The sequence below is a fragment of the Streptomyces sp. NPDC008001 genome, from assembly GCF_042958085.1.
Lineage (GTDB): Bacteria > Actinomycetota > Actinomycetes > Streptomycetales > Streptomycetaceae > Streptomyces.
The window spans coordinates 130,744-587,883 of the sequence record NZ_JBIBIZ010000002.1 but is presented as its reverse complement, the minus strand read 5'-3'; the positions used below and the strand labels follow the sequence as shown (position 1 = coordinate 587,883).

402 protein-coding genes, 11 tRNA genes, 1 other RNA gene, 11 pseudogenes and 1 riboswitch (2 of these 426 cut by a window edge) are annotated in these 457,140 nt (G+C 71.5%); of the genes and pseudogenes, 220 read left to right on the top strand and 205 right to left on the bottom strand.

Going from position 1 to position 457,140, the window contains the following annotated elements:
- On the top strand, positions 1-991 hold the final stretch of the coding sequence (locus ACFZCD_RS07675; RefSeq protein ID WP_391828860.1) for a transglycosylase domain-containing protein. The gene continues 1,238 nt to the left of window position 1, outside the view; only the last 991 of its 2,229 coding nucleotides appear in the window; its start codon lies off the left edge, out of view; its stop codon occupies positions 989-991.
- A 136-nt stretch (positions 992-1,127) separates the two neighbouring features.
- On the opposite strand, the gene ACFZCD_RS07670 is transcribed toward ACFZCD_RS07675, so the two are convergent.
- Complete coding sequence (locus ACFZCD_RS07670; protein WP_391828859.1) at positions 1,128-1,592, bottom strand: GatB/YqeY domain-containing protein; 465 nt, start codon at positions 1,590-1,592, stop codon at positions 1,128-1,130.
- A 132-nt stretch (positions 1,593-1,724) separates the two neighbouring features.
- Between ACFZCD_RS07670 and ACFZCD_RS07665 the strand changes: the two genes are divergently transcribed.
- The 4 genes from ACFZCD_RS07665 (at position 1,725) to ACFZCD_RS07650 (ending at position 5,455) form a co-directional block, all read left to right on the top strand.
- Positions 1,725-2,651, top strand: coding sequence for a metallophosphoesterase (locus ACFZCD_RS07665; protein WP_391828858.1), 927 nt, complete (start codon positions 1,725-1,727; stop codon positions 2,649-2,651).
- 50 nt (positions 2,652-2,701) lie between these two features.
- Positions 2,702-3,463, top strand: a complete 762-nt coding sequence (locus tag ACFZCD_RS07660) for a Pr6Pr family membrane protein (protein ID WP_391828857.1) — start codon at positions 2,702-2,704, stop codon at positions 3,461-3,463.
- A 46-nt stretch (positions 3,464-3,509) separates the two neighbouring features.
- Positions 3,510-3,583 (top strand) — tRNA-Pro (locus tag ACFZCD_RS07655).
- Between the two features lie 225 nt (positions 3,584-3,808).
- A complete protein-coding gene (locus ACFZCD_RS07650) occupies positions 3,809-5,455 on the top strand; it encodes a PE-PGRS family protein (RefSeq protein WP_391828856.1) in 1,647 nt (548 codons plus the stop codon).
- On the opposite strand, the gene ACFZCD_RS07645 is transcribed toward ACFZCD_RS07650, so the two are convergent.
- Positions 5,385-6,227, bottom strand: a complete 843-nt coding sequence (locus ACFZCD_RS07645; protein WP_391828855.1) for a PE-PGRS family protein — start codon at positions 6,225-6,227, stop codon at positions 5,385-5,387. The two genes, ACFZCD_RS07650 and ACFZCD_RS07645, sit on opposite strands and share 71 nt — an antisense overlap.
- A 538-nt stretch (positions 6,228-6,765) precedes the next feature.
- On the opposite strand from ACFZCD_RS07645, the gene ACFZCD_RS07640 reads away from it, so the two are divergent.
- From ACFZCD_RS07640 to ACFZCD_RS07625, 4 genes and pseudogenes are all read left to right on the top strand, one after another.
- On the top strand, positions 6,766-7,080 hold the full coding sequence (locus tag ACFZCD_RS07640; RefSeq protein ID WP_391828854.1) for a hypothetical protein: 315 nt from the start codon (positions 6,766-6,768) through the stop codon (positions 7,078-7,080).
- A 151-nt stretch (positions 7,081-7,231) separates the two neighbouring features.
- Positions 7,232-7,750 carry a DUF4041 domain-containing protein gene (locus tag ACFZCD_RS07635; protein ID WP_391828853.1) on the top strand — a complete coding sequence of 173 codons (519 nt, stop codon included), beginning with the start codon at positions 7,232-7,234 and terminating at the stop codon, positions 7,748-7,750.
- Positions 7,744-8,106 carry a GIY-YIG nuclease family protein gene (locus tag ACFZCD_RS07630; protein ID WP_391828852.1) on the top strand — a complete coding sequence of 121 codons (363 nt, stop codon included), beginning with the start codon at positions 7,744-7,746 and terminating at the stop codon, positions 8,104-8,106. Before ACFZCD_RS07635 ends, ACFZCD_RS07630 begins: the two co-directional genes overlap by 7 nt.
- A 31-nt stretch (positions 8,107-8,137) precedes the next feature.
- A pseudogene (locus tag ACFZCD_RS07625) lies at positions 8,138-8,870 on the top strand (phosphorothioated DNA-binding restriction endonuclease); the annotation flags it as partial.
- Here the strand turns inward: ACFZCD_RS07625 and ACFZCD_RS07620 are convergent.
- The 3 genes and pseudogenes from ACFZCD_RS07620 to ACFZCD_RS07610 all read right to left on the bottom strand — a co-directional run.
- Positions 8,864-10,132, bottom strand: a pseudogene (locus ACFZCD_RS07620) (LacI family DNA-binding transcriptional regulator); the annotation flags it as partial. The pseudogenes ACFZCD_RS07625 and ACFZCD_RS07620 sit on opposite strands and share 7 nt — an antisense overlap.
- Positions 10,133-10,183: 51 nt before the next feature.
- The gene (locus ACFZCD_RS07615) at positions 10,184-10,543 is read right to left on the bottom strand and encodes a DNA-binding protein (RefSeq protein WP_391828851.1); all 360 of its coding nucleotides are present in this window, start codon (positions 10,541-10,543) and stop codon (positions 10,184-10,186) included.
- Positions 10,459-10,716, bottom strand: a complete 258-nt coding sequence (locus ACFZCD_RS07610; RefSeq protein WP_391828850.1) for a helix-turn-helix domain-containing protein — start codon at positions 10,714-10,716, stop codon at positions 10,459-10,461. Before ACFZCD_RS07610 ends, ACFZCD_RS07615 begins: the two co-directional genes overlap by 85 nt.
- A gap of 510 nt (positions 10,717-11,226) precedes the next feature.
- On the opposite strand from ACFZCD_RS07610, the pseudogene ACFZCD_RS07605 reads away from it, so the two are divergent.
- From ACFZCD_RS07605 to ACFZCD_RS07585, 5 genes and pseudogenes are all read left to right on the top strand, one after another.
- Positions 11,227-12,151, top strand: a pseudogene (locus tag ACFZCD_RS07605) (hypothetical protein).
- Positions 12,148-12,508: pseudogene (locus ACFZCD_RS07600) on the top strand (ATP-binding protein); the annotation flags it as partial. The pseudogenes ACFZCD_RS07605 and ACFZCD_RS07600, both read left to right, overlap by 4 nt.
- A gap of 241 nt (positions 12,509-12,749) precedes the next feature.
- Positions 12,750-14,060 (top strand): aspartate--tRNA(Asn) ligase, encoded by a 1,311-nt coding sequence (gene aspS, locus ACFZCD_RS07595; protein WP_391828849.1) that lies wholly within the window; start codon positions 12,750-12,752, stop codon positions 14,058-14,060.
- A gap of 128 nt (positions 14,061-14,188) precedes the next feature.
- A complete protein-coding gene (locus tag ACFZCD_RS07590; RefSeq protein ID WP_391829016.1) occupies positions 14,189-14,755 on the top strand; it encodes a nucleotidyltransferase domain-containing protein in 567 nt (188 codons plus the stop codon).
- 70 nt (positions 14,756-14,825) lie between these two features.
- Positions 14,826-15,683 (top strand): hypothetical protein, encoded by an 858-nt coding sequence (locus tag ACFZCD_RS07585; protein ID WP_391828848.1) that lies wholly within the window; start codon positions 14,826-14,828, stop codon positions 15,681-15,683.
- Between the two features lie 88 nt (positions 15,684-15,771).
- Here the strand turns inward: ACFZCD_RS07585 and ACFZCD_RS07580 are convergent, their stop codons facing one another.
- Positions 15,772-16,422, bottom strand: a complete 651-nt coding sequence (locus ACFZCD_RS07580) for a hypothetical protein (protein ID WP_391828847.1) — start codon at positions 16,420-16,422, stop codon at positions 15,772-15,774.
- Positions 16,423-16,915: 493 nt separating this feature from the next.
- Here ACFZCD_RS07580 and ACFZCD_RS07575 point away from each other — a divergent pair, with 493 nt between their 5' ends.
- The 5 genes from ACFZCD_RS07575 (at position 16,916) to ACFZCD_RS07555 (ending at position 25,004) form a co-directional block, all read left to right on the top strand.
- On the top strand, positions 16,916-18,391 hold the full coding sequence (locus ACFZCD_RS07575) for an ATP-binding protein (RefSeq protein ID WP_391828846.1): 1,476 nt from the start codon (positions 16,916-16,918) through the stop codon (positions 18,389-18,391).
- Between the two features lie 63 nt (positions 18,392-18,454).
- Positions 18,455-21,226, top strand: a complete 2,772-nt coding sequence (locus ACFZCD_RS07570; protein ID WP_391828845.1) for a Z1 domain-containing protein — start codon at positions 18,455-18,457, stop codon at positions 21,224-21,226.
- Positions 21,223-22,233, top strand: a complete 1,011-nt coding sequence (locus ACFZCD_RS07565; protein ID WP_391828844.1) for a PD-(D/E)XK motif protein — start codon at positions 21,223-21,225, stop codon at positions 22,231-22,233. The genes ACFZCD_RS07570 and ACFZCD_RS07565 overlap by 4 nt, the downstream gene beginning before the upstream one ends.
- A complete protein-coding gene (locus ACFZCD_RS07560; protein ID WP_391828843.1) occupies positions 22,226-24,235 on the top strand; it encodes an AIPR family protein in 2,010 nt (669 codons plus the stop codon). Before ACFZCD_RS07565 ends, ACFZCD_RS07560 begins: the two co-directional genes overlap by 8 nt.
- A gap of 190 nt (positions 24,236-24,425) precedes the next feature.
- Complete coding sequence (locus tag ACFZCD_RS07555; protein WP_391828842.1) at positions 24,426-25,004, top strand: very short patch repair endonuclease; 579 nt, start codon at positions 24,426-24,428, stop codon at positions 25,002-25,004.
- Here the strand turns inward: ACFZCD_RS07555 and dcm are convergent.
- A complete protein-coding gene (gene dcm, locus ACFZCD_RS07550) occupies positions 24,943-26,910 on the bottom strand; it encodes a DNA (cytosine-5-)-methyltransferase (RefSeq protein WP_391829015.1) in 1,968 nt (655 codons plus the stop codon). The genes ACFZCD_RS07555 and dcm overlap by 62 nt on opposite strands.
- 418 nt (positions 26,911-27,328) lie before the next feature.
- Here dcm and ACFZCD_RS07545 point away from each other — a divergent pair, with 418 nt between their 5' ends.
- Positions 27,329-29,569, top strand: coding sequence for an ATP-binding protein (locus tag ACFZCD_RS07545; RefSeq protein WP_391828841.1), 2,241 nt, complete (start codon positions 27,329-27,331; stop codon positions 29,567-29,569).
- A complete protein-coding gene (locus ACFZCD_RS07540; RefSeq protein WP_391828840.1) occupies positions 29,566-30,801 on the top strand; it encodes a hypothetical protein in 1,236 nt (411 codons plus the stop codon). The genes ACFZCD_RS07545 and ACFZCD_RS07540 overlap by 4 nt, the downstream gene beginning before the upstream one ends.
- Before the next feature lie 603 nt (positions 30,802-31,404).
- Here ACFZCD_RS07540 and ACFZCD_RS07535 read toward each other — a convergent pair.
- The 7 genes and pseudogenes from ACFZCD_RS07535 to ACFZCD_RS07505 all read right to left on the bottom strand — a co-directional run.
- Positions 31,405-32,343, bottom strand: a pseudogene (locus ACFZCD_RS07535) (hydroxyacid dehydrogenase); the annotation flags it as partial.
- Positions 32,344-32,411: 68 nt separating this feature from the next.
- On the bottom strand, positions 32,412-33,974 hold the full coding sequence (locus tag ACFZCD_RS07530) for an L-lactate permease (protein ID WP_391828839.1): 1,563 nt from the start codon (positions 33,972-33,974) through the stop codon (positions 32,412-32,414).
- Positions 33,971-35,971 carry an FAD/NAD(P)-binding protein gene (locus ACFZCD_RS07525; protein WP_391828838.1) on the bottom strand — a complete coding sequence of 667 codons (2,001 nt, stop codon included), beginning with the start codon at positions 35,969-35,971 and terminating at the stop codon, positions 33,971-33,973. The genes ACFZCD_RS07530 and ACFZCD_RS07525 overlap by 4 nt, the downstream gene beginning before the upstream one ends.
- Before the next feature lie 47 nt (positions 35,972-36,018).
- Positions 36,019-37,026: a 2,3-diaminopropionate biosynthesis protein SbnB gene (sbnB, locus tag ACFZCD_RS07520; protein WP_391828837.1), complete on the bottom strand. Its 1,008-nt coding sequence runs from the start codon at positions 37,024-37,026 to the stop codon at positions 36,019-36,021.
- A 110-nt stretch (positions 37,027-37,136) separates the two neighbouring features.
- Positions 37,137-38,150 (bottom strand): 2,3-diaminopropionate biosynthesis protein SbnA, encoded by a 1,014-nt coding sequence (sbnA, locus tag ACFZCD_RS07515; RefSeq protein ID WP_391828836.1) that lies wholly within the window; start codon positions 38,148-38,150, stop codon positions 37,137-37,139.
- Positions 38,151-38,457: 307 nt separating this feature from the next.
- Positions 38,458-39,699 carry a lactonase family protein gene (locus ACFZCD_RS07510; RefSeq protein ID WP_391828835.1) on the bottom strand — a complete coding sequence of 414 codons (1,242 nt, stop codon included), beginning with the start codon at positions 39,697-39,699 and terminating at the stop codon, positions 38,458-38,460.
- Positions 39,700-39,923: 224 nt separating this feature from the next.
- The gene (locus ACFZCD_RS07505) at positions 39,924-40,202 is read right to left on the bottom strand and encodes a DUF1876 domain-containing protein (protein ID WP_391828834.1); all 279 of its coding nucleotides are present in this window, start codon (positions 40,200-40,202) and stop codon (positions 39,924-39,926) included.
- Between the two features lie 275 nt (positions 40,203-40,477).
- Here ACFZCD_RS07505 and ACFZCD_RS07500 point away from each other — a divergent pair, with 275 nt between their 5' ends.
- Positions 40,478-41,458 (top strand): MerR family transcriptional regulator, encoded by a 981-nt coding sequence (locus ACFZCD_RS07500; protein ID WP_391829014.1) that lies wholly within the window; start codon positions 40,478-40,480, stop codon positions 41,456-41,458.
- Positions 41,459-41,565: 107 nt separating this feature from the next.
- Entirely contained in the window at positions 41,566-43,461 is a 1,896-nt protein-coding gene (locus ACFZCD_RS07495; protein WP_391828833.1) for a prolyl oligopeptidase family serine peptidase, read from the top strand.
- Here ACFZCD_RS07495 and ACFZCD_RS07490 read toward each other — a convergent pair.
- The 11 genes from ACFZCD_RS07490 to ffs form a co-directional block, all read right to left on the bottom strand.
- Positions 43,376-44,227: an SURF1 family protein gene (locus ACFZCD_RS07490; RefSeq protein ID WP_391828832.1), complete on the bottom strand. Its 852-nt coding sequence runs from the start codon at positions 44,225-44,227 to the stop codon at positions 43,376-43,378. The genes ACFZCD_RS07495 and ACFZCD_RS07490 overlap by 86 nt on opposite strands.
- Before the next feature lie 121 nt (positions 44,228-44,348).
- Positions 44,349-45,461, bottom strand: a complete 1,113-nt coding sequence (locus ACFZCD_RS07485) for a hypothetical protein (RefSeq protein ID WP_391828831.1) — start codon at positions 45,459-45,461, stop codon at positions 44,349-44,351.
- Entirely contained in the window at positions 45,458-46,117 is a 660-nt protein-coding gene (locus ACFZCD_RS07480; RefSeq protein ID WP_391828830.1) for a SigE family RNA polymerase sigma factor, read from the bottom strand. Before ACFZCD_RS07480 ends, ACFZCD_RS07485 begins: the two co-directional genes overlap by 4 nt.
- Before the next feature lie 282 nt (positions 46,118-46,399).
- Positions 46,400-47,506, bottom strand: a complete 1,107-nt coding sequence (locus tag ACFZCD_RS07475; protein ID WP_391828829.1) for an aspartate-semialdehyde dehydrogenase — start codon at positions 47,504-47,506, stop codon at positions 46,400-46,402.
- A complete protein-coding gene (locus tag ACFZCD_RS07470; RefSeq protein WP_391828828.1) occupies positions 47,503-48,774 on the bottom strand; it encodes an aspartate kinase in 1,272 nt (423 codons plus the stop codon). Before ACFZCD_RS07470 ends, ACFZCD_RS07475 begins: the two co-directional genes overlap by 4 nt.
- A gap of 209 nt (positions 48,775-48,983) precedes the next feature.
- Positions 48,984-50,042 (bottom strand): methyltransferase, encoded by a 1,059-nt coding sequence (locus ACFZCD_RS07465; RefSeq protein WP_391828827.1) that lies wholly within the window; start codon positions 50,040-50,042, stop codon positions 48,984-48,986.
- Between the two features lie 124 nt (positions 50,043-50,166).
- Positions 50,167-50,823, bottom strand: coding sequence for a DUF5063 domain-containing protein (locus tag ACFZCD_RS07460; protein WP_391828826.1), 657 nt, complete (start codon positions 50,821-50,823; stop codon positions 50,167-50,169).
- Positions 50,816-51,415, bottom strand: coding sequence for a recombination mediator RecR (gene recR / locus ACFZCD_RS07455; protein ID WP_391828825.1), 600 nt, complete (start codon positions 51,413-51,415; stop codon positions 50,816-50,818). The genes ACFZCD_RS07460 and recR overlap by 8 nt, the downstream gene beginning before the upstream one ends.
- Before the next feature lie 102 nt (positions 51,416-51,517).
- Positions 51,518-51,862, bottom strand: a complete 345-nt coding sequence (locus ACFZCD_RS07450) for a YbaB/EbfC family nucleoid-associated protein (protein WP_391828824.1) — start codon at positions 51,860-51,862, stop codon at positions 51,518-51,520.
- Between the two features lie 295 nt (positions 51,863-52,157).
- Complete coding sequence (locus ACFZCD_RS07445) at positions 52,158-54,479, bottom strand: DNA polymerase III subunit gamma and tau (RefSeq protein ID WP_391828823.1); 2,322 nt, start codon at positions 54,477-54,479, stop codon at positions 52,158-52,160.
- A 96-nt stretch (positions 54,480-54,575) separates the two neighbouring features.
- Positions 54,576-54,670, bottom strand: an RNA gene (ffs, locus tag ACFZCD_RS07440) — signal recognition particle sRNA small type.
- Between the two features lie 121 nt (positions 54,671-54,791).
- On the opposite strand from ffs, the gene ACFZCD_RS07435 reads away from it, so the two are divergent.
- A tRNA-Ser gene (locus ACFZCD_RS07435) sits at positions 54,792-54,876 on the top strand.
- Between the two features lie 214 nt (positions 54,877-55,090).
- On the opposite strand, the gene ACFZCD_RS07430 is transcribed toward ACFZCD_RS07435, so the two are convergent.
- Together ACFZCD_RS07430 and ACFZCD_RS07425 are read right to left on the bottom strand one after the other, a co-directional pair.
- On the bottom strand, positions 55,091-55,291 hold the full coding sequence (locus tag ACFZCD_RS07430) for a hypothetical protein (protein ID WP_391828822.1): 201 nt from the start codon (positions 55,289-55,291) through the stop codon (positions 55,091-55,093).
- Positions 55,284-57,686 carry an N-6 DNA methylase gene (locus ACFZCD_RS07425; protein WP_391828821.1) on the bottom strand — a complete coding sequence of 801 codons (2,403 nt, stop codon included), beginning with the start codon at positions 57,684-57,686 and terminating at the stop codon, positions 55,284-55,286. The genes ACFZCD_RS07430 and ACFZCD_RS07425 overlap by 8 nt, the downstream gene beginning before the upstream one ends.
- 343 nt (positions 57,687-58,029) lie before the next feature.
- On the opposite strand from ACFZCD_RS07425, the pseudogene ACFZCD_RS07420 reads away from it, so the two are divergent.
- From ACFZCD_RS07420 to ACFZCD_RS07395, 6 genes and pseudogenes are all read left to right on the top strand, one after another.
- A pseudogene (locus ACFZCD_RS07420) lies at positions 58,030-58,693 on the top strand (HNH endonuclease).
- 78 nt (positions 58,694-58,771) lie between these two features.
- Positions 58,772-59,050: a CopG family transcriptional regulator gene (locus tag ACFZCD_RS07415; RefSeq protein WP_391828820.1), complete on the top strand. Its 279-nt coding sequence runs from the start codon at positions 58,772-58,774 to the stop codon at positions 59,048-59,050.
- On the top strand, positions 59,047-59,472 hold the full coding sequence (locus ACFZCD_RS07410) for a hypothetical protein (protein WP_391828819.1): 426 nt from the start codon (positions 59,047-59,049) through the stop codon (positions 59,470-59,472). The genes ACFZCD_RS07415 and ACFZCD_RS07410 overlap by 4 nt, the downstream gene beginning before the upstream one ends.
- 355 nt (positions 59,473-59,827) lie before the next feature.
- Complete coding sequence (rpmF, locus tag ACFZCD_RS07405; protein WP_356280151.1) at positions 59,828-59,998, top strand: 50S ribosomal protein L32; 171 nt, start codon at positions 59,828-59,830, stop codon at positions 59,996-59,998.
- Between the two features lie 5 nt (positions 59,999-60,003).
- On the top strand, positions 60,004-61,179 hold the full coding sequence (locus ACFZCD_RS07400) for a GTP-binding protein (RefSeq protein ID WP_391828818.1): 1,176 nt from the start codon (positions 60,004-60,006) through the stop codon (positions 61,177-61,179).
- A 530-nt stretch (positions 61,180-61,709) separates the two neighbouring features.
- The gene (locus ACFZCD_RS07395; protein WP_391829029.1) at positions 61,710-61,862 is read left to right on the top strand and encodes a hypothetical protein; all 153 of its coding nucleotides are present in this window, start codon (positions 61,710-61,712) and stop codon (positions 61,860-61,862) included.
- Positions 61,863-61,931: 69 nt separating this feature from the next.
- Here the strand turns inward: ACFZCD_RS07395 and ACFZCD_RS07390 are convergent, their stop codons facing one another.
- A complete protein-coding gene (locus ACFZCD_RS07390; protein ID WP_391828817.1) occupies positions 61,932-63,380 on the bottom strand; it encodes a serine hydrolase domain-containing protein in 1,449 nt (482 codons plus the stop codon).
- Between the two features lie 180 nt (positions 63,381-63,560).
- On the opposite strand from ACFZCD_RS07390, the gene ACFZCD_RS07385 reads away from it, so the two are divergent.
- Entirely contained in the window at positions 63,561-64,322 is a 762-nt protein-coding gene (locus ACFZCD_RS07385) for a TetR/AcrR family transcriptional regulator (protein ID WP_391828816.1), read from the top strand.
- Between the two features lie 6 nt (positions 64,323-64,328).
- Here the strand turns inward: ACFZCD_RS07385 and ACFZCD_RS07380 are convergent, their stop codons facing one another.
- On the bottom strand, positions 64,329-65,495 hold the full coding sequence (locus ACFZCD_RS07380) for an FAD-dependent oxidoreductase (RefSeq protein WP_391828815.1): 1,167 nt from the start codon (positions 65,493-65,495) through the stop codon (positions 64,329-64,331).
- A gap of 171 nt (positions 65,496-65,666) precedes the next feature.
- The gene (locus tag ACFZCD_RS07375) at positions 65,667-66,371 is read right to left on the bottom strand and encodes a response regulator (RefSeq protein ID WP_391828814.1); all 705 of its coding nucleotides are present in this window, start codon (positions 66,369-66,371) and stop codon (positions 65,667-65,669) included.
- A gap of 253 nt (positions 66,372-66,624) precedes the next feature.
- Between ACFZCD_RS07375 and ACFZCD_RS07370 the strand changes: the two genes are divergently transcribed.
- Positions 66,625-67,908, top strand: a complete 1,284-nt coding sequence (locus ACFZCD_RS07370; RefSeq protein WP_391828813.1) for a globin domain-containing protein — start codon at positions 66,625-66,627, stop codon at positions 67,906-67,908.
- Here the strand turns inward: ACFZCD_RS07370 and ACFZCD_RS07365 are convergent.
- The 6 genes and pseudogenes from ACFZCD_RS07365 to ACFZCD_RS07340 form a co-directional block, all read right to left on the bottom strand.
- Positions 67,800-68,690 (bottom strand): sirohydrochlorin chelatase, encoded by an 891-nt coding sequence (locus tag ACFZCD_RS07365; RefSeq protein WP_391828811.1) that lies wholly within the window; start codon positions 68,688-68,690, stop codon positions 67,800-67,802. The genes ACFZCD_RS07370 and ACFZCD_RS07365 overlap by 109 nt on opposite strands.
- Before the next feature lie 9 nt (positions 68,691-68,699).
- Positions 68,700-70,082, bottom strand: a complete 1,383-nt coding sequence (locus tag ACFZCD_RS07360) for a nitrate/nitrite transporter (protein WP_391829013.1) — start codon at positions 70,080-70,082, stop codon at positions 68,700-68,702.
- 12 nt (positions 70,083-70,094) lie between these two features.
- Positions 70,095-70,433: pseudogene (gene nirD / locus ACFZCD_RS07355) on the bottom strand (nitrite reductase small subunit NirD); the annotation flags it as partial.
- Positions 70,430-73,012 (bottom strand): nitrite reductase large subunit NirB, encoded by a 2,583-nt coding sequence (gene nirB / locus ACFZCD_RS07350; RefSeq protein ID WP_391828809.1) that lies wholly within the window; start codon positions 73,010-73,012, stop codon positions 70,430-70,432. The gene nirB and the pseudogene nirD, both read right to left, overlap by 4 nt.
- Positions 73,012-74,220, bottom strand: coding sequence for an NAD(P)/FAD-dependent oxidoreductase (locus ACFZCD_RS07345; RefSeq protein ID WP_391828807.1), 1,209 nt, complete (start codon positions 74,218-74,220; stop codon positions 73,012-73,014). Before ACFZCD_RS07345 ends, nirB begins: the two co-directional genes overlap by 1 nt.
- Positions 74,217-76,439, bottom strand: coding sequence for a molybdopterin oxidoreductase family protein (locus ACFZCD_RS07340; protein WP_391828805.1), 2,223 nt, complete (start codon positions 76,437-76,439; stop codon positions 74,217-74,219). The genes ACFZCD_RS07345 and ACFZCD_RS07340 overlap by 4 nt, the downstream gene beginning before the upstream one ends.
- Before the next feature lie 191 nt (positions 76,440-76,630).
- Here ACFZCD_RS07340 and ACFZCD_RS07335 point away from each other — a divergent pair, with 191 nt between their 5' ends.
- Positions 76,631-77,761, top strand: a complete 1,131-nt coding sequence (locus ACFZCD_RS07335; RefSeq protein WP_391828803.1) for a uroporphyrinogen-III synthase — start codon at positions 76,631-76,633, stop codon at positions 77,759-77,761.
- A 52-nt stretch (positions 77,762-77,813) separates the two neighbouring features.
- Here the strand turns inward: ACFZCD_RS07335 and ACFZCD_RS07330 are convergent, their stop codons facing one another.
- The 12 genes from ACFZCD_RS07330 to ACFZCD_RS07275 all read right to left on the bottom strand — a co-directional run bounded on the left by ACFZCD_RS07330 (position 77,814) and on the right by ACFZCD_RS07275 (position 87,658).
- Positions 77,814-78,629: a VOC family protein gene (locus ACFZCD_RS07330; RefSeq protein WP_391828802.1), complete on the bottom strand. Its 816-nt coding sequence runs from the start codon at positions 78,627-78,629 to the stop codon at positions 77,814-77,816.
- A gap of 56 nt (positions 78,630-78,685) precedes the next feature.
- Positions 78,686-79,966: an MFS transporter gene (locus ACFZCD_RS07325; protein ID WP_391828800.1), complete on the bottom strand. Its 1,281-nt coding sequence runs from the start codon at positions 79,964-79,966 to the stop codon at positions 78,686-78,688.
- A 104-nt stretch (positions 79,967-80,070) separates the two neighbouring features.
- Positions 80,071-80,727: a class I SAM-dependent methyltransferase gene (locus ACFZCD_RS07320; protein ID WP_391828799.1), complete on the bottom strand. Its 657-nt coding sequence runs from the start codon at positions 80,725-80,727 to the stop codon at positions 80,071-80,073.
- The gene (epsC, locus tag ACFZCD_RS07315; RefSeq protein ID WP_391828797.1) at positions 80,724-81,389 is read right to left on the bottom strand and encodes a serine O-acetyltransferase EpsC; all 666 of its coding nucleotides are present in this window, start codon (positions 81,387-81,389) and stop codon (positions 80,724-80,726) included. The genes ACFZCD_RS07320 and epsC overlap by 4 nt, the downstream gene beginning before the upstream one ends.
- Entirely contained in the window at positions 81,386-81,976 is a 591-nt protein-coding gene (locus ACFZCD_RS07310) for an NADPH-dependent FMN reductase (RefSeq protein ID WP_391828796.1), read from the bottom strand. Before ACFZCD_RS07310 ends, epsC begins: the two co-directional genes overlap by 4 nt.
- The gene (locus tag ACFZCD_RS07305; RefSeq protein WP_391828794.1) at positions 81,973-83,250 is read right to left on the bottom strand and encodes an ATP-grasp domain-containing protein; all 1,278 of its coding nucleotides are present in this window, start codon (positions 83,248-83,250) and stop codon (positions 81,973-81,975) included. The genes ACFZCD_RS07310 and ACFZCD_RS07305 overlap by 4 nt, the downstream gene beginning before the upstream one ends.
- A 1-nt stretch (position 83,251) precedes the next feature.
- Positions 83,252-84,331: a PLP-dependent cysteine synthase family protein gene (locus ACFZCD_RS07300; RefSeq protein WP_391828792.1), complete on the bottom strand. Its 1,080-nt coding sequence runs from the start codon at positions 84,329-84,331 to the stop codon at positions 83,252-83,254.
- A 323-nt stretch (positions 84,332-84,654) separates the two neighbouring features.
- Positions 84,655-85,764 carry a transaldolase family protein gene (locus ACFZCD_RS07295; RefSeq protein ID WP_391828790.1) on the bottom strand — a complete coding sequence of 370 codons (1,110 nt, stop codon included), beginning with the start codon at positions 85,762-85,764 and terminating at the stop codon, positions 84,655-84,657.
- Between the two features lie 234 nt (positions 85,765-85,998).
- A tRNA-Ser gene (locus ACFZCD_RS07290) sits at positions 85,999-86,088 on the bottom strand.
- Positions 86,089-86,190: 102 nt separating this feature from the next.
- Complete coding sequence (gene tadA / locus ACFZCD_RS07285) at positions 86,191-86,682, bottom strand: tRNA adenosine(34) deaminase TadA (RefSeq protein WP_391828788.1); 492 nt, start codon at positions 86,680-86,682, stop codon at positions 86,191-86,193.
- Positions 86,683-86,716: 34 nt separating this feature from the next.
- Positions 86,717-87,244 carry a hypothetical protein gene (locus ACFZCD_RS07280; RefSeq protein WP_391829012.1) on the bottom strand — a complete coding sequence of 176 codons (528 nt, stop codon included), beginning with the start codon at positions 87,242-87,244 and terminating at the stop codon, positions 86,717-86,719.
- Between the two features lie 195 nt (positions 87,245-87,439).
- Complete coding sequence (locus tag ACFZCD_RS07275) at positions 87,440-87,658, bottom strand: hypothetical protein (protein WP_391828786.1); 219 nt, start codon at positions 87,656-87,658, stop codon at positions 87,440-87,442.
- Between the two features lie 189 nt (positions 87,659-87,847).
- On the opposite strand from ACFZCD_RS07275, the gene upp reads away from it, so the two are divergent.
- The gene (gene upp, locus ACFZCD_RS07270; protein ID WP_391828784.1) at positions 87,848-88,483 is read left to right on the top strand and encodes a uracil phosphoribosyltransferase; all 636 of its coding nucleotides are present in this window, start codon (positions 87,848-87,850) and stop codon (positions 88,481-88,483) included.
- Between the two features lie 167 nt (positions 88,484-88,650).
- On the opposite strand, the gene ACFZCD_RS07265 is transcribed toward upp, so the two are convergent.
- The 3 genes from ACFZCD_RS07265 to ACFZCD_RS07255 form a co-directional block, all read right to left on the bottom strand.
- Entirely contained in the window at positions 88,651-89,370 is a 720-nt protein-coding gene (locus ACFZCD_RS07265) for a LytR C-terminal domain-containing protein (protein ID WP_391828782.1), read from the bottom strand.
- A 108-nt stretch (positions 89,371-89,478) separates the two neighbouring features.
- Positions 89,479-89,775 carry a type II toxin-antitoxin system VapB family antitoxin gene (locus ACFZCD_RS07260; protein ID WP_030368795.1) on the bottom strand — a complete coding sequence of 99 codons (297 nt, stop codon included), beginning with the start codon at positions 89,773-89,775 and terminating at the stop codon, positions 89,479-89,481.
- 134 nt (positions 89,776-89,909) lie between these two features.
- Positions 89,910-90,518 (bottom strand): helix-turn-helix domain-containing protein, encoded by a 609-nt coding sequence (locus tag ACFZCD_RS07255; RefSeq protein WP_391828780.1) that lies wholly within the window; start codon positions 90,516-90,518, stop codon positions 89,910-89,912.
- Between the two features lie 85 nt (positions 90,519-90,603).
- Here ACFZCD_RS07255 and ACFZCD_RS07250 point away from each other — a divergent pair, with 85 nt between their 5' ends.
- Positions 90,604-91,305 (top strand): B3/4 domain-containing protein, encoded by a 702-nt coding sequence (locus ACFZCD_RS07250; RefSeq protein ID WP_391828778.1) that lies wholly within the window; start codon positions 90,604-90,606, stop codon positions 91,303-91,305.
- 27 nt (positions 91,306-91,332) lie between these two features.
- On the opposite strand, the gene ACFZCD_RS07245 is transcribed toward ACFZCD_RS07250, so the two are convergent.
- Complete coding sequence (locus tag ACFZCD_RS07245; RefSeq protein WP_391828776.1) at positions 91,333-91,953, bottom strand: HhH-GPD-type base excision DNA repair protein; 621 nt, start codon at positions 91,951-91,953, stop codon at positions 91,333-91,335.
- A gap of 296 nt (positions 91,954-92,249) precedes the next feature.
- Here ACFZCD_RS07245 and ACFZCD_RS07240 point away from each other — a divergent pair, with 296 nt between their 5' ends.
- The 6 genes from ACFZCD_RS07240 to ACFZCD_RS07215 all read left to right on the top strand — a co-directional run bounded on the left by ACFZCD_RS07240 (position 92,250) and on the right by ACFZCD_RS07215 (position 96,430).
- On the top strand, positions 92,250-92,432 hold the full coding sequence (locus ACFZCD_RS07240) for a hypothetical protein (RefSeq protein WP_391828774.1): 183 nt from the start codon (positions 92,250-92,252) through the stop codon (positions 92,430-92,432).
- 103 nt (positions 92,433-92,535) lie between these two features.
- Positions 92,536-94,281, top strand: a complete 1,746-nt coding sequence (locus ACFZCD_RS07235) for an asparagine synthase-related protein (RefSeq protein WP_391829011.1) — start codon at positions 92,536-92,538, stop codon at positions 94,279-94,281.
- Positions 94,272-94,586 carry a PqqD family protein gene (locus tag ACFZCD_RS07230; RefSeq protein ID WP_391828772.1) on the top strand — a complete coding sequence of 105 codons (315 nt, stop codon included), beginning with the start codon at positions 94,272-94,274 and terminating at the stop codon, positions 94,584-94,586. The genes ACFZCD_RS07235 and ACFZCD_RS07230 overlap by 10 nt, the downstream gene beginning before the upstream one ends.
- Positions 94,583-95,080, top strand: coding sequence for a lasso peptide biosynthesis protein (locus ACFZCD_RS07225; protein ID WP_391828770.1), 498 nt, complete (start codon positions 94,583-94,585; stop codon positions 95,078-95,080). Before ACFZCD_RS07230 ends, ACFZCD_RS07225 begins: the two co-directional genes overlap by 4 nt.
- Before the next feature lie 99 nt (positions 95,081-95,179).
- Complete coding sequence (locus tag ACFZCD_RS07220) at positions 95,180-95,635, top strand: hypothetical protein (protein ID WP_391828768.1); 456 nt, start codon at positions 95,180-95,182, stop codon at positions 95,633-95,635.
- Positions 95,636-95,680: 45 nt separating this feature from the next.
- On the top strand, positions 95,681-96,430 hold the full coding sequence (locus tag ACFZCD_RS07215) for an alpha/beta hydrolase family protein (RefSeq protein ID WP_391828766.1): 750 nt from the start codon (positions 95,681-95,683) through the stop codon (positions 96,428-96,430).
- 56 nt (positions 96,431-96,486) lie between these two features.
- On the opposite strand, the gene ACFZCD_RS07210 is transcribed toward ACFZCD_RS07215, so the two are convergent.
- Entirely contained in the window at positions 96,487-96,954 is a 468-nt protein-coding gene (locus ACFZCD_RS07210; protein ID WP_391828764.1) for an STAS domain-containing protein, read from the bottom strand.
- A 610-nt stretch (positions 96,955-97,564) separates the two neighbouring features.
- On the opposite strand from ACFZCD_RS07210, the gene ACFZCD_RS07205 reads away from it, so the two are divergent.
- The 5 genes from ACFZCD_RS07205 (at position 97,565) to ACFZCD_RS07185 (ending at position 101,262) form a co-directional block, all read left to right on the top strand.
- A complete protein-coding gene (locus ACFZCD_RS07205) occupies positions 97,565-97,729 on the top strand; it encodes a hypothetical protein (protein ID WP_366086718.1) in 165 nt (54 codons plus the stop codon).
- 24 nt (positions 97,730-97,753) lie between these two features.
- A complete protein-coding gene (locus tag ACFZCD_RS07200; RefSeq protein ID WP_391828761.1) occupies positions 97,754-98,047 on the top strand; it encodes a Dabb family protein in 294 nt (97 codons plus the stop codon).
- A gap of 150 nt (positions 98,048-98,197) precedes the next feature.
- A complete protein-coding gene (locus ACFZCD_RS07195; protein ID WP_391828759.1) occupies positions 98,198-99,217 on the top strand; it encodes a SigB/SigF/SigG family RNA polymerase sigma factor in 1,020 nt (339 codons plus the stop codon).
- A gap of 187 nt (positions 99,218-99,404) precedes the next feature.
- Positions 99,405-100,238 carry an RNA polymerase sigma factor SigF gene (locus ACFZCD_RS07190; RefSeq protein ID WP_391828757.1) on the top strand — a complete coding sequence of 278 codons (834 nt, stop codon included), beginning with the start codon at positions 99,405-99,407 and terminating at the stop codon, positions 100,236-100,238.
- A gap of 766 nt (positions 100,239-101,004) precedes the next feature.
- Positions 101,005-101,262, top strand: coding sequence for a hypothetical protein (locus ACFZCD_RS07185; RefSeq protein ID WP_391828755.1), 258 nt, complete (start codon positions 101,005-101,007; stop codon positions 101,260-101,262).
- 27 nt (positions 101,263-101,289) lie between these two features.
- On the opposite strand, the gene ACFZCD_RS07180 is transcribed toward ACFZCD_RS07185, so the two are convergent.
- Positions 101,290-101,499 (bottom strand): hypothetical protein, encoded by a 210-nt coding sequence (locus tag ACFZCD_RS07180; protein ID WP_391828753.1) that lies wholly within the window; start codon positions 101,497-101,499, stop codon positions 101,290-101,292.
- Between the two features lie 238 nt (positions 101,500-101,737).
- On the opposite strand from ACFZCD_RS07180, the gene ACFZCD_RS07175 reads away from it, so the two are divergent.
- Positions 101,738-102,178 carry a MarR family winged helix-turn-helix transcriptional regulator gene (locus ACFZCD_RS07175; protein WP_391828751.1) on the top strand — a complete coding sequence of 147 codons (441 nt, stop codon included), beginning with the start codon at positions 101,738-101,740 and terminating at the stop codon, positions 102,176-102,178.
- Positions 102,179-102,218: 40 nt separating this feature from the next.
- Positions 102,219-103,838, top strand: a pseudogene (locus ACFZCD_RS07170) (MDR family MFS transporter); the annotation flags it as partial.
- A gap of 211 nt (positions 103,839-104,049) precedes the next feature.
- Here ACFZCD_RS07170 and ACFZCD_RS07165 read toward each other — a convergent pair.
- From ACFZCD_RS07165 to ACFZCD_RS07125, 9 genes are all read right to left on the bottom strand, one after another.
- Positions 104,050-104,799, bottom strand: coding sequence for a TetR/AcrR family transcriptional regulator (locus ACFZCD_RS07165; RefSeq protein ID WP_391828749.1), 750 nt, complete (start codon positions 104,797-104,799; stop codon positions 104,050-104,052).
- A gap of 258 nt (positions 104,800-105,057) precedes the next feature.
- Positions 105,058-106,560, bottom strand: a complete 1,503-nt coding sequence (locus ACFZCD_RS07160) for an MFS transporter (RefSeq protein WP_391828748.1) — start codon at positions 106,558-106,560, stop codon at positions 105,058-105,060.
- Between the two features lie 79 nt (positions 106,561-106,639).
- Positions 106,640-108,685, bottom strand: a complete 2,046-nt coding sequence (locus ACFZCD_RS07155) for an ArnT family glycosyltransferase (protein WP_391828746.1) — start codon at positions 108,683-108,685, stop codon at positions 106,640-106,642.
- The gene (locus tag ACFZCD_RS07150; protein WP_391828744.1) at positions 108,682-110,055 is read right to left on the bottom strand and encodes a glycosyltransferase; all 1,374 of its coding nucleotides are present in this window, start codon (positions 110,053-110,055) and stop codon (positions 108,682-108,684) included. Before ACFZCD_RS07150 ends, ACFZCD_RS07155 begins: the two co-directional genes overlap by 4 nt.
- A gap of 129 nt (positions 110,056-110,184) precedes the next feature.
- Positions 110,185-111,750 carry a sensor histidine kinase gene (locus ACFZCD_RS07145; RefSeq protein ID WP_391829010.1) on the bottom strand — a complete coding sequence of 522 codons (1,566 nt, stop codon included), beginning with the start codon at positions 111,748-111,750 and terminating at the stop codon, positions 110,185-110,187.
- 59 nt (positions 111,751-111,809) lie between these two features.
- Entirely contained in the window at positions 111,810-112,595 is a 786-nt protein-coding gene (locus tag ACFZCD_RS07140) for a response regulator transcription factor (RefSeq protein WP_391828742.1), read from the bottom strand.
- A gap of 139 nt (positions 112,596-112,734) precedes the next feature.
- A tRNA-Met gene (locus ACFZCD_RS07135) sits at positions 112,735-112,808 on the bottom strand.
- Between the two features lie 48 nt (positions 112,809-112,856).
- A tRNA-Arg gene (locus tag ACFZCD_RS07130) sits at positions 112,857-112,929 on the bottom strand.
- A gap of 271 nt (positions 112,930-113,200) precedes the next feature.
- Positions 113,201-113,291 (bottom strand) — tRNA-Ser (locus ACFZCD_RS07125).
- Positions 113,292-113,507: 216 nt separating this feature from the next.
- On the opposite strand from ACFZCD_RS07125, the gene ACFZCD_RS07120 reads away from it, so the two are divergent.
- Entirely contained in the window at positions 113,508-113,993 is a 486-nt protein-coding gene (locus tag ACFZCD_RS07120; protein ID WP_391828740.1) for an SSI family serine proteinase inhibitor, read from the top strand.
- Between the two features lie 219 nt (positions 113,994-114,212).
- On the top strand, positions 114,213-118,952 hold the full coding sequence (locus ACFZCD_RS07115) for a PAS domain-containing protein (protein WP_391828738.1): 4,740 nt from the start codon (positions 114,213-114,215) through the stop codon (positions 118,950-118,952).
- A gap of 98 nt (positions 118,953-119,050) precedes the next feature.
- Here the strand turns inward: ACFZCD_RS07115 and ACFZCD_RS07110 are convergent, their stop codons facing one another.
- Entirely contained in the window at positions 119,051-119,638 is a 588-nt protein-coding gene (locus tag ACFZCD_RS07110; RefSeq protein ID WP_391828736.1) for a TetR family transcriptional regulator, read from the bottom strand.
- Between the two features lie 109 nt (positions 119,639-119,747).
- Here ACFZCD_RS07110 and ACFZCD_RS07105 point away from each other — a divergent pair, with 109 nt between their 5' ends.
- The gene (locus tag ACFZCD_RS07105; RefSeq protein ID WP_391828734.1) at positions 119,748-121,040 is read left to right on the top strand and encodes an MFS transporter; all 1,293 of its coding nucleotides are present in this window, start codon (positions 119,748-119,750) and stop codon (positions 121,038-121,040) included.
- A gap of 90 nt (positions 121,041-121,130) precedes the next feature.
- On the opposite strand, the gene ACFZCD_RS07100 is transcribed toward ACFZCD_RS07105, so the two are convergent.
- The 8 genes from ACFZCD_RS07100 to ACFZCD_RS07065 all read right to left on the bottom strand — a co-directional run bounded on the left by ACFZCD_RS07100 (position 121,131) and on the right by ACFZCD_RS07065 (position 128,894).
- A complete protein-coding gene (locus ACFZCD_RS07100; RefSeq protein WP_391828732.1) occupies positions 121,131-122,786 on the bottom strand; it encodes a long-chain fatty acid--CoA ligase in 1,656 nt (551 codons plus the stop codon).
- Positions 122,787-122,901: 115 nt separating this feature from the next.
- Positions 122,902-123,441 (bottom strand): SigE family RNA polymerase sigma factor, encoded by a 540-nt coding sequence (locus ACFZCD_RS07095; protein WP_391828730.1) that lies wholly within the window; start codon positions 123,439-123,441, stop codon positions 122,902-122,904.
- A gap of 185 nt (positions 123,442-123,626) precedes the next feature.
- Entirely contained in the window at positions 123,627-124,460 is an 834-nt protein-coding gene (locus ACFZCD_RS07090) for a DUF1906 domain-containing protein (protein WP_391828728.1), read from the bottom strand.
- A gap of 53 nt (positions 124,461-124,513) precedes the next feature.
- Positions 124,514-125,659 carry a lipid-transfer protein gene (locus ACFZCD_RS07085; RefSeq protein ID WP_391828726.1) on the bottom strand — a complete coding sequence of 382 codons (1,146 nt, stop codon included), beginning with the start codon at positions 125,657-125,659 and terminating at the stop codon, positions 124,514-124,516.
- Complete coding sequence (locus tag ACFZCD_RS07080; RefSeq protein WP_391828724.1) at positions 125,656-126,069, bottom strand: acyl dehydratase; 414 nt, start codon at positions 126,067-126,069, stop codon at positions 125,656-125,658. The genes ACFZCD_RS07085 and ACFZCD_RS07080 overlap by 4 nt, the downstream gene beginning before the upstream one ends.
- On the bottom strand, positions 126,066-127,058 hold the full coding sequence (locus tag ACFZCD_RS07075) for a bifunctional MaoC family dehydratase N-terminal/OB-fold nucleic acid binding domain-containing protein (protein WP_391828722.1): 993 nt from the start codon (positions 127,056-127,058) through the stop codon (positions 126,066-126,068). The genes ACFZCD_RS07080 and ACFZCD_RS07075 overlap by 4 nt, the downstream gene beginning before the upstream one ends.
- Before the next feature lie 255 nt (positions 127,059-127,313).
- Positions 127,314-127,634 (bottom strand): hypothetical protein, encoded by a 321-nt coding sequence (locus tag ACFZCD_RS07070; RefSeq protein ID WP_391828720.1) that lies wholly within the window; start codon positions 127,632-127,634, stop codon positions 127,314-127,316.
- Between the two features lie 321 nt (positions 127,635-127,955).
- Positions 127,956-128,894, bottom strand: coding sequence for a putative protein N(5)-glutamine methyltransferase (locus ACFZCD_RS07065; protein ID WP_391828718.1), 939 nt, complete (start codon positions 128,892-128,894; stop codon positions 127,956-127,958).
- Positions 128,895-129,184: 290 nt separating this feature from the next.
- Here ACFZCD_RS07065 and ACFZCD_RS07060 point away from each other — a divergent pair, with 290 nt between their 5' ends.
- Complete coding sequence (locus ACFZCD_RS07060; protein ID WP_391828717.1) at positions 129,185-130,447, top strand: DUF2993 domain-containing protein; 1,263 nt, start codon at positions 129,185-129,187, stop codon at positions 130,445-130,447.
- 94 nt (positions 130,448-130,541) lie between these two features.
- Here the strand turns inward: ACFZCD_RS07060 and ACFZCD_RS07055 are convergent.
- The 7 genes from ACFZCD_RS07055 to ACFZCD_RS07025 form a co-directional block, all read right to left on the bottom strand.
- Positions 130,542-130,628, bottom strand: a tRNA-Ser gene (locus tag ACFZCD_RS07055).
- A 102-nt stretch (positions 130,629-130,730) separates the two neighbouring features.
- Entirely contained in the window at positions 130,731-131,489 is a 759-nt protein-coding gene (gene hemC, locus ACFZCD_RS07050) for a hydroxymethylbilane synthase (RefSeq protein WP_391828715.1), read from the bottom strand.
- 10 nt (positions 131,490-131,499) lie between these two features.
- On the bottom strand, positions 131,500-132,249 hold the full coding sequence (locus ACFZCD_RS07045; RefSeq protein WP_391828714.1) for an NUDIX domain-containing protein: 750 nt from the start codon (positions 132,247-132,249) through the stop codon (positions 131,500-131,502).
- 287 nt (positions 132,250-132,536) lie between these two features.
- The gene (locus ACFZCD_RS07040; RefSeq protein ID WP_391828712.1) at positions 132,537-133,385 is read right to left on the bottom strand and encodes a helix-turn-helix domain-containing protein; all 849 of its coding nucleotides are present in this window, start codon (positions 133,383-133,385) and stop codon (positions 132,537-132,539) included.
- 24 nt (positions 133,386-133,409) lie between these two features.
- The gene (locus tag ACFZCD_RS07035) at positions 133,410-133,934 is read right to left on the bottom strand and encodes a DUF6879 family protein (protein ID WP_391828710.1); all 525 of its coding nucleotides are present in this window, start codon (positions 133,932-133,934) and stop codon (positions 133,410-133,412) included.
- Positions 133,903-134,148 (bottom strand): hypothetical protein, encoded by a 246-nt coding sequence (locus ACFZCD_RS07030; RefSeq protein WP_391828708.1) that lies wholly within the window; start codon positions 134,146-134,148, stop codon positions 133,903-133,905. The genes ACFZCD_RS07035 and ACFZCD_RS07030 overlap by 32 nt, the downstream gene beginning before the upstream one ends.
- Before the next feature lie 626 nt (positions 134,149-134,774).
- Positions 134,775-136,415, bottom strand: coding sequence for a S1C family serine protease (locus ACFZCD_RS07025; RefSeq protein ID WP_391828707.1), 1,641 nt, complete (start codon positions 136,413-136,415; stop codon positions 134,775-134,777).
- 196 nt (positions 136,416-136,611) lie between these two features.
- On the opposite strand from ACFZCD_RS07025, the gene ACFZCD_RS07020 reads away from it, so the two are divergent.
- The 3 genes and pseudogenes from ACFZCD_RS07020 to ACFZCD_RS07010 all read left to right on the top strand — a co-directional run bounded on the left by ACFZCD_RS07020 (position 136,612) and on the right by ACFZCD_RS07010 (position 139,604).
- The gene (locus tag ACFZCD_RS07020; RefSeq protein WP_391828705.1) at positions 136,612-137,439 is read left to right on the top strand and encodes a glycerophosphodiester phosphodiesterase; all 828 of its coding nucleotides are present in this window, start codon (positions 136,612-136,614) and stop codon (positions 137,437-137,439) included.
- 132 nt (positions 137,440-137,571) lie between these two features.
- Positions 137,572-138,208 (top strand): annotated as a pseudogene (locus ACFZCD_RS07015) (ATP-binding protein).
- Positions 138,209-138,635: 427 nt separating this feature from the next.
- Positions 138,636-139,604 carry a DUF5926 family protein gene (locus ACFZCD_RS07010; protein WP_391828703.1) on the top strand — a complete coding sequence of 323 codons (969 nt, stop codon included), beginning with the start codon at positions 138,636-138,638 and terminating at the stop codon, positions 139,602-139,604.
- Between the two features lie 388 nt (positions 139,605-139,992).
- Here the strand turns inward: ACFZCD_RS07010 and ACFZCD_RS07005 are convergent, their stop codons facing one another.
- Together ACFZCD_RS07005 and ACFZCD_RS07000 are read right to left on the bottom strand one after the other, a co-directional pair.
- Positions 139,993-140,709 carry a hypothetical protein gene (locus ACFZCD_RS07005; RefSeq protein ID WP_391828701.1) on the bottom strand — a complete coding sequence of 239 codons (717 nt, stop codon included), beginning with the start codon at positions 140,707-140,709 and terminating at the stop codon, positions 139,993-139,995.
- A 669-nt stretch (positions 140,710-141,378) separates the two neighbouring features.
- Positions 141,379-142,185, bottom strand: a complete 807-nt coding sequence (locus tag ACFZCD_RS07000) for a bifunctional DNA primase/polymerase (RefSeq protein WP_391828699.1) — start codon at positions 142,183-142,185, stop codon at positions 141,379-141,381.
- 1,068 nt (positions 142,186-143,253) lie between these two features.
- On the opposite strand from ACFZCD_RS07000, the gene ACFZCD_RS06995 reads away from it, so the two are divergent.
- The 3 genes from ACFZCD_RS06995 (at position 143,254) to ACFZCD_RS06985 (ending at position 147,018) form a co-directional block, all read left to right on the top strand.
- Complete coding sequence (locus ACFZCD_RS06995; RefSeq protein WP_391828697.1) at positions 143,254-144,945, top strand: PP2C family protein-serine/threonine phosphatase; 1,692 nt, start codon at positions 143,254-143,256, stop codon at positions 144,943-144,945.
- 170 nt (positions 144,946-145,115) lie between these two features.
- Complete coding sequence (locus ACFZCD_RS06990; RefSeq protein ID WP_391828695.1) at positions 145,116-146,576, top strand: aminopeptidase P family protein; 1,461 nt, start codon at positions 145,116-145,118, stop codon at positions 146,574-146,576.
- Between the two features lie 190 nt (positions 146,577-146,766).
- Positions 146,767-147,018: an SCO4226 family nickel-binding protein gene (locus ACFZCD_RS06985; RefSeq protein ID WP_391828693.1), complete on the top strand. Its 252-nt coding sequence runs from the start codon at positions 146,767-146,769 to the stop codon at positions 147,016-147,018.
- Positions 147,019-147,085: 67 nt separating this feature from the next.
- On the opposite strand, the gene ACFZCD_RS06980 is transcribed toward ACFZCD_RS06985, so the two are convergent.
- A complete protein-coding gene (locus ACFZCD_RS06980) occupies positions 147,086-147,556 on the bottom strand; it encodes an ATP-binding protein (RefSeq protein WP_391828691.1) in 471 nt (156 codons plus the stop codon).
- A gap of 223 nt (positions 147,557-147,779) precedes the next feature.
- Between ACFZCD_RS06980 and ACFZCD_RS06975 the strand changes: the two genes are divergently transcribed.
- The 9 genes from ACFZCD_RS06975 (at position 147,780) to ACFZCD_RS06935 (ending at position 157,981) form a co-directional block, all read left to right on the top strand.
- A complete protein-coding gene (locus ACFZCD_RS06975) occupies positions 147,780-148,613 on the top strand; it encodes a hypothetical protein (RefSeq protein ID WP_391828689.1) in 834 nt (277 codons plus the stop codon).
- Positions 148,614-148,897: 284 nt separating this feature from the next.
- Positions 148,898-149,641, top strand: coding sequence for a YcnI family protein (locus ACFZCD_RS06970; protein ID WP_391828687.1), 744 nt, complete (start codon positions 148,898-148,900; stop codon positions 149,639-149,641).
- 53 nt (positions 149,642-149,694) lie between these two features.
- Positions 149,695-150,348: an SCO family protein gene (locus ACFZCD_RS06965; protein WP_391828685.1), complete on the top strand. Its 654-nt coding sequence runs from the start codon at positions 149,695-149,697 to the stop codon at positions 150,346-150,348.
- On the top strand, positions 150,348-150,824 hold the full coding sequence (locus ACFZCD_RS06960) for a copper chaperone PCu(A)C (RefSeq protein WP_391828683.1): 477 nt from the start codon (positions 150,348-150,350) through the stop codon (positions 150,822-150,824). The genes ACFZCD_RS06965 and ACFZCD_RS06960 overlap by 1 nt, the downstream gene beginning before the upstream one ends.
- 6 nt (positions 150,825-150,830) lie before the next feature.
- Positions 150,831-152,783, top strand: coding sequence for a copper resistance protein CopC (locus tag ACFZCD_RS06955; protein ID WP_391828681.1), 1,953 nt, complete (start codon positions 150,831-150,833; stop codon positions 152,781-152,783).
- The gene (gene efeB / locus ACFZCD_RS06950; protein ID WP_391828679.1) at positions 152,783-154,234 is read left to right on the top strand and encodes an iron uptake transporter deferrochelatase/peroxidase subunit; all 1,452 of its coding nucleotides are present in this window, start codon (positions 152,783-152,785) and stop codon (positions 154,232-154,234) included. Before ACFZCD_RS06955 ends, efeB begins: the two co-directional genes overlap by 1 nt.
- Before the next feature lie 71 nt (positions 154,235-154,305).
- Positions 154,306-155,241, top strand: a complete 936-nt coding sequence (pheA, locus tag ACFZCD_RS06945; RefSeq protein ID WP_391828677.1) for a prephenate dehydratase — start codon at positions 154,306-154,308, stop codon at positions 155,239-155,241.
- Positions 155,242-155,882: 641 nt separating this feature from the next.
- On the top strand, positions 155,883-157,160 hold the full coding sequence (gene serS, locus ACFZCD_RS06940) for a serine--tRNA ligase (RefSeq protein WP_391828675.1): 1,278 nt from the start codon (positions 155,883-155,885) through the stop codon (positions 157,158-157,160).
- Positions 157,157-157,981 (top strand): HAD family hydrolase, encoded by an 825-nt coding sequence (locus ACFZCD_RS06935; protein WP_391828673.1) that lies wholly within the window; start codon positions 157,157-157,159, stop codon positions 157,979-157,981. The genes serS and ACFZCD_RS06935 overlap by 4 nt, the downstream gene beginning before the upstream one ends.
- On the opposite strand, the gene ACFZCD_RS06930 is transcribed toward ACFZCD_RS06935, so the two are convergent.
- Complete coding sequence (locus tag ACFZCD_RS06930; protein ID WP_391828671.1) at positions 157,953-158,747, bottom strand: rhomboid-like protein; 795 nt, start codon at positions 158,745-158,747, stop codon at positions 157,953-157,955. The genes ACFZCD_RS06935 and ACFZCD_RS06930 overlap by 29 nt on opposite strands.
- A gap of 113 nt (positions 158,748-158,860) precedes the next feature.
- On the opposite strand from ACFZCD_RS06930, the gene ACFZCD_RS06925 reads away from it, so the two are divergent.
- From ACFZCD_RS06925 to ACFZCD_RS06915, 3 genes are all read left to right on the top strand, one after another.
- The gene (locus ACFZCD_RS06925; protein ID WP_391828669.1) at positions 158,861-159,571 is read left to right on the top strand and encodes a FadR/GntR family transcriptional regulator; all 711 of its coding nucleotides are present in this window, start codon (positions 158,861-158,863) and stop codon (positions 159,569-159,571) included.
- 69 nt (positions 159,572-159,640) lie between these two features.
- Positions 159,641-160,915 carry a CynX/NimT family MFS transporter gene (locus ACFZCD_RS06920; protein ID WP_391828667.1) on the top strand — a complete coding sequence of 425 codons (1,275 nt, stop codon included), beginning with the start codon at positions 159,641-159,643 and terminating at the stop codon, positions 160,913-160,915.
- Between the two features lie 62 nt (positions 160,916-160,977).
- Positions 160,978-161,925 (top strand): aminoglycoside phosphotransferase family protein, encoded by a 948-nt coding sequence (locus ACFZCD_RS06915; RefSeq protein ID WP_391828665.1) that lies wholly within the window; start codon positions 160,978-160,980, stop codon positions 161,923-161,925.
- Between the two features lie 12 nt (positions 161,926-161,937).
- On the opposite strand, the gene ACFZCD_RS06910 is transcribed toward ACFZCD_RS06915, so the two are convergent.
- Genes ACFZCD_RS06910 through ACFZCD_RS06895 form a run of 4 tightly spaced genes read right to left on the bottom strand, consistent with a single transcriptional unit; the run spans position 161,938 to position 165,471 of the window.
- Positions 161,938-162,657, bottom strand: a complete 720-nt coding sequence (locus ACFZCD_RS06910) for an ABC transporter permease subunit (protein WP_391828663.1) — start codon at positions 162,655-162,657, stop codon at positions 161,938-161,940.
- 15 nt (positions 162,658-162,672) lie between these two features.
- Positions 162,673-163,584, bottom strand: a complete 912-nt coding sequence (locus ACFZCD_RS06905) for an ABC transporter ATP-binding protein (protein ID WP_391828661.1) — start codon at positions 163,582-163,584, stop codon at positions 162,673-162,675.
- Positions 163,581-164,480 carry an ABC transporter permease subunit gene (locus ACFZCD_RS06900; protein WP_391828659.1) on the bottom strand — a complete coding sequence of 300 codons (900 nt, stop codon included), beginning with the start codon at positions 164,478-164,480 and terminating at the stop codon, positions 163,581-163,583. The genes ACFZCD_RS06905 and ACFZCD_RS06900 overlap by 4 nt, the downstream gene beginning before the upstream one ends.
- Positions 164,470-165,471, bottom strand: coding sequence for an ABC transporter ATP-binding protein (locus ACFZCD_RS06895; protein WP_391828657.1), 1,002 nt, complete (start codon positions 165,469-165,471; stop codon positions 164,470-164,472). Before ACFZCD_RS06895 ends, ACFZCD_RS06900 begins: the two co-directional genes overlap by 11 nt.
- A 234-nt stretch (positions 165,472-165,705) precedes the next feature.
- On the opposite strand from ACFZCD_RS06895, the gene ACFZCD_RS06890 reads away from it, so the two are divergent.
- The 4 genes from ACFZCD_RS06890 to ACFZCD_RS06875 all read left to right on the top strand — a co-directional run bounded on the left by ACFZCD_RS06890 (position 165,706) and on the right by ACFZCD_RS06875 (position 170,353).
- Positions 165,706-166,554, top strand: coding sequence for a M24 family metallopeptidase (locus ACFZCD_RS06890; RefSeq protein ID WP_391828655.1), 849 nt, complete (start codon positions 165,706-165,708; stop codon positions 166,552-166,554).
- The gene (locus ACFZCD_RS06885; RefSeq protein WP_391828653.1) at positions 166,551-168,335 is read left to right on the top strand and encodes an SDR family oxidoreductase; all 1,785 of its coding nucleotides are present in this window, start codon (positions 166,551-166,553) and stop codon (positions 168,333-168,335) included. Before ACFZCD_RS06890 ends, ACFZCD_RS06885 begins: the two co-directional genes overlap by 4 nt.
- A gap of 23 nt (positions 168,336-168,358) precedes the next feature.
- The gene (locus tag ACFZCD_RS06880; protein ID WP_391828651.1) at positions 168,359-169,273 is read left to right on the top strand and encodes a metal-dependent hydrolase; all 915 of its coding nucleotides are present in this window, start codon (positions 168,359-168,361) and stop codon (positions 169,271-169,273) included.
- Between the two features lie 84 nt (positions 169,274-169,357).
- Positions 169,358-170,353 (top strand): MerR family transcriptional regulator, encoded by a 996-nt coding sequence (locus tag ACFZCD_RS06875; protein ID WP_391829009.1) that lies wholly within the window; start codon positions 169,358-169,360, stop codon positions 170,351-170,353.
- Between the two features lie 43 nt (positions 170,354-170,396).
- Here ACFZCD_RS06875 and ACFZCD_RS06870 read toward each other — a convergent pair whose 3' ends face one another.
- Both ACFZCD_RS06870 and ACFZCD_RS06865 read right to left on the bottom strand, forming a co-directional pair.
- Positions 170,397-171,746: a carotenoid oxygenase family protein gene (locus tag ACFZCD_RS06870; RefSeq protein ID WP_391828649.1), complete on the bottom strand. Its 1,350-nt coding sequence runs from the start codon at positions 171,744-171,746 to the stop codon at positions 170,397-170,399.
- A gap of 74 nt (positions 171,747-171,820) precedes the next feature.
- Positions 171,821-172,378: a hypothetical protein gene (locus ACFZCD_RS06865; RefSeq protein ID WP_391828648.1), complete on the bottom strand. Its 558-nt coding sequence runs from the start codon at positions 172,376-172,378 to the stop codon at positions 171,821-171,823.
- Positions 172,379-172,489: 111 nt separating this feature from the next.
- Here ACFZCD_RS06865 and ACFZCD_RS06860 point away from each other — a divergent pair, with 111 nt between their 5' ends.
- Positions 172,490-173,017, top strand: a complete 528-nt coding sequence (locus ACFZCD_RS06860) for a PadR family transcriptional regulator (RefSeq protein ID WP_391828646.1) — start codon at positions 172,490-172,492, stop codon at positions 173,015-173,017.
- Positions 173,017-173,559: an RNA 2'-phosphotransferase gene (locus tag ACFZCD_RS06855; RefSeq protein ID WP_391828644.1), complete on the top strand. Its 543-nt coding sequence runs from the start codon at positions 173,017-173,019 to the stop codon at positions 173,557-173,559. Before ACFZCD_RS06860 ends, ACFZCD_RS06855 begins: the two co-directional genes overlap by 1 nt.
- A gap of 70 nt (positions 173,560-173,629) precedes the next feature.
- Here ACFZCD_RS06855 and ACFZCD_RS06850 read toward each other — a convergent pair whose 3' ends face one another.
- From ACFZCD_RS06850 to ACFZCD_RS06840, 3 genes are all read right to left on the bottom strand, one after another.
- Positions 173,630-174,214: a hypothetical protein gene (locus ACFZCD_RS06850; protein WP_391828642.1), complete on the bottom strand. Its 585-nt coding sequence runs from the start codon at positions 174,212-174,214 to the stop codon at positions 173,630-173,632.
- A gap of 78 nt (positions 174,215-174,292) precedes the next feature.
- Positions 174,293-175,204: a zinc metalloprotease HtpX gene (htpX, locus tag ACFZCD_RS06845; RefSeq protein WP_391828641.1), complete on the bottom strand. Its 912-nt coding sequence runs from the start codon at positions 175,202-175,204 to the stop codon at positions 174,293-174,295.
- A 117-nt stretch (positions 175,205-175,321) separates the two neighbouring features.
- The gene (locus ACFZCD_RS06840; protein WP_391828640.1) at positions 175,322-176,224 is read right to left on the bottom strand and encodes an LLM class flavin-dependent oxidoreductase; all 903 of its coding nucleotides are present in this window, start codon (positions 176,222-176,224) and stop codon (positions 175,322-175,324) included.
- Between the two features lie 117 nt (positions 176,225-176,341).
- On the opposite strand from ACFZCD_RS06840, the gene ACFZCD_RS06835 reads away from it, so the two are divergent.
- Positions 176,342-177,232, top strand: coding sequence for an HAD hydrolase family protein (locus ACFZCD_RS06835; protein WP_391828638.1), 891 nt, complete (start codon positions 176,342-176,344; stop codon positions 177,230-177,232).
- A 51-nt stretch (positions 177,233-177,283) separates the two neighbouring features.
- Here ACFZCD_RS06835 and ACFZCD_RS06830 read toward each other — a convergent pair whose 3' ends face one another.
- The 6 genes from ACFZCD_RS06830 to hisC form a co-directional block, all read right to left on the bottom strand.
- Entirely contained in the window at positions 177,284-178,408 is a 1,125-nt protein-coding gene (locus tag ACFZCD_RS06830; RefSeq protein ID WP_391828637.1) for a peptidoglycan DD-metalloendopeptidase family protein, read from the bottom strand.
- Between the two features lie 174 nt (positions 178,409-178,582).
- Positions 178,583-180,271 carry a GAF domain-containing sensor histidine kinase gene (locus ACFZCD_RS06825; RefSeq protein ID WP_391829008.1) on the bottom strand — a complete coding sequence of 563 codons (1,689 nt, stop codon included), beginning with the start codon at positions 180,269-180,271 and terminating at the stop codon, positions 178,583-178,585.
- Between the two features lie 93 nt (positions 180,272-180,364).
- Positions 180,365-184,051: a thiol reductant ABC exporter subunit CydD gene (gene cydD, locus ACFZCD_RS06820; protein WP_391828635.1), complete on the bottom strand. Its 3,687-nt coding sequence runs from the start codon at positions 184,049-184,051 to the stop codon at positions 180,365-180,367.
- Between the two features lie 42 nt (positions 184,052-184,093).
- Positions 184,094-185,101: a cytochrome d ubiquinol oxidase subunit II gene (cydB, locus tag ACFZCD_RS06815; protein WP_391828633.1), complete on the bottom strand. Its 1,008-nt coding sequence runs from the start codon at positions 185,099-185,101 to the stop codon at positions 184,094-184,096.
- Positions 185,102-185,197: 96 nt separating this feature from the next.
- Positions 185,198-186,775, bottom strand: coding sequence for a cytochrome ubiquinol oxidase subunit I (locus tag ACFZCD_RS06810; RefSeq protein WP_391828631.1), 1,578 nt, complete (start codon positions 186,773-186,775; stop codon positions 185,198-185,200).
- A gap of 288 nt (positions 186,776-187,063) precedes the next feature.
- The gene (gene hisC / locus ACFZCD_RS06805; RefSeq protein WP_391828629.1) at positions 187,064-188,143 is read right to left on the bottom strand and encodes a histidinol-phosphate transaminase; all 1,080 of its coding nucleotides are present in this window, start codon (positions 188,141-188,143) and stop codon (positions 187,064-187,066) included.
- A 521-nt stretch (positions 188,144-188,664) separates the two neighbouring features.
- On the opposite strand from hisC, the gene ACFZCD_RS06800 reads away from it, so the two are divergent.
- The 3 genes from ACFZCD_RS06800 (at position 188,665) to ACFZCD_RS06790 (ending at position 192,404) form a co-directional block, all read left to right on the top strand.
- Complete coding sequence (locus ACFZCD_RS06800) at positions 188,665-189,774, top strand: LacI family DNA-binding transcriptional regulator (RefSeq protein ID WP_391828627.1); 1,110 nt, start codon at positions 188,665-188,667, stop codon at positions 189,772-189,774.
- Positions 189,775-190,203: 429 nt separating this feature from the next.
- Positions 190,204-191,316, top strand: a complete 1,113-nt coding sequence (locus tag ACFZCD_RS06795) for a metallophosphoesterase (protein ID WP_391828625.1) — start codon at positions 190,204-190,206, stop codon at positions 191,314-191,316.
- A 188-nt stretch (positions 191,317-191,504) separates the two neighbouring features.
- The gene (locus tag ACFZCD_RS06790) at positions 191,505-192,404 is read left to right on the top strand and encodes a hypothetical protein (RefSeq protein ID WP_391828623.1); all 900 of its coding nucleotides are present in this window, start codon (positions 191,505-191,507) and stop codon (positions 192,402-192,404) included.
- A gap of 110 nt (positions 192,405-192,514) precedes the next feature.
- Here ACFZCD_RS06790 and thiC read toward each other — a convergent pair whose 3' ends face one another.
- Entirely contained in the window at positions 192,515-194,275 is a 1,761-nt protein-coding gene (thiC, locus tag ACFZCD_RS06785; RefSeq protein ID WP_391828621.1) for a phosphomethylpyrimidine synthase ThiC, read from the bottom strand.
- A riboswitch (TPP riboswitch) is annotated at positions 194,269-194,409 on the bottom strand. It overlaps the preceding gene by 7 nt.
- Before the next feature lie 61 nt (positions 194,410-194,470).
- On the opposite strand from thiC, the gene ACFZCD_RS06780 reads away from it, so the two are divergent.
- The 3 genes from ACFZCD_RS06780 to ACFZCD_RS06770 all read left to right on the top strand — a co-directional run bounded on the left by ACFZCD_RS06780 (position 194,471) and on the right by ACFZCD_RS06770 (position 198,036).
- On the top strand, positions 194,471-196,006 hold the full coding sequence (locus ACFZCD_RS06780) for a YibE/F family protein (RefSeq protein WP_391828619.1): 1,536 nt from the start codon (positions 194,471-194,473) through the stop codon (positions 196,004-196,006).
- A gap of 30 nt (positions 196,007-196,036) precedes the next feature.
- Positions 196,037-196,237: a hypothetical protein gene (locus tag ACFZCD_RS06775; RefSeq protein WP_391828617.1), complete on the top strand. Its 201-nt coding sequence runs from the start codon at positions 196,037-196,039 to the stop codon at positions 196,235-196,237.
- Positions 196,238-196,422: 185 nt separating this feature from the next.
- Positions 196,423-198,036 carry a flotillin family protein gene (locus ACFZCD_RS06770; protein ID WP_391828615.1) on the top strand — a complete coding sequence of 538 codons (1,614 nt, stop codon included), beginning with the start codon at positions 196,423-196,425 and terminating at the stop codon, positions 198,034-198,036.
- Here ACFZCD_RS06770 and ACFZCD_RS06765 read toward each other — a convergent pair.
- From ACFZCD_RS06765 to ACFZCD_RS06755, 3 genes are all read right to left on the bottom strand, one after another.
- Positions 198,033-198,479, bottom strand: coding sequence for an SsgA family sporulation/cell division regulator (locus ACFZCD_RS06765; protein ID WP_030366799.1), 447 nt, complete (start codon positions 198,477-198,479; stop codon positions 198,033-198,035). The two genes, ACFZCD_RS06770 and ACFZCD_RS06765, sit on opposite strands and share 4 nt — an antisense overlap.
- 263 nt (positions 198,480-198,742) lie before the next feature.
- Positions 198,743-198,961 carry a DUF5326 family protein gene (locus tag ACFZCD_RS06760; RefSeq protein WP_391828613.1) on the bottom strand — a complete coding sequence of 73 codons (219 nt, stop codon included), beginning with the start codon at positions 198,959-198,961 and terminating at the stop codon, positions 198,743-198,745.
- Between the two features lie 151 nt (positions 198,962-199,112).
- Positions 199,113-199,430: a cupin domain-containing protein gene (locus ACFZCD_RS06755; RefSeq protein ID WP_391828611.1), complete on the bottom strand. Its 318-nt coding sequence runs from the start codon at positions 199,428-199,430 to the stop codon at positions 199,113-199,115.
- 154 nt (positions 199,431-199,584) lie between these two features.
- Here ACFZCD_RS06755 and ACFZCD_RS06750 point away from each other — a divergent pair, with 154 nt between their 5' ends.
- From ACFZCD_RS06750 to ACFZCD_RS06735, 4 genes are all read left to right on the top strand, one after another.
- Positions 199,585-199,965, top strand: a complete 381-nt coding sequence (locus ACFZCD_RS06750) for a phage holin family protein (RefSeq protein WP_391828609.1) — start codon at positions 199,585-199,587, stop codon at positions 199,963-199,965.
- A 129-nt stretch (positions 199,966-200,094) separates the two neighbouring features.
- Complete coding sequence (locus ACFZCD_RS06745) at positions 200,095-201,309, top strand: cystathionine gamma-lyase (RefSeq protein WP_391828607.1); 1,215 nt, start codon at positions 200,095-200,097, stop codon at positions 201,307-201,309.
- 160 nt (positions 201,310-201,469) lie between these two features.
- Positions 201,470-202,369, top strand: coding sequence for a LysR family transcriptional regulator (locus tag ACFZCD_RS06740; protein ID WP_391828605.1), 900 nt, complete (start codon positions 201,470-201,472; stop codon positions 202,367-202,369).
- A gap of 54 nt (positions 202,370-202,423) precedes the next feature.
- The gene (locus ACFZCD_RS06735) at positions 202,424-202,930 is read left to right on the top strand and encodes an NUDIX domain-containing protein (protein ID WP_391828603.1); all 507 of its coding nucleotides are present in this window, start codon (positions 202,424-202,426) and stop codon (positions 202,928-202,930) included.
- 31 nt (positions 202,931-202,961) lie between these two features.
- Here ACFZCD_RS06735 and ACFZCD_RS06730 read toward each other — a convergent pair whose 3' ends face one another.
- The 4 genes from ACFZCD_RS06730 to ACFZCD_RS06715 form a co-directional block, all read right to left on the bottom strand.
- Positions 202,962-204,590, bottom strand: coding sequence for a globin domain-containing protein (locus ACFZCD_RS06730; protein WP_391829007.1), 1,629 nt, complete (start codon positions 204,588-204,590; stop codon positions 202,962-202,964).
- A 255-nt stretch (positions 204,591-204,845) separates the two neighbouring features.
- Complete coding sequence (locus ACFZCD_RS06725) at positions 204,846-205,478, bottom strand: HAD family hydrolase (protein WP_391828601.1); 633 nt, start codon at positions 205,476-205,478, stop codon at positions 204,846-204,848.
- A 79-nt stretch (positions 205,479-205,557) separates the two neighbouring features.
- Entirely contained in the window at positions 205,558-205,992 is a 435-nt protein-coding gene (locus tag ACFZCD_RS06720; protein ID WP_391828599.1) for a heme-binding protein, read from the bottom strand.
- Between the two features lie 131 nt (positions 205,993-206,123).
- The gene (locus ACFZCD_RS06715) at positions 206,124-207,356 is read right to left on the bottom strand and encodes an MFS transporter (RefSeq protein ID WP_391828597.1); all 1,233 of its coding nucleotides are present in this window, start codon (positions 207,354-207,356) and stop codon (positions 206,124-206,126) included.
- Positions 207,357-207,558: 202 nt separating this feature from the next.
- On the opposite strand from ACFZCD_RS06715, the gene ACFZCD_RS06710 reads away from it, so the two are divergent.
- Positions 207,559-208,020 (top strand): MarR family winged helix-turn-helix transcriptional regulator, encoded by a 462-nt coding sequence (locus ACFZCD_RS06710; protein WP_391828595.1) that lies wholly within the window; start codon positions 207,559-207,561, stop codon positions 208,018-208,020.
- A gap of 13 nt (positions 208,021-208,033) precedes the next feature.
- Here the strand turns inward: ACFZCD_RS06710 and ACFZCD_RS06705 are convergent, their stop codons facing one another.
- From ACFZCD_RS06705 to ACFZCD_RS06695, 3 genes are all read right to left on the bottom strand, one after another.
- Complete coding sequence (locus ACFZCD_RS06705) at positions 208,034-208,780, bottom strand: TetR/AcrR family transcriptional regulator (RefSeq protein WP_391828593.1); 747 nt, start codon at positions 208,778-208,780, stop codon at positions 208,034-208,036.
- 168 nt (positions 208,781-208,948) lie between these two features.
- Positions 208,949-210,085, bottom strand: a complete 1,137-nt coding sequence (locus tag ACFZCD_RS06700; RefSeq protein ID WP_391828591.1) for a pyridoxal-phosphate-dependent aminotransferase family protein — start codon at positions 210,083-210,085, stop codon at positions 208,949-208,951.
- Between the two features lie 141 nt (positions 210,086-210,226).
- Positions 210,227-211,666 (bottom strand): serine hydrolase domain-containing protein, encoded by a 1,440-nt coding sequence (locus tag ACFZCD_RS06695; protein ID WP_391828589.1) that lies wholly within the window; start codon positions 211,664-211,666, stop codon positions 210,227-210,229.
- Between the two features lie 122 nt (positions 211,667-211,788).
- On the opposite strand from ACFZCD_RS06695, the gene ACFZCD_RS06690 reads away from it, so the two are divergent.
- Positions 211,789-212,226: a MerR family transcriptional regulator gene (locus tag ACFZCD_RS06690; protein WP_391828587.1), complete on the top strand. Its 438-nt coding sequence runs from the start codon at positions 211,789-211,791 to the stop codon at positions 212,224-212,226.
- On the top strand, positions 212,223-212,618 hold the full coding sequence (gene trxA / locus ACFZCD_RS06685; protein ID WP_391828585.1) for a thioredoxin: 396 nt from the start codon (positions 212,223-212,225) through the stop codon (positions 212,616-212,618). The genes ACFZCD_RS06690 and trxA (ACFZCD_RS06685) overlap by 4 nt, the downstream gene beginning before the upstream one ends.
- Positions 212,619-212,854: 236 nt before the next feature.
- On the opposite strand, the gene ACFZCD_RS06680 is transcribed toward trxA (ACFZCD_RS06685), so the two are convergent.
- From ACFZCD_RS06680 to dnaB, 9 genes are all read right to left on the bottom strand, one after another.
- Positions 212,855-213,370 carry a GNAT family N-acetyltransferase gene (locus ACFZCD_RS06680; protein ID WP_391828583.1) on the bottom strand — a complete coding sequence of 172 codons (516 nt, stop codon included), beginning with the start codon at positions 213,368-213,370 and terminating at the stop codon, positions 212,855-212,857.
- A gap of 525 nt (positions 213,371-213,895) precedes the next feature.
- On the bottom strand, positions 213,896-214,780 hold the full coding sequence (locus ACFZCD_RS06675; RefSeq protein ID WP_391828581.1) for a hypothetical protein: 885 nt from the start codon (positions 214,778-214,780) through the stop codon (positions 213,896-213,898).
- A gap of 13 nt (positions 214,781-214,793) precedes the next feature.
- Positions 214,794-216,428, bottom strand: a complete 1,635-nt coding sequence (locus ACFZCD_RS06670; RefSeq protein ID WP_391828579.1) for a caspase family protein — start codon at positions 216,426-216,428, stop codon at positions 214,794-214,796.
- A 195-nt stretch (positions 216,429-216,623) separates the two neighbouring features.
- Complete coding sequence (locus ACFZCD_RS06665; protein ID WP_391828577.1) at positions 216,624-219,278, bottom strand: TniQ family protein; 2,655 nt, start codon at positions 219,276-219,278, stop codon at positions 216,624-216,626.
- Positions 219,275-219,400, bottom strand: a complete 126-nt coding sequence (locus ACFZCD_RS06660) for a hypothetical protein (protein ID WP_391828575.1) — start codon at positions 219,398-219,400, stop codon at positions 219,275-219,277. Before ACFZCD_RS06660 ends, ACFZCD_RS06665 begins: the two co-directional genes overlap by 4 nt.
- A 39-nt stretch (positions 219,401-219,439) precedes the next feature.
- Entirely contained in the window at positions 219,440-220,432 is a 993-nt protein-coding gene (locus ACFZCD_RS06655; protein WP_391828573.1) for an ATP-binding protein, read from the bottom strand.
- Entirely contained in the window at positions 220,432-223,488 is a 3,057-nt protein-coding gene (locus tag ACFZCD_RS06650; RefSeq protein ID WP_391828571.1) for a TnsA-like heteromeric transposase endonuclease subunit, read from the bottom strand. Before ACFZCD_RS06650 ends, ACFZCD_RS06655 begins: the two co-directional genes overlap by 1 nt.
- A 166-nt stretch (positions 223,489-223,654) precedes the next feature.
- Positions 223,655-224,197 carry a hypothetical protein gene (locus tag ACFZCD_RS06645; RefSeq protein WP_391828569.1) on the bottom strand — a complete coding sequence of 181 codons (543 nt, stop codon included), beginning with the start codon at positions 224,195-224,197 and terminating at the stop codon, positions 223,655-223,657.
- 175 nt (positions 224,198-224,372) lie between these two features.
- Positions 224,373-225,872, bottom strand: a complete 1,500-nt coding sequence (gene dnaB, locus ACFZCD_RS06640) for a replicative DNA helicase (protein ID WP_391828567.1) — start codon at positions 225,870-225,872, stop codon at positions 224,373-224,375.
- A 481-nt stretch (positions 225,873-226,353) separates the two neighbouring features.
- Between dnaB and ACFZCD_RS06635 the strand changes: the two genes are divergently transcribed.
- Positions 226,354-227,691 (top strand): MATE family efflux transporter, encoded by a 1,338-nt coding sequence (locus tag ACFZCD_RS06635; protein ID WP_391828565.1) that lies wholly within the window; start codon positions 226,354-226,356, stop codon positions 227,689-227,691.
- Between the two features lie 161 nt (positions 227,692-227,852).
- Here ACFZCD_RS06635 and rplI read toward each other — a convergent pair whose 3' ends face one another.
- The 4 genes from rplI to rpsF form a co-directional block, all read right to left on the bottom strand.
- Complete coding sequence (rplI, locus tag ACFZCD_RS06630; RefSeq protein WP_391828564.1) at positions 227,853-228,299, bottom strand: 50S ribosomal protein L9; 447 nt, start codon at positions 228,297-228,299, stop codon at positions 227,853-227,855.
- An 18-nt stretch (positions 228,300-228,317) separates the two neighbouring features.
- Entirely contained in the window at positions 228,318-228,554 is a 237-nt protein-coding gene (gene rpsR / locus ACFZCD_RS06625; protein WP_004950692.1) for a 30S ribosomal protein S18, read from the bottom strand.
- A gap of 43 nt (positions 228,555-228,597) precedes the next feature.
- Positions 228,598-229,173, bottom strand: coding sequence for a single-stranded DNA-binding protein (locus ACFZCD_RS06620; protein ID WP_391828562.1), 576 nt, complete (start codon positions 229,171-229,173; stop codon positions 228,598-228,600).
- A gap of 81 nt (positions 229,174-229,254) precedes the next feature.
- The gene (gene rpsF / locus ACFZCD_RS06615; RefSeq protein ID WP_030366820.1) at positions 229,255-229,545 is read right to left on the bottom strand and encodes a 30S ribosomal protein S6; all 291 of its coding nucleotides are present in this window, start codon (positions 229,543-229,545) and stop codon (positions 229,255-229,257) included.
- A gap of 279 nt (positions 229,546-229,824) precedes the next feature.
- Between rpsF and ACFZCD_RS06610 the strand changes: the two genes are divergently transcribed.
- The 3 genes from ACFZCD_RS06610 to ACFZCD_RS06600 all read left to right on the top strand — a co-directional run bounded on the left by ACFZCD_RS06610 (position 229,825) and on the right by ACFZCD_RS06600 (position 232,533).
- Positions 229,825-230,154 carry a hypothetical protein gene (locus tag ACFZCD_RS06610; protein WP_391828560.1) on the top strand — a complete coding sequence of 110 codons (330 nt, stop codon included), beginning with the start codon at positions 229,825-229,827 and terminating at the stop codon, positions 230,152-230,154.
- Between the two features lie 126 nt (positions 230,155-230,280).
- Entirely contained in the window at positions 230,281-231,399 is a 1,119-nt protein-coding gene (locus ACFZCD_RS06605) for a lipid II:glycine glycyltransferase FemX (RefSeq protein ID WP_391828559.1), read from the top strand.
- A gap of 102 nt (positions 231,400-231,501) precedes the next feature.
- A complete protein-coding gene (locus tag ACFZCD_RS06600) occupies positions 231,502-232,533 on the top strand; it encodes an alanine racemase (RefSeq protein ID WP_391828557.1) in 1,032 nt (343 codons plus the stop codon).
- A 79-nt stretch (positions 232,534-232,612) separates the two neighbouring features.
- On the opposite strand, the gene ACFZCD_RS06595 is transcribed toward ACFZCD_RS06600, so the two are convergent.
- On the bottom strand, positions 232,613-234,106 hold the full coding sequence (locus tag ACFZCD_RS06595) for a glycosyltransferase family 87 protein (RefSeq protein WP_391828555.1): 1,494 nt from the start codon (positions 234,104-234,106) through the stop codon (positions 232,613-232,615).
- 129 nt (positions 234,107-234,235) lie between these two features.
- Positions 234,236-236,854, bottom strand: coding sequence for a transglycosylase domain-containing protein (locus tag ACFZCD_RS06590; protein WP_391828553.1), 2,619 nt, complete (start codon positions 236,852-236,854; stop codon positions 234,236-234,238).
- Positions 236,855-237,265: 411 nt separating this feature from the next.
- Between ACFZCD_RS06590 and ACFZCD_RS06585 the strand changes: the two genes are divergently transcribed.
- From ACFZCD_RS06585 to ACFZCD_RS06575, 3 genes are all read left to right on the top strand, one after another.
- Positions 237,266-237,853 (top strand): helix-turn-helix transcriptional regulator, encoded by a 588-nt coding sequence (locus ACFZCD_RS06585; protein ID WP_391828552.1) that lies wholly within the window; start codon positions 237,266-237,268, stop codon positions 237,851-237,853.
- A gap of 49 nt (positions 237,854-237,902) precedes the next feature.
- Positions 237,903-238,985 (top strand): inositol-3-phosphate synthase, encoded by a 1,083-nt coding sequence (locus tag ACFZCD_RS06580; protein ID WP_391828551.1) that lies wholly within the window; start codon positions 237,903-237,905, stop codon positions 238,983-238,985.
- 87 nt (positions 238,986-239,072) lie between these two features.
- Entirely contained in the window at positions 239,073-240,347 is a 1,275-nt protein-coding gene (locus ACFZCD_RS06575; protein WP_391828549.1) for an MFS transporter, read from the top strand.
- Between the two features lie 112 nt (positions 240,348-240,459).
- Here ACFZCD_RS06575 and ACFZCD_RS06570 read toward each other — a convergent pair whose 3' ends face one another.
- Positions 240,460-241,935: a CCA tRNA nucleotidyltransferase gene (locus ACFZCD_RS06570; protein WP_391828548.1), complete on the bottom strand. Its 1,476-nt coding sequence runs from the start codon at positions 241,933-241,935 to the stop codon at positions 240,460-240,462.
- 207 nt (positions 241,936-242,142) lie between these two features.
- On the opposite strand from ACFZCD_RS06570, the gene ACFZCD_RS06565 reads away from it, so the two are divergent.
- The 7 genes from ACFZCD_RS06565 (at position 242,143) to trxA (ACFZCD_RS06535) (ending at position 251,773) form a co-directional block, all read left to right on the top strand.
- Positions 242,143-244,452 (top strand): DUF6049 family protein, encoded by a 2,310-nt coding sequence (locus tag ACFZCD_RS06565; RefSeq protein WP_391828546.1) that lies wholly within the window; start codon positions 242,143-242,145, stop codon positions 244,450-244,452.
- A 45-nt stretch (positions 244,453-244,497) separates the two neighbouring features.
- Complete coding sequence (murJ, locus tag ACFZCD_RS06560) at positions 244,498-246,735, top strand: murein biosynthesis integral membrane protein MurJ (protein ID WP_391828544.1); 2,238 nt, start codon at positions 244,498-244,500, stop codon at positions 246,733-246,735.
- A 109-nt stretch (positions 246,736-246,844) separates the two neighbouring features.
- On the top strand, positions 246,845-248,569 hold the full coding sequence (locus ACFZCD_RS06555; RefSeq protein ID WP_391828542.1) for a protein kinase family protein: 1,725 nt from the start codon (positions 246,845-246,847) through the stop codon (positions 248,567-248,569).
- Positions 248,570-248,603: 34 nt separating this feature from the next.
- Positions 248,604-249,293 carry an RNA polymerase sigma factor SigM gene (gene sigM / locus ACFZCD_RS06550; RefSeq protein WP_391828541.1) on the top strand — a complete coding sequence of 230 codons (690 nt, stop codon included), beginning with the start codon at positions 248,604-248,606 and terminating at the stop codon, positions 249,291-249,293.
- Positions 249,294-249,826: 533 nt separating this feature from the next.
- Positions 249,827-250,309, top strand: a complete 483-nt coding sequence (locus ACFZCD_RS06545; RefSeq protein ID WP_391828539.1) for a hypothetical protein — start codon at positions 249,827-249,829, stop codon at positions 250,307-250,309.
- Positions 250,310-250,422: 113 nt separating this feature from the next.
- Positions 250,423-251,391 carry a thioredoxin-disulfide reductase gene (gene trxB / locus ACFZCD_RS06540; protein ID WP_391828537.1) on the top strand — a complete coding sequence of 323 codons (969 nt, stop codon included), beginning with the start codon at positions 250,423-250,425 and terminating at the stop codon, positions 251,389-251,391.
- Positions 251,392-251,443: 52 nt separating this feature from the next.
- Positions 251,444-251,773, top strand: coding sequence for a thioredoxin (gene trxA / locus ACFZCD_RS06535; RefSeq protein ID WP_391828536.1), 330 nt, complete (start codon positions 251,444-251,446; stop codon positions 251,771-251,773).
- A 100-nt stretch (positions 251,774-251,873) separates the two neighbouring features.
- Here trxA (ACFZCD_RS06535) and ACFZCD_RS06530 read toward each other — a convergent pair whose 3' ends face one another.
- The 9 genes and pseudogenes from ACFZCD_RS06530 to rpmH all read right to left on the bottom strand — a co-directional run bounded on the left by ACFZCD_RS06530 (position 251,874) and on the right by rpmH (position 258,599).
- Positions 251,874-252,491 (bottom strand): GNAT family N-acetyltransferase, encoded by a 618-nt coding sequence (locus tag ACFZCD_RS06530; protein ID WP_391828534.1) that lies wholly within the window; start codon positions 252,489-252,491, stop codon positions 251,874-251,876.
- A gap of 298 nt (positions 252,492-252,789) precedes the next feature.
- Positions 252,790-253,863, bottom strand: a complete 1,074-nt coding sequence (locus ACFZCD_RS06525) for a ParB/RepB/Spo0J family partition protein (RefSeq protein ID WP_391828532.1) — start codon at positions 253,861-253,863, stop codon at positions 252,790-252,792.
- Entirely contained in the window at positions 253,860-254,879 is a 1,020-nt protein-coding gene (locus ACFZCD_RS06520) for a ParA family protein (protein WP_391828530.1), read from the bottom strand. Before ACFZCD_RS06520 ends, ACFZCD_RS06525 begins: the two co-directional genes overlap by 4 nt.
- Positions 254,880-255,145: 266 nt before the next feature.
- The gene (rsmG, locus tag ACFZCD_RS06515) at positions 255,146-255,856 is read right to left on the bottom strand and encodes a 16S rRNA (guanine(527)-N(7))-methyltransferase RsmG (RefSeq protein WP_391828528.1); all 711 of its coding nucleotides are present in this window, start codon (positions 255,854-255,856) and stop codon (positions 255,146-255,148) included.
- Between the two features lie 155 nt (positions 255,857-256,011).
- Entirely contained in the window at positions 256,012-256,533 is a 522-nt protein-coding gene (locus ACFZCD_RS06510) for a protein jag (RefSeq protein WP_391828526.1), read from the bottom strand.
- Positions 256,534-256,547: 14 nt separating this feature from the next.
- On the bottom strand, positions 256,548-257,681 hold the full coding sequence (yidC, locus tag ACFZCD_RS06505) for a membrane protein insertase YidC (RefSeq protein WP_391828524.1): 1,134 nt from the start codon (positions 257,679-257,681) through the stop codon (positions 256,548-256,550).
- A gap of 3 nt (positions 257,682-257,684) precedes the next feature.
- Positions 257,685-258,002 (bottom strand): membrane protein insertion efficiency factor YidD, encoded by a 318-nt coding sequence (gene yidD, locus ACFZCD_RS06500; RefSeq protein ID WP_391828522.1) that lies wholly within the window; start codon positions 258,000-258,002, stop codon positions 257,685-257,687.
- A 62-nt stretch (positions 258,003-258,064) separates the two neighbouring features.
- Positions 258,065-258,433: pseudogene (rnpA, locus tag ACFZCD_RS06495) on the bottom strand (ribonuclease P protein component); the annotation flags it as partial.
- Between the two features lie 28 nt (positions 258,434-258,461).
- Positions 258,462-258,599 (bottom strand): 50S ribosomal protein L34, encoded by a 138-nt coding sequence (gene rpmH / locus ACFZCD_RS06490; RefSeq protein ID WP_003949374.1) that lies wholly within the window; start codon positions 258,597-258,599, stop codon positions 258,462-258,464.
- Positions 258,600-259,020: 421 nt separating this feature from the next.
- Here rpmH and dnaA point away from each other — a divergent pair, with 421 nt between their 5' ends.
- The 10 genes from dnaA (at position 259,021) to ACFZCD_RS06440 (ending at position 272,452) form a co-directional block, all read left to right on the top strand.
- On the top strand, positions 259,021-260,946 hold the full coding sequence (dnaA, locus tag ACFZCD_RS06485; RefSeq protein ID WP_391828520.1) for a chromosomal replication initiator protein DnaA: 1,926 nt from the start codon (positions 259,021-259,023) through the stop codon (positions 260,944-260,946).
- Between the two features lie 903 nt (positions 260,947-261,849).
- The gene (gene dnaN, locus ACFZCD_RS06480; protein ID WP_391828518.1) at positions 261,850-262,980 is read left to right on the top strand and encodes a DNA polymerase III subunit beta; all 1,131 of its coding nucleotides are present in this window, start codon (positions 261,850-261,852) and stop codon (positions 262,978-262,980) included.
- Between the two features lie 273 nt (positions 262,981-263,253).
- Positions 263,254-264,129 (top strand): phosphogluconate dehydrogenase (NAD(+)-dependent, decarboxylating), encoded by an 876-nt coding sequence (gnd, locus tag ACFZCD_RS06475; RefSeq protein ID WP_391828516.1) that lies wholly within the window; start codon positions 263,254-263,256, stop codon positions 264,127-264,129.
- A gap of 80 nt (positions 264,130-264,209) precedes the next feature.
- Entirely contained in the window at positions 264,210-265,334 is a 1,125-nt protein-coding gene (recF, locus tag ACFZCD_RS06470; protein ID WP_391828514.1) for a DNA replication/repair protein RecF, read from the top strand.
- A complete protein-coding gene (locus ACFZCD_RS06465) occupies positions 265,331-265,864 on the top strand; it encodes a DUF721 domain-containing protein (protein ID WP_391828512.1) in 534 nt (177 codons plus the stop codon). The genes recF and ACFZCD_RS06465 overlap by 4 nt, the downstream gene beginning before the upstream one ends.
- A gap of 330 nt (positions 265,865-266,194) precedes the next feature.
- Positions 266,195-268,255: a DNA topoisomerase (ATP-hydrolyzing) subunit B gene (gyrB, locus tag ACFZCD_RS06460; RefSeq protein WP_391828510.1), complete on the top strand. Its 2,061-nt coding sequence runs from the start codon at positions 266,195-266,197 to the stop codon at positions 268,253-268,255.
- Positions 268,256-268,307: 52 nt separating this feature from the next.
- A complete protein-coding gene (gene gyrA, locus ACFZCD_RS06455; RefSeq protein WP_391828508.1) occupies positions 268,308-270,938 on the top strand; it encodes a DNA gyrase subunit A in 2,631 nt (876 codons plus the stop codon).
- 129 nt (positions 270,939-271,067) lie between these two features.
- A complete protein-coding gene (locus ACFZCD_RS06450; RefSeq protein WP_391828506.1) occupies positions 271,068-271,991 on the top strand; it encodes a DUF3566 domain-containing protein in 924 nt (307 codons plus the stop codon).
- Positions 271,992-272,063: 72 nt separating this feature from the next.
- Positions 272,064-272,137: transfer RNA gene (locus ACFZCD_RS06445), tRNA-Ile, on the top strand.
- A gap of 180 nt (positions 272,138-272,317) precedes the next feature.
- Positions 272,318-272,452 carry a DLW-39 family protein gene (locus ACFZCD_RS06440; RefSeq protein ID WP_003958712.1) on the top strand — a complete coding sequence of 45 codons (135 nt, stop codon included), beginning with the start codon at positions 272,318-272,320 and terminating at the stop codon, positions 272,450-272,452.
- Between the two features lie 106 nt (positions 272,453-272,558).
- On the opposite strand, the gene ACFZCD_RS06435 is transcribed toward ACFZCD_RS06440, so the two are convergent.
- Both ACFZCD_RS06435 and ACFZCD_RS06430 read right to left on the bottom strand, forming a co-directional pair.
- Entirely contained in the window at positions 272,559-273,737 is a 1,179-nt protein-coding gene (locus tag ACFZCD_RS06435) for a serine/threonine-protein kinase (protein WP_391828504.1), read from the bottom strand.
- Between the two features lie 13 nt (positions 273,738-273,750).
- A complete protein-coding gene (locus tag ACFZCD_RS06430) occupies positions 273,751-274,296 on the bottom strand; it encodes a helix-turn-helix domain-containing protein (RefSeq protein ID WP_388626511.1) in 546 nt (181 codons plus the stop codon).
- Between the two features lie 118 nt (positions 274,297-274,414).
- On the opposite strand from ACFZCD_RS06430, the gene ACFZCD_RS06425 reads away from it, so the two are divergent.
- Positions 274,415-274,487 (top strand) — tRNA-Ala (locus tag ACFZCD_RS06425).
- 50 nt (positions 274,488-274,537) lie between these two features.
- Here the strand turns inward: ACFZCD_RS06425 and ACFZCD_RS06420 are convergent.
- From ACFZCD_RS06420 to ACFZCD_RS06400, 5 genes are all read right to left on the bottom strand, one after another.
- A complete protein-coding gene (locus tag ACFZCD_RS06420; protein WP_391828502.1) occupies positions 274,538-275,752 on the bottom strand; it encodes an MFS transporter in 1,215 nt (404 codons plus the stop codon).
- Positions 275,749-276,735, bottom strand: coding sequence for an LLM class flavin-dependent oxidoreductase (locus tag ACFZCD_RS06415; protein WP_391828500.1), 987 nt, complete (start codon positions 276,733-276,735; stop codon positions 275,749-275,751). The genes ACFZCD_RS06420 and ACFZCD_RS06415 overlap by 4 nt, the downstream gene beginning before the upstream one ends.
- Positions 276,736-276,785: 50 nt before the next feature.
- Positions 276,786-278,009, bottom strand: coding sequence for a 3-deoxy-7-phosphoheptulonate synthase (locus tag ACFZCD_RS06410; RefSeq protein ID WP_391828498.1), 1,224 nt, complete (start codon positions 278,007-278,009; stop codon positions 276,786-276,788).
- Positions 278,006-279,034, bottom strand: a complete 1,029-nt coding sequence (locus ACFZCD_RS06405) for an FkbO/Hyg5 family chorismatase (protein WP_391828496.1) — start codon at positions 279,032-279,034, stop codon at positions 278,006-278,008. Before ACFZCD_RS06405 ends, ACFZCD_RS06410 begins: the two co-directional genes overlap by 4 nt.
- Before the next feature lie 339 nt (positions 279,035-279,373).
- Positions 279,374-280,432, bottom strand: a complete 1,059-nt coding sequence (locus ACFZCD_RS06400) for a response regulator transcription factor (RefSeq protein ID WP_391828494.1) — start codon at positions 280,430-280,432, stop codon at positions 279,374-279,376.
- A gap of 155 nt (positions 280,433-280,587) precedes the next feature.
- Here ACFZCD_RS06400 and ACFZCD_RS06395 point away from each other — a divergent pair, with 155 nt between their 5' ends.
- The 18 genes from ACFZCD_RS06395 to ACFZCD_RS06310 all read left to right on the top strand — a co-directional run bounded on the left by ACFZCD_RS06395 (position 280,588) and on the right by ACFZCD_RS06310 (position 300,923).
- A complete protein-coding gene (locus ACFZCD_RS06395) occupies positions 280,588-280,764 on the top strand; it encodes a hypothetical protein (protein ID WP_391828493.1) in 177 nt (58 codons plus the stop codon).
- A 291-nt stretch (positions 280,765-281,055) separates the two neighbouring features.
- Positions 281,056-282,144, top strand: a complete 1,089-nt coding sequence (locus tag ACFZCD_RS06390) for a GNAT family N-acetyltransferase (RefSeq protein ID WP_391828491.1) — start codon at positions 281,056-281,058, stop codon at positions 282,142-282,144.
- 67 nt (positions 282,145-282,211) lie between these two features.
- Positions 282,212-283,528 carry an acetyl-CoA carboxylase biotin carboxylase subunit family protein gene (locus ACFZCD_RS06385; RefSeq protein ID WP_391828489.1) on the top strand — a complete coding sequence of 439 codons (1,317 nt, stop codon included), beginning with the start codon at positions 282,212-282,214 and terminating at the stop codon, positions 283,526-283,528.
- A gap of 92 nt (positions 283,529-283,620) precedes the next feature.
- Positions 283,621-283,809 carry a lysine biosynthesis protein LysW gene (locus ACFZCD_RS06380; protein ID WP_391828487.1) on the top strand — a complete coding sequence of 63 codons (189 nt, stop codon included), beginning with the start codon at positions 283,621-283,623 and terminating at the stop codon, positions 283,807-283,809.
- A complete protein-coding gene (locus ACFZCD_RS06375; RefSeq protein WP_391828485.1) occupies positions 283,806-284,690 on the top strand; it encodes a RimK family alpha-L-glutamate ligase in 885 nt (294 codons plus the stop codon). Before ACFZCD_RS06380 ends, ACFZCD_RS06375 begins: the two co-directional genes overlap by 4 nt.
- Before the next feature lie 46 nt (positions 284,691-284,736).
- The gene (locus tag ACFZCD_RS06370) at positions 284,737-285,378 is read left to right on the top strand and encodes a degT/DnrJ/EryC1/StrS aminotransferase (protein ID WP_391828483.1); all 642 of its coding nucleotides are present in this window, start codon (positions 284,737-284,739) and stop codon (positions 285,376-285,378) included.
- On the top strand, positions 285,375-286,694 hold the full coding sequence (locus ACFZCD_RS06365) for a DegT/DnrJ/EryC1/StrS family aminotransferase (protein ID WP_391828481.1): 1,320 nt from the start codon (positions 285,375-285,377) through the stop codon (positions 286,692-286,694). Before ACFZCD_RS06370 ends, ACFZCD_RS06365 begins: the two co-directional genes overlap by 4 nt.
- Complete coding sequence (gene argC / locus ACFZCD_RS06360) at positions 286,687-287,739, top strand: N-acetyl-gamma-glutamyl-phosphate reductase (protein WP_391828479.1); 1,053 nt, start codon at positions 286,687-286,689, stop codon at positions 287,737-287,739. Before ACFZCD_RS06365 ends, argC begins: the two co-directional genes overlap by 8 nt.
- Positions 287,736-289,586, top strand: a complete 1,851-nt coding sequence (locus ACFZCD_RS06355; protein ID WP_391828477.1) for a M20/M25/M40 family metallo-hydrolase — start codon at positions 287,736-287,738, stop codon at positions 289,584-289,586. Before argC ends, ACFZCD_RS06355 begins: the two co-directional genes overlap by 4 nt.
- Entirely contained in the window at positions 289,586-290,383 is a 798-nt protein-coding gene (locus ACFZCD_RS06350) for a 1-deoxy-D-xylulose-5-phosphate synthase N-terminal domain-containing protein (protein ID WP_391828475.1), read from the top strand. Before ACFZCD_RS06355 ends, ACFZCD_RS06350 begins: the two co-directional genes overlap by 1 nt.
- A complete protein-coding gene (locus ACFZCD_RS06345) occupies positions 290,380-291,303 on the top strand; it encodes a transketolase (RefSeq protein ID WP_391828473.1) in 924 nt (307 codons plus the stop codon). The genes ACFZCD_RS06350 and ACFZCD_RS06345 overlap by 4 nt, the downstream gene beginning before the upstream one ends.
- A 155-nt stretch (positions 291,304-291,458) precedes the next feature.
- The gene (locus tag ACFZCD_RS06340) at positions 291,459-293,096 is read left to right on the top strand and encodes an ABC transporter substrate-binding protein (RefSeq protein WP_391828471.1); all 1,638 of its coding nucleotides are present in this window, start codon (positions 291,459-291,461) and stop codon (positions 293,094-293,096) included.
- A 30-nt stretch (positions 293,097-293,126) separates the two neighbouring features.
- Positions 293,127-294,422 (top strand): MFS transporter, encoded by a 1,296-nt coding sequence (locus ACFZCD_RS06335; protein ID WP_391828469.1) that lies wholly within the window; start codon positions 293,127-293,129, stop codon positions 294,420-294,422.
- On the top strand, positions 294,419-295,795 hold the full coding sequence (locus tag ACFZCD_RS06330; RefSeq protein ID WP_391828467.1) for a hypothetical protein: 1,377 nt from the start codon (positions 294,419-294,421) through the stop codon (positions 295,793-295,795). The genes ACFZCD_RS06335 and ACFZCD_RS06330 overlap by 4 nt, the downstream gene beginning before the upstream one ends.
- 8 nt (positions 295,796-295,803) lie before the next feature.
- Positions 295,804-297,162: a hypothetical protein gene (locus tag ACFZCD_RS06325; RefSeq protein ID WP_391828465.1), complete on the top strand. Its 1,359-nt coding sequence runs from the start codon at positions 295,804-295,806 to the stop codon at positions 297,160-297,162.
- Positions 297,147-299,708, top strand: a complete 2,562-nt coding sequence (gene pepN, locus ACFZCD_RS06320; protein WP_391828463.1) for an aminopeptidase N — start codon at positions 297,147-297,149, stop codon at positions 299,706-299,708. The genes ACFZCD_RS06325 and pepN overlap by 16 nt, the downstream gene beginning before the upstream one ends.
- A gap of 41 nt (positions 299,709-299,749) precedes the next feature.
- Complete coding sequence (locus ACFZCD_RS06315; RefSeq protein WP_391828461.1) at positions 299,750-300,349, top strand: hypothetical protein; 600 nt, start codon at positions 299,750-299,752, stop codon at positions 300,347-300,349.
- The gene (locus ACFZCD_RS06310) at positions 300,339-300,923 is read left to right on the top strand and encodes a flavodoxin family protein (RefSeq protein ID WP_391828459.1); all 585 of its coding nucleotides are present in this window, start codon (positions 300,339-300,341) and stop codon (positions 300,921-300,923) included. The genes ACFZCD_RS06315 and ACFZCD_RS06310 overlap by 11 nt, the downstream gene beginning before the upstream one ends.
- A gap of 90 nt (positions 300,924-301,013) precedes the next feature.
- On the opposite strand, the gene ACFZCD_RS06305 is transcribed toward ACFZCD_RS06310, so the two are convergent.
- A complete protein-coding gene (locus ACFZCD_RS06305; protein ID WP_391828457.1) occupies positions 301,014-301,679 on the bottom strand; it encodes a DUF5324 family protein in 666 nt (221 codons plus the stop codon).
- Positions 301,680-301,932: 253 nt separating this feature from the next.
- Between ACFZCD_RS06305 and ACFZCD_RS06300 the strand changes: the two genes are divergently transcribed.
- Both ACFZCD_RS06300 and ACFZCD_RS06295 read left to right on the top strand, forming a co-directional pair.
- The gene (locus ACFZCD_RS06300) at positions 301,933-302,460 is read left to right on the top strand and encodes a peptidylprolyl isomerase (protein WP_391828455.1); all 528 of its coding nucleotides are present in this window, start codon (positions 301,933-301,935) and stop codon (positions 302,458-302,460) included.
- Between the two features lie 118 nt (positions 302,461-302,578).
- On the top strand, positions 302,579-303,454 hold the full coding sequence (locus ACFZCD_RS06295; RefSeq protein WP_391828454.1) for a rhomboid family intramembrane serine protease: 876 nt from the start codon (positions 302,579-302,581) through the stop codon (positions 303,452-303,454).
- 235 nt (positions 303,455-303,689) lie between these two features.
- Here ACFZCD_RS06295 and crgA read toward each other — a convergent pair whose 3' ends face one another.
- A complete protein-coding gene (gene crgA / locus ACFZCD_RS06290) occupies positions 303,690-303,944 on the bottom strand; it encodes a cell division protein CrgA (protein WP_391828452.1) in 255 nt (84 codons plus the stop codon).
- Positions 303,945-304,099: 155 nt separating this feature from the next.
- Between crgA and ACFZCD_RS06285 the strand changes: the two genes are divergently transcribed.
- The 6 genes from ACFZCD_RS06285 to ACFZCD_RS06260 all read left to right on the top strand — a co-directional run bounded on the left by ACFZCD_RS06285 (position 304,100) and on the right by ACFZCD_RS06260 (position 308,226).
- Entirely contained in the window at positions 304,100-304,864 is a 765-nt protein-coding gene (locus ACFZCD_RS06285; protein WP_391828450.1) for a DUF881 domain-containing protein, read from the top strand.
- 18 nt (positions 304,865-304,882) lie between these two features.
- Entirely contained in the window at positions 304,883-305,764 is an 882-nt protein-coding gene (locus ACFZCD_RS06280) for a class E sortase (protein ID WP_391828448.1), read from the top strand.
- A gap of 72 nt (positions 305,765-305,836) precedes the next feature.
- Positions 305,837-306,013 carry a hypothetical protein gene (locus tag ACFZCD_RS06275; protein WP_391828446.1) on the top strand — a complete coding sequence of 59 codons (177 nt, stop codon included), beginning with the start codon at positions 305,837-305,839 and terminating at the stop codon, positions 306,011-306,013.
- The gene (locus ACFZCD_RS06270; protein WP_391828444.1) at positions 306,010-306,648 is read left to right on the top strand and encodes an aminodeoxychorismate/anthranilate synthase component II; all 639 of its coding nucleotides are present in this window, start codon (positions 306,010-306,012) and stop codon (positions 306,646-306,648) included. The genes ACFZCD_RS06275 and ACFZCD_RS06270 overlap by 4 nt, the downstream gene beginning before the upstream one ends.
- A complete protein-coding gene (locus ACFZCD_RS06265) occupies positions 306,645-307,496 on the top strand; it encodes a class E sortase (protein ID WP_391828442.1) in 852 nt (283 codons plus the stop codon). Before ACFZCD_RS06270 ends, ACFZCD_RS06265 begins: the two co-directional genes overlap by 4 nt.
- 37 nt (positions 307,497-307,533) lie before the next feature.
- On the top strand, positions 307,534-308,226 hold the full coding sequence (locus ACFZCD_RS06260; RefSeq protein WP_391828440.1) for a class E sortase: 693 nt from the start codon (positions 307,534-307,536) through the stop codon (positions 308,224-308,226).
- Between the two features lie 13 nt (positions 308,227-308,239).
- Here ACFZCD_RS06260 and ACFZCD_RS06255 read toward each other — a convergent pair whose 3' ends face one another.
- The 4 genes from ACFZCD_RS06255 to ACFZCD_RS06240 form a co-directional block, all read right to left on the bottom strand.
- Positions 308,240-308,431, bottom strand: coding sequence for a hypothetical protein (locus ACFZCD_RS06255; RefSeq protein ID WP_391828438.1), 192 nt, complete (start codon positions 308,429-308,431; stop codon positions 308,240-308,242).
- A 99-nt stretch (positions 308,432-308,530) separates the two neighbouring features.
- Positions 308,531-308,722, bottom strand: coding sequence for a hypothetical protein (locus tag ACFZCD_RS06250; protein ID WP_391828436.1), 192 nt, complete (start codon positions 308,720-308,722; stop codon positions 308,531-308,533).
- A gap of 786 nt (positions 308,723-309,508) precedes the next feature.
- Positions 309,509-309,700 (bottom strand): hypothetical protein, encoded by a 192-nt coding sequence (locus tag ACFZCD_RS06245; protein ID WP_391828434.1) that lies wholly within the window; start codon positions 309,698-309,700, stop codon positions 309,509-309,511.
- 11 nt (positions 309,701-309,711) lie between these two features.
- On the bottom strand, positions 309,712-310,563 hold the full coding sequence (locus tag ACFZCD_RS06240) for a helix-turn-helix domain-containing protein (protein ID WP_391828432.1): 852 nt from the start codon (positions 310,561-310,563) through the stop codon (positions 309,712-309,714).
- A 232-nt stretch (positions 310,564-310,795) separates the two neighbouring features.
- Here ACFZCD_RS06240 and ACFZCD_RS06235 point away from each other — a divergent pair, with 232 nt between their 5' ends.
- Positions 310,796-311,341, top strand: coding sequence for an ATP-binding protein (locus ACFZCD_RS06235; protein ID WP_391828430.1), 546 nt, complete (start codon positions 310,796-310,798; stop codon positions 311,339-311,341).
- Between the two features lie 60 nt (positions 311,342-311,401).
- Here ACFZCD_RS06235 and pknB read toward each other — a convergent pair whose 3' ends face one another.
- From pknB to ACFZCD_RS06205, 6 genes are all read right to left on the bottom strand, one after another.
- Positions 311,402-313,438 (bottom strand): Stk1 family PASTA domain-containing Ser/Thr kinase, encoded by a 2,037-nt coding sequence (gene pknB / locus ACFZCD_RS06230; protein ID WP_391828428.1) that lies wholly within the window; start codon positions 313,436-313,438, stop codon positions 311,402-311,404.
- A gap of 162 nt (positions 313,439-313,600) precedes the next feature.
- Positions 313,601-315,055 (bottom strand): peptidoglycan D,D-transpeptidase FtsI family protein, encoded by a 1,455-nt coding sequence (locus ACFZCD_RS06225; protein WP_391828426.1) that lies wholly within the window; start codon positions 315,053-315,055, stop codon positions 313,601-313,603.
- A complete protein-coding gene (locus ACFZCD_RS06220; RefSeq protein ID WP_391829006.1) occupies positions 315,052-316,491 on the bottom strand; it encodes an FtsW/RodA/SpoVE family cell cycle protein in 1,440 nt (479 codons plus the stop codon). Before ACFZCD_RS06220 ends, ACFZCD_RS06225 begins: the two co-directional genes overlap by 4 nt.
- Before the next feature lie 40 nt (positions 316,492-316,531).
- Entirely contained in the window at positions 316,532-318,088 is a 1,557-nt protein-coding gene (locus tag ACFZCD_RS06215; RefSeq protein WP_391828424.1) for a protein phosphatase 2C domain-containing protein, read from the bottom strand.
- A gap of 75 nt (positions 318,089-318,163) precedes the next feature.
- Positions 318,164-318,709 carry an FHA domain-containing protein gene (locus tag ACFZCD_RS06210; protein WP_391828422.1) on the bottom strand — a complete coding sequence of 182 codons (546 nt, stop codon included), beginning with the start codon at positions 318,707-318,709 and terminating at the stop codon, positions 318,164-318,166.
- Positions 318,710-318,719: 10 nt separating this feature from the next.
- Positions 318,720-319,577, bottom strand: a complete 858-nt coding sequence (locus ACFZCD_RS06205) for an FhaA domain-containing protein (RefSeq protein WP_391828420.1) — start codon at positions 319,575-319,577, stop codon at positions 318,720-318,722.
- 395 nt (positions 319,578-319,972) lie between these two features.
- Here ACFZCD_RS06205 and ACFZCD_RS06200 point away from each other — a divergent pair.
- Both ACFZCD_RS06200 and ACFZCD_RS06195 read left to right on the top strand, forming a co-directional pair.
- Positions 319,973-320,056, top strand: a tRNA-Leu gene (locus ACFZCD_RS06200).
- A gap of 188 nt (positions 320,057-320,244) precedes the next feature.
- Complete coding sequence (locus tag ACFZCD_RS06195; RefSeq protein ID WP_391828418.1) at positions 320,245-321,021, top strand: hypothetical protein; 777 nt, start codon at positions 320,245-320,247, stop codon at positions 321,019-321,021.
- Positions 321,022-321,065: 44 nt separating this feature from the next.
- Here the strand turns inward: ACFZCD_RS06195 and ACFZCD_RS06190 are convergent, their stop codons facing one another.
- From ACFZCD_RS06190 to ACFZCD_RS06175, 4 genes are all read right to left on the bottom strand, one after another.
- On the bottom strand, positions 321,066-321,416 hold the full coding sequence (locus ACFZCD_RS06190; RefSeq protein WP_391828416.1) for a helix-turn-helix domain-containing protein: 351 nt from the start codon (positions 321,414-321,416) through the stop codon (positions 321,066-321,068).
- A 226-nt stretch (positions 321,417-321,642) separates the two neighbouring features.
- On the bottom strand, positions 321,643-322,893 hold the full coding sequence (locus ACFZCD_RS06185) for an MFS transporter (RefSeq protein WP_391828414.1): 1,251 nt from the start codon (positions 322,891-322,893) through the stop codon (positions 321,643-321,645).
- A 307-nt stretch (positions 322,894-323,200) separates the two neighbouring features.
- Entirely contained in the window at positions 323,201-324,169 is a 969-nt protein-coding gene (rfbB, locus tag ACFZCD_RS06180) for a dTDP-glucose 4,6-dehydratase (RefSeq protein ID WP_391828412.1), read from the bottom strand.
- Positions 324,166-325,245 (bottom strand): glucose-1-phosphate thymidylyltransferase, encoded by a 1,080-nt coding sequence (locus ACFZCD_RS06175; RefSeq protein WP_391828410.1) that lies wholly within the window; start codon positions 325,243-325,245, stop codon positions 324,166-324,168. Before ACFZCD_RS06175 ends, rfbB begins: the two co-directional genes overlap by 4 nt.
- Positions 325,246-325,388: 143 nt before the next feature.
- Between ACFZCD_RS06175 and ACFZCD_RS06170 the strand changes: the two genes are divergently transcribed.
- The 8 genes from ACFZCD_RS06170 to ACFZCD_RS06135 all read left to right on the top strand — a co-directional run bounded on the left by ACFZCD_RS06170 (position 325,389) and on the right by ACFZCD_RS06135 (position 334,941).
- Positions 325,389-326,228 (top strand): SAM-dependent methyltransferase, encoded by an 840-nt coding sequence (locus tag ACFZCD_RS06170; protein ID WP_391828408.1) that lies wholly within the window; start codon positions 325,389-325,391, stop codon positions 326,226-326,228.
- 77 nt (positions 326,229-326,305) lie between these two features.
- On the top strand, positions 326,306-327,439 hold the full coding sequence (locus ACFZCD_RS06165; protein ID WP_391828406.1) for a nucleotide disphospho-sugar-binding domain-containing protein: 1,134 nt from the start codon (positions 326,306-326,308) through the stop codon (positions 327,437-327,439).
- 60 nt (positions 327,440-327,499) lie between these two features.
- Positions 327,500-328,657, top strand: coding sequence for a DegT/DnrJ/EryC1/StrS family aminotransferase (locus ACFZCD_RS06160; protein WP_391828404.1), 1,158 nt, complete (start codon positions 327,500-327,502; stop codon positions 328,655-328,657).
- A 19-nt stretch (positions 328,658-328,676) separates the two neighbouring features.
- Positions 328,677-329,942 (top strand): DUF6365 family protein, encoded by a 1,266-nt coding sequence (locus tag ACFZCD_RS06155; protein WP_391828403.1) that lies wholly within the window; start codon positions 328,677-328,679, stop codon positions 329,940-329,942.
- An 88-nt stretch (positions 329,943-330,030) separates the two neighbouring features.
- Positions 330,031-331,341 (top strand): NDP-hexose 2,3-dehydratase family protein, encoded by a 1,311-nt coding sequence (locus tag ACFZCD_RS06150; RefSeq protein ID WP_391828401.1) that lies wholly within the window; start codon positions 330,031-330,033, stop codon positions 331,339-331,341.
- Positions 331,338-332,375 carry a Gfo/Idh/MocA family protein gene (locus tag ACFZCD_RS06145; RefSeq protein WP_391828399.1) on the top strand — a complete coding sequence of 346 codons (1,038 nt, stop codon included), beginning with the start codon at positions 331,338-331,340 and terminating at the stop codon, positions 332,373-332,375. The genes ACFZCD_RS06150 and ACFZCD_RS06145 overlap by 4 nt, the downstream gene beginning before the upstream one ends.
- 13 nt (positions 332,376-332,388) lie before the next feature.
- On the top strand, positions 332,389-333,687 hold the full coding sequence (rfbH, locus tag ACFZCD_RS06140) for a lipopolysaccharide biosynthesis protein RfbH (RefSeq protein ID WP_391828397.1): 1,299 nt from the start codon (positions 332,389-332,391) through the stop codon (positions 333,685-333,687).
- Positions 333,688-333,801: 114 nt separating this feature from the next.
- Complete coding sequence (locus ACFZCD_RS06135) at positions 333,802-334,941, top strand: hydrolase (protein WP_391828395.1); 1,140 nt, start codon at positions 333,802-333,804, stop codon at positions 334,939-334,941.
- A 96-nt stretch (positions 334,942-335,037) separates the two neighbouring features.
- Here ACFZCD_RS06135 and ACFZCD_RS06130 read toward each other — a convergent pair whose 3' ends face one another.
- The 9 genes from ACFZCD_RS06130 to ACFZCD_RS06090 form a co-directional block, all read right to left on the bottom strand.
- Positions 335,038-335,844: a BTAD domain-containing putative transcriptional regulator gene (locus tag ACFZCD_RS06130; RefSeq protein ID WP_391828393.1), complete on the bottom strand. Its 807-nt coding sequence runs from the start codon at positions 335,842-335,844 to the stop codon at positions 335,038-335,040.
- A gap of 173 nt (positions 335,845-336,017) precedes the next feature.
- Positions 336,018-336,929 (bottom strand): MBL fold metallo-hydrolase, encoded by a 912-nt coding sequence (locus ACFZCD_RS06125; protein WP_391828391.1) that lies wholly within the window; start codon positions 336,927-336,929, stop codon positions 336,018-336,020.
- A gap of 114 nt (positions 336,930-337,043) precedes the next feature.
- On the bottom strand, positions 337,044-337,925 hold the full coding sequence (locus ACFZCD_RS06120) for a 4'-phosphopantetheinyl transferase family protein (RefSeq protein WP_391828389.1): 882 nt from the start codon (positions 337,923-337,925) through the stop codon (positions 337,044-337,046).
- A 26-nt stretch (positions 337,926-337,951) separates the two neighbouring features.
- The gene (locus ACFZCD_RS06115; protein ID WP_391828387.1) at positions 337,952-339,769 is read right to left on the bottom strand and encodes an acyl-CoA dehydrogenase; all 1,818 of its coding nucleotides are present in this window, start codon (positions 339,767-339,769) and stop codon (positions 337,952-337,954) included.
- On the bottom strand, positions 339,753-340,181 hold the full coding sequence (locus ACFZCD_RS06110; protein ID WP_391828385.1) for a nuclear transport factor 2 family protein: 429 nt from the start codon (positions 340,179-340,181) through the stop codon (positions 339,753-339,755). The genes ACFZCD_RS06115 and ACFZCD_RS06110 overlap by 17 nt, the downstream gene beginning before the upstream one ends.
- Positions 340,182-340,232: 51 nt before the next feature.
- The gene (locus ACFZCD_RS06105; protein WP_391828384.1) at positions 340,233-341,195 is read right to left on the bottom strand and encodes an aromatase/cyclase; all 963 of its coding nucleotides are present in this window, start codon (positions 341,193-341,195) and stop codon (positions 340,233-340,235) included.
- Between the two features lie 100 nt (positions 341,196-341,295).
- On the bottom strand, positions 341,296-341,550 hold the full coding sequence (locus ACFZCD_RS06100; RefSeq protein WP_391828383.1) for an acyl carrier protein: 255 nt from the start codon (positions 341,548-341,550) through the stop codon (positions 341,296-341,298).
- Positions 341,551-341,605: 55 nt separating this feature from the next.
- Complete coding sequence (locus ACFZCD_RS06095; protein WP_391828382.1) at positions 341,606-342,847, bottom strand: ketosynthase chain-length factor; 1,242 nt, start codon at positions 342,845-342,847, stop codon at positions 341,606-341,608.
- On the bottom strand, positions 342,844-344,112 hold the full coding sequence (locus ACFZCD_RS06090) for a beta-ketoacyl-[acyl-carrier-protein] synthase family protein (protein WP_391828381.1): 1,269 nt from the start codon (positions 344,110-344,112) through the stop codon (positions 342,844-342,846). The genes ACFZCD_RS06095 and ACFZCD_RS06090 overlap by 4 nt, the downstream gene beginning before the upstream one ends.
- Positions 344,113-344,514: 402 nt before the next feature.
- On the opposite strand from ACFZCD_RS06090, the gene ACFZCD_RS06085 reads away from it, so the two are divergent.
- Positions 344,515-345,756: an IS701 family transposase gene (locus tag ACFZCD_RS06085; RefSeq protein WP_391828379.1), complete on the top strand. Its 1,242-nt coding sequence runs from the start codon at positions 344,515-344,517 to the stop codon at positions 345,754-345,756.
- 63 nt (positions 345,757-345,819) lie between these two features.
- Here the strand turns inward: ACFZCD_RS06085 and ACFZCD_RS06080 are convergent, their stop codons facing one another.
- Positions 345,820-346,317 (bottom strand): flavin reductase family protein, encoded by a 498-nt coding sequence (locus ACFZCD_RS06080; RefSeq protein ID WP_391828378.1) that lies wholly within the window; start codon positions 346,315-346,317, stop codon positions 345,820-345,822.
- 211 nt (positions 346,318-346,528) lie between these two features.
- Between ACFZCD_RS06080 and fabG the strand changes: the two genes are divergently transcribed.
- From fabG to ACFZCD_RS06025, 11 genes and pseudogenes are all read left to right on the top strand, one after another.
- A complete protein-coding gene (gene fabG, locus ACFZCD_RS06075) occupies positions 346,529-347,314 on the top strand; it encodes a 3-oxoacyl-ACP reductase FabG (RefSeq protein WP_391828376.1) in 786 nt (261 codons plus the stop codon).
- 132 nt (positions 347,315-347,446) lie between these two features.
- A complete protein-coding gene (locus ACFZCD_RS06070) occupies positions 347,447-348,445 on the top strand; it encodes a 3-hydroxyacyl-CoA dehydrogenase NAD-binding domain-containing protein (RefSeq protein ID WP_391828374.1) in 999 nt (332 codons plus the stop codon).
- 201 nt (positions 348,446-348,646) lie between these two features.
- The gene (locus ACFZCD_RS06065) at positions 348,647-349,558 is read left to right on the top strand and encodes an NADP-dependent oxidoreductase (RefSeq protein WP_391828373.1); all 912 of its coding nucleotides are present in this window, start codon (positions 348,647-348,649) and stop codon (positions 349,556-349,558) included.
- Positions 349,559-349,599: 41 nt separating this feature from the next.
- Complete coding sequence (locus tag ACFZCD_RS06060) at positions 349,600-350,253, top strand: DsbA family oxidoreductase (protein ID WP_391828371.1); 654 nt, start codon at positions 349,600-349,602, stop codon at positions 350,251-350,253.
- A gap of 171 nt (positions 350,254-350,424) precedes the next feature.
- Complete coding sequence (locus ACFZCD_RS06055) at positions 350,425-351,063, top strand: hypothetical protein (RefSeq protein WP_391828369.1); 639 nt, start codon at positions 350,425-350,427, stop codon at positions 351,061-351,063.
- A gap of 136 nt (positions 351,064-351,199) precedes the next feature.
- Positions 351,200-352,954 carry a 3-hydroxyacyl-CoA dehydrogenase NAD-binding domain-containing protein gene (locus ACFZCD_RS06050; RefSeq protein WP_391828367.1) on the top strand — a complete coding sequence of 585 codons (1,755 nt, stop codon included), beginning with the start codon at positions 351,200-351,202 and terminating at the stop codon, positions 352,952-352,954.
- 33 nt (positions 352,955-352,987) lie between these two features.
- Positions 352,988-353,980 (top strand): zinc-binding alcohol dehydrogenase family protein, encoded by a 993-nt coding sequence (locus tag ACFZCD_RS06045; RefSeq protein ID WP_391828365.1) that lies wholly within the window; start codon positions 352,988-352,990, stop codon positions 353,978-353,980.
- Between the two features lie 160 nt (positions 353,981-354,140).
- The gene (metK, locus tag ACFZCD_RS06040) at positions 354,141-355,349 is read left to right on the top strand and encodes a methionine adenosyltransferase (protein WP_391828363.1); all 1,209 of its coding nucleotides are present in this window, start codon (positions 354,141-354,143) and stop codon (positions 355,347-355,349) included.
- 81 nt (positions 355,350-355,430) lie between these two features.
- Positions 355,431-355,632, top strand: a pseudogene (locus tag ACFZCD_RS06035) (adenosylhomocysteinase); the annotation flags it as partial.
- A 234-nt stretch (positions 355,633-355,866) separates the two neighbouring features.
- Positions 355,867-356,562, top strand: a complete 696-nt coding sequence (locus tag ACFZCD_RS06030) for a ScbR family autoregulator-binding transcription factor (RefSeq protein WP_391828361.1) — start codon at positions 355,867-355,869, stop codon at positions 356,560-356,562.
- Positions 356,563-356,814: 252 nt separating this feature from the next.
- Positions 356,815-357,351 carry a hypothetical protein gene (locus ACFZCD_RS06025; protein ID WP_391828359.1) on the top strand — a complete coding sequence of 179 codons (537 nt, stop codon included), beginning with the start codon at positions 356,815-356,817 and terminating at the stop codon, positions 357,349-357,351.
- On the opposite strand, the gene ACFZCD_RS06020 is transcribed toward ACFZCD_RS06025, so the two are convergent.
- Positions 357,329-357,679 (bottom strand): antibiotic biosynthesis monooxygenase, encoded by a 351-nt coding sequence (locus tag ACFZCD_RS06020; RefSeq protein ID WP_391828357.1) that lies wholly within the window; start codon positions 357,677-357,679, stop codon positions 357,329-357,331. The two genes, ACFZCD_RS06025 and ACFZCD_RS06020, sit on opposite strands and share 23 nt — an antisense overlap.
- Positions 357,680-357,956: 277 nt before the next feature.
- Here ACFZCD_RS06020 and ACFZCD_RS06015 point away from each other — a divergent pair, with 277 nt between their 5' ends.
- The 3 genes from ACFZCD_RS06015 (at position 357,957) to ACFZCD_RS06005 (ending at position 360,595) form a co-directional block, all read left to right on the top strand.
- The gene (locus ACFZCD_RS06015; RefSeq protein ID WP_391828355.1) at positions 357,957-359,351 is read left to right on the top strand and encodes a DUF2252 domain-containing protein; all 1,395 of its coding nucleotides are present in this window, start codon (positions 357,957-357,959) and stop codon (positions 359,349-359,351) included.
- A 103-nt stretch (positions 359,352-359,454) separates the two neighbouring features.
- Positions 359,455-360,237, top strand: a complete 783-nt coding sequence (locus tag ACFZCD_RS06010) for a hypothetical protein (protein ID WP_391828353.1) — start codon at positions 359,455-359,457, stop codon at positions 360,235-360,237.
- Between the two features lie 10 nt (positions 360,238-360,247).
- A complete protein-coding gene (locus ACFZCD_RS06005) occupies positions 360,248-360,595 on the top strand; it encodes a rhodanese-like domain-containing protein (protein ID WP_391828351.1) in 348 nt (115 codons plus the stop codon).
- 103 nt (positions 360,596-360,698) lie between these two features.
- Here ACFZCD_RS06005 and ACFZCD_RS06000 read toward each other — a convergent pair whose 3' ends face one another.
- The 6 genes from ACFZCD_RS06000 to paaA all read right to left on the bottom strand — a co-directional run bounded on the left by ACFZCD_RS06000 (position 360,699) and on the right by paaA (position 365,540).
- A complete protein-coding gene (locus ACFZCD_RS06000; protein ID WP_391828349.1) occupies positions 360,699-361,859 on the bottom strand; it encodes an acyl-CoA dehydrogenase family protein in 1,161 nt (386 codons plus the stop codon).
- A 90-nt stretch (positions 361,860-361,949) separates the two neighbouring features.
- A complete protein-coding gene (locus ACFZCD_RS05995) occupies positions 361,950-363,053 on the bottom strand; it encodes a 2Fe-2S iron-sulfur cluster-binding protein (RefSeq protein ID WP_391828347.1) in 1,104 nt (367 codons plus the stop codon).
- Positions 363,054-363,557 (bottom strand): 1,2-phenylacetyl-CoA epoxidase subunit PaaD, encoded by a 504-nt coding sequence (paaD, locus tag ACFZCD_RS05990; protein WP_391828345.1) that lies wholly within the window; start codon positions 363,555-363,557, stop codon positions 363,054-363,056.
- Positions 363,551-364,294, bottom strand: a complete 744-nt coding sequence (gene paaC, locus ACFZCD_RS05985) for a 1,2-phenylacetyl-CoA epoxidase subunit PaaC (protein WP_391828343.1) — start codon at positions 364,292-364,294, stop codon at positions 363,551-363,553. Before paaC ends, paaD begins: the two co-directional genes overlap by 7 nt.
- Positions 364,291-364,578: a 1,2-phenylacetyl-CoA epoxidase subunit PaaB gene (gene paaB / locus ACFZCD_RS05980; RefSeq protein ID WP_391828341.1), complete on the bottom strand. Its 288-nt coding sequence runs from the start codon at positions 364,576-364,578 to the stop codon at positions 364,291-364,293. Before paaB ends, paaC begins: the two co-directional genes overlap by 4 nt.
- Positions 364,575-365,540, bottom strand: coding sequence for a 1,2-phenylacetyl-CoA epoxidase subunit PaaA (gene paaA / locus ACFZCD_RS05975; protein ID WP_391828339.1), 966 nt, complete (start codon positions 365,538-365,540; stop codon positions 364,575-364,577). The genes paaB and paaA overlap by 4 nt, the downstream gene beginning before the upstream one ends.
- Before the next feature lie 185 nt (positions 365,541-365,725).
- On the opposite strand from paaA, the gene ACFZCD_RS05970 reads away from it, so the two are divergent.
- Genes ACFZCD_RS05970 through ACFZCD_RS05960 form a run of 3 tightly spaced genes read left to right on the top strand, consistent with a single transcriptional unit; the run spans position 365,726 to position 368,389 of the window.
- Positions 365,726-366,394, top strand: coding sequence for a DUF5819 family protein (locus tag ACFZCD_RS05970; protein ID WP_391828337.1), 669 nt, complete (start codon positions 365,726-365,728; stop codon positions 366,392-366,394).
- Positions 366,391-367,614 carry an HTTM domain-containing protein gene (locus ACFZCD_RS05965; RefSeq protein ID WP_391828335.1) on the top strand — a complete coding sequence of 408 codons (1,224 nt, stop codon included), beginning with the start codon at positions 366,391-366,393 and terminating at the stop codon, positions 367,612-367,614. Before ACFZCD_RS05970 ends, ACFZCD_RS05965 begins: the two co-directional genes overlap by 4 nt.
- Positions 367,615-367,618: 4 nt before the next feature.
- Positions 367,619-368,389 (top strand): TrmH family RNA methyltransferase, encoded by a 771-nt coding sequence (locus ACFZCD_RS05960; protein ID WP_391828333.1) that lies wholly within the window; start codon positions 367,619-367,621, stop codon positions 368,387-368,389.
- Here the strand turns inward: ACFZCD_RS05960 and paaN are convergent.
- On the bottom strand, positions 368,386-370,089 hold the full coding sequence (gene paaN, locus ACFZCD_RS05955; protein ID WP_391828331.1) for a phenylacetic acid degradation protein PaaN: 1,704 nt from the start codon (positions 370,087-370,089) through the stop codon (positions 368,386-368,388). The genes ACFZCD_RS05960 and paaN overlap by 4 nt on opposite strands.
- 138 nt (positions 370,090-370,227) lie before the next feature.
- On the opposite strand from paaN, the gene ACFZCD_RS05950 reads away from it, so the two are divergent.
- The gene (locus tag ACFZCD_RS05950) at positions 370,228-371,748 is read left to right on the top strand and encodes a 3-hydroxyacyl-CoA dehydrogenase (protein ID WP_391828329.1); all 1,521 of its coding nucleotides are present in this window, start codon (positions 370,228-370,230) and stop codon (positions 371,746-371,748) included.
- 2 nt (positions 371,749-371,750) lie between these two features.
- Entirely contained in the window at positions 371,751-372,344 is a 594-nt protein-coding gene (locus ACFZCD_RS05945) for a TetR/AcrR family transcriptional regulator (protein WP_391828327.1), read from the top strand.
- A gap of 23 nt (positions 372,345-372,367) precedes the next feature.
- On the opposite strand, the gene ACFZCD_RS05940 is transcribed toward ACFZCD_RS05945, so the two are convergent.
- Complete coding sequence (locus ACFZCD_RS05940; RefSeq protein WP_391828325.1) at positions 372,368-372,859, bottom strand: Lrp/AsnC family transcriptional regulator; 492 nt, start codon at positions 372,857-372,859, stop codon at positions 372,368-372,370.
- Between the two features lie 183 nt (positions 372,860-373,042).
- On the opposite strand from ACFZCD_RS05940, the gene pdhA (ACFZCD_RS05935) reads away from it, so the two are divergent.
- The 5 genes from pdhA (ACFZCD_RS05935) to ACFZCD_RS05915 are packed head-to-tail and all read left to right on the top strand — an operon-like array spanning position 373,043 to position 379,266.
- The gene (pdhA, locus tag ACFZCD_RS05935) at positions 373,043-374,197 is read left to right on the top strand and encodes a pyruvate dehydrogenase (acetyl-transferring) E1 component subunit alpha (protein ID WP_391828324.1); all 1,155 of its coding nucleotides are present in this window, start codon (positions 373,043-373,045) and stop codon (positions 374,195-374,197) included.
- Complete coding sequence (locus ACFZCD_RS05930; RefSeq protein ID WP_391828323.1) at positions 374,194-375,207, top strand: alpha-ketoacid dehydrogenase subunit beta; 1,014 nt, start codon at positions 374,194-374,196, stop codon at positions 375,205-375,207. Before pdhA (ACFZCD_RS05935) ends, ACFZCD_RS05930 begins: the two co-directional genes overlap by 4 nt.
- Entirely contained in the window at positions 375,207-376,649 is a 1,443-nt protein-coding gene (locus ACFZCD_RS05925) for a dihydrolipoamide acetyltransferase family protein (RefSeq protein WP_391828322.1), read from the top strand. The genes ACFZCD_RS05930 and ACFZCD_RS05925 overlap by 1 nt, the downstream gene beginning before the upstream one ends.
- Before the next feature lie 35 nt (positions 376,650-376,684).
- Positions 376,685-377,626, top strand: coding sequence for an NTP transferase domain-containing protein (locus tag ACFZCD_RS05920; RefSeq protein ID WP_391828321.1), 942 nt, complete (start codon positions 376,685-376,687; stop codon positions 377,624-377,626).
- Entirely contained in the window at positions 377,623-379,266 is a 1,644-nt protein-coding gene (locus tag ACFZCD_RS05915) for a molybdopterin molybdotransferase MoeA (protein ID WP_391828319.1), read from the top strand. Before ACFZCD_RS05920 ends, ACFZCD_RS05915 begins: the two co-directional genes overlap by 4 nt.
- A 289-nt stretch (positions 379,267-379,555) precedes the next feature.
- Here ACFZCD_RS05915 and ACFZCD_RS05910 read toward each other — a convergent pair whose 3' ends face one another.
- Complete coding sequence (locus ACFZCD_RS05910) at positions 379,556-380,662, bottom strand: potassium channel family protein (RefSeq protein ID WP_391828317.1); 1,107 nt, start codon at positions 380,660-380,662, stop codon at positions 379,556-379,558.
- Between the two features lie 51 nt (positions 380,663-380,713).
- On the opposite strand from ACFZCD_RS05910, the gene ACFZCD_RS05905 reads away from it, so the two are divergent.
- From ACFZCD_RS05905 to ACFZCD_RS05895, 3 genes are all read left to right on the top strand, one after another.
- Positions 380,714-381,691 (top strand): NAD(P)H-quinone oxidoreductase, encoded by a 978-nt coding sequence (locus tag ACFZCD_RS05905; RefSeq protein WP_391828315.1) that lies wholly within the window; start codon positions 380,714-380,716, stop codon positions 381,689-381,691.
- A gap of 127 nt (positions 381,692-381,818) precedes the next feature.
- A complete protein-coding gene (locus ACFZCD_RS05900) occupies positions 381,819-382,517 on the top strand; it encodes a hypothetical protein (RefSeq protein ID WP_391828313.1) in 699 nt (232 codons plus the stop codon).
- Between the two features lie 144 nt (positions 382,518-382,661).
- Entirely contained in the window at positions 382,662-383,225 is a 564-nt protein-coding gene (locus ACFZCD_RS05895; RefSeq protein WP_391828311.1) for a bacterial proteasome activator family protein, read from the top strand.
- A gap of 170 nt (positions 383,226-383,395) precedes the next feature.
- Here the strand turns inward: ACFZCD_RS05895 and ACFZCD_RS05890 are convergent, their stop codons facing one another.
- Complete coding sequence (locus tag ACFZCD_RS05890; RefSeq protein WP_391828309.1) at positions 383,396-385,150, bottom strand: protein kinase; 1,755 nt, start codon at positions 385,148-385,150, stop codon at positions 383,396-383,398.
- Between the two features lie 313 nt (positions 385,151-385,463).
- Between ACFZCD_RS05890 and ACFZCD_RS05885 the strand changes: the two genes are divergently transcribed.
- Complete coding sequence (locus ACFZCD_RS05885; protein ID WP_391828307.1) at positions 385,464-387,110, top strand: protein kinase; 1,647 nt, start codon at positions 385,464-385,466, stop codon at positions 387,108-387,110.
- A 113-nt stretch (positions 387,111-387,223) separates the two neighbouring features.
- Here the strand turns inward: ACFZCD_RS05885 and ACFZCD_RS05880 are convergent, their stop codons facing one another.
- From ACFZCD_RS05880 to ACFZCD_RS05870, 3 genes are all read right to left on the bottom strand, one after another.
- Positions 387,224-388,390: a phosphotransferase gene (locus ACFZCD_RS05880; protein ID WP_391828305.1), complete on the bottom strand. Its 1,167-nt coding sequence runs from the start codon at positions 388,388-388,390 to the stop codon at positions 387,224-387,226.
- A gap of 15 nt (positions 388,391-388,405) precedes the next feature.
- A complete protein-coding gene (locus ACFZCD_RS05875; RefSeq protein WP_391828303.1) occupies positions 388,406-388,840 on the bottom strand; it encodes a pyridoxamine 5'-phosphate oxidase family protein in 435 nt (144 codons plus the stop codon).
- Positions 388,841-389,014: 174 nt separating this feature from the next.
- On the bottom strand, positions 389,015-389,674 hold the full coding sequence (locus tag ACFZCD_RS05870; protein ID WP_391828302.1) for a response regulator: 660 nt from the start codon (positions 389,672-389,674) through the stop codon (positions 389,015-389,017).
- Positions 389,675-390,037: 363 nt separating this feature from the next.
- Here ACFZCD_RS05870 and pdhA (ACFZCD_RS05865) point away from each other — a divergent pair, with 363 nt between their 5' ends.
- The 6 genes from pdhA (ACFZCD_RS05865) (at position 390,038) to ACFZCD_RS05840 (ending at position 396,904) form a co-directional block, all read left to right on the top strand.
- Complete coding sequence (pdhA, locus tag ACFZCD_RS05865; RefSeq protein WP_391828300.1) at positions 390,038-391,189, top strand: pyruvate dehydrogenase (acetyl-transferring) E1 component subunit alpha; 1,152 nt, start codon at positions 390,038-390,040, stop codon at positions 391,187-391,189.
- Positions 391,189-392,169 carry an alpha-ketoacid dehydrogenase subunit beta gene (locus ACFZCD_RS05860; RefSeq protein ID WP_391828298.1) on the top strand — a complete coding sequence of 327 codons (981 nt, stop codon included), beginning with the start codon at positions 391,189-391,191 and terminating at the stop codon, positions 392,167-392,169. Before pdhA (ACFZCD_RS05865) ends, ACFZCD_RS05860 begins: the two co-directional genes overlap by 1 nt.
- A 23-nt stretch (positions 392,170-392,192) precedes the next feature.
- Positions 392,193-393,686, top strand: coding sequence for a dihydrolipoamide acetyltransferase family protein (locus tag ACFZCD_RS05855; RefSeq protein WP_391828296.1), 1,494 nt, complete (start codon positions 392,193-392,195; stop codon positions 393,684-393,686).
- A gap of 147 nt (positions 393,687-393,833) precedes the next feature.
- Positions 393,834-394,778, top strand: coding sequence for a helix-turn-helix transcriptional regulator (locus ACFZCD_RS05850; RefSeq protein ID WP_391828294.1), 945 nt, complete (start codon positions 393,834-393,836; stop codon positions 394,776-394,778).
- A gap of 71 nt (positions 394,779-394,849) precedes the next feature.
- On the top strand, positions 394,850-395,548 hold the full coding sequence (locus ACFZCD_RS05845; protein ID WP_391828292.1) for a GntR family transcriptional regulator: 699 nt from the start codon (positions 394,850-394,852) through the stop codon (positions 395,546-395,548).
- Between the two features lie 51 nt (positions 395,549-395,599).
- Positions 395,600-396,904, top strand: coding sequence for a nitrate/nitrite transporter (locus tag ACFZCD_RS05840; protein WP_391828290.1), 1,305 nt, complete (start codon positions 395,600-395,602; stop codon positions 396,902-396,904).
- 18 nt (positions 396,905-396,922) lie between these two features.
- Here ACFZCD_RS05840 and ACFZCD_RS05835 read toward each other — a convergent pair whose 3' ends face one another.
- The gene (locus tag ACFZCD_RS05835) at positions 396,923-397,753 is read right to left on the bottom strand and encodes a maleylpyruvate isomerase family mycothiol-dependent enzyme (RefSeq protein WP_391828288.1); all 831 of its coding nucleotides are present in this window, start codon (positions 397,751-397,753) and stop codon (positions 396,923-396,925) included.
- A gap of 117 nt (positions 397,754-397,870) precedes the next feature.
- Here ACFZCD_RS05835 and ACFZCD_RS05830 point away from each other — a divergent pair, with 117 nt between their 5' ends.
- Together ACFZCD_RS05830 and ACFZCD_RS05825 are read left to right on the top strand one after the other, a co-directional pair.
- A complete protein-coding gene (locus ACFZCD_RS05830) occupies positions 397,871-398,650 on the top strand; it encodes a carbon-nitrogen family hydrolase (RefSeq protein WP_391828286.1) in 780 nt (259 codons plus the stop codon).
- Positions 398,651-398,781: 131 nt separating this feature from the next.
- Entirely contained in the window at positions 398,782-400,587 is a 1,806-nt protein-coding gene (locus ACFZCD_RS05825) for an NHL domain-containing thioredoxin family protein (RefSeq protein WP_391828284.1), read from the top strand.
- A gap of 92 nt (positions 400,588-400,679) precedes the next feature.
- On the opposite strand, the gene ACFZCD_RS05820 is transcribed toward ACFZCD_RS05825, so the two are convergent.
- From ACFZCD_RS05820 to ACFZCD_RS05805, 4 genes are all read right to left on the bottom strand, one after another.
- Positions 400,680-400,910 carry a DUF6458 family protein gene (locus ACFZCD_RS05820; RefSeq protein WP_391828282.1) on the bottom strand — a complete coding sequence of 77 codons (231 nt, stop codon included), beginning with the start codon at positions 400,908-400,910 and terminating at the stop codon, positions 400,680-400,682.
- 86 nt (positions 400,911-400,996) lie between these two features.
- Positions 400,997-401,614 (bottom strand): DUF4232 domain-containing protein, encoded by a 618-nt coding sequence (locus tag ACFZCD_RS05815; RefSeq protein ID WP_391828281.1) that lies wholly within the window; start codon positions 401,612-401,614, stop codon positions 400,997-400,999.
- 4 nt (positions 401,615-401,618) lie between these two features.
- Positions 401,619-402,911, bottom strand: coding sequence for a M18 family aminopeptidase (locus tag ACFZCD_RS05810; protein ID WP_391828279.1), 1,293 nt, complete (start codon positions 402,909-402,911; stop codon positions 401,619-401,621).
- 109 nt (positions 402,912-403,020) lie between these two features.
- Positions 403,021-404,847, bottom strand: coding sequence for an acyl-CoA dehydrogenase (locus ACFZCD_RS05805; protein WP_391828277.1), 1,827 nt, complete (start codon positions 404,845-404,847; stop codon positions 403,021-403,023).
- A gap of 129 nt (positions 404,848-404,976) precedes the next feature.
- Between ACFZCD_RS05805 and ACFZCD_RS05800 the strand changes: the two genes are divergently transcribed.
- Positions 404,977-405,450 carry an SseB family protein gene (locus tag ACFZCD_RS05800; RefSeq protein WP_391828272.1) on the top strand — a complete coding sequence of 158 codons (474 nt, stop codon included), beginning with the start codon at positions 404,977-404,979 and terminating at the stop codon, positions 405,448-405,450.
- 55 nt (positions 405,451-405,505) lie between these two features.
- Here ACFZCD_RS05800 and ACFZCD_RS05795 read toward each other — a convergent pair whose 3' ends face one another.
- Complete coding sequence (locus ACFZCD_RS05795) at positions 405,506-406,450, bottom strand: trypsin-like serine peptidase (protein ID WP_391828270.1); 945 nt, start codon at positions 406,448-406,450, stop codon at positions 405,506-405,508.
- A 114-nt stretch (positions 406,451-406,564) separates the two neighbouring features.
- On the opposite strand from ACFZCD_RS05795, the gene ACFZCD_RS05790 reads away from it, so the two are divergent.
- Complete coding sequence (locus ACFZCD_RS05790) at positions 406,565-407,512, top strand: pirin family protein (protein WP_391828268.1); 948 nt, start codon at positions 406,565-406,567, stop codon at positions 407,510-407,512.
- 45 nt (positions 407,513-407,557) lie between these two features.
- On the opposite strand, the gene ACFZCD_RS05785 is transcribed toward ACFZCD_RS05790, so the two are convergent.
- Positions 407,558-409,723: a SpoIIE family protein phosphatase gene (locus ACFZCD_RS05785; protein ID WP_391828266.1), complete on the bottom strand. Its 2,166-nt coding sequence runs from the start codon at positions 409,721-409,723 to the stop codon at positions 407,558-407,560.
- Between the two features lie 171 nt (positions 409,724-409,894).
- Between ACFZCD_RS05785 and aspS (ACFZCD_RS05780) the strand changes: the two genes are divergently transcribed.
- Entirely contained in the window at positions 409,895-411,658 is a 1,764-nt protein-coding gene (aspS, locus tag ACFZCD_RS05780) for an aspartate--tRNA ligase (RefSeq protein WP_391828264.1), read from the top strand.
- A 106-nt stretch (positions 411,659-411,764) separates the two neighbouring features.
- Here the strand turns inward: aspS (ACFZCD_RS05780) and ACFZCD_RS05775 are convergent, their stop codons facing one another.
- The 6 genes from ACFZCD_RS05775 to ACFZCD_RS05750 all read right to left on the bottom strand — a co-directional run bounded on the left by ACFZCD_RS05775 (position 411,765) and on the right by ACFZCD_RS05750 (position 416,087).
- Positions 411,765-412,301, bottom strand: a complete 537-nt coding sequence (locus ACFZCD_RS05775) for a DinB family protein (protein WP_391828262.1) — start codon at positions 412,299-412,301, stop codon at positions 411,765-411,767.
- Between the two features lie 10 nt (positions 412,302-412,311).
- Positions 412,312-412,710 carry a DNA-binding response regulator gene (locus tag ACFZCD_RS05770; protein ID WP_391828260.1) on the bottom strand — a complete coding sequence of 133 codons (399 nt, stop codon included), beginning with the start codon at positions 412,708-412,710 and terminating at the stop codon, positions 412,312-412,314.
- A 151-nt stretch (positions 412,711-412,861) separates the two neighbouring features.
- Positions 412,862-414,583 (bottom strand): methionine--tRNA ligase, encoded by a 1,722-nt coding sequence (gene metG, locus ACFZCD_RS05765; RefSeq protein ID WP_391828258.1) that lies wholly within the window; start codon positions 414,581-414,583, stop codon positions 412,862-412,864.
- A 126-nt stretch (positions 414,584-414,709) separates the two neighbouring features.
- A complete protein-coding gene (locus tag ACFZCD_RS05760; protein WP_391828256.1) occupies positions 414,710-414,973 on the bottom strand; it encodes a hypothetical protein in 264 nt (87 codons plus the stop codon).
- Positions 414,970-415,197: a hypothetical protein gene (locus tag ACFZCD_RS05755; protein WP_391828254.1), complete on the bottom strand. Its 228-nt coding sequence runs from the start codon at positions 415,195-415,197 to the stop codon at positions 414,970-414,972. The genes ACFZCD_RS05760 and ACFZCD_RS05755 overlap by 4 nt, the downstream gene beginning before the upstream one ends.
- 680 nt (positions 415,198-415,877) lie before the next feature.
- Positions 415,878-416,087: a hypothetical protein gene (locus tag ACFZCD_RS05750; RefSeq protein WP_391828252.1), complete on the bottom strand. Its 210-nt coding sequence runs from the start codon at positions 416,085-416,087 to the stop codon at positions 415,878-415,880.
- Between the two features lie 254 nt (positions 416,088-416,341).
- On the opposite strand from ACFZCD_RS05750, the gene ACFZCD_RS05745 reads away from it, so the two are divergent.
- Together ACFZCD_RS05745 and ACFZCD_RS05740 are read left to right on the top strand one after the other, a co-directional pair.
- Positions 416,342-416,995 (top strand): response regulator transcription factor, encoded by a 654-nt coding sequence (locus ACFZCD_RS05745; protein WP_391828250.1) that lies wholly within the window; start codon positions 416,342-416,344, stop codon positions 416,993-416,995.
- The gene (locus ACFZCD_RS05740) at positions 416,992-418,002 is read left to right on the top strand and encodes a sensor histidine kinase (RefSeq protein WP_391828248.1); all 1,011 of its coding nucleotides are present in this window, start codon (positions 416,992-416,994) and stop codon (positions 418,000-418,002) included. The genes ACFZCD_RS05745 and ACFZCD_RS05740 overlap by 4 nt, the downstream gene beginning before the upstream one ends.
- Positions 418,003-418,121: 119 nt before the next feature.
- On the opposite strand, the gene ACFZCD_RS05735 is transcribed toward ACFZCD_RS05740, so the two are convergent.
- A complete protein-coding gene (locus tag ACFZCD_RS05735) occupies positions 418,122-419,579 on the bottom strand; it encodes a VWA domain-containing protein (protein ID WP_391828246.1) in 1,458 nt (485 codons plus the stop codon).
- Between the two features lie 250 nt (positions 419,580-419,829).
- Positions 419,830-420,468 (bottom strand): GNAT family N-acetyltransferase, encoded by a 639-nt coding sequence (locus ACFZCD_RS05730; RefSeq protein WP_391828244.1) that lies wholly within the window; start codon positions 420,466-420,468, stop codon positions 419,830-419,832.
- A gap of 220 nt (positions 420,469-420,688) precedes the next feature.
- Here ACFZCD_RS05730 and ACFZCD_RS05725 point away from each other — a divergent pair, with 220 nt between their 5' ends.
- Complete coding sequence (locus ACFZCD_RS05725) at positions 420,689-421,870, top strand: alpha/beta hydrolase (RefSeq protein WP_391828242.1); 1,182 nt, start codon at positions 420,689-420,691, stop codon at positions 421,868-421,870.
- Between the two features lie 78 nt (positions 421,871-421,948).
- Here the strand turns inward: ACFZCD_RS05725 and ACFZCD_RS05720 are convergent, their stop codons facing one another.
- The gene (locus ACFZCD_RS05720; RefSeq protein ID WP_391828240.1) at positions 421,949-423,154 is read right to left on the bottom strand and encodes an alpha/beta hydrolase; all 1,206 of its coding nucleotides are present in this window, start codon (positions 423,152-423,154) and stop codon (positions 421,949-421,951) included.
- 175 nt (positions 423,155-423,329) lie between these two features.
- Between ACFZCD_RS05720 and ACFZCD_RS05715 the strand changes: the two genes are divergently transcribed.
- Entirely contained in the window at positions 423,330-424,004 is a 675-nt protein-coding gene (locus ACFZCD_RS05715) for a ScbR family autoregulator-binding transcription factor (protein WP_391828238.1), read from the top strand.
- Between the two features lie 191 nt (positions 424,005-424,195).
- Here the strand turns inward: ACFZCD_RS05715 and ACFZCD_RS05710 are convergent, their stop codons facing one another.
- A complete protein-coding gene (locus ACFZCD_RS05710; protein WP_391828236.1) occupies positions 424,196-424,819 on the bottom strand; it encodes a TetR/AcrR family transcriptional regulator in 624 nt (207 codons plus the stop codon).
- 579 nt (positions 424,820-425,398) lie between these two features.
- Here ACFZCD_RS05710 and ACFZCD_RS05705 point away from each other — a divergent pair.
- Together ACFZCD_RS05705 and ACFZCD_RS05700 are read left to right on the top strand one after the other, a co-directional pair.
- A complete protein-coding gene (locus ACFZCD_RS05705; protein WP_391828234.1) occupies positions 425,399-425,830 on the top strand; it encodes a rodlin in 432 nt (143 codons plus the stop codon).
- 212 nt (positions 425,831-426,042) lie between these two features.
- Complete coding sequence (locus tag ACFZCD_RS05700; RefSeq protein WP_391828232.1) at positions 426,043-426,552, top strand: rodlin; 510 nt, start codon at positions 426,043-426,045, stop codon at positions 426,550-426,552.
- Positions 426,553-426,648: 96 nt separating this feature from the next.
- Here ACFZCD_RS05700 and ACFZCD_RS05695 read toward each other — a convergent pair whose 3' ends face one another.
- Together ACFZCD_RS05695 and ACFZCD_RS05690 are read right to left on the bottom strand one after the other, a co-directional pair.
- Positions 426,649-427,827: a 3-hydroxybenzoate 6-monooxygenase gene (locus tag ACFZCD_RS05695; RefSeq protein WP_391828230.1), complete on the bottom strand. Its 1,179-nt coding sequence runs from the start codon at positions 427,825-427,827 to the stop codon at positions 426,649-426,651.
- A gap of 90 nt (positions 427,828-427,917) precedes the next feature.
- The gene (locus tag ACFZCD_RS05690) at positions 427,918-428,622 is read right to left on the bottom strand and encodes an SDR family NAD(P)-dependent oxidoreductase (protein WP_391828228.1); all 705 of its coding nucleotides are present in this window, start codon (positions 428,620-428,622) and stop codon (positions 427,918-427,920) included.
- A gap of 260 nt (positions 428,623-428,882) precedes the next feature.
- Between ACFZCD_RS05690 and ACFZCD_RS05685 the strand changes: the two genes are divergently transcribed.
- From ACFZCD_RS05685 to ACFZCD_RS05675, 3 genes are all read left to right on the top strand, one after another.
- Positions 428,883-429,353 (top strand): AtaL-like protein, encoded by a 471-nt coding sequence (locus ACFZCD_RS05685; RefSeq protein ID WP_391828226.1) that lies wholly within the window; start codon positions 428,883-428,885, stop codon positions 429,351-429,353.
- Positions 429,354-429,492: 139 nt separating this feature from the next.
- A complete protein-coding gene (locus ACFZCD_RS05680; protein WP_391829005.1) occupies positions 429,493-431,094 on the top strand; it encodes an FAD-binding oxidoreductase in 1,602 nt (533 codons plus the stop codon).
- An 87-nt stretch (positions 431,095-431,181) separates the two neighbouring features.
- Complete coding sequence (locus tag ACFZCD_RS05675; protein ID WP_391828224.1) at positions 431,182-432,693, top strand: MFS transporter; 1,512 nt, start codon at positions 431,182-431,184, stop codon at positions 432,691-432,693.
- Positions 432,694-432,802: 109 nt separating this feature from the next.
- Here ACFZCD_RS05675 and ACFZCD_RS05670 read toward each other — a convergent pair whose 3' ends face one another.
- The gene (locus ACFZCD_RS05670; RefSeq protein WP_391828222.1) at positions 432,803-433,576 is read right to left on the bottom strand and encodes a 2,3-dihydro-2,3-dihydroxybenzoate dehydrogenase; all 774 of its coding nucleotides are present in this window, start codon (positions 433,574-433,576) and stop codon (positions 432,803-432,805) included.
- Between the two features lie 230 nt (positions 433,577-433,806).
- On the opposite strand from ACFZCD_RS05670, the gene ACFZCD_RS05665 reads away from it, so the two are divergent.
- The 16 genes from ACFZCD_RS05665 to ACFZCD_RS05590 all read left to right on the top strand — a co-directional run bounded on the left by ACFZCD_RS05665 (position 433,807) and on the right by ACFZCD_RS05590 (position 451,086).
- Positions 433,807-434,346 carry a cupin domain-containing protein gene (locus ACFZCD_RS05665; RefSeq protein WP_391828221.1) on the top strand — a complete coding sequence of 180 codons (540 nt, stop codon included), beginning with the start codon at positions 433,807-433,809 and terminating at the stop codon, positions 434,344-434,346.
- 179 nt (positions 434,347-434,525) lie between these two features.
- Entirely contained in the window at positions 434,526-436,340 is a 1,815-nt protein-coding gene (locus ACFZCD_RS05660) for a type IV secretory system conjugative DNA transfer family protein (protein WP_391828219.1), read from the top strand.
- Between the two features lie 21 nt (positions 436,341-436,361).
- Positions 436,362-437,468, top strand: coding sequence for a hypothetical protein (locus tag ACFZCD_RS05655; protein ID WP_391828217.1), 1,107 nt, complete (start codon positions 436,362-436,364; stop codon positions 437,466-437,468).
- Positions 437,465-438,142 (top strand): hypothetical protein, encoded by a 678-nt coding sequence (locus ACFZCD_RS05650; RefSeq protein WP_391828216.1) that lies wholly within the window; start codon positions 437,465-437,467, stop codon positions 438,140-438,142. Before ACFZCD_RS05655 ends, ACFZCD_RS05650 begins: the two co-directional genes overlap by 4 nt.
- Positions 438,142-438,633 (top strand): hypothetical protein, encoded by a 492-nt coding sequence (locus ACFZCD_RS05645; RefSeq protein ID WP_391828214.1) that lies wholly within the window; start codon positions 438,142-438,144, stop codon positions 438,631-438,633. The genes ACFZCD_RS05650 and ACFZCD_RS05645 overlap by 1 nt, the downstream gene beginning before the upstream one ends.
- A complete protein-coding gene (locus ACFZCD_RS05640; protein ID WP_391828212.1) occupies positions 438,630-439,592 on the top strand; it encodes a hypothetical protein in 963 nt (320 codons plus the stop codon). Before ACFZCD_RS05645 ends, ACFZCD_RS05640 begins: the two co-directional genes overlap by 4 nt.
- A gap of 357 nt (positions 439,593-439,949) precedes the next feature.
- A complete protein-coding gene (locus ACFZCD_RS05635; protein ID WP_391828210.1) occupies positions 439,950-441,227 on the top strand; it encodes a conjugal transfer protein in 1,278 nt (425 codons plus the stop codon).
- Positions 441,228-441,279: 52 nt separating this feature from the next.
- Positions 441,280-441,513, top strand: a complete 234-nt coding sequence (locus ACFZCD_RS05630; RefSeq protein WP_391828208.1) for a hypothetical protein — start codon at positions 441,280-441,282, stop codon at positions 441,511-441,513.
- Positions 441,510-442,106 carry a hypothetical protein gene (locus ACFZCD_RS05625; protein ID WP_391828206.1) on the top strand — a complete coding sequence of 199 codons (597 nt, stop codon included), beginning with the start codon at positions 441,510-441,512 and terminating at the stop codon, positions 442,104-442,106. Before ACFZCD_RS05630 ends, ACFZCD_RS05625 begins: the two co-directional genes overlap by 4 nt.
- 9 nt (positions 442,107-442,115) lie before the next feature.
- On the top strand, positions 442,116-444,680 hold the full coding sequence (locus tag ACFZCD_RS05620) for an ATP-binding protein (RefSeq protein WP_391828204.1): 2,565 nt from the start codon (positions 442,116-442,118) through the stop codon (positions 444,678-444,680).
- Positions 444,677-445,264, top strand: coding sequence for a hypothetical protein (locus tag ACFZCD_RS05615; RefSeq protein ID WP_391828203.1), 588 nt, complete (start codon positions 444,677-444,679; stop codon positions 445,262-445,264). Before ACFZCD_RS05620 ends, ACFZCD_RS05615 begins: the two co-directional genes overlap by 4 nt.
- Positions 445,261-447,303 (top strand): hypothetical protein, encoded by a 2,043-nt coding sequence (locus ACFZCD_RS05610; protein WP_391828201.1) that lies wholly within the window; start codon positions 445,261-445,263, stop codon positions 447,301-447,303. Before ACFZCD_RS05615 ends, ACFZCD_RS05610 begins: the two co-directional genes overlap by 4 nt.
- A gap of 12 nt (positions 447,304-447,315) precedes the next feature.
- Positions 447,316-448,104: a hypothetical protein gene (locus ACFZCD_RS05605; RefSeq protein WP_391828199.1), complete on the top strand. Its 789-nt coding sequence runs from the start codon at positions 447,316-447,318 to the stop codon at positions 448,102-448,104.
- Positions 448,105-448,108: 4 nt separating this feature from the next.
- Positions 448,109-449,326, top strand: a complete 1,218-nt coding sequence (locus ACFZCD_RS05600) for a peptidase M23 (protein ID WP_391828197.1) — start codon at positions 448,109-448,111, stop codon at positions 449,324-449,326.
- Between the two features lie 87 nt (positions 449,327-449,413).
- The gene (locus ACFZCD_RS05595) at positions 449,414-450,235 is read left to right on the top strand and encodes a hypothetical protein (RefSeq protein WP_391828195.1); all 822 of its coding nucleotides are present in this window, start codon (positions 449,414-449,416) and stop codon (positions 450,233-450,235) included.
- A 188-nt stretch (positions 450,236-450,423) separates the two neighbouring features.
- On the top strand, positions 450,424-451,086 hold the full coding sequence (locus tag ACFZCD_RS05590; RefSeq protein WP_391829004.1) for a hypothetical protein: 663 nt from the start codon (positions 450,424-450,426) through the stop codon (positions 451,084-451,086).
- Positions 451,087-451,205: 119 nt separating this feature from the next.
- Here ACFZCD_RS05590 and ACFZCD_RS05585 read toward each other — a convergent pair whose 3' ends face one another.
- A complete protein-coding gene (locus tag ACFZCD_RS05585; protein WP_391828193.1) occupies positions 451,206-452,951 on the bottom strand; it encodes a serine/threonine-protein kinase in 1,746 nt (581 codons plus the stop codon).
- A gap of 113 nt (positions 452,952-453,064) precedes the next feature.
- Positions 453,065-453,138, bottom strand: a tRNA-Gly gene (locus ACFZCD_RS05580).
- A 287-nt stretch (positions 453,139-453,425) separates the two neighbouring features.
- On the opposite strand from ACFZCD_RS05580, the gene ACFZCD_RS05575 reads away from it, so the two are divergent.
- The 3 genes from ACFZCD_RS05575 to ACFZCD_RS05565 all read left to right on the top strand — a co-directional run bounded on the left by ACFZCD_RS05575 (position 453,426) and on the right by ACFZCD_RS05565 (position 454,824).
- Positions 453,426-453,590: a hypothetical protein gene (locus ACFZCD_RS05575; RefSeq protein ID WP_173864874.1), complete on the top strand. Its 165-nt coding sequence runs from the start codon at positions 453,426-453,428 to the stop codon at positions 453,588-453,590.
- Between the two features lie 135 nt (positions 453,591-453,725).
- On the top strand, positions 453,726-454,301 hold the full coding sequence (gene dcd, locus ACFZCD_RS05570) for a dCTP deaminase (RefSeq protein WP_058047472.1): 576 nt from the start codon (positions 453,726-453,728) through the stop codon (positions 454,299-454,301).
- Positions 454,302-454,326: 25 nt separating this feature from the next.
- Positions 454,327-454,824, top strand: a complete 498-nt coding sequence (locus ACFZCD_RS05565; protein WP_087927366.1) for a phosphoribosyltransferase — start codon at positions 454,327-454,329, stop codon at positions 454,822-454,824.
- Between the two features lie 115 nt (positions 454,825-454,939).
- Here ACFZCD_RS05565 and ACFZCD_RS05560 read toward each other — a convergent pair whose 3' ends face one another.
- The gene (locus ACFZCD_RS05560) at positions 454,940-455,935 is read right to left on the bottom strand and encodes a YIP1 family protein (protein WP_391829003.1); all 996 of its coding nucleotides are present in this window, start codon (positions 455,933-455,935) and stop codon (positions 454,940-454,942) included.
- 187 nt (positions 455,936-456,122) lie between these two features.
- A protein-coding gene (locus ACFZCD_RS05555) for a (Fe-S)-binding protein (protein ID WP_391828190.1) crosses the window boundary here: on the bottom strand, positions 456,123-457,140 show its 3' portion. The gene runs 1,292 nt beyond the window's last position; only the last 1,018 of its 2,310 coding nucleotides appear in the window; its start codon lies off the right edge, out of view — the gene reads right to left on this strand; the stop codon is at positions 456,123-456,125.

Here is a 457,140-nt window from a genome sequence, read left to right as displayed (position 1 = left end):
GCCGATCCTCGCGGCGGCAGCCCTGGAGGAGGGCATCTCGCCCAACAAGACGTACGCGTCGCCCTACCAGATGCCCTACCCGGACGCCGTGGACACGTGCACCGGCACCTGGAGGAACTCCGGCGGCGAGACCGTCAGCAACGAGAACCGGAGCGAGTCCGGCCCGTACGGGATGCGGGAGGCGACCGCCAAGTCGGTCAACACCTACTTCATCCAGATGATCGGTGACATCGGCACCTGCCCGGTGACGAAGATGGCGGAGAAGCTCGGCCTGAAGCCGGCCTCCGGCGCCGACATGGACCAGGTGCCGTCGATCGCGCTCGGCACGCAGGGCATGTCCCCGCTGACCATGGCCTCCGCGTACGCGGCCTTCGCCAACGGCGGCACGTACTGCACGCCCGTCCTGATCACCTCGGCCACCGGTCCGAACGGCAAGAGCCTGCCGGTGCCGAAGACCAAGTGCTCGCGGGCCATGTCCGAGCAGACCGCCGACACGGTGAACACGCTCCTCAAGGGCGTCGTCGAGGACGGCACGGGCAAGGAGGCCGGTCTGTCCGGCCGTGACAGCGCCGGCAAGACCGGTACGACGGACGGCCGCAAGGCCGCCTGGTTCGTCGGCTACACCCCCAACATGGCCGGTGCGGTGTGGGTCGGCGGTCCGGGCAAGGACGTCGAGATGGAGAACATCACCATCGGCGGCCAGTACCACGACAAGGTCTACGGCGGTGACACCCCCGGTCCGATCTGGCGCGACGCGATGACCGGTGCGCTGGAGGGCAAGGAGGCCCCGTCCTTCGACACGGTCTCCGTCGGCGGCGGCGAGCGTGGTGACGCCGGCAAGGGCGACACCGACAAGGGCGCCACGGCGGGCAACGGGCGCGGCAGGAACAAGCCTGGCGGCAACAAGCCGGGCGGCGGGGGCAGCGGCAAGAACGGTGGCACGACCGGCCGGCACAGCCAGCCGGGTACGGGCCAGGACGGCGGCCGCTGAGCGCGCTCACCCAGGCAGCCGCTGAGCGGACTCACCCATGAGAAGGGGCGCCCGGACCGAAACGGTCCGGGCGCCCCTTCTCGTACGTCTGCGGGATGAGCCCGCTGTCTGCGGGATCGGCCCGCTGTCTGCAGGGTCAGCCGGCCAGGAGGCGCTTGACCTCGGCGGCGACTCGGCTGCCCTCGGCGCGCCCGGCGACCTTGGGGTTCACGATCTTCATGACGGCGCCCATGGCCTTCGGCCCCTCGGCACCGCCGGCCTTGGCCTCGGCCACCGCCTCGCCGACGATCGCGGCGAGCTCCTCGTCCGACAGCTGCTTCGGCAGGTAGGCGGCGAGGACCTCGCCCTCCGCGCGCTCCCGCTCGGCCTGCTCGGCACGGCCGCCCTTGTCGAACGCGTCGGCGGCCTCACGGCGCTTCTTCGCCTCGCGGGTGATCACCTTCAGCACCTCGTCGTCGGAGAGCTCACGGGCGGACTTGCCCGCGGTCTCCTCGTAGGCGATGGCGGAGAGGGTGAGCCGGAGGGTGGAGGAGCGCAGCTCGTCACGGCCCTTGATGGCGGTGGTGAGGTCGTCGTGCAGCTTGGCCTTGAGCGTGGTCATGCCGCAATCTTCGCATTGGGCGACGGGAGACGCGCCGGATTAACGCGGCGGGGGGGGGGTGGGCGAGGGGCAACTCCCGGTTGTCCACAGCCCCTGCCGGGTACGGGCCCGCGGTCTGCGACCATGTATCCCATGCGCGCTCGATACGGAGTACCCCTGGGAATTGCGGCAGTCGGCGCCGCCGGCATCGCCTACGCCGCCGGCTTCGAGGTCCGGTCCTTCCGGCTGCGGCGGGTGACGGTGCCCGTGCTGCCGCCCGGCATGCGGCCGCTGCGCGTGCTCCAGGTCTCCGACATCCACATGGTCTCCGGACAGCGCAAGAAGCAGCGCTGGCTGCAGTCGCTCGCCGGGCTGCGCCCGGACTTCGTGATCAACACCGGTGACAACCTCTCCGACCCGGAGGGCGTGCCCGAGACGCTCGACGCGCTGGGCCCGCTGATGGAGTTCCCGGGCGCCTACGTCTTCGGCTCGAACGACTACTACGGTCCCAAGCTGCGCAACCCCGCCCGCTATCTGCTGGAGCGGGCCAGCGGGCGGCACGGCCTGAACGGGAACGCCCCGGTCGTCGGCGCGATCCACAACCCCTGGGAGGAGCTGCGCGACGGCTTCGACGCGGCGGGCTGGGCCAACCTCACCAACACCCGCGGCACCCTCAAGGTCGCCGGCTACGACATCGCCCTCACCGGCCTCGACGACCCGCACATCAAGCGCGACCGCTACGCGGAGGTCCCCGGCGGCCCCCGCGAGGACGCCGACTTCTCCATGGCCGTCGTCCACGCCCCCTACCTCCGGGTCCTCGACGCCTTCACCGCCGACCGGTACCCGCTGATCCTCGCCGGGCACACGCACGGCGGCCAGCTGTGCATCCCCTTCTACGGGGCGCTGGTCACCAACTGCGACATCGACCCCGAGCGGGTCAAGGGCCTCTCCACCCACAAGGCCGGCGGCCACCGCTCCTACCTGCACGTTTCCGCAGGCTGCGGTACCAACCGCTACACCCCGGTCCGCTTCGCCTGCCCTCCGGAGGCCACCCTCCTCACCCTCGTCGCCCGCGACTGAGCCGCGCGACGGGGCCGGGGGGTTCCGGAAGCCCACCGTACGGTGGGGGGATGACCGACCCGACCACCCTCTCCGCCGCCCGGCGCGGCACGTCCGACGCGGCGGGCGTCCCCGCCTCCGCAGTCGTCCCGGCCGGCCGCCGCCCCTTCGCGGCGGCCTTCCGCGCCCTCGTGGCCCTGGCCGCGCTCACCGGCATCGTCCTGGACACGATCGACTCCGACGACGTGGGCAGGCTCTTCAGCTACTTCACGATCCAGTCCAACATCCTGGTGGCGGTCACCTTCGCCTGGGCCGCCCACCGCGCCTGGACCGCCCGCCCCGCCCTCTCCCCGCGGATCACCGGCGCGGCGCTGCTCTACATATCGATCACAGGCCTGGTCTTCCACTTCGTGCTCTCGAACGACGCCAGCGGCTTCGCCATGACCAGCCAGCGCACCCCCCTGGAATCGATCGCCAACCAGCTCCTGCACACCGTGACCCCGCTCGCGGCCGCCCTCGACTGGCTTCTGCTCACCGCGCCCGCCGGCTTCCTGCTGCGCCACGCCTGGCAGTGGCTGGTCTACCCCCTCCTCTACCTCCCGTTCGCCCTGGTCCGCGGCCTCCTCCTGGCCCCCGGCACCGAGGGCCGCTACCCGTACCCCTTCCTGGACGTCGATCTGCACGGCTACGACGGCATCGCCGTCAACGCCGTCGTCTTCGGTCTGGCCTTCTACGTACTGGCCCTCGCCCTGGTCCTCCTCGACCGCGTACGCCCCCACCTGCGCGGCTCCCGAAACCGGATTTCGCCTACGGGCTCCGGTCCGCTAAAGTAGAGCTCGTTGCGCCGGGGACTTGCGAAAGCAGGAGCCCGGAGAGCATCGGGGTGTAGCGCAGCTTGGCAGCGCGCTTCGTTCGGGACGAAGAGGTCGTGGGTTCAAATCCCGCCACCCCGACAGAGAAACACCAGGTCAGGCTCGGTGCTGAGAGATCAGCACCGAGCCTGATTTGCTTTGTTGCCCCGTTTTGGGAGCCGTTTGGGAGCCAACTTCCAGAAACCGGCTCCCGGCGGCTCCCAGCGAGCGGCCGTCCGCCGTCCAGCCCGCTCTTTGCCGCTCACGCTGGGAAAGGGTCATCCCTACGGTTGTGTGAGGCCGATCACAGGCGGTACGACGATCGCCATGCACCGATGGTCTCCGTTAAATGACCGGCAGCTCGCACTCCTCACCCGCATCGGGGACGGAGCCGACCCCGTCACGTCGGACAGCCCAGAGCTCGCCCTCACCGCCCGCGCGCTCAAGGAGCGGCGTCTGATCACCATGCCCAAGCAGGATGGGAAGTGGCAGGCGGAGATCACTGACGCGGGGCGCTTCTACCTGGAACACGGCCATCACCCGGACCGGCCGGAACCGGCGCCGCGCAAGCAGCGGTCGGCGGGTTCCGAACAACGGACACGGCCTGCCCCTCCTGCGCAGAAGCAAGACACAGCTCCGTCCACGACGCAGCCGGCGCCGCAACGCACCGCCAAGCCCCCACAGGCGTCGTCGGCGGAAATCGGAGCCGCCTTGATCGCGGAAGTGCAGCAAGCTGGGCGGTTCCTCCGGATCCCGAACCCCAGCGACCAGGAGCGAGCCCGCTACCGCAGGGCCTTCGACGCAGCCCGGCAGTGTGCGCCCGAGGGGTACCACCTGAAGTACAGCGGCCGGGCGAAGGGAGACTTCTTCCTCGGTCTGCTCAGAGTGTCCGGGGAGGACGACACCGAGTGGAACCGGATCCGGCTGGCACGCAGCCGGATGATCAGCGATGTCGAGGACGTGATCGCCGCAGTCACTGCGGACCACAGCGCCTTCGAGCTCTCGGAGGAGGTCCTGCCCCGAGTCCTCTCGCTTCTCCGGCTCCTCGCCGAGCAGGCACTCGCCCGCCACGGCGAGATCACGGTGTCCAAGAAGCGCAAGCAACCCAGGCCCCTGCTCACCGTCCAAGGCAGGACGTACGAGGTCGGCTTCCGCGAACGGCAGAAGCAGGTCCGGTACGTGCCCAAGCAGCCGGGCCGACGTACGTACGACTGGCAGCGGGTGACGCCGGCGCACAGGTTCGAGCCGTCCGGCGAGCTGGAGCTGCTGATCAGCCAGCACTCGGGCTACGGCTACGGCCACAGCTACGGCTGGAAGAAGGAATGGGCCGACACCGCCAAGAAGCCGTTGGAGGAGCAGGTCGGCTCAGTGTTCCGGGCGCTGAAGGCTCGCGCGGAGGAGCAGGAGCGGGCTCGGCTGGAACGGGAGGCCGAACAGCGGCGCCTGCGCGAGGAGCGGGAACGGCAGGAGGCGGAACGTCGGCGTCTGGAAGCGGAGCGGGAGGAGCGCGAGCGGCGGGAGTGGGAGTCGGCCGTCAGTGCCGCCTCGGTCAAGGCGGTCCACGCCGTACGGGCTGAGCACTTCGGCACAGCCCTGGAGCAGTGGAAGGTGGCCGGAGAGATCCGCGTGTTCTGCGGCGCACTGGACGAAGCCGCCGCAGCATCGGACAACGCCGTCGAAGCCGAGAGGCTGCGAGAGTGGTCGGCCTGGGGGAAGGCGGAGGCCGACCGTCTGGACCCCACCATGAACGGCAAGGGCCTGGCCGCTCTCGACTTCCACGCGGAGCCGACCGAAGATCAGCTACGGCCCTTTCTCGGCGGCTGGAACCCGCACCGGCCGGAGAGGGAGCAGCCTGCGACACGGCCCGAGCCGCCGAAGCCGGCCCCGGAGCCGTGGCGCGGCTCTATCGACGCACGTCAGGATCAAGGCTGGCGATATGGACGCCAAGGTCGCGCTCAATGGTGGAGGCGATGACGCCGTGCCCACGGTCGCGTAGGGCCTTGACCGCCTTCTCCACCAGCTCGCCGAGCCTGATGACCTCGGCGCGCAGAGCGACCAACTCGTCGTAGCGGTCAGCCTTGTCCGCTCCGCACCATGCCCGGACGGTTCGCAGGGCGGCCGCCTCCGCGTCCAACTTGCGGTCGTCCCGTCGGCTGTAGGGTCCCCAGGTGGGCCGTGTGCGTTCCTGCGCAACGTCCTGCTGCTTGCGGTCCACTTCCGGGAGGATCTCGTCGGCGAGGCGGCCCGCTACCTGACGGGCGACGCGCTCGGTGACCGGCCAGCCGGCCAGGCACATGCCGGCGCGGTTCTCGTGCACCATCGGGTCACTGCGGAGCGCGGTGGCGTCCATTCCGATGAGCGGCGCTGTCTCGTCGAGTCGGCTCAGTTCCAGAACTCCCGCGTCCGCCACCCCTCGGCGGAGGCGCAGCCTGTTCTTCGGCCGGACGAACCCGAGGATCAAGCGCGCGGCCTCGAACTCCGTACCGCCCCGTACGTGGCGTGACGCCTCGGCCAGTCTGAGCTCTGCCTCGTCATCCGCGCGGAACGCATCGACGTCTGACCACGGTGCTACGAGGCAGCCGGGACTGACCCATTCCTGCAGGCCAGCGTCATCCCCTTCCAGGAACCGGATGTGGATCCAGTCAGACCTGCCACGGCCGCCCACCCGAACGATCTCCACCTGCCTGACAGGGCTGCCCAGCTCCTTCGGCCTCGCGCGGTAGGCCCAGTGCTCGCCAATCTCCATGTGTCTATTGAGCCAGGCGTGTTGGACACATCACGGGACGTTTGCCATAACTACCGGCGCGAGGTCCGCATCATCAGGTTGACGCCGCCCTACGAAGGCAACGCGCGAGATGGCTGCGCCCCGGCACCGACCAGAGAGGGCCTCACGCATAGTCACAGGATGGTCACGAGGTGGGATATGCGAGTGATCGGGTGGCTGATCACCAAGAAAATGTCACTCTGCGTTTGCCGGGATTATCCGGCGCCCTGTGTGCTGGGGAGCCTCAGGGACGAGGGGGTGGGGAGTGACTACTTACCGTTTCAATCCGCCGCCGGGTTGGCCTGTGCCGCCCGCGGGATGGATGCCGCCGCCGGACTGGCGGCCCGACCCTTCGTGGCCCCCGATGCCGGTGGGATGGCAGCTATGGGTTCCTGAAGTCGGCTCCACCACCGACCCCCTCGCTGTCGGCCCTGCCACGGAAGCCTCCGCGGTGCCGGCCACGGCCAAGGTGCCGCCGCCTCGAAAGGGAGGGTTGTTCGGGCGTCGGCGTTCGAATGCCGTGTCCGAGGTCGAAGAACTGCGCGCGTGGATCGCAAGGACTCAGGGGCTGGATGCCGCGCGGGTCGCCGATCTTGTGCGGCAGGTCGAGGCGGAAGCCGCCGCGCTGCGTGAGAAGGCGTCCGCCGAAGCCTCCGAAGAGGCCGAGGGGATCCTCAAGGACGCGCGTGAGACGGCGAAGGAGACCGAGCGGGTCCGAAAGGAGGCCGACCGACACCGCAAGGACGTCTCCGACGCCGAGCGGCGGCTTGCCGAACTGCAGGGCCTGATCGTCAACGCCGACGAGACCGCCATGCTGCAGGAGGCTGGGATCTAATGCCTACCGGCATGCGCTGCACGACGCGATCGCGTACCGCAGCCGACTCGACACGCTGCAGAACGAGATCAAGACGCTCGCCCGTGCAGGCCGCGCCGTCCAGGCGGCAACGGACTGGACAGTCAACGGCTCCAAACGCGAGGGCCAGAAGATGGTCCGCGACTTCTCCAAGCTCATGCTGCGCGCTTACAACGCCGAAGCCGACTACGCCGTGCGGTCCATGCGGCCCCACCGGCTGAGCTCCCTAGTGGACCGGCTCTACAAGAGCCGCGAGACGATCGCCAAGCTGGGCGCGACGATGCACATTCGAATCACCGACGAGTATCACAACGCGCGCGTGAGGGAGTTGGAACTCACCGCCGACTTCCTGCAGAAGAAGGAAGAGGAGAAGGAAGCCCAGCGCGAGGCGCGTGCCCGGGAGCGCGAGGAGGCAGCGGTCCAGCGGGAACTCGACCGGCAGCGCGAGAAACTGGACAAGGAACTCAGCCACTATCAGGCAGCACTTGAACGCCTGCGCGAGCGCGGTGACGAAGCGGGTGTCGCGGAGCTGCAAGCCAAACTGGCCGAGATCGAGGACGCCCTCCAAGACGTCGAGTCCCGCAAAGCGAACATCCGCGCCGGCTACGTGTACGTCATCTCGAACATCGGCGCTTCGGCGATCGCATGGTGAAGATCGGCATGACGAGGCGGCTCGAACCTCTGGAGCGGATCTACGAGTTGAGCGGCGCGGCTGTGCCCTTCCGCTTCGACGTGCACGCGCTGATCTTCAGCAAGGACGCGGTCGGCCTAGAGACGGAGCTCCACCGGCAGTTCGCCTCGCAGCGGGTCGACCAGGTCAACAGCCGGAAGGAGTTCTTCTACGCCACCCCGGCAGAGGTGCGCGATGCGCTGCAACGGTTCGCCGGACAGCATCTGATCGAGTTCACCGAGGAACCCCAGGCACTGGAATGGCGGGCCGGCAGGCACAGGGGCGAAGCCGGTGCGCCAGCCGCAGGCGCAGGAGGAGTTACAGCCCGGACAGCATGATGTGCGGCCAAGCATCACTACGATCACGGTCATGGACTGGCTGGAGCGTGCCGCCAAGCTGAGGCAGTGGAGTCGGGATGGTGTGCGGGCGCCGCACAAGCCGTTGCTGCTGCTGTACGCGCTGGGCCGTTTCCAGACGGATACCGCGGACGAGTTGCCGTACAGCGCGGTGGAGTCGGATCTGAAGCAACTGCTGGCGGAGTACGGTCCGCCGCGCAAAACCACGCCCGCCTATCCCTTCCATCATCTGGTCAGCGACGGGGTGTGGGAAGTGCGGACCGAGCACGGTGGCGGCAGCCCGGGCACCGGGGTGCGGGAACTACGGGCCAGCCGGGCCACTGGGCGGCTGGCGCCAGACCTTCAGGTGGCGCTCCGGCGGGAACCGTCGCTGCTGGGCCGCATGGCAAGGGTGCTGCTGGATCTGCACTTCCCAGCGTCGCTGCACCAGGACCTCTGCGACGCGGTGGGCCTGGAACTGGAACTGGCGGAGACTGAAGCTCTGGTAGCACCCGGGAGGCGGCAGCGAGACCGCCGGATGCGGGAGATGGTGCTGACCGCGTACGAGTACCAGTGCGCCTTCTGCGGCTATGATGGCATGATCGGCACGGCGCCCGTCGGGCTGGAAGCCGCGCACGTGCGCTGGTGGGCGTTCGACGGCCCGGACAACGTCGACAACGGACTGTGCCTGTGCTCGCTGCACCACAAACTCTTCGACAAGGGCGTTCTCGGCATAGGTGACGGCCACCGCATCCTGGTCTCGAAGGCCGTGGGGCATGAGTCCCTTGGCTATCGGGAGCCAGCAGGCGTCGGCCCGGTCGCTGGCACCTCGCCCCCGCGCTGGGACACCGGGCCAAGGCTCGCCGAGCAAGGGCACCGGCCGGGGCTCCTGCGGCGCCTTCTTCGGGTACCAGCCGGAGACCGTCGGCGTGAACAGCCAGGTTGCGAAACCGTTCCTGCGCCAGTGGGCGGCATGCTCCGGCACGACCCCGCCCCGCACGAACCGAAGGTCCGCGATGGCCTGCTCGACCTTCTCTCGCGTGGCCTCGGCGACGCGTTCGGGGTGGTTGGGGACGTTGGACACCGTGCCCGTCGAAACGCCGGCACGACGGGCGACGTCGACCAGCTTCGCGCCCTGGTGGCCACCGGTTCGCGCCGCGCCCTGCCCTCGGAAGACGTAGGTCTTGCCGTGACAGGGGCACGGCACGGGCTTCGTGCGGGCGATGTGGTTGGCAACCAGCGCGGACAGCCAGTCCATCGAGTCGATGGTGCGGTAGCTGTCGTCCTTGGGCGGGCAGCGCACCAGCTCTCCCGTGTCGAGTTCGTACAGCTGCCACTCGACACGGACGGCTCCGGGGCGCATGAACGCGGTCTCCAGGCCGACGATCTCGCCCCAGCGCATGCCGGTGTACCCCTTGAGGACCACGGCGACAAACTCGTCGTCACGGCCGGAGAGCAGGGCCGCGCGCTCGGCGGTCAGCAGGATGCCCAGCGCGTCGGTGACCACCTTCTCCGGACCACGGTCTCGGGATCGGCCGGCACGCTTCCCGCGCCCCCGCCGCCGAGCGGCCGGGTTGGACGTGATCAGGCCCTCGTCGATCGCGTCCTCAAAGATCAGGTGGAGCGTCGAGCGCCAGGTCTTGACGCTGGAGGCGGCATAGAGGGCCTTCTCCTTCTTCTCCCACAGGTCGACGTCCGTGCGCAGGATGCCGGCGAGTGCCTTGCCCTCGAACTCGGGGAGCAGGTGCTCCTCGATGTGGCGCTTGTAGTTCTGCATGGTCGAGGCCGCCAGGTCCTAGGCCTCGTACCAGCGGTTCGCGTACTCGCCGAAGGTCTCCTGGCCGAGGGTGGGGTCGCGCCAGTCGCCGCGGCGGTACTTGTTCTCGGCCTCGGCCGCTGCCCGTTGGGCCTCGCCTTTGGTGGCGAACCTGATCGCCTTGCCGTTCTCGTCGACGACCGTGTTGTGCTTGCCGGGCGCGACCTTGTACCGGCCGCGCCAGTAGTTTCCGCGCTTCTCCGCGAAACCCAAGTTCCGCTGTCCCCCTCTTCCTTGTCCTCGGCTACGGCAGATGCGATCGGGTCACGCGACAGTGCTGTACTGCTGCTGTCGACGCGGCGGGCGGGCCCGCAGGCGAGTCGCCGGCGCCACGGCGGGGCGGCGACGTTGCGCGAAGTCGGTCTGCGTACCGGGCTCGGAGAGCGGCTCGGTCGCCCGGGCGGCTGTCTGCGCAGGCTGTGCCGGCCGCTCCTCGTAGAGGCGGATGATCTCGGCGAGGTGCTCGGCGGTGAAGCGGTAGGCGCGGCCGACCCGGGGGGCGGCTCCTGGTCGCGAGGGCGGGGGGATGCGTGGGCGGCTCAGGTGGCGCCCGGGCCCTGGAGGAGGGCGCCGGGCGATACCTGCAGGGCTTCGGCGATGGCGACGAGGCCGTCGATATCGCATCGCCGCTTGGCGAGTTCGATGCGGGACAGCATCGTGTTGGACATAGGACGGCCCAAAGCGGTACGCCGCGCGGCGAGTTGGAGCTGCCCAAGGCCGCGTTCCGTACGGAGGATTTCGATGGTGCGAGCCGCCAGCATTCCTGCGGGCCCAATTTCCAGAGGTCGTGCTGCCATGGCTCCAGTTGTAGCGTGCATTCGCCGGTTTGGTTATCCGGCGATCGTCGGCTATGTTGCGCCGCGCCCAATCGGTGAGCGAGGCGGTCGGGGTGCTGCGCAAGGCCGGATCCCCGAACGGGTCCCAACACCAGAGACCCTCTCTGACGTGGGGAGTTGTGTTGTAGCTTCGCCGCTCGCGGGGTGTCAACGGCTTCCGGATGTGATCCTTCTGGCTCGGGATGCGGGGCAACTATTTGGTCAACCGCCAATCGTGCCCCACCGTTTTCGCACCGCCCTCGCCGATTCGATTTCCAGCGACATTTCTGCCGTGAGAGATTGCGCCGGATAGGGCTGGACTTGCGCGCCGTGGGTGTGGCTATGTTGACGACACCCCGGAAAGCGCGAGCGGCAATCAACGCTCCCGCGTCAACGGCCGTACATTCCCGCCCTTCACACCCGTCTCCGCCCCCGACCGACGGTGAACCGTGGGCACCCAGCCCACCGGCCACCGAGTGAGGACCGCCCCTCTTGGCACGAATCCGCACCATCAAGCCTGAAGCCTTCGTCTCCGAGTCCCTGGCCGCCGTCTCCCTGACCGCCGAGCGCACCTTCTTCGGCCTGCTCACCCAGGCTGACGACCAGGGCCGCCACGCCGCGATCATCGCCGGGCAACTGTGGGTCCTGCGCCCGGAACACACGCCCTCCGCCGTCGAGCAGGACCTCACCCAGCTCGCCGACGCCGGGCTGATATGCCGCTACAAGGGCCCGGATGACAAGCGCTACCTGCACATCGTTACCTGGCGGCAGCATCAGAAGATCAACCGCCCCAGCGCGAGCCGCCTGCCAGCCTGCCCGCGCCACGACACGCCGACTCGCACCGCGTCCGGCGTCGGCACGCCGGCTGCGGGGGCTGGCGTCACGGAGCCCGCACCGCTGTCTCCCGGAGCCCTCCGTGAGGGTCCGGGCAAGTACGCAACCCTGCGGCGAACCCCGCTCCGAATGGCGAACCTGCAGGTCAGGACGATTTCACGGAGTCCTCCGTGAGGAAGCAGGGAGGGCTCGGTGCGGGAGCGGTGACACCTCACGGTCCGGATCTAGGACCTAGGATCATGGATCTAGGAGATACCCCTTCGGGGGGGGCGCGAGCGCCCCCGCACCTCGCACCGTCTCGGCCAACCAGCTCATCGCCGAGTACGCCGTCGCTTGCACACCCCGGCCACCCAAGGACGTCCTGGGCCATCTCGGCCAGCAGGTGCGCAAGCTGCTCGACGAGGGCATAGCCCCCGATCACATCCGGGCCGGACTCGGACTGCACCGCGCCAAGGGCCTGCACCCCAGCACGTTGCCGAGCCTCGTGCACGAAGCCATGAACGCGGCCCCCGCCGCGCCGGTTGTCCACAGGGCGTGGACAAACCCCGCCGATGTCGAAGCCGCCTACGGAGGTGACCTCTGACCGCCACCCTCACCCGCGAGCCCCACCGGGTCGGCCCGCTCGCCGACCGGCTCAACGGCATCCTTGCCAGTCGCGGCATCGACCTCGCCACCGCCGCCGTCGAGGAAGGGCACGCCGAGCCCGTCACCGCGCTGGAACTCGCCGACGCCAGGATCCCCGCCCGATACCGCCGAGCCCTGGCCGACCACCCGAAGGTCACTGCCTGGGCTGACGAGATCGCCCGCGCCGGGCGCCCCGGCCCTGGGGGGGCCGGGCATCGCCGAAGGCCCGTCGCTGCTGATCGCCGGCCCCACGGGCACGGGCAAGACGTACCAGGCGTACGGCGCCATCCGCACCCTGCTCGCCCGTGGCGTCCGGGATCACGCGAGCAGAGAGAGCCGCCGCCAGCTGGGAAGGCGGTCTCGCGCCCCGAGGCGAAGACCCTCCCGAGCTCGGGGAGGAACGGCCCCCTCTTATGGCCCAATGCCCCGCCAGCCGGCCCCCGTCACCAGGCCAGAACGAGGCCGCCACCTGGTGGCGGTGAAAGTGCGGTGGTACCGCGAGGCCCTTCTCGCCCGCACTCCCAAGGGATCATGACGATGTCCTTCGGAGGACCGCAATGATCCAGAGCCGCGTACACGTTTCCGACCTGCGAGAACACGTCGGCCGTACTGTCACCGTCTTCGGCTGGGTGAACACCCTGCGCCTGCAGAGCAAGATGCAATTCGTCGTCGTACGCGACGGAACCGGCATGGTGCAGGTGACCCACAAGCGTGACAACGGCCCGCTGGAGGCCCGGCTCCAAGCCCTCACTCCCGAATCCGCCGTCAAGATCACCGGACGGGTCGTGGACGCCGCCCAGGTCAAGCTCGGCGGCCTGGAGATCGTTCCGGAGGCCGTCGAGGTCCTGAACCCGGCCATCACCCCGCTGCCGATCGACGAGCAGACGGGCGTCGAGCACCGGCTGGACTGGCGATTCCTGGACGTGCGCCGCCGTCCCGCCGCCCAGCTGATGTTCGCCGTGCAGACCACCCTGGAACAGGGACTGCGCGAGTACGCCTACGCGCAGGGCGCCACGGAGATGCACACCCCCAAGCTCATGGGCACCGCCTCGGAGTCCGGAACGGAGGTCTTTGAGCTCGGCTACTTCGGCCGCAGCGCCTACCTGGCCCAGTCGCCGCAGTTTTACAAGCAGATGGCGATCTCGGCCGGCATCGAGAAGGTCTTCGAGATCGGCCCCGTCTTCCGTGCCGAGCCGTCGTTCACCTCCCGGCACGCCACCGAGTTCACCGGCGTCGACGTCGAGCTCGCCTGGATCGACGGCGTCGAGGACGTGATGACGTTCGAGGAGCAGATGCTCACCCACGCCATCGCCAAGGTCGCCGACGCCCACGGTAAGGCCGTCCGCGAGCAGTACGGCGTGGAGATCACGGTCCCCACGACGCCCTTCCCCCGCATCACCATGGCCGAGGCGCACGAGATCCTGTGCAAGGGCGGCTGGCATCCGGAGAAGATCAAGGAGGACCTGGACCCGGAGGGTGAGCGGAGTATCAGCGCCCACATCCGGCAGGCCACCGGCCACGAGTTCGTGTTCGTCACGCACTACCCGGTGGGTATCCGGCCCTTCTACCACATGCGGCCGGCCGACGACCCGAGCGTGACCCTTAGATTCGACCTGCTCTGGAAGGGGCTGGAGATCACCACCGGCGCCCAGCGCGAGCACCGCTACGACGTGTTGCTGAAGCAGGCCGCCGAGAAGGGCATGAGCCCGGAGCCGATGCAGGACTACCTGAACGCGTTCCGGTACGGGTGCCCGCCGCACGGCGGTCTGGGCATGGGCCTCGGACGCGTACTGATGGTGATGCTCGGCCTGGAGTCGATCCGCGAGGCCACCTTCCTCTTCCGCGGACCGAACCGGCTCACCCCATAGCCGACCACTGCATTCTGCCCACCTGCGGTGTCCCCCTCTACCAGAGCCTCGTTCGCTGAAAGCATGGACGGGTGAGTGTTCATGAACTGGGGCGCTGGGTGCCTGCTCGTCCGGAGGACCTAGCCGTGATGTTCGCCGGAGCCGACTTCCCGTGGTGGATCGCCGGCGGGTACGCGATCGAACTCGCCGTCGGTCGCGAGCTACGCCCGCACGGTGATCTCGACGTCCTGGTCCTCCGCCGCGACCAGGCGCTCGTGCGAGAGATGCTGAGCGACTGGGATATGCACGTTGCGGACCCGCCTGGCGCGGGGCGCCTTCGTCCCTGGCGTCCGGGCGAGATGCTCGAAGTGCCCCTCCACGACATCTGGTGCAGACGCACAAGTGAGGCGCCCTGGTCAGTGCAACTCATGCTGGACGAGGCCGAGGGCGCCCAGTGGGTCTCGCGGCGCGATCCAGGAGTCCGACTTCCGCTCGGGCGAGTGGGGCGGAGGAGTCCGACCGGAATCTCTTACCTTGCGCCCGACGTGCAGCTCTTCTACAAGACGAAGGCCACACGGGCCAAGGACGAGACTGACTTCGAAGCGGTATTGCCGCTCCTGGACGAGTCGCAACGCGTCTGGCTAGCGGATTCGATCGCGGTGACCGCCCCGGACCATCCCTGGCGGAAACGTCTTTTGTCCGCAGGCCGAACCTGAGAGGCCAGCCGTCTTGCGCCGATGCCTCGACTGCCTGAGCCGGGCTCGCTCCGCTGCTACGGTCGCCGGTATGGCGCTCTCGAGTCCCGCTACGCAGCCAGTTGATCTACGGGTGGAGCCGGTCGACGAGGTTCTTGATCGGGTTGAGCGGTGTCTCCAGGTGTCCCTACTCCCGGATTCGGTGATCCGCAAGCGTCGGACCGTCGGGGCCCGGACAGACCGTGACACGTGGGTCCGGGTGGAGCGGCGCGCACTCTCCAAGATCCCAGAACAGGGGTGGAACGGCACAGAGTGTGCCGCACGTCTCGAAGGCGTCGCACAGCCCGAATGGCACGGATGTATGGTCTGGCGAGCGGGAGACGGCTCGGCGATGTGGCGGGCAGACGAGACTGAGCTCCTGCCGAGCCCTCCTGTCGGCACCGCTGTGCTGAGCGAGGCTCCGAAGCTTCCGAACGAGTGGTGGAGGGCGTTGAACGCCACATTGGACGCGCTGGCGTCGCAGCCCACGAGGCGGATCGCCACGCCGGACACCGCCACCATTACCCAGGAGCTCGTCACTGCGTCCATCCGCAGTGTTTTCCCCGAGGACTTCGACACGACCGTCGAGCGGTGGGTGCCAGCTCACGCCGACCTGAACTGGGCCAATATCACCGCACCGGTGTTCAGCCACTTCGACTGGGAGGACTGGGGCAGCGCGCCGCTGGGGCTGGACAGCGCGACATTGTGGGCGAGTTCCCTTGCGATCCCAGCCTTGGCTGATCGCGTGTGGCGGGAGCGCCGGCGCGACTTCGAGACTCGGGACGGCAAGCTGATGACGCTGTTCGTTTGCTCAAGGCTTCTTGGTCCGTACGCGCACCCTGAGGATCCCCGGCTGCGGCCAGCAGGACGCATGGTCGAGGAGGTCATCAAGCAGCTCCAGGCCGGGTGATCGCGAGAGGTAGCTCTGCACGCCGAAGCCGGGGCATGTTCGACGGATGCTGCTCAAGATCGAAAGCCGCCGATCCGGCAACAGTTACCTACCTGCGAGGGGACTGCCGCTCCACCCGCCTCAGTATGCGGCTGGCCAAGTCCATGAAGTTCGTGATCGACGGCGCTTCCACGATCAGCAACCGTCCGTGGCTGCTGCCGTCGTCGAATCCGCAACCTGTGTCGCGGACCAACGGTGTCAGCCAGTGGACGGTCGGGCGCTCCGCTGCGAAGTAGACAACCGGCCGCGGAGACCGTGAGTGATCGGACAGGTGGCTCCGGCAGCTTGCTGCAGTGAAGCAGCCAATGGATGTAAGGGCATACGAGAGGCCCGCCACGCCGAGTTCAAGGGAGCCGAGAAGTGGTTCGGCGGTATAGCCGTCCCCGACGAGTTCGACGATCTCACTCTCGGGATGCTCGGCGACAAAGCTTGCTGGCAGGCTGTCCGGGTCGTTTGACTCCAACGCACTAGCGATTGCCTCGAAGTCAACGTGGGTCAGCGCGGCACGGTCGACCAGGTTGGAGAGGTGTCGCTCCTCCTTGACCATGGCGACGGCTTCCTCGTGGCTCACATCGCCGATGTCCCACACTCCCCGAAAGAACCCGTATCCCTCTTCATCGATCTCGTCCTCAGGTGGCAGACCTAACGCCACATTGGCAGGAAAGCTGGGGTCAACCTCTATGTCCACGACCGGAATCACGGGCGGCTCCAAGTAGTTGTCAGCGACCTTCTACCCCACCGTAACCCTGCCCTTGGCCCATTCACATCAGTCGCTTGCACGCCTGGTTGCGCTGACGATTGCCATCGCTCCTCTCGTCTCGTTCCGGTCTGGCCCCATGGCACAGGTATCCGGCGGGCCGCCGAGGCGCGGGGCTGGAACACAGCCCGAACGCACTCTGGTACTTCCGAGCGATAGCCGGGTCGCGGGAGTAGCTGAAGCGGACGCGCAGCCAGCCTCGGGGGAGCCTGCACCACGTCGCTCCCAAGCTGCAAGCACAACGACTGCTCCTGGCTGCGGACATACGGAGGTCCTCTCCGTGCCAGTACCATTAGCGGCGGGTGGGGGGAGCCCTGCGTGACCGGCCTGGCAGGCATGTTCCAATCGCGGTCTCTGCCCGCCTGGTGCCTCTGGCTCTCCGGGACAGCTGTGCACCGACCGAGGGTCCCGGGGAGAAGTGGGACTGGGACCACACATGACGTACGACATCGCCGCTCCCGAGCCCGCCGGGATGGTCGCCTCGCTGAGCTCGCTGGGCTACTCGTTGCCGGCAGCGATTGCCGATCTCGTCGACAACAGCATCTCCGCGAAGGCACAGAACATCGACGCCGAGTTCGCCTGGGCCGGAAGCGACTCCTGGATCGCGGTCGTGGACGATGGCGACGGCATGAGCCAGGAGGAACTCGTCACGGCCATGACCGTGGCGGCGCGAGGACCGGCAACGCCTCGCTCGCCCACTGATCTGGGGCGGTTCGGGGTCGGTCTGAAGTCCGCGTCGTTCTCGCAGGCGAGACAGCTCACCGTGGCGACAGCCTGCGACGGCCAGTGGCACACGCGCACGTGGGACCTCGACGTGGTCGAGAAGTACGGCGAGTGGCGGTTGCTCCACGGGGCCGACGACGACACCGCCGCCATTCTCCAGAGATTCCGGCCTTGCGGCGGCCATGGCACGGTGGTGCTGTGGCGTCGGCTCAACGGCTATCACACCGCCGCTGTCACCGAGGACGACGAGCGTACCCAGAAGCAGTTCTACGCCGAGGCGACACGCACCGAGGCGCATCTCGGCATGGTCTTCGCACGGTTCCTCGTGGGAACCCGGCGACGCGCTCTAAGGGTTTCAGGAACCGCCGTACAGCCCTGGGACCCCTTCATGACTGCTCATCCCTCGGTCCAGCGGCTGCCTGCCGAGGAACTTCCCCTGGGTAACGGATCAGTGAGGGTCGAAGCGTTCGTCCTCCCGAGCGCCCACCGCCTGACCTCTGATGAGTTCAGCCAAGCGGCAGGACCGCAGGGATGGCTTGATCAGCAGGGCTTCTACGTGTACCGGCGCAACCGTCTGATTCTTGCGGGGGACTGGTTGGGGCAGCGCGGGATGCGTCGCGAGGAGAAGTACAACCTCGCTCGCATCTCTGTCGACATCCCGGCTGGATCAGATGCCGAGTGGGGAGTAGACGTGCGAAAGTCCAGCGTCGTCCCGCCTGTCAGCCTACGACCCCACCTTCATCGCATCGCACGTCAGGCCCGCACGAGGGCCGCAGAGGTGCTGCGACACCGCGGCCAGGTCGCCGCACGTACACACGGCGATCCCCTGGTGTACATCTGGAACGTACGTCGTGCGGACGGTCGGCTCACCTGCCGGATCAACCGCAGTCATCCGCTGGTCCAGGCCACGCTGAGGCAGGGAGGCGCGAACCCCGCTGACGCCCGTGCTCTGATCCGTCTCCTGGAGGAGACGGTACCCGTCGCCACACTCCGTGTGATGCACGAGACCGACACCAGCGACGATCCCCAACCCTTCGGCGGGGCGGGTCCCGCTGACGAGACTGCGACCGAGGTCGCACAGCGCATCTACGAGTCCCTTGTCTCGGGTGGCCGTTCGCCTGCTGCAGCGCGCGAACGGCTGCGCACCATGTCTCCCTTCGACCAGCTACAGGGGTTCTGGAGTACCTGAGCCTGTTGTCGGCGGTCCCACATACTCTGCTCCATACCGTCTCAGACCAGTTGGAGGTTCCCCGTGAGCTCCACCCCCGACGAACCCCTCGCAAAGGCGAAGCGGTTGGTACGCAGCTTCCTGCCACAGGATCGGCAGCCGAGCCCGAACGAGGTGCAGGTCGCGGTCAACGCGATCTTCGGCATGTTGGCCGCACAGGGGGAGGATCTGGACCGGGACCAGCTGGCCAAGGAGATCGAGGCCATGATCACGGTGTTCCAGGAGCGTTCCCTGGGACTCGTTGACCTCAAGGGGCACGAGCCCTGGCTCCCTGAGGCGAAGAACAACCGTTCCTGGGATTTCTGGGAGCGATACCGCTGGTTCCTCGAGGATGTCGAGGACCTGCCGCTTTCGGTCGTGCGACGGCTGGACCAGACCTCGGACGAGGTTTTGAGCCAACTGGAGGACCCGCGGCGGCCCGGCCCTTGGCGTCGCAAGGGGCTCGTGATCGGCCAGGTGCAGTCAGGCAAGACCGGACAGTACATCGGACTCGCTTCCAAGGCGGTTGACGCGGGCTACAAGCTCGTCGTTGTTCTCGCCGGCATCCACAACGACCTCCGGAGCCAGACGCAACTGCGCATAGACGAGGGACTGCTGGGATTCGACACCCAGCACCAGATGCGCTCCAACGAGAACGGGGACTCCCGCACCATCGGTGCTGGACTCATGCCACTGCAGGGCAAGAAGCTTGACATCGCGTCTCCGACGAACAGCTCCGAGAAGGGGGACTTCGGACGCCAGGCCGCTGCAACGATCAATTTCCCGCTCGGCAGCTTTCCTGTCGTGCTCGTCGTCAAGAAGCACTGGAAGATTCTCGAGTACCTGCGCAGGTGGGTGACCGACGTGCAGGGCACCGAGGGCGAGAACGGCCGCAAGCTCGTGCGCGACGTTCCGCTCCTGGTTATCGACGACGAGGCCGACAACGCGTCGATCAACACGGTCCGCGATCCCGACGACGACCCCACCAGGACAAACAGGGCGATCCGAAACCTCATCAACAGTTTCGACAGGGCGGCGTACGTCGGGTACACGGCCACCCCGTTCGCCAACATCTACATCGACCCCGATGCAGACCACGACGAGGTGGGCGGAGATCTCTTCCCGGAGAGCTTCATCCGCAGCCTCCCCTCGCCCTCGAACTATCTCGGCCCGGAGCGGGTGTTCGGACTCCAGGTGGATGACGAGGATGAGGAGGACGTGCATCCGTTGCCGCTGGTGCGTCACGTGAACGACTCCGACAGCTGGTTGCCGAGCCGGCACAAGGCCGGCGACAGGCCCCGTGGGGATCTGCCTCGGTCTCTGCGTGAGGCTGTTGCGTCGTTCGTGCTCTCGTGCGCGGCTCGCCGGGCCAGGGGCCAGGTAAGGGTGCACAACTCCATGTTGGTGCACGTGACCCGGTTCACGGCTGTGCAGAGCCTTGTTCGCGAACAGGTGGAGGACCATCTGCACTTCCTTGTGGACTCGCTCCGTGACCGGTACGGGAAAGGGCCGAAACTTCTTGCGGAGTTCCAGGAACTCTGGGAGCGCGACTTCGTTACCACCACCGCGCACTTCCCGGCTGACGAGGCTGAACCTCTGACCTGGGAGCAGGTGTCGACGGAGCTTCTGGACGCGATCAGGAAGATCCAGGTCAAGGCGGTGAACGGCACTTCCCGGGACGCTCTCGACTACTACGACAACCGCAAGGACGGTCTCTCTGTCATCGCCATCGGCGGCCAGAAGCTGTCCCGGGGCCTCACGCTTTCAGGGCTCACGGTCAGTTACTACCTGCGCTGGGCCAACACGTACGACACGCTGCTCCAGATGGGCAGGTGGTTCGGGTACCGACCCGGGTACGAGGACCTGTGCAGGCTGTACACCACGCCTGCCGTCGAGGACGCCTACGTGGAGGTCACGGCTGCGACCGACGAACTGCGCCGCGAAGTCGAGGAGATGGCCACGCTCGGTCTTACACCCCGGCAGTTCGGTCTGAAGGTCCGCTCGTCGTCGCTGGGGCTCATGGTCACTGCGGCGAACAAGATGAGGCAGAGTGAGAGGATCCTGCTCAGTTACTCCGGCGAGGGGCCGGAGACGGTGATCTTCAACCTTGCCGACCGAGCTGTGAAGCGCAACTTCAAGTCGCTCGAGGACTTGGTGCGGCACCTCGACGGCATCACGGAACCCGAAACAGCGGTCAGCGGCGGCACGGTGATGTGGCGGGGGGTACCGCCGGAAGTGGTCTCCGAGTTCGTGGCCTCCTACGAGACCGACCGCATGGCCCAGAGGGTCCGTCCCCGGCTCATCGCCAAGTACATCGAACAGTGTGCCAAGGTGGGTGAGCTGGGCAACTGGACCGTCTGCCTGGTAGGCAAGTCGGCGGCCACTCCCGTGGACGTCGCCGGGCACTCGGTCGGACCAGTTACGCGTGCCCCGCTCAACCCGGAGTTCAGAGCAGAGGGGCGGTACACGATCCGTCGTGTCCTCAGCCCGCGCGACGAGGGCCTCGACCTCGACAAAGCACAGCTTGAGGCGGCACGGGAGGCCGCTGGGAAAGCAGCGAAGCAGAAGGAGAAGACCTCGGTCCCGAAGCACCCGTCGGGTCCGTACCTCCGTCGTCAGCGACGTCCCGACCAAGCGCTGCTACTCATCTATCCCATTGAAGTACCGGGATCCGAGGACGACTCCCCGGACCTGCCGCTGGTGGGCTTCCAGGTGAGCTTTCCCTACTCCCGTAACCAGTCGAAGACCGAGTACGTGGCGAACAGCATCTACCTGCAGGAGGACATCTACGCCCTCGACGAGGAGGACGCGGCGTGACGGTCACCGAGGAGGACTGGCACGAGCTTGAGCGCCCTCACGACTCGCCAGGACGCTCCAGCCGTCGGTTGCATCCGGACTCCCCGCTGGACGTGTTCCTCTCCGTCGCCCATCCGGGGGGACAGCGCATGCTGGTACTCAGGGCCGACGCCCGCTCGGCAGACCACATCGTGCGTTCGGTTGGGCGACTGCCCCGGGCGGCCGGCATCGAGATGCAGCTGAGTGCGGTGTCCCGTCTCGAGTACGAACTCCAGTTGGTCCTCACGGCGAACGACCTCCGGGAAGTGTTCAACCCACTCGTGACCGACGTGGCCGACACCGCGCGTTCAGCGCCGGCCGCTGCCGACGCTCTGACAGCCGCCGTGAGCAGGTTCGAGCGCTGGCAGGATCTCCTGCGCACGGTTGGCACGGACGGGCTGGGAGCGGAGGCGCGGAGGGGACTCTACGGGGAACTTCTGGTGTTTGGTGACCACCTCCTGAGCACCCTGTCCGAGATCGAGGCTGTGGAGTCCTGGACGGGACCGACAGGCGCCAACCAGGACTTCCAGCTCCCTGGGGTCGCGATCGAGGTCAAGGCCAGTGCCGCGAAACACCCCCGCAGCGTCCGCATAGCGAGTGAGCGACAGCTGGACGACACCGGTGTCCCGCACCTGCTGCTGTGCATGATGGTGCTCGACGAACGACGGGGTGGGTCCGGCGAGAGCCTTAACCGTCGTGTGGAGAGCGTCCGGGGGCACCTTGCCAGCGCTGCTGCTAGGGCCCGATTCGACGGCCTGCTGATCCAGGCAGGATACCTGCCCGGGCATCACGATCTCTATGACGAACCTCGTTACACCGTTCGTGACCTGCGCTTCTGGCACGTTCGGGATGGCTTTCCCAGGCTTGTCGAGTCGGACCTTCCCGAGGGCGTCAGCGACTGCACTTACCACGTGACCGTCTCGGGGTTGGACAGCTACCTGGCGTCAGTCGACGATGTGAGCATGTTGATCGGGGAAGCCCATGAGTAAGCAGGACCTGGCCGAGTACTCCCGGAGCCTCGTCGCTGACGTTCAGGCGACCGCGGACGCCGAGGGAACGACCACTCCGGAGGCGTTCACACACAGGGTCCTGTTCGACCTGGAGAAGGCTGGCGTCGTCTCCAACACCTTCAGCGCGTACCACAAGGCCCACGGTCACGAGGTCCATGCGTACGGCATCGGAGAGGCGGGTGAGTCCTTGGACCTCTTCCTCACCGACTTCCACCTGGCCCCGCTGGAGACGAAACTCACCAAGGCCCAGGCCGACACCTCGTTCAAACGGCTGTTGACCTTCGCGCGTCGTTGCCAGGAGGGCCTGCAGCAACATATTGACGAGTCCTTCGACGTGTACGACATGTGCGAGGCGGTCGAGAAGGCCCTGACCGAGGTGCAGAGGATCAGGCTCCTCCTCCTCAGCAACCGCGTCGCCACGACCGTGGAGGTCCCGCCCACCCACTTCGACGGCCTCCCGGTCGTCCACGAGGTGTGGGACCTGGCGCGGCTGCACCGTCACGAGACGTCGGGATCGCTCAGCGAGCCCATCGTGGTTCCCTTCACGCCTCCGCTGCCCTGCGTTTCCGCTCCGAGTTCGGAGCGGGACCATTCCGTCGTGCTCGCTGTGATACCCGGAGAGATGCTGGCGGAGCTGTACGCGGAGCACGGGACACGGCTTCTCGAACTCAATGTGCGTTCGTTCCTGCAGGCCCGTGGTTCCGTGAACCGAGGCATCCGGGAGACCCTGTTGCACGCGCCCGGCCGCTTCCTGGCCTACAACAACGGGATCACGGCAACGGCCTCCCAGGTGGACTTCGTGACGGGCCCGGACGGAGAGCCGACCCACATCTCCCGCGTACACGGCCTCCAGATCGTCAACGGCGGGCAGACCACGGCGTCACTCCACTATGCCCGGTCACGGGACAAGGCCGACTTGTCCCAGGTCCGGGTCCAGATGAAGTTGACGGAGGTCTCGCCCGAGCGTCTCACCGAGATTGTTCCCAAGATCTCGGAGTACTCGAACACGCAGAACCGGGTAACCCAGGTCGACTTCAGCTCGAACCACGAGTACCACGTGGCGATCCAGCGGATCACCCGTTCCCTCTGGGCTCCCGCGGCCGACGGCAGTGGTCAGGAGACGCACTGGTTCTACGAGCGGGCACGCGGCCAGTACACGTACGAGCTTGCCAAAGCCCGTACGCCTGCCCGGCAACGCCAGTTCAAGAGAATCAATCCGACGAAGAAGAGGTTCACCAAGGCCGATCTGGCGAAGTTCGTCCACTCGTGGATCCAGCTGCCCCACCTGGTGAGTCGGGGTGCACAGAAGAACTTTGTCGAGTTCATGCTGCGTACCGACGAGGCGCCACCGCGTGTCGACATCCAGTACTGCCAGCGGGTGATCGCAATGGCAATCCTGTTCAAGGCCGTGGACCAGGTTGCCGCCGGCCATGGGGCGGGCAGTCACAAGAGCCTTGTGACGACGTACACGATGGCGAGACTGTCCCTGGCCACCGAGCAGCGGATCGACCTTGACCGGATCTGGCGTGAGCAGGGGATCTCCGCCGCCCTGGAAGCCGCGGTGGACGATCTGTGCCCCCGCGTCATGGAGGCGGTGACGAACCCGCTGGAGGGCAACCACGTGGGCGAGTGGGCCAAGAAGGTGGGGTGTTGGGACGCCGTTTCACGAGTGCGCTGGACGGTCCCCGATGCCCTGGCGGCCGAGCTCCTGGACCTGCCCCTGGACGAAGCAGCACTGGCCGGCGGCAGCCCGGACGCCGAGGGGGCGGTCGAGGAACTCCTGGTTGTGCCAACCGGCGAGTGGTACGCGCTGGAGCGGTGGGCCAAGGAGACGCACAACCTCGAACCCTGGCAGAGGCAGCTGGCCCAGTCCGTCGGGAGACGGATGGAGAACGGCCAGGAGGTGCCCGAGACACAAGCACTCCAAGCCCTTCACGCGCGTAGCGAGGCTCTGCGCCTAGGGTTCACTCCTGCTCAGTGATGGGACCACGCAGGTCCTGAGTCCTCGGTCAGAGCATGCCCTTCTCGACTAGGTCCCTGACAGCGTCCTCGGCCCGCGTCAGGACAATCCGTCCGTCACCGTCACTGAAGGCGACGAGATCGGAGCCCGGTGCAATGCCGGCCTCCGCCAGCAGGCCGAGCGGCAGCTCGATCCGACCCTGATCATCGACATGGAGTTCGGCTGTTCCCGGAGCATGGGAAGAGTGTGGCACCCTCCGAGTCGAGGACGTCTACAGACTGGGAATGTGGTCATGAGCGGAGGAGGGCTGACGCCGGACCGTGGGTGGGTCGCCACTCCGGAGGGTGAGCACCTTCGCGGCCGGCGCGTGAGGGACACCAGGCCGGAGGTGGCCCTCAGGAAGGCGGTGCACCGGCTGGGCCTCAGGTTCCGCCTTCACCAGAGGGTGGCTCCCAGGTGCACGGCCGACTTCGTGCTTCCCAGATACCACGTGGCCGTCTTTGTTGACGGCTGCTTCTGGCACGGCTGCCCGAAGCACGGCCCCAAGGTGTTCCGCGGACCGAACGCCGAGCGTTGGACGGACAAGATCGAGACCAACAGGGCCCGAGACAGACGCAACACGGAAGCAGCGGAGGCCGCCGGATGGACCGTGCTCTGGGTCTGGGAGTGCGAGGTCAAGGCCAGTCCAGCGGCGGCAGCACTCATGGTTGCCGAGCGGTGTTCGGCTCCTACTCGCGTGACTGGGCAGGAACAGGCTGCCGCCCGTGCGTCCCACTCAGAGCATCCGTGACCAGGTCCCCCGCAGCACTTTCCCGGCCCGCGCAGTAGCTACTGAGAGGACACTGATCACAGAGAGGATTCTTTGCGTTGCACAGAGTGCTTCCGATGAGTCGTAGCGCAGCCATGCGCAGGGGGGCCTTTTCTCCTGCACCGACGAGCTTCACCAAGTGCACCCGACCGTCACTGAGCCGGTTGGTGCGGTCAGAGTCGCTGTCGTGCAGCCGGGCAGCGACACGCAGCGCGCTCTGTCCCACCCAAAGAAGGTCGTCATCGATCAGCAGCCGGTAGAGCGCGCCCTCGGCTGGTTTCATACCCAGACGCTTGGGCAGCTCCTTCTGCTTCTCCTCGTCCTCGGACCAGACACTTGACTTGCCGGCCACGTCGGTCAGCCTGTCGAGGCGTGCCCGAACGGCTGCCGTGGGGGCCGATTCAAGGAGAGTGCGCAGAGCGGACTTGGTCAGAGTCGCGTTCTCCCGGATGGCCTTGAGCATCTCGTGCATCTGACCGGGCTGCACCCGGGTCCCCGCCAACACCGCCACGACCACCGCGTGTACTGACGACAGCTTGGGCAACTGGTACCAGTTCTCGCCGTTGCGCTGCCGTTCCGCCCAGGCAGTCAGGTCCTCGCGGGCCGTGCGCCAGCGGGGCTGGAGCCCGCCTTCCCCGACCTGGCCCCCTTCGACAGGCAACAGCACTTCCGCGGCGGCCTTGCCCAGGAGCGGCGGCACCGCGTTGCCGATCTGACGGAAGGCGTCACTGCGCGTCCCAGCGAACCTGAACCGGTCCGGGAAGGTCTGTACCCGTGCCGCCTCCCGAACGGTCAGGGTGCGGTTCTGGTCCGGATGGATGTACCAGTAGCCGTCCTTGGCGATGTGGGCGGTGATCGACCTGCTCAGGTCGTCCCAGTCAAGCTTCTTATACTTGTCGGTGAAGTGCTCGGCGCTGTACCGCTGGAGCTCCGGGTCGATGTCCGAGTACAGGGTGTCGGAGTCCATGCTGTCGAAGATCATCCAGTCGTCCGGCCTGACTCTCCGGGTCATGTGGTCGAAGACGACCTCACGCTTCGCGCGCTTGCGCATCTCCCTGGCAAAGTCGGACAGATCTTCGGAGGGGGTGCCGTAGGGCATCTCACGCTCGCCGACACGCTCCGTGGGCACCACAGTGAGGGGTGGGAGGTCACCAATGGCATGGCGCAGGGTGGTGCGTTCGTCCTCGGCGACCTCCTGCTGCCACTCGAACTTCTCGATGTCGTTCCTGGCCAGAAGGATGAGCCGCTTCCGGTGCTGGGGAACTCCATGGCGCCATGCGTCGACAAGGCGTACCTGGGTTGCGTAGCCGAGCTCCTCGAGCTGCTGCTCGATCACGCGGACCACGAAGAAGTCGTCGCCGAGGCCCATGTCCGGGACGTTCTCCATGAGGACGGCGCGCGGCCTGATCCTCTTTATGACGTCCAGGTACGCGCTCCACAGCTCTTTACGGAGGTCGTGAGGGGCGCGGCCATGGTGCTCTACGAGGTGGCGGATCTTGCTCCGCCCAGCCCTGCTGAACGGCTGGCACGGCGGCCCCCCCGCCACCAGATCGACCTTCCCCTTCGCCGGCTCCAGCAGCTCCTCGAGCCTGTCACGCTCGGCTGGGTTCCCCAGGTCCATGCGCAGACTCATGCCGGGGAAGTTGGCCGCATGGGTCTCAAGGGCACGCTCGTCGAAGTCGACAGCGGCTGCAGTGGTCCAGCCAGCTCGCTGAAGCCCAAGGCTCAGACCGCCTGCTCCGGAGAAGAGGTCCACGGCGAGGCGACGCCCCTTGCCGTACCCTTCGAGCCACTTTGCGAACCGCTCGGGCCTGCAGCTGTGCCGGTGCCGCGGGAGCTTGAGATAGTCGCTCCGTTCCAGGGGTACGCCATAGTGCGACTCCTGCACAGCACGCACCTCCACACCGAGAACAACGAGCACCAGGAGATCACAGACGCGCTGGTGGAGGCAAGGATTCCACCACGCTGACCTCCGGAAATCCCGTGAGACCGATGCTGCGCTCTGCCGGGTACCGGCGCGAGTCCGCGCGGCCCCCCAGCCCTCGGCTTCGAACCGACGTTCTGGTGCGTTACCAGAGGCAATCGTAGAGGACAGCAGTGACAGCGTCGCTCCCGGGGCCCGGATTGGCCGGACAAGCTGGTCAACGATCCGGCGGGGCTGAAGACACGTTCGAGTCGGCCTGAACCTGTGCACGGTTTCGGCCACTTACGAGAGCCGCCCACCTAGCTCGCTGATGGGTAGTTAGTAGAATCTTGCCCGCCACACACTGCAGAACATGGCAGACAGTTGACGAGCGGGGGCATGGGTGGACTCCGAGAACGCGAAGGCGTATCTCCGGCCGCGGGCCAGGCTCATGAGCACGCTCGGCGAAGAACTGATCAGCAACGAACGCGTCGCCCTCACCGAGCTGGTGAAGAACGCCTACGACGCGGACGCCAGCCTCGTCCTGATCCGCTTCAACCCTCCCCTCGAAGAGGGTGAGGGCTCGATCGAGGTATGGGACAACGGGCACGGCATGTCGCCGGCCACAGTGCGCGGCACGTGGATGGAAATCGCCACCCCGCACAGGCACCGGAACCCACGCAGTGAGTCAGGTGGGCGTCGCGTGCTGGGCGCCAAGGGCATCGGCCGGTTCGCCTCGGCTCGACTTGGCCATACCGCCACAATCACGACTCGGCGGGTCGATGAGCAGGAGGTCACCCTTCGCATCGACTGGGGGGACTTCACGGATGGTGACGCGTACCTGGATGAGGTTCCGGTCTCCCTGTCCACGACCACTCCGAGCGTCTTCGTGGACGGAGGCACAGCAGCGCAGACCTTTTCCGAGGTTCTCCGGGAATTTCAGTCAGCGCCTGCTACAGCCGTCGGCACGGCGCACGGCACCGTGGTCCGACTCGAGAGGCTTCGCACGGCTTGGGGAACGAACGAGATCGAGGCCCTCAAGCGTTCCCTGTCCAGGCTCCTCCCCCCGCCGCCTCCCGCCGAGCTCTCTGTGCCGGACCAGCCTGAGTTCTCGATCTACATCGACACTCCGGAGGGGCCGCTCCGCCACCACAGCGGGTTCGTTTCTGCGAGTGAGACACTGGCCCATCCCCGCTATCGCCTCGTCGGCGCCGTGGATGCTGACGGGGACGCGAGCCTCGCCATTTACGCTGGCGACGAAGAACCGGTAGAGGTCGTCCAGGACAACCTCCGGAAGGACTCGAAGAGGCCCTCGTGTGGCCCTCTGAAACTGGACTTCCGAGTCTGGGACCTTGAGTCGTCGGCCATCAAGCCGCTCCTGGCACTCGACACCAGCGCGAGGAACACCAACGACGTACGGGAACTCATCCGAAACAACAGCGGTGTGGCCCTGTACCGGGACGGGTTCCGTGTGCAGCCGTTCGGGGAACCCGGGTTCGACTGGCTTGGTTTCGACCAGCGACGCATCAACAACCCGACGCTGCGTCTCTCCAACCGGCAAGTGGCGGGATTCGTCTACATCTCGGCCGATGACAACCCCGGCCTCATGGACCGCTCGCACCGAGAAGGACTGATCGACTCCCCGGAGTACGAGGAACTGAAGGCAGTCATACTCCAGGCGATTGCCAGGTTGGAGACGCAACGCTACCGGCTGCGTCGGGAACCCACTGCTCCGACGGACGCCCCGCTCCTTGCCGGGCCGTCCGAAGGCAGGGGCCACGGGCTCTTTCAGAACTTCAACCTGGACCCGCTGCGACAGGTGGCTGCCGAGCGGCACCCAGATGACATCATCCTCAGCCGCGCCATCGAAGAGGCCACGGAGACGATCAACGAAGGCGTACGCAAGGTACAAGAGGTCATCGCCCAGTTCTCCCGCCTCGCGACGCTGGGAACCCTGGTCGATGTTGTCCTCCATGACGGACGTACCGCCCTTTCCCGCATCGGCGTGGGCCTTCGCCGCCTCGGCAAGATCACCACGAAGGTCGAGACACACGATGTGGAGTTGTCAGCTGCGCTGGGCAAGCTTCGCACGGACTTCACCGCACAGGAGAGGGCTCTCGACCGGCTCTTCGCTCGCATCGAGCCACTCAGCGGACGGAAACGTGGACGGCCCCGCCGGCTCTCTCTGCACCAGAGCATTTCCGAAGCCGTTGACGTACTGGAGTCGGAGATCACCAAGCACGGTGTAGACGTGAAGATCGACGGGGAGGACGTGATCGTCACTGCCGAGCCAGGTGACATCAGGACTCTTGTGGTCAACCTCGTGAGCAACGCCGTGCACTGGCTCTCCACCACGCCCAAGGGCACCCCACGCGAGATCCTGATCGAGACGGAGCGTAACCATGAGGGCGAACTGGACGTGGTTGACATCACGGTCAGTGACAACGGCCCTGGGGTGCGCGAGGAGATCAAGGATCTGATCTTCGAGACCTACTTCAGCGACAAGCCTGATGGCGTCGGCCTCGGCCTCAGCATCGCAGGCAGCGTCGTGAAGGATTTCTACGACGGCGACCTGGGGCTGGTGAGCCCCGGCACCCTCTCGGGTGCGAGTTTCCGGGCACGACTGCGAAGGAGAGTTGGGTGACGTCGACCGACGTTGCGTACCGGGTGCTCATAGTCGATGACGACGCCCAGATGATCGCGGACCTTCGCGAAGTGCTGTCCGAGGAGCTCACAGACCTCGGGGAGATCCACTTCGAGTCCGAGCAGGACTTCTCCACAGCCGAGCAGCGGTTGATCGACGAGGACTTCGACCTGGTCATCCTCGACGTCCGCGACGCCGCCGATGGCAGGCCCTCCGCCGCCATAGAAGGACGGGGACACGAACTGTACGACGCCATCGCCGGCGCGCGGTGGCTGCCCGTGGTCTTCTTCACAGCTGTCCCTCAACAGGTGCGTGACCTGGAGAAGCCTCCACTCATTCGTGTGGTGACCAAGAATGCCTGGGACGAGGTCGCTCCCGCAGTCCGGGACGGACTGCTCTCGGGAGTGTCGGAGTTGAGACGCCGTATCTCCGGTCTCGTCGAACGCAAGGTCCGCATTTTCCTCCGTGACGTCGTGGCCCCGCACTGGCACGAGATGGCGGGCGCTGATCCCCACGAGATCACCCCGATCATCGTCAACCGCCTCGCGGCCGAGCTCCGGGAGAACGGCCCCAGCGAACTGGGTTACGCCGGGGACGGCGAGGCGGTCGCCACTGCTGGTCAACCCTCCGCTGCGCGGGTCTACTTGAAGCCGTTCGTGACCCACCACCTCACCGCCACGGACCTCGTGGTCAGCCCCGAGGGCGATTGGTGGATCGTCCTCACCCCTGCTTGCGACCTGTATGAGGACCACCCGGACGCCAACGTGGCGAGACCTCGTAAGGCCAAGGCACAGTACGTTCGCCTGGCCAAGGCTGACCGCATCTTCACCGAGGACGGCGAGGAGTCGGAGTCGCCAGCGATCGCCGCATGGCTAGCCGGCTCGAAGAGCAACAGCCACAAGGACCAGGCCAAACAGGTCTTCGGGGACAAGCAGAACCGGTACCGCGCTCTTCCTGGCTACCTCGACATCCCCGACCTCTTGGTCGACTTCGAGAACGTGGTGTCGGTCCCGCTCGCCGAGGCACGCACCTGGCGACGTGTCGCAACCCTCGACAGCCCGTTCTCGGAGGCGATGCTCATCGCCTACAGCCGCTCGGTGGGGCGTATCGGAACCCCGGACCTCAGCTTCGAGGACGTGAAAGTGCGGTTGGAACTCGAGAAGCCGAAGGCCAGGCACGTGCCGACGCAGGCTTCAACGCCATCAGCGAACGGCGAGATTGTGAAGGACTGAGCTTCCAGGTATTCGGACAGCGTGCGCGATCATCAGCGGAGGGCACGCCGGACGCGGAAGCCTTGGCCCTCGTTGTGGTCGACACAGGGATGCCCTGGCATAGACCTACACGCCGCCGGTGGGCGCCACGCCCGGGGAGCCATCTGGGAGCCGACCCGCTCCCCGAACCCCTTCCAGGCCCCGCGACACCAACCGAGCCCACCCATCTGACCCGCGGAAACGCCATCGAGGCTGGCAGTCTCCCCAACCGAACCTCGTTCGGGACGAAGAGGTCGTGGGTTCAAATCCCGCCACCCCGACACTGGTCAGAGGCCCATTCGCGTGATCGCGGATGGGCCTTCTGGCTGTCCTGGGGCCAAACGAGGGTCCAAACGGTTTTGATCAAGCGCCGTCGGCGGCCGCCCCCTGATCACCGGCAAAGATCTCGTCCATGGCTTCCGCCCCATCGGTGATCACCGGGCGGAGCTGCCCCGCCGGGACAGCCACGTGAGCCGGGGCCCGGATCCGGTTCCCCCTGGGGGGCCGGACCCGGGGTCTTCGTGCGTGTCAGCCGCCGACGCCTGCGAGGCGGTGCTGCGGCGGTGTGCGCGCGGGGTCCGGGGCGTTTACGGCGTCCGGGACCGGGGCGCCTCGCAGGGCCAGGGCCACCGAGGCGGCCACCTGGGTGCCCGCCTTTTCCTGGGCTTCCCGGGTCGAGGCGCCCAGGTGGGGCGTGGCCACCACGTTGTCCAGGGCCAGCAGCGGGGAGCCGGTGGGCGGCTCGTTCTCGAAGACGTCCAGGGCGGCGCCCGCTATGCGGCCGGCGCGCAGGGCCTCGGCGAGTGCCGTCTCGTCGACGATCCCTCCGCGGGCCGCATTGACGACGTACGCAGTGGGCTTGGCCATGGCCAGTTGCTCGCGGCCGATCAGGCCGATCGTCTCCGGCGTCCTGGGCAGGTGGACGGTGACGAAGTCCGCCCGGGCGAGGAGGTCGTCGAGACCCACCGCGGCGATGCCCAGCTCCGCGGCGCGCGACGGGGACACGTAGGGGTCGTAGGCCACGATCTCCATGCCGAAGGCCCTCAGCCGCTCGGCCACCAGCACGCCGATGCGGCCCAGCCCCACGATGCCGAGCACCTTGCCCGACAGCTCGACGCCCGTGAAACGGCTGCGCTCCCACGAGCCCTGTTTCAGGCTGTGCCCGGCTTGCGGGAGGTTGCGGGCCGCTGCCAGGAGCAGCGCACAGGTCATCTCGGCGGCGCTGACGACGTTGGCCATGGGCGTGTTGACCACGAGGACGCCGGCACGGGTGGCCGCGTCGACGTCGACGTTGTCGAGGCCGACGCCCGCCCGGCCGATGACCTTGAGGCGGGGAGCGGCGGCGATGACCTCGGCGTCGGCCCGGGTGCCGCTGCGGACGAGCAGGGCGTCGGCGTCACGGACGGCCGCCAGCAGCGCGGCCCGGTCCGTACCGTCGCAGTGGCGGATCTCGGCGCCTTCGCCCAAAGCGTCGGCCGCGGCGGGAGAGAGCGGATCGGCTATCAGCACGACGTGGTGCTTCATCACGGTTCTTTCTGTGGGTACGGGCTTTCTGTCGTACGGGACGGGGTTCCTCGGCCTTCGTTCGTCCGTCACTGCCAGAGGACGGCTATGCCGCCCGTCGTGAGGAACACCAGGGCGTGCACGGAGAGCACCGTGCGCAGCACCCACCGCGTGTCCACCGGCTTTCCGGCCCCCGACTCCGTCCGCACCTCCGCAGGTGCCTGCAGGACCGGCGTCACGGTGCCGCCTCCCGAGGAGCCGGCGGACGCGGGTGCGTCGGCCTGGGATGCCGCAGGGGCGGTGGCGGCCGCCGGGCCCGGGGCGTTCTCCGCCAGCTGTGCGGCCAGGACGACACGGGCGCTGGACGCGCCCGAGGCGAGCGCCGCGCTGACGTTCTGCACCGCTACGAGGTGCCCGGTGGAGTAGCCCAGCGCCTCGGCGGTGTTCGCCTGGCTGGCGGCGAACATCGCGTTGGCCCCGGTGTTGGAGCCCGCCAGGAAGCCACCGATGGCGCCGATCCAGGGCGCGAGCACGAGGTAGGAGGAGCCGATCGAGGCGCAGGCCTCGGCGAGCTCCCGGCTCATGCCCGTCACGGTGAGGAGGGTGCCCAGCGTCAGGAACACCACGGTCGTCAGGGTCACCTGCCACCAGCGGCCGAGCGCGGCGCGGGCGGCCGGTCCGAGGACGGGCCCGTCCGCTCCCGCGCCCAGCAGCTTCGGCGTGAGGGCGGCGGTCACCAGCAGCCAGCCGCCGGGGCCGGCGACGACCGTCCACCACCCCTCCTTGACGCCCGCCGACTCGAGGACCAGCCGGCTCACGAGCAGACCGGCGACGAGGAAGGCGTACGGGGAGATCGTGCGGCCGATGGGCTCGCGCTTCGCCCCCGTGCCGTCCCGCTCCAGCAGCCGGGAGACGAGCAGCAGAACGACCATGGTGACGAGTCCGCCGAGGACGCCGGCCAGGGGCACGCCGATGAAGGTGTTGACGGCCCAGACGGTGCCCCACAGGGCTGCGACGGCCAGGAGCAGGTCACCGGCAGCGGCCACCGCCCGGCGCACGCCGAGCGCGACGATCAGCGTCGCCGATCCGGTGATGAGGAAGACCGGTGCGGACAGCAGGGCGGAGTCGATGCCCAGTTGCTGGAAATCGACGCCGCCGAGTTCCGCCGCAACGAGGCTGCCCGGCGCCAAGGATCCCCACGGCACGGTGACCAGGCCCAGCAGGCCGACCACGGCGGCCTTCGCGGGCGGCAGGCCCAGTTGGCGCAGGAGGGGTATGGCGACGATGACGCCGATGCCGAAGCCGGTGAGCGACTCGGCGAAAGGCGTCACTCCAAGCATGACGAGCAGCACCGCACGGCTCGGCGAACTGCAGGCGCTGCCGATCCAGTTGCCCAGTCGCGACTGGGCACCGGTCCGGGTCATCAGCTCGCTGAGCAGGATGCCGCCGAAGAGGATTGCGGCCAGTTCGGTGATGGTAGGCAGCATGTGCTGTTCGGCGTGGCCGAGTTCACCGAGCGGGGTGTGGAAGGACGTGGCCGTGAGGACCACCGCGGTCGCCAGTGCCGACAGGGCCGCGTAGAGCGCACGTACGCCGAAAGCGAGGAGTCCCAGCGTGACGAGGATGGGGAGGGTTGCAAGAGCAGCGTTCACAGAGCCACCCTTGCGGATGACGCCTCTGTGAGTGAGCCCTTTTCGGCCACCTCTGCTGCAGTGTCCGCGCCCGCTGCAACCGCCGCAGTGGCTGCAGTTGTTGTAGCCGCTGCGAGCATTGCGGACACGCTGCTGTGCGCGTCCATCAGCGCCCGCGAGAACCCGCCCGGCGACGGCACGTAGTGGTTGTAGAAGGTGGTGCCTTCGGACAGCGGTCCGAGCACCCATATGCGCTCGTCCGCCGCGCCGTCGCGGCCGACCGGGTGCAAGCCGCGCGTGAGGTCCACGCCGCGGCTGCTCGCCACGGTGGGCCGGTGCCGGCGGATGATGCCCGTACGGACCAGATCGGCGAGCAGCCTGCTGCCCGTACGCTCGACCTCCGGCTGACCGGAAGTGGCGTGGCAGAGCCAGTCGGCGGTGGCCGAATACGGCTCGGCCAGCCGGGTGGAGGACAGGCGCCAGCACGCGCCCTCCCCGTCCCAGGCCACCGCCGGCTCGGGGCCGAACGGGACGGCGACGGCTCCGGCCCTCAGCAGGGCGAGCAGTTCCTGGTGCCGGTCGAGCTGGGGGCCGGTCACGGCCCGGTTCAGCACGGCGGTGAAGGAACCGTAGAACTCGTCGTGGGACTTCTCGTCGAGACCCGCGAAGTCGACGGCGCGCCGGATCAGCTCGCGGCGGTCGCGGAGCACTTCGAGGGCGGCCTTGAGGGGGCTGCCGGAGAGCCCCAGCTCCGCCTGTTCCAGGTCCGCGGCGAGGCGCCCGCCGTACCAGTCCTGGTAGGCGCGGCTGCCGGAGAGCCCGGCCGGCTCGGGGAAGAGCAGCTCCTCCGGGTCCAGGACCCCGAAGGCGGCGCGGTGAGCCTCGTCCAGCCGGTCCAGCTCGGAGTCCAGCCGTCCGGCCGCGACGGCCGCACGGAGGGCGTCAGCCGTCCGCTCCTCGGCTGCCATCCGCTCCTCGGCCGCCGCGCGGTCCCCGCCCGCGCCGTCGCCGCCGAGAAGGGCGGCACAGCGCAGGTGGAAGGCGACGCGCATCTCCGTGCGGATGAGGGGCAGCAGGTCGCCGTGGAGGCTGAGCCCCTCCGCCGGCGCTTCGGCGCGCAGACGGTCCACGGCCTCCGGCGTGAACACCAGTGGCTCGTACAGCGGGCCCTGCCGGTTGGCCTTGGGCCGGGCGCGGAACGGCAGGCCGGTGCGGGAGTAGAGCAGGATGCGCGGTTCGGCGCCGCTCGGCACGTACTGCAGCTCCCCGCCGGCGGTGACGTACCGGCCGCCGCGGCCGAGGGTGAGCGCCGCGAGGGCGTCCATGCCGGACAGGCCGGTGCCCGCGAGGGCGACCGTCTGACCGGGCAGGATGTCCGCGAACCGGCTCGTCGGCGGGTAGATGTCCCGGACCCTGCGGTGCTCCCCCAGCAGCCGGTCCTGCTCGGGCAGGGCGGCCGGCGGGGTGTGGCCCGTGGTGAGGAAGACGAACGGGGCGGTTACGACGCCACCGTCGTCGAGGACGACGCGGCGGTTGCCGCCGGGCAGGACGGTGAGCCCCACGGCCTCGGTCCGGTGGAACCGGATCTCCAGATGGTCGGGGGCGCGGTCCAGGACGCGCTGGAGGAACCACGAGAGGTATTCGCCGAGTATGCGGCGCGGAAGGTAGTCGTCCTCGCGTATCTCGCGGCCCACGGGGCCGAGCGTGTAACCGTCCTCGGCCAGCCGGAGGCCGCGCTCACGGACCCATGCGTAGAGGTTGGGTCCGCGGTCGCCCACGGTGTCGCCGACCGTCGCCTCCTCGGGGAACGGGGAGACCTGGCTGCACGTGGTGTTGAGCAACAGGTAATCCGGCTGGGCCGGGTCGTGAATGCCCGTGGCGTCGCATCGGGAATCGACGATGTCGACGGTGAAGGGCCGGCCGCCCCATTCGGGGGCAGCGGTCAGCGTGACGATGCGCTCCAGCACGCCGAGGCCACGGGAGCCGAAACCGATGATGCAGACACCGGTCGTGGACAAGGAATCAGGAGAAGGGGAAGCAAGAGGAGAGGGGGAAGAATTCATCGTCACCACCGCCGGGTCTCACCGAAGAAGTCCGGCACGTCGACGGCTTCGCCGCTCTCCCGCGCCGTGCGGTAGACGTGCATGCCGACGGCGAGGTCGAGGACGCCCAGCCCGAACGGGGAGAAGATCACCGGACGGTCCTCGTCCGGCCGGACGTCGCCGCGGATGACGTCCGCGAGCGTGCCGTCGATGAAATCGCGGTGCCCGTACTTCTGCTCCGCCAGGTGCGGCGAGGTGTTGGCGGTCATGCAGTGGTCAATGTCGTCGAGAATGTTCTGCGCGCCCAGGATGATCTCCGGCCCGATGTCGCGCAGGGAGACGTTCAGCACGACCTGCCCGGCGGCGAAGGCGGCGGGGTCCGTGATGTACGGCTCGCCGGCCGTGGTCGCCAGGACCACGACGTCGGAACCGGTCAGGGCGGCCGACAGATCGGCCTCGGTGGTCGTCCGGTAACCCAGCGAGGAAGTGGCGTACTCGGCAAAGGCCTTGCTGTATTCGGGCAGCTGGTCATGGATGACCAGTTCCTCCACGGCCCATTCCTGAGCGGTGAAGAATTCCAGGATGTTGCGGGCGATGATGCCGGCGCCCACGATGGTCAGCCGCCGGGCGGTGCGCCCGCCGGTCAGCTGCTCCGCGGCCAGGACGGCGGAGGCGGCGGTGCGGGCCGCGCTGATCTGCGAGGCCTCCAGGCAGGCGAAGGGATAACCGGTCTCGTAGTCGTTGAGCAGGAGGGCCGCCGAGGCGCGCGGGAATCCCTTGGTGATGTTGGCCGGGAAGCTGCTGATCCACTTGATGCCGGCCACGTCGGTCTTGCCGCCCAGGTAGGCGGGCAGGGCGATGATGCGGCTGTCGGGCTTGTCGGGGAAGCGCAGGAAGTAGCTGTTGGGGTTGACCGATTCGCCCGCGTGGTGGGTCAGATAGGTCTCGCGCACCTCCGACACGATCTGCTGCCGTGTGCGGCCGATGATGTCTCGCGCGGTCTTTCCGCCGATGACGCTGAACTCGAACATCGCTATCCCTTCGGGGGGTTGGGGAGAACCGGGTAATCCGGAACGGGCAGGTAATCCGGACCGGGCAGGCGGTCCGGAACGTACGGACACTCCGGTGGTTACTGGGGAATTCACCGGCACGACTGCGCCGGGACCCGTGGCCGCGGTCGCTGCGCGGCGCCCGCGGAATCCGGCGCCGTGGCGTCCGCGCCGAAGCGTTCCCGGACCCACGTGTCGTCGTAGATGGTGCTCAGGTACCGGTCGCCCAGGTCGGGCGCGATCGCCACGACGCGGGCACCGGAAGGGATTTCCGCGCTCCGGCGTTCGACGGCGGCCAGCACGGTCCCGGTCGAGCCGCCGGCCGCGATGCCCCGCTCGGCGGCGAGCCGGCGGCACATGCGTACGGCTTCGGCCTCGGGAACCATGACCAGGTGCTCGATCTGTTCCGGGTCGAAGATCTCGGGCCGGCGGCTGGTGCCGAGACCCGGTATGTACCGCCTGGCGGGCGGATTTCCGAAGGTGACGGAACCGACGGTGTCGACGGCGATCACCTTCGTCCGCGGGGAGTTGTCCCGGAAGTACGCGACGCAGCCCATCAGCGTCCCGGTCGTTCCGGCCCCGACGAAGAGGTAGTCGATGTCGAGCCCCTGCTTGACGATTGCGGCCGCCGTGCGCTCGTAATGCGCCCGGGGATTGGCCGGGTTCGCGTACTGGTTGGGCCAGACCAGCGCGGGGTCTTCGGCGAGCCGCCGGTGGATGTAATCGATGCGGGACTGCAGGAATCCCCCGTTGCCGTCCCGCTGGTCGACGGAGACGACCTGCGCCCCGTAGGCCCGCATCAGCGCGATGCTGTGGGCCGACGTATTGGGGTCGACCACACAGGTGAAGCGGTAGCCGCGGGCGGCGCACACCGAACTCAGTGCGATCCCGAGATTGCCGGAGGAGGATTCGATGACGTGGCCCCCGGGCCTGAGCAGCCCGCGGTCCTCCGCATCGTCGAGCAGACCGACGGCGGCCTTCATCTTGATGGAGCCCGCCGGGTTGAAGCCTTCGAGCTTGAGCAGGAGATTGACTCCCGATATGAAGTCGGACAGGTCGAGAAACACGTCGTCCAGGATCATTTCGTGAGCGCTCTGATAGATCATTGATCGCCTCGTATTTCCGCGTACCCCAGGCGTCCCCTTGTCCCGGGATGGTCGGCGTGGCGGCGGGCTGCGGCAGGTGGGAATAACACCAACTGGTCTACCGGCCTGTTCTTACGAGCGCGACAGCGAAAGAGGCAGCAGAAAACACGTGAGCCACATGGAAATCCCCCCGTTGCGCGGCGGCAGGCCGGGCCGCCACTCCCTGGAGATCAACTCTTACCGGACGAGCCGGATCGGGCCATGAGATCCGGTGACGAGAAGTCGTCAGACGAGTTCTCGTCACCGGTTGAAAATGCAGTAAATAATCTCAAAAGTGAACCAACGTGCATGCAGCACCGGGTACGCGGTAAGGGGCGCCGGAAGGCGAGAGCCGGCCGTTGCCGGGGTCGGCCCGGAATACCGATACGGAGCCGGAGCGCTGGTTCGCCGCGAAGAGCAGGCGTTCGTCCGGGGAGAAGGCGAGGTGGCGCGGGAAGTCGCCCCGCACCGGAACGGTGCCGAGCAGACGCAGCTTGGCACCCGCCGCCTCGACGGCATAGTGGGCGATGCTGTTGTGCCCCCGGTTGGCGAGGTACGCGAAGCGGCCCGTTTTTCCGACCAGGAGTTGTGCCGGGTGGTTCACCGTGCCGCGGGGGCCGGAACCGGTGGGCTGCGCCGGCCCCGGGCTGAGGTCGCCCGTCGCGGGGTCGTAGGCACAGACGACGACGGTGTCGTCGAGTTCGTTCGCCAGATAGGCGAACCTGCCGCGGGGGTGGAAGGTGAGGTGCCGCGGCCCCGCCCCCGGGGCGAGGCTGACGTAGGCGATCCGGGCGAGCCGCCCGGTGGTGGTGTCGAGCCGGTACGTGTACACGGTGTCGTTGCCGAGGTCCACGGCGAGGACGTGACGCCCGTCCGGGCTGGTGACGATCTGGTGCGCGTGCGCGCTCTCCTGGCCCGGGCCGGGCGGAGGCACGAGGTGGGCGACCACGTCGGACGGTTCGCCCAGAGCGCCCGTTCCGTCGATCGGGTGGACGGCCACGCTTCCCGAGAGGTAGTTCGCGGACAGCAGCCAGCGGCCGCTCGGGTGGACCGACAGGTGACACGGCAGGGCACCGCCCGTGCTCCTCGTTCCCAGGATCCGGTGGTCGGCCATCCGGACGGCGGTCACGCTGCCGTCCTGTTGCTCGTTGACCGCGTAGAGGGTGTGCCCGCGCGGATGCAGCGCCAGGTAGGACGCGTCGGCGACCCCCTCGATCGTCCCCGCCGCGGTCATCCGTCCCGTCTGCCGGTCGTACGCGGCGAGCCCGATGCCGGTGCCTCCGCCGGGGACGGACGTGTAGGTGCCGAGGAGGACGAGGCCCGTACGGGCAGCGGGCTTCCCGGGCTCCCCGGGCTCCCCGGGCTCCCCGGGCTCCCCGGGCTCCCCGAAGGCAACTCCTGCGGCGAGCCCCGCAAACCCCTTCAGCAGGCCGCGGCGCCGAGGGGCGTGCGGCGCACCGCCCCCGTCCGCTCCTGCTCTCGCCCCCGTTCCCTCTTCCGCCCCCGCCCCTCGCTCTCGTGAAGTGACCAAATGCGGCTCTCGTGTCGGCTTTCCCGGGGAAGGCGAAGGCATTTCCGGTACTGCTGTCTTCGCCTGCCTTTTCGATTGCCCTTGTAGTAAATCTTGCCCTTGCGGTAAATCCCGGGAAAGGCGCGACCGAGGGTGCTCGCCACGCCGGGAACGGATTCCGGATGGCTGCGAGCAGGGCGGCGACCGGCGTTACGAGCTACGAGCTACGAGCTACGAGCTACGAGCTACGAGCTGAGCGAACCTTTGACCGGCTCGTGCGTGTGCGACTCGATGTCGCGCGCGGCGTTGTCGAGCAGCTTGTTGGTGAGATCGGAAAGCGCGCGGGCCGCCGCGAGCTCGTCGCCGATGGCCGGGTCGTTCTGGTCGGCCGGATTGCACCGGGCGACGCCGTGGCCCACCAATTGCCGTTCGCCGCCCTTGCCGATCAGCGTGGCGTCGGCGGTGACCTTGCGGCCTTCTTCGGTGATGTCGATCTGGGCGTTCCACGCCGTCTTGGTCGTCATGGCAAACCTCCTGTACCGGGGGCGCCAGGACACCGAGCACAGAGCACAGACCTGGGCCCACTCTCCACGCTGGCACCGGTAGGGGGCGAGCGCATCTCAAGCCACGACCCGGCACGGGCTGCGCCACGAATCGACAGGACAGGGTCACTCTCCACGCCCACGCGGCCACTTTGCGTCTTCTGACGCCCGCTTCTTGACCTTGCCCTCGGGGGCAGGGTTTACCGTCCGAAACCATGAGCGACATACGGAACGGCGGCGACACGGGCGGTGGCGGCCTGCGCATCGGTGAGCTCGCACGGCGTGCCGGCACCACGGCGAAGGCCGTGCGCTATTACGAATCGCTGGGTCTCCTCACCCCCGCGCGGCTGCCCAACGGCTATCGCTCCTACGACGCGCAACACGTACGGCTCGTCCGGGAGATCAGGGCGCTCGGCCGTCTGGGCATCCCGGCCGAGCGCACCCGGCCCTTCCTGGAGTGCCTGACGGCCGGCAGGCAGTACGGCGACGACTGCCCGGCCTCCCTGGCCGGATACCGCGCGGCCATCGACGAGCTGACCGAGCGGATCGAGGGCCTCACCGCCCGCCGCACGGCCCTGCTCGGGCAGTTGCACGAGGCCGCGTACCGCAACAGCTCGGCACCGCGGCCCGCTGTCACCGATCACGGCATCCTCCCCGCCGATCACGGCGCCCTCCCCACCGATCACGGCGCTCTTCCCGCCGGTCTGCCCGTTCCGGAGGACGACGGGGCGGCCCGGCACCTGCCCGGGCTGCGGGTTCCTCGCCTCTCGCTGCCCGGCACGGCCGGCGAAACGGTACGCCTGGACGAGCCGGGCCCGGGCCGGACGGTCCTCTACGTCTATCCGCTGAGCGGCCGCCCGGACACCGACCTGCCGGACGGCTGGGAGGCGATCCCCGGGGCCCGCGGCTGCACCGCCGAGGCGTGCGGCTTCCGGGACCACCACCAGGAGCTCGTCGCCGCGGGCGCGGCGCGCGTCCACGGCCTGTCCGGCCAGGACACCACCTACCAGCGCGAGCTCGTGGAACGGCTGCGGCTGCCCTTCTCCATGCTCTCGGACCCCTCACTGAGCCTGGCCGCGGCGCTCGGGCTGCCGACGTTCGAGGCGGGCGGGCAGCGGCTGTTCAAGCGGCTGACGCTGATCCTCCGCGACGGCGTGATCGAGCACGTCTTCTATCCCGTCTTCCCGCCGGACCGGCACGCGGCCCAGGTGCTGGCCTGGCTGCAGGAGAACCACTGACCACGCCAGTCACTTCTCTCCCCAACAGCCCCGCAGTGGAATGGAGGTTATCCACAGGCTGGGGCTCGTCTCGGCGCCATGTCCGTACTCCGGCGCAGAATGGGGCCATGACTGAGAGCAACGGGTCCGAGCAGAACGACGATGCGGCGGCCGTGCCGGATGCGGCAGCCACGCCGGAAGCGGCAGCGATGCCGGATTGGGAGAAGCGCTTCCGGGCGCCGCGCGTCGGGCTGCCGAGATGGGCGAAGGACGCCCCCGACCGCGCCCTGTTCGTGTCGAACGTGACGGGCACGTTCGAGGTGTACGCGTGGGACCGTGCGACGGGCGAGCAGCGCCAGGCGACGGACCGGCCGAACGGCACGACGGGCGGCGTGCTGTCGCCCGACGGCGAGTGGATCTGGTGGTTCTCCGACAAGGACGGGGACGAGTTCGGCGTGTGGATGCGCCAGCCCTTCCACGGCGGTCCCGACGAGCCGGCCGTGCCGGGCCTCGAACCGTCCTACCCGGCCGGCCTGGCCCTGGGCCGCGACGGCACGGCGGTGGCCGGCCGCTCCACGGACAAGGGCGGCTCCACGGTCCACGTGGCGCGGCCCGGTGCCGGGCCCGTCGAGATCTACCGCCACGCGGAGTCCGCGGGCGTGGGCGGCATGTCGTACGACGGCACGCTGATCGCGATCGAGCACACCGAGCACGGCGACGCGATGCACTCGGCCGTCCGGATCGTGCGGCCGGACGGCACCACCGTCGCCGAGCTGGACGACACCCGCGGCGGCACGGAGGAGCTGGGCCTGGCCGTCATGGGCTTCGCGCCGGTGCCCGGCGACTCCCGGCTGCTCGTCGGGCACCAGCGGCGGGGCCGCTGGGAGCCGATGCTGTGGGACGCCGCCACGGGCGAGGAGACGGCGCTGGTCCTCGGCCTGCCGGGCGACCTGGACGCCACCTGGTATCCGGACGGCTCCGCGCTGCTCGTCGAGCACAGCTTCCAGGCCCGCAGCGAGCTGTTCCGCTGCGAGCTCGCCGGGGGCTCGCTGACCCGCCTGGACACCCCTGCGGGCACGGTGTCGGGCGCCCTGCCGCGGCCGGACGGGAGTGTGGAGTTCCTGTGGTCCTCGGCCGCCGAGCCGTCGGTGGTGCGGTCCACGCACGGGCAGGTCGTGCTGGATCCGCCGGTGCTGCCGGGCGGGGTCGGCAAGGCGCCGGTCTCCGTGCCCGTCGAGGACGTGTGGGTGGAGGGGCCCGGCGGCAGGGTGCACGCCCTGATCCAGAAGCCGGAGGGAGAGGGCCCCTTCCCCACGGTCTTCGACATCCACGGCGGCCCGACCTGGCACGACAGCGACGCGTTCGCCGCGGGGCCCGCGGCCTGGGTGGACCACGGCTACGCGGTCGTCCGGGTCAACTACCGCGGCTCGACGGGCTACGGCCGCGCGTGGACGGACGCGCTCAAGCACCGGGTGGGCCTCATCGAGCTGGAGGACATCGCGGCCGTCCGGGACTGGACGGTCTCCGCGGGGATCGCCGACCCCGGACGGCTGGTGCTGGCGGGCGGGTCGTGGGGCGGCTATCTGACGCTGCTCGGCCTGGGCACCCAGCCGGAGGCGTGGGCACTGGGCCTGGCCGGCGTGCCCGTCGCGGACTACGTCACGGCGTACCACGACGAGATGGAGGCGCTGAAGGCCCTGGACCGCACGCTGCTGGGCGGCACCCCGGAGGAGGTGCCGGAGCGCTACGCGGCGTCCTCGCCGCTGACGTACGTCGACCAGGTGCGGGCGCCGGTCTACATCTCCGCGGGCATGAACGACCCGCGGTGCCCGATCCGCCAGATCGAGAACTACGTGGAGCGGCTGGAGCAGCGGGGCCACCCCCTGGAGGTGTACCGCTACGACGCGGGGCACGGCTCCCTGGTGGTGGAGGAGCGGATCAAGCAGCTCCGGCTGGAGATCGCTTTTGCGGAGCGTCATCTGGGCCGTCCTGACCGGGCCCGCCCGGAGCCGGCTCCGGAGTGATGCCGAGGGCCAGGTCCCGTGCGGCCTCCGCCTCGCGGCGGAAGAGCCTGGCCCACATGAACAGCACGAAGCCGGCGAAGACGAACCACTCCCCGGTGTAGCCGAGGTTCTGGAAGGCCTTGAGGTCCAGGCCGCTGCCCGGGGCGGCGGCCGGGGGCACCGGGGTCATGGCCCCGTCCGCCTCGGTGGCCGTGATCCACGCATCGTGGACCCCGTACGGCACGAGGTTGACCAGTGAGGCGGCGCTGATCACGCCGAGCTGACCCCGGGGCAGGCCGCCCCCGGACCGCACGCCCTTGGAACCGGGGCTCTCCGAGGACTGGAGGGCACCGGTGACGGTCACATGACCGGTCGGCGGGGCCGGGACCTTGGCGGTGTCGGCCTTGGAGTCCGCGTCGCCGGGCAGCCAGCCGCGGACGACGGGAAGGGCCTTGCCGTCGTCGGTGCGCAGGAGGGTCAGCACGTAGAAGCCCTGGCGGTCGTCCAGTGTCCGCTCCGGTACGAGCAGCTGGTGCTCGGTGTCGTAGCGGCCGGAGGCCGTCGCCCGGCGGCCGGAGGTCTCGGTCGTCACGGGGAGGAGGTCGCGCAGCGGCTCGGCCTCGGCCTTGCGGGCGTCGTCGGCCTGCGTCTGCTGCTCGCGGTGCGAGTCGACGCGCGTTTCGAAGCGGCCGAGCTGCCAGCTGCCCATGAAGAGACAGAAGGGGATGGCCACCACGGTGAAGACGTTGATCGCCCACCAGCGGGGAGTCAGCAGGAACCGATACACACCACCACGGTACGGGCACGGCCGCAGAGCCGGGCACCGGCCCCTTCGAGGGGCGCCGCCGCGGTCCCGCGAACCGGTCGCGGTCCCGGCCCGTGCCCCGGCCGGCACCGTCGTGGCGGGGTCAGCTCGCCGTGACGATGGGGCCCGTGCGGTAGACGGTGCCGGCGCACGCGTCATCGATCTTGGCGTCGGCTATCGCCGGCTCGCCCACGTCCGGGGTGTGGCTGAGGACGACGCTCGGCGGATGCGTGGGCGGCGGCGAATCGGGCACGATCGACTGCTGCTGCGGCGCGGTGCCGGAGCCGGCCGGGGAGGCGCTGGCGCCGCCTCCGGACGAAGGCGCCGGAGAGGGGCCGGCGGTGCTCTTGGGACAGCCGTTGCGCCCGCCGTCACCGGCCGGGATCCAGGCGAACTTCACCTCGTAGGCCTGCCCGGGCTGCAGGATGACCTCGCTGGGCTCGGTCGTGGGGTCGGGCAGACCGGTCGCGGCGTCACCGGGCGTGTGGTCCACGACGGAGACGCGACCGCTCTCGGCGCTCCCCCGCGGGCTCGCGGCGACGGTCCCCGGCCCGCCCACCGTACAGACGGCGCGGGAGACGTTGACCACGCGGAAGGCGCCGTAGACGCGCCCGGCGCGGTCGGCCGGCCCGACCGTTCCGCTGCCCTTGCCGAGCTGGTCGCGGTCGCAGGTCGGGGAGACCGCGGCGAAGGTGTTCGTGGGGGCGGGGGGGACACCGGCCGGGGAGGAGCCCGCGGGTTTCGGTTCGTTCCCCTTCTTCCCCTCTTCCTTGCGCTCTTCCCGCTTGTCGTCGTGGTTCCGGGCCTCGCCCTCGTCGGGCCGGCCGGCGCCGTCACTGCCCCCTTCGGGCTCGGTGCCCGTCTCCTCGGGAGCGTGCCGGCTGCTGGCCGTGTTGGCGTGGCGGTCCTCGACCGCATCCTGGGTGGTGGCGACGTGCACGACGGCCGGCAGGGCCGTGCCGCCGAGGATCAGCGCGGCCGCGGCGCCGACGAGGACCTGCCTGCGGCGGGTACGCCGGGCCGGCACGGCGCGCCGGATGTGCTCCAGCGAGTCGGGGGCGGGCTCGAGGTCCCCGACGGCGCCCTGCAGCAGCTGCCGGAGCGTCTGTTCGTCCATGCCGGGTCCGCCGGTGCCGCCGTCGTGCGCACCGGGCTCGTCCCTGCCACCGCCGTGCTCGCCGGCGGGACCGGGCCCGTCGTAAGGGGGGCGGGTCATGCCGGAGCCTCCATGGCGACGCGGAGCGCCGCGATGCCCCGCGACCCGTACGCCTTGACCGAGCCGAGCGAGAGGCCCAGGGTCTCGGCGACCTGGGCCTCGGTCATATCGGCGAAGTAGCGGAGGACGAGGACTTCACGCTGGCGGCGTTGCAGTCCGCGCATCGCTTTGATCAATTGGTCGCGCTCCAGCTGTTCGTACGCACCCTCTTCGGCGCTCGCCATGTCGGGCATCGGCTTGGAGAGCAGCTTCAGCCCGAGGATCCGGCGGCGGAGCGCGGAGCGGGACAGATTGACGACGGTCTGCCTCAGGTAGGCGAGGGTCTTCTCGGGGTCCCGGACCCGGCCGCGCGCGGAGTGCACCCGTATGAAGGCCTCCTGGACCACGTCCTCGCAGGAGGCGGTGTCGTCGAGGAGCAGCGCGGCAAGGCCGAGGAGGGACCGGTAGTGGGCCCTGTAGGTCTCGGTGAGGTGGTCGACTGTGGTGCCCGCTGCCATTGCTTCGTCAGCGTCCCCCCGCTGGGGCGGGATCTGGGCGGCGGGGCGGGCGGTCGGCCAGGGAGCAATCACCGGCATGCCGCCCGGCGAGTGGGAACGCGGACGCAGTGGGCTGCTGCCACGCCTCGGGGCGGTTGCGATGCTGATGACCTCTGCCACGCCTGTTGGACACGCTTCCCCCCGTCAGGGTTGTACACGCGAGGCGCCGCGTCTGACGATGCGCCGCGTGACGATGCGTCATATGCCCTCATGCGTACCAGCTCTTCCTCAATGCCCCGGTTTTGATACCGCCCTGAGAGACGGCAGCAAAGACGCCCCCCGGCCCGCTGGCGGTTGCAGTGGGCGGGGAGCGCATCGTCGAACACTTCATCTGCCCAGTTCAAGAGGTCTGGACCAACGACTTGATCACAGGACCTACAAGACCTTCACCACTTCTCCAGATTAGGGAGTGGTCAGCTCGGCCGCCACGCATTCGGCGACCTGGACCGTGTTCAGTGCCGCTCCCTTGCGCAGATTGTCGCCGCAGACGAAGAAGTCGAGCGCCTCGGGGTCGTCGAGGGACCGGCGCACCCGGCCGACCCACGTCGGATCCGTGCCCACCGCGTCGGCCGGCGTAGGGAACTCCCCCTCGGCCGGGTCGTCCACGAGCACGACTCCCGGCGCGCTCGCCAGGATCTCGTGGGCCTGCTCCACCGTGACCTCGTTCTCGAACCGCGCATGCACGGCCAGCGAGTGCGTGGTGACCACGGGGACCCGTACGCACGTCGCCGCGACCCGCAGCGACGGCAGCCCCAGGACCTTGCGGGACTCGTCCCGGATCTTCAGCTCCTCGGAGGACCAGCCGTCCTCCCGGAGCGCCCCCACCCACGGCACCACGTTCAGCGCGAGGGGCGCGGGGAAGGGGCCGAGCCCGTCGCCGACGGCCCGGCGCACGTCGCCGGGCTGCGTCCCGAGGGACGAACCGGCCACCGCCGAGAGCTGCGCCCGCAGCGTGTCGACGCCGGCCCGGCCCGCTCCGGAAGCCGCCTGGTACGAGGAGACGACCAGCTCGCTGAGCCCGAACTCGGCGTGCAGCGCGGCCACCGCGACGATCATCGACAAGGTGGTGCAGTTGGGGTTGGCGATGATGCCCCGCGGCCGCACGCGCGCCGCGTGCGCGTTCACCTCGGGCACCACCAGCGGCACGTCCGGGTCCATCCGGAAGGCCGCGGAGTTGTCCACGACGACCGTGCCCTTGGCCGCGGCGATCGGCGCCCACTGCGCCGAGACCTCGTCGGGCACGTCGAACACGGCGACGTCGACGCCGTCGAACGCCTCCTCGCTCAGCGCGACGACCTCGGTCTCCTCACCACGCACGGTGAGCCGGCGGCCCGCCGAGCGCGGGGACGCGACGAGCCGGATCTCGCCCCACACGTTCTGGCGCTGCGAAACGATCTCCAGCATGACCGTGCCGACGGCACCGGTGGCGCCGACGACGGCGAGCACCGGCTTACGGCCCGCACCGGCATCCGTGGAGGTGCCGGTACGGGCCGCGGGGCCGGACGTCATCGCCCGGTGCCGCCGTAAACGACCGCCTCGTCGCTCTCGCTGTCCAGGCCGAAGGCGGAGTGCACCGCGCGGACGGCCTCGTTCACGTCGTCGGCACGGGTGACCACCGAGATGCGGATCTCGGAGGTCGAGATCAGCTCGATGTTCACGCCGGCGTTCGACAGCGCCTCGAAGAACGTCGCGGTGACGCCCGGGTTGGTCTTCATCCCGGCGCCGACCAGCGAGATCTTCGCGATCTGGTCGTCGTAGCGCAGCGAGTCGAAGCCGACGCGCCCCTTGGTCTTCTCCAGCGCCTCGATCGCCTTGCGGCCCTCGGTCTTCGGGAGGGTGAAGGAGATGTCGGTCAGGCCGGTGGACGCCGCGGAGACGTTCTGCACGACCATGTCGATGTTGATCTCGGCGTCCGCGATCGCCCGGAAGATCGTCGCGGCCTCACCCGGCTTGTCCGGCACCCCGACGACCGTGACCTTGGCCTCGGAGGTGTCGTGCGCGACGCCCGAGATGATCGCCTGCTCCATCGGCTGGTCCCCTTGCGGTTCGTTGCTGACCCAGGTGCCCTGGAGCCCCGAGAAGGACGAGCGCACATGGATCGGGATGTTGTAACGGCGTGCGTATTCGACGCAGCGGTGCAGCAGCACCTTGGAACCGGAGCTCGCGAGCTCCAGCATGTCCTCGAACGAGATCCAGTCGATCTTGCGGGCCTTCTTCACCACCCGCGGGTCGGCCGTGAAGACCCCGTCGACGTCGGTGTAGATCTCGCAGACCTCGGCGTTCAGCGCGGCGGCCAGGGCGACGGCGGTGGTGTCGGAGCCGCCGCGGCCCAGGGTCGTGATGTCCTTGCTGTCCTGGGACACGCCCTGGAAGCCGGCCACGATCGCGATGTTGCCGGAGTCCACCGACTGCTGGATGCGGCCCGGCGTCACATCGATGATGCGCGCCTTGCCGTGGACCGCGTCGGTGATGACACCGGCCTGGCTGCCGGTGAACGACTGTGCGGCGTGGCCGAGGTTTTTGATCGCCATCGCCAGCAGGGCCATGGAGATCCGCTCTCCGGCGGTCAGCAGCATGTCGAACTCACGACCGGCAGGCATCGGCGAAACCTGCTCGGCGAGATCGATCAACTCGTCCGTCGTGTCACCCATCGCGGAAACCACGACGACCACCTGGTGGCCGTTCTTCTTGGCTTCCACGATTCGCTTGGCGACCCGCTTGATGCCCTCGGCATCGGCAACGGAGGAGCCTCCGTACTTCTGCACGACAAGGCCCACGTGCGCTCCTCGCAGCTCTGTGTAATGCGGTCGGCTCAGTCTAACGAGAGGCCGGAATCAGCCATGCCGATATCGCATGGTGAGACATGCCGCCCGCGTCATGATCGTGAACGGTACGCCGTCGGACCGCCCGGGGTCGCTCCTGCCCTGCCGGAGCGGCCCCACTCACTTTGTGAGCTGCACCATACGGAACCATACGGGGCCGGGGCCTAGACGGCGACCGCCTCGACGACCGAGGCGTAGCGCGGGGTGGGCACGATCCGGTCCACCCTGAAGCCGGCCTCCCCCAGCAAGCCGCGGAACTCCTGCTCCGTACGCTCCCGGCCCTGCACCACGGACAGCATGATGATGTCCAGCACCTTGGCGAAGTGCGGCTCGTTGCCCGGCGGAAGGACGGCGTCCACGGCGAGCAGCTTGCCGCCCGGGACGATCGCCGCGCGGATCGCCCGCAGGATGCGCAAGCAGTCCTCGTCGTTCCAGTCGTGCAGGATGTGCTTCAGGAGGTAGATGTCGCCGCCGGGCGTCACGGCCTCGAAGAAGCTGCCGGCGTCCGTCCGCCAGCGGCCCGCGATCTCCTTGGCGCCCTCCCCCGAGTCCAGGAGATGGGTGGCGACCGTCTGCTCCTGGTCGAAGAGGACACCGGAGAGCCCGGGGTTCCGGCTGAGCACGGCCCGGAGCAGCCCGCCGCGGCCGCCGCCGACGTCGACGACCGTGCCGGTGGCGGGGAACGGGTACGCCTCGGCGACGAGTTCGTCCTCCGGCCCGGACGCGGCCGCCATCCCCTCGTCGAACACGCGCTGGGCGTCCGCGTTCGCCTGCAGGTACGCGAAGAACGGCAGGCCGTACGCCGTCTCGAACGGCGTCACGCCCGTACGGAGGGCGTCCTCCAGCCCCTCGGCCGAGCGCCGGAAGACCTCTTCGGTGATCCAGACCATGCCGGCGTGCGCCGACGCGGGCACGTCCGTACGGAGCAGCTCGGCGGCCGGGGTGAGGGCGAAGGCGCCCCGCTCGTCCTCCGCGAAGATGCCGTGCGTGGCGAGCAGCCGCAGGACGCGGCGCAGCGTCGGACCGTGCAGGCCCGCGCGCCGGGCGAGCTCTTCCGGCTGCAGCGGGCCGTCGGCGAGGTGGTCGGCGACGCGGTGCACGGAGACGGCACGCAGCGCCGAGGCGTAGAAGTGACCGTACGCGACCTCGCCCAAGTGGACGGCGGGGTCGGTCTGTTCGGCGGGGCCTATGCCGGGGCGGCCGGCACCGGGAGTGACGTCCATGTCTTCTTCCCCTCGTCTTCCCTCGTCAAGGGCAGCTCGCTTCGCAGGCTACGAGGGGAAGGAAGGCCGGGGACGTCGAATCCTCAACGATGGCCGAAGTCGGCGGGGCGGGCGGGCGTGCCCGTCAGGCACCGCGCAGCCCCAGCGGCCCCGCGATCTCCTCCTGCATCACGCGCCCCGCCTCCTCGGCGAGCTGCTCCTCCGTGGCCCCGGAGTCCGTGTCCAGACCGCCCAGCTCGTCCAGCGGCTGGTCGAGGCGGACGTGGGCGACCAGGGACTGGAGCGCGCGCAGGGCGGCCGACGCCGTCGGGCCCCAGTTGGAGAGGTAGGAGAACTGCCACCACCACAGGGCCTCACTGACCCGGCCGTCCCGGTAGTGGGCCATGCCGTGCCGCAGGTCGGTGATGATGTCGGCGAGGTCGTCGGAGATGCGGCAGGCGACGGGTGCGGTGCGCGGCACGTACGGGTCGAAGACCTCCGAGTAGACGTCCACGGGGTCGAGGAGCCTGGCGAAGCGCTCCCGCAGCTCGTCCACGTCCGGCTCGGGGCCGACGTCGGGCTCGTACCGCTCGTCGGGGAAGAAGTCCTCGTGCGCGCCGAGCCTGCCGCCGGTGAGGAGCAGCTGGGAGATCTCCAGCAGCAGGAAGGGCACGGCGCTGTCGGGCTCATCGCCGCGCGACACCTCGGCGACGGCGACGATGAAGCTCTCGATGGAGTCCGCGACCGAGACCGCGAAGTCGTCGGGGTCGCGCTTGGCGTCATGCAGCGTTGCGTCAGACATCGAGAAGTCGTCTCCCTTCGAAGGCACGCCCGAGCGTGACCTCGTCGGCGTATTCAAGGTCTCCCCCTACGGGGAGGCCGCTGGCCAGCCGCGTGACCTTGAGCCCCATGGGCTTCACCATGCGGGCGAGGTACGTGGCGGTGGCCTCACCTTCCAGATTGGGGTCGGTGGCCAGAATCAGCTCGGTGACCGTGCCGTCCGCGAGCCGCGCGAGCAGCTCGCGGATGCGCAGATCGTCGGGGCCGATGCCCTCGATGGGGCTGATGGCCCCGCCGAGGACGTGGTAGCGGCCGCGGAACTCTCTCGTCCGCTCGATGGCGACGACGTCCTTGGACTCCTCCACCACGCAGATCACCGCGGGGTCGCGGCGCGGGTCCTGGCAGACCCGGCACCGCTCCTCCTGGGCGACGTTTCCGCAGACCGCGCAGAACCGGACCTTGGCCTTGACCTCGGTCAGGGCGTGGGCGAGCCGGCGGACGTCGGCGGGCTCGGCCTGAAGGATGTGGAAGGCGATCCGCTGCGCGCTCTTGGGACCGACGCCGGGCAGCCTGCCCAGCTCGTCGATGAGGTCCTGGACCACGCCTTCATACACGGATCGAGTGCTCCTTCTTCGCTTTCTTCGCTCTTCGTTTCTCGGTTCGCCCGCCGGTTGTCCTTCTTGCCCGCTGGTTGCCCATCGGGCTTCCGGCCGGGGTCAGAAGGGCAGGCCCGGGATGCCGCTGCCGCCGCCCAGACCCTGGGCGAGCGGGCCGAGCTTCTCCTGCTGCAGCTGCTGCGCGGCGCCGTTGGCGTCGCGGACGGCGGCGAGGATGAGATCGGCGAGGGTCTCGGTGTCCTCGGGGTCGACGGCCTTGGGGTCGATGACCAGGGCCTGGAGCTCACCGGCTCCGGTGACCGTGGCCTTCACCAGGCCGCCGCCCGACGTGCCCTCGACGGGCGTGCGGGCGAGCTCTTCCTGTGCTGCGGCGAGATCCTGCTGCATCTTCTGCGCCTGCTGGAGGAGCTGCTGCATGTTGGGCTGGCCACCACCGGGAATCACGGGTTCGCTCCTGGCTTTCGACGACGTTTACTGCTTCGTTGCTGCTTGGTTTGCTGCTTTGTTTACTGCTCTGTTCTCCACCGATTGTTTCGGTAGCCCGAGCCTACGTGGTTGCCGCCTCCGGCGCCCCATGCCGGAGGAAGAAGAACAGGGGGCGCCCTGGGGCGCACGCGGCGCACCCAGGGGGTTTCTCTCGTTGTGGCTGCTCGGTTACGCGGTGCGTGTCGATTTCTTGTCCACGGGTCGCGTGCGCGCTCGCGTGCTGCCGTAGCGCTTGCCGCTCGGTCGTGCGCGTCTACTCGTTGGCGATCTCTTCGATGACCGTGGCACCCAGCTCGCGGACGATGAGGTCGTGGCCGCTCAGCGCCGTCTCGTCGAGGTCGGGGTCGTCCTCGGCGGGCATGTCGTCCTCGGGGGCGACGGGCGGCGGCTCGGGCTCGCGGTACGCCTGGGCGGGCGGGGGCGGCGGAGGCGTGGGGGCCCCGGACGCCTGGTACTGGTGCTGCTGCTGGTTCCCCTGGGGCTGCGGGGCCGCCGGGGCGGGCGCTGCGGCGGGGCGGGGAGCTGCGGCGGGTGCGGGGGCCTGCGGGGCGTAGCCGCCACCGCCGAAGCCGCCCGCGGGGGCCCCGAAGCCGCCTGCGGGACCGCCGCCGGAGAACGCACTGCCTGCGCCGCCACCGCCGCCGGGCGGGCCGACGACGAGCTCGATCTTCCACTGGACCTGGCCCTGGTAGACGTCGCCGATCGCCTGGCGGAGGACCTCTTCGCTGCCGCTGTTGGCGAAGCTGTCGCGCGCGCCGGCGTTGGCGAAGCCGACCTGCAGGGTGGTGCCGTCGAAGCCGACGACCTCGGCGTTCTGGCTGAGGACGATCCAGGTGAAGCGGCGGCGGTTCTTGACCGCGTCCAGGATGGCGGGCCACATCTGGCGGACCTGCGTGGGGTCGCCGGCGGGACGCGTCTGGGCTCCTGCCCCGGCTCCTGCCGCGGGGCCTGTGGCTACGGGTGCGGCCGGGGCGGCGGGGGCCGGGGTGGGCTGGCCCTGCCCGGGGGCGACGGCGGAGGGCCAGGCGCCGGGGCGGGAGCCTCCGCCGCCGCCCTGTCCCGGTGCGGCAGCGGTCGGCCAGGCACCGGCGGGACGGGCCGCGGGGGCCTCGGGAGCGGGGGCCTGGGGGGCGGGCTCGGGTACGACGGGCGCAGGCGGGGCCTGGGGGGCCTGCGGGGCCATGGGTGCGGCCGGCGCTGCTGCGGGAGCCGGGGCCGGGGGGGCGGCCTGGGCGGGCGCGGCCTGAGCGGGGGCGGCAGCAGGTGCTGCGGCCCCGGAGACCGCCGCGCGGGCGGCGGCCGGGCCGGACAGCCCCGGGGCGGGCGCGGACTGCGCGTAGGCCTGGTCAGGGGCGTGCGCACCGGGCCCGGGCACGTATCCGGTGGCGGGAACCATGGGCGCGGTCACGACCGCGGCCGCGCCTCGCTCCAGCTTGTCGAGCCGGGCCCGTACGGACCGCTCGTCGTCGTACGCGGCGGGAAGCAGCACGCGCGCGCAGATCAGCTCCAGCTGCAGCCGCGGCGAGGTCGCCCCCCGCATCTCCGTCAGGCCCTCGTTGACCAGGTCGGCGGCGCGGCTGAGCTCGCCCGGCCCGAAGACGCCGGCCTGGGCCTGCATGCGCTCCACGAGATCGGCCGGGGCGTCGATCAGCCCCTTTTCCGCCGCGTCGGGCACGGCGGCGAGGATCACGAGGTCGCGGAGGCGCTCCAGGAGGTCGGCGACGAAGCGGCGGGGGTCGTTGCCGCCCTCGATGACGCGGTCGACGACCTCGAAGGCCGCGGCACCGTCGTTCGACGCGAAGGCGTCGACCACGGCGTCGAGCAGCGACCCGTCCGTGTACCCCAGGAGGGAGGTCGCCATGGCATATGTCACACCGTCCTCGGCCGCACCGGCGAGGAGCTGGTCCATGACGGACATCGAGTCACGCACGGACCCGGCGCCCGCGCGCACGACGAGCGGCAGCACCCCGTCCTCCACGGGAATGGCCTCGCGCTCGCACACCTCGCCCAGGTAGTCACGCAGCGTGCCGGGCGGGACTAGGCGGAACGGGTAGTGGTGCGTACGCGACCGGATGGTCCCGATGACCTTCTCGGGCTCCGTGGTCGCGAAGATGAACTTGAGGTGCTCCGGCGGCTCCTCGACCACCTTCAGCAGGGCGTTGAAGCCCGCCGAGGTGACCATGTGGGCCTCGTCGATGATGTAGATCTTGTAGCGGCTGGAGGCGGGCCCGAAGAAGGCCTTCTCCCGCAGCTCACGGGCATCGTCCACGCCACCGTGGGAGGCGGCGTCGATCTCGATGACATCGATCGACCCACGGCCGTTGCGCGCGAGGTCCTGGCACGACTGGCACTCCCCGCAGGGGGTGGGCGTCGGCCCCTTCTCGCAGTTCAGACAGCGGGCGAGGATGCGCGCGCTCGTCGTCTTGCCGCAGCCGCGTGGTCCGCTGAACAGATACGCGTGATTGACCCTGTTGTTCCGCAGCGCCTGCTGCAACGGGGTGGTGACATGCTCCTGCCCGATGACCTCGGCGAAGGACTCGGGGCGGTAACGGCGGTAGAGCGCGAGGGACGACACACCTACGACGATATCGGGCCGCACTGACAAGTGGCCTCGCTCACATCCACAGGCCCTCCCGCCCCGGCCCGCGCTCCCTGGAACACCCCGGGAAACACAAGGGCCCCCCACGCACCCGCCAGAGCCCACCTACCCTTGCTGCCTTCCGGCCCTGGGGGAGTTCAGTGAGATAGCGCCACGTGAGGGGCTTGCCCCCAGCCTAGCGGATCCCGCACCGTGCCCGTGCCCCCTCCCCCTCCCCGCACCCACCCCACCCCCACCTCACGACCAGGCGTTCGCGAGCACCCCTCCGCGTCTTGTATTGTTTGCGGCGGAGGATTCGCCTAGAGGCCTAGGGCGCACGCTTGGAAAGCGTGTTGGGGGCAACCCCTCACGAGTTCGAATCTCGTATCCTCCGCCTGATCAGAGGCCCGGACCGCATCAGCGGTCCGGGCCTCTGGCGTTTCTCCGCCTCAGTTTCCGTCTCAGCCGGGGCCACGCGACCCCCGCTCGGGCCGGCGCCGCGGTCCTCGTCCACATCCGCGCGGATCCGCCCGGCCCTCAGCCTCAAGCAGCCCCACCAATGCATGGGCTCGGCCAACGGGCCTCCGGCCGCTCTACCGGCCGATCGGTCAGGTACCGAAACCCGCCGCCAGCACTCCCAGGCACAAGGCCATGCAGCCGGCGAACGCCGTGCCGGCTACGAAGACGGCCTCGGATCTGCCCGTCCCAGAGCCTCGCTTCAGCATGAAGGCCAGCAGGGCGACAACGACAGAAGCGAGTGCGGCCACGAGCAGCCAGGCGATCCGCGTCAAGGCAGGGAGGTCACTCATTGGTGTGTCCCTTCGGGGTGAGGCGATCAGAGCGACCAGGTCCGGGGGAAGAGGGCACTGCAGCGGCCTCAGGTGCGGGCGGGTGTCCATCGGACCGGAGAGCACCCCCCATCAGCAGGGTCGCCACCTCGCTGTGCGTCCGTTCCGCCGCCGCCATCACCTGGTGGTGGGCCACGATCTGGCTGTCCAGTGCATACAGGAGATCAGCGATGTGACGCTGCTCCTCGAGCGGCGGCAGCAGCACAGGAAGCTGTTGCATCGCCTTCGTCTTGATCGAGGCGACGGTGGTCATCGCGGCTCGGTCTTTGATCCACGCCTGCACTTCAGGGAGGGAGAGGAAGGCGAGGACAAAGCGCGAGTCCACATCGGGCTTGAAGGCGTGCAGGCGGAGGAGATTGCCGCTGTAGAGGTACCCGGCTTCCGCTGCCTCCACGACGGCCGAAGGCCCGACCGTCCCCGTACGCGTGCACAGGATGTCGCCCTCACCGACCCGAAACCGCTCCAGCCGTCGCGCGTCCCGATGCGAGACTCTGCTGTCCTCGATATCGCAGATACGCCGATTACGCAGATGCTTGGGCAGTACAACAGGGACCTCCCCACCGCCGGAGAACATCTTCGGGTTCAGCAGTGAAGGGGAAGGACCGGCCTGGACGTTGCACAGATCGCCCAGGAGCCGGCTCGACCAGCCGTGCGACGGGCGTTTGCGGATATAGCCGAACGTCATGCCCTGCTCCCAGAGGGACTGCGCCGTCGAATCGGAGGACAGCGCGGACTCCTCCGCTCTGCAGAGCCGCTCTCGGGATGCAGCCACGTCCGCGAAGGTCGCCGCTGTGTGCGCTCCGACGCCCACGTAGTCGACAGGGCTGAGCGAATGGTCCCTCTTCTTGATCTCCTGCACGGAGACAGACCGGCCCAGTACCCGCGCATCGTCAGGCAGAGGGCTCCCCTCACACAGCGAACGGTGGACCTGCCGCAGCAGCCGCACGTCATCGGCTTCCAGCTCCCGACGGGTTCGGGAGGTCATCTTCCCCGCACGGCGAGCGTTGATGAAGTGCACTTCAGTACGCGTCGACGGCGTCGTCAGAAACCAGATGCATGCCGAGACAGTGGTGCCCGTGAAGAGGTGCGAAGGAAGGGCGATGATGCATTCGACCACGCCGTCCTCGACCATGGCTTGGCGGATCGCCCGCTCTTTCGGCTGGTCGGACACAGCAGCGTTGTCGGCCATGATGACGCCGGCACGCCCCCCGGGCCTGAGCTTGGAGAGCACGTACTGGAGCCAGGCAAAATTGTCGTTGGATGGCGGTGGGGTCCCATATCGCCAACTGGTGGAACCGGTTCTCCGGGATTCCGCATTGAACGGCGGATTAGTCAGGATGAAGTCAGCCCCATCGAAGTGGTCCCGCGGCATGGCAAGCCATGGGGCCCCGTCGTAGGAATCCAGCTGCGGGACGACACCGTGGATCATCAGATTCATGGCGGCCGTACGCAGCATTCTGCTGTTCGGTGCCTCCGCGCGAACCGTGGAAAGCGAAGGATCGCCACCTGCCACCGCCGCCGCGAGCAGCTCACCTCCTCTGGGATAGGGGTCGTTGATCCGATGCGGCGACCCGTCCGTCAGGGACAGCTCGCTCAGCAGACTCACGACGCCCCTAGGCGTGTACGCCTCACGGCTGCCGAGAGCCACGGCTTCTGCGAACGCGTCGAGCAGGTCACGGAAGGCTTCCCGGTCGAGCAAGGCGATCCGGCTCAGCAACTGTGCCGCGTCCGCGTCCGGCTCGGGCGCCAGACCCTGCAGCGCCGTCCTCAAGGCGGGGACCACACCTTGCCTGCGGAGCAGCTCGTCCGCCTCAGCACCCGCTCTCTGCAGGAAGGACTTGAGGTCGACCGGTGGACGAGACTCGACCAGACGCTTCAGGTCTGCGTACCTCTCGGGGCCCGCCCATCTCAGGAACGTCAGGCAGATCAACAGCGGAAGATAGCCTTCCAGAGAGCGAGCCCCCCATCGCCGCAGCATCGGCTGCTTCAACAGTTCGGCAAGCGTCTTGCGCGCCAGGGACCGGACACGCTCGGCGTCCGAATCGGGAGACACGCGTCGCGCGTCGGCACTCGGCGATGACGCCTGCCTCTGTTGCAGCGACGCACGGAGGCGATCACCGTACGTAAATCCTTGGGCCTCCGACGGGCGACGGTCCCGGTCCGGGATCTGACGGGTGTTCAGCCACCGGGCGATGTCAGCGAGCCGAAAGAACTCCCGCTCTCCGGCTCGGAGCGCCTCGGGGAAAGTGGCGTGGCGCCGCTGCCAGTTCGTTACCGCCGAACGTCCGACGCCGGCCATGGCAGCGATCTCGGCTCGTGAAACGAGCCGCCCTTCTCTGTTCTGTTCACTCGTCATGTCCCACCTTCACTGCGTCCTTGGGCGCCGATGCGATGAGGTGACCGTATGATTCTGGGTGCACGTTAGGCAATTGCGCACTGCAGTGCGCAGTCCGTTCCCTTCGCTCAGGGGAGTCTGTTGCCGCATCCCTGCTGCGTCTTTCACAGCTATCTACTGGTGCAGGTACCGCCGTGGCGGGCTCGAAGTGCCCCATGATCACTAGCATCATGTGAACGCATACACAGCAGCGTCACGCCCCACCCCCGCCGAACGCTCCACACCCACCGAGTGCTCAGGGTTAACGCCATGCCCTGGCAGACCCGGGTCGGCACTCGACGGGGCACAACTACGGTCACCGGTCATGGACTGGCTGGAGCGGACCACGAAGTTGAGGCAGTGGGCCAGAAGCGGAGTGCGCGCTCCGCATAAACCACTGCTGCTCCTCTATGCCCTGGGCCGGTTCCAGCAGGACGCCGACGGTGAGCTGCAATACAGCGCGGTGGAGGAAGACCTGAAGCAGCTGCTGGTCGAGTACAGGCCGCCCAACAAGACGACTCCTGCGGATGGCGCGAGTACTGCTCGACCTGCGCTTCCCGCCCTCACTCCGCGGTGAGCTGTGCGAAGCCGTGGGCCTTGAGCTGGACCCAACGGAGACCGGACAGCTCTCAGCCGCACGGAGGGGGCGGGACCGGCGGATGCGGGAGCTGGTCCTCACGGTCTACGAGTACCAGTGCCCCTGCTGCGGCTACGACGGCAGGATCGGCACGGTGTCGGTCGGGCTGGAAGCCGCACACGTGCGATGGTGGGCGTTCGGCGGCCCGGACAACGTCGAAAACGGACTGTGTCTTGCTCGCTGCACCAAAAGGTTCTTCGACAAGGGGGCCCTCGGCATCGGTGATGACTACCGCATCCTTGTCTCTCAGCGCTTCGCCGGCCATGGCCGCGCCGCCCGTGAGCACGTCATAGCGCTCGCGGGCCTCCGTCAGGTCTTCCACGGCAGCCCACGCCCTGCCGCTACTGCCTGACCGCCGTCCGCCTGCGTCACCTCGGCCCGCCGCGGGAAGGCTGGTAAGGGCGATAACACCAAGAGTATGGTCGCTTGTATGGCGACCAAGAAAGTGACAGTGACGATCCCCGAGGATCTCCTCGACGAGATTCGCGCGGAGGCTGCGGAGCGGGGCCTGTCGGCGTACGTCGCCGAGGCTCTGCGCTCCAAGCGGGATCGAGACCGGTTGCAGGAACTGGCCGACTGGTTGCAGGAGGAACACGGCCCCGTCACCGAAGACGAGCGCGCGGCAGCGCTCGAGGAGCTGGAGAACCTCGACGCCGAGCATGAAGGCCGCCGCGCTGCTGGAAAGCCTCAGTCTGGAGAGGCTGCGTGAAGAAGCGGGCTGGCGAGCACAGCCGGCCTCCGCTGCGCGTCTTCGTACTCGACTGCGAAGCCCTGTCCCTAGCTGTACGCGGCGACCGGAAGATGATCGCCTGGTTCGTCCTCGCGGCACGGGGTGAGGCCGAGGTGGTGACGTCCCCGATGACATTGGTCGAGGCGTACGACGGCAGAACCACGGAACAACGCTGGGACTGGGTGCTCTCCCGGCTGAGGGTCGCCGACATCGGGAAGGACGAGGCCCGCCAGGCCCGCCGGCTCCTCGCCGACGCCGAGCTGCACGGCCACAAGTACGCGATCGACGCGGTACTCGCCGTCATCGCGAGACAGCAGAAGGGACAGGTCACGATCTTCACATCGGACGTGGACGACCTGGAGAAGCTGGTCCCGGACACAATCGTCGTAAAGAAAGTGTGACCGCTCCGGTCTCAGCCCTGGTCTCATTCGGCCCGTCCGGCACCGTACGGGGCCCTGGCCTCCACCAGCTCTTTCCGAGGCCAGAACACCACCGTCCCGTCCCGAACCCCCGGACGAAGGTTTGGAAAGCGTGTTGGGGGCAACCCCTCACGAGTTCGAATCTCGTGTCCTCCGCCAGTGCCTCACCGGGCACGAACCGAAGGCCCCGACCGGGAAACCGGCCGGGGCCTTCGGCGTTCCCTGGCTGCAGTTCTGGTTGCGGCCCTCATCCGCGACCATCCAAACCCCCTCTTGGTAATGGTTTCCGTTTTCAGATAGCGTGACGGCACGTACCGACAACGGAGGTTCCTTTCCCATGGCCGTGCCCAAGCGGAAGATGTCCCGCTCCAACACCCGACACCGCCGCGCCCAGTGGAAGGCGAGCACGACCCAGCTGGTGCCCGTCACCGTCGAAGGCGCCGTGCACCTGGTGCCGCAGCGCCTGGTGAAGGCGTACGAGCGCGGGCTGCTGCACCCGGAGGGCTGACGGCCATGGCTGACCGACGGCTGCCGGTGACCGTCCTGTCCGGCTTCCTCGGGGCGGGCAAGACGACACTGCTCAACCACGTCCTCGCCAACCGCGACGGTCTGCGCGTCGCCGTGATCGTCAATGACATGAGCGAGATCAACATCGACGCCGCGCTGGTCCGGGGCGGAGAAGGCGCCTTGTCGCGGACCGAGGAGCGGCTGGTCGAGATGACCAACGGCTGCATCTGCTGCACGCTGCGGGACGATCTCCTCGAGGAAGTGGACCGGCTGGCCCGCGAGGGCCGCTTCGACTACCTGCTCATCGAGTCGAGCGGGATCTCCGAACCGATGCCCGTCGCCGCCACCTTCGCCTTCCCCCGGGACGACGGCGCGACGCTCGGCGACCTCGCCCGGCTCGACACCATGGTCACCGTCGTGGACGCCGCGAACTTCCTCCCCGAACTCGGGTGCGGCGACGGCCTGGTGGAGCGCGGCCTCGACCAGTACGAGGACGACGAGCGGACGGTGAGCGATCTCCTGATGGACCAGGTCGAGTTCGCCGACGTCATCGTGGTCAACAAGCTCGACCTGGTGGACGCGGCGGATGCCGGCCGGCTCCGGGCTGCGCTCGCCCGCCTCAATCCGGCCGCCCGCATCGTGCCGGCCGAGCACGGCCGGGTGGACGCGGCAGCGGTCCTCGGCACCGGCCTCTTCGACCTGGAGCGTGCCCAGCAGGCGCCCGGGTGGGTCATGGAGCTCAACGGCGACCACACCCCCGAGACCGAGGAGTACGGCATCTCCTCCACGGTCTTCCGCTCCGAGCGGGCCTTCCACCCCGAGCGGCTGTGGACATTCGTCACCGAGGAACTCGGCTCCGGGGCCTACGGCCACGTGCTGCGCTCCAAGGGCTTCTTCTGGCTGGCCGGACGTGACCGGGTGACGGGACTGTGGTCGCAGGCCGGAGCCGTGGCCCGGTTCGAGCCCGCCGGCGCCCGCGAGCACGGCGGTCAGGGGCAGGAGCTCGCCTTCATCGGCAGGGAGCTGCGCCCGGAGGCGCTGCGGCGAGCGCTGTCCGCCTGCCTCGTACGGCCGGACGAGGCAGGGACGTCCTGGCCCGACCCCTTCCCCGCCTGGGACGCCCACGGGCTGGACGACGCCACGTGCGAGCACGACCACGGGCCGGCGGAAGCCCGCGCATGAGTGCCCGGGCGTGAGGCCCGGACGTCAGCCGTCCCGCCGGGACCGGCCCGGCGGGACGGCACTCGGCGAGGCGGCGCCGGTATCCGTCTCGTCATCGTTCATACGCACGGTGATCCATACGCCGGTGATCGATGGCCGGCTACCCGCCGCACTGGCACGGGCCGCCGGACTGGCATCCGCAGTTGCAGCCCGGACCACAGGTGCAACCCGAGCTGCACGTCGGGGACGGCGTGGGAACGGTCATGAGTCAGCGCTCCTTCTTCGCGTACGGCCTTCCCATCGAGCGAACACCCGGCCGGTTCCCGGTCGCAAGAGGCCGGACGCAAGCAGCGACCGCGAGCTCGCCGGTTTCACGTCACGAGCCGCGACACGGGCGGCGGCCGCTTGATGCCCGAGTCATCTTCCGGCGCTTGGCGTGTTTCCAGCCGACTTCTGGAAACCTTCGTGAATCCCCGGCGCGGTCAACACTGGAAGAGCAGGCTCTCCGGTCGGACACATCCGATCCCGCGGGGGAGAAGGAAGGCTCTGTCATGCTGACCAGCGCTCACGCTTCTCACGCGAACCACGCCCACCAGCACGGGGCGGCGTGCGGACACGTCGCCGTGCCGCACAGCGATCACACCGGCTACGTCCACGACGGGCACCGTCACGCCCAGCACGACGGGCACTGGGACGACCACTGACCCCGTGGCGAACAGCAGCGGGCGGGCGGCGACGAGCCCACCGCCCGCCCACACGCGCGGGGTGCGTTGTCAGCGGGTGGTCATGGGGGCTGCGCGCATTCCGATGTATACGCAGGGGGTGCCGTTGGCGAGGGTGGAGAAGACGACCGGCATCCAGTCTTCGCTGAAGGAGGGGCCCGCGCCTGAGGCGGCGAAGACGGTGGGGGACAGCGGGGTCAGGTCCATGGCCAGCGGGGGTGAGAAGTCCTTCATGCCGTCGACGAATTCGTAGCGCAGGTGCGGCTTCGACTCGTGCTCGGAGACGGTGATGACGACGCCCTCGCGGCGGTACGTGCCGAGGAGCGGGGCGAGGTCGACCGCCGGCGGCCGGGCCGGCGGGGCGAAGGGGGCGGGCATGCGGACGGCGGCCAGGTCGGCGAGGAGTTCGCGGAACAGGGCGGCGTAGAGCTGCCGGGCGCCGCCGCCGTTGGTGAGGAGGACGACGGCCACGCCGGCGTCCGGGACCACGCGCAGGTATCCGTACTGGCCGATCGAGGCGCCGTCGTGGCCGAAGCCGGGGATGCCGGACCAGTCGTACAGGGTCCAGCCCAGGCCCCAGCCGTCGGCGCTGACCGTCCACTTGTCCGGGACGTCGATCTCGCGCTGCTGCATGGCGGCAGCGGTGCCGGCGGCCAGGAGGCGGGTGCCGTCCGGGCCCTTACCGCCGTCGAGGTGCATGCGGGCGAAGCGGGCGACGTCTCCGGCGGTGGCGCAGACCCGGCCGTACGGGCCGGCCGAGCGCGGCATGAGGTCCCAGGCGGGGGCGGGTTCCGGGGCGCGGCCCGGCTCGCCGAGGTGGCCCATGGCCGCGCGGAAGCTCAGCACCTCCTCGGGCAGCGTCATCGTGTGCGTGAGGCCGAGCGGGGTGAGGAGGCGGTCCTTCAGCGCCTGGTCCCACGTCAGGCCGGTGAGCACCTCGACGATGCGGCCGAGGACGTTGTAGCCGACGCTGCTGTACGAGACGGCCGTCCCGGGCGGGCAGTCGAGGGCCACGTCCTGCGCGGCCTCCACGTACTTGGCGAGGCAGTCGTCGCCGCGGCCCGTGTCCAGGGTGAAGTCGCAGGTGAGGCCGCTGGTGTGGCTGAGCAGCTGCCGCGGCGTGATGACCTTGCCGGCGTCGGGGTCGGCGACCGCGAAGCCCGGCAGGACGTCGGCGACCGGCGCGTCCAGGTCCAGCGCGCCGGACTCCGCCAGCTGCATCACCAGCGTGGCGGTGTACACCTTGGCGATCGATCCGAGCTGGAAGACCGAGTCCGTGGTCGCCTCCACGCCCGTGCCGCGGTGCAGTACGCCGGAGGCCAGCTCGTGGATCCGTCCGTCGGCGGTGAGGACGGCCAGGGACGCGGCCGGGACGTGGTGGGCGGCCCGCAGGTCGTCGAGGCGCTTCTGCCAGTGGGCCGGGTCGAAGGCGGGGGCGAAGGCCGGGACTCCGGTGGTCGTGGGCTGCTCGGGCTCGGGCTGCGTGCGGTTCTCCTGCATGGTTCCCCCTGGACTCGATCGAACGTGAACCCCATCGAGCGCACGGCGTGCGCTGCTCCGAACACTGTACGGTGGCCGCACACTGTTCGGCAAGGCGTACATCGTTCGGGAAGCCCGCTATCCTGCACGAGCCACAGAAGCCGCAAGCCGCAAGCCGCAAGCCGTAAGAGAGGAGCCCGCATGCCGGCCCACGAGCAGCAGCCGATCCCGTCCGTGTGGACCCGCCCCCAGCGCCGCAAGCGCGAGCAACCCGCGCTGAGCCGGGAGCAGATCGTGACCGCCGCGCTCGAACTGCTCGACGCCGAGGGCCTCGACGCCCTGAGCATGCGGAAGCTCGGCACCCGGCTGAACGCCGGCGCCACCTCCCTCTACACGCACGTCGCCAACAAGGACGAGATCGTCGAGCTGGTCGTGGACGAGGTCTACGGCGAGATCGACGTACCCGGCGCCGGCGGCGGCGAGGCCTCCGCGGCCGACTGGCGCGAGGCCGCCACCCGCTGCGCCCTGAGCCTGCGCGCCACCGTCCTCAAGCACCCCTGGATGGGCACCGTCCTCGGCGGCATGGGAGTGACCCAGCTCGGCCCGAACGTGATGCGGCTGTCCGAGGGCCTGCTCGCGATGTTCGGCGCGGCCGGCCTGCCCGCGGACGAGGCCGACCTCGCCGTGTCCACGCTCAGCGCTTACGTCATCGGCATGACCGTGAGCGAGGCCGCGTGGCTGACGACGCTCGCACGGAGCGGGCGCAGCGAGCAGGAGTGGGTGGAGAGCCTGTGGCCCGCCGCCGAAGAGGCGGCGCAAGAGCACCCCCGGTTGCGGGAGCAGTACGCCGCACTGCGCGGCAAGGACCCGCGCGAGGAGCGCGACGCGCAGTTCCGCTACGGCCTGGAGCGGGTCCTCGACGGGCTGGCGGGACGGATCACCCCGGCCACCACCACCGGCTGAGGCGCCTCACGACCCGGACGACCCCCGCGGCTTTCCCGTCAGTGCCGAGGCGAGGTACCGGCCCACCCCCGGCAGCCGGGCCGCGCGCAAGGCGAGGCGGCGGGCGCGCAGTTGGGCCGGGGTGTGGGGGAGGAACCAGCGGACGCCCTTGCGGGCCGCGCGTTGTTTCTGCGTGACCACGGGGCGCCACTGTTCCTCGTAGCGCCGCAGGGCCGTCACGGCCGAGGGCGCCTCGCACAGCTGCTCGGCGAGGAGGCGGGCGCCGGCCACGCCGAGGGAGGCGCCCTGGCCGGCGAGCAGGGAGACCGCGTAGCAGGCGTCGCCGACGAGGGTCACGCATCCCCGGCTCCAGCTCGGCACCTCGGTCTGCGCGACCTGGTCGTAGTAGACGTCCTCGGCCGGCGGGCAGGCGCGGAGGGCCCGCGGGACGACCCAGCCGAGTCCGCCGTACTCCCGGCGCAGCGCCTCGCGCGGGTCGCCGGGCCGGCCGGGGTCGGCCGTGCGGTGGACGGCGAAGGCCGCCACGTGGCCGTCGCGCAGGCTGTAGAAGCCCATCTGCCGGTCGGTCGTGTCGGTGAGGACGAAGCTGTCGCGGCAGGCGGCGTGGACCTCGGCGTCCTCGAAGACGAACGCCGCGGTGTGGAAGCCGAGATGGCGGACGTACCGCTCGTCCTCGCCGAAGGCGAGCCTCCGCACCGCCGAGTGGACGCCGTCCGCCCCCACGACGACGTCGGCTTCGAGGCGCGTGCCGTCGTCGAGCGTGACGCAGGCGCCGTCCTGGTGGCCGGCGACCGCCTTGAGGGTGCTGCCGAACCGTACGTCGACGCGGCCGGGCAGGCTCTCGTACAGGGCGCGTTCCAGGTCCGGCCGCATGATGCTGACCAGCCGGCCGTGGAGGGCCTTGTTCAGCGTCGTGTACGTCATCCCGGCCGTCCGGTGCCCGCGCTCGTCCACGTAGCGGAGCTCGTCCACCGCGTAGCCGAGCTTGTGCAGGCGGGGCAGCAGGCCCAGCTCCTCGGCGGCCTCGTAGCCCGGGCCGAAGAAGTCGATCATGTAGCCCTGCGTGCGCAGACCGGGGGCCTTCTCCAGGACCACCACCTCCCAGGCCCGGTCACCGAGACACCGGGCGAGGGTGAGTCCGGCGATGCCACCTCCACAGATCACGGCCTTCATCGGATCAGCCTCCTCTCGCCCCGTGTTCCCGGGGAGGCTGCGGCCACACTCGCCCCGCCGGGCGTTACCTCCCGGTAGTACGGCGGGAAGACCCGGGATGTGCCTGGTCAGGGGCGGGGTTCGCGGACTGGGGCGTGATCTGCCATACGTCCACAGCGGATCCCGTCGCAGCTACGGCTTCTTCGTCCGGCCCGCTATCACCGCCGCCTGCACCCGCCTCCCCACCCCCAGCTTCGCCAGGATGGACGAGATCCGGTTCTTGACCGTCTTCTCCGCGAGGAAGAGCCGGTCCGCGATCTGGCGGTTCGTCAGCCCCTCCCCGATGAGGTCGAGGATCTGCCGCTCGCGGGGCGAGAGGCTGTCGAGCTCCGACGTCTCGGGGGCCTCCGGCTCCCGCGGCGCCCGCAGCCTGGCCATCACCCGGGACGCCGTGCGCGGGTCGAGCATGGACCTGCCCGTGGCCACCGTCCGTACCGCCGAGACCAGCTCCGAGCCGTTGATCTGCTTGAGGACGTAGCCCGCGGCGCCCGCCATGATGGCGTCGAAGAGGGCCTCGTCGTCGTCGAAGGACGTCAGCATCAGGCACGCCAGCTCCGGCATCCGGGCGCGGAGCTCGCGGCACACCCCGATGCCCCCGTGGTCGCCGCCCTCCGCGGCCGCTTCCCCGAGGCGCACGTCGAGGACGGCCACGTGCGGGCGGGACGCCGGTACGCGCGCGAGGGCCTCCCGGCCCGTGGCCGCCTCCCCGACGACCTCGATGTCCGGCTCCGCTTCGAGGAGGTCGCGCACGCCGCGGCGGACCACCTCGTGGTCGTCGAGGATGAACACGCGCAACGGCCCGGCGGCGCCCGGCGTTTCGGCGGTTAACCTGTCCATTCCGTCCATTCGGCCCGTTCGATCTATTCGGCCTGTTCGGTCTATCCAGTCCATACGGGGCAGTATGTCCGGCGCCCGTACGAGGCAGTGTGTCCGGCCCGTACGAGGCAGTGTGCCCGGCGGCCGGGGCCAGCTCACACCGCGCCCGTACCCGCCGGATAGGGCCGAACGGCCCTGCGGACCGGGGCCGGGTGGTCCCGCAGGCCCGTTGCCATACTGGCGCGCCCCAGCCTGTGCGAGGAGCTGCCGACCCGTGAACCCCGTCAACGACACGTACCACTCCCTGCTCGCCCGGCACGACGCGATGCGGCTGCGGAGGCGCCTGCTCTCCCCCGGACAGCAGGGAGCGGAGGGCGCCGCGCGCTCCTTACGGACCGGAGCACCGGCCCCTGCATCGCAGCAACCGTACGACGGCGCCGCCGACCAGCGCGTCATCACCGAGCACCTCGAACTCGTCACGCCCTTCGAGGACTTGATCGCCCACCTCTACGAGGCGATGTTCGCCCACTGGCCCTACCTGCGGCGCCTCTTCCCGGATTCCATGGAGTTCCAGCGCAAGCACCTTGCATCGATCTTCTGGTACCTGATCGAGAACCTGCACGAGCCCGGCGAGGTCGCGGCCACCTTCACCCGTCTCGGCCGCGACCACCGCAAGCTGGGCGTACGGCCCGCCCACTACCGGGCGTTCGAGGCGGCGCTGTGCGAGGCGCTGCGGCGTGCGGCGGGGCCGCGCTGGAGCGAGGGCATGGAGCAGGCGTGGGTGCGCATGCTGCGGTTCGCGGTGGCGGCCATGGTCGAGGGCGCGGAGGCCGCCCTGGGCGAGCCGCCGGCCTGGCAGGCCACCGTCACCGGCCACGACCTGCGCCGCGCGGACCTCGCCGTCCTGCACGTACGGCCGCACGAGCCGTACCCGTACCGGGCCGGGCAGTTCGCCTCCGTGGCCTCGCCGCTCCTGCCCCAGGCGTGGCGGCAGTACTCGCTCGCGTGCGCGCCCCGGCCGGACGGCGAGCTGGAGTTCCACGTGAAACTGACCGGCCGCGGCGGCGTCAGCGAGGCCCTGGTGGCGGGCACGCGGACCGGGGACACCCTGCGACTGGGGCCGCCCGGCGGGACGATGACGCTGGACGACAACCTCGCCGACGACCTGCTGCTCGTCGCGGGAGACACCGGCTGGGCCGCGGTCAAGGCGCTGCTGCAGGAACTCGCCGCGCGCAGGGCCGCCCGCCGTACCGCGCCCCGCAGCGTGCACTTGTTCCTCGGGGTGCGGCACCCTTCCGCGCTGTACGACACGGAGTCGCCCGCCGAACTGCGCCGCCGCTACCCGTGGCTCCGGGTCACCCAGGTGACCGGCGAGGGCCCGGCACCGGGCGAGTACGGGGCGCTGGCGGACGTGGTCGCGGGGCACGGCGACTGGTCCACGCACCTCGTCTACGTGAGCGGCCCGCCCCCCATGGCCGGGCCGCTCGTGGCGAGGCTTGCTGCGGAACGGGTGCCTGCCGGGCGCATCCGCCACGATCCGCTGCCGGACCGGGCGTGAGACCCCGAAGGCCCCGTAAGCCCCGCAAGCCCTGTAAGCCCCGAAAACCCCGCCGCACCCCCGGCCCGCTCGTACCGCCGCAGGACCAGCCGCACAACGGCCTCATGCGCCCCGAGCGGATCCGAGACGACTACCCCACCCCCGTCCCCGACCCCACCCCACGCCCGCGCATCCCTCACTCCCCTCCGTACGGACTCGCTGAAGTGTCCCGGCGCCGTCAGGTACGTGGCCACGGAGACGTCCTCGTGCCCCTCGGCCCGCAGCTCCGCGACGGCCGCCGCGGGGCGCGGCCCGTCGCCCGACACGTATGCCGGCACGACCCTCACTCCCGTCCGCAGCGCCAGCAGCCGGGCCATGCGCTCGGTGTCCGTACGGGCCGCGGGGTCGGAGGAGCCGGCCGCGGCGAGGACGACGGGCGCCGGGCTCCGCGCGTCCCGCCCCGCCTCCGCCAGCCGGTCCGCGAGCGCCTCCGCGAGCAGCGGGTGCGGTCCCAGCGCGGGGGCGGTGCGGCAGCGCAGCCGGGCCGCCGCGGCGGCCACCGCGGCGGGGACGTCGGCCCGTAGGTGGTAGCCGGTCCCGAGGAGCAGCGGTACGAGCACGGCGCGGCCGTGCAGCCCGGCCAGGACCTCCTCCAGGGAGGGCGCCACCAGGCCGAGGTAGCCGGCCCGGACGACGAGCTCCGGCCGCAGCGCCCGCAGGCGCCCTGCCAGTGCCTCGGTGACGGCGGCCCCGGCGGGGCTCCGGGTGCCGTGGGCGACGAGGACGAGGGCGGGCGTCGTCACCGGCACCGGCTACACCCCCGCCGGGCGGCCCGGGCGGGGCCGCAGGTACACCGCCCACGTCAGGGCCGCGCACAGGGCGTACGTGGCCAGGAAGGCCAGGTACGCCGCGTCCCCGTTGTGCGAGCCGAGGAAGGACTGGCGGAAGGCGAGGTTGACCAGGACACCGCCGAAGGCGCCCACCGCGCCGGCGATGCCGATCAGGGCCGACGAGCGGCGCCGGGAGGCCTCCTCGGCCTCGGCGGGGTCGGCGCCGTGCTCCTCGACCGCGGTCCGGGCCCGGGCGCGGAAGATCGCCGGGATCATCTTGTACGTCGAGCCGTTTCCGATGCCGCTGAAGACGAACAGCGCCACGAATCCGGTGAGGAACAGCGGCAGCGAGTCCTGCCGGGAGGCGATCAGGACGGTCACCGCGCCCGCCGCCATCGCCCCGTAGTTCGCCAGGGTCACCCGGGCCCCGCCCCAGCGGTCGGCCAGCAGCCCGCCGACGGGGCGCACGAGCGAGCCGAGGAGCGGGCCGAGGAAGGTGAGGCCAGCGGCCTTGACCGGGGTGCCGAAGTCGCCGTGGAACTGCACCTGCAGCACCTGCCCGAAGGCGAAGCCGAAGCCGATGAACGAGCCGAAGGTGCCGATGTAGAGCACCGACATCACCCATGTGTGCGGCTCGCGGCAGATCTCGCGCAGAGCGCGCTTGTCGTTGCGCAGGGCGGTCAGGTTGTCCATGCGCAGCGCGGCGCCGAGGGCCGCGAGGGCGATCAGCGGGATGTAGAGCAGCGGCAGCAGGCGCGGGTGGGCACTGCCGGCGGTGGCCAGGATCAGCAGGCCGAGGAGCTGGACGACGGGGACGCCGAGGTTGCCGCCGCCGGCGTTGACGCCGAGGGCCCAGCCCTTGAGGCGCTGCGGGTAGAAGGCGTTGATGTTGGCCATGGAGGACGCGAAGTTGCCGCCGCCCACACCGGCGACGCACGCGACGGCGAGCAGGGTCCCGTAGGAGACGCCGGGTTCGAGGACGATGCCGGCCAGGACGGTGGGGACGAGCAGCAGGAGGGCGCTGATCACCGTCCAGTTGCGGCCGCCGAACTTCGCCACGGCGACCGTGTACGGCAGCCGCAACACCGCCCCGAGGGCCGTGGGCAGGGCGGTGAGCAGGAACTTCCCGGCGGGGTCGATGCCGTACTCGGGCCCGAGGAAGAGAACCAGGACGGACCACAGGCTCCAGACGGAGAAGCCGATGTGCTCGGAGAGGACGGAGAAGAGGAGGTTGCGGCGGGCGACGCGGGCGCCGGTCTCCTGCCAGAAGGCGGGGTCCTCGGGGCGCCAGTCGCCGATGTCGCGGGGGCGGGCCCGGGGCGGCGGGGCGGGGCCCTCCGCGGCCGCCGGAGCCGCCGGAGCCACCGCGGCCGGGCCGTCCGCCCGCCGCACCGGCCACACCCGGACCGACGCCTCGCTCCCGTCCGGCGCCACCGGCTCGTCCAGGCAGGTGCCCGTCCGCAGGCAGAACGCCTGCTTGTACATGGGCGAGGCCACGACCGGCGCTCCGTCGCGGCTGCCGAGGATGCCGCGCGACAGGACGTACGCGCCGCTGAACGGGTCGCGGTTGCCGACGGCGTACACCTCCCCCGCGCGGTCGCGGAAGACGGCCACCTGCTGCTCGCCGACCAGTACCGCGACCCCGCGCCCGGGGACGAGCGCCTCCCAGTCGCACACGGGCCGCCAGCCCGTACCGTCGTGGATCTCCACGGTCATCGTGCACGCACCTCGAGCTCGGCGCCGGCCACCAGGGCCGGGCGGATCTGTCCCCGTTCGGGGACGAAGCGGATGGTCGGGTCGGGGGTGCCGGGGGCGTTGGCGAAGGAGGCGAAGCGGCGCAGCCGCACAGGGTCCGCGAGGGTGGCGGCCCACTCGTCCTCGTACGTCGCGATGTGCCGCTCCATGAGCGCGTCCAGGTCGGCGCAGATGCCGAGGGAGTCGTCCATGACGACGGCCCGCAGGTGGTCCAGGCCGCCGTCGAGGCGTTCGAGCCAGGGGGCGGTGCGCTCCAGGCGGTCGGCGGTGCGGATGTAGAACATCAGGAAGCGGTCGATGGTGCGGATGAGCGTCTCGCGGTCGAGGTCGGAGGCGAGCAGGTCGGCGTGGCGCGGCGTCATGCCGCCGTTGCCGCCGACGTAGAGGTTCCAGCCGGCGGAGGTGGCGATGACGCCGAAGTCCTTGCTCTGCGCCTCGGCGCACTCGCGGGCGCAGCCGGAGACGGCGGACTTGAGCTTGTGCGGGGCGCGCAGGCCGCGGTAGCGCAGCTCCAGTTCGACGGCGAGGGCCACGGAGTCCTGGACGCCGTAGCGGCACCAGGTCTCCCCCACGCAGGACTTCACGGTGCGCAGGGCCTTGCCGTACGCGTGGCCGGATTCGAAGCCGGCTTCGACCAGGCGCCGCCAGATGTCCGGGAGCTGGTCGACGGTGGCGCCGAACAGGTCGATGCGCTGCCCGCCGGTGATCTTCGTGTAGAGGCCGTAGTCGCGGGCGATCTCGCCGATGACGATGAGGCCGTCGGGGGTGATCTCGCCGCCGGGGACGCGCGGGACGACGGAGTACGAGCCGTTGCGCTGGAGGTTGGCCAGGAAGTGGTCGTTGGTGTCCTGGAGGGCGGCCTGTTCGCCATCGAGGATGTGGCCGTTGCCGAGGCTCGCGAGGATGGAGGCGACGACGGGCTTGCACACGTCGCAGCCCTCGCCGGTCCCGTGTTCCTCCACGAGGCGCGAGAAGCTGTCGATGCCCTTGACGCGGACGATCTCGTAGAGCTCGGCGCGGGTGCGGTCGAAGTGCTCGCACAGGCCGCGGGCGGTCTCGACGCCGGCGGCGGCGAGCTCCTCGGTCACGAGGGTGCCGAGCAGTTTCACGCAGCTCCCGCAGCCCGTGCCTGCCCTGGTGCACTGCTTGACCTCGGGGACGGTCGTGCAGCCGGTGTCGTTCACGGCCGCCCTGACGGCGCCCTTGGTGACGTGGTGGCACGAGCACACGACCGCCTCGTCGGGCAGCGTCACGGGCCCGGCCGGGGCGCCGGCGGAGGCGGGCAGCACCAGCTGCTCGGGCGGGGCGGACAGGGGCGTGCCGCTGAGGGCGAGGGGGCGCAGGACGTCGTACGCCTCGGTGTCGCCGACCAGGACGCCGCCGAGGAGCGTGCCGCCCTCGCCGATCACCAGCTTCTTGTACACGCCGTCGCGGCTGTTGGAGTACGTGACGTCGAGGGAGCCCTCGGCGGCGCCATGCGCGTCGCCGAAGCTCGCGACGTCGACGCCGAGGAGCTTGAGCTTGGTGGAGGTGTCGGCGCCCGTGAAGGTCCCTTCGCCGTCGCCCTCCCCCTCGCCGCCGCTGCTCGCGAGGTGGCGCGCGGCCGTCTCGGCCATGGCGTAGCCGGGGGCGACGAGCCCGTACACGCGGCCGTCGGCGGCGAGCGCGCACTCGCCGATGGCGAGGACGGCGGGGTCGGCGGTGCGGCAGTGCTCGTCGACGACGATGCCGCCGCGCTCGCCGACGGGCAGGCCGCAGGCGCGGGCAAGTTCGTCCCGCGGGCGCACCCCGGCCGCGAAGATCACGAGTTCGGCGGGGAGTTGCGTGTCGTCGGAGAGGGTGAGGGCCCGGACGCGGCCGTCCTCGCCGGTTTCGACGCGCCGGGCGCCGGCGCCCGTGTGAACGGTGACGCCCAGGTCCTCGATCCTGCGGCGCAGGACGGCGCCGCCGCCGTCGTCCACCTGGAGCGCCATCAGGCGGGGCGCGAACTCGACGACGTGGGTGGCGAGTCCCATGGCCTTGAGCGCGCCCGCCGCCTCCAGGCCGAGCAGCCCGCCGCCGACGACCGCGCCGGCGCCGGCCGTGGCGGCCGCCGCACGGATGGCCTCGACGTCCTCGATGGTGCGGTAGACGTGGCAGCCGGGGGCGTCGTGGCCGGGGACGGGCGGCACGAAGGGGTACGAGCCGGTGGCCAGGACGAGCGCGTCGTAGGGGAGCAGGCGGCCGGAGGCGGTGGTGACGGTGCGCGCGGTGCGGTCGACGGCCGTGGCGGGGTCGCCGAGGTGCAGCTCGATGCCGTACTTCTCCATGAAGCCGGCGGGGCAGAGGGAGAGGTCGTCGGCGGAGGTGCCGGAGAACCAGGAGGTGAGGTGGACGCGGTCGTAGGCGGGGCGCGGCTCCTCGGCGAGGACGGTGACCTGCCACTCGGAGGCCTGCCCGCCCGGCGTGCGCCCGGCCGGGGACTGTTCGAAGAAGGCTTCCAGGAAGCGCTGTCCGACCATGCCGTGGCCGATCAGCACCAGGCGTTTTCCGGGCGTCATCAGAAGGCTCCTCGGGTGGTGAGCAGGTGGAAGGGGTCGGCGGGCACGGGTTCGTCGCGTTCGTAGGCGCGGGTGAGGAGGCCTACCGTCGCCAGGTCGCCGAGGAGGATGCCCCCGGCGATCCGGTCGCCGCGCAGGACGAGCTTTTTGTACGAGCCGCGGGTGGCGTCGGCGAGGCGGAGCACGTCCAGGCCGTCGCCGGGGCCCTGTTCGCCGAACGCCGCGTACTCCAGGGGCCCGGCCGTCAGCCGGGCGTACGGGCGCGAGCCCGCGTACCGCGCGTCCGGGCGGGCGCCGGAGAGCCGGGCGGCCAGCAGGTCGGCCTGTTCCCAGGCGGCGCCGGCCGTGCCGTGCGTCAGGCCGCGGTGCTCGGCGCAGTCGCCGATCGCGTACACGCCGGGGGCGCAGGAGAGGCGGTCGTCGACCACGATGCCGGTGCGGACGGGGAGCCCGGCGGCGCGGGCGAGGGCCGTGCGGGGCGCGGCGCCGCAGGCCAGGACGACGAGGTCGGCGTCCAGGGCCTCTCCGTCGTCCGTCTCCACGGCGGTGACGCGGTCCGTGCCGGCCAGGGAGCGGACCCGGCTCCCGGCGCGCACGGTGACGCCGAGGCCGGCGAGCCGGTGCTGCAGCAGCGTCCCGGCCTGTTCGTCGAGGTGGCGCTCCACGAGGTGGGGGCCGTTGTGGAGGAGCGTGACGGACGGGGCGGGAGCGTCCTTGCGGGCGGCGCCTCGCGCGGCCAGCGCGCGGGCGACGCTCACCCCGAGCACTCCGCCGCCGACGACCACCGCCCGGCGGGCCCGTGCCGCCTCCTCGGCCAGGGCGCGGCTGTCGGCGGCGGTCCGCAGCACGTGCACCCCGCGGCGCGGCGGGCCGCCGGCGCCCTGCGGCACGACCGGCTCGGCGCCGGTGGCCAGGACGAGCTCGTCGTACGGGACTTCGGTGCCGTCCTCCGGCTGCAGGGTGTGGGCGACGGTGTCGATCGCGGTCACCGCGCGGCCGGTGCGCAGCCGCGCGTCACCGCTGAGCAGCGCGAGGTCGTCCGCGGCGTACCGGCCGGTGAGGACGTCCGCGAGCAGGGCCCGGTTGTACGGGTCGCACGGCTCGGCGCCGTACAGCGTCACCTCCGCGTCCCCGCCGAGCGCGTGGAACCGCTCGGCGAACCGCGCCGCGGCCATCCCGGCGCCGACCACGGCGATCCGGCGGGTCACCGCCCGGCCTCCGCCGCCGCGCCGGCCGCGGCCGGCTCCCCGCGCTCCCCCGGCCCCACCCGCTCCACCCGCACCGCGCACACCTTGAACTCGGGCATCCGCGAAACGGGGTCGAGGGCGGGGTTCGTGAGGGAGTTGGCGCGCCCCTCCCCGCCCCAGTGGAAGGGCATGAAGACGGTGTCCGGCCGGATGGTGTCGGTGACGCGCGCCGGGGCGACCGCCCGCCCGCGCCTGCTGCTGACGGCCAGCAGCTCGCCCTCCGCGACCCCGAGGCGGCCGGCGAGGACCGGGTGGAGCTCCACGAACGGGCCGGGCGCGGCCTTGTTGAGCGCGTCGACGCGCCGCGTCTGGGCCCCGCTCTGGTACTGGCCGACGACGCGGCCGGTCGTCAGGAACAGCGGGTAGTCGCCGTCGGGCTCCTCCGCCGCGGGCCGGTGCGCCACGGCGGTGAACCGCGCCCGCCCGTCGGGGGTCGCGAAGCGGTCCAGGAAGAGGCGCGGCGTGCCGGGGTGGTCCGGGGCGGGGCAGGGCCAGAAGACGCCGTCCTCGGCGCGGATGCGGTCGTAGCTGATGCCCGCATAGTCCGCCTGGCCGCCGGCCGAGGCGCGCCGCAGCTCCTCGAAGACCTCCTCGGGGTCGGCGGGGAAGCCCTTCGGCACGCCGAGCCGGCCGGCGAGCCCGTGCAGGACGGCGAGGTCGCTGCGGACGCCTTCCGGGGCGTCGACGGCCTTGCGGCGCAGGATGACGCGGCCTTCGAGGTTCGTGGTGGTGCCGGTCTCCTCCGCCCACTGGGTGACCGGCAGGACGACGTCGGCGAGCCGGGCGGTCTCGGAGAGGACGATGTCGCCGACGGCGAGGAAGTCCAGGGCGCCGATCCGTTCGGCGACGTGGGCGGCGCGGGGGGCGGAGACGACCGGGTTGGAGCCCATGAGCAGGAGGGCGCGGACGCCGCGGGCCCCGCCGTCGCCACCGCCCTCCGCGGTCTCACCGCCGCCGAGCGAGTCCAGCAGCTCGTAGGCGCTGCGGCCCGGCCCGGGCAGGTCGGCGGGGTCGACGCCCCACACGGCGGCGACGTGGGCGCGGGCCGCGGGGTCGGTGATCGAGCGGTAGCCGGGGAGCTGGTCGGCCTTCTGGCCGTGCTCGCGGCCGCCCTGGCCGTTGCCCTGGCCGGTCAGGCAGCCGTAGCCCGAACCGGGGCGCCCGGCCTTGCCGGCCGCCAGGCACAGGTTGATCCACGCGCTGACGGTGTCCGTGCCCTTGCTCTGCTGCTCGGGTCCGCGCGCGGTCAGCACCATGCCCCGCGGCGCGTCCCCGAACATGGCCGCCGCCGCGGCCAGTTGCGTCACCGGCACGCCCGTCAGCCGCTCCACGCGCTCCGGCCAGTGCGCCATCGCGGCGGCCCGCGCCTGCGCGAAGCCCGTCGTGCGGCGGGCGATGAAGTCCTCGTCCAGCCGGCCGTCGGCTATCAGGAGGTGCAGCAGCCCGAGGGCGAGCGCGAGGTCGGTGCCGGGGAGGGGCTGCAGGTGCAGGTCGGCCTGGTCGGCGGTGCGGGTGCGGCGCGGGTCGACGACGATCAGCCGGCCGCCGTTCTCGCGCAGTTCGCGGAAGTAGCGCAGCGCCGGGGGCATCGTCTCGGCCGGGTTGGCGCCGACCAGGATCACGCAGTCCGTACGGGCGACGTCCTCCAGCGGGAACGGCAGGCCGCGGTCGAGCCCGAACGCCCGGCGGTGCGCGGCGGCGGCGGACGACATGCAGAAGCGGCCGTTGTAGTCGATGTGCGGCGTGCGGAGCGCGACCCGCGCGAACTTGCCCAGGAGGTACGCCTTCTCGTTCGTCAGCCCGCCCCCGCCGAAGACCCCGACGGCGTCCTTCCCGTGGCGGCGCTGCGCGGCCGTGAGGCCCGCGGCTGTGAGGTCGAGGGCCTCGTCCCAGGAGGCGGGCCGCAGGGGCAGGTGCTTCGCGTCGCGGACGAGGGGCCGGGTGAGCCGGACCCCGGGGCGCAGGACCGCCGCGGCCGACAGCCCCTTGCCGCACAGCGCACCGCGGTTGACGGGGAAGTCCGGGCGCTCCAGGACCTCCACCGGCTCGGGCCCGGTGCCGCCGGCGAGCGGGCGCAGCCGCATGCCGCACTGCAGGGCGCAGTAGGGGCAGTGGGTGTCGGTGGCCGTCCCGGTCGCCGGGCCGGCGGCCGTACCGGAGGTCGTGCCGGGGGTCGTCATGCCACTGAGCGTCACGCCGTCCCGTTACGCGCCGACATCGGCGATGTTGCTTGTGCGGTACATGCCGTTCACACGAGCGAGCGGGCGGCGTCGGGCGTACGACACGTGCCGTAACGTGCGCGACGTCTTCCCTAACGCCTGTGTGACGGGTGCGCAACGACACCGAAACACGGGCGACGGACCATGCGCGCATGGCAACTGGCACCGCCCCCGCACCCGGCCCGCTCACCGGCTTCGTCATCGGGGTGACCGCGGACCGGCGGCGCGACGAACTGACGGCCCTGCTGGAGCGCAGGGGCGCCCGGGTGATCGAGGCGCCCACGATGCGGATCGTCCCGCTCGGCGACGACGCGGCGCTGCGCCGCGCCACCGAGCGCTGCCTCGCCGCGCCGCTCGACTACGTCGTCGCCACGACCGGCGTCGGCTGGCGGGGCTGGATGAGCGCGGCGGAGGGCTGGGGGCACGGGGCGGAGCTCGCCGAGGCGTGCCGGGGCGCGGAGGTCCTCAGCCGCGGGCCCAAGGCGACCGGCGCGGTGCGCGCCAGCGGCCTGGCGGAGGCGTACTCGCCCGGCTCGGAGGCCACCGACGCCCTCCTGACGTGGCTCCTCGCCCGCGACCTCACCGGCCGCCGCATCGCCGTCCAGGAGCACGGCGCGCCCCTGGAGGGCTTCTCCGCCGCCCTGCGGGAGCGCGGCGCCGAGGTCATAGAGGTGCCCGTCTACCGGTGGACGCCGCCGGAGGACCCGGACGCGGTGCGGCGCCTCGTCGAGCAGACCGTGCGCCGCGAGGTCCACGCCCTCACGTTCACCAGCGCCCCGGCCATCGTCTTCTTCCTGGAGTCCGCGCAGGCGGCCGGGCTGTACGGGGAGGTGCTCGCCGCGCTGCGGGAGGACGTCCTGCCGGTCTGCGTCGGGCCGCTGTGCGCCCGGCCGCTGGAGGACGTCGGCGTCCCGGCGGTGCAGCCGGACCGCGGCCGCCTCGGTGCCCTCGTCCGCACCCTCACGGACACCCTCCCGGCCCGCGACCGGCGGATCCTGCGCACCGGCGCCCGTCCCCTCGTCCTCCAGGGCACGGCCCTCCTCACGGGCGGCGAGGCCGTCTGGCTGCCGCCGGTCCCGGCCGCGCTCCTGCGCGCGCTGGCCGCGCACCCGGGCCGGGTGCTGAGCCGGAACGAGCTGCTCCAGCGGGCCTGGGCGGGCACCGGCGCCGACGAGCACGCGGTGGAGGCGGCAGTGGGGCGGCTGCGCAGCGCGCTGGGCGCGCACGCGGGCCTGATCAGGACGGTCCCCAAGCGGGGCTACCGGCTCGTGGTGGACGACTGAGGCGGGACACCGGCAAACCCGGTGCGACCCTCGGGGTCAGGAGGTGACGGCGTCACTTCTCGTCCGTCATCTCCGGCATCCTGCCCGTCCTCGCGCCCAGGTCGATGACGGCGAACGCGGCGCCCTGCGGGTCGGTCAGGGCCGCGAAGCGGCCGAAGGGGCTGTCCATCGGGCCGAAGTCGAGCTCGCCGCCGCGCTCCCTGGCCTTGGCGACCGCCACGTCGCAGTCGCCCACCGCGAAGAACACCTGGATGTGCGGCGGGGCCTCCGGCGGGAACTCCTCGCCCATCACCATGCGGCCGAGCACCGCGTCGCCGCCGAGGCGGTAGATCTTGAAGTCGATCTGCTCGTCGTCGGTGTCCGCCTCGCCCTTCATGTGCTGCACGCCGTAGGGGAAGACGGCCGGGAAGAAGGCGTCCGCCTTCTCGGGGTCGCGGGTGAAGATCTCGGCCCAGCAGTACGCGCCGGGCGCGCCGCGCTTGCCGAAGCCCTCGTGGGTGCCGGCCTGCCAGACGCCGAAGGCGACGCCCGAGGGGTCGCGCGCGAGGACCATCGTGCCGAAGTCGCCGACGGTCATCGGCTCCATCAGCACCTCGCCGCCGTGGGCGCGGATCCTCTCGGCAGTGGCGGCCGCGTCGGGCGAGGCGAAGTACAGGCACCAGGCGGACCGGCCCTCCTGGCCCGGCATGGGCGGGACGACGGCGGCTACGGCCTTGCCGTCCGCGTACGCCTCCGTGTAGTCGCCGAACTCCGGCGCGCTCTCGCCGAACGTCCATCCCAGGACGTCACCGTAGAAGTCCTTGGCCTTCTCGACGTCCGTGAACATCGCGTCGGCCCAGCACGGCGTGCCCTCTGCTTGAGCGGCCATGGTCGCGGCTCCTTCCGGGCTGGTGCGCAGTCCCCGAGCGGGCCCCGCTTGCCACGCTAACCACCCGCGACCTCGCCCGCACGGGGAGCGCGCAGGGCCGCCAGGCCCACCAGGCCCGCCGCGGCGAGCCCCACCGCCCCGCACGCCAGGAGCCCCGCCCGCGCCCCGTAGTGCTGGACCAGCCAGCCGACCACCGGGCCGCCGACCGGCGTCCCGCCCGTGTAGACGAGCATGTACAGGCCCATCACACGGCCGCGCATCGCCGGGTCCGTGTTCAGCTGCACCAGCGCATTGGCCGTGGTGGAGAACGTCACGCTCAGCAGTCCCACCAGCACCATCAGTACGCCGAAGAACCACACGCCCGGCGCCAGCGACGTCAGCGCCTCCAGGGCGCCGAAGCCGGCCGCCGTGGCCACCAGCACCACCGTCCTGCTGCTCCGCCGCCGCGCCGACAGCAGCGCCCCCACCAGGGCGCCCAGCCCGACCGCCGTCGTCAGGAAGCCGAACTCCTTCGCCCCGCCGTCGAAGACGTTGTACGCGAAGCCGGACAGCAGCGTGGGGAAGTTGAAGCCGAAGGTGCAGACGAACCCGACCAGGACGATCGGCCGCAGGAGCTGCGGATGCTCCCGCACGTGCCGCAGGCCCGCCCGGATCTGGCCCTTCTCGCGCGGCTGCGAGGCCGCCGGGCGCAGTTCGGAGGTGCGGACGGCCAGCAGGGACGCGATCACGGCCACGTAGGAGAGGGCGTTGAGGGCGAACGCCCAGCCGCTGCCGATCACGACGATCAGCGGGCCCGCGACGGCCGGGCCGAGCAGGCGGGCGCTCTGGAAGTTGACGGCGCCCAGGCTGACCGCGTTGGCCACGCGCTCCGGGCCGACCATCTCGGGGACGAACGTCTGGATCGCCGGGTTGGCGAAGACGTTCATGAGGCCGAGCAGGAACGCGAAGACGTAGACGTGGGCGACCACGACGGCGTCCGTCAGCGTGAGCACGGCCAGCGCGGCCGCGAACAGGCCCATCGCGCTCTGCGTGGTCAGCAGGATCCGCCGCTTCGGGTACCGGTCGGCGACCACGCCGCCGAACAGGCCGAACAGCAGCACCGGCAGGAACTGCAGCGCCGTGGTGACGCCCACGGCGAATGTGCTGCCGGTGAGGTGGAAGACCAGCCAGTCCTGGGCGACGAACTGCATCCACGTGCCGGAGTTCGAGATGAACTGCCCGAAGAAGAAGTAGCGGTAGTTGCGGACGGCCAGCGACGCGAACATGCGGGTGCCCGGCTTCGCGGGCGCGGGGGCGGGGGCCTCGGCGGCGGGCCCCCGCCGGGACGGAGCGGTCATCTGTACCAAACCCTCGTGCGGAGCGGAGGACGAGTGGGGCTACGGGTGGCGGGTCGCGACGGCCTGCGGATCACGCGGCGCCACGGCGCGGTCACGCGCCTCGCTTACGCGTCGCGGCGCGCGAGGACCAGCAGATAGGCCAGGCCCGGCAGCTCTCTCCGCACCGTGCGGACGGCCGTCACGGTGAACCCGGCGCCGGCCAGCAGCTCCGTCGCCTCCCCCTCGGTGAACCAGCGCGACAGCCGGCCGTCCTCGGCGCGGTTCAGGACGCCCTCGGCGAGCTCGTCGGCGGTGGTGAACAGGCTGACGGCCAGCAGGCCACCGGGCCGCAGCCGCTGCCGCACGTTCGCGAGGTACGGCTCGTAGTCCTCCGGGGCCTGGTGGTGGAGGACGCCGTTGTCGACGGCGGCGTCGAAGACGCGCTCGTCCGCCAGGTCGGCGAAGTTGCCGACCTCGAAGGAGGCCGCGGCGCCGTGGCGGCGCGCGATGTCGTCCCAGTCGGGGAGCCGGACGAGGTCGACCGCGGTGACGCGGTGGCCGCGCTCGAGCAGGAGCTCCATGTCCCGGCCGCGGCCCGCGCCGATGTCGATGACGCTGCTGCCCGGCGCCAGCTCCGTGCAGAGCAGGGGCACGAGCTCGCGCATGGCCGGTTCCTCGCTCCAGGAGTCCGCGCCGTCCTCGTAGCGCCGGACGAACGCCTCGCGGAGCACCTCGCGGTAGTCCGCGAAGTCCGCGCCGGTGCCGGGGCTCGTCGTACTCACAGGCCGCCTCGCTTCCTCTTCGCTTCCGTGCCGGCCACGACCATGACCGGCTTGCCCTTCGGGTGGATCTCGCTCTTGGGCGCCCAGACCCGGCTCCCGGCCGGGACGTCCGTCGTCACCAGCGCGTGCGCCCCGACGAGGCTGTCGTCGCCGATGCGCACGGGGCCGAGGACGGAGGCGCCCGCCCCCACCACGACCCGGTCGCCGAGGGTGGGGTGGCGCCGCTCGCCCGGCAGCCGGTGCCGGTCCCGCCACCAGCCGACGGCGCCGATGGTGACCTGGTGGTAGAGGGTGACGTCGTCGCCGATCACGGCGTCCTCGCCGATGACGACGGCCGCGCCGTGGTCGATGAACAGCCGCCGTCCCACCTGCGCGCCCGGGTGGATGTCGACGCCGCCGGACAGGAAGCGGCCGGCGAGCGACAGCACGCGGGCCGCGACCCGGTGGCCCCGCGCGTGCAGCCTGCTCGCGGGCCGGTGCAGCCACAGGGCCGGCAGGAAGGGGGCCAGGAGCGCCTCGCCGCGGCTGCGCACGGCGGGGTCGCGGTCGGCCACGACCTTCAGGTCCTCGCGCAGGCAGCGCAGGAAGGACCGCGGACCGGAAGAGACCGGGGAGGCCGGGGAGGGCGGAGGTGACGGATGGGACGGGGGAGGCGAGGTCAAGCCGCCACCTCCGCCCGGTCGCCGGGGACGCCCGTGCCGCGCATCGCGCGCGTGAAGGCGGCGAGCTGGCCGGCCAGTTCGCCGCACCGCGCGTGCACCGGCCCCTGTTCGTCCAGGGCCCTCCCCACGTAGTCCGCGGTCACCGTGCTGACCTGCATCGGCACTGCCCACCCGCCGAGCGCCTTCACCACCTGCCGCAGCTGCTCGCAGGCGGTCGCCGAGCCGCGCGGCCCGCCGGCGTGCGACACCAGGGCCACGGCCTTGCCCTCGAAGGCGTCCGGCGGCAGCAGGTCCACGGCGCTCTTGAGCAGCCCGGAGTAGCCCGAGTGGTAGACGGGCGTCCCGAGGACCAGCGCGTCGCACTCGCGCACCGCGTCGATGAACGCACGCGCCTGCGGTACGGGGTGGGGTTCGGGGCTCCAGTAGTGGTCGGGGTGGGCCGGCGGCAGACCGAGCACGGCGAGGTCGGCAAGCACGCTCTCGAAGCCGTGCTGCTCCAGCAGGCCGCCGACGTGCTCCACCAGGGCCCGGGTGTGGGAGCCGTGGCTCGGGCTCCCGGCGACGCACAGCACGCGCGGACGGCTCACGACGCACCGTCCGCATCGCCCGCGCGCCGGGACCCGTCCGTCTCGACCGTCACCCGCACGAGGCCGTGCGCCTCTTCCGCCGCCTTCCTCGCCTCGGCGGCCGTGCCGCCCGTCGTGATGAGGAAGCCGAGCCGGTCGAAGTTGTTGCGGGCGGGGCGCACCTGCTGCCCGGGACGGGCGTGCAGCATCACCTCGGCCGTTCCGGGGGCGCTTCGCGCCGCCTCCGCGTCGATGCCGGCGAGCACCCCGGACACCGGTGCGGTGATCGCCCGGATGCAGCCCACGCCGTGCGCCGCGGAGGGCGACGGGCTGCCGCCCAGGGCGAGTTCGATGACGTCGTGGTAGATGTTCCGGCCGAGGACGTAATTGATCATCGTGGGGACGTAGCCGCCGATGAGCCGGCCGTTGATCTCGATGATCTGCGGCCCGTCCGGGCCGAGGACCACCTCGGTGTGGGTGTGCGCGCGCCGGATGCCGGCCGCGTCGAGCGCGTCCGCGACGACGCGCTCGACGGCCTCGCGCACGTCGTCGGCGAGTTCGGCGGGGAAGCAGCCGCCCAGCTCGACCGGGTGCGGCGCGGGCGCCAGCATGCGGTCCACGCAGCCGTACGGGGTGCTGGTGCCGTCGACGGTCACCATCTCGCAGCTGACCACCGGGCCGGGCACGTAGGCCTCCAGCAGGGCCACGCCGCTGCCGGCGACGCCGCGCCCGTACGAGCGCGTGCCGGCGATGGCCCGCGTCAGCTCCGCCACCTCCGCGGCGTCGGTGGCGACGCCGACGTGGAGGGAGCCGAAGCCGTCGGCCGGCTTGACCACGACGGGGTAGCCGATCTCGCCGGCCGCGGCCACGGCCTCCTCGGGCGTCAGCGCCCGCCGGAACGCCGGCTGCGGGACGCCCGCGGCGGCCAGGAGCTCGCGCACGGCGTGCTTGTCGCGCAGGCGCCGCATCACCGCCGCGCTCTCGAAGGGCAGGCCGAGCGACTCGGCGACCTCGGCCGTGGCGGGCAGGTGGCCCTCGCTGAGGGCGAGCAGGCCGTGCACGGGGTGCTTGCGGTGGAGCGAGCCGATGACGTCGAGCAGGCCGCCCGGGTCCGTGGTGGGGACTCCGGCCAGCAGCCGGGTCGGCACCTTCAGCGCCTCCTCGCCGCCCTCCGCGGCGAGGTAGGGGTCGAGGGAGTGGGCCACGAAGGTCACTTCGTGGCCGAGCGCGACGGCCTCGGCCACGATCTTGAATCCGGCCGTCGGGGTCGTTTCGACCAGGACGAGGTGGGCCATCTCAGCGGCCCCCGCCCGCCGTGAGCTGCTCCCACTCCTCGGGCGTCCCGGCGTCGGGGAACACGGTGACGACCGTCGCGGACGGCGGCAGGCCGGCGGCTATCTCCTTGGCGGCCAGCCAGTTGGCGGCGGCCGAGCTGCCGATGCGGACGCCCGTGAGGTCGTGGAACTCCCCCATGGCGGCGAAGGCCTGCGGGTACGAGACGGTGCGTTGCTCGGTCTCGTCGTCGTACAGCGTTACGAACGGCTGCCGGATGCCGTGGCCCATGCCGCCGGAACCGGCGTACTTCCGCTGCCCGTTGGGCGGCTGCTCACTGCCGTAGGGCAGCTCGGCGGGCGTGACGCCGACGGCCCGGACGGCGGGGAACCGGGCCCGCAGGGCGCGCAGCACGCCGATCAGCGTGCCTCCCGTGCCGATCGAGGCCACCCAGGCGTCGGGGACGCGGCTGCCGAGCTGCGCAACGATCTCGGCGCCGGTGGTGCGCTCCTGCAGCAGCACGTTGGCCGGGTTGCGGTGCTGGTAGAGCAGCGTCCACCCGGGTTCTTCCGCGGCGATCCGCAGGGCCTCGTTGACGACCTCCAGGAAGCCGCGCTCCTTGTCGACCAGGTCGACGCGCGCACCGCGCTCGGCGAGGGTGTCGAGGAGGCTCCGCGGGCTCGCCGAGGAGAGCACGAAGCGGGAGCGGATGCCCAGCTCGGCGCAGAGGTGGGAGAGGGCGTTCGCCAGGTTGCCGCCGGAGTACTCCAGGATGCGGAGCTCGTCGAGCGGCCGGTCGCCGTGCTGCTGCAGGGCACTGCCGAGCAGGGCGTAGGCGACCCGGTCCTTGACGGAGCCGGCCGGGTTCTCCCACTCGCACTTGGCGAGCACGGTGGCGCCGCCGTCGGGGCCCGGGACCTCGGTCAGGGGCGTGTTCCCGAGCTCCTGGCCGAACTTCGCGTACGCGGGGTGCCGCTCGCCCACGGCCGCGGTGTCCACCGCGGCCCGGTCCGGGTCCAGGCTGTGGAGCGGATAGGGCGCCTCCAGCGGTTCGGGCCGGGGGGCGAGGTGAGAGGAATGTGTCTTGGTTCCGGCCTGATCCACCGTCAGCCTCCCTGAGCGGTTCACCCGTTCACATGCGTGTTCATAAGGCAGCGCGATCACCCTAGGTGCCTTGACGGTCACGTCAACAGCGATTGTGATTGGCGCCACATTTCCCGGGTGAAGATGGCTGATTGCTTTTCGGGGGAGTCGTCCATTGCGGCAGGTCGAACGGCAAAATGGACGATCAACTTCCGCTACTGAAAGGACGGTTGAGGAATTCCGGGACGCTCGTCCCGCAATGCGCCGACCGTGTAATTCCGGCCACCTTCGGCGTCTTCCGATGTTTGCGCCACGGGTAAGGGCCCGATCGATTCAGCACACACCTACCGGTTGACCGTCCGCTTTACGGGCCGGGCGCCGACGGCACCGAGCAGCTCGTTCCAGCGCAGGGCCCGCCGCCGCGCGGCACCGTCCGCGAGCTCGCGCGTGGTGTGCGCGTAACGGGCGCCGAGGATCTCCAGGGAGTCCAGGACGCGGGCGGCGGCGCGGCCCCGGCCGGTCACGGCGTCGCCCTGCGGGTTGCCGCGCTCGGCGACGGCCTCCAGGGTCGCGGGGCTCAGCGTGGTGATGGCGTCCCGGACGACGAGCTCGTCCACGTAGCGGGTGTCCGGCAGGCCGGGGGCGCGCACGGCGGTCTCCGTCCAGCGCATCCGGTGCGGGCGGGCGCCCAGGGCGGCCAGCTCGCGCCAGGCCGGACCGGCCAGCAGCTGCTCGTAGCAGTGGAAGACGAGCCGGGCGGACGCGAGGGCCGCCTCCCCGCGCATCGCCTGGGCCGCCTCGGAGGCGGAGCGGCGCAGCCGCTCGTCGAAGGCGGCGTCCACGGGCGCGAGCGGCACCGAGACGACGACCCGGACCGCGGAGAGGTCGCGGCCCGCTCGGTGCGCCCGGCGCAGGCCCTCCAGCCACGCGGCGGCCGCCTCGTCGTAGTGGGCGGGCGACAGCACCGGGCCCACGTCCACGCCGACACCCTCGGCCAGGCAGTCGGCGGCCGCGGCCAGCCCCTCGGGGCCGGCAGGCAGGGCGACCAGGGCGTTGGGGCGGTCGACGGCCCGCGCCAGGCGCAGCGCCGTCGCCGTGTCCGCGGCCGGGCCCACCTCCAGGGCGACGTGCCCGTCCCGGCCGCCGGTCCGCTCGTGCACGGGCAGCAGCACGTCGCACGCGCGCCGGGCCTCGGCGGCGAGCAGCGCCTCGGCCGCGGGCCCCGCCTCGCACCGGGGGCGGTCGGGCCACGGCGTGCGAGGGGGCCACGGCGCACGGGCGCGCCGGAGCAGGGACCGCGTCAGCGGCTCGGGGCCCAGGGCCAGCCCGGTGATCAGTCCGTCGTCGACGAGGCGGCCCAGCCGGCGCGGGTCGGGTTCGTGCCACTCGGCACCGTCCAGCCAGCGCGATACGCCCTCGTCCGCCAGCAGGCCGATGATGCCCGCGCCGCACACCTTGTCACTCCCCCTGCCCCGTCACATCTCCGACAGCATCACATTCCCGGCGGTAACCGTGCGAGCCGCGCCGCCGGGCGCACGCCGCGGCATCCTCGGGGGAAACGCCGGACCGGTCAAGGACGCTGACGGGATGTCGCGCGCCCCCGGAGGTCCCCCGGAGCCCCCCCCACAGGCCCTCCGGAAACGCAGAACACCCCTCCGCCCGCGTTTCCACGGGCGAAGGGGTGTCGCTGGCGGTAGCGGTGGGATTTGAACCCACGGTGGAGTTGCCCCCACACACGCTTTCGAGGCGTGCTCCTTAGGCCGCTCGGACACGCTACCGAGAGAGAGCTTAGCGGACGGTGGGCCGTGCTCTGAAATCGGTTCCGGGGCGGACCGGTGTGACGCTCCTCATCAGAGCCCCGCCGAGGCGCCGGGGGGCGCTCAGCGGGAGCGGAAGAAGTCGGTGAGGAGCGCCGCGCACTCCCCGGCGAGGACGCCCTGGATCACCTCGGGCCGGTGGTTGAGGCGGCGGTCGCGGAGGACGTCCCAGAGGGAGCCGGCGGCCCCGGCCTTCTCGTCGGCGGCGCCGTAGACGACGCGGTCGACGCGGGAGAGGACGATCGCACCCGCACACATCGTGCACGGCTCCAGGGTCACGACGAGCGTGCAGCCCGCGAGGCGCCACTCGCCCACGGCCCGCGCCGCCTCGCGCAGGGCGAGGACCTCGGCGTGGCCGGTGGGGTCCCCGGTGGCCTCGCGTTCGTTGCGGCCGCGGCCGAGGACGGAGCCGTCCGGGCCCAGCACGACGGCGCCGACCGGCACGTCGCCGGTGGCGGGGGCCCGTACGGCCTCGTCCAGGGCGGCCCGCATGGGGGCGAGCCACGGGGCGCGCACGGGGTCGTGGTCGGTCGGCTCGCGGACGGCTTCGTTCATGGCACCAGTGTGAGCGAACGTGCCCGGGCGGACGTCAGCGCACGGCCTCCAGGACGTCCGTGCAGCCGAGGGCGTCGGCGATCTCGCCCAGGGCGTCCCCTTCGAGGCCGAGCAGCTCCTTGGCGCCCACCCCGAAGTCGGCGAGGAGCCCGGGGTCGCCGAGCGGGCCGGACGGGCGCGGCTCGGCGGGGGCCTCCCCCTCCGGCTCGTCCTCCGCGGGATCGGGCTCACCGTCCTCCGTACCGTCCAGGTCGAGGTCGTCGAGCTCGTCGGCGTCGGTGTCGTCGCGGCCGATCAGCTCGTCGACCAGCATCGCGCCGTACGAGCTGCGGCCGGCGACGACCGCGTCCGAGACGAAGACCCGGGGGTCGTCCTCACCGTCCACGCGGACGACACCGAACCAGCTGCCCTCCTGCTCGATGAGCACCAGGACCGTGTCGTCGTCCAGCGCGGCCTCACGGGCCAGGTCGGCGAGGTCGGCCAGGGTTTCCACGTTGTCGAGTTCTGTGTCGCTCGCTTCCCATCCGTCGTCGGTGCGCGCGAGCAGTGCGGCGAAGTACACCGTGACTCTCCCACTGGTCATAGGCGGTGCCGGGCCGGACGGGGACCACCCCGCCCACTCGGAATCGTGGCAGAAACCTCGCCGTTGCGAGAGGTCTTCCGCGCTGCGTCGTGCAGCAGTCCGAAGAGATGTGCCTCACGTGAGGCCGCCGGGACCGCCGTCCGGGCGGCGCGCCGCCCGGCGATCAGCCGCGGATCACCAACGGAAGGTCCGCATCCGCATTTGCTGGCGCATCCGGGCCGCCCGGGCCCGGCGCGGCTGCACGCGGTCGCGCAGCTCCTTCGCCTCGTTCAGCTCGCGCAGGAACTGGGCGCGTCTGCGACGGCGTTCCACGTCTTCCTCGGTCTCGGGTTCGGGGGCGGGCGCCGGTGCGCCACGCTGTGTTTCGGGCTTCTCGGGGGCGTCTTCAGCCATGGCAGGACCACCTCGTGCCGAGTGCTTCGCCGGCCACGCCCGGAGCGACAGACCGGGCGTACGTGCCCACTTTCCCCCTAAGTGGTGGTTTGATGCCAGTGCTACGACAGACCGCCTCCGACCTGCGGCGGAGGGTCGAACGCCGCACGGCGGCCGCCGGGGGCCGAAAGCTCGGTTAATGTCGATGTCATGCGGATCCACGTCGTCGACCACCCCCTGGTGGCGCACAAGCTCACCACCCTGCGCGACAAGCGCACCGACTCCCCCACCTTCCGGCGTCTCGCCGACGAGCTGGTCACCCTGCTCGCCTACGAGGCCACGCGCGACGTGCGCACCGAGCAGGTGGACATCGAGTCCCCGGTCACGGCGACCACCGGCGTCAAGCTCTCCCACCCGCGCCCGCTCGTGGTGCCGATCCTGCGCGCCGGCCTCGGCATGCTCGACGGCATGGTCCGGCTGCTGCCGACCGCCGAGGTGGGCTTCCTGGGCATGATCCGCAACGAGGAGACCCTCAAGGCGGAGACGTACGCCACGCGCATGCCCGACGACCTCTCGGGCCGCCAGGTCTACGTGCTGGACCCGATGCTGGCGACCGGCGGCACGCTGGTCGCGGCGATCCAGGAGCTGATCTCCCGCGGTGCGGACGACGTCACCGCGATCTGCCTGCTGGCCGCCCCGGAGGGCGTCGAGGTCATGGAGCGCGAGCTGTCCGGCGCCCCGGTGACCGTCGTCACCGCGTCCGTGGACGAGCGCCTCAACGAGAACGGCTACATCGTCCCGGGCCTGGGCGACGCGGGCGACCGCATGTACGGCACGGCTGGCTAGCCGCCGGCTCCCACGACGAAAGCGTCGGCTGCGGCAGCCCGGCAGTCCGCCGGACCCTCGCCGTAGGGGTACTTCGCCGTTGCGGCGGGCAGATTTTTTCCGCCGCAACGGCGAGAAGCCACACCGGCGCAGTCCGGCGGTGCCGGACCGCCGCAGCCGTCATCCCTTCAGCACTTCGAGGGCCTCGGTGCCGGGGACGCCGCCTTCGACGGCGGTGCCGAGGACGGCGATCCCGAGGGCGCCGGTCCCTCGCCCGGCTCGACGCCCATGTCGGTCAGTGCCCGGTCCGCGTCCTTCCGCGCCGTGAGCTCCTTGAACTCGTTGCCGATGACCAGGTCGACGTCCTCGTCGGTGTCGCGCTGGTCGTTCTTGACCTCGGCCCCGGCCATCTGCGTGCCGATGACCCGCAGCGCCCCCTCCGCGGCCGTCGGCGCGCCGATCAGCAGCCCGACCCGCTCGACCTTCTTGTCGTAGAGGGCGGGGGCGTTCCCCACTTTCCCGATCTTGAAGCCGCGGCTCTTGAGCTCGTCCGCGGTGGTCTTGGCGAGCCCGCCGCGCGGGGTCGCGTTGTAGACGTTGACGGTGATGTCGGAGGGGCGGGGCGGCGGTTTCGACTCCGCGCCCTCGTCCGCGGCCGCCTTGCAGTCGCCGTCCTTCGCCCCTTTCCCGCCCTTCGCGCCCGCACCGTGGGCCTGCGTTTCGCTCGGACCCCCGGTGAAGACATCGACGAGCTGGAAGGTCCCCCATCCGGCCAGGGCGAACGCGGCGGTGGAGGCGACTGCGGCGAGCACGATCCTGCGGCGGTTTCTGGGGCGGCGCATGTGCGGGAATCGCTTGCCCGTAACGCGGTATTTGCCGCCCATACCGGGAGGGGTGAGCATGCTCATGGGCGCAGCGTAGTGCGGGGCAGGGCCGATGCCTACTAAATGATCAACGGGTTCGCACGGCCCAACCCGAAAGGCCGAACAACGGCCGGAAACGCCCTCCGAACGGTCCTAGCCCAGTTCGAGTACGCGCGCGTGCAGCACCTGGCGCTGCTGGAGCGCGGCCCGCACGGCGCGGTGCAGGCCGTCTTCCAGGTAGAGGTCGCCGTGCCACTTGACGACGTGGGCGAAGAGGTCGCCGTAGAAGGTCGAGTCCTCGGCCAGCAGGGTTTCCAGGTCGAGCTGCTGCTTGGTGGTCACCAGCTGGTCGAGCCGCACCGGGCGCGGGGCGACGTCCGCCCACTGCCGGGTGCTCTCCCGGCCGTGGTCGGGGTACGGCCGCCCGTTTCCGATGCGCTTGAAGATCACACGGAAAGCCTACCGGGCGACAGGCTCCCGGCGCAGCCACGGCACGGCGGCGCGAAGGCGACAATCGGCCGCATACCAGGAGCAGCGGGGACCGCCCTCGGCGGAGGAAATCCGTCGTCCACAGGCTGGGGACATCAGGCGTGCGGCGGGACGAGGACGACGCCCGCGTACTCGGTCTCCGACTCCGTGCGGTTCGCGTAGGAGTGGGGGTGGTCGCCCGCCATGCGCAGCCCGTACCCCTGCGGAAGGACGACCTCCTGTCCGCCGACCGCGACGGTGAGGGTGCCGCGGAGGACGTGGAGGAGCTCCACCGTGCCGCGGACGTGGGCCTCGCTGTGGTGCTCCTCGCCGGGGGCGAGCCGCCAGTGCCACAGCTCGGCGCCCACGGGCGGGGCGGCGCCGGTGACGAGCAGGCCGCGGCCGCCGTCCGGGCCGGTCCACAGGACGGGCTGGTCCGCGGGCGGCGCGGGCTGCAGGAGCGGCGCCGCGGGCTGCTGCAGCAGGGTGGTCAGGGGGACGCCGAAGGCGTCGCAGAGGCGGACGAGAGTGGCGAGGTTCGGATTGGAGCGGGCGTTCTCCAGGGCGACGAGCATGCCCTTGCTGACCCGGGCGCGGGCGGCGAGGGCGTCCAGGCTCCACCCGCGCTCCTTGCGCAGGGCCCGCACCCGGGCGGCGACGGCCTCCATGACGGCCCTGTCCTCGCCGGCCCCTGCCTCTGCTGCTTCCGCGCTGTTCCCGCTCATGCCGGCCATCTTCGCGCCTCCCGCACTTCGGTCGTTTGATGTTACCGTCCACATCACCAAAATGACCGAGCGAGGAGCGAGCGACGTGAGCAAGGACCGGGACCTCGGAGCAGTGGCCGCGAGCGTGCGCGTGGACGAGGCCGTCCGCGCGCTGCGGCCCGATTTCGCCGTGCTGGTGATCGCGGCGGACGGGCTGCCCGCCGGGCCGACCGACGCCTGGTCGCGCGGCCTGCTCAAGGAGGCCGCCGCGACCGCCGGCGGCCTGGACGTCACCGCCGATCCGCACGTCGCCGCCTGGCGCTCGGCGTACGGCGCGTTCGGCGCCAGGCCCGGCCGCACGCGCAACAGCGCGGAGGCCCTGCTCCGCCGCGCCTCCGCGGGCCTGCCCGAGGCCGGCCTCCTGGTCGACGTCTACAACTCCGTGTCCGTCGCGCACCGCCTCCCGGTCGGCGGCGAGGACCTGACCGCCTACGCGGGCGCGCCGCGCCTGGTGCGCGCCACGGGCGACGAGGTGTTCGACACGGTGGCCGGCGGCGAACCGGTCACCGAACACCCGGAGCCCGGCGAGGTGATCTGGCGCGACGACCTGGGCGTCACCTGCCGCCGCTGGAACCACCGCCAGTGCGTGCGCACCCGCATCACCGAGGAGACGACGAGCGCCCTGTTCCTGCTGGAGCGGCTCGACCCCATGCCGCTCGGCGCCCTCGACGCCGCGGCCGGCGACCTGCTCGCGCGGCTGCGCGAGCGCGCGCCCGGCCTGCGCGCGGTGACCCGCCTGGTCCGGTGACGGCCTCCCGCGCCGGGCGGACGCCCGTCAGGGCTTCTTCTTCGCCGGCCGGATGGTGGCCTTGGCCGCCGCCGCCTTCTTGGCGGCGGCCTTCATCTCCTGCTTGTGCGCCCGCACCTTCGCCAGCGACTCGGGCCCGGTGATGTCCGCGACCGAGCGGTAGGAGCCCTCCTCCCCGTACGCGCCGGCCGCCTCGCGCCAGCCCTCCGGCGCGACCCCCAGCTGCTTGCCCAGCAGCGCGAGGAAGATCCGGGCCTTCTGCTCGCCGAAGCCGGGCAGCTCCTTGAGGCGCGCGAGCAGCTCCGCCCCGGTCGTGGCGTCCGACCACACGGCGCTCGCCTCGCCGCCGTAGTGCTCCACCAGGTACTGGCAGAGCTGCTGGATGCGCTTGGCCATCGAGCCCGGGTAGCGGTGCACCGCCGGCTTCTCCGAGAGCAGCCCGGCGAACGCGTCGGGGTCGTAGGCGGCGATCTCGTACGCGTCGAGGTCGTCGCGGCCCATCCGCTGCGCGATGGCGTACGGGCCGGAGAACGCCCACTCCATGGGGATCTGCTGGTCCAGCAGCATCCCGAGCAGCGCGGCGAGCGGGCTGCGGCCGAGCAGGGCGTCGGCCTCGGGCTGCTGTGCGAGGTGCAGGGTGATGTCCATGCTCCGATGATCGCCCGGAAGCGCCGGGGGAAACGGTCTTGCGGGTGCGGCGGCGCGGCGGCCCGGCGCCCGTCATGACACGGCGTGATGCCCGTGCGGGCGTGCGCCCCGGTACCCGAGCCTCCGCGCGCCGTGTGCCCCGCCGCCCGCTCCGGGGCGCCACTCCAGCGCGTCATCACTCTCTGTGCAGGAGCGGCGGAAGTGCACGACTGTGGACGGGCGGACACAGTGCCCGGCCGCGCCGGCAGGAAGGCCGTACCGGCGGAAAGAGCCGTGCCGGACAGAGGGAGACCGCGATGGAGCTCAGGCACGACACGACCACGCCGACGACGGACGAATCCGCGCCCCCCAGGCGCCCGCACACCGCCAAGCGCCCCTACGTGGAACCGCAGATCGACGAGCTCGGCACCGTCGAGCACCTCACCGTCCGCGACGGCGGCCCCCTCCCCGGCTCGCCGGACGCCCGCGCCATCCTCTGACCCGCGCGCCCGCCGCCCCGGGCCCGCGCCCGGGGCCGCACCCGACCGTACGGACGTCCGATCCCCGAGCGAGCACTGCCCGGAAGGGGAAGCCTTGGAGACCGTGCCCGTTCCCGCCGGCGACCGGCCCGCAGGCGGCCGTCCCGTCGGCGACTACCTGGGCTGCTACGGGCGCGTCCCGCTCGGCGGCCCCCCGCCCCGCATCTCCTGTGTGACCGCGCCCCTCGGGCAGCGCCCCTCCTGGTCGGACCCGGGCGTCCACCTCGTCCAGTGGGCGGTGCCGGGGGCCGCCCGCGTCCCGTCGCCCTCCCAGCGGGAGCGGCTGCTCCTGACCGGCGTCGTCAGGGGCCCGGTGACGCCGGCCTGGGCCGGCCGGCTCGCCCGCGTCCTCAAGCAGGGCCGGCACGCCGAGCTGGCCCGCGTGCCCGGCGCGCTGGCCGGTGCCCTGGTCGCCGACCACCGGGTGTTCCTGTTCCGCAGCGCCACCAGTGAGGAGGCCCTCCACTACCGCTGCTCGCGGGACCTGGTGCGCTTCTCCACCGACCCCACCGACCTCCTCGACGGCCCCGGGGAGGCCGGCCGCGAGGAGATCTGGCGGGCCTGCCGCGGCGACGCGGTCTTCGTCTACCCCGGCATCGCGCGCGTGCCGCCCGGCACGGTCGTCACCGTCGGCCGCGGCTCCGTGACCACGGCCGCCTACGACCCCGTGACCCCGCTGGAGCTGCCCCCGCGCACGACGATGGCGGAGTTCGCGGAGGCCGCCCGGCCCCTCGTGACGGAGGCCGTACGGCCGTACGCGGGCACCGGCCGGACCGGCGTCCTGCTCAGCGACGGCCTGGGCTCGGCGGCCGTGCTCGCGGCGCTCGTAGAGTGCGGTGCGGACGCGGTCGCCTACCACTACGCCACCCGCGACCCCCTCGCCGACGAGTCGGCCTACGCCCGCGCCGTCTGCGACCACCTGGGCGTGCCGCTCATGCTCGTCCCCACGGAGCACGGCAGCGGATACCTCGACGAGCGCTGGCAGTTCCCCCACCCGTACAACCGCCCGGCCTACCGGTGGCTGGAGCAGATGGCCGAGCGCGTCGCCAAGGACGGCATCACCTTCCTGGCCCGGGGCCGCGAGGGCGACCGGATCTTCGGTCCCGCGCGCTACGGGCTGCACGACGTCCTCACCGGCGACCTGCCCGCCCGGGAGAAGGCCACGCTCTGCCGGGGGCTGCTGACCTCGCGCTGGGAGCTCCCCCGCATCCTGCGCAGCGCCTCGCCCCGCACGTCGCTGCTCGACGACCTCGTCCCGGCCGGCGGCGCCGCACGCCCCGCGGATTTCCTCACTCCCCTCCCCGGGGCCCCGGCGGACGCCGCCGACGCCGATCACACCCCGCAGGAGCACTGCGCGAACCTCACCGTCTGGCGGCCCCGCGGCATCCAGCTGTGCAACCCCCTCGGGAGCAAGGGCCTGCGACGCCTCGCCGCCCGCCTGCCGGGCGCGTACCGCCTCCTGCCGCACCAGGGGCGGCTGATCACCCAGCCGGTGCTCCGGCTGATGCTCGCCGGACGGTTCCCCGCGGCCGTGTGGCGCCGCCACGGCCGGCTGTGGCTCGGCTCCCCGCACAAGGACTACGCCCTCCGCCACCCGGACGTGTTCGCCGCCCTGCTCGGCCGGCCCGGCGCGCACCTCGTCCGGATGGGCGTCGTGGACCCCCGGCGGCTCGCGCACGTCCTGGCCGAGCCGGCGCGGCTGCGCCTGAACGCCGAGACCCTGATCGGCGCCGCCATGACCGAGCTGTTCCTGCGCAGCGACGCCCGGCGGACACCCGCCGCCCGGAGAGGAACGCCCCCATGCCCCTGATCGGACTCGCCGAGCACGTCGTCTTCGACGACACCGACGGCGCCGGCGTCATCCTCGACACCCGCCGCGGCGTCTGCCTGTCCCTCAACGCCACCGCCACCCGCATGCTGCGCACCGCCCTGGCGTGCGACTCCGTGGCAGCGGCAGTCGCCCTGCTGCGCGAGGACTTCGACGCGGACGACGAGACGCTGGCCGCCGGGCTGACCGGCCTCACCGCCCGGCTGGGCGAACACGCCCTGCTCCGGAAGACCGGCGGCGCGGCACCCGCCCCGCGCCGGTGGGGCCGCCGGAAGGAGCGCCGGTGAGCGCCGGCCAGGAGCCGGTGACGGACTGGGAGTTCTTCCTGGACGGACTCCCGGAGGGCGCGCCGCCACCGCCCGTCCCCCACCGGCTGCGGGCCGTCGCCCTGCTGCGCACTGCTCGGGCGCTGTGGCTCTTCCGGCGGCGCGGCTGGCGGGGGGCGTACCCGTACCTCTGCCGGATCCGGCCCGCGCGGGGCTCGGCGGCGCTGTCCGGCCTGCCGCCCGCCACCGCGGTCCGGCTGGCCCGCCGGGAGATCCTCGCCGCCCAGCTGGTGCTGCGCGCGATGCTGCCCAACGGTCTCTGCCTGCCGCGCTCGCTGGCCCTGACCGCGTATCTGTGCGCGCTCGGGCTGCCCGCCCGCATGACGGTGGCCCGGGGCCGCGCCCTGACCGCCCCGGCGAACGCCTTCCACTCGTGGGCCGAGCTCCACGGGGCGGTCCTGACCGACAACCCCGACGTACGGCTGGGGTACACGGTGCTGCAGCGGGTCCCGTGACGGGATGCCCTCAAGGCCCTTGCCCGCCGTGATCGTTTGTTCTAGCGTGATGCGAACAAAGGGCCGCACTTCGCGGTCCGGGGGTCCGGGGAGGCTGTCGTGGCGGTCTGGAGCCGTACGGTCGTGGCGGGGTGGATGGTGGCCCTGGGGGTGGTGTCCGCCGCGGGGTTCGCCGCGGCGGCCGTGCTGGTGGCGAGCCAGCGGTTCGTGTTCCTCTGGCTCCTGGCGGCCTCGGCCGCCCTGCTGGCCACGGGCGCGGTGCGTGTCACCGTGGACGACCGCGGGGTGACCGTGCACGCGCTCCTGCTCCCCTTCCTGCGGCGGCGCATACCGTTCACTCGCATCCGGGAGGCGCATGCGAGGCCGGCCCGGCCGATGGAGCTCGGCGGCTGGGGCTACCGCTGGATGCCGGGCCGGACAGCGGTCTCCCTGCGGGCCGGTGACGCCCTGTGGCTCGACCTGTCGAACGACAAGGGCTTCGTCGTGACGGTGGACGATGCCGCCGGGGCGGCGGAGGCGGTCAACCAGCGCCTGCTCCGGACGATGGGAAAGTGACGGGAGTTGCCCCACTGACGGATACGACAGGAGCACACCAGCGCCATGACCGCAGCACCCGGAGTGACCCGGACCCTCACCCGCACCCCGGCCGGACAGGCCGTGGACGTCTACGGGCCGCCCGGCGGCGGCACCGCCCCCACCGTCCTCCTCTGGCACGGCATGGGGCCGGACGAGCGGGCCATCATGCGGCCCGTCGCGGAGGCGGCAGCGGCCCAGGGGGTCGTGGTCTTCGTCCCCGGCTGGCGCTCCGACGCACCCGACCGCGGCGCGGCACACCTGCTGGACTCCCTGGCGTTCGTCCGCGAGCAGGTGGCGCAGTCCGGCGGTGACCCGGACGGGATCGTGGTGGCCGGCTGGTCGGCCGGTGCGGGAGCGGCCGTGGCGACGGCGCTCCGGCCGGACCTCTTCGGCGGCCGGCGCCCGGCTGCCGTGGTGGGCATAGCGGGCCGGTACGACGTGCCGGCGCGGACGACCGGCGCGGCCCCGGCGGACGACCTCGCGCACGCCGCCGGCCCGGCGGCCGTCCCGCCCGTGCCGGTGCTGCTCGTGCACGGCACGGAGGACGGCGAGGTGGACGGCCGCTCCGCACGGGAGTTCGCCGCCGCGCTCGCCGCGCACGGTTGGCCCGTACGGCTGGAGGAGCCCGGGACGGACCACGCCGGCGTCCTCATGAGCGCCTACGACCCGGCGCTCGGCCGGCTCGTCCCGAGCAGCGCCGGGCACGCCCTGGAGGGCGGCCGGACCACGGTCAGGGTGCTGGTGGAGGCGGCGAAGGGCGCCGTACCGCGCTGAGCGGCCGGCCGGTGCCGGGGGCCGGGGCACCGGGGCGCGAGGCAGGGACCGACCCGCTAGGCGACGCTCCCGTCCTGCGGACCGGCTTCTTCCCCCGGCCCGAATTCCCCTTGCCCGAACTCCGTCTGTACGAGCTGTACGGAGGGGAGGGCCGGAGCGACCCGGACGGCCGGGTCCGCCGGGAAGGCGTCCACGAGGGTGAAGGCCGCGTCCACTCCGGCCACCCGCATCACCCGCGCCACGCGCGGCACGCCCCGCACCACCCGCAACCGCCCGCCCCGGCAGAGCATCCGGTGCCGGGCTCTGAGCAGCAGCCGGAGCCCGCTCGCGTCCAGGAAGGTCACCTGTCGGAGGTCGATCACGATGTCGGCGCGGCCCCGCTCGGTCAGCGCGTCCACGCGCGGCCCGAGCTCCTGCTCCGCCAAGATGTCCAGCTCACCGTGCAGTTCAATGATGATCGCGCCGCACGCCACGCGCTCCCGCATGGCGAAGGCGGGCTCGTCCGCGCCCATGTCGCCCCTCACCGACCTCCCTCGGCCCTCGGCCCTCGGCCACTCACGTCCGGCACCGGCACTCCGCCGGTTGCCGGATACCTTTCTGGTGCCCCCGCAGTAGGCGGATCTCACCTTCGGCACACAGCCGGGATCGCGCCTCCGGGCGCATCGTGCGGGGCGCACGCGGGCGTGGAGCGCACGGAGCCCCGGTCCCGGGCCCGGCGCGAAACCGGGACCGGGGCCGGGGCTCCGGAAGACGCAGGTCGGGGGAAGCGGCATCGGGGGGACAAGCCGCTTCCCCCGGCGGGGCCACGGCCTCCAAGTACGGGCCGCAGTCGGGGGGAAGTCGCGGCCCGGACCCCGCAGTGAGGCCATGTCCCTGCCCGGCGGATTCCTGCCAGATCCGGTACGGGCACCCCCCATCCTCCGCCCCGCCGAAGGGCTCCCCTTACGGCGAAGGGCCCGGCTTGGCGGGCCTTTGGTCCTTAAAGACGGCGTGAGCGGGCGGGAAAGGCGGCGTGAGCAGGCGGGCATGTTCTTTGTCCATGCGGACGCGTTCCCGGCTTTCGGGCAAACGTACGGTTAGACTCCGCCACCGGAACGGGGGATCACGGGGATCGCCGGGGAGGGAATGCGCGCCGTGGAGAAGGCGAAGAAGATCACGCTCTGGGTGCTCGGCATCTTCGTGGCGTACACGATCATCCACTCCCCCAAGCGGTCGGCGGAACTCGTGCAGATAGGGTTCGAAGGCATCTCGGACGCCGCCAAGAGCGTCGGCGAGTTCATGACCCAGCTGATCAGCTGACCGACCCGGCGTGGAGGCAGTGCCGTGATTCGTCACCTCGTCCTGTTCAAGCTCAACGAGGGCGTCACGCGTGACGACCCGCGCGTCGTCGCCGGAGTACAGGCGTTCGAGGAGCTGGGGAAGCTCGTCCCCGAGCTGCGCTTCTGGGAGTGCGCCTGGAACGTCTCGGACCGGCCGATCGCCTACGACTTCGCCATCAACTCCGCCGTCGAGGACCCCGAGGCGCTCCAGCGCTATCTGGACCATCCCGCGCATCAGGCGGGTGTCGCGCAGTGGCGCGAATTCGCCACTTGGGTGATCGCCGACTACCCCTTCTGAGCGCCCGCAGCGCACGGCCCCTCGCCACCTTGGCGGGGGGCCGTTTTTATGGTCAACACGATGTTATGGGGTTCTTGCACACAGTGCACATGTCTTGTGATGCTATGACCGCTTTTGCCGGATGAGTTGACCATGAAGGGTGGCAGAACCGTGTCGGCCCGAACCGTCCCCGAAGCCCCCCTCCACGAAGCCCCTGCTCAGCCCCTCGGCCCCGCCGCCGGGACCACGACCGCCTCCGCCGACGCCTCCGCCACCACTTCCGGCCCGGCCCCGACGCCGGACACCGGCCGGGAGCCCGGCTCCCGGGAGACCCCGGACTCCCCCTCCGGCTCGGACGCCCCCGACTCGGACGCCCCCGACTCCGACCCCTCCGGCTCCGATCAGCCGGACCCCGATCAGCCGAGGAGCCGCGGGGCGGACGCCAGGGCGCTCACCCAGGTGCTCTTCAAGGAGTTCGTCACCCTGGAGCCCGGCACACCGGAGCACGCCCGCGTGCGGGCCGCACTCATCGAGGCCAACCTCCCCCTCGTCCGCTACGCCGCCGCCCGCTTCCGCAGCCGCAACGAACCCATGGAGGACGTGATCCAGGTCGGCACGATCGGCCTGATCAACGCCATCGACCGGTTCGACCCGGACCGCGGCGTGCAGTTCCCGACCTTCGCGATGCCGACCGTGGTCGGCGAGATCAAGCGCTACTTCCGCGACAACGTCCGCACCGTGCACGTGCCGCGCCGGCTCCACGAGCTGTGGGTGCAGGTCAACGGCGCCAGCGAGGACCTCACCGTGCTGCACGGCCGCACGCCCACCACCGCCGAGATCGCCGAGCGGCTGCGGATCCCCGAGGACGAGGTGCTCGCCTGCATCGAGGCCGGCCGCTCGTACCACGCCACCTCGCTGGAGGCCGCCCAGGAGGGCGACGGGCTGCCGGGCCTGCTGGACCGGCTCGGCTACGAGGACCCCGCACTCGCCGGGGTCGAACACCGGGACCTCGTGCGCCACCTGCTCGTACAACTGCCGGAGCGCGAGCAGCGCATTCTGCTGCTCCGCTATTACAGCAATCTGACGCAGTCCCAGATCAGCGCCGAGCTGGGCGTCTCCCAGATGCACGTGTCCCGGCTGCTCTCCCGGAGCTTCGCGCGGCTGCGTTCCGCAAATCGAATCGAGGCCTAACCCTCACGGGTGACCCCCTCTCCATACGAGGCAGCAGATATGTCGACTTGACGCTACAGCGTGTTGCCGACATGTGACATTCTGCAGGAACTGCGTTTGCCACAGCGCGGCCTCCGGTATTCAGGTGGGGGCCAACCCCTCGCGCGAGGGGCCCGCTGTGACCCGTCCGCGACCTCAAGGGGGTGGCATGTCCGTAGACCTGGGCAGCGCGAAGGTGCTCGCCACCGACGCACCGCACGCCGTGCTCGACGACTGCGAAACGATCGACACCCGCACCCTCTCCCGTTCCCTCTTCACACGGCTGGCCGCCCTCGACCGGGACAGCGCCGAGCGCGCCTACGTACGCGACACCTTGATCGAGCTGAACCTCCCCCTCGTGCGCTACGCGGCCGCCCGCTTCCGCAGCCGCAACGAACCCATGGAGGACATCGTCCAGGTCGGCACGATCGGCCTGATCAAGGCGATCGACCGGTTCGACTGCGAACGGGGGGTGGAGTTCCCCACGTTCGCCATGCCGACGGTCGTGGGCGAGATCAAGCGGTTCTTCCGGGACACGAGTTGGTCGGTGCGCGTGCCGCGCCGGCTGCAGGAGCTGCGCCTCGCCCTGACCAAGGCCAGCGACGAGCTCGCACAGAAGCTCGACCGTTCGCCGACCGTGCCCGAACTGGCCCTGTGCCTGGGCGTCTCCGAGGACGACGTCGTCGACGGCCTGGCCGTGGGCAACGCCTACACCGCCAGCTCGCTCGACTCGCCCTCCCCGGAGGACGACGGCGGCGAGGGCTCCCTGGCGGACCGGCTCGGCTATGAGGACAGCGCGCTGGAGGGCGTCGAGTACCGCGAGTCCCTCAAGCCCCTGCTGGCCAAACTGCCACCGCGGGAGCGGCAGATCATCATGCTGCGGTTCTTCGCCAATATGACGCAGTCGCAGATCGGTGAGGAGGTCGGCATCTCGCAGATGCACGTGTCCCGGCTCCTGACCAGGACGCTCTCCCAGCTCCGCGAGGGACTCATCGCGGACTAGCCGCACCGTCACGGGGGATCTTCACGGGGGGATCACCCATCCACGGCGAGCCGCACGGGGGACCGCCGACCCGCACCACCCGCTTCCGGACTTCGCGCCGGACCACTTCCGTACCGGGTGGCCTTCACACCCGGGACGACCTCTGTACTCCTGACGGACCGTCAGCCAGACTGGGCCGATGCGCCGGAAGACGATCGTCTCCGCATCCGCCTCAGCCGCGGCGGCCGCACTCGCCCTGGGAGCCCTGCTCGCAGGTTGCGGCGGCAGCGACCGCGATGCCTATGTCGCCTCCGAAGCGGCAGGCCCCGGCTCGTCCTCCCACCCCTTGGACGGCCCCGTTCCGCCCACAGCAGGCGTTGAGCTCCACCCTCTGCCCGCAGCGCCGCCTTCCGGCCGCCCCCCGGGCACCTCATCGGGTTCTCCGGCTCCGGCTTCCTCCCGGCCACCGGCATCGCCGCAGGCGCCTCAGTCGCCTCCGTCGTCTCCATCGCCCCCGCCGCCTCCCGGCAGGAGCAGCAGCCCGCGGAGCACCGGGCACGGCACGGATCCCCGTACGGGCACCGGAAGCCTTCCGCGTACGGCAGCCCCCGCGCCTCCCGCCAAGCCGGGGCCCGCGCCGCAGCCGAGACCGCAGTCACCGGCACCGCACCTGCCGTCGCCACCGTCCGGACAGCCGTCGCGCACGGCCGAGCCGGCCCGGCTCGACGTGGGCGTACCGCGCCGGTCGGCGGACGACGAAGGGCGCCGCTGGTGCGAGAAGGTCACCGTGTCGCTCACCAACTCCGGCGGCAGTCCCGTCACCTCGGGCACCGTCGCCTTCGGCGCACACGTGATCGACGCGCTCGGCATCGACTGGGCCACGGTCACCTCGTCGCAGCCGCTCCCGGTGCCGATCGAGGCGGGTGCGGCGACCGAGGCGTCGTGGACGGTGTGCGTCGACGCCTGGCGCGTGCCGTGGGGCATGCACGTCGAGACGCGCGACGTGGCCGTGCTGCCCGGCGCGGCCGTACTGCCCGGGGGCTGACCCCCGGGTTCCCGGTGGGGGCGGTGGTCAGCCGAGCGCCAGCCACACCACGGCCGCGACGACCACGACCGCCGCGATCACTCCGGCGATCACACCGGTGCGGGGGCCGGAGGACCGGGCGGGGGCCGGGGCGGCGGCGCGCCGGCCCGGGGTGCCCTCGTCGACGAAGGCGCGGAACATCTGCGTGCTGCCCGCGGGGTCGTAGCTCTCGGGGTTCTGCTGATGGGGGTTGGCCATAGGCCAGGACCCTAGCGAAGGAGGGACGGACGGCGCGCGGCGGCCCGCCTTTGCGGAGGCACTCCCTCCCCACACCTGAGGCACTCCGTCCGTTTCGCGCCCGACCTGCGGCTTTACGGGGGCCTGGGGATCCTTGGCCCTACCTTTACCCACGGAAACCCCTTTTCACTTGCCTGCAGCAACCAAATTCTGGTTACATCGTTGCCCTAAGCAACTGAAGGTGGGGAGGGCGGCGCGCATGGCCGAGCAGGAGCAGTACGAGGAGCTCGCCCGGCAGCTCAGCGCCGTCGCCGCCGTCCGGCGCGATCTCGCCCGGGTCCTGCCGGCGGACTGTTCGCCGGCCGCGGCCGTCGTGCTGACGATGCTGCGGCAGTACGGCGAGATGCGCATGGGCAAGCTGGCCGAACTGCTGCTGATCGACATGTCGGTGACCAGCCGGCACGTCGCGTACGCGGAGGCCCGGGGCTGGCTCGAACGGCACCCCGACCCCGCGGACAGGCGGTCCCGGCTGCTGCGCATCAGCCCCGCGGGCGAAGCCCTGCTCCGGCAGGTTTCCGGCCGTTACACGCAGGCGCTCGCGACGTGCCTGCGGGACTGGTCGGCGGAGGACGTCGGCCGGCTGACCGAGCTGCTGGGGCGGTTCCGCGACAGCTTCGACGGCTGCCGGCCCCGACCGTAGGCGCACACCACAAGCCACACACGCACAGCAAAGGAACTCAATGGCTACGACCACACCGGCCGGTGTGGGGGGCGGCCACGCCAAGCACGGCGGCCAGGACGGCGGCGCCCCCATGACTCACCGGCAGATCATGGAGGCGTTGTCCGGGCTGCTGCTCGGCATGTTCGTCGCCATCCTGTCCTCGACGATCGTCTCGAACGCGCTGCCGGAGATCATCTCCGATCTGCACGGCAGCCAGTCCTCCTACACCTGGGTGGTCACGGCATCGCTGCTGGCGATGACCGCGTCCACCCCCCTGTGGGGCAAGCTCTCCGACCTGTTCAGCAAGAAGCTGCTGGTCCAGATAGCCCTGATCGTCTACGTCGCGGGCTCGGTCGTGGCCGGTCTCTCGCAGAACACCGGCACGCTCATCGCCTGCCGCGCCGTGCAGGGCATCGGCGTCGGCGGTCTGTCCGCCCTGGCGCAGATCATCATGGCGGCGATGATCTCCCCGCGGGAGCGCGGGCGTTACAGCGGCTACCTCGGCGCGACGTTCGCCGTCGCCACGGTCGGCGGCCCGCTGCTCGGCGGCGTCATCACCGACACCGACTGGCTCGGCTGGCGCTGGTGCTTCTACGTCGGCGTGCCGTTCGCCGTGATCGCGCTGATCGTGCTGCAGAAGACGCTGAAGCTCCCCGTGGTGAAGCGGGACGTGAAGGTCGACTGGCTGGGCGCGTTCTTCATCAGCGCCTCGGTCACGCTGCTGCTGGTGTGGGTGACGCTGGCGGGCAAGAACTACGACTGGATCTCGTGGCAGACGTACGCCATGGTCGGCGGCTCGATCGCGCTCGGCGCGATCTTCGTCCTCGTGGAGTCCAAGGCCGCCGAGCCGATCATTCCGCTGCGGCTGTTCCGCAACAAGACGATCACCCTGTCGTCGGCGGCGAGCCTCTTCGTCGGTGTCGCGATGTTCAGCGGCACGGTCTTCTTCTCGCAGTACTTCCAGCTGGCGCGGGGCAAGACGCCCACGATGTCCGGCGTGATGACGATCCCGATGATCGGCGGCCTGTTCCTGTCGTCGACGATCTCCGGTCAGATCATCACCAAGACCGGCCGCTGGAAGGCCTGGCTGGTCAGCGGTGGCGTGCTGCTCACCGCGGGCCTCGGGCTGCTCGGCACGATGCGGTACGACACGCCGTACTGGCACCTCGCGGTCTACATGGCGCTCGTCGGCCTCGGCATGGGCATGATGATGCAGAACCTGGTGCTCTGCACGCAGAACCAGGTCGCCCCGAAGGACCTCGGCTCCGCGAGCTCCGTCGTCACCTTCTTCCGCTCCCTCGGCGGCGCGGTGGGCGTCTCCGCGCTCGGCGCGGTGCTCGGCCACCGGGTGACGGACTACGTCAAGGACGGTCTCACCGCGCTCGGCCCGCAGGGCGCGGCGGCCGCGGCCAAGGGCGGCGGCTCCGGCGGCGGCATCCCCAAGCTCGACGCGATGCCCGCTCCGCTGCGGACGGTCGTCGAGAGCGCCTACGGGCACGGGGTGGGCGACGTGTTCCTCTACGCGGCGCCGTGCGCGCTGCTGGCCTTCGTCCTGACGCTGTTCATCAAGGAGGTCGCCCTGCAGAGCCGGTCCGGCGGGCATGCGGCCGACGCGGCCGGGAAGGGCGCCGAACCCGCCCGCCAGGGCGGCTGACAGACCCCGTCGGCGGGGGCGCGTGATCGAGCGGAGACGCGCCCCGGCCGGACGGAAAACCGGGACCTGAACGGCAAGAAACGGTCCCGGAGACGGGCCCCGGTGGTGGCGCGCGCACAGGCAGGGGACGGCCTGCGCGCCACCGCCGGGGCTTCGGTCTTTTGCCGTTCTCCGGGCCTTCCCGCTGCGGGGGGCCTCAGGCGCTCCCGGCGCCCTTCGTGCGGTCCCGCATGACCTCGATGCCGGCGATCAGCATGTCGAGGGCGAAGGCGAAGTCGCGCTCCCGCATCTCCCGGATGCTCCCGGTCTTGACCAGCGTTTCGGTGACTTCCGCCGTCGCGCTGTACTCCTCCGCCCACGCGGGGTCGGCGGTGACCGCACCGATGACGTTCCTGAAGTACTCGTCCTCGCTGACGCCCGCATCCCGCACGCGCTCCTTGTACAGGCCCTCGATCGTGCAGAACCCGTAGACGAACTGGAAGACGCCGGAGAGCGCGCCGGTGATGTGTTCCGTCGGGAGACCGCTGCGGCCCATGACGGCGACCGTGGCGTTGGAGAACGCCATCGCGCGGGGGCCGATGTTGAGGTACCGCCCGAGCAGGGCGGGGGCCCAGGGGTGGGCGGCGAGGGTGTCGCGGTAGCCGGCGACCAGGAGGCGGAGCTGGTCGCGCCAGTCGGCGCTCTCGTCGGCCGGGTCGGGGATCCCATCGCTGATGATCTCGTCGAGGGCGTACTCGAGGAGGTCGTCCTTGTTGTCGACGTACCAGTAGACGGACATCGCGGTCACGCCGAGCTCGGCGGCCAGCCGCCGCATGGAGAACTTCTCCATGCCCTCGGCGTCGAGGAGGCGGATCGTGGCGTCGACGATGCGCTGCCGGTCGAGGGCGCCGGCGCCCTGCTCCTGCCCGCGCCGCGGGGCGGGGGCGGGTTTCCCGGTCAGCCACACGCTGCTCCGGGGATCCTTTGTCCGTTTTCCGCCGCCGGCCATCTGTTGGTACCCCTCTGTCCGCCCTGTCCACGACCCTACGCCCCGCATGCTAGGCGCCTCCGCTCCGGGCAAGGACCATGCACCTCGGCCCCTCCGGCACCGCCGGACCCCGCCGCGGGGGCTGATCACAGCTGCGGCGGGCGCAAAGGGCCTGGGCCCACCCCCGGAGGGACCCCCGCTGCCGGGCCCACCCCCGTGGGGCCCGGCATCAGGGGGCTACTGGGCCCGTTCCGCCCTCCGCAGGAGGAGCGCTGCGGTGAGGCCGCCGGCCAGGACCGCGGCTGCGCCGACCAGTTGGCTGGTGTGGACGCCCGTGGCGAAGGCGTCCGCGATGGCGGCCCGCTGCGCGTCCGTGCGCGCGTCCGCGAGCGCCGCCGGAAGCGACCCCGCCCCCGCGGCCACCGCAGGGACCAGCGCCGCGAAGCGCGAGTTCAGGACGGCGCCCAGCACGGCGACGCCGAGCCCGTTGCCGCACTCCTGGAGCGTGCCGTTCAGGCCGGCGCCCACGCCCGCCTTCTCCGGCGGTATCGCGGACATGATCGCCGTGGCCATCGCCGGCATGGACAGCGCGATGCCGACACCCATCAGCAGGAGCCCGAAGAGCATCCCGCCGTACCCGTGGGCGCCCAGCACCGCGATCGCCGCAAGCCCCGCAGCCAGCAGCGCCATGCCGCCCGCGATGGCGACCGGCGTGCCGATCTTCGGCAGCAGCCGCGCCCCGACCCCGGTGAGGTTGAGGACGACGATGACCAGGGCCAGCGGCGACATCCGCAGACCGGTCTGCAGCGGGTCGTAGCCCAGCACGAGCTGCAGGTGCTGCGTGAGCAGGAAGAACGATCCGCCCATGCCGAAGGCGACCAGGACGGAGCCGGAGACCGCACCCACGAAGCGCCGGTTGCGGAAGAAGGCCATGTCGAGCATCGGGTACGGAGCCCGCCGCTCCCACACCGCGAACGCGGCCAGCACGACGACACCCACGCCCGCGGAGAGCAGCACCCGCGCGGACGACCAGCCGTACCCCGGCCCGGAGATGATCGCGAACGTCACGCCGGTCATGCCGATCGTGGACAGCACCGCGCCGGGCAGGTCGGGCCGGTCCCCGGCCGGGTTCTTGGACTCCGGCACCCACTTGAGGACGGCCAGCAGGCCGAGCAGGGCCACCGGCAGGTTGATCAGGAAGATCGAGCCCCACCAGAAGTGGTTGAGGAGCGCCCCGCCGATCAGCGGCCCGGCCGCGAAGCCGAGGGAGCTCACCGCGCCCCACAGCCCGATGGCCTTCGTCCGCTCGTCCGCGTCGAAGACCTGGACGATGACGGCGAGGGTGGTGGTCATCAGCAGCGCACCGCCGACCCCCATGCCCGCCCGGGCGGCGATCAGCTGCCCGGTCGTCTCGGACAGGGCCCCGCCGAGCGAGCCGGTCCCGAAGAGCGCGAGCCCGAGGGCGAGCAGCTTCTTGCGCCCGTAGCGGTCGGCGGCGCTGCCCGCGGTGAGCAGCAGCCCCGCCTGGACCAGCGAGTACGCGTTGATCATCCACTGGACGTCGGACGTGGCGGCGCCCATCTCCTCCGTGAGGGAGGGGATGGCCACGGTGAGCACCGTGTTGTCGAGCAGCACCGTGAGCTGGGCGAGGCAGATCACGCCGAGCACGAGCCAGCGCGTGGGATTGCGCTGCGGCTGCTCCCCCGCAGTGGTTGGTGATTCCTTGGCCGGCGCTGTCACGGGATCCCCCTTGTACGGTGTACGACTACCGGTGACATACACCGTACAAGCGCTCCTCTACGCCGTACAAGAGGTTTTTTCAGGAGCCCGCCCGCACCGGCCGCGTCAGGTCGTAGAACACCGCCCCGCCGACGGCGACCTTCGTGAAGCCCGCCTCCGCCCACGCGGCGATCGCGGCCGAGGCGGACGCGCTCCCGCCGCGCCCGCGCCCCTCGCCGCCGCCCGCGGCGATGAAGTAGTGCACCTTCCCCGCCGCCACGTACGCCTGGAACTGACGGAGCGTCGGCGACGGGTCACTGCCGTTGAAGCCGCCGATCGCCATCACGGGCACCTGGGTCGCGAGCTGGTAGCTCGCCGCGTTCTGCGAACCGACCGCGGCCGCCGCCCAGCGGTACGCCGCCGCGCCCTCCTTCACCGCGGCCGCGGCGGCGGCACTCACCCGCTGCCCTCCGAGGAGCCCGCCCATGGCACCGCCGGGAGCGCCTTCGAACCGCGGCGCCTTACCCATGGGCCCCGCCGAGCCGCCCCGGCCGGCCGGACCGCCCGGCGCCCCCGGCCCACCCGGTCCACGCCCCCCGGGCGCACCCCCGGGCCCGCCGAACCGCCCGCCGGGCTGACCGGCCCGCCCGCCGGCCCGCTCCGCACCCCGCCCGGCCGCCCGCATGCCGCCGCCGAAGCGCCCCGCGCCCTTCACCGCCGGCCCCGCCGTCACGATCGACCCGCCGTGCGGCGTCCGCACCGTGTTCAGCGTGTACGCCAGCGGCGCCGCGAGCGCACTCGTTACGGACAGCGCGACGGCAACCCGCGCGACGGGAACGCGCTTCGCGCCCAGCAGCGCGCACCCCGCCGCGACCCCGCCCAGCAGCACCGCCCACCTCAGCCACGGCAGCCACTGCGGAGTGCGGTCCAGGAGGACAAACGCCCAGCCCGCCGTTCCGGTGACGACCGCCGCCAGCGCGGTGAACGCCCGGCGCTCCCACAGCAGCACGGCGCCCATGCCGGTGAGCGCCGCCACGTACGGCGCCAGCGCGATGTTGTAGTACTGGTGGAAGATCCCGGACATGAAGCTGAAGACCGCGAAGGTCATCAGCATCGCCCCGCCCCACGCCAGGAACGCCGCCCGGTGGACGTTCGTCCGCCCCGCGCGCCGGGTCAGGATGAGCCCCGCCAGCAGCAGGACGAACGCGGCCGGCAGCAGCCAGGCGATCTGCCCGCCCATGTCGGAGCCGAACAGCCGCAGGATGCCGGTGTCGCCCCAGCGCCCGCCGCCCCCGCCGGGCCCGTGACCGCCGCCGCCCACGCTCCCGGTCTCGTTGCCGTTGATGCGGCCGAGTCCGTTGTAGCCGAAGGTGAGTTCGAGGAAGCTGTTGTGCTGCGAGCCGCCGATGTACGGGCGGGAACCCGCCGGCCACAGCTCGACCACGGCGACCCACCAGCCGCCGGAGACGACGGTCACCAGGCCCGCGAGCAGCAGCTGTCCCGCGCGCCGCAGCGGCCGGACCGGCGCGCACACCGCGTACAGCACGGCGAGCGGCGGCAGGATCAGCCATGCCTGCAGCGTCTTGGTGAGGAACGCCAGCCCGAAGCAGAGCCCCGCCAGGAGCAGCCACACCGTCCGCCCGCCCTCCAGCGCGCGCAGGACGCACGCCACGGCGCACACCATCAGCAGGCACAGCAGCGCATCGGGGTTGTCGAAGCGGAACATCAGCGCGGCGACGGGCGTCAGCGCGAACGCCGCCCCCGCGAGCAGCCCGCCCGCCTCGCCGAAGTGCCGCCGCACGGCCGCGTACAGCACGCCCACCGCAGCCACGCCCATCAGCGCCTCGGGCACGAGGATCGCCCACGAACCGAGCCCGAAGACCCGTACGGACAGGCCCATCGGCCAGAGCGCGGCGGGCGGCTTGTCGACGGTGATCGCCCCGGCGGCGTCGGACGCGCCGAAGAAGAACGCCTTCCAGCTCGCGCTGCCCGCCTGCGCGGCGGCGGCGTAGAACTGGTTCGCGTAGCCGGACGCGCCCAGGTCCCAGAGGTAGAGGGCGGCGGTGACGGCGAGCAGCGCCGCGAGCCGCAGCCGCACGGCCCTCCCGGCCTTCGTGGGCCTCGCGGCCTCCGTGACTGTGGTCATCGGTCCTTCTTTGCTGTCGGAACTGCCGGAACTGCCGGAACGGTCGGATCAACCGGAACCGCCGGTACTACGGGAATCGCCGGAACCGCCGGGGCTGCCTGGGCTGTCGTGGCCGCCGGAACCACCGGGTCCGGAAGGTCTCCCGGCGCCGCCGCGAACACCCACGCCCTCAGCAGCAGGAACCGCAGCACCGTCGCCGCCAGGTTGGCCGTGACGAGGACGGAGAGCTCCGCGCCGTGGGACGGGGAGCCGCCCGCCGCGTGCAGAGCGGCGAGCGAACCGCTGGTCAGGGCCAGGCCGATCGCGAAGACCACGAGGCCCTGCGCCTGGTGCCGCACCGCCCGGTCCCGGCCCCGCACGCCGAAGGTCAGCCGGCGGTTGGCGGCGGTGTTGGCGAGGGCGGACAGCAGCAGCGCCGCGGCGTTCGCCGTCTGCGGGCCCGCGGCCGTCCGCAGCAGCGAGTAGAGCGCCAGGTAGAAGCCGGTGCTGAGGACCCCCACCACGCAGAACCCCAGCAGTTGCCGGGCCAGTCCGCGCGGCACGCCCGGCACGGCCCGGTCGCGCGGGTCGTCGCCGAAGGGACGGCGCAGCCGGTCCAGGGGCAGCGCCCCCGTGGCCAGGGCACGCCCCACGCGCCACACGCCGCGCAGGTCCTCCGTCGCCGTGCGGACGATGTGCACGGAGCTGTCCGGGTCGTCGACCCAGTCCACCGGGACCTCGTGGATCCGCAGCCCCGCCCGCTCGGCCAGCACCAGCAGCTCGGTGTCGAAGAACCACCCCGTGTCCTCGACCAGCGGCAGCAGCCGCTCGGCAACGTCCTTGCGCAACGCCTTGAACCCGCACTGCGCATCGGAGAACCGCGCCGCGAGCCCCGTCCGCAACAGCACGTTGTACGCGCGGGAGATGAACTCCCGCTTCGGCCCGCGCACGACCCGCGAGCCGCCCGCCAGCCGCGTCCCTATCGCCAGGTCGGAGTGGCCGGAGATGAGCGGGGCGACGAGCGGCAGCAGGGCGTTGAGGCCGGTGGACAGGTCGACGTCCATGTAGGCGAGCACGGGCGCCTCGGACATCGACCAGACCGTGCGCAGCGCCCGCCCGCGGCCCTTCTCCTCCAGCCGGACGGCGGTCACTTCGTCGAGCGCGTCGTCCAGCAGGGCGGAGACCTCGGGGGTGCGGTCGGTGCTCGCGTTGTCCGCAATGGTGATCCGGAACCCGTAGGGGAACGTGGCCGTGAGGTGGGCGTGCAGCCGGCGCACGCACGCCTCCAGGTCGTCCTCCTCGTTGTGGACGGGAATCACGACGTCGAGCACGATCCCCCGCGGGGACAAGGGCGCGCGTGCGGGAAGCGGTTGCCGGGTGGCCTCAGTCATGCGGCGACCCTTGCCGGGGCCGCTGTCGCGGGCGTGTGCAAACCCTGTGCGCCACCTGTGAATGCCCGCACCGCGCATCCCGTACGGGCAGGAAAGCGCAGCCACCGGAGGGCCCGCCCCGGCCCCCGGTTACGGGGAGCGGGGGTGCCCCCTCCGGGAGAGGGTCCGGGGAATCTCCCCCACCGCAACGGCGAGTTGCCCCGGCCCCGCAACCCGGGTGTGCCGGACGGGCAGTTCCACCGCAAAAACGGTCCGCCCGGGCTCGCTCTCCACCCCGACCCGTCCCCCGTGCGCCTCCACGACCGCCCGGACGATCGCCAGCCCCAGCCCGGAGCCCCCCGCCGCCCTGGACCTGGACGCGTCTCCCCGCGCGAACCGCTCGAACACGTGCGGCAGCAACTCCGCGGAGATCCCCGGCCCGTCGTCCTCGACCGACACCACCGTCCACGCCCCGCCGGAGGCCCCCCGTACGCGCGCCGTCACCGTCGTCCCCGCCGGCGTGTGGGTCCGGGCGTTGGCCAGCAGGTTGACCAGCACCTGGTGGAGCCGCGCCGCGTCACCCCGTACGGTGACCGGCTCGGCCGGCAGGTCCAGGCGCCACGCGTGGCCCGGCCCGGCCGCCCGCGCGTCGCTCACGGCGTCGACCACGAGCGGAGACAGGTCGAGGTCCGCGAACGCCTGCGGGCGGCCGGTGTCCAGGCGGGCGAGCAGCAGCAGGTCCTCCACCAGCCCGGTCATGCGGCGCGCCTCGGACTCGATGCGGGCGAGCGCGTGCCGGGTGCGGGGCCCGGTCTCCTCGCCGCCGGCGCCGCCGGCCCGCCGCGTGAGCTCGGCGTACCCGCGGATGGAGGCCAGCGGAGTCCGCAGCTCGTGGCTCGCGTCCGCGACGAACTGCCGCACCCGCGTCTCACTCTCCTGACGTGCCGTCAGTGCCGAACCCACGTGCCCCAGCATGCGGTTGAGCGCGGCGCCGACCTGACCGACCTCGGTCCGCGGATCGGCCTCCGCCTCCGGGACGCGCTCGTGCAGCGCCACTTCGCCCTGATGCAGTGGGAGTTCGGAGACGCGCGTGGCCGTCGCCGCCACCCGCCGCAGCGGCCCCAGCGCGAGCCGTACGGTCGCGGCCGCGGCGATTCCGGCCGCCACGAGCCCGGCGGCGGTGACGCAAATCTCCACCAGGATGAGCGTGTTGAGGGTTTCCTGAACGCTCGCGGTCGGAATGCCGACCAGGTACGTCGTGCCGCCGTGCGCGGTGACGGACCGGGCGCGGTAGTCACCCCGGCCGGGCAGCTCGACGTCGTGCGGCCTGCCGTCGCGGGGAAGCCGCGCGAGGGCGTCGCTCTGGGCGGCGGTCAGCGGCTCGCGCAGGGGATCGCCGTCACCCCACCAGGTGCGCGCGGGCGTGCTGACCGCTGAGTCGGTGACCCGCCCGTCGTCCCCGGTCAGCGCACCGACGGTGCCGATGGGCTGGCCCCCGCCCTGGACGAAGCTCAGCGGGCCGCCCCGCCGCAGGTCCGGCGGGCGGGGCGCCGCGGCCCGCCGCACCACCTCGCCCAGCTGCACGTCGAGCTGCCCGTACAGATAGCTCCGCAGCACGATGGCCGTCACCGTGCCGATCACCGCGCAGACGACGGCGACGAGCACGACGGTGGACAGCACGAGCCGCGTCCGCAGCGTCCGCGGCCGGGCGAGCAGCCGGCCGGGCGCACGGCCGGGGCGGCGGACGGGGGCAGGCCGCGGGGAACGGGCCGTGCTCACGCCGGCGTGGCCGGCTTGATGAGGTAGCCGACCCCGCGCCGCGTGTGGATCATCGGCGGCCGCCCGGCGTCGATCTTCCGCCGGAGGTAGGAGATGTAGAGCTCGACGACGTTGGCCTGCCCGCCGAAGTCGTACGACCAGACCCGGTCGAGGATCTGCGGCTTGCTGAGCACGCGCCGCGGGTTGCGCATGAGGAAGCGCAGCAGCTCGAACTCGGTCGCGGTGAGGTGGATGTCGGTGCCGCCGCGGGAGACCTCGTGGCTGTCCTCGTCCAGCACCAGGTCGCCCACCGTCAGGACGGAGCCGGGGCGGGCCGCGACGGCACGGGCCCGGCGCAGCAGCCCGCGCAGCCGGGCGACGACCTCCTCCAGGCTGAACGGCTTGGTGACGTAGTCGTCGCCGCCCGCGGTGAGCCCGGCGATGCGGTCCTCGACGGAGTCCTTGGCCGTGAGGAAGAGGACCGGGACCTCGGAGCGTTCGCGGCGCAGCCGCCCCAGGACCGTCAGCCCGTCCATGTCGGGCAGCATCACGTCGAGGACGACGGCGTCCGGCCGGAAGTCCCGTGCGACCCGTACGGCCTCGGCGCCGCCCGCCGCGGACCGCACCTCCCAGCCCTCGTACCGCAGGGCGAGGCAGAGCAGCTCGGCCAGCGACGCCTCGTCGTCCACGACGAGGACGCGGACGGGGCTGCCGTCGTCCCGCAGGAGAGGGGCCGGGGCCGCCGGGGCGCCCGGGACGGGGGAAGCGGCGGGGGCAGCGGTGAGCGAGGGGTCGGCCGTCATGGGGACGAGGGTGCGATCGGCGCGTGAGAGGCGCCTTTCGGCTCTCTGTGATTCTCCTGAGAATCGCGCGCCCGGCCGGAGGAAGCGCTCCGGATACGCCGAAGGCCCGGTACCTGAGGTACCGGGCCTTCGGTCTTAGTAGCGGGGACAGGATTTGAACCTGCGACCTCTGGGTTATGAGCCCAGCGAGCTACCGAGCTGCTCCACCCCGCGACGGTCGAGTGAACAGTACCACCTGAGTGGTGACCATACTCTCGGCTGTGCGCTCGGCAGGATTCGAACCTGCAACCTCTTGATCCGTAGTCAAGTGCTCTATCCGTTAAGCTACGAGCGCTCGGCTTCCCGGCGTTTTCTTGCCGGTCGGCGTTGCGTGGACAACATTACATGAACTCCGCCGCGACGCGAAATCCATTCCCCGCACCGGCTCCGACCTGCCAAAACGCCCTCCGGAGCGGCTCCGGAGGACCCTGCGGACGCGGCGGCGGGCGACCCGCCGGAAGCCCCTGCGGACACTCCTGCGGCACCCCTGCGGACAAGATCCCCGGATCCCCCGGGAACGCGGAAGCCCCGGCCGTCTCAAGGACGACCGGGGCTTGCCGGTGGTGCGGAGGCGGAGGGATTTGAACCCTCGATGGGCTTTAAGGCCCAAACCGCATTAGCAGTGCGGCGCCATAGACCGGACTAGGCGACGCCTCCAGCCCACCCGTGCGTACACGAGTGGTGCGATGCAGATGATGACACAGCCTCGCGGCCGCTCACCAATCGCACCCCTACGGTACCGGGCTTTCACCGGGCGGGGCAAAGACGTTTTCCGGAGCGCAACGCGTTGCCGCCCGGCGCGTTAGGAGGGTGAAGGGTTCGGCCGGGCCCCGCACGCCCCCGTTCCGCCTCACCTGCCCCCGGGAGTCCCGCATGCTGCTCCGCCGTCTCGCCCTCGCCGCCGCCGCACTGGCCCCGGCCGTCCTGCTCGCCGTCCCCTCCGCGTCGGCCGCCCCGGCCGCCGTTCTGCCCATGCCCCCGGCGAACCCCGAAGGCTACGACCACCTCACCGTGACCGTCAGCGAGAACGGCAGATTCGACGGCAGGGGGCAGACCGCCCCCGTCTCGTATTACCTCTACTGCCACCCGGCCGGCGGCACGCACCCGCGCGCCCGGGAGGCGTGCAGCCAGATCGATGGCCGGACCACCTGGGGCAAGGACCCGTTCGCCCCGGTGCCCGACGGCCAGGTCTGCACGATGATCTACGGCGGCCCGCAGCGGGCCAAGGTCACCGGCCAGTGGGCCGGGCGCCCGGTCCGGGCGGAGTTCAAGCGCACGAACGGCTGCGAGATCGAGCGCTGGGACAAGTTCTCGCGCCTCCTCGGCACGCCCGGGAGCAACCGTCCGGGCTCCCGCTGACCGACCGCAATGTCAACCACAAGGTCTGACACATAAGACATGTCGGGCCTGCGGCAGACGCCCCACGGCGCCCGTCCGGCGCGCCTCGCCGCACGCCTCGTCCGCCGCCGCGCCCGCCCCGGCAGCCCGTAGACTGCGCTCCAGTGACACGCCACGGCGCGGCGGCCAGCCCGCCCGGCGCGGTCTGCAAGGTGCGGTAACCAGGGAGGAAGCGTCGTCGTGAGCAGCAGGCCATCCCGAGGCGCTGCTCGCCTCGCAGCCATACTCGACGCCCTCCCCGATGCCCTGTTGCTCGTCAACTGCAACGGCACGGTCGTCAACGCCAACCACATAGCTCTCGAAACCTTCGAGGTCCCCGGCACGGGGCTCGTCGGCCGCGGACTGCTCTCCCTGCTGCCCGACTTCGACTCGCGGCGCATCCCGGGCTCGATGCGGCTGCCCGACAGCGACGACGGCCGCACCAAGCCGACGCGCATGATCGCCCGGCGCACGGACGGTTCGCAGTTCCCCGTCGAGGTGACGAGCGCGAACCTGGAGGACGGCCGCACCCCGTACGCCGACCACCAGCCCTACACGGGCGACGAGCTGCTCATGCTCGTCGTCCGCGACCTGACCGGCACGCTCGACACCGAGGCCGAACTCGCCCGGCAGCAGCGGCAGACCGAGATGATCCTGCGCGCGGCCGCGGAGGGCGTCGTCGGCGTCGACACCGCCGGCAAGATCGTCCTGCTCAACCCCTCCGCCGCGCAGATCCTCGGCTACCGCGCCAGCGACCTCGGCGGCAAGGAACTGCACCCGCTGATCCACCACTCCCGGCCGGACGGCACGCCGTTCCCGTACGAGGAGTCCCCGGTCTGCGACACGCTGCGCTCCGGGCGCAAGCACCGGGTGCGCGGGCAGGTGCTGTGGGCCAAGGACGGCCGGGCGGTCCCGGTCGACCTCACGACGGCGCCCGTGCGCGACGGCGACCAGCTCGTCGGCGCGGTGATGACCTTCACCGACCGCCGTCCGTACGACGCCCTCGCCGCCCGCCACGCACAGCTGCAGGCCGTCCTGAAGGAGTCCCTGCGCGGCCCCCTGGAGCAACTGCGCGCCGAGCTGGGCACCCTGGCCGCGGACCCGGCCGGCCAGCTGTGGCCCGAGGCCAACCAGATCCTGCACCACCTCTCCGCCGGGTACGCCCGGATGACCACGCTCGTCGACAACGTCCTCGCCTACCAGCAGCTGGACGCCGGCGAGGCCAAGCTGGAGCGGGAGACGGTCGCGCTCGACGAGGTCGTGGCCGCGGGCGTCGAGGGCGCGGTCGAGCTGATCGGGCCCGGGCGGGCGCAGTTCGCTGTGCACGCGCCGGCGATCGAGGCCGAGGTCGACGCGGAGCGGTTCGCACAGGCGCTGGCGCACCTGATCGCGGACGTCGCGGGCGTCGACGCCACGGGCAACGCCCCCGCGGGCGGCGCGCCGTCCGGCGACTCCACGATCGTCGTGGCGGCGGCACAGCGCGGCGAAGTCGTACGGATCGAGGTGCGGGGCCCCTACGCGGGCGGCGATCCCGTCCACGGGCCGATCGTGCGCGGCATCGTGCGGGCGCACGGCGGGGTGCTGCAGACCCACGACGTGCCGGGTGCGGCGGGCGGCAGCGCGTACGTCCTGGAGGTGCCCGTCTCCTCGAAGGGCGGCCCGGTGAGCCCGGCCGCCACGGAGCGGCGGTCCGCCGGGGACACGATGAGCGCCACGACCGTCATGCCGGTGCCGTCCCAGCGGGCGCGCGGCACGACGGAGGCTCCGGCCGGGGCCGCGCCTGCTTCCTCTGCTTCCTCGGCCCCTTCTGCTTCTCCTGCCGCCTCGGCTGCCTCGGCTGCCTCTTCCGCTGGTGCCGGTACGCAGGGCAGCAGCGGGCGGCGGGCGCGGCGGGGCGCGGACGGCGATGCGCCGGGCGACGGCGCCGCGGCGCAGCAGCCTGCCCCGGCCCTGCAGTCCCCTCAGTCTGAGCAGGCTCCTCAGCTCCCGCAGGGCGACGGCACGCCGCCCACCGGTCGGCGGCGCGCCAAGCCGCGCACGGACGAGGAGCCGGTGCCCTCCGCGGCGCCGTCCGACGGCGAGGGCGTGCCCGCGGCCCGCTCCAGCCGCCACGGGCGGGGCGGCACGGACGGTTCCGGTACGGGTCCGGGTGCTCCGGCCACGGGGCCCGGCGGTGACGGTGACGCGAGCGGGCTCGTACCGCCGCAGGCGCAGGGCACGCCGGCCGGGCCCACCGGGCGGCGCGCGCGCAGGGACCAGCCCCAGCAAGGACAGCAGGCGCAGCAGGCGGAGGCGCCGCGAACGGCGTTCGCGCTGCCGCCCGCCGAGGCCGACCGCACGCCGGAGTCCGCCACGGCGGCCGCTCCGACGGGCCGGCGGGCCCGGCGGGCGCTCGCGGAGTCCCCGGAGCGCCCGATTCCCGGCCAGGCCACGGGAGAGCCCGCGGGGCCGCGGACGGCGTTCGCGCTGCCGCCGGCGGAAGCGGACCGTCCGCGCGAGGCGGGCGCTCACCCCGAGCCGAGAGCGGTGGCATCGCCGGTCGCCCCGGGCACGGCTCCCGGGCTGCCGGGCGCGCCGCGCAAGCCCGCCGACGACGAAAGTGCCGGTTTCCCGGGCGGCGGCGCGCCGCAGGTGCCCGCCCCGCCCTTCCCGAACCGGAACGGCACCGGCCGGGCGATGCCCGGCCACGGCGGGGAGGCTGCCGCCGACGCGGCGGCGGGAACGCATGCTCCGCGAGGCGGCGCGGCACCCTTCCCCGGTCAGAACGGTCCTGGTGTTCCTGGCGGCCCGGGTGTTCCGAACGCCGCGGGCCCGGCCGGTGGCGGCGGCACCGCGACCTTCCTCGGCCCGGCCGGCCCCACCGAAGGCACACCGGCACCAGCCCCCGCGCCCTTCCCCGGCCAGAACACCAGCTCGGGTGCTCCTGGCGGCCCGGGTGTTCCGAACGCGGCCGGCCCCGCCGGTGGCGGCGGCACCGCGGCCTTCCTCGGCCCGGCCGGCCCCACCGAAGGCACACCGGCACCAGCCCCCGCGCCCTTCCCCGGCCAGAACACCGGCAGCAGCGGCGTACCGCCCTTCCCCCGCCCGAGCGGGCCCGCGCCCGTAGGCCCGGCCGAGGCTCAGCCCAGGCAGGGCGGGACGGCGGCGTTCCTCGCCCCGGACGGCGGCCCCACGCCCGGAGGCGCTGGCAACGCGCACCCGGAGCACGGCGGTGCCGCACCGTTCACCGGCGGGAACGGGCCCACGCCCGGCGCCCCGGCGAATGCACCGATCCCGGGCCGGCCCGGTCAGCCGGCTCAGCCCGGTCAGCCCGGTCAGAGCAGCGGGAACAGCCAGAACGGCCCCCACGGTCCGGGTGGTCCCGGCAGCCCGGCGTCCGCCGGCGAGGGCGGCCCCCGCCCCGAGCACGGGGGCGGCACGGCGGCCTTCCTCGGCCCGGCCGGCGACGCGCAGGGCGCCCCGGCGCCGTTCCCCGGCCGGAATCCGTCCGCGCCCGCGCACCCGGCCACCGCGCCCGCGTACCCGGGCGGTCCCGGAGCGGGCCCGCAGCCCCGCCCGGCCGCCGAAGCGAACGGCCCGTCCCACGCACCACACCAGGCACCGCCCTTCCCCGGCGCGGCCCCGGCCGCCGCACCCGGCGGCCCGAACGGTCCCGCCCCCTCCCCCGGCACCGGGGGCGGCGAAGCGGCCTCCGCCTCGTACGGGGCCACGGGCCCGCGCGAGGCGGACCCGTCCGGCGCAGGCGCCCCCGCCGACCAGCCCGAACCGGGCGCTCCCGCCCCGACGGGCCGCCGCCGGGCGCGCCGCCCGCTCGCCGAGGAGCCGGGCGCCGCAGCCGCGCAGGGCAGCTCGGACACCTCCGGGCGGCCGATCAGCGTGCGCGCACTGGGCCAGGCCCCGCCGTTCGCCCAGCAGCCCGGCCAGGAGCCGGCGCCCGGCGGCGGTTCGGGCCGTCGCCGGCGGCTCGGCAACCCCGCCGAGGGGGAGCGCGCGGCACCACCGCAGCCGCAGGGACAGCCCGAGCAGACGCAGCCTCAGCCGCAGCGCGGCAACGCGCCCATGGCGCCGCGGCCCCCGCTGCTGGACGCCCAGGAGGGGCGCGCGTTCGCCATAGGAGCGCCGGACGAGGGTTCCGAGGGGCCGGAGCCCCTCGACGGCCCCAACGGTGCGGTCGAGGTGATGAACGCGCCGCGCCCGCCGATGGACGACGAGCTGCCGCCCGAGCCGCTCGACAATCCGCGCCGGCTCCTCGTGTGGCCCGCCCCGGACCCGTCCACGGAGGCCGCGCTGACCGAGCGCGGCTACCGCCCGGTGATCGTGCACTCGCGCGAGGAGGTCGACGCCCAGACGGCCGCCTATCCCGCGGCACTGTTCGTGGACCCGCTGACCGGCCCGATCACCCGCACCGCGCTGCAGTCGCTGCGCGAGGCGGCCGTCGCGGCCGAGGTCCCCGTGCTGGTGACGGCCGGCCTGGGGCAGGCGACGCGGGAAGCGGCCTACGGGGCGGACCCGGCGGTCCTGCTGAAGGCACTGGCTCCGCGCGACAGCGAGATGCACCCGCCGCGCGTGCTGCTGATCGAGGAGCACGAGCCGATCGCGGAGGCGCTGACGGCGACGCTGGAGCGGCGCGGCATGCAGGTGGCGTGGGCGGCGACGGACGCGGAAGCGGTGGCGCTGGCGACGCAGATGCACCCGAACCTGGTGGTGATGGACCTGATGCAGGTGCGCCGCCGGCGCGCGGGCATCGTCGACTGGCTGCGCGGCAACGGCCTGCTCAAGCGCACGCCGCTGGTCGTCTACACCTCGGCCGGGATCGTCGATCCGACGCAGTTCTCGCGCCTGGCCACCGGGGAGACGGTGCTGTTCCTGGCGGAGCGGTCGACCAGCGCGGAGGTGCAGGGCCGGATCGTGGACCTGCTGTCGAAGGTCGGAACGGACTGAGCCGGCGCGAGGGCCGGACAAACCGGCGGGCCACGGCGGTCAGTGGTCCGGCCCGCCGGTGTTCAGTCCGTCAGTAGCTCTGTCAGTCGACAGTTCAGTCAGTCGGCCGGCTGGGTGATCCGCCCCGCCGCCGTCCGTACGGACTCGCGGAGCCCGGCCAGGTCCTCCTCCGTCCCGCCGACGAGCAGCCGGCGGAACTGGGGGACGGCCGTGGCCCACCCGGCGAGCGCACTGATCATGAAGAGCAGGTGCCGCGGCGGCAGCCCCCGGTCGACCCTGCCCTTCTCCTGGGCGGTCGCGAAGGCCTCGGCCTTGGCGTCGTAGCGGGCGCGCCGCTCGGCCTCGTGCGGGATCTCGCCGTTCCCGTACTCCAGCCCTTCCCACAGGAGCAGCCGCACCAGCTCGGGGTGGACCCGGTGGTACTCCATGAGGCGGTCGACGTAGCAGTCGGGATCGTCGGCGTCGACGGGCACGGCGGAAGCGAGCTGCAGCAAGGCGTGCTGCAGTACCTGCGAGAACAGCTCTGCCTTGTCGCCGAAATAGGCGTAGATGAGCTGTTTGTTCGCCTTGGCCTCGCGGGCGATGCGGTCGATGCGCGCCCCGGCGATGCCGTGGGCGGCGAATTCGGCGGTGGCCGCGGCGAAGATGCGCGCCTTGGTGGCCTCGGGGTCCCTCACTCCTGCCATGCACCCAGCGTAACCAACTATTTAGTTGACAGCATGCACCGTTTCACGTGAAACTTACAACCAACCAGTTGGTTGTAAGCGATGCCGCTCTCAGGGGGACCCGCCGCTCATGCCCACGTCCATGCCGACACCGACGCCGACACCCACGCCCGCGCGCCCGCCCGTAGCCACGGCGGCACCGTCCGCCGTGGCTACAGCCGCCGCACCGCAGGCCGCGCCCGCGTCCGCCCCCGCGGCGCGCACCGGCAACACCGTCCTCCTCGCGGTCATCGCCCTCTGCACGGCCGTCACCGCCGCGAACATCTACCTCGCGGCCCCGCTCCTCGGCCTGATCGCCCGTGACTTCGGCGTCGCCCCCTCCGCAGCCGGCTGGATCGCCTCCGTCGCACAGCTCGGCTACGCCGTCGGCCTGCTGGTCTTCGCCCCGCTCGGCGACACGGCCGACCGCCGCCGGCTCGTGGCCGTGCTGTCCGCCGTGGCCGGCGCGGCCCTCGTCGCGGCCACGTTCGCACCCGGCCTGCCCGCGCTGGCCGCGGCCGTCCTGGTGGCGTGCGCCGCGACGGTCGTCCCGCAGCTGCTCGTGCCGCTCGTCGCGGAGCGGGCGCCCGCCGACCGGCGCGGCCGGCACGTGGCCGCGGTCGTGGCCGGGCTGTTCACGGGCATCGTCGCGGCCCGCGTCCTCGGCTCCCTCGCCGGTCAGGCGTACGGCTGGCGCGCCGTCTTCCTCGGCTCGGCCGCGCTGACCGTCGCCATCGGCCTGCTCACCGCCGTGCTCCTGCCCGCCGAGACCCGCCCGCGCCGCGCCTCCCGCCCGCTCAAGGCCATCGCCGCCCTGCCGGGCCTGCTGCGCGCCTCCGCCGACCTGCGCGCCGCGTGCCTGCGCCAGGCCGGGCTGTTCGGCGCCTGGAGCTCCCTCTGGACGTCGCTCACCCTGCTGCTCACCGCGGACCGGCCGTTCCACCTGTCCACCGCGGCCGCCGGCCTCTTCGGCCTGTTCGGTCTCGTCTCGACCGCCCTCGCCCCCGTGTCGGGCACGCTCATCGACCGCTTCGGCGCACAGCGGGTCGTCACCACGGCCTACGCGCTCACCGCCGTCTCACTGCCCCTGTTCTGGCTCGGCGGGCACGAGCTGTGGGCGCTGTGCGCGGCGGCCGTCGTCATCCACGCGGGCCTGATAGCGGGGCAGGTCGCCAACCAGACGCGTGCGCTGGCCTCGACCGGCACCCCGGCAGCGGCCAACACCGCCTACGTCGTGACGGCGTTCATCGGCGGCGCGAGCGCCTCGGCCCTCGCGGGCCCCGCGTACTCCCACTGGGGCTGGAACGGCGTGTGCGTGATCGCGGCCGCCTCGGTGGCGATCGGCTGGGCCGGCAGCGCGGTGGCGGCCCGCAAGAGCCGCTGACGCGCGGGGCGGCTTCCGGATGCCGGAGGCCGCCCCGTTTCGCTATCCCGCTGTCCCGTCCTCGCGCCCTGGCGCTATCCCGCTATCCCGCTATCCCAGGACGGTGACGTCCAGCTCGCCCTCCGCGTACTGCTTGCGCAGCACCTTCTTGTCGAACTTGCCGACCGACGTCTTCGGTACGGACGGGACCGACGTCCAGCGCTCCGGAAGCTGCCAGCGGGCCACCCGCTCGCCGAGGAACGCCCGCAGGGCGGGGTAGTCCACGGCCTTGCCGTCCTTCAGGACGACCGTGGCGAGGGGCCGCTCGCCCCACTTCTCGTCGGGGACGGCCACGACGGCCGCCTCGGCGACGTCCGGGTGGGCCATCAGGTGGTTCTCCAGTTCGACGGAGGAGATCCACTCGCCGCCGGACTTGATCACGTCCTTGGCGCGGTCGGTGAGGGTAAGGAAGCCGTCGGTGGTGATCGTTCCGACGTCGCCCGTGCGCAGCCAGCCGTCCGGGCTGAACTTGTCCTCCGGGCGGACCGGTTCACCGGCCGCACCGCCGAAGTACGCGCCCGCTATCCACGGCCCGCGGACCTCCAGCTCACCGGCCGACTTGCCGTCCCAGGGCAGGATCTCCCCGCCGGGACCGGCGAGCCGGGCTTCCACGGAGGAGGGCAGCCGGCCCTGGGTGACGCGGTAGGGCCACTCCTCCTCCTCGCTCAGACCGGCCGGCGGGTAGGCGACCGAGCCCAGCGGCGACGTCTCCGTCATCCCCCAGGCCTGCACGATCCGCACGCCGTGGCGCTCGTGGAAGCCCTGCATCATCGCGGGCGGCGCGGCCGAGCCGCCGCTGATGACCGTCCGCAGCGAGGACAGGTCCCGCGGCCGCTCGTCGAGCTCGGCGAGCAGCCCCGCCCAGATGGTGGGGACGCCCGCGGAGACCGTGGGCCGCTCGGAGGCGATCATGTCGGCGAGCGGCACGGGCTGCAGGAAGCGGTCGGGCATCAGCAGGGACGTACCGGCCATGAAGGCGGCGTGCGGCAGGCCCCAGGCATTGACGTGGAACATCGGCACGACGGGCAGACACGTGTCGGCGGGCGTCAGGCCGAACGCCGCCGCCGCGTTGACCTCCATCGCGTGGAGGTAGACCGAACGGTGGCTGTAGAGCACGCCCTTGGGCTCGCCGGTGGTGCCGGAGGTGTAGCAGAGCGCCGCGGCCTGCCGCTCGTCGAGCTGCGGCCAGTCGAAACCGGACGACGGGCGGCCCGCGAGCAGTTCCTCGTACTCGTGCACGGCCGGCCGGCAGCCCTCCAGCAGGGAGCGGTCGCCGGGGCCGGAGACGATCACGTGCTCGACCGTCGGAAGGTGCGGCAGGAGCGGCGCGAGCAGCGGCAGCAGCGAGCCGTTGACGATGACCACGCGGTCCGCGGCGTGGTTGACGATGTAGACGAGCTGCTCGACGGGCAGCCGCAGGTTCAGCGTGTGGAGGACGGCGCCCATGGAGGGGATCGCCAGATACGCCTCCAGGTGGTCGCTGTTGTTCCACATGAGGGTCGCGATCCGCTGGTCCCCGGTCACCCCGAGCTCGTCGCGCAGCGCGTGGGCCAGCTGCACGGACCGCTCCCCGACCTCACGGAAGCTGCGCCGCGATGGCTCGCCGTCCCCGGTCCAGGTGGTCACCGTGGCGCCCCCGTGCACCCGCGCCCCGTGGGCGAGGATGCGCGTGACTGTGAGCGGAACGTCCTGCATCGTGCTCAGCACCGGGGTCCTCCCGAAGACCTGGTCGGCGGGTGTCGTCCGCTGATTGTGCTGGGGTATCTCGCGGTAAGTCACTACCCCGACCCGCCCGGGCAGCGTGATCGGGACAACGTTGCCGCTACGCCGCGCAGGCCAGCTCCGGATCCTCGCGGAGCTTCCCCAGCGCCCGGGAGACCGCGCTCTTGACGGTGCCGACGGAGACGCCGAGCAGCTCGGCCGTCTGCACCTCGGTGAGGTCCTCGTAATACCTGAGGACGACCATGGCCCGCTGCCGCACCGGGAGCCGCAGCACGGCCCGCCACATCGCGTCGCGCAGCACCTGCTGCTCGGCGGGGTCCGCCGAGGGCGCCGCGTCGGGCTCCGGCAGCTCCTCGTAGGGGAACTCCTCGACCTTGCGCTTGCGCCACTGCGAGGTGCGCGTGTTGACCAGCGCGCGGCGTACGTAACCGTCCAGGGCCCGGTGGTCCTCGATCCGCTCCCAGGCCAGGTAGGTCTTGGTGAGCGCGGTCTGCAGCAGGTCCTCCGCGTCGCACGGGTTCGAGGTCAGGGAGCGCGCGGTGCGCTGCAGCACCGGACCGCGTGCCCGTACGTAGGAGGAGAACGACGGGTACACGGCGTTGGATGCGCTGGTACACACAGGCGTCGTGGTTGCTGTCATGCCTCAACGCTAGGAGCGCGCCTGTACCCCGCGGATCGGCCGCAGGTGCCGAAGCGCGCTCCGCCTCAGGTCGTACAGGTGGGGCTGCCCCCACCTCCCGGAGGGGGAGAGGACCGGGGGACCGCTCGGGGACGGCTCCCTTCCGCCCCCCTTCCGCCCTCCCCTTCCGACCCTCTTCCCCCCGCTCAGTCGATGATCGCCACCGGCGCGTCCACCATGTTGCGGTCGACGGTCAGTTTCCGGCCGCCGTGGGACTCGGTGACGTTGCCCTTGTACTGGTGGATGCGGCGGTGCGGCTGCCACGCGGTGCGCCCGATCGACGGCTCGTCGTCCGTCGTCGGGTCGACCCGCCAGCGGGCGAACCAGAGCACGTCGGGCAGCTCCGTCGTGCCGGAGCGGCGGGCCCGGTCCATGTGCCGGACCCCGGACTCGGCGCTGCTGTAGAAGCCCGGCAGGTAGCCGGCGCCGCGCACGGCCGCGGCCCAGCCCCGGATGAAGGACAGCGTCGTGCGGGCGCAGTCGCCGTCCTTGTCGTTGTACGCCTCCATGTCGAGGTAGATCGGGCTGTGGATGTCGATGCCGAGGGCGGAGGCCCGGGAGACGGCCTCCTCGCCCTCCGTCTGCCCCTGGTCGTAGGGGTAGGAGCCGATGGGGTAGCCCTTCTTGTTGGACGCGCGCACGCAGGGCGACTGGGAGCCCACGTAGATCGGCAGGATGCGCCACCCCAGGTCGTCGGCGCCTTCCAGCCACCGCTCGCTCAGGTACGTCTGGTGCGGGCAGGCGCGGGCGCGGCCGGCGAAGTAGACGCCGACGGCGCGGTAGTCCGACGACTTCCACGCGCTCAGCGTGGTCAGAGCCGGGGCCTGGCAGGTGTCGAAGCCCCAGCCCTTGAAGACGGACGCCCCCTCGTTGCGCGGGTCGCCACGGTCACCTGCGCCCGCCGGCTCGGCGACGATCAACTGGGCCACCACCGCCATAAGGGCGAGGAGATATCCGATGATCTTCCTTCGTCGGTCCATACCCGGAGTCAAAGGCGCCGGGCACCGGCGGCCTTCCGTGACACGCCCTCCGTTCATCCGTCTGCCCCGAGAAGCAGCCCGGACGTGGGAACTCCGGTACCGGCGGTGACCAGCACCCGGGCGGCGCCGGGCACCTGGTTCACGGCCGTGCCGCGCACTTGCCGCACCGCCTCCGCGATGCCGTTCATCCCATGGAGGTACGCCTCCCCCAGCTGTCCACCATGCGTGTTGAGCGGCAGCACGTCCGACTCCACGAACGCACCGCCCTCGCCGGGCGCGCAGAAGCCGAACTCCTCCAGCTGCATCAGAACATACGGGGTGAAGTGGTCATAAAGGACAGCCACGTCGATGTCCGCCGGGCCCAGTCCGCTGCTGCTCCACAACTGCCGTGCCACGACGGCCATCTCGGGAAGTCCCTCGATCCCGTTCCGGTAGTAGCTCGTCATCTGCTCCTGCGCGCGGCCCGCTCCCTGCGCCGCCGCCAGGATCACGGCGGGCGGGCGGGCCAGCGACCGGGCCCGCTCGACGGAGGTGACGACCAGGGCCTGGCCGCCGTCCGTCTCCTGGCAGCAGTCGAGCAGCCGCAGCGGCTCGGCGATCCAGCGGGAGGCCGAGTGATCGGCGAGCGTGATCGGGCGGCCGTGGAAGTACGCGGCCGGGTTCGTCGCGGCGTGCCGGCGGTCGGTGACGGCGACGTGCCCGAAGACCCCCGGCTCCAGGCCGTACGTGTGCAGGTAGCGGCGGGCGGCCATGGCGACCCAGGAAGCCGGCGTCAGCAGCCCGTACGGCAGCCCCCAGCCGAGCGCCACCCCCTCCGCCGAGGGCTCGCGCGACCGCACCCCGGCGCCGAAACGGCGGCCGGACCGCTCGTTGAACGCGCGGTAGCAGACGACCACCTCGGCCAGGCCGGCCGCGACGGCGAGGGCGGCCTGCTGGATGGTCGCGCAGGCGGCGCCCCCGCCGTAGTGGACGCGCGAGAAGAAGGTCAGCTCGCCGATGCCGGCCGCCTGGGCGACGGTGATCTCGGGGCTGGTGTCCATGGTGAAGGTGACCATGCCGTCGACGTCGCGGGGCCCGAGCCCGGCGTCGTCGAGGGCCGCGCGGACGGCCTCGGCGGCCAGCGCGAGCTCGCTGCGGCCGGAGTCCTTGGTGAACTCGGTGGCGCCGATGCCGGCGACGGCCGCGGTGCCGCCGATCACGTGGTGGTCCCGGGGCCGTGGGAACGGGCGACCACGACCGTGCCGGTGACGTGGCGGCCGAGGCGGTTCGTCCCCACGACGGAGATCTCGATGGTGCGCTCGTTCACGGAAAGGATCCTTCCGGTCAGCACCAGAACGTCGCCTGGATAGCTGGGCACCCCGAGCCGGATCGAAACCTTGCGGAGGACGGCGTTCGGGCCGCAACGGCCGGTCAAGTAATCGGTGACGTAACGGCCGACCAGGCCATTGGTGGTGAGGATGTTCAGGAAGATGTCAGGGGCGCCTTTTGCGCGGGCCGCTTCGGCGTCGTGGTGCACGTCCTGGTAGTCGCGGGAGGCGATGGCGCCCGCGATGACGAGCGTACGGGTGATGGGAATGGTGAGCGGCGGAAGCTCTTCACCCGGTGTCATCCGGACTCCTCCCCCGACCCGTCCGACCGGGCGCGGAATACCGGGAGTTCCCATTCCGCGTCCACTCGTATGAATTCCAGCTCGACGGACATGCCGATGCGCACGCCGTCGTGCGGGACCCCGGTGATGCTGCTGATGATCCGTACGCCTTCGGTGAGTTCGACGAGCACGACGGCGTAGGGCGGGTCGAAGGCCGGGAAGGGCGGATGGTGCACGACCACGTACGAGTGGACGGTGCCGGAACCGCAGGCCTCGACCGTTCCCCACTCCGGCGACCCGCAACGGCCGCAGCCAGGCAGCCACGGGAAGCGGAGGGTGCCGCATGCCGTGCAGCGCTGGATGAGCAGCTTGTGGGCGGCGACGCCTTCCCAGAAGGGGGCGTTGTCACGGTTGATGACGGGGCGGGGACGGGTGGAGGGAGTGGGGACTGCGGCGGGTGTGCCCTCGGGGCGCGCGTGTTTGGTGGGCGCGTACTTGAGGATCCGGAAGCGGTGGGTACCGACGAGCTCGCCGGCGGCACGGACCTGCATGGCCGTGGTGATGAAGTAGCCGGTGCCGAGCTTGGTGTCCTTACGGGGGGAGACGGTCTCGATGACCGTGTCGAAGATCAGCTCGTCGCCGGGGCGCAGCGGACGCAGGTACTCCTGCTCGCAGTCGGTCGCGACGACGGCGCTGTAGCCGGCGCCGTCGAGCAGGGCGAAGAGCTGGTCGTGAGTGGGGGTGCGGGTGGCGGGAGTGCGGGCGGCTGGGGTGCGGGTGGCTGGGGCCGGGGAATCGGGGAAGCCGAGCCCGGTCATGGTCCAGGCCTGGAGCATGGTGGGCGGGGCGATCGCGTCATCACCGGTGTAGGCGGGGTTGGCATCGCCCATCGCCTCGCACCAGTGCCTGATCATGGGGAGGTTGACGGGGTCGGCGGCGGCCACGGAGACGGCCACGGGCCGGCCTTCGAAGGGCTTGAGCAGGTGGTGGATGTCGGCGGCGGGACGCACAGGGACCCCCTCTCGGCGTATCTGACTATCCGTCAGATACGGAGTGGGGGTCAACCCTGCCGGCGTAGGAGGAGGGCTGTACGCGGGGACATGGCTGCGTGCCGGGGGCGCGGCCGAGCGCCGGAACATGGCTGTGCGGCGGCATGTGAATGCCGCCGCACACCATCACCGGCCCCTGTCCCAGCCTCGGTCACCCGGCCGGCCGTGCCGCCCCCGGGCGCCCCTCCCCCGGCCGCTTCTCCACCGGACCGCGGGCTACCAGCGGTCGTCGGTGAAGATGATGGTGACGTTGTCCTGGCGGATGGCCGTGCGGGCCGGGCCGGTGACGCTCGCGGTGTTGGCCTGGTTCTGGGCGCCGGTGCCGGTGGCCTGCTGCTGCGTGGTGGTGGAGTTGCCGTAGTTGTTCTCCCCCACCCCGCTCCCCACGACGGCCGCAGCAGCGGCGTTCGACCCGCGGTTGGCCACCTGGTTGCCGTTGCCGTCGTCAGCGGCGTGAGCGACGCCGGAGAGGAGGACGGCCGCCACGGGGACGGCAGCGGCGGTGGTGAGAACGCGAGCAGTGCGGGTGCTTGCCATTTCGATTCCTCCGGAACGCTGAACGGAACTGCTGCCGCGTAGCGCCAACTACGCGGCAGAGCAGGACGGTTGGCCGACTGCCCTGCGGGTTTTCGACGTCGCGCTTCAAGATTGCCCGGCGAATCCCCGGCGAACCACCTGTCGCTCATCATTCCCTCGCAAGCATGACCACTCCGGAATAAACCCTGACACTCCCCCAAGCACGTGCACCGCGCCCCTCAGAGATCCCTGAGGGCTCGTGGGCCCCAAGGGAAGAACCGTTCCGGCGGAATTCCGGCCGGATCCATAAACGGACCAAGAAGCAAGAAGGGAGCAGGTCGGTCAGCGCAGGGGCGAGGACGATGCGGGTGCCGTGGAATCCCTGGGATCCACGGAATCCACGACACCCGTGGAATCCGTGAGGCCCATGGGGGCCGTCCCCACCACCACGGTCGCGTCCAGTTCGTCGCACTCCACGACCCGCGCCGTGAGCCCGGCCGCGGCGAACACCGCGACCGTCCGCCCCGCCTGCCGCTCACTCGTCTCGACCAGCAGGTGACCGCCGGGGGCGAGCCAGGCCGGCGCCGCCGCGGCGACCCTTCGCTGCACGTCGAGCCCGTCCGACCCGCCGTCCAGCGCCACCCGGGCCTCGTGGTCCCGGGCCTCTCCCGGCAGGAGCGCAATGGCCTCGGTGGGCACGTAGGGCGCGTTGGCCACGAGCACATCTATCCGCCCCTGCAGCCCACGGGGCAACGGCTCGTACAGATCGCCCTCGTAGACGGCCCCGCCCGCGCCGATGTTGCGGCGGGCGCACCGCACCGCGGCGGGATCGATGTCGGCGGCGTGCAGCTCGACGTCGCCGAGGACCGAGACCAGCGCAGCCCCGACCGCCCCGGAGCCGCAACACAGATCGACGACGACCGCGCGCGGAGGGGCGAGCGCGGAGCCGGAGGCGGGGGCCGGTACGGAAGCGGCAGCGAGGGCGGCCGCCTGCCCGACCAGGAACTCCGTACGCCGCCGGGGCACGAAGACACCCGCGTCCACGGCTATCCGCAGGCCGTAGAACTCGGCCCAGCCGACGACGTGTTCGAGCGGCAGCCCGGCGGCGCGGCGCGCCACCATGTCCTCGGCCTCGCTGCCCGTACGCGCCGCGGAGAGGATGAGCCGCGCCTCGTCCTCGGCGAACACGCAGCCGGCGGCCCGCAGCCGGGAGACGACGCGGGAGAACGAAAGGGCGAGGGAGGGAGAAGAAAGAGGAGAGAGCGAAACTGATTCAGCCATGAGAGCCTTCCGGATCACCGAAGGGCGCTCTCGCGGTTCGCTACAGGGGAGAAGCGACCGTACGACCGTGGGATGAGAGCACCCGGCCTGCCACTGCGGTAATGGGTCTCACCTCCTGCGACGGTTTCCTGCCAACTGAACGGCAGCCACAGTACATGATCAACGGCAGGCCGGGCAGGTCCACGTCAATGTGCTCGGACGCCGGTGCCGAAGCCGACTTCGGCGCCGTTTCAGGACGTACTACCGGTAGCCCTTGCGTTCGAGGGGATCGCGCGTGATGGGATGTGTCGATGCGAACCCCCACACGCATACCCTCCCGTCCTCCCAACCCGTACGAAGAACTGGCGGAGCTGGCCGACCCGGACCCCCGCACGGAGCCGCTCCCCCTCATCCCCCTCCGGCTGACGTATCCGGAACAGGAACCGGACCCGGACGAAGAGCCCTGGTCCCCGCCGAACCACCGCCGCGGCCGCGCCCGCAAGCGTCGTGCCGGGCACGGCCGGCGCCGGAACTCCGGCCACCGCCGCCGGAACCCGCTGGCCGCCGTCCCGCGCACGGCGAAACTCCTGCTCACCCTCGCCCTCTGCACCGGAATCCTGGTCCTGGCCGACCGCTGCGCGCAGATGTACGCCGAGAAGAAGGCCCAGCAGAAGCTGCAGCAGGAGCTCCACCTGGCGGCCGCCCCCCAAGTGGACATCCACGGCTTCCCGTTCCTCACCCAGGTCCTGGAGAAGCGCCTGGAGCGCGTGGACATCACCGTGCCGCACGTGGCGGCCGACCGCATATCGATCGCCAAGGTCCACGCGAGCTCGCGCGATATCCAGCTGACCGGAAGCCTTCCGAGCTCCGTCCGGGGCGCCGTGATCGGCAACCTCGAAGGCGACGTCAAGCTGTCCTTCGACGACATGAACCGAGAACTGGCGGCCTCCCAGGTCAAATTCAGCCGCCGCGGCGACGACGCGATCGCGGCCGACGGAAAGCTCACCGTAGGCGGCCAGGAGCTCCTCCTTCGCGCACAGGCCCGGCTCCGCCTGGCCGGAAACCGGGGCCTGTCGACGGACATCGGCGACATGAGCCTCGACCTCCCGGGGATCGCCACCTACCGCCCCGGCGCGAACCAGGGGCTGACCCTCCACCACGAGGCCGCCGCCCGCATCAGCCGGGACGCGGCCCGGGCGAAGGCGCTGCTCTCCGTCCCGGCGGTGGCGGAACGGCTCGGCGTGTCGCGGGAGAACGCCGAAGCGGCCCTGAAGAGCGAGGAAAAGCTGCACCAGCTGACCGGCGCCCCCCGCTTCATGGAACAGCTCACCCACGTCAACCTGCTGGACGCCGTTCTGGACCACCCCTGGCTGCTGAAGAAACTGGGCATCGACCCCCGCCTCCTCACCGCCCTGACCCACATCCGCCCCCCGGAACTGGCGGACCGCCTCTCCTTCTCCTTCACCCTCCCCAAGGAGGCCCGCGACCTGCAGCTGCGGGACGTGAAGGTGGAGAAGGACGGCATCCGGGCAACGCTGTCAGGCATGGAACTCCCGTTGGGCCAGCAGAAGTGACCAGGCCCAGGCCCCGGCCCGACTCGCCCCCCATGCGAAAGGGGCACCCCCACCCCAGGGGCACCCCTTCTGACCTGCGCTAACGCAGGAACGGCGGAGAGTGTGGGATTTGAACCCACGGTGACATCGCTGCCACGACGGTTTTCAAGACCGTTCCCTTAGGCCGCTCGGGCAACTCTCCTCCACCCCGCCCACCTGCTGCGGAGCGGGTACAGCCTACCGGCCGAGGGGCGAAGTCGCGTAAGCCCGTCCACCCCTCGCCCGCAGGCCCCCGGGGTGACCGTCAGTGCGGGATGCCCTCGATGATGTCGCGAGCCCCCTGTCGCAGCAGTTCGGCACAGACCCGGGTGCCGAGGGTGGCGGGGTCGTTGTCGCTCTCGCCCCAGATGTGGGCGTGGACGAATTTCGACCCGTCGCGGGAGAAGACCATCCCGCGGAGGGAGAGCTGTCCGTCGGGGTCTGTGATGCAGTGACCGGCGATGGGGCTGTTGCAGTGCCCTCGGAGGCCATGCAGCATGACGCGCTCGGCAGTGATCTCCGTCATGGTCCGCTCATCGTTGAGCCGGGCGAGCAGCGCCGCTACCGCCGCGTCGTCCCGGCGGCACTCCAGCCCCAGGGTGCCGGCGCCGACCGCGGGCAGCATCTCGTCGACGCTGAAAACCTGGCGCCCGCGGTGGGCGATCCCGAGACGTTCCAGCCCCGAAGTAGCGAGGACCATTGCGTCGAGCTTGGCGTCCACCTTCCTCTTGCCGTCGAGCTTCTCGACCCGGGAGCCGACCGCGCCGCGGACCCGTACGACGCTGAGGTCGGGCCGCACCCGGTTGATCTGCGCCTTGCGGCGTACAGCGGACGTGGCCACGACGGCGCCCGGCGGCAGGTCATCGAGGGTCTGCCGGTCGGAGCCGTCCGGGAAGAGCAGGACGTCCCGCACGTCGTCCCGGACCAGATAGGCGGCGAAGATCAGCCCCTGCGGCAGAGGCCGGTCGCCCGGGACGTCCTTGACGCAGTGGACGGCCATGTCGACATCACCGCGCTGCAGCATGGTGTCGATCTCATGGTGTGGCCTCCTCGTTCCTGGCTTCCAGGTAACTGGCGGGATGGGCACGGTGGGTACGCAGTGCTCGTGCGACGCGGGAGGAAAGTCGGGGGTGGAGCAATTCGAAGGCGGAGCCGGTGTACTTCCAGCGCCACGCGTCGATCTCCTCGCGCTGGATAGCGATGCGGGCCTCGTCCCCGGAGTACAGGCGGGGTCCGGTAAAGAGGAACGACAGCCGGTCGCGCCGCCCCGGGCGGGTGGCCTCCAGCCACTCGACGGCGAGGAACTGCCAGGAGTGGGCATTGAAGGTGAGGCCGAGTTCTTCACGAACTTCCCGCCGTACGGCATCAAGGGGCGATTCCCCCGGTTCAACGATCCCGCCCGGCAGATGCCACGGTCCGCCGGCCTTCGCCGGATGCACCAGCAGCATCCGTCCCAGACGATCCGTGATCAGCACGTAAGCCGTGACCGGGAACCCATGGGCCACCGCCACGGCACCGGCGCGCTCCTCACGGCCCCGTCCCTGCTCGTCGTCCTGGTCCTGGTGGACGTCGGCGTAATCCGTGAAAGTCCGCCGGAAGGGCCGGTGCCCCGTGTCCCGCGCATGGCCGAACATCCAGTCCTCGACGTCCGCACGGTTCAGGAAGCGCCCCGAGCTTGCCCCGCACTCCTCCTCGTCACCGGCCGCGCACTCGGCCATGTACTCCGGATCGACCGCCTCATCCTGCGTGATCGTGTACGGCTCAAACCGAAAGGCCCTGCTCACCGGTGCGCTTCCGTGTGCCTGCGCATCCGGATATCGCAGTCCGTAACGGTCGTGTAGTCACCTGCCGTCCGGGCGGCCAGCCGAGTGTCCGCCAGTCTCGTGCACTCACCGCAGCCAGGGACCGGATCCGGCGGCTCAAAGGTCGGCAACCCCAATTGGGGCGCTGGTGACGTGGTCGTCCTACGAGTGCCCATCCCCGCTCCTCGCGTCGTCCGAATGGCGACACGCTAGGAGCACGAAAGTCCGACCATCCAGTGAGTTCTACGTTGTTGCACGCGAGTTCTTCATCAGAGGGAGTCGAGTGCCGCGGTCACCACAGCTCGGGCCGGCGCCCCGTACACGGCAAGGTCCCGCAGCTCTGAGAACGCCTTGACGTACATCGCGACCTCACCCGGCGCAGTGACGGTCACCTGGGCCGTCAGCAGCTCCACGTGGACCCGCTCGTCGTCAAAGATATTGAAGCCTTCCAGGGTCCACATGCCGCGGCCCTGGGCCGTGAACGGAATGATCCCCACGGAGACAGCGGGAAGCGACATCACCGACAGCAGGTGCCCCAACTGGCCGGCCATCGTCTCGGCATCGCCGATCCGGTACCTCAACACCGACTCCTCGATCAGCAGAGTGAATCGGTGCCCCGCCTCCTGGAGGACGCGCGCCCGAGCCATTCGGGCGTCGACGGCTTCGGCAGTGTCGTCCGGTGTGCCGTGGAATCGGCGAATGACTGAGAGCAACGCGGACGCGTACGCGGGAGTCTGGAACAAGCCGGGTACGACGTGTGACGCGTAGCCTCGGTGCAGCTTCGTCCGCTCATAGAGCGGGATACGTGATTCCTGCAATCGCCGCAGGCCGGTGCGCTGCAGTCGCTTCCACTCCAGATACATGGAGTCGGCAGTCCGCGACGCCGCAATGATGTCGGCCGCCTGATCGTCTGCGTCACATGCCGCGCACCAGGCCCGGATATCCGCGTCGGACGGCGGCGTCCGCGCATTTTCGACGCGTGAGGACTTGGACTTGTTCCACCCGCAGCGTACGGCCAACTCATGCCCTGTCAGCCCGGCGTCAAGACGGACCTCACGCAGCTTCGCCGCCACTGCCTTGCGCGCTGCTTCGACGCTCGATGACTGGTATTTGGGCATGAGCTGGCTCGTCTACTGACGCCGCTAGACGGCAAACTCCTCGTGGACCGTGGCGCGCTGCCAGACCGCATCGAACGCCTCAGCGCACAGCTTGACCACTGCCGGGTCGTCGCACAGCTCGTGCCCTGCGGAGGCGCCGTCACCGGTGAAGTGCCCGAAGCGGATCAGCCGGTCATCGAACAGCCAAAAGTCCGCGCCCGGTAGGGCGAGCGTGGCAGCGTCCCTCCTGGGCAGCCATCGGACCTTTTCGCCGGCCGCGATGTTCAGGTACGTCCCGGCGTGCTCGTAACGGATGTACTCGCTCACAGGCACGGAGACCACCCGGGCTCGCCGCATCTCCACGCCGCGCGCTACCGCGCTTCGCACCAGGTCAAGCCATGGGCGACGGCGCTCCACCGACTCGGGCGTGATCCGTCCGCAGGCTTGCCATTCCTCGAAGTCGTCAGCCTCCGAGGCGACGCTGTACGTATCCCGCAGCTCCAGGTGAACGGCCGACCGGTGGCACTCCCTGATCAGATCAGTGAACGGCGGAACGCTGTTCGGCCTCATCGCACGCCTTCCTGATCAGCGGCACCATGCGCGCCGGAATCCGGATCACTGCTTCCGTGTCGGGGATGTGGCCCACCGTACGGCACTCTGCTTCGGTCTCGTCGTCGGCCTTCCAGCCCTGAAACACGAGGTCGGCGCTCTTGCCGTCCACCCACACCGTGGGGCAGTCGTCGCCGTTGGTGTTCGGGTCCTTGCCGAAGAACAGTAGAGCCATGACCGTGACTCCCACCTACTCGGTTGCGTCTGGTTGCACAGACGATGGATCCGCACTTCCCTCCCGTCAAGGTGCTCTGTCTTCCGTAACAACCCGCAGTCGCCAACGGGCAGAAGAGGAGGCATAGCTGGCCGCGGGGTGAAGTCCTACACCACAGGAAGTCAGCCACGACGGCGGGACGAACGAACGGTCGTCCGCCACGTGTGCCACCTGTGCCCCTTCCCGGCATCAGCCACTATGCCGAGGCTTTTCCTCGTCACGGTCTCGGCCGTCCACGGGTCGGAGGCGCTGATGCTGCTACACCTCCCGCAGACAACGACGGCGCCGCACGCGAAGCGTTCTGCACCACAGAGCACCGGCCCACCCTGGGCCTTCGCGGGCGCCGCGAGCCTCGGCAGGGGACGGTCGGGCCCGGGGGCGTGGTCCTGATGGTGATGCTGCTCGAACCCTTCACGACGGCTGGTCGCGGAGTGCTGGCTGGCGATCGGGGGCTGAACGTGTTCCCGGCGGTACGAGGTGACAAGGCAACAAGCAGAAGGGGCGCCCCCTCCCCAGGGGGCACCCCTTGTGACCTGCGTGTGCCCCCGCGCCGCTCGTGCTCGGCGGTGCGGGGCCCGGTGCGTCGCTCAGCTGTCGCCCTTGCGTTCGCCCAACGTGATCTCTGCCGTGGACTGCTTGCCGTCGCGGGTGTAGGTCACCTTGACCTTGTCGCCCGGCTTGTGGGTCCAGATCTCGCTGATGAGGGTGGGGCCGCTGTCGATGGTGGTGTCGTCTAGCTTGGTGATGACGTCGCCCGGCTTGAGGCCGGCCTGGTCGGCCGGGCCGCCCGGGGTCACGGCCGGGCTGTTGTTGTCGCCGGTGGGGGCGATGCGGGCGCCGGCGCCGGCGTCCTTCATGTTCACCGAGGCCGAGATGACCGGGTAGACCGGCTTGCCGGTCTTGATGAGCTGGTCGGCGACGTTGCGCGCCTGGTTGATCGGGATGGCGAAGCCGAGGCCGATGCTGCCGGCCTGCTGCTGCGCGCCGCCGAAGCCGCCGCCGTTGTTCGCGGACTGGATGGCGGAGTTGATGCCGATGACCGCGCCCTGGGCGTTGAGCAGCGGGCCACCGGAGTTGCCCGGGTTGATCGAGGCGTCCGTCTGGAGGGCGCTCATGTACGAGGCCTTGCCCATGCCGCCGCCGTCGCTGGAGGCCACCGGGCGCTTCTTGGCGCTGACGATGCCCGTGGTGACCGTGCCCGACAGGCCGAAGGGGGCACCGATCGCGATCGTCGCGTCGCCCACCGCCGTCTTGTCCGAGTCCCCGAGGGGGATCGGGTTGAGCTTCGCCCCGGCCGGGTTCTTCAGCTTTATGACCGCGACGTCGTAGCCCTGTGCCCGGCCCACGACCTCCGCGTCGTACTGCTTGCCGTCCGAGAACGTGGCCATCAGCTTGCCGCCGCCCTGCGCGGCCGACGCGACGACGTGGTTGTTGGTGAGGATGTGACCCTGCCGGTCGTAGACGAAGCCGGTGCCCGTACCGCCCTCACCGCCGCCGCTCTGCGCCTCGATCGTGACGACGCTCGGCAGCGCCTTGCCGGCGATGTCGGCCACGGAGCCGGGCGTGCGGCTCTCCGTCTTCGGGTCGCTGGAGGAGGAGACCGTCGTCGAGTTGCTGCTGTCCTCCCGGCTGGCCGCCCAGTAACCGATCCCGCCGCCGATGCCGCCCGCGACGAGCGTCGCGGCCAGCACCATCGCCACGAGACCGCCGCCGCGCTTACGGGGCGGCTGGTACGGGTCCGGGCCGCCCGCCCACACGCCGGTCGGGCCGGCCGGGGCACCCCCCGCAGGCGCGCCGTACGGGTACGGGTGAGCCGGCGGGGGCCCAAGCGGCGACGGGTGCTGCTGGGCGCCGGGCTGGGCATCGGCGGGCGGGCCCACCGGGGCGCCGGCCGGAACGCCTGCCGGAGCGCCGTGCGCCCCTGCCTGCGCGTATCCCGGCTGAGGCGGGGCCGCCGGCGGCTCCGGAGCGTGGGCCGGCGCTGCAGCCGGAGGGGCCGCTGGTGCGGCAGGGGCCGCGGGAGCAGCAGAGGCGGGGGCGGCAGGAGCCGCCGGAGCGGCCTGCTCGGCAGCCGGGGCGGCGGTCTCGGCGGGCGGCTCTGCCGCTCCGGGCGCCGCCTCCCCGCCCCTCTCCATGCCCTTCTCCATCGAAACCCCCGACGAGCCGCCCGAAACATCCGGAACGCCCTCCGCAGGCGCGACCACTGCGCCCTCGTTCTCGGTGCTCACAGCTCTCTCCTCATCAGGTGCATGCACATCAGTTCGGTGTGTGGTGTCCACGTCGCCCCGCAAACAGCTTTTCCCAACACGCGTCAGACCACCGTAAGCGGACCCTGTGCCCCACCGCAGCAGACGTTTACTCCGGGCACACTCCGCCAAAAGGGACCACATGCGTGAGGGTGCCGGGCGATGGCACGATAACGCGGTGACCTATGCGCATCCGGCCCGGGACCTCGGCCCCGAGCGCCACCCGCTCGCCGTCATCGCCCACCGCGGGGCCTCCGAGGACGCCCCCGAGCACACCCTGGCCGCTTACCGCAAGGCGATCGAGGACGGCGCCGACGCGCTGGAGTGCGACATCCGGCTCACTGCCGACGGTCACCTCGTCTGCGTGCACGACCGCCGCGTCAACCGCACCTCGAACGGCCGCGGTGCCGTCTCCGCCCTCGAGCTCGCCGATCTCGCCACCCTCGACTTCGGCTCCTGGAAGGCCGACGTGTCCGCCACGGAGGCGCCGGACCTCGACGCGACGTCCGTCCTCACCCTGGAGCGCCTGCTGGAGCTCGTCGCCGACGCGGGGCGCCGCGTCGAGCTCGCCATCGAGACCAAGCACCCGACCCGCTGGGCCGGTCAGGTGGAACAGAAGCTGCTGGAGCTGCTGGGCCGCTTCGGCCTCGCCGATCCGCCCGCCGACGCCCCTTCGCCCGTACGGGTCATGAGCTTCTCCGCCCGCTCCCTGCACCGCGTCCAGCTGGCCGCCCCCACCCTGCCGACCGTCTACCTGATGCAGTTCCTGTCGCCGCGCCACCGCGACGGCCGCCTGCCCGCGGGCGTCCGCATCGCCGGCCCCAGCATCCGCATCATCCGCAAGGACCCCGCCTACGTCGCCCGGCTGCACGAAGCGGGCAACGAGGTGCACGTCTGGACGGTGAACGAGCCCGAGGACGTCGAGCTCTGCGCCCGCCTCGGCGTCGACGCCCTGATCACGAACCGCCCCAAGCGCGTACTCACCCAGCTCGGCCGGCGACCGTAGGCGCCCCGGCACGAGCCCCGCACGGTCCGGCCAGGCCCCGCAGGGCGGCACAGCGCAGGCGGTACGGCTCACGGCCTCCGTTCCATTACATGGAGTGCACCGGCGCGTTCGGTGCGTGTTCGAGTCGCCCGAGTGCACCCGGCGGGTGCGGGATGGCCGGTTTCCGGTCCAGTCCATTGGGGCATCCATCCCCTGACGTGGGGCAAAGGAGGTCTCGGGGGTGGCGTTGGTGGTGGCACAGGAGGTGCCCACGTCGTCGATCATGGCCGTACCCCATGGTCCAACCGGTGTGGGCCAGGCAAGACACCGGATGCGCAAGGATCTGCGCATCATCGGGGTACCGGATTCGGTCATCGACGATGCCGTATTGATCCTCTCGGAGCTGCTCAGCAATGCGTACCGGCACGGACGCCCGCTGAGCATCGCGGGAGGCAGTCGCAGAGACGGAGACGAGGGGGAGACCGACGGGAGAATACGTGCCGCGTGGAGGGTGGACGCCCACGGCCGGCTCACGGTCGAGGTGACGGACGGCGGGGGCCCGACCCGGCCGGTTCCGGCCACACCTTCGATGACCGCCCGCGGAGGCCGCGGGCTCAACATCATCAGCGCCCTCTCCCAGGACTGGGGGGTCAGGGACGCATCCGGTGAAGTGACCGTGTGGGCCGCGCTCTCGGCGCACGACAGCTTCGCCACGCGCGTCGAGGCGGAAGTGACTCCAGGGCCGATCGCCGCACGGCTGGCGTTCGCAGACATCGACGAGCTGAGATGACGACAGCGCGACGCGCGTAGATCCCGACACCGACACCGATAACGACCGGCGACATCGACCAGCGATACCGACCACCGACATCGATCACCGGAACCGATCACCGTACGAGTCCCGCAGCAGTCCCGTACGGCTCCCGTACGAGGACGCACTCGCACGGCACCCCGTACGGCCGATGGGCCCCGTCCCCCGGAGCCGAAGCTCCGCGGCGAGCGGCACCCCACCACCGGCCGCCCGGCGGTCCTGCCCGTTCCTCCCCACCCGCTCCCTCCCGGTCGCCGTCGCTCCTTTCCGGCCTCCTCCCGACGCCCCGCGCGCGTGCCCGTTCCGGCCGTCGCGGCGAGCGCTAGGCTCGCGCCCGTACGAGCTGTACGAGCCGTACGCAACGAGCCGTACGCACCTGCTGCACCGATCGGGAGACACGCACGCCATGGCCAAGAAGCGCCGCCCCCAGACCAAGGCCGCAACGCCGCAGGCCGTCGACGGTCCGATCCCCGTCGTCGGCGCCCGTGAGTCCTGCCCGTGCGGTTCGGGCCGGCGCTACAAGGCCTGCCACGGCCGCGCGGCCGCCCACGCGGCCATCGAGCTCGTCCAGCGGCCCTTCGAGGGGCTGCCCGGCGAGGCCGACTGGGTCGCGCTGCGCGAGCTGGTGCCCGCCGCGACGGTCGAGCTCACCCTCAAGGGCGGCCTGCCGGAAGGCGTCCCGTCCGTGACGCTGGCCACCGTCCTGCCGATGGCCTGGCCCGCCCTCCGCCGCGACAACGGCGCCGTCCTGCTGGGCCTGCAGAACGACACCGCCTCCGGCGACCTCAGCCGCGACCTCGCCGACACCCTCCAGCGCGCCCTGGCCGCCGCCCCGGGCACCCCGGTGACCGCCGGCCGCGCCGCCGCCGACGGGCCTCGCCTGCAGGATCTGCTGGACCCGGAGGGCCCGTTCGAGCCGAACGTCCACACGGGCTTCGAGTTCTGGGTCGAGAACGCCGAGAACGCGACCGGTGAGGTCGCCGCCTCCCTGGACCGGGCCAACGCCGCCGCCATCCCGACGGTCCGCCTCTCGGGCGTCGACGCCGCGTACTGGTGCGAGACCCCGGAGAAGAACCACCTCCGCTGGGTGATGACCCACCCCGAGGAGCAGCTTCTGGACGCTCTGGCCCGGCTGCACGCCGCAGGCACCTCGTCGCTCGGTGAAGGCACCCGCCTGGTCGGCTCGTTCCGGGCCCACGGACTGACCGTGCCCGTGTGGGACCTGCCGAGCGCGATGCGCGCGGAGGACACCGAGAAGCCGGCGGCCGCCTTCGCGGAGCGCCTGGCCACGGCCCTGGCCGACGCTGCTCCCCTGACGGCCGACGAGCGCCGGGCGCGCAGCGGGCTCACCAGCCGTCAGATCACTCTGAACTGACGTCCGTCCGCCGCCGCGGCGGGGGATTGTCCCTGTGACCGGGGGCGGAGTGAGGGCTTCCAAGCAGCGGAGTGGTTGATTCCGGGGGCTAATCCGGCGCCAATTACGTGACTCCTGTCACAACTCCCGCTGTCAGCCCGGAAATACGCGTCCGGAAATCCACGATCGAATTTGCGAACGGCCAATCTCTTGTTACCGTTCTAGGAGCCCGGTCGCTGGTGCATCCCCCGTCGCCAGCGACCGGGCGTTTCCATGCCCGGAAGCGCCGACCGGCCGTAGCCGCCGGTCCCTGGGCCCGCCGGTCGGTCGATGCGCCGGGTCCGGCCGCCAGCCCGGCCGACTCGGCTGTCAGTCCGGCCGACTCGGCCGTCAGCCCGGCGCCCGGCTATCAGCCCGCCTGCTCCGCCGAGTTGCTTCCCGACCGCAGCAGCAGCTTCCCGTCCTCCGAAGCGATCTCCGCCACGGCCGTGTAGGAATCTTCGCCGGGGCCCGCGTCACCGGCCTCTCCGCCCGGCTGCGCATCCGCGCCGGCCGCCGCCGTCCCCGCCCCCGCCCGGACCGTCCGCGCCCGCGGCGTCTCGCACTCGTCGGGGTCGTCGGAAGCGGTCGTGCGGCAGTGCACCTGTACGGTCCGGCCGCCGGGGCCCATGAGGGTCAGAACGGCCCGCAGAGGGGCGCCTGTGGCGTTGCGGTAGTACGTACGGGCCCAGGTCTCGTTCCCCTGCTCCAGGACGCACGTCTGGGCCTCCACGCCCTCCGGCGAGGTGAGTTCGGGGCCGCAGCGCGCGGACGCGGAGACCGCCGACCCGGCCGCGGGTCCCCCCAGCGGCGGCGACGCCGCCGGCCACCCGCCGTCCAGGTCCTTCCCGAGATCCTTGCCGAGGTCCCTGCCGAGGCCCTTCCCCAGGCCGCGGCCGAGCTCCGGACCGGCCTCCTTGGCCGAGCCTTTACCCGGCGCCAGGCGTAGTCCGTTGCCGGCGTCAGACCGTTGACCGGAGCTCTCCCCCCGGCTTCCCTCCGGACCCGGCAGCCCTACGGGACCCGCCGTGGCCGCCGCCAGCGGCAGCACGACGGCCAGAGCCACCGCGCTCGCGAGCGCGACCATACGGAGGTTGGCGCCTCGCGCGTCACCGGACGGCCGGGGTTGCTCGGAGAGACCCGCAGAAGAGCCCGCAGAGGACCCCACAGACGGACCCGCAGACGGACCGAGGCGATCGGGCCGGCCGGGGACGTCAGGCCGGCCGGGGACGTCAGGCCGGCCGGGGAAGCCGGACCGGCAGGGTTCGACGGATTCGCCGGGCTCCGCGGGCACCCTCGACCCGCCGGGCACTCCGGGCACACCGGACGCAGACGCATGCTCCATGGGGACCACCTGAGATTCGCCGCGCGGACGCTGAATGGATCGCGGGGACGGCTGGGACGGCTCGGACCACCCCGCCCTGCGGGGCACCCCTGCCTGATCAACTACCTGATCGACTGCCTCATCGACTGCCTGATAGGCGGACCCGGCCGACACCGTCCGGCCCAAGTCCTCACCTGAACATAGCGGTCAGGGGAAGGCTGTCCCCGGGGCCGCGCGGTGGAATCCCGCAGAACTCGGACGGGCTTACACCCGTACGAGTGAGAGCGCGTGCGTCTCCCGTCCGTACGCGCTCTCCGTGTGCTCGTTGTGTGCCTGTCGCGCTCGTCCTGCCCTACGCGCTTGTCGCGCCCGCTTCCCGCGCCGACGCGCGGGGTTCCCCGTCAGGACAGTCACTGCGCCGTCGCATCGACGTCAGTACGCGAGCCGGCTGCCGCCGCCCGGCGTCCCCGTGCCGGCGCTCTCCTCGACGAGCACGTCGACCAGAGCGGACACGTCCGGCAGCCAAGGCCGCGCGGGCCGGGTCGTACGTTCCTTACGCTCCCCGCGCTCCGCCCGATCAGCACGGAACGTACGGATCCCGCCACTGAAGGCGCCCTTGACAGATTCGGCGGAACCACCGGCCCTGGTCGGCCCGCCCGGACCCGCCGGCTGCGGCGCCCGCTCCCAGCGCACCCGCCCCGCCCCGGTGGGCGACGGCGGCAGCGCCACGAAGCCGCCCTCCCCGTGGAAGAGCAGCGAACCGGGCACCCAGTCCTGCCGGTGGAGCAGCTCGCCGAGGACCTCCAGGGAGTAGGGGGCCACGAGGAGGGCCCAGCGGGTGGGAGTGGCCACCACGGGCCCCAGGCGGATGCCCGCGCGGTCGAACGCCGCCAGGGCGCGTGCGCCGGCCACCGCGGGCAGGCTCACCGCGCACGGCGCGCGACCGCCCGTGGCGAGCACCACCGGTGCGTCGGGACGGTTGGTCCACCACCACCGGACCATCCGGGCGTCCGTGGTGGCCGCCAGCAGCCCCGGGTCGAAGGGGTGGGCGCCGGGGGCCGCGCAGTCGGGCTGCGGGCAGCTGCACCGGCGCAGACGCCCGCCGTCGGGCCTCAGGCCCACGCCGGGCAGTACGGGCCACTGCCATTCGGTGGCATAGGCCAGGGCCGCGGTGAGGACCGCGGACCGGTCGCCTCGCCTGAGCGAGAGCTTGCGTCGCCTTCCGGGGATCTCGCGCATGAGCGCTCGTTCCTTTCCGTGAACGCCGAAGTCGGGGACCCCTGCGGTGGCAGGGGCCGTAACGCCATCGCACTGATGGACTGCATGCGTGCACTTCTGATCTGGAGCAGATGGAGCAGACAGAGCAGGTGGAACAGGTGGAGCAGATCGAGCGGAGTGGAGCAGATGGAGCAGATGGAGCGAAGTGGAGCGGGCCGTACTCACTGGAGCCTTACTGCCTGGAGCGGTACTGCCTGGAGCGGTACTACCTGGAACCGTGCTGCCGGACCGAACGGCCGTACCGGTGGAACCGAACGGCCGTACCGGTCCCGGCCGTGCCGCGGAGACCCGTAAGGCGCTGCAGGGCTCTGCACAACCCTGCTCGGCCCTGCATGGTCATTGCACGGCACTGCGGGACTGCCTACTGGAACTGCACCTGAACTGCTTCCGGGCCGCGTCCGAACTCCATGGCACTACGGCCCGACATGGCGCGCCGCTCAACACGCCGTGGCTCTCACCAAGCCGGCACACCACGTGGTGGATCACAAGTCACTGCTTGTACAACGCAGCGCATCACGCCACGGGCCGAGCGTGAAACATGGCGGGGGGTGGCGCGCGTATGGCGCTTCGTGCTGAGCCTGTCGCCCCTCGCCGGCGGCATGGGTCTCCCCGTCGCCCTCGGGTGCGGGCGCGGCCGTCGCCGGTTAAGACGCTCGGGCCCGCCGCCGGGTTCCGGGGCGGCCCCAACTGCCCCTGCCCTTCTCCGTGTACGTACCCACCGGGGTGGATATGACGCGCTGTCGAGCAACGTCAGTCGACCGCAAATCCATGGCCTCGGGACCATTTTCCGGCCATCTTTGAAACCCCATAGACACCACCAATCCCACCGGTTCAATGCTGGACATTCCCTTGCCCGGGCGTGTACATGTGGAGCACTGATAGCACGCAACGCGACAGGGGGTTTGCGATGCTATTCATGAGAAAACACAGGTCAAGATGGTGGTCAAGAGGGAGCGGCGAAGCGCCGCGGGCCCTGGTGCACATGAGCGCCCGGAGCACCCCGCCGCAGACCGGCCCGGGCAGCCGGCCATGACCACCCCCCACCTGCCGAAAGTGGCCGGAATCAATCCTCCGGTCCCTGCTCCCGCGCAGACTCCGGCCCCCGCATCCGCCACCTCCCCCGCGGATCCCCACTCCCCTGCCGCTTCCGACGGACCCGGCACTTCCGGCGGTTCCGGCGGGCCGGGCACGCCGGACGGCGCCGGCGTGATCGGCGGCCGGGCCGCCGCAGCCGCCCCCGACGGCTCCTCCGGTGCCGCCCTCCTGCCCGGGCCCGTCCTCCCCGCGCCCAACGCCGTCGTCCAGGACCACCTCGCGGGCTGGATCTCCGACCTCACCACGCTCCAGGAGCTCACCGAGCGGCTCACCCGCACCACCAGCCTCGATGCCGCCCTGCACGAGGCGCTGCGGGCGGGCGCGACGCTCGTCGGCGCCCGCCGCGGTCTGGTCACCCTGCACCCCGCCACGGGCCCCGGCCACGACCACGCCGTCACCGTCGGGCTCGGGCTGAACCACGCGGACCTCGGCCACATCGAGACCATCCCGGAGCCCTCCGGCCCGAACGCCTCCGATCCGAACGCCTCCGGTCCGAACGCCTCCGGTCCGAACGCTCCTGGTCCGAACGCCCCCCGTCCGAACGTCTACGATCCCGACGCCTCCGATCCGCAGACGGCGACCGCGTACGGCCGGCTGTTCGACGATCTCCCGCCGGCCGGCTCCCGGAGCGGAACGGCCCACCCCGACATCGCGGCCGACGAGGGCCTCGACCCGCGCCACCGCGAGGTCGCCGCCCGCCTCGGCTACGGCGCGAGCTATGCCCTCCCGCTGGAGACCGAGCACGCGGGCCGGATCGGCGCGGCCGTCTGGCTCTACGACGAGCCGGCCGAGCCCACCGAGCGGCAGCGCCATCTGGCCGGCCTCTACCGCGACCACGCCACGGAACACCTCAGCCGCCAGCTCGAACTGGCCGAGGCCCGGCAGACCGTGGCGACCCTCCGCGAGGAGCTGCTGCCGAGCCGCCTGCCCCGGACGCCGGGCATCCGGCTCGCCGTCCGGCACCGCACCGGCCCGCTGGGCGGCGGCGACTGGTACGACGCGCTGCCGCTGCCCGAGGGCGCGCTCGGCCTGGCCGTGGGCGGAGTAAGTGGTTCCGGTCCGAGTGCCGTGGCGGCCATGGGGCGGCTACGTGCGTCCCTCCGCGCGTACGCCGTCATGGAAGGGGAGGATCCGGTTGCTGTCCTCTCCGACCTGGAGCTCCTGCTGCGGCTCACCGAGCCGTCCCGCGCCGCGACGGCCGTCTTCGCGTACTGCGAGCCGCCCGACCGCAAGGTCGTCCTGGCGGGCGCGGGCCACTGCCCGCCGCTGATCATCGGCGACCACCGCGTCGAGTTCGTCGAGACCTCGCTGTCCGCACCGCTCGGCATGCTGGCCTGCTGGGAGGCGCCCAGCGTGGAGATCGAACCGGCGCCCGGAGAAACGCTCCTCTTCTACAGCGACGGGCTGCTGCACCGGACCGGCCGGCCGATGGACCGCGCCTTCGCACGGCTGCGCACGGCCGCTGCGGGCGTCCCCAAGGCCGCGCGCAGGGATCCGGAAGCCATCGTCGAGCACGTGCTCCGCACCGTGCTGCCGCAGGAGAGCGACCGCGACAGCCACCTGGAGAGCTCCGCCGAGTGGGAGGGAAGCGAGGACGTCGTCCTGCTCGCCGCGCACTTCGAGTGACCATCGACCGCTTGTTGTGACCGCCGCGCACTTCGAGTGACCGCCGCTCGCTTCGAGTGACCACCCACCGCCCAGCCCGCTTCGGATGATCCACCGCTGCTTTTCCCCATAGTTTCCTCGTATTTCGGTCGCACATACGATGGAAAGCGCCCCGTCCGAGGAGGAGAGCAGTGACCGAGCAGCAGCCCGCGCCCGAGAATCCCGAAGGCGACGAGCCGATCAAGCAGCGGAAGAACGGCCTCTACCCGGCCGTCTCCGACGAGCTGGCGGCGAACATGAAGACCGGCTGGGCCGACACCGAGCTGCACGACCTGCAGCCCGTGGAGCAGGCCCCGCACACGGCCCGCCGCCGGGCCGAGCTCTCCGCGCGCTTCCCCGGGGAGCGCCTGGTGATCCCTGCCGGGAACCTGAAGACCCGCTCGAACGACACCGAGTACAGCTTCCGCGCCTCCACGGAGTACGTGTACCTCACCGGTGACCAGAGCCAGGACGGCGTGCTCGTCCTGGAGCCCACCGGCCCCGAGGGACACCGGGCGACGATCTACCTCCTGCCCCGCTCCGACCGGGAGAACGGCGAGTTCTGGCTCGACGGCCAGGGCGAGCTGTGGGTCGGCCGCCGGCACAGCCTCGCCGAGGCCGAGCAGCTGCTGGGCCTGCCCGCCAAGGACGTCCGCGAGCTGGCCGGCGCGCTGCGCGAGGCCACGGGCCCGGTGCGCGCCGTCCGCGGCCACGACGCCGGCATCGAGGAGGCCCTGACCGACAAGGTCACCGCCGAGCGGGACGAGGAGCTGCGCGTCTTCATCAGCGAGCAGCGGCTCGTGAAGGACGCCTTCGAGGTCGGCGAGCTGCAGAAGGCCGTGGACTCCACGGTGCGCGGCTTCGAGGACGTCGTGAAGGTCCTCGACAAGGCGGAGGCGACCTCCGAGCGCTACATCGAGGGCACGTTCTTCCTGCGCGCCCGCGTCGAGGGCAACGACGTCGGCTACGGCTCGATCTGCGCCGCCGGCCCGCACGCCACGACCCTGCACTGGGTGCGCAACGACGGCGCGGTCCGCTCCGGCGACCTGCTCCTGCTGGACGCCGGCGTGGAGACGAACAGCCTCTACACGGCCGACGTCACCCGTACGCTGCCGATCAACGGCACGTACGACGCCCTCCAGCGCAAGATCTACGACGCCGTGTACGAGGCGCAGGAGGCCGGCATCGCGGCCGTCCGGCCGGGCGCGAAGTACCGCGACTTCCACGACGCGGCGCAGCGCGTGCTCGCCGAGAAGCTGGTCGAGTGGGGTCTGATCGAGGGCCCTGCGGAGCGCGTCCTGGAGCTGGGCCTGCAGCGCCGCTGGACCCTGCACGGCACCGGCCACATGCTGGGCCTGGACGTCCACGACTGCGCGGTGGCCCGTACGGAGACGTACGTGGACGGCGTTCTGGAGCCGGGCATGGTGCTCACCGTGGAGCCCGGGCTGTACTTCCAGGCGGACGACACGACCGTGCCCGAGGAGTACCGGGGCATCGGCGTCCGGATCGAGGACGACATCCTCGTGACCGAGGACGGCAACCGGAACCTGTCCGCTGCGCTGCCGCGGACGTCCTCGGACGTCGAGGCGTGGATGGCGGCCCTGAAGGGCTGACGACGTCGCTGCCCGTGCGTGAGCCGGGTGAGCCGCATGAGTCGCTGAGCCTTGGTCCCTCCTGCAGGAGGGACCAAGGCTCACGGCGTTCCCGCAGTGGTGGGTCCGTGAGTGGTGGCCCGGGGGTCCGTGCGCGCATCATGGCCGGAGAAGGTGCACCCGGGGGGACCCCAGGGAGGTGTGAGGAGCCATGGGCAAGTTCATGGACGTCCATCACGGCATGCAGGGCATCACGGCCGAGCAGCTCAAGGAAGCGCACCGCAGGGACCTGGCCATCGAGGCGGAGGAAGGCGTGCACTTCGAGCAGGCGTGGGCGGACCCGAAGTCGGGCACGGTCTACTGCCTGTCCGAGGCGCCCTCGGCGGACGCGGTCAAGCGGGTCCACGCCCAGGCCGGCCACCCGGTCACGGAGGTCCACGAAGTAGCGCTGACGGTCTCCTGACCGCTGACGCTGCCGGTGTCCTGAGCGGAGCCGGTGTCCTGACCGGAGCCGGGGCTCCGGGGGCGGCTCACGACGCCCGTAGCAGCGCCGCGTCCTCTCTCCACTTGAGGATCTTGTCGAACGTGACGACGGCTCCCTGCCGGCCGGGACGGTTCCGGACGCGGACGTGATCGGTGAGCGACTCGATGAGGAAGAGCCCCCTGCCGTGCTCGTCCTCGGCGGGAGCGAGGGGCCTGGGGGGCTGCGGGCGCCGGCTGCGGCGCTCGTGCGGGCGCGGCTGCCCCGGGAAGCCCGGGCCCGAGTCGGTGACCTCGATCCGGCAGGTGTCTCCGTCGATGAACGCCGTGACCAGGTAGCCGGTCGAGGAATCGCCGCCGTGCTCGACGGCGTTCGCACACGCCTCGCTCAGAGCGAGCGAAAGGTCATAGGAAATATCGGGGTCGACGCCGGCCGTCTCCATGGCGCCGACGAGCAACCGCCGCGCGAGCGGAACGCTCGCGGCCTCGCGCCGCAGATGGAGTGACCACCAAATGCTCATGCTCCAGCCTCCTGGCCGCGGCTCGACATACCGATACGTATAGCCAGCACTGACACCCCGTAAGCCTCCCGAGTGTGTGAGACCGCTCATTCGGACGACGCGCCCGGTGGATGCATCGGTGTATGGCGGCGTACGCAAGTGCGCCGGTGCGCCCCCGTCGGGTGGAGATCGAGCGCCCCCTGCCGTAGGGGAGGAGTAAGCCCGGTGGGATGATGGCGCAGCCATGTCTCACCCCGTCGGGCGTGTCGGCGCCGATCTGCGACTGATCCGGGCCGCGGTGTTCACCGCGGTCTGCGTTCTGCTGTCCGCGGGCGGGCATGTGCTGGCCTCCTGTGCGCGGGTGCCGCTGTGGACGCTCGCGGCCGGTTTCCTGGTCGTTCTCGCCGTGGCGCTGCCGCTGGCGGGACGGGAGCGCTCGCTGCCGTCGATCGCGGCCGGCCTGGCCGCGGGGCAGCTCGCGCTGCACACCCTCTTCGGCGTCGGCCAGCAGAGCGCGGGCATGGCGCCGCGGCACACGGCCGCCGAAGGCCGGATGATCGACTTCGCCTCGAAGCTGATCTGCAACCAGCCGCAGCTGATGTCCGCGTCCGCCGCCCGCCGTGTCATCACCGACGCCGGTCTCGACCCGGCCGTGCACCCCATGCAGCCGGATGCTGCGGCCGCGGCCGCCGGGCAGGCCGCGGGGGCGTCCGGCGGCGTGCCGTCCGGCTCGCTGCTCGGGTCCCTGCACGACGCGCTCCCCCTCTCGCTGCCGATGCTGCTCGGCCACCTCCTCGCGGCGCTGGCCGCGGGCTGGCTGCTGCGCCGGGGCGAGGTGGCGCTGTGGCGCTTGGTGAGGCTCTCGGAGCAGTCGGCGCGCGAGGTCGCGCAGACCCCTCTCCTCCAGGCCCTGCGCACCGCCTTCGCCCTCGCGGGCGCCCTGCGCGAGCTCGTCCTCGGGAAGCCGGTGGCCGTCGTTCCGCGTACGGCCGCGGCCGAGGAGCGGCCCGCGGCGGAGCCGGCTCTCCAGCACTCCGTGATCAGGCGGGGCCCGCCTGCCCTGGCCCTCGCGGCCTGACGACGTACCGCCGCCGTATCTCCTCTCCGATCTCCTCTCCGCCGTAAGGACCCTCGGGCCCGCCGTAAGGGCCTCTCGGGTCCGGCGTACGGGCCCTCGGGCCCGGGCTCTTGAGCGCCCCGGTTCTTCTGCGTGCGCTCGCGTACGGCTGTGCCTGCCCGCATTCCGGCAGGCCGCCCCGGGGTGAGAGAAGCAGTCCGGGCAGGAAGGCGGTCGCACCGTCGTCGTCACCACCGCACGCGTGCCACCCCTCCCCTGTTCCCTCCTGTCTCCGGAGTGTCCCCATGAACGCCAAGTCCGCTCGCCTTCGCCGTCTCCCGGTCATCGGCACCGTCGCCGCCGGCGCCGTCCTGCTGCTCGCCGGCCCCGCCTCCGCTCACGTCTCCGTGCAGCCCGGCACCGCCGAGAAGGGCGGCTACAGCACCATCGCCTTCAAGGTGCCGAACGAGAAGGACAACGCCTCGACCGTGAAGCTCGAGGTCACGCTCGACCCCAAGCACCCGCTCGCCTCGGTGATGCCCCAGCCGGTCCCCGGCTGGGAGGTGAAGGTCGAGAAGGCCAAGCTGGACAAGCCGCTGCAGATGCACGGCAAGACCATCGACGAGGCCGTCAGCAAGATCACCTGGACCGGCGGCAAGATCGAGCCGGGCCAGTTCCAGCAGTTCCCGCTGTCCGTCGGCAAGCTGCCCGACGACGCCGACGAGCTGGTCTTCAAGGCGCTCCAGACGTACTCCGACGACGACGTCGTCCGCTGGATCGACCCGTCCAAGCCGGGCGGTGCCGAGGCCGAGCACCCGGCGCCCACGCTGAAGCTCCTCGCCAAGGGCGCCACCGTCCAGGGCGGCGACCACCACGATGACAAGAGCGACGGCAGCAAGAGCGAGAACGCGGCCGGTGACTCCGGCAAGGACGACGGCGGCTCCGGCAGCGACACCACCGCCCGCGTCCTCGGCGTCGTCGGCATCGTCGTCGGCGTGGCCGGCGTCGCGTTCGGCGTGCTCGCCGGCCGCCGCCGCCCGACCGCCTGACACGGGGCCGTCCCGCTCCCCGGCACCACCACCCCTCCCTGGAGAAGAGCTCCATGCGCACCAGAATCCTGGGCGCGGCCCTGGCCACGGCCGCCGCGCTCACGCTGACCGCCTGCGGCGGCGGCTCGGACGACGGCGGCGACAAGCCCGTCGCCGACGTCTCCGCCCAGCCCAAGAAGCCGGCGATCACCCTCGACAGCCCGAAGGCCAAGCCGGACCTGGTCCTGACGGACACGAACGACAAGAAGTACGAGCTGGTCAACGAGACCAAGGGGCGGCCGCTCCTGCTCTACTTCGGCTACACCTACTGCCCCGACGTCTGCTCCACCGTCGTCGCCGACATCGCCGCGGCCGAGAAGTCGCTGCCGAAGGAGGACCGGGAGAAGCTCCGGGTCGTCTTCGTCACCACCGACCCGGAGCGCGACACCCCCAAGCGGATGCGCGAGTGGCTCGACGCCCAGGGCGGCCAGGACATCGTCGGCCTCACCGGCGACTTCGCCACCATCCAGGCGGCGGCGAAGGGCATCGGCATCTTCGTGGAGAAGCCCAAGAAGGAGAAGGACGGCTCCATAACCGTCAGCCACGGCGCCGAGGTCGTCGCCTTCTCGCCGAAGGACGACGGCGGCCACTGGATCTACACGACCGAAACCACCAAGGACCAGTACTCCAAGGATCTCCCGAAGATCATCAAGGGGGAGAACCCGTAATGCGCAAGACCACCGCCGCCACCGCCGCCGCCCTGCCGCTCGTCCTCGCCGGAGGGCTCCTGCTGCTCACGGCCTGCCAGTCCGAGAAGGACGCCCTGGCCTCCGGCAAGCCGGAGATCTCGGTCAGCGGCGCCTACCTGCCGCAGCCCGCGATGACCGACATGGCCGCCGCCTACCTCACCGTCACCAACGACGGCAGCAAGGCCGACCGGCTCACCAAGGTCACCAGCCCGCTCTCCGGTGACATCACCATGCACACCACCGAGGGCTCGCAGATGAAGCACGCGACCACCCTCGACGTCCCGGCCAAGGGCGAGCTCAAGCTCACCCGCGGCGGCACGCACCTGATGCTCGGCAAGCTCGGCCACAAGCCGGACGTCGGCGAGAAGGTCGAGTTCACGCTGCACTTCGCCACCGCCGGGCCGGTCAAGGTCCAGGTGCCCGTGGAGTCGACGACGTTCCGTCCCAAGGACTGACGTGCGATGAAGACCCTGACCGCCGGGCGGCTGCTGCCGGTCCTCGGCACGCTGCTCGCCGCGCTGCTGTGCGCGCTCGGGCCCGGTGCGGGCAGCGCCTCGGCACACGCCGCGCTGACCGCCACCGACCCCGCCTCCGGATCGGTGGTGCCGGCCGCGCCCGGCCGGGTGAAGCTCACCTTCTCCGAAGGCGTCCTGCTGAGCGCGGACTCGGTGCGGGTCCTCGACCCGCAGGGCAAGCGCGTCGACGAGGGCAAGCCCGCCCACGTGGACGGCCGGTCCGACACGGCCGCCGTCGGGCTCGCCGGCGGGATCGCCGACGGCACCTACACGGTGGCCTGGCAGGCCGTCTCCGCGGACAGCCACCCGGTGGCCGGGGCCTTCACCTTCTCCATAGGCGCGCCGTCGAAGACGGCGGCCGAAGTGCCGGCGGCCGGGGCCGACCCGGTCGTCGACGCGCTCTACACCACGGGGCGGTACGCGGCCTATGCCGGCCTCCTCCTCCTCGTCGGCGGCTGTGTGTTCGCGGGCGTGTGCCGCTCCTCTCGGCCCGTGCAGCGGACAGCGGTCGGCGGCTGGATCACTCTCTTCGCCGCAACCGCGGTGCTCCTGCTGCTGCGCGGCCCGTACACCGGCGGCAAGGGACTCGGTTCCTCCTTCGACCTCACCCTCCTCGGCGACGTGCTGGCCACGAAACCCGGGGCGGCACTGCTGTCGCGGCTGTTGCTGCTGAGCGCCGCGGCCGTGTTCCTGGCCGTGCTGTTCGGCTCGTACGCCCGCGAGGACGGCGACCGCACGGGCATCGAGCGCCGTGACGTCGCCTACGGGCTCGCGATCGGCGGCACCGTCGTCGCCGTCGGGCTGGCGGCGACCTGGGCGATGGCCGAACACGCGTCGGCGGGCCTCCAGCCGTGGCTCGCGATGCCGGTCGACGTCCTGCACCTGCTGGGCGTCGCGGTCTGGCTCGGCGGCCTGGCCGCGCTCCTGGCCGCGTTGTGGTCCGGAGAACCGGTCCGCCGCGCGGAAGTGCAGCGCTTCTCCCGGCTCGCCTTCACCTCGGTGTGCGTCCTGGTCACGACCGGCCTCTACCAGTCCTGGCGGCAGGTCGGCTCGTGGGGCGCGCTCACCGGTACGGAGTACGGTCGTCTGCTCCTCCTCAAGGCCGTGCTCGTGGCGGGCATGGTCGCGCTCGCGTCCTTCTCGCGGCGCTGGACGGGCCGGCTCACCGACGGCCGCCCCGCACCGAAGAAGACGGCCCCGGCGGCCGGGCAGGCCCGGCTGGACCGGCCGGGCAAGCCGGCCCGGGCAGCGGCGGCCGGGCAGGGCCGGACGGCCGGACCGGTGAGCTCCTCCCGGAAGGACAAGGCCGCCTCCCCCGAACGGGCCGCCCAGCTCGCCCGCCAGCAGGAGGCCCTGGAAAAGGCCGCCGGGCGGCGGCGACGCGACGCGGACGAAGGCCGGAGCGGGCTGCGCCGCGCCGTCCTGGCCGAGGCCGGGGTCGCCGTCGTCCTGCTCGCCGTCACCACCCTGCTCACGGGCACCCAGCCGGGCCGGGCCGAGACCGAGCAGCGGCAGGCGGCCGCAGGCGGCCCCCGTCCCTCGGGTCCGGCCGCCCCGGGACCGGCCGTGATCAGGATCCCGTATGACACCGGTGGGGCGAACGGGCGAGGCACGGCCGTCGTACGTATCGACCCGGCGCGCTCGGGCAACAACTCCCTCGACGTCTCCGTGACCGACCCGGCCGGCCAGGCCGCCGACGTACCGGAGCTGGAGGTTTCCTTCACCGAGAAAGAGAAGAACATCGGCCCGCTGCGGACGTCCCTCAAGCGCGTCGCCGCCGGCCGCTGGCAGGCCGCCGGCTTCCAGCTGCCCATGGCGGGCACGTGGCAGCTCACCCTGACCGTACGGACCTCCGACATCGACCAGATCACGGAGCTCAGGAACGTGAAGATCAACTGATGGCTGAACGATCCCAGGATTCCCAGGACCCGAAGCAGGACCCGAAGCGGGACGCAGAGCAGGACGCGCGGGAGAACACGAGGGAGGACGCGAAGAAGATCGCGGAGGAGGGCGCGAAGGCCGCCAAGCCCGCCGAGCAGGGCGCACAGCGGTCCGCGGAGCGGGACGCCGGACAGACCCTGACGTCCCCGAAGACGGCGAAGGCCGGCCGGGTGGGCGCGGGGAGCGGCGTCAGCCGACGCCGGCTGCTCGGCACGGCAGGCGCCGCGGGCGCGGCCGGGCTCGTCGCGGGCGGTGCGGCCGGCGCGTTCGCCACCGAGACCGTACGGAAGGACCCGGACCCGCTGACCGGCCTCGGCTCCGCGAGCCGGTCCTTCCACGGCGCGCACCAGGCCGGGATCGCCGACGAAGCGCAGGCGTGCGGTCACCTCCTCGCGTTCGACCTCGCGCCGGGGGCCGACCGCAAGGCCGCCGCCGCGCTGCTGCGCCGGTGGTCGGCCACCGCGGCCGACCTCATGGCCGGGAAGACGCCCAGAGGCGACGAGTCCGGGGTGGCGCTCGATGCGGGACCCTCCTCGCTCACCGTCACCTTCGGCTTCGGCCGGACGTTCTTCGACCGGACGGGTCTGACCGACAAGCGGCCCGTCGCTCTGGAGCCGCTGCCCACCTTCACCGCCGACGCGATCGACCCCAAGCGCAGCGACGGTGACCTGTGGGTGCAGATCGGTGCCGACGACGCGCTCGTGGCCTTCCACGCGCTGCGGCTGCTCCAGCAGCAGGCCGCGGGCACGGCACGGCTGCGCTGGCAGATGAACGGCTTCAACCGGACGCCCGGCGCCACCGCGCAGCCGATGACCGGCCGGAACCTGATGGGCCAGATCGACGGCACGAACAACCCCAAGCCCTCGTCCCCCGATTTCGCCGCCAAGGTCTACGTGCCGGAGGACCGCAGCGGTGAGGACGCCTGGATGGCGGGCGGCTCGTACGCGGTGGTCCGGCGCATCCGCATGCTGCTCGACACCTGGGACCACCTCTCCCTGGAACGCCAGGAGAAGGTGATCGGGCGCCGCAAGTCGGACGGGGCGCCGCTGTCCGGCGGCACGGAGACGACCCGGCCGGACCTCAACAAGGTCCGCGCGGACGGGTCGCTGGCGATCGCCGGCGACGCGCACATCCGCGTCGCCTCCCCGGCCACCAACCGTGGTGCGACGATGCTGCGGCGGGCGTTCTCCTACCATGACGGTTTCCTCGACGACGGTGCTCCGGATGCGGGTCTGCTGTTCATCGCCTGGCAGGCGGACCCGATGAAGGGCTTCGTGCCGGTGCAGCGGAAGCTGGACCGCGGGGACGGTCTCTCCCGCTTCCTGCGGCACGAGTCGAGCGGCCTCTACGCGGTGCCGGGCGGCTGTGCGCCGGGCGAGTACGTGGGGCAGCGGCTGCTGGAGGGCTGACGGAGCGCCTCGGGGCGCCGGGTCGCACTGGGTATCGTGGCGAGACACCGGACGATCGAGGAGCCAGCGTGATGTCGGCCAGCCGCTACACCTATCTCGGCCCCGAGGGCACGTTCACCGAGGCTGCCCTGCGGACGCTGCCGGAGGCGGCGACGCGGGAGCTGGTGCCGATGGTGTCCGTTCCCGCGGCGCTGGACGCCGTGCGCAGCGGCGAGGCGGCGGCCGCCCTCGTGCCGATCGAGAACTCGGTGGAGGGCGGTGTCACCGCCACGCTCGACCAGCTCACCACGGGCTCCCCGCTGATGATCTATCGCGAGGTGCTGCTGCAGATCACCTTCGCGCTGCTCGTGCGCCCGGGGACCGCGCTGTCGGACATCAAGACCGTGACCGGGCACCCCGTGGCGCAGCCGCAGGTGCGCAAGTGGCTGGCGGCGCACCTGCCGGACGCGCTGTGGGAGTCGGCGGCCTCCAATGCGGACGGCGCGCGCCTGGTGCAGGAGGGGCGCTTCGACGCGGCGTTCGCGGGGGAGTTCGCGGCGGCGACGTACGGTCTGGAGCCGCTGGTCACCGACATCCACGACGCGCAGAACGCGCAGACCCGCTTCGTGCTGGTGGGCCGTCCGGCCCGGCCGGCGGCGCGGACGGGCGCGGACAAGACGTCGGTCGTGGTGTGGCTGCGGGAGGACCACCCGGGCGCCCTGCTGGAGCTGCTGCAGGAGTTCGCGACGCGCGGGGTGAACCTGATGCTCATCCAGTCGCGGCCGACGGGCGAGGGCATCGGCAACTACTGCTTCGCGATCGACGCGGAGGGGCACATCGCCGACCGGCGCGTCGGCGAGGCGCTGATGGGTCTGAAGCGGATCTGCCCGCAGGTGCGGTTCCTCGGCTCCTATCCCCGGACGGACGTGGCTCCGCCGGAGGTGGGTCCGACGCGCTACGGCACGTCGGACGAGGAGTTCGTCATGGCGGCGGACTGGCTGGCGCGCTGCCAGGACGGCCGCGCCTGAGGCGATCGTGTCTTCGTTGTCCACGTCTCGACGGTAGCCGTCGGCGCGAACATCCCCAGAGTTATCCACAGGTGGTTCTCGACCTGGGGATAAGTCGACAGAGCGAGGCGGGGTGCCGTCTCCCCGAATCGGCCAAGGTCGACAAATCGCTCTAGCCACCGGGTCGTCATCCACAGCACCTAGGTCCACCCGATCGTGCCGCCTCCCCGCGATCCGTCAGCAGAATGTCGGTGAATAACCCTTTGGGGCGGGGTAATACCACCCGAATGAGTGGCCGCGCGAGGTTTGACCAAGGAATACACGGCGCAGGACAGAAGCGGACGGAACGTTCGATTCCGGCATCCACAGATTTCACGCACAGCCTGTGGACAAAGAAAGCGGAGCCATTCGCTCCTGTGGACAAGGAGTGGGCCAACTCCCCTTGCCCGCAAGCCGATCAGCGGTCGGCACCGCCGCTATGCCCGCTTTTCCGTAAAAGCGCACCCATTCCCCGGGCACTCCACCGAGCGCTTTCCGACGCCTCCCCGATCACCCGGGCTGCTGATTATGCACAGCCTTTTCCAATGCCTCAAAATGGGGCAAACCACCACCAAGAGGAATATGCCGTCGAGTGATCGCGTGCGCAACGGTAGCCTGGAGGGGTGATTGACCTTCGCCTGCTTCGTGAGGACCCCGACCGTGTGCGCGCCTCCCAGCGTGCTCGTGGAGAGGATGTCGACGTCGTCGACGCACTTCTCTCCGCCGACGAACGGCGCAGGTCGTCCAGCGTCCGCTTCGACGAACTCCGCTCCGAGCAGAAGGCGCTCGGCAAGCTCATCCCCAAGGCCACCGGTGACGAGAAGGCCGCGCTGCTGAAGAAGGCCGGCGAGCTGTCCGCCGCCGTCAAGGCCGCCGATGCCGAGCAGGACGAGGCCGCCGCCGAGACGCAGCGCCTGCTGCTGCAGATCGGCAATCTGGTCCACCCCGACGTACCGCGCGGCGGCGAGGACGACTTCGTCGTCCTGGACACCGTCGGCACTCCCCGCGACTTCGCCGCCGAGGGCTTCGAGCCCAAGGACCACCTGGAGCTCGGCCAGCTGCTCGGCGCGATCGACGTCGAGCGCGGCGCCAAGGTGTCCGGCTCGCGCTTCTACTACCTGACGGGTGTCGGCGCGCTGCTGGAGCTCGCGCTCGTCAACGCGGCCATCGCCCAGGCGACGGCCGCCGGCTTCACCCCGATGCTGACGCCCGCGCTGGTCAAGCCGCGCGCCATGGAAGGCACCGGCTTCCTCGGCCAGGCCGCCCAGGACGTCTACCACCTGGAGAAGGACGACTTCTATCTGGTGGGCACGTCCGAGGTGCCGCTCGCGGCGTACCACATGGACGAGATCCTCGACGCCGACCAGCTGCCGCTGCGCTACGCCGGCTTCTCGCCGTGCTTCCGCCGCGAGGCCGGTACGTACGGCAAGGACACCCGCGGCATCTTCCGCGTCCACCAGTTCGACAAGGTCGAGATGTTCTCGTACATCGCGCCGGAGGACGCCGAGGCCGAGCACGCGCGCCTGCTGGAGTGGGAGAAGCAGTGGCTGACCAGCCTGGAGCTGCCCTTCCAGGTGATCGACACGGCCACCGGTGACCTCGGCGCCTCGGCCTCCCGCAAGTTCGACTGCGAGGCCTGGATCCCGACCCAGGGCAAGTACCGCGAGCTGACGTCCACGTCCAACTGCGACGAGTTCCAGGCCCGCCGCCTGTCCGTCCGGATGCGCGACGGCAAGACGGTCAAGCCGCTGGCGACGCTCAACGGCACGCTGTGCGCGGTGCCGCGCACGATCGTGGCGCTGCTGGAGAACCACCAGCAGGCCGACGGCTCGGTGCGCGTCCCCGAGGCGCTCCGGCCGTTCCTGGGCGGTCGCGAGGTCCTGGAGCCGGTCGCCAAGTGACCGACGCGCGCCCCGCCACGGCGGCCCTGCCGTACCGCCTTGTCGCGACCGATCTGGACGGCACCCTGCTGCGCTCCGACGAGACCGTCTCGGAGCGCACCCGGGCCGCCCTGAAGCTGGCCACGGAGGCGGGAGCCGCGCACATCGTCGTGACCGGCCGGGCCGTCCCCTGGACGCGCCACATCCTGCAGGCCCTGGACTACCGGGGCCTGGCGGTGTGCGCCCAGGGCGCGCAGGTCTACCACGCGGGCGAGCACCGGCTGCTGACGTCGGTGACGCTGGACCGGCGGATCGCGGGGCTGGCCGTCGCCAAGATCGAGGCCGAGACCGGCCCGCTGCACCTCGCGGCGGGCCGCGACGGCCTCGACGGCGAGGTGCTGGTCACCCCCGGCTACCGCGTCCAGGAGGGCCCGCTCCCGGCCGTGGTGGCCCACGACCGGGACGAACTCCTGGCCGAGCCCCTCAACAAGCTCTACCTGCAGCACCCCGAGCTCGGCGACGACGCCCTGACCGCCGCCGCCCGCGCGGCCGCGGGCGACCTCGTCGGGGTGACGATGGCGGGCGCGGGCGTCGTGGAGCTCCTGCCGCTGGGCCTGAGCAAGGCCACCGGCCTGTCCCTGGCGGCGCGCCGGCTCGGGGTGAAGGCCGCCGAGACGATCGCCTTCGGCGACATGCCCAACGACATACCGATGTTCGGCTGGGCGGCCCACGGCGTGGCCATGGCCAACGCCCACCCGGAGCTGCGGGCCGTCGCCGACGAGGTCACCGGCTCCAACGAGGACGACGGGATCGCTACGGTCCTGGAGCGCCTTTACGGCTGAGGCCGCTCCGTCCGGGCGGGCCGCAGCGGTCGTGTCCGACGGACACGGCCGCTCGCCGCAGGGCTCCGGGGATGCGCCCGAAGTCCCACACGGGGCGGCCGTGAGCGAATTGCCGGAGGCCGAGCCCGATGGCCACGGCCACCGCGTGCCCCAGGTCGGTGAAGGTGCCCCCCGTAGCGAGGGGGACGCCGAAGAACAGCACCACACCGGCGAGGTAGACCCACCGCCAGGGCCGCGGGATCCGGTACGTGAGGAGCCCGGCGGCGGCCGCGAGCCCGTACGAGACGCCAATGTCGACCACTCTCTTCATCGACCGCGGCAGTGAGTGGTCCTCTATGGACAGCAGCACGACTTCCTGGCTGATGAGCGTCGCCGCGACATGCGCGAAGCCGACGGTGAACAGCCAGCGGGCCGTTCCGGCCCAGCGCTCGACGTTCGCGTGGAAGACCTCGAAGAGAGCCGCGTAGAGCAGGAACGAGGACGGGTCCTCGATCCAGAAGCCGCTGATGAGGAGCGACTGCAGCGGGTGCTTGGTGAGCTGGTGGATGTTGCTGCTGTTGTGGTGCAGCAGGAACGTCTCCAGATCCTGGCTGGCAGCCGCGATCACCAGGCTGGTGACGCCGATGACGAGCAGCCATATGTGCGTCCCCGGCGAGGAGCGGATCCAGGAGGCCGCCCCGGACCGCGCCAGGGAAGCGGCGCGGGCGGCGACGGCCGGCCACCTGCCGAACGTGCCGGAGCCGCGGCGCTCGTCCCGTCCACGCATCCTTCGACGGTAGCCGCTCGGCCCCGGAGCCGCCCCGGAGATGAGTTGTAGGATGACTGGGCAACCGGGTGAATCGGCTCCCCGGTGCACACCAGCTCGGAACCGGAGGACGTATGGCGCTGCGGGCGGCGGGACGGCAGTCCCTCGTGGACACCGTCGTGGATCAGTTGCGCGCGCAGGTCGCCGCCGGAGAGTGGAAGGTCGGCGCCCGCATCCCCACCGAGCACGCGCTCGCCGAGCAGCTCCAGGTCGGCCGCAACACGGTCCGCGAGGCCGTCCGCGTCCTGGTCCACGCCGGGATGCTGCGCTCGCGCCAGGGCGAGGGCACCTTCGTGGTCTCCACCGCCGACCCGGGCGAGATCATGCGCGGCCTGCAGCGGGCGGGCGTGCGCGACGTGCTGGAGCTCCGCATCGCGCTGGAGGCCGAGGCCGCCCGGCTCGCGGCGCTCCGCCACGAGCCCGCCGACCTGGAGCGGATGCGGGCCGCGCTGGACGCCCAGACCGCCTTCGAGGACCCCGAGGGCCAGCCGGACTCCGGCAACCTGGAGCTCTACGCCGACCACGACGTGGAGTTTCACCGCGCCGTCGTGGAAGCCGCGCACAACAGCGCCCTGACGGCCACCTACGCCTGGTTCAGCAGCTCCGTCCGCGAGGCGCTGGTCACCGCCCTGGGGGACCGCGACATGCCGCGCATCATCCACGGCGACCACCACGCCCTCATGGACGCCATCGCCTCCGGCGACCCCGAGGCCGCCGGACGGGCCGCCCGGGCCCTCCTCGAACGTCCCAAGCAGGCCGTCGAGACCCTGCTCGGCGAGAGCTGACACGGCGCTGCCGCACGGCACCGCGCCACCCCTGACGCAGCACATGCACCCCCACTGGAAAGGCACCCCATGTCGGAAACGAGGCCGGACACACGCGACCCCCTGATAGACGCGGAAGCGGATCTCGCGCCCGCGCCGCCCGTGGCCGCCGCGCGCCGCACCCTGCGCGCCCACCCGGCGCTCGTCATGACGGGCATCGTCCTCGCCTCGCTCAACATGCGGGCCGCGCTCGCCGGAGTCTCGCCCCTGATGGGCGAGATCAGCGACCACTTCCACCTCGCGGCAGCGGCGAGCAGCCTGGTCACCACCATCCCGCTGATCTTCATGGGCCTCGGTTCGATCATCGCGCCGAAGCTGGCCCGCCGCTGGGGCACGGAAGCCGTCCTCTGCGGCGCCCTCCTGCTGCTGTGCGGCGGCATCCTGCTGCGCGTCGCGCCCCCCGTCGTGGCCCTCTTCACCGGCTGTGCGCTCGTCGGCACTGCGATCGCCCTGCTCAACGTCCTGATGCCCGGCCTGGTCAAGCGCGACTTCCCCGACCGCGCCGCAAGCATGACCGCGCTGTACTCGACCACGCTGATCCTCGGCGCCACCGGCTCGGCCGCCCTGTCGGTGCCGCTGGAGGACGCACTGGGCGGCTGGCGGGGCTCCCTGGCCTCCTGGGCGCTGCTCGCCGCCGTGGCGGCCGTCGCCTGGATCCCGCAGGCCGTCATCGCGCGCCGCGGCACCCGGCACGGCCAGGCGGCCGCCGCACCCGTGCGGACGGCGCAGAGCGGCCGGAAGCTGACCCGCTCGCCCCTCGCCTGGCAGGTCACGCTGATGATGGGCACCCAGTCGCTGATCGCGTACGTGTGCATCGCCTGGATGCCGACCGTGTTCACCGACCACGGCATGAGCAAGAACGAGGCCGGCATCGTCTACGCCTTCTACACGCTGGTGCAGATGGCCGGTTCGTTCGTGGTGCCCATGGTGGCCGGGCGGATGCGCGACCAGCGGGCGATCGGTGCCGGCGTGGTCGTCCTCATGGCCGCCGGTGTGACCGGTCTGCTGACCGCCCCGGTCGAGGGCGCGTGGGTCTGGGCGACGCTGATGGGCGTGGCGCAGGGCGGTCTGCTCGGTCTCGCCCTGACACTGATGGTGCTGCGCACGCGGGACGCCCACGCGGCGTCCCGGCTGTCGGGCATGGCACAGACGTGGGGTTATCTGCTCGCCTCCGTCGGGCCGTTCGCGATCGGTGCGGTCCACCAGGCGACGGACAGCTGGACGCTTCCGATCGCCCTGCTGCTCGTCGCCTGTGCGGCGCTGCTGCTTCTCGCGATGGGCGCCGGGCGCGATCGGAAGATCTGAGACGTTGGGTGGACAGGAGGCCCTGCGGGGCCTCCCCACCCGTCGTGAGGAGACCGCTGCCCATGCACGCCGCTCACCGCATCACCGTCCCGGCCGAACTCGCCGGATTCCACGAGCAATTCGACGGGGAGCTGGGCCGCTCCTGGGTCGCCGCCCTGCCGGAGCTGGCCGCCCGTTTCCTCGACCACTGGGGCCTGCGGATCGACGGGCCCGCCTCGCACGGCATGGTCGCCCTCGTCCTGCCCGTGCTGCGCGAGGACGGCAGCCGGGCGGCGCTCAAGCTCCAGCCCGTCACCGACGAGAGCGTGGGCGAGCCGGCCGCGCTGCAGGCATGGGACGGTGACGGGGCGGTCGCGCTCCTCGACCACGACGCGGCGACCGGCACGATGCTGCTGGAGCGGTTGGACGCAAACCGTTCACTCTTGTCCATACGCGATGCCGAAGCGTCCCTGCAGACGCTCTCCGAGCTGCTGGCCCGGCTCCTGACGGCCCCCGTACCCGCCGGGCTGCGTCCCCTGGGGGAGGTCGCCGGGGCCATGCTGAAGGACGTGCCCGCGGCCCTGCCCGAGCTGCGCGACGTCTCGGAGCGCCGGCTGGTGGAGACGTGCGCCGCGGCCGTACGGGAGGTCATCGGCGAGCCCGGCGACCGGCTGCTGCACTGGGACCTCCACTACGACAACGTCCTCGCTCCCGTGCCGGGCTCCGCACGTGAGCCGTGGCTCGCCATCGACCCCAAGCCGCTCATGGGCGATCCGGGCTTCGAACTGCTGCCCGCCCTGCACGACCGGTGGGACGACATCACCGCGACCGGTGACGTCGACCGGGCCGTGCTGCGCCGCTTCGACCTGATGACCGAAGTGCTGGGCCTGGACCGGCAGCGGGCCGCCCGCTGGACGCTGGGCAGAGTGCTGCAGAACGCCCTGTGGGACGTGGAGGACGGTGAGAACGCACTCGCGCCCGAGCAGGTGGAGATCGCCCGGGCGCTGCAGCGGTACGTCATCGCGGGATGAAGCCCAAAAGGCTCACTCTTCCCCGGCGAGCGTGAGGGAGCGCAGCTTCTGGCCCGCGAACCACGTCGCCGCCACCGTCACACCGGCGAGCAGGACGAGGGCCAGCGGCAGCCCCACGTCCGAGGAGACGGCGCCGTCCGCGCCGATGCGCTGGGCGAGGGCGAGCGACCACTGCTGGACGCTCAGGGTGCGGGCGCCGGGGACGAGGCTGCCGAAGAGCGACTCCCACACCAGGGCGTAGATCAGGCCCGCCACGACGGCGTGCCGGGTGACCGTGCCCAGCAGCAGGAACACCGCGCTGTAGGCGACGGAGGCGACGGCTGCCGCTGCGGCGTAGGCGACGGCGATCTGCTGGCTGTTGCCGTTGAGGATGAAGCCCGCGACGAGCGTGGGGACGGCGGAGAAGACGGCGGTGACGGTGATCGCGACGATCAGCTTGGTGAGGATGATCGTGGGCCGTTTGACCGGCTTGGAGAGGAGGTAGACGACCGAGCCGTCGTCGATCTCCGGGCCGATCGCGCCGGTGCCGGCGACGACGCCGATGAGGGGGACCATGGTGGCCAGCGCGAAGCCGCCCAGGACGCTGCTCGCGGTGCCGTCGTCCGCGCCGACGAGCACGCGGATGACGACCGAGACGGTGAGCAGCAGGGCGGGCAGCCCGAACAGGATGAAGGCGCGGCGGCGGCCCAGGAGGCCCCGGTAGGTGAGCCGTGCGACGGTGGCGTTGTACATGGCGCTGGGCTCCTTTCAGGCCGCGACGAGGTAGGAGAAGACCGATTCCAGGGACTCGTCCGAGGGCGAGACCGTGAGGAGCCGGATGCCGTGGTCCCGGGCGATCCGGGGCAGCAGCGCGGTGAAGCGGCCGAAGTCGACGGCCTGGATGCGCAGGGCGCCTTCCTGGACGTCCACTTCGATGCCCGCCGTCGACGGGTCGGCGATCAGGGCGGCGGCCAGGGAGCGGTCGTCGCTGGAGCGGACCAGGTAGCGGTGCGGGCGGTCCGTCATCAGCCGGCGGATCTTGCGGAAGTCGCCGGAGGCGGCGTGCCGGCCCGCGACGACGACCTCGATGTGGGTGGCGAGCTGCTCGACCTCCTCCAGGATGTGCGAGGAGAAGAGCACGGTGCGGCCCTCGGCGCCCATCCTGCGGAGCAGGTCCATCAGCTGCATGCGCTGGCGCGGGTCCATGCCGTTGAAGGGCTCGTCCAGGAGCAGTACGGAGGGCTCGTGGACGAGCGCGGACGCCATCTTCACGCGCTGTCGCATGCCCTTGCTGTACGTGCTGATCGCGCGGTCCTGGGCGTACTCCATCTCGACGGTGGCGAGCGCCCTCCGGGCCTCGGCGGCGCCCAGCCCGTGCAGTTCGGCGTTGGCGCGGACGAACTCCAGTCCGGTGAGGAAGTCGTACATCGCCTCCCGCTCGGGGACGATGCCGATGTGGCGGTAGATCTCCTCGTTGCGCCAGATGCGGGTGCCGTCGAGGGTGACGGTGCCGGTGGAGGGGGCGAGGAAGCCGCCCATCATGTTGATGAGGGTGGACTTGCCCGCGCCGTTGGGGCCGAGGAGGCCGGTGACGCCCGGGCCGACGGTCATGGAGACGTCGTTGACGGCGACGACGTTGCCGAACCACCGGGAGACGTTGTCGATACGGATGGAGGTCACAGCCCGACCTTTCGGTAGCGGCGCATCAGCAGCCCGTAGGAGCCGGCGATCAGGGCGAGGAGCACGAGCAGGTAGACGACGCCCGCCGCGGTGCTGGGGCCGTGGCCGTCGGGGAAGGCCGAACTGGCGGAGAGGAACGCCGTCTGCACGCCGTCGATGAGGGTGATGGGCGAGAAGAGGCCGAGCCAGCCGATCGCGTCGGTGCTGTCGCGCTGCAGGGCGATCCCCTGGACGGTGCTGACCACGCCGTAGGAGATGGTCAGCACGGCGATGACGGCGGCGACTCCGAAGCCGCGGCGGGGAGTGAGCGCGGCGATCACCAGGCCGATGCCGGCGAAGAGCAGGGACAGCAGTGCCACGGAGACCAGTCCTTGTGCGAACCCCTTCGTCTGCTCCAGGAAGTCGAGCTTGGCGAGCAGGGCACCGAGGTACAGGATCAGCAGGGGCGTTGCGGTGAGGATGAACAGGGCGGAGAACATGGCGGCGAACTTCGCGGCCACGTAGTCGGCCCGTTCGATGGGGCGCGAGAAGTACAGCGGAACGGTCTTGAAGCGCAGGTCGCGCGAGACGGCCTGCGGGGCCTGCGCGGCGAGGTAGAGGCCGATGACGACCTGCATGATGATCGCGTAACGCGTGTACTCCACCGGCAGCTTGCTGAGCTTGGTGGCGACCGCGACGGCCACCATGATGGCGGCGGGCAGGCACATTACGCCGAAGAGGATCATCGGCAGCACCTTGGACTTCGCCGACCGGCCGAGGCCGTACGCGCCGCGCAGGCTCTGCGAGAAGAGCGAGCGGCGGGCGTAGGAGCGGCCGAGGCGGGCGCCGGAGTAGTTGCGGTAACCAATGTTGTGGATGACGTCCTGCGCGGGCGCGGAGGTGGTCTCAGGCGCCATGGGAGCTGCCCCTTTCGTGTGCGCTCTGGAAGACCTCCGCGATGCGGTGGCGGCGCTGCTCCATGCGGACGAGGCCGAGGCCGAGGCCGGCGACCGCGTCGCGCACGGTGTCGTAGGTGTCGTCGCCGGTGACGTCCACGAGGAGGACGTGGCCGGAGCCGGCGGCCGCGAACTCCGCGGTCCGGCCGACGGGCTGGACGGCGAGGCCGGCCTCGGCGAGCGCGGCGGCGAGGGCCGCCGTGCCGTCCGGGTGGGCGTCGGAGTCGGTGACCTCGACCGCGAGGGAGGCCGTGGCCTGGGTGAAGTCGCTGGTGGAGGAGGAGCGCAGCAGCTTGCCGCCGTCGATGACGACGACGTGGTCGCAGGTGCGCTCCAGCTCGCCGAGCAGGTGTGACGTGACCAGCACCGAAATGCCGAAGTCGGTGTGGATGCGGCGGATCAGGCCGAGCATCTCGTCGCGGCCGACGGGGTCGAGGCCGTTGGTGGGTTCGTCCAGGAGGACGAGCCGGGGGTCGTGGACGAGGGCCTGGGCCAGCTTGACCCGCTGCTTCATGCCCGTCGAATAGCCGCCCATGGGGCGGTACCGCTCCTCGTAGAGGCCCACGTGGCGCAGCGTGTCGGCGGTGCGCTCGCGGGCCGCGGTGACGGGCAGCCCGGACATCCGCGCCATGTGGACGACGAATTCGGTGGCCGACACGTCGGGCGGCAGGCAGTCGTGCTCGGGCATGTAGCCCACCTGCTCGCGGATGGCGGCGCCCTCGGTCGCGACGTCGAGGCCGAGCACGGCGGCGCGGCCCTCGGTGGCGGGGGACAGCCCGAGCAGGATCTTGATCAGCGTGGACTTGCCGGCTCCGTTGGCGCCCACCAGGCCGGTGACGCCCGGCGTGATGTCGACGGACAGCCGGTCAAGAGCGGTCACCCGGGGGAACCGCTTGCTGAGGCTTTCGGTTGCGATCACAGTCACGCCTTCGACGGTAGTGGCGCGGGCCACAGCAGGCGTCAGACCGGACGGCTGCTTCCGTGTACTCCTCAGGTCTGACGTTCCCGTAGGGAACCGGCCCGGCGGGAGGAGCAGGCCGGGAGTGGCGGAGGAGACTGCGGAGCGGGGAAGAGGTTTTCCACAGGCCGTGCACGACCCTTGACGTAGCCGCCGGTCATTGTCACATTCTTCAATGTCAAGTTACGTACGCGTACCGGAGCCGGCACACGGGACGGACGAATGGCCATGACCTCAGTAGTGCCCTGGGAAGTCACCGGCGAGTTGCGGGGCTTCCGGGAAGTCCAGCGGCTGGCCTACGACTGCGCGGAGGCCGTCGCCGCCCAGCTGAGACCGGGGGTCACCGAGCGCGAGGCGGCCCGGATGCAGCGGGAGTGGCTGCGCGGGCGCGGGGTGCGGGACTGGTTCCACCTGCCGTTCGCCTGGTTCGGGGACCGCACGGCCTTCGCGGGCTTCCGGGTGCCGCTGCAGTTCTTCCCCACCGGCCGGCGGCTGGAGCCGGGGATGCCCTTCATCCTCGACATGGCGCCGGTCCACCGCGGCTTCACGGCCGACATCGGCTACTCCGGCTGCCTCGGCCCGAACCCGCTGCACGACCGCCTGCTCGCCGATCTCGGCGAGCACCGGGAGCTGATCCTGCGCGAGGTGCGCGAGCGCCGCCCGCTGCGGGAGATCTACGAGGACGTGGACCGGCTCATGGCCCGCCAGGGCCACACCAACCGGCACCGGGCCTATCCGTTCGGCGTGATCGCCCACAAGGTGGGCCGGAGCAGGGAGCGCCGCTGGTCACCGCACGTCTTCGGGTTCGGCACCGGGGCGCTCAAGGGCCTCGCCTCCGACGCCCTCCACGGGCACCGCGAGGGCTGGTCGCCGCTGTGGAGCCCGTACCGGTTCTCCGATCACCCGCCCCGGCCGGGCCTGTGGGCGGTCGAGCCCCACATCGGCTTCCGGGGGACGGGCGCGAAGTTCGAGGAGCTCCTGGTGGTCACCGACTCCCGGGACCCGGAGGAGAGTGCGTTCTGGCTGGACGACGATCTGCCGCACGTGCGGCGCGGGCAGGAGGAGAGGGCCGCATGAGCGAGCACGCCGGGAACGGCGCCGGGCTGGAGGGCGCGCGCGAGCGCCGCATCCGTACGGGCGGGATCGAGTTGTGCGTCGCCGAGCTCGGCGACCCCTCCCTGCCCACCATGGTGCTGGTGCACGGCTATCCGGACAGCAAGGAGGTCTGGTCGGAGGTCGCGCAGCGGCTGAGCGACCGCTTCCACGTCGTGCTGTACGACGTGCGGGGCTGCGGCCGGTCCACGGCGCCGAAGCCGCTGCGGGGCGGCTTCACCCTGGAGAAGCTCACCGACGACTTCCTGGCCGTCGCCGATGCGGTGAGCCCGGACGCTCCGGTGCACCTGGTCGGGCACGACTGGGGGTCGGTGCAGGGCTGGGAGTTCGCCACCGTCGCGCGCACCGAGGGGCGCATCGCCTCCTTCACGTCGATCTCCGGTCCCTCCCTCGACCACCTCGCGATGTGGTTCCGCAAGCGGGCCGCACGGCCCACGCCGCGGCGCATGGCCCATCTGCTGGGCCAGAGCGCCCGCTCCTGGTACGTGTATCTGCTGCACACCCCCGGGCTGCCGGAGGCGGCCTGGCGCGGCCCGCTGGGCAAGCAGTGGCCCAGGATGCTGGCGCGGGCGGAGAAGCTGCCGGTCTCCGGCTATCCCACGCCGTCGCTGCCGGAGGATGCCGCGCACGGCGCCTGGCTCTACCGCGACAACGTCCTCGCCCGGCTCCGCCGCCCGCGCACCGACGCCTACGCCCACGCGCCCGTGCAGCTCATCACCCCGACCGGCGACGCCTACCTCTCCGAGCGGCTGTACGACGACCTGGAGCAGTGGGCCCCCGGTCTGGTGCGGCGCAACCTGGCCGCCAAGCACTGGGTGCCGCGCACCCGTCCCGACCAAGTGGCGGCGTGGATCGCCGAGTTCGCGACGGCCCGGCAAGAGGGGTCGCCGGCACGGGAGAGCGCACCGGCCCATCCGTACGCGCGCTGGTTCGCCGGCCGGCTGACGCTCGTGACGGGCGCCGGCAGCGGCATCGGCCGGGCCACGGCATTCGCCTTCGCGGAGGCGGGCGCCCGGGTCGTCGCCGTGGACCGCGATGCGGAGGCCGCAGCCCGCACGGCGGACATGGCCCGGCTGATCGGCGCCCCCGAGGCATGGGCCGAGTGCGCCGACGTCTCGGACGAGCAGGCGATGGAGAAGCTGGCCGCCAAGGTCGCCGCCGAGTACGGCGTGGTGGACGTGCTGGTCAACAACGCCGGTGTCGGCGTCTCCGGGTCCTTCATGGACACGACGGCGGAGGACTGGCGCAAGGTCCTCGACGTCAATCTGTGGGGCGTGATCCACGGCTGCCGGCTGTTCGGCAAGCAGATGGCCGAGCGCGGCCAGGGCGGCCACATCGTCAACACCGCCTCCGCCGCCGCCTTCCAGCCCTCCAGGGCCCTGCCCGCCTACAGCACCTCCAAGGCGGCGGTGCTGATGCTCAGCGAGTGCCTGCGCGCCGAGCTGGCCGGGCAGGGGATCGGCGTCTCCGCCATCTGCCCCGGCATCGTCAACACCGGGATCACCGGCTCCGCCCACTTCGCCGGGGTCCCCGAGGAGGAGGCGCGGCGCCGCCGCACCAAGGCCGCCCGCGCCTACGGCCTGCGCAACTACCCGCCGGAGAAGGTCGCCGAGGCGGTCCTGCGGGCCGTGGTGCGCAACCAGGCGGTCGCCCCCGTCACTCCCGAGGCCCATGGCCTCCGCTTCATGTCCCGCTTCACACCGTGGGCGCAGCGCGCCCTCGCCAGGATCGAGCCGCCGCTGTAGCGGCCGGCGGAGGAGAAGCAGAAATGACCGACGGCCACCGGGGCGGGCACGCGATAGCCCCCAGACGCGTCTCCTTCGACTGGGACGCGACACCACTGCACTGGATACCGGGCGAGCCCACCGCCACCCACGTCATCAACGTCCTGCACCTGCTGCTGCCGGCCGGGGAGCGATGGTTCGTCAAGGTGTTCAAGGAAGCCCTGCCGCTGGTGCGGGACCCCGTGCTGCTGAAGGACGTCAAGGGGTTCATGGGCCAGGAGGCCACGCACAGCGTGCAGCACGCCTACGTGCTCGGCCACCTCGCCGCACAGGGCCTGGACACCGCCCCGTACACCCGCCACGTCGACTACCTCTTCGACGTCCTGCTCGGCGACGAGCCGCCGTTCGGCATGCCGGTGACGGCACGGGAATGGCTGCGCTTCCGTCTCTCGCTGATCGCCGCCATCGAGCAGTTCACGGCCGTCCTGGGCAACTGGGTGCTGGAGGCGGAGGGCCTGGACCGGGCCGTCCCGGATCCGGTGATGCTGGACCTGCTGCGCTGGCACGGCGCCGAGGAGGTCGAGCACCGCTCGGTCGCCTTCGACATGTACGAGCACTGCGGCGGCGAGGACCGCGGCCGCTACGCCCGCCGCGTCCTCGGCATGGCCGTGACGGCGCCCGTGCTGTTCCACCTGTGGCGCCGGGGGGCGCGCTTTCTCATACAGAACGACCCGCGGCTCGCGGGCCGGATGCGTTACTCGCTGCGCGAGCACCAGCGGGCCGCGGCCAAGGGCCTGCTGCCGAGCTGGCGCGAGCTGGGCGGAGCCGTCCCGCGCTACCTCCGGCGGTCGTACCATCCCTCGAAGGAGGGGTCACTGCGCAGGGCCGTTGACTATCTGGCGACCTCGCCCGCGGCACGGACCGCGGCGGGCGCGATAGGCCGCGCGGCCCTCTCGTAAGGAGCGACACACTTGTCCGAGCAGCCCGATCGTCCCGGCCGGCGCGGCCACGCCGGCCGGCCCGGCCCCGACCGCGAGTACCGCATCGAGGAACTCGCCCACCGCAGCGGTGCCACGGTCCGCACGATCCGCGCCTACCAGGACCGCGGGCTGCTCCCCAAGCCGGAGCGGCGCGGCCGCGCCAACGTCTACGGGGACGCCCATCTGGCGCGCCTGCGGCAGATCGCCGGGCTCCTCGACCGCGGCTACACCCTGGCCAGCATCAAAGAGCTGCTGGACGCCTGGGACACCGGCCGCGGCCTGAGCGGTGTCCTCGGGCTGGTCGCCGAGGTGGCCGGTCCGTGGACGGACGAGGAGGCGGGCCGGATCACCCGCGCGGAGCTGGGCGAGCGGTTCGGTGGGATCCAGGACGACGAGGCCGTGGAGGAGGCGGTGAAGCTCGGTGTCCTCGTGCGCGTACCGGATTCGCCCGAGGAGTTCCTCGTGCCGAGCCCGCAGGAGCTGGCCGTCGCCGCGGAGCTCCACGCCGCCGGGGTCCCGCTGCTCGCCATCACCGTCCACCTGCGCGAACTGCGCACGAAGGTCGAGCACATAGCGGGCCGGTTCCTGGACTTCACCACCGAGTACGTCTTCCGGCAGTATCTCGACCACCCGCCCACGGACGAGGAGGCCACCGAGGCCGCCTCGCTGGTGCGCCGGCTCCGGCCGCTGGCCCAGCAGACGGTCGACGCCGAACTCGCCCGCGCCATGCGCGCCTTGGCGACGAGCTATCTCCGCCGGCACCTGGACGCCGAAGCCTGCGAGGACAGCCCGGCTGCGGCGGAGGGCGCCCGGGAGGCATCCGAGGGTGAGCCTGCGGCGAACCCTCCGGGCGGCTTGGCGCAGCCCCGGAGCGGTCCGGCGGATCCCGCCGGCTCTCTCCCCCACCACGGCTCCGTCCGGCTCCCGGACCGGACCGCCCGGGCCGTGGCCGCGCTCGTGGGGCAGGAGAACGTCGCCGCCTTCGTGGCCGCCGCGGTGGAGCGCGAGGTGCAGGCCCGGACGATGGATGCGCTGGTCATCGGCCCCGACGCCGGCTAGCCCCTGCCTCTGCAGCCCGCGGCCGCGGGGGCCCTCCTCCGGCTCAGCAGTCCGCGAGCCAGTTGCCGTGGAAACCGTAGGGCACCCGCTGCGGCAGGTGGACGGTGGCGACCGGGTCCGCGGCGAGGTCGTCGGCGTCGAGTATGACGAGGTCGCTCCGGCCGGTGCCGGCGTCATACACGTAGGTCAGCAGCCATCCGGGGCCGCCGGGCCGGTCGTCGGCGGGGGCGAACGCCGCCTCGGCGGGCGTCCTCCCGGGCCCGAAGTCGTGGCGGGCGACGGAGCCGGTCCACAGGTCGTAGCGGAGCAGGGCGCCGCGCTCGAGGGGCCTGCCGGGCAGTGAGGTGGCGGTGACGTGGCCGTACCGGGCGGCGAGGCCCGCGAGCCGGTCGTCCACCCGCGGGAACTCGCAGGGCCGGTCGTCCAGTTGGTCCTCGGTCACCGTCCCTGCCGTCAGGTCGAGGGTCCACCGCCACAGGGTGGCGTGGTCGTCCCGGCCGCCCCCGGCGCCGAAGCGCGGATAGCGGGTCACGTACAGCACGATGCGCTCGCCGCCGGCGTCCTGCTCGTCGTGGGCGTTGAGCGCGTGGAAGACGTAGCAGGGGTCGATGGGGAGCCATCGCACTTCGCCGTGGGGGTCGTCGCGGCGCAGCACGCCCAGCCGGGCGCCGTAGCCGGGGTCCCATGCGTACGGCATGCCGCCGCCGGGCCGCATGGCGCGGTCGAGGTCGAAGACGACGGGCAGATCCATGAAGACGACGTGGGAGCGGGTGAGGTGGAAGTCGTGCATCATCGTGTGCGCCGGCACGTCGATGGGCCTGCTGACCGCCAGCTCACCGCTCGCATCGGCGCGGTGATAGGTCAGGTAGGGCGCGGAGAGGCCGCCGTAGCCGAAGAAGTGCAGCTCGCCGGTCTCCGGGCAGGTCTTGGGGTGAGCGGTCATCGGCGTGGTGAGCCGGCCGCCGAAGTCGTACGGGCCGGTGGTCTCCAGCTCGTGGCCGGGCCGGGAGTCCAGCTCGTACGGGTAGGAGGACTCGACCAGGGCGAGGGTGCGGCCTGCGTGCCGCACCACGTGCGTGTTGGCCGCACCGGCGGTCAGGTCGCGCCTGCCGTGTTCGTCGTAGATGCGGGCGCCGTCGGTGAAGGTGGAGGTGCGCACCCAGCGGTTGCGGTAGGAAGTGGCCCGGCCGCCTTCCAGACGCACTCCGTGGATCATGCCGTCGCCGAAGAACCAGTGACTGGACGCGGCGTCCTGCGGGTTGGGGCCGTTGCGCAGATACCAGCCGGTGAGACCGTGCGGGATCGCCCCGGTGACCGGGAGGTCGTGCGCGGTGAGCTCCTCCGTGACGGGGGCGAAGTTACCGGCGAGGTGGGCGGGCGGGGCGGTCGCCATGGCGCGGGGTCTCCTCTGTGGTGGATGCCGGAGAGGCGGGGTGCGGGGCGGTGCGGTGAAAGTGCCGCGGGGCTCTACCGGGCGGCCTGCATGAAGCGGGCGCGGACGCGCTCGGGGTAGCGGGCGGTGAAGACGGCGGGGAGGACGAAGCCTGCGACCTGCACCGGCGTGGACACCGCGCTGCCGAGGCCCGCGGCGCTCACTGCGGCCAGGGCGGCGGCGGTCACGGTGAACGCACCGGCCCAGACGGACGTGATCACGACGTTGATGCGGCGGAAGACCGGGGTGTCCCACACCGCGGGCGGGGCCTGTCGCTTGGCTATGCCGGTCGTGAACGGGCGGCCGGCGGCCACCGTGGCCCAGGCGGTGAGCGCGAGCCAGGTCAGGGCCATGGCGCCGCCGTAGTGCTGCAGGCCGCTGTGCGGAAAGGCAAAGGCGAGGGCCGTGAGCGCGACGAAGTATCCGACCGTGCTGTGCTCGAGGATCAGCGAATCCGCCGCGGCACCGGCCTTGCGGTCCTGGATGAGCAGTACGGCGCCCGTGAGGAGCCCGGCCACCGCGCCCCACTGCCAGCCGGCGGTGGAGACGACAGCGTAGGCGATCCACGGAATGAAGCTGCGCACGTAGTTCATCGAAAAGGTCCCCCTCGGGCGGTGCCGGTCGCGCCGACATTCCAACTTTGACATGTCGAAAGTAGAGGGTCTTCCCTCGACATGTCAACTGTGGAAGGTAGAGTGGGGCTCATGAGCCTGAGACACGCGATGCTGGGCCTGCTGGCCGACCGGCCGGCCAGCGGGTACGACCTGATGAAGCGGTTCGAGACCTCGCTGAGCAACGTCTGGCCGGCGACTCAGAGCCAGGTCTACGGAGAGCTGGGCAAGCTCACGAAGGCCGGTCTGCTGGAGGTCGCGGCGGAGGGCCCGCGCGGCCGCAAGGAGTACGCGATCACGGAAGAGGGCCGCGCCGAGCTGCGCCGCTGGCTCACCGAGACCAAGCCCGACCCGGTGCGGCGGAGCGATGTCCTGCTGCGCGTCTTCTTCCTCAACCACCTCACGCCCGTGGAGGCCACCGCCTACCTCATGGGCGAGGCCGAGCGCGCCGCGGGCCAGCACAGGGTGCTGAAGGAGGTGGAGCGTAACGTCGACTGGGGCGACGACCCGCTGTCCGTGAACGGCCGGCTGGCCCTCGAGTACGGCCTGCGCTTCATGACCATGCGCGAGGAGTGGGCCCGCTGGGCCGTCGAGGAGCTCGGGAAGGCCCGGGACCGGTGATGGACGCACAGCGCGCGACGCGCATCTCGAAGTACCTGGCCAAGCACCTGCGCCATGAGCCCGGCCGCATCGGCATCACCCTGGACGCACAGGGCTGGACGTCCGTCGGCTCCCTGCTGGAGGCGAGCGCCGCCCACGGCTTCCCCTTCAGCCGGACCGAGCTGGAGGAGGTCGTCGCCGCGAACGACAAACAGCGCTACACCCTCGACGGCGACCGCGTCCGGGCCAATCAGGGCCATTCCCTACCGGTCGACCTCGGGCTGCCGGCCACCGAACCGCCCCCGGTGCTCTTCCACGGCACGGTGTCGCGGTCCGTCGCGGCCATCAGGGCCGAAGGCCTGCGCCCCATGACCCGCCACGCCGTGCACTTGTCCGCCGACCGCGAGACGGCGGTGCGCGTGGGCGCCCGCCGCGGAAAGGCGGTGGTCCTGACCGTGGACGCGTACGGGATGCACCGGGCGGGCCACGTCTTCCGCGTGAGCGAGAACGGGGTGTGGCTGGTGGAGCGGGTTCCGGCCGCGTTCCTGCGGTTCCCCGGCTGAGTCCGCGCCCGGTCGCAGCCGGGTGCCCGGCCCGGTGGGGCGTCCGCTCCCCGGCCGGGCGCGCGGCGGCTCACAGGCCGGGCGCGCCCCACACCGGGAACCAGCGGGCCAGGTCCTCCTCGATACGCAGGTCGTCCGCCAGCAGCGCCCGCACCTGCAGTTCCAGGCCGTTGTCCCGCTTGTCCTCCGCGCCCGCCAGAGGCGCGAAGGGGTAGAACGTGCCGCGCTTGTAGAGGTAGACCAGCGCCAGCGGGCGCCCGTCCGTCCTGCGGAAGCCCATGAGCGAGCAGAGGAGCTGCGGCCCGAAACCGCCCTCCTGGAGCAGGGTGTTGACCGCGTGCAGGTCATTGACGAGTGCGGCCGTGTCCTCGGGCGGCTGCCGTGCGAGCAGCCATGTGTAGCCGTACCCGTCCTGGCTGAACTCGACGGGCTCCCCGCCGCGCTCGGTGTCCGCGTCCAGCAGGTCCCGTACGTCCTGCTGCAGCCGGCCGAAGGCCCCGCCCTCCACGCTGGCGAAACAGACCGAGCCCAGCCCGGTCGGGGTGAAGCCGGCGCCCGCCTCGAGGGTGACCGCGGCGGACGGCAGGGCGAAGAGCTGGTCGAGGTCGGGGCGGACCGGCTTGCTGCGGCCGAGGATGGCATCCAGGAAACCCACGGGCACGCGCTCCTTTCCGGGAGGCGAAGGCGATCGGGGCCGTCGGCGGGAGCCTTCGGCGGGGACCGGCGGTGGCCGTCAGGGGCGTCCGAGCTGGGCCGAGATCCGGCCGAGCTGCTCCAGCCGCTGTTCCAGCGTCGGGTGGGAGGACAGCAGCCGGCTGAAGCTCTCCTTGGAGAAGGCGGGCGCGAAGTAGAAGGCGTTGAACGGCTCGGCCTGCCGGAGATCGCGGGTGGGGATCCGTGCCATCTCACCGGTGACCTTGGTCAGGGCGGCCGCCAGGGCGGACGGCCGGCCGGTCAGCAGGGCGCCCGCGCGGTCGGCGGACAGCTCCCGGTAGCGCGACAGCAAGCGGGTAAGCAGGAAGCTGATGGCGTAGACGACGGCGCTGATCAGCGGGATCAGCACGACCAGCACGGCCGTGTTGCTGTCGCGGCCGCCCACGCGGCGGAGGCCGCCCCACAGCCCGACGCGGGTGATGATCCCGGCCAGCACGCCCAGGAAGGAGGCGATGGTCATGACGGCGACGTCGCGGTGGGCCACGTGGGAGAGCTCGTGGGCGAGCACGCCCTCCAGCTCCTCCGGCTCCAGCCTGCGCAGCAGTCCGGTGGTCGCGCAGACCAGGGCGTTCTTGCGGTTGCGCCCGGTGGCGAAGGCGTTCGGCACGTCGCTGTCGGCGATGGCCACGCGGGGCTTGGGCATGTCCGCGAGGGCGCACAGGCGGTCGACGGCACCGTGCAGCTCGGGCGCCTGCTCGGGGGTGACCTCGCGCGCCCCCATGCTGAAGGCGGCGATCCGGTCGCTGAACCAGAACTGCGCGACGAACAGGCCGCCCGCCAGGAGCAGGATGAGCGGCCAGGCACCGCGCAGCAGTGCCAGGAGGACGCCCACGAAGACCACGTAGAGCAGCCCGATGAAGAACATCGTGCTCACCATGCGGGTGGTCAGCCCCCGGTCGGGGGCGAATCGGGTGCTCTTCGAGGAGCGCATGGGAAACCTCCAAGGCGGCGGCTCTCTGTGGAACACGCCCCCGGTAGGTGTCTATGCCCTGATTCTCCCTCCGCACCGATCGCGGAGGGAATCCCCCGGGCCGGCCGGGCGACCGGATCAGCCGGCGAGCTGTGCGAGTCCGTCCGTGGCGATCTTCTCGAAGACCGCCACGTCCGCGGCGAAGACCGAATCGGCGATCGGCCAGTGCACCACGATCTCGTCGATGCCGAGCTCCGCGTGCGAGCCGGCGAAGTCGACGAAGGCGCCCAGGGAGTCCAGCGGGCGGTCCGGGCTGAAGCCCGTCAGCATCGTCTTCCCCAGCTCCGAGACGTCCCGGCCCAGCTCCGCGCAGGTCGCGCCGAGCCGCTCGATCTGGCGCGCGACGGCCGCCCGGGACTGCTCCGGCGTGCCGGTCTCGTACAGCTTCGGGTCGCCCGTCGTCACCCACGCCTGCCCGTACCGCGCGGCGAGCTTCATGCCGCGCGGGCCCGTGGCCGCCACGGCGAAGGGCAGCCGGGGCCGCTGCACGCAGCCGGGGATGTTGCGCACCTCGAAGGCCGAGTAGTGCTCGCCCTCGTGCGTGACGACGTCCTCGGTGAGCAGGCGGTCGAGCAGCGGTACGAACTCTCCGAAGCGGTCGGCCCGCTCCCGCGGCGTCCACGGCTCCTGGCCGTCCTTCAGCAGCGCCGTGGCATCGAAACCCGAGCCCCCGGCCCCCACGCCGAGCGTGATGCGGCCGCCCGAGATGTCGTCCAAGGAGATGAGCTCCTTGGCCAGAGTGACGGGATGCCGGAAATTGGGCGACGTGACGAGCGTGCCCAGGCGCATCCGGGAGGTGGCGGCCGCGGCCGCCGTCAGCGTGGGGATCGCGCCGAACCACGGCCCGTCCCGGAAGGTCCGCCACGACAGGTGGTCGTAGGTGTAGGCGGTGTGGAAGCCCAGCTCCTCCGCGCGCTGCCAGGCGGCCCGGCCGCCCTCGGACCAGCGGCGGTCGGGAAGGATCACGGTGCTCAGTCGCATGACACCGAGCCTAGGCGGTGGAACCGGTGCACCCTCCGTGACAACGGCCACAGCCCCGGCCTGAACGCATACGCGGAACGACGCACACCTGTGCGTCGCATATGCCTGTGACCCAGAATGGAACCTGTGACTTCAGCTACCGAGCAGCCCGAGACCCCGGCCGCCCCGCGGCCCGCCGACATCCCCCGGCTGATCGCCACCGACCTGGACGGCACGCTGCTGCGGGACGACAAGACGGTCTCCGAGCGTACGGTGGCGGCGCTCGCCGCGGCCGAGGCTGCGGGCATCGAGGTCTTCTTCGTCACCGGCCGCCCGGCACGCTGGATGGACGTGGTCAGCGACCACGTCCACGGTCACGGCCTGGCGATATGCGCCAACGGCGCCGCGGTCGTCGACCTGCGCGACGGCGCGCGCTTCGTCGACATCCACCCCCTGGGGAGCGCCGACGCACTCGCCATCGTGCACGCCGTACGCGCCGCCGCCCCGGGCTCCTCGTTCGCCGTCGAGCGCACCTCCGGCTTCCACTACGAGCCCGCCTACCCGCCGTTCTTCCTCGACCCGTGCGCCGTCGTCGCCCCGGCGGAGAAGCTCCTGGGCGAGGACAGCGGCTACACCGAGCCGATCATCAAGCTGCTGGCCAGCCACCCGGAACTCGGCCCGGACGAGTTCCTCTCGATCGCCCGCGCGGCAGCCGGGGCGCACGGCTCCTTCACCCGGTCCAGTCCGACCGCCCTGCTGGAGATCAGCGGCCTGGGGGTCAGCAAGGCCAGCACCCTGGCGCGCTGCTGCGCCGAGCGCGGCATCTCCCCCGAAGAAGTCGTGGCCTTCGGTGACATGCCCAACGACCTGGAGATGCTCGGCTGGGCCGGTACGGCGTACGCGATGGCGAACGCCCACCCCGACGTGCTGGCGGTCACCGCGCACCACACCGCCGCCAACTCCGAGGACGGCGTCGCGATGGTCATCGAGCAGATCCTGCAGGGCCGCACCGCAGGGGAGCTCCGCTAGCCGCGCCCTCAGGGCCCGCGGGCATCCCCGTGCGGCCGGGCCCTCGGCCGCCTACAGCCGTACTCCCCGGGCATTCAGCCACGGCACGGGGTCGACCGCCGAGCCGAACTCGGGCGAGGTGCGGATCTCGAAGTGCAGGTGCGGTCCGGTGGAGTTGCCGGTCGTCCCCGACAGCCCGATCCACTGGCCGGCACGCACCTGCTGGCCGGGGCTCACGAACATCGCCGCCAGGTGCGCGTACTGCGAGTACCAGCCGTCGTCGTGCTGCACGACCAGGCTGATGCCGAACGCCCCTCCGCAACCGGTCGCGACCACCGTCCCGGCACCGATCGACCGCACGGGCGTGCCGGCCGGCACGGCGAAGTCCTGCCCGCTGTGCGTGCTCGCCCAGTTGGCCCCTACACCTCCGAAGCCCGCGGTCAGCTGGTACGAGGTCACCGGCCGCGTCCAGCGCCCGTTCGCCTGCGCCACAGCCTGGTCCTTGGCCGTCCCGTCGCCCGCGGCCGCACGGCTGAGCGTGGTGCAGTGGCCGCTCTCGACGGCCGCCTGCGCCATGCTGTTGAGGTCTCCGCGGGCCGCCGCGAGGCGAGCCTCGACGGCCTGCACGTGCTCCTGCAGCCGCTCGCTGTCCTTGTCGATCCCGGACCGTTCGGCGGCCAGCTGCTCCTCCTCCGCGGCCAGGCTCCGGTTCCTGCGGCTGTACTCGTCCAGCATCCGTGCGAGCCGCGCACGGCGCCGCGCGTCGGGCACCTGCAGAGCCATCAGTTCGATGGGGTCCTCAAGGGCCGCTTCGTCGGCGGGGACGGTGGTGAAGCCCTCCATGCGGTACTGCGCACGGGCGGCCGACCCCAGGTCCTCGCGCAGGGTGTCGGAGACGGCTCTCCGGTCCTGCAGCTGCCGGCCTATTTCCCGGACCCGCGCCTTGTGCGCCTCGGCCTCGCGCCGGGCCTGCTCGTACCGGTTCCGGGCGTCCTCCGCCTCCCGGGTCAGGCGGAGCACCTCCGAGGTGACCCGGGTGGCGCGGTCCGGAGCGCGCACGGTGCCCGGCGGCCCGGGCGGGAGTGACGGAAATCCGAGCGCGCACACGCTGCAGAGCACGCACAGGACGGAGAGGACCACGGCGCCGGCCTTCGGCAGCAGACGCGGCCCGCGTATCGGAACGCACAGGCGTCGCATGGACGCGATCTTGTCGCGTGTCCTGCGCGAGCGCGCCCGCTGAGGTCCGTTCGATGGACCTCCTGCGGCCGGACGGGCGACCGGAGCGGCGCCCGGCAGTGCTCCGCTGCGGAGCACGGACGCTCCCGTGGACGGCCTCTCCCGGAGGGCTTCCGGACGCGCCTTCCCAAGGATTCACAGGGGCGCTTCCCACACCACCCGCGTGCCGCCCCCGTCCTCCCCGAGCCCCGGCCCGTACGAGCTGGAGCCGCCCAGCGACTCGGCGCGCTTGGCGAGGTTCTTCAGCCCGCTGCGCCGGCCGCCCTCCGGGATGCCGACCCCGTCGTCCGCAACGGTCAGCCGTACCGCCGGTCTGCCGTCCGGGAGCGCGACCGTGGCGTCCACCACCACCTCCATGCGGGACGCGTGGGCGTGCCGGAACGCGTTGGAGAGCGCTTCGCGCAGCGCCGCGATGAGGTTCTTTCCGGTGAGCTCCCCGACCTTGGCGTCCACGGGGCCGACGAAGCTCGCGGAGGGCTGGAAGCCCAGCGGCACCGCCGCGGTGCCCAGCTCGCGCAGGACACGCGTACGGAGCCCCGCAGGAGCCTCCGCGGGCCCTTGCTGCAGCGCGAAGATGGCCGTACGGATCTCCTGGATGGTCACGTCCAGCTCGTCGACGGCCTGGCCGAGCTTCAGCTTCACGTCGGGGACGACGGCGTTGCGCTGGGCGCTCTCCAGCATCAGCCCGGTGGCGAACAGCCGCTGGATGACGAGGTCGTGCAGGTCGCGGGCGATGCGGTCGCGGTCCTCGTAGACGGCCAGCCGCTCGCGGTCGCGCTGGGCCTCGGCCATGACGAGCGCCAGGGCCGCCTGGGCGGCGAACTGGGCGGCGAGGGTGCGTTCGGCCGGTGTGAACTTGCGGGCGCCGCGCGCCCGCGGCGTCGCGAGCGTCCCGAGCACCCGGTCGCCGCTCTTGAGCGGCAGCAGCATGCTCGGGCCGAAGCGGGGCGCCACCTCCGTGATCATGCGCGGGTCGGTGGCGGAGTCGTCGATGAAGACCGGTTCGCCGGCGAGCAGGTGCGAGACGACCGGGCTGTGGGGCGGCATCACCGTGCCCAGCAGACCGGACGGGTCGTCGGCGGAGACGGCCACCATCTCCAGCCCGCCGTCGCCGTCCGGCAGGAGCACGATGCCCGCGGCCGAGTCGGCGAGGCGGCGCGCCTGCTCGGCGACGACGGACAGCGCGTCCTCGGCGTCGCCTCGCGACAGCAGGGCCGTCGTGACGGCCACCGAGCCGTCGATCCAGCGCATGCGCTGGCGCTCCTCGTCGTGCACGCGCGCATTGCCGATTGCGATGCCGGCCTCCGTCGCCAGGATCTTCACCATGTTCAGGTCGGCGAGGCTGAACTCGCCGCCGTCCCGCTTCTCGGTGAGGTAGAGGTTGCCGAAGATCTCCGCCCCGACGCGGATGGGCACGCCCAGGAAGGTGCGCATCGGCGGGTGCTCCGGCGGGAAGCCTGCCGAGCGCGGGTCCGACGAGAGGTCGGTGAGCATCACGGGCGCGGGCTGGTGGATGAGGGCTCCGAGCAGCCCGTGATGGCCGTCGGGGAGGGCGCCGATGCGCTCGTGCTGCTCCTTGGTCACGCCGTAGGTGATGAAGTCGGCCAAGCCCTCGCCGGTGGAGTCGATGACGCCGATGGCGGCATAGCGGGCGTCGGCGAGCTCGGCGGCGGTCCGGGTGATGCGGTCGAGGGTGCTGTGCAGCTCCAGGCCGGTGCCGACCGACCGCATCGCCTCCAGCAGCTGCGGGATGCGCGCGGTGAGCTCCGTGGACATGCCCTGAAGGCTGCGGGTGGCCTCCGTGGCGATGGCCAGGGGGTCCATCAGGCTCGGCCCGCTCCTGGCCGCCCCGGACCCGGAGGAGCCGGTGGCGGCCCGAGGGCCGTGCTCGTCTGCCGTGGCTGCCATACCAAGAGCCTAGTAAGCCCCATTTGTCAGGGAAAGCGCTTCCAGACCGGTGTCCGCCGCGGCCTCGCGCTCCAGCATCCGCCGGAACGGCCCGTCCACGCCCGCCAGCGCCTCGTAGGGGCCTCGCTGGACCGTCCGCCCCCGCTCCAGCACGATCACCTCGTCGACCGCCTCCAGGCCCGTCAGCCGGTGCGTGATGAGCAGGGTCGTGCGGCCTTCGGTGGCCGCCAGCAGGTCGGCGGTCAGCGCGTCCGCGGTCGGCACGTCGAGGTGCTCGGCCGGCTCGTCGAGCACCAGCACGGGGAAGTCCGCGAGCAGCGCGCGGGCAAGCGCGAGCCGCTGCCGCTGCCCGCCGGACAGCCGTGCCCCGTGCTCCCCGACCAGCGTGTCGATCCCCTGCGGGAGACCGTCGACCCACTCCAGGAGGCGCGCCGACCGCAGGGCTTCGCGCAGATCGGCCTCACTCGCCTCCGGCCGGGCGAGGCGCAGGTTCTCGCGCAGGGAACTGTCGAAGATGTGCGCGTCCTGCGCACACAGCCCCACCGGACGGCGCACCGCTTCCCCCGTCATGGGTGCCGTGTCCCTGCCCGCGAGGGTGTACGTACCGGCCTCCGCGTCCAGGAAGCGCAGCATCACCTGTGCGAGCGTCGTCTTGCCCGCGCCGGACCGCCCCACCACGGCCACCCTGCGACCCGCTTCGAGCTCCAGCCCGAACTCCTCCAGGGCGGGGGCGGGCTGCCCCGGGTAGCGCGCCGTCAAGCCGGTCAGTCGCAGGGGGAAGGGTGAGCCGGGTGCGTCTGCCGTCCCTTCCCGTACGGGCGGAGGCGCGTCCAGCACCTCGTAGACCCGCTCCGCGGAGCGCCGTACGCGCTGCCGGTACTGCACTGCGAGCGGGAGCCCGGCCACCGCCTCGAACGCGGCCAGGGGAGTCAGCACGACCACGGCCAGCCACAGGCCGTCCAGCCGGCCGTCGTGCACGGCCGTCACTCCCGTCCAGGCGGCGGCAGCGACCGTCAGGCCGCACGCGAGGGCGGAGAGACCGGAGCCGAGCGCCGTGGCCGCCGCGGCACGCCGGGCGATACGGGTGAGCCTGCCGTCCGCCGCACGCAGTCCGTTCAGCCGCTCGGGCAGGGCACCGGCCACGGTCAGCTCGTCCGTACCGGCCAGGACATCGACCACCTGCACGGACAACTCACCGCGCGCAGAAGCGGACTGGCGCTCCGCGCGGCGGGCGACCGTCCCGGACAGGAGCGGCACGGCCGCACCCGCGACCAGCAGCCCGGCGGCGAGCACCAGGCCGGCCTCCGGAAGCAACCAGGTCAGGAAGGCGACGGACGCACCCCCCACGAGGACCGCCGAGCCGAGCGGCAGCAGCCAGCGCAGGAAGTAGTCCTGCAGGGCGTCCACGTCCGCCACGAGCCGGGACAGCAGGTCGCCCCGGTGACTGTCGCGCAACCCGGCGGGCGCCAGGCGCTCCAGCCGCCGGTAGACCCCCACTCGCAGGCCCGCCAGGGCCCGCAGGGCGGCGTCATGGGAGATCAGGCGCTCGGCGTAGCGGAAGACGGCGCGCCCGATGCCGAACGCGCGGGTCGCGGTGACGGCGACCATCAGATAGAGCACGGGCGGTTGCTGCGAGGCCCGCGAGATGAGCCAGCCGGACACGGCCATCAGCCCCACGGCGCTGCCGAGAGCCAGGGCGCCCAGCAACAGGGCCAGGGCGAACCGGCCCCGCAGAGGGCGCCCGGCGGCGCGCACGCGCCCCAGAATGCGGGGAGGCCGCGGGCCGCGCACGGTGTCGCCCGGGTCGTCAGCGGGCCCGGCCGGCGCGGGGCCCCCGGCCCCCGGACCCTGCACGTCCAAGCTCTGCACGCCCAAGCTCTGTGTTTGGGGGCTCTGCGCCTCGGGCCTCTGCCCTTCCCAGCCGAGCGGTCCCGGTTCACCGGCCCGCTGCCCCGGCACCGCATCCCGCCCGGAAGCATCCAGCCCGGAAACACCCGGTCCGGAAGCGTCCCGCCCCGGGACCGGGCCAGAGACCGAGCCCGAGACCGGGCCGGCGACCGGACCGGCCAGCCGCACCGTCCGGTCGGCCACGGCGAGCAGCGCCGGCCGGTGCACGACCATGATCACGGTGCGCCCGGCGGCCAGCCGCCGGATCGCCTCGACGACCGAGGCCTCGGTCTCCCCGTCCAGGTTCGCCGTCGGCTCGTCCAGCAGCAGGACCGGCCGGTCGGCAAGGAACGCCCTTGCCAGTGCGATGCGTTGACGCTGACCGGCGGAGAGCCCGGCTCCGTTCTCGCCGAGCCGGGTGTCAGTGCCGTGGTGCAGCATGGTGACGAAGTCGAGCGCTCCGGCTGCGCGCAGTGCTTCGCGCACTTGCGCGTCCGTGGCGCCGGGCCGTGCCAGTCGTACGTTCTCGGCGACCGTCGCGGCGAAGAGACGGGGTCGTTGTGGGACCCAGGCCACCTGGTCCCGCCAGCTTTCGGGGGAGAGCGATGCCAGATCCGTACCGCCCACGAGCACCCGGCCGGCGGCCGGGCGGGCGAAGCCGAGCAGCACGTTCAGCAGGGTGGTCTTGCCGGAGCCGCTGGGGCCCACGAGGGCGACCGTCTCGCCGGGAGCCACTTCGAACGACGTTTCGGGCAGCGAGGGTTCGGCCCGTCCGGGGTGGCGCACCTCCAGCCGGTCGACTGTCAGGGCCGCCTGCCGGGCGTCGGGGGCCGGGGCGGTCCCCGCCGGGGCGGGCTCGGTCTCCAGGACGGCGAAGACCTCGTCCGCAGCCGCCAGGCCCTCGGCCGCGGCGTGGTACTGCGCGCCGACCTGCCGCAAGGGGAGGTAGGCCTCCGGAGCGAGCACCAGCACCATCAGCCCGGTGTACAGGTCGAGTTCGCCGTGCACGAGCCGCATGCCGATGCCGACGGCGACGAGCGCCACCGAAACCGTCGCGAGCAGTTCGAGGGCGAAGGAGGAGAGGAAGGCGATGCGCAGGGTCCGCAGGGTGGCCCGCCGGTAGTCGGCGGTGATCGTGCGGATCGATTCGGCCTGCGCCTTGGCCCGGCCGAAGACCTTGAGCGTGGGCAGTCCGGCGACGACGTCGAGGAAGTGCCCGGACAGCCGTGTCAGCAGCCGCCATTGGCGGTCCATCCGCGACTGGGTGGCCCAGCCGATGAGGATCATGAAGAGGGGGATGAGCGGCAGCGTGAGGACGATGATCAGCGCGGAGACCCAGTCCGCGGAGACGATACGGGCCAGGACGGCGACGGGGACGACGACGGCGAGGCCCAGCTGGGGCAGGTAGCGGGCGAAGTAGTCGTCGAGCGCGTCCACGCCGCGGGTAGCGAGGGTGGTGAGTTCGCCGGTCCTGCGCGCGTCCAGCCAGCCGGGCCCGAGCAGGGTGGCGCGGGTCAGCAGCCGGTCGCGCAGCTCGGACTTGACCGCCGCGCTCGCGCGGTGCGCGGCGAGTTCGGTGAGCCAGGACACGGCGGCGCGGCCGGCGGCCACGGCGGCCAGCAGCGCGAGGGCCGTGCCCAGGTCCCCCGAGGTCCGCCCGTTCTGGAAGGCACCGGTGACGATCTCCGCGACGAGCATCGCCTGGGCGATGACGAGACCGGCGCCCGCCAGCCCCAGGACGACGGAGGCGGCCAGGAAGAATCGGGTGGCCGTGGCGTACCTGAGCAGTCGGGGGTCGACGGGCTTCACGGGCCTGTCCTCCGTCCGTCGTCGCGGGTGGGTCCGGGCGCCCTAGTGGGCGGCCGGCGCCGGGATGTGCTGGGTGCCGATCCGCTTGCGGAAGACCCAGTACGTCCAGGCCTGGTAGGCGATGATCAGCGGCGTCGCGGGCACCGCCACCCAAGTCATGATCTTCAGGGTGTAGGGGCTGGAGGCGGCGTCGGCGACGGTCAGGCTCCAGGCGGGGTCGGCCGAGGAGGGCATGACGTCCGGGAAGAGCGCGAGGAAGATCAGCGCGAAGGCCGCGGCGACCGCCACGCCGGAGCACGCGAAGGCCCAGCCCTCGCGCCCGTAGTGGTTCATGACCAGTGCCACGGCCAGCGCCGCGACGGCGACGATCAGGGCGGGCAGGCTGCGTCCGTTGCCGGACTCGACCTGCGTCCAGCCGAGGAAGGCCACGGCGAGCACGCCCGAGGTCATCCCCAGCACGGTGGCGCGGGAGCGGGCCCGGTCGCGGATGTCGCCCACGGTCTTCAGCGCGGCGAAGACCGCGCCGTGGAAGGTGAACAGCACGAGGGTCAGGAGGCCGCCGAGGAGCGAGTACGGGCCGAAGAGGTCGGCGAGGGTGCCGGTGAAGTTCTTGTCCGGCCCGATCGGCACGCCACGGACGATGTTCGCGAAGACCACGCCCCAGAGGAAGGCGAGGAGCAGCGAGCTCCAGAAGATCACGTGCTCCCAGTTGCTCTGCCAGCGCTCACCGCTGCGCTTGTGGCGGTACTCGAAGGCGACGCCCCGCACGATCAGACAGACCAGGATGACCAGGAAAGGCAGGTAGAAGCCGCTGAACAGGGTCGCGTACCAGTCGGGGAACGCCGCGAAGGTCGCACCGGCCGCCGTGATCAGCCAGACCTCGTTGCCGTCCCAGACGGGCCCGATCGTGTTGATCAGGACCCGGCGCTCGGTGCGGTCCCGGGCCAGCAGCTTGGTCAGTACGCCTATGCCGAAGTCGAAGCCTTCGAGGAAGAAGTAGCCGGTCCACAGGACGGCGATCAGCAGGAACCAGAAGTCGTGGAGGTGCATGGTCGGTTCTCCGTTCCGTTCCGCCCCGTCGGCGGACGAAAGCGTCGGTCAGCGCATCCGTAGGCCGGCCGGCGCATCCGTACGCCGGCCGGTGCGTCAGTAGGCGAAGGTCAGCGGCTTGTCGGCGTCCTCGGGGCGCTCCCCCGCGCCGCCGGAGGGCAGCCGCAGTCGCGGGTCCTTCGCGGGCGGCTTCTCGTCGGTGTCCGGTCCGGCCTTGCCGTACTTCACGAGCAGCTTGACCTCGACCACGGCGAGCACCCCGTACAGCAGGGTGAAGACGCCCATGGAGGTGAGCACCTCGCCCTGGCTGACGCCCGGCGACACCGCGTCGGCGGTCTTCATCAGGCCGTAGACGCCCCAGGGCTGACGGCCCATCTCGGTGAAGATCCAGCCGAAGGAGTTGGCGATCAGCGGGAAGCCCATGGTCAGGATGCCGATCCGCCACGACCAGGCGGTGAGGAACGGGCTCATCTCGCGCGTCCGGGTCAGCATCAGCCGCGGGACCTCGGTCTCGCCCGTGCGGAACTCCGGCGCGAGCCAGAACTTCTTGCGGGTCGTCCACAGCCCGATCAGCCCGGCGACGAAGGAGGTCATCCCGAAGCCGATCATGAGCCGGAAGCCCCAGAAGGTCATGAAGATGCTGGGGATGTAGTCCTCCGGCTTGCCGCCGAACTGGGCTGCCTCGCGGGCGGCGATGTCGTTGATGCCGGGGACGGCCTCGGAGAAGTTGTTGTGGGCGAGGAAGGAGAGCAGGCCCGGGATCTCTATCTCGACGCTGTTGTGGCCCTTGCTGACGTCGCCGACGGCGAAGACCGAGAACGGCGCCGGCGCCTTGGTCTCCCACAGCGCCTCGGCCGCGGCCATCTTCATCGGCTGCTGCTCGAACATCACCTTGCCGAGTTCGTCGCCGCTGATCGCGGTGCCCATGCCCGCGATCACCGCGATGACGAGGCCGGTGCGCAGCGAGGTCCGCATGGCGCCGACCTGGCTGCGCTGCTTCTCGCCGAGCTCCTCGCCGCGCAGCTGCTTGCGCTTGGCGCGCCACAGGTGGAAGGAGGCGATGCCGACGATGAAGGCGCCGCCGGTGAGGAAGGCCGCGGTGAGGGTGTGGAAGACGACGACGAGCGTGGTGTTCTGGGTGAACACCGCCCAGACGTCGGTCAGGCGCGCCTTGCCTGTCGCCTTGTCTATGGCGTAGCCGATGGGGTGCTGCATCCAGGAGTTCGCGGCCAGGATGAAGTACGAGGAGAGCAGCGTGCCGACGGCGACGATCCAGATGCAGGCGCAGTGGATCTTCTTCGGCAGCTTGTCCCAGCCGAAGATCCACAGGCCGATGAAGGTCGACTCGAAGAAGAAGGCGAGCAGGGCCTCCATCGCGAGCGGGGCGCCGAAGACGTCGCCCACGAAGCGGGAGTAGTCCGACCAGTTCATGCCGAACTGGAACTCCTGGACGAGGCCGGTGACCACGCCCATCGCGATGTTGATCAGGAAGAGCTTTCCCCAGAACTTCGTGGCGTGGAAGTACTTGTCCTTGCCCGTCCGGACCCAGGCGGTCTCCAGACCTGCGGTGATCGCTGCGAGGCTGATCGTGAGCGGGACGAAGAGGAAGTGGTAGACGGTCGTGATGCCGAACTGCCAGCGGGCCAGCGTCTCAGGAGCCAAAGCCAGATTCACTCGGTCTCTCCTTGCCTGTCGCATCGCCGGCAACACGAGTCTCCGGCGTTATGCACCTGTATGCCCCAGGTAAAGCAGGACATTGAGGCGCGCTTGTGAACGCGTTCACATTCACAAGCATTATGGCGCACCCACTTTCCGGACAACTCAGGGGGGTACCCCCTTCGGCCCTAGCGCGGCCCGGCGCCCGCCCCGCGACCCGCACCCCTGCGCACGACCCACGCCGGACGCACGAACGCCGCACGCCCCGGGAGGGACATGCGGCGTTCGTCGCGCGCGGGCCTGCGGTCAGAGCTCCTTGCGGAACTCCTCGGCCGCCTTCAGGAAGATGTCGTTCGCTTCGGTCTCGCCGATCGTCACGCGCACACCCTCACCCGGGAACGGCCGCACGATCACCCCGGCCCGCTCGCACGCCTGCGCGAAGTCCACGGTCCGGTCCCCCAGCCGCAGCCACACGAAGTTCGCCTGCGTCGGCGCCACCGTCCAGCCCTGGCCGGTCAGCGCCTCCACGACGCGCGCCCGCTCCGCCACCAGCGCGTCGACCCGCTCGCGCAGGGCGTCCTCGCTGCGCAGCGACGCGACGGCGGCCTCCTGCGCGATCTGGCTCACGCCGAACGGCACGGCCGTCTTGCGCAGCGCCGCGGCCACCGGCTCGTGCGCCACGGCGAAGCCCACGCGGAGCCCGGCCAGGCCGTACGCCTTGGAGAACGTCCGCAGCACGCAGACGTTCGGCCGGTCACGGTAGAGCTCCAGACCGTTGGGGTAGTCGGGGTCGCGGACGAACTCGATGTACGCCTCGTCGAGCACCACCAGGATGCCGGAGGGCACGCGGTCGAGGAAGGACTCCAGCTCGGCCCGGTGCACCACGGTGCCCGTGGGGTTGTTGGGGTTGCAGACGAAGATCAGCCGGGTCCGGTCGGTGACCGCCGCCAGCATCGCCTCCAGGTCGTGGACCTCGTCACCCGTCAGCGGGACCTGCACCGGCGTGGCACCGGAGACCTGCGTGATGATCGGGTACGCCTCGAAGGACCGCCAGGCGTAGATCACCTCGTCGCCGGGGCCCGCCGTGGCCTGCACCAGCTGCTGGGCCACGCCCACCGAGCCGGTGCCGGTGGCCAGGTGCGTCAGCGGCACGGAGAAGCGCTCGGCCAGCTCGGCCATCAGCCCGGCGCAGGCCATGTCGGGGTAGCGGTTGAGGGAGCCGGCCGTGGAGACGGCCTTCTCCAGCACGCCCGGCAGCGGCGGATACGGGTTCTCGTTGGAGGACAGCTTGTACGCGACCGGCCCGTCGGCGGCGGCGGGCTTGCCCGGCTTGTAGGTGGGCACGTCGTCCAGCGCGGCGCGCAGCTTCGGGGTCTTCTCGGTCACCGCAGGTCCTCCACGAATAGCGGACATGAATACTGCACACCTTAAGAGGATTCACCGGGTCGGCGTCCAGAGCTGCGGGGTCCGGAGATGCGGGTCCGGAGACGGAGGCCCGCAGACGGGGACTCGGAGACGGGACCCGGCACAGCGGACCGGATCCACGCCCCCCCTGAGCCATGACTCCAGATCCATGACTCCGGAGCCATGAGTCCGGAGCCGCAGAATCCGTGAGCCACGCGCAGACACCCCCGAGCCGCCGCAGGGGGGAGCGCTTCCGTAAAAGCCGCGCGCCGGTGGCGGGCGCCGTGGCGCGCATCCCCCATGAAGGTGAGTTGAGACCTCTTCGAGACCTGGACCATTCACCAGGTGCGGATATGCCACAGGCCACCGGCCCGCCGCCGGTACCCGTAACCGGCTGCGTTTCCATGGTCATTGAAGGGAATTCCTCTTGCAGAAACGTCCCTGTCAACAGTCAAATAGGGCGCCCTGCCAACCGACCACCCGAGCCCTACTATCGGCTCGCCATGACAGCAGCAGGGAAGCATCAGGTGAGCCGGGCGGAACCATCCCGCAGGGGCAGCCGGCATGGACGTGCGGGCATCCGCGACGTGGCCGCCGCCGCCGGGGTTTCGATCACGACCGTCTCCGACGCGCTCAACGGCAAGGGCCGGCTACCGGACGCGACCCGCCGCCATGTCCGCGAGGTCGCCGACCGGCTGGGCTACCGCCCGTCGGCCGCGGCCCGCACCCTCCGTACGGGCAAGTCGGGGCTCATCGGCCTGACCGTGACCACGTACGGGGATGAACCTTTCACCTTCACCGAGTTCGCCTACTTCGCCGAGATGGCCCGGGCCGCCACCTCCGCCGCGCTGGCCCGCGGCTACGCCCTGGTCATCCTTCCCGCCACCTCCCGCCACGACGTGTGGTCCAACGTCGCCCTCGACGGCACCGTCGTCATCGACCCCTCCGACCACGATCCCGTGGTCTCCGACCTCGTCCGCCAGGGCATCCCCGTCGTCTCCGACGGCCGCCCCGCCGGCACGCTCCCCGTCACCGCCTGGGTGGACAACGACCACGAGGCCGCCGTCCTGGGCATCCTCGACCACCTCGCCGCCGCCGGCGCCCGCCGGATCGGCCTGCTGACCGGGACCAGCACCGACACGTACACCCGTCTCTCCACCCACGCCTACCTGCACTGGTGCGAGCGGGTCGGCCAGGACCCGGTCTACGAGAAGTACCCCGCCCACGACCCCTGCGCCGGCGCCGTGGCGGCCGACCGGCTGCTCGCCCGCCCCGACCGGCCCGACGCCGTCTACGGCCTCTTCGACCCCAACGGCACCGACCTGCTGGCCGCCGCCCGCCGCTACGGGCTGCGCGTCCCGGACGACCTGCTGCTCGTCTGCTGCAGCGAGTCCACGGTGTACGCCACCACCGAGCCGCCCATCACCACGCTCTCCCTCAAGCCGCGGCGCATCGGCACCGCGGTCGTCCAGCTGCTCATCGACGCCATCGAGGGGCTGGACAGCGGCCGGCCGGTCGAGCAGGTGATACCGACGGAGCTGATCGTCCGCACCTCCTCGCAGCGCCGCCCGCCGCGCACCACCGTCAGCCCGCCGCGCGGGCCCGTCGTCTGACCTCGGACGGCGGCCGGGGACGTGGCCTCGGACGGCGGTCCGGGAGGGTGACCTCCGGCACAGCCGGGCGCGGCCGTCCCGTCCCGGTGCGGACGCGCCCGCACCGGGACGGGACACGCCTGCTCCCGGGCCGATACGCGCCCACACCGGGGCGAAAACGTGCCCGTTCCCGGGCGGTCAACGCGCCGTTCTTCCCCTCCACCGCCTTCATCGGGCCGTGGGAAGGGCGCTCGGGGGGCGCACAGGCCCCGGGCGAATGGCTCAATTAGGGAGAAAAAACCGTCGTGCGCACTCTCCTGCCCCGATTCGCGGCCCCTGGTGCGTCACAAGCCGCGACGGTCATTCCTATGATGGGCGCACGACACCGCGGACCGCCGTCGACCAGGCAAGGTCCACAAGGTGCACGGCGGCGCAATGGTGGAGGGGTCGATGACTCAGGGGGCCGGTCAAGGACCCGCGGCACGGCACACGGCGGGCATCCCGCCCTTCCCCGGCTACGCCGCGCCTCCCGCGGCCTCCGGGCCCGCGTCCCCGTACGCGCAGTCCGCGCCGCCCGTGCAGCCGCCCATGGACGCTCCCGACGGCTACACGCCGACCGCGCGCGACCTGCCGGTGATCGCCCGCGGCGCCCGCCAGGCGGTCCCCCAGGACGTCCCCACGGTCGAGCTGACCCCGCTCACCGAGCCGCACCCGCCGGTCCCCCAGCAGCCTGCCCTGGGCCCGCTCTACGTCGTGGGCGACGTCCACGGCTATCTCGACGAGCTCTACGAGGCGCTGGCCGCGGAAGGCCTGATCGACGCCGCGGGCCACTGGGCCGCGGGCAACGCCCGCCTGTGGTTCCTCGGTGACTTCACCGACCGCGGTCCGGACGGCGTCGGCGTGATCGACCTCGTCATGCGCCTGTCGGCCGAGGCCGCGGCCGCCGGCGGCTACTGCAAGGCCCTCATGGGCAACCACGAGCTGCTGATCATCGGCGCGAAGCGGTTCGCCGACACGCCGGTCAACTCCGGGGCCGGAACGGCATCCTTCCAGGCGGCCTGGCTGCTCAACGGCGGCCAGCGCTCCGACATGGAGCGCCTGGAGGACCACCACCTGCAGTGGATGTCCCGCCTCGACGCCATGGCGAAGGAGGACGGGCACCTGCTGGTGCACTCCGACACCACCGCCTACCTGGAGTTCGGCGACTCCATCGAGGACGTCAACGACGCGATCACCGAGGCCCTGCAGCGCAACGACCCGGACGAGGTCTGGGACCTCTTCCGCAAGTTCACCAAGCGCTTCGCCTTCCGCGACGAGGACGCGGGCCCGGCGGCCGTGCGGGAGCTGCTGGGCACCTACGGCGGTGGCCGGATCGTGCACGGCCACAGCCCCATCCCGTACCTCCTGGGAGAGGTCGGCACGGAGGAACCGGAGGCCGAGGACGACGGAGCGCCGCTGGTGGACGGCCCGCACCTGTACGCGGACGGGCTCGCCCTGGCGATGGACGGCGGCGTCACGATGGCCGGAAAGCTGCTGGTCGTGCAACTTCCGCTGGCCGACTGAGGGTTCAGCGGGCAGGCGCACGGGCAGGTAGGGAGTTCCACCGCCGCGGGGGTAATTCGGGAAACACGCTGTCACCCCGCGCCGGTACGGCTCTACCATCGGCTTATCCGTAGCAGGCTCTCCTCCGTTTCCGCCCACTGCCCGGTGTAAGCCGGCTACACGGCCCTACGGAGCATCGGGGGATGCACATGAACAGCGCTCCGCATCTGCTGGCCGAGGACCACCCGGAATTCGAGCGGGTTCTCGACCAAGCACTGCGTACCGCGAACCATGACCCGGAACTTGCCGCAGCGATAGGACAGCGGCTCAATACAGAACAGCTGCGCGACATGGCGCTCGACGCCATGTCCGCCATCACCGCCTGTGCAGCAGTCGAATACCAGAACTACATAAGGGCGCGCGCTGCACTGCGCGCGCTCTCCGCGAAGGCACGCCCCCAGCCCGTAGGCGCCGGGGGCGCACCGGACGACGAAAGCGCTCCCTCCGGCACGGCCGCCCCCGCTGCCACGGACGGAGAGCCGGAGGAGTCCTCGGGCGCGGGTGCCGGAGCGGTGCTCGCCGTGCTGGCGCCGGTCCTCGCCGGGATCGCCGCGCTGATCTTCCTGACCATCGGCTACGTCCTGCGTTCCATCGGCTCGGACACCACCGTCGCGGATCCGATGATCAACGTGGGCTGGTGGTTCGGCGGGCTCACGGCCGCCGGCGTGTTCATCGCCATGGTCGGGATCGTGCTCACGGCGGTGCGCAACGGCTCCTCCGAGGGGAGTGATGCGCGAGGGGTGCGTGTACAGGAGGACGCCGAGCGCGCCAGAGAGGCGTGGCGGCAGGCCCTGATCCACCGCGGCCTGCTGCCCTTTGTGCGCGAGGCCCTGGCCAATGCTCCCGCCGCCCCGGGCGGTGGCCGGGGTGCGTCCGCCCCGTGCGCCCCGAGGCGCCCCGAGGGCAACGGCCGTACGCCGCAGCTGGGGTACTCCCGGCCCGGCTTCACCAGCCCCGACAGCGAATCGTCCCCCAGCAGCCGCCCGAGCTACACGAGCCCCGACTTCACCAGCCCCGACTACGGCGGCCCGGACCACCGCCCGGAGTGACTCCGGGCGGCAGCCGGAACGGCGACCGTACGGGGGACGCGGGGGGCCGCTGCAGTGCGGCCCTCAGCCGTGCTCAGTCCGCAGGAGCTGCCCGCGGCTTGCAGGAGCCCTTACTCCGCGATGGGCAGGTAGACGCGGTTGCCCGCCGCCGCGAACTCCTTCGACTTCTCCGCCATGCCGGCCTCGGGGTCGACGGCCAGGTCACCGCCGTGCTCGCGCCGGATGTCCTGAGAGATCTTCATACTGCAAAATTTCGGTCCGCACATCGAACAGAAATGCGCGGTCTTCGCCGGCTCGGCGGGCAGCGTCTCGTCGTGGAAGGCCCGTGCCGTCTCCGGGTCGAGGGCCAGGTTGAACTGGTCCTCCCAGCGGAATTCGAAGCGGGCGTCCGACAGTGCGTCGTCCCACTCCTGCGCTCCCGGGTGCCCCTTGGCGAGGTCCGCGGCATGGGCGGCGATCTTGTAGGTGATCACGCCGGTCTTGACGTCGTCCCGGTCCGGCAGGCCCAGGTGCTCCTTCGGCGTGACGTAGCAGAGCATCGCCGTGCCCCACCACGCGATCATCGCGGCGCCGATGCCGGAGGTGATGTGGTCGTACGCGGGGGCGACGTCCGTCGTCAGCGGGCCGAGCGTGTAGAACGGCGCCTCCTCGCAGATCTCCTGCTGGAGGTCGATGTTCTCCTTGATCTTGTGCATCGGGACGTGGCCCGGGCCCTCGATCATCGTCTGGACGTTGTGGCGCTTGGCGATGGTGTTGAGCTCGCCGAGCGTCTTCAGCTCGGCGAACTGCGCCTCGTCGTTGGCGTCCGCGATGGAGCCGGGGCGCAGGCCGTCGCCGAGCGAGTACGTCACGTCGTAGGCCGCGAGGATCTCGCAGAGCTCCTCGAAGTTCTCGTAGAGGAACGATTCCTTGTGGTGGGCCAGGCACCACGCGGCCATGATCGAACCACCGCGGGAGACGATGCCGGTCTTGCGGCGGGCGGTCAGCGGGACGTACCGCAGCAGCACGCCGGCGTGCACGGTCATGTAGTCGACGCCCTGCTCGGCCTGCTCGATGACCGTGTCCTTGTAGATCTCCCAGGTGAGCTCCTCGGCCTTGCCGTCCACCTTCTCCAGGGCCTGGTAGAGCGGCACGGTGCCGATCGGCACGGGGGAGTTGCGCAGCACCCACTCGCGCGTGGTGTGGATGTTGCGGCCGGTGGAGAGGTCCATGACGGTGTCGGCGCCCCAGCGGGTGGCCCACGTCATCTTCTCCACCTCCTCCTCGATCGAGGAGGTGACGGCGGAGTTGCCGATGTTGGCGTTGACCTTCACCAGGAACTTCTTGCCGATGATCATCGGCTCGATCTCCGGGTGGTTCACATTGGCGGGGAGGACGGCCCGGCCCGCCGCGATCTCCTCGCGGACGGTCTCGGGGGAGACGTTCTCCCGGAGGGCGACGTACTCCATCTCCTCGGTGATCTCACCGCGGCGGGCGTACGCGAGCTGGGTGACGGCGGCTCCGCCGCGGCCCCGGCGGGGCTGGCGGGGGCGGCCCGGGAAGACCGCGTCGAGGTTCTTCAGCCCCCCGCGCGGCGAGGTGTGCTTGATGCCGTCGTCCTCCGGGCGCATCGGACGCCCGGCGTACTCCTCGGTGTCACCACGGCCGATGATCCAGTTCTCCCGGAGCGGCTGGAGGCCGCGCCGGACGTCCGTCTCGATCGCCGGGTCGGTGTACGGACCGGAGGTGTCGTACAGCTGCACGTCCTGCCCGTTGGTGAGGTGGACCCGCCGGACCGGCACCCGAAGGTCCGGACGCGAGCCGGTCACGTAGTCCTTGTGCCAGCCGATCTCCCGGCCGGATTCGGACGTGCGTGCATCCTGCGAGGTCATGAGACCAGAACTCCCTACGCCGGCATTACCCGGTAACAGGTTCGGCGGTCGACGCAGCGGTCTTCCGTACGCATTTCCCGTACGGAGGTCAGCGCCCTCTCAGCCCGGTGCTCCGAGCTCCCGCGATTGCAAAGGTGCCACCACGCTAGCGCCTCGCCCGTCCGGAGGGCCAGGGGGGCTTGCGATGATGCAGGCGTGACCCCCACGGAACCGCAATCCCCGTCCCACCCTCCCCACGAGCCCGGGCCACCACCCGCCCAGGAGCCTGCGCACGGCCACGGCCACGGCCATGCGCAGGGTCATGCGCACGGCCACAGCCATGGCCACAGCCACGGTCACGGCCCCGCCTCACCCGTCTCCGCGCACCTGCGCAAGGTGATCGGCGCGATCCTCATCCCCTTCGCCGCCGCGGTGCTCACCGGCCTGGTCGTGCTGTGGCCCGGCGGCGCGCCGCCGCACGAGCACTCCGGTCTCGGCCTCGACCAGAAGACCGAGTCGGGCCGCGTCGTGAAGATCGAGGAGGTCGACTGCGCCAAGGCGGGCGCCCAGCCGCAGCAGCCGCCGCCCGGAGCGCAGGGCGGACCGGACGGAACGGGCGGACCGGGCGGGCCCGCACAGCCGAAGGGCCCCTGCGAGAAGTCGGAGATCGAGGTCACCTCGGGCCCCGACAAGGGCCGGACCTTCACCGAGCTCGTCCAGCCCAGCGCCTCCCGGCACTACACCGTCGGCCAGGACGTCATCCTCGCCTACGCCCCCAAGGCGCCGAAGAACCTGCAGTACTCGGTCACCGACGTGGACCGGGTGTGGCCCATGGCGATACTCGCGGGGGTGTTCGCGCTGGCCGTCGTGGTCGTCGGCCGGCTGCGCGGTGTCTTCGCGCTGGTCGCGCTGGTGATCAGCTTCGGGGTACTGACCCTGTTCATCCTCCCGGCGATCCTCCAGGGTTCCGATCCGCTGGTGGTCGCGGTCATCGGCGGCAGCGCGATCATGCTGATAGCGCTCTACATGTGCCACGGCCTGACCGCCCGGACGTCCGTGGCCGTGCTCGGGACGCTCACCTCGCTGATGCTCATCGGCCTGCTCGGTTCGCTCTTCACCAGCTGGGCCCATCTGACGGGCAACACCGACGACCAGACCGGGCTCGTGCACGGCCTCTACCCGGAGATCGAGATCCGCGGCCTGCTGCTCGCGGGGATCATCATCGGTTCGCTCGGCGTGCTCGACGACGTGACGGTGACGCAGACCTCGGCGGTGTGGGAGCTGAAGGACGCCGACCCGAGCGCGAGTTGGCGCAAGCTCTACGGGGCGGCCATGCGCATCGGACGGGACCACATCGCGTCGGTCGTGAACACGCTCGTGCTGGCGTACGCGGGCGCCTCGCTGCCGCTGCTGCTGCTGTTCTCGATCGCCGACAGCGGAGTGGGGACGGTCGCGACCAGCGAGATCGTGGCCGAGGAGATCGTCCGGACGCTCGTCGGCAGCATCGGGTTGGTGGCCTCGGTGCCGGTGACGACCTTGCTGGCGGCCCTCGTTGTCAGTGCCGACCGGCACAATGCGAGTACGGGGGCGGGTGCCGCTTCGGGCCTCCGTTCGGGCCTCGGCTCGGGCCTCGGCTCGGGTCTTGGTTCGGGCATCGGCTCGGGCCTCGGCTCGCGCCTGGGTTCGGGTGCCGGGTCGCGGGGACGGGGGCGCGGCAGGTCGAAGGGCGGCAGGCGCCGGCGGGCCAAGTGACGCACAAGGCCGGACGAGGGGGGAGCTGCGGTGATCGGTGAGCAGGGGAGGGTGACGGGCACGGTCGGGCCGGGCCTGGTCGGCGAGGTGATGGTGCGGATACGGGGCGGCGCCGAGGCCTTCCTCGCCTACGCGGCGGAGCCGGGCGAGCGGATCGAGCGCGGGACGGTCGTCGTGATCATGGAGTACCAGCCTCCGCGCACGGTCTATGTGACGCCTGCTTACGGCTGATACCACCAGGGCAGGAGGGGCGTGGGGGGCGCCGCACCGGCGCATAACCAGGCTCTGTCACGCCCGTGCACGTTCCTCGTATCAAGACCGTGCCAAGCCGTGCCCGGATCTTCACCACCGGGCTCGTACGGGAGCACACTTTCGAGCTCGGGCTCCGTCGCGGGGCCCATAAGGGGGCTGGACGCATGATCATTGGCGTCGTGGCGGGGGTCGTCCTCGTCGCCGTGGCCATCGTGGTCGGGTTGTTCAAACTGATGTGGCGGGTTGCCGAGCCCAATGAGGCGCTGGTCATCTCCGGTTCCAAGCACCGGACCGAGGGCCTGGAGGAGGGGATGGGGTTCCGGATCGTCACGGGGCGCGGGACTCTCGTGCTGCCCGGCGTCCAGGTGGTCCGGAAGCTGTCGCTCGACCTCAACGAGGCCGATCTCCACGTGGATTGTGTGACCAAACAGGGCATCCCCCTCAAGGTCCACGGTGTGGTGATATTCAAGGTGGGCGACGACTTCGTGTCGATCGCGAACGCCGCCCGCCGCTTCCTCGACCAGCAGAAGTTCATGGGCGAGCGGGTGCACAACGTCTTCGCGGGCCATCTGCGCTCGATCGTCGGCGGGCTCACCGTGGAGGACATGATCCGCGACCGGGAGCGGCTGACGGGCGAGACCCGTGCCGCCTCGGGCAGCGAGATGGAGAAGCTCGGTCTGATCATCGACTCGCTGCAGATCCATGAGATCCAGGACCCCACGGGGTACATCAAGAACCTGTCCGCGCCGCACGCCGCGGCGGTGCAGCGGGACGCCCGGATCGCCCAGGCCGAGGCCGACCGGCTGGCCACGGAGGCGGAGCAGCAGGCCGCGGCCCGGATGGCGCAGGCCCAGCGCGACTCCGAGATCCTGCAGGCCGGCTATCAGGCCGAGCGGGACAGCGCGGCGGCGAAGGCGCGGCAGGCGGGCCCGCTGGCGGACGCGGCGGCCCAGCAGGAGGTCGTGGTCCAGGAGACGCGGGTCGCCGAGCTGGCGGCGCACCGCCGGGAGCAGCAGCTCCAGGCGGACGTGCGCAAGCCGGCGGACGCGGCGGCCTACGAGAAGCGCACCCTGGCCGAGGCCGAGCGCGACGCCCGTATCTCCGCGGCCCAGGCGAAGGCCCGGGAGACGGAGCTGGCCGCGGCCGCCGAGGCCACGCGCGTGAAGGCGGCCGCCGGTGCCGAGGCCGAGGCCACCAAGGCGCGCGGTGCCGCGGCGGCCGAGGCGACCCGGGCGACGGGTGAGGCCGAAGCGGCGGCCGCGCGGGCGAAGGGGCTCGCCACGGCCGAGGCCGCGAAGGCGCGGGGCCTGGCGGAGGCGGAGGCGATCAAGGCGCGGGCGTCGGCCCTGGCGGAGAACCAGGACGCCGTGGTCGCGCAGCAACTGGCCGAAAAGTGGCCCGAGATCGTACGTGCGGGGGCTGAAGCCTTCGGGAACGTTGACCACATGGTGCTGCTCAACGGGGCCGACGGGATGTCCGAGATGTTTGCGAAGGCTCTGACGATGGGGGGCACGGGGCTGGGCCTGGCGCGGCAGCTGCTGAGCACCATGGGCACGGGGGGCACTGCAGGCACTGCAGGCACGGCCGGCGGACCGGCGGAGAACCTTGGCGTCCCCGCTGCCGGACGGACCGGCGGGGAGCGGTCCCCGGGGGAAAACGGCAGCTCAGGGGCGCTGGGGGCCGGGACGGCGCCGAAGGGCGCGCCCCCGCGCACTGAGCGGGTGCCGGTCCGGGACGAGGACGGGGCCGGGGCCGGCGGAGGCATGCCGGGCCGCTAACCGGCGTTCTGTCCCTCGGTGTTGCCGGCGAGGATGTTGTCGAGCGCTGCGGCGAGGTCGTAGTCGAAGTCGGCGACCGACCGCTCCTCGCCGAGCGGGGCGATGCGGTCCGTCCGGTCGAGGAAGGCCACGAGGGGGGCCGCGCCGGCCCGGAACAGGGCCCCTTCGGAGCCCACTTGCAGCCGGATGAAGACGTCCGAGAGGTGCTCGGCGGAGGCGGGGGCGATGTGCACATCCCCCTCGCCGGACGGCTGACTCAGCCCGTCCAGCAACAACTCCCGTGCGAAGGCCCAGGTCACAGGCGCGTCGCCGGGGAGGTGAAAGGTGAACTTCACCGCGTAGGGATCACTGCTGTCGTAGTCCAGTCCCACCGGGATCCGGAAGGACAGCTCCTCGGAGACGAGGAAGGTCATGATCACTTCTGCCTGAACCGTTTCACGCATCGCCCAATGCCCCGTATTCGTCGTTTTTGGCCGGGATTGGCTCCTCGTGCCCGTGAACACCACCGCGCGACGGCATCCACTGATCACCAGGAGTGATTCTTCAGCTACCGATAGAGACCGAGACTGAGCTTACGAGCTCTATGACTCTGGAGCGTAGCGACTCGACTACGGGGCGGAGTCGTTCCACGGGATTCAGGGCGGAGAAATTGCCAGAGCCGTCAACACCGGTCCGGGCGGAGACCGGAAGGACGGCTCTTCCGCGGCTACCAGTCGCTCTTCGACGACGAGCCCGACGTGAACTTCTTGACGACGAAGATCAGACCGCCGATGAGCGCGACCAGCAGCAGCGCCTTGAAGACCAGCGCTATGACGAAGCCCAGCACGGTCATGATCAGACCGCCGAACACCACGAGGACGAGCGCCGGCACGGCGAGCCACTTCACCCACCACGGCAGTCCTGCGAAAATCCCCTTCTCGGCCATGTCGTTCGTCCCTTTGCTTCCGCTTCGTGGTCCCGGAGCCCGATTGCTCCCGGCCTTGGTCTCGATGCTAGGGCGGCCAGGGGGCCCTGCGGGGCCCGCGCAGCCCCCGTCGACCCCTGAGCGTCCCCCTACGGGTTTCCGGGCCCGACCCTCAGCTCTCGGGGGGAGAGAAGACCACCAGAACCCGCAGCGGCTCGCTGACGTGGTGGAAGCGGTGGGTCACCCCGGCCGGCACGTACACCACGCTCCCGCGCCCCACCTCCGTCGTCTCCTCCCCCACGGTGATCGACGCCCGGCCGCTCATCACCACGTACACCTCGTCCTGGGCGTGCGGGGTCTGCGTGTCCATCTGGCCGGCGTCGAGCGCGTACAGCCCGACCGACATGTTCCGCTCGCGCAGGAACTGCAGGTACGCGCCGTCGTTCGCGAGGCGCTCGCCCTCGAGTTCATCCAGCCGGAAGGCCTTCATCTACCGTCCACCCCTGCCGCTCCTCGTCCGTGACCGGTCCGTCCGCCGTGTGCGAACCGTCCGTGCGCCGTGTGCGAACCCGCCCGGCTGTCAGCCTGCTGTGAGCCCACTGTGCTGATCCGCGCTTGACCGGCGCGTCTGCAACGATCTCACCATGAAGAATTTCGTAGTCAAGACGATCGCCAACGCGGCGGCCCTGGCGGTCGCCATCTGGCTGCTCAAGGGCATCACGCTCTCCGGTGAGAACACCGTGCGCAAGGTGCTCACTCTCATCCTCGTCGCGCTCGTCTTCGGGGTCGTCAACTTCATCGTCAAGCCGGTGGTGAAGCTGCTGTCCCTCCCCCTGTTCATCCTCACCCTCGGCCTCATCACGCTCGTGATCAACGCGCTGATGCTGCTGCTGACCTCGTGGCTCGCCAAGCAGCTGGGGCTCGCCTTCCATGTCGACGGGTTCTGGAACGCCTTGATCGGCGGCGTGATCATCTCGATCGTGGCGTGGGCGATGCACGTGATCCTCCCGGACGAGAAGGACTGAGAACCCACGAGAAGGACCAGGCCCGAGGCCCGAGGATCGAGGCCCGAGGCCCGAGGCCCGAGGGTCGAGAATCCAGGCCCGAAGGATCGAGGACCGGCGAGAAGGACCGATCCGGCGAAGGAGCAGCACATGACAGGCGACGGCACCCGGGCCGTACGAGCGGGCCTGCCGGAACCGCGGGCGAACGAGCCCGCGCTCCCCGGCCCGGCCTTCGCCGCCCACTACCACCTCCCGGGCGAGGTCTCCGGCCCGTACACGTACGGCCGCGAGGCCAACCCCACCTGGACCGCCCTGGAGGCGGCCATCGCCGCACTGGAGAGCCCGGACGGCCCGGGCGCGGCGGTGGAGGCCGTCACCTTCCCCTCCGGGATGGCCGCCGTCTCCGCGGTGCTCCTCTCCCAGCTGCGGCCCGGCGACACGGCGGTCCTGCCCTCGGACGGCTATCAGCTGCTGCCCGCGCTGCGCGAGCGCCTGGAAGGCTTCGGCGTCACCGTGCGCACCGCGCCGACCGCCGGGGACGCACAACTGGCGGCGCTGGACGGGGCGCGGCTGCTGTGGCTCGAATCGCCCTCCAACCCCGGGCTCGACGTGTGCGACATCCGCCGCCTCGCCGACGCCGCCCATCGCCACGGCGCACTCGTCGCCGTCGACAACACCCTGCCCACGCCGCTCGGCCAGCGCCCCCTCGAACTGGGCGCCGACTTCTCCGTGGCCAGCGGCACCAAAGCCCTCACCGGCCACGGGGATCTGCTCCTGGGGTACGTGGCCGCACGCGACCCGCGCCTCATCGCGGCCGTACGGAACTGGCGCAAGGTCGCCGGTGCCGTCCCCGGCCCCATGGAGGCCTGGCTGGCGCACCGCTCCCTGGCCACCCTGCAGCTGCGCGTGGACCGGCAGGCCGCCACCGCGCTCGCGCTCGCCGAGGCCCTGCGCGAGCGGCCCGACGTGACCGGACTGCGCCACCCCGGGCTGCCCACCGACCCCGCCCACGAACTCGCCCTGCGGCAGATGCGCGGCGGGCGCTTCGGGTGCGTGGTTTCGTTCGTCCTGCCCGGCCGGGAGCACGCCGAACGCTTCCTCACCGCCCTCCGCCTCGTCGACGAGGCGACCAGCTTCGGCGGCGTGCGGTCGACGGCCGAGCGGCGCGGACGGTGGGGCGGCGACGCCGTACCGGAGGGGTTCATCCGCTTCTCGGTGGGCGTCGAGGACACCGAGGACCTCGTCGCCGACGTCCTCGCGGCGCTGGACGAAGCAGCAGCCGCACGCCCGGGCACCGCTCCTCGCCAGGGGCCCGCGGACGACGCGCCCCGCCCAGAAGGACGGCTCGAGTCTCCCCCCTCTTGACTCGAGCCGTCGTGGTCGGACGTGCGACCCCCCGCACGAATGACCACCCGGTCCAGGCTAGTTGACTCTGCGTCAGTGTCCAATCACACCGGCGACACAGCCCTATCGACTTATTTATAGTTCCCCTACGACCGGGACGCACCGAGTCAGGGGAGACGGCATGGATCTGGCCCTGTTACGCACTTTCGTCACGGTGCACCGGGCCGGGTCCTTCACCCGGGCCGCAGCCCTGCTCGGGCTCTCGCAGCCCGCCGTCACCAGCCAGATCCGCACGCTGGAGACGCAGTTGGGCCGTCCCCTCTTCCTCCGCCTGGCCCGGGGCGTGCGCCCCACCACCACCGGCGAGGAGCTCGCCCACAAGGTCGCGCCGCACGTCGACGCCCTCCTGGAGATCACCGAGGCGGGCATCGACGACGAGGGAGCGTCGAACCGCACCCTCCACCTCGCCGGTCCCCCCGAGTTCACCGACCTGCGCGCCCTCCCTGCGCTCACCCCCCTCATCGCGCAGGGCCTCGCCGTGCGCGCCGCCCACGGCGCCTCCGACGACCTCTTCGAGGGCCTGGCCGCCGGCCACCACGACCTCGCCATCACCACCTCGCGTCCGCGCGGCCGGCTGCTGGCCGCCACCCCGCTCTGCGACGAGGAGCACGTGCTCGTGGCGGCGCCGCGCTGGGCGGCGCGGCTGGGCGGGCCGGCCGTCGTGCGCGACAAGGGCGTACGGGCCCTGGAGCACCTGCCCGTGGTCGAGGTCCACGAGACCCTTCCGCTCGTGACCCGCTACTGGGCCGCCGTCTTCGACACCGAGCCCGTCGCCTCCGGCAAGGTCATCGCCCCCGACCTGCGCGCCGTCCTCTCCTGCGTCGCCGCGGGCGCCGGGATCGGCGTGCTGCCCCGCTACCTGTGCGCGGACGCCCTCGACACGGGAGAGGTCGTGGCCCTCCTCGACCCGCCCGTGCCCCCGCTGCGCACCTACTTCCTCGTCGTACGGACCGGCTCACTGGCCCACCCGCACCTCGCCCGGGCACACGAGTGGCTGCTGCGCGCTGCCGTTTCCTGGTGAGAAAGGGCTGCCGCCAGGGGTTTCACCGACCGCCGTACGCGGCAGATGTCCCCTATGACCGAACGTCCAGTGGTCAAGCGCACCGCTCGTGCCATCCTCCTCGACAGCGGCGGCGACCCCGGTCCCCACGCCGCCCTCGACATGATCCTGATCAAGCGCACCAAGCCCGGCCAGGAGCCGTACTGGATCACTCCCGGCGGCGGCATGGAGCCGGAGGACACCACGGTCGTCGCCGCGCTCCACCGCGAGGTCGACGAGGAGCTCGGCGCCAAGGTCGTCGACGTCGTCCCCGCCTTCGTCGACACCGTCTCCCACTCCCTCCACCACGCCGCCCACGGCGTCAAGGTGCAGCACTTCTTCGTCTGCCGGCTCGCCTCCATGGACCTCTCCCTGCGCCACGGCCCCGAGGTGGACGAGCCGCGCGGGACGTACGAGGTGGTGCGGATCCCCTTCACGCGCGAGGGGATCGCGTCGGTGGAGCTGGTGCCGCCGTCCCTGCGCGCCTACCTCGACGCGAACATCGAGGGCGTACGGGCGCTGCTGGCCGACGACCTGGGGTGAGGGCGGGGCCTCCGCACCGCTGCGTTCCGGCTCAGCCCGGTGCGGCCGCCATGAGGCCGCCGATCGCGTCGTGGCGTATGCGGTGGGACGGGATGCCGATGCCCACCAGGGTGTCCACGCCGCTGCGGATCATTCCGGGCGGGCCGGAGAGGTAGGCGTCGTAGGCGGGCCAGGGGCCGTACTGGCGCACGATGGCCGGGAGTTCGCCGCTGAGGCCGCGGGTGGGGCCGTCGGAGACGACCGGCCGGACCGAGAGCCAGTTGTGCGCCCGCTGCAGCTGCAGCATGGTGTCGATGTCGTAGAGGTCGTCCGCGTGGCGCGCGCCGTAGAAGACCTCGACGGGGCGGCAACGGCCGTGCTCGGCGACGTCCTCCACCAGCGCCTTGATCGGCGCGATGCCGGTTCCGCCGCCCAGGCACAGCAGGCCGTTGTCAGTGCTGTGGTCCACAATCATGGAACCGGCGGGGGGACCGAGCCGCAGGACATCGCCCGGGCGGGCGCGGTGGACGAGGGCGCTGGACACCCAGCCGGCGGGGACGGCCTTCACGTGGAAGGAGAGCAGCCCGTCCGGGCGGGGCGCGGCGGAGAAGGAGTAGTGCCGCCACACGCGCGGCCACCAGGGGGTTTCGAGGGTCGTGTACTGACCCGCGAGGAAGGGATAGGGCTGGTCGGGCCGTACGGTCACGACGGCGATGTCCGGCGTGCGCAGCTCGTGGTGGACGATCTCGGCCTGCCACCAGGCGGGGGACTGCCGTTCGTCCTCGGCGGCCGCGTCGATCATGATCTGGGAGATCGTCGTGTAGGTGCGGACCCAGGCGGCTTCGGCGGCCTCGTTCCAGCTGCTCGGGGCGTAGCGGCTGAGGGCGGCGATCAGGCACTCGCCGACGGCGGGGTAGTGCTCGGGAAGGGTGCCGTACTTCCGGTGCCCCCGGCCGAGTTGGGAGAGGTAGGCGGTCAGGGTGGGGGCGTCGTCCGCGTGCCGGGCGGCGGTCAGCAGCGCTTTGAAGAGGCGGTCGCGCTGGGCGTCCATGGCCACGGGGAAGAGGGCGCGCAGGCCCGGATGCTGCAGGAACAGGAGCGCGTAGAAGTACGAGGTGGCCTTGTCGGCGACGGGCTCCAGCTCCGCCAGCGTGCGGCGGATGGCGTACGTGTCGGGGGACGGTGCCGCTCCGGCCGCGGGGACGGGAGCGGGGGCGGGGCGGAACCTCCCGTCGGGCGGTGGTTCGGCCGGGCGCTGGTGCTCGTGGCTCGCCGCGGAGTGGCGGGGCGGCGTCCGGCGGTATCCGTATCCGTCCGCGGAGCCGGGGGGAGCGGCGGAGGTGGGGGCGTGGGCCGGCGGTGGAGCGGGGGGAGCCTGGGGCGGGGATGGGGGTGGGGGGGAGGGCGGGGTCGGGGCCTTTACCGACCGCACCGCCACCCACTTGCCCGGCCGCGCCGCCGGCCGGGCGGCTCCTTCACCACCGGCCCCGGGTGGCCCGCCGCTCTCCGATGGCCGGCGGCTCTCCTGTGGCCGGCCGCTCTCCTGTGGGCTGCCGTGTCCGTCGGGGGCCGCGGCCCTGCCTTCGCCTCCGTCCGGTGGCTGCGTCGGGGTGAACCAGCCCCGGTCACTCCCTCTGCCGTGCGCGCCGCCACCGTCGGCCGACCAGGTCGGAGCGTCCATCATCGTCTCGCCTCGAACATCTCTCGGTCCGTCCTCGCACTTCCGTCCTAGCCGGAAAGTGTTCGCAATTCCCCGCTCTGCTCATGGGTCGCTGTTCAGGCTGCGCAGCATGCCATCTTCTGCATCGCCTCGCGCACATTCGCGAGAAGTGCGAGTGGGACGGGACCGGTTGAGGCTAGGCTGAGCCCCTTCCCCACGGCCGGGCCAGCTCTTCTTCGTGGTCCTGCACTTGGGTTCCTACGGAATCGCCGGGGATTACCGGCCGGGCCCGACGAGTTCGTACGCCTCTCTGAGGTCGCGGCCCGTATAAGCGTGGACCGCTATGTCCCGCACGTGGTGGTCCGCGTTCACTGCGACGGAAACCGGGACCACGGAGAACAGCTGCGCGTCCGACATCGAGTCCCCGTAGGCGACGCAGTCGGCACGGGTCAGGCCGAATTCGGCGCAGAGCGCGTCGGCGACGCGGATCTTCGCCCCGGCGTCGAGGATTCCCGCCGGATCCACCGGGTGCCGGAACGGCACCGCAGGCCAGAGGGAGCCGTGGGCCGCGTCGGCGCCCCAGGTCAGCAGGCGTTCCACGAAGAATCCCGGCGACAGCGAAATCACGGCACACCGCTCGCCGCGGGCGCGGATCTCCGCCCACACGTCGCGGATGCCGGCCATCCAGGGCGCGCCGTCGAAGGCCGCGGCGACGTGTTCCTCGGTGAGTTCCCGCCACAGCTCGCAGGCGAGTTCGGCGAAGCGGGGCGGGTCGAGCTCACGGGCCGCGAAGGCCCTTTCCAGTTCGGCGATCTCCCGCTCGACCCCGAGCTGCCGGGATATCTCGATCGCCGCCGCGGACCCGTGCATCAGGGTGCCGTCCATGTCGAACAAATGCAGTCTGCTCACGCTGCCCGAGCGTAAGCGGACCGGCGGCGGAGAACACGCGAATAGTGCGCGGGACGGCCCCCGAGCGGCGGGTGCGGCGTCAGCCGCCCAGCACGTCCTCGCTCGCGGTCAGGGCGATGCCGTGGTCCTGGTCCGGCGCCCCGCCGCCGATGCCGATGGCTCCGACGAGCCGGCCGTCGCGATGGAGCGGCACTCCCCCGGCGATGAAGAGCAGCGGCCGGTCCAGGGCCGTGGGCAGGGTGTGGAAGAGCCCGTCGGGCCGGACGGCATCGACCAGGTCGGCCGTCGGGGCGTCCAGCTGCAGTGCGGTGAACGCCTTGCGCGTGCTGGTCTCCCCCGCGATCAGCACGGCCCGGTCGTCCCGGCGGAAGGCCAGCAGGTGGCCGCCGGCGTCGAGGACGGTCACGGCGATCCGTACGCCCTGCTCGTCCGCGGCCCGGCGGGCGGCGGCGACGAGCGCGTCGGCGTCGTCGGTGGTGAGGGGGAGGACGGGGGTGGCGGTGGACGTGGTCATCGGGGACTCCTAGTGGTGCGGTGTTGCTTGTCGGGTGCTCGGTGGTGCTGGTGCCGTGTTCAGTGGCGCCGGTTCAGTGGCCAGTGATGCTGGTGCAGCGGTCGGTGAAGCCGGTGTTGCCGATGCGGGCGTTACGAGTACTGCTTCTCCGGTGCGGGCTCCTGCCGCGCCACGACGCGACCGGCCCGCACGCCGAGGCCACCCGGCGCGTCCTGAGCACCCGCGCGGCGCTCCAGTGCCGCGGAGACGAGGGCCAGGAGGAGGGCGGAGGCGGCCATGGCCGCGCCGGCCCAGTTCGGCGCCGTGTAGCCGAAGCCGGCGGAGATCACGAGGCCGCCGAGCCAGGCGGCGATGGCGTTGCCCAGGTTGAAGGCGCCGATGTTGACGGCGGAGGCGAGGGTGGGGGCGTCCGCGGTCTGGTCCAGGACGCGCTTCTGCAGAGGCGGGACGGTCGCGAAGCCCAGGGCCCCGATCAGCGGGACGGCAATCACCGTGGCGGCCTTGCTGTGGGTGGCGAGCGGCAGCAGGGCGAGCACGATCGCGAGGCCCGCGAGGGCGGTGAGCAGCATGGGCATCAGCGCGCGGTCGGCGTAGCGGCCGCCGATGAGGTTCCCGGCCACCATGCCCAGGCCGAAGAGGACGAGCAGCCAGGTGACCGACGAGGAGGCGAAGCCCGCGCTGTCGGTCATCATCGGCGTGAAGTAGGTGGTCATGGTGAAGACGCCGCCGAAGCCGAGGACGGTCATCGCCATCGCGAGCAGGACCTGGGGGTTGCGGAAGGCGGCCGCTTCGCCGGCGACCCGGCTCCGTTCGGGGCGGGGCTGCGGGGGGACGAGGGCGGCGATGCCGAGCACGGCGAGCACGCCCAGACCGGCGATGAGGAAGAACGTGATCCGCCAGCCGACGCTCTGGCCGACCATCGTGCCCAGCGGGACGCCCACCACGTTGGCCACCGTGAGACCGGTGAACATCATCGAGATCGCGGCCGCCTTCTTCTGCGGGGCGACGAGCCCGGCGGCGACGATCGCGCCGATGCCGAAGAACGCGCCGTGCGCGAACGAGGCCACGATCCGCCCCGCCAGCATCACTCCGAAGACGGGGGCGGCGGCGGAGACGGCATTGCCCGCGACGAAGAGGCCCATCAGGGCCATGAGCATCGTCTTGCGCGGGACCCGGCTGCCGAGGATCGCCAGGATCGGCGCCCCGATCACGACGCCGAGCGCGTAGCCGGTCGTCAGGTATCCGGCGGTCGGAATGGAGACGCCGAATTCGTCCGCGACCTCCGGGAGCAGGCCCGAGATGACGAATTCGGTGGTGCCGATACCGAAGGCGCCGATGGCGAGCGCCAGCAGTGCGAGAGGCATGACGAGGGTCCTTCAGGGAGGGGGAGAGACGGAGGGATCCGATGGCGGTGCCGCACACGGGGGTCACGTGAGCACTCATTGCAACCAACCCTTACCGGCGTAGACAATAATTGTCGACGCTGATACTTGCAAGCGCGGGCTATTGCGGAGCAGGGATATCCTGGTCGGTGACGACACGCGTGTGCGGTCAGAAGGAGGGCCCATGTCCCGCACCCCGGACCCCGCTCTGCTCGGCCTGGCGCAGGGCTGGTGCGCGCTGTCCGCCCTGCACGGCCGGATCGAGGCGCACATCGAGCGGGCGCTGCAGGCGGCGCACGGGCTGAGCGTGCGCGAGTTCTCCGTGCTCGACGTGCTCAGCAGGCAGCACAGCGGCGAGGGCGGCCACCTGCGCATGAACGAGGTCGCCGAGGCCGTCGTGCTCAGCCAGAGCGCGACGACACGCCTGGTCAACCGCCTGGAGGACCGCGGTCTGCTGACCCGCTACCTCTGCCTCACCGACCGCCGGGGCATCTACACCGACGTCACGGAGGCGGGCCTCGCCCTCCTCGAAGAGGCGCGCCCCACGAACGACACCGCCCTGCGCGAGGCCCTCGACGAGGCGTCCAAGCGCGAGGAGCTGGCCCCGCTCGTCACGGCCGTGGAGTCACTGGCTCCCGCTTCGTAACAGCCGCTCGGTCCTACGAGCGGGCCCTGGCCCGCTCCCGGTGCGCCTTTTGCCGGCAGGCCGCACCGCAGTACCGGGCCGGCCGGCCCGTACGCGCCGGGGCCACGGCGCCTCCGCACACCCCGCACCGCGTTTCGTTACGCCCGGCGGGCGGATTGGCGGGGAGTTTCGTTACGCGACGGCCGGGACGAAGGCTGTCGCACGCCAGCGCCGTCATCCTCCCCTGCGCCACGCCCGGGCCACGTCGCTGCTCCATCGACAGACAGCCCATGAGCAGGGCCATCACGTCGTCAATGGTCACGTCCTTCCGTACGGCATCGGCCTGTTGGGCTCGCTGCAGCAGGACGGCGAGGGCTTCCCGGAACGCCTTCTCGATGCCGGGAGAGGGCTCGAAACGGCCCTCCAGGGCGTCGCACAGCGCCTTGTTCCGCACCGTCAGCCGTATGACCGCCGCAAGGTAGCGGTAGAAGACCGCGCCGGGGTCCTCCGCATGCGCCAAATCCCGTGCGGTGTCGGTGAAAAGCGTGACCCTGTCGCCGACCGCCGCCCTGAACAGGGCTTCCTTGGAAGGGAAATGGCGGTAGACCGTCCCCGTACCGACGCCCGCACGGCGCGCGATCTCTCCGAGCGGCACCCCCAACCCGGCTTCCTCGAAGGCGGATCGGGCCGCCTGGAGGATCAGGACACGGTTGCGCCGGGCGTCCGAGCGCAGGGACGCGGAGGCCTGCGAAGGCAGCGAAAGGCGGCTGCGCTCTGCCATGGGGATGTGCCTCCGGAGGCCGGGAAACGAAACGGGTTGCCGGTTCCGATTTTATCCGGGCGTGTGAACGAGGAGCGCGACACGCCATATCGGGGCAAAACAAGGGAATTAAGGATGAAGAGGTGGGGCGGGGAGCGGAAGGAAAAAGGGCCGCCGAAGAACCGGGGGTTAGCCCGGGATCACCGCATCCCACGCCTTCCCCGCGGCCGCCAGGGCGTCCGCCTCGTCCGCGACCGGCACGCCGAGCGCACGCAGGCCCTCGCCGAGCGCCACCAGCGAGGCCAGGACGACCTCGCGGTCGGCGTCGAGGCCGTAGTGGTTGACGCGGATCATCTCCTTGGCGAGCGGCCCGGCCGCCGCCTGGACGGGCACGGAGGCGTCGGCGGCGAGAGCGGCGGCCACCACGTCACGGGCGTCCTTGCCGTCGGGTGCGCGCAGGGTGGTGGCGACCGGGGCGGCGTCCTCGTCCCGGACGACGTACGGGGACAGACCGCCCAGGACCCGGACACCTGCGCGCGTGGCGGCCGCGGCAGCGCTGTGACGGGCCATGACGGCCTCCAGGCCGTCCTCCTCGATGCGGTCGACGGCCTGCTCCAGGGCCAGCATCTCCAGCTGCGCGGGAGCGTGCGGCAGGGCCGTGCGGCCGCCGTCGATCCAGCGCTCCTTCCAGTCCAGCAGGGAGAGGTAGGAGCGACGCGGGGCCTGCTCGTTGGCGGCGATGCGCTCCCACGCGCGGGCGCTGACCGAGACGACGGACACGCCGGCCGGGCCCGCCAGGGCCTTCTGCCCGCCGATGACGCACAGGTCGACGCCCCACTCGTCGGTGAGGAGCGGCTCCGCGCCGACGGACGCGACCGCGTCCAGCATCAGCAGCGCCCCGTGCGCCCGTACGACCTCGCCGATCGCCGCCACCGGGTTGGTGTTGCCGGTGGCCGCCTCGGCGTGCACCAGGCTGACGAAGTCGATCTCCGGGTGCGCGCGCAGCGCCTCCGCGACCTCCTCGGCCCCGACCGCGCCGCTGAACGGCGCCGAGAGGGTGATCACCTCGGCGCCGCAGGAGCGCAGCCAGCCGCCGAACGTCTCGCCGTACGGGCCGGTGATGATGTTGAGCGCGGTGCTGCCGGGCCCGACGGCCGAACGAATCGCGGCCTCCAGCGGCAGCAGCGCCTCGCCCTGCATCGTGACGACGGTCTCGCGCGTCCGCATCAGCGACGCGACCTTGTCCTCGATGCGTGCGAAGTGACCGGCGCCCAGCGGCGCGAGGTCGAGCAGTTCCGGTGCGTCCGGTGCGGGGTTCGCAGTCACGGTGCCAGTGCCTTCCGGGTGTCGCGCCGGGTGTCCGGCGCCCGCCAATCTCCCCCTGACCCTACGTCCGTGCCCCGTCCGGCGCCGACCGTCGTCCACAGGGCCGCAAGGACCAAAGGACTATCGGATTACTTCCGCCGCCTACCCCTCCGCATCCGCAGCCGTATCTGCCTCCGTCTCTGCCGTCCCTCGCGTCCGCCAGCCGCCCGCGTCCACGCCTCCCGGCACCGCGCCCCCCGCCTCGTACGGCTCACGGGTGAAGACGAACGTGCCGAGGTCGAGGTGGCTCACCCGGCCCCCTGCCGTACTGCGTACGGCCGTCAGCGTCTCCCCCGCGTAATAGCCGTCGAGTCCCGTCCACGTGCCGTCCGGCTCGGGGCGGAAGCGCGAAGCGCGACCGGAAGTGCCGAGCGGTGAAAGCTCCAGGACCCCGCCGGCCTCCAGCCGCAGGGTGAACGCGGCCGCGCCCCAGTACCAGGGGCCTGTCAGCTCCACGTGCTCGTCCTTGGCCTCGGTGAGGGGGCGCCAGGGGGCGGGGATGCGCGGTTCGAGGTCGGCGACGGTCGTCAGGAGGTCCGCCGCGACGGCGCACGCCTCGAAGCAGGACGTGCGGTTGGCGAGAGCCACGCCCGCCAGTCCGTCCTGCGGGCTGATCAGCAGCATCGCCACGAATCCCGGCATGGTGCCCGTGTGTCCCACGAGGGTCCGGCCGTCCCGGTTGATCACCTGCAGGCCGAGCCCGTAACCGGTGGTCCAGCCCTGGTCCTTCGGGCCGCCTTCCGGAGCGCGCATCTCGGCGAGCGTCGTCGCGGCGAGCACCCTGTCGTCCCCGTTCAGCAGGAAGGCGGCGAACCGGGACAGGTCGGCCGCCGTCGACCAGAGCTGACCCGCCGGTGCCATCCGCCCGGTGTCGACCGCGGGCTCCGGGAGGAGGACGTCGGCCCAGGGGTGCACGGCCCAGCCCTCCGCGTGCGGCGCCACGGGCCCGAGGGTCGTCCGGTCCATGCCGAGCGGCCCGAGCACCTCGCGGCACAGCACCTCGTACCAGTTCTCCCCGCGGATCCGCTCGACGAGCGCACCGAGCAGCGCGTAACCGGGGTTGGAGTAGTGGTGCAGCCGCCCGGGGGTGTGGAGTTGCGGGTGGTCGCCGAAGACGTCGCCGAGCTCGGGGCGCAGGCTGCCGTCCGTGCGCTCCCACCAGGGCCCGCGCGCCTCCGCCGCAAGCCCCGAGGTGTGCGAGAGGAGCTGGGCGATGGTCGCGTCGCCGCCCGCGGGGGTGTCGAGATGGGCGCCGAGCCGGTCCTCCAGGTCCAGCAGGCCCTCGTCCCTCAGCCGCATCACCAGCACCGCGACGAGGGACTTGGTGATCGAGCCGATGCGGTACTGGACGTCCTCGGCCCGCTCCCCCGCCCCTGCGGGGAGTTCACCGCGGCCGGAGCTCCACACCAGGCGCCCGTCCCGCACCACCGCCCCCACCATCGACGGCGCACGTCCCTCGGACTGGCCGGTGGCGAGGCGGTGGAGGAGCGCCCGGCGGGTGGCGGGCAGGAGCTCGGCATCTGCGTACGAGTCGGCGATCATGAGCGCACCCTAACCAGGAGCCGGCCTTACCAGCAGCCGGTCTTACCAGGATCGGCCTGACCAGCGTTCCGGCCTCACCAGGGTCTGGCCTTGACGTCAGCGTGAACGTTTACGGTCGTGCCATGCGCATCGGGGAACTGGCCCGGCAAGCGGGCACCACCACCCGCACCCTGCGGCACTACGAGGAACTCGGGCTCCTGCCCGCCCGCCGCAGCGGCAACGGCTACCGCACGTACGACGACGGCGACCTGCGGCTGCTCCAGCAGATCCGCACGCTGCAGGACTTCGGCTTCGGGCTGGAGGAGACCCGCCCCTTCGTGGACTGCCTGCGCGCCGGGCACCCGGCCGGCGACTCCTGCCCCGCCTCCCTGGACGTCTACCGCCGCAAGCTCGCGGAACTGGACGACTGCATCGACCATCTGCAGCGGATCCGGGCCGAGGTGGGCTCCCAGCTCGCCCGCGCCGAACTGGAGGCCGCGGCCGATGCCCCCGGCGGCCCGCCGCCGCTCTGCGCCTTCACCCCACCGCCCGGACACGAAAAGGAACCCGGCACACCATGACCACTGCCACGAAGGCCCCTGTCACGCAGACCTTTGCCCAGAAGAGCACTGCCACGGACACACCCGCCGCAGCCGTCCTGACCGTCACCGACGCCACCTTCGCCGTCGAAGTCCTCACCGAGCAGCTGCCCGTCCTCGTGGACTTCACCGCCGCGTGGTGCCCGCCCTGCCGCATGATCGAACCCGTCCTCGCCGCGCTAGCGGCGGAGGAAGCAGGGCGCCTCAAGATCGTCCGGCTGGACGTGGACACGAGCCCGCAGACGCAGGCCGCCTACGGGGTCCTGTCCATGCCGACGCTGATGCTCTTCCGCGCGGGCGAGCCCGTGACCACCCTCGTGGGCGCCCGCTCCAAGGCCCACCTGCTCCGCGACCTCGCCGGCCTCCTCGACTGACCGCCCGCCTCCGGGCCGCCCCACGCCCCCTGAACCAACTGCCGGCCCCCGGCCCGGCAGGTCTGCAGGTTCTCCGCTTCCGTGTCCTGCGGCAACGCTGTGACGTGCGGTTTCTCTGGCTGTCTCACGGCTCGGCCGGAGCGGTCCGTCTCACGGCCGTGTCATTGCCTCAGCGCCCGCGCAGGCTGCACGACTGCGGTGGGGCCCTGGAGGCCGTGCCTCCAGGGCCCCGGGGTTCAGCGCTGGTCGTGGTCCGGGCTCGTGAGCCTGAACCGGGCCATGTTCTCCTCGGTGGCCCAGCGGTGGAAGCCGGCCTTCTCCAGCACGCGGGCGGAGGACGGGTTCGACAGTTCGACGCTGGCGGACACGGTGTGAACGTCCGGTGCGGTGAGGGCGAACTCTGCCAGGGCCCGGGTGGCCTCGGGGGCATAGCCCCGGCCACGGCGGGAAGCCACGATGCCGTATCCGAATTCGAGGATTCCCTCGCTGGGCGGCCAGAACAGGCCGATCGAGCCGACCACCAGGCCGCTGTCACGCTCGATGATCAGACGGTGGCCGTACTCGCCGAGCCAGGCGGGGTTCTGATCGAAGAGACCCGCGATGACGCGGTCACCTTCGGCAGGGAAGTCGTCCGCCCAGTGGGCCGACCTGGTGTCGTCGAGGACGGCGGTGGCCTCGGCCATCGTCCAGGGCCGGAGAACAAGGCGGTCTGTGGTCAGCTGAATGCGGGCTGATGCGGTGGAGGAAGACACGTGTCACTCCTGGTCGTTGGAACGACCCGGCCCGCGCCTTTGCTAGCGCGTGGGCCGGACAAGGGCATGCTGAAGACGGCCGACGGCAGCCATATTCATCAACCTCCCTGTCCCGTGATCACGCGCCTCTCGCGCCGGCGTGACGGTAACAACCCCTCCCCGGCCTGGGCAAAGCGTTTTCGGTCGGCGACGGACTTCCGGATGGCGGTGGCCACGCGTTCTGCACAGGTGTAGGCCCTCAATCGGAATGTCCCATTCCGTTGCGGCGATCTGTGCATTCTCGGTACGTCTCATTTACGGGCCACGGCGTCCTGTCTCACGATCTTGTCCCTGCACCGGTCGTCGAGGAAGCAGCGGAAACAACGGAGGCAGAACCCCATTTACACGGTGCCGTGGGATCGTCTCCAGGTCCTCTCAAGTGTTGGCCCAAACTGCCATGGCATGCCCAGACGTTGCTCATCCTCGCGTCACGGACATATTGATCCTGCTCGGCGGGTCAGGGCAGGCAGCTCCGTCAGTAGTCCATCACTGGACCAAAGTGCGGTAGATACGAAGCGCCACTTCGGGATGCTCCAGGTAGCCGACTATCCCGTGATGGTGAGAGGTTTCGTTTCGGATCTGGTTGAAGTTTTCTACTTCTGGGGTCACCGGGAAGCGCTCGCGGTCGAGTGGACGGAGGGCGACGACGTCCCGCGGGTCGAAGGCGTTGAACCAGACTCTGACACCATGAGGACGGCTGACCGGCCTTAGCTTTTGGGCAATGGGGGCGATTGCTAGCGGCGAGCCCAGCGTGACGAGGGCTGGCACCTTCCACTTGAGCTCTTCGGCATCCCGCTTGAGCACGTTGTAGGCTACGACTGATCCCAACGAGTGGGCCACGACTACGTTTTCCTCATCTGAGGTGATGGCTTTCCGAACGCCGTCGTCTATCTGAGTCTGTATGCCGATGTAGTGCAGATATCGATATACGTCGCGCGTAACGAGTTGCAGACTGGCGCCAGCGAGTCCAGGGGATCGATCGATGGCGCGCAGGGCAGCAAGCACCCACGGCCAGTTCCGAACGCCCTTCTGTATCACGTCTGGCTGGCCGGCTGCGGCACGGATGTCTTCCTCATCTATGCCAAGACGCTGCACAGCTTCCCCGACAACCTCAGCGATGAATCTCTCCTCGCCTGGAGCCAGCTCACCGTAGCCCTTGACGATAACGTCAGGTGCGTCGTCGGGGAGGCCCTCCGCCAGGTGGTACAGCGTGTCTCCGTAGTAGGGAAACCGGATCCGGTCCTCAGGAACGGTCGCATTTACACCCGCATTAGTCAGACCGTTGTGAAGTGCTTGTACCCACTCTTGCTTCAGGTCGGCCGCGTCCTTGCGCTGCTGTGACCGTCCGTGGATGAGAACAAGTCGGCGCATGTCGGCACCTTTCCTACCCTCCAAGAAGGCTTAGGAGACGAGGCAGGTCTGCATCTGTGAAAAGGGTCCAGTGCGATGCCTGCGGAGCGGGCACATCTGGTACTTCGTCCCCCGTGAGCGGACCTACCAGGGCCCACCCGCGAGCCAATAGCGGCGCGAACGGAAACACCGGACGGCCCCAGCCCTCCGACAAGAGCATGACGTCGTAGAACGCATTCCCGGCTTCCAGGTTGTCTCGCGTCAACAACCTCTCGATCAGGTCCCGCTTCCCAAGGCTCGCCAAGCCGTAAGCGAGATAGATCGCCAGTGAAGGGTCGGCCTCGCCGTACTTCTCAAAGAGACCCACCAAGTCGTACGGGGTGTGGCCCTCCCACCAAGTCAATCCGTAGCGGGAAGCCGCAGCGATCCATGCGCGACGATCTACATAGGTCGCATCAAGTAGCTCACGGTGCCCCCGGGTGCCCTCACTCAGCGGTGCGTAAGACACGTCGACGAGCTGGTCCTGCTCAAAGACCGTCGTGGCGACGCGGCCCAGCAGCGCCGGAATGACGGCGCAGTGACCGGATTCCAAGTGGAGCAGAATGCTGGAAGCGCGTTGGGCAGCATCGACCTCGATCTGAACGATATCGGATGCCACCTGCTCCGCCTTAGCGCCGTCCGTATAGACCGCCTTAATGGAGTTACCTGCCACATGTACGGCAGAGCACTCGATCTTTCCGGGGTCTGGCGGAGGAGTCGCAAGGCGGTTGGCCGCGCTTGTGGCTGCGTCATACGCCGGATCCACCGGCGGCGTTACCTCGCGTCCCGACTCGGCCTCATGCGCCAAGGCAGCCGGATCGGGCGCTTCTGCTTCCGGAAGCCGCGACAACCAGGCCTTCTTCGGATGGGAGGTGATCCACCCATCCGGGAATTGGTTGGCGGCCATCTGCGCTCCTAGCTCAAAAATCTGCCTACCCACGTACCCGGGAAGCTGCTCCTTCAGCGGGTGGGGGCGGACGAGCTGGAACACCCTGCTGTCTTGTCGGACCTGTTCGAGCACCTCAGAATAGTCTCCCCCCAACGCCTTGGCGAGAACCTCTGTGTAAACAGCTCGATACTCTCTGCTTGAAACGAGAGGATCGGCGATCTCGAAGGACGATTCTCCAGGTCTGCATGCGAAGAAGACGTCCAACCAGTCTGTATGCCGGGGTCGGTTCTCGAACAGCGATGATCCGGAGTAGACATCCAGGGAACTGCCGCCGCTCGGTGCGGTTCGGCAGGCGTCCGAGACCAGGGTCACATGTCCTACCCCGCACTTCTTCGCCGTGATCCAACTGAGCCAGACGTTGACGGCCTCGTTCGGGTTCTGAGGAGCCCTTGACAGGAACCAGTACTCATTCCCGTTGACGAGTACTCCGTGTCCGCAGAAGTACACGATGAGTTGCTCCAGGGACATAAGATCCGCGAAGGACTGCACTGCCTCACTGACATCCGCGAGGCGGACTTCGGCACCGTTGGTGTCAGAGAAGATCTTGATCCGATGATCGGGAATGCCCTGACCCCTCGCCCACGTCTCCATGTGGTGAAGACCGTGATCAACAGCCTGGAGCTCGGGTAGATCGACGGCTTTATGCACCCCGATCAGAACGACCGCACGATCCGGCTCCATATCCGTTACTCCATTCACCCCCCTTCGACCGTAACCCGGATCACAGGTGAACTCCTGGTGACCGAAAGTAGCAACGGACACAGCCTGTAGCTGTCGCATAGCCACTCACCACACCTGGCGCTGACCAGCTCTTTCATTAGAGAACGGCTCAGCACAGGGGCGCGACGACTACTTCCGATGGCTTCGGCGGCCGCTTCACCGCCCGCGCTCCGTGCTGTTGGAGGAGCCTGTAATGGCCGTCCTGACGGCCCGCGCGACCTCGGCGCCGAACGGAGTCGGTCGCATCCCGCGGCCACGTTCAGCACGTTCGATCAGGGCGTGACCCAGATCCCTTTCGAGCTCGTTGATCTTCTTGATCAGCGTGGAGGGGTGGACACCAAGGGCTTGGGCCGCTTTTCTCATCGTGGCGTACGGGAGTGCGGCAACGACGATCTCCAACCACTTCCAGGCGTAGGGGGCGGTCAGAGCGTCCTGCACGGACGCCGGAACACGGGCAGCCCAATCCGGCGTACTATACGCGGCCGGGGGTGCTCCGCCACGGCGAAGTGGAATCTCGTGGTGACGCGCCCAGTCGGCCAGGGTCTTTGTGTGCATGCCCCTCTCGCGAGCGAGATCGGACAAGAGCCGACGGTGCACTACGTACTGGTCGTAGAGCCAGTCCCGTTCGACCGGTGCGTGCTTCTTGTAGTCCTCGCGCCGGCGCATCGGGATCGCGTACTCACGGGCGAGACGGGTCAGCACCTTGTGGGAGAAGCCGGTGAGCTCGGAGATCTGCGACAGAGAACGGTGCTCGTCAAGGTAGAGGCGGGCCATGCGTTTCTTTGGCAGGGTCTGCATGGCCTTGGCGTAGTTCTTCCTGGCCGTGCCCTGGGCTGTCACCGGCGGGGGCAGTGGGGCGGGATGTTCTCCCAGGATGTATCGGACGGCTTCGACAGAGGTGCCGAGGACGTCGGCCGCGTACTGGACGGCGTGCCTGCGCTGACGGATGAGGCGATGCAGTCGTGGGAGGTCGACCTGGTCCGGATTGAGGCCGGGGAGGGCGAGTCCGTCCAGAAGGGCCTTGGGCGGTTGCCAGACGACCGGCTCGTTGTGGATGTGCCGGGTGGCGAGGAATGCCTGCGCCTCGACATCGAGTGCCTGCGCCAACTGCGGGCTCTGCAGGGCGAGGAAGCGGAAGTATTCCGTACGGAACAACGCCTCACCAACGGTCGGGGCACCAGGCGCGGATTCGGGCGGGAATCCGCTGATGCGCTGGAAAAGGTGGCAGCGGATGATCTGTTCTCGGCGCTCGCCTCCAGGGTGTGTGCCGGTGCGGCGGCAGATCTCACCCCAGCGTCCCGGCGGAAGTAGTGTGGTGTAGTCGAGTCGGCGTCGCCGCGCGTAGTCGATGGGGACGTCCGAGGCGTCGAGGTAGTCGGCCAGTCTGGTCAGGGCGGTGGCGATGTGGGGACATTGCGGCTGATCGTCCAAGCGTTGCAGGGCGTGGGAGACGTCCATACGGTCGGCCACCGACCCCATGAGTTCCGTGGCGGTGTCGAAGTCGGTGCGGCTGTCGACGGTCAGCAGGGCGGCGGCCAGGGCGGGAGCCAGGATGCGCGGGACGGTGCCGTCAGGCGGTGTGATCCGGAGAGTCCACAGGTTCCAGAACGTACTAGGGATCTTCCGGCTCCGCCGTGTGATGTCCTGGCTCTTCGCCATTGGCCGCCTCGGCACCGGTGACGTCAGACGATGTCGCAGATAGTCAGCAGGACGCAGGCCGCCTTTTGCTGCGGCCAGCTGGATGCCAGTGAAGACGGGGGTCACTCGGTTTCCCCAGTTCTTGAGCTGGCCGATGCTGGCCTCGGAAAGGTCGTCGTGCAGAGCCGTGAGCAGGTCCCGCATCGCCTCACCGGCCTGGTGAATGTCCGGCTGGCCAAGGATGTCCAGCGCGACGGTGACAGCGCTCGCCACACTCACGGCTCTGGGCGGGGCCATGAAGCCGGGTCGATCCCCGGCCCGGCCGGCGAGCGTGCAGCCTGCATCGGGACGGAGGTGAGCTCCGGCGATGTCGTCCGGGGCCCGCCGGGTGAGGTCCTCGGCGGAAAGGTCGGACAGCACGCGTCCGCAGAGGGCACGGATGTCGCTGAGTGCGCCCGGCGCCGGCTGCGGCATAAGGGCGTAGACGCCGAAGGTAGAGGTGCCGCTCTCGATGATGTCCATGATGAGGCTCTGCGCGGCCATAGCCGGATGGCCGACGGGCAGACGGAGCGTGAACGTCTGCGCGAGGTCGAGGCCACAACCGCTGGTGAAGGAACCGTCCGGTTTCGAGGGAGCGTTCCCGCAGTGCCGGGGCCTGGGAATGGATTGTGAGCTTCGGGGTCGCATACGAGGGACGCGCCCGCAGCCCGGACAGCAGTCCGCCAGCAGCCGGTGATGGCGTAAACAGGCGAAGGACCAGCCCAGCCGCCAGGACAGCATCCAGCGCCCGTCGGATTCCACCAGACAGTCCGGACAGAAGCGGGAGCCGCCGCCCCGTCCCCAGAGCACCCGGCGGTTCACGAAGCGACGCTCGTGGTTGATCTCCAGGGCCCGCTGGTCGTAGTGGAGCAGCGTCATCTCACGGAGTTGGGCTGCGTCCAGACCCGTCGCCACGGACAAGGCGGCAGCCTGCTGCGAGCCCAACAGGATCGTCCAGTCCGGCGGAATGCCGAGCAACTGGTTGCCGGTCTTCCGAAGAAGCGGCAGACCAACACTCTGCATCACCTCACCCAGCGGCGTCCGAAGCCTCACGGAGAGAGCCTCGATCCAGGAGTCCAGGGCCTCCCCGGGGACCGGGGCCTGACGCAGCGGCAGCGTACGGATGCGGCTCATGCCACGGTCTTGGCCGCCGCGGTCTTCGCGGTGCTGGAGCGGGGCTTGGTCGTCATCCGCTTGCGCTCGAACTTCTTCTCCAGCGCCTTGCGCGCCCGCTCCGCCCCGGCATCAAGTTTCACCTGGTCCAGCAGGTCCTCGTCAAGGAGTTCGGCGCCAGTTCAGGCTGCTCTCTGACAGCCCCGGTTGATGAGCGTCATTAACGAGCCGATGTGCCCGGTGGTGCGGATGTAGAGGTAGTCGGTCAGGTCGTCAGCGAGCATGCCGGGGTACTTCCGGGCCAGGACGAGGCGCTGTTCGAGCCCCAGCATCAGCTTGCGCCACTGCCGTCGTTCCTTGTCGTTGCGCACCGAGTATGCGTCCATGGTCAGCGGGGTGGTGCGGCGCGCGGTCTGGGCGAGGGTGATGTCGCCTCGGGCGTCGGACTCGGAGTACAGGCCGCGGTTGCCCAGTTCGACGCCGATGAAGATGAGGGTGACCGGGAACTCGTTGGCGATGTACTTGAAGTGGTTGCTGACCTCCTTGCCGTTCTTGTCCTGCCACTTGAGGAAGTGTAGGTCGTCGATGATCAGCAGTTTGGTCTCGCATTCCAGGACGCAGTCCAGGGCACGCTGGACGAACAGCGCGGCTGTGCCGCTCTTGCGGCCGGGGTGTGCGAAGAACTCCAACAGGGCCCGGTTGAAATCCTTCATGCCGATGTTGCTGGTGAGGCCGACTCGGCAAACGGGCCACCGTTCGTGCCCGGAGGCGGTGAAGGCCCCGGCCCGGGCGATCTCCTTCTGGTGGTACTTCAGGGCGAAGTCCAGTACCGCCGTGGTCTTCCCAAGTCCGGGGAACGCGTCCACCGCGACGGCTCCCTTGGCCTTGTCACCGTCCTGCTGATTGCTGGCGATGATGTCCCACAGGTCCTCATGCAGCGCTTCGAGCTGCGGCGTCTTGAGCGGGCCGAGGTTGGCGTGCCAGACGCTGCGGAGGTGGTCGTACTCCAGCCGCGCCGCCTCGCCGAGGGTAGCGATCTGCTTGGGGGTCAAGATCTCCGGTTGGACGCGGCGGGGTGCCTCGGCCAGGGCCCTCAGCCCCTCCTTGCGGGAGAGCGTGAGGTTGTCCAGCCGGGGACGAGTGCCTTCGGCCGGCTCGGCGGAACGGGGCGGCATCATGCATCCTCCAGGGCGTCGGCGTAGAAGTCATCGGCCGCGTCCGGGCCGTCGAGCTCGTCCTCCTCGTCGTCATCGCTGGGCGCGAGGCCTTCGTAGGGCTCGGCCTCGTCGACGCCCGAGCCCTCGACGGTCTCCTCGTCGAGCGCGCTGTCGTCGGCGAAGATCCGGGCGACCGACGGCAGTGTGCGGATGTCGTCATCCTTGGTGACGGGCAGGTCGAAGGCGGACCGTTCGCGGGCCTGTCGCAGGGCGATGCGCCGCTCGGCCATGGTCAGTCCCAGGCCGAGGTGCCAGCGTTCCAGCAGCTCGGCGACGGCGGTCTCGTCGTCGGCGAAGCGATACTTTTTACCCGCTAGCTTCCGGGCGAGTTCGATCGCCTGACCGCTGATCGGGAACTTCATCGCCGGGGCGTGTTCCCACTCCAGGGTGTGCCAGCGCCGGGTGTCCAAGCGCCGGAAGTACACGTAGTTGATGTTGTCGGGGTCGACATGGATGGGCCACATTCCCTTGGCCTTCGCCCCCGTGTACGGGCTCGTCTCACCGCGGTAGCCGTCCAGGCCCTGCCCGTTGTACCGGCATTTGCGGATCTCGACGCCGTAGTGGTGGATCGGCTTCCACTCGGTCTTCAGGAACTCGAAGCCAAGCGCCGGGTCGCGCGGCACCTCGATGTATCCGGCGCGAGCGATCCCGTGTTCGAACATCGCTGACGGCGACAGCCGCAGCCCCGGCACGTGCGTATCGAGCAGCCCGTCATGGGGCCTCACGTGATACACGCAGGCCACCCACTCACGGATGATCGCCTCCAGCTCGTGGAGGAAGAAGAACGCCTGCTCTTCCGGCCGTTCTCCGCGCGAGAACACATCCGGTCCCTTGTAGCCGGGCAGCGACTCCAGCAGACCTTCGCGCAGGGTCTTGAAGAATCTCTCGATCGGCCCCTTGTCCCGGCCCGTTCGCAGACGGGCCGGTTGGATCGACAGGCCGAGACGCTGGCAGACCGAGGTGATGTGCTCGCTGATGAAGGGCTTGCCGTGGTCGACCACGATGGTCTCCGGCACGAGGGCTGGCCCTGCGGCGCCCCTCTCCCCGCCGACTTTATCGTCTCCGCCGCCTGCTTCGAGAGCCTCACGCTCCACGAAGACGGTGCGGGGAATGCCGTGATCGGGCCAGACCGCCGACGCCGGCCAGTCCTTGCCCGCCGGACGGGGACGGTAGGTCTGGAACAACACCGCCGCGACGTCGATGGACTGCGTGGACACCGGGGTCACCCTGATCCCCGTGACGCACCTGTCGTACCAGTCCATCGCGACCGTCAACTCAGCCTGCACCCACTTCAGCGTGATCGGGTCCATCGCGAAGACGTCCAGCCGCGTGGTGTCCATCAGCAGGTACTCGCCGGGCCGCGTCGGCCGCAGCTTCCCGTACGCACCCGGAGGTCTTGCGGCGATGTCTCGGTTGCGTTTCGTGCTCAGCCTGAAGGTTGGCTTGCGCCGCTCCAGCTCCTCGAGCCAGCGATACGCCGTCGCACGAGTCGGCAGCTTCACCTCGCCACCGCCATAGCGGGCGGCAAGCCGAGGGCCGACGGTGCGGATCACCTTGGCCCGGGTCGGCTGCGAGTCTTTCTCATGCTCAGCCATGATCTCCAGGGCCATCTCCACCCATCGTGGATCGGCCCGCCCGAGCCCGCCCATGGTGCCGTCACCATGATCTGGCTTGTTATGAACGAGACCGGCTTCCCGATCTGCGCGGAAGGCCCGCACCCACCGCTTGATGGTGCGTACGCTCACCCCGAGTTCGTCGGCCTTGGCCGCGTACCGCTGCAGCTTGGGAACTGTCGCCGCGTACGGCGCTCTCGGTTCGCCCTCCTCTGGGAACTCGGCGTTCCCCGACCGGAAACCGTAGAGGACCTCGTTGATGTGGGCGGCGCGCTCACGCACCGCCGCCAACTCTTCGTCGGTGAGCTGTGCCAGCAGCACGGAGGCCGTCTCGCGTGGCTCATCTGCCACGGGTCCCGGCCCTTCCGGGATGATCCCGGCCCGGCCTGAGGTGAGTGCCTCCCGCAGTGACAACCGGAGTCGGCGGCCCCGACCATCGCGCACTAGGACCTCGTTGCCGGCCGGGGAGGCGAACATCTCCTCCACCGTGACGACTTCACCGTTGTACTTCAGCCTTGTGCCCACGCCGACACGTACCGCGGACTCGTTCACCCGACCTCCCGAGCGAGGCTCCCGCCCATAAACCGTCGTTTCGCTCTCCGCCGCGTCGATGCCCTGCTCACGGTCCACGACCGCCGGAGGAAGTTCGTACCTTCCGGAGCCCGTCACGGCAGCCGTCCCCTGCCGAAGCTCGTGTCGCTCGGACAGGGGCACAGCAAGATCCGTCACGAAGTGCTGGCACCAGAGCAGCCTCAGGACGGCCGCACGGACCCTCCATTCCGGATGGTGCGGAAAGGCACGGAACGCCTCGCCAAGCGAGGCCCCGTATAAATCTGCCTCCCGGATCTCCTCAAGCAGGTCCTCGTTGAAGAACCAGTCGCGTCGGTACCCGGCGAGGAAGCGCAGATTCGCCAGTTCCGCCTCCGGCGGCTCACACCACACCTCGAAGTCCCAGCCGCGAGTCAGAACGACCTCGCGGGCCCAGCCGAGCGCAAAGTTCACCTTCGGCCGGGTGAGCAGGTGCCGGGGCTTTACGTCGACGACCAGCGGTACGTCCTTCTCCCGCAGAACGAGGAAGTCCGGTACGTGGCGCCGCAGTCGCTCGTCCACCGTGGTGGAGAGGAGGAACGGCTGGGCGAAGACCGCCGTCACGTCCCGGTCGAAGTCGGCGTACAGCAGGCGCGTCAGTTCAAGCCGCGACTCGTAGACAACGTGGTCACGCATCGTGGAGGACCAGTACGCACCTGAGTAGTGCTTCTGGCCGTGTCGCCAGCGGAACGTACGCCACGGTACCGATGGTTCGAAGATATCGATGCCTGTCGCCGGCCAGAGCCGGTCCTCGTCGATCTGCCCGTCCGAATAGCGAAGACTCATCGTGACTTCGCCAAGCACACGCGGCATACCCACCCCCAGCAGCGGGGACGAGTGATGCGGAATCAGACTAAAGATCCCTAACTACCGTTTCCCTGCCCCACACAGAAGTGCCCACTGAGAGAGATGGGCATGCCGACGCACCCCCCTCCGTATGAACCATCGAAAATCCGCGCGAGCTATACAGAGCAGCCCATCAACGCTGTTCCTCGAAGAAGTCCATGCGTCCCGTCCCGAACGGACCGTTCTCGTCCTCGTACGGGAAGGCGACCTTGTCCCACAAGGCGATCTGACAAATAGTGACGGCCGCCTCGGGGCCCAGCTTCAGAGCACGACGGGAGTCAGCCGGCTCGGTGTACCACTGCTCGATTCGCCCCAGCCGGAAAGCCCGCATGCTGTCCTGCCGACCGTCCCCCTCGTACACCACCTTCGTGATGGCTGACACGACTTGGCCGTGGTGAAGGCGAAAGTCTCGCCCAGACGGATCAGTGAGGGAGAGCTGCCAGCTCCACCGGCAGCCTTCGGGAAGCGGGTCACCTGGTTCAAGGTCTTCCGGCAGCTCTCCCGAAAAGCCGTACAAGTACGCCGCGTTCTCCCCGACCGGAACTTGAGACCAAGCAATATCACCGAGATAGGGAGAAGCAGCCACAAACGTCTCGGCGATCCTCTGAGTCTCCTCATCTGCGATCCAGTGCGACCCCGAGGGGGCGTGAGAGGCACTACCGGTCTCGACGTTCACTCCATCGACTCCCATTCCTGCTCCTTCCTAGATCCTTCAGTTGCCATCACATAAGGGATGGCGGCCACTCAGTCACCTCAACCAACACGTCTCATCTCTATGTCCTACGGGCCAGACACGGGACACAGAGAATGAGAATGGGACACAAGAAATGGGAACCTACAAACAGGCCCGGTCAGGTCTGGGCCATGTCCACGAAGCGCGAGTAGTGGCCCTGGAAGGCCACCGTGATCGTGGCCGTCGGACCGTTACGGTGCTTGCCGACGATGATGTCCGCCTCGCCCGCGCGGGGCGACTCCTTCTCGTACGCGTCCTCGCGGTGGAGCAGGATGACCATGTCCGCGTCCTGCTCGATGGAGCCGGATTCACGCAGGTCGGACACCATCGGCTTCTTGTCCGTACGCTGCTCCGGGCCACGGTTCAGCTGGGACAGCGCGATGACGGGCAGCTCCAGCTCCTTGGCCAGCAGCTTGAGGTTACGGGACATGTCCGACACCTCCTGCTGGCGGCTCTCGGCGCGCTTGGAGCCGCCGGACTGCATCAGCTGCAGATAGTCGATGATCACCAGCTTGATGTCGCTGCGCTGCTTCAGGCGGCGGCACTTGGCCCGGATCTCCATCATCGACAGGTTCGGCGAGTCGTCGATGAAGAGCGGGGCCTGGGAGACGTCCGGCATGCGGCGCGCGAGCCGTGTCCAGTCGTCGTCCGTCATGGAACCGGAGCGCATGTGGTGCAGGGCGACCCGGGCCTCCGCGGACAGCAGGCGCATCGCGATCTCGTTGCGGCCCATTTCGAGCGAGAAGATCACGCTGGCCATGTTGTGCTTGATCGAGCAGGCGCGGGCGAAGTCCAGCGCCAGCGTCGACTTGCCCATCGCGGGACGGGCGGCGATGACGATCATCTGGCCGGGGTGGAGGCCGTTCGTCAGGGCGTCCAGATCGGTGAAGCCCGTGGGGACACCGGTCATCTCGCCGCTGCGCGAGCCGATCGCCTCGATCTCGTCGAGCGCGCCCTCCATGATGTCGCCGAGGGGGAGGTAGTCCTCGCTGGTGCGCTGCTCGGTGACGGCGTAGACCTCGGCCTGGGCCTTGTTGACGATGTCGTCCACGTCGCCGTCGGCCGCGTATCCCATCTGGGTGATGCGGGTGCCGGCCTCGACCAGGCGGCGCAGGACGGCGCGCTCGTGGACGATCTCGGCGTAGTACTCGGCGTTGGCCGCGGTGGGGACCGTCTGCACCAGGGAGTGCAGGTACGGGGCACCGCCGACGCGGGTGATCTCGCCGCGCTTGGTGAGCTCGGCGGCGACGGTGATCGGGTCGGCCGGCTCGCCCTTCGCGTAGAGGTCGAGGATGGCCTGGTAGATCGTCTCGTGCGCCGGGCGGTAGAAGTCGTGGCCCTTGAGGACCTCGACGACGTCGGCGATGGCGTCCTTGGACAGCAGCATGCCGCCGAGGACGGACTGCTCGGCATCAAGGTCCTGCGGCGGGACGCGCTCGAAGCCCGCGGCCTCCGAACGGCCCTGACCGCCGCCCTGGGACCAGGAGCCGTCCTCCACGCCGCGGTCGTGGCGCTCGCCCCGCGACGGGCCGTCGCCGCGGCGGGGGCGCGAGACGGGGAGTCGGTCGCCGGGACCCGCATCCGCCCAGGGGTCGTCCATGGGCTCGGGGATGCTCATCCCGCCACCTCCTCCCGTCCGCGAAGCGGACCTTGCCGTGCTGTTCTTTCTTACGGCACGGCTCTGACAAACAGGCCGCCCGACTCCGGTTCCGGCGCGTCGAGTCCAGGCGGTCCCGTCAGGTCCGTGAGGTCCCTCGGGCTTCCGGAAACAGGCGGCGGCCGCCGGTCCACGGTAGGGCCGTCGGCACCGTCAGCCAATCTGGTTATCCACAGGCCGTGTGGATGACGGGCCCCATCCTGTGGAGAACTCCGCGCAACCTGTGTACGGGGCGGGGGAAACCGCTGTGGACAAACCCGGGACCCAACCCGCCGCACGCCTCTGACCTGCAAATTCGCCATCCACCGGCTGTTGAGGAGAAAAAGTTTCCCTGTCTGCGGGAGATCGCGACAAACGGCGCAGAGAAGATCGGACCGAGCGCCGCAATGTAAGGGGCCCAACTGGGTTGCGGCGATTACCTGTGGAAGATTAGGTTAGGGCCATGACCCAGGCTCCCGCGCGTGCCCCGCACACCGCCCGCCGGCACGACCGCGAGATCGTGGCGCTGGCCCTGCCGGCCTTCGGCGCACTCGTCGCGGAGCCCCTCTTCCTCATGGCCGACAGCGCCATCGTCGGCCACCTCGGCACGCCCCAGCTGGCCGGGCTCGGCATCGCCGCGGCCCTGCTCGCCACCGCCGTCAGCGTCTTCGTCTTCCTCGCCTACGCCACCACCGCGGCCGTCTCCCGCCGCGTGGGCGCGGGCGACCTCAAGGCCGCGATAGGCCAGGGCATGGACGGCATATGGCTCGCCGCGCTCCTCGGCGCGGCCCTCGTGGCAGCCGTCCTGCCCGCCGCCCCCGCGGTCGTCGACCTCCTCGGCGCCTCCCCGACCGCCGCCCCGCACGCCACCACGTACCTGCGGATCAGCGCGCTCGGCATGCCCGCCATGCTGATCGTCCTCGCCGCCACCGGCGTCCTGCGCGGCCTGCAGGACACGCGTACGCCGCTCGCCGTGGCCGTCGGCGGCTTCGCCCTCAACGGCGCCCTCAACGCCGGCCTCGTCTACGGTACGGGCCTCGGCGTCGCCGGTTCCGCCTGGGGCACGGTCATCGCCCAGTGGGCCATGACCGCCGCGTACCTCGCCGTGGTCGTCCGCGGCGCCCGTCGCCACGGCGCCTCCCTGCGGCCCGACGCCGCGGGCATCCGGGCCTGCGCCCGGGCCGGCGTGCCGCTGCTCGTCCGTACGCTCTCGCTGCGCGCCGTCCTCATGATCGCCACGGTGGTCGCGGCCCGGCTCGGCGACACCCAGATCGCCGCGCACCAGATCGTGCTCTCCCTGTGGAACCTGCTGGCCTTCGCGCTGGACGCCATCGCCATCGCCGGCCAGGCGATCATCGGGCGCTATCTGGGCGCCGGTGACGCGGCCGGGGCGCGGGCGGCCTGCCGGCGCATGGTGCAGTGGGGCGTCGTCTCCGGCGCGGTGCTGGGGGTGCTGGTGGTGGCCGCGCGGCCGCTGTTCATCCCGCTCTTCACCTCCGACGGCTCCGTACGGGACGCCCTGCTGCCGGCCCTGCTGGTCGTCGCCCTGTCCCAGCCGATCGGCGGCGTGGTGTTCATCCTGGACGGAGTGCTGATGGGCGCCGGGGACGGCACCTACCTGGCCTGGGCGATGCTCCTGGTCCTCGCCGTCTTCGCCCCCGCCGCGCTGCTCGTGCCCACGCTCGGCGGCGGTGTGACGGCCCTGTGGTGGGCGATGACGCTGATGATGACGGTCCGGCTGGCGACCCTGTGGCTGCGGGCGCGCTCGGGGCGCTGGATCGTCACCGGGGCGACCCGCTGATTCCCGTCGCCGGGGCTGCCCGCTGACCGCCGGGCCCCGGCCCGCCGCCTCGTCCGGAGCACCCCGCTAATCGGCACCGGAGTACCCCGCCAACGGCAGGAGGGCCGCACCCCCGCAGGGGTACGGCCCTCCTTCAGGCTCTACCGATCACCGGTGGGTGATCAGGCAGCGACGACCTCGATGCCGAGCTTGGCAACGACGTCGGCGTGCAGACGCACGGAGACCTGGTGGGCGCCCAGGGTCTTGATGGGCGAGCCCACCTCGACGCGACGCTTGTCGACGTCCGGGCCACCGGCAGCCTTGATCGCCGCAGCGACGTCGGCCTGGGTGACGGAGCCGAACAGACGGCCGGCCTCGCCGGAGCGGGTGGCCAGGCGGACCTTGAGGCCCTCAAGGCGGCCCTTGATCTCGTTGGCCTGCTCGATCGTGGCGATCTCGCGGATCTTGCGAGCGCGGCGGATCTGAGCGACGTCCTGCTCGCCACCCTTGGTCCAGCGGATCGCGAAACCGCGCGGGACCAGGTAGTTGCGGGCGTAGCCGTCCTTGACGTCAACGACGTCACCGGCGGTGCCGAGGCCGGAGACCTCGTGGGTGAGGATGATCTTCATTAGTCGGTCACCCTTCCCTTATCGCGCGGACGAGGTGTAGGGCAGCAGCGCCATCTCACGGCTGTTCTTCACTGCCGTGGCGACGTCACGCTGGTGCTGGGTGCAGTTGCCGGTCACGCGACGGGCACGGATCTTGCCGCGGTCGGAAATGAACTTCCGCAGCATGTTCGTGTCCTTGTAGTCCACGTAAGCGGTCTTGTCCTTGCAGAAAGCGCAGACCTTCTTCTTAGGCTTGCGCGGCGGGGGCTTCGCCATTGTCTCTCTCCTGTGTGATCAAGAAGTGTGTGTGCTGCTCGCCCTAGAAGGGCGGCTCGTCCGAGTAGCCGCCGGAGTTGCCGGAGCCGCCGCCCCAGCCGCCTCCGCCGCCGCCCTGCTGGCCGCCGGACGGCGCGCTGGTGGCCCAGGGGTCGTCGGCGGGAGCGCCGCCGCCCTGCTGCTGCTGACCGCCGGAGCCACCGCCCCAGCCGCCCTGCTGCTGGCCACCGCCGTAGCCACCCTGGCCACCGCGACCCGCGGTCTTGGTGACCTTCGCCGTGGCGTTCTTCAGGCTGGCGCCGACCTCTTCGACGTCGAGCTCGTAGACCGTGCGCTTGACGCCCTCGCGGTCCTCGTAGGACCGCTGCTTCAGACGGCCCTGCACGATGACGCGCATGCCGCGCTGGAGCGACTCGGCGACGTTCTCCGCCGCCTGCCGCCACACCGAGCACGTGAGGAAGAGGCTCTCGCCGTCCTTCCACTCGTTGGTCTGGCGGTCGAAGGTGCGGGGAGTGGACGCGACGCGGAACTTCGCGACCGCCGCACCGGACGGGGTGAAGCGCAGCTCGGGGTCGTCGACGAGATTGCCGACGACCGTGATGACGGTCTCGCCTGCCATGGGTGAACCTCTCGGCGGGTGTGCTGCTGGCTGCTTGCTACTCGTTGCGATGCAGCCCGATTACCTCTGAACCGCTGGGGTTCAGTGGGTCTCGGGACGGAGGACCTTGGTCCGGAGGACCGACTCGTTCAGGTTCATCTGGCGGTCGAGCTCCTTGACGACCGCAGGCGTGGCCTGCAGGTCGATGACCGAGTAGATGCCCTCGGGCTTCTTCTTGATCTCGTACGCGAGACGACGACGGCCCCAGGTGTCGACCTTCTCGACCTTTCCGTTGCCCTCACGGACGACGGAGAGGAAGTTCTCGATCAGCGGGGAGACAGCGCGCTCCTCGAGATCGGGGTCGAGGATGACCATCACCTCGTAGTGACGCATGTGGAACCCACCTCCTTTGGACTCAGCGGCCACGGTCGTTCCGTGGCAGGAGGGTCGTAATGCGTGAACAACGGTATCGGCCGACACTGACAATCAGCGGAAAGTCCCTGGGTTGCCCCTGAGGACCGAAGCTGGTCTGGGCAGACACCGGTGCAGACCGTACAGAGTACCCGCACTCCGGCTTCCGGTTGAAATCCGGCCGTCCGGGAACGCAATCTGGACGGACCGGGTGTGACCGGCGCAACAATGCGCCGGTCGCCTTCAGGAGGAGGTAGCCCCATGACACAGGCAGTACGCCAGCCCCGCCGCCCCCGCTCGCTGATCAATACGGTGCTCAACAGCGACGGCAGGCCGCATCCCCTCGAGAACACCTTCGTCGCCGTGACGGTGGTGCTCGGACTGCTGGCCTTCGTTTCCTCGGCCTTCAACAACCTGCATCTGCTGAGCTCGTGGAGCGGACTGGCCGGCATCTTCACCGGTGCCTACGGCCAGTACATCTCGGCCACGACGGGCGAGCGCTTCCTGCTGATCATCGGGCTGGGCGCGGCCGCCTTCGGCTTCTTCCTCGGCATGGCGCACGGGGGCCTGTTCGGGGGGCTCATCGGATAGCGCCGGGGCCCTTCCGGCCGTACACCCGAACGGGCGCCCCCACGGTGTGCGTCCCGGTCACAGTAGGCTTCGGCGCGAGAGCCGGAGCCCCGACCCTGGGGACACACCTGCCGAGGAGCGCCCCGCATGAGCCTGACCCTGAGGACAATCAGCCGAGAGCAGCATCTGGCATACATCCAGAGCCTGCCCGCGGCCAGTCACATGCAGGTGCCGGCGTGGGCCGATGTCAAGGCGGAGTGGCGCTCGGAGAGCCTGGGCTGGTTCGACCGGAACGGGCAGATCGTGGGCGCGGGCCTGGTGCTCTACCGCCAGCTGCCCAAGATCAAGCGCTACCTCGCCTACCTGCCCGAGGGCCCGGTCATCAACTGGTTCGCGCCGAACCTCAAGGACTGGCTCGAGCCGATGCTCGCGCACCTCAAGCAGCAGGGCGCCTTCTCCGTGAAGATGGGCCCGCCGGTCGTCATCCGCCGCTGGGACGCGAACGCGATCAAGTCCGGCATCTCCGACCCGGACGTGAAGCGGCTGCGCGACGTCGAGGCCACCTTCATCGAGCCGCGCGCCTTCGAGGTCGCCGACCAGCTGCGCCGGATGGGCTGGCAGCAGGGCGAGGACGGCGGCGCCGGCTTCGGTGACGTCCAGCCGCGGTACGTCTTCCAGGTGCCCCTGGCGAACCGTTCGCTCGAGGACGTCCACAAGAACTTCAACCAGCTGTGGCGCCGCAACATCAAGAAGGCCGAGAAGGCCGGCGTCGAGGTGGTCCAGGGCGGTTACGAGGACCTGCCCACCTGGCAGCACCTGTACGAGATCACGGCGGAGCGCGACAAGTTCCGCCCGCGCCCGCTGAGCTACTTCCAGCGCATGTGGACGGCCCTCAACACCGAGGACCCCAACCGCATGCGGCTGTACTTCGCGGTGCACGAGGGCGAGGCCGTCGCCGCCGCCACGATGCTGATCGTCGGCGGGCACGTCTGGTACTCCTACGGCGCCTCCGCCAACCACAAGCGCGAGGTCCGCCCCTCCAACGCGATGCAGTGGCGGATGCTGCGCGACGCCTACGCGCTCGGCGCCAGCGTCTACGACCTGCGCGGCATCGGCGACTCCCTGGACGAGAGCGACCACCTCTTCGGCCTCATCCAGTTCAAGGTCGGCACGGGCGGCCAGGCCGCGGAGTACCTGGGCGAGTGGGACTTCCCGCTCAACAAGCTGCTCCACAAGGCACTCGACATGTACATGTCGCGCCGCTGATCCGGCGATCACGTCGCTGACCCCGGCCGTCACGTCGCCGGGGGCAGCAGACACCACAGGCACAGCATCCAGCAGGCACAGGGAAAGGGTTCCGGACCGGCCATGGCGCTCACGCTCTACGTCGACACCGCGCGCTGGCGGGCGCATCAGCAGACCATCGTCCAGCAGTTCCCGGGCATCGTCCCGGTGTGCAAGGGCAATGGCTACGGCTTCGGCCACGAGCGGCTGGCCGACGAGGCCGCCCGCTTCGGCTCGGACATCCTGGCCGTCGGCACCACCTACGAAGCGGCCCGGATCAAGGACTTCTTCAGCGGTGACCTGCTGGTGCTCACCCCCTTCCGGCTGGGCGAGGAGCCGGTGCCCCTGCCGGACCGCGCCATCCGGTCCGTCTCCTCGGTCGAGGGCGTGCGCGGCCTGGTCGGCGCCCGCGTCGTCATCGAGGTCATGAGCACCATGAAGCGGCACGGCATCAGCGAGGAGGACCTGCCCAAGCTGCAGGCGGCCATCGAGGACGTCCGCCTGGAGGGCTTCGCGATCCACCTGCCGCTGGACCGCACGGACGGCTCCGACGCCGTCCAGGAAGTGTCCGCGTGGATGGACCGGCTGGGCAACGCGCGCCTGCCGCTGCGCACCATGTTCGTCAGCCACCTGAAGGCCGAGGAGCTCGCGCAGCTGCGCCAGCGCTACCCGCAGACGCACTTCCGCGCCCGCATCGGCACCCGGCTGTGGCTGGGCGACCACGGCGCCACCCACTACACGGGTGCCGTCCTGGACGTGACGCCCGTGTCCAAGGGCGACCGCTTCGGCTACCGCCAGCAGAAGATCGGCGGTGACGGCCACCTGGTCGTCGTGGCGGGCGGCACGTCGCACGGCGTCGGCCTGGAGGCGCCGAAGGCGCTGCACGGCATGATGCCGCGCGCCAAGGGCGTCGCCCGGGCGGGCCTCGCGACCATGAACCGCAACCAGTCGCCCTTCTACTGGGACAACAAGCAGCTCTGGTTCGCGGAGCCCCCGCACATGCAGGTGTCGATCCTCTTCGTGCCGAGCGACGCGCGGACCCCCCAGGTCGGCGACGAGCTGAAGGCCCAGCTGCGGCACACCACCACGCAGGTCGACCGGCTCGTCGACAAGTAGTCCTCAGTGATCCCCGGCCCCGGGAGACCTTCCCGGGGCACCTTCCCGGGCACCTCCTCGGAACAAGCCCCCTCCCGGCTTACGGGCGGCTCCCGGCCTCCCACCGGACGCTCGTGGCGCCGGAGCGCTCCGTGTGCCCCGGCCGGCGCACGGAGCCGGGGGCGAACACTTCCGGTGCGCCGTCGAGGATGCCGCCCGACGGGTCGTCGGAGCCGTCGCGGCGGACCACGTCCCGCTCGGGCATGAGCACGTCGCGCACGACGACCGCGCACAGATAGAGCGTGCCCAGCAGATGCAGGGCGATGGCCAGTTGATAGCCCTCCGTGGGCAGGCCCTGGTGCTTGTCGCCGCTGCCCGTGTAGGCGAGATACGACCAGATGCCCAGGAAGTACAGCACCTCGCACGCCTGCCAGATCAGGAAGTCACGCCACTTGGGCCGCGCCAGCACGGCGAGCGGGATGAGCCACAGCACGTACTGCGGTGAGTAGACCTTGTTGGTGAGGACGAAGAGCGCCACCACCAGGAAGGCCAGCTGAGCGAAGCGCGGCCGCCTCGGGGCGTACAGGCCGAGGCCCACCAGGGCCAGGCAGCCCAGGACCATCAGCAGGCTCACGTACGTGTTGGCGTGCACCAGGGGATTGCCCGTGCGCTGGGAGATCAGCAGCCAGATCGAGCCGAAGTCGATCGGGCGCTCCTGGCTGAACGTGTAGAACTTCGCCCAGCCCTCGCGGATGTGGAAGCCGGCGGCGTCGTGCGTGAGCATCACCGGCAGGTTCACCACGAGCCAGGTGGCCACGGCGGAGACGGTGCTCAGGGCGAAGGCCTTCATGCGCCCCGCCCGCAGGCACAGCACGAACAGCGGCCCGAGGAGGAGCAGCGGATACAGCTTCGCGGCGGTGGCCAGGCCGATGAGGACACCGGCGAGCACCACCCTGCTGCGCGACCACATCAGCATCGCGGCGGCGGTGAGGGCGACGGCGAACAGATCCCAGTTGACGGTGGCCGTGAGGGCGAAGGCCGGGGCGAGCGCGATCAGCAGGGCGTCCCAGGGCCGGCGCCGGTGCGTACGGGCCGAGCAGATGGCGATCACGGCCGTGCAGGCCATCAGCATCCCGGCGTTGACCAGCCAGTTGATCTGCTCGCGGTGCTGGATGGTGCCGCCGCCGGGGGTGAGCCAGGCGGCGACCTGCATGAACAGGCCGGTGAGGACCGGGTATTCCAGGTAGTCCATGCCGCCGGAGAGCGCCTGCGGGATGCGGTCGAAGTACGGCAGCAGGCCCGCGTCGAAGCCGCGGCCGCTGTAGAGGTGGGGGATGTCGGAGTAGCAGGCGTGGGTGTACTGCGTGGTGGCGCCGAAGAACCACCCGTACTCGTAGCAGGGCAGCTTCTGGACCATGCCCAGGGCGAACATCCCGATCGCCACCAGCGCGATCACGCGGACCGGCGTCCACCGGCCCGCGCCGGGCAGCGCCCGCTTGCCGGCCGGCCCGCCGATGAGCTCGCTGCCTGCGGCGGCCACCTCGTCCTCCTCGGTGGGCCGCACACTTCGGTCGTCGTCCCGCGTGCTCCTCATGGGGGCCATCCTGCCGTACGAGGCTGTGGGCCGCCGGAGCCTGTGGATAACTTCGAGGGCCGTCACGCGAACGCGCGACGGCCCTCGATGCGGATGCCGGAACAGCAGGTCCGGCCCGGTCCGCGCCGGTCAGCCGTTCATGCCGCCGAACAGCCCGCCACCGCCGCCGCCACCGCCGGGGCGCCGGCTGACGTCCGGCGACGGCGAGGTGCCGGGATCGCCGCCCGGGCCGCCGTTGCCGCCCGTCGTGCCCCCGGGACCGCCGCTGCCGCTGCCGCCGCCGTGCTTGCACTTGAAGTCGAAGATCGAGCAGGACCGGCTCGCCGACGGGCTCGGCGAGGCGGACTTCGACGGAGTGCCGGAGGGCGTGGTGGACGGCGCCGCCGACGGGGGTGCGGACGGCACGGCGCTGGGGGAGGGGCTGGCGCCGTCGCCGAAGATCTTCTCGCCGAGCGGCTGCGCGGGCTCGAACTGCTCGATGGGCTGGCCCTTGAGCGCCGCGTTCATGTAGTCGGCCCAGATCTCCGCCGGGAACGAGGCACCGTGGATGGTCTCCTTGCCGCCCACGCCGCGCATCGACAGGAACTCCTGCTTCTTCGCGTTCGGGTCGACGCGGTACATGCCGATCGCCGTGGACAGCTGCGGGGTGTAGCCCGCGAACCAGGCGGAGCGGTTCTCGTCCGTCGTACCGGTCTTGCCCGCGGCCGGGCGGCCGCCCGCGAGCTTCGCCGCCGTTCCCGTGCCCTCCTCCACGACGGTCTTGAGGACGTCGGTGACGTTGTTCGCCACGTTCGGGGAGAACGCCGTGTCCGACTTCATCTCGTGCGTGTAGGCGGGCTTGCCGTCGCGCTCGACCTTCTCGACCGAGTACGGGTCGATCTGCTTGCCGCTGGCGGCGAAGGTGGCGTACGCGCCCGCCAGCCGGATCGCGCTGGGCGCCGATGTGCCGAGCGAGAACGTGGGCGTGGTGGCGGCGAGCTGGTCCTTGTCCAGGCCGGCCCGCAGGGCGGCCTCCTTGACCAGATCCGTGCCCACGTCCATGCCGAGCTGGATGTAGGGGGTGTTCACCGAGAACTGCATGGCGGTGCGCAGGGTGATGGGGCCCTTGTCCTCTTCACCGTCGTTCTTCTGGTGCCACTCGCTGCCGTCGTTGTCGTGCCAGACCTGGCCGTTGTACTTCCGGAGCGTCAGCTTGTTGTTGCCGTTGTAGATGCTCTCGGGGGAGACCAGCGTGCGCTGGTCGTCGCTCTGCGTCTCGCCCAGGGCCGGGTTGCGCTTGCCGTGCGACATGGCCGCGGCGAGCACGAAGGGCTTGAACGTCGAGCCCACCTGCACACCGGTGTAGTCGGCGTTGTTGGTGTAGTGCTCCAGGGCGTTCTCGCCGCCGTAGATGGCGACGATCTTGCCGGTCTTGGGGTCGACGGAGGCGCCGCCGAACTGCACGAACTTGTCGCGGTCCCGCACGTCCGGCTTGATGTTCGCCTTGCGGACGTCCTCGACCGCCTTCGACAGGGCGTTGACCCGGTCCCGGTCGAACGTCGTGTAGATCTGGTAGCCGCCGCGGTCGAGCTGGGTCTTGCTGATGCCGGAGTGGGCGACGACGTAGTTGTCGGCGAGGTCCGTGAGGTAGCCGATCTGGCCGGCGCGGTTCGTCGCGGGCTTCGGCTTCTGGGGGGTGGGGAAGCCCTTGGCGACCCACTTGTCGCGCTCGGCCGCCTCCAGGTTGCCCGTCTCGACCTCGCGGTCCAGGGTCCACTTCCAGCGGTCGGTGGCCCGCTTGAGGTTCTTCTCCGGGGTCGCCGCCGGGCCCTGGCCGCCGTACGGGTCGTACAGGTTGGGGCCGTTCAGCGTGGCGGCGAGGAAGGCGCCCTCGCTCGGTGTGAGGTCCTTGCAGTCCTTGTCGAAGTAGGCGCGCGCCGCGGCCTGGATCCCGTAGGCACCTCGCCCGTAGTAGGCGGTGTTGAGGTAGCCGGCGAGGATGTCGTCCTTGTCCTTGGTGGCGCCCACCTTTATGGAGATCAGCAGCTCGGTGGCCTTGCGCTTGAGCGTCTGTTCCTGGCTCAGGTAGGTGTTCTTCACGAACTGCTGCGTGATGGTCGAACCGCTCTGGGTCTCACCGCCCTGCGCCATCTTCACGACGGCGCGCAGGATGCCCATGGGGTCGACGCCCCAGTCCTTGTAGAAGCTGGCGTTCTCGGCCGAGATCACCGCTCGCTGCATCGACAGCGGGATCTTGGAGATCGGCACGATCTGGCGGTTGAGCGCACCGCCGCCCGCGACGACCATCTGCTTGCCGTCGGCCCAGTAGTACACGTTCTTCTGCACCTGGGCGGTCTTCTGCGCCGACGGCACCTGCACCACGGCGAGGGCGATGCCGACGGTGCCGAGGATCAGCACGATGAAGGTGAACGCGGCGCCCAGGACGAGCCGCCAGGAGGGCAGCCAGCGCTTGTATCCCTCTTTCCCCGACCGCGGGTAGTCGATGAAGCGCTTCTTCCCCGGGCGCCCGCGGCCGCCCGCACCCGGATCGGCCCCGCGTCTGCGCCCGGCGGCCGCCGGGCCGCGCGGGTTGGCACGCCGGGCGTCGGCCCGGCTGCCGGACCGGTCGGACTCGCCGCGCCCGGGCTGCGCGGCGGAACTGCTGGTTGGCGCGGAACGGCGGCCGGGTCCCGGCTGCTGTGCCGCGCGCCTGGCCGCGGCTCGTCCGCCACCCTGAGGCTGCGGCGGCTTGCGGCGGTGCTCGCTCATCGAACGACTACTCCTCGGGCAGGCGCTATCGCCTGGAAGCGGCAGGTGGCTTGCGTTCCCCCCGATGCGCTGACCGGCTGCCTGAGGCAACCGGGCGCATTGCATACGGGACGAGGACGCCTGTCGTCGTCACTCGGTTCCCGCTGGTCTGCATGGCGCACAGACTACGCACGCCCAAAACGCTTCTACTGGGGATGTTCACTCCAATTCAGGCAGGTTGTGTCCCACGAATCGGTGATGTGACCTCGTTCACCGTGCCCCCTCTTGTCGCATCCAGAGGTGCGTTCTATCGTCTGGATGTATCGAGTCGATACATCAGCTCGGCATAAAGGTCGGCCCGGCGTCGGCATAAGGGACTAAAAGGGACTAGGGATCACAAGGACTAGGCTGTGTGCGACAAGGAGGCGAAACATGAGCAGACGCTCCGGCATCCTCGAGTTCGCCGTCCTCGGCCTGCTCCGCGAGTCCCCGATGCACGGCTACGAGCTGCGGAAACGCTTGAACACCTCGCTCGGGGTGTTCCGTGCGTTCAGCTACGGCACCCTCTACCCCTGCCTGAAGTCCCTCGTGGCGAACGGCTGGCTGGTCGAGGAGCCGGGGAACGCTCCGGAGGACGCCCTTGCGGCGTCCCTGGCCGGACGACGGGCGAAGATCGTCTACCGCCTGACGGCAGAGGGCAAGGAGCACTTCGAGGAGCTCCTCGCCCACACGGGTCCCGATGCGTGGGAGGACGAGCACTTCGCCGCCCGCTTCGCGTTCTTCGGGCAGACCTCGCGGGACGTACGGATGCGCGTGCTGGAAGGCCGCCGCAGCCGTCTGGAGGAGCGTCTGGAGAAGATGCGCGCCTCCCTGGCCCGCACCCGGGAACGGCTGGACGACTACACCCTCGAGCTTCAGCGGCACGGCATGGAGTCCGTGGAGCGCGAGGTCCGCTGGCTGAACGAGCTGATCGAGAGCGAGCGGGCCGGGCGTGACAAGCGCACCGGTCCGGACCAGTGAGCCCTGCACTCCGCAGGGCTTCGTCGAGTACTAACAGGGAGCAACCGGAATGGGTTCGGTTCGCGTAGCCATCGTAGGCGTGGGCAACTGCGCCGCCTCGCTGGTGCAGGGCGTCGAGTACTACAAGGACGCCGACCCGAACGGTCGCGTGCCGGGTCTGATGCACGTGCAGTTCGGCGACTACCACGTCGGCGACGTGGAGTTCGTGGCCGCCTTCGACGTCGACGCGAAGAAGGTCGGCCTCGACCTCGCGGACGCCATCGGCGCCAGCGAGAACAACACCATCAAGATCTGCGACGTGCCCGCCTCCGGTGTGACCGTCCAGCGCGGTCACACCCTCGACGGCCTCGGCAAGTACTACCGCGAGACCATCGAGGAGTCCGCCGAGGCTCCCGTCGACGTCGTCCAGGTCCTCAAGGACAAGCAGGTCGACGTCCTGGTGTGCTACCTCCCCGTGGGTTCCGAGGACGCCGCCAAGTTCTACGCCCAGTGCGCCATCGACGCCAAGGTCGCCTTCGTCAACGCCCTCCCGGTCTTCATCGCCGGCACCAAGGAGTGGGCCGACAAGTTCACCGAGGCCGGTGTGCCGATCGTCGGTGACGACATCAAGTCGCAGGTCGGCGCCACCATCACGCACCGCGTGATGGCCAAGCTGTTCGAGGACCGGGGCGTCGTCCTGGACCGCACGATGCAGCTGAACGTCGGCGGCAACATGGACTTCAAGAACATGCTCGAGCGCGACCGCCTCGAGTCCAAGAAGATCTCCAAGACGCAGGCCGTCACCTCGCAGATCCCCGACCGCGACATGGGCGAGAAGAACGTCCACATCGGTCCCTCGGACTACGTGGCCTGGCTGGACGACCGCAAGTGGGCCTACGTCCGCCTCGAGGGCCGCGCCTTCGGTGACGTTCCGCTGAACCTGGAGTACAAGCTCGAGGTCTGGGACTCCCCGAACTCCGCCGGTGTCATCATCGACGCCGTCCGCGCCGCGAAGATCGCCAAGGACCGCGGCATCGGCGGCCCGATCCTCTCCGCCTCCTCCTACTTCATGAAGTCGCCGCCGGTGCAGTACTTCGACGACGAGGCCCGCGAGAACGTCGAGAAGTTCATCAAGGGCGAGGTCGAGCGCTAAGCGTTCCGCTCCCTCCGCTCCGTCCCGCACGCACAGGTCCCCGGGTTGTCCGCCCGGGGACCTGTGCGTTGTGTGAGGCTGTGGTCCATGCCCGTTGTGCGTGATCTTCGCGTCCTGCTCCGCCTTCGCGATTTCCGCCGCCTGCTGGCAGTCCGGCTCCTCTCCCAGGCGGCCGACGGGGTCTACCAGGTCGCGCTCGCCACCTACGTGGTCTTCTCCCCGGAGAAGGAGGCGTCCCCCGCCGCCATCGCCTCGGCCATGGCCGTGCTCCTGCTGCCGTACTCCCTCCTGGGACCCTTCGCCGGAGTGCTGCTGGACCGGTGGCGCCGCCGCCAGGTGCTGCTCCACGGCAACCTGCTGCGCACGGCCCTCGCCGGCGTGACCGCCCTGCTCGTCGTCGCGCGCGTCCCCGACTGGCTCTTCTACGCCTCCGCCCTGTCGGTCACCGCCGTCAACCGCTTCGTGCTCGCCGGGCTCTCCGCCGCCCTGCCCCGCGTGGTGGACTCGCGCGAGCGACTGGTCATGGCCAATTCGCTCTCGCCGACCGCCGGGACGCTGGCGGCCACCGCGGGCGGCGGCCTCGCCTTCGCCGTCCGCCTGGGAGCCCCGGAGGGGGCGGGGGCCGACGCCCTGGTCGTCCTGCTCGGTGCGGTCCTCTACCTGTGCGCCGCCCTGTGCTCGCTGCGGATGCCCGTCGGCCTGCTCGGCCCGGATCTGCCGCTCTCCCACCGGCTGGGCGCCGTCCTGGCCGGCACGGCGCGCGGCCTGGCCGCGGGCCTGCGCCATCTCGCCGAACGCCGCACGGCCGCCTGCGCGCTGGCCGCCATGACGCTGATGCGCTTCTGCTACGGCGCCCTGACCGTCACCGTGCTGATGCTCTGCCGCTACGCGTGGGCCGGCTCCGAGGCCAAGGGCCTGGCGCTGCTGGGGCTCGCCGTGGCGGTCTCCGGCGCGGGATTCTTCGCGGCGGCCGTCCTCACTCCCTGGGCGGTGTCCCGGCTGGGGCGGCTCGGCTGGATGGTCGCCTGTGCGTCGACCGCGGCGGTGCTGGAGCCCGCGCTCGGCCTGCCCTTCGAGCGCGTGCCCATGCTGATCGCCGCCTTCGTCCTCGGGCTCGTCACCCAGGGCGCGAAGATCGCCACGGACACGGTGGTGCAGGCGTCGGTGGACGACGTCTTCCGGGGCCGGGTGTTCTCGCTCTACGACGTCCTCTTCAACGTCGCCTTCGTCGGCGCGGCAGGGGTGGCGGCCCTGATGCTGCCGCCGGACGGCCGGTCGGCCCTGCTGGTGTCCACCGTCGCGGTGCTCTATGCGGTGGTCGCCGTCGCCCTCGCGGGCTTCCGGCGGCGCGAGGGCGCATAAGAAGCGGGGCCGGTGGGTGTTTCACGTGAAACACCCACCGGCCCCGCTGCCGCATCACGTTTCACGTGAAACGGCGAAACGGTGAATGAGCCCGGGACGAGCCCGGAGCCCGTCAGCCCTGCGCCGCCCACCACTCCTTGAGCGCGGCGACGGCCTCGTCATGGCTCATCGGGCCGTGCTCCAGCCGCAGCTCCAGCATGTGCTTGTACGCCTTGCCGATCTGCGGGCCGGGGCCCACGCCCAGAATCTCCATGATCTGGTTGCCGTCCAGGTCCGGCCGGATCGCGTCCAGCTCCTCCTGCTCCTGCAGGCGGGCGATGCGCTCCTCCAGGCCGTCGTACGCCCGCGAGAGCGCGTTGGCCTTGCGCTTGTTGCGCGTCGTGCAGTCGGAGCGGGTCAGCTTGTGGAGCCGCTCCAGCAGGGGGCCCGCGTCGCGCACGTACCGGCGCACGGCGGAGTCGGTCCACTCGCCGGTGCCGTAGCCGTGGAAGCGCAGGTGCAGCTCCACCAGCTTGGAGACGTCCTTCACCAGCTCGTTGGAGTACTTGAGCTTGGTCATCCGCGCCTTGGTCATCTTGGCGCCCACCACCTCGTGGTGGTGGAAGGAGACGCGGCCGTCCTTCTCGAAGCGGCGCGTGCGCGGCTTGCCGATGTCGTGCAGCAGGGCCGCGAGGCGCAGCACCAGGTCGGGGCCGCCGCCGGGCTGGTCGCGCGGGGCCTCCAGCGCGATGGCCTGCTCCAGGACGATGAGCGTGTGCTCGTAGACGTCCTTGTGCCGGTGGTGCTCGTCGCGCTCCAGGCGCAGGGCGGGGAGCTCGGGCAGGACGAGGGCGGCGAGGCCGGTGTCGACCAGCAGCGTCAGGCCCTTGCGCGGGTGGTCGGAGAGGATCAGCTTGTTGAGCTCGTCCCGGATCCGCTCGGCCGAGACGATCTCCAGCCGACCGGACATCTCGGTCATCGCGGTGACGACCTCGGGGGCGACCTCGAAGTCGAGCTGGGCGGCGAAGCGGGCGGCCCGCATCATGCGCAGCGGGTCGTCGGAGAAGGACTCCTCCGGGGTGCCGGGGGTGCGCAGGATCCGCGCGGCGAGGTCCTCCAGGCCGTTGTGCGGGTCGATGAACTCCTTCTCCGGCAGCGCGACGGCCATGGCGTTCACCGTGAAGTCGCGGCGGACGAGGTCTTCCTCGATGGAGTCGCCGTAGGAGACCTCCGGCTTGCGGCTGGTCCGGTCGTACGCCTCCGACCGATATGTCGTGACCTCGATGTCGAAGTCGGCTTTGCGGCAGCCCACGGTGCCGAAGGCGATGCCGACCTCCCAGACGGCGTCCGCCCAGGGCCGGACGATCTTCAGGACGTCTTCCGGGCGGGCGTCCGTCGTGAAGTCCAGGTCGTTGCCGAGCCGGCCGAGCAGCGCGTCCCGTACGGATCCGCCGACCAGGGCAAGCGTGAACCCGGCTTCCTGGAATCGGCGGGCGAGATCGTCGGCCACGGGGGAGACCCGCAGGAGCTCGCTCACGGCACGGCGCTGCACCTGGCTGAGCTCATTGGTCGACGACTGGGTGAGGCTGTCATTGTTGGCATTCGGCACAACAGAAGAGGGTACGTGGCCGCGCGCCCCGGGGCCTCCCGGTTACGGACGCATGGCGCAGGCCGCGCAAAGCGGGCGCAGCCGGGACATCGGGCCGGCCGCGCGATCTTGCGGAGCGGTCCGCAGCACTTCGTCACAGCGGGCCTCGTTACCATTCGTGGACGCACAACCGACGACCACTGACGACGACGAGGGACGGGCGAGCGCGTGGCCGAGGCGGCAGAGATCCAGGAGACCCCCTCCGCTTCTGCCTGCCGGTGGTCCCGGCTCCTCACGACGCTGCTGACGGGAGCGGCGCTGCTGCTGGGCCTGGTGCAGCTGCCGGGCGCGCAGCCCGCCCGCGCCGAGTCAGCCGGTTCCCGCCAGGTCGACGTCTCGATCAACACGCTGACGCCCGTCGCCCCGAAGCCGGACGACACGCTCACCGTCTCGGGCACCATCACCAACACCGGCGGCTCGGCGGTCTCCGACGCGCACGTCGGCCTGCGGGTGGGCGGCCAGATCAACAGCCGGGTCGACGCCGACGAGATCGGCAACCGCACGCCCTTCTCCCCCGGCTCCGACGGCTCCGAGGTCGGCAAGCACACCCAGAAGGTCGACAGGCTCCCTCCGGGGGGCAGCCGCGAATTCAGCATCTCGCTGCCGGCGAAGGACCTGGACCTGAGCAAGGACGGGGTCTACCAGCTGGGCGTCTCGCTGTCCGGGCACACCGCGGACCAGGGGTCCGAGCGGGTGCTGGGCATCGGGCGGACCCTGCTCCCCTGGCAGCCCTCCGCGATCGAGGGCAAGAAGACGCAGCTCACCTTCCTGTGGCCGCTGGTCTCCGCGACCCACCTGACCGCCCGCACCGAGTCCGACCAGCAGCAGACGCCGATCTTCCCCAACGACGACCTGGCCGCGGAGCTGGCACCGGGCGGACGGCTGCAGCAGCTGGTGGCGCTGGGCAAGGGCCTGCACATCACCTGGGTGATCGATCCCGATCTGCTCGCCACGGTCGAGGCCATGACCAAGGCCTACCGGGTGGACGGACCGGGCGGGAAGACCACGCCGGGCCGCGGCCAGGCGGTCGCCAAGCAGTGGCTCAGCCAGCTGCAGAACGCGGTCGGCGGCGACCAGGTGGTGGCGCTGCCGTTCGGCGATCCCGACCTCGCGTCGCTGGCCCACCACGGCAAGGACGTCTCGGGCTCCCTGAGCCACCTGCAGTCCGCCACGGAGCTCGCCTCGACGACCGTGGACACCATCCTCGGCGTGAAGCCGCGCACGGACTTCGCGTGGCCCGTCGACGGCGCCGTCGACTCCTCGGTCATCGACGTCGCCACCTCGGCCGGCGCCCACAACGTCATCGCCCGCAGCGACAGCTTCCGCGACCACATGTCGTACACCCCGACCGCGGCCCGCCAGATCGGCAGCGGCAACACGGCCGTCGTGGCGGACGCCCGGATGTCCAACGGCTTCCAGGGCGACCTGATCCGCGCCGGCGAGTACTCGCTCGCCGTGCAGCGGTTCGCCGCCCAGACCCTCCTGGTGAACCGGCAGGCACCGGACAACGAGCGCAGCATCGTCGTGGCACCGCAGCGCATGCCGGCCACGAGCCAGGCCCAGGCGATGGCCGCGGCGATCGGCGGCATCTCGGACGGCCGCTGGACGCAGCCGCTCAGCCTGGGCGACGCGGCCGCCGCCAAGCCGGACCCGGACGCGAACCAGCAGGTGCCCGGCTCCGGCTCCTACCCCGACTCGCTGCGCGAGCAGGAGCTCACCACCAAGGCGTTCCAGGAGATCCAGAAGACCCAGTCGACCCTGGACGGCTTCAAGGTCATCCTGACCTCGCAGGACCGCGTGGTGACCCCGTTCGGCAGCGCGATCATGCGCGAGATGTCGGCGTCCTGGCGCGGCAACCCCAAGGGGGCCGCCGAGTTCCGCGACGCCGTGCAGTCCTATCTGTACGGGCTCACCCGCCGGGTCGAGCTGATCAAGAAGTCCGATGTGACCCTCTCCGGGCGCAGCGCCACGATCCCGATGACGGTCCACAACGGCCTGCTGCAGGGGATCGAGGGGCTCCACCTGGTGCTGGAGTCCAGCCAGACGAACCGCCTGCAGGTCGACCGGTCCCAGCCGGTGAAGATCAACGGCGGGCAGAACCAGTCGGTGAAGTTCGAGACGCGGGCCAACGCCAACGGTCCGGTGCGCGTGACGGCACGGCTGTACACGGACGAGGGCCAGCCCTACGGCGACCCCGTCGTCTTCACTGTGCATGTCACGTCCATCACCCCTATGGTTCTCCTCGTCATCGCCGGAGGCGTGCTCCTGCTGGTCCTCGCGGGGCTCCGCATCTACATCAAGCGGAAGCGCTCCGCCGCCCGTGCGGCCGACGGTGGCGAGCCCGGCGCGGACGGCGACGGGCCCGGCAACGGTGGCCCGGACGACGACCGTCCCGGCAGGCAGCCGGGTGACCCGGCCCCGGACACCGGATCGCATGACACGGAGCCGTCCGGCTCGGGTGAGAAAGTGGAACGTTGACGCGTAGTGGGGCCGGCCGGCCGCGGACGATGAGGTGGGGTAGCGATGAACGCGCCGTACGACGGTGACCGCGGGCAGGGCGCGGGTGGTGAGCAGCGGGGTCAGTACCCGCCGCCCCCGCCTGCCCCCGGCACGCCCCGCCAGGGCCCGTACGCCCGGGATCCCTACCTGCGGGACGCCTACGCGTCCGAGCCCTACCCGGGGCACGACCCGGCCGCCCAGGACCCGGTGAGCGACGCACTGTACGACCGCGCCGCATCCCCGGCGCCGCCCGGCACGTACCGCAACACCTACCCGCTGCAGCAGGGCCCCGACACGGGCTCGCGCCCTTGGCCGCCGGCCTCCGGCGGGCCCGAGGGCTCGCCGGGCTTCCCCGCCTCCGGTGACGCCGACGCCACGCAGCCGTTCGCGGCCGTGGACGGCTTCGCCGACCGGCCGGGGGAGGACGGCCCCCAGCGGGACGCGTTCGCCCACCTCTACCGCGACCAGCAGCAGCCCTACGAGCCGCCGCGGCCGCCGGGACAGCAGATCCCGGCGCCGGGGCAGTACGGCTCGCCCGTGCCGCCGCCGAACGTGCCGGGCGCCGAACCGGCTGCGGAGCCGGAGCCCGCCGCGGCTGCGGCACCGGCGCCGGCCAAGGGCGGCAAGGCGGCGAGCCTGCTGAAGTCGAGCGCCCTGATGGCGGCGGGCACGATGGTCTCCCGCATCCTGGGCTTCGCCCGGAACCTCGTGATGGCGGCGGCGATCGGCGTCGGCACGCTCAACGACGGCTACCAGGTCGCGAACACCCTGCCGACGATGATCTACATCCTCGTCGCCGGCGGTGCGCTCAACGCCGTCTTCATCCCGCAGCTGGTCCGCGCGATGAAGAACGACGAGGACGGCGGAGAGGCGTACGCCAACCGCCTGCTCACCCTCGTCATCGTGCTGCTGGCGGGCGTCACCACCGTCTGTGTGCTGGGCGCCCCGCTCTTCATCCGGATGATGTCGCCGACCATCGCCGACGACCCCACCCGCATGGACGTGGCGGTCGCCTTCGCCCGCTACTGCGTGCCGACCATGTTCTTCATGGGCGTGCACGTCGTCATGGGGCAGATCCTCAACGCGCGCGGAAAGTTCGGCGCGATGATGTGGACCCCGGTCCTCAACAACATCATCATCATCGCCACCTTCGGTTCGTTCATCTGGGCCTTCGGACCGGCCCACACCAGCAACATCAGCTCCGAGACCATCACGCCCGAGGGCATCCGCCTGCTCGGCATCGGAACCCTGCTGGGCCTCGTCGTCCAGGCCCTCGCGATGCTCCCCTACCTGCGCGACGCCGGTTTCCGCATCCGGCCGCGCTTCGACTGGCGGGGGCAGGGGCTCGGCAAGGCCGCCGGCCTCGCCAAGTGGACGTTCTTCTTCGTCCTCGCGAACCAGGCCGGTCTCGTCGTCGTCACTCAGCTCGCCACCAAGGCGGGCGCCCTGGCGGAGAAGGCGCACCAGCCGGGCACCGGCATCACCGCCTACAACTTCGCGCTGCAGCTCTGGCAGATGCCGCAGGCCATCATCACCGTCTCGGTGATGACCGCGGTGCTCCCCCGGATCTCCCGCGCCGCCCACGACGGCGACGCCTCCGCCGTCCGCGACGACCTCTCCCACGGTCTGCGCACCTCGGCCGTCGCCATCGTGCCGTGTGCCTTCGCCTTCCTGGCGCTGGGCGTTCCCATGTCGACGCTGATGTTCGGCAGCGGCTCCGGAACCACCGCCGCCACCAACATCGGCTTCATCCTCATGGCGTTCGCCCTCGGCCTGATCCCGTACTCCGCGCAGTACGTCATCCTGCGCGGCTTCTACGCCTACGAGGACACCCGCACCCCCTTCTACAACACGGTGATCGTCGCGGCCGTCAACGCCGCCGCCTCCTTCGTGAGCTACCTCGTCCTCCCCGCCCGATGGGCCGTGGCGGGCATGGCCTTCTCCTACGGACTCGGCTACGCCGTCGGTGTCGGTGTGGCGTGGCGCCGCCTGCGTACCCGCCTCGGTGGCGACCTGGACGGCTCGCGCGTCATCCGGACGTACGCCCGCCTCGCGGGGGCGTGCATTCCGGCGGCTCTCATCGGCGGGGCCGTCTCCTACGGGATCGGCGAGGTGCTCGGCCTGGGCGTGCTCGGTTCGCTCGCCTCCCTGATCGGTGGCGGTCTGGCCTTGATCGGCGTCTTCTACGTCGCCGCGAAGCGGATGCGGATCGAGGAGCTGACGGCCATGGTCGGTATGGTCCGCGGGCGTCTCGGACGCTGACGGAAGCACAACCTTCGCCCGCCGCCGCGTGTCGTGCATAGCGCTGGACTGTGGGCACAATTGTCTTGGCTGTGGACGGCGTGCAACGGATGGGGAGGCAGGAACGACGGTGGCAGAACGGAGCACAGCTGCCGTCGACGTGGCAGGCAACAGCGGCGGTGAGCCGCTGACCGCCAAGGCGGGCAAGGCCACGGCCGACGGGGCGGAGGCCGCGATCACGCCCGGCAGCCACAAGGACGCCGGGCGCACGGACGGCAAGAAGAAGGACGCCGAAAAGCCCGCGCGCGACGACCGGACCACCGAACTGCACAGCGGCCACAAGCTCGCCAAGCGGTACCGCTTGGAGGAGTGCGTCACCCGTCTGGAGGGATTCAGCAGCTGGCGTGCGGTGGACGAGAAGCTCCGCCGCGCCGTGGGCGTCCACCTCCTGCCCGCCGACCACCCCCGCGCCCGCCCCGTCCTCGCCGCCGCCCGCTCGGCCGCCCTCCTCGGTGACCCCCGCTTCGTCCAGGTCCTCGACGCCGTCGAGGAGAACGACCTGGTCTACGTGGTGCACGAGTGGCTGCCCGACGCCACCGAGCTCACCAACGTTTTCGCCGCCGGCCCCATGGAGCCGCACGACGCCTACCAGCTCGTGAGCCAGGTGTCCCAGGCCATGGCCGCCGCCCACCGCGAAGGCCTCGCGCACCTGCGCCTCCACCCCGGCTCCGTGCTGCGCACGGGCACCGGGCAGTACCGCATCCGCGGCCTCGCCGTCATGGCCGCCCTCCGGGGCATCACGTCCGACCACCCCCAGCAGACCGACACCGAGGCCATCGGTGCCCTCCTCTACGCCGCGCTCACCCAGCGCTGGCCGTACGAGGACAGCGCGCACGGCCTGCCCGGTCTGCCCAAGGGCGTCGGCCTGATCGCCCCCGACCAGGTCCGCGCCGGCGTCCACCGCGGCCTGTCCGAGCTCGCCATGCGCGCGCTCGTCAACGACGGCTCCACCGCGTCACGGCAGGAGAAGCCGTGCACGACGCCGGAGGAGCTGTCCAAGGCCGTCGCGGCGATGCCGCGCATCCGGCCCCCGGAGTCGTCCTTCGCCGGTCCGCCCAGCGGCTACCAGCGCCCGCACGCGTACGGCCAGCAGCCGCCGCACGGCGGCGGGGCCACGGGTCCGCTTCCGGTGCCCCCGCCGCCCCCGCTGCAGGGCCGCACCGGGCGCGCGCTCAAGTGGAGCGTCGCCGCCCTGCTGATCGCCGCCCTGGGCCTGGCCAGCTGGCAGCTCGCGGACACGCTCCTGAAGGACGGCCAGGAGGACCGCCCGCAGATCTCCGAGTCGACGGGGGACGACGACCAGAAGCCGACCGGCGATCCGATAAAGATCATCGATGCCCGGGAGTACGCTCCGGACGGCACCCCGCAGCACGAAGACCTGGTCAAGAACACGTACACCCCGTACGACGACGTCGCGAAGACGTGGCGCTCGCGCAGCTACCGCGAGGGCCCCTCGCTGGCCCAGTACAAGGGCGGCGTCGGGATCGTCTACGACCTCGGCAGCAAGCAGAAGCTCAGCTCCGCGGACATCAAGCTGCTCTACGGCGGCGACCACACCGATGTGTCGCTCTACGCGGCGAAGTCCCTCAGCAGCACCGACCCGCTGACGTCGCTGAAGAAGCTGACGAACAAGCGGACGTCGACCGATTCGATAAACCTCTCCCTCAAGAAGCCGTTCGAGACCCGGTACGTCGTCCTGTGGATCACCGCGGCGCCTTACTCTGGCGCTGACCAGAACACCTTTGCCGGTGATGGTTACAAGCAGGGCATCAGGAACGTGAAGTTCACCGGCTGACGCTCGCAACGGACCTCAGGGGGAGGGCTCGACGGTGGACGACGCCTCGCGTGACGGCCTGAGCGATGCCGATCTCCTCGCCCGGCACGTCGCCGGCGACCCCGATGCCTTCGGCGAGATCGTGCGCCGGCACCGCGACCGCCTCTGGGCCGTCGCCCTGCGGACGCTCGGCGACCGGGAGGAAGCCGCGGACGCCGTGCAGGACGCGCTGGTCTCCGCCTATCGCGCCGCACACACCTTCCGCGGGCAGTCCGCCGTCACCACCTGGCTGCACCGCATCACCGTCAACGCCTGCCTGGACCGCGCCCGCAAGGCCGCCTCACGGCGGACGGCGCCGCTCGCCGAGACCGAGCGGCTTGAGCAGCTCATCGAACCCCACGAGTCGGCCGCCGCGCCCGCGGAGCGTGGTGACCTGCACCGGGAGCTGGTGCAGGCCCTGGCCACCCTGCCTCCCGACCAGCGCGCGGCCCTCGTCCTGGTGGACATGCAGGGGTATCCCGTGGCGGAAGCGGCCGAGGTGCTGGACGTGCCCGTGGGCACGGTGAAGAGCCGCTGTGCACGGGGAAGAGCCCGTCTGCTGCCGATCCTCACCCATCTGCGTCCCCGCGGCGGGGGTAGCCCACCGTCCGACGGGGGAAGGAACCGGTCGCAAGGGACGTCCGTCCCACCACCGGCAGGACAGAGCGACACAGATCCAGTGAAGGGCGGAGGTGGGCGAGCGTGACTTCGATGACCGGCACGGATGGGCACCCGGAGGTCGCGGAGATCTCCGCGCTCACCGAGGGGGTGCTCTCACCGGCACGTACCGCGGATGTCCGGGAGCACCTGGCAGTCTGTGAGCTGTGTGAGGACGTCCGCAGCTCCCTGGACGAGATCCGGGGCGCGCTGGGGACGCTTCCCGGCCCCTCCCGGATGCCCACGGACATCGCCAGCCGTATCGATGCCGCCCTGGCCGCCGAGGCGCTGCTGGACTCGACCACGCCGCCCCACGGCGTTCCTGTTTCACGTGAAACAGGAACACGTGAAACAGGAACGCTGAACTCTTCGGCCTCGGGTCCGGGGAGCGCTCCTCGGGAGTCCGCAGCACATGAACCCGAGATCCGCGTTTCACGTGAAACCGGGAGCCGCGTTTCACGTGAAACAAGCGGGCGCGCTCCCGAGCGTCCTCTCGGTCGCCCCCGGAGCGCGACCGGCCCCGGCAAGCAGACGCCGCCGTCCCGGGGGCGGCGGAGCGGTCGCGCCCGGCGCTGGCCGACGGTGCTGCTCGGAAGCGCCTGTGTCGCGGCCGCGATCAGCGTGGGTGCGATCTTCCTGCAGCCCGGTGGTACGGACGAGCCCCGGCAGACGCCCGCCAAGGGCCGCGAGAGCCACGCGCCCGCGCCCGCCCTCGCCTCCGGTGATCTCACGGCGCGGGTGCAGGAGCTCCTGAGGCCGTCGCCGTTCAGCGCCAACGAGGCCCGCGGGAAGACCGCCGAGTCCCCGGAGACCCCGCCGGGCGCGACCCTGAACGACCCGGGCGGGGCGGCACCGCTCTGCGTCCGGCAGGGCATCGGCCGCCCGGAGCAGGCCCTGGTCTCCCAGCCGGAGACCTATCAGGGTGAGGACGCCTATCTCGTCGTTCTGCCGCACCCCGGGGACGGCACGCGCGTGGACGCCTATGTGGTCTCTGCCACCTGCGTCGATGCGGGCGGCGCCACGCCGGGCAGGGTATTGCTGACCGAGACGCTGCCACGCGCCTGAGCCGTACCGGCCGCAGCAGGCGCTCACGGGAATGCTTGCCCCGTAGGATCCGTTGGGTGGGGTGAACCCCCTCAAGGACCCGAGACAGCAGTCGGCAGACAAGGAAGACTCCCGTGAGCGACGTCCGCAACGTGATCATCATCGGCTCCGGGCCCGCGGGCTACACGGCCGCGCTCTACACCGCCCGCGCCTCGCTGAAGCCGCTGGTCTTCGAGGGCGCCGTGACCGCCGGTGGTGCCCTGATGAACACCACCGATGTCGAGAACTTCCCCGGCTTCCGTGACGGGATCATGGGTCCGGACCTCATGGACAACATGCGGGCGCAGGCCGAGCGCTTCGGCGCCGAGCTGGTCCCGGACGACATCGTCGCGGTCGACCTCAGCGAGGAGATCAAGACCGTCACGGACTCCGCCGGCACCGTGCACCGCGCCAAGGCCGTGATCGTCACCACCGGCTCGCAGCACCGCAAGCTCGGTCTGCCGCGCGAGGACGAGCTGTCCGGCCGCGGTGTCTCCTGGTGCGCCACCTGCGACGGCTTCTTCTTCAAGGACCAGGACATCGCCGTCGTCGGCGGCGGCGACACCGCGATGGAGGAGGCCACCTTCCTCTCGCGGTTCGCCAAGTCCGTCACCGTCGTCCACCGCCGTGACACCCTGCGGGCCAGCAAGGCCATGCAGGAGCGCGCCTTCGCCGACCCGAAGATCTCCTTCGTGTGGGACAGCGAAGTCGCGGAGATCCACGGCGAGGGCAAGCTCTCGGGCCTGACCCTGCGCAACCTCAAGACCGGCGAGACCTCCCAGCTGCCGGTGACCGGCCTGTTCATCGCGATCGGCCACGACCCGCGCACCGAGCTCTTCAAGGGCCAGCTGGAGCTGGACGACGAGGGCTACCTCAAGGTGGACGCCCCGTCGACCCGCACCAACCTGACCGGTGTCTTCGCCGCCGGCGACGTCGTGGACCACACCTACCGCCAGGCGATCACCGCCGCCGGCACGGGCTGCTCCGCCGCGCTGGACGCCGAGCGCTTCCTCGCCTCTCTCTCGGACAGCGAGCACGTTCGCGAGCCCGAGAAGACCGCCTGACCCCACCCCCCAAACCCCGCCCCCCCCACGCAGAGAATGTAAGGAGACCTCCGTGGCTCTCAAGGCTGTGACCGACGCATCCTTCGACGAGGACGTCCTCAAGAGCGACAAGCCCGTTCTGGTGGACTTCTGGGCCGAGTGGTGCGGTCCGTGCCGCCAGATCGCCCCGTCCCTGGAGGCGATCGCGGCCGAGCACGGCGACAAGATCGAGATCGTCAAGCTCAACATCGATGAGAACCCGACCACCGCCGCCAAGTACGGCGTGATGTCGATTCCGACCCTCAACGTCTACAGCGGCGGCGAGGTCGTCCAGACGATCGTCGGCGCCAAGCCGAAGGTCGCCCTGGAGCGCGAGCTGGACAGCTTCCTCAGCGCGAAGTGAGCCGTCGCTGTTTCACGTGAAACAGCGGCTTCGACGTGTGAAACGGGTCCGGCCCTTGCGGGGGCCGGACCCGTTCGCGTGCCCGGCGGCAGTGAACCCGTCACAGCGGCCGTAGCGCGGGCTCCTTCTGCACCGCGCCCAGCAGACGGTCCAGCGCGAGCTCGACGTCCTCCTTCCAGGAGAGCGCCGTCCTGAGCTCCAGGCGCAGCCGCGGATAGCGGGGGTGCGGACGCACCGTCTTGAAGCCGACGGCCAGGAGGTGATCGGCCGGCAGCACACAGGCCGGTTCCTTCCACCGCGCGTCGGCGAACGCCTCGATGGCCTTGAACCCCCGTCGCAGGACGTCCTTGGCGACGGTCTGCACCATCATCCGGCCGAGGCCCTGCCCCTGGAACCCCGGCGTCAGCCAGGCCGTCATCAGCTGGACGGCGTCCGCCGCGACGGGGCTCGTGGAGAAGGCGGCCGAACGGGGGACGTAGGCGGGCGGCGCGTAGAGCACGAAGCCCACCGGGACCTCATCCACGTAGGCCACGCGGCCGCAGGAACCCCACTCCAGGAGGACCCCGGAGATCCAGGCCTCCTTCTCCAGCTCGGGGCGGCCGGCCTTCAGCGCCGCTTCGCCGCTGACGGGGTCGAGTTCCCAGAAGACGCAGGAGCGACAGCGCTGGGGGAGGTCCGGGAGATTGTCCAGCGTGAGCGGTACGAGCCGACGCCCCATGGAGCCAATTCCTCACTTCCGTCGCGTGCCATGCCCCGGGCGGCGCTCAACGCGCTCCGCTCCCGGAGGAGGCTGCCGACGAATCCGCCGACTGCTCCCAGGCCGAAGCCTGTTGCCACGAGTCCGGTCCGGCTCACCAATCGCATGGCCCCGCCCCTCCGCGAACTGTGTCAACGTGGTTGCGCCATACCCCAACGCATCGTATCCGGGGAGGGGTTGAGCGAACAGCGGGACAAGGCAAAGGGCGGGTGGTGTTTCACGTGAAACACCACCCGCCCTTTGCCCGGCCCGACCGGTATCAGTCCTCGTCGTCGGCCGAGAGCTTCTGTTCCAGGACGCGCCCCTCGCCCGGGGCCAGCGTGCCCAGGATGCGCTCCAGATCCTCCATCGAGGCGAACTCGACGACGATCTTGCCCTTCTTCTGCCCGAGGTCCACCTTCACCCGGGTCTCGAAGCGGTCCGACAGCCGAGTGGCGAGATCGGTCAGGGCCGGGGAGACGCGGGCGCCGGCGCGGGGCCCCTTGGGTTTGGCCGAGCCCTTCGTCTCCCGCTTCAGCAGGGTCACGATCTCTTCCACGTTACGCACCGACAGCCCTTCGGCCACGATGCGCTTGGCGATCCGAATCTGCTCCTCGGGGTCCTCTACGGAGATCAGTGCCCGGGCGTGACCGGCCATCAGCACGCCGGATGCGACCTTGCTCTGCACCTCAGGAGAGAGCTTGAGCAGCCGCAGCGTGTTGGACACCAGAGAACGCGACCGTCCGATGCGGTCCGCCAGCTCCTCATGGGTGCAGTTGAAGTCCTTGAGCAGCTGGTCGTACGCAGCCGCCTCCTCAAGGGGATTCAGCTGCGCACGGTGCAGGTTCTCCAGGAGGGCGTCGAGAAGGAGCTTCTCGTCCTCGGTCGCCCGGACGATGGCCGGGATGGCTTCCAGGCCGGCTTCCCTCGATGCCCTCCACCGGCGCTCGCCCATGATGAGCTCGTAGCGCTCAGAGCCCACACGCCGTACGACCACGGGCTGGAGCAGGCCCACCTCACGGATGGAGTGGACCAGCTCGGCCATGGCATCCGTATTGAAGTCGTCCCTCGGCTGCCGCGGATTGGGCGTGATCGCATCCAGCGGCAGCTCAGCGAAGTACGCCCCGGTTCCCCGGATCTCCTCCCCCTCCGTTTCACGTGAAACGGAGACCTCGGTCACCGGCAGCGTGGTCACCTTGGCCGCCGCCACCCCTCGCTCCGGCGTGAGAACCGGCACCGCGGCGGGGGACGTCGCGCCCGCCCCCATGACCGGGGCGGCGCTCTCCGTCGCCTTCGGCGCCGCTGGAATCAGGGCACCGAGCCCACGGCCCAGTCCTCTACGTCGATCGCTCACTGCAGCCCCTCCGACATGCTGTGCTGGTCTTGCTGTTGCTGGCGGCCCACGAGGTGAGCCATGCTCCCGTCGTAACGTACGCCGACCCCCCGCAGCGCGATCTCCCGGGCTGCCTCCAGGTAGGAGAGGGCTCCGCTGGAGCCCGGGTCGTACGTCAGGACCGTCTGTCCGTAGCTAGGCGCCTCGGAGATCCGGACGGACCGGGGAATGCTCGTCCGGAGCACCTCGTGACCGAAGTGGGTGCGCACTTCCTCGGCCACCTGCGACGCCAGCCGGGTCCGCCCGTCGTACATCGTCAGCAGGATCGTCGAGACGTGGAGCGTGGGGTTGAGATGCCCCCGCACCAGCTCGACGTTGCGCAGCAGCTGGCCGAGGCCTTCCAGGGCGTAGTACTCGCACTGGATGGGGATCAGCACCTCGGCGCCCGCGACCAGTGCGTTGACCGTCAGCAGGCCGAGCGAGGGCGGGCAGTCGATCAGGATGTAGTCCAGCGGCTGCTCATAGGCCTTGATCGCACGGTCGAGCCGGCTCTCACGGGCGACGAGCGAGACCAGCTCGATCTCGGCACCGGCCAGGTCGATCGTGGCGGGCGCACAGAAGAGGCCCTCCACGTCGACGACCGGCTGCACCACGTCGGCGAGCTTCTTGCTGTCCACCAGGACGTCGTAGATCGACGGGACCTCGGCGTGGTGGTCGATGCCCAGGGCCGTCGAGGCATTGCCCTGGGGATCGAGGTCGATGACCAGCACGCGGTTGCCGTGCAGGGCCAGTGAGGCCGCCAGGTTCACGGTCGTCGTGGTCTTGCCCACGCCGCCCTTCTGGTTGGCGACCACCATGACCCGGGTGTGGTCCGGCCTGGGCATCGGGGGCGGCGTTTCACGTGAAACAAGCTCACCCGCAGAGTCGGCGGGGCGGGGACCGGGGACCGGGTCGGCCATCGGCCCCGCGATATTGGCGTCGGACCGCAAGGATTCACTCTCCTCGACATCAGGCTCGCAATGGACAGAGCCTGCCATGCTTTCGGGGTTGTGAACCAGCGAGCCCTGTTCTCCTGTGGATGAATCCAGGATTCCTGTGGATACACCGGCGTCACCGGCGTACTCGGACGCCCGGTGGCCGCGCGGTACGGCCGCGCGACCCCGGTCGATGATTCCCTGCAGCAGTGAGCGTCGTTTCACGTGAAACACGATGCAGCGCACGCTGGGCGCCGGAGTGACGACACTCCGCTACAGGTAGGTTTGGCAGGTTGTATGGAGCATTGTCCTGCTCCCCAAGGGTGACCTCAGCGCCGGCGCCGCGAGCGGCCCGCCGCCTTGGCCCGCTTGGCGGCGAAGCGCACACCGCCCGGGCTCTCCCCCACCTCGACCCGCACCAGCGTGGACGGCGGATCCACGACGCCCTGGCCGACCTGCAGGATCGAGGTCCGCACGACACCGAGCTTGCTGAGCGCCGCACGGGCGCCCTTCAGCTCCTCCTCCGCCGTATCGCCCTTGAGGGCGAGCATCTCGCCGTACGGACGCAGCAGGGGCACGCCCCAGCCCGCCAGCCGGTCCAGCGGGGCCACGGCCCGCGCGGTGACGACGTGCACCGGCTGCACCTTGCCGAGCATCTCCTCGGCGCGGCCACGGACGACCGTGACGTGGTCCAGGCCCAGCAGCTCCACGACCTCCTGCAGGAACGTCGTACGGCGCAGCAGGGGCTCCAGGAGCGTGATCTGCAGGTCGGGCCGGACCAGGGCCAGCGGGATGCCGGGCAGCCCGGCGCCGGAGCCCACGTCGCACACGGAGACGCCGTCCGGGACGGCCTCGGAGAGCACCGCGCAGTTCAGCAGGTGCCGCTCCCACAGCCGCGGAACCTCTCGGGGACCGATGAGACCTCGCCGTACGCCCGCGTCCGCGAGCACCTCGGCGTACCGAACGGCCTCCGGCAGGCGGTCACCGAATACCTCCCGTGCCTCCGGGGGCGCCGGGGGGAGCTCCGCTGCCTCATCCACGGGAAACCGTCCTTCCGTACGACGTCTCTCTGAGCATCACTGGAATCAGAGTCTGAATATCAGGCTGACAAGGATCGGCCCCGCCTGCGAGCAGACGGGGCCGGACACACCTAGAAGTGGGATCGGGAAAGCCGGGGAGCCGGGCGGGGAACCGCTCAGGCCGGGAGGACGACGACGAAGCGCTGCGGCTCCTCGCCCTCGGACTCGCTGCGCAGGCCCTCGGCGGCCACGGCGTCGTGGACGACCTTGCGCTCGAAGGGCGTCATCGGGTCCAGCTTGACCGGGCTGCCGGTGCTGCGGGCCTCGGCGGCCGCCTGGGCGCCCACCTTCGCCAGCTCCTCGCGCTTGCGGGCGCGGAAGCCGGCGATGTCCAGCATGAGCCGGCTGCGGTCGCCGGTCTCCCGGTTCACGGCCAGCCGGGTGAGCTCCTGGAGCGCCTCCAGCACCTCACCGTCGCGGCCGACGAGCTTCTGCAGGTCACGGCTGGTCGAGTCGCTGATGATCGACACCGCGGCGCGGTCCGCCTCGACGTCCATGTCGATGTCGCCGTCGAGGTCGGCGATGTCGAGCAGGCCTTCGAGATAGTCGGCCGCGATCTCGCCCTCCTGCTCGAGGCGGGACAGGGTGTCGGTGCCCTCGGCGGCGACACCGCTGTTCTGGCGCTGCGTGTCCGTCACAGTGGACTCCTTCATCACTTCTTGGAGGGGTGCTTGGGCCGCTGCGGGCCGCTCTTGCGCTGCCCGGGCTTGCCGCCCGCCTTGGCGTCCTTCGTGCCGCCGGCGGCCTTGGCGTCCTGCGAGGCCTCCTGCTTCTTCTCCATCGAGGGCTTGCCCTCGTCGGAGGCGGCGGTGGTCCCGGCGTCGGCCGAGGTGGCGGAGGGCGTGGCGGTGGCCGTGCCGACCTGGCGCTTGGCCTTGGTCTGGCGCTTGGGCTGCTGACGCTTGGCGCGAGCGGCCTCGACGGCCTTGCGCGCCTCGACCTCGGCCGGGTCCTCCGTGAGCTTGCCCTTGGCCCGCAGGCGCTCCTGGCGCTGCTTGAAGGCGAGGCTGCCCGGGGTGGGGTTACGGCGGATGACGAACATCTGCTGGCCCAGGGTCCACACGTTGGTGGTCAGCCAGTAGACGAGGACACCGACGGGGAAGTTGATGCCGAGGACGGCGAAGATCAGCGGGAAGACGTACATCAGCATCTTCTGCTGCTGCATGAACGGCGTCTTCACCGAGAGGTCGACGTTCTTCGTCATCAGCTGGCGCTGCGTGAAGAACTGCGACAGCGACATCAGGACGATCATGGTGACCGTGACGACGCGCACGTCCAGCAGCGAGGCGCCGAAGGACTCGACCTTGGCCGCGGAGTCCATGAACTTCACCGACAGCGGGGCGCCGAAGATGTGCGCCTGCCGCGCGCTGTCTAGCAGCGTCTGGTCGATGACACCGACCGTCTTGCCCTGCGCGATGTGGTTCAGGACCTGGTACAGCGAGATGAAGAAGGGCGACTGGGCCAGGATCGGGAGACAGCTCGAGAGAGGGTTGGTGCCCGTCTCCTTGTAGAGCTTCATCATCTCTTCGGACTGGCGCTGCTTGTCGCTCTTGTAGCGCTCCTGGATGGCCTTCATCTTCGGCTGGAGCGCCTGCATGTTCCGCGTGGCCTTGATCTGCTTCACGAAGAGCGGGATCAGGCAGATACGGATCAGGACCACCAGGGAGACGATGGACAGACCCCACGCCCAGCCGCTGTTCTTGTCGAAGACAAGGCTGTACAGCGAATGGAACTGGACGATGATCCAGGAAACTGCGTAATAGAGGGGACCGAGGATCGTGTCCACGAATCAGGCTCCTTGGGCGTTGGGCTGAGTCTCGGGCTGTGCGGCAGGCCCCGAGGCGGGGTTCCCACCCAGTCGGCTCCTCAGCCGCTGGTGCCAGACCGGACGCTTCCGGGGAGGTACGTGGTCGACGCCACCGAGCGACCACGGGTTGCAGCGCAGGATGCGCCAGGCCGTCAGCGCCGTTCCTTTGACCGCGCCGTGCACGTCAATGGCCGTGTAGCCATAGTGCGAGCACGACGGGTAGTACTTGCAGACCGGGCCCAGGAGCGGGCTGATGGTCCACTGATAGATCTTGATCAACCACAGCAGCGGATACTTCACCGTGCGCTCCCTCCCTGGCTTCGGCCAAGGTCCCGGGGAGTGTCCCCGGGGGGATCGGAACGGCGCGGCACCCCTCCCAACAGCCGCTGCAGTGCGGTGTCAAGATCACGGGCCAGCTCATCGTGGTCCGCCTCGCCCGAGCCGGGCAGGGCCCGTACCACCACCAGGCTACCGGCGGGCAGCTGATCGAGCCGGTCACGCATGAGGTGGCGAAGCCTGCGCTTCACCAGATTGCGGACTACGGCGACGCCGACGGCCTTGCTGACGACGAAACCCGCACGCACCGGGGGAACACTCTCCCCAGGTGTGTGCGGGTCCGTTGTACCGCTACGGAGGTGGACGACGAGGAGCGGGCGGCCGGCCCTGCGTCCTCGGCGCACCGCGGTCGCAAAGTCCTCGCGCCGCCTCAGCCGATTGTCGGTAGGCAGCACGGCATGGACCTATTGGTCGTCAGGCCGCTCAGGCCGACAGGCGGGCGCGACCCTTGCCACGGCGGGACGCGAGGATCGCGCGGCCGGCACGGGTGCGCATGCGCAGGCGGAAGCCGTGGGTCTTCGCGCGGCGGCGGTTGTTCGGCTGGAAGGTGCGCTTGCTCACTCGGGGGCTCCAGAAATGAATCGGTGGTGGCGGGACATCGCCTGGCTGTCACCGTGCGCCCACGAGAAGCTCGCAACGCCCGAGTGCACCGCTTCTTGACCGCGTACAGACTCGACGCGATCTTTGCCCATCGGAGGCAGGCGGCAGCAGCCATCGACAACTCGACCTGGTCACGGTACGCGCGGCTACGCCATTCGGTCAAACCGGCAGCGCACCAGGGATACACCGTAGCCCGCCGCAGGCCGAGGGGACGACACGGCTCGCGCCATGGCACATTTGTACACACCCTGTGGACAACGACTTGAACCACGCACCGCGGGCTGACTACCGTGGCTGAACTCCGAATCCTTCCCGCCCGTCCCGAGAACCACACATTCGTGGGACTGACGGGGCGCCCCCAGTGACTGAGAGAGCGTGCCCTGTGGCTGACCTGCCTGCCGATCTTGCCGCAGTGTGGCCGCGCGTGCTCGACCAGCTCCTGGGCGAGGGCCGGGACAAGCGCGGCCAGGGCGTGGAGACCAAGGACGAGCACTGGATCAAGCGGTGCCAGCCGCTGGCCCTCGTCGCGGACACCGCCCTGCTGGCCGTGCCCAACGAATTCGCCAAGGGCGTACTCGAGGGCCGGCTCGCGCCGCTCGTCAGCGAGGCGCTCACCCGCGAGTGCGGCCGCCCCATCCGGATCGCGATCACCGTCGACGACTCCGCGGCCGAGCCCCCGGCCGAGCGCCCCCAGGCCCCGCAGCAGTCCCGCTACGACGAGTCCGCGACCCGGGGCGGCGGCCAGGGCCGGGACGCCTACGAGCCCCGCGACGACTACGAGAGCTTCGACAACGGCGCCTACGAGGGCCGCGAGAGCTACGGCCGCCAGGCCCCCGCCGACGACCTGCCGTCCGTGCGCCCCGCCTACCCGGACTACCAGCAGCAGCGCCCCGAGCCCGGTGCGTGGCCGCGCCACTCGGCCCCCTCGGGGCCCCCGGTGCCGCCTCCCGGTGACAGGGGCGACAGGAACGACTACAGCTGGCAGCAGCAGCGCCTCGGCGGCTTCGCCGAGGGCGAACGCGACCCGTACGCCTCGCAGCACTCCGGCGGCGGATACGAATCGCAAGGGTCCGACTACCGGACGCAGCCGCCCGAGCGCATGTCGTACGAGCAGCAGCGCCGGGACATGTCCGGTCGCGACATGCCGGGCCGTGACATGCCGGGCCGTGAGGCTCCGGAGGGCCACCAGCGCGGCGAGCGGCCCGAGCGGCCCTCGGGGGGCGCCCCCGGCCCGCTCGCGGCGAAGCCCTCCCCGGCCCCGGGCCCCGGCGAGCCGACCGCCCGCCTGAACCCGAAGTACCTCTTCGACACGTTCGTGATCGGCGCGTCCAACCGCTTCGCGCACGCCGCCGCGGTGGCGGTGGCCGAGGCGCCGGCGAAGGCGTACAACCCCCTCTTCATCTACGGCGAGTCGGGGCTGGGGAAGACCCACCTGCTGCACGCCATCGGGCACTACGCGCGCAGTCTCTATCCGGGCACGCGCGTGCGCTACGTGAGCTCCGAGGAGTTCACCAACGAGTTCATCAACTCCATCCGCGACGGCAAGGCGGACGCGTTCCGCAAGCGCTACCGCGACATGGACATCCTGCTGGTCGACGACATCCAGTTCCTCGCGAGCAAGGAGTCGACGCAGGAGGAGTTCTTCCACACCTTCAACACCCTGCACAACGCCAACAAGCAGATCGTGCTGTCCTCGGACCGGCCGCCCAAGCAGCTGGTGACCCTCGAGGACCGGCTGCGCAACCGCTTCGAGTGGGGCCTCATCACGGACGTCCAGCCGCCCGAGCTGGAGACCCGTATCGCGATCCTCCGCAAGAAGGCCGTGCAGGAGCAGCTGAACGCCCCGCCGGAGGTCCTGGAGTTCATCGCCTCCCGCATCTCGCGCAACATCCGTGAGCTGGAGGGCGCCCTGATCCGGGTGACGGCCTTCGCGAGCCTGAACCGGCAGCCCGTCGACCTGGGCCTGACCGAGATCGTCCTCAAGGACCTGATCCCGGGCGGTGAGGACGCCTCCCCGGAGATCACGGCGCCGGCCATCATGGCCGCGACCGCCGACTACTTCGGGCACACCGTCGAGGACCTGTGCGGCGCTTCGCGCAGCCGGGTTCTGGTGACGGCCCGGCAGATCGCCATGTACCTCTGCCGCGAGCTCACGGACCTGTCGCTGCCGAAGATCGGTGCGCAGTTCGGCGGGCGGGACCACACGACCGTCATGCACGCGGACCGCAAGATCCGGGCGCTGATGGCGGAGCGGCGCTCCATCTACAACCAGGTGACCGAGCTGACCAACCGCATCAAGAACGGCTGACAAGAGCCGCGAGGACCGCCTGAGGGCGCTTCGGGACGCTTCCCGGGGCGCCCTTTTCGCGGTCCCGGAGGCGTGCCGGAGGCAGCTTTGGGACGACTTGGGGACGGCTCGGGGGCTTCCGGGGAGCCTCCAGGGGGCCTCCGGCGTCCACAGCCGTGGACAGCGCTGTTCGATTACGTGCCGCTGACCCGGGGTTCTCCACAGATTCCTCGCCGACCGGCTGTCCACACCCTGGGGACCGCAAAGTTGTCCAGACGCTGTCCACAGAGGAGGCTGTTGACAACTCATCAGTGGAGGTCAGCCGGGTGTGGATTTGTGGCCGACGGGATTCCACAGCCTGTGGATGACGGTGTCACCCACAAGGCGGCATCGCCGCTGTCCACCGGCCGCCCACAGGAGAGTGGATGTTGTACACAGTCTTTCCACACCCCTGTCCACTGTTCGGCAACGAAACACCCCCTCTCACCGCACCGAGTGAAAGGCGTCACACCAAGGTGCCGGATTGGGCTGTGGGGAACCTGGGTAAACCTGGGGACAGCCCTGGGGAGAAGTACCCCCTGCCTGTGCACCGCCTGTGCAGAACTTTCCGTGGTCCACAGCGCACCCCGCTTATCCACCGCCGCCGCCCACAGGCCCGGTGGACAAAAAAGCGGCGCTGAGCTGGGCAAAGGCAGTTTTCCACCGTTTCCACAGGCCCTACTACTACGACCACTGAGATCAAGCGGGGAACTCGTTTCGAAGTGGGTCCTGTGCACAACTCGGCTGCGGACCGCGCCACGCCCTCCGACCCGACTTGACCCCGAGACGCACGAGCTGTCAGCGGTGTGCGTCAGACTGGTCTCCGGCAAGCAGCCGACGAAGAAGCCAGCAGGGCGAGCCAGCAACAAGCAGGAGGCGGTTCCGGTGAAGATCCGGGTGGAGCGCGATGTACTCGCGGAGGCAGTGGCCTGGGCGGCCCGCAGCCTCCCGGCCCGTCCGCCGGTGCCCGTCCTCGCGGGCCTCCTGCTGAAGGCCGAGGACGGCTCCCTGAGCCTCTCCGGCTTCGACTACGAGGTCTCGGCCCGCGTCTCCGTCGACGCGGACGTGGAGGAGGACGGCACCGTCCTCGTCTCCGGCCGCCTCCTCGCCGACATCTGCCGCGCACTTCCCAACAGGCCTGTGGAAATCTCCACCGACGGTGTGCGCGTCACCGTCGTCTGCGGCTCCTCGCGATTCACACTCCACACCCTGCCTGTGGAGGAGTACCCGGCGCTGCCGCAGATGCCCACCGCCACGGGCACCGTCCCTGCCGAGGTCTTCGCCGCCGCGGCCGCGCAGGTCGCCATCGCCGCCGGCCGTGACGACACGCTGCCGGTACTCACCGGTGTCCGCATCGAGATCGAGGGCGACACCGTCACCCTGGCCTCCACCGACCGCTACCGCTTCGCGGTCCGCGAGTTCATGTGGAAGCCCGAGACCCCGGACATCTCCGCGGTCGCCCTGGTCCCCGCCAAGACCCTGCTGGACACCGCCAAGTCGCTCAGCGGCGGCGACGCGGTCTCGATCGCCCTGTCCGGCTCCGGCGCGGGCGAGGGCCTGATCGGCTTCGAGGGCGCCGGCCGCCGTACGACGACGCGTCTGCTCGAGGGCGACCTGCCGAAGTACCGCACGCTCTTCCCGACGGAGTTCAACTCCGTCGCCGTGATCGAGACCGCCCCGTTCGTCGAGGCCGTCAAGCGCGTGGCCCTCGTCGCCGAGCGGAACACCCCGGTGCGGCTGAGCTTCGAGCAGGGCGTGCTGATCCTGGAGGCCGGCTCCAGCGACGATGCACAGGCTGTGGAGCGCGTGGACGCGCAGCTCGACGGCGACGACATCTCGATCGCCTTCAACCCGGGCTTCCTGCTCGAGGGCCTTTCGGCCATCGACTCGCCGGTCGCCCAGCTGTCCTTCACGACGTCGACGAAGCCGGCGCTGCTGAGCGGGAAGCCGGCGGTGGATGCCGAGGCGGATGACGCGTACAAGTACCTGATCATGCCGGTGCGCCTGTCCGGCTGAGGATGGCGGTGAACGGCGCGCGCGCCGAGGCCTCCGGCCGGGAGCGCGAGGGTCGCTCCTCGCAAGAACGCAGCATGCCGGTGCGCCTGTCCGGCTGAGGCTCGCCCTCCCGGGGCTCCGCCCCGGACCCCGGTCCTCAAACGCCGGACGGGCTGATTTTCGTGAGGCCCGTCCGGCGGCCTTTTGAGCGACCCCGCCCCACAGGTGTGCAGCGTCTCCCCGGCGTAGGCTCGGACCCAGGTACGAACCCACTCAAGGCATAGAGGATCACCCATGGAGCTCGGTCTCGTCGGTCTCGGCAAGATGGGCGGCAACATGCGCGAGCGCATCCGCCGCGCAGGCCACACCGTCATCGGATACGACCGCAACCCGGACCTCGCGGATGTCAGCAGCCTCAAGGAACTGGTCGACTCCCTCCAGGGCCCGCGGGTCGTGTGGGTCATGGTCCCCGCGGGTGCCGCCACCCAGTCCACGATCGACGAGCTCGGCGAGCTGCTCTCCCCGGGCGACATCGTCGTCGACGGCGGCAACTCCCGCTGGACCGACGACGAGAAGCACGCCGAGGAGCTGGGTGCCAAGGGCATCGGCTTCGTGGACTGCGGCGTCTCCGGCGGCGTCTGGGGCCTGGAGAACGGCTACGCCCTGATGTACGGCGGCGACCCCGCCAACGTCGCCCGCGTCCAGCCGGTCTTCGACGCGCTCAAGCCCGAGGGTGACTTCGGTGCCGTCCACGCCGGCAAGGTCGGTGCGGGCCACTTCGCCAAGATGGTCCACAACGGCATCGAGTACGCGATGATGCAGGCCTACGCCGAGGGCTGGGAGCTCCTGGAGAAGGTCGACTCCGTCACCGACGTGCGCGAGGTCTTCCGCTCCTGGCAGGAGGGCACGGTCATCCGTTCCTGGCTGCTCGACCTCGCCGTCAACGCCCTCGACGAGGACGAGCACCTCGACAAGCTGCGCGGTTACGCCTCCGACTCCGGCGAGGGCCGCTGGACGGTCGAGGCCGCGATCGACAACGCCGTGCCGCTGCCCGCGATCACCGCGTCGCTCTTCGCCCGCTTCGCGTCCCGCCAGGACGACTCGCCGCAGATGAAGATGATCGCCGCCCTGCGCAACCAGTTCGGCGGTCACGCCGTCGAGAGCAAGTAGCACCAGCGCACCAGTAGCACTGGCAACACCAGCAACACCCAGCAGAACCTGCAGTACACAGCGGAAGAGGTCGGCGCACCATGCATGTCACGCATCTGTCGCTGGCCGACTTCCGCTCGTACGCCCGGGCCGAGGTCTCCCTCGACCCGGGCGTCACCGCTTTCGTGGGGCCGAACGGCCAGGGGAAGACCAATCTCGTCGAGGCCGTCGGCTATCTGGCCACCCTCGGCAGCCACCGGGTCTCCTCGGACGCCCCGCTGGTCCGGATGGGCGCCGAGCGCGCGGTGGTCCGGGCCTCCGTCGTGCAGGGCGAGCGGCAGCAGCTGATAGAGCTGGAGCTCAACCCGGGCCGCGCCAACCGCGCCCGGATCAACAGGTCGTCCCAGGTCAGGCCGCGCGACGTGCTCGGCATCGTGCGCACGGTGCTGTTCGCCCCCGAGGACCTGGCCCTGGTCAAGGGCGACCCCGGCGAGCGCCGCCGCTTCCTGGACGAGCTGATCACCGCGCGCGCCCCGCGCATGGCGGGCGTCCGCTCCGACTACGAGCGGGTCCTCAAGCAGCGCAACACCCTCCTCAAGAGCGCGGCCATGGCCCGCCGCCACGGCGGGCGCGGCCTGGACCTGTCCACGCTCGACATCTGGGACCAGCACCTGGCCCGTGCCGGCGCCGAGCTGCTGGCCCAGCGGCTGGACCTGATCGGCGTGCTGCGGCCGCTGGCCGACAAGGCCTACGAGCAGCTGGCGCCCGGCGGCGGCCCGGTGGCGTTCGACTACCGCGGGCCCGCCGCCGCCGAGGGCGCCCGCGGCCGCGAGGAGCTCTACGAGGCGCTGCTCACCGCGCTCGCCGAGGCCCGCAAGCAGGAGATCGAGCGGGGCGTGACGCTGGTCGGCCCGCACCGCGACGACCTCCTCCTGCGGCTTGGGGAGCTGCCGGCCAAGGGGTACGCGAGCCACGGCGAGTCCTGGTCGTACGCGCTGGCGCTGCGCCTGGCCTCGTACGAGCTGCTGCGCTCCGAGGGCAACGAGCCGGTGCTCGTCCTGGACGACGTCTTCGCCGAACTGGACGCCCGCCGCCGGGAGCGGCTGGCGGAGCTGGTGGCCCACGGCGAGCAGGTGCTGGTCACCGCCGCGGTGGACGACGACGTGCCGGAGGTCCTCACCGGCGCCCGGTACGCGGTCTCGGACGGCAAGGTCGAGCGCGTATGAACACGCCCTCCGAGCACCCGAAGCAGCCCGAGCCCTCCGGCGTGGACCTGGCGCGGGTGGCGCTGCGCGCGGCCAAGGAGCAGGCGCGGGCGCGGGGCGCCGCGGCCCAGCAGAAGAAGCAGGCGCGCCGCGGTGGCGGACTGCGCTCCGGCGCCCGCGCCGACGGCCGCGACCCGCTGCCGCTGGGCGCCGCGATCAACCGGCTGATCACCGAGCGGGGCTGGGAGAAGCCCGCGGCGGTGGGCGGGGTGATGGGCCGCTGGCCGCAGATCGTGGGCGACGCCCTGGCCCTGCACTGCGCGCCGCAGAACTTCGACGAGGACTCCCACGTCCTGACGGTGCAGTGCGACTCGACGGCGTGGGCGACGCAGCTGCGGCTGCTGGCGCCGCAGCTCGTGGCCCGGCTCAACGACGACCTGGGGCAGGGCACCGTACGGACGATCAAGGTGCTCGGCCCGGGCGGGCCCGGCCGCCGCTACGGCTCGCTGCGCGCCCCCGGCAGCACCGGTCCGGGCGACACCTACGGATGACCGGAGTGACGCGAGGTGACGCGGGTCGGTTCCCGGGACGAGGGGGCCGGCGCTGAGACCCCGCTCACGGTAGCGGGCGGTTGACAGCCAGAAGCGCTGAGTGCCGCTGTGAGCCTCTCGGAGCCCGGGGGCGCATATAGGGAGTCGGCTGATGCCGGTTCAGGGCGGCACGTGCAGGCTCAGGCACCGCCAAACCCCCATTCATGTCAGCGCTACCGGTAGACTGGTGGCAATCCCGCCGGCTCGCGGGACTCGTCGACCAACGCAGAACGACGCAGCCGCTCCTGCCTGCCTCGGGTGGGGTCTCCCCGCCGCAGTCGGGGATGGCCTGTGCTGTGCCAGAAAGGGCGCTTCGTGGCCGATTCCGGCAACCCCAACGAGAACACCACCCCTTCTACGGATGACACGGCCGTGACGGCCGGGGCCGCCCCTGCCGGCGCGCCCGGTGCGGTGTCCTACGACGCCAGCGCGATCACCGTCCTGGAGGGCTTGGACGCCGTCCGCAAGCGGCCCGGCATGTACATCGGCTCGACCGGTGAGCGCGGCCTGCACCACCTCGTCTACGAGGTCGTGGACAACTCCGTCGACGAGGCCCTCGCGGGCCACGCGGACACCATCGACGTCACGATCCTCTCCGACGGCGGCGTGCGCGTCGTGGACAACGGCCGTGGCATCCCGGTCGGAATCGTGCCCTCCGAGGGCAAGCCGGCCGTCGAGGTCGTCCTGACCGTCCTGCACGCGGGCGGCAAGTTCGGCGGTGGCGGCTACGCCGTCTCCGGCGGTCTGCACGGCGTCGGCGTCTCCGTCGTCAACGCCCTGTCCACGCGCGTCGCGGTCGAGGTGAAGACCGACGGCCACCGCTGGACCCAGGACTACAAGCTCGGCGTGCCGACCGCTCCGCTGGCGAAGAACGAGCCGACCGACGAGACGGGCACCTCGGTCACCTTCTGGGCCGACGGCGACATCTTCGAGACCACCGAGTACTCCTTCGAGACGCTCTCGCGGCGCTTCCAGGAGATGGCGTTCCTCAACAAGGGCCTCACCATCTCGCTGACGGACGAGCGCCCGGCGCACGTGGACGAGGAGGGCAAGCCCCTCACCGTCCGCTACCACTACGAGGGCGGCATCTCCGACTTCGTCCGCTACCTCAACTCGCGCAAGGGCGAGGTCGTTCACCCCACCGTGATCGACTTCGAAGCCGAGGACAAGGAGCGGATGCTCTCCCTCGAGGTCGCGATGCAGTGGAACACCCAGTACACCGAGGGTGTCTACAGCTTCGCCAACACCATCCACACCCACGAGGGCGGCACGCACGAGGAGGGCTTCCGCGCGGCGCTCACCGGTCTGATCAACCGCTACGCGCGCGACAAGAAGCTGCTCCGCGAGAAGGACGACAACCTCACGGGCGACGACATCCGCGAGGGCCTGACGGCGATCATCTCGGTCAAGCTCGGCGAGCCGCAGTTCGAGGGCCAGACCAAGACCAAGCTGGGCAACACCGAGGCCAAGACCTTCGTGCAGAAGGTCGTCCACGAGCAGCTGACCGACTGGCTGGACCGCAACCCCAACGAGGCCGCGGACATCATCCGCAAGTCCATCCAGGCCGCCACGGCGCGCGTCGCGGCCCGCAAGGCCCGTGACCTCACCCGCCGCAAGGGCCTGCTGGAGACGGCGTCGCTGCCGGGCAAGCTGTCCGACTGCCAGTCGAACGAGCCGGCCAAGTGCGAGATCTTCATCGTCGAGGGTGACTCCGCCGGCGGCTCGGCCAAGTCCGGCCGGAACCCGCAGTACCAGGCGATCCTCCCGATCCGCGGCAAGATCCTCAACGTGGAGAAGGCCCGGATCGACAAGATCCTGCAGAACCAGGAGATCCAGGCGCTGATCTCCGCCTTCGGCACCGGTGTGCACGAGGACTTCGACATCGCGAAGCTCCGCTATCACAAGATCATTCTGATGGCGGACGCCGACGTCGACGGCCAGCACATCAACACCCTGCTGCTCACCTTCCTCTTCCGCTTTATGCGGCCGCTGGTCGAGGCCGGGCACGTCTACCTCTCCCGTCCCCCGCTCTACAAGATCAAGTGGGGCCGGGACGACTTCGAGTACGCGTACTCCGACCGCGAGCGCGACGCCCTGATCCAGCTCGGCCGGGAGAACGGCAAGCGGATCAAGGACGACTCGGTCCAGCGCTTCAAGGGTCTCGGCGAGATGAACGCCGAGGAGCTGCGCGTGACCACCATGGACGTCGACCACCGCGTCCTCGGCCAGGTCACCCTGGACGACGCCGCGCAGGCGGACGACCTGTTCTCGGTGCTCATGGGCGAGGACGTCGAGGCACGGCGCTCCTTCATCCAGCGCAACGCCAAGGACGTCCGCTTCCTCGACATCTGAGCCTGTCGGCCCCACCCGAGACAGCCGCAGCGCGAAAGGACTTTGAACACCCATGGCCGACGAAACCCCTGAGACCCCCACCGCCCCCGTGCCCGAGGTGACCCCCGAGGGCGCGCCCGCCCCGCTGGAGGGCGTGGGCATGCGCGTCGAGCCCGTCGGGCTCGAGACGGAGATGCAGCGCTCCTACCTCGACTACGCGATGAGCGTGATCGTCTCGCGTGCGCTGCCCGACGTCCGCGACGGCCTGAAGCCGGTGCACCGCCGCGTGCTCTACGCGATGTACGACGGCGGCTACCGCCCCGAGAAGGGCTTCTACAAGTGCGCCCGCGTCGTGGGTGACGTCATGGGTACGTACCACCCGCACGGCGACGCCTCCATCTACGACGCCCTCGTCCGCCTCGCCCAGCCCTGGGCCATGCGGATGCCGCTGGTGGACTCCAACGGCAACTTCGGTTCCCCGGGCAACGACCCGGCCGCCGCCATGCGGTACACCGAGTGCAAGATGGCGCCGCTGTCCATGGAGATGGTCCGGGACATCGACGAGGAGACCGTCGACTTCCAGGACAACTACGACGGCCGCAACCAGGAGCCGACGGTCCTGCCGTCGCGCATCCCCAACCTGCTGGTCAACGGCTCCGCGGGCATCGCGGTCGGCATGGCCACCAACATCCCGCCGCACAACCTCCGCGAGGTCGCCGAGGGCGCCCAGTGGTTCCTCGCCAACCCGGAGGCGAGCTCCGAGGAACTGCTCGACGCGCTCATCGAGCGGATCAAGGGCCCCGACTTCCCGACCGGCGCCCTCGTGGTGGGCCGCAAGGGCATCGAGGAGGCCTACCGCACCGGCCGCGGCTCGATCACCATGCGCGCCGTCGTCGCGGTCGAGGAGATCCAGAACCGCCAGTGCCTGGTGGTCACCGAGCTGCCCTACCAGGTCAACCCGGACAACCTCGCGCAGAAGATCGCCGACCTGGTGAAGGACGGCAGGATCGGCGGCATCGCCGACGTCCGCGACGAGACCTCCTCCCGCACGGGCCAGCGCCTGGTGATCGTCCTCAAGCGGGACGCGGTCGCCAAGGTCGTCCTGAACAACCTCTACAAGCACACCGACCTGCAGTCCAACTTCGGCGCCAACATGCTGGCCCTGGTCGACGGCGTGCCGCGCACCCTCTCCCTCGACGCGTTCATCCGCAACTGGGTGACGCACCAGATCGAGGTCATCGTCCGGCGCACCCGCTTCCGGCTGCGCAAGGCCGAGGAGCGCGCCCACATCCTGCGCGGCCTGCTGAAGGCCCTGGACGCCATCGACGAGGTCATCGCGCTGATCCGGCGCAGCGACACCGTCGACGTCGCCCGCGAGGGCCTGATGGGCCTGCTGCAGATCGACGAGATCCAGGCCAACGCGATCCTGGAGATGCAGCTGCGCCGGCTGGCCGCCCTGGAGCGCCAGAAGATCGTGGCGGAGCACGACGAGCTCCAGGCGAAGATCAACGAGTACAACGCGATCCTCGCCTCGCCCGAGCGCCAGCGCCAGATCATCAGCGAGGAACTCACGGCGATCGTCGACAAGTTCGGCGAGGACCGGCGTTCGGCGCTGGTGCCCTTCGACGGTGACATGTCCATCGAGGACCTGATCGCCGAGGAGGACATCGTCGTCACGATCACCCGTGGCGGCTACGTGAAGCGCACGAAGACCGACGACTACCGCTCGCAGAAGCGCGGCGGCAAGGGCGTGCGGGGCACGAAGCTCAAGGAAGACGACATCGTCGACCACTTCTTCGTCTCCACCACGCACCACTGGCTGCTGTTCTTCACCAACAAGGGCCGGGTCTACCGCGCCAAGGCCTACGAGCTGCCGGACGCCGGGCGCGACGCCCGCGGCCAGCACGTGGCCAACCTGCTGGCCTTCCAGCCGGACGAGAAGATCGCCCAGATCCTCGCCGTCCGCGACTACGACGTCGCGCCGTACCTGGTGCTCGCCACCAAGTCCGGCCTGGTGAAGAAGACCCCGCTCAAGGACTACGACTCCCCGCGGTCCGGCGGCGTCATCGCCATCAACCTGCGCGAGACGGACAGCGGTGCCGAGGACGAGCTGATCGGTGCCGAGCTGGTCTCCGCCGCGGACGACCTGCTGCTGATCAGCAAGAAGGCGCAGTCCATCCGGTTCACCGCCACGGATGAAGCCCTCCGCCCGATGGGCCGGGCCACCTCCGGCGTCAAGGGCATGAGCTTCCGCGAGGGCGACGAGCTGCTCTCCATGAGCGTCGTGCGCCCGGGGACGTTCGTCTTCACCGCCACGGACGGCGGCTACGCGAAGCGGTCGAACGTGGACGAGTACCGCGTTCAGGGCAGGGGCGGCCTCGGTATCAAGGCGGCCAAGATCGTGGAGGATCGTGGCTCGCTGGTCGGCGCGCTGGTGGTCGAGGAGACCGACGAGATCCTTGCCATTACGCTCGGCGGCGGCGTGATCCGCACACGGGTCAGCGAGGTCAGGGAGACGGGCCGTGACACCATGGGCGTCCAGCTGATCAACTTGGGCAAGCGCGATGCCGTCGTGGGCATCGCGAGGAACGCCGAGGCCGGTCGCGAGGCTGAAGAGGTCGAGGAGTTGGCCGATGCAGCCGAGGGCGACGGGGCCCAGGGCGCCGAGGGCGCATCCGCCCCGGCAGGAAACACCGAGGAGTAAGTCGTGAGTCGAGCCACGGGCGCCGCGGCAAGCGGTGCAGGTGCCGAGCGCAGCACTACCGCCGCACCTGCTACCGATCAGGCCGGCGCCCGTGGCTCCGCCGCGGACGCCGACTCCCGAGGGGGGACGTTGACGGACACCCGAGAGCCGGAGCCCTACCACCCGCCGCAGGCCTACGAGCCGCCGGCGGGCCCGGGGAAGACCGGCAAGGCCGGGGCGGCCGGGAAGGCCGAGGCCGGGGGTGCGGCAGGGAAGTCCGGGAAGGCGGCGAAGACCGCGAGCTCCGAGGCCGCGCAGTCCGCAGACGTGAAGGCCGCCGAGGCCGGGAAGGCTGCAGCCGTGGCGGATGACACCAAGAGCGCTGAGGAGACCGGCGGCAAGCCTGCCGCGAAGCCCGTCGTGAAGGGTGCGGCGAAGGCGGCCCCCGCGGCCGACCCGCGGAACGCCGTCAAGGCTCCGCCCCGTATCCCCGGCCAGGACAACGGCCCCAAGAGTGCCGCGGGCTCCCTCAAGAAGGGCGCCGCGGGCAAGGGCTCTGCCGCCCCCCAGGCGGCCTCGCAGGAGCCCCGCCAGGGCGGTGGCGCGGCCGCGGCCGTTCCGCGCCCTGCGGCCCGGCAGGAGCCCGTGCTGAACGGCGGGGCCTCCGGTGCCGCGCCCGCTCCGGCGGGGCGTCCCGCGCCCCGCACGCGCACCGCGCGGCTGCGGGTGGCCAAGGCCGACCCGTGGTCGGTGATGAAGGTCAGCTTCCTGCTGTCGATCGCGCTGGGCATCTGCACGATCGTCGCGGCGGCCGTGCTGTGGTCGGTCATGGACGCCATGGGCGTCTTCTCGACCGTCGGCGGCACGATCAGCGACGCCACGACCTCCAGCGACGGCGGCGGCTTCGATCTGCAGTCGTTCCTGTCGCTGCCCCGGGTGCTCCTCTTCACGTCGGTCATCGCGGTGATCAACGTGGTCCTGGCCACCGCCCTGGCCACCCTGGGGGCCTTCGTCTACAACCTCTCGGCGGGCTTCGTGGGCGGCGTGGAGCTGACCCTCGCCGAGGACGAATAGCCGTGCGCAGGGGCCCGGCCAGGCAGGATTTTGGGACTGGGCCCCAAGTGCGCTAATCTTTCGGTGTCGCGCGGGGCTATAGCTCAGACGGTTAGAGCGCTTCCCTGATAAGGAAGAGGCCACAGGTTCAAGTCCTGTTAGCCCCACCGCACGATCGGCCCGGACGGAGATTTCTCCGCCCGGGCCGATCTGTTTTTCCCGGCCGGGAGTTGGGCGCGCGACCGGCGGGCGGACCGGCCGCCGCACAGGTCACCGATCGGTATCGGCCGGTGTGTATCATCGGCCACCAGAGGTCCCCTTACGTCAAGGAAAGACGAGGTCGCGCGGTGAAGAAGCTCCTCCTGGTCGCACTGGCCGCCATCGGCGGGCTCCTCGTGTACCGCCAGATCCAGGCGGATCGCGCCGAGCAGGACCTGTGGACGGAGGCGACCGACTCCGTGCCCGCAGGTTCGGGTGTGTGAGACAAAACGAGTCCTGAGCAGGGCCCCGGCCGACACGGCCGGGGCCCTGCTGTTTTCGGACACTCCCACCGTTTTCGCCTGCAAATGGTTGTGTTGCGAAAGCAATTTATGCGGCTTTGAGCGCCCAGATGCCGATCCCCAGGCAGAGCAGCGCGACGATCAGCACCGGCACGGCCACCTTCGCCGGCGGCCCGGGGGCGCGTGCCGCCCGTCGTGCCGCCCGTCGTGCGGGCCGCCGTGCAAGCCTCCGGGAGGGCTCGAATGCGGGCTCCCGTAAGGGCTCCAGCACGGTGTACGGGCGGGTGAGCGGCGGCCTCGGCACGGGCGCCAGGGGCGCCGGGAAAGCCGGGAGCACCGGGGCGGGCGGATAGGCCGGCAGGGGCGGCGGGACCGGCCCCGGCGGGCGCTCCGGGCCGTCCGGGCCGAATCCCGCGGGCAGCGGCCCGAGCTGGTCGAAGACCTCGATGGGCTCCTCGTCCGCCGCGGGGGGCGGCAGCAATTCCACCGCCGCGGCGAGCGCCTTGCGCGCGCCCGTGGCCGTACGGAAGCGCAGCCCCGGTTCGGGCTGCAGGAGGCCCGCAATCACCTGCCAGAGCGGCTCGGGGACCTCTTCCGGGGCGCAGGGAGTGCCGTGCTCGGCGAAGCGCTCCACGAGGGCTTCGGCGTCGGGTTTGCAGCCGGTCAGGAGATAGAGCGCGGTGAGGCCGACCGCATAGAGGTCGGCGGGGAAATCGGGCTCCTCGCCCAGCATTTGCTCCGGCGCGAAATAACCGGGTGTGCCCATCACGTAGTTGGCGTCCGTGAGGCGGGGCTCGCCCTTCCGCATGGCGATGCCGAAGTCGGAGAGCCGGACGTGGGGCCGGCCGGTCCCGGTCGCCTCCAGCAGGACGTTGGCGGGCTTGATGTCGCGGTGCACCACGCCTTCGGCGTGCACCGCCGCGAGGCCGGACAGCAGCTGGTCCAGCAGCACGCACACGTAGTGCGGCGGAAGGGCGCCGTAGTCGCCGATCAGGTGGGCGAGGGAGCCGCCGCTCACCACGTCCATGGTGAACAGCACCTTGTCGTCGTCGGCCGCCCAGCTCATCGGGGCGACCACGTGGGGGTGGTCGATCCGTAACCCCTGCTCGCGGACGAACCTCAGCAGGGTGTGGGCGTCGCTCTGCTGGAGGACCTTGGCGGCCACGTAGCGGCACCGCCGCCGGTCCCAGGCGCGCCAGACGGCCCCCACCCCGCCGCGCCCGATCGGGTCCACCAGCTCGTAGCGCCCGGCGAAGAGCTCACCCATCGCGTGCGCGCGGTCAGCTCTGGTGGGCCTCGTAGTGCGCGACCGCCTCGGCGGTCCGCCCGGCTCCGTACACCCGCAGGAACTCGGCGAGTTCGGGGTGCGTGGGGGCGAGGCTCTGCGCGGCCTCGATGATGTCGCCGGCGCCGGCCACGGAGCGCAGCAGCGACTGGATCTCGCGGACCACCCGGCGGACGGTCGGCGCACCGCTGCTGGCCGTCGTCTGCGTGGAGTTGAGGACGGAGCCGCCCGAGCTCTTCTTGACCTCCTCCATCCGGTCGGCGGCCTCGGCGGCGCTCACGGTGCCGTCCGCGACCTGCCGGGAGAGGTCCTGCAGCGCCTGGACCCGCTGCACCACCGCGGGGTTGCCGATCTTCGCCCGCTGGCCGCTCATCAGCTGGGAGAGCATGGGGGCCGACAGGCCGAGCACGGAGGCGAGCCGGGCCTGGTTGAGGCCGAGATCGTCGATGAGACGGCGGAAGAGCGCCCCCAGCGGCTCTCCGTACCAGCTCCGCTGCAGCTCCCGTGCGCGGGCGGTGGCTTCCTGCTGTGCTGCGTCCATCTCGCTCTCCCCTTCGCTTCGCTGCAGCGAATCTTGCGGTGCATCCTACGGAGAGTGCCGGGCCCCGGCGATACCCGGTCGGAAAACACCGTGGGCACCGGGTAGTCTGGTCGGCGACGGGGCCTTAGCTCAGTTGGTAGAGCGCTGTCTTTGCATGGCAGATGTCAGGGGTTCGACTCCCCTAGGCTCCACGCACAAGACCCCTCCGACCTGTGGAAAAACAGGCCGGAGGGGTCTTTTTTCATGCCGTTTGCTCTTCCTGCCGTCCCAGCCGCGCGACGAACAGCGTGCCGGTCAGCGCCGCCCCCGCCACGACCAGGCCGAGGAGGGAGGAGCTGAAGCCGATGCCCTTGGCGTCGCTGAGGTAGCCGGTGCCGACGGGGAGGATGCCGGCGAAGAGGTAGCCCCACGCGCTCAGGGCCGCGTTCGACTCGGCCAGCCGGAGCGCCGGTACCCGCGCGTTCAGCAGGGAGAAGCCGCCGAGCTGGCCCATCCCCTGGCCGGTGCCGGCCAGCACGGCCGCGGCGAGCAGCAGCCAGATCGACTCGGCCCGGACGGCCAGGATCACCAGCAGCATGCCCGCGGCGGTCGAGAGCGTCGCCACGGCGAGGAGGCGGTGGGGCCGCCACCGGCTGACGAAGAACTGCACGGCGGTCGACGCGCCGAACATCACGAAGGCCGAGCCGCCCGCCACGATCCGGTTCGTCGTGCCGAGGAGGTCCGCCAGCATCGACGGGCCGAGCGCCAGCAGGAACGAGGTGCCGGTCATGCCGGGCATGTACGCGGCCAGGCTCACCAGCAGGTCCCGCCGGTTGGGCCGGGGGACGGAGGGCATGCGCAGCCACGAGCCGCCGCCTTCGCGGCGCACCTGCGGCAGGGTGCGGACGACCAGCAGGGCGGACAGCAGCAGGACGGCCTCGGCGACGAAGACCGTCACCGTCGGGGCCGGGAGCAGCTGGGCCGCGCAGCCGGCCAGGAGCGGGCCCGACGCCAGGCCGGTGCCCATGGCCACCGACCCGGCCAGCGAGGCCTGCCGGCGCCGTTCGGGGCCGCCGATGTCGGACACGGCCGCCATGCCGGCCGCCACCGTGCCGCCCACCGCGAGGCCGGTCAGCAGCCGCGCGGCCAGCAGGGCGGCAACGCTTCCGGCCGTGGCGTAGAGCAGGCAGGCGAGGAGGGCGGACAGCACGGCCGGGACGAGGACGGTCCGTCTGCCGTAGCGGTCCGACAGCACGCCCGCCACCGGCAGGGCCACGAGCAGCCCGCCGATGTACGAGGCGAAGACGACCGTCAGGGTGCCGGTGCCGAAACCGATCCGGTGCTGCCACAGGACGAACAGCGGGGTCGGCGCGTTGGACAGCATGAACACGGCGGTCAGGGGCCAGGCGGCGAGCCAGACGCTGCGCTGCCCGGCCCGGGACCGCCCTGCAGTGCCGGTGTGCTGGACGGCGCTCATGCGAGGCCGCGCAGCAGCGGCAGCAGCTGCTCGGCGGTCCGCTCCAGGGCGGCTCTGTAGCTCGGCTCGTGGAGGTCGGGGGTGGGCAGCCGGAGGACGAGGTGGCGGGCGCCCGCCTCGACGTAGCCGGCGAGCCACTCGGCGACCTGCTCGGGGGTGCCGCCGAAGATGCCCTGGGTGGTGCGCATCGTGGGCAGGTCGAGGCGGTAGTAGGCGCCGAAGTAGGCCTTCAGCGTCTCCTCGGCCTTCGCGGCGCTCTCGTCCACGGCGACCGAGAGGTAGACGGCGCCGGTGACGTCGGACTCGGGCCGGCCGGCGGCCTCGCGGGCCTCCTGGACCTGCAGCCAGCCCTTCTCGTAGTTCGCGGCGGTGGTGCTGGTGGGCATCCACCCGTCGTAGATCTGCCCGGTGCGCTCCAGCATCTTCGGGCCGGAGTGCGCCATCCACAGCGGGGGACCGGCCGGCCGCTCCGTGACGGGCAGCAGCGCCACGTCCTCCAGCCGGTAGTACTTCCCGTCGAACGAGACGGGTTCGCCTTCCGCGCGCCACAGGGCGCGGCAGATCTCCAGGGTCTCCCGCATGCGGCCCACGCGCTCCTTGAACGGGATGCCGTAGGCGGCGAACTCGGCCTGGGTGGCGGGGGAGGAGAAGCCGGAGCCGAGGCCCGTGATGAAGCGGCCGCCGGATATCCGGTCGAGGCAGGCGAGTTCGTGGGCCAGGTGGACCGGCGGGCGCAGCGGCAGCAGGACGGCCGTGCCCAGCTGGACCCGCTCCGTGGTGGTGGCCGCCGCCGTCAGGGCGAGCACCGGGTTCATGCGGGAGCGGGCCAGCGGGGACTCGCCGGCCCATATCGAGTCGTACCCCAGCTCTTCGATCTTCCGGCTCAGTTCGCCGAGGTGGCGGGGGTAGTCGTTGCGTTCGACGACGGATTCGCGTCCGGGAAGGACGACACCGATACGGAGGTCGGTCGGCGTCTGGGGCACGGTGTTCCTATCTGCGAGGGCCGGCCCGTCCGGGAGGGCCGGCGGGGGTGTCAGGAGAAGACGGCGTCGATCAGCTCGCGGGCCTGCGCGGGGTTGAGGCGCGGGTCGCAGAGCGTCTCGTAGCGCTCGGACAGGGCGTGTTCGCCGGCGACGGGGCCGCCGACGCACTCGGTCACGTCGGCCGCCGCGGTCTCCAGGTGGAGGCCCCCGGGGTGCAGGCCCTGCTCTTCGAGGGCGCGCCGGAAGGCCACGGCCTCGCCGACGGCGTCATCGAGCCGGCGGGTCTTGAGGCCGGAGGACGTCTGCACGGTGTTGGCGTGCAGGGGATCGCTGACCCAGATGACCGGGTGGCCCGCGCTCCGCACCGCCTCGGCGATCGGGGCGATGGCCAGTCCGGGCGCCCGCACCCCCATCCGCAGGATCAGCGTGAGCCGGCCGGGCTGCCGGTGCGGGTCGAGGACGCCGCAGAGCCGGACCACGTCCTCGGCGGTCGCGGACGGGCCGATCTTGCAGGCGACGGGGTTGGTGACGGAGGCGAGGAGCTCCACGTGCGCCAGGCCCGGCTGGCGGGTGCGCTCCCCGATCCACGGGAAGTGGGTCGAGGCCAGGTAGAGGTCGCCGGTCTCCGGGTCGCGGCGCACCTGCGGGCTCTCGTAGTCCATGACGAGCGCCTCGTGGGACGCCCACGGTCCGTGCGGGCCGGTGCGTTCCGCGCCGAGCGCGCGCAGGACGTGCGCGCTCGCCTCGTACGCCTGGAGCATCCGGTTCGGGTCGTGGCGGCGCGCCCGGGCGTTCGGTTCGGGGGAGTTGACGATGTGGCCGCGGAAGACGGGGAGGTCGACACCGTCGTGGATCTCGGTGGGGCGGCTGCGCGGCTTGGCGAACTGGCCGCCCATCCGGCCGATGCTGACCACGGGCTGCCCCGTGTGCCGGCCCATCCTGCCGGCGAGGCCGGTCAGGAGCGCCGCCTTGGCGGCGGTGTGGGCGGCCCCGCACTCGCGGACGTCCTCGGCGCAGTCGCCGGCCTGCAGTAACCGGGCCCGGCCGAGCGCCACGTCGGCGAGCTGCCGCCGCAGGGTGCGAACGTCCTCGGCCGTGGTGAGGGCCGGTGCCTCGCGCAGGGTGCGGCGCACTTCCGGGAGGTCCGGGTGGGCGCTCCACTGCGGCTGCTGCTCGGCGGGGAGGAGGTCCCACACCGCGGTGGGTGCGGCCGGGGCTCCCGCGGCGGCGGCCGGCGGAACGGTGATCGGCTGAACGGTGAGGGATTCGTTCACCGGGTCCACTCCTGGCCGGGGACGAGGCCCTCGATCTCCACCAGCAGGTCGTCGCGGCACACGGCCACGTTCATGTACATGACCTCGGTGTCGGGGCCGAAGGCGGCGGCGCAGCGGTCGCGCACGGCCGGCAGGTCCGCCTCGTGGCGGACGTACACCTTGACCAGGCGGAGGTCCTTGAGCTCGTGGCCCTCGTCGAGGCCGGCCGCGGCCAGGTTGGGGCCGCCGATCAGCTCGGCGATGTTCTCCAGGACCACGTCGGTCTGCTTGCCGATGTCGCCGCGGTGGACGGTCTCGTGGCCGAGGATGGCGGCCGTGCCGGAGACGAACAGCGCGCCGTCGCCCTGTCCGGCGCCGGCCGGGTGGAGCCGGGTGGCGCGGGCGAAGCTCGGCGGCTTCGGGCCGTACTGCTCGGGGTAGTGGTAGGCGGGCGTCTGCCGCTGGTTCTCCACGTGCTGGGGGCGGCCCTCGCGGCAGGCGAGCAGGGTGAAGGAGATGCCCTCGCCGCGGGTGCCGATGCCGGTGGCGGCCGGCATGTGGCCGGTGCCGTCGCCGTAGGACGCGAAGGCCTCGGCCCGGCCGGCGACGAAGTCCTGGTAGATCTCCATGCCTTCGGCGTTGGCGCCGATGATGTCGCCGACGAAGTTCCACATCCGGAAGATGTGGGGGTAGCCGAGCTCGTTGACGAGGGCGAAGGCGTCCTCGTACACCTCGCGCACCGTCGGGCCGTAGACCGGCAGCGGGTCGATGGTGCCGGAGACGAACAGGTATTCGCCGTCGTGGGTGAAGGCCAGCTTGCCGCGGGTGCCCGTGGCCGGCTCGGCGCCGGTGGTCCACACCTCGCGGAAGGAGTCGAAGCCGGCGGAGGACATGGGGATGGCGAGTTCCGGGTGTCCCTGCGGCGTGAGGGAGAGGCCGGTGCGCTCGCCGAACGCGACCGTGCCGAGGACGTGGCGACCGGGAGCGGGCTGCGCGGTGTCGCCGAGAGAAGTGAAGTGGGCCTGCAGAGCGGCGTGGTGAGACATGTCAGCACCCTTCAGTGGGCCGTTGCCGAGGCGGATGGGCTTCAGTGGCACTGCAGGGGGCAAGACGAGTGAGCCCTGCGGTGTGGGCTGTGCGTGAATGAGGAGCCTCGGTCGCGCGGAACCGGTCCGGCGCGTCGACAAGGCATGAAAAAGGCACAGTCGGGTCCGGCGCAGCAGACGTGCACCGGCCCCCGGCTCACTCCCCCCGTGATCGTTTGCCGGTGACGACGCTACCCGCCTGTGTATGTGCACGGTCAACTTGTATTGCGTTGTGAAAGAGGTGAGTTGAGCCACAGCCGGGCGGCGCCCGCCCGTTGCGGGCGGGCGCCACAAGGGACGTCAGCCGTCCAGCAGGCCCGCGCGGCGGGCGTAGCTTCCCGCCTGGAAACGGCTCTGGGCGCCGAGTTCGGCGAGCAGTTCGGTGACGTGGCGCCGGTAGGTGGTGACGGACATGGCGAGCCGGCGGGCCGCCATCCCGTCCTTCATGCCGGACTCCAGGAGTTCGAGGATCGACCGGCGCAGTTCGTCCTTGGCCGATCCGTCGTCGGTGGCTCCGGTGAAGGGCCGGGCGGACTCCCAGACGCTCTCCCAGGACCGGTAGAGGAAGCGCACGAGCGAGGGGTCGCGGACGGCGAGGGCGCCCTTGCCTTCGCCGGGGGAGCTGCCGTGGTCGGCGAGGACGGCGGTGGTGGCGTCGAAGAAGAGGATCCGGTCGGGAACGTGGGCGGTGGTGCGGATCTGGGCGCCGAGCGCCACCATCCGGCTCAGGTGCTGCTGCATGTAGGCATGAGTGAGCACGGAGTGGGGATAGATGGTCCGCATGAGCACGCCACGTCCGATGACCTCGGTGGTGCGCTGCAGCCCTTCCTCCAGCGTCGCGGGGGCCGGCAGGTCGGGGTGGGCGGCGGCGACCTCGACGCGGGCGGAGGCGGAGAGGCGTTCCAGGGCGGAGCGGACGGCGTCGAGCAGGGTCAGGTACTCGATGGGCGTCCGGGTGAAGTGGCCGTGCCAGGACTCCTCGAAGACCGGCTTCATGGCCATCACGTGGCAGCTCATCCGCTCGGATTCACGGTGCAGTTGCTGGATCTTCGCCTCGATGGGCCCGGTGACGTGGGTGACGGCGACGTCGGGGCTGCGGGGCGCGTACTCGGTGTCGAGGGGGGAGCCGGCGGAGGGCTCCCCGGGCGGCGGGGCGGTGCCGTGCCCCTCCTCGGCGGGGTGCAGCAGGTGCAGCCGGGAGAGGTCCTCCACGGCGGCCCGGACCTCGGACTGGGGGACGTCCAGGCGGATCGCCGCCGCACTCGGCCGGAGCCGGCCCTGCTCGAGCGCCATGCGGTAGAGCAGCACATGGAGGTCACCGAGAGGCGAGATCGCCGCCTCCGTAGCGATTTTGTCCATTTTCTTCTCATTCGTCGGCCTGGTTGAGGGTGGAGAGAACTCACTGACGACTTCTCGTCATGGGGTTCTTATGGCGTCCGGTCTCCCTCCCGGGGCACCGTATGGGCATCGGGAAGTGGCGCCTGACTCGCCACGAAATAACGGGGGGATTTCACATGAAGTTCAAGTTCGCTATTTCTTCTTTCATTGTTTCGCTCGGCATTGTCGGGGCGGTCGGGGGGACCGCGGCCGCGGCCCAGGCGGGTACGGGGGCGGGAGCCGCCGGAAAGGTGGTTGTAACCAGCAACCAGGACGCCGCCGACGACATCATCTGGCAGAGCCAGCCCCGGTAGGACGGGCCGACGACACGGCTGAGGGGAACCTTTGATTCCGCTGGTGTTCGCCCCGACAGGAACCGAACGGTGGTATCCGATGTACTGCGGAAACATTCCATTCATGGAAGTGCGCAGCTCTGTCCAGTCATCTGGTCCGACGTCCCCCCGAGTAGTGGCCGGGGACCGGGCGGTCCGCCCGTTGAACGATGACGAGGCGGCAGCATGACCGGTCTATCGGCCTTCGCAGACTCTACCGGCGGCCTTTCCGAAAAGGAATGGGATTCGCTGGCAGGTAACTGCCTCTACTCTTTGAGTAACTGGCTCCGCTTCTGCGCCGACGATATCGGCGGCAGCGTGACGGCCGGAGCGGTGCACACACCGGAGGGCGCCGTCCCCGTGACGGCCGTGGTGGAGGAATCCAATTCCTTTTACCAGTGGGGGACGCAGCTCGCCGCGCGCGGCCTGCCCTCCCCGGGCCCGTCCGGGCTGCTGGTCGGCCAGCGGCGCGGCTACCAGACCCGCCTGCTGACCAAGGGCGGCAGCACGGCCGAGCAGGCCGCGCCGGGCCTCCTGGACGGCGTGCGGAGCCTCGCGGCCGCCCTGCCCGGCACCGAGCTGCTTCCCGGCGCGCAGTCCGGCCCCGTCCCCTGCGTCGCGGGCTTCGTCAGCACCGGCGACGTGCTCGCCCTGCGGGCGGCGGGGGCGAGCACCCTTCCGGTGCTGCTCACCACGGACGCCTGGGTCTCCGTGCCCGAGGGCGGCTGGGCGGAGTGGCTCGCGACGCTGCCCTCGAAGGGCCGCCGGGACTCGGTCAAGCAGGAGGTCAAGGCCTTCGCCGCGGCCGGCTACGAGATCACCCGGGTACCCCTCTCGGAGAGCTACGAGGAGGCGGCCGGGCTGCTCGCCGACACGCAGAAGCGCTACGGGCACCCGTACGACCTGTACGTGCTCGGAGAGTCCTTCCGGCGGCAGAGCGTGGCCATGGGCCGGCGCGCCGAGGTGCTGTTCTGCGCCCGGCCCGGCGAACGGCCGGTGGGCTTCAGCCTGTTCTACATCCACGGCGACACGCTGTTCGTCCGCGCCGTGGGCTTCGACTACGAACGGCTGGTGCGGGGCGCCGCCGAGTACTTCAACCTCGTCTACTACGCCTCGGTGCGGATCGCGCAGGAGAACGGGCTGCGCTGGATCCACCCGGGCATCGAGTCTCCGGACGCGAAGGCGCTGCGCGGAGCGCGGCTGCGGCCCCTGTGGCTGCTCGACCTCACGGAGGACAGCCCCCTGGAGGGGCGCGACGACGACGTGCGGGCGCACAACGCGGCGCGCCTCGCGAGCCTCGGCGAGATCTCGCCGGCGGTGTCGAAGGCGCTCGAGAGCGAGCTGTTCGCGCCGTTCTGCTAGCCCGGCCGCCCGGCCGCCCGCACGGTCACCGCAACCAGCACGCATGTCCACAGAAAGAGTTGTCACCGTGTCCACAGACACTCCCTCCGACGCCACCCGTCTGCCCGGAGCCGTGCTCTTCATGGGCGACCTGGTCGTCCTCGCCCGGCAGGGCCGGCTGATCCGGCAGGCCCGCGAGCGCGGCCTCGCCCCGCTCGCCGTGGTCTCCACCGACACCGACCTCGCGCGGCTCGACGCCGTACGGGCCGACCCGTCGCACACGCTGAGCGCCCTCGCCGAGGTCGTCCAGGTCAGCGACGCGCGGATCTCCGTCGTCCTGCCCGCCGTCCAGCCGCTGCTGCGCCGCTACGCCGTGCGCGGCGTGATCTCCGTCGGCGAGGTGTTCGTCGAGCCGGTGGGCGTGCTCGCCGACTGCCTGGGCCTGCCCGGCACCGGCTCGGCCGCCGCCGTGATCTGCCGCAACAAGCTGCTGCAGCGCACCACCGTGCCGGAGTTCTCGCCGCGCTGGGAGGTCGTTCCGGCCGCCGAGCGGGCGGAGTTCACCCTTCCGGCCGACGCGTACCCGGCCGTGGTCAAGCCGGCCGGCCGGTTCTACAGCTCCGGCGTCCGCCAGGTGGAGAACCAGGCGGAACTGACCGACGCCCTCGCCCAGTTCGGCGAGGACGAGATCTCCCTGGTGGAGAGCCGCGTGGTCGGCCGCGAGTTCTCGGTCGAGGCGCTGGTGCAGAACGGCGAGGTCTTCTGGTCCGGGGTCACCGGCAAGGAGACCAACGAGCACGAGGGCGCGTTCTTCACCGAGCTCTCCCACACCAGCCCCGCGCCCATCGGCGCCGCGGACGAGGCGGCCCTGATCGCGGCCAACACCGAGATCCTGCGCCGCGTCGGCGTCCGGGACGGCTACACCCACGGCGAGTACCGGCTCACCCCGGACGGCCGCGTCGTCCTCATGGAGGTGGCCGCCCGCCTGCCCGGCGACGCCATCACCTTCCTGTGGGAGCTGGCGACCGGCGAGCCGGTGGAGGGCGTGATGCTCGACCTGGCCCTGGGCGAGCCCGCCTCCTACCCCGCGCCGCGCCGCCGCGCCCGCCAGCACTTCCTCGACCACCCGCACGGCGTCCTGCGCGACGTCACCGCGGACGGCCCCGAGGTCTCCTGGCCGTCCCGCGACGACCGCTGGCCGCTGTTCGCCCCGGTCGCCGAGGGCGACGCGCCCGGGACCCGCGGGGTCCTGGTCGGCCGGCTGCCCGGCGACGTGCTGGGCGTCCAGCGCGACTCCGGCCACCGCTCGGCCTCCGTGATCGTCGACGCCCCGCTGGACGCGGACATCGAGACCGTGACCAAGCAGGCCGCCGGCCTGGTGACGCTGCACGTGGACCCGGCCTGACCGGGACCGCGCACGGCGCACCCCCGAAGCCCCCCACGGCCCACGAACCCCCCACCACCACCCGAAGTACCGGTCACCTGAAAGGACATGACATGACCACCGCCATCGAGAGCCCGCAGTGCCTGGTGTGCGACACCTCGTTCGAGGTCGGCGCGGACTGGGAGAAGGGCGAGATCGTCGAGTGCGGCGCCTGCGGCCAGGAGCACGAGGTCGTCGAGAAGACCGACGCCACCGTGCGCGTCGAGCTCGCACCCGAGGTCGAGGAGGACTGGGGCGAGTGAGCTCCGACGCACCGGAGGTCCTGCTCTCGGTCACGATGCTGCGGCCGGACGAGAAGCTGCTCCTGCAGGCGCTGCGCGCCGAGGGCGTCGCCGTCCGCACCACGCTGCTGGAGGACCTCGCGGGGGTCCTGGCGGGGCGTTCCGCCCCGCCGGGCCTCGCCCTGATCAGGAACCTGTCCCACCGCGAGGCGATGGGCGTCGCCCAGCGCCTGGAGTTCACCGGCGTCACGACGCTCAACCGCGCCGCCACCATCGAGATCTGCAACGACAAGGGCCTGCAGGCCCTGCTCTTCGCCCGGCACGGCATCCCCCACCCCGTGTCGCTGCACGCCTACGGCTACGACCAGGTCCGCGAGGCCGTCGCCGAGCTGGGCCACCCGGCCGTCCTCAAGCCCGTGAGCGGCTCGTGGGGACGGGGCGTGACCAAGCTGAGCGACGAGGCGTGCGTGGAGGCCTGGGTCGGCGGGCGGGAGTCCGCGGACGCCGCCGGGAAGCTCTTCCCCGTCCTGGTCCAGCAGTACATCGACAAGCCGGGCCACGACCTGCGGGTCGTCGTCGTCGGCCGGACCCCGGTCGTGGCGATCGAGCGGGTCTCGGACGACTGGCGCACCAACACCCACCTGGGCGCCCGGGTCCGCCGGGTCGAGATCGGCGACGAGATCGAGAAGCGCTGCGCACAGGTCGTGGACGCGCTGGGCGAGGGCTTCTACGGCGTCGACCTGGTCGAGGACCGCACCACGGGCGAGCTGATGGTCCTGGAGGTGAACGCCAACCCGGAGTTCGCCCGCTCCTCCGCCCAGCACGGCGTGAACGTGGCCGGCCACCTGGCCGCGCACGTCGCGGAGACGTACGGGCGCACGGGCGACCGCACGGCCGCCTGAGCCGAGAACGACGGGAACGACGGGAACGACGGGAACGAAGAGGAAAATGGAACTGTTCGACACAGCGACCGTGCTCACCCGCGTCATGACGTCCGGCGTGGTCATGAGCATCGAGAAGAGCGACCGCGAACTCCCGGGCCTGGAAAGGCTCCTGACCAAGAAGACCGGCCGTGCCAAGGCCGTCCTGCTCAACAGCCGCAGCGCCGCCGTCCACGCCGCACTGGCCGGCCAGGGCATCGGCCACGGCGACACGATCCACCGTCCGGGACTGGCGGAGAAGGACCTGGCGTTCCTGGCCTGGCTGGGGATCTCCACGGGGGACGACGCGGCGGAGGGCGCCGTCCCCGCCTTCGACGACATCTCCCTGGACCCGGCCAACGCCGCCGGCCTCGGCGAACTGGCCGCCGCGGCACAGGCCCCGGCCCTCGTCGTGGACCTCACCGGCATCGGCTTCGGGCCGGCGGCCGCGGTGCTCACCGACGACGCCAAGGTCTGGGCCCGCGCCGAACGACTGAAGATCTTCGGCGCGTACGACCTGCGGACCATGTGGACGCAGCAGGAGGACGCCGCCGACCTGGTCCCCGGCGTCCAGTTCAACTACCGGCTGAGCCCGCTCGTCGCCGCCTGCATCCGGATGGCCCTCGGCCAGGCGGTCCGGCCCCTGACCACCACCGGAGCTGAGAAGTGATCACCGACTTCCCCGACCACCCGCTGCCCCTGCCCGACGCCGCGGACCTCACCGCCGAACTCGCCGCCTTCGGCGGCGGCCAGATGATCCCCAAGGAGCTGCGCCGGACGATCTTCCCGGTCATCACCAAGGAGGACGTCTTCAACCTGATGCTCGCCCAGCGGGCCACCCCGGAGAAGGTCGTCGGCGACTTCGCCGAGGCCTACCGCTCCTACGTGGGCGCCCACCACGCGCTCCCCACCGCGAGCGGCACCTCCAGCCTCCACCTGGCCCTGGTCGGCGCCGGCGTGCAGCCCGGCGACGAGGTCATCGTCCCGGCGTTCACCTTCATCGCCACCGCGCAGGCGGTCGTCGCGGCCCACGCGATCCCCGTCTTCGTCGACATCGACCCGCGCACGTACTGCATGGACCCCGAGGCGGCCGCCGCGGCGGTCACCGACCGGACGCGCGCCATCATGCCCGTCCACGTGCACGGCCTGCCCGCCGACGTCACCGCCCTGCGGGCGCTCGCCGACAGCCGCGGCATCGCCTTCGTCGAGGACGCCTCGCACGCCCACTCCGCGAAGGTCGCGGGCCGGGTCGCCGGCTCCTTCGGCGACGCCGCCGGCCAGAGCCTGATGGCCGACAAGAACTTCCCGCTCGGCGGCGAGGGCGGCATCGCCTTCTTCAAGGAAGAGGCGTCCTACGAGCGGGCCGCCGAGTACGTCCGCCGGCACGGCATCGACTACGAGATGTCCTGGGTCGCGGCGGCCTTCGGCGCCAGCCAGCTCAAGCGCCTCCCGTACTACGACGAGGTCCGCGCCCGCAACGCGAAGCTCCTCGGCGAGGCCCTGGAGGAGACCGGCCTGTTCCGGGCCCCGTACGTGCCCGAAGGCCACGTCCACGCGTACAACATGTACCGGATCACGCTGCGCCCGGAGGCCGCCGGCCTGGACGACCTGCCGGTGTGGGCGGTCAAGGAGGCCGTGCACGAGCTGCTGGTCGCCGAGGGCGTCCCGGCCCGCGAGTGGCAGAACACGCCCATCCCCTGCCACCTGCCCTTCCGGCACCGCCTCGGCTTCGGCAACGGCTACCCCTTCACCCTCAACCCGGACGCCGTCCGCGACCACCGGCCCGAGGACTTCCCCGTGACCCTGGGGATGCTCGACAGCACCCTCGTCCTCTGCCGCGAGCTGCGCTCCCCCGTCGAGTACGAGCGGGCGCTGCGCTACGCCGACGCCTTCCGCAAGGTCGCCCGCCGCCCCGACGCCATCCGCAAGCTCGTCGGGGACCGCGACTACGTCCGGCCGTACGAGAAGGCGGCCCGCCTTGGCTGAGACCAGGCTGGAGAAGCTCAGGGTCGCGGTTGTCGGCGCGAGCGGCTACACCGGCGGCGAGGTGATCCGGCTGCTGCTGGAACACCCCCACGTCGAGCTCGCGTTCCTCTCCGCCGAGCGCAGCGCCGGGGCGCAGGTCGGCGCGGTCCATCCGTGGCTGCGCAACCACCCGGGCGCGGCGGGCCTGAAGTTCCGCCCGCTGTCCGAACTCCCGGACGTCGACGTCGCCTTCAGCTGCCTGCCCACCGGTGCCCTGCCGGAGCGGCTGCCGCTGCTCGCCGAGCGGGCCAAGCGGGTGCTGAACATCGCGGGCGACTTCCGGCTGCGCGACCCGCACGAGATCGCCACGCACTACCCGAACACCGCGGCGCACCCGCCGCAGGAGCCCTTCGCCTACTACGTGCCGGAGCTCTCGACGGCCGTCCCCGGCAGCAGGTTCGTCAACCTGCCCGGCTGCATGGCCGTCACCACGATCTACGCGCTCCACCCGCTGCTGGCCGCGGACCTGGCCGCCACCCGCGTCATCGTCGACGCCAAGACCGGCTCCACGGGCGGCGGGCGCGGCGGCAACGAGCCGCCGGCCGAGCGGGCGGGCAACTTCCGGGTGCACAAGCTGCACGGCCACCGGCACGCGCCGGAGATCCACCAGGCCCTGGGGGAGTTCACGGGAGCCTCCCTGGACCTGCAGTTCTCCACCCACAGCCTCGACGTGCCGCGCGGCATCATGGTCACCGCGTACGCCCGGCTGAAGCCCGGGGTCGAGCCGCTGGACGTCAAGCGGGCCTACGCCAAGGCGTACGTCGGCAAGCCGTTCGTCCGGGTGCGGCCCGCGCCCAAGACGCCGCAGGACTTCCCGATGCTCAAGGCCGTCATCGGCTCGAACGTCGCCGAGGTCGCGGTGTCCGTCCGCGACGGCGAGTGCGTCGTCGTGGCCGCCCTGGACAACCTCATCAAGGGCGCCGCGGGCCAGGCCATCCAGGCCATGAACCTCATCAGCGGCTTCGACGAGGCGGCGGGCCTGCCCCGGACGGCGGTGTCGCCGTGAAGCCGCTCTACGTGGTCAAGGTCGGCAGCGCCACCCTCGACCGGGGCGCCGTCCACCAGGAGATCGCCGCGCTCGCCGGCCGGGGCGCCCGCGTCCTGCTGGTGGCCGGCGGCGCCGTCGGCATCGAGCAGCACTACGCGGCCATCGGCCGGCCCATGCCCCGGCTGCGGCTCGCCAACGGCGACGAGGTGCGCTACTGCCCGCCCGAGGAGATGCCGCACCTCGTCGACGCCTACGAGCGGGTCACCCTGCCCGCCGTCGAAGAGGGCCTGCGCGCCCTCGGCCTGACCGCCTTCACGGCCGTCGCCGCCCGCGGCGGACTGGTCACCGGGCGCGCCAACCGCCCGCTGAAGGCCGTCACCGCCGAGGGCAGGGCCACCGTCGTCCGCGACCACCGCGCGGGCGTCCCGGAGGACGTCGACACCGTACGGCTGAACGCCCTCCTCGACGCGTACGACGTGGTCTGCCTCTCGCCGCCGGTCCGCGACCGGGACGGCGGGGTGCCCCTCAACGTCGACGCCGACGTGCTCGCGGCGGCGCTCGCCAACGCCCTGGACGCCGACCACCTGCGGCTGGTCACCGGCACAGCCGGACTCCTCACCGACCCCTCCGACCCCGCCTCCACGCTGCGCCACGCCCACCCGGGCGAGGCCCGGCAGTACGCGGGCGGCCGGATGCGGCAGAAGGTCCGGGCCGCCGAGCTGGCCCTGGAGGGCGGCTCCGCCGACGTGGCCATCACCGGCCCGCACACCATGGCGGACCCCTCCGGCTGGACCCGCTTCTGGCGGACCGAGGAGCCGGCGGAGGACCTGACGCTGCTCAGCCGCGCGGTCGGGATCTCCTCGGTCTCCGGGGACGAGCACGAGCTCGCCGTCTACCTGCGCGACTGGTGCACCGAGCACGGCATCGACGCCTTCATCGACGAGGCCGGCAACCTCGTGGCCACCCGCGGCACCGGCGAGCGCCGGCTGCTGCTCCTCGGCCACCTGGACACCGTGCCGCACCGCTGGCCCGTCGAGTGGCGCGAGGACGAGCTGTGGGGCCGCGGCAGCGTGGACGCCAAGGGCTGCCTGGCCACCTTCCTGCAGGTGCTGGCCGCCGCCGAGGTCCCGGAGAACGGGCAGCTGCGCGTCGTCGGCGCGGTCGAGGAGGAGATCTCCTCGTCCAAGGGCGCCTTCCACGCCCGCGACCACTACCCGGCCGACGCGGTCGTCATCGGCGAGCCCAGCGGCTCCGGGAAGCTGACCCTCGGCTACTTCGGCCTCTTCAAGCTGCGGGTGACGGCCAGCGTGTCCAGCGGCCACTCGGCCGGCATGGATGCGGTGTCCGCCCCCGACGCCCTGATCCGGGTCCTGGAGGACATCCGCGACGCCGTGCGCGGCGAGGCCTCCGACGCGCTCAGCGCCGTCATCGACATCAGCTGCAGCACCGGCCGCGAACGCCACCGCGCCGTCGGCATCCTCAACTTCCGGGTGCCGCCGGACGCCGACCTCGCCACCCTGCGCAAGCTCGCGCTCGACCAGGCGGGCCCCGGAGTGGAGATCGAGGTGCTGCGCGCGACCCCCGGCCACGCCGGCGGCCGGACAAGCCCGCTGGCCAAGGTGTTCACCCGGGCCTTCGGCGCGGCGGGCGTGCGCCCCCGCTTCGTGGTCAAGAAGGGCACCTCGGACATGAACACCCTCGCCACCACCTGGCGGGACGTCCCGATGGTGGCCTACGGGCCGGGGGACTCCGCGCTCGACCACACCGACGAGGAGCGGATCGGGGCCTCGGAGGCCCGTACGGCCCGCACCGTGCTGGCGGACGCCGTCACCCGGTGGTTCGCGCTGGACGAAGGGGGCCGGTGATGACCGTCCTGCTGGAGAACGACACCGCGCTGGAGGCGCGGGCCGCCGAGGCCCGCCGGCTGGTGGTCGACATGGCGGCGAGCCCCCGCGGCTGCCACCTGGGCGGCAGCCTGTCGGTGCTCGACATCCTGATCGCGGCGCTGCACCGCGCCTCCCGCGGCGACGGCACCGAGGTCGTGCTCAGCAAGGGGCACGCGGCCGCCGGGCTGTACGCGGCGCTGCACGTCAGCGGCGTCCTGCCGGAGAACCCGGCCCCGCTCTACGGGCGGGCCGGCCACCCGTACACCGGGCACCCCGGCCCCAAGGTGCCCGGCGTGCGCTTCCCCACCGGCAGCCTCGGCCACGGTGTGCCGTACGCGGCGGGCTGGGCGCTCTCGGAGCGGCTGTCGGGACGGAAGGGCCTCGGGATCGCCGTCGCGGGGGACGGCGAACTGCAGGAAGGTCTCGTCTGGGAGGCCTGCCAGGTCGCCGCGGCGCAGCGGCTGGGCAACTTCGTCCTGGTCGTGGACCGCAACGGCGGCCAGAACGACGGCATGGTCGACGACATCTCCCCGCTGCCCCACCTCGCGGAGCGGTTCGTGAGCTTCGGCTTCAACATCGCCCGCGTCGACGGGCACGACCTCGCCGCCCTGACCGCGCTGTTCGACGAGGACCGCCGGGAGGCCGGCCGGCCGCTCGCGGTGATCGCCGACACCGTCAAGGGCAAGGGCCTGCCGCCCGTCGAGGGCAAGGCCGGCTCGCACTACGTGACCATCGACGCCGCGCGCGCCGCCAAGTGGAAGCGGATGATCCGATGACCCTGTCAGGGCGCGACGCCTACCGCGCCGAACTCACCGCCCTCGCGGAGGCCGACCGGCGCATCGTCTGCCTGGAGGCCGACCTCGGCGGCAAGAACCACCCGTTCCAGACGGCCCACCCGGACCGGTTCTTCAACCTCGGCATCGCCGAGGGCGCCATGGTCGACATGGCGGCCGGCCTCGCCGCCGGCGGGCACCGGCCGTTCGTCTCCACCTTCGCGCCGTTTGCCGCGCTCCGGGCGGCCGAGAGCCTCAAGCTCACCCTCGGCTACCTGGGCGCGGGCGTCACCGTGGTCGCGCCCTACGCGGGCGTCTCCGGGGCCTGGTTCGGCACCACCCACCACTGCCTGGAGGACCTGGCCGTCCTGCGCAGCGTCCCCGGCGTGACCATCGCCGCCCCCTACGGCGAGGCCGACATGCGCGCCGTGGTCCGGGCCGCGGCCGCGTCCGGCCGCCCGCACTACATCCGCACCGGCCGCAACGCGGCGTACGAGAGCCTGCCGCGGCCCGCCGGCGGCGAGCTCCCGCTGGTCAACTGGGCGCGGCCGGGCGAGGCCGGCGAGCTCTGCCTGGTGTCGGTCGGCGAGGAGGGCACGCGGCTCGCCCTGGAGGCGACGGAGCAGCGGCCCCGGCTGGGCCACGCCCACCTGACGTACCTGGACCACCGGAACCTGGCGGCCGCCGCCGCGGAACTGGCCGGGCGGCATACCCGCTTCGTCGTGGTCGAGGAGCACCGGCAGGAGGGCGGCGTCGCGGAGGCGCTGGCGCTGCTGCTGCCGCGGTGCGAGGTGCACGGCGTGAGCGCGGGGCACGGGTGGCCGGCCGAGGGCGGCGACCACGGCGAGGTCATGGCCGGGCTCGGCCTCGACCTGCCGGCGGTCCTCGCGGCGACGGACCGCCTGACGGCCGTCGCGGCGTAGAGCCCGCCGGCCCGGTCCGGCATCACCGGTCAGGTACGCGGTGGTTGCGCGCCGGAAGAAGTCCCGCCGCCATGGCGCGCAACCCACCCCGGTGACGGTCCGGCGGAATCCGCGGCCACCGAAATCGTCCACCAACCACCACAGGAGAAACACCCGTGTCGCAGCAGTTCGAGATCGACCACCTGGGCCAGGCCCCCACCCCGGCCCCCGACGTCCCCGGCGCCCGCCGCGGCGGCCGCGTGACCCTGCTGGCCGACGCCCCGCCGGAGCACGTCGACCCCACCCAGATGTACATCGGCACGACGCTCGGCGTCGCGACCGGTCTCTTCCACCGGACCCTCACGGGCTACCAGGAGAGCTACGACGGCGGCCCCCGCCGCCTCGTCGGCGACCTCGCCACCGACACCGGCCGGACCACCGACGGCGGCCGGACCTGGACCTACACCCTCCGCGAGGGGCTGAAGTTCGAGGACGGCACGCCGGTCACCTCGTACGACGTGGCCCACGCGATCACCCGCTCGTTCGGCCCGAACGGCGTGTACGGCCCGCAGTTCATCCAGCAGGCCCTGGACCCGGAGCGCGGCTACCGCGGCCCCGAGGAGGACGGCCCGCAGGCGCCCGGCCTGAGCACGCCCGACGAGCGGACGATCGTCTTCTCCCTCCCCGAGCCGACCCCCGGCTTCCCGTTCTTCGCGACCACGACCACCACCACGCCCGTCCCCCGCGACCGCGACACCGGAGCGGACTACGAGACGTCGTGGCTGGCCACCGGCCCGTACAAGGTCAAGGAGCACGTGCCGGGCGAGACCGGTCACTACCTGCTGGAGCGCAACCCGCACTGGGACCCGGCCACCGACCCGATCCGCCACCAGTACCCCGACGAGATCTTCTGGGAGTTCGGCGTCGCCCGCGACCGGCAGACGGAGCGGCTGCTGGACCCCGCCGGGCAGGACCGGTTCGCCGTCGCCACCTTCGACGTCGCCGACGCGCACGTCGCGACGGTCCAGGGCGACGAGCGGCTGATGTCCCGCGTCATCGCCGGCCCGTCCGCGTACCTGCAGTACGTGTACATCAACACCCGCCGCGTCACCGACGTGGACGTGCGCCGGGCCCTCAACTTCGCCTTCGACCGCGGCACCTGCGTGGAGCTCGCGGGCGGCACGGCGGGCGCCCAGTACGCCACCACGATCCTCGCCCCGATGGTCCCCGGCTACCGCCACCACGACGTCTACCCGTCGGGCGAGCACGGCGACCCGGTCAAGGCGAAGGAGCTGCTCGCCGGCAAGGAGCTGCGCCCGCTGGTCTTCGCCTACCCGGACACCCTCCCGAACGCCCCGGTGGCGCCCGCGGTCAAGACCGCCCTGGAGGCGGCCGGCTTCGAGATCGTCCTGCGCCCGGTCGACAAGGCCGCGTTCTACAGCCTGATGGGCGACGCCGAGAACGACTGCGACCTCATCTACGGCGTGTGGGGCCCGGACTTCCCGGACGCCTCCGGCGTCTTCGACGTCCTCTTCCGCGGCGACCGGCTCACCGCCCGGGGCAACATGAACCTCTCCTACTTCGACGACCCGGAGATCACCGCGGAGATCGCCCGGCTCGCCCAGGAGCCCGACCGCGCCGCCGTCGCCGAGGGCTACGCCGAGCTCGACCGGCGCCTGATGGCCGAGCACGCGCCCGTCGTCCCCGTCTACTACAAGCGGCAGTTCACCCTCTTCGGGCCCGGGGTGGGCGGGTTGTTCCTGAGCGGGCAGTACTTCGTGCCCAATCTGACCCGCGTCCACGTCGTCGCCTGACCCGGCGGGCCGGAGAGGAGGAAACCACCGATGAGCACCGCAACCTCGCCCCTGCGCACGGCGTTCCGGAACAACTTCGGCGGACTGCCGCGGCCGTTCTGGATCGTCTTCGCGGGAATGATCGCGAACCGGATCGGCACCATGGTCGTCCCGTTCCTGGTCTTCTACCTGGGCTCGCGCGGCGTCAGCACCGCGCAGACCGGCGGCATCGTCATCGCCCTCGGCATCGGCGGCATGTTCGGGCCGGTGCTCGGCGGCTCCCTGGCCGACCGCATCGGCCGCCGCTCCGCGGTCATCATCGGCCTGGTCGCCACCCCCGCCGGCCTGGGGGCGCTGCTCGCGGCGCCCAGCACGGTCACGCTGGGCGCCGCGGCGGCCCTGCTCGGGCTGACCTCGGGCGTCTACCGCCCGGCCGCCTCCGCGCTCGTCGGCGACGTCGTCGGCTCCGAGCTGCGCGGCAAGGCGTTCAGCCTGCTGCACTGGGGCTTCAACATCGGCACGGCCGTGGCGAGCGCCGCCGCGGGCTACCTGGCGGCGCGCGGCTTCTGGCTGCTGTTCCTGCTGGACGCCGCGACCTGCCTGATCTACGCGGTCATCGTGGTCCTCGGCATCCCCAAGGACCTGCCGCGGCCGGAGACCACGAAGGCGGCGGCGGGCGAGGGCGCCGACGGCAAGGCGGCCGGTGGCAAGGCGAAGGGCGGCCTCGGCTACGGCGTCGTCTTCCGCGACCGCCTGATGCTCGCCCACATGGCGCTCAGCACGCTCGGCATCACCGTCTACACCCAGACCGAGTTCACCATCCCCCTCGCCATCCGCGAGGACGGCCTCTCGCCCGAGGTCTACGGCTTCGTCGGCGTCGCCAACGCCGTGCTGGTCGTGGCCCTCCAGCCCGTCCTCTACGGCCGGCTCGCCAAGCTGCCCCGCATCAAGGTGCTCGCCGCCTCGTGGGCGCTGATCGGCATCGGCGTCGCCTCCACCGGGCTCGCCGGCAACGCCTGGCAGTACGTCCTGACCGTGGTGGTCTGGTCGGTCGGCGAGGTCGTCAACGGAGTCGTGGCCGGCGCGATCGTCGCCGACATCGCCCCCGCGGAGGCCCGCGGCCGCTACCAGGGCGCGATCAGCTGGGTCTGGTCCGCGGCCCGCCTCGCCGCGCCCGCCACCGCCGTCGGCCTGTTCACCACCGTCGGCCCGGCCGCCCTGTGGTGGGGCTGCGCGGTCACCGGCATCCTCACCGCCCTCGCGACGCTGCGCCTCACCGCCGCCGTCGAGCGGCGCGTCAACCCCCCTCAGCCCGAGAACACGAAGCTTACGGAGAACGCACTGTGACCACTGATTCCACTGGGACCACCGAGACCGCCGGGTCCCCCGCCGCCTTCACCGCCGACGAGCTGGTCGAGCAGTACCACCGGCAGGACGCCCTGCGCCACGTCGTCGACGAGATCGACCGCCACCCCTCGCTGAGCAACTGGACGGGCTCCTACCTGCCCCGCCCGCTGTTCGTCGACCACCGCGAGATCACCGACTTCGGCACCGACGTCCTGCGCCTCTTCGAGCTGATCACGTCGCTGCCCGAGCGGCTCTTCGACGGCGACATCCGGCGCTACACCTCCACCCTCGGCATAGACGAGCGGCGCGCGGACCTGATCACCTCGCTCGGCGGCATCAAGCCCCCCTGCTACGGGCGCGCCGACATGTACCACGACGGCACCTCGTTCAAGCTGCTGGAGATCGGCATCGCCAGCGAGGTCGGCGGCGCGGACCGGGCGGGGGAGATCCCCAAGGCGCTGCTGGAGAACGAGGCGTTCGCGAAGTTCGCCGCCGACCACGGCCTCGGCCACACCCACACCGGCCGCGAGGTCGCCGAGACGCTGCGCCAGGCCGGGCAGCACCTCGCCGACTCGCCGGTCGTCGCCCTCCTGGAGGGCCCGGGCGGCCTCGCGGGCTACGCGGCCCACTGGAACACCTTCCGCGACGTGATGCGCGGCTTCGGCCTCGACTTCCACGTCGCCGAGATCGGCGACGTGCGCGAGCGCGACGGCAAGCTCTACCTGGGCGGCACGGGCATCGACGTCGTCCTGCGCTGCTTCACCGTCGAGGAGATCATCGGCGACGCGGACGGTCTCGCGCTGGTCGAGCCGGTCCTGCGGGCCCACCGCGCGGGCGGCACCGTCCTGTTCACGCCCCTGGAGAGCAACCTCTTCGCCAACAAGGGCGCGCTGGGCCTGCTGTCCGACCCCCGCTGGCGCGACCGGTTCAGCGCCGGCGAGCTGGAGGTCGTCGACCGCGTCCTGCCCTGGACCCGCTCCCTCAAGGGCGCCGCGTCCCTGGACGACGAGCTCGTCACGTACGCCCGCGACCACCGCGAGGAGCTCATCCTCAAGCCGAACGGCTACTACGGCGGCGTCGGCGTCGTCGCCGGCTGGGACACCGGCGCGGACGCCTGGTGGAAGGCGCTCAAGGACGGCGTCGAGGACGGCTGCGTCATCCAGCGGCGCGTGATCCCCCGCTCCGAGCCGGTCCGCGACCCGCAGACCGGGGAGATCGAGCCCTGGCAGGCGGCGTGGGGCCTGTTCTACACGCCGCGCGGCTACGCGGGCGCCTACGCGCGGGCCGTCCCCGCCTTCGAGAGCCCGGTCATCGGCGTCACCGCGTACAAGAACACGCGCACCGCCGGCGTCTTCCACTACGGAGAGGTCTGAACCGCACCATGACCGTCACCGAGACCTACCTCCGGCGGACGGCGGAAGGCGACCGCGGGCTGCTCGACGCCGTACGGGACGCCGAACTCCCCGAGGCCTTCGCCGAAGCCTTCGGCAAGGTGCTGCTGCCGCGGCCGTTCTTCGTCCCGGAAGCCGAGATCCGTGCCGTCGCCGACGACCTGAGCACCTTCTTCGGGCTGCTGTTCGACATCCCGCAGCGGCTCTACGACGGCGACCTCGGGCGGTACTGCGAGGCCCTGGGCATCGACGCGGCCCGCGCGGCCGTCATGCGGCGGCTGGGCGACCGGCCGGCGCTGTACGGGCGCGCGGACCTCAGCCACGACGGGGAGTCGTTCAAGCTCTTCGAGCTGAACGTCGGCAGCTCGCTCGGCGGCACGGACCGCGCCGAGCTCGCCCGGGTCCTCCTCGGCGTGCCCGCCTTCCGCGCCTTCGCCGACGAGCACGGTCTCGGTCACGTCCACACCGGCGAGCGCCTCGCCGCGACCCTGCGCGAGGTCTCCCGGGACCTCACCGGCGGCGCCGAGCCCGTCGTCGCCTACGTCGAGGCCAACGGCGGCCTGGCCGGCAGCACCCACCTGGCCCGCTCCTTCGCGGAGATGATGCACCGCTGCGGCATCGACCTCGTCGTCGGCGAGGTCGGCCAGCTGGAGGAGCGGAACGGGCGGCTGCACCTGCACGGCCGCCGCGTCGACGTGATCCTGCGGTACTTCACCCCCAACGAGATCGTCGACGACCCCGCCGGCCCGCGCGACCTCGAACCCGTCCTGCGGGCCCACGAGGAGGGCCGCGTGGTCCTGTGGACCACCCCGCAGAGCGCCCTGTTCGGCAACAAGGGCGCCCTGGCCCTGATGTCCGACCCGCGGCTCCGCGAGGGCCTCACGGACGCCGAGACGCAGCTGATCGACCGGGTCCTGCCCTGGACCCGCCTCCTCACCCCCGAGCTCGTCGACCACTGCCGCGCCCACCGCGACGAACTCATCCTCAAGCCGCGCGCCGACTACGGCGGCGCCGGCATCGTCGCCGGCTGGGACAGCACCGACCAGGAGTGGAAGGACATGCTCGGCGAGGCCGCCGGGGCGGGCTTCATCGTGCAGCGCCGGGCCGGCTGCCGCCCCGAGACCGTCATCGACCCCGTCAGCGGCGAGGCGGCCGAGTGGAGCGCGACCTGGGGCGTGTTCCTGCTCCCGTCCGGCTACGCGGGCTCCTACGTGCGCGCGCTGGAGGACGCGAGCGGCGTCGTCCGCGCCGGCACCTTCAAGACCACCACCGTCTTCCACACCCCCGACCCGGCCCCCGTGGTGACCGGCACGGACCCCGGGAAGGACGCGGCATGGCAGGCAATCTGACCCAGGACGAGGCGCGGGAGCGCGCCCGGCTGCTCTCCGTCGAGTCGTACGAGGTCCACGCCGACCTGACCGGCGGCCCGGACGCCTTCCGCTCCACCACCGTCGTACGTTTCACGTGCAACGAACCCGGAGCGGTCACCTTCGCCGAGCTCGCCGGCGCGGACGTGCACGAGGCGGTCCTGAACGGCGCCCCGCTCCCCGCGGGCTCCGTGCACGGCGGCCGGATCACCCTGCCGGGCCTCGCCGCCCGCAACGAGCTGCGCGTCGTCGCCGACTGCCGCTACTCGCGCACCGGCGAGGGCCTGCACCGCTTCACGGACCCCGCCGACGACCGCACCTACCTCTACAGCCAGTTCGCGACCGCCGACGCGCAGCGCGTCTTCGCGTGCTTCGACCAGCCCGACCTCAAGGCGCGGCTGGAGCTGACCGTGACCGCGCCCGCGGACTGGGAGGTGCTCTCCAACTCCGCCGCGGGCGACCGGACCCCGGCCGGCGAGTCCGCCACGACCTGGCACTTCCCGCCGACCGGGCCGCTGCCGACCTACGCGCTCGCGCTCGTCGCCGGCCCGTACCACGTCACCCACGACACCTACCGGGCCGCCGGCGGCCGCACCGTCCCCCTGCGGGCCCTGTGCCGGGCGTCCCTGGCCGCGCACCTCGACGCCGACGCCGTCTTCGGCATCACCAAGCGCGGCTTCGACTTCCTCCACACCCTGTTCGGGACGCCCTACCCGTTCACCAAGTACGACCAGGTCTTCGCCCCCGAGTTCAACGTCGGGGCGATGGAGAACGCCGCCTGCGTCACCGTGAACGAGAAGTACGTCTTCCGCTCGCGGCCCACCGCGCTGCTCCGCGAGCGCCGCGCCGAGACGCTGCTGCACGAGCTCGCGCACATGTGGTTCGGCGACCTCGTGACGATGCGCTGGTGGGACGACCTCTGGCTCAACGAGTCCTTCGCCACGTACGCCGGCGTGCTCGCCCAGAGCGAGGTCACCGAGTGGACCGGCGCCTGGGCCACCTTCGCCGCCCTCCGCAAGGCGGAGGCGTACCGCCAGGACCAGCTGCCCTCCACCCACCCCGTCGCCGCCGCCATCCCCGACATCGCCGCCACCGAGGTCAACTTCGACGCCATCACCTACCTCAAGGGCGCCTCCGTCCTCAAACAGCTCGTCGCCTACGTGGGCCGCGAGAACTTCGAGGCGGCGATCCGCACGTACGTCCGCCGCCACGCCTGGGGCAGCACCACCCTGGCCGACCTCCTCCGCGCCCTGGAGGAGACCTCCGGCCGCGACCTCGCCGCCTGGTCGCGGGAGTGGCTGGAGACCTCTGGCGTCAACACCCTCCACACCGAGTACGAAACGGACGGCGCCGGCCGGATCACCCGGTGCACCGTCGTCCAGGAGGCCCCGGAGAGCAGCCCCGTGCTGCGCGCGCACCGGATGGCGATCGGCCTCTACGACCAGGGGCCGGACGGCATCGTCCGCCGGCACCGCGTCGAGCTCGACGTGGCCGGGGCCCGCACGGACGTCCCCGCACTCGTCGGCGAACGCCGCCCCGGCCTGCTGCTCCTCAACGACGACGACCTCGCCTACGCAAAGGTCCGGCTCGACGAGCACTCCCTGCGCACCGTCCTCGGCGGCATCGGCGAGATCCGCGACCCGCTGGCCGCCGCCCAGGTGTGGACGACCGTCTGGCACATGACCCGCGACGCCCTGCTCCCGGCCCGCGACTACGTCGCCCTCGTCGTCTCCGGCCTCGGCTCGGTCACCGACGCGACCCTCGCCCAGAGCCTCCACGACCAGGCCCGCAAGGCCGTCCACGACTACGCCGACCCGGCGTGGCGGGACGAGGGCCTGGAGATCCTCGCGGACGCGGCCCTCGGGCTGCTGCGCGCCGCCGGGCCCGGCTCCGAGCTCCAGCTCGTCCACCTCCAGGCCTTCCTGGCCGCCGCGGCCTCGCCCGGCCACCTCGCCGTCCTGCGGGGCGTCCTCGACGGCACCACGGACGTCCCCGGCCTGGAGGCCGACGCCGACCTGCGGTGGGCGCTGCTGCGCCGCCTGGTCGCCCGGGGCGCGGCGGGCCCGGACGACATCGACGCGGAGCTGCGCGGCGACCGGTCCGCGGCGGGCGTGCGCAACGCCGTCGTCTGCCGGGCGGCGCTCCCCACGGCCGAGGCCAAGGAGGCCGCCTGGCAGCGGATGCTCGCGGACGACCTGCCCAACAGCCTGCTGCGCGCCACCCTCGAAGGCTTCGCCGAGCCGGACCACCGGGACCTCCTGGAGCCCTTCGCCGACCGGTACTTCGCGGAGGTGCGGCGCATGTGGGCCGAGCGGCCCGGCGGCAACGCCCAGCGCTTCGCCCGCGAGGCCTTCCCCGCGGGCGCCGTCTCCGAGCGCACCCTCGCCGCGGCGGACGCCGCCGCCACGGCGGACGGCGTGCCGGCGGCCCTGCGCCGGCTGCTCGCCGAGGGGCGGGACGAGGTCGCGCGGGCCGTCCGGGCACGCCGGTGCGACGCCCTCAGCACCACCACGACCACGCTTGTCTGACCCCACGGAGGGTCCGACCCTACGGAGTGCGAGGAGGCACCGTGAATCGCACGCTCCCCACGAGCGGTGAAGTCCATGTGTGGTGCGGCGACTCGCACCGCACGGACGCCCTCGGCGACATCTCCCTGCTGTCGCGCGAGGAGAAGATCCGGTGCGCACGCATTGCCGGCCCCGCGGAGCGCCGTGGCTTCGCGGCGGCCCGCGCCGGGGCCCGGCGCATCCTGGCGGACCTCGCCGGCGGAGTCCCGGCGGGGGTGGGCCTGCCGCTGGGGCCCGGCCGGGAGAAGCACTGCGTGGTGATCACCGAGGGCACGCGCGCGACGCCGCTGGCCCTGGACCTCGTCTGGTCCGCGGAAGGCTGGCTGCTCGGCCTCGCCCTCGACGCGCGGATCCGGCTGGCACTCGGCCCGGCGGGGGACGCGACGGCCGGTCCGCGCCTGCGGCAGCAGGTCCGGCAGAAGGCCCTGGACCGCCTCGCCGGTGCCGAATCCACCGTGGCACCGTCAAGATCATCGGGTAATTTCTCGGTGCACGACGTGCCCATGCCAGGCGCCGCCATCGCTGCCGTCGCCTGCTCCGGCCGGCACCGCCGATCCGGGCCGGTGTCACTCGTTCTGAGAGAGGTACCCGTTGTCACGTAAATTCGTTTTCCTGCTGGCGAGTTCGCGCAAGCCCGGCGTCACCGGCAACTCCGAGCTGCTGGCCAGGCGGGCCGCCGAGGCGCTGCCCGGCTCGGTCGAGCAGGAGTGGCTCCGCCTCACCGACTTCCCCCTCGACCCGTTCCAGGACATACGCCACGACGGCGACGGGGTCTACCCGCAGCCCGCCGGGAACGAGAAGGTGCTGCTGGACGCGACCCTGTCCGCCACGGACCTCGTCATCGTCTCGCCCGTCTACTGGTACAGCCTCGCCACCCCCGCCAAGCTCTACCTGGACTACTGGTCCGCCTGGCTGCGCGTGCCGGGCGCCGACTTCCGGGCCGGCATGGGCGGCAGCACGCTGTGGGGCGTCACCGGCCACGCCACCCGCGACCGCGCGGTCGCCGAACCGCTCATCGGGACGCTGCGCCTCACCGCCGACTTCATGGGCATGAACTGGGGCGGGGTCCTCCTCGGCAACGGCACCCGCCCGGGCCAGGTCCACGACGACGAGAGTGCACTCGACGAGGCGCCGGGGTTCTTCGCGCGTCAGCCGCAGGAGTACGTGGCGTCCTGACGCCGCTCCCGGGAGCCTGTCCGCCCGAAACGACCGGGGCCCGTCCTCCGCGCCCTCGCGCGGCGGACGGGCCCCGGTCGTGGTGCGGGGTCAGAAAGGCTTGTCCTTGGGGCCCTTGTCCTTCTCCGGGGAGGACTCCGCCTCCGCCTGCTTGGCCTGGACCTCGGGGTCGAGCGGAGAGGAGGACGTCTCCGGGCCCGTGCCGTCGACCGAGCTCAGGGTCCGGCGGTCCTGGACCTCGGTGGCCTCGGGCGGCTCGACCAGCCAGTCCGGGTTGGCCTGCTTGTCCCACCACTTCCAGGCCGCGTAGGCGCTGCCGGCGATCAGGCCCGCCACGGCGAGGCGGCGGAACATCCGGCCCGCCCGGCAGCGCCGGTCACGCCGGGCGATCAGCTTCTCGATCTCTTTCGGGCTCACCTGGCCGCGCAGCGCGGCGAACGCGGCGGCGCTCCGGGCGACGGCCTCGTCCTTGACCGGCTCGACGGCCGTGCGGGCCCGTACCGCGGCCTGGTCGATCTTCGGAGGCAGGGCGCCGCGCGCGTGCTCGATCCGGGGCTGGAGATGCGCGTCGTACTGGCAGCGGGCCTGGTGCGCCGCCTCCACGACCTTGGGCGCCAGCCGTGTGCGGGCCTCATGCGCGTAGTGCACGGCGGCGTCCTTGGCCGTGCCGGCGTACGGCGCCACCACTTCCGCGGCGTGCCGGACACTGTCCTTCGCCGAGCTGGTCGCGGCACGCACGCTGTCCTTGCGGGTCACGAGATCCTCCTCCTCGGTGGCGTATGTTTTGTCGCCTTTCCACCCAGTGAAAAATCATGCCTGCGGACGGGCGGTCCGGCATGTGCGGGCGGGCATCCGGGTCATCGGGACATGAGCGAGGGGTGAACGGGGCATGAGCCCTGCTCGACCATGCCACGGTTTCGCGCGGCGCGCGGGGATTTGCCCGCTACTCGCCGCGAACCGGTCCGTGCGAGGATCGTTAGCCGTCAGTGCAGACTATGGAAGGTAGACCGTGGCCGAGCAGCTTTACGCCACCCTGAAGACCAGCCAGGGCGACATCGAGATCAGCCTCCTCCCGGACCACGCCCCGAAGACGGTCAAGAACTTCGTCGAGCTCGCCAAGGGCGAGCGCGCGTGGATCAACCCGGAGACGGGTCAGAAGACCACGGACAAGCTGTACGACGGCACGGTCTTCCACCGCGTCATCGAGGGCTTCATGATCCAGGGCGGCGACCCGCTGGGCAACGGCACCGGCGGCCCGGGCTACCAGTTCCAGGACGAGTTCCACCCGGACCTGGCCTTCACCAAGCCCTACCTGCTGGCGATGGCCAACGCCGGCCCGGGCACCAACGGCTCGCAGTTCTTCATCACCGTCTCGCCCACCACCTGGCTGACCGGCAAGCACACCATCTTCGGCGAGGTCGCCGACGACGCCTCGAAGAAGGTCGTGGACGCCATCGCCACCACCGCCACCAACCCGCGCACCGACCGCCCGGTGAAGGACGTGGTCATCGAGTCGGTCGTCGTCGAGACCCGCTGACGGCAGCACGGCACCGCCCTCGCCACGCCCGGGGGAACCCGGCGCCCCGCTCGTCCGTATGACGGGCGGGGCCGCGCGTCCCGGACAGGCCCGCCCATCACCGGCGCAAGGGGAACGCATGAACGACCAGGCCGTCGGCTGCTACCGGCATCCCGAGCGGGAGACAGGCATCCGCTGCACCCGCTGCGAGCGGCCGATCTGCCCGGAGTGCATGGTGAGCGCATCGGTCGGGTTCCAGTGCCCGGCCTGCGTCACCGGTGACTCCGGCACGGGACACCCCCCGCGGGCCACCGCCCCGCGCACGCTGGCCGGCGGGGTGCACGCGGCCGACCCGCGGCTGGTGACCAAGATCCTGCTGGCGGCCAACGTCGCCCTGTGGATCGCCGTCATGGCCACCGGCGACGGCCTGCTCGACGCCCTGGAGCTGTTCGGCCGCGCCGTGCTCGGCGGCGAGCCGCAGGGCGTCGCCGAAGGCCAGTGGTACCGCCTGCTGACCTCGATGTTCCTGCACCAGGCCCCGATGCACATCGCGTTCAACATGCTCTCGCTGTGGTGGATCGGCCCGCCGCTGGAGGCGGCGCTGGGCCGGGCCCGCTACCTCGCGCTGTACTTGCTGTCCGGCCTCGGCGGCTCCGCCCTGACCTTCGTCGTCGCGGACCCGCGCCAGCCCTCGCTCGGCGCCTCTGGTGCGATCTTCGGCCTGCTGGGCGCCACGGCGGTGCTGATGCGGCGGCTCAACTACGACATGCGCCCGGTCGTGGCGCTGCTCGTGCTCAACCTGATCTTCACCTTCACCTGGAACAACATCGCCTGGGAGGCCCACATCGGCGGCCTGGTGGTGGGCACGGTCGTCGCGTACGCGATGGTGCACGCGCCCCGCGAGAAGCGGGCGCTCGTCCAGGGGCTCACCTGCGGTGTCACGCTGGCGGTGATCGTCGCGGCGGTGATCGTCCGGACGGCGACGCTGCCGGAGCTCATCGCTTTCCCCGGCTGACCGCTGGGTTTGTCCACAGCGTGTACAGGATCTTGTTCATGCTGTGGGGAACATGTGTCCGCGCTCGCACAGAGCTGCGTTTCCGCTGGTAGGTGGGGCCGCCAAGCGGCCCCACGCGCTAGTGATCAGTCACACCGGCGTCAACGCCGGGGAAGTTATCCACAGATCTTCTGAGTTTTTCCCCACTGTGGACGAGGGTGTGGATAACTCCTCGGAAGGCTCCCCGGAAGGCTTGCTACTTCCACTGCGTGGAGACTACGAACCCCGCCGCGATGAAGCCGAAACCGACCACGATGTTCCAGTTGTGGAGGGACTCGATGGGCATGTCGCCGCTGGTCACGTAGAAGATGACGATCCAGGCCAGCCCGATCAGGAACATCGCCAGCATCAGTGGCGCCACCCAGCCCCGCCCGCTGCTGAGCTTGATGCTCTGCTGCTTCGCCGGCGGCGGCGTGAAGTCGTCCTTCTTGCGGATCCGTGACTTCGGCACGAGGAACTCTCCTGTCGATGCGCTGCGTGACCGCGCTGGGCTGCTGGGGGCTGGGACAAAGGGCTGGTCCGAGGCGGCGAGCGGCGGGAACGCCACCTTCGCTCGGGCGTCCGTTAGCGTAGTGCTTCCGTGGCGCCGGAGAGGATAAGGGTACGTTGAGCAATTCTGCGGACTCCACCAGCAGGCCCACCCGGCGCTTCAGGCCCGTCCGGCTGCTCACCGGGGGCGTGTTCGCGCTGGCCGGCCTCATCTTCTGGATGAGCTTCAACACCGCCCACGGCACCGACATCCGCACCGACGACTCCATGCTCCGGCTCTCCGACCTCATCCAGGAGCGCAGCCGCAAGAACGCCGGGCTGGACGAGAGCGCCGGGGCCGTCCGCTCCCAGGTCGACGCCCTCGCCCGGCGCGACAACGGCAACACCGCCGCCCAGAACAAGAAGCTCGCCGACCTCGCGGCCGCCGCCGGCACCGAGAAGCTCAGCGGCACCGGACTGACCGTCACCCTCATGGACGCCCCGCCCAACGCCACCGCCAGGATCCCCGGCGTCCCCCAGCCGCAGCCCAACGACCTGGTCATCCATCAGCAGGACCTGCAGGCCGTCGTCAACGCCCTGTGGCAGGGCGGCGCCAAGGGCATCCAGGTGATGGACCAGCGGCTGATCTCCACCAGCGCCGTCCGCTGCGTCGGCAACACCCTCATCCTCCAGGGCCGCGTCTACTCCCCGCCGTACAAGGTGACGGCCGTCGGCGACCGCGGCGCGCTCCGCAAGGCCCTCGACACGTCCCCCGCCATCCAGAACTACCTCCAGTACGTCACCGCGTACGGGCTCGGCTGGAAAGTCGACCAGCACGATGCGGTGACTCTTCCGGGCTACTCGGGCACAGTGGACCTCCACTACGCCAAGCCCGTGGGGTGATCCGGGAGGGATCCGGCGATGGGGTTACGGCTCGTCGTCCGCACGCTCAGCGAACTGTGCCTGACCATCGGCACCCTGCTCGTCCTCTTCGTCGTCTACGTCCTCTACTGGACCGGCCTGCGCGCCGACAGCGCCATGGACGAGGAGCTCGGCCGGCTGCAGGAGCGCTGGTCGAGCGGGGCGGTGGGAGCGGCCGCCGCGCCGGGGGAGCCGGCACCGGAACAGCAGCCGGGGCAGCCGCAGGAGCAGCCGGCGGGTGACGCGCCGCCCGAGGCCGGAACCCCCGGCCGGGCGCCTGACCGGCCGGGGGCCCCGCCCGCCGCCGCGCAGCAACCGCAGCCCGGAGCACCCTCCCGCACCACGCCCGGCACCGGCACCGCCGGCACCGTTGGCACCGCTGGCCAGGCGCCCCCGGTGGGGACCGGCCTGCAGGCCGGCCGGGCCTTCGCCGTCATGTACGTCCCCCGCTTCGGCGCCGGATGGGCCAAGCCCGTCCTCGAAGGCACCGGCACCGAGCTCCTCAAGAAGGGCCTCGGCCACTACGAGCAGACCGCCCGCCCCGGCGCGCCGGGCAACTTCGCGGTCGCCGGCCACCGCCGCACCTACGGCGACCCCCTCAAGGACCTCGACGAACTGCGCGCGGGCGACGCCGTGGTCGTGAACGACGGCACCACCTGGTTCACGTACCGCGTGGACGGCCGCCCGTACCGCACCCGGCCCGACGACACCGGCGTCATCGACCCCGTCCCCGCCGCCTCCGGCTACCCAGGCCCCGGCCGCTACCTGACCCTCACCACCTGCGAACCGGAGTGGGGCCACAGCCACCGGCTGATCGTGTGGGCCCACCTGGACACCACCTCGCCCGTGGCGCAGGGCCGCCCCGGTGCTTTGTCACGCTGACCCCCCGGGCGCCCGCCCGACCCTTAGTCTGGTGCTGCAATTTCGACTACGTCATCGGCAAGTGGGGACAGCATGTACGGCTGGATCTGGCGGCATCTGCCGGGCAACGCGTGGGTGCGGGCAGCGATCTCGCTGGTGCTCGTACTGGCGGTCGTCTACGCCCTCTTCCAGTACGTCTTCCCCTGGGCGGAACCGCTGCTGCCGTTCAACGACGTGACGGTCGACAACGGAATGGCGGTCAATCGGTGAGTGCGCGCATCCTCGTCGTGGACAACTACGACAGCTTCGTCTTCAACCTCGTCCAGTACCTCTACCAGCTCGGCGCCGAGTGCGAGGTCCGGCGGAACGACGAGGTCGAGCCGGGCCACGCCCAGGAGGGCTTCGACGGCGTCCTGCTGTCCCCCGGCCCGGGAGCGCCCGAGCAGGCCGGCGTGTGCATCGACATGGTCCGGCACTGCGCGCAGCACGGCATCCCCGTCTTCGGCGTCTGCCTGGGCATGCAGTCGATGGCCGTCGCGTACGGCGGCGTCGTCGGGCGGGCGCCCGAGCTGCTGCACGGCAAGACGTCGCTGGTGACGCACGAGGGCGCGGGCGTCTTCCAGGGCCTCCCCTCGCCCTTCACCGCCACCCGCTACCACTCGCTGGCCGTCGAGCGGGAGAACTGGCCGGACGAGCTGGAGATCACCGCCTGGACCGAGTCCGGCGTCGCGATGGGCCTGCGCCACCGCGACCTGCCGGTCGAGGGGGTGCAGTTCCACCCCGAGTCCGTGCTCACCGAGTGGGGCCACCGGATGCTCGCCAACTGGCTGGTCGCCTGCGGTGACACCACGGCGGTGGAGCGGTCGGCGGGCCTGGCCCCGGTGGTGGGCAAGGCCGGGGCGTGACCACCCACCCGCGGATCGTCTCGCAGCCCCTGCCGCCCGAGGACCGGGCGACGATGGAGCTGCGCAAGGTGGAGGTGCCGGCCTCGCCGGCCCGGGTGCCTCCGCCCGGACGGACCGGGGGCCGCGCCGCACGGCGCGAGGCGGCGCGGAAGGCCCGCCGGAGCAGCATCGGCGTGCAGCTGTGCCGGCTGACGGGCGAGCTGTTCATCACGGCCGGCCTGGTCATGCTGCTGTTCGTGGCATACCAGCTGTGGTGGACCAACATCCGCGCCCACCAGCAGGCCGGCGGAGCCGCCCACCACCTGCAGAGCCGCTGGGACGAGGACGGCCAGGGCGCCGCCGACCGGGACGCGGGGGAGTTCTCGCCGGGTGAGGGCTTCGCGATCCTCTACATCCCCTCGCTGGACGTGAAGGCGCCCATCGCCGAGGGCGTCGGCAAGGCGAAGGTCCTCGACCGCGGCATGGTCGGCCACTACGGGGAGGGGGCCCTCAAGACCGCGATGCCGTGGGACAAGAACGGCAACTTCGCCCTCGCCGGCCACCGCAACACCCATGGCGAACCGTTCCGCTACGTCAACCGGCTGAAGCCCGGCGACAAGATCGTCGTGGAGACGCGGAGCGCCTTCTACACGTATGAGATGACGAGCCGCCTGGAGCAGACCTCCCCGGCGAATGTCACGGTCATCGCCCCTGTCCCGCCCGGCTCGGGCTTCCACGCCCCCGGCCGCTACATCACCCTCACCACGTGCACCCCCGAGTTCACCAGTACCTACCGCCTGATCGTGTGGGGCAAGATGGTCGACGAACGGCCGCGGAGCAAGGGCAAGCCCGACGCGCTCGTTCAGTAACGGCACACGGGAACAGCGAAGCGGGGTACGAACGTCTGTGGCACGGACAGACCGCGTACGGGGGCGCGTCGCCGCCACCGTCAGCGTCATAGGCGAGCTGCTGATCACGGCGGGCGTGATCCTTGCCCTCTTCGTCGTCTACTCCCTGTGGTGGACGAACGTCCTCGCCGACCGCGAGGCGAAGCGCCAGAGCCACCAGGTGCGCGACCGCTGGGCGAAGTCCCCGTCGGGCCCCGGCGCCCTCGACACCAAGGACGGCATCGGCTTCCTGCACGTCCCCGCCATGAAGAACGGCGAGGTCCTGGTCAAGAGCGGCACCGGCACCGACGTCCTCAACGAGGGCGTCGCCGGCTTCTACACCGCCCCCTCCAAGGCCGCCATGCCGTGGGACAAGCAGGGCAACTTCACCCTGGCCGCCCACCGCGACGGCCACGGCGCGAAGTTCCACAACATCGACAAGGTCAAGACCGGAGACCGGGTCGTCTTCGAGACCCGCGACGTCTGGTACGTCTACAAGGTCTACGCCGAGCTGAAGCAGACCTCGAAGTACAACGTGGACGTCCTCGATGCCGTCCCGAAGGAGTCCGGCAAGACCAGGCCGGGCCGCTACCTGACCCTGACGACATGCACGCCGGTCTACACGTCCGACTACCGGTACATCGTGTGGGCGGAACTGGAGCGCACGGAAAAGGTGGACGCGAAGCGGACGCCTCCGGCGGAGCTGCGGTAGGGATCCCCCGAGGTCAGAGCAGGTGATCGGCTTTGCCGGCCTTGATGTCGCGGATCAACGCGCGCAGCGCGTCGCGGGTGTCGGTGATGTAGTGGTCCTCGGCGCCGCTCACGGCGATGTAGGCATTTCCGGCGGAGTCGGTGCCTAGGCGGAAGCAGTTGCTGCTGTCGCCACAGAAGGGGTCTTCCCAGTGGATGTGCGGCATGGTCGCTCCGCCTTCCTTCAGGTCTATGGGGGTTAGATACCCAGGCCCGCAGCGGTACTGCTGGGGCTTCCCAGCCACCCCGTCGGCAGTCGGCCACGCTCAGAGCAGGTGATCGGCCTTGCCTGCCTTGATGTCCTGGATCAGTGCCCGCAGGGCGTCCCGGCTATCAGTCACGTAATGGTCTTCGGCGCCGCTGACGGCGATGTAGGCGTTGCCGGCGGAGTCGGTGCCTAGGCGGAAACAATTGTTTCCTGCGCCACAGAACGGGTCTTCCCAGTGGATGTGCGGCATGGTCGCCTTCCTGCGGAGGCCGGAGTGCGTGCGCGTCTATGGGTATAGATACCCCCGGGCCGTACGAGTACTGCTGGGCTTTCCAGGAGCTGCGCCGTTGGGGTTCGGGTCAGAACAGGCTGGCAGCAGGGGGAGGGGTGGGGGTGCGGGTTCGGTGGCTTTTGCCTGGGACGGGTGGGGAGCTGGGCGCCGTACTCCTGCCGTCATGCCAGCGGGTGCGTGAGGAGACCTTGCGCATAGGTCTGGGCTGAGGGGGAGCTGGCTGCTGCCGCGATGTGTCTGGGCCCGTCGTGGGCGCTTCGCTAGGCTCGCCGCCGTTGTGGTTGAACGGGTGGGTGCGGGTGGTGGGGGTTGGCGGCTGGTGGGCCGCTCTCGGCCCGGAAATCCACCGGCCGGGGCGTAGTACCGGCGGATAAGGGGGCTCAACTGCTCTTCAGCGGCCTTTTTGCCCTTCTCAGCCCCGCAATCAATCGGCCTGGCCCCATGGCCGGTGGCTAACGGGGCTCAACCCCCACTCAGGGGCAGCCAGCCGCTCAGCCACAACGGTGGCGCGCCTAGCGAAGCGCCCACGACGGCAGGCACCACATCGCGGCAGCAGCCAGCTCCCCGCCAGCCACGGCCGGAGGGACCGGTCTCCTTACGCGCCCGCATCCGTGACGGCGCGAGTACGGCGGCCAACCGCCCACCGGCCGCAAGCAATCCCGAGCCGACCCGCGCCCCCCACTCCTCCCCCTGCTGCCAGCCTGTCTTGACCTCAGCCACCGCCCTACCGGCAGTCGGCCACGCTCAGAGCAAGTGATCGGCCTTGCCCGCCTTGATGTCCCGTATCAGCGCGCTGAGTGCCGCGCGGGTGTCGGCGATGTAGTGGTCCTCGGCTCCACTGATGGCTATGTAGGCGTTGCCCGCGGAGTCGGTGCCTATTCGGAAGCAGTTGTTACCAGTTCCGCAGAACGGCTCTTCCCAGTTGATGTGGGTCACGCTCGGCTCCCTTAGAGATCGGACATGATGCGGCTAATGAAGTCGCGCGACTGACGTGCGTCAAGGGCTGCCTGTTCCATCCACTCCAGGTACCCGCGGTACCGGGCAAGCTGAGACTCGGCCGAGACGAAGACCGGACCGCTGGCTGAGTCGAGCTGGACGGTGTCGAGCGCAGGAACGGGGCCCTCTGCGTACAGCGTTGCGTGACCTGCGCCGGGGAACGCTCCTGTCTCCACAGGCACCACTCGCAGTACGAGGCTCTTACGCTCGGACATGAGCAGCAGGTGCTTGAGTTGTTCCCGCATCGCCTTCCGGCCACCGAAGTGCATGCGGAGGGCTGCCTCGTGGACATACCCCGCATAGGCGAGTGGCTGGTTCCTCTCGAAGATCTGCTGGCGTTGCATTCGATGCGCCACGTGGAGCTCGACCTCAAGCCGGGGGAGCCGCGGAAGTACCCCCTCGAAGATCGTGCGTGCGTAGTCTTCGGTCTGCAGGAGTCCTGGAATGTGCATCATCTGCGAGGTGCGTACCCGGGTCGCATGCCACTCCAACTCTGCGATGTCCAGCAGCCCTGCCGGGATTGACCCTCGGAAGCGTTCCCACCAGCCACGCTCCCGGTCGCTGGCCATGGCAATGAGCGCCTGGATGTAGTCCTCGTCGCCACAGGCGTAGTGGCAGGCCAGAGTCCTGAGGCGGTCCGGTGAGATGGCGCGGACACCGGATTCGATGTTGGAGATCTTCCCGCGATCCAGCCCGAGTAGCCCGGCAGCGTAGTCGGTCGAGATGCCTGCAGCCATACGCATCTTGCGCAGCTCGAAACCCAGCCGCTTCTGTCGCTCTGTTGGCGTAGTCCTAGGTGGCATAGCCCCTTCCTACAGCGTAGTTGGGCGGAACGTCCGAGCCGGCGGCTACAGCCACCCTTCCGGGTTAATGGCCACTGGAAAAGTGGCGCGGAGCCACCTTCGTCTCTACGTTCAGTGTCGCCGCCAGCGCATGGCACGGCCGGAAGCGCATCGAAGGCAGGCTCCTGCACGCCCTGCCCTAAGACAGGCCACCGGCTCAGTGTTCACCCGCCCACTCCACTGGAGCCGCCCCATGCCGCCCTCCACCGACACCCACACGCCTCACACCACCCCCACCCCCCTCTGCCCCCTCATCACCCCCACCCCACCCAACCCCTCCACCCTCGCCACCACCCAGCGCCCCGCCTACAAGCCCCGCTCCTGCGACCCCTCCGCCCTCTCCTACAGCTTCACCGTCCCCGGTGACCCCCGGTCCGCCACCGTCGTCCGCGCGACCATCCGCAGCATCCTGCGGATCCACGCACTCACCGCCCTCGAAGAAGCCACCCTCTCCGTAGCCGGAGAGCTCGTCGCCTGCGCCACCCGCTTCGCACCAGGGCAGGACATCTACCACTCGCTCCGCTGGCGCGACGGGGCCCTCCGGATCGTCAACTGGGACGCCCACCACGCCCACTCCGACCCCCGCCAAGCCGCCCACTGCACCGCCTGCCGCAAACGCGCCCTGCTCCTCCTTGCCGCCGTCGTCCACGAATGCCGTGGAACGTGGGGCATCAGCAAGGCCGGGTCCGCTACCGAGGGCACCCGGGTCTGGGCCAGCCTCCCGCTGCCCGGTGCATGAACGGGAACGGCCCCACCCCCTGAGGGGGTGGGGCCGTAGGCCGGAACGGAGCGCCGGGGGCTAGTGGCGGCGGCCTCCTATGAAGCCGCCTCCGATGAAGCCCGTGTCGCCGCCCGTGGCGCCGTTGGCGCCGCCGGGGGTGCCGGTGGTGCCCGTGTCGGTGCCCGGGGCGCCTGCCGTGGTCGTCACGTCGACCGCGGTGCCCTTGGCGACCTGGGTGCCCGGCAGCGGGTTGGTGGTCTGCACGACGGCGTTGTCGTCCTGCGGACCGATGACGTTGCCGACCTTCAGGCCCGCTGCCTCGATCTCCTTCTTGGCGTCCTTGAACTTGTGCGTCAGCACCGGCGGCACGCCGACGTTCTGCGCGCCCTTGGCCACGGTCAGGGTGACCATGGAGCCCTGGGCGGCCTGGGTGTTGCCGTCGGGGCTCTGCTTGGTGACGGTGCCGGGCGGCTGGGTGGAGTCCTCCTCCGTCACCGACACCTGGAAGCCGTTGTCGGTCAGCTGCTTCTTCGCCGCGTCGACGTTCTGGCCCACCACGGACGGCACCGTCTTCGTCGGCTTGGCCGTGGCGACGGTCAGGACGACCTCGGAGCCCTTCTCGGCCTGCGTGTCGCCCTTGGGGTTCTGGTCGAGCACCGTGTCGGCGGCGACGCCGTCGACCTGCTTGCTCTTGGTGCTGACCTGGAAGCCCTTGCCTTCAAGGATCTTCCGGGCGTTCTCCAGCTGCTTCTCGGTCACATCGGGGACGCTGACCTTGGCCGCGCCCTCGGACACCTTGACCTTGACCTCGCCGCCGCGGTCGATCTTGCCGCCGCCCGTCGGGTCCTGGCTGCAGATCTTGCCCTTGTCCTGCTCGCAGGTCTCCGTGCCGTTCTGGACGACCTTGAAGTCGCCGTTGACGCCCTGCTGCTGGGCTTCCTTCAGCGTCTGCCCGACGAGGTTGGGCACGGACACCCGGGAGGCGTTGTTGCTGCCGCTGAACAGCGACTTCCCAATGAAGATCGCACCGACCAGCACCAGGACGCCCGCCAGGATCAGCAGGATCGTGGAGAGGTTGCTCTTGCGACCGCCGCCGCCCCCGCCGCGCCGCCGGCCGTTGCCGTCGTCGTAGCCGCCGTACCCGCCGTCGTCGTCGCGGACGGGCGGGAGCATGGAGGTCTGGCCCATGCCCTGGGGGGCCTGGGGGCGGAGCATGGCGGTCGGGGCGTCCGCGCCGTAGCCCACGGCGTTCAGCGAGGCCGTGGCGGCGACGGGCTGGCCCTCAAGGGCCGCCTCGATGTCGGCGCGCATCTCGTCGGCCGACTGGTAGCGGTAGTCCGGATCCTTGGCCAGCGCCTTGAGGACGATGGCGTCCATCTCGGGCGTGATCTCGGGATCGTGGACGCTCGGCGGGTTCGGCTCCTCCCGCACGTGCTGGTAGGCGACGGCCACCGGCGAGTCGCCCACGAAGGGGGGCCGGACCGCCAGCAGCTCGTAGAGCAGGCAGCCGGTGGAGTAGAGGTCGGACCGCGCGTCGACCTGCTCGCCCTTGGCCTGCTCCGGGGAGAGGTACTGGGCGGTGCCGATGACGGCCGCGGTCTGCGTCATGGTCATGCCGGAGTCGCCCATCGCGCGGGCGATGCCGAAGTCCATGACCTTGACCTGGCCGGTACGCGTCAGCATGACGTTGGCCGGCTTGATGTCGCGGTGGACGATGCCGGCCCGGTGGGAGTACTCCAGCGCCTGCAGGACGCCGATGGTCATCTCCAGCGACCGCTCGGGCAGCAGCTTCCGCCCGGAGTGCAGCAGCTCGCGCAGCGTCGACCCGTCCACGTACTCCATGACGATGTACGGGATCGAGACGCCGTCGACGTAGTCCTCGCCGGTGTCGTAGACGGCGACGATCGACGGGTGGTTGAGCGAGGCGGCCGACTGGGCCTCACGGCGGAACCGGGCCTGGAAGGACGGGTCGCGGGCGAGGTCCACCCGCAGCGTCTTCACGGCGACGGTGCGGCCGAGCCGGGTGTCGTGGGCGAGGTAGACCTCGGCCATGCCACCGCGGCCGAGCACCGAGCCCAGTTCGTACCGGCCGCCGAGGCGACGCGGCTCTTCCATAGCTCCAGCCCTTCCGTTTTCCTGACCGCACCTTCACTACGTCCGGCGGTGTGCTGTCCGGCATACGGTACCCGGCAGGTCACGCCCCTTCCGGCCGCGACGGCCACCTGATACACGACCGGTACCGTCACCCGCGGCTCCGGACGGCGAAGGTGAGCGGCGTCACTTCGCCGTGCTGAGCACCGCCTCCATGACCTTCTTCGCGACCGGCGCGGCGAGGTCGCCACCGGCGATGTCGTCGCGCAGCGTGTCCGAGCTCTCGATCACGACGGCGACGGCGACGGGCGAGCCGTTGGCGCCCTTGGCGTAGGAGATGAACCACGCGTAGGGGTTGCCGCTGTTGTCCACACCGTGCTGGGCCGTTCCGGTCTTGCCACCGACGGTGACGTTCGGGATCTGGCCCTTCTTGCCGGTGCCCTCGTTGACCACGGTCTCCATGATCGACTGCACCTTGCGGGCGTTGTCCCGCGACAGGGGCTGGGACATCTCCTTCGGCTGGTGCGTCTCGATCACGTTGAGGTTGGGGGCGCGCACCTTGTCGACCATGTACGGCTCCATGAGCTTGCCGTCATTGGCGATCGCGGCGGCCACCATGGCCATCTGCAGCGGCGTGGCGCGGTTGGAGGCCTGGCCGATGCCGTCCATGGCGTTCTGCGGACGGTTGTCCTTGGGGTAGACGCTGGTCGCGGCGCGCACGGGCGTGTCGACCTTGTCGTTGTTGAAGCCGAACTTCTGGGCCTCGTCCATCATCTTCTTGTTGCCGAGGTCGGCGCTGACCTTGCCGAAGACGGTGTTGCAGGACCACCGGAGGGCTTCCCGCAGCGAGGCGTCCTTGCAAGGGATGCTGCCCTCGTTGTCGAGGGTGACGCGGGTGTCCGGCAGCGTCCACGGCAGCGGCGAGTCGGTCTTCGCGTCGACGTCCTTGTACAGCCCGTTCTCCAGCGCCGCGGCGGCCGTCACGACCTTGAACGTGGAGCCCGGGGGGTACGTCTGGCGCAGCGCCCGGTTGAGCATCGGCTGGCTCTTGTCCTTGTCCAGCGACGTCCACTCCTTGCCGTCGTTCGCACCCGCGATCTTCGAGGGGTCGTACGAGGGCGTGGACGCCAGGGCGAGGATCTTGCCGGTGCGCGGGTCAATGGCCGCGACCGCGCCCTTCTTGTCGCCCAGGCCGTCGAAGGCGGCCTTCTGGGCCTTGCTGTTCAGGGTGGTGATCACGTCACCGCCCTTCTTCCCCTTGCCCGTGATCATGTCGACGGTGCGGTTGAAGAACAGGCGGTCGTCGTCGCCGATGAGGACGCGGTCGTAGAGCTTCTCCAGCTGGGTGGCCCCGTAGACCTGCGAGGAGCGGCCGGTGACCGGGGCCCACATGGGGCCGTCCGTGTACGTCCGCTTGTACTTGAAGTCGACGCCACCGGTCTCGACGGAGCCGGTGATGGCCTGGCCGTCCACGATGATGTTGCCGCGGGGCTGGCTGTAGCGGGCGATGTCGACGCGGCGGTTGTTCTTGTGCGTCTTCAGCTCGTCGGCCTGGACGAACTGGAGCCAGTTGTCCCGCAGGAGCAGGGCCAGGACGAGGAGGCCGCAGAAGATCGCGATCCTGCGTACGGGCTTGTTCACGGGCGGACCACCTGGGTCATCTCGGCGTCTGGGGACGGTGCGGGGGCCGGAGCCGGGCGCCGTGCCGTGTCGCTGATCTTTATCAGGATGGCGACGAGCGCCCAGTTCGCGATGACGGACGAGCCGCCCGCCGCGAGGAAGGGCATGGTCATACCGGTCAGCGGGATGAGGCCCATGACGCCGCCGGCCACGACGAAGACCTGGATGCCGAAGGCCGCGGAGAGGCCGGTGGCGAGCAGCTTGCCGAAGGGGTCGCGGGCGGCGAGGGCCGTCCGCACGCCGCGCTCCACGATCAGGCCGTAGATCAGCAGGATCGCCATGGCGCCGGCCAGGCCGAGCTCCTCGCCGTAGGAGGCGAAGATGAAGTCGGAGTTGGCGGCGAACTGGATCAGGTCGGAGGCGCCCTGGCCCCAGCCGGTGCCGAAGACGCCGCCGGAGCCGAAGGCGAAGAGGGCCTGGGCGATCTGCTCGGTGGTGGCCCAGGACGGGCGCGGGTTGTCGTAGACCGCGAAGGGGTGCAGCCAGGCCATCACACGGACCTTGACGTGCGGCTCCACGGAGCCGACGACGGCCGCGCCGCCCGCCGACATCAGCAGACCGAAGACGATCCAGCTGGTGCGCTCGGTGGCCACGTACAGCATGACGACGAACATGCCGAAGAACAGCAGCGACGAGCCCAGGTCGGTCTCGAAGACGAGGACGACGAGGCTGAGCGCCCAGACGGCGAGGATCGGGCCGAGGTCGCGGCCGCGCGGCAGGTACAGGCCCATGAAGCGGCGGCTGGCCAGGGCCAGCGCGTCGCGCTTCACCATCAGGTAGCCGGCGAAGAAGATCGCCAGGATGATCTTCGCGAACTCACCGGGCTGGATGGAGCCGAGGCCGGGAATGACGATCCAGATCTTGGCGCCGAACTTGCCGGGGAAGAAGATCGGGGCGATCAGCAGGACCAGCGCGACCACCATGGAGATGTAGGTGTAGCGCTGGAGGATGCGGTGATCCTTCAGGAAGATCATGACGGCCACGAACAGAGCGATGCCGAGCGCCGAGAAGAGCAGCTGGTTGGGGGCCGACGCCTGGAACGTGAAGCCCTGCGCCTTGGCCAGCCGGGCGAGCCGCTCCGACTGGTCCAGCCGCCAGATCATGACGAGGCCGAGCCCGTTGAGCAGGGTGGCCAGGGGCAGCAGCAGCGGGTCGGCGTACTTGGCGAACTTGCGCACCACGAGGTGGCCGACGCCGCCGAGCAGGCCGAGGCCGAGCCCGTAGCCGAGCATGCCGGAGGGCATCTCGCCGTTGAGCGCGAGGCCGACGTTCGCGTACGCGAAGCACGGCAGGATCACCGCGAACGCGAGGAGCGCCAGCTCGGTGTTGCGCCGGCTGGGCGGGCCCACGGTGCTGATCGTGGTCGTCGCGGTCGTACTGCCCGCGCTGGATGGCATGGATGGCATGGCTGACATGAGTTGATGGCCCCCTACGGCTTTACTGCTGAGCGCTGCACTGCGGGACCAACTTCTGCTCTTCCTCGGTGAGGGTGGGGCCCGGACTCGGCGCCGGGGTGGCGGTGGCGGTGGCCCGGCCGGCGACGCCGGAGGCGCCCGGCTTGGCGTCCGCCTTCGGGTCCTTGGGGTCCTTGGGCAGCTCGCCCACGGAACCGACCCGGTCGCCGTTCTGCTTCTCCTTCTCCCGCTGCGCCTGCTCGGCCTTGCGCCGCTCGTCCTCCTTCTTGCAGGCACCGGCGAGCAGGCCGAGGTCCTTGGCCTTCTGCTCCGCCTTCTCGCGGCTGTCGAGCGCGATGGTGTCCTCGACACGGCTGCGCTGGTCGACGGGGAGGTACTTGAGTTCGATCTCGGGGTGGTCCTGGTAGAGCTTGCTGAGGCTCACCCACGCCAGGTCCTGGTTGATGCCCTGGTAGACCGCCACGTGGTTGTTGTCCTTGGCGCCCACGTAGTACTGCGTCTGGGTCCAGCTGTAGCCGCCGTAGAGGCCGCCCGCGACGACGCCGAGGGCGACGGCGATGATCAGCGACCGCTTGAGCCACCGGCCGCGCCGGGGCTCCTTGACGAAGTCCTCGTCCATGAAGGCGCCGAAGGAGCCCTCCGGGGCGCCGTTCATGCCGGGGTCGCCGCTGCCGGGCGGTCCGAAGCCGCCGCCGGGGCCCTGCGGGGGCACGGGACGGTTGGCGCGGGCGTGCTCGGCGGCACGGCCGGCCGGGGTCTGCATGGCGCCGTCGACGCCCGGCTGCAGCTGGTTCTCGGCGACCGCGCCGACGATCACCGGCGTGTCGTTGAGCTGCTGGGCGAGGGTGTCGCCGCCGTCCACGTCGAGGACGTCGGCCACGATGCAGGTGATGTTGTCGGGGCCGCCGCCGCGCAGGGCGAGCTGGATCAGGTCCTGGACCGTCTCGTGCGGCGCCTGGTAGCCGGCGAGCGTCTCCTCCATCGTCTGGTGGCTGACGACGCCGGAGAGGCCGTCGGAACAGATCAGATAGCGGTCGCCCGCCCGGACCTCGCGGATCGAGAGGTCGGGCTCGACGTGGTCTCCACTGCCCAGCGCGCGCATCAGCAGGGAGCGCTGCGGGTGGGTGGTGGCCTCCTCCTCGGTGATCCGGCCCTCGTCCACCAGCCGCTGCACCCAGGTGTGGTCCTGGGTGATCTGGGTGAGGACGCCGTCGCGCAGCAGGTACGCGCGGGAGTCGCCGACGTGCACGAGGCCGAGGCGCTGGCCGGTCCACAGCAGGGCGGTCAGGGTGGTGCCCATGCCCTCCAGCTGCGGGTCCTCCTCGACCATGACGCGCAGCTGGTCGTTGGCGCGCTGCACGGCGGTGCCGAGGGAGGTGAGGATGTCCGAGCCGGGGACGTCGTCGTCGAGCTGGACGAGGGTGGAGATCACCTCGGAACTGGCGACCTCGCCCGCGGCCTGGCCGCCCATGCCGTCGGCGATGGCGAGCAGGCGCGGGCCGGCGTAACCGGAGTCCTCGTTGCCCTCCCGGATCATGCCCTTGTGCGATCCGGCGGCGAAGCGCAGTGACAGACTCATGCGCACCTCGCCCGTCGGCTCCGGGTACAGCCCCTTCCCAGCCACGCTGCCCACCCTCCGGTCGTCATGGTCCTACTACTTCCGCAGCTCGATGACGGTCTTGCCGATGCGGATCGGCGCGCCGAGCGGGATCGGGGTCGGGGTGGTCAGCCGGGTGCGGTCGAGATACGTGCCGTTGGTCGAGCCGAGGTCCTCGACGATCCACTGGCCGTCGCGGTCCGGGTAGATCCTGGCATGCCGGCTGGAGGCGTAGTCGTCGTCCAGCACGATCGTGGAGTCGTGGGCGCGGCCCAGCGAGATGGTCTGGCCCTGCAGGGCCACCGTGGTGCCCGTGAGGGAGCCCTCGGAGACCACGAGCTTGGTGGGGGCGCCGCGCCGGCCCCGGTCCGCGCGCCGGTCGGCCCGGCGCCCGCCCGCCGCCTGCTGCTGGCGCTGCTGCGGCGGTGCGGCCTGGGCCTGCGCACGCTGCGGCTGCCGCTCGCCACCGCCCCGGCGGGAGCCACGCTGGGTGACCCGGGTGCCGAAGAGATCACTGCGGATGACCTGAACGGCCACGATGACGAACAGCCACAGTACGGCGAGGAAACCCAACCGCATGACCGTGAGGGTCAGCTCTGACATTGCCCCCGCTTCACCCTTCGGCTTGCCGATAAACGATGGTGGTGCTGCCCACGACGATCCGTGAGCCGTCGCGGAGCGTAGCGCGAGTGGTGTGCTGTCCGTCCACCACGATGCCGTTGGTCGACCCCAGGTCCTGGATGGTGGCGGGGGTGCCGACCCGGATTTCGCAGTGCCGGCGGGAGACGCCGGGGTCGTCGATCCGTACGTCCGCCTCGGTGCTGCGGCCCAGCACGAGGGTGGGCCGGGAGATCTGGTGGCGGGTGCCGTTGATCTCGATCCAGCGCCGGGTCTGGGCGCCGGGCACGCCGGCGGCGGGGCCCTGCCCGCCCGCGCGCGGCGCGGGCCGCCCGGGGGGCGCGGAGGGCGGCGGTGACGCGGGCATGGGCGGCAGCCCCGACGGCGGGGCCGGATAGCCGGCACCCTGCGTGACGGGCCCGCCCGCGCGCGGACTGCCGGGCGGCCGGCCCGGCTGGCCTTGGTGGTCCTGCGACTCGCTGGCGGCGAGGGTGCGGCTGCGCACCCGGTACAGCCCGGTGTCGAGGTCGTCCGCCTTCTCCAGATGGACCTTGATGGTCCCCATGAAGGTGTACCGCTGCTGCTTGGCGTAGTCGCGGACCATGCCGGACAGCTCGTCGCCGAGCTGACCGGAGTACGGGCTGAGCCGCTCGAAGTCCGGGGTGCTCAGCTCCACGATGAAGTCGTTCGGGACGACGGTGCGGTCACGGTTCCAGATGGTGGCGTTGTTGTCGCACTCGCGCTGGAGCGCGCCTGCGATCTCGACCGGCTGCACCTCGGACTTGAACACCTTGGCGAAGGTGCCGTTCACGAGACCCTCGAGACGCTGCTCGAAGCGCTTCAGTACTCCCACGGGGCACCTCCTTCCCTCAGTGACGTTCCTGATGCTCGGTGTCGTTCCTGATACTGCTTACTGATCGTATCCACGCGCTGGGGAAACGGCCGGTTCCCCTTCGGGGCCAGGAGTGACGAGTGTCGCCCCGGCCCGCCGGCACGACCCTCCCTGTCCCCTTCATAGGGATCGTAGAGGCGGCCGGGAGCCAGTGTCCCGCAACCGGCGGGGTCCCCACCGGTCCCGGTGGCCCGGCACGGCGCCCGCGGCCCCCACCGGGGCCGGTCCGGGGAGAACGAGTGTGAAGGCACCCGCCAGAGCGTGCTAATGTTCTCGATGTCGGAAGGCGCACGGCGCAGACACCGGAAGGGCAAGCCCCCCGGAGGAAGCACCGGAAGCCAGAAGGCAACACCCATGCGCGGGTGGCGGAATAGGCAGACGCGCTGGATTCAGGTTCCAGTGCCCGAAAGGGCGTGGGGGTTCAACTCCCCCCTCGCGCACAGTGAGGACAGACCCCTCGAAGTGACAACAGTCACTTCGAGGGGTCTGTCTCGTTTTGCCCTCCCACAGCCCGGACTCATGTGATCCGAGAGCTTGGCCGGAACGTGGCACGCCGTAGTGGCCGGAGTGGGAACATCATTCCGTAGTCATACCGGGGCGCTGTGTGATCCGGAATGGGGGATGCGGGGTGGCTGGGGACGAGACGTCCGTTTTCTCGGAGTGGTTACTGCCTGCTGCCGTCTGCGCGCCCGTGACCTGGGTGTGCCTCGTCCACCGCTTCCGCGGGCAGGGGAGGCTGCTGGGGACGGTGCGGTCGGCCGCTTCGGCGCTGGCCGTGGTGCTGTGGACGTCCGCCATGGCGGCGCTCGCCAGCGGGCTGCTGCTGCCGCACGCCTCCGACATACCGCCGGCGGCGGTCGGCGCGGTCGCCGGAGCGGGTCTGGTGCCCAAGCGGCGGACCGAACAGGCGGAGCATCCCGTGATGGCGATTCTCACACTCGGGCACTCGCTGCTGATCAGCAGCCTGATGGTGCGCCTGCAGGCGGACCGGGCCGAGTGGTGCGCGCGGATGGCCGCCGGATTCGGCAACTGCTGGGAGCTCGACGTCTTCGCGGACCGCGTCGCCCGCCACCTGAAGTCGCGGGTGGACGTCCCGGGGCGCTCCCCCAAGGGGAAGAGCGGCCTGACGGTCATGATCAAGGAGCGGTACGAGGAGGTGCGGGCCGCGGTGCAGCACGCGGACACCCTCGAGACCGAGATCGAGAAGGCCTGCGAGGACGAACAGCGCGAGCGGACGCGCGAGGAGTCCGGGCGGACCCTGCGGGCGCTCGGCGAGGCCGAGCACCTGTGTGCGTACCTGCTGGAGCTGGCGCACGCCCACGGCAAGCGCAGCGACGACAAGAAGATCCTGGAGCTGCGGCGGCAGCCCTTGTACGCGGCTGCCGCCGCGCCGTCACCGCACTGAGTCCTGACGCCGGCGTGCTGAGCCGGGGTGGCGCCGTGCCGCGTTCAGAGGTGGGCGTTGGCCAATGCTCTGTCCGGGGACTGCTCGTGACGATCGGCCGCGGGCGACTCGGTGAAGGAGATCTCCATCTTCACGTCGAGCGCATCGGCCACGGCGGCCAGCGAACGCATGGTCAGGTTCTCGTCCCCGGACAGGATTTGACTCACCCTGCCCGGCGATACGCCCATGCTCTCCGCCAAGTCCTTGCGGCTCATGCCGCGTTCCGCGAGGAGGCCCGCCAGGGATGCCGTTGCATGGCGGGCCATCCGGGCTCCGGCGGCATCGGCCGTCCGTCCGTTCTCATGCCTGTCGCGCCATGCCATGCGTACCCCCTGGAACCAGAACTCGCGGCGCATCCGGGCGCCTTCTCTTAGAGGATGCCACCTTTAGGGCTAACTAAAAGCCCGCATCCGGCTAAAGATGCCCCGGGTGACGCGGAGTTCGCCCTTTGATCAATCCGTGACCAGGTGTGATGCGGCAATCGGTCGAATTTGGCCAACCTGCGGCCCGCCCGCGGAAAGGGGGGCGCGGGCGGGGCGCAGGGGGGCGCCTATGGCGGGGAGGGGGATGCGGGGGCGCGGGTCAGCGGGCCGCCGTGCCCTCCTCGTCCGCCGGCTCCTTGGGAGCGGGGGACGCGGCCGCGGCGGAGGCCGGAGCCTTCAAGAAGAACAGCAGCAGCAACGACAGGAGGGCGATGCCATCGGCGACGCGGAAGCCGGTGGTGATCGACGTCGCGCCGATGACCGGGCCGATCACCAGGGGCGCGGCGAACTGACCGGTGAAGTTGGCCGTCCCCGACAGGGACGTGGCCTGGCCGCGCATCGCGGGCGGGGCCGTCTCGCCGATCATCATGGCGAGCGCCGGCACGGACATGCCCATGCCGAGGCCGAACAGGGCCGGAGCCAGCACGACCAGTACCGAGTTGGACGTGGTCCCGGCGACCAGGAAGGCCACCACCCACAGGACGGCGGAGACCCGCAGCAGCCGGACGTAGCCCAGGGTCGCCTTGATCTTGGCGTAGGCCAGGCCGACCAGCGTGCCGGCGACCGAGGTGCTCGTGGTGTAGAGCGCGACCAGGAACGGCGTCTCGACGCCGAGGTGCGCCAGCCGCTGGGGGAGGAAGACCGCGAGGACGTAGAGCAGGAACGAGCTGGTGAGCGACAGGGCGTAGAGCCCCAGCAGCCGGGGGCGGGAGCGCAGCAGGGTGAACGTTCCGCCACCACCGCCGGGCCGCTTGGCGCTCAGGCTCTTGGGCAGGGTGAACATCATCGCGATGCCGACCGGGATGCCCAGCAGGTAGATCGCGAACGGGCCGTGCCAGGAGATTCCGCCGAGCGCGCCGCCGAGCAGCGGCCAGATGATGCCGCCGACGCTGATGGCGACGGAGCGCCACCCCGCCACACGGTCCCGCTCGGGCCCTTCGTAGAGCGCCAGCAGGGCCACCGTCGTGCCGGTGAAGACCGCGGCGGCGCCCACGCCGAACGCGAAGCGGCTGATGATCAGCGCCGGGTACGAGGTGGTGACCAGTCCGGCGCCGCCCGCGACGCCGTAGAGCAGGAGCCCGGCCACCAGGGGCGTCCTCAGCCCCCAGCGGTCGATCGTCCAGCCGACGAGCGGGCTGGCGACGGCGAGGGACAGGCCGTGGGCGGTGAGGATCAGACCGGCACTGGTGCCGCTGACCCCGAGTTCGCCGCGGATGACTCCCACGACGGGGGTGAGGATCGTGCCCGCCATGACGGTGAGGGTGGACGCGAGGAGGAGTACGGCAAGAGCGGCCCGGCCGCGCGAGGCGGGCCGGGACGGGGCGGGTGATGACGGGGCGGGTGATGCCATCGGCGGAACCTTAGCTACATGACGGGGGTGGATGGTGCCGGGCGGCTCATGGGAGCGCCCTGCGGGCCTCTCGCCCGTCCAGCCGGCGCACCTCCTTGGCCGGCGCGCCGGGCTCTGCGGTCGGCGTGAGGCCGGGTGTGCCCCTCCGTGACGGACATCAGGACGTGCTCCAAAGTCGGGGCTGCTGCTGCGGGGTGAGTGCCGTTCTGCCACTCCTACAGATGCCGCTCGAGGATCACTCGAGCCGCACTCGAAGACGGTGGGTGATTCCGCCATGCCGTGCGTTCTCGGTCATGGGGGTGCGTTCTCAGTGGTCGAGCAGGGGCTTCCACCACTCCGGGTGGTCGACGTACCAGCCGACAACGCGCTTGAGGCCTTCGTCGAGCGTCCACTGCGGCGCGTAGCCGAGCTCGGCGCGGATCTTGTCGTCGTTGATCGCATAGCGGAAGTCGTGGCCCTTGCGGTCCGGGACGTGCATGACCTTGGACCAGTCGTGACCGGTCAGGTCGAGCAGGCGCTCGGTCATCTCGCGGTTGGTCAGGGCGGTGGCACCGCCGATGTTGTACGTCTCGCCCGCGCGGCCGCCCGTGAGGACGAGCTGGATGGCGCGGCAGTGGTCGTCGACGTGCAGCCACTCGCGGACGTTGGTGCCCTCGCCGTAGAGGGGCACCTGCTCTCCCTGCAGGAGGCGGGTGACGAACTGCGGGATGAGCTTCTCGACGTGCTGGTGGGTGCCGTAGTTGTTGGAGCACCGGGTGATGCGCACGTTGAGCTTGTGGGTCCGGTGGTAGGCGCGGGCGAGGAGGTCGCTGCCGGCCTTCGACGCGGAGTAGGGGGAGTTGGGCAGCAGGGGCGACTCCTCGGTCCACGTGCCGGTGGCGATGGAGCCGTAGACCTCGTCGGTCGACACGTGCACCACGTTGTCCACACCGGTGTACAGACATGCGTCGAGGACGCTCTGGGTGCCCAGCACGTTGCTGTGGACGAAGGCCACCGCGCCGTCGACGGAGCGGTCGACGTGGGACTCGGCCGCGAAGTGCACGACGGCGTCGTGGCCGGGGAGCAGCTGGCGCAGCAGGTCCTGGTTGCAGACGTCGCCGCGGACGAAGGTCAGCCGCGGGTCGCCGATCGGCAGGTTGTCCTTGTTGCCCGCGTAGGTGAGCTTGTCGATGACGGTGACGTGCGCGTCCTCGTAGCCGCGGTAGCCGCCGGAGAGCATGGTGCGGACGTAGTGCGAGCCGATGAAGCCGGCGCCGCCGGTGACGAGGACCTTCATGCCATGACCTCCGCGCGCGTGTGGTCCCCGATGATCAGCCGGCTGCCCGAGGCGGCCGTGCCGGGCGCCTCGACCCGGGCCCAGCGGCCGATGACGCAGCTCTGCAGGTCGCGGACGTTCTTGATGGCGGCGCCTTCGAGGATGATGGAGTCCTCGACGCCGGTCTCTTCCAGGACGCAGTCGCGTCCCACGGCCGTGTAGGGGCCGATGGTGCTGCCGGTGACGACGCTTCCGGCGCCGATCACGAGCGGTCCGGTGAGCCTGGAGCGGAGGACGCGGGCGCCGGGTTCGATGACGACCGGCCCCTGCAGAATGCTTTCCGCGTCGACTTCGGCGCCTTCGCGGTCGGCCGCGGTGCCGCCGATGCGGTCGAGGATCTCCCGGTTGCACTCCAGGAGGTCGTCGATCTTGCCGGTGTCCTTCCAGTAGCCCTCGTACTCACGGGCCGTGACGGTCCGGCCCGCGTCCACCAGGTGCTGGATGGCGTCGGTGATCTCCAGCTCGCCGCGGGCGCTCGGCTCGATGGCGCGCACGGCCTCGTGCACGGCGGCGGTGAAGAAGTACACGCCGATCACGGCGAGGTCGCTGCGCGGCGCGCTCGGCTTCTCCACGAGGGCGAGCACGTTGGACTCCGCGTCGACCTCGGCCACGCCGTACTGGCGCGGGTCCGCGACCTTGGTGACCAGGACCTGGGCGTCGGGGCGGCGCTCGTGGAAGGCCTCGGCGGCCTCGGCGATGCCGTCGGCGAGGACGTTGTCCCCGAGGTACATCACGAAGTCCTCGTCGCCGAGGAAGCCGGCGGCGAGGGCCACGCAGTGCGCGAGCCCGAGGGGGGCCTCCTGGCGGATGTAGGTGAGGCGCAGCCCGAGTTGCGAGCCGTCCCCCACCGTGGCCTCGATCTGGGCCGCGTGGCCGCCGACGATGACGCCCACGTCCTCGATGCCGATGTCCCGCAGGTTTTCCAGGCAGTGCACCAGGACGGGCTTGTTGGCCACCGGGACGAGTTGTTTGGCCATCGAGTAGGTGAAGGGACGCAGTCGCGTGCCTTCGCCCCCGGACAGGACCAGTGCTTTCATGGGTTCCCCAGAAATTCTCGCAAGGAGACAGGATCGGGGACAACGTGGTCGACCGCGCTCGACTCCGATTCGAGTCACCGTCGAACTAATGTTGACAACTTCTCTCCCCGTCGCGGTTGCCGATGTGGAGGAGCTGAGTGTCAATGACGCAGGAACCGCAGGCCGAAGCCCAGGCCCTGTCGCCGGACGAGGTCGGCGAGGTCTACGACGAGAAGGGCTGGCTCTGGGAGATCTTCATGGGCCAGAACCTGCACATCGGCTGGTGGGACGACGAGGCCCCCGGGGTGGACCCCAAGGACCGGCTCACGGACGTCCTCATCGAACAGGTCGGGCTGAAGCCCGGGCAGCACCTCCTGGACGTCGGCTGCGGCCGGGGCCGCCCGGCGCTGCGGCTGGCCGAGGCCGGCGGCGGTGAGGTCACGGGGATCACCGTGAGCGCGGAGCAGGTGGCGGCCGGCACGGAGGCGGCGGCCGGGGCGGGCCTCGCGGACCGGGTCCGGTTCGAGCTGGCCGACGTCTCGGCCCTGCCCTACGCGGACGGCACGTACGACGCCGCCTGGGCCATGGAGTCGCTGATGTACCTGGGGGACCGGGCCGCCGCGCTCCGGGAGATCGCGCGGGTGCTCAAGCCCGGCGGCGTGTTCGTCCTGTCCGACTACGTCGAGTCGGCCGAGCTGGACGAGGAGTGGCGCAAGGTCCTGCTGGAGGGCTTCACCGTGGGCTCGCTGCCCACCGCGGAGCAGTACGTCGAGATGATCACCGCGGCGGGTCTGGTCGTCGAGCGGAACCTCGACGCGACCCCGCACCTCCGGCGCTCCGCGGCCCGGATCGACCAGCTGGTGGCGGACAACTACGACAAGGTCGTGGAGAAGGGCGGCCTTGCGTTCGCCGAGGAGTTCAAGGAGATGATCGGCCGCGTCTCGAAGCTGGAGCGCGACATGCTCGGCTACTCGGTGATCACCGTGCGCAAGCCGGCCGCCTGAGCCGCGGGAGGCCGGTGGACCGGGCCCGTTGAGCCGCCGTCGAGCGGGGTTCGAGGCCCGGTTCCAACGATGACCGCATGAAGATTCTCTTTGTTGCGGGAGGCACCTCCGGGGTGATCTTCGGCATCGTCCCGCTGGCCCAGGCCGCCCGCAACGCCGGGCACGAGGTCTTTATGGCCGCCCCCGAGAACATGATGGCGACCATCACGGGTGCCGGGATCCCCGGCGTCCCGGTCTCCGACGTGCCGATGCTGGACCACCTCGTCGACCGGCGCGGCATCCGCGTGCCCATCCCCGAGGATCTTCACGAGCGCTACATCTTCAACGGGCGCACGTTCGGCCGCTACGCCGCCGCCTGCCTGGACGGCCTGCTGTCCCTGGTGGCGGACTGGCGCCCGGACGTCGTCGTGGGCGGGGCACTCGCCTTCGCCGCCCCGCTGATCGCCGGGCACCTGGGCGTGCCGTACGTGAAGCAGGCCATCGACATGGGCGAGCCGCGCACGATCGACCTCGCGGCCGCCGCCGAGCTGGGCCCGGAGCTGGAGCGGCTCGGCATGTACGAGATGCCGCGCACGGACCTGTTCGTCGACATCTGCCCGCCCAGCCTGCGGCCCGCCGACGCGCCGCCCGCGCAGATGATGCGGTACGTGCCGTTCGCCACCCAGATGCCGGTCGAGCCCTGGATGTACACCAAGGGCGACCGGCCGCGGGTGCTGGTGTCGGCCGGCAGCAGGGTCACCCCGGAGTCCGACTTCGACATCCTCAGCGGCCTCGTCGACAAGGTCGGCAAGCTGGACGTCGAGCTGCTCATCGCCACGCCCGAGGCGGTCGCGGAGAAGCTGCGCCCGCTGCCGGACCACGTGCGGGCCGGCTGGATCCCGCTGCACCTGGTGGCCCCGACCTGCGACCTCGTCGTCCACCACGCGGGCGGCAACACGACGATGGGGTACCTCTCGTACGGCGTGCCCCAGGTGCTCGTGCCCTACCTGCCGTACTGCGTGGACTATTCGGCCCGGCTCAGCGCGTACGGGGCCGCGACGATGATCGACCCCGCCGACGACAGCGCCGAGAACATCGCGCGCGTCTGCGCCGAGATGCTGGCCACCCCCTCCTACCGCGAGCGGGCCGCGGAGCTGGCGGCCGAGGTGACCGCGCTGCCCACGTCCGCCGACGCGGTGCGGGCCATCGAGCGGCTCGTCGCCGCCGCCTGACGCCCGCACGCCCTCCACCGCACGCGTTCGCGCCACACCGACTCCCAGGGGTACTACCAAATGATCAATCTCTTCCAGCCGCAGGTGGGTGACGCGGAACTCGCCGCCGTGGCCGAGGTGTTCGACAGCAAGTGGCTCGGGCACGGGCCGCGCACGAAGGCCTTCGAGGCGGCGTTCGCCGAGCGCCTGGGGGTCGCCCCCGAGCACGTCCTGTTCGTCAACTCCGGCACGGCGGGACTGTTCCTGGCGCTGGAGGTTCTCGACCTGGCCGAGGGCGACGAGGTCGTCCTGCCGTCCATGAGCTTCCTCGCGGCCGCCAACGCCATCGTCGCCGTGGGCGCGAAGCCCGTCTTCTGCGACGTCGACCCGCGGACGATGAACCCCACCTGGGAGCACGTCGAGGCGGCGGTCACCGAGCGCACCAAGGCGGTCGTGGTGCTGCACTACGGCGGTTACCCGGGCGACGTCGTGGAGATCGCCGAGCGCTGCCGCGAGCGGGGCCTCACCCTGGTCGAGGACTCCGCCTGCTCGGTGGACTCCCGCGTGGACGGCCGTGCGGCCGGCTCCTTCGGCGACCTGGCCATGTGGAGCTTCGACGCCGCGAAGGTGCTGGTCACGGGCGACGGCGGAATGCTCTACGTGCGGGACCCCGAGCGCGCGTTGCGGGCCCGCCGGCTCGCCTACCACGGTCTCGTGCAGGCCACCGGCCTCGCCTACGCCAAGGTCTCGCACCGCTGGTGGGAGTTGGAGGTCCCCGAGGTGGGCCGGCGCGTCATCGGTAACGACCTGACGGCCGCGATCGGCCTGGTGCAGCTCGGCCGGCTGCCCGAGTTCACCGGCCGGCGCAAGGAGATCGTCGCCCTGTACGACCGCGAACTCGCCGGCATCGAGGGCCTGAAGACGCCTCCGCCACTGCCGGCCGGGCACGAGACCTCGCACTACTTCTACTGGGTGCAGATGGACGCGCGGATCCGCGACCAGGTCGCCTCCGACCTCCTGGCCGCCGACGTCTACACGACCTTCCGCTACGCCCCGCTGCACAAGGTGCCCACCTACGCGTCCGACGCCGACCTGCCCGGCACCGAGCGGGCGTCCGGTGAAACCCTGTGCCTGCCGATCCACCCGGGCCTGAGCGACGCGGACGTGCTCACCGTCGTGGCCGAGCTGCGCAAGGCGATCGAGACCCGCACCCGGGCCCTGGCCCCGGCCGCGGGCTGACCGGACGGGAGACCACGTCATGCGACTGCTGTTCATGTCCCCGCTGGCCAAGACCCTGCACGAGACGACCATCGGGCTCGACCTCGCGGGGCAGCTGGCGGACGCCGGCGTCATCAGCCACTTCGTGATCGACGCGGACAACGAGGACCAGCTCAAGACCGCCGGACACCCGTACACCGTGATCACGCCCGCCATGGGTGCCCGGGTCCGCGAGGAGGTCGGGCGGGTCGTCAAGGAGTTCCGGCCGGACGCCGTCGTGCTGAGCGACTACCTGGCGCACTGGCTGACCCACCTCGTCAGCTATGAGACGGACCCCTGGTACGTCCAGGAGTTCGGCGTGCCGGTGATCCCCCTCGACCTGCACGACCTGACGAACACCACCCGGGAGCTGGAGGTGCTCGGGAAGACCGTCGTCGCCGACGGCAACATCCTCGACATGCCGGTGCACCTGCACCCGGTGCCGATGGGCCGCCCGGAGGTCCGGGCCGGCGGGCAGGGCCTGCCCTACCGCGCCAACCGGAGCATCGTGCCGCTGACGGACGCGGAGCGGGACGCGGTGCGCCGGTCGCTGGGGCTCGGCAGGGCGGAGAAGCTGCTGATGTTCCCGACGCTGCCGTGGCAGGAGACCATGCAGACGCGTGCCGGGCCCCGGACGCGCGAGCTGGCCGTCCGGGTGCCGCAGCTGATCGGCCACTACCTGCGGCAGCTCCCGGACGACACCCGCTTCGTCGTCGCCGGGCCGTACCTGGAGGGGCTGGGGCTGCCGCCCGAGCGCCTCCACGTGGTGCCCTCGTACACCGCGCAGCAGTACCACGCCCTGATCGGCGCCTCGGACGCCGTGATGTCGGCCTTCCTGCCGTCCTACGCGCTGGAGCGGGCCGTCCTCGCCGACGTGCCCGGGCTGTTCACCCTCAACTCCCACGACATCGGGGAGGCGGCGGGCGACGGCGGGCGGCCCGGGGCTCCGGGCGGGCTCTCGCCCGCGGTCCGGGCGTGGCTCGCGGGCTTCCCCGGCGCCGTCCCTCCGTTCCACATGTGGCCCTTGAGCTGGAACGAGGTGCTCGGGCCGCTGCTGGTGGACAACCCGTTCGCCGACACCGCCGTGCGGACCGAGCTGTTCGACGAGCGGGGCGTCGTCGACGGCCTCACGGGCGTCCTCGGCGACCCGCTGGTCCGCGCCCGGCTGGCGGAGGCGCGCGCGGCCTACCGGGACGCCATCGACCGGCTCCCGGAGACCACCGAGGTCTTCGCCACCGCCCTGGGTCGCGTGGGCCTCGCGCTCTGAGGCCCGTACCGCCCCTGAGCCTCCTTCGAGCGGCGCTCTAACCGGGTGCCGGATGTTGAGGCAACCGCACATCATGAGGAGGGCTGCCGTGTTCCGGCAGACAAGCGAGTTCCATGACTGGTTCGCCGAACAGCGCGCGGCGCAGGACCACCGGGTGACGCCCGCCCCGCTGCGCGAGCTCGACGGCTGGTCGTTCGAGCCGGGGACCGGCGACATCCGGCACCGCAGCGGGCGGTTCTTCAGCATCGAGGGCATTGCGGCGGAGACCGACAACCGTGAGGTCGCCGCCTGGTCGCAGCCGATCATCGTGCAGCCGGAGTCCGGCATCCTGGGCATCCTGGTGAAGGAGTTCGCCGGCGTCCCGCACTTCCTGCTCCAGGTGAAGATGGAGCCGGGCAACATCAACATCCTGCAGCTCTCCCCGACCGTGCAGGCGACGCGGAGCAACTTCACCCGGGTGCACCAGGGGAACGCCGTCCCGTACCTGGAGCACTTCCTGGCGCCGCGCGCCGGGCGGGTGGTCTTCGACGCCCTGCAGTCGGAGCAGGGGTCGTGGTTCCTCGGCAAGCGCAATCGCAACATGATCATCGAGGTGGACGGGGACGTCCCGGTCCGCGACGGCTTCTGCTGGCTCACGCTCGACCAGATCGGCGAGCTGCTCAACGTCGAGAACCTCGTCAACATGGACACCCGCACCGTGCTGTCGGGCCTCCCCGACGGCTGGGCGGTCCAGGGCCGCACGACCGGCGCCGAGGGCCGGGCCCTGCACGGGACGGCCGAGCTGCTCAGCTGGTTCACCGAGGCCAAGGCCTCGCACCGGCTCGACCGCCGGCGCATCCCGCTGTCGGAGGTCGCCGGCTGGGGCGAGGCCGGCGGAGCCGTGGCGCACGAGAGCGGCCGCTTCTTCAAGGTCATCGGCGTGGACGTCGAGGCCCAGGGCCGCGAGGTCGCCCGCTGGTCGCAGCCCATGATCGCGCCGGTCGGCCGGGGCGTGATCGCCTTCCTCACCCGGCGCATCGAGGGCACCGTCCACCTGCTGGTGAAGGCCCGCACCGAGGCGGGCAGCTTCGACCTCCTCGAAATGGGCCCCACCGTGCAGTGCGCGCCCGCCAACTACGAGGGCCTGCCCGCCGGGAGCCGCCCGCGGTTCCTGGACGAGGTGCTCTCGGCGGCGCCCGGGCGCGTCCTGCTGGACGTCGTCCACTCCGAGGAGGGCGGCCGCTTCTACCACGCGGAGAACCGCTACCTCGCGGTCGAGGCGCCCGACGACTTCCCGCTCGACGCGGGCCCCGACCACATCTGGATGACGCCCCATCAGCTCGGGGCGATGATCCGCCACTCGAACCACGTGAACGTCGAGGCCCGCAACCTCCTGGCCTGCCTGCGGTTCCTGCGGTGAGCGCCGTGGAGCCGGGCGGCCCGGCCGCGACCGTGCGCCTCGGCCTCCTGGGCTGCGCCGACATCGCCCTGCGCCGGATGCTGCCCGCCGTGGAGCGGACCGAGGGCATCGCGCTCACGGCCGTGGCCGCCCGCGACGCCGCGCGGGCCGCGGAGGTCGCCCGGCAGTACGGGGCCGGAGCCGCCGCCGGCTACGCGGAGCTGCTGGAGCGGGACGACGTCGACGCCGTCTACGTGCCGCTGCCCTCGTCGCTGCACGCCGAGTGGACCGAGCGCGCGCTGCTCGCCGGGAAGCACGTCCTGGCCGAGAAGCCGATGACCCTGGACGCCGGGGAGACGGCACGGCTCGTGGACCTGGCCCGCTCCCGCGGGCTGGCGCTCATGGAGAACTTCATGTTCGTCCACCACCCGCAGCACCGGCGCGTGCGGCAGCTGCTGGACGAGGGCACGATCGGCGAAATCCGCACCGTCCACGCCGCCTTCGCGATCCCGCCGCGGCCCGCCGGCGACATCCGCTACCGGGCCGACCTCGGCGGCGGCGCGCTCTTCGACGTCGGCGTCTACCCGCTGCGGGCCGCCCAGCTGCTGCTCGGGCCCGGCCTGGAGGTGGTCGGCGCGGACCTGCGCACCGACCCGGAGCGGGGGGTGGACGTCGCGGGCGGCGTGCTGCTGCGGCGGCACGACGGGGCGACCGCCCACCTCACGTTCGGCATGGAACACCACTACACGTCCCGTTACGAAGTGCTCGGCAGCGCCGGCCGGCTCCGCCTCGACCACGCCTTCACGCCCCCGGCCGATCACCGCCCGGTGATCGCGATCGAGCGGCGCGACGGCGTCGAGGAGCTGGAGCTGGAGCCGTTCGACCAGGTCACGGCCGCCGTACGAGCCTTCGTGACGACCATCGGATCCGGAGCCGGCACTACGGCCGGCGAGGCGACCGTCCGCCACGCGGAGCTGGTCGCCGACGTCCACCGGGCAGGGCACGCGCGCGGGCCGGGGCCGGCACTGCCCGACGACACGCTGAGCACGCCGTAGGAGGCGAAGAGGAATGAACGAAGCCAAGGCCAGCATTCTGGAGCAGGTCCGTGCGTACCACGGCACGGACGACAAGGAGTTCGTCCCCGGCGAGACCGGCGTGTGGCCGGCCGGTGCCGTGTTCGACGCCGACGACCGCGTGGCGCTGGTCGAGGCCGCGCTGGACATGCGCATCGCCGCCGGCGTGAGCTCCCGCCGCTTCGAGCGCCAGTTCGCCAAGTACTTCAAGCTGCGCAAGGCCCACCTGACCAACTCGGGCTCCTCGGCCAACCTCCTCGCGCTGTCCGCCTTCACCTCCCCCCAGCTGGAGGACCGGCGGCTGCAGCCCGGCGACGAGGTGATCACCGTGGCGGCGGGCTTCCCGACCACCGTCAACCCGATCATCCAGAACGGGCTGGTGCCCGTCTTCATCGACGTCGAGCTCGGCACCTACAACACGACGCCGGAGCGCATCGCCGAGGCCATCGGCCCGCGCACCAAGGCGATCATGATCGCCCACTCGCTGGGCAACCCCTTCGCCGTCGAGGAGGTGGCGCAGCTCGCGGAGGAGCACGACCTCTTCCTCATCGAGGACAACTGCGACGCCGTCGGCTCCCTCTACCGCGGCAAGCCCACCGGCACCTTCGGCGACATCGCCACCACCAGCTTCTACCCCGCGCACCACCTCGCGATGGGCGAGGGCGGCTGCGTGCTGACCGACAACCTCGCGCTCGCGCGGATCGTCGAGTCCATGCGCGACTGGGGCCGGGACTGCTGGTGCGAGCCGGGCGAGGACAACCGCTGCTTCAAGCGGTTCGACTACCAGATGGGCGACCTGCCGCACGGCTACGACCACAAGTACATCTTCTCGCACGTGGGTTACAACCTGAAGGCGACCGACCTCCAGGCCGCCCTCGGCCTCAGCCAGCTCTCCAAGATCGACGCTTTCGGCGAGGCCCGCCGCGCCAACTGGAAGCGGTTGCGCGAGGGCCTGGACGGGGTGCCCGGGCTGCTCCTGCCGGAGGCCACGCCCGGCAGCGACCCCAGCTGGTTCGGCTTCGCCATCACCGTGCGCCCCGACGCGCGCTACACCCGCAAGGACCTGGTGGCGTTCCTGGAGGCCCGGAAGATCGGCACCCGCCGCTTCTTCGCGGGCAACCTCACCCGCCACCCGGCCTACCTGGACCGCCCGCGCCGGATCAGCGGCTCGCTTGCCAACAGCGACCTCGTCGCCGAGCACACCTTCTGGATCGGCGTCTACCCCGGTCTCACCCCCGAGATGGTCGACTACTCCGCCGAGTCCATCCGGGACTTCGCGGCGAAGAACTCCTGACGCCCGCCGCGCCCGGCGCGCGCCTCCCCGGCGCGTGCTCCCGGACGCCGGCCCGTCCCGGCGCGCCCGCACCGCCGTCCACCGCACTACCGCACACCCACAGGAGCCCTCACGATGACCAGGGACGCAGACGCAGCACCCACCCTGCTGGAGGCCGCCGCCGCGGCCGCCCCGCTCGCCGCCGCGCACGCCGCCGCCGCGGAGGCGGACCGCCGGCTGTCCCGGCCCGTCGTGGACGCCGTCGTGGCCGCGGGGTTCTCCAGCCACTTCGCCCCGGCGGCGCTCGGCGGTGCGGCCGGGACCTTCGCCGAGCTCCTCGACGCCTCCGCGGCGCTCGGCGAGGGCTGCGCCTCGGCGGCCTGGTTCGCCTCCGTGATCGCCAGCGCCGGCCGGCTCACCGCCTACCTGCCGCAGGAGGGCCGCGAGGGCGTGTGGGCCAAGGGGCCGCAGACGGTCGTCGTCGCCGGGCTCATGCCCTCGGGCAGCGCCGAGCGGGCCCCCGGCGGCGACTGGCGCGTCACCGGCTCGTGGAACTACGTGAGCGGCGTGGACTTCTCCGACTGGATGCTCGTCGCCGCCCGCACCGGCGAGGAGGGCACCGGCGTCCGCGTCCTCGCCGTGCCCCGCACCGACTACTCCGTCACCGAGACGTGGCAGGTCATCGGCATGCGCGGGACCGGCAGCAACACCGCCGTGCTCGACGAGGTGCTCGTGCCCGGCGCGTACACCGTCCCCCTGGACGTGCTGCTCGCCGGCCTTGCCCCCGGCGCGGAGGCGGACTGCCACCGCGTGCCCATGAAGGCCGCCAACGGCGTCACCCTCGGCGGGCCCCTGCTCGGTGCGACCCGGGGCGCGCTGCGCCGTTGGCGCGAACTCGTCGCCGCCAAGCTGGCCGCCCCCGCCGGTGCCATCTCCGGGGGCTCCGACCACGGCACCTTCGAGCAACTCCTGGCCCGTGCCGAGGGCGAGACCGACGCGGCCGGGCTGCTGCTGGAGCGCGTCGCCCGCACCACCGACACCGGTGCCGTCGACGCGCTCGGCACCGCCCGCAACGGGCGGGACTGCGCGCTCGCCGCGGAGATGCTCGCGACGGTCTCCGACCGGCTGCTGCGCTCCGCCGGCACCCGTGCCCAGGCCGAGGGCGAGGAGCTCCAGCGCCGCTGGCGGGACGTGAACTGCGGCGCGGGCCACAGCGGTCTGCAGTTCCCGGCGGCGGCGGGCGCGTACGCCCGGCTGCTGAACGCCTCCGCCTGACGCCCCGGCGGCGGCGCGTGGCCGCCGCCACGGAAAAGCGCCGGACGGACCCGCAAGGGCCCGTCCGGCGCTTCCTGTTCGCGGATGCGAACGGGGTCAGATGCTCGCGGACACCAGGCGGCGGTGGTGCTGCGCGGGGACCGCGTCCGCCGGGTTGAGCACGTCCAGCTGGAGCCGCTGCAGCTCCGGGGAGGGCTCCAGGCCCAGCTCGTCGTTGAGGATCCGGCGCAGGCTCTGGTACGCCTGCAGGGCCTCCGCGCGCCGCCCGGAGTGGTTGAGGGCGGAGATCAGCTGGCCGTGGAACCACTCGTTGAGCGGGTAGTCGTTGACCAGCGCGCGCAGCAGCGGGATGGACTCGCGCTGCCGGCCGAGCAGCAGCTCCGCCTCGATGCGCAGCTCCAGGGCCCGGATGCGCAGCTCGTTGAGGTGCACGATGCGACCGGTGAGGACGTCGCCCGCGGGGATGTTGGAGAGGGCGGGGCCCCGCCAGAGGGCCAGGGCCTGCTCCAGGCGCTGGACGGCGGCCTCGGGTCTGCCGTTCCCCAGGGCCGTCTTCCCCTGCAGCACGAGGCGTTCGAAGATCTTGATGTCGACCTCGTGGTCCTCCACGCGGATGAGGTAGCCGGGCGGCTGGGTGATCAGCAGGGCCCGCTCGGCGGGCACCAGCCGCTCGGCTATGAACATCTTGCGCGCGTGGTAGATGTACGTCTGCAACGTGGTCAGGGCGCTGCGCGGAGGGGACTCGCCCCAGAGCTCCTGGATCAGCGATTCCGAGGTGACGATCTCGTTGGGCCGGGTCAGGAGCAGCGCCAGGGTCTGGCAGACCTTCGGCGTGCTGGGCAGGTGGGGTGGCCGTCCGTCCTCGGTGACGATCTCGAACGGGCCGATGAGGTTGAATCGCACGTGCACACACTCCTGTACCGGGTGCAAGATCCCTGTGCCGCGTTGAGCAGGATTACTGACAACGTAGGTGTACGCCGCACAAAACCCCCACCTCCATAGGGCGAGAGTGTCAGGCTACCGACCGGTAGGTTTTCTTTTGTCCGGTTCCCCTCACGTCCGGTTCATTGCATGTGTCAGGCGTGGCACACGGGCAGCCCGCCGTGGTACTCGACCATCTCGGAGAAGAGCAGGCCGACGTCGAGCGGAAGGCCGGGAGCCGCCCCCTTCTCCTCCGCGTAGGCGCGGTGCAGATTGGGCACCAGCCGCTCGGAGTCGAGGAGTTCGGCGTACGCGCCGAGATCCGCTTCGCGCGCGGCCTCCAGCGGGCCGATCCCCGCCGCGATCCCCGCCCGCGCGATCTCCTGCACGCGCCGCAGGTACCCCTCCGTCGCGTCCAGCAGCTCCGGTCCGCCCACGGGGCCGTGACCGGCGACGACCGTCACCGGATCGAGCGCGCGCAGCTGCTCGGTGACCGCCAGCGAACCGGAGACCGAGCCCATCAGGCAGAACGGCGTGGCCCCCGACATCACCAGGTCGCCGGTGAAGAGGACCCGCTGCTCGGGCAGCCAGACGACCGTGTCGTTGGTCGTGTGCGCGACGCCCGGGTGCAGCAGCTCGGCCGTGACGTCCCCGATGTGCAGGGTCAGCCGGTCGCGGAAGGTGAGGGTGGGCAGTTCGACGGAGACGTCGCCCCAGCACACCTCGGGCCACAGCCCCGTCAGGTGCAGGCCCACGTCCGCCATCTCGGTGCGGGTGCGCTCGTGGGCGACGACCACGGCGTCGTCGGCGAACAGGTAGTTGCCGAAGGTGTGGTCGCCGTGGGAGTGGGTGTTGACGACGAACTGCGGGGGCCGCGCCGTCAGCGGCGCGAGGGCCTCCTTGAGGGCGCGGGCCCGGGCCTCCGTGGCGGCCGTGTCGACCAGTGCGGAGCGGTTGCCGGCGACGATGAGGCCGGCGTTGTTCAGGCACCAGCCGCCGTCGGGCTGGACGTAGGCGTGGACGTTCTCCGCCACCTCTTGGAGGCGGGGGGTGTCGTGGGTGTGCACGGGTGTTCTCCGCGGTGATCGGGTGTGGGACCGGATCACTGTGGCGAGCGGGAATCGAGTGCGGGTCGAGGGCGCCGGGGCCGGCTTTCCCCGTCGTGCTGAACGCGCTCGTCCTCAGGCCCCGTTCGGGCCGGAAGGCGTGCCGGACGGTGTGCGGGGGCGCGCGGCGATCACCGCCGCCGCCAGAAGCGCGTCCAGCACCGTGCCCGCCGTCGGTCGTCTCGTCGCCCCGAAGACCGCCGGAGCCACCGCCGCACTGACCGTGTAGCCCGCGCCCAGCGTGTGGGACTCCAGGTGCCAGTCGCCGTCGTCGGCCGGCGAGCCGTCCGAGCGCAGCAGGCGGGCGGTGGCGCCCGAGGCGGCCGGGATCGTGAAGCCGAAGGAGGTGAAGGGCAGCCGCAGGCCCAGGCCCAGGGCCTTGCTGTAGGCCTCCTTGAGGGTCCACAGCCGGATCATGGACGCGTTCCGGTCCGGCTCCGGCAGCCAGCCGAGCGCGGCCCGCTCGTAGGCGGTGAAGGACTCCTCGGCCAGGCCCGTGCCGTAGACGGAGCGCGTCGAGGACTCCACGTCGACGCCGATCGGGCCGACGTGGCTGAGCCCCACGGCGAGGATGTTCCCCGTGTGGCTCAGGCTCACCTCCAGCTGCCCGCAACCGCGCAGGTAGGGCCTGCCGTTGGGGTTGCGGGCGAGCTCCAGTTCGCCCGGGTCGGCGTCCAGGACGGCGCCCGCCGCGTGCTTCAGCAGCAGGCGGGAGGCGGCGAAGCGCCGCCGCGTCGTCTCCTGGCGGATGCCGGCGTGGCGCTCCGCCTCCTGCCCGAGCAGCCTGCCGAGCTCGTGGCCGGGCAGGCCGTGGTCGCCCCAGTCGGTCATCAGCCCGTAGACGAGGGCGAAGCCCCGTTCCTCCAGGGCGGCGTCCACCGCGGTCCACGGGCCGTCCGGGGCCGTCACCCGGACCGGCGCCGGACCGGCCAGCCCCCGGGTAGCGGATGTGCCCATGTCAACTCCTTCTGTGTGGTGGGCGGTTACGCGGCAACCGGGCCGCCACCCAGCAGCACGTCGTACAGATCGAGGCTGCGGCCCTGCTCGCAGCGCTCCACGACCGCCGCGAGCAGTGCCTCGCCGCGCCGGCCGCCGGCGACGGGCTCCGGCAGGCCGAGGCGGAACTGGACCCTCCCGAGGGCCGCGATCAGCCACGCCGGGTCGGACAGGAGCCCCGGCTCCCGCTCCCGGTCGCCGTACAGCCACACGCCCAGGCAGGCGGCCGCCGCCGCGAGCAGGCCGTAGCGCTCGGCGAGGGCGTAGCCGTGCGGGGTGGCCAGGGCGGCGAGGTCCCGCTCGGGCAGGGCGCGGCACTCCTCGCCGAGTGTCCGCAGCTCCGCGGCCAGCGCCCGCACTTGGGAGCGCAGCGCCTCCCCGTCCTGGCCGGAGACCGGGAGGGCTTCCAGGGCCTCCTCGGCGTGCGGCAGCACCGCCATGAGCGTGTCCCCGCCGGCGGCGAGGTCGAGCCGGGCGGGGTCGAGCGGGGGCAGGGGCGCCGAGGCGGAGAACAGGCCGGCCGGGGGCGGGGCGGCAGTCCACGCCGTCCGGGCCAGGAAGGGGAGTTGCGGGACGAGGGTGGCGAGCGCCGCGGCGGCGCCGATCGGCCCGGGCGGGATCTCCGACAGGTCGCGCAGGTGCTTGCGGAACGTGCCGAAGCCGCCCTCCTCCTGCAGGGCGCGCGGCCCGAGGACCGCGGCGAGGTCACCCGTGCTCTGCTGCAGCATCCGCACCACCAGGCACATGGCGGCCGCCGTCCACACGCTGGACTCCTCCGGCAGGAGGTGCAGCGACCGGATCGTGGCCAGCAGGAGGCAGTCGCACACCAGGACGTCCGCGAACGAGGACGTGATCGCGCGCCGCGCGTACCGCGAGGTCAGCGGACGCACCCCCGGCGCGCCCTCCAGCACCGCTCCGACCACCGAGCGCAGCGCGGTGTCGGCGCAGCCCACCGCCATCGACGGCACCAGCGGCCTGCTGACCTGCAGGGACCGCAGGGCGACCGCCGTACCGTCGCCGGGCGCGCCGAGCACGCTGCCCTCCGGCACGGGCCACCGGCCGAACTCCAGGTGGCCCGCGGGCAGCCGGCGCACCGCGATGGCCTCGTACGGGGAGAGCAGGCGCACGGCGTCCGGCGGGAGGTCGGCGCGGTCCAGGAGCAGCGCCGAGTGGGTGCCGTCGCCGTCCGCGTGCCGGGCCACCAGGACGAAGCCCGCGGCCAGAGGCGCGTTGGCGATCAGCGGGGTGCGCCCGTCCAGCGTGCCGCCGTCCCGCGGCGCCGGGGTGAGGGTGAGATCGCCGCTGCTGAACTCGTTGCCGTAGGACATGTTCTGGAACGCGACGGCGAGGCGGCCGCCGTCCAGGAGCAGCCGTGCCGTGCGGGCCTGCTGCTCCGGGGTGCCGTGGCACCAGGCGAACACGGCGGTGACCAGGGAGGCCGAGCCGTGGCCGCGGCCCAGGGCGAAGTCCCGACGGAACACCGCGCGCAGCAGCCGCGCCGCGGTGTCCAGGCCGGTCAGCCGGCCGCCGAGCGGTTGCGGGACGAGCTCTTCCCGCAGGCCGAACGCGTCCAGCAGGGCCTCGCCGCCCAGCGGCAGCTCGCCCCGTCGGTCGGCGGCCAGCACCGCGGCGTGGCCGAGCGGGTTGCCCGGGTCGCGGGGGTCGCCGAGGAGGCGTTCCAGCGCGGTCACGCGCTCGGCGGGCGAGGCGGTCCCGGCGGTCCCGGCGGTGGGGCCGCCGGCGGTCCCACCCGTGGGACCGCTGGTGAGGTCGTCGGTGGGGCCGATGTCAGAAGACCTGGTCATGGGTGATCAGACGGGACTTGAGCCGTACCTCGCCCTCGGTCACCACCAGCGTGTCGTGCACCGTGCAGCTCGGGTTGATCTCGGGCTTGCCGCCGGGGCGGACGGTCACCACGAGGGCGTAGACCGTGGACTTGACGGTGCCGTCGTCCTGCGGGTCCAGGGCGATCTGGTTGAACCAGTGGCGGCGCGTGACCGGGTCGCCGTCGAACTTCTTGTGGAAGTTCACGAGCTCCTCGACGATGCCGGCGTGGCCGACGGCGGGCTCGGCGCCCGGCGAGTGCTGGAAGACGCCGTCCTCGGTGAACGTCGCCGCGTACTCCTCGAAGCGGCGGGCGTCGAGGTGGTGCATCTGGTGGGCGTAGAAGTGCTGGACCTGGGAGTGGAGCTCCGTCAGGGACTGGGTGGCGGTCATGGTGCCTCCGGGCGGAAGGAAGAGGGGCGAGGAAGGGGGAGAGGAAGGGGGTCAGCCGGCCTGTGCGGCGGCGCGCTCCTCGGCGTACGTCGCGGCGTGCGCCATCGTGGCGAGGCTGTTGCGGCCGAGGGCGTCGCGGAGGTACTGGCGGGCGTCGGCGAGGGTGGCGTCCGCGCCCAGGACCGCGGTGACCGCCTCGGGGTTGACCGCCACGGTGTGCCGGGCGGTCGCGACGGCGCCGCCTCCGGGCTTGTCCGTGAAGTGCCACAGGCCGCTGTGGCCGAGCAGCAGCTTCGGCATGACGTGCTGCTTGTAGGCGATCCACTCGGGGCCGCGGCAGATGCGGGTGGAGCGCGTGGTGTGGGCCGAGCCGTCGGCGGTGACCGTGTCCATCTCCAGGTCCTGGATGCCGGGGACGTCCTCGGTCAGCCGGGCCTGCCGGACGTGCGGGAGCCGCTCCGCCCACAGGTCGGCGCGGTTGACGAAGTCGAAGGCGTCGGCGGCCGAACCCGTCAGCTCGACGGTGTCGGTGAAGGAGAACACCACGTCGGACGCGGTGCCGCCGTACTCGGCGATCCGGGCCAGCGCCGCCAGCTCCTCGGGGCTGTTGCGGTCCAGCGCGGCGTTGACGGCCGCGACGGTCTCCGGCGCGTCGCCGACGGCCGTGAAGTCGTGGAGCAGCACCACGCGGGTGCCGCCGCCCGGCAGCGCCTCGAAGATCCACTCGCCGCCCATGGAGGCGATGGGGGCCTGGCTGCGCTCCTGCCGGAAGGTCACCCGCAGGGCCTCGGGGTCGAGGGTGCGCCGGGAGGTCCAGGTGCTGACCTTCCCGTTGACCGTGGCCCAGATCTCGAAGCGCTCCGCGCGCTCGCCGCGCTCCAGGTGGTGGACGTGGACGCTCGGACCGAAGATCGCGGGCCAGGTCGTGACGTCCGCGACCAGGCCGTAGAGCACCTCCGGGGGCGCGGAAACATCCAGGGTGTGCTCGGTGTGGTGCCGGCGCGGTTCCGTCATGTCGTTCGTCTCCTCGGTGCGTACGGGGCCGGGCCCGGGCACCGGGCGTCCCGTGCCCGGCCCCGGGTGCTGCGGACCGCTCGGTGCGGCGCGCGGCGCGTCAGGCGGCGGCGGTCTCGGTGACCAGGCCGTTGACGAGGTCGATGAGCGCCTGCGGGGTCTCGGCCTCGACGAGCTCGTCGTCGGGGACGACGACGCCGAACTCCTGCTTGATCTGGGCGGCGCTCTCCATCAGGGCGAGCGAGTCGTAGCCCAGCTCGTCGAACGGGCGGTCGGCGATGTCGCCGGTGATGTCGATGCTGTCGTCGACGCCGGCGCACTCGACGAGGATGCGGCGGACGTCGTCAACGGTCATGCGGGCCATGGGAAGCACTCCAAGTGGGGAAGGGAAAGAGGGAGGCCGTCGGGCGTTACGCGCGCACGACGACGGCCGAGTTGAAGCCGTGGCGGCCGCGCGCGAGCACCAGGGCGGTACGGACCCGCTGGTCGCGGGGCGTGCCCTGGACCAGGTCGAGGCCGTAGTCCCCGGGCACCGGGGCGCCCGCGGGGGTCGGGGGGATCACGCCGTCGCGGATCGACAGCAGCGCCGTCGCGACGTCGAGCGGTCCGCCGCCGGAGTAGAGCCGGCCGGTGAGGGCCTTCGGGGCGGTGACGGGCACCGCTCCGGCGCCGAACAGGCCGCTGATGGCCGTGGCCTCCGCGGCGTCCAGCTCGGGCACGCCCGCGCCGTCGGCGAAGACCACGTCGATGTCGGCGGGCGCGAGGCCCGCGTCGGCCAGGGCGGCCTCCGCGGCGCGGCGCAGGGCCGGGGGCCGGCCCGTGCCGGGGGCGGGGTCGAAGGTCGCGGCGTACCCCGCGAGTTCGCCGTAGACGCGCTGCACGCCGCGTCGGCGGGCGCTCGCCTCGTCCTCGGCGACGAGGATCGCGCCGCCCTCGCCGGGCACATAGCCGGAGGCGTCGGCGCTGAAGGGCAGGTAGGCGCGGGCGGGGTCGGTGACGGTGGTGACGCGGCCGCCGGCCAGCTGCGAGGCGTAGCCCCACGGGTCGAGGGCGGAGTCGACGCCGCCGGCCACCACGAGCGGGGTGCCGCGACGCACCGTGCGGCGGGCGTGGCCGAGCGCGTCCAGGCCGCCGGCCTGCTCGCCGACGAGGGCCGCGCTCGGTCCGCGCAGCTTGTGGCGGATGGAGATCTGGCCGGTGTTGACGGCGTAGAACCAGGCGAAGGACTCGTAGACGCTGACGAACTCCGGGCCCTTGCCCCACAGCTTGTCGAACTCGCGGTGGGTGAAGTCGAAGCCGCCCATCGCGTTGGAGGTGACGACACCCATGTCGTAGTCCGGCAGGGTGTCGGGCGAGACGTCGGCGTCGGTGAGGGCCCAGTCGGCGGCGACGAGCGCGAGCCGCGTCGACGGGTCGGTCTGCGGGAGCAGCCGGCTGTTGAGGTGTTCGGCGGCGTCGAAGTCGTCGATCTGGCCCGCGAGGGAAGAGGCGTAGCGGGAGGCGTCGAAGCGGGTGACGGGGCCGATGCCGGTGTGGCCCGCGAGCACCGCCTTCCAGTAGGCCTCGGTGCCGAGCCCGTTGGGGGCGGTGACGCCGATGCCGGTGATCACGGTCCGGCCGGTGGCGCCGTTCTGACCGTCCTTGCTGGTCATGCCTTCACTCCTTCCGGGGCGCGCAGGATCATCGCGCTCTGGAATCCGCCGAAGCCGCTGCCGACGGTGAGGACGGAGTCCACCCGCTGCTCGCGCGCGGTCAGCGGGACGTAGTCGAGGTCGCACTCGGGGTCGGGCGTGTGCAGGTTGGCCGTGGGCGGCACGACGTTGTGCTTGATGGCCAGGGCGCAGGCCGCGACCTCGATGGAGCCGATGGCGCCCAGGGAGTGGCCGACCATCGACTTGATGGAGCTGACCGGCACGTCGTAGGCGTGCTGCCCGAGCGCGATCTTGAACGCGGCCGTCTCGTGGCGGTCGTTCTGCTTGGTGCCGGAGCCGTGCGCGTTCACGTAGTCCACGACGGCCGGGTCGATGCGGGACTCGTCGAGCGCCGCGCGGATCGCCTCCGCCATCTCCCGGCCGTCCTTCTTCAGACCGGTCATGTGGTACGCGTTGCAGCGGGTGGCGTAGCCGGTGACCTCGGCGTAGATCTGGGCGCCGCGGGCCTTGGCGGCCTCGTACTCCTCCAGGACGAACATGGCGCTGCCCTCGGCGAGGACGAAGCCGTTGCGGGAGGCGTCGAACGGCCGGGAGGCGTGCGCGGGGTCGTCGTTGTTCGTCGTGGTGGCCTTGATCGCGTCGAAGCAGGCCAGCACGATCGGGGAGATCGGGGTGTCGGAGGCGCCGGCGATCATCACGTCGGCGGAGCCCTCGCGGATCAGCTGGACCCCGTAGCCCACGGCGTCGAGGCCGGAGGTGCAGCCGTCGGAGACCATGGTCACGGGGCCTTCGGCGCCCGCGGCCCAGGCGACCTCGGCGGGCATGACGCCCGGGCTGAGGTAGTCGAACATGTGCGGCGACAGGTAGTCGGGGTCGACCAGCCACTCGCGGCCCTTGTCGGCCATCACGAGGTACTCGTTCTCCAGGCTGGTCGCGGAGGCGACGGCGCTGCCGAGGCTCACGCCCACCCGGTGCGGGTCGACGCCGGCGAACTCCAGGCCGCTGTCGGCCACGGCCTCCCGGGTGCAGGCGACGGCGAACTGGGTCGCCCGGTCCATCCGGCGGATCTCCCGGGGGGAGAAGCCCTCGGCCTCGGGGAAGAAGTCGGCCTCGGCCGCGACCCGGGACCGGAAGGGCGCCGCGTCGAAGAAGGAGATCCGCCGGGTGGCGGTGCGGCCCGCGGTGAGCAGGTCCCAGAACTCCTTGGTGCCCGAGCCGCCCGGGGCGCGGACGCCGATACCGGTGATCACCACTCGTCGGGTCATCGCGTGGGCACGCCTTCCTTCGAGCTGAACATCGAGTCACGTTCCTTTCCGCTTGCCTTGCAGCGACGTCCACCGCTGCCTGTCGGGGACGGCGCCGTCGGCAAGGGAAACGGTGCGGCCCGAAGCTCGAACACCGCTCGAAGACGGGTGGGGCAACCCGTAAGAAACCAGCTGGCTGGTTTCTCTCAGTAATCCGACATCGAAAACGCCGCATGCGGCCCTTGCGGTCGGTTTCTGGCGCGCTTTTATAGGCCAGATTTGGCAGGAAAGCGGACAAAAAGGGGTGAATTTCAGCTTCGACTTAACGCTTCCAGGAGCAATAGAAACAACGCAGTCGGTTTGATACGGTCAAATATGCCGTCGGTAGCCATCACGTGGGGAGAGACGATGGAAGCCAGATCCGTGCAACTCAGCCCTGTGGACGACCCTTCGCCCCCCGGGGCACCGCCCGCCGGGAAGCCGTCCCCGGCCGGTCCCTGGGACGTGGAACCGGAGCTCTTCGCTTCGCTCACGCGCAACGACCAGCGCAGGATGGCGGAGCAGTACGTACGCGGCCTGCTGGAGGCGGAGGGCCGCAAGACCCTGCGCAACGTCGCGGACCAGATCGGCGGGAAGGCGCTCCAGCAGAGCGTCCACCACTTCATCACCGCGTCGTCCTGGAACTGGGCCCCGGTCCGCCGGGCGCTCGCGCGCCGCGCGGAGGAGGAGGTGCGCCCCCAGGCGTGGGTGGTCAACTCCACCGTCATACCCAAGGCGGGGGTGCACTCGGTCGGCGTCGACCAGCAGTTCCTCCCCCACCTGGGGCAGACCGTCAACGGCCAGCGGGCGTTCAGCGTCTGGAGCGCCTCCGAGCGGATCAGCGTGCCCTTCAACTGGAGCCTGGTGCTGTCCAGGAGCTGGCTGGAGGACCCGGCCCGGCGCAGCCGCGCCCACATACCCGACGCCAGCCGTGCCATCTCCCTGGAGGAGCACGCCGGCACCGTGGCCCTGGAGGCCGCCGACTCCTGGGGGCTGCGGCGGCGCCCCGTCGTCGTGGACGTGGAGGGGCTCGACGCGGGGGCGACCGTGCGGCGCTTCGCGCGCGCGGGCGTCCCACTGATCATGCGCATCGACGGCACGACCCCGCTGCGGGTCGACGGCAGCCTGCTCCAGGGCTACAGCGACCGGGAAGTGCCCGCGCAGAACCTGATCGACTCGATGCGGCGGATGCGGCGCCGGGTCGAGTGGTCCGACACCTCCGGCGCGGGCTCGCACCGCGCCGTGGTGAGCACGATCCCGGTGATCCTCTCCTACCCCGTGCCCGCGGGCGTGCCCGGCGGAAGCCGCCACCGGCCCATGCTGCTGATGGGCGACTGGGGATCCTCAGGGCAGTGGCCGTCGCGGCTGTGGCTCACCGACTCCAGGCGGCTGCCGCTGGTCACCCTGCTGCGCCTGACCCGGCTCACGGGCGTCGTCCAGCGAGACTTCGCGGAGGTCTCCGAGCACATCGGGATACGGGACTTCGCGGGCCGCTCGTTCTGCGGCTGGCACCGCCACGTCACCCTGGCCTCGGTCGCCCACCTCATCGCCGTGCGCGCCGGGGCGCGGCGGATCCCGGCGCAGCGGCGGCGCACGGCGGGGTCCGTCGCACCGCTGTGCGCCTGAACGGACCGCGTCCGAACAGACCGTGCCCGGGCGGGCCGTCCGTACGGGCCGCGCGTGACCGGGTCAGCCAGTGGCCGGGCCGGCGATCCCGTGGAAACCCTTCCGGTAGTACAGGAGGGGCTCTCCCTCGCCGGCCTCGGCGTGCTCCACCTCGCCGAACAGCACGAGGTGGTCACCGGCCGGCACCTGCCGCTCGGTGCGGCACTCCAGCCGGGCGAGCGCGCCCGGCAGCAAGGGCAGGCCGCGCCGGGACAGGGTCGTGCCGGGCCGGGGGAACTTCTCCGCGCCCTTGCGCGCGAAGAGCCCGGCCAGGTCCTGCTGGTTCCGGCCGAGCACGTGGACGACGAACCCCTCGGCGCCGGTGAAGGCGTCGAAGCAGTTGGCCCGCAGGTCCAGGCACACGAGCACCAGGGGCGGTTCGAGGGAGACGGAGGTGAAGGAGCTGGCAGTGAAGCCCTGGCTGCGGCCCTGCGCATCCACGGTGGTCACGACCGTGACCCCGCTGGCCCAGCGGGCGAGGGACGTCCGGAACCGTTCGGCAGTGATCGTCTCTGCGAGCATCCCCCCACGCTGCTCAGCTCCGCTTGAGCCGGGATCGAGAAGCGGCGGAACCGCCCGGACGGAACCGTTCCCTCGACCCCCCTTCGACCGGCCGTCGAGGCCGCGGCGGCACCCTCGGCGCGATCGGCGTCACGGCTCCGGCAGTGCGTCATCGGTACGGCAGTACGCCATCGGTACGGCATCAGCATTCGCAACCAGCAACGGAGGAACGATGGGCACGCAGAACGCCAAGGTCGCACTGGTGACCGGGGCAACGAGCGGCATCGGCCTGGCGATCGCCACCCACCTGGCCCGCAACGGCGCCCGCGTCTACCTGTGCGCCCGGGACGCGGAGAAGCTGGCGGCGACCGTCAAGTCCCTGCAGGACCAGGGCTTCGAGGCCGACGGCACCACCTGTGACGTGACGGACCGCGAGGACGTCAAGCGCTTCGTGGCCGCCGCGGTGGACCGCTTCGGCACCGTCGACATCCTCGTCAACAACGCCGGCCGCAACGGCGGCGGCGCGATCGCCGAGATGTCCGACGAGCTCTGGTACGACGTGATCAACACCAACCTCAACAGCGTCTTCCTCGTGACGCGCGAGGTGCTGAGCGCCGGCGGCCTGCTCACCAAGGGCTGGGGCCGGATCGTCAACATCGCCTCGACGGCCGGCAAGCAGGGCGCGGTCACCGCCGCCCCGTACTCCGCCTCCAAGCACGGCGTGGTCGGCTTCACCAAGGCCCTCGGCCTCGACCTCGCCAAGACGGGCATCACCGTCAACGCCGTCTGCCCCGGCTTCGTCGAGACGCCGATGGCCGAGCGCGTCCGCGGCCACTACGCGGAGATGTACGGCATCACCCTGGAGGAGGCGGCCGAGAAGGTCACCACCCGGGTGCCGATCGGCCGTTACGTCGACGTCGAGGAGGTCGCCGCCATGGTCGACTACCTGGTCGGCGACGGCGCCTCGTCCGTGACCGCGCAGGCCCTCAACGTCTGCGGCGGCCTGGGCAACTACTAGGCCCGCCCGCGGCGGACGGACCGGGCGCGGAACATCCGTGTCCGGTTCGACCGCCGCTCTAATTCCGCACGAGCCCGTCGCGGCAGCCTGTGCAGGCAGCACCCACAGGCAGCAGGACGACAGGAGCAAGCGGTGACAGATTCCCCTTCGCCCATAGGAACGCGCATCCGCACGGCGGCCGTGATCGGCGTGGGCACCATCGGCCTCGGCTGGGCGGCGCTGTTCGCCTCCGCCGGGCTGACCGTTCGCATCAACAGCCGGCGCCCGGACGCCGAGGCGCACGTCCGCAAGGCGTTCGAGCTGTACGCGGCCTCGCTGCCGGGCGGCCCCGCCGACCCGGCCGAGCTCTGCGCCCGCCTGGAGTTCGAGCCCGACGTGGCCCGCGCGGTCGAGGGCGCCGACGTCGTCCAGGAGAACGCGCCGGAGGACCTGGCCCTCAAGCAGGACCTCTTCGCCCGCATCGCCGCCGCCGCCCCCGCCCACGCGCTGCTGCTGTCGTCCACCTCCACACTGCTGCCCGACGCACTCGGCGAGAAGACGGCCGACCCGGGCAGGCTGCTGGTCGCCCACCCCTTCAACCCGCCGCACATCGTGCCGCTCGTCGAGATCGTCACCGGCGAGCGGACCGACCCGCGGGCGGTCGAGGAGGCCGTGGCCTTCTACCGCGCCCTCGGCAAGACCCCCGTGGTGCTGCGCCGCGCCGTCCCCGGCTTCGTCGCCAACCGGCTGCAGTCCGCGCTGCTGCGCGAGAGCATCCACCTGGTCCGCGAGGGCGTCGTCTCCGTCGCCGAGCTGGACGAGATCGTCACCTCCTCGATCGGCGGCCGCTGGGCGGCGGTCGGCCCCTTCCGCGCCTTCCACCTCGGCGGCGGCCCCGGCGGCCTGCGCCACTGGTTCGAGCACCTGGGCGCCGGACTGGAGAAGAGCTGGCAGGGGCTCGGCAACCCGCCTGTCGACGAGGAGACCGTCGCCCGGATCCTCGCCCAGGCGGAGGAGGCGTTCGGCGACCGCGGCTACGAGGAGCTCGCGGCCGAGCGCGACGCGAAGCAGACGCGGGTGATCGCCGCGGCGGCGGGCGCGGCCGCGGGCACCGGTGCCGAGGCCGGCGCCGGCCCGGCGGAACGCCCGTAGCCGACCGCACCCATCGGGCGGACGGTCGAGTTCCGCTCGAAGTGCACTCGAAGCGCGCTCGAAGCCCGGTCGACATCCGCTCAAGGCTCGCTCGAAGCGCGCTGGAAAACCGCACGAAGCGTCGTTTTCCCCGTTGACCTCAACTTCGGTTGAGGTTGAAAGATGCAGAACACCAGCCCCACCCACAGAGAAGGACATGCCATGAAGGCGGCAGTTTTCCAGGAGTTCGGCGGCCCCGAGGTGCTCAAGACCGAGGAGGTCGAGACCCCTCGTCCCGGCGCCGGCGAGGTGCGCGTGCGCGTCAAGGCCGCCGGTGTGCAGGCGTACGACACGGCCGTCCGCGCCGGCTGGACGCCGCCCAACACGACCCTCTCCTTCCCGCAGACCGTCGGCAACGACTTCGCGGGCGTCGTCGACGAGCTCGGCGAGGGCGTCACCGAGTTCGCCGTCGGCGACGAGGTCCTGGGCTGGGCCATCCTCTCCTGCTACGCCGAGTACCTGGTCGTCTCCGCCGAGCAGGTCGTCGCCAAGCCGGCCGGCATGCCGTGGGAGGTGGCCGGCGCGTTCTCCGCCTCGGCGCAGACCGCGCACACCGCCCTCCAGGCGCTGGAGATCGGCGCGGGCGACACCCTGCTCGTCCACGCTGCCGCCGGCGGCGTCGGCACGATCGCCGTGCAGCTGGCCCGGGTGCTGGGCGCCACGGCCATCGGGACCGCGAGCGAGCGCAACCACGAGTACCTGCGGTCGCTGGGCGCCACCCCCGTCACCTACGGCGAGGGCCTCGCCGACCGCGTCCGCGAGCTCGCCCCCGGCGGCGTCACCGCGGCCCTCGACGGCATCGGCGGCGACGCCCTCGACGTCTCCGTCGAGCTGGTCAAGGACAAGAACCGCATCGCCACCCTCGTCGACTTCGGCCGCGTCGAGGAGCTGGGCGTCCGCGCGGTCTTCAGCCAGCGGGCCAAGGAGCGCCTCGCCGAGCTGACCGCCCTCTACGCCGAGGGCAAGCTGCGCGTGGAGGTCTCCAAGACCTTCCCGCTGGAGCAGGCGGCGGACGCCCACCGCGAGATGGAGACCGGCCACGTCCGCGGGAAGATCGTCATCACCGTCGGCTGAACGATCGAACGTCCGTCGAGCGTCAACCGAGGAGACCTGCCATGAAGATCGAGATCTACTCCGACGTCCTCTGCCCCTGGTGCTACATCGGCAAGCGCCGGATAGCCGCCGCCCTGGACGGCTTCGCCCACCGCGACGAGCTGGAGATCGTCTGGCGCAGCTTCGAGCTCGCGCCGGGCGAGGGCAGCGAGCCCGGCCCGACGGCCGCCGAGGCCATGGCGGAGTGGACGGACCCGGCCGCGCTGCCGGGCCGGATCGAGCTGATCAAGTCCCAGGGCCGGCAGGAGGGGCTGGAGCTCAACCTCCACAAGTCCCGCCCCGTGGGCACCTTCGACGCGCACCGGCTCACGCACTTCGCGGCCGAGCGCGGCCTGCTGGAGCCGGTCATGGAGCGGCTGTTCCACGCGTACCACACCGAGGCCCTCAACGTCGGCGACCGCGAGGTGCTGGTGCGGCTGGCGGGCGAGGCCGGGCTGGACGAGGCCGAGGTCCGCGAGGTGCTGGCGGGCGACCGCTACGCGGACGCCGTGATCGCCGACGAGAACCGCGCCCGGCAGTTCAACGTGACGGGCGTGCCCTCGGTCGTCATCGACGGCCGCACGCCGGTCTCCGGCGTCCAGGCGCCCGAGAAGCTGCTGCACTTCATCGAGCGCGCGTGGGAGCGGGCGCAGAAGGAGCCAGCGGCGTCCGTCTGAGCGCCCCGGCGCCGATCCCCGCAGGTCCGCAGGGCGCACGCAGGTCCGCCCCAGGCCGAAACCCGCTGCCAAGGCCGGAATTCGATCCGCTCTCCATCGGGACTCCAGCCGTGTTCCGGAGTCTGTTCCCGGCGCTGGAAGTACTCCACGCCGTCTGAGAGAGGAAATGCAGTGCAGCACAAGTGGAAGCTGACGGGCGGACTTGCGGCCTCACTGGGGCTTGCTCTGACGGGGATCATGTCCTCGGCCGGAACGGCGAGTGCCGACACCGCGACGAAGACGCTGAATTACACCTGCCAGACCCGGTACGACGGCAACTGGATCCCGGTCACGTACGCACGTGACTTCACCACCACGGCGCCGGCCAAGGTTGCCCCGGGCCAGACCTTCAAGGTCACCTTCGACTCGGCCCCGATCAAGGCCGTGGCGGACTTCAACAAGCTCCTCAACACCGTGAGCATCGCCTACAAGGTGCCCGAGAACGCCAAGGTCGTCGGCTACAGGCTGACCGGCGGCAGCAACCTCGGCTCCGCGAAGCAGTGGGTCGAGCGCAACGGCAACAACCTCGCCGTCAAGTCCGACGGCGAGTGGGCCGGCGGCGTCGAGTTCGACTTCCCGAACCTGGAGGTCACGCTCAAGGCCCCGAGCACCGGCGGCGCCACGCTCACCACCGGCCCGGGCGGGTCCAGCTTCACCGACCCGGCCTTCTCCTGGAACCGGCTGCAGCCGGTGACGAACCAGTGGGACCCGTTCCAGTGCTACGTCGACCCGGCCAAGCCGGTGGCGTTCTCGACCACGCAGGTCGGCTGACCGATCACGCAGGTCGGTTACTGACCGACCACGCGGGTCGGTCACTGACCGGGCGGATGACTGCCCGGGCGCGCCTGCCGGCGGCCGCGCCCGGGTGCCCGCCGCACCGAAGGCCGCCGAACGAGACGAGTACGTGATGAGCAGCGCAGTACAGCCTTCCGAGGACGCGGTGCGGCCTCCCGGGGAACGGAACGTCGTCGCCGTCATCGGCGCGGGCACCATCGGGCTCGGCTGGATCGCCCTCTTCCTGTCCCGGGGCCTGCGGGTCCGGGTCAACAGCAGACGGCCCGACGCCGAGCGGGTGGTCAGGGAGGGCCTGGCGGTCTTCGCCCCCACCCTGCCGGGTGGGGCCGCCGACGTCGATGCGCTCATGCAGCGCGTCGAGTTCGAGCCCGACGTGGCGCGCGCGGTCCGCGGGGCGGCAGTGGTGCAGGAGAACGCCCCCGACGACCTCGCCCTCAAACAGGAGCTGTTCCGTACGGTCGAGCGGGCCGCTCCCGCGGAAGCGCTGCTGCTGTCCTCCACGTCCAAGCTGCTGCCCGATGACATGGGCGCGCTGATGTCCGAGCCGGGGCGCGTCGTCGTGGGACACCCCTTCAACCCGCCGCACGTCGTCCCCCTGGTCGAGGTCGTCGGCGGCCGGCACGCCCCCGCCGGGCTGATCGACGAGGTCACGGCCTTCTACCGGGCGGTGGGCAAGGTGCCCGTCGTGGTGCGCAAGCCCGTACCGCGCTTCGTCGCGAACCGCCTGCAGTCCGCGCTGCTGAAAGAGAGCGTCCACCTCGTGCAGGAGGGCGTCGTCACGATGGCCGAACTCGACGCCGTCGTCACGCACTCGATCGGTCTGCGCTGGGCCGTGGTGGGGCCGTTCGAGGCCTTCCACCTGGGCGGCGGCGAGGGCGGTCTGCGCCGCTGGCTGGGCGGCACGGCGCCCGCACTGGAGCGCGCCTGGCGCGCCACCGCCGTCCCGGCCCTGACGCCGGAGGCCGTCGAGGCCCTGGGCGCCGAGGCGGACCGGACCTTCGGCACGGATTACGCCGCGCTGTCGCGCGCCCGTGACGAGAAGCAGAACGCCGTGCTCGACGCGCTCGCGCGGGTCGACGCCCGGGAAGCCCCGGAGGCCCGGAGCGACCGGGCACCCGAGTCACACAGGGAAGACGAGAACATGGAACCCCAGCCCCAGCAGCCGCCGCAGGCCGAGTCGCATGCCGTGGACTTCTGGTTCGACCCGCTGTGCCCCTTCGCCTGGATCGCGTCCCGGTGGATCACGGAGGTGGCCGGCCGGGCCCCGGTGACCGTCCGCTGGCACGTGATGAGCCTGGCCCTGCTCAACAGCGGCAAGGACATGCCCGAGGCGCGGCGGACGATGCTCGACCTCTACTGGGGCCCGGTCCGGGTCCTGGCCGCCGCCCGCGCCGCCCACGGCGACGCCGTCACCGGCCCCCTCTACACGGCGATGGGCTCCCGCTTCCACGGCCCCGGCGGCATCTTCGAGCCCGTCCGCACCGCCCCGGCCGAGGAGTTCCGCGCGGCGATGATCGAGGGGCTGGGCAAGACGCGCCCGGACATCGAGGCGGCCCTGGCCGAGACCGGCCTGCCCGCGGAGCTGATCGACGCGATGGACGACGACCGCTGGGACGCCGAACTGCGCGCCTCGCGCGACCGGGTGCCCTCGGACGGCCTCGGTCAGGACCTGATCGGCGTCCCCACGATCTCCGTCGACGGCGGCGCCGGCCAGTTCGGCCCGGTGCTGTCGGAGATACCGCGCGGCGAGCGGGCGGTGCGGCTCTGGGAGGCCTTCCGGACCCTGGCCGGCGACCCGGCGTTCTTCGAGCTGAAGCAGAGCACGGGGCGCACCGAGCCCCTGACCCACGACTCCCTGACCCACTGACCGCAATTCCGACTGGAGGAATCCCAGGTGCGTGTGATCCGTATCCATGAGTTCGGGGGCCCGGAGGTCATGCGGGTCGAGGAGACCCCCGTGCCGCAGCCGGGTCCGGGCGAGGTGCTGATCGCCGCCGAGGCGATCAGCGTGGGCTTCGCGCAGACGCAGATGCGGCGCAATATCTTCCCCGCGCCGATGTGGCGGCCGGAGTTCCCGGTCGTGCTCGGCGGCGACGTCATCGGCCGCGTGGCGGGCGTGGGTGCCGGCGTGACCGGATTCCGCGAGGGCGACCGGGTCGGCGCGTTCACGCTCCACGGGGCGTACGCCGACTACGTGGTCGTCGACGCGGCGACGGTGCTGTCCGTGCCGGAGGGGCTCGACGCCGCCCAGGCCACCGCGCTCCCCTCGCCCGGCCCGATCGGCACCGGCACCCTGGGCACGGCGAACCTGCGCCCCGGAGAGAGCGTCCTGGTGCACGCCGCGTCCGGCGGCATCGGCCACCTGAGCGTGCAGTGGGCCAAGGCCCGCGGCGCCGGCCCGGTCATCGCCACCGCGAGCTCGGCCGAAAAGCTCGGCTTCGCCCGCTCCCTCGGCGCCGACATCGTCATCGACTACAGCCAGGACACGTGGGTCGACGAAGTCCGCGAGGCCACCGGCGGCGCCGGCGTCGACATCATCCTCGACAGCATCGGCGGCGACGTCCTCCGCCGGGGCGTCGGCCTGCTCGCCCCCTTCGGCCGCCTGGTCTTCTACGGCTCCGCGGGCGGCGGGCTGGAGGTCCCCCGGATCTCGCCCATGGAACTCATCGAGATGAAGTTCATCACCGGCTTCGCCCTCTCCCGCTGGCGCGCGGCCCGCCCGGAGGAGTACCTCGCCAACCACGAGGAGCTGGCGGCCGGCCTCGCCGACGGCACGATCCGGCACGCGGTGCACGCCACGTACCCCCTCGAAGAGGTCGGCCGAGCTCACCAGGAGATCGAGTCCCGGGCCCACATCGGGCGCATCGTGCTGCTGCCGGGCACGGCAGGCTGAGCCCCCCGCCACCGGCACCGCGAAGAAGCTGCTCGACCAGCTGCTGTGGTGGGCCGTCGCTCTGCGCGAGGCGCGGGCCAAGACCCCGTACAGCGCCTGACGGCCGACCGGAACGCCAACGACCCCCTCCATCCCACCACCCGACGTCCTAGGGAGCGATGTGTCCCGCCGCCTGTTCACTTCGGAGTCCGTGACCGAGGGTCACCCCGACAAGATCGCTGACCAGATCAGCGACACGATCCTCGACGCCCTGCTCACGGAGGACCCGGCCTCCCGCGTGGCCGTCGAAACCCTGATCACCACCGGCCTGGTGCACGTGGCGGGGGAGGTGTCCACGAAGGCGTACGCGCCGATCGCCTCGCTCGTGCGCAACAAGATCCTGGAGATCGGCTACGACTCCTCGGCGAAGGGCTTCGACGGCGCCTCGTGCGGCGTTTCGGTCTCGATCGGCGCGCAGTCGCCGGACATCGCCCAGGGTGTCGACGCGGCCTACGAGGCCCGCGTCGAGGGCGACGAGGACGAGCTCGACAAGCAGGGCGCGGGCGACCAGGGCCTGATGTTCGGCTATGCCTGCGACGAGACGCCGAACCTGATGCCGCTGCCGATCGAGCTGGCGCACCGCCTTTCGCGCCGCCTGTCGGAGGTCCGCAAGAACGGGACCGTCCCGTACCTGCGTCCCGACGGCAAGACCCAGGTGACCATCGAGTACGACGGCAACAAGGCCGTCCGCCTCGACACCGTGGTCGTCTCCTCGCAGCACGCCTCCGACATCGACCTGGACTCCCTCCTCGCCCCGGACGTCCGCAAGTTCGTGGTCGAGCACGTCCTGGCGGAGCTGGTGGAGGACGGCATCAAGCTGGACACCGACGGCTACCGCCTGCTGGTGAACCCGACCGGCCGCTTCGAGATCGGCGGCCCGATGGGTGACGCCGGCCTGACCGGCCGCAAGATCATCATCGACACGTACGGCGGCATGGCCCGCCACGGCGGCGGCGCGTTCTCGGGCAAGGACCCGTCCAAGGTCGACCGCTCCGCCGCCTACGCGATGCGCTGGGTCGCCAAGAACGTCGTGGCCGCGGGCCTGGCCTCGCGCTGCGAGGTGCAGGTGGCGTACGCGATCGGCAAGGCCGAGCCGGTCGGCCTGTTCGTCGAGACCTTCGGCACGAACACGATCGACACCGACAAGATCGAGAACGCCATCGCCGAGGTCTTCGACCTCCGCCCGGCCGCGATCATCCGCGACCTCGACCTGCTGCGCCCGATCTACTCGCAGACCGCCGCGTACGGCCACTTCGGCCGTGAGCTGCCCGACTTCACATGGGAGCGCACGGACCGCGTGGAGGCCCTGAAGAAGGCCGCCGGCCTCTAGGGCTGTGCGGAGTCGCTGCGCGACCAGGGTGCCCGCACCAGACGACCGTGGGAAACCTCGGTCACTTAGGCGACGAGATCGACACGGCCGGCCCAGCGAGGATTCCCGGCAGGGGACGCGTACGTCCTGCCGAAGTCGCCGGACGAGAAGGCGGCCCGGCTGCACCTGGACGCGCTGGGTGTGAAGCTGACCGGGCTCCGTTGACCGAACTCCGTCCGGAGCAGGCCGCCTGCCTTGGTGTCCGCTGTAGGGTCCGTACAAGCCGGACCACCACCGCTACTGACGCGCCGACGACCGGCCGGCCCCGGGCCGGCCGGTCGTCTCCGGCCCATCTCCAGCGCATCTGCGCTCTGTCTCCGGCCCAAAGAGTCGGAAAAGGGTAGGCAATAAAACCATCTAGTTGGTTTTATATTGCTACACTTCCTCCATATTGCACGCGGGTGACATGTCCCCGTCCAGTTCCCGCATTCCCCGCCGGGGTTGCAGGGGTTCGAGTTCGTTGCGGGAGTCGTCCATCATGAGGCAGCAAGAGCGAGCAGAGCGCACTCGCCGCGCACTCATCCACTCCGCCGCCGCCGCGTTCGACCAGTACGGGTACGCCAGTTCGCGGGTCTCGGGGATCAGCGCCAAGGCCGGGGTGAGCACCGGCGCGTTCCACTTCCACTTCGAGGACAAGGAGTCGCTGGCCGCGGCCGTCGAGTCCGAGGCGCGCGAGGCCCTCCTCACCATCACGCGCTGCGCGGACAGCCGCGACGAACCGGCCTTGCAGGTGCTCGCGGACGCCTCCCACGCCATGGTGAGCCGCCTCCGCAGCGACCTCGTCGTCCGTGCCGGGTTCCGGCTGAGCTGCGACGTCTCCGATGCGACGAAACCCGATCTGCGCCGGCAGTGGCAGGACTTCGTGCGCCGGCAACTGGTGCGGGCCGGCAGCGAAGGGGCGCTCGCCGAAGGGGTGGAGCCGCAGGACGCGGCCACGGTGATCACGGCGTCGACGACGGGGCTGGAGGTCCTCGGTCGCGGCGACCGGGAGTGGCTGTCCCGCGAGGCCGTGACGGCCTTCTGGCGGCTGCTGATGCCCCGGCTCGCCGCCGAGCACGTAGTCGGCCGGCTGGACCCGGCGGGGTCGGACATTACGGCGGAGTACGGCGACCACTGCGGCGGCACTTGTGCGGTCACGACGCTGCCGCGGGCGGTGGAGCCGGCCGCCTCCTGACTTTGCCGGAGGCGGGACGGCTGAGAGCCCCGGAGGCGGCTTGGGGGGTCCTGGAGGGCTCCTGGAGGGTTCCTGGAGCGGTGGTCGAGCCCAGTTGCAAACTGGGACAAACTGCCCGGTTCTTCCTTGACATACAAACTGGTCGGTTTGCTACCTTCGCGCTATGCGTCGGGGGTGTTCCGCGTGTGCCCTGCCGCTCATCCGCGAGGGCGCCCGCTGCGGTGCGGTGCCCGTGGCTTCGAGGAGGCGCCGGTGCGAGCGTCGAAGGAAGAGATGACGGGGCCCGGTCTGGGTTCCACTTTCGCGGCAGCCCTGCATGACGGCCTGTCCCGTTACGGCTCGTTGAGGACCTGGCGCGAGACGCCCGCCCCGCCCGTCGCCTCCGCCTCACCGGCCCCGTCCGGCTCGCCTGCCGTGTCCGGCGCCCCGGCGGCATCCGCCCCGGCGGCATCCGCCCCGGCGGCGGCCGAACGGCAGGCCCCGGCCTCGCCGGGCACCATATCCGTGGCGGCGGTGCTCGAAGAGGCCTTGCCGCCGTGGGCGCTGGCCGCGGTCGCCGGCGTGCTGCTGGAGTCGACCGCCCGGCAGATGCTGGAGCAGCCCGGCACCGCCGCCGGGGACGAGGCGTTGCGCGCCCTCGGCATGGCCCAGGTCCTGGGCTACGCCACGACCCGCGGGGCCGCGGGGGTGGAGTCGGCGCCTCCTCCGGCCGTGTCGGCCGCACTGCGAACGGTCAGGACGTCGCTGGAAGCCGCCGTGGGAAACGCTACGGGCGCGGCCCGGGCGTGACCTCGTAGGCGAGGTAGGTCGGAGCCCCGGGCATGTTGATCTCAGCCTTGCCGGGCAGGTTCTCCAGGGCCTGACGGATGGCGGCCAGGCGGCCGTCGGTGTCGGAGTTTTCCACGAAGTTGCGGTAGTCGGCCTCGGTGGCCCAGTGGATGAGGTTCACGACGCGGGTGCCGTCCGTGCTGAGGTGGAACTGTGCCGAGCGGTAGCCGGGGTAGAAACGCACCCAGGACTTCTGGATCTCGGTGAACTCCTTCAGCAGGGCGCGCTGCGTCTCGGGTCCGTCGACGGTGTAGTCGATGATCGAGTAGAAGCCGGATTCCTTGGTCATCGCGTTCTCTCGCTCTCTCCCCCGCGTAGCCGGTGCTGCTTGCCTGTACGTCCGGAGCCGAGGCTCGTGCTTGCATCCTCGAACCTCAACTTTGCTTGAGGTCAAGGGCGGCCTCTGGCGGAGAGCAACGTTTCAGCCAAGCGGTGCGGGAACCGGGGGTGGAACCGGGGCGGGGCCCTCGGGGTCTTCTCTCGGGCAGGTGCTCAGCCTGGCCCGGCCGGTCGGCTCCGTCGGCCCGCTCGGCTCATACGCTCATACGAAGGGGGAGGTGGGCGCGATGGCGCGACTGCCGCACGTGCCGGGGTTCGCCCGGGCCGCTCGTCCGAAGGGGGCGGCCGGGTCGCCGAAGGCGGAGGGGAAGGCGCTGCGGGAGCGGGTGCCGCGGTCCGCGCACGCGCGGTGGGCCCCCGGGGCCGGTCGTCCGGACGCCGTCGCCGCGGTCGAGGCGTCGAACGCGGGCCGGCTGCCCGAGCTCACGCCGATACGGGTCGGCCGGATGGCCGCGTCCCCGTTCGCCTTCCTGCGCGGTTCCGCCGGGCTCATGGCGTACGACCTGATGGACACGGCCGTGACCGGTGTCGGCGCCCAGCTCTGCGGCGACGCCCACGCCGCCAACTTCGGGCTCTACGGCGACGCGCGCGGCGGGCTCGTCATGGACCTCAACGACTTCGACGAGACCCTGCACGGGCCGTGGGAGTGGGACGTGAAGCGGCTCGCCGCCTCGCTGGTGCTGGCCGGGCGGGAGGCGGGCGCGGACGAGGACACCTGCCGGGCGGCGGCGCGGGACGCCGTGGGCTCGTACCGGCACACGATGCGGCTGCTCGCCGGCATGCCGGTCGCGGACGCCTGGAACGCCATCGCCGACGAGCGGCTCGTCTCCCACGCGGACGCCCGCGACCTGACCGGCACGCTGGACCGGGTCGCCGCCAAGGCCCGGCGGAACACGAGCGCCCGCTTCGCCGCCAAGGCCACGGAGAAGGCGGCCGGCGGCCGGCGCTTCGTGGACGCCCCACCGGTCCTGCGCCGCCTGCCGGACACCGAGGCGGCCGCGGTCGCCCTGGCGCTGGGCGGCTACCTCGGCACCCTCCCCGAGGAGCTGCTGCCGCTGCTCGCCCGCTACGAGGTGCAGGACGTGGCGTTCCGCATCGTCGGGACGGGGAGCGTGGGGCTGCGCTCGTACGTGGTGCTGCTCCTGGACCACTGCGGGGAGCCGCTGGTCCTCCAGGTGAAGGAGGCCCGGCCCTCCGTCCTGCTGCCGTACGCGGAGAAGGCCGGCTTCGCCCTGCCGCCGGACGGGCACGAGGGGCGGCGCGTCGTCCTGGGCCAGAAGCGGATGCAGGTCGTCAGCGACGTCCTGCTCGGCTGGGCCACGGTCGAGGGGCGCCCGTACCAGGTGCGGCAGTTCCGCAACCGCAAGGGCAGCGTGGACCCGGCGGCCCTCGCCCCCGCCGAGCTCGACGACTACGCCCGCCTCACCGGCGCCCTCCTCGCCCGCGCCCACTCCCACACGGCGGACCCGCGGCTCATAGCCGCCTACTGCGGCAAGTCCGAAGCCCTCGACGATTCGGTGGCCGCCTTCGCCCGGACCTACGCGGACCGCACGGAATCCGATCACGAGGCCCTGACGCGGGCGATCCGCGAGGGGCGGGTGAAGGCGGAGGAAGGCGTGTAGGGACCCCGGCTGCTGCTCTTGCTCTCCTGCGTCCTGCGTTGCTCCGGCGGCATCCTCCCGCCGGAACACCCCCCCTCCCGGAGGGAACTACGCTGGTCGGGTGATGAATCCGGAAGCAGACACTTCCCGCCTGGAGCAAGCCGTCCGCACGGCCGAAACCGCGCTGATCGAGTTCGAGATCGCCGTGGAGACGTTCCGTGTGGAGGTGGAGAACTTCTCCCGCCTGCACCACGAGCGTCTCGGCCCGGTCTACGCCCGCCTCGAAGAACTGGACGCCCGGATCGCCGAGGCCGTCGCCGCGCGCAGCGGTGACCCGGAGGACCAGCGGAAGGCCCGCGAGGCCCGCGCGCTGGTGCAGCCGCTCCCCGGCGTGGAGGAGCTGTTCGGCGGCTGGCTGGACTCGGACGGGCTGTCCCCGGAAGGGATGGCGATGCTCACGGAGAAGCAGGTCCGCCCGCCCCGCCGCGTCCGCCCGAGCGACGAGGCCCGCAAGGCCTTCCGGGAGCTGGTCCGTGAGGCCCACCCGGACCTGGCGCGGGACGAGGCCGAGCGGCTGCGCCGCGAGGCGTTCATCGTGCGGGTCAACGCCGCGTACGCCGACGGTGACGAGGCGCTCCTCAAGGAGCTGGCCGCGGAGTGGGCGGCGGGCCCGGCGCCGGAGCCGCGCCCCCTGGACCGTGCGGAGGAGCTGTACGCCCGCCTGGAGTGGCTGGCGCAGCGCAAGGAGATGCTGTCGGGGCTGGCCGCCGAGCTGGAGGGTTCGGCGATCGGCGCGATGCTGCGGATGGCGCCGGAGGACCCGGACGGCCTGCTGGAGGAGATCGCCGAGGGCCTGCGCGCGCAGGTCACCGAGCGCGAGGCGCAGCTGCGGGAACTGGTCGGGTAGCGTCGTGGGCATGAGCTTTGGTTCCGGAATCCCCACGGTCGGCGTCGATGCCCTCTCGGCCGACGACTTTCTGCTGGATGTGCGCGAAGCCGACGAGTGGGCCGCCGGCCACGCGGAGGGCGCGCTGCACATGCCGATGAGCGACTTCGTGGCCCGCTTCGGCGAGTTGACGGAGAAGGCGCCCGACGGCGGCCGGATCAACGTGATCTGCCGCTCGGGCGGCCGTTCCGCGCAGGTCACCGCTTACCTGGTGCAGCAGGGCCTGGACGCGGTGAACGTCGACGGCGGCATGCAGGCCTGGGAGGCCACCGGCCGCCCGGTCGTGGACGGCAACGGCGCTCCCGGCAGCGTGATCTAGAGGCGGTCGGGCCGGGTACCCCGGGTACCCGGCGGCGACCGGGCCGGGTACCCGAGTATCCGGCGGCGGTCGGGCCGGGTTTCCGGCGGTGATCGGCCGGGGCCTAGCCTTCGAGCGCGTGGGCGGCCAGCAGGTCGCCCAGCGCCTCCTCGTGCGCCGCGGCCGGGCCCAGCGACAGCTCCAGCTGCTTGGCCCAGGCGTGGTACCGGTGCAGGGCGTATCCGGTGTCGGCGCCGAAGCCGCCGTGCAGGTGCTGCGCGGTCTGCACCGCGCGCCGCACCCCTTCCGAGGCCCACACCTTCGCCACGGCGAGGTCCGCGTCGGCGGGGAGCGGCCCGCCCGCGCCGGTCTCCAGCCGCCACGCGGCCTGCCAGAGCGTGGCCTCCATGGCCCGCAGGTCGATGTAGCGGTCCGCGGCCTGGACGGCCACCGCCTGGAACGTGGCCAAGGGGAAGCCGAACTGCTCCCGTTTGCTCGTGTACGCGCTGGTCATACGGCATACCGCCGTCCCCACCCCGAGCGCGAGCGCGCACGTCCCGGCGGTGAGCAGCCGCCGCAGCCGTGGCCACGCCCCCTCGGTGGTGACGACCTGCGTGCCGTCGAGCCGTACGCCGTCGAGCCGCACCTCGGCATACCGCTCGCCATTGGTGGACACCTGCTCGGACAGCACGACCCCCGCGTGCTCGCGCGGCACGAGCCCGAGCACCGCGGGCCCGCCTGCGCCCTCGCCCGTACCCTCCGCCGCCACCCGCGCGGGGATCACGAGCACATCGGCGCACGGCGCCCACGGCACGGCCGTCTGCACGCCGTCGAACACCCAGCTCCCGGCGCCCGACGGCCGGGCGCCGGCGGCGAGCTCCGCCGCGTCATGGCCGGTCCGCCCGCTGGAGGCGACCGTGGCGACCAGCTCGCCCCGCCCGACCCCCGGCAGGATCCGCTCTCCTGCCGTGCCGCCGTGCGTGCTCAGCACGAGCGCCGTGGCGCCGGTCTCCAGCAGCGGCACCCGGGCGAGCACCTGCCCGGCCTCGCGCAGCACCAGGCACAGGGCGATCGGCCCGAGCCCCGCCCCGCCGTGGCCGGTGCCGACGGTCAGGCTCAGCAGATCGGCCGCGGCCAGCCTGCGCCACAGCGCGCGGTCGAAGTCCTCCGCAACGGGGCCCCGGGAGAGGACCGGGCTGGGCACCGCGTCGGGGGTGACCCCGGAGAAGACCGCCCGCGCCGCTTCGAGGGCCGCCTGCTGTTCCTCGCTGAAGGTGAAGTCCACCGCCGCCGCCCTCCCGCGCCCGCTTACCTGACGGACCGTCAATGTAGGGCGGGAGGCGGCAATTGGGAACCGGAGGCGGCGACGGGGAACTCAGCGGTCGAAGTCGAGCTCCACCTCCTCCGTCACCGGATGCGACTGGCACGCCAGCACATGGCCGCCTTCGACCTCCTCCGGCTCCAGCGCGAAGTTCCGGTCCATCCGCACCTCGCCGCGGACCAGGAACGCCCGGCACGTCCCGCACACCCCGCCCTTGCAGGCGTACGGCGCGTCGGAGCGGTTGCGCAGCACCGCTTCCAGCAGCGTCTCCCCCTCCTGGACCGGCCAGCTGCCGCTGCGCCCGTCCAGCGTGGCGGTCACCCTGGCGGCCGTGCTGCGCGCCGGGGAGGAAGCGGTCTGCTCTGCGGCGCCGCCCACCGGCGGGGCCTGCTCCACGTGGAAGATCTCCTGGTGGATGCGGTCCCGGCCGACACCCAGGCCGCGCAGCGCCCGCTCCGCGCCCCGGACCAGCCCGAAGGGCCCGCACAGGAACCAGCCGCTGATCTCCTCCACCGGGACCAGCGCGGGCAGCAGCCGGGTCAGCCGCTCCTCGTCCAGCCGCCCGGACGGCAGCCCGGCCTGCTGCTCCTCGCGGGAGAGCGTGGTCACCAGCTGGAAGCGGTCGGGGAAGCGGTCCTTGAGGTCGGCGACCTCCTCCAGGAACATCGTGGAGGCCGTGGTCCGGTCGCTGCGTACGAGGCAGAACCGCGCCCCGGGCTCCCGGGCCAGCAGCGTCGAGGCGATGGACAGCACGGGTGTGATCCCGCTGCCGCCCACGATCGCCGCGAAGTGCCCGGCCCGGGGCTCCAGGACGAACCGCCCGGCCGGGGCCATCACCTCGACCGTGTCCCCGGCGGCCAGCTCCTTGAGGGCGTACGTGGAGAACTCGCCGCCGTCCACCAGCCGGACCCCCACCTTCAGCTCCGCGGGCCCGGGCGCCCCCGCGGCGGGTGCGGGAGCGCACACCGAGTACGTACGGCGGATCTCGCCGCCGTCGCGGGCGGTGCGGCGGACGGCGATGTGCTGACCCGGTGCGTAGCGGTAGGTCTCCCGTAGCTCGGGCGGCACGGCGAAGGTCACGGCGACCGAGTCGTCGGTGAGCGGTTCGACGGCCGCCACCCGCAGGGGGTGGAAGGCGCCGTGGCGGGCCGCTGCCATCTACAACTCCTTGAAGTGGTCGAAGGGTTCGCGGCATGCCTCGCAGCGGCGCAGGGCCTTGCAGGCGGTGGACGAGAAGCGGCTGAGCAGCGTGGTTTCGGTGGAGCCGCAGTGGGGGCACCGGATGGCCAGGCCGACCATGACCGGCCCGGCCGGCCCCGTGGGCCGGGGCGGGGCTATGCCGAACTCCTCCAGCTTGCGGCGTCCTTCGGCGGTGATGTCGTCGGTGGACCAGGCGGGGGAGAGCACGGTGCGGACGGAGACCTCGGCCTGGCCGTGCTCGTGCAGCACGCGCTCGATGTCCGCGGACATCGCCTCGATCGCCGGGCAGCCGGTGTACGTGGGGGTGAGCTCCACCTCGACCCGGCCGGGGCCGGTGACGTGCAGGCCGCGCAGCACGCCCAGCTCGGCGAGGGTGAGGACGGGCAGCTCGGGGTCGGGGACGGCTCCGGCCAGGGCGCGGAGCTCCTCTTCGAGGCGGGTGGGGGAGGCCGTCTTCACCATGACGCCCCCGGGTGGCTGCGGTGCAGGTGCTGCATCTCCGCGAGCATCCGGCCGAACGGCTCGGTGTGGATGCCCTGCCGGCCCGCGCCCGCGGTCCAGGCGCCGGTCTGCGGGCCGCCGGGCAGCGTCAGCGTGGCGCGCTCGACGACCTCGGTCACCGCGGCCAGCCAGCCCTCGCGCAGCGCGGTCCAGTCGACCGGCAGGCCCTCGACGGGCTCGAAGAGCTCGCCCGTATACCGCCAGAGGCCGTCCAGGGCGCTCTGCATCCGGGCGTGGCTCTCCTCCGTGCCGTCGCCGAGCCGCAGCGTCCAGTGCTCGGCGTGGTCGCGGTGGTAGGCGACCTCCTTGACCGCCTTGCCGGCCAGGGGGGCGAACGGTCCGTCGCCCGAGGCCAGCTGCCCGTACAGCAGGTGCTGGTGGACGGAGAAGAACAGCTGGCGGGCGATCGTGCGGGCGAAGTCGCCGTTGGGCTGCTCGACGAGCTGGACGTTGCGGAAGGCGCGCTCTTCCCGGAGGTAGGCGAGCTCGTCCTCGTCGCCGGCGAGGGAGAGCAGGGTGCGGGCCTGGCCGAGCAGGTCGAGGGCGATGTTGGCGAGGGCGACCTCCTCTTCGAGCACGGGCGCGTGCCCGGCCCACTCCCCCAGCCGGTGGGAGAGCACCAGGGCGTCGTCGCCGAGCGCCAGGGCCGCCGCGGCCGGGGGCGCTTCGGCCGCCGTCGTCACAGGTACGCCTTTCATAGGTGCCGCACCCCTTCCGGGATCTCGTAGAAGGTCGGGTGGCGGTAGGGCTTGTCGGCCGCGGGCTCGAAGAAGGGGTCCTTCTCGTCGGGGGAGGAGGCGGTGACCGCGGCGGACGGCACCACCCAGATCGAGACCCCCTCGGAGCGCCGGGTGTAGAGGTCGCGCGCATTGCGCAGGGCCATCTCCGCATCCGGGGCGTGGAGGCTGCCCGCGTGGGTGTGGGCGAGCCCGCGCCTGCTGCGCACGAAGACCTCCCACAGCGGCCAGTCAGCGTTCGTCATGCCGTCGCCTTTCCGTGCTTGGCCGCATATGCGGCGGCTGCTTCGCGCACCCACGCGCCCTCTTCATGGGCGCGCCGGCGCTGACCGATCCGCTGGTCGTTGCAGGGGCCGTTGCCGCGGAGGACCTCCTGGAACTCGGTCCAGTCGATGGCTCCGAAGTCGTGGTGGCCGCGCTCCTCGTTCCACTTCAGGTCGGGGTCGGGGAGGGTCAGGCCGAGGGAGGCGGCCTGGGGGACGCAGATGTCCACGAACCGCTGGCGCAGCTCGTCGTTGGAGTGCCGCTTGATCTTCCAGGCCATGGACTGGGCCGAGTGGGCGGACTCGGCATCCGGGGGGCCGAACATCATCAGCGAGGGCCACCACCAGCGGTCCACGGCGTCCTGCGCCATCGCGTGCTGGGCCTCGGTGCCGCGGCTCAGGGCGAGCAGCAGCTCATAGCCCTGGCGCTGGTGGAAGGACTCCTCCTTGCAGATGCGGACCATGGCGCGGGCGTAGGGCCCGTAGGAGCAGCGGCACAGCGGGACCTGGTTGGTGATCGCCGCGCCGTCCACCAGCCAGCCGATGGCGCCCACGTCCGCCCAGGTCAGGGTGGGGTAGTTGAAGATCGAGGAGTACTTCTGGCGGCCCGAGTGGAGCTTGTCGAGCAGCTCGTCGCGGCCGGTGCCCAGGGTCTCCGCGGCGCTGTAGAGGTAGAGGCCGTGGCCGGCCTCGTCCTGCACCTTGGCCATGAGGATCGCCTTGCGCCGCAGCGAGGGCGCACGAGTGATCCAGTTGGCCTCGGGCTGCATCCCGATGATCTCCGAGTGGGCGTGCTGCGCTATCTGGCGGACGAGGGTGGCGCGGTAGGCGTCGGGCATCCAGTCCCGCGGCTCGATGCGCTCGTCCGCGGCCACGGCGGCATCGAAGGCCGCCTCGTAGGCCGTGGTGTCCTGGGCTCCTGCGTCCGGCGCCATCGTCGTCATGGCATTGCCCCCTGCCTCTCCGCCCGCTCGCGACCGGCCCGACCGACCGATCGTTCGGTTCAATGGTGGTGCGACCGCAGAGGGGTGTCAAGCCTGTGGATAACCCCCGGGCGCTGTGCCCCGCGAGACGACCTCGGTACCGTTCGGGTGCACAGCACGGGCAGGACGCAGGAACGGGGCGGGGTATGGAGTCGGATGACGGGCACGAGCGGGCCGGCGCCCTCACGGGGCTGTCCATGCCCGCGCGCTTCGTCGTCGCGGCGGGCGCAGCGGTGATCGCGGTGACGGCGGCCGTGCACCTGGCGATGGTGTTCCTGCACGTGGCACCGTCGAACACGGTCACGAAGCAGAACGCCGCGGCGATAGACGACTACATCTATCCGGAGTACGAGCAGAACTGGAAGTTCTTCGCTCCCAACCCGCTCCAGCAGAACGTCGCCGTCCAGGCCCGCGCGGAGCTCCGCGGCCCCGACGGCAGGACCACGGTCACCGGCTGGACCGACCTCACCGCACAGGACGGCGCCGAGATCCACCACAACCTCCTCCCCAGCCACACGCAGCAGAACGAGCTGCGCCGCGCCTGGGACTTCTACACCAACTCCCACGACGCCAAGGAACAGCCCAACGGGCTGCGCGGCGGCCTCTCCGAGCAGTACGTCCGGCGCATCGTCGTCGGCCGGCTCGGCGCCGGGCACGACGGGAGCACCGTCCAGCGCGTCCAGGTGCGCGCCGTGACCACCCTGGTCGCGCCGCCCGTCTGGAGCGACGAGAAGTCCGAGCCCAAGCCCGCCTACCGGGTGCTGGGCTGGTGGCCGGTCACCGCCGCCGACCGTACGGAGGCGAAGAACCGATGAGCACGACCCTGCCGCTCGGCGCCCGGCTCTCGCGCGGGATCGACCGCGTCACCGGCACCGCCCTGGGCGCCCACCAGGCGGCCGTGATCCGGATAGGCCTCTCCTTCACGTGGCTGGTCTTCCTGCTGCGCGAGTGGCCGAACCGGCACGAGATGTACGGCCCCGACGGGCCGTGGAGCTGGGAGATGGCCCACCGGCTCACGGCCGAGAACCACGCCTTCACCGCCCTGCTCTGGTCCGACGGCAGGCTGTGGTTCGAGGCCGTCTACGCCTTCGCCGTCGTCACGGCCGCCCTGCTCGCCCTCGGCTGGCGCACCCGGACCATGACCGTGCTCTCCATGATCGGAGTGCTGTCGCTGCAGAACCGCAGCGTCTTCCTCGGCGACGGCGGCGACAACGTCATCCACCTGATGGCGCTCTACCTGATCCTCACGCGCTGCGGCCGCGTCTGGTCCCTCGACGCCCGCCGGGCGGCGCGGCGGGCCGGGAAGCCCGCCGGGCCCGACGTGACGGGCATCGTGCTGTGGGCCGGCTGCGCGCTGGCCCTCGCCGCCGCCCAGCTCTTCGGCGACACCCGGATGTCGTGGACCGGCCACGGCCCGCTGCCCGGCGTCGGCTGGGCCACCGCCCTGTGGTGCCTTTGGCTCGTCCAGGGCCTGTGGTGGGTGGCGGTGCGCCACGGCTCGGGCGAGCCCCGCGCCGTGCTCGACGCCCTGGCCAACCTGCTGCACAACGCCGGCCTGCTGGTGATCATGGCGGAGGTCTGCCTGATCTACGCCACCGCCGGCTGGTACAAGATCCAGGGCTCTCGCTGGCAGGACGGCACCGCCCTCTACTACCCGCTGCACCTCGACTACTTCTCGCCCTGGCCCGAGCTCTCCCACGCCCTCGCCGGCAGCGGGCTGCTCGTCCTCCTGCTCAGCTACGGCACCGTGGCCGTGCAGGTCGCCTTCCCGTTCACCCTGCTGAACCGGCGGGTGAAGAACGTTCTGCTCGCGGCGATGATGATGGAGCACCTCGGCATCGCCCTCCTGCTCGGGCTGCCGTTCTTCTCCCTGGCGATGATCGTGGCCGACGCGGTCTTCCTGCCCACCTCCTTCCTGCGCCGCCTGGGCGCCCTCGTCGCCCGCGGCCGCGACCGGCTGCTCCCGGCCCGCGGGCAGCAGGCCCCGGTGCGGCCCGAGGGCGACGAAGCGGCTGCCAGGACTCTCGTAGGCTGAGGGCATGACCGAGGACGAAGCCGCTGCCGCAGTCCGGCAGTGGGGCGAGCGCGCCCCCGACGCCGTACTGCTCGACGGCTTCCACGCCCTGAAGCACGCGCTGCGCTTCGGTGCCGACGTGCTCCTCGCGGTCACCAGCGACAAGCAGGCGGCGCTCGCGCTCGCCGCCGCCCTGGCCGACGACCTCACCGCGACGCTCGCCGAGCGCCTGACCGAGATCCCGGCCCGGGAACTGCGCGAGCTCGTGCCCAGGATCCACCCCACGGGCGTGGCCGCGCTCGCCGTACGGCCCGGGCGGCAGGCCAACCTCGACACGCTCTCGCGGGCGCCCCGCAAGGCCCCCGTCGTCGTCCTCGACAACCCCCGCAACCTCGGCAACGTGGGCGCGGTGATCCGGCTCGCCGCCGGCTTCGGCGCGACGGGCGTCGTCACCACCGGGGACATGGACCCCTGGCACCCCAACGCCGTACGGGCCGGGGCGGGCCTGCACTACGCCACCGCCGTCGAGCGGCTGCCCCTGCCCGAACTCCCGCCCGGGCCGCTCTACGCCCTGGACCCGGAAGGCGACGACATCCGCTCCCTCACACTGCCCGACGACGCCCTGATCGCCTTCGGCTCCGAGCGCCACGGCATCTCGCCGGAGCTGCGGGAGAGGGCGACCCGGCTGGTCGCCCTTCCCATGCGGCCCCAGGTGTCCAGCTACAACCTCGCCACGAGCGTCGCCATGGCGCTGTTCCACTGGGGCGGGCCGGGGCCCGCCCCTTCCGGCGACTAGGCCGGGCGACGCACCTCGACCGTACGGAAGCGGTTCGCCACGAACGCGCCGTCGCACAGGGCCGCGTTCGCCGCGGGGTTGCCGCCGGAGCCGTGGAAGTCGGAGAACGCGGCCGTCTGGTTCACATACACGCCGCCGGTCAGGTTGAGGGAGAGCTGGGCGCACTCCTCCAGGCAGGCCTCCTCCACCAGCCGCTCGACCTCGGGCGACGTGGTGTACGCCCCGACGGTCATCGCGCCCTTCTCGCGCACCGTGCGGCGCAGCAGCTCCACGGCGTCCGCCGAGGAGTCGACGGCGACCGCGAAGGACACCGGGCCGAAGCACTCCGAGAAGTAGGCCGCCTCGGAGTCGGGCTTGGCACCGTCCAGCTTCACGATCACCGGGGTGCGGACGGTGGCGCCGGGGAATTCGGGGTTGGGCACCGTGCGGGAGGCGAGGGCGACCTCGCCGAGCCGGCCGGCGGCGTCGATCCGCTCCTTGACCTGGTCGTTGACGATGGCGCCCAGCAGGGCGTTCGCCCGGGCGTCGTCGCCCAGCAGGCCCTGGACGGCGGCGGCCAGATCCGACACCACCTCGTCGTACGACTTGGGCCCGGCGTCGGTGGCGATGCCCCCGCGGGGGATCAGGAAGTTCTGCGGGGTGGTGCACATCTGGCCGCTGTAGAGGGACAGCGAGAAGGCCAGGTTGCCGAGGAGGCCCTTGTAGTCGTCCGTGGAGTCGATGAGGACCGTATTGACACCGGCCTTCTCCGTGAAGACCTGCGCCTGGCGGGCGTTGGCCTCCAGCCAGTCGCCGAAGGCGGTGGAGCCGGTGTAGTCGATGATGCGGATCTCGGGGCGCACGGCGAGGGTCTTGGCGATGCCCTCGCCGTCCCGCTCGGCGGCCAGCGCCACCAGGTCGGGCGAGAAGCCCGCCTCGCGCAGCACCTCACGGGCGATCCGCACGGTCAGGGCCAGCGGCAGCACCGCGCGCGGGTGCGGCTTGACCAGGACGGCGTTGCCCGTGGCGAGGGAGGCGAAGAAGCCCGGGAAGCCGTTCCACGTGGGGAAGGTGTTGCAGCCGATGAGCAGGGAGACACCGCGCGGCACGGCCGTGAACTCCTTGCGCAGCTCCAGCGGATCCCGCTTGCCCTGCGGCTTGGACCAGTCCGCCGAGGCCGGAGTGCGGACCTGCTCCGCATAAGCGTAGGCGACGGCCTCCAGGCCCCGGTCCTGGGCGTGCGGCCCGCCGGCCTGGAAGGCCATCATGAAGGCCTGGCCGCTGGTGTGCATGACGGCGTGCGCGAATTCGTGCGACCGGGCGTTGATCCGCGCGAGGATCTCCAGGCAGACCATGGCCCGGGCCTCCGGCCCCGCCTCGCGCCACTGCGGCATCGCCGCGCGCAGCGCCGGCAGCAGCTCCTCGACGGCCGGGTGCGGATACTCGACGCCGAGCTCGATCCCGAACGGCGACACCTCCGCGCCCGCCCAGCCGTCGCTGCCCGGCTGGTCCAGCTCGAAGCGCTTGCCCCGGAGCGCCTCGAAGGCGGCCTGGCCCTCGGCCGCGCTCAGGCTGCCGGGCACGGATCCCTCCGCGCCGTACGCCTTCGGGTGCTCGGGGAACGGGGACCAGTAGGCGCGCGTGCGCATGGCATCCAGCGCCTGATCGAGGGTGGGGCGGTGCTTCTCGGTCAACTGAGCGGTGGTGAGTCCGGCGGTCACGGCTGACCAACTCCTTGTCGAGCGGGGCTCCGATACGGGGGACCAGACGCACCCCCGGTGGATACAGTAACCGAACGATCGGTCGGGACAAGGGGGCCCGGCGAACCTGTGGACAACTCTTCGGGGAGGATCACTGCCATGACCCCAATCGACCCCGCCGGGACCGTCGCCGTCGTCGGCGCCGGCACCATGGGCCAGGGAATCGCCCAGGTCGCCCTGGTCGCCGGCCATCCCGTGCGGCTGTACGACGCCGCGCCCGGCCGTGCGGAGGAGGCGGCGCGGGCGATCGCCGGCCGGCTCGGCCGCCTGGTGGAGAAGGGCCGGCTCGACGCGGCCGGCCGGGACGCGGCCCTCGCCCATCTGCAGCCCGCCGCACGGCTCGCCGAACTCGCCGGTTCCGCCCTCGTCATCGAGGCGATTGTCGAGCAACTGAACGTCAAACAGAAGCTGTTCGCCGAGCTGGAATCGGTCGTTCCCGACGACTGCCTGCTGGCCACCAACACCTCGTCCCTGCCGGTGACCGCCGTCGCCGGCGCCCTGCGCCTTCCCGGGCGCTTCGCCGGCCTGCACTTCTTCAACCCGGCCCCGCTGCTGCCGCTGGTCGAAGTGGTCCGGGGACACGCCACGGACGAGGCCACCGCCGACCGGGCGGCGGCCACCGTCGCCGCCTGGGGCAAGACCCCCGTGCGCTGCGCCGACACCCCCGGCTTCATCGTCAACCGGCTCGCCCGCCCCTTCTACGCGGAGGCCTTCCGCGTCCACGAGGAGGGCGGCGCCGATCCGGCGACCATCGACGCCGTGCTGCGGGAATGCGGCGGTTTCCGCATGGGCCCCTTCGAGCTGACCGATCTCATCGGCCAGGATGTGAACAACGCCGTCACCCGTTCGGTCTACGAGGCGTTCTTCCACGATCCCCGGTTCACGCCCTCGCTCGCCCAGCAGCGGCTCGTGGAGGCGGGGCTGCTCGGCCGCAAGACCGGCCGCGGATGGTTCGGCTACGACGAGGCCGCCGGCAAGCCCGTACCGGCCACGGCGGCCCCGTGCGACCCGCCCGCGGAGATCGGCTGGCACGCCGCGCCGCCGCCGGTCTGCGGCCCCCTGCAGGACATGATCGAGGAAGCCGGGATCAAGGTCGTGCGCGACCGTGCGCCCAACGCGTCCGAGTGGCACATCACCCTCCCCGGCGGTGCGGCGCTGACCCTCACCGGGGGCGAGGCCGCCACTCCGCGGACCGGCGGGGCGCAGATCTACTTCGACCTGGCCCTGGACTACCGCACGTGCACCCGGATCGCCCTCGCCCCCTCCGAGAAGGCGTCGGCACGGGACGTGCAGGCCGCCGTGGGCCTGTTCCAGGCGCTGGGGAAGCAGGTCAGCGTCATCGCGGACGTCCCGGGCCTGATCGTCGCCCGTACGGTTGCCATGCTCGTGGACTTCGCCGAGGACGCCGCCGGGCGCGGCGTGGCGAGCCGCGAGGACATCGACACCGCCATGAGGCTGGGCGTGAACTACCCGCGCGGCCCGCTGGAATGGGGCCGGGAGATCGGCCTGTCCCGCGTGCGCTCCATCCTGCGGGGCCTCGCCCGGGAGTATCCGGGCGGCCGCTACGACCCCTCCCTGTCCCTCCGCCGCCGTGCGGCCGTCGAAGAGAGCCTGCTGTAATCATGACCATGGCCAAGCGCGACACCTACACGCCCGAATCGCTGCTCGCGGTCGCCGTCAAGGTGTTCAACGAGCGGGGCTACGACGGCACGTCCATGGAGCACCTCTCCAAGGCGGCCGGCATCTCCAAGTCCTCCATCTACCACCACGTGAAGGGCAAGGAAGAGCTGCTCCGGCTCGCGATAAGCCGTGCCCTGGACGAGCTCTTCGCCGTGCTGGACGAGCCGGGGGCGGCCGAAGGCCGTGCCGTGGACCGGCTCCAGTACGTCACCCGCCGCACCGTCGAGGTGCTCATGGCCGAGCTGCCCTACGTGACGCTGCTGCTGCGCGTGCGCGGCAACACCGGCACCGAGCGCTGGGCGATGGAGCGCCGCCGCGAGTTCGACCACCGCGTCGCCGACCTGCTCAAGCAGGCGGCGGCCGACGGCGACCTGCGGGCGGACGTGGACGCCCGCCTGGCCACCCGGCTGCTCTTCGGAATGATCAACTCCGTGGTGGAGTGGTACCGGCCCGACCACGGCGGGGCGGCGACCAGCGAAGAGGTGGCCGACGCGGTGGTCCGTACGGCGTTCGACGGCCTCCGCACGAACCACTAGGCCCCTGCGGCCGCCGGAGTCCCTCAGAGGCCTCCCTCCTGGAGGTCCGTCTCCTCGAAGATCAGCAGCGTGCGGGTGCTGAGCACCTCGTCCATGGCCTGGATGCGGGTCAGCACCAGCTCGCGCAGCGCGCGGTTGTCCTTCGTGTGCACCAGCAGGAGCACGTCGAAGTCCCCGCTCACCAGGGCGATGTGCGCGGCTCCCGGCAACTCCAGGAGCTTGTCGCGGACCGCGCGCCAGGAGTTCTGCACGATCTTCAGCGTGATGTACGCGGACGCGGTCTGCCCCGCCCGCTCCTGGTCGACGCGGGCGCCGAAGCCCTGGATGACCCCGTCGTCGATCAGGCGGTTGATCCGCGCGTAGGCGTTGGCGCGCGAGACGTGCACCCGCTCGGCGACGGACCGTATCGACGCGCGCCCGTCGCTCTGCAGCATGCGCAGGATGGCGCGGTCTATCTCGTCCAGCGGCCGTGCGGGGGCCTTGCTCCCGGTGAAGGCCATCTGTTCGTCCGGCATGGCGTCCCGCCTCCCCGTCTTGGACGTCCTGGCCATATCTCAGGCTGTGGAGAACCGTTTGTCCACAGGCTCGGGCCGCCTGTAGCCAAAATGTGCCGACGACCGAACAATCGGTAGGGAGGGCGCCCGGCATATTCCGCCGCACGTCCGGTCAAGCCCGTCCCCACGAAGGAGGTGCTCGTCATGACGGTTCTGGAGCAGCCCGGCTCGTACCGGCCCATCCCGCCGCCCGCCTGGCGGCCCCGCACCGACCCCGCGCCCCTGCTTCCCGACGCCGAGCCCCATCGCGTGCTGGGCACCGAGGCGGCGGACGGGCTCGACGCCGGTCTGCTGCTGCGGCTCTACGGGCACCTCGTCCGCGGCCGGCGGTACAACACCCAGGCCACGGCGCTCACCCGGCAGGGCCGGCTGGCGGTCTACCCCTCCTCCGCGGGCCAGGAAGCGTGCGAGGTCGCCGCCGCGCTCGCCCTGCAGGAGCAGGACTGGCTCTTCCCCAGCTACCGCGACACCCTGGCCGCCGTCGCCCGCGGCCTCGACCCCGTCCAGGCGCTCACGCTCCTGCGCGGCGACTGGCACACCGGATATGACCCCCACGAGCACAGGATCGCACCGCTGTGCACCCCTTTGGCCACCCAACTGCCGCATGCGGTGGGCCTCGCACACGCGGCGCGCCTCAAGGGCGACGACGTGGTCGCGCTCGCCATGGTCGGCGACGGCGGCACCAGCGAGGGCGATTTCCACGAGGCGCTGAACTTCGCCGCCGTGTGGCGCGCCCCCGTCGTCTTCCTCGTGCAGAACAACGGCTTCGCGATCTCCGTACCGCTCGCCAAGCAGACCGCGGCCCCCTCCCTCGCCCACAAGGCCGTCGGCTACGGCATGCCCGGCCGGCTCGTCGACGGCAATGACGTCGCCGCCGTCCACGAAGTCCTCACCGACGCCGTGCGCAGGGCCCGCGAAGGCGGCGGCCCCACCCTGGTCGAGGCGGTCACCTACCGCATGGACGCCCACACCAACGCCGACGACGCCACGCGCTACCGCAGCGACGCCGAGGTCGACACCTGGCGCGGCCACGACCCCCTCGCCCTGCTGGAGCAGGAGCTGACCGAGCGCAAGCTGCTCGACCCCTCCGTCGTCGCGGCCGAGCGGGAAGCCGCCGAGCGCATGGCCGCCGACCTGCGCGACCGCATGAACCAGGACCCCCTGCTCGACCCGATGGACCTCTTCGCCCACGTGTACGCCGAGCAGACCACCCAGCTGCGGGAGCAGGCCGAGCTGCTGCGCGCCGAGCTTGCCGCAGCGGCCGAGGCCCCCGGGGCCGGAGAAGGGGCGCAGCGATGACCACCGCCGTCCGGGCCGGAGCCCGGCCCGCCTCCATGGCCCAGGCCCTCAACCGGGCCCTGCGCGACGCCATGGCCGAGGACCCGTCCGTCCACGTCCTCGGAGAGGACGTCGGCGCGCTGGGCGGCGTCTTCCGCATCACCGACGGCCTGGTGAAGGAGTTCGGCGAGGACCGCTGCACCGACACCCCGCTCGCCGAGGCCGGCATCCTCGGCGCGGCGGTCGGCATGGCCATGTACGGGCTGCGGCCCGTGGTGGAGATGCAGTTCGACGCCTTCGCCTACCCCTCGTTCGAGCAGCTCGTCAGCCACGTCGCCCGGATGCGCAACCGCACGCGCGGCGCGATGCCCATGCCCGTCACCATCCGCGTGCCCTACGGCGGCGGCATCGGCGGCGTCGAGCACCACAGCGACTCCTCCGAGGCGTACTACATGGCGACGCCCGGCCTCCACGTCGTCGCGCCCGCCACCGTCGCCGACGCCTACGGGCTGCTGCGCGAGGCCATCGCCTCCGACGACCCGGTCGTCTTCCTGGAGCCCAAGCGGCTCTACTGGTCCAAGGCGCCCTGGGACCCCGAGGCGCCCGAGGCGGTGCCCGGCATAGGGCGCGCCGCCGTCCGCCGGCGCGGCACCTCCGCCACGCTCATCACCTACGGGCCCTCCCTGCCCGTCTGCATGGAGGCGGCCGAGGCGGCCACCGCCGAGGGCTGGGACCTCGAAGTGGTCGACCTGCGCTCCCTCGTGCCCTTCGACGAGGAGACGGTCTGCGCCTCCGTCCGGCGCACCGGCCGCGCCGTGATCGTCCACGAGTCCACCGGATTCGGCGGCCCCGGCGGGGAGATCGCGGCCCGGATCACCGAGCGCTGCTTCCACCACCTGGAGGCGCCGGTGCTGCGCGTCGCCGGCTTCGACATCCCGTACCCGCCGCCCATGCTGGAGCGGCACCACCTGCCCGGCGTCGACCGGGTGCTCGATGCGGTCGCACGGCTGCAGTGGGAGGCGGACAGCTGATGCCCGAGGTCAAGGAATTCCGGCTGCCGGATCTCGGCGAGGGGCTCACCGAGGCGGAGATCGTGCGCTGGCTGGTGGAGGTCGGCGAGGTCGTCGAGATCGACCAGCCCGTCGTCGAGGTCGAGACGGCCAAGGCCATGGTCGAAGTGCCCTGCCCCTACGGGGGCGTGGTGACCGCGCGCTTCGGCGAGGAGGGCACGGAGCTTCCCGTGGGGTCGCCGCTCCTGACGGTCGCCGTCGGAGCGCCCGCGGAGACGGAGCCCGGCTCCGGGGCGGAGTCCTCCGGCAATGTGCTCGTGGGCTACGGCACGGGGGCGCCTGCGGCACGGCGCCGCCGTGTCCGGCCGAAGGCCGGTCCTTCCGGCCCCTCCGGCCCGTCGCGGGGTGCCGGCGGTCCTGCGGACGGCTCCGCGGGCGCCACTGCGGCGAAAGGGATGGCCGGGGCTTTCAGCGATCTCGTCGGCCAGGGGTCGTCGCGGTCCCTGACCGGGACGCGGCGTGCGGGTGCACCCGGGGTCGCGGCCGTGGCCGTGGCGCGGACTTCCGCCCCCACCGGGCCCGTACCCGTCATTTCGCCGCTCGTCCGGAAGATGGCGCGGGAACACGGCGTCGATCTGCGCACCTTGACCGGATCCGGCCCCGAAGGGCTGATCCTGCGCGCGGATGTCGAGCACGCCGTACGGGCGGCCGCGGACCGGGCGGCGACCCCGGTCGCGGCAGCACCGGCCCCGGCACCCGCCACCGGCACCGCCGGCGCCGAGCGCATCCCCCTCAAGGGGCTGCGCGGCGTCGTCGCCGAGAAGCTCGGCCGCAGCCGGCGGGAGATCCCCGACGCCACCTGCTGGGTGGACGCCGATGCGACCGAGCTGCTGGCGGCCCGCCGCGCCATGAACGCCGCGGACGGCCCGAAGGTCTCCCTCCTGGCCCTGCTCGCCCGCATCTGCACCGCCGCCCTGACCCGCTACCCCGACCTCAACGCCACCGTCGACACCGAAGCCCGGGAGATCGTCCGGCTGCCCGGCATCCACCTCGGATTCGCCGCGCAGACCGAGCGCGGGCTGGTCGTCCCCGTCGTCCGGGACGCCCACCTGCGCAATGCCGCCGGCCTCTCCGCGGAGATGGCCCGGCTGACCGAGGCCGCCCGGGCCGGCACCCTCACCCCGGCCGACCTCACCGGCGGCACGTTCACGCTGAACAACTACGGCGTCTTCGGCGTCGACGGCTCCACACCGATCATCAACCACCCCGAAGCGGCCATGCTCGGAGTGGGCCGGATAGCGCCCAAGCCCTGGGTGCACGAGGGCGAGTTGGCCGTACGGCACGTCGTCCAGCTGTCGTTCACCTTCGACCACCGGGTCTGCGACGGCGGCACCGCCGGAGGCTTCCTGCGCTACGTCGCCGACTGCGTCGAACAGCCCGCCGTCTTGTTGCGCTCCCTCTGAGCCTGCGCCGCAACCGAAGCGGCCATACTCGACGGGTGACTGGTTACGACGCCGTAGTGCTCGCCGGTGGCGCCGCCCGCAGACTGGGCGGCACCGACAAGCCCACCCTGCGCGTGGGCGGGCGCACACTGCTGGACCGTGTGCTGGAGGCGTGCGCGGACGCCGAGGAGACCGTCGTCGTGGGGCCCCGCCGCCCCACCGCACGGCCCGTGCGGTGGGAGCGGGAGGACCCTCCCGGCGGCGGCCCCCTCGCCGGGCTCGCCGCCGGCCTGCGCCACACGGCCGCCCCCACCACGCTCGTGCTCTCCGCCGACCTGCCGTTCCTGCGGGCCGGCACCGTACGGGCACTGCTCGCCGCAGCCGCCACCGGCGGCCCGTACGTGGAAGGGGTGCTGCTCACCGACCTGGACGGCCGCGACCAGCCGCTCGTCGCCGCCTACCGCACCGAGCCGCTCCGCCGTGAGCTCGCCCTGCTCGCAGCCGAGCACGGCAGCCTCGCCGGGCTGCCGCTGCGGCTGCTCACCGACGAGCTGACCCTCGGCCGCTTCCCGCACCCGACCGCCTCCTTCGACTGCGACACCTGGGAGGACGTCGCCACCGCCCGCGCGCGCATCAGGGACGATGGGAGCGTGCTGGATGAATGGATCTCCGCGGCCAAGGCCGAGCTGGGCATCGACCTGGACGTCGACACCACCGCCCTCCTGGACCTCGCGCGCGACGCCGCGCACGGCGTGGCCCGGCCCGCCGCGCCCCTGACCACGTTCCTCGTCGGCTATGCCGCCGGGCGCCTGGGAGGCGGCCCCGAAGCGGTGGCCGAGGCGACCCGCAAGGCCGTCGCCCTGGCCCAGCAGTGGGCCGCGGAGGCGGCCGAGGCCGAGGCGGCGGCCGAGCCCGCCGACGGCGCCGGGAAGCCCGCAGGCGACGGCGTGAAGCCCATAGACGGCAGCGCCGCCGGAAAGGCCGACGGGCCGCGATGACGGACGCGGATGCCCATGCGGACGCGGATTCCGCGCTCGACCGCGCGACGGAGGAGGCCCTGGCGCTCTTCGCGGAGCCCCGGCGCGGCACACGCTCTGACGCCGGAGGCCGGCTCCCGGACGACGCTGCCCGGGCTCCGGGGCTTCGGTACGGCCCGGAGCCGGGCGGCCGTGCCGAGCCCGAGTCCGTGCGCGGCAGCCAGGCACAGGCCCACGCCCAGGCACAGGCCCACGCCCAAGCCCAAGCCCGGGCACGGGCCCAAGCGCCCTTCGCGTACTTTCCGTTCGACGAGATTCCCGTCGGAGGCGGCGTGGTCGACGGCGGCCGCGCCATCGGCGCCACCCGGGCCCCCTCCGGCTCTGCGCAGGTCCCCGCGCCCTCTCCCGCCCGCGACGGATTTCCGTTCATCGACGTCGACGTCGCCAAGGACGAGGAACGGGCTCGCGACATGACGGCCGACGACGCCCACCGCACCATGTCCTGGCCGGAGGCCCGTGCCGTCGCCGCCGCGGCCGCCGGCGTCCTCCCGGCGGAGGACCGGGTCCTCGGGGACGCCCTCGGGCACGTCCTCGCCGAGTCGCTCGTCGCCCTCACCGACCTGCCCTCCTTCGACACCTCCGCCATGGACGGCTGGGCCGTCTCCGGGCCCGGCCCCTGGAAGCTCCCGCCGCCCGGCGCGCAGGACGTCCTCGCCGGCCGCCCCGGCGCGCGCCCGCTGCGCGACGGGCGCGCCGTACGGATCGCCACGGGAGCACCGGTTCCGGCCGGGGCGACCGCCGTGCTGCGCAGCGAGCACGGCGAAGTGACGGTCAAGGGCGAGCTGCTCGCCGCCCGGCACGTCACCCCCGGCCAGGACATCCGGCCGCGCGGCGGCGAGTGCCGGCAGGGCGACGAGCTCGTGCCGGCGGGCAAGGTCGTCACACCGGCCCTGCTCGGGCTCGCGGCCGCCGCGGGCTACGACGCGCTGACCGTCGTCCGGCGCCCTCGCGTCGACGTGCTCGTCCTCGGCGACGAGCTGCTCCGCGAAGGGCTGCCGGAGGGCGGGCTGATCCGGGACGCGCTCGGCCCGATGCTCGGGCCGTGGCTGCGGGGGCTCGGCGCGGAGCCGGGTGAGACGTCGTTCCTCGGAGACGACGCGGACGCCCTGCACGAGGCGCTCGCCGCTTCCACGGCGGACGTGGTCGTCACCACCGGTGGCACGGCCTCCGGTCCCGTCGACCACGTTCACCCGACGCTGCGGCGGCTGGGTGCCGAGATGCTGGTCGACGGGGTCGCGGTGCGGCCGGGGCATCCGATGCTGCTGGCCCGGCTGGGCCCCGGCCGGCACGTGGTCGGGCTGCCCGGGAACCCCCTGGCGGCCGTCGCCGGCCTGCTGACGCTCGCCGAGCCGCTGCTGCGGGCGCTCACCGGGCGGGGTCCGGCCGAGCCCGGCCGGGCGGTGCTGGCGGAGGCCGTGGCCGGCCACGCCCGCGACACGCGGCTGGTGCCGGTCGCGTACGACGGGGCCGGCCGTGTGCGGCCCTTGCGGTTCCATGGGCCTGCGATGTTGCGGGGGTTGGTGGGGGCTGACGGGGTGGCTGTCGTGCCGGGGGGTGGGGCGGGGCGGTTGGTGGAGGTCCCGGTGCTGGGGTTGCCGTAGGCGCGGGCCTTGGAATGCGGGCCTTGGCCCTGCGGCCCTTTGGCGCCTTGGCCTGCGGCCCTCGGTCGTGGTCTGCGCCGGTGGTCGGCTGCGGGTCGTCCGTGGCCGGTCGCGCAGTTCCCCGCGCCCCTTATGGGCGTGAGCCCGGCTTCTGCTGCGGGTTGTGTGTGGCTGGTCGCGCCGTTCCCCGCGCCCCTATCGGGGCGTGGGCCCGTCTCCTGCTGCCGGTCGTCCGTGGCCGGTCGCGCAGTTCCCCGCGCCCCTTACGGGGCGCGGGCGCGAGGCCCCCTTACGCCGCGCCGGGTTCCGGGTGGGGGCTCTTTCTGATGGTGATTACTCGGTCTGCCAGTTGCAGGGTTGCGGCCTCCGGGTCGGTGAAGTGCAGGAGGCGGTGGCCCCGTACCACCGCTACCACCAGGTCCTCGCAGTCCCGCGGCGAGTGGCCGGCCTCGCGCTTGGTGACCGGGCGCTCGGCCACGTCCAGGCCGTTCCCGTACGTCAGCAGGTCCTCCAGCACCGTGCCGACGTTCGGGCTCATCATCGACATGCCGAGCAGGCGTCCCGCGGAGCTGGAGCTCGTCACGACCGTGTTCGCGCCGCTCTGCCGCAGCAACGGCACGTTCTCGTCCTCCCGAACGGCGACGACGATGGTGGCCGACTTGTTGAGCTGCCGCGCCGTCAGGGTGACCAGGGCCGCCGTGTCGTCCCGCTGCGTGGTGATCACGATCTGGGAGGCGCGGGCGAGTTCCGCCCGCAGCAGGGTCTCGGAGCGCGTCGCGTCGCCCAGGACGCCCACGAGGCCCTCGGCCGCCGCCGCGTCGACCACCTTCTTCTGCGGGTCGACCACGACGATCTTGTCCTTGGGCTTGCCCTGTCCGAGCAGCGTCTCGACGGCGTGCCGGCCCTTCGTGCCGTAGCCGACGACGACGGTGTGCTCTCGCATCCGGGACCTCCAGCGGTGGACGCGCACCTGCTGGCGCGTCCGTTCGGTCAGTACTTCCAGGGTCGTCCCCACCAGAATGATCAGGAACAGCACGCGCAGCGGCGTGATCACGAAGATATTCGTCAGCCGGGCCGCGCCGCCGACCGGCGTGATGTCGCCGTAGCCCGTGGTCGACAGCGTCACGGTGGCGTAGTAGGCGGAGTCGAGGAAGCCCACGCCGCCGCCGGCGTTGTCGTGGTAGCCGGTCCGGTCCGCGTAGACGACCAGCGTGGTGACCGCCAGCACCAGCAGCGCCATCACCAGCCGCTGCAGCACCTGCCGCAGCGGCGGCGCGACGCGCCGGACGGGCATGACGATCGAGCGGCCCGCCTCGGCGTCCTCCTCGGCGTCTCCTCGGGAGCGGTTCCACAGGGTGCGGAACAGCGACAGCCGGGTCATCTTGCGCGTCACCATGGCCCCCATGTTCCGGGATCGTCCCCGCACCCCGGCGGTAGCCTCGCGACCATGTATGCGATCACCATTCCCGCACCAGGCGGACCCGAGGCCCTCGTCTGGGCCGAGGTCCCCGATCCCGTACCGGGCGAGGGCGAGGTCCTGATCGAGGTCGCGGCCAGCGCCGTCAACCGTGCCGACGTCGTCCAGCGGCAGGGCTTCTACGACCCGCCGCCCGGCGCCTCCCCCTACCCCGGCCTGGAGTGCTCCGGCCGGATCGCGGCGCTCGGCCCGGGGGTGAGCGGCTGGGCGGTCGGCGACGAGGTGTGCGCGCTGCTGGCGGGCGGCGGCTACGCGCAGAAGGTGTGCGTCCCCGCGGGCCAGCTCCTGCCCGTACCCGACGGCATGGACCTCGTCACGGCGGCCTGCTTGCCCGAGGTGACCGCGACCGTCTGGTCCAACGTGTTCATGGTCGCCCACCTGCACCCCGGCGAGACGTTCCTCGTGCACGGCGGCGGCAGCGGCATCGGCACCATGGCCGTCCAGCTGGCGAAGGCCGTCGGCGCGCGCGTCGCCGTCACCGCGGGCAGCGAGGACAAGCTGGAGGCCTGCCGCGAGCTCGGCGCGGACATCCTCATCGACTACCGCGAGCAGGACTTCGTCGAGGAGCTGCGCAAGGTCACCGGCGGCATCGGCGCCGACGTCATCCTCGACATCGTCGGCGCGAAGTACCTCGCCCGGAACGTGGACGCCCTCGCCGTCAGCGGCCGCCTGGTGATCATCGGCCTCCAGGGCGGCCGCAAGGCCGAGCTCGACCTCGGCACGCTGCTCACCAAGCGCGCCGCCGTGATGGGCACCTCCCTGCGCGGCCGCCCGCTCGCCGAGAAGGCGACGATCATCGCGGCCGTCCGGGAGCACGTGTGGCCGCTCATCGCGGGTGGGCGGGTGCGGCCGGTCGTCGACCGCACGATGCCCATGGCGGAGGCCGCCGAGGCGCACCGCGTCATGGAGCAGAGCGCGCACGTGGGGAAGATCCTCCTCACGGCCTGACGGTCCCGGACCACCGCCCTGACGACCCCGGACCACCCGCTTGAACCATCCGCCGCGACGCTCCGCCCACCCCGTGTGAGGGTGGGCGTGAGCGGCTCGGCGAGGAGCGGAGGGCGGCGACGTGGGCATGGGCGGCGGCAGACTGCGCGCTGGTCTGCGGACGGGGCTGATAGCCGGGCCGGTGCTGGCCGTCACCTCCCTGCTCGTCGCCGTCGCGCCAGGTCTTGAGCCCCCCGAACCGGCCCCCGGCCGCCCGCCTCCCGGCGCGGCCGCCCCCGTACCCGGCTCCGCCCCCGCCGCCGTGCCCGGTCCCACGCCCGGCCCCGCCCCCGGCGCTGTGCGCCGCTTGCCGTCCCCGTCATCCCGGTCATCCCCGTCGGCCCCGTCGTCCCCCGGCCCCCGCGCCCCCGGCCGGGTGACCCGGCCGGCCTCGACCGCGATATCCGGCTCACCTTCGTCGAACTCACGTTCGCCCGCCGAGCCGTCCTCGCCCTCACCCTCCACCGACCCCTCGGACGGCACCGGTACGGACACCGAGGACGGCGACGACGCGACCGACCCCGTCGAGGACGACTCCGGGGAGGACGCCGCCGACACCTCGCCCCCGGCCGCCCCGGACGAGGCGGACGGCGCCGCCGAGCAGCCGCAGGTCCCCGCCCGGCCGCCGGCCCCCGACCCCGTGTCCACCCGCCCCACCACCGCCCACCACGCCAGGACCGCGGCCTACGGCGACCACGTGCTGCGCGTCCTGCCCCTGGGCACCGGCCTCGCCCTCACCGGCCTCGGCCTCGGGTTCTTCGCCATACGGCTGCGCAGGGCGAAGTAGGAAGCGGACGGCAGACGGCGCAGGGAGTGAAAAACAGGGCGTGCGGCGCGAAAGAGGGGCGCACGGCAGGGCGCGCAGCACGGTGGATCAGGCGTGTACGGGGGCATCAACAGGGGGAAATCACATGTGCGAGAGAATGGCGGCATGGATATGCCGAGGAATGAACGGTCGCAGGAGGAGAGCCCCAAAGTCCTGGTCGTAGGCCCGGACGGCATGGCTCTCGGCAGCGCCAGCCCCGGCGGCGGGGAGGGCGACGACGAGTCGCGCGAGGTCCCGGTGACGGAAATGGTCGAACAGCCTGCGAAGGTCATGCGCATCGGCAGCATGATCAAGCAACTGCTGGAGGAAGTGCGGGCCGCTCCTCTCGACGAGGCGAGCAGGGTCCGGCTCAAGGAGATCCACCACAGCTCCGTCAAGGAGCTGGAGGACGGCCTGGCCCCCGAGCTGGTCGAGGAGCTGGAGCGCCTGTCGTTGCCCTTCATGGACGACTCCGTGCCCAGCGAGGCGGAACTGCGCATTGCGCAGGCCCAGTTGGTCGGCTGGCTGGAAGGCCTGTTCCACGGCATCCAGACGACGCTGTTCGCCCAGCAGATGGCGGCCCGCGCCCAGTTGGAGCAGATGCGCAGGGCGCTGCCCGCCGGCATCCTGGGGGAGGACGAGGGCGACGGCCACCAGCACGGAGGCGCCCGCTCCGGTCCGTACCTGTAGGAAATCCGGCCCTATAGGAAATCCGTATTTGCCTGCAGGAAATCCGTACCCGTAGGAACCCGTATTCCCTGAGCAGGCGTCAGCCCGCTTGTGCGTGTGCCCGGTACGTCCCCTCAGGACGTACCGGGCACACGCATGTCACCGATCAGCGAGTCGGCGGCCCCGCAGGCCTACGAAGCCGGGTCCCCCGTCGAGACCGTCAGCACGAACTGGTCCGACGGCGACTTCGGGTCGAACGGGTCGCCCGCGGCCGGCACCTGGTTGAGCACCGTGCCCTTGCCCCACGTGTTCTCCGGCTGCACGTCGACCCGGTACTTCCAGCCGGCGGCCTGGAGGCACGCCTTCACGGAGTCGATGTACATGTAGCGGAAGTCGGGGGAGGACTTCTTCGACTTGTCGCTGTAGTACTCGTAGGCGTTGGTGCACTTCGCCTTGTCGATGGTCTTGGTCTTGTCGCCCTCTTTGTGCTTGCTCTGCGAGCCGCCGGTGCCGCCGGCCGTCCCGCCGCCACCGCCCGTGGACGTGGTGGTGCCGCCGGTGGTGCCGCCGCCCGGAGCCGGGGCGCCGGTGGCCGGGGCCTGGCTCTGCCCGCCGGTGGTGCCGCCGGTGCTGCCTCCGGCCTCGTCCTTCTTGCCGCCGCTCAGCGTGATCGCCACGATCACGCCGATGACCGCGAGGCCCGCGACCACCGCCGAGCCGATGACGACGCCCTTGTTGCTCTTGCCGCCGCCCGACGACGACCCGCCCGAGGACGACGGGGCCGAGTACGGCGGGGGCGTGCTGGGCCCGCCCGGCCCGCCCGGGCCGGCCTGGAACGGCTGCACCGGCGTCGGGTAGCCCGGGCCGCCCTGCTGGACGCCCGAGGAGGGCCCGTAGCCGCCGTTGTACGGCCCGGGGGCCGCCGGGGGCTGGTAGGGCGTCTGGACGCCCCCGGGGCCCGGTGCGGGGGCCTGCTGGTCGACGGGCGGGAAGACCGCCGAGCCGACGCCCGCGCCGCTGCGCGCCGGCGGACCGCCCGCGATGATGATCGGTGACGGCGCGGCCTGCGCGGTGCCCGCCACCCGCGCGCACTCGTCGCGCATGGACTCGGCGCTCGGGAAGCGCTCGTTCGGGTTCTTCTTCAGCGCCCGCGCGACGAGCGCGTCGACCGCCGGCGGGATCGAGCGGTTGATCGAGGAGGGAGCGACGGGCTCCTCCTGGACGTGCGCGTAGGCGATGGCCAGCGGCGAGTCCGCGTCGAACGGCAGCCGCCCGGTCAGCAGCTCGAAGAGCATGATGCCGACCGAATACAGGTCGGAACGGGCGTCCACGCCCCGGCCGAGCGCCTGCTCGGGGGAGAGGTACTGCGGCGTGCCGACGACCATGCCGGTCTGCGTCATCGACGTGACGCCGGACTGCATGGCGCGGGCGATGCCGAAGTCCATCACCTTGACCACGCCGCGCTTGGTCATCATCACGTTGCCGGGCTTGATGTCGCGGTGGACCAGGCCCATCTCGTGGCTGACCTCGAGCGCCGCCAGCACATCGGCGGTGATCTTCAGCGCCTTGTCGGCCGGCATCGCGCCGTACTGCGCCACGTCCGCGTCGAGGACGGAGCGCAGCGGCTGCCCCTCGATGTACTCCATGACGATGTACGGCATGGTCGACCCGTCCAGGTCGTCCTCGCCCGTATCGAAGACCGAGACGATGTTGGTGTGTGTGAGCTTGGCGACGGCCTGGGCCTCGCGCCGGAACCGCTCGCGGAAGGACGCTTCCCGGCCCAGCTCCGTGTGGAGTGTCTTGATGGCGACCTGGCGGTCCAGGACGGAGTCGTAGGCCAGGTGGACGGAGGCCATCCCGCCCTCGCCCAGCAGGTCGCGGAGCTGGTAGCGGCCGCCACCGACAGACCGGCCCGCGTAGCGGCCCTGTGCGCCGTCCTGGCTCATCGTTCTGCTTCCCCCTTGGGCGCACTGCCTGGCGTACGTGGTGCCACGCGCGGTGGCATACGTCTCGTGACTGTCGATATATCTCGGCCAAGTCTGCCCCAGGGCGCGGGCACGTCAAGCCGCGTGCCCGTTCCGTGACGGGATGCGCGACAAGACGTCACGAGATTTGCCTTGCCGAGGGCCGTGCGGGTTTGATAGCGCGTCCATCCCGGACCGGCGCGCGCCGTGGAACCTGTAGCGTGCCTTAGCGGAAGACCGTTTTCCCACCGCAGCGCCTTCCGCGCGACGCGGCCAGACACGACGGCGAGGACTGATGGCACAGACGCAGAGCGCCCAGGGTCCGTCCGACCCTGACGCCAACGAGGGCGGAATGCCCGATGTGCCGGAAATGTGGGGTAACGGCGGACTGGTCGGGGACGGCCGCTACCGGCTCACGCACAGGCTGGGCCGCGGCGGCATGGCCGAGGTCTTCGCCGCCGAGGACGTCCGCCTCGGCCGTACGGTCGCGGTGAAGCTGCTCCGCTCCGACCTCGCCGAGGACCCCGTCTCCAAGGCCCGCTTCACCCGCGAGGCACAGTCGGTCGCCGGCCTCAACCACCACGCGGTCGTCGCCGTTTACGACTCCGGCGAGGACACCGTCGGCCGCAACGTCGTGCCGTACATCGTCATGGAGCTGGTTGAAGGCCGCACCATCCGCGACCTGTTGCTGAACGCCGAGGCCCCGCCGCCCGAGCAGGCGCTCATCATCGTCTCGGGCGTGCTGGAAGCGCTGGCCTACAGCCACCAGCACGGCATCGTCCACCGCGACATCAAGCCCGCCAACGTGATCATCACGAACAGCGGCGCCGTCAAGGTCATGGACTTCGGCATCGCCCGCGCCCTGCACGGCGCGGCCTCCACCATGACCCAGACCGGCATGGTCATGGGCACCCCGCAGTACCTCTCGCCCGAGCAGGCCCTCGGCAAGACCGTCGACGCCCGCTCGGACCTCTACGCCACCGGCTGCCTGCTCTACGAACTGCTGGCGCTGCGTCCGCCGTTCACCGGCGAGACCCCGCTGTCGGTCGTCTACCAGCACGTCCAGGACATGCCGGTGCCGCCCTCGCAGGTCCTCGGCAGTGTGCCGCCGGAGCTCGACGGGCTCGTCATGCGCTCCCTCGCGAAGGACCCGGACGACCGGTTCCAGAGCGCCGAGGAGATGCGCGGCCTGGTCCAGTACGCGCTGCAGATGCTGCACGACGCGGGCGCCCACACCGGCGCCTGGGACACGGGCCCCATCGACCACCTCGGCGGTGCCACGCAGGTGATGGGCGCCGTCGGCGGCCCGCACACCACCGCCATGGCGCACCAGCAGCACGGCGGCGGCACCTCCCAGCAGCCGATCCTGCCGCCCCGTCACGGCGACGACGGCGGCTTCGACGGGTACGGCGGCAACGGCGGCCGCGGCCGGGGCGGCGGCAAGGGCCGGATGGCGCTCGTCGTGGCCGTGGTGGCCATCGTGCTCATCGCGGGCGTGGTCTACGCGCTGAAGTCGATGAACACGGGCGGCAGCAGCGGCAAGACGGGGAACGTCAAACCGTCCGTCAGCCAGTCCGGCTCCGGTTCTTCCTCGCCGAGCCCCGACAGCCAGAAGTCCCCCTCCCCGGGCCACAACGGCACCACGGGCGACACGGGCCGTCAGCGCGGGTCGGACAGCGAGGACGACACGACGGACACCGACGAGGGCACCGGCCGGCACCGTCAGTCGGCCAAGCCGTCCTCGCCCCCCACCGGCGGCTCGACCCCGTCGACCGGCCCGTCGACCCCGGCCGAGCCGTCGACCAAGCCGTCCGGCGGCGGTGACGACAAGCCCGGCACGACCACCGGCACCACGACCGGCCAGCCCGGCACGACCACGGGCACCACGACCGGGCAGCCCGGGACCACCGTTCAGGGCCCCGGGACCACCACGGGCGGCTGAGCCGGCCCGGCGAGCGACAAGTACTTGAGGGCACCCAATGCCGCATTGGGTGCCCTCAGTCGTACGCCGGGGCGGGTTCCGCCCGCTACGCCTGCCCAGTCCGCTCGGGCTGCTCAGTCCGTGAAGGCGTCCCGCACCGCCTCGTACGACCGCGTCCACCACACCGTCAGCGCCGCCGACGCGGGGAAGCCGGGGTCCGCCCGGTGGTCGCCCAGCTGGTAGCGCCAGCGCAGCATCCAGAAGTCGTTCAGCCGCTCCCACCACACGCGGTGCACGGCGGCGCCCAGTTCGGCCGGGTCGGCCCCGCTCGCACGCCGGTACGCGCGCGCGTAGGGGCGTATCTTCGCGAGGTCCAGCGTGCCGTCGGGGCGCAGGAAGAAGATGACGGCCGCGCGGACGGCCTCCTCGGAGCGGGGCTGCACGCCCAGCCGGTCCCAGTCGACGATCGCGGCGGGTTCGCCGCCGCGGTAGAGCAGGTTGAGCGGGTGGAAGTCGCCGTGCACCCAGCCGGGGGTGGTGCCGTCGGCGGGGCGGCGGTGGGCGTGGCGCTCCAGCAGGGCACGGCGCTCGATCAGCCGGTGCTCGGCGAGTTCGTCGAAGGAGTCGCGCGGGCGGCTTCCCCTGCCCCGGCGGACGAGCCCGAGAAGCTCCTCGATGAGGGCGTACGTGTCCTGGGGGTCCGCCGAGGCGTCTGCGGGCCGCCCGGCCCGTCCCGGGCCCTCAGAGGCCCCTCCAGGGCCTTTCCGGGGCGTGAGCGGGCCGTCGGGCGTCTCTTCCCGGCAGACCTTGGCCAGGCAGGTGTGGACGTGGCCGAGGAGCGCGCCGAGCTTGCGGGACTGGGCGCGGGTCAGTTCGCCGCCGCCGCGGTGGCGGCCGTCGACCCAGGGGTGCAGGGCGTAGCAGCGGCCGCCGAGGACGGTGACGGTGGCGCCGTCGGTACGGGCGACGGGCGGGGCGACGGGCAGGCCGAGGGCGGCCAGGCGCAGGGTGACGCCGTGCTGGCGGGCGATGGCGGCCTGGTCGCCGTCGAGGTGGTGCTTGAGGAAGAAGTCGCCGCGGGTGGTGGTGAGGCGGTAGCCGCGGTTGAGCAGGCCCTCGGTCAGCGGGGCGCAGGAGACCAGCTCGCCGGTGAGGCCGTAACGGCGCAGCAGGGTGTGGAGGGTGCCGCTGTCGGGCTCGTCGTGGGCGCCGTGCCCGTCGCGTTGGTCGGGGTGCCTGCCGTGTCTGCCGGGCCCACTGTGAACGGAGGGAACAGTGGGCGGGACAAGTGAGCGTGGCACGTCCCAAATGTTAGATCAGGCTGAGTGCGCGACCTGTCGCGCGGGGACACCTTCGAGGCGATGCAGGGTGGTGAACTGCGGTTCGATGCACAGGTATTCGGGGTGGAAGGGGGTCGCGTCCGCCGTGCGGGGCGGCCGGCCGAAGCGTGCGAGCTCTTCCGGGGAAGGGGTGAAGAGGCGTGCGGTGCCGACGAATTGGACGGTCCACACGTTCTCGTCGCCCTCGCGGCGGTCGCTCAGGTTGTCGGCGCCGTACGCGACCACGTTGCCGTCGCAGGCCTGTGCGTAGCCGAAGCCGCCGTGGAGGCGGAGCAGGACGCTCTCGCCCGAGACGATGTGGCGGGCGACGGTGACGAAGGGAAGCGCGCGCAGGCTGACCGAAAGCCGGCCGTAAGGGGCACGGTCGAGCAGTTCGAGGGCCCGGAGGCGGTCGGTCGGCGCGGAGAGCATGGCACCACTGTGCACGCCCGCCCCACCCGTCCATAGGGGCACCTGTCCCGTGGCGGTGGGCCATAGGTCCCGAATCACCTGTTTACCGCAGCCGGTGCCCGCCGCAGCCGGTGCCCACCGCGGCCGACGCCCACCGCAGCCCGGCGCTCGGCGTGATCAGCGCTTCCGGCGTGGTCAGCGCTTCTCGGCCTGCAGTCGCGCCACGTACGCCGCCGCCTGGGAGCGTCGCTCCATGCCCAGCTTGGAGAGCAGGCTGGAGACGTAATTCTTGATCGTCTTTTCGGCCAGGTGCAGCCGTTCGCCGATCACGCGGTTGGTCAGCCCCTCGCCGATCAGGTCCAGGATCCGGCGCTCCTGGTCGGTGAGGCTCGCCAGCCGGTCGTCGCCCTTGGGGGCCTTGCCGTCGCGCAGCCGCTCCAGCACCCGGGCCGTCGCCACCGGATCGAGGAGGGATTTTCCCGCCGCCACGTCCCGGACGGCGGTGAGCAACTCATTGCCACGAATTGCTTTCAGGACGTAACCGGACGCGCCCGCCATGATCGCGTCGAAGAGCGCCTCGTCATCGGCGAACGAGGTGAGCATCAGGCATTTGATGTGCTCGTCCTGTGATCGGATTTCCCGGCACACCTCGACACCGCTGCCATCCGGAAGGCGAACGTCCAGAACAGCGACGTCCGGTCGCGTGGCCGGAATGCGCACCAGGGCGTCCGCGGCCGTGCCGGCCTCTCCGACGACCTCGATGCCGGCCTCCCCGGCCAGCATCTCGTGCACCCCGCGCCGGACGACCTCGTGGTCGTCGAGCAGAAATACCGTGATTTTTCCTTGTTCGGGCACAGTGCCAGTCTCACACACCAAGTCTTCCCCTGCTCTTGTCCTCCGGGATAACGTGCCGTCGTTCCGGCAGCCCGCACGGGCTGTGCTCACAAGGTCGTGACCAGGAGCGTCGTCCCGCTTTCTCGATTTACTTGGAAATCCAAGCAAAATTGCAGGTCAGGCGGGGTTTCGCAGGAATGCGGCCTTCTGGGTAACGTGCTTATTGCAGGCCTTTCGCCGGGGCGCCTGTCACGCCCGGTTCCGGCCTCGGCACACCCACCCCGTGTGCCGTCGGGGATCGAGCGAGCATTCTCCTGCCTCACGGCGGGGGAACCCCCTCTGGCCGCCGGCGACCCCGGGGGCCGGACTGACGGAGGAGCACACGTGACTGTGGACAGCACTGCCGCGCGCAAGCCGCGCCGCGGCGGCAGCAAGCGCGCCGGCGCCAAGACCGCCGCGGCGGCGGGCGCACCCGAGCTCGTACAGCTGCTGACGCCGGAGGGCGAGCGGGTCGAGCACCCCGACTACTCCATCGACCTGACCGCCGAGGAACTGCGTGGCCTGTACCGGGACATGGTGCTGACCCGTAAGTTCGACGCGGAGGCCACCACCCTGCAGCGGCAGGGCGAACTGGGCCTGTGGGCCTCGCTGCTGGGCCAGGAGGCCGCGCAGATCGGCTCCGGCCGGGCGACGCGCCCGGACGACTACGTCTTCCCGACCTACCGCGAGCACGGCGTGGCCTGGTGCCGCGGGGTCGACCCGACCAACCTGCTGGGCATGTTCCGGGGTGTGAACAACGGCGGCTGGGACCCCAACGAGAACAACTTCCACCTCTACACCATCGTCATCGGCTCGCAGGCCCTGCACGCGACCGGCTACGCCATGGGGATCACCAAGGACGGCGCCGACTCCGCGGTCATCGCCTACTTCGGCGACGGCGCCTCCAGCCAGGGCGACGTGGCCGAGGCGTTCACCTTCGCGGCCGTCTACAACGCCCCGGTCGTGTTCTTCTGCCAGAACAACCAGTGGGCCATCTCCGAGCCCACCGAGAAGCAGACCCGCGTCCCGCTCTACCAGCGCGCGCAGGGCTACGGCTTCCCCGGCGTCCGCGTCGACGGCAACGACGTCCTCGCCTGCCTCGCGGTCACCAAGGCCGCCCTCGACCGGGCCCGCACCGGCCAGGGCCCGATGCTGATCGAGGCCTTCACGTACCGCATGGGCGCCCACACCACCTCCGACGACCCGACGCGCTACCGCCGCGACGAGGAGCGCGAGCTGTGGGAGGCCAAGGACCCCATCGCGCGCCTGCGCGCGTACCTGGAGCGCGAGGGCCTCGCCGACGAGGCGTTCTTCGCCGCCCTGGAGACCGAGGCCGACGAGCTCGCCAAGCGGGTGCGCGACCGCGTCCGCACCATGCCGGACCCCGAGGACATGGCGATCTTCGACAACATCTACGCCGACGGCCACGCCCTCGTGGACGAGGAGCGCGCCCAGTTCGCCGCCTACCAGGCTTCGTTCGCCGAGGAGAGCCACTGATGACCGCCCAGAAGCTCTCCATCGTCAAGGCGATCAACGCCTCGCTGCGCACCGCGCTGGAGAACGACCCCAAGGTCCTCGTCATGGGCGAGGACGTCGGCAAGCTCGGCGGCGTCTTCCGCGTCACCGACGGCCTGCAGAAGGACTTCGGCGAGGACCGGGTCATCGACACCCCGCTCGCCGAGTCCGGCATCGTCGGCACCGCGATCGGCCTGGCGCTGCGCGGCTACCGCCCCGTCGTCGAGATCCAGTTCGACGGCTTCGTCTTCCCCGCGTACGACCAGATCGTCACGCAGCTCGCCAAGATGCACGCCCGCGCGCTCGGCAAGGTCAAGCTGCCGGTCGTCATCCGCATCCCCTACGGCGGTGCCATCGGCGCCGTCGAGCACCACAGCGAGTCGCCCGAGGCGCTGTTCGCGCACGTCGCGGGCCTGAAGGTGGTCTCCCCGTCGAACGCCTCGGACGCCTACTGGATGCTCCAGCAGGCCATCCAGAGCGACGACCCGGTCATCTACTTCGAGCCCAAGCGCCGCTACCACGACAAGTCCGACCTCGACACGGAGGCCATCCCCGGCCCGCTGCACGCCGCGCGCGTCGCCCGCCCGGGCACGGACCTCACCCTCGCCGCCTACGGGCCGATGGTGAAGACCTGTCTGGAGGCCGCCGCGGCGGCCGAGGAGGAGGGCAAGTCGCTGGAGGTCCTCGACCTCCGCTCGATGTCGCCCATCGACTTCGACGGCATCCAGGCGTCCGTCGAGCGCACCCGCCGGCTGGTCGTCGTCCACGAGGCCCCGGTCTTCCTGGGCACCGGCGCGGAGATCGCCGCCCGGATCACCGAGCGCTGCTTCTACCACCTGGAGGCCCCGGTCCTGCGGGTCGGCGGATACCACGCGCCCTACCCGCCGTCCCGGCTCGAGGACGAGTACCTTCCGGGTCTGGACCGGGTGCTCGACGCCGTCGACCGCGCGCTGGCGTACTGAGGGGTTTGAGGAGAGTCGTGACCATGACTGCAAGGACCGCGAACGACCAGCGCTTCCGCGAGTTCAAGATGCCCGACGTGGGCGAGGGGCTCACCGAGGCGGAGATCCTCAAGTGGTACGTGGCCGTCGGTGACACCGTCGCCGACGGGCAGGTGGTGTGCGAGGTCGAGACGGCCAAGGCCGCCGTGGAGCTGCCGATCCCGTTCGACGGCGTCGTGCACGAGCTGCGGTTCCCCGAGGGGACGACGGTCGACGTCGGCCAGGTGATCATCGCTGTGGACACCCGGCCCGGTGCGGGGCCGGCCGCGCCGGAGGAGAGCGCACCGGAGCCCGCCCCCGAGCCGGAGGAGCCGCAGGGGCGGCAGGCCGTGCTCGTCGGCTACGGGGCGGCGCCTTCGTCCACGAAGCGCCGCGCGCGCAAGCAGCCTGTGCAACAGGCGGCTTCTTCGGTTGCCGCTGCCGTCCAGGCCGAGCTCAACGGCCGTGTGGCCCCGGGCGTGCCCGGAGCCGCTGCGGCCGCAGCGCCCGCGCCCATAGTGCCCGGCACCGCGGCCGAAGAGAATTCGCAGGCCCCCGGGGCGGCACAGGCCCCCGGAGCCGGGCAGGCCCCCGCCGGCCCCCGCCCCCTCGCCAAGCCCCCCGTGCGCAAGCTCGCCAAGGACCTCGGCGTCGACCTCGCCGCGGTCGTCCCGTCCGGTGCCGACGGCATCGTGACCCGTGAAGACGTCCACGCCGCCGCCTCGGCCGCGACTGCCCCGGTCGCGGAGGAGCCGGTGGCCGTCGCGGGCGCTCCCGCGGCCGGTGCGGACCTCGCCGCGCGCGAGACGCGGATCCCGGTCAAGGGGGTCCGCAAGGCCACCGCCCAGGCGATGGTCGCGAGCGCGTTCACCGCGCCGCACGTCACGGAGTTCGTCACCGTCGACGTGACCCGCACGATGAAGCTCGTCCAGAAGCTCAAGGCCGACCCGGACATGGCCGGCCTGCGCGTCAACCCGCTCCTGCTCGTCGCGAAGGCGTTCCTCGTCGCGATCAAGCGGAACCCGGACGTCAACGCGTCGTGGGACGAGGAGAACCAGGAGATCGTCCGCAAGGGCTACGTGAACCTGGGCATCGCGGCGGCCACGCCGCGCGGGCTGATCGTGCCGAACATCAAGGACGCCGGCGCCAAGACGCTCCCCGAGCTGTCCACGGCGCTGTCCGAGCTGGTGGCGACGGCCCGCGAGGGGAAGACCAGCCCGGCGGACATGTCCGGCGGCACGGTCACCATCACCAACGTGGGCGTCTTCGGCGTCGACGCCGGCACCCCCATCCTCAACCCGGGCGAGTCGGCGATCCTGGCCTTCGGCGCGGTCAAGCCGCAGCCGTGGGTCCACAAGGGCAAGGTCAAGCCGCGCCAGGTGACGACGCTGGCGCTCTCCTTCGACCACCGCATGGTCGACGGCGAGCTGGGTTCGAAGGTGCTGGCCGATACGGCGGCCGTGCTCGAGAATCCCCAGCGGCTGATCACCTGGGGATAACCGGTCCCCGGCCCCCCGGGGATAACTGGTTGAATTAGCAACATCAGTAGCCCCGGAAACTGCAACAGAAACGACAAAAGGCCCGGACGCTTCTCTCCTCACCCCCCTCCAGCGAGGAGAGAGTGCGGCGTCCGGGCCCCCGTCGTGATGCGGAGCGGCCTGGGGAATCCCAGCCAGGTCAGCAGCTGGAATAGCCCGTGCGGGGCAATTTACTTAGGATTGACCGACACTTGCAGTGTCGGAATGGGAGGACGCGTGGACGGCGCCGACCACGTGAACGGTGGTGAATCCATCAGCCGTCTTCTCCGCGCCTGGCGGAGCCGTGTGGACGCACGCACCGTCCCCGAGCTGCGCCGTGTCCACCCCCGTCCCGGCCGCCGCCTCTCCCAGGCCCACGTGGCCCGGATGACCGGCGTGAGCGAGGGCTGGTACCGCGCGCTGGAAGCCGGCCGCCGGCAGGACTTCTCCGAGAATTTCCTCCTCCGCGTCGCCCGCGCACTGCGACTGAGCGACGCCGAGACACTCACGCTCTTTCTCGCGGTGAGCGGCCGCCGCCCGCCCGGTGAACTCTCCCGGGAAGCCGCCGCCGGCCCCGGCGGTCTGCCCTACGGCGTCAGAATCCTGCTGGAACAGCAGGTCTCCTATCCGGCCTATCTCTCCGACGTGGCCTGGAATATCGTCGCGGCGAATTCCCTCATGGGCGAGTGGTTTCCCTGGGTGAAGCGGCCCGGCGCCAATCTGATGCGGTGGGCGCTGCTCGACCCGGAGGCCCGCGAGCAGATGCTCGACTGGGAGGACGCCTGCGCCCGCACGTACCTCGCGATGCTGCGCGTCGCCGCCAACAGCGACCCGGCCAACACCGAACTGCGCACGCTCGTCCGCGACATCCTCGCCGCGGACGCCGACTGCCGGCGCATCTGGGCCGAGGAGCACGACGTGGTCGAGCACCGCGACGGCGATGTGTTCCGGCTGTGCCTGCCGTACCACGGGGGGCGGGAGGTGCGGGTGACCAGCCATGTGCTGCTGCCGATACAGCGTCCCGACCTGAGGTTCGTCTTCATCACGCCCGCGGACGGCTGGACGGCACCGTAAGGCGAGACGGCCCCTGTCCGGACCTCGGACTCCCTCTTTCTGCGTATGTGTGTTGTATCTAAGCTGTGCGCATGCCAACCGCCTCCCCCGTCGCGATCAAGCCGTCGACCAAGCAGCCGGGCAAGCCGTCGGCCAAGCAGCCGCCGGCCGCCGAGCGCGTCTACGCCCACGTCAAGGAAGCCGTCCTGCACCGCCGTTACGAAGGCGGCACGCTGCTCACCGAGGGGGATCTGGCCGGGGCCGTCGGGGTGTCCCGCACCCCCGTGCGCGAGGCGCTGCTCCGGCTGGAGGCGGAAGGGCTGATCAAGCTCTATCCGAAGAAGGGCGCCCTCGTCCTGCCGGTCTCCGCCCAGGAGATCGCGGACGTCGTCGAGACCCGGCTGCTCGTCGAGAAGTACGCGGCCGCCAAGGCCGTCCCCGCCTCCCCGCTGCTCATCACCCGCCTCGAAGCGCTGCTCGACGCCATGAGACGCCAGGCCGCCGCCGGCGACCTGGCCGCCGTGTCCGTCAGCGACCGCGCCTTCCACGCCGAGATCGTGCGCAGCGCGGGCAACGAGATCCTCTCCCGGCTCTACGACCAGCTGCGCGACCGCCAGCTGCGGATGGGAGTGGCCGTGATGCACGCCCACCCCGACCGCATCGCCAAGAACCACACCGAACACACCGAGATCCTCGAAGCCCTCCGCGCCGGTGACGCCGAGGCCGCCGTGGCCGTCATCGACCAGCACGTCAGCTGGGTGCGCAACCTCGCGCAGGGGGAGATCCGATGAGTCAGCAGGGGGAGGGCCGATGAGCCGGCAGGGCGGCAAGGGGGAGCACCGATGAACCAGGGGGCCGCAGCGCTGCCCGGCGACCCACCCGGCGGACGGCGCGCGGTCGCCGTCTGGAGCCTGGGCGTCGGCGTCTACTTCGTCGCCATCATCTTCCGCACGAGCCTGGGCGTCGCCGGCATCGACGCCGCCGAGCGCTTCCACATCAACGCGTCCGCGCTGTCGACGTTCTCCATACTCCAGCTGCTCGTCTACGCGGGCATGCAGATACCCGTCGGCCTGATGATCGACCGGCTGGGCACCAAGAAGGTGCTGGCGCTGGGCGCCGTGCTGTTCACCACCGGGCAGCTCGCCTTCGCCCTGTCCCACGCGTACGGGACGGCCCTGGCCAGCCGGGCCCTGCTCGGCTGCGGCGACGCGATGACGTTCATCAGCGTGCTGCGGCTCGGCGCGCGCTGGTTCCCCGCCCGCCGCGGCCCGATGATCGCGCAGGTGGCGGCGCTGTTCGGGATGGCGGGCAACCTCGTCTCCACGATGGTCCTGGCCCGGCTGCTGCACGGCGCCGGCTGGACCGCCACGTTCGGCGGCAGCGCCGCGGCGGGCGTGCTCGTCCTCGTCCTGATGCTGCTGTTCCTGAAGGACCACCCGGAGGGCCACGAGCCGCCGGCGGCCGCGCACCCCGGCGGCAAGGGCTTCGTCCGGCGGCAGATCGTCCGGGCGTGGCGGGAGCCCGGCACCCGGCTCGGCATGTGGGTGCACTTCACGACGCAGTTCCCGGCGATGGTCTTCCTGCTGCTGTGGGGCATGCCGTTCCTGGTCGAGGCCGAGGGGCTCGCGCGGGAGACCGCCGGCCTGCTGCTGACCGTGGTCGTGCTCTCCAGCATGGCCGTCGGCCTGGTCTACGGGCAGATCATCGCCCGCCACCACGCCGCCCGGCTGCCCCTCGCCCTCGGCACGGCCGGCGCGACCGCGCTGCTCTGGGCGGCCGTGGCCGGCTGGCCCGGCGCGCACGCGCCGATGTGGCTGCTGGTGACCGAGTGCGCCGTGCTCGGCGCGTGCGGCCCCGCGTCGATGATCGGCTTCGACTTCGCCCGCCCCGCGAACCCGCCCGAGCGCCAGGGCACCGCCTCCGGCATCGTCAACATGGGCGGCTTCATCGCCTCCATCACGACGCTGCTGGCCGTGGGCGTCCTGCTCGACGCCACCGGGAACGACTACCGGCTCGCGTTCTGCTCGGTCTTCGCCCTGGAAGCGCTCGGGCTGTCGCAGATCCTGCGGCTGCGGACGCGGGCGCAGCGGCGGGAGCAGGAGCGGGTGGTGGCGTCGCGGGTGGAGACGGTGCACGTGCCGGCCTGAGCGGTTGAGCGCCCCGCCTCAGGGCGTGATCGCGAACTCCGTGAGGATCGCCCCGGCCAGCTCCCTGTCCCCCTCCACCTTGATCCGCTCCAGCGCCGCCTCCGGCTGCACCCGGCCGCACGCCAGCCGGGCGTACGTCTCCCAGTCCATCGCGAGCGTGACCGTCGGTCCCAGCGACACACTGCTGTCGATCTTCCCCCGCCCCTGCGGGTCGACGCGCACGGTCCGCAGGAACTCCAGCGGGCCGTGCACGTCGAAGGCGACGGCCGAGCCCGGCGGCGCGCCCGCGTCCTTGGCCACGACCTTCGGCAGCGCGCCGAGCAGGAAGTCCCGGGAGATGACGGCCGCGGGCGAGTCCAGGTTGCCGGGCATGCCGAGCGCGCGGCGCAGGTCCTGTTCGTGCGTCCACACGTCGAAGGCCCGGACGACCAGGGCGCGTTCGAGGGGCTGTTCGTTGCCGGAGCCCAGCGGCCAGCGGATCGCCGTCTGCGGGCCGCGGGACTCGTTGCGCAGCTGGCGGGAGCGGCGGATGACGACGAGCTCCAGCTCGGAGGTCATCTCCAGCGCGGTGTGGCAGCGCCGCACGTCCACTTGCACCTCGTTGTAACGGGAGAACTCGTCGGTGACGTGGAAGAGGTCGCGCGGCAGCGTGTGGATCGGCCGTGGCTCACCCATCATCTCGGTCTCCACGCCGATGACGTGCGAGACGACGTCGCGCACCGACCACCCGGGGCACTCGGTGGCCCGGTTCCAGTCGCTCTCGGCGAGCGGTTTCACCAAGTCGTTGATCGCTTCGATGGAGTGGGTCCAGGCGTCGATGGCAGGCTGAAGATTCGGGTGGACGGTCACGTGATCCCTCGGGCGTGCGGCGGGTGCGTGGGCGTTCCTGATGCGGGTGCGTTAGTTAAGTTACGCTGCGCGCGGGCGACCCGGCAGAGGTTTCGTGTGCTGAGAGCGGTGGGTACTGTGCGTGCTTCCCTGATTCAGATAAACGTCGATCCGGCGGAGCCGGTCGCCGAGCGGCGGGAGCGGGCCGCGGCGCTCGTCCGGGAGCAGGCGGGCAGCGATCTGGTCGTGCTGCCGGAGCTCTGGCACGTGGGGGCCTTCGCCCACGAGTCGTTCGCCGCCGAGGCCGAAACGCCGGACGGCCCCACGGCCGCGGCCATGGCGCGGGCGGCGCGCGACGCGGGCGTCTGGCTGCACGCGGGCTCGATCGCCGAGCGGGACGCCGGCGGCTCGCTCTACAACACCTCCCTCGTCTTCTCGCCCGCCGGTGAACTCGTGCGCAGCTACCGGAAGATCCACCGCTTCGGCTTCGACAAGGGCGAGGCGGTCCTCATGGCGGCGGGCACGGAGCCCGCGACGGTGGCCCTGCCGGCCGTCACCGCGGGCCTGGCCACCTGCTACGACCTGCGCTTCCCCGAGCTGTTCCGGGCCCTCGTCGACGCCGGTGCGCAGATGTTCGTCGTCCCGGCCGGCTGGCCCGAGCGGCGCCGCGGCCACTGGACGCTGCTCGCGCGCGCCCGGGCGGTCGAGAACCAGGCGTACGTGCTGGCGTGCGGCACGGCGGGCACGCACGCGGGCGTGGAGCAGGCCGGCCACAGCCTCGTCGTGGACCCCTGGGGCGACGTGGTCGCGGAGGCCGGGGCGGGCGAGGAGGTCCTGACGGCGGAGATCGATCCGGCCAGGGTGGCGGAGGTCCGCGAGGAGTTCCCCGCCCTCAAGGACCGGGTCCTCGGCCGGTAAGCCCGCGAGGCGGCCGAGCCCGTGAGGCGGCTCCGTACGGCAGCACCGCGCCCTGTGAACGCCGCGTGTCATTCCCCGTCATTCCCCGGACGGCGGAATGCCCGGCCCGGCCGATGTTGTTGGATGGCTGTATGGCCCCACGAGTACGCGTACGCGCCCCCGAGCTCACCGGCAAGGGCGGCTGGCTGAACACCGGCGACACCTCCCTCTCCCTCGCTGACCTGCGAGGACGCATCGTCATTCTCGATTTCTGGACGTTCTGCTGTGTGAACTGCCTGCACGTCCTGGACGAGTTGCGGGAGCTGGAGGAGAAGCACCGCGACACCGTGGTGATCATCGGGGTGCACTCGCCGAAGTTCGTGCACGAGGCCGACCACCAGGCCGTGATCGACGCCGTCGAGCGGTACGGGGTCCACCACCCCGTCCTGGATGACCCCGAGCTCGCGACGTGGAAGCAGTACGCCGTGCGGGCCTGGCCCACGCTCGTGGTGATCGACCCCGAGGGTTACGTCGTCGCCCAGCACGCGGGCGAGGGGCACGCGCACGCCCTGGAGAAGCTCGTCGAGGAGCTGGAGGCCGAGCACGCGGCCAAGGGAACGCTGCGCCGCGGCGACGGCCCGTACGTCGCGCCCGAGCCCGTCGCCACCGACCTGCGCTTCCCCGGCAAGGCCGTCGTGCTGCCCGGCGGCGGCTTCCTCGTCTCCGACTCCACGCGCCACCAGCTGGTCGAGCTGGCCGCCGACGGCGAGACGGTCGTCCGCCGCATCGGCAGCGGCGAGCGCGGCTTCGGGGACGGGTCCTTCAACGAGCCGCAGGGGCTGGCGCTGCTGCCCGGCGGCGAGGTCGTCGTCGCCGACACCGTCAATCACGCCCTGCGCACGTACGACCCGCGGACGGGCGCCGTCGGGACCATCGCCGGCACCGGCCGCCAGTGGATGCAGGGCCAGGCCACCTCCGGGCCCGCCCGCGAGGTCTCCCTCTCCTCCCCCTGGGACGTCGCCTGGTTCGCGGACCGGCTGTGGATCGCCATGGCCGGCGTGCACCAGCTGTGGACGTACGACCCGGAGAGCCGCACCGTCGAGGTCGCGGCCGGCACGACCAACGAGGGGCTCGTCGACGGGCCCGCGCGGGAGGCCTGGTTCGCCCAGCCGTCCGGGCTCGCCGCGGCCGGGGACCGGCTGTGGGTGGCGGACTCGGAGACGTCGGCGCTGCGCTGGGTCGAGCGCGCACCGGAAGGGGGAGGCTTCACCGTCCGCACCGCCGTCGGCACCGGCCTCTTCGACTTCGGCCACCGGGACGGGGACGCGGGGCAGGCGCTCTTCCAGCACCCCCTCGGCGTGACCGCCCTGCCGGACGGCTCCGTCGCCGTCTCCGACACCTACAACCACGCCCTGCGCCGCTACGACCCGGCGACCGGCGAGGTCACGACCCTTGCGACCGACCTGCGCGAGCCCTCGGCCGCGGTGCTCGCGGGCGACGACATCGTCGTCGTCGAGTCCGCCCGGCACCGGCTGACCCGGCTGCGCCTGCCGGAGGAGGCGGTACGGGTCGAGTCCGTCGCGCACCGCACGCAGCGGGCCGCCACGGACGTCGCCCCCGGCCGGCTGCGGCTGGACGTCGTCTTCCAGGCCCCGGCGGGCCAGAAGCTCGACACCCGCTACGGGCCCTCCACGCGCCTCCTTGTCAGCTCCACTCCGCCCGGGCTCCTCGCGGAGGGGGCGGGGCAGGGCACGGACCTCGGCCGGGACCTGGTGCTGGGGGAGTCCGTGACGGAGGGCGTCCTGCACGTCTCGGCGATGGCGGCGTCGTGCGACGACGACCCGGAGAACGAATACCCCGCGTGCCACATGCACCAGCAGGACTGGGGCGTGCCGGTGCGGGTCGTCGCGGGCGGTGCGGACCGGCTGCCGCTGGTCCTGGCGGGGCTGGACGGCTGACGCCCCGGACGGCGCTGACGGCCCGGACGGCCGGCGGCCGCCGCCACGGGGCCGGCCGGGGGTCGTCGCGGGCCGCCGGGGTCGCCGGGAGCTCATCGCGTGTAGCGGTGGTCCTCCTCGACCTCGACGACCGGCGCGGCAGGCCTCGGGGGCTGCGTCTGGCGGCGCTTGTAGATGCTGACGTACGCGCAGGTGCCGATGATGCCGACCGCCATCAGGATCAGGCCCACCAGCGGGACGTTCATCCCGTTCACGTGCCAGTCCACCGCGAACGTGAGGATCGCCCCGATCGCGATCAGACCGATGCACCATCCCATGCCCATGACGAAGCCTCCGTATCGGTTGGCCGTTCCGGTGCCGGCACGAATGCGCCTACCCCGGACCGGAACGGCCAATCGGGCGGGGCCGGTCAGCCCTTGAGCGCGGCGGCCTCGCCGTCCACCCAGTACGTGGCGCGGGCCTGGTCGTCGACGTGCAGGCTGCCGCCGGGCAGCGCCGGGGCCGCGGGGTCGCCCTGCAGCGGATCCCCGCCGGGCGTCTGGAAGGTCACCGTCAGCTTCTTGGCGTCGCGGCCGGGACCGCCCGAGCCGTCCGCCGCCACCGGCGTGACGGCCGCGTAGGCGGACTTGCCCGGCGCGACCTTGACCGGCGCCTTCGGCTTGGTCTCGTCACCGACGCCCGCCGTCGCCTGGTCCTGGTCGAAGCGGACGTAGGGGAAGCCGTAGGCCGTGCACGCCTTCTTGCCGGTGTTGGTGGCCACGAGCAGGAGCTTGCCCGACTGCGCCCTGGCCTCGACCTTCATGCCGGCGGGGGTGCAGGCGTCGCCCGTGTCCTGCGGCTTGTCGTCCTCGGCCGGTTCGTCCTCGGCCGGGTCCTCCCCGGAGGCGGAGGCGGGCGCCGTGGCGCCCGTCCGCTGCTCCGGCCCGGCCTTGTCGCTCTTGCCGCCGCTCCCGCTTCCGCAGGCCGACAGGGCGAATGCCGCGGTGACCGCGAGGGCCGCGGCGGCCGCGATGCGGTGGTGCTTCACGTGCTCAGCCTTCCAGGAACGCCGTCAGCGCCGACGCCAGCAGATGCGGATCATCGGCGCCGCACAGCTCGCGCGCCGAGTGCATCGACAGACAGGCCACGCCGATGTCGACCGTGGCGATGCCGTGCCGCGCGGCCGTGATCGGGCCGATCGTCGTGCCGCAGGGCATGGAGTTGTTGGAGACGAAGTACTGCCACGGCACGCCCGCGCGCTCGCACGCCGCGGCGAACACGGCCCGGCCGCTGCCGTCCGTGGCGTAGCGCTGGTTGACGTTCACCTTCAGGATGGGGCCGCCGTTGGGCACGGGGTGGTGCCCCGGCTCGTGCCGCTCCGCGTAGTTGGGGTGGACGGCGTGGCCGGTGTCGGAGGAGAGGCAGATGGTGCCGGCGAAGGCGCGCGCCTTGTCCTCGTACGTCCCGCCGCGGGCGAAGACGGATCGTTCCAGCACGTTTCCGAGCAGTGGGCCCTCGGCGCCCGTGTCGGACTGGCTGCCGTTCTCCTCGTGGTCGAACGCGGCCAGCACGGGGATGTACGGCAGGCCCTCGGAGCCCGTGGCGGCGATCAGGGCGGCCGTGCCGGCGTGCACGGACAGCAGGTTGTCCAGGCGGGGGCCGGCGAGGAGCTCCCGGTCGCGGCCGAGGAAGGCCGGCGCCTCGACGCTGTGGACCATCAGGTCCCAGCCGGCGACGTCCTCCGCGGCGACGCCGGTCTCCTCCGCGACGAAGCGGATCAGGTCGCCCTCGCGCGGCTCGCCCAGCCCCCAGACGGGCGTCATGTGGCGCTGCTTGTCGAGCTTGAGCCCGTCGCTGTTGACGCCGCGGTCGAGGTGGATCGCGAGCTGGGGGACGCGCAGCAGCGGCCGGTCCACGTTCACCAGGCGGTGGCTGCCGTCCCGGAGGGTGATCCGCCCGGAGAGGCCGAGGTCCCGGTCCAGCCAGGTGTTGAGGAGCGTGCCGCCGTAGAGCTCGACGGCCACTTGCCGCCAGCCCGCGGCGCCCGTGTCCGGCAGCGGCTTGACGCGCAGGTTGGGCGAGTCGGTGTGGGCGCCGACGATCCGGAAGGGACTGGCCGGCGTCGCACCCTCCGGCACGTACCAGGCGATGATCGCGCCACCGCGCGTCACGTACTTGCCGCCCGTCGTGGCGTCCCACGCGTCGGTCTCTGCGACCTGACGGAAGCCCGCCTTCTCCAGCCGGTCGGCGGCGTTGGCCACCGCGTGGTACGGGGAGGGACTGGCGGCGAGGAACGTCAGCAGGTCGTCGGTGTGGCCGCGGTCGAAGCGGTGCGCAGAGCTCATGGCCTCAGGATAAGGATCAGGGCAAGAGCCGGGCGTGTGTTTACGCCCGGGCTCCTGCCCCATGGGTCACGCAGGTCTCAACGGCCCGGGAAGGTCCGTCGGGAGGCTGCTAGAACGCGGCCTCGTCCAGCTCCATCAGGGAGTTGTCCACGGCCTCGGCGAGCGAGCGCTCGACGGAGACGCGCGGCAGGATGTCGGACGCGAAGAACTTCGCCGCCGCGATCTTGCCGGTGTAGAACGCCTTGTCCTTGGCGGAGGCGCCGGCCAGCTTCTCGGCGGCCACGGAGGCGCCCTTGAGCAGCAGGTAGGCGATGACGACGTCGCCGGAGGCCAGCAGCAGGCGGGTGGTGTTCAGGCCCACCTTGTAGATGTTCTTGACGTCCTCGCCGGTCGCGGTGAGGTCGGTGATCATCTTGCCGACGATCGCCTCCAGGTCCACCGCGGCCTTGGCGAGCGCGCCGCGCGCACCGGCCAGCTCCTCGCCGCCGGCCTCGGAGGCCAGGAACTTCTTGATCTCCTCGGAGAGGGTGTTCAGGGCCTGGCCCTGGTCGCGGACGATCTTCCGGAAGAAGAAGTCCTGGCCCTGGATCGCCGTGGTGCCCTCGTAGAGGGTGTCGATCTTCGAGTCGCGGATGTACTGCTCGATCGGGTACTCCTGCAGGTACCCGGAGCCGCCGAAGGTCTGCAGGGACTGGGCGAGCTGCTCGTAGGACTTCTCGGAGCCGTAGCCCTTGACGATCGGCAGGAGCAGGTCGTTGAGGCCGTGCAGCGCCTTGGAGTCCTCGCCCGCTGCCTCCTTGACCATGATCTCGTCCTGGACGGAGGCGGTGTAGAGGACGAGGGCGCGCATGCCCTCCGCGTACGCCTTCTGCGTCATCAGCGAGCGGCGCACGTCGGGGTGGTGGGTGATGGTGACCTTGGGCGCGGTCTTGTCCATGAAGTTGGCCAGGTCCGGGCCCTGCACGCGCTCCTTGGCGTACTCCAGCGCGTTGAGGTAGCCGGTGGAGAGGGTGGCGATGGCCTTCGTGCCGACCATCATCCGGGCGAACTCGATGATCATGAACATCTGGCGGATGCCGTCGTGCTTCTCGCCGACGAGCCAGCCCTTGGCGGGGTGCTTGTCGCCGAAGGTCATCTCGCAGGTGTTGGAGGCCTTGAGGCCCATCTTGTGCTCGACGTTGGTGGCGTAGACGCCGTTGCGCTCGCCCAGCTCGCCGGTCTCGAAGTCGAACTCGTACTTCGGCACGAGGAAGAGGGAGAGGCCCTTGGTGCCGGGGCCGGCGCCCTCGGGGCGGGCGAGGACGTAGTGGAGGATGTTCTCCGCCATGTCGTGCTCGCCCGAGGTGATGAAGCGCTTCACGCCCTCGATGTGCCAGGAGCCGTCCTCCTGCTGCACGGCCTTGGTGCGGCCGGCGCCCACGTCCGAGCCGGCGTCCGGCTCGGTCAGCACCATGGTGGAGCCCCACTGCTTCTCCACCGCGATCTTCGCGATGTGCTTCTGCTGCTCGGTGCCCTCCTCGAAGAGGATGCCGGCGAACGCCGGGCCCGAGGAGTACATCCAGATCGCCGGGTTGGAGCCCAGGATGGACTCGGCGTAGGCCCAGATCAGGGAGCGGGGCGCGGTGGTGCCGCCGATCTCCTCCGGGATGCCGAGGCGCCACCACTCGGCGTCCATGTACGCCTGGTAGCTCTTCTTGAAGGTGTCCGGGATCGGGGCGGTGTTGGTCTCGGGGTCGAAGACCGGCGGGTTGCGGTCCGTGTCGGCGAAGGACTCGGCCAGCTCGTTCTCCGAGAGGCGCGTGATCTCCGACAGGACGTCCTTGGCGGTCTCGACGTCCATCTCCGCGAACGGGCCGGTGCCGTACAGCTTGTCGCGGCCGAGGACCTCGAAGAGGTTGAACTCGATGTCGCGGAGATTCGACTTGTAGTGGCCCATGACAACGGCTCCGTAAGGCTGGGAGGACGATCCTCGAATACGTACCGGGCAGTAATCTGCATGATGCTACCCGTCGGTAATAAGACGCAACCCCTGTCCGCCCCACTGTGACCCTTTACGCTTTGCGGCATGTACGGCTACGACCAGAACGCGGGCACGCAGGGTTACGCGCCGCCGCCACCGCCGCCTCAGCAGCACGGCGGCCCCGGTGTCTACGGCGAACAGCCGCTCTATCCGGAGCCGTCCCCTCCGTCGCTTGCGGACGCGGTGCGGGCCTTCACGACCGGGTCGCTGTCCGCGGAGGACTTCCAGACGGTCTTCTCCACGTCGAAGGTCTACTGCCCCCGGGGCGACAACCCCGGCTTCCTCGCGCTGCACAACACCCAGCAGCCGGTGATCCCGATGTTCACCTCGCTCAAGGAGCTCCGGCGGTACGCGGGCAAGGAGTCGAAGTACTTCGTCATCACGGGCGCGGAGGTGATCGACCTCCTCCCGACGGGATACGGCTTCGTGCTGGACATCGAGGGGGACCACCGCATGGTGTTCGACGCGAAGGCGGTCGAGCAGATGGTGGACTTCACGATGCGCAGGCTCTACGGCTGACGCGGGGGCCCTCCGCGGCTGAGGCCGCCGCCCCGCAGCGGGCCGCGGCCCCGGATCAGACCGTCGCCCTCCGGTAGAGGGACTCGGCCTCGTCGCCGAAGTACGAGCTGTACGAGGTCTCCTCGTCGCCGCCCTCGTCATGGCCGCCCACGACCCCGTTGACCGTGCCCAGCCCGGTCGCGGGGTCGATGTCCGTCAGGAAGGGGCCGCCGCTCGTGCCGTTGGGGAGGCCCTCGCAGTCGAACCGCAGCTGGGCGGGGCCGAAGGACGTGATCCGGCTCTGGCAGGAGACCGGCCGCTCCTCGCCCACCGGGTAGCCGGTCACCCGCGCCGGCCGGTCCGCGGGCGGCCGGAAGCGTATCCGCTCGGCGCCCGTGACCCGCTCCACCGGTGTGCCGTCCGCGCCCGGCCGCCGGACCCGCAGGAACGCCACGTCGTGGTCCGGGTCGCGGTCCGCCGCCCACTCCGGGGCGACGTCCACGGACGCCGGCACCCACACCCCGTACGGGGCGACACCGTCGTGGTAGCCCGGCACGAACGCGATGTCCGTGCGGAAGCCGTCCTGGTAGACGCAGTGCGCCGCGGTGACGATCAGATCGCCCTTCGGGCTGTGCACGACGCTCGCGCTGCAGCCGTGATCCGGCGTGCCCTGGCCCGTGTAGAACAGCGGCCCCACGGCGGGCGAGGGTGCGGCCTCGGTGGCGCGCAGCGGGTCGGAGGCGGGAAGGGGGTCGGTCCTGCCGGTGCCGCCCGCGCTGCCGGCGGCCTTGAGGGGCGCCGTCCCGTTCTCCGTCCGGACGACCTCGCGCATCGCCCGCGCGGTCTCGTCGCCCTGCGCCTGCGGCTGGGCGTAGTGCCCGGAGGCGTCCCCGTCGGCCACGGGGGAGTCCGTGGCCAGGCCCTGGTGCGCCGCGACGATCCCGAGGCCGGCCAGCGCCAGGACTCCGGCGACGAGGGCGGTGAGGGCGGCCGGTCCCGGGCCGCTGACGTTCGGGCGCATTGATCCAGTGTCCATGATCCGGCGGGGGGTACCGGTGGCGGGGGAATGCGGGAGTCCTTGCCAGTTGTTCATCCTTCAACTAAATTGAACGGTGAACGAACCGAGGAGGTCGTCATGCCAGCAGTGACCGTCGAGAACCCGTTGACCCTGCCGCGCGTCACCGCTCCGGCGGGCGCCCCGCAGCGGCCGGTGCTGTACGTCGGCACGGCTCCGTCGGGGTTCGAGGGCGAAGGATTCCCCGTGCGCAGGGCCTTCGCGGGGATCCATTACAAGTACCTGGACCCGTTCATCATGATGGACCAGATGGGCGAGGTGGACTACGCCGCGGGCGAGCCGAAGGGCACGCCCTGGCACCCGCACCGCGGGTTCGAGACGGTGACCTACATCATCGACGGCACCTTCGTGCACCGGGACTCGCACGGCGGGGGCGGCGTCATCACCGACGGCGACACGCAGTGGATGACGGCCGGCTCCGGCCTGCTGCACATCGAGACGCCGCCGGAGGAGCTCGTCGTCAGCGGCGGCCTCTTCCACGGACTGCAGCTGTGGGTGAACCTGCCGCGCGAGGACAAGATGATCCCGCCGAAGTACCAGGACATCCGCGGCGGCAGCGTGAAGCTGCTGGCCTCGGAGGACGGCGGCGCGCTGCTGCGCCTCATCGCGGGCGACGTGGCCGGTCACACGGGCCCCGGTGCCACGCACACGCCGATCACCATGATCCACGCGTCGGTCAGCCCGGGCGCGGAGGTCACGCTCCCGTGGCGCTCCGACTTCAACGCGCTGGCGTACGGGCTCGCCGGGCACGGCGCGGCCGGTGCGGAGGGGCGGCCCTTCGAGGCCGGCCAGACCGTCGTCTTCGGGGAGGGGGACTCGGTGACGATACGGGGCGCGCAGAAGCAGGACTCGCGCACGGAGCGGTTCGAGGTCGTCCTGCTGGGCGGGCTGCCGATCCGCGAGCCCATGCAGCACTACGGGCCGTTCGTCATGAACACCCACGCCGAGCTGGCCCAGGCCTTCGACGACTACCAGGCGGGCCGCCTGGGCGTCATCCCGGCGGCGTAGCGGCCGGGGCGGCACCTTTCGCGGCGGTGGCGTCCATGGCGGTGCCTAGCGCACCGCCATGGACGCCACCGCCGCCCCGTCCTTCTCGTACAGCTCGAACCAGATGTTCTTGCCCTCGCCCCGCGGGTCCACCCCCCACGCCCCGGCCAGGAGCTCCATCAGCACCAGGCCGCGGCCCGAGGAGGCCATCTCGCCGGGGTGCCGCCGGTGCGGGAGTTCGTCGCTGCCGTCGGAGACGTCGACGCGGACCCGCCGCTCCCCCGGCTCGCCGCTGATCCGGGCGATCAGCACCGCGTCCCCGTCCGTGTGGACGAGGACGTTGGTGACCATCTCCGAGACCATCAGCACGGCCGAGTCGACCTGGTCCGCGTCGGGCCAGTCGTGCATCAGGGCCCGCACCTGCTGCCGCGCCTCGGCGATCCGTTCCGGCTCGGCCTGGGCGATGGTGAGGACCGTGCGCCGGGCCGGGTGCGGGACGGCGGCCGGCGCGGCCCCCGTCATGCCGTCCTCGCGGGCGAGGAGGAGGACGGCGATGTCGTCCTCGCGCCGGTCCACGAGCGGCCCGGTCGTGTAGTGGGAGGAGGGCCCGTGGACGGCCCGGACGAGGGCGTCGGCGAGCGCTTCGAGGTCGCTGCCGTCCGGACCCGGGGCGTTCAGGTCCAGCGGCTGCCCCTCGATCACCTGGCGCAGCCGGTTCCAGCCGCTGTCCAGGTCGTGGCCGCCCGTCTCGATCAGCCCGTCCGTGCAGACGATCATCGTCTCGCCGGGTTCGAGGACCAGCCGCGTGGTCGGGTAGTCCGTGTCGGGGTCGATCCCGAGCGGCAGCCCGCCCGCGGTGCTGCGGACGAGCATGGTGCCGTCGCTGAGCCGGATCGCCGGGTTGGGGTGCCCGGCCCGCGCGATGTCGAGCCGCCCGCTCTCCGGGTCGACCTCGATGTACAGACAGGTCGCGAAGCGCGGCTCCGCCTCGTCGCCCTCGGTCTCGCTCGCGTTGATGCCGGCGAGGAAGTGGGAGGCACGGGAGAGCACGGCGTCCGGGTGGTGCCCCTCGGAGGCGTACGCGCGCAGGGCGATCCGCAGCTGGCCCATGAGCCCGGCGGCCCGTACGTCGTGGCCCTGCACGTCGCCGATGACCAGCGCGATCCTGCCGAGGGGCAGCGGGATCATGTCGTACCAGTCGCCGCCGACCTCCAGTCCGCCGCCGGTCGGCACGTAGCGCGCGGCGACGGCCATCCCGGGGATGTCCTGCTGCAGCGTCGGCATCATGGAGCGCTGCAGGCCGACGGTCAGCTCCCGCTCGGACTCGTGCACGCTCGCCCGGCCCAGCGCCTGCGCCAGCATCCGGGCGACCGTGGTGAGCACGGACCGCTCGTCCGGGGTGAAGGACACCGGCACGCTGAACCCGGCCATCCACGCCCCGATGACCTGGCCCGCGTTGATCAGCGGCAGGAACGCCCACGACTGCCGCCCGAAGTGCGCGACGTCCTGCCAGGCCTGCGGGAAGCGGCGCGCGTAGTCCTCGGGCGAGGGCAGGTAGATGCCCCGGCCGGTGCGGATGACCTCGGCCGCCGGGTAGGCCGCGTCCATGGGCAGGTCCAGGAACGGCTCGGCGTCGCCCGGCGCGTAGCCGTGGTGCCCGATGACGCGGACCCGGTTGCCCTCCGAGCTGAAGACCGCGAGCCCCGACGGCTCGAAGCCCGGCATCGACAGGCCGGCCGCCACCCGCAGCACCTCGGCCGTCGACCGGGCCTCCGCCAGCGCCCGCCCCGCATCCAGCAGAAACGCTTCTCTATTACGGCGCCAGTCGCCCGTGACGGTCGTGCTGCGCGCCGCCGACGTGCCCGGCTGCGGCTCCGGCACCTCCTGCACCGTGCCGACCAGGACGTAGTCGATCCGCCCCCCGGGCGTGGGGCGCGGCTGCGGCCGCATCCGGCTGCGCACCGTCCGCAGCACCCTGCCCTTGTCGTCCACCACGCGCAGCCGCGCTTCGGTGAGCGTGCCCTCCGTGACGGCGAGGCTGATGACGCCCTGGATCTCGACCCAGTCGACGGCGTGGAAGCGCGCTCTCGTGGCGGACTCGGTCAGCTCCGTACGGGTGGCGGGGAGGCCCAGCAGCCGGGCGGCCTCGGCGTCGAAGGTGGCGATGCGCGTGGCGTTGTCCCAGTGCCACAGGCCGGTCGCGGTGGCGGCCAGTACGTCCTCGGTGCGCATTGCCCTACTTTATGCAGGTCTGCGCAGGGGGTACCACCGAAGGTACGGTGGGCGGATCTTCACAAGCGCGCAGTACGCTTGCTCCCGTGTTGTATGCACGCTAGCCCCGTGCCGTACGGCCCGCGCCGTATGCACGCTAGCCCACGCCCTCGATCACGACTTGGATGAACGATGCATCGGTACCGGTCCCACACCTGCGGCGAGCTCCGTGCGGCTGACGTCGACACCGACGTGCGACTGAGCGGCTGGCTGCACAATCGGCGTGACCTGGGCGGCATCCTCTTCATCGACCTGCGTGACCACCACGGCCTGGTGCAGCTCGTGGCCCGCCCCGGCACCGCCGCCAACGAGGCCCTGAGCCACCTCACCAAGGAGACCGTCGTCCGCATCGACGGCAAGGTCGTCAGCCGCGGTGCCGACAACGTCAACCCCGAGCTCCCCACCGGCGAGATCGAGGTCGAGGTCTCCGCCGTCGAGGTGCTGGGCGCCGCCGAGCCGCTGCCCTTCACCATCAACGCCGAGGACGGGGTGAACGAGGAGCGCCGCCTCGAGTACCGCTTCCTCGACCTCCGCCGCGAGCGCATGCACAGCAACATCATGCTGCGCTCCGCCGTCATCGCCTCCATCCGCGAGAAGATGACCAACCTCGGCTTCAACGAGATGGCGACCCCGATCCTGTCCGCCACCTCCCCCGAGGGCGCGCGCGACTTCCTGGTGCCGTCCCGTCTGCACGCCGGCAAGTTCTACGCCCTGCCGCAGGCCCCGCAGCAGTTCAAGCAGCTGCTGATGATCGCCGGCTTCGACCGCTACTTCCAGATCGCGCCCTGCTTCCGCGACGAGGACGCCCGCGCCGACCGTTCGCCGGGCGAGTTCTACCAGCTCGACGTGGAGATGTCCTTCGTCGAGCAGGAGGACGTCTTCCAGGTCATCGAGAAGGTCATGACCGACCTCTTCGAGGAGTTCGGCAACGGCCGCCACGTCACCTCCCCCTTCCCGCGGATCCCCTTCCGCGAGGCCATGCTCAAGTACGGCTCCGACAAGCCGGACCTGCGCGCCAAGCTGGAGCTCGTCGACGTCTCCGACGTCTTCGAGGGCTCGGAGTTCAAGGCCTTCGCCGGCAAGCACGTCCGTGCGCTGGCCGTCCCGGCCACCGGCGACCAGCCCCGCAAGTTCTTCGACGGCCTCGGCGAGTACGCGGTCGAGCAGGGCGCGAAGGGCCTGGCCTGGGTCCGCGTCGGCGAGGGCAACGCCCTGACCGGCCCGATCGCCAAGTTCCTCACCGAGGAGAACGTCAAGGCCCTCGCCGAGCGCCTCGGCCTGGAGCCCGGCCACGCCGTCTTCTTCGGCGCGGGCGAGTTCGACGAGGTCTCCAAGATCATGGGCGCCGTGCGCGTCGAGGCCGCCAAGCGCGCCGGCCAGTTCGAGGAGAACGTCTTCCGGTTCTGCTGGATCGTCGACTTCCCGATGTTCGAGAAGAACGAGGACACCGGTCAGATCGAGTTCTCGCACAACCCCTTCTCCATGCCGCAGGGCGGCCTGGAGGCGCTGAACACGATGGACCCGCTGGACATCCTCGCCTGGCAGTACGACATCGTCTGCAACGGCACCGAGCTGTCCTCCGGCGCCATCCGCAACCACGAGCCCGAGGTCATGTACCGCGCCTTCGAGATCGCCGGTTACTCGAACGAGGACGTGGAGCGCGAGTTCGGCGGCATGCTGCGCGCCTTCAAGTTCGGCGCCCCGCCGCACGGCGGCATCGCCCCGGGCGTCGACCGCATCGTCATGCTGCTGGCCGACGAGCCGAACATCCGCGAGACGATCGCCTTCCCGCTCAACGGCAACGCGCAGGACCTGCTGATGGGCGCCCCGAGCGAGGTCGACGAGGCCCGCCTGAAGGAGCTCCACCTGTCGATCCGCAAGCCGGTCGTCAAGTAGCACCTGTCGCACGAACGCCGGGCGGGCCGGTTCTCCGGCCCGCCCGGCGGCGTTCGAGGACACGCCCTCAGGGCACTCCTGCGCGCGCCCGGCCGCACCGGAACCGTCAGTACCCCGTCGCCCCGTCCGTCCGCTCGCGCAGCAGATCCGCATGGCCGTTGTGCCGCGCGTACTCCTCGATCATGTGGAGGAAGATCCACCGCAGCGAGACCTCTTCCCCCTGCACCGTGCCCACCGCGTCCAGTGACAGCGGCGCGTACGCGTCCCGGGCCCGCGCGACCTCCTCCTGCCACACGGCCACCGCCTCCACCAGCCGCGCGTCCGGCGCGACCGCGAGGCCCGCGTCGGCCTCGCCGAGCTCCTCGGCGGTTCTCGCCTCGCTGCCCGCCCCGGGACCGTACAGGGGCGGTGCCGCCTCCTGCTGGAGCACCCGGCGGAACCACTGCCGCTCCACTTCGCCCATGTGCTGCACGAGTCCCAGCAGGCTCAGCGTGGACGGGGGTGCCGCCGGCTGCCGTGCCTGTTCGTCGGTCAGGCCGTCGACCTTGCGCGCGAGGGTGGCGCGCTGGAAGTCCAGCCAACTCTCCAGTGTGGTGCGTTCATCGGCCGTCAGGGGTGGGATGGACCGCTCCGTCGTCACCATGCCCGCAGTGTCACATGAGCGCGGTCACCATGGGCAGCTTCGGGCAGCATCCCGCCGCGGTGTGCACGGCGCGCGACAACTGCCGCCGCGTGATCGCCGGCCGCCACAGCACGGACCGCACGCCGTACTCCGCGACGGCCATCAGCTCGCTCTCCCCGAGCTCGTCGGCGACCAGCACCACCGGCACCTCGCCGGCGCGGGTCAGCCGCCGCACCGTGGCCGCCGCGGCGGGGTCGCGGGCGCCCATGAGGACGAAGCCGACGTCCTCCCCGGCCGCGGCTCCCGCCCCTTCCCCGGCCCGCCGGACCACCCGCACCTCGGGCAGCAGCGCCCGGACCTCGCGGACGAAGCGCGCCCGCGCCAGCTCGTCGGTGGCGTGCACGCTGATGGTGATCGGCTTCTTGAACACTGCTCTTCCTCGTCTTCCCGGCTTCCCCCGCGCGTCTGGCTCCCCAGCCTGGACGGCCGGTCTCAACGGACGATTACCGATCGCTCAACGGGCATGCACGAGGGCCCGGAACCTCGCCGGTTCCGGGCCCTCTGCGCTGTGCTGCGGGAGGTCAGGCCGCCGGCTCCTCGCCGCCGCCGAAGCGCTCGCGGTACGCCGCCAGGTCGTCCTCGGTGATCTTCGCGAAGAGCACCGGCGGGACGGTGAAGGCCGTGCCGGGCGGGAGGAAGGACAGGGAGCGGGCCTCGTCCGCCGTGATCCACGTCTTGGTGTCGCCGGCCAGGGCGAACGCGGAGCGCATGGCCGCCGCCGACGCCGGGATGAAGGGCTCCGAGACCACCGCGTAGAGGTGGATCAGGTTCATCGCCGTGCGCAGGGTCAGCGCCGCGGCCTCCGGGTCGGTCTTGATCTCCAGCCAGGGGGCCTTGGTCTCCAGGTAGGAGTTGCCCGCGCTCCACAGGGCGCGCAGGGCCTGGGCGGCCTTGCGGAACTGCATGGCCTCCATGTGCTCCTCGTACTCCTGGAGCAGCTGGGCGACCTCGCGGCCGAGGTTCGACTCGGCCTCGCCCGCCTCGGCACCGGCCGGGACCTCCTCGCCGAAGCGCTTCTTCGAGAAGGACAGGACGCGGTTGACGAAGTTGCCGAGGACGTCGGCGAGGTCCTTGTTCACGGTGGCCGAGAACAGCTCCCAGGTGAACGACGTGTCGTCCGACTCGGGGGCGTTCGCCATCATGAAGTAGCGCCAGTAGTCGGCGGGCAGCAGCTCCAGGGCGTCGTGCGTGAACACGCCGCGCTTCTGGGAGGTGGAGAACTTGCCGCCGTAGTAGTTCAGCCAGTTGAAGGCCTTGACGTAGTCGACCTTCTTCCACGGCTCGCGGACGCCGAGCTGGGTGGCCGGGAACATCACCGTGTGGAACGGGACGTTGTCCTTGCCCATGAACTGGGTGTAGCGGACGTCCGTCGCCTCGTACCACCAGGACTTCCAGTCCCGGTTCTCCGGGTCCTGGGCCGCCCACTCCTTCGTCGCGCCGATGTACTCGATCGGGGCGTCGAACCAGACGTAGAAGACCTTGCCCTCGGCCGCCAGCTCCGGCCACGTGTCCTCCGGGACGGGCACGCCCCAGTCCAGGTCACGGGTGATCGCCCGGTCGTTGAGCCCCTCGGTCAGCCACTTGCGGGCGATCGAGGACGCCAGGACCGGCCAGTCCTTGCCGTGCTCGTCGATCCACGCCTCGACCTCGCCCTGCAGCTTCGACTGCAGCAGGAAGAGGTGCTTGGTCTCGCGGACCTCCAGCTCGCTGCTGCCGCTGATCGCCGAGCGGGCGTCGATCAGGTCGGTCGGGTCGAGGACGCGGGTGCAGTTCTCGCACTGGTCGCCGCGGGCCTTGTCGTAGCCGCAGTGCGGGCAGGTGCCGACGATGTAGCGGTCGGGCAGGAAGCGGTCGTCGGCCAGGGAGAACACCTGGCGGATCGCGCGCTCCTCGATGAACCCGTTCTTCTGCAGCTGCCGCGCGAAGTGCTGGGTGATCTCCCGGTTCTCCGGGGAGGAGCTGCGGCCGAAGTAGTCGAAGGAGAGCCCGAAGCCCTCGTAGATCGCCTTCTGGGCGTCGTGCTGCCGGGCGCAGAACTCGTCCACGGGCAGGCCGAGCTCCTTGGCGCCCAGCTCGGCCGGGGTCCCGTGCTCGTCGGTGGCGCAGATGTACAGCGTCTCGCGACCGGTCTGGCGGAGGTACCGGGCGTACACGTCCGCCGGGAGCATGGACCCCACCATGTTGCCCAGGTGCTTGATCCCGTTGATGTACGGAAGGGCGCTGGTGATGAGGTGTCGAGCCATTTCCGGCTGCTCCCTGGTCGCGGGTGTATATGGAGGCCTTTAGCGTATCCGAGCAGCAGGGGGTGACCGCGCGGCGATTTCGCGGCCGCGCGGGGGCACCCGTGCTCGCCGGCCGGACCGGCCGGGCTAGACCAGGGGGTCGGCCATCCACGCGCGCCAGGGCCTGGTGATCACCTCCCGGTAGGTGTGGTGGGAGGGGTGGCGGCCGGCGTGCCGGAAGGTCCACGACTGGACTTCGCTCGCGTCCTCGGCGACGGCGGAGCACTCCTCGCACACGGCGCACTGCATCGCGTACGTGACGGGCTCGGCGTCGGGCTCGCGGTCGGGGGTGAGGGTCCAGGTGCCGTAGCGGTAGACGGAGCGCGGGCTCCGCGGGGGCGGCGGAGTCACAGGCCCCACCTGCTCACCGCATTGAGCCGCGCCACGCGGGCGCGGAGCGCTTCGGCTTCGGACGCGGGGCGGGTGTGCTCGGGAGGGCAGTCCCATTCCACCCCGCCCTCGGGCGGGCGCAGCTGGACGCGGCCGGTGCGGAGGTCGACGACCTGGCCGAGGCGGTTGGTACGGGTGTCGACGGCGTAGCTGAGAGGGAGAGGCGGGGGAATCTCTTTGCTCACGCCCTATTCATGCCCCGGGAAGACCGGCCTGATCGGTCGCGGGAAGGAGCGGCACCGACCCCTTTCCGGTGACGGGTTCCGGCGAGGGGCGAACCTATTTCCGGTGGCAGACGAACGTCCGGCTCCCGTCGTCCCCCGTCTGGATCACCGCACTGGCACATCCTTCCGGGCACCTGGGCGGCGCGGCGTGCGCGCTGCGCTTCCGGTCCGGCGGGTAGCTGCAGGACGAGCAGTACCAGCCCGCCTTGTAGGGGTAGGTCACGTCCCACCACATGGCGCTGCGGCAGCGCGGGCACCTGACCAGAGGGGGACCGTTCCGACCGGCGTTCATGCGGGGCATGCTGCCCGACGGGCCGTGGCCCCGCCCCCGGCCCTGCGGAGGGTTCACCCGTCCGGGCACCGAAGGCGGGAACCGGTGCTGAGCCCGCGGCACTTACGAAGACGGGTCGTGCCGCACCGCCATGCCGCCCGGTGAGGGCGGCGGTGCCGGGCACGCCGGACGGCCGCTGCCACCCGGGCCGGGGAAGATCCTCGACGCTTACCCGTTCCTGCTGGGGCTGTGGGGCTGACCTGCGGAGTTGTGACCGGGTGGCGGGGGCTGCCCCTCCCGCCACCCGGTTCCCCTCCCTCTCAAGGAAGCCATCAGCGGAGCTCGCGGAGCTCACTGGAACTCACCGAGCTCAGTGGAAGTAGACGACGTCGACCTGGCCGTCCGCCCGGTAGGAGAAGCCGGCTTCGCCGCTGCCCTCGCCCGGCGGGAGGGTGACGAAGTCGACGGCGTCCTGCAGGGAGGCGAACGTGCCCGCGTGGGACGTCCTCACCTCGCCCTCCCCGTCCGCTGCGGGTGGCGCGCTGTCGACGGGGCGGGTGTCCTCGCCGGGAACGGCCATGAGAGAGCTCCTGTATCCGTTGTATCCGTGTATCCGAAGAGTGATTGCTTGATTACCAAGCGTAGTTGTTCGATCGGCGGACCGTAACCGCGGTCCAGGGGCGCGCGGAGGCATCGGCAGGGGCGCGGGCGGCGCGCTCGTCCGAGGCGAATCCGAGGTGAAGAGGCCGCCATGGAGAGGTTTGCGAAACATGTCCTCCTGTAGACCGCATCCTGGGAAGGGATGCGCTGCCGCCGGAGGAAACGGACGAGGACATGCGGGTACTGGTCGCCGAGGACGAAGAGATACTGGCCGAACTGGTCGCCACGGGCCTGCGCAGGGCCGGGTTCGCCGTGGACACCGTCTACAGCGGCGACGCGGCCATCGCCTACCTCTCCCTCCACGACTACGACGTCGTCGTCCTCGACCGCGACCTGCCGCGCGTGCACGGCGACGACGTCGCCCGGCACCTCGTCGCGGACGGCTCCCGCACCCGCATCCTGATGCTCACCGCCGCCGGGTCGATGGAGGACCGGGTGGCCGGCCTGGACCTCGGCGCGGACGACTACCTGCCCAAGCCGTTCGAGTTCCCCGAGCTGATCTCGCGGGTGCGGGCGCTGCGGCGGCGCAGCGCGCGGCCCGCGCCGCCCCTGCTGGAGAAGGCGGGCCTGCGGCTCGACACGGTGCGGCGGACGGCCGACCGGGACGGGCGGGCCCTCGACCTGTCGCCCAAGGAGTTCGCCATCCTGCAGCTGCTGCTGGAGGCGGACGGGGCGGTCGTCAGCGCGGAGGAGCTCCTGGAGCGCGCGTGGGACGCGCACGCCGACCCCTTCACCGGCGCCGTGCGCGTGGCGATGAGCAAACTGCGCGGCAAGCTCGGGGAGCCGGCGCTCATCCGTACCGTGCAGGGCGTGGGATACGCCCTGTGAAGTCCGTGAGGCGGCCGTTCCTCACGGCCCGTACGCGCATCGCCGCCGCGTTCGGCGGGATCTTCCTCGTGCTCGGCGCGGGCCTCCTGCTCACCGTGAACCTGCTGTCGCGCGCCGGCACGCAGGAACGGGCCACGACGATCGCCCGGAACGCCGTGCCCGTCGAGCTCGTCCGGCCCGGGGAGGAGGTGAGCGCGTGGACGGCCTACCGGATCTCCGGCGACGTCAGCGCGGCCGCCTCCCAGGAGATGGTCATGTGGTCGGCCGTGGCGCTGCTCGTGACGGCGCTGCTGGCGGTCGGCGTGGGGTGGTGGACGGCGGGCCGCTGCCTGCGCCCCGTGCAGGGCGCGTTCGAGAGCCAGCGGCGGTTCATCTCCAACGCCTCGCACGAGCTGCGGACGCCGCTCGCGGTGCAGCGCACGGCGATCCAGGTGGGGCTGGACGGGGACCCGTCCCCCGAGGAGCTGGCCCGCGTGCGGACGACCCTCCTGGAGGCCAACCGCCGCTCCGAACGCCTCATCGACGGCCTCCTCCTGCTCGCCCGCAGCGACCGCGGTCTGGAGCGCCGCGACCCCCTCGACCTGGCCGAGATCGTCTCGGAGGAGACCGCGGCCGTCGCCCGCCGCGCCGAACGGGCCGGCGTACGGCTCTCCGTGCGCAGCGAGCGCGCGCCGCTGCGGGGCAACCGCGTCCTGCTCGGGCAGCTGGCCGGGAACCTGCTGCGGAACGCGGTCGAGTACAACCACCGGGGCGGGGACGTGGAGGTGGTCGTCGAACCGGGCCGGCTGGTGGTCAGCAACTCGGGCCCGGTGGTGGCGGCGGCCGACATCCCGGCCCTGTTCGAGCCCTTCCGGCGCGGCGGGGGCAAGGAGCGCCTCTCCGGCGGCACGGGCCTGGGCCTGTCGATCGTCCAGTCCATCGCCCGCGCCCACGGCGGCCGCGCGAGCGCCACGCCCAACCGGGGCGGGGGGCTGCGGGTGACGGTGGAGATCCCCGCACCGGGGTGAGGGGGAACGGGCGGGGGAGAGGGCGAGGGCGGGGAAACGCAGCCGGGCGGGCCGGAATCCGGCCCGCCCGTCGCAGAGAGGCTGTGTCGCCGTGGTCGTGCCGGCTCAGCCGTGCCGGCTCAGCCCTCGACGATGCCCGCCGCCCGGGCCTCCTTCAGCCACTCCGGGAACTCCACCATCAGCTCCGCGTAGAGCTGGGCGTCCGTGAGGGACTTCGGGTCGCGGCCGGCGTGGAAGAAGCCCGCGTTGTCCACGACGCGCTTCTCCGGGACCGGCAGGTCGTCCAGCTTCCGGAGGAAGTCGAAGCCCTTGCCCTCCGGATCGCCGAAGGCGACGAACTGCCAGAAGATCGGCAGGCGGGAGCTCTCGCAGAGGGCCCGCTCCGCGGCCGGCTTGCTGTACGGGCCGCCGTCCGTCTGGAAGATGACGAACGCGGGGGCGGTCGAGCCGGACTTCTCGTAGTGCTCGATCACCGCCGCCATCGCCCAGTGGTAATTGGTGCGGCCCATGTGGCCCATGGAGGAGTGGAGTTCCTCGATGCGGCCCTCGTAGTTGCCGAGGCCGACCTCGGCCACGCCGTCGACGTCCGTCGAGAAGAAGACGACCGGCACCGTGCCGTCGTCGTCCAGGTGGGCGGACAGGCCGAGGGCCTGCTCGGCGAGGTGCTGGACCGTGCCGTTCTTGTAGAACTCGCGCATGGAGCCGGAGCGGTCGAGGACGAGGTAGACGGCCGCGCGCTGCCCCGTGAGGCCCTGCTTCTCCAGGGAGGCGCCGGCCTCCTTGTAGAGGCTGACCAGACCCGGGGCGCGCTTTGACACCTTCTCCAGGCTGATGGCGGGTGCCGTGGCCGTGTCCGTGACCTCTGCCGTCGTGGCCGTGGCCGTGGCCTCTGCCGTCGTGGCGTCCGCGGCCCCTGCCGTGTCGCGCGGGGGCATGGCCGGGGCCGGCTCCGGCGACGGTCCCGGCGCGGGCTCCGGCTTGCGGACCGGGTCCGGGCCCGGGGCGGGCTCGGGCACCGGCTCGGGCTCGACCGGCGGGACGGGCTCCGGCTCCGGGACCGGGTGGGGCTTCGGCATGGGGGTGGGTTCCGGCTCGGGCTCCGGGCTCGGCTCCGGCGGGACGGGCCCGGGGCCGGGGCGCGGGCCCGGGGTCGGCCCCGGCCGCGGCGGAACCGTCGGCTCCAGCGGCCCGGGGTCGGGGATGCGGCCGCTGCCGGGCGCGTCGAGCGCCGGATCGTCCACGACCGGCCGGCCGGCGACCGGTTCGGCCGTCGTCACTCCGGCGGCCGGCGCGGTCGCCGGAGTGGCGAGCGGATCCGCCACGCGAGCCGTGCTGCCGCCCTGCTGCGGCGGCACCGGTGCGCGTACGGGCTCCGCCGCCGTCTCCTCCGCCGAGGTGCGGGGGCGGGCGACGACCGGTTCGGGACGCGGTTCGGCGCGCGGCTCCGGGTCCGGCTCCTGTGAGGGCGCGGGCACGGACGGCGGCGCGCTCTCCCGGAGGGGGCTCGCTTCGTCTCGCTCGGCCGTCGCTGTCCTGGACCGGCCGAACGCGTTCCGCAGCAGACTCCGAATGCCCATGTGGAGTAGTCCTTCACGTGTCTCGGGAGCTATGAAATGTCCGTCTTGCGGGTATACATCCCCTTGGGGGACGGTGACGTAAGGCTAGCCGCCCCCCTATTCCCCGCATGCTCAGACCCTCGCGCGGCACTCCTGCCCGCCCCACGCACGGGGGACGGGCCCTACGCCCACTTGGGGCCAAGGGACTTCACGCCGCGTCAGTCCCGGCGTTTTCGCGCCATCCGGGGCGGCTCCCGCGACCGGTCGGCGCTCAGCGCTGCAACGGCCGTACGTACACCTCCAGCGCGTCCCCGAGGTCCCCCGCCGCCGGCAGCCGCAACCGGCCGGCCGGCTGCCAGCCCCAGGACCGGCGGGCCGCCTCCGCCGCCGGGGCGTGCGCGTCCGCGGGGGAGAGGACCAGCGCCGCGAGCGCCGCACCGCTGCCGGACAGCAGCCGGTCGTGCAGCCGCCGCCCGATGCCCTGGCGGCGGTGGCGGGGCGCGACCACCAGCTCGGCGACGGCGAAGACCCGGCCGGCGGCGGTCAGCTCCTCCAGCGGGCCGGGGACGGGCCCGGCGAAGCCGTGCCACCGGGCGCTGTCGCGCGGCAGCGGATAGCCGTACGCGCAGCCCACCGGCCCGCCGGCGTCCGCGACCACCAGGTCGAAGCCCGGCCGTGCGGAGTGCTCGGCCAGCCGCTCCCGGAAGCGGCTGCGGCTGTGGAAGGGCTCCACGGGAGGCTCCCCGCGCAGCTCCGTGCCCGATCCCGGCCCCGTGCCCGGTCCTGTGCCTGATTCCACCCGTGGTTCCACGCGTGGTTCCGCGTACGCCGTGACGTGCAGATCCGCGAGCTGGTCGCGGTACTGGTCGGCCTGCCAGCGGCTCAGCCTGCGAAGGAAGACGTCACCCATGCGCCCTTCTTGCCCAGTGGGACCCGTACCCACCCGTCCGCCCGGGCGGCCGTGTTTCCGGGGCGGGAACGGCAGGGGGCCGGCAGGACACGGGCAGGCCAAGAGCAGGGTAAGAAATCGGTCCAGGGCAACCCTGTCCGCCCATTCCGGCCTCTTCATCGGTGAGTATCGCTTTGCCGAACATGAGTACCCACCACGGGGGCAGGGAGTTGAGAGGCGCATGGGCCTGACCAGCAGGTCGCTCTTGTACACGGTGGTGTTCGTCGCCGTGGTGTGTGTCGGTCTCACTGTCTGGCTCTGGCCGCGGCTCTCCGGGCGCGGCGTGCTCCCCCTGTTCGGGCGGCTCGGCGCGATCCTCGTCACCCAGCTCACGATCATGTCCTCGGTGCTGCTGGCGGTGAACTCGGCCAACAGCTTCTACGGCACCTGGGGCGAGCTGATCGGCAAGTACGACCGGTCGCCGGGCGAGGTCACCCAGGTCACCGAGAGCGGCGCCGCGAACGCCGCACCGGTCGACGCGGGCAAGGGCGGGCTCATACGGAGCACCGGCACGGACGGCCTCGACAAGTCCGACATCCCGCAGGGGCCGAAGGAGAAGGTCGGCACGCTGGAGTCGGTGCGGCTCGTCGCCCGCCGGGCGGGGGTCACCGAACCGGCGTTCGTCTACCTCCCGCCGCAGTACTTCCAGGAGCAGTACAAGCGGCAGCGCTTTCCCGTGGTCATCGCCATCAGCGGCTACCCCGGCGGGATCACCAACCTCTCCCACTTCCTGAAGATGCCGCGGACGGCCAGCGACCTCATCGGCGAGCACCGGATGCAGCCGACGGTGATCGTGATGCTGCGGCCGACGATAGCCGCGCCGCGCGACACCGAGTGCGTGGACGTGCCCGGCGGACCGCAGTCGGAGACCTACTTCACCAAGGACGTGCCCGAGGCCCTCAAGAGCGCCTACCGGGTCGGCCACGAGGCCAGCGCCTGGGGCGTCATGGGCTACTCCTCGGGCGGCACCTGCGCGCTCGAACTCGCGATGCGGCAGCCCGGCACGTACCCGGTGGCCGGTGCGCTCTCCGCCGACTACAAGATCAAGAATGATCTGACCACGGGGAACCTCTTCGGCGAGGGCGACGAGGGCGAGAAGAACAAGCGGGAGCACGATCTGATCTGGCGGCTGAAGAACCTGCCCGCGCCGCGCGTCTCGGTCCTCGTCACCAGCAGCAAGGAGGGCGAGAAGAACTTCAAGGAGACGGAGAAGTTCCTCAAGGCCGTCAAGGAGCCGATGACCGCGGCGAAGATCATCCTGCCGTCGGGGAGCCACAACTTCACGACGTGGCGGCGGGAGATCGGGCCGACGCTGGAGTGGATGAGCAAGCAGCTGACGTTCCCGCAGGACGTCAACAACTGAAGGTCGAGGCCGGCGCAACAGCTGAGAGCTCAAGGCTGCCGCGCTGCTGAAGCTCAAGCCTCCCGCAGCAGCTGAAGCTCAAGGCTGCCGATCGGCTGCCGGCGGCGGGACGTCCTCGTCCGGCCCTGGTCCCGGTCCCGGTCCCGCTCCCGGCCCCGGCGGCGCGACTTCCTGCCGTTGCTCCCGTCCTCCCGGGGCCTGCCCTTGCCCCTGGCCCGCTCCCGGTCCCGTCAGCTCCTCGCTGAGCCACGAGAACGCCGCCGGATACATCGAGATCCAGGTGTTGTAGTTGTGGCCGCCTGCCGGCGCCAGCATCGTCCGCAGCCGGACGCCGCTGCCCGCCGCGGCCTGCTCGAACTGCTCGATGAGGGAGGGCGGGCTGGAGCGGTCCTGCCGCGACGTGGCCAGGAACAGCCCGACGTCGGTCTGCGTCGGCTTCGTGTGGGCCACCAGCCACGTCGGGCTGTTGTGCTCCCGCAGGACGGGGTCGGTCAGGGCACCCTGCGCGCCGTTGAGCGGGTCGGGGTCGAGGGCCGCGCCCGCCCCGAAGACGCCGGGGTGCTGCAGGGGCAGCTTGGCCGCGCAGTAGCCACCGGTCGAGATGCCCAGCAGACCCCACGAGCGGGGGCCCTTCCCCGTCCGGAAGTGCTGCCGGATGACGTCCGGGACGTCCGTGGAGAGCCAGGTGGCGATCTTGTGGCCCGGGATGTCGGAGCAGTCCGTGTCCATCCCGCCGGGGTTGATGACCGGCACCGCCAGGATGAACGGGTGCGTCGTGCCCGTCCGGAGCAGCTTCGAGAAGTCCGCCGGCATGTGGCCCTGGTCCAGCCAGGACTGCGGTGAGCCGGGGATGCCGTGCAGCAGCATCACCACGGGGAACGGGGTCCGGCGGAAGCGCGGCTCGTCGTACTCGGGCGGCGTCCACACCATCACCTGGCCCGACAGCGCCGAGCGCGGGCCGCGGACGTACGTCTGCTGCATCCCCGCGTCACCGCGCAGGAAACGGGCGCGGTCGGGCGGCGGGCCCGGCATCGCGACGGGGCCGCTGCCGCCGGTGCGGCCCAGCAGGTCGTCCCAGGAGGCGTAGAGGCCGTAACTCGTGTTGATCCACGCCGCCACCACGCAGATGGCCGTCACCTGGCAGAGGCCGATCAGCACGACGCGCGCCAGCCAGCGGGCGGGGGCTGGGCCGGGGATCCTCGACCAGAGGAGGAGCGTGGCCAGTACGGCGCACGCCGTCGCCGCGGCCAGCGCGGCGAAGAAGCCGGTTCCGGTGAGACTCATCGCTCCCATAGATATCCCATAGATACACGTTGGCTTGTTCGCTCTCCTCCCTTGACGCGGTTGTGCTGCATACGCTCGACGCCGCGGGCGCGCCCGGTACCGGCTGCGGCCGCTGGATGCCCAGCCCCCACCGTGCGGACGCGGTGCGCGGGCCCCATCGAACCGGAGGCGTACCGTGGCCAAGCAGGACCGTGCGATCAGGACTCGACAGAACATCCTGGAAGCGGCCGCGGTGGTGTTCGACGAACGGGGCTATGACGCGGCCACCATCAACGAGATCCTGGCACGGGCGGAGGTCACCAAGGGGGCGCTCTACTTCCACTTCCCCTCGAAAGAGGACCTCGCCCTCGCCGTCGTCGACGCCCAGACGGAGGCGACGTCCGCGCTCCTGGACCTTCCCGGGGGGTGCCGGATGCAGCGGCTCGTCGACCTCGGCATGGTCTTCGCGCACCAGCTGCTCGTCGATCCGGTGCTGCGGGGCAGCGTGCGGCTGACGATGGAGCACGGCTCCCCCGCGCTCCCGCACCGGATCCACCGGAGCGGGCCCTTCGCCGGCTGGACCGAGATCCACACGCGGCTGCTGGCGGAGGGCAAGGAGCGGGGGGAAGTGTTACCGGACGTCGTGCCGTCGGAGGTGGCGGAGCTGATCGTGGGGGCGTTCGGGGGAATCAACGCCCTGTCGCAGTCGGTCTCCGACCGCGCGGACCTCGAACGCCGCGCGATCGTGCTCTACGAACACCTCATGCCCTCGGTCGCCGTCCCCGCCGTCCTGGCCCGCCTCGACATGGCTCCGGGGCGGGGGGCCCGGGCGCTGGCGCTCGCCGCGCTGGAACCGGTGGGGGCGGCGTAGGCGGGCGGGGCACGTCGGCGGCGCACGTCGGCGGCGAAGGGGGCGCCGTACGGCCCGGGCCCCGCCGGTGCGGCAGCCCCGCCGTCACGGCGGCCCCCCGCCGTCACGGCGGCCCCCCGCCGTCACGGCGGTCCCCCGCCGTCACGGCGGCCCCCTCCGCCGGGTCGGCGGCCCCCTCCGCCGGGTCGGTGTCAGGCGTGGTCCGGTGCCAGGGCCGGGGTCGGGGCCGGGGAGTACGCTCCCGAGAGCGTGTCCAGGGCCACGCCCAGCAGCGCCTCGCGCCGCTGCTCCGCGGTGCCGGCCTCCTCGTCGGGCGTGAACGCCCCGTCGAGCGTGAACGCTCCGAAGTGCACGGTGAGCACCGCACTCGTGACCCGCATGCGGCAGCCGGACTCCAGGTCACCCGCGTGCATCAGCCGCGAGATCGCGGTCACCCGGTCCCTCAGCTCCCGGCCGACCGCCAGGTCCCGCAGCGTCGCCTGGTTCTCCTGCAGGATGCGGTAGACCGGCATGGCCGAGGCCAGCGCGGCGCTGTACCGCCGCAACAGTTCCCGCTTCGTCTCCGGCGTCGGCGGTTGTTCCTCCGCCCACGCGATGAGTTCGTCGACCGGCCTCCCCAGGTCGCGTGAGATCGCGCTGAGGATGTCCTCCTTCGTCTTGAAGTGGTAGTACAGCGCCGCCTTCGTGACGCCGAGCGCCTCGGCGATCTCCCGTAGCGACGTCTTCTCGTAGCCATGTGAGACGAAGAGGTCCAGGGCCGTTTTCTGGATGCGCTCCCGGGTGTCGCTCCTGCGCGCCTGAGGGGTGCTGCCCATGGTTCTCTCCTGCCGTTGTCGTGAACCTGTCGCCCCCTGGCCGGTCCCGCCCGACGCCCGGCCGGCCCACGGCCCGCCTTCCGGACCGATCCCAACTGGCCGCGCTCGCAAGCAAGTGGACGTGCCGGGCCGCCGCCGCACATGCCAGGGGAGTGGAGATCATGCCGCAGAAACGCGCCCCGGCGGGCTCGCAGCGACCGACCGCGACATCACCGACACGCAATACATACATTGTCGTGGTCGGAATGGTCTCCGGTGGCCAAGTGGCCACAGAGGTACGGGACATGGCCCGCGTGAACACCCGGCCCGCGCACCGCCTGTACGCGTTCCGCGCCCCCTGTGCCGCACTCCACGCCCCCTGGCCCCGCGGCTCCGCATCCTGCGCTCGCATTGAGGCCGCTGATATCACTGCCATATCAGCGCACTATCGAATGCGCGCCCATTTGTATTTATCGGCCAGTCCTACCTGCGGCCTTCTTACTGGCTCGAATGAGTGAAACGCCGGAACCTCTGTATAGGGCCGGAGTTATTCAGAACGCTTTCCCAGTGGGGGCGCTACACGATCGAAAGGCTTAGGACGTGCTCAATAAGGTAATTGCCACGGCAGCCCTGACGGCGTCCGCGGTCGGCACCATGGCCGGCCCGGCGATGGCCATCGGAAACGACCAGGACGTCGCGAACGGCAACGCCGCGAAGACCGGTTACGGCAACACCAAGACCGGCGGCATTGAAAGCCCGCAGATGAGCCTGATCCAGGGCACGCTGAACAAGCCGTGCATCGGCATCGGCAAGATCGGTATCCAGTCCGTGCTGGCGCTCATCAACATCGGCATCCAGGACATCCCGATCCTCACGTCGCAGCAGCAGCAGCAGTGCACCGACAACTCGACGATCAGCGACGGGGACGACCCGCTGTCGCACATCCTCTCGGAGATCCCGATCATCTCGGGCAACGGCTCCGGCAACAAGACCGAGGGCGGCCACGGCCACCAGGGCTTCGGCGGTCACTGACCATCGCGGTAGTCGGACGGAATTCCCCCTGCGGCGGGTGTGCGGGCCCCGCGGCAGGGGGTTTTCCCCGTCCCGGTGTTTTTCCGTGAGCCGGGCGGGCGCGCGGCCGAACGAGTGAAGGGCCGCACCCGGTAATAACCTCGGGCAAATTCCCGAGTTAGGCAGAGAGCTCAGAGATCCCGTAATCGTCGAGCCAGAACGAGGAACCAAGCGTGATCAAGAAAGTAGTGGCCACGACCGCACTCGTCGCTTCCGCGGCCGGCGTGTCGGCGACCCCCGCGATGGCCGTCGGCAATGGCCAGGACGTCGCGAACGCCAACGGTGCGGGCCAGATGTACGGAAACACCTGGACGGGCGGCTACATGAGCCCGCAGATGGGCCTCATCAACGGCTCGCTGAACAAGCCCTGCATCGGCATCGGCAAGCTGGGCGCGCAGTCGCTGATCGGCCTGCTCAACATCGGTCTCCAGGACATCCCGATCCTCTCCTCGCAGCAGCAGCAGTCCTGCACGGAGAACTCCACGATCAGCGACGGGGACGACCCGCTGTCGCACATCCTGGACGAGATCCCGATCATCTCGGGCAACGGCTCCTGGAACGACCGCGAGGAGCACCACCACCACCGCGGTCACCACCACGGCGGCTTCGGTCACCACGACCGCGACGACGACGACCACCGCGGCGGCCACGGCGACCACGACGACTGGCACCGCGGGCACTGACGGTCAGGCCCCCACACCACGGACGCCCCCGGTCTTCCGGGGGCGTCCGTGCGTGCAGGTGATTACGGTCCTGTGTTCGTGCCCGTCCGCTGCCGGTCAGTGCGCGCCCGCGTGCAGCCAGGCCACCTTGTCGTACAGCTCGTCCGTCGTCAGGGAGCACAGCATCCGGTTGCGGGCGCGGGCCGCGTCCCCCGCCGGGTGGTACAGCTGCTTGCCCATCTCGCGCGCCACCAGCTGCGTCCGCGCCGTGCGTTCGCAGCGCCCCGCGTTGTACTTCTCCAGCCGCCGCCCCAGGGCCGGCTCGTCCGGCTCCGCGCCCCGCAGCAGCTCGCCCAGCAGCACCGCGTCCTCCAGCGCCATGCAGGCGCCCTGCGCCGCGTACTGCAGCATGGGGTGCGCGGCATCGCCCAGCAGCGTCACCCGGCCGTCCGTCCAGTCCGCCACCGGGTCGCGGTCGCACAGCACCCACGCCCGCCAGCCCCGGCCCAGCTCCAGCAGCCGCCGCGCGGCGTGCCCCAGCTCGGGGAACTCGCCGACCACGGCCTCGGCGGGCACCGGCAGCCCCGCCACCGCCTCGGACGCCGCGTCGTCGCGGGTGGCCGCCAGGTTCAGGCACTTGCCGCCCGCGATGGGGTAGTGCACGAAGTGCCACTTGGGCCCGGCCCACAGGGTGACGCTGTTCCAGCGCAGCTCCTCCGGCACCTGATCCATGGGGATCACCGACCGGTAGATGGTGTGGCCCGACACGCGGGGGTCGCCGTCGCCGACGAGCTGGCGGCGCACGGCCGAGCGGATGCCGTCCGCGCCGACCAGCACGTCACCGCGGAAGGTGCGGCCGGTGCACGTGACGACCGTGACCCCGGCGGCGTCCTGCTCGTAGCGCACCACGAACTGACCGCCGAGGAGAGTGACGGCGGGGTGGGCACGGCACGCGTCGAGCAGCGCCTGGTAGAGGTCGCCCCGGTGCACGACGGCGTACGGATTGCCGAAGCGCTCCCGGTAGGCGCCGGTCAGGGGCATGCGGGCGATCCGCTCGCCCGTCGTTCCGTCCATGAACTGCAGCTCGTCGATCAGCACGGCCCGCGCGCGGACCGCGGTGCCCACGCCGAGGCCGTCGAGGGCGCGGAAGGCGTTCGGTCCGAGCTGGATGCCGGCCCCGACCTCGCCGAAGACGTCGCTGCGCTCCAGCACGGTCGCCCGGTGACCCTGCCGGGCGACGGACAGGGCGGCCGCCAGGCCGCCGATCCCGCCCCCGGCGATAAGGATGTTGGCCATGTCGTCTCTCGCAGTCCTCTCGCACGGGGTTCGCGGGGTTTGTGAGGGTCGTAGGGGGTCGTGGGGTGCTTCGGGTTCCCGGCCGGCGGCTCAGACGGCGGTCTTGCGGTCCAGGACCAGGTCGTGGCCGACGACGTAGGACGCCTCGTCGGAGGCCAGCCACAGCACGGTGTCCGCGATCTCCTCCACCTTCGCGCCGCGGCCCAGCGGGCAGGGGCTGATCGCATTGATCCGGATGCCCTTGCCGATGTATTCGCGCGCGGCGGTCTGGGTGAGCGTGCTCACCGCCGCCTTCGACGCGGCGTACGCGCCGAGCCCCGGCAGCATGCCCTGGCTGCCGATGTTGCTGGCCGTATTCACGATCACGCCGCCGCCGTTGCGCTCCATGAAGGCGATTTCATGCTTCATCGACAGCCAGACGCCGGTCAGATTGGCGGCCAGCGTCTCGCCCCACACGCTTTCGCAGATTTCCGCGACGGGCTGGTGGGGGCCGAGTTCGGTGACGTTGTTGAAAGCGACGTCGATACGGCCGTGCCGTTCGACGACGGCGGCCACGATGGCTTCGGCGTCGGACGCCGTGCCGTTCTCGCCGTGCCGGGTCACGTCGGCGACCCCGCAACTGGCGCTGCCGCCCAGTGCCTTGATCTCCTCCACCGTGTCGTGCAGCATTTCCGGGTGGCGGCCGGCGACCACGACATCGGCCCCCTCACGTGCGAATGCAAAGGCGGCAGCGCGGCCGATGCCCTCTCCGCCCCCGGTGACCAGGACAACCTTGCCTGCGAATCGCTTGGACATCGCGTCTCTCCTGTTTCTGCATCAGCGACTGCGTCTGCGCCGTATCAACTGACCTCAGCATCAGGGGAGTCGGGCGCCGACGGGGGCATATGCACCGCACTTCGTCAGGTGAAAAGGGGACGCGGCGCGGGGCCCGGCAACGGGTGAGGGGCGGCACCTGACGCAGTAAGGGAAGGGGCTTTGACCGGCCTGCGGAATGCGGCGAAGACTTCGAGTGCCTTCCGGTTCTTTCTGTCGTTTCGCCGCTCGCAGGAGAACGCATGATCACGCTTTCGTGGACCCGCAAGGTCGATGACGCCGGTGCCGCCCCGTGCACCACGCGGGAACGCCTCTGGCGGGTCCTGCTGCACAAGGCGGAGCATCCCGTCGGCTACGTTCCGGCGATCTCCGAGTGCCGGGTCCTGGAGCGTTACGAGGACGGTTTCCTGCGCGAGGCCAGGCGCGGGTCGCGGCAGCTCGTCCAGCGCGTCACCCCGGACGCGGCGGCCGGCCGCATCACCTTCCGGCACGCCGACTCGTCCGACATCGCGGTGATCACCAACCAGATGGGCGAGGACGAGCACGGCAACCTCACGCTGACCCTCAGCATCACGCTCACCGAAGCGCCGTCGTGCGCCGTGCTCAGGGAGAACGCGTACCTCCACGAGCTGGACACCGACTTCGCGGCCACGCTCGACGCCATGACGGCGGTGCTGCGGCAGCATGCGCTGGAGGGGCTCGGCGATGCGTGAGGGCGGCCGCCGGGCACGCGGGGACGGGTACGGCTACGGGGATGGCGAGTACGGCTACGGGGCCGGGGACGGGCAGGGGCGAGGGTACTCGCGGCGGCAGGTCGTGGCGGGCGCGGCGGCCGTGGCGGCCGGTGTCGGCATGGCGGTGGCCGGCCCTGCGGGGAGCGCGGCGGCGGGCGGGCAGGCGCGCCCGGGGCCTGGCGCGGGCACCGGTGCGGGCGGGCCGGACGCCTTCGGTCCGCTGACCGTCCGGCCGCCCGACCGGCGCTACGCCGACCTCACCCGGGGCGCCAACCGCCGCTGGTCCGGCACGCCCGACGCCGTACGCCTGGTGGAGTCGGCCGACCAGGTGGTCGCGGCCGTCCAGGAAGCGGTCGACACGGGCCGGAAGCCGGCCGTACGCAGCGGTGGCCACTGCTACGAGGACTTCGTGACCTCGGACGACGTACGGCTGGTCATCGACACGGGCTTCATGGACCGGGTCGGTTACGACGCGGCCCGGCGGGCCTTCTTCATCGAGCCCGGGGCCCGGCTGGGGGAGGTCTACCGCGCCCTCTACCGGGGCTGGGGCGTCACGGTGCCCGGCGGCACGTGCCCCACGGTGGGCGCGGGCGGGCACATCGTGGGCGGCGGCTACGGCGCCCTTTCCCGGCTGCACGGGCTCGTCGTGGACCACCTGTACGGGATCGAGGCCGTCGTCGTCGACCGGAACGGGACCGCCCGGAAGGTCCTCGCCACGCGGGAGGAGAACGATCCCGGCCGCGAGCTGCTGTGGGCCCACACGGGCGCGGGGGGCGGTTCGCTCGGGGTCGTGACGCGGTACTGGATGAGGTCGCCGGGCGCTACCGGGTCCGATCCGGCGGGGCTGCTGCCGCGGCCGCCCTCCGAACTGCTCGTCTCGACGGTCACGTGGCCGTGGGAGGGCATGACCGAGGCGGCGTTCTGCACGATCCTGCGGAATTACGGGCGGTGGTGCGAGCGGCACGGCGCGCCGGGCGCCGGTTCCCCGTACGCAAGCCTGTTCAGCCAGCTGAAGCCGGCGCACAAATCGGCCGGCGCGTTCTCCATGACGACGCAGATCGACGCGTCCGTACCGGATGCGGCCGGGCTGCTGGACGCCTTCCTCGCCGAGGTCGGGCGGGGCGCGCGCCCCGGATACCGGGTGGACGACCGGCGGACCATTCCCTGGCTGCACGCCACCACTTCCTGGCCGGGGTTCACCGCGCCCGACACCACGATGCGGTTCAAGGCCAAGTCCGCGTACATGCGGAGGGGATTTCCGGAGGAGCATCTCCGGGCGTTCTACCGGCATTTGACCCGGGACGACTTCGCCGGGCCGATGTCGCTCGTGATGATCAGCGCGTACGGGGGGCGGGTCAATGCGGTGGGCGCGGCGGACACGGCCGTGCCGCAGCGGGATTCCGTCATGAAGCTGCACTACGTCACCTTCTGGCGGGACGCGGCCGGCGATGCGCGGCATCTGGCGTGGATCCGCGAGTTCTATCAGGACGTCTATGCGGCGTCCGGGGGAGTGCCGGCGCCGGGGGACGTGACGGACGGGTGTTTCGTCAACTACGCGGACACGGACCTGAATGCGGCGCGCTGGAACCGGTCCGGGGCGCCGTGGCACGAACTGTATTTCAAGGGGAATTACCGCCGGCTGCAGGCGGTGAAGGCGCGGTGGGACCCGAGGGACGTGTTCCGGCACGAGCAGTCGGTACGGCTGCCGGGCGCGGAGTGATGTGAACCGCCCCGAAGTGAGCCGAGCCGCTGAAGTGAGCCGCTCCGAAGTGACCTGATCCGCTTTGCGGGGGAAAGAGAGGGACGTATGTCGTCCGTATTCGCACCGGATCCGGGAGGCGCGGCCGCCCGCACCGGGCGCGGTTTCGCCCTGCTGGGCGCCGTGCAAGTCGTTCTGATCCTGGCCATCACGATGCTGTCGCCGGCCCTGCCGGCGATCCAGCACGACCTGGGGCTGTCCGGGGCGCAGCTGACGCTGGTCAGCGCGGCGTACGGGCTCTCCTTCAGCGGGCTGCTGATGCTGGGCGGGCGGCTGGCGGACCTGCTCGGGCGGCGCCGGGCGCTGGTGGCCGGGGCCGCGGTCTTCGGGCTCGCGTCGGCGGCGGCCGGGCTCGGCCCGGGGTTCGCGTTCCTGCTCGGGGGCCGCTTCGTGCAGGGCGTCGGGGCGGCGCTGGCGGCGCCGGCGGCGATGTCCCTCGTCCGCTCCCTCTACCCCGGCGAGGCGCGGCACGCGCGGGCGCTCGCGGTGTGGGGCGGGCTGGCCGGGTTCGGGGCGACGGCGGGGATGCTGCTGTCCGGCACGGTCTCGACGTGGGTGTCGTGGCGGTGGGCGTTCGTGGTGCCGGTGGCCGTCTCGCTGGCGGCCGTGACCGCGGCGCGGCGGCTGCTGCCGGCGGGGCCCGCACCGGTGCGGGTGAAGCTGGACGTGCCCGGCGCGGTGCTCGTCACCGCCGGGCTGACCGTCATGAGCTACGGGCTCGTGCAGGCGGGCGAACGGTCCTGGGGCGCGGGTGTCGTGTGGGGGCCGATCGCGGCCGGGGTGCTGCTGCTGGCCGCGTTCGTCATGGTGGAGCTGAGGGTGGCGAATCCGCTGGTGCCGCTGGGGTTCCTGGCGAGGCGCCACCGGGCCACGGCGCTGTGGGCCGTCTTCATCGGCTCGGCCGGGATGTCGACGATCTTCTTCCTGCTGTCCCTGTACTTCCAGGAGGTGCGGGAGGCGTCGCCGCTGCTCACGTCGGCGGCGTTCCTGCCGTTCAGTGCCGCCCAGGTCGTGACGGGGATGCTGGCCGGGCGGCTGATCGGGCGGTTCGGCGGGCGTGCGGTCATGACGGGCGGGCTGGTGGTGGCGGCCGCCGGACTCGTACTGATCGGGCAGCTGGGCGCGTCGACCCCGTACGCGGGGGCCGTGCTGGCCGGTCTGATCGTCTTCCCCGTCGGGATCGCGTGCGTGTTCTCCGGGTCGACGGTGGTGGCCCTGGAAGACGTCGAGGACGCGCGGGCGGGACTGGCGGGCGGCGTCGTCAACACGGCGCTGGAGGTCGGCCCGACGGTCGGCCTCGCCGTCCTGGTCTCCCTGGCCACGGCCCACGCGACCACCCTCCGGGCCGGCGGTGAGTCCGCCGCCGCGGCGACCTCCGGCGGCTACGCCTTCGCCCTGCTGCTGGCAGCGGCGGCCTTCGCCGCGAGCGCCCTGGGCGCGGCGGTGGCGCTCCGGGGCCGCGCGGGGGGCCGGGGCGGGCCCTCGGAGCCGAGGCCGGAAGCGTCCCCGCCTCTCCCGGCTTCTCCTCACCCCGAGGGGGCGGAGCCGCAGCGGCGGTGAGGGGTGCCGGCGGCGCTCTTTGCGGAGGCACCCCCTCACCCCCCACACATTGACGAGCGCCGTGCGGGTGGCATTCACCCCCACGGCGCTCGGGTCACTCAACCCGCGGTCAGACACCCAGCGCCGCACCCCCGTCCACCGTCAGGTCATGCATGGTGATGTGGGACGCCGCGTCCGACAAGAGGAACACCACCGCCTGGGCGACGTTCTCGGGGCGGGCCAGCTTCCGGAGCGGAATGCCCACGCGGAACGAACTCGCGACGCCCTCGATCGACGCCTTCCGCGCCGCCTCCCCGTCCTTCCACATATCGCTCAGCATCGGCGTCTCCGTGGAACCCGGCGCCACCAGATTGCACCGGATCCCGTATTTGGCGACCTCCAGTCCCAGGCACTTCGTGAACATCGTGGCCGCCGCCTTCGACGCCGAATAGGCGGCCATCTCCACCCGCGCCGTACCGGCCGCGTTCGAGGCGATGGTGACCACCGCGCCACTGCCGCGCGGCACCATGCGGTTGACGACCGCCCGGGAGACGAAGAAGACCCCGCTGGTGTTGACGGCGAAGGTGAACTTCCAGTCCTCGTCCGTCAGCCGGCGCGCTTCGCCGAGGCGGAGCACCCCGGCCGCGTTGACCAGGTAGTCCAGCGGGCCGAGCGTCCGCTCGACCGCGTCGACGAAGGCCTCCACTTCGGGGCTGGAGGTGACATCCCCGGGGAACGCCGCGACCTGCAGCCCGTCCGCCGTGCATTTCTCGACGCAGGCCAGCAGCCGGGACTCGTCCTTGTCGACCGCTGCCACGGCGACGCCTTTCTCGGCGAGCGTCCGGACGACCGATTCCCCAATTCCGCCTGCCGCCCCGGTGACGAGAGCGACTTTTCCTTCCATCTGTAAACCTCCATACGCGGAGTCCATGGCACGTCCGTGAACAATTGTCAGAAAAACTGGATGGCGGGTGAAGCGGGGTTTTGTCACTCCGTCAGGTGAGGAGGAAAGGAAAGGAGAGGAGAGGAGGGAGGGCATCGCTCCCGTACCCGGGCCGTACGCCGAAGTGGCCCACGATCCGGCCCGGAAAATGGACCATGGAACCGGGCACTTGTGCCCCTAGATTGATCAACATGACCAACGCGCAGAAGCCCGCCCCCGCCCCGGCCGCCTCCACCCCGGCCGCCCCCGTCCCCGCCCCCGTCCTCGTGCGCGCCGCCGAGGCCCCCGTCCTCAGCGATGGGCCCGGCAGCCTGATCACGCTCCTCGCGGACTCCGGCAGCACGGGCGGGGCGCTCACGACGAACCGCGCCACGCTCGCCGAGGGAGCGGCGGGCGCTCCGGCCCATTTCCACACCCGCGCGACGGAGTTCTTCTTCGTCCTGGACGGGGCGCTGGAGGTGCTGGCCGGCGAGGACGTACTCACCCTGCACAAGAACGACTTCCTCGCCGTACCGCCGGGCATGCCCCACGCGTTCGCCCCCGCGGCCGGCCGGTCCGCCGACGCCCTGGTCGTCTTCACGCCGGGCATGGGCCGCTTCGACTACTACCGCCTGCTGGAGCGGGTGGCGCGCGGCGAGGCGAGCGTCGAGGAGATCAAGGAGTCGTCGGAACGGTTCGACAACCACTACGTGGACAGCCCGGCTTGGCGCGCGGCCCGCTCGGCCGCGTAGGGCGACCGCCGGGGACCGGCCCGTCGGAGCGACCCCGGCACGTAACACCTTCACTGCGTTATCCACAGGCCCGGCCTCGAACTCCTGGCCTGTCGCACAGAGGTGTTAACGTCGCAGCGATCTGAAGAGATCGCATCAAGCAAGGGACGGGGGTCCACGGCGTGGCAGGCGCGCGCGAAGTGGGACGCAAGCACGAGAGCGGCGGACCCAAGGGCGAGATCGCCCTGGCAAAGGGCTCGGCGGTGCTCATCGGCGTCGTCGTCAGCTGGCACCTCGCCGTGTGGGCCACGGCGGACCACATGGCCCTGTCGAACGTTCTGGCCACGGCCGGCGCCCTCGCGGCGCACAAGCCGCTCGCCGGTCTCGGTGACGGCATCGAGCCGGCGTCCGCCCAGGTCACCGTGGCCGCCTGGCTCGGCATCCTCCTCGGCCCGATCGTGCTCGTCGTGCTGGCCGTGCGCGCCCGGCACCGCCGTACCCGCGGCGCGGGCGGCGAGGGCCTCGCCTCCGCGACCGAAGCGCGCCACATGCTCGGCGAGAAGCGCGCCCGCGCGGCCGCCAAGATGACGCGCGCGACGTCGTTCACCGACAAGGAAGGCCGCTACGACGCCAAGGCCGCCGCGCGCGCCGAGCTCCGCGAGGTCGGCTGGCTGCTCGGCACGCAGCTCGGCAGCGGGCAGCCGCTGGTGGCCACGCCGGAGGACTCGGTCGCGGTCATCGCCCCGTCCGGCGGTGGCAAGTCCCGCAACGTCGTCATCCCGGCCTGCCTCGACGCCCCCGGCCCGCTCGTCGTCACCTCCACCCGCGCCGACGTCCTCGACGTCATCGCCGAACCGCGCTCGCGGCTCGGCCGGGTGTGGGTCTTCGACCCGCTCGACACCGTGGGCTGGCCCCACAAGATGGTGTGGGACCCGGTGGCCGGCTGCCAGGAGGGCGAGACGGCCACGTCGCGCGCCCTCTCCTTCTCCGTCGGCATGGGCGCGGACGACAGCTCCTCCAGCAACGGCAGCTTCTTCCAGCAGACCGCCTCGTCGGCGCTCACCCGCCTGCTCCACGCCGCCGCCCTCGAAGGCAAGACCATCGAGCACGTCATGCGGTGGGCCACCAACCTGGAGAAGGCCAGCGAGCCGCGGGCCATCCTCACCGACCACCCCAACGCCGAGCCCGGCTGGGACGTCCTGCTGCGCTCCGTGTCGACCGGCGCCGACGAGACCGTCGCCTCGACCCGGCAGACCCTCGCCGCCCAGATCGAGCCCCTCGCCCTGCGCAAGGTGCTGCGCTGCGTCACCCCGCAGCCGGGCGTGCCCACCTTCGATCCGGACGCGTTCGTCGCCTCCCGCGACACCCTCGTCCTCATCAGCGACTCCAACGCCTCCACGAACGTGTCGCCGCTGACGACGATGCTGCTGGGCGAGGTCGTCGACGCGGCCAAGCGGCGCGCCCCGCGCCTGCCGTCCGGCCGGCTGGACCCGTTCCTGCGCCTCGTCCTCGACGAGGTCGCGAACGTCGCCCCGCTGCCGAAGCTGCCGTCCCTCGCCTCCGACGCGCGCGGCTACGGCATCCACATCGTCTACGCCCTGCAGTCCCTGGCCCAGGCCGTACTCCGCTGGGGCCAGCACGAAGCCGACACGCTGCTCGACAACGCGGCGGCGACGCTCGTCATGGGCGGCCTGAAGGACGTCGAGGCGCTGCGCCGCTTCTCTGAGCTCGTCGGCGAGGCAGAGATCAAGGAGATCTCGACCTCCCGCGACAGCCAGCGCCTCTTCGGCTACGGCACCTCCGAGGTCGAGCGCGAGCGCCGCATCCTCCGTCCCGAGGAGATCCGCCAGCTGCCGCACGGCCAGGCGCTCCTGCTCTTCCGCGGCGCGCCCGGCGTCATAGCCGAGCTGCTGCCGTGGGACCAGCGGCGGGACGGTCAGGCACTGCGGGCCGCCGAGCACGCGACGCGGGCATCGCGCATCGGCCCGCCGCCGCTGGAGAACCCGGTCGCGTAAAGAGGGGGCGGAAAAGGCACGATGGAAGAACAACTCCGAGAAGAGCTGAAGTCCCTCCGGGAGGAGCTCGAAGCCCTCCGGGAGTGGCGCACCCAGTTCGAAGCGGCGGTCAAGAACTTCGCGTCCGGGACGAAGGCCAACCAGGCCGAGGTCACGGAGGTCGTGGCGGAGGTCATCGACCGGCTGCACGCGGTGGAGGCCGCGACGGCGGCGCCTTCCGCGTCCGCTGCCGGCGACGGTCACCAGCCGTGGTCGCTCCGCGCCACGGAGGAGGACTGGCGAAGGCTGTCCGCCTGGGTGGACTGGCTGGGCAAGCACTACGCCCCCCAACTGCACCTGCGCATCTGGCCGTGCTGGCCGCTGCACGGCGGCGTGACGGAGGAGCTGGCCGCCCTGTACGCGGCCTGGCGCGCCGCCACGGAAGCCGACGCGGACCCGGCGCGCGAGGGCAGCGACCTCGCGTACTGGCACCAGATGTGGCTGTGGCCGACGATCGAGCGCATCCGTCAGCACTACATGTTCAGCGAGTGCGAGGACGACCACTCGCACGACCGCCCCGGCCGCCCGACCGACACCACGGCGCTGGAGAAGCGCATGGCGGAGGCGGAGGCCGAGCGCCGGCGCCTGGAGCACGCGAAGTACGACTACTTCGTCAAGACGTCCCCCGGTTATCCGGCCGAGCGCCCGTCCAGCCTGTGGCGCTGTACGGCCGGCCGTGACGAGGACTGGGAGTACCTGTCGCTGCTCGACTGGCAGTGGCACAGGGCGGCCGACACGAACGTCAAACTCCCGCCGGCCGAGGCGGCGCGCCACCCGGTCACGGCCGACCGCGCGGAGGAACTGCAGGCGGACCGGCAGGGCTGGGTCCGCTACTGGGCCCGGTACGTGGACGAGGAGGACCGGCGGGCGGGCGAGCAGCCGGTCTCGGTGGTCCGCCGCCGGCGCAGCCCCGAGCGGATCTACGACGAGGCGTTCAAGGCGACGGACGAGTGGGGCCCGACCCAGGCGGTCTTCGACTTCTTCGACGCCCGCCCGTCGAACCCGCCGTACCTGGTGGAGATCGACGCCACGGAAGCGGAGCGGCTTCTGACCGAACTCCACGGCGCGAAGGGAGCGACGGCACTGTGACGACGAAGAAGCCGGTCACGGCCTGGAAGGACGACACCCCCGGCCCCGGCCGCCGCGCGGAACTGACGGTCGAGCAGAACCAGGCGGTGACCGACCGCTGGGAAGCCGCGCGAGCGGCCCACAAGGGCCTGGACGCCGCGGTGGAAGCCGTCGAGCAGGCGCTGCGCGACACGCACGGCGCCAAGCTGGAAGGCAAGCAGCACCGGCTGATGGGCCTCAAGGCCTTCCGCCGCAAGGTCGCCCTGCAACTGGACGACCGCGTCCCCCTCGACAAGATCCTCCGCACGGTCCGCGACCTGAACCGCTACACCCTGACCTTCGTCCCGGACTCCTACACCGAAGGCGTCCGCCACACCTACGCCCTCCTCCACGAACGCGGCTACGCCATCGTCCCCGGCACGGAGCAGAACACCTGGGAGGACCCGGTCCACAAGGCCTTCCGCGCGGTGTGGCAGCTCCCGGACGGCGGCATCCGTTTCGAGATCGCCTTCCACACCCCCGACAGCTACTGGGTGAAGACGGAGAACCAGCTTCTCTACGATCTCTACCGCGAAAGCCGCCTCCGCCCACTGGACACCGAACCGGAAGAAACCGGCGCCGAGTCCCACGAAGAAGCGGCGAAGATCATCCAGCATGAGCGGTACGGCAAGGTTCCTGTGAAGGGAAACAAGTGATGAGCGAGAACTACGAATACTTCGTAAAGGCGGCCCCGCCCTACACGGAAGAGCGTCCGTCCAGCCTGTGGCGGCGGCGGGGGGAGGAGTGGGAATTCCTCTCGCTGCACGACTGGCAGTGGCACGGCCTCGAGGAATCGACGGTCAGGTCGGCTCCGGAGGCGGACGAGCTGTATCCGGTGACGGCGGAGCGGGCCGCTGCGCTGGAAGCCGACCGGCAGGTGTGGCTGCGCTACTGGGCGCACTACGTCGACGAGGAGGACTGGCGGGAGGGCGAGTCGCCCACCACGGTCGTCCGACGCCGGCGCAGCCCCGAGGGAGTGCTGGACGAGTCGTACCGGTCGAAGGGCTTCTGGGGGCCCACGGAGGCCGTCCGCAACGCCGCCGACCTCAGGACGTCCAATCCGCCCCACCTGGTGGAGCTGAGCGCTGACGGGGCAGAGGAACTGCTCCAGGAGCTTTTCGGTGTGACGGGGGCTACTGAGCTGTGAGCGAGGCAACGGGGGCGTGGGAGGGCGAGGGCTACGAGCTCAGCCCGGAACAGAACCGCGTCATCACCGAGCGGTGGCAGCGCGCGGCCGCCGCACGGGACCGCATGGACGCCATGATGAAGGGCGTCCAGGAGGAGACGGCGCAGTCGCACGGCGGCAAGCTGGAGGGCCTGGAGTATTCGCTCAAGGACGTGGACTCGTTCCGGCGCAAGGCCGCGACCGCCCTCAAGAACGAAGAGGTCCCGGTCGAGACGACGGCGCGCAAGGTCAACGACCTCAACCGCTACACCTTGACCTTCGAGCCCGACGCCTATACCGAGGGCGTGGAGCGGACGTACGAACGACTTCGTGAGTCGGGATACGAGCCCATACCGGGCAAGGAGAAGAACACCTGGCAGGACCCCGTCTACAAGGGAATCAACACCTCTTGGCGGCACACGGAGTCGAAGGAACAGTTCGAGCTCCAGTTCCACACTCCGGACAGCTTCAAAGCCAAGATGGAGAATCACGAGCTGTACGAGATTTCCCGCGGCAGTGAACTCGACAGACTCGCCGCAGGGGACGAAAAGCTGGCCAAGTCCTATCAGGACGCCGCCAATCACCTGCAGAACGAGCGGTACAAGAACGTCAAGATCCCGCCGGGGCAGGAGCGGATCGGGGAGCAGCTGATCCGGGACAAGCTGAATCCCCGGGTCCCCGAGGAGCACGTGGAGCTGATCCGCCGGAAGGAAGCGGAGAAGCACGCCGAGAACCTCGCCAAGGCCGAGGCCAAGGCCGCGCTGAAGCAGGCCGAGCAGGCCACTCTCCAGGTGGACGCTCTCACGCAGGCCGAAACGCAAAGCCTGAGCAGCAGATTGGCCGCGAAGACGGTCCAGGAGCAGCTGCGGCAGAAAGCCGAGGCGTCTCGCACTGAGCTCCTGCCCACCCAGTCCCGCGGTCGCGGTCCGTCACTGAAGTGACCCGGGGAGTACGGCGCTCTCGACCGGTGGCCGCGGCGGCTGAAAGCCCGTGAGTTCGCAACAGGTTCGCTACAGAAACCGTCGTGCGGAGAGGCCCGGAGTGAGTCCGGGCCGTGCGGCTTCGGGCCTGTGCCCGGCAGTTCCGGGGCCGTAACCCGGCGCCGAGGTGACAGATGCCACGAAACCGCTGAGGCAGCGGTCGGAAGCGTCCGCCTTGTCGGGAAATTAAGGACGGCGCCTTGATCAAGATCGTTCATATCAGAACAGAAACTGTTCGTCCGAAGTAATTTGACGATCAGTAACGGTCGACGTACTGTCCTGCCACTCAGGCCTAGCACGGGGGAAGGGTCACCAGGGTTGAGCACGTTCAAGACGGTCATGCGGCGGATTCTGAATCTGCCGGAGCCGCGGGGCGACAAGAACGCGGCGAACTCTCCTGGCGGTGCACCGGCGGGTCAGCCCGTTCCTGGTGCGCCCCAGCAGCAGGCCGCACCGTCTCCCGCCCCGGCCCAGGCCGCTCCGGCCCCCGCCGGCCTGCAGCAGTGGACCGATGCCGCGGCCCGGCTGCAGGCGCAGGCCCCGGGCACGCCGCAGCCGCCCCAGGCGCAGGCCCAGGCCGCCGCGGCGGACCAGGGCAAGGCGCGCGACGTCCCCTGGCAGCTCGAGGACGAGGACAGCGGTAAGAAGTTCCTGGTCAAGGTCGGCCGCGGCGCGCTCTGGGGCGTCGTCGCACTGGCCGCGATCACCGGAATCCGCTCGTGGTTCTGGGCCCCGGCCCCGCCCAAGTCCGGCCCGGTCCAGGTCAGCAGCGGGCCCACGTACCCGGTCCAGGAAGCGCAGGCCGTCGCGGCCCGCTTCGCCCGCGCGTACCTGTCCTGGGACGAGAACGACCCGCAGGCCCGTGCCACCGCCCTGTCGCGCGACCTGGCCCAGGGAATGGACACCGCAGCGGGCTGGAACACCAGGGGGCACCAGGAAGTCCTCGCCGCCCAGCCCGGTCCGGTCTCCGAGGAGAAGGACAAGCGGGCCCGCGTGCGCGTCGACGTCCTGGTGAACGGCTCCGGCGACGACAAGAGCAAGCCGGCGGACAAGCCCAAGGACGACAAACCCAAGGACGACAAGTCCAAGGACAAGAAGGACGACGCCAAGAAGGACGACAAGGACAAGGATTCCAGGCAGCAGGCCACCGGCCCCCGGTGGCTCGGCCTGGAAATCCCGGTCGTCTACACGTCGGGCCGCATCGTCGTGACCGGCCAGCCCGGCCTGGTGGGCGTCCCGCAGAGCGCCCCGGCCGCCCCCGCGCTCACCACGAAGACCGCCGACAACGACTTCGGCAACAAGACCCGTGGCGTGATCGAGGAGTTCTTCGGCAAGTACGCCTCGGGCGAGGCCGAATCCGTTGCCGCACCCGGTGCCTCCATCGCGGCCCTGCCGCCCGGTGTGTCCCTCGGCTCGCTCCGGAACTGGTCGGTCGACGAAGGAAGCGGCAGCGACCGCACCGGCGTCGCCACCGTCACGTGGCTGATGGGCGGAGCCGAAATCGAGCAGACGTACCGGGTCAAGCTGACCCGGGTCGCCTCGGCCCAGGCCGAACGCTGGCAGGTCGCGGAGGTCCACGGCGGAATGTCCTCCTGACCGGCGCCGCAATCCGGACCTGTCCGCTCTTATATCAAGTAAAGGGAAAACGATGGAATTCGCGCTGTCCAATGGTGATGAGCTCAAGTCCTGGGTGATTGCCGTCGCCGGGAACATCTTCCTGATCGTTCTGGCGGTCAGGGCGATCGGCCATTATGCGAAGCGTGAATGGGGCGAGCTGCTCGCCCACTTCATCGCGGGCGTCGTCGTGGCCGGTTTCGTCTACGCGTCGGACAGCGCCAAGGGCATGCTCACCGCGATCTGGACCAAAGTGGCGGGGGCATGAGGGTAGGGCATACCTTCACCCGCCACTTCGACCTGGAGACCCGGCAGCACGAGCTGCTCGGCATGGACCTCGGCGAGGGCCCGTCACGACGGGTCCTCGTCACGGGCGCCGTCGTCTACGCGGTGTGGATGGGCGGGCTCTTCCTGATCTTCGGCTGGCCCTCGCAGATGTTCTTCACCGTCTACTTCGCGCCGCCGGCCCTCATCACCTTCTACGGGTCCCAGCGGTCCCGGCGCAATGAGCGGCGCTGGAACCTCACCCAGTGGGCCCTCACCGTCCGCTACCTGACGGTGGGTCACCGGCCGGTCATCAACGGCGGCCGCCGGGCGGCGGGCCGCTCCGAGTGGCTGCCGCTGCGGGCACGCCTCGGGGAGAAGTCCGAGGACGTCCTGGCCCTCCCCGGCATGGGCGCGTTCGAACGGTTCCTGGGCGACGAGGAACCGCAGCCGACCTCCGGCCGGCCTGTGACGCTCGACGCCCGCCCCCGGCTCTACGGACCGGACCACGTCTACCGCGCGAGGTCGCGCAACAACTCGTCCAAGAAGGCATCGGTCGGCGGCCCGCAAGGCCGTAAGAGCCGGAAAGGCACGTAGAGGTACGCCATGAAGATCATGAAGGGCATCGCCCGCTTTCTCGGCGTCGACGGTGACCGCTCCGCCCCGCCGCCCCGTTACGTCGGCCTGGCGGACGGGCTGGTCATCACCGAGACCCACGCCGAGGCGTGGTACCTGCTGGGAAGCTCCAACACCGACCTGATGTCGGAGGCGGCCCGGGACGCCGAGCAGGACCAGGCGAGCAGTGCCCTGGCCCGCACCCTGGCCGGCTACGACTGCCACCTCAAGATCCTCTGGTCGCCGCTGAACGCCGAGGACTACCGGACCGAGGCGGAGACCCTCTTCTCGGCGGGCGACTACGCCGCGTGGGCCGACCTGCGCGTCCGGCGCCTGGAGGAGCTGGAGCTCCCCACCCGCATGCTCCTCCTCGGCGTCCGCATATCCGAGCGGGCCAACCAGGCCAAGGCGCGCGGCAGCCGCGGCGTCCAGGACGCCCTGGGCATCGGCTCGACCTCGGTCTCCCAGAAGGAGATCGCCCGGCTCGACGCCCTCGCACGGCGCCTCGGCCGCCAGCTGGAGACCACCCCGTGGAAGGCGCAGCCGGCCACCGTGGAGCTGCTGGCCTGGATGATCGCCCGCGAGCAGCGCCGCGGTACGCCGCTGCCCTCCCCGGACGACAAGGGAATGATCACCGGCGCCAAGCTGGCGCAGCTCACGCGCGGTCGCGTCCTGCCCTACCCCGACCACGTCCGGGTCCTCGACCAGCGCGGCGAGACGGTCGGCTGGAGCGCCATCCTCACCATGGACGGCTTCCCGGAGGAGATGGAGTCGCCGGGCCCGGGCGAGTGGCTGAGATCCGTCGCGGAGATCACGTACGTCCCCGAGCTCCTGGACGACGACGAGGTCGGTGACATCACGGCCCTGCCGGTCAACCCCGAGCCGTCCGTCCGCTTCAAGGTCCTCCACAAGCGCGACGCCCTCAAGCAGATCGACGAGGTCCGCCGCCTGGCGAAGGAACAGCGGCAGAGCGCGGCCAAGCACTCCGCCGGTGAGACCGCCCAGGAGATCGAGGAGACCGAGGACACGATGACGTCTCTCTCGCGCGACATGAAGCGCGAGGACGTCACGCTGCTGGAGGACCACCCGCGCCTGATCGTCAGCAGTGACGTTTCGCTGGACGATCTGCGCAGCCGCTGCGACGCCGTCATCGGCTACTACGGCGGAGTCGGCATCGAGGTCAGCGTCGCCGCCGAGGAGCAGCGGGAGCTGTGGCTGGAGGCCCAGCCCGGCGACATGCTGCGCGTCCCCGACCTGGTGCACACCCGTACGGTCGGCGCCTTCGCCGGCTCGTGGTTCTGGGGCGGCGCCTCGGTCGGTGACGACACCGGCCCGGTGATCGGCTACCTGACCGGCTCGACCCCGGGCGTCGTCCGCAACGACCTCACCGGTGGTTCCGAGCGCGGTGACGCGACGACCACGGCCTTCATCGGCCGAAGCGGCCGCGGCAAGACGACCGCGATGATGCTGTCCCTGCTGGACTCCGGCTTCCGTGGCTCGTTCGTGCTCGCCCTGGACTTCAAGGGCGACATGGGCGGCCTGGTCTCGGCCGGCCAGCGGTACGGGCTGAACGCCCACCTGATCGAGACGGGTTCGCAGTTCGCGGGCGTCGCCGACCTCTTCACCCTGCTCAGCGGCGAGAGCGCCGAGCGGGCCCAGACCGAGGTGCCGGCGCAGCTGGGCATCGCGCTGCCGCAGCACCTGCGGATGCGGGGTGCGGAGACGCCGATCCAGAGCGCCGTCAACGAGATCATCGCCGAGGGCGACCCGGCGACGTGGAAGGTCATCGAGCGGCTGCGGCAGTCGCCCGACGAGCTGACGCGCGAGACGGGCGACGCGCTGTACGAGCTGTCGCTGACGGGCCTGGGCGCGCCGTTCATGGGCAGGCCCGCCGGCACGTCCCTGATCACCCCGTCGCCGGGCATCTGGGTCGTCCAGGTCCCGGGCATCACGCTCCCGTCGCCCGACGACTCCCGCGACGACTGGTCCGTCCACCAGCGGCTCTCGGTGGCGCTGGTCCACTCACTGCTCGCGTACGGCATCAGCATGGCGGGCCGGAAGGACCTGCGCGGCCTGCGCAAGGTCGTGGCGGTGCCGGAGGTCCACGTCCTCACGGCCACGCGCGAGGGCAGCTCGTTCCTCCAGTACATCGCCCGAGTGGGACGCGCCCTGCACACCGCGCTCGTCGTGGACACGCAGGACCCGGAGTCGCTGGCGAGCCTGACGGGTCTGGTGGAGCAGATGACGACGGTCTTCGGCTTCCAGCTGACGACGCCCGAGCAGCAGGACGCGATGGCGGCCCTGCTCGACCTGCCGAAGGGCGGCCACACGCGCCAGCTGATCCAGGCCATCGGCGTCGACGTGACGCAGGAGATCCGGCACGGCCACTGCATCATGCGCGACCGCCGCTTCAGCAGCGCGACGGTCCAGTTCGACGTGCCGTCGGTGGAGATGCTGCAGCTGCTGAACACGACGCCGAAGGCGGACAGCGGCGGGGGCGCGGGGCAGGGCCCGGTGCCCTTGGGCAAGCCGGCTTACGAGGAGGCGAACGCGTGAGGAAGCGTGGAGCGGCGGTGGCCGCGGTCACCGCATCGGTGCTGCTGGTCGCGGGGTGCTCGTCCTCGTCGGACGGGGGCAAGGACGGCGCCAAGCCCGGCGCGAAGAAGACGGAGTCGGCGGCGGACCGGCAGGCCCGGGAGTACCGGGAGGCTGCGGCGAAGGACCGGGCGAAGATGCTGGAGGTGGCGGTCGCGTACCAGAAGGCGACTGCCCTCCACGACGGTGAGACGTCCTGCCGGATGATGACGGAGGAAGGCAGGGGCCTGCACGGATCGTCGCACGAGGCTTGCGTGAAGTTCCTCATGCCGCTGGACGCCGATGTCCGGAAGACGGTGGAAGAAGCCTCGTTCAGCGTCACGGGCGACCCGGTCGACGTGCCTTCGATCGGTGACCATCCGGCCGGTACCGGCGTCATGGTGACCGAGCAGTCCAAGCCGGACGGACATACCAGCTATCACCGGACCGCTCTGCGCATGGTGAAGGTCCAAGGGACCTGGCTGGTGGACCAGGACGAAGACGTCTACGACTCGGAGATGAAGCACTCGAACCCGGTCTTCAGCGCCCTGATGAGGTCGCATTGAGGATTCCACGGTTCCGCAATCTGGCCGTCCCGGTCGTGGGCGCCCTCACCACGCTGATGGTGACGGCTTCCGCAGCCGCGGCGGACGACAAGTACGCGAAGTTCAAGCCGGCCGGCATTGGCAGCCTCCTTCCGGCACCGCACACCTCGTATTCGGGTCCGGGCACGCTGTACGAGCAGTACGGCGACCCCATGCTCTACAACCTGGACGTGCAGCTGGGCTGGGACGAGTTCGGCGACTGGGCGCTTCAGTTCGTCGCCCAGATCTTCATGGGGCTGACCGTCGTCCTGGCCCTGGCCGCCATCGTCGTCGTGCAGTGGACGTTCAAGTTCACGTCCATCGACAAGCTCGAAGACTCCATGGCGACCGCCATCTCCGGCGCGGCGGGCACGGTTTCGACGACCTTGCTTCCGTCGGCGATGGCCGTGGGTGCACTGATCGCTTACGCGAATCACAGGAGAAACGGTACATCCATAAGCCAATTGGGGTGGGTGGCTGCGGCAGCGATCCTGTCCATCTCGCTGCTGACCACTCCGAAGGTGTGGATCGACGGGCTCGACTCGGTCCGGACCATCGGCAGCAACACGGCCATGAAGGCCGCGTCCGCCGGCATGGGGAACGAGTCCAAGGAACCCATCGACATCGGTAAGACGCCCACGTACGGCAAAAACGACCAGGACAACATGCTCCGCCAGTCCGGGGATGCGATCTGGCGGTCCTATGTCGTCACGCCCTGGTGCGTCGCCGAGTTCGGAAACCTGAACACATGCAAGAAGTACGGCCAGGGCCTGCTGGACCAGGGGTCGGACACCAAAACGCGCGAGAGCTGGCTGTCCGACAACGTCAGCTCGGGCAACGTCGGCGATGAGGCGGTCAAGTACCGCCAGGGCCACGTGGGTCACGCCCGGGTCATGGTCACCATGGCCTCCGCGATCTGTGTGGCGCTCTTCGCCGTCCTCGCGGTGGCGCTGGCCTTCGCCTCCCTCGCTTCGTTGATCGGCGCGCTGATGCTGCTGCTGGCGGGCGTCGTCTTCGCCTGTCTGTGGGTGATCCCCGGCAGGCCGCGCCAGTGGGGCGTCCGCTGGTTCGACACCCTGCTCGGCTTCGCCCTGCAGTCGTTCGTCAGCACGATGGTGCTGGGATGCGTGCTCGTGCTGAACACGGCGAGCGTGTCCATGGTCGGCAGCTACGGCTGGTTCGCGTCGGCGGGCATCAGCATCACCTCCGCGATCGTCGCGTTCAAGTTCCGCGGGATCATGGAGAGCATCGTCGGTGTGACCGGCGCGACCAACTCGTCCTTCAACGCCGGTGCGATGCGGCTCGCGCAGGGAGCCGGTTCCCTCATGGCCCGGGGGGCCGGGAAGGGAGCGCTCGGCGCCTTGCGAACCGCCGGAAAGCCTGCCGGCTGGGCGGGCAAGAAGGCGGGGGCCGGCCTCGCCTCGGCGGGCAAGAAGGCCCTCGGCGCTGCTGACGAACGCCTCATCCAGCGTCCCTTCCGGACGGCGGCAGCTGCCAAGCAGTTCAGTGACAGAAACGCGGAGATGGACGCCATGGGCGTTCCCAAGGGCTCCGCGAAACGGCTCACACATGTCACCGGCGCGGACCCGGACCGGCGCAACACGGCCGCCGGGGCGAACGCCGCCAACCGCGCCAGGAAGACGGGCAGCACCGCCCCTCTGCGGGTCAGCAGCTCGGGCCGCCCGGGCGAGCTGAACAGCCGTTCGCTCCGCGTGGGCGAGTTGCAGAGCGTCTCGGCAGCGGCTCAGGCCCGATTGGGCCGGGACGACCGCCGGCCCGACGACAAGAAGGGCACTCCTCCCCGGGCAGCACGCGCCGCGACTTCTGCCGCACGCGGTCAGTCCGGAGGCGGCGACGGGTTCCGGAACGCCCCGAAGCCGGGCAGCGGTGGAGCGCAGCGACGCGTGGCCGAGGCCCGCAAGGCGGCGGCCCGCAGTGGGGCCTCCGCGGCCGGCCAGGGTGCCTCCCGGCCGAAGAGGCGCACCTCCGTGCGGCCTCCCGCCCCCCGTGGCCGCCAGTAAGGAAGAGGACAGGTGAGCAAGAACCAGAACCAGCGCCCGTCCTCCGAGTGGCGGGAACTGCTCAAGGCGGAATACGACTACCCCGAGGAGATCGAGAAGTCCGGCAAGCGCCGCGTCCGCCGGAAGGCCCGCAAGGCCTACCGGCAGGAGCAGCGCGAGGAGTACAAGCGCCGGCTGGCCGAGGAGCGCCGCCGTGAGCCGATCACGGCGGGCGGGGCGATCCTCGTCATGGTCGTCATCCTCGCCATCGGGGCCGCTGCGGCGCACTGGTGGCCGGACCGCACGGGGGCACCGGCGACGGTCGGGCACGCGGGAGACACGGCCCGGACCGCGACGGCGCAGGACGGGGGGCCGACATCCGCGCCGCCGGTCCCCCAGGCGCCGCAGCCCTCCCCGTCGGCCAAGGCCGATCGCAGCAAGCCGGAGAAGTCGGCCGAGGGCTGGGCCCGCGCCTACCTCACGCGCAACCCCCCGGTGGACAAGACGCACACCGCGTCCGTCGACCGGGCCGCGCCGTGGATGACCGACGCGCTGGTGACGAACCTGAAGCAGTTCGACGACAAGGCGTGGGCCGAGCTCGTCTCCAACGGCGGCGTCTCGAAGGTCGACAAGGTCACGGTCGGCCCCGCCGACGACGACCGCGTGCGGCAGCAGGCGGACACGGAGGCACGGGTCTGGCGCAAGACCAGCGTCGACATCACGGTCAAGGGCTACCGGACGTACACCGAGAAGCGCGTGTACCTGACGGAGATCATGCTCACCTCCGACGGCTGGCGCGTGGGCCGGGTCCTGGGGGTCTGAGCGAGTGGTTGCACGTCAGGCCCTCGCCCTGGCTTCGGGCGGGCTGCGCAAGGGGCTCGCGTTCAAGCTGGGCCTGCCCGCGATCGGCATCCTCATGGGGCTTCTGCTGATCGTGGGCATGCTGGCCGGCATCGGCGGCGGCCCCTCGGCCGTCGCCGCCGGCTGCTCCCAGCCCGGCTCGCCCGGGAACGACGGGCCGTCCGGAAACGGGCAGACCGGCGACACCACGGGCGGCGCGAGCAAGAAGCTGCGCGACGAGCAGATCGCGAACGCGAAGATCATCGACCAGGTCGCCAAGGACGGCAAGCTGCCGGGCAGGGCCACGCTCATCGCCCTGATGACCGGGCTCGCCGAGTCGCAGCTGTCGAACATCAACTACGGCGACCGGGACTCCCTCGGCCTCTTCCAGCAGCGCCCGTCCTCCGGCTGGGGCACGAGGGAGCAGATCCTGGACCCCAAGTACGCGGCCCACATGTTCCTCTTCGGCGGCGACAGCGGCGACCCGCCGGGGCTGGAGGACGTCGCCTGGGAGAACATGTCGCTCAACGACGCCGCCCAGAAGGTGCAGCGCTCCGGCTTCCCCGACGCCTACGGGCCCAAGGAGGCCCAGGCGCGCAGCATCGCCAAGGACGCGGGCATCGACCTGGAGCGGCCGGGCGAGAACCACCCGGGCAAGAAGGACGCTCCGAAGGGCGGCGGCGGCGACAAGGACGGCAAGAACCCCGACCAGAAGAAGCGGGAAGGCTGCAACACGTCGGGCAGCAACAACCCCGGCAAGCCCGGAGAGCCCTTCCACGACGGCAAGGCCAACTGGCCCGCCAGTGTGAAGAACCGCCGCTCGACGGAGGACGCGATCGCGTGGGCCAAGCGGGAGGCCGAAAGCCACCGCGCGGACTGGTACCAGAAGTGCCTCGCGTTCACCTCCATCGCCTACGGTTGGAACTTTTCCGGCACGAATTACGCCATCGACCACTACCAGGTCGAGATGCCGAAAGACATGCGCCACGACAAGGACCGCAATCCGCCGCCCGGCGCCCTCATGTACTGGGACACCCACCACCGTGCCGGCCACGTCGCCATCTACGTCGGCGACGGCAAGGTGGCGTCCAACGACATCGTGACCCCCGGCGAGATATCGATCGTTCCGGCCACGGACATCGAGTCCAAGTGGGGCGCGGAGTATCTGGGCTGGTCGCCCCCCTACTACCCCAATGGCGGGTGATCCGGGTCATCATTACTCCGGGGCCGCGGCATATGCGTGCCGTGGCCCCGTTGGCCTGCTGACGGCGGCGGTACGTAAGGATTGACCATGCCTGTTGTGACGGACCTCGACTCGGTCCCCCTGACTCCCGTCTACACCATCGTGATCAGCGCAGCGGGTGAAGCGACGATCGAAGGGGAGCCCGTAGAGCCGCTGCCCGGACAGGACGGGCGGACCTCCGCGCTGGCGGAGATACGGGTGCGGGCCGCGAAGCGGGGCCATCCCATACGCATCAACGCCAAGGAGCCCGACGGGTCGGTCTGGCCGCTGATCGTCGACCACGACGGGGCGGTGACGCCGATGCCCGGGCCCCATCCGGTGCCGGCGCCGGCGCCCGTGGCGCCCCGGCCGGTGCCCGTGACTCCGCCGCCGGCACCCGTGGTGCACGCTCCTGCGCCCGCCCCTGCGCCCGTTCCCGCGCCCGCCCCCCAGCCCGTTCAGGCCCCTCCCGCACCTGCCCCCGACTGGCACGCCCCCCTTCCCCCGCACCACGCCGACGGCTTCGGCCGTATCGTCGCCGCCGAGCTGCGCGGGGATCTGGTCGGGGCCGCGCTCGCGGCCCGGGAGCTGGAAGGGGTGCTCGACCGGGAGTACGGGCCGCTGCACCCGCACACCGTCGGCGTGCTCGGCACGCGCGCGTGGCTGGCGCTGCTGATGCAGGAGGACTGGGCCGCGATCATGCGGCTGCACCTGCGGACCGCCGAACGGCGGCACAACGCGCAGGCACCCGCCGACGAGACCCGGCGCGTGCTGCGCAACGCCCGTGCCGTGTGGTGGCGGCTCGCCGCGGTCGACCGGGCCGAGGCGGACGAGATCCAGCCGGAGCTGCAGCGCGTATCCGAGCTGGTCGAGGGCGTGCTTCCGGAATAATCGCGGGCATGTTGCCGCCCACGCCGCCGCCCGGCCCGGACGAGAACGGCCCCTACGGGAACCGGTCCTATGGAAACCGGCCTTACGGGAACGGCCCGGACGAGAACATCCTGTACGAGCGCGGCCCGCACGCGCCGCAGGAATCGCACGGCCTGCGCGGGCTGCACCGGCGTCTGCTGCCCGACGTGATGGCGGCCGGTGCGGCCTGTCCGCTCATCCTCGGCGGCTCCTACGCCCTTGAGGCGCACGGCCTCCTCGAACCGGGCGCCGCCCGCCGGGACACCGGCCTGGAGCTGGTCACCGAGGCCCCGGACCCCATGCCCGAACTCGTCTCCGCCCTCTGCGAGGGCCTGCAGGAGCGCGGCTGGCAGACCGAGCCGCTCGAAGCCCGGCTCGTCGTCACCGACGCCGCGACCGGCGAGCACTGCACCGTCGGCCTCCGCAAGGAGACCCTGTGGCGGCCGCCGGTGCTCGGTCCGTACGGGCCCGTGCCCGCCGTCGAGGACGTGGTCGGCATGGCCGTGCGCGACCTCGCGGACCTCGGCCTCGCCCGCGACCTCGTCGACGTGCGCGCCGCCTCCGGCACCTGGTCGCACGTCGAACTGGAGGAGCTCGGCCGCCGGCACGCCGGTGACGCGGGCTTCGACCTCACCGACCTCCAGGCCCGGCTCGCCGGCGCCGAGTGGATCGCCGACTCCGAGTTCGCCGCCTACGGCCTCGACGAGACCGGCCGCGCCGAGCTGCTGCGCTGGGCCGAGGCCTGGGTGGACGACATCGCCGAGCGGCTGATGGAGGAGGCCCCGTACGAGGAGGATGAGGAGGACGAAGAGGGCGGGGGCGAAGAGGGCTGACCGCCCGGCTCGACCTCAAGTCTTCGTCTCTTACCCGCCCCCTTCGCCGCCTTCGCCCTCGCCCGAGGTACGAGGCCCTGCCGGTTGATTCCGGGGCGCAGGCCGGCCCCGAAACCCCGTCAGCAGCGGACCGGGCGGCCGCTGTCGCGGATGATGGTGTCGGCGGACAGCCAGCCGGCGCTCTTCGTGCCGTCGATGCGGACGTAGAGCCACGGGTGGCCGTAGGCGTTCTCCACGGAGCAGTGGAACCAGACCTTCGTGCCGGACTTGGCCGGGGCCACGGAGCCGCAGACCTGGTACGGGCCGTTCAGGACGTGGCGGTCGCCGGAGACGTAGCCGTACGTGCCGGGCTTCGGGTCCTGGTGGCTCCAGCCGCTGCAGGTCGTCGGGATGTTGGGCTTCGTCGACGGGGAGGCGGACTTGCCCGGCGTGGCGCTGGGCCGGGCCGAGGCGGAGGCGGGGGACGAGGCCGCGTCGGACGGCGTGGCGGAGCCCGTGGGGGGCGTGGGGGACGGCGGGTGCACTCCGGCGGTCGCTTCGCCGCCGCCCGGCTGGTCGCCACCCGCCGGTGAACTCGCCCCGGGCTGTACCGCCTGCGCCTCGTCGCCCTTTGTGCTGCTGCTGTGGTTGCCCGTCAGGGCGTACGTGACGCCGCCTCCGGCGAGCACGACGGCCGCGGCCCCCGCCGCGATGAGGGTACGGATACGGCTGCGTTTGCCGGCGGCAGCGGGGCCCGCGGCCGGTACCCCGGGCGGGGGAGGCGTGTGCATGTGCGGCGGGCCCGGCTGCGGGTAGCCGGCCTGCGGGGGGTGCGGCTGGTGGTACGGCTGCGGTGCCGCGCCGAACCCGGGCGGCGGCGCGGAAGCGACACCCTGCGCCGCACCCGCCCCCGGACCTGCATCCGGACCGGGCGCAGGCGCCGGCAGAGGCGTCGCCGCAGCCGCAGGCATAGGAGCGGACCCGGCAGCCGGACCCGAGCCCGGCCCCGGTGCGTACGGCGCCGCCGTCCCGCCCGCGGCCACCCGTTCCAGCATGGCGCGCGCCTCGTCGGCGGTCGGCCGGTGTTCCGGTTCCTTGGCCATCAGTGCCTGCAGCACCGGCGTGAGGGGTCCGGCCTGCCGGGGCTCGGGCAGCGGTTCGCTGACGATCGCCGACAGCGTGGACCACACGGACGTCCGGCGGAACGGCGAGGTGCCCTCGACCGCCGCGTACAGCGTCATGCCCAGCGACCAGATGTCGGAGGCCGGCCCCGGGTCCTTGCCCTGCGCCCGCTCCGGCGGCAGGTAGTCCAGCGAACCGATGATCTGACCGCTCTGCGTCAGCTTGGCCATCGCATCATCGCCCGCGGCCTCCATGCTGGCGATACCGAAATCCGTCAGCACCACCCGCCCACCCGGCTCCAGCAGCACATTGCCCGGCTTCACGTCCCGGTGCAGCACCCCGGCCCGGTGCGCCGCATCCAGTGCATCCATCAACCGCGCACCGATCGCCGCCACCTCACGCGGCTCCAGCGCACCCCGCTCACCCAGCACATCATCCAGCGACGGACCGTCCACCAACTCCATCACAATGACCGGAAGCCCCTGCTCCTCAGTCACATCGTGCACCGTGACCACACCACCGTGCCGGATCCGGGCAGCAGCCTGCGCCTCACGCTGCATCCGCACCCGCAACTCCGCCAGCTCGGCCGCAGAAGCATCCGTAAAGGCCCGCAACACCTTCACCGCGACCTCACGATGGAGAAGCTCATCCACCGCCCGCGCGACCACACCCATCCCGCCACGCCCGATCATCGACGTCACGCGGTAACGGCCGCCGAGGACCTTGCCTATCAGCTCGTCGCTGCTCGTTTCCCCCGCCGTCACCACACGCTCCGTTCCGTCAGTGCTGGCCGCCGTCGCATTCGGCGGCCCCAGGGTAAACAAACAAGGCCCAGGTCTGAGACCTGGGCCTTGTGTACGTCTTCGTTTACGTCTTATGGAGCGGGTGACGAGAATCGAACTCGCGCTCTGAGCTTGGGAAGCTCATGTTCTACCATTAAACTACACCCGCGAGGGCGCCCGTTTTCTGAGCGCCTCATCGTCGCACACTCTACCCCATCGAAGGCCCCCGGTGCACTCGCCGTACGGGCCTTCCTGTCGTGTGAGGAGAGTGTGGGGCAGGTGGGGATGGCTGCGTGGGTGCCGGGAGTTGGGGCGTACCGTGGGGCGCTGGAAGCCGGTGGGGGGCTGCCGGGAGTGCCGCGTAGGAGCGAGTCCTATACATCCCCTAATGTGGCTTTTGTCTTCATGTCGTGCCGGGGGCACGCAGTGAGTGCCGCCGTGGGGAAAGGGAGCTCTATGGAGCGCACCGTCGTTCGTTGTGCCGAGGGGCACGTCTTCAGCACCGCTTCGTTCCCGATGCAGCACCTCGGACCCGACCGGATCGGCCCCGGCCGGCTCCTGCGCTGCCCGCGCTGCGCCCGGCTGCGGCATTCCGTTCCGGTCGCGCTCCAGAAGCGCTGATCAAGCACTGACCAAGCACTGATCAAGCGCCGACGGAGCTCTGATCAAGCGCCGGCGAAGCTCTGATCAAGCGGCGTGGCCCGGTCCGCTCGGACCGGGCCCGCGTTGTCCGTCTTCTCCGCGTATCCTCGACCCGTGCTTCTCTCAGACAAGGACATCCGGACCGAGATCGACGCCGGCCGCGTGCGGATCGACCCGTTCGACGAATCGATGGTGCAGCCCTCGAGCATCGACGTGCGGCTCGACCGCTACTTCCGGGTGTTCGAGAACCACCGGTACCCCCACATCGACCCCGCGGTCGAGCAGGCCGACCTCACCCGTGAGGTGGTTCCGGAGGGCGACGAGGCGTTCATCCTGCACCCCGGTGAGTTCGTGCTCGCCTCGACGTACGAGGTCATCACGCTCCCCGGAGACATCGCCTCGCGACTGGAGGGCAAGTCCAGCCTGGGCCGCCTCGGCCTGCTGACGCACTCGACCGCCGGCTTCATCGACCCGGGTTTCTCCGGGCACGTGACGCTGGAGCTGTCGAACATGGCCACGCTGCCGATCAAGCTGTGGCCGGGGATGAAGATCGGGCAGCTGTGCATGTTCCGCCTGACCTCGCCCGTCGAGCATCCTTACGGGTCCGCCAAGCACGGCTCCCGTTACCAGGGGCAGCGCGGGCCCACGCCGTCGCGCTCCTTCCAGAATTTCCATCGCACCCAGGTCTGAGCAGAGCAAAAGGCGAAGAGCAACAGTGAGTGAGATCCGCGAGAACCTGACCTACCCGATCTTCGGGCAGGCCATCCGTGAGCTGGCGCAGACCATCGCGGACGACGGCTACGAGCCGGACATCATCCTGTCCATCGCGCGCGGCGGCGTCTTCGTCGCGGGCGGTCTGGCGTACGCGCTGGACTGCAAGAACATCCACCTGGTCAACGTGGAGTTCTACACCGGCGTCGGTACGACGCTGGAGATGCCGGTCATGCTCTCCCCCGTCCCGAACGCGATCGACTTCTCCAACAAGAAGGTCCTGATCGCCGACGACGTCGCCGACACCGGCAAGACGCTCAAGCTCGTGCACGACTTCTGCCTGGAGCACGTCGCCGAGGTGCGCAGCGCCGTCATCTACGAGAAGAGCCACTCGCTCGTGAAGTGCGAGTACGTCTGGAAGAAGACGGACGAGTGGATCAACTTCCCGTGGTCGGTCGAGCCGCCGGTCGTGCGCCGTGAGGGCCAGGTCCTCGACGCGTAACCATACGTACGCGTAACCGTCGGCACGCGCAACCGTCCGGACGCGCAACCGTACGTACAAGAGGGCCCCCGCCGCGTTCACCGCGGCGGGGGCCCTCTCGTACGCAACGGCGGCGCTACAGCGTGCCCAGCTTGATGATCGAGAGCAGGGCGATCAGCTGGATGGCGGAGGCGCCCAGCGCCTTCGGCCACGGGATGTCGTGCGACTTGCTGACCATGGACGTGAACAGGTAGCCCGCCACGAGCCAGGTCGCCCAGCCCAGCACCTGCACCAGCAGGCTGTCGCCGCCGAGGAAGAGCGCGAAGAGGAGCCGGGGCGCGTCCGTGATCGACATGATCAGCATGGAGAGGCCCACCGTCGGCTGCCACAGGCCGTCGCCGCCGAGCTGGCGCGCCAGGGTGTGGGTGACCGCGCCGAGGATCAGGCCGGAGAGGACCACGACGACGCCGGTCGTCAGCACCCACGGGATGCTGTTGGAGAGCGTGGCGTTGAGCACGTCCTCGCGGGCCTTGTCGAAGCCGAAGACGGCGAGCAGGCCGTAGACGAACGTGACGATCAGGGCCGGTGCCCACACGGCGTGGTCGCGCATCTGCCAGAAGGTCGCCGCAGGGCGCATGACTATGCCCGTCAGCAGCTGCTTCCACGGCAGCCGGGGGCCGGGGGGCGGCGCGGGGGTGCCGTCGTACGGGTCGTGCTGCCCGCCGTACGGGCCCTGGCCGTACGGGTCCTGACCGTACGGATCCCCGCCGCCGTACGCGTCCGGGGCCTCGCCGAGGCTGAACTGCTGGGTGTGGCCCGGGTGGTCACCGCCGGGGGAGGGCCGGCCCTGGCCGTGGTACGGGTCCTGACCGTACGGCTGCTGCCCGTAGTCGCTCTGCCGCCCGTAGCCGGCCTGCTGCCCGTAGCCCGGCTGTCCGTTGCCCGGCTGCCCGTAGCCGCTCGGCTGCGCGCCGCCGGCACCGCCGCCGAAGTACTCCGGCTCGCCGTACGGCGGGGGCTGCTGCTGCCACTGGCCGCCGCCGGCCTGGGCGCCGTACGGGGCCTGGTACTGCCCCGGGCGCTGTCCTTGCTGAGCGGCCCCGGGGTCGTTCGAGCCCTGTCCGCGTCCCATCCTGAATCCAGCCACGGTTCGAACGTACCCGCTCCGTGACGGTGCCGAGTCGGCGCGGTGAGAACGGGCCCGCCATTGCGGCCGAGCTGTGACATCCCCTAAGGGAAATACCAGGGGTTGGGAACGGCAACGGCCGGGCCCCGCGATCGCTCGCGGGGCCCGGCCATCGGCACTGCGTACGGACCGGTTACTTCACCGGCTCCGGAGCCGGCGTCGGGTCCGGCTTCGGGGCGTCCGCGGGCTCGCCGTCGCCGCCGTCACCGTTGTCCTCGCCGCCGTCCTCCGGCGCCGCCGGCGTCTTGACGGACTCCAGCAGGAGCTGGGCGACGTCCACGACCTGGATGGACTCCTTGGCCTTGCCGTCGTTCTTCTTGCCGTTGACCGAGTCGGTCAGCATGACGAGGCAGAAGGGGCAGGCGGTGGAGACGATGTCCGGGTTGAGGGACAGGGCCTCGTCGACGCGCTCGTTGTTGATGCGCTTGCCGATCCGCTCCTCCATCCACATGCGCGCACCGCCGGCACCGCAGCAGAAGCCCCGCTCCTTGTGGCGGTGCATCTCCTCGTTGCGCAGGCCCGGCACCTTGGCGATGATCTCGCGCGGCGGCGTGTAGACCTTGTTGTGGCGGCCCAGGTAGCAGGGGTCGTGGTACGTGATCAGACCCTCGACCGGAGTGACGGGGATGAGCTTGCCCTCGTCGATCAGGTGCTGCAGCAGCTGCGTGTGGTGGATGACCTCGTACTCGCCGCCGAGCTGCGGGTACTCGTTCGCGATCGTGTTGAAGCAGTGCGGGCAGGTCGCGACGATCTTCTTCTTCGCCTTCTCGACCTTGACGCCCTCGTCCGCATCCTCGCCGAAGGCCATGTTCAGCATCTCGACGTTCTGCTGGCCGAGCTGCTGGAAGAGGAACTCGTTGCCCAGGCGGCGGGCCGAGTCACCGGTGCAGTTCTCGTCGCCGCCCATGATCGCGAACTTCACGCCCGCCATGTGGAGCAGCTCCGCGAAGGCCTTGGTGGTCTTCTTGGCGCGGTCCTCCAGGGCGCCGGCGCAGCCGACCCAGTAGAGGTACTCGACCTCGGTGAGGTCCTCGATGTCCTTGCCGACGACCGGGACCTCGAAGTCGACCTCCTTGGTCCACTGCAGGCGCTGCTTCTTCGCCAGGCCCCAGGGGTTGCCCTTCTTCTCCAGGTTCTTGAGCATCGTGCCC

Excerpts from the sequence above, each read along its gene's own strand:
- ACFZCD_RS07000 (WP_391828699.1), bottom strand. The coding sequence starts at position 142,185 with ATGCGCGAGATCCCCGGAAGGCGACGCAAGCTCTCGCTCAGGCGAGGC.
- ACFZCD_RS07460 (WP_391828826.1), bottom strand. The coding sequence starts at position 50,823 with ATGTCTGACGCAACGCTGCATGACGCCAAGCGCGACCCCGACGACTTC.
- ACFZCD_RS07150 (WP_391828744.1), bottom strand. The coding sequence starts at position 110,055 with ATGACTGAGGCCACCCGGCAACCGCTTCCCGCACGCGCGCCCTTGTCC.
- ACFZCD_RS06050 (WP_391828367.1), top strand. The coding sequence starts at position 351,200 with ATGAGCAGCGCAGTACAGCCTTCCGAGGACGCGGTGCGGCCTCCCGGG.
- ACFZCD_RS07400 (WP_391828818.1), top strand. The coding sequence starts at position 60,004 with ATGGCTGACCGACGGCTGCCGGTGACCGTCCTGTCCGGCTTCCTCGGG.
- ACFZCD_RS05595 (WP_391828195.1), top strand. The coding sequence starts at position 449,414 with ATGCCTGTTGTGACGGACCTCGACTCGGTCCCCCTGACTCCCGTCTAC.
- ACFZCD_RS06755 (WP_391828611.1), bottom strand. The coding sequence starts at position 199,430 with ATGAAGGCCTTCCGGCTGGATGAACTCGAGGGCGAGCGCCTCGCGAAC.
- ACFZCD_RS05820 (WP_391828282.1), bottom strand. The coding sequence starts at position 400,910 with ATGGGCATGGGATGGTGCATCGGTCTGATCGCGATCGGGGCGATCCTC.
- hemC (WP_391828715.1), bottom strand. The coding sequence starts at position 131,489 with ATGCTGCAGCGCGGTGATGTCGACATGGCCGTCCACTGCGTCAAGGAC.
- ACFZCD_RS06860 (WP_391828646.1), top strand. The coding sequence starts at position 172,490 with ATGAGCCTGAGACACGCGATGCTGGGCCTGCTGGCCGACCGGCCGGCC.
- ACFZCD_RS06750 (WP_391828609.1), top strand. The coding sequence starts at position 199,585 with ATGAAGAATTTCGTAGTCAAGACGATCGCCAACGCGGCGGCCCTGGCG.
- ACFZCD_RS06915 (WP_391828665.1), top strand. The coding sequence starts at position 160,978 with ATGCACGCCGCTCACCGCATCACCGTCCCGGCCGAACTCGCCGGATTC.
- ACFZCD_RS05840 (WP_391828290.1), top strand. The coding sequence starts at position 395,600 with ATGAACCAGGGGGCCGCAGCGCTGCCCGGCGACCCACCCGGCGGACGG.
- ACFZCD_RS07485 (WP_391828831.1), bottom strand. The coding sequence starts at position 45,461 with ATGACCCGCCCCCCTTACGACGGGCCCGGTCCCGCCGGCGAGCACGGC.
- ACFZCD_RS06910 (WP_391828663.1), bottom strand. The coding sequence starts at position 162,657 with ATGTACAACGCCACCGTCGCACGGCTCACCTACCGGGGCCTCCTGGGC.
- ACFZCD_RS06595 (WP_391828555.1), bottom strand. The coding sequence starts at position 234,106 with ATGAGGAGCACGCGGGACGACGACCGAAGTGTGCGGCCCACCGAGGAG.
- ACFZCD_RS06705 (WP_391828593.1), bottom strand. The coding sequence starts at position 208,780 with ATGGCAGAGCGCAGCCGCCTTTCGCTGCCTTCGCAGGCCTCCGCGTCC.
- ACFZCD_RS07615 (WP_391828851.1), bottom strand. The coding sequence starts at position 10,543 with ATGCGATATCGACGGCCTCGTCGCCATCGCCGAAGCCCTGCAGGTATC.
- ACFZCD_RS06765 (WP_030366799.1), bottom strand. The coding sequence starts at position 198,479 with ATGCGTGAAACGGTTCAGGCAGAAGTGATCATGACCTTCCTCGTCTCC.
- ACFZCD_RS06405 (WP_391828496.1), bottom strand. The coding sequence starts at position 279,034 with ATGTCTCACCACGCCGCTCTGCAGGCCCACTTCACTTCTCTCGGCGAC.
- ACFZCD_RS06600 (WP_391828557.1), top strand. The coding sequence starts at position 231,502 with ATGGCGCTCACGCTCTACGTCGACACCGCGCGCTGGCGGGCGCATCAG.
- ACFZCD_RS07475 (WP_391828829.1), bottom strand. The coding sequence starts at position 47,506 with ATGACGTCCGGCCCCGCGGCCCGTACCGGCACCTCCACGGATGCCGGT.
- ACFZCD_RS05885 (WP_391828307.1), top strand. The coding sequence starts at position 385,464 with ATGGCACAGACGCAGAGCGCCCAGGGTCCGTCCGACCCTGACGCCAAC.
- ACFZCD_RS05680 (WP_391829005.1), top strand. The coding sequence starts at position 429,493 with ATGGCGGTGGCCGGCCCTGCGGGGAGCGCGGCGGCGGGCGGGCAGGCG.
- ACFZCD_RS06690 (WP_391828587.1), top strand. The coding sequence starts at position 211,789 with ATGCGCATCGGGGAACTGGCCCGGCAAGCGGGCACCACCACCCGCACC.
- ACFZCD_RS06215 (WP_391828424.1), bottom strand. The coding sequence starts at position 318,088 with ATGAGTCTGTCACTGCGCTTCGCCGCCGGATCGCACAAGGGCATGATC.
- ACFZCD_RS06435 (WP_391828504.1), bottom strand. The coding sequence starts at position 273,737 with ATGGGTGAGCTCTTCGCCGGGCGCTACGAGCTGGTGGACCCGATCGGG.
- ACFZCD_RS06620 (WP_391828562.1), bottom strand. The coding sequence starts at position 229,173 with ATGGCAGGCGAGACCGTCATCACGGTCGTCGGCAATCTCGTCGACGAC.
- ACFZCD_RS05670 (WP_391828222.1), bottom strand. The coding sequence starts at position 433,576 with ATGGAAGGAAAAGTCGCTCTCGTCACCGGGGCGGCAGGCGGAATTGGG.
- ACFZCD_RS06900 (WP_391828659.1), bottom strand. The coding sequence starts at position 164,480 with ATGGCGCCTGAGACCACCTCCGCGCCCGCGCAGGACGTCATCCACAAC.
- ACFZCD_RS06590 (WP_391828553.1), bottom strand. The coding sequence starts at position 236,854 with ATGAGCGAGCACCGCCGCAAGCCGCCGCAGCCTCAGGGTGGCGGACGA.
- metG (WP_391828258.1), bottom strand. The coding sequence starts at position 414,583 with ATGGCTCGACACCTCATCACCAGCGCCCTTCCGTACATCAACGGGATC.
- ACFZCD_RS06350 (WP_391828475.1), top strand. The coding sequence starts at position 289,586 with ATGACCGTCCTGCTGGAGAACGACACCGCGCTGGAGGCGCGGGCCGCC.
- ACFZCD_RS07415 (WP_391828820.1), top strand. The coding sequence starts at position 58,772 with ATGGCGACCAAGAAAGTGACAGTGACGATCCCCGAGGATCTCCTCGAC.
- ACFZCD_RS06930 (WP_391828671.1), bottom strand. The coding sequence starts at position 158,747 with ATGCGTGGACGGGACGAGCGCCGCGGCTCCGGCACGTTCGGCAGGTGG.
- ACFZCD_RS05910 (WP_391828317.1), bottom strand. The coding sequence starts at position 380,662 with ATGGTGACGCGCAAGATGACCCGGCTGTCGCTGTTCCGCACCCTGTGG.
- ACFZCD_RS06110 (WP_391828385.1), bottom strand. The coding sequence starts at position 340,181 with ATGACCGCCACCCAGTCCCTGACGGAGCTCCACTCCCAGGTCCAGCAC.
- ACFZCD_RS05895 (WP_391828311.1), top strand. The coding sequence starts at position 382,662 with ATGGATATGCCGAGGAATGAACGGTCGCAGGAGGAGAGCCCCAAAGTC.
- ACFZCD_RS06605 (WP_391828559.1), top strand. The coding sequence starts at position 230,281 with ATGAGCCTGACCCTGAGGACAATCAGCCGAGAGCAGCATCTGGCATAC.
- ACFZCD_RS05685 (WP_391828226.1), top strand. The coding sequence starts at position 428,883 with ATGATCACGCTTTCGTGGACCCGCAAGGTCGATGACGCCGGTGCCGCC.
- ACFZCD_RS07255 (WP_391828780.1), bottom strand. The coding sequence starts at position 90,518 with ATGAGCGGGAACAGCGCGGAAGCAGCAGAGGCAGGGGCCGGCGAGGAC.
- ACFZCD_RS06790 (WP_391828623.1), top strand. The coding sequence starts at position 191,505 with ATGAACAGCGCTCCGCATCTGCTGGCCGAGGACCACCCGGAATTCGAG.
- ACFZCD_RS06235 (WP_391828430.1), top strand. The coding sequence starts at position 310,796 with ATGCCGCCCTCCACCGACACCCACACGCCTCACACCACCCCCACCCCC.
- ACFZCD_RS06715 (WP_391828597.1), bottom strand. The coding sequence starts at position 207,356 with ATGCCTCTCGCACTGCTGGCGCTCGCCATCGGCGCCTTCGGTATCGGC.
- ACFZCD_RS06465 (WP_391828512.1), top strand. The coding sequence starts at position 265,331 with ATGAACACGCCCTCCGAGCACCCGAAGCAGCCCGAGCCCTCCGGCGTG.
- ACFZCD_RS07005 (WP_391828701.1), bottom strand. The coding sequence starts at position 140,709 with ATGGTCGCGCTCGCGAGCGCGGTGGCTCTGGCCGTCGTGCTGCCGCTG.
- ACFZCD_RS05620 (WP_391828204.1), top strand. The coding sequence starts at position 442,116 with ATGAAGATCATGAAGGGCATCGCCCGCTTTCTCGGCGTCGACGGTGAC.
- ACFZCD_RS06650 (WP_391828571.1), bottom strand. The coding sequence starts at position 223,488 with ATGCCGCGTGTGCTTGGCGAAGTCACGATGAGTCTTCGCTATTCGGAC.
- gyrA (WP_391828508.1), top strand. The coding sequence starts at position 268,308 with ATGGCCGACGAAACCCCTGAGACCCCCACCGCCCCCGTGCCCGAGGTG.
- ACFZCD_RS07635 (WP_391828853.1), top strand. The coding sequence starts at position 7,232 with ATGGTCCGCGACTTCTCCAAGCTCATGCTGCGCGCTTACAACGCCGAA.
- ACFZCD_RS06865 (WP_391828648.1), bottom strand. The coding sequence starts at position 172,378 with ATGAACTACGTGCGCAGCTTCATTCCGTGGATCGCCTACGCTGTCGTC.
- ACFZCD_RS06800 (WP_391828627.1), top strand. The coding sequence starts at position 188,665 with ATGACAGCAGCAGGGAAGCATCAGGTGAGCCGGGCGGAACCATCCCGC.
- ACFZCD_RS06185 (WP_391828414.1), bottom strand. The coding sequence starts at position 322,893 with ATGGCATCACCCGCCCCGTCATCACCCGCCCCGTCCCGGCCCGCCTCG.
- ACFZCD_RS07120 (WP_391828740.1), top strand. The coding sequence starts at position 113,508 with ATGCTGCTCCGCCGTCTCGCCCTCGCCGCCGCCGCACTGGCCCCGGCC.
- ACFZCD_RS05630 (WP_391828208.1), top strand. The coding sequence starts at position 441,280 with ATGGAATTCGCGCTGTCCAATGGTGATGAGCTCAAGTCCTGGGTGATT.
- ACFZCD_RS05775 (WP_391828262.1), bottom strand. The coding sequence starts at position 412,301 with ATGGTGACGACGGAGCGGTCCATCCCACCCCTGACGGCCGATGAACGC.
- ACFZCD_RS07425 (WP_391828821.1), bottom strand. The coding sequence starts at position 57,686 with ATGACGAGTGAACAGAACAGAGAAGGGCGGCTCGTTTCACGAGCCGAG.
- aspS (WP_391828849.1), top strand. The coding sequence starts at position 12,750 with ATGATCCAGAGCCGCGTACACGTTTCCGACCTGCGAGAACACGTCGGC.
- ACFZCD_RS06255 (WP_391828438.1), bottom strand. The coding sequence starts at position 308,431 with ATGCCGCACATCCACTGGGAAGACCCCTTCTGTGGCGACAGCAGCAAC.
- ACFZCD_RS07080 (WP_391828724.1), bottom strand. The coding sequence starts at position 126,069 with ATGACACCGGGTGAAGAGCTTCCGCCGCTCACCATTCCCATCACCCGT.
- ACFZCD_RS05655 (WP_391828217.1), top strand. The coding sequence starts at position 436,362 with ATGGAAGAACAACTCCGAGAAGAGCTGAAGTCCCTCCGGGAGGAGCTC.
- ACFZCD_RS06760 (WP_391828613.1), bottom strand. The coding sequence starts at position 198,961 with ATGGCCGAGAAGGGGATTTTCGCAGGACTGCCGTGGTGGGTGAAGTGG.
- rpmF (WP_356280151.1), top strand. The coding sequence starts at position 59,828 with ATGGCCGTGCCCAAGCGGAAGATGTCCCGCTCCAACACCCGACACCGC.
- ACFZCD_RS06675 (WP_391828581.1), bottom strand. The coding sequence starts at position 214,780 with ATGCGCCGACTTGTTCTCATCCACGGACGGTCACAGCAGCGCAAGGAC.
- ACFZCD_RS05905 (WP_391828315.1), top strand. The coding sequence starts at position 380,714 with ATGTATGCGATCACCATTCCCGCACCAGGCGGACCCGAGGCCCTCGTC.
- ACFZCD_RS06835 (WP_391828638.1), top strand. The coding sequence starts at position 176,342 with ATGGAACCTGTGACTTCAGCTACCGAGCAGCCCGAGACCCCGGCCGCC.
- ACFZCD_RS05790 (WP_391828268.1), top strand. The coding sequence starts at position 406,565 with ATGCCAGCAGTGACCGTCGAGAACCCGTTGACCCTGCCGCGCGTCACC.
- ACFZCD_RS05590 (WP_391829004.1), top strand. The coding sequence starts at position 450,424 with ATGGCGGCCGGTGCGGCCTGTCCGCTCATCCTCGGCGGCTCCTACGCC.
- ACFZCD_RS07030 (WP_391828708.1), bottom strand. The coding sequence starts at position 134,148 with ATGGCTCTACTGTTCTTCGGCAAGGACCCGAACACCAACGGCGACGAC.
- ACFZCD_RS05645 (WP_391828214.1), top strand. The coding sequence starts at position 438,142 with ATGAGCGAGAACTACGAATACTTCGTAAAGGCGGCCCCGCCCTACACG.
- ACFZCD_RS06080 (WP_391828378.1), bottom strand. The coding sequence starts at position 346,317 with ATGCTCGCAGAGACGATCACTGCCGAACGGTTCCGGACGTCCCTCGCC.
- ACFZCD_RS06840 (WP_391828640.1), bottom strand. The coding sequence starts at position 176,224 with ATGCGACTGAGCACCGTGATCCTTCCCGACCGCCGCTGGTCCGAGGGC.
- rplI (WP_391828564.1), bottom strand. The coding sequence starts at position 228,299 with ATGAAGATCATCCTCACCCACGAGGTCTCCGGCCTCGGCACCGCCGGT.
- ACFZCD_RS05800 (WP_391828272.1), top strand. The coding sequence starts at position 404,977 with ATGTACGGCTACGACCAGAACGCGGGCACGCAGGGTTACGCGCCGCCG.
- ACFZCD_RS05795 (WP_391828270.1), bottom strand. The coding sequence starts at position 406,450 with ATGCGCCCGAACGTCAGCGGCCCGGGACCGGCCGCCCTCACCGCCCTC.
- ACFZCD_RS07095 (WP_391828730.1), bottom strand. The coding sequence starts at position 123,441 with ATGACAGCAACCACGACGCCTGTGTGTACCAGCGCATCCAACGCCGTG.
- rpsF (WP_030366820.1), bottom strand. The coding sequence starts at position 229,545 with ATGCGTCACTACGAGGTGATGGTCATCCTCGACCCCGATCTCGAGGAG.
- ACFZCD_RS06955 (WP_391828681.1), top strand. The coding sequence starts at position 150,831 with ATGAAGACCCTGACCGCCGGGCGGCTGCTGCCGGTCCTCGGCACGCTG.
- ACFZCD_RS06520 (WP_391828530.1), bottom strand. The coding sequence starts at position 254,879 with ATGGCAGGCTCTGTCCATTGCGAGCCTGATGTCGAGGAGAGTGAATCC.
- ACFZCD_RS06830 (WP_391828637.1), bottom strand. The coding sequence starts at position 178,408 with ATGCGACGCCTGTGCGTTCCGATACGCGGGCCGCGTCTGCTGCCGAAG.
- trxA (WP_391828585.1), top strand. The coding sequence starts at position 212,223 with ATGACCACTGCCACGAAGGCCCCTGTCACGCAGACCTTTGCCCAGAAG.
- ACFZCD_RS05860 (WP_391828298.1), top strand. The coding sequence starts at position 391,189 with ATGACCGCCCAGAAGCTCTCCATCGTCAAGGCGATCAACGCCTCGCTG.
- ACFZCD_RS06580 (WP_391828551.1), top strand. The coding sequence starts at position 237,903 with ATGGGTTCGGTTCGCGTAGCCATCGTAGGCGTGGGCAACTGCGCCGCC.
- ACFZCD_RS06970 (WP_391828687.1), top strand. The coding sequence starts at position 148,898 with ATGAACGCCAAGTCCGCTCGCCTTCGCCGTCTCCCGGTCATCGGCACC.
- ACFZCD_RS07340 (WP_391828805.1), bottom strand. The coding sequence starts at position 76,439 with ATGACGACCCCCGGCACGACCTCCGGTACGGCCGCCGGCCCGGCGACC.
- ACFZCD_RS07660 (WP_391828857.1), top strand. The coding sequence starts at position 2,702 with ATGACCGACCCGACCACCCTCTCCGCCGCCCGGCGCGGCACGTCCGAC.
- ACFZCD_RS07240 (WP_391828774.1), top strand. The coding sequence starts at position 92,250 with ATGGAGCTCAGGCACGACACGACCACGCCGACGACGGACGAATCCGCG.
- ACFZCD_RS05810 (WP_391828279.1), bottom strand. The coding sequence starts at position 402,911 with ATGAGCTCTGCGCACCGCTTCGACCGCGGCCACACCGACGACCTGCTG.
- ACFZCD_RS05965 (WP_391828335.1), top strand. The coding sequence starts at position 366,391 with ATGAGCACGACCCTGCCGCTCGGCGCCCGGCTCTCGCGCGGGATCGAC.
- ACFZCD_RS06160 (WP_391828404.1), top strand. The coding sequence starts at position 327,500 with ATGATCAATCTCTTCCAGCCGCAGGTGGGTGACGCGGAACTCGCCGCC.
- ACFZCD_RS07090 (WP_391828728.1), bottom strand. The coding sequence starts at position 124,460 with ATGGACCGACGAAGGAAGATCATCGGATATCTCCTCGCCCTTATGGCG.
- ACFZCD_RS06395 (WP_391828493.1), top strand. The coding sequence starts at position 280,588 with ATGAAGTTCAAGTTCGCTATTTCTTCTTTCATTGTTTCGCTCGGCATT.
- ACFZCD_RS07330 (WP_391828802.1), bottom strand. The coding sequence starts at position 78,629 with ATGGCCGCTCAAGCAGAGGGCACGCCGTGCTGGGCCGACGCGATGTTC.
- recF (WP_391828514.1), top strand. The coding sequence starts at position 264,210 with ATGCATGTCACGCATCTGTCGCTGGCCGACTTCCGCTCGTACGCCCGG.
- ACFZCD_RS06975 (WP_391828689.1), top strand. The coding sequence starts at position 147,780 with ATGTCTCACCCCGTCGGGCGTGTCGGCGCCGATCTGCGACTGATCCGG.
- paaB (WP_391828341.1), bottom strand. The coding sequence starts at position 364,578 with ATGACGAACGCTGACTGGCCGCTGTGGGAGGTCTTCGTGCGCAGCAGG.
- ACFZCD_RS07630 (WP_391828852.1), top strand. The coding sequence starts at position 7,744 with ATGGTGAAGATCGGCATGACGAGGCGGCTCGAACCTCTGGAGCGGATC.
- ACFZCD_RS07215 (WP_391828766.1), top strand. The coding sequence starts at position 95,681 with ATGACCGCAGCACCCGGAGTGACCCGGACCCTCACCCGCACCCCGGCC.
- ACFZCD_RS05625 (WP_391828206.1), top strand. The coding sequence starts at position 441,510 with ATGAGGGTAGGGCATACCTTCACCCGCCACTTCGACCTGGAGACCCGG.
- ACFZCD_RS06995 (WP_391828697.1), top strand. The coding sequence starts at position 143,254 with ATGACCACCCCCCACCTGCCGAAAGTGGCCGGAATCAATCCTCCGGTC.
- ACFZCD_RS07610 (WP_391828850.1), bottom strand. The coding sequence starts at position 10,716 with ATGGCAGCACGACCTCTGGAAATTGGGCCCGCAGGAATGCTGGCGGCT.
- ACFZCD_RS06380 (WP_391828487.1), top strand. The coding sequence starts at position 283,621 with ATGACCACCGCCATCGAGAGCCCGCAGTGCCTGGTGTGCGACACCTCG.
- ACFZCD_RS06695 (WP_391828589.1), bottom strand. The coding sequence starts at position 211,666 with ATGATCGCCGACTCGTACGCAGATGCCGAGCTCCTGCCCGCCACCCGC.
- ACFZCD_RS05850 (WP_391828294.1), top strand. The coding sequence starts at position 393,834 with ATGCGGAGCGGCCTGGGGAATCCCAGCCAGGTCAGCAGCTGGAATAGC.
- ACFZCD_RS06855 (WP_391828644.1), top strand. The coding sequence starts at position 173,017 with ATGGACGCACAGCGCGCGACGCGCATCTCGAAGTACCTGGCCAAGCAC.
- ACFZCD_RS06335 (WP_391828469.1), top strand. The coding sequence starts at position 293,127 with ATGAGCACCGCAACCTCGCCCCTGCGCACGGCGTTCCGGAACAACTTC.
- sbnB (WP_391828837.1), bottom strand. The coding sequence starts at position 37,026 with ATGTTCGAGTTCAGCGTCATCGGCGGAAAGACCGCGCGAGACATCATC.
- ACFZCD_RS06210 (WP_391828422.1), bottom strand. The coding sequence starts at position 318,709 with ATGTCAGAGCTGACCCTCACGGTCATGCGGTTGGGTTTCCTCGCCGTA.
- ACFZCD_RS06120 (WP_391828389.1), bottom strand. The coding sequence starts at position 337,925 with ATGGGCACATCCGCTACCCGGGGGCTGGCCGGTCCGGCGCCGGTCCGG.
- rpsR (WP_004950692.1), bottom strand. The coding sequence starts at position 228,554 with ATGGCGAAGCCCCCGCCGCGCAAGCCTAAGAAGAAGGTCTGCGCTTTC.
- ACFZCD_RS07380 (WP_391828815.1), bottom strand. The coding sequence starts at position 65,495 with ATGAAGGCCGTGATCTGTGGAGGTGGCATCGCCGGACTCACCCTCGCC.
- ACFZCD_RS07665 (WP_391828858.1), top strand. The coding sequence starts at position 1,725 with ATGCGCGCTCGATACGGAGTACCCCTGGGAATTGCGGCAGTCGGCGCC.
- ACFZCD_RS05730 (WP_391828244.1), bottom strand. The coding sequence starts at position 420,468 with ATGGGTGACGTCTTCCTTCGCAGGCTGAGCCGCTGGCAGGCCGACCAG.
- ACFZCD_RS07495 (WP_391828833.1), top strand. The coding sequence starts at position 41,566 with ATGACTGAGAGCAACGGGTCCGAGCAGAACGACGATGCGGCGGCCGTG.
- ACFZCD_RS06060 (WP_391828371.1), top strand. The coding sequence starts at position 349,600 with ATGAAGATCGAGATCTACTCCGACGTCCTCTGCCCCTGGTGCTACATC.
- ACFZCD_RS06655 (WP_391828573.1), bottom strand. The coding sequence starts at position 220,432 with ATGCCGCCCCGTTCCGCCGAGCCGGCCGAAGGCACTCGTCCCCGGCTG.
- ACFZCD_RS06670 (WP_391828579.1), bottom strand. The coding sequence starts at position 216,428 with ATGGAGCCGGATCGTGCGGTCGTTCTGATCGGGGTGCATAAAGCCGTC.
- ACFZCD_RS07060 (WP_391828717.1), top strand. The coding sequence starts at position 129,185 with ATGCGAACCCCCACACGCATACCCTCCCGTCCTCCCAACCCGTACGAA.
- ACFZCD_RS05900 (WP_391828313.1), top strand. The coding sequence starts at position 381,819 with ATGGGCGGCGGCAGACTGCGCGCTGGTCTGCGGACGGGGCTGATAGCC.
- htpX (WP_391828641.1), bottom strand. The coding sequence starts at position 175,204 with ATGCGCTCCTCGAAGAGCACCCGATTCGCCCCCGACCGGGGGCTGACC.
- ACFZCD_RS06020 (WP_391828357.1), bottom strand. The coding sequence starts at position 357,679 with ATGACCAAGGAATCCGGCTTCTACTCGATCATCGACTACACCGTCGAC.
- ACFZCD_RS05950 (WP_391828329.1), top strand. The coding sequence starts at position 370,228 with ATGACCCCAATCGACCCCGCCGGGACCGTCGCCGTCGTCGGCGCCGGC.
- paaA (WP_391828339.1), bottom strand. The coding sequence starts at position 365,540 with ATGACGACGATGGCGCCGGACGCAGGAGCCCAGGACACCACGGCCTAC.
- efeB (WP_391828679.1), top strand. The coding sequence starts at position 152,783 with ATGGCTGAACGATCCCAGGATTCCCAGGACCCGAAGCAGGACCCGAAG.
- ACFZCD_RS05845 (WP_391828292.1), top strand. The coding sequence starts at position 394,850 with ATGCCAACCGCCTCCCCCGTCGCGATCAAGCCGTCGACCAAGCAGCCG.
- ACFZCD_RS07395 (WP_391829029.1), top strand. The coding sequence starts at position 61,710 with ATGCTGACCAGCGCTCACGCTTCTCACGCGAACCACGCCCACCAGCAC.
- ACFZCD_RS05750 (WP_391828252.1), bottom strand. The coding sequence starts at position 416,087 with ATGGCCGTTCCCGGCGAGGACACCCGCCCCGTCGACAGCGCGCCACCC.
- ACFZCD_RS06275 (WP_391828446.1), top strand. The coding sequence starts at position 305,837 with ATGTACGGCTGGATCTGGCGGCATCTGCCGGGCAACGCGTGGGTGCGG.
- ACFZCD_RS05560 (WP_391829003.1), bottom strand. The coding sequence starts at position 455,935 with ATGGGACGCGGACAGGGCTCGAACGACCCCGGGGCCGCTCAGCAAGGA.
- ACFZCD_RS05665 (WP_391828221.1), top strand. The coding sequence starts at position 433,807 with ATGACCAACGCGCAGAAGCCCGCCCCCGCCCCGGCCGCCTCCACCCCG.
- ACFZCD_RS07430 (WP_391828822.1), bottom strand. The coding sequence starts at position 55,291 with ATGAGTGACCTCCCTGCCTTGACGCGGATCGCCTGGCTGCTCGTGGCC.
- ACFZCD_RS06280 (WP_391828448.1), top strand. The coding sequence starts at position 304,883 with ATGGGGTTACGGCTCGTCGTCCGCACGCTCAGCGAACTGTGCCTGACC.
- ACFZCD_RS06920 (WP_391828667.1), top strand. The coding sequence starts at position 159,641 with ATGTCGGAAACGAGGCCGGACACACGCGACCCCCTGATAGACGCGGAA.
- ACFZCD_RS06745 (WP_391828607.1), top strand. The coding sequence starts at position 200,095 with ATGACAGGCGACGGCACCCGGGCCGTACGAGCGGGCCTGCCGGAACCG.
- ACFZCD_RS07305 (WP_391828794.1), bottom strand. The coding sequence starts at position 83,250 with ATGGCCCACCTCGTCCTGGTCGAAACGACCCCGACGGCCGGATTCAAG.
- ACFZCD_RS06170 (WP_391828408.1), top strand. The coding sequence starts at position 325,389 with ATGACGCAGGAACCGCAGGCCGAAGCCCAGGCCCTGTCGCCGGACGAG.
- ACFZCD_RS06015 (WP_391828355.1), top strand. The coding sequence starts at position 357,957 with ATGGCGCGACTGCCGCACGTGCCGGGGTTCGCCCGGGCCGCTCGTCCG.
- fabG (WP_391828376.1), top strand. The coding sequence starts at position 346,529 with ATGGGCACGCAGAACGCCAAGGTCGCACTGGTGACCGGGGCAACGAGC.
- ACFZCD_RS06030 (WP_391828361.1), top strand. The coding sequence starts at position 355,867 with ATGAGGCAGCAAGAGCGAGCAGAGCGCACTCGCCGCGCACTCATCCAC.
- ACFZCD_RS06165 (WP_391828406.1), top strand. The coding sequence starts at position 326,306 with ATGAAGATTCTCTTTGTTGCGGGAGGCACCTCCGGGGTGATCTTCGGC.
- ACFZCD_RS05970 (WP_391828337.1), top strand. The coding sequence starts at position 365,726 with ATGGAGTCGGATGACGGGCACGAGCGGGCCGGCGCCCTCACGGGGCTG.
- ACFZCD_RS05695 (WP_391828230.1), bottom strand. The coding sequence starts at position 427,827 with ATGGCCAACATCCTTATCGCCGGGGGCGGGATCGGCGGCCTGGCGGCC.
- ACFZCD_RS06345 (WP_391828473.1), top strand. The coding sequence starts at position 290,380 with ATGACCCTGTCAGGGCGCGACGCCTACCGCGCCGAACTCACCGCCCTC.
- ACFZCD_RS05735 (WP_391828246.1), bottom strand. The coding sequence starts at position 419,579 with ATGGGCATTCGGAGTCTGCTGCGGAACGCGTTCGGCCGGTCCAGGACA.
- ACFZCD_RS07065 (WP_391828718.1), bottom strand. The coding sequence starts at position 128,894 with ATGGCTGAATCAGTTTCGCTCTCTCCTCTTTCTTCTCCCTCCCTCGCC.
- ACFZCD_RS06105 (WP_391828384.1), bottom strand. The coding sequence starts at position 341,195 with ATGACGGAACCGCGCCGGCACCACACCGAGCACACCCTGGATGTTTCC.
- ACFZCD_RS05675 (WP_391828224.1), top strand. The coding sequence starts at position 431,182 with ATGTCGTCCGTATTCGCACCGGATCCGGGAGGCGCGGCCGCCCGCACC.
- paaD (WP_391828345.1), bottom strand. The coding sequence starts at position 363,557 with ATGGTGAAGACGGCCTCCCCCACCCGCCTCGAAGAGGAGCTCCGCGCC.
- nirB (WP_391828809.1), bottom strand. The coding sequence starts at position 73,012 with ATGACGCCCGGAAAACGCCTGGTGCTGATCGGCCACGGCATGGTCGGA.
- tadA (WP_391828788.1), bottom strand. The coding sequence starts at position 86,682 with ATGAACGAAGCCGTCCGCGAGCCGACCGACCACGACCCCGTGCGCGCC.
- ACFZCD_RS07575 (WP_391828846.1), top strand. The coding sequence starts at position 16,916 with ATGACGTACGACATCGCCGCTCCCGAGCCCGCCGGGATGGTCGCCTCG.
- ACFZCD_RS06635 (WP_391828565.1), top strand. The coding sequence starts at position 226,354 with ATGACCCAGGCTCCCGCGCGTGCCCCGCACACCGCCCGCCGGCACGAC.
- ACFZCD_RS05960 (WP_391828333.1), top strand. The coding sequence starts at position 367,619 with ATGACCGAGGACGAAGCCGCTGCCGCAGTCCGGCAGTGGGGCGAGCGC.
- ACFZCD_RS06965 (WP_391828685.1), top strand. The coding sequence starts at position 149,695 with ATGCGCACCAGAATCCTGGGCGCGGCCCTGGCCACGGCCGCCGCGCTC.
- ACFZCD_RS07650 (WP_391828856.1), top strand. The coding sequence starts at position 3,809 with ATGCACCGATGGTCTCCGTTAAATGACCGGCAGCTCGCACTCCTCACC.
- ACFZCD_RS06735 (WP_391828603.1), top strand. The coding sequence starts at position 202,424 with ATGACCGAACGTCCAGTGGTCAAGCGCACCGCTCGTGCCATCCTCCTC.
- ACFZCD_RS05945 (WP_391828327.1), top strand. The coding sequence starts at position 371,751 with ATGACCATGGCCAAGCGCGACACCTACACGCCCGAATCGCTGCTCGCG.
- ACFZCD_RS07555 (WP_391828842.1), top strand. The coding sequence starts at position 24,426 with ATGGAGTTCGGCTGTTCCCGGAGCATGGGAAGAGTGTGGCACCCTCCG.
- ACFZCD_RS06430 (WP_388626511.1), bottom strand. The coding sequence starts at position 274,296 with ATGGACGCAGCACAGCAGGAAGCCACCGCCCGCGCACGGGAGCTGCAG.
- ACFZCD_RS07670 (WP_391828859.1), bottom strand. The coding sequence starts at position 1,592 with ATGACCACGCTCAAGGCCAAGCTGCACGACGACCTCACCACCGCCATC.
- pknB (WP_391828428.1), bottom strand. The coding sequence starts at position 313,438 with ATGGAAGAGCCGCGTCGCCTCGGCGGCCGGTACGAACTGGGCTCGGTG.
- ACFZCD_RS06665 (WP_391828577.1), bottom strand. The coding sequence starts at position 219,278 with ATGAGCCGCATCCGTACGCTGCCGCTGCGTCAGGCCCCGGTCCCCGGG.
- ACFZCD_RS06065 (WP_391828373.1), top strand. The coding sequence starts at position 348,647 with ATGAAGGCGGCAGTTTTCCAGGAGTTCGGCGGCCCCGAGGTGCTCAAG.
- ACFZCD_RS06880 (WP_391828651.1), top strand. The coding sequence starts at position 168,359 with ATGACCGACGGCCACCGGGGCGGGCACGCGATAGCCCCCAGACGCGTC.
- ACFZCD_RS06795 (WP_391828625.1), top strand. The coding sequence starts at position 190,204 with ATGACTCAGGGGGCCGGTCAAGGACCCGCGGCACGGCACACGGCGGGC.
- ACFZCD_RS05720 (WP_391828240.1), bottom strand. The coding sequence starts at position 423,154 with ATGAGTCTCACCGGAACCGGCTTCTTCGCCGCGCTGGCCGCGGCGACG.
- ACFZCD_RS05995 (WP_391828347.1), bottom strand. The coding sequence starts at position 363,053 with ATGGCAGCGGCCCGCCACGGCGCCTTCCACCCCCTGCGGGTGGCGGCC.
- ACFZCD_RS06005 (WP_391828351.1), top strand. The coding sequence starts at position 360,248 with ATGAGCTTTGGTTCCGGAATCCCCACGGTCGGCGTCGATGCCCTCTCG.
- ACFZCD_RS07155 (WP_391828746.1), bottom strand. The coding sequence starts at position 108,685 with ATGACCACAGTCACGGAGGCCGCGAGGCCCACGAAGGCCGGGAGGGCC.
- ACFZCD_RS06155 (WP_391828403.1), top strand. The coding sequence starts at position 328,677 with ATGCGACTGCTGTTCATGTCCCCGCTGGCCAAGACCCTGCACGAGACG.
- ACFZCD_RS07230 (WP_391828772.1), top strand. The coding sequence starts at position 94,272 with ATGCCCCTGATCGGACTCGCCGAGCACGTCGTCTTCGACGACACCGAC.
- ACFZCD_RS05805 (WP_391828277.1), bottom strand. The coding sequence starts at position 404,847 with ATGGGCCACTACAAGTCGAATCTCCGCGACATCGAGTTCAACCTCTTC.
- ACFZCD_RS06740 (WP_391828605.1), top strand. The coding sequence starts at position 201,470 with ATGGATCTGGCCCTGTTACGCACTTTCGTCACGGTGCACCGGGCCGGG.
- ACFZCD_RS07560 (WP_391828843.1), top strand. The coding sequence starts at position 22,226 with ATGAGTAAGCAGGACCTGGCCGAGTACTCCCGGAGCCTCGTCGCTGAC.
- ACFZCD_RS05745 (WP_391828250.1), top strand. The coding sequence starts at position 416,342 with ATGCGGGTACTGGTCGCCGAGGACGAAGAGATACTGGCCGAACTGGTC.
- ACFZCD_RS07265 (WP_391828782.1), bottom strand. The coding sequence starts at position 89,370 with ATGAGCATGCTCACCCCTCCCGGTATGGGCGGCAAATACCGCGTTACG.
- pepN (WP_391828463.1), top strand. The coding sequence starts at position 297,147 with ATGGCAGGCAATCTGACCCAGGACGAGGCGCGGGAGCGCGCCCGGCTG.
- rfbB (WP_391828412.1), bottom strand. The coding sequence starts at position 324,169 with ATGAAGGTCCTCGTCACCGGCGGCGCCGGCTTCATCGGCTCGCACTAC.
- ACFZCD_RS06925 (WP_391828669.1), top strand. The coding sequence starts at position 158,861 with ATGGCGCTGCGGGCGGCGGGACGGCAGTCCCTCGTGGACACCGTCGTG.
- ACFZCD_RS05930 (WP_391828323.1), top strand. The coding sequence starts at position 374,194 with ATGACCACCGCCGTCCGGGCCGGAGCCCGGCCCGCCTCCATGGCCCAG.
- ACFZCD_RS05710 (WP_391828236.1), bottom strand. The coding sequence starts at position 424,819 with ATGGGCAGCACCCCTCAGGCGCGCAGGAGCGACACCCGGGAGCGCATC.
- ACFZCD_RS07505 (WP_391828834.1), bottom strand. The coding sequence starts at position 40,202 with ATGACGACCAAGACGGCGTGGAACGCCCAGATCGACATCACCGAAGAA.
- ACFZCD_RS07110 (WP_391828736.1), bottom strand. The coding sequence starts at position 119,638 with ATGGCAGGAGTGAGGGACCCCGAGGCCACCAAGGCGCGCATCTTCGCC.
- ACFZCD_RS06100 (WP_391828383.1), bottom strand. The coding sequence starts at position 341,550 with ATGACCGTTGACGACGTCCGCCGCATCCTCGTCGAGTGCGCCGGCGTC.
- ACFZCD_RS07375 (WP_391828814.1), bottom strand. The coding sequence starts at position 66,371 with ATGGACAGGTTAACCGCCGAAACGCCGGGCGCCGCCGGGCCGTTGCGC.
- ACFZCD_RS06250 (WP_391828436.1), bottom strand. The coding sequence starts at position 308,722 with ATGCCGCACATCCACTGGGAAGACCCGTTCTGTGGCGCAGGAAACAAT.
- paaC (WP_391828343.1), bottom strand. The coding sequence starts at position 364,294 with ATGAAAGGCGTACCTGTGACGACGGCGGCCGAAGCGCCCCCGGCCGCG.
- ACFZCD_RS06870 (WP_391828649.1), bottom strand. The coding sequence starts at position 171,746 with ATGGCGACCGCCCCGCCCGCCCACCTCGCCGGTAACTTCGCCCCCGTC.
- ACFZCD_RS07035 (WP_391828710.1), bottom strand. The coding sequence starts at position 133,934 with ATGAGGCCGAACAGCGTTCCGCCGTTCACTGATCTGATCAGGGAGTGC.
- ACFZCD_RS06585 (WP_391828552.1), top strand. The coding sequence starts at position 237,266 with ATGAGCAGACGCTCCGGCATCCTCGAGTTCGCCGTCCTCGGCCTGCTC.
- ACFZCD_RS06420 (WP_391828502.1), bottom strand. The coding sequence starts at position 275,752 with ATGAGCGCCGTCCAGCACACCGGCACTGCAGGGCGGTCCCGGGCCGGG.
- ACFZCD_RS05875 (WP_391828303.1), bottom strand. The coding sequence starts at position 388,840 with ATGCTCTCCGCGCCGACCGACCGCCTCCGGGCCCTCGAACTGCTCGAC.
- ACFZCD_RS06530 (WP_391828534.1), bottom strand. The coding sequence starts at position 252,491 with ATGGGGCGTCGGCTCGTACCGCTCACGCTGGACAATCTCCCGGACCTC.
- ACFZCD_RS07070 (WP_391828720.1), bottom strand. The coding sequence starts at position 127,634 with ATGGCAAGCACCCGCACTGCTCGCGTTCTCACCACCGCCGCTGCCGTC.
- ACFZCD_RS06010 (WP_391828353.1), top strand. The coding sequence starts at position 359,455 with ATGAATCCGGAAGCAGACACTTCCCGCCTGGAGCAAGCCGTCCGCACG.
- ACFZCD_RS06720 (WP_391828599.1), bottom strand. The coding sequence starts at position 205,992 with ATGACCACGTCCACCGCCACCCCCGTCCTCCCCCTCACCACCGACGAC.
- ACFZCD_RS07465 (WP_391828827.1), bottom strand. The coding sequence starts at position 50,042 with ATGGACGTCACTCCCGGTGCCGGCCGCCCCGGCATAGGCCCCGCCGAA.
- ACFZCD_RS07590 (WP_391829016.1), top strand. The coding sequence starts at position 14,189 with ATGTTCGCCGGAGCCGACTTCCCGTGGTGGATCGCCGGCGGGTACGCG.
- ACFZCD_RS07040 (WP_391828712.1), bottom strand. The coding sequence starts at position 133,385 with ATGCCCAAATACCAGTCATCGAGCGTCGAAGCAGCGCGCAAGGCAGTG.
- ACFZCD_RS06885 (WP_391828653.1), top strand. The coding sequence starts at position 166,551 with ATGAGCGAGCACGCCGGGAACGGCGCCGGGCTGGAGGGCGCGCGCGAG.
- rfbH (WP_391828397.1), top strand. The coding sequence starts at position 332,389 with ATGAACGAAGCCAAGGCCAGCATTCTGGAGCAGGTCCGTGCGTACCAC.
- ACFZCD_RS06370 (WP_391828483.1), top strand. The coding sequence starts at position 284,737 with ATGGAACTGTTCGACACAGCGACCGTGCTCACCCGCGTCATGACGTCC.
- ACFZCD_RS06325 (WP_391828465.1), top strand. The coding sequence starts at position 295,804 with ATGACCGTCACCGAGACCTACCTCCGGCGGACGGCGGAAGGCGACCGC.
- ACFZCD_RS07190 (WP_391828757.1), top strand. The coding sequence starts at position 99,405 with ATGTCCGTAGACCTGGGCAGCGCGAAGGTGCTCGCCACCGACGCACCG.
- ACFZCD_RS06115 (WP_391828387.1), bottom strand. The coding sequence starts at position 339,769 with ATGACCAGGTCTTCTGACATCGGCCCCACCGACGACCTCACCAGCGGT.
- pdhA (WP_391828324.1), top strand. The coding sequence starts at position 373,043 with ATGACGGTTCTGGAGCAGCCCGGCTCGTACCGGCCCATCCCGCCGCCC.
- ACFZCD_RS05785 (WP_391828266.1), bottom strand. The coding sequence starts at position 409,723 with ATGCGCACCGAGGACGTACTGGCCGCCACCGCGACCGGCCTGTGGCAC.
- ACFZCD_RS06980 (WP_391828691.1), bottom strand. The coding sequence starts at position 147,556 with ATGAGCATTTGGTGGTCACTCCATCTGCGGCGCGAGGCCGCGAGCGTT.
- thiC (WP_391828621.1), bottom strand. The coding sequence starts at position 194,275 with ATGACCTCGCAGGATGCACGCACGTCCGAATCCGGCCGGGAGATCGGC.
- aspS (WP_391828264.1), top strand. The coding sequence starts at position 409,895 with ATGCATCGGTACCGGTCCCACACCTGCGGCGAGCTCCGTGCGGCTGAC.
- dnaB (WP_391828567.1), bottom strand. The coding sequence starts at position 225,872 with ATGAGCATCCCCGAGCCCATGGACGACCCCTGGGCGGATGCGGGTCCC.
- ACFZCD_RS05890 (WP_391828309.1), bottom strand. The coding sequence starts at position 385,150 with ATGAGCCAGGACGGCGCACAGGGCCGCTACGCGGGCCGGTCTGTCGGT.
- murJ (WP_391828544.1), top strand. The coding sequence starts at position 244,498 with ATGAACGCGCCGTACGACGGTGACCGCGGGCAGGGCGCGGGTGGTGAG.
- ACFZCD_RS05915 (WP_391828319.1), top strand. The coding sequence starts at position 377,623 with ATGACGGACGCGGATGCCCATGCGGACGCGGATTCCGCGCTCGACCGC.
- ACFZCD_RS06770 (WP_391828615.1), top strand. The coding sequence starts at position 196,423 with ATGATCATTGGCGTCGTGGCGGGGGTCGTCCTCGTCGCCGTGGCCATC.
- ACFZCD_RS06825 (WP_391829008.1), bottom strand. The coding sequence starts at position 180,271 with ATGGACCCCCTGGCCATCGCCACGGAGGCCACCCGCAGCCTTCAGGGC.
- ACFZCD_RS05725 (WP_391828242.1), top strand. The coding sequence starts at position 420,689 with ATGGGCCTGACCAGCAGGTCGCTCTTGTACACGGTGGTGTTCGTCGCC.
- ACFZCD_RS06090 (WP_391828381.1), bottom strand. The coding sequence starts at position 344,112 with ATGACCCGACGAGTGGTGATCACCGGTATCGGCGTCCGCGCCCCGGGC.
- ACFZCD_RS06710 (WP_391828595.1), top strand. The coding sequence starts at position 207,559 with ATGTCCCGCACCCCGGACCCCGCTCTGCTCGGCCTGGCGCAGGGCTGG.
- ACFZCD_RS06730 (WP_391829007.1), bottom strand. The coding sequence starts at position 204,590 with ATGGACGCTCCGACCTGGTCGGCCGACGGTGGCGGCGCGCACGGCAGA.
- ACFZCD_RS07275 (WP_391828786.1), bottom strand. The coding sequence starts at position 87,658 with ATGGCTGAAGACGCCCCCGAGAAGCCCGAAACACAGCGTGGCGCACCG.
- ACFZCD_RS06190 (WP_391828416.1), bottom strand. The coding sequence starts at position 321,416 with ATGCGCCGCGAGTTCTGGTTCCAGGGGGTACGCATGGCATGGCGCGAC.
- ACFZCD_RS05690 (WP_391828228.1), bottom strand. The coding sequence starts at position 428,622 with ATGTCCAAGCGATTCGCAGGCAAGGTTGTCCTGGTCACCGGGGGCGGA.
- ACFZCD_RS06985 (WP_391828693.1), top strand. The coding sequence starts at position 146,767 with ATGGGCAAGTTCATGGACGTCCATCACGGCATGCAGGGCATCACGGCC.
- ACFZCD_RS07105 (WP_391828734.1), top strand. The coding sequence starts at position 119,748 with ATGCCCACGTCCATGCCGACACCGACGCCGACACCCACGCCCGCGCGC.
- ACFZCD_RS06240 (WP_391828432.1), bottom strand. The coding sequence starts at position 310,563 with ATGCCACCTAGGACTACGCCAACAGAGCGACAGAAGCGGCTGGGTTTC.
- pheA (WP_391828677.1), top strand. The coding sequence starts at position 154,306 with ATGTCGGCCAGCCGCTACACCTATCTCGGCCCCGAGGGCACGTTCACC.
- gnd (WP_391828516.1), top strand. The coding sequence starts at position 263,254 with ATGGAGCTCGGTCTCGTCGGTCTCGGCAAGATGGGCGGCAACATGCGC.
- ACFZCD_RS05925 (WP_391828322.1), top strand. The coding sequence starts at position 375,207 with ATGCCCGAGGTCAAGGAATTCCGGCTGCCGGATCTCGGCGAGGGGCTC.
- ACFZCD_RS05825 (WP_391828284.1), top strand. The coding sequence starts at position 398,782 with ATGGCCCCACGAGTACGCGTACGCGCCCCCGAGCTCACCGGCAAGGGC.
- ACFZCD_RS07140 (WP_391828742.1), bottom strand. The coding sequence starts at position 112,595 with ATGACGGCCGACCCCTCGCTCACCGCTGCCCCCGCCGCTTCCCCCGTC.
- ACFZCD_RS06400 (WP_391828494.1), bottom strand. The coding sequence starts at position 280,432 with ATGGACAAAATCGCTACGGAGGCGGCGATCTCGCCTCTCGGTGACCTC.
- ACFZCD_RS06295 (WP_391828454.1), top strand. The coding sequence starts at position 302,579 with ATGAACGACCAGGCCGTCGGCTGCTACCGGCATCCCGAGCGGGAGACA.
- ACFZCD_RS06575 (WP_391828549.1), top strand. The coding sequence starts at position 239,073 with ATGCCCGTTGTGCGTGATCTTCGCGTCCTGCTCCGCCTTCGCGATTTC.
- ACFZCD_RS07180 (WP_391828753.1), bottom strand. The coding sequence starts at position 101,499 with ATGGCCAACCCCCATCAGCAGAACCCCGAGAGCTACGACCCCGCGGGC.
- upp (WP_391828784.1), top strand. The coding sequence starts at position 87,848 with ATGCGGATCCACGTCGTCGACCACCCCCTGGTGGCGCACAAGCTCACC.
- ACFZCD_RS07645 (WP_391828855.1), bottom strand. The coding sequence starts at position 6,227 with ATGGAGATTGGCGAGCACTGGGCCTACCGCGCGAGGCCGAAGGAGCTG.
- ACFZCD_RS07335 (WP_391828803.1), top strand. The coding sequence starts at position 76,631 with ATGGCAACTGGCACCGCCCCCGCACCCGGCCCGCTCACCGGCTTCGTC.
- ACFZCD_RS06890 (WP_391828655.1), top strand. The coding sequence starts at position 165,706 with ATGACCTCAGTAGTGCCCTGGGAAGTCACCGGCGAGTTGCGGGGCTTC.
- ACFZCD_RS07245 (WP_391828776.1), bottom strand. The coding sequence starts at position 91,953 with ATGGACATCACCCTGCACCTCGCACAGCAGCCCGAGGCCGACGCCCTG.
- ACFZCD_RS06095 (WP_391828382.1), bottom strand. The coding sequence starts at position 342,847 with ATGACCAGCAAGGACGGTCAGAACGGCGCCACCGGCCGGACCGTGATC.
- ACFZCD_RS05940 (WP_391828325.1), bottom strand. The coding sequence starts at position 372,859 with ATGCCGGACGAACAGATGGCCTTCACCGGGAGCAAGGCCCCCGCACGG.
- ACFZCD_RS05575 (WP_173864874.1), top strand. The coding sequence starts at position 453,426 with ATGGAGCGCACCGTCGTTCGTTGTGCCGAGGGGCACGTCTTCAGCACC.
- cydB (WP_391828633.1), bottom strand. The coding sequence starts at position 185,101 with ATGCACCTCCACGACTTCTGGTTCCTGCTGATCGCCGTCCTGTGGACC.
- ACFZCD_RS07175 (WP_391828751.1), top strand. The coding sequence starts at position 101,738 with ATGGCCGAGCAGGAGCAGTACGAGGAGCTCGCCCGGCAGCTCAGCGCC.
- ACFZCD_RS06220 (WP_391829006.1), bottom strand. The coding sequence starts at position 316,491 with ATGCCATCCAGCGCGGGCAGTACGACCGCGACGACCACGATCAGCACC.
- ACFZCD_RS06135 (WP_391828395.1), top strand. The coding sequence starts at position 333,802 with ATGACCAGGGACGCAGACGCAGCACCCACCCTGCTGGAGGCCGCCGCC.
- ACFZCD_RS07385 (WP_391828816.1), top strand. The coding sequence starts at position 63,561 with ATGCCGGCCCACGAGCAGCAGCCGATCCCGTCCGTGTGGACCCGCCCC.
- ACFZCD_RS06960 (WP_391828683.1), top strand. The coding sequence starts at position 150,348 with ATGCGCAAGACCACCGCCGCCACCGCCGCCGCCCTGCCGCTCGTCCTC.
- ACFZCD_RS06175 (WP_391828410.1), bottom strand. The coding sequence starts at position 325,245 with ATGAAAGCACTGGTCCTGTCCGGGGGCGAAGGCACGCGACTGCGTCCC.
- ACFZCD_RS06610 (WP_391828560.1), top strand. The coding sequence starts at position 229,825 with ATGACACAGGCAGTACGCCAGCCCCGCCGCCCCCGCTCGCTGATCAAT.
- sbnA (WP_391828836.1), bottom strand. The coding sequence starts at position 38,150 with ATGATCTATCAGAGCGCTCACGAAATGATCCTGGACGACGTGTTTCTC.
- ACFZCD_RS07390 (WP_391828817.1), bottom strand. The coding sequence starts at position 63,380 with ATGCAGGAGAACCGCACGCAGCCCGAGCCCGAGCAGCCCACGACCACC.
- ACFZCD_RS07325 (WP_391828800.1), bottom strand. The coding sequence starts at position 79,966 with ATGACCGCTCCGTCCCGGCGGGGGCCCGCCGCCGAGGCCCCCGCCCCC.
- ACFZCD_RS07585 (WP_391828848.1), top strand. The coding sequence starts at position 14,826 with ATGGCGCTCTCGAGTCCCGCTACGCAGCCAGTTGATCTACGGGTGGAG.
- ACFZCD_RS07010 (WP_391828703.1), top strand. The coding sequence starts at position 138,636 with ATGGCCAAGAAGCGCCGCCCCCAGACCAAGGCCGCAACGCCGCAGGCC.
- ACFZCD_RS05855 (WP_391828296.1), top strand. The coding sequence starts at position 392,193 with ATGACTGCAAGGACCGCGAACGACCAGCGCTTCCGCGAGTTCAAGATG.